A 383,622-nucleotide genomic window follows, 5' to 3' on the forward strand; every position below is an offset into this window, starting at 1 on the left:
GGCATCCCGCGCATCGAACAGCAGCGAATTCATGAACCTCAGATCCTCGAGCTTCAAGGCGCCGATTTGCGCTTCGAACACGTCGCGGCGACTGACCGTCGACAGAATCGACTGGATTAACTCGTGTTTCGAGTTTCCGTTGCATTCGCATTGATAGGTTGTCGCGATTCGGCTCAGCTGGCCGATGTCCGCATAGCTTAGCATGTCCGCTAATTTCATCTGCCGCCCCTCCGTTCCCATCTCTCTTGCAGGTGTACTACCATTATGGGAACATTGCCGTTTTTTATAACCCCGGTTGGGAGAAAAGTTCATGCTGCGCGCTTCCCGCGCCGGCGTTTCGCCTTGAACGCGCGGCCGATCGCAACGAAAAAACAGCCGCCAATCTCGCTCCGTTGCGAGAATAGCGGCTGTCGACAAGAGGACTTATCGGCAATCTTGCAGTTGTTCCAAATGCTGCGTGCAATTATGAAGCAGCGGGATCCACCCGATACCCGAACGTTCCATGATCGAAAACGAAAGATTGAGAATCGGCTTATCCTCCAAGTCCGCGTACATCGCCCGCAGCAGCTGCGACAGCAGGCTGCCGTGGGTCACGACCAGCAGGTCGCGGTCCGGCATCGTAGCGGCGGCCTCCTCGACGAACGCCAGCGCGCGGTTCCGCAGCTGTTCGTCATTCTCCTGGCCGTGGTCGAGCTTCTTCCAGTCCGCGCCCCAACGCGACAGCCGGTCCGCTTCCGTCGTCCCTTCCACGTCGCCGTAATACCGCTCGCGCAGCCGCGCGTCCGGTTCGAGCAGCGGTATGCCGAGCGCCTCCGCGATGATTCCGGCGGTTTGCCGCGCGCGCATGAGATCGCTCGAAACGACCGCATCCCACTTCAACGGCTCCGTCGTCAGGCGGTTTGCAAGCGCCCGCGCTTGCCGAACCCCTTCCTGATTGAGCGGTATATCGGTTCGGCCCTGGATTTTGCCAAGCTCGTTCCAAGCCGTCTGACCGTGGCGAATGAGTCCGATTCGCAATCCGTCTACCTTCCTTCAACGAAGATCTCCGGCGCGGAACGCCGGAGTCGGGTTCTTGCCAGTATTCAATATGTATGCGTCAGCTGCGCGTTCGTGAAAACCAGTTTAAAATGAGCAGCGTCATAATGATGCCGAGCAGCGATAACGCAACATAGTATTGCGGAACCGTCGGCACGATATTCAGCACGATGGGATCGCTGATGCTGGCGACCGGCACGTCGGCGTAAAACGCGTTCTGAATGATGTCGGGGTCGCTGGCGGCGTCCGCCGGTTCGATCAACCCGGTCAGCTTGGCCACGTTTACGGTGGACGCATCGTGATTGCCCGTGACGACGTAGAACAATCCGACCACGAACATCGCCAGGCAACATGCGATAATCGCCGTGACGTTCCGGCGGAACGTCTTGGAAAATTGATAGGTTCGGTTCGTCACCGGCATGAACCAGGACTGTTCCGTATAAATGCGGTCCATGACGCCATGGTTGACGTGGTCGACGGGACCGATCTCGTCGGCATCTTCCGAGAAGACGCGAATCAGCTGTTCGCTCTCTTCCCATATCCGAAACTCCTCCCTGCACGCCTCGCAGGTTTGGAGATGCAAATCCACGAGCAGACGTTCGCTGTCGTCTTCGGCCAAATCCCAATAGACGCCGAACGATTCCTGTACATCCTGGCAGTTCATCGCATTTTCATCCCCTCGTACTCTTCCAGCATTGGCGATTCGCCGAAATACGGTTCCAGCTGAACCTTGACGCTGCTGCGCGCACGAAACAGAAGCGATTTTACGGAGCTGACGGTCTGGCCGAGGATATTGGCGATCTCCTGGTAGTCCAGTTGATCGTACTCGCGTAAAATAAGCGCCGAGCGCTGCTTCTCCGGCAGGCTGTTGATGGCTTCCCGCACCATCGACATCCGTTCGTTCTTCAGCAGCCGCTGTTCCGGAACGGCATCAGGCGGCGCGACCGGGGTAAATCCGACTTCTTCGAAGGATACGTTCCCGGCCTTCTGTTTTCTCAGCTCGCTGAGCACCGTATTTCTAGCGATGGTGTACAGCCATGTTGAAAAGGAAGCATCGACTTCCCTGAACGAATGGAGGCTGCGATACGCTTTGTAAAACGTTTCCGAGCAAAGGTCTTCCGCCAGCAGCTCGAGCTTCGCGCTCTTCAGCATGTGGAAGATGAAGGCAAGGATTTTTCGTTGGTAGCGCCGCATCAACTCCGAGTACAGCTGTATGTTGCCATCCTTGATTTCGCGTATAAGCTGGGAATCGGTCATCGCGGGCGACCCTCCTTGGCCATAGGAGTGCTCCCGGATCGGTTATACATTGTACCGACACGGGAGGAAAAAGTTGCGCGATCGTAAAAATTTTGTGATCTATGCTATTTTCTCTATCTATTTCGAGGAATGAAACCAAATTCCTGCTTCTTTCGACACGTTTCAAATCCCCACATTTTTACATAAACAACATCGATTGTAACATGCGGCGAAAGGTCGTAGGGTAAAAGTTTCTCAAAGATCGCGTAGTCCGGATGGCCCGGCACTGGTAATCGACGTAACGAACCGGGGAAAGGTTTCAATTAAGCTAATAAAAGACAAAAAAAAAAGACCGCCCAAGGGCGGCCCCGCAAAGATCTGCGATGGATTTGGATAGGAGTGGAGAGAAACCATACTGTACCTTTATTATATGTATCCGTTTTCATTTTGTCAATAAGCGTTTTCAAATGATTTACGATTATTTTTAAAAATGAACGGCGTAGCCGATTTCGCCCAGACGCTCCACCGCGCGGTCCAAATCTTCCTGCTTCCGGAAGCTCAGGCGCAGTACTCCGGGCACATCCTCCCGGCTTTCGATGATTTGCACGTTGCTCAGGTTGATCGCGCTGTTGCCGAGCTCCGTTGCGACCTTCCCGATAATGCCGGGATGATCGGGCACGTCGATGTAACATTCGTAGACCGAATGGATCATGCCTTTCCGCCGTTCGGGAAGCTGGCTTCGAAAGATCCCGGCTCCCCGGAAAGCCCGCTCCACCGCTTCGCCGTTCTCGCTTTCGAGCATGCCGACGAACCGGTCCATGCCCGCCTGCCACGCTTTCAGCAGCTCCAGCAGCACGTCGCGGTTGTTCATGAGAATGTCGCGCCAGACGACGGGGTCGCTGGACGCAATGCGCGTGATGTCGCGGAATCCGCCCGCGGCCAGCTGGCCGTACAGCGGGTTGTCCGCGTTGAAGCCGCGCACGAGATTCACGAGCGCCACCGCGATGATATGCGGCAGATGGCTGATCGCGCCGACGATCTCGTCGTGCTCTTCGGGATTGACGTGTACGATGTTGGCCTTCGTGTACGCGAGGAGCTGCGTCAATTGATCGACGTACTGCCGCGGCGTCGACGGATCCGGGGTCAGCACGTAGAAGGCGTTCTCGAACAGGTAGAGCGACGCGGCTTCCACGCCCGCCCGCTCCGATCCGGCCATCGGATGCCCGCCGATGAACACCGCGTCGCCGAGACGGGCTTGTCTGGCGGCCGAAGCGACCGACGCCTTCGTGCTCCCGACGTCCGTCACGATGCAGCCCGGCTTCAACTTCATCCGGCTTAAATCCTGCACGTATTGGTCCAATGCGCCCACGGGCACGCACAGAAAAATAAAATCCGCCCCTTCTGCCGCCTCGCGAAGAGACGTCGTCGCATGATCGACGACGCCCCGCTCGAGGTATTTGGCTGCGGAAGATTCGCGCACGGAATGGCCGACGACCGTAATGCCCGGCTTGCCTTTGAAGCAGAGCGCGAGCGAGCCGCCGATCAAGCCGACGCCGAATATCGCGATTTTCGTCATGGCTTTACCCCAGCACTGCCGCTTCGGTCAGCACGGCCTCGAGCGCCGCGACGAACGCTTCGTTCTGCTCCGGGCTGCCGATCGTAATGCGGATGTAGGTCGGGTGATGCGCCCAGCGCGCGCGGGAAATCACGCCGCGGCGCAGCAGGCCGTCGAATGCTTGGGCGGAAGGCATTTTGACGTCGACCATGATGAAATTGCCGTGCGCTTCGAAGTAATGCAGACCCAGACGGTCGAATTCGCCGTACAGGTAAGCTCGGCCCGCCGCGTTGCGGTCCCGGCAGCCGCTGACGAAATCCGTGTCGGCAAGCGATGCCGCGGCCGCGGCTTGCGCCATCCGCGTCGTATTGAACGGTTCGCGCACTTGGTTGACCATGCGGATCAGATCGGCATGACCGGCGCCGTAACCGATGCGGAGCGACGCGAGGCCGTGAATTTTGGAGAACGTGCGAAGCAGAATCACGTTCTTGAATTCGCGCATCAGCGCCAAGCTGTCCGGGAACGCCTCGTCCGTCACGTACTCGATGTACGCTTCGTCCAGGGCCACGATGACGTTCGACGGCACTTGGCGGATGAACGCTTCCAGCTCGGCATGGCGAACGATCGTGCCCGTCGGGTTGTTCGGGTTGCACACCCAGACGATCTTGGTCCGTTCCGTAATCGCCGCGAGCATCGCGGTCAGATCGTGCACGCCGTCCTTCAGCGGCACTTCGACGATCGTCGCGCCTTCGATGACCGCGTTGTGGCGGTATTGCGAGAACGTCTCGTCCGCCATGACCGTCTCGTCGCCCGGCGTCAGGAACGCCCGCGCGAGCATCAGTATGACTTCGTCGGAGCCTGCGCCGAAAATGATCTGGTCGCGCTCGACGCCGAGGTAGGCGGCGACCGCGGCGGTCAGGTCCGTGCTGAAGCTGTCGGGATATATGCTGATGTGGTCAAGTTCTTTCATAATAGCGGCTTTCGCGTGCTCCGAAGAGCCGAACGGATTTTCGTTCGATGCCAGCTTAATGACTTCCTTCAAGCCCAATTCGCGTTTGACTTCTTCGATCGGTTTGCCGGGCTGGTAGACAGGCAGGCTGACGATACTTTGTTTCGGTTGCATTTCGATCACCTCGTCAATATGGTTCACTGCTCAACATTTCAACATTGTCTCATAAGTCGCCGGTATTTAAAAGAGTTTCCCGGGAATTTTCTTTCGCGCTTTTAAGCTTTTATGCACAGAAGCGTTAATTTTGCCAAAATCCGTTTTCCTCCGCGTCGCGCGTTCTCGCGCCCTCGTACGGACGAACGTCAAAAAAACCTCCGGCGGCCGCGAAGCCCCGGAGGTTGGATCACGTTCGAAAGCCGCCCGCTCAGCCTTTCAATTCGCGGACGAAATCGCGGATTTGCGCAAGGCCATCCTGCTTGGTGTCCGGCGATTTCAGCAGCGGCAGCGCCTCTTCGATCTTGCGGACGATGGCGCTTCCGACGATGACGCCGTCGGCCTGCTTGCCGAACCGCTCGACCTGTTCCCGGCTCGAGATGCCGAAGCCGACCGCGATCGGCGTGTCCGTCGCGCGGCGAACCGTCGCCAAGAACTCGTCGATGCCCTGATGGAAATCGGAGCGGACGCCCGTTACCCCAAGGGACGACACGCAGTACACGAAGCCGCGCGCTTTGGCCGAGATGCGCGTCACGCGGTCGTTCGACGTCGGCGCGACGAGCGGGATGAGATGGATGTTCGCCGCCTCGGCTCTGGCGCGCAGCTCGGCGTCTTCTTCAATGGGAAGATCGGGAATGATAAGTCCGCTGATTCCTTTGGCCGTCACGAGCTCGAAGAACCGGTCCAGTCTGTACTGCAGAACCGGATTATAGTACGAGAACAGGATGAACGGCAGCTTCACGCCCGCGTTGCGCGCGTTCTCGGCGACCTGAATGCAGTCCGCGAGCGTCACGCGCCCGCCGGCGAGCGCCCGCTCCGAAGCGCGCTGGATGACCGGCCCGTCGGCGAGCGGGTCCGAATACGGCACGCCGAGCTCGATCATGTCCGCGCCCGCCTGTTCCAGCGCGGCGATAATGTCGACCGACGTGTCCAGGTCGGGGTCGCCGATCGTCAAAAACGGAATGAGCGCGGTGCTCCCTTCCTCGCGCAGGCGGCCGAACGCCGCGTCGATTTCGTTGAGTCGGTTCGCCATTATGCCAAGCCTCCTTCCAGATAGCCCATGATGGCTTGGACGTCCTTATCGCCGCGGCCGGAGAGGTTCACGACGACGATCTGGTCCTTGCCCAGCGTCGGCGCCAGCTTCATCACCTGCGCGATCGCATGCGCGGATTCCAGCGCCGGGATGATGCCTTCCGTGCGCGACAGCAGCTGCAGCGCCTCCAGCGCTTCCGCGTCCGTGATCGGCACGTACGTCGCGCGCTCGGAGTCCTTCAAGTACGCGTGCTCCGGTCCGATGCCCGGGTAATCGAGACCCGCGGAAATCGAGTGCGCCGGCTGCACTTGGCCGTACTCGTCCTGCAGCACGTAGCTGAGGGAGCCTTGAAACACGCCGTGGCGGCCCTTCGTCATCGTCGCCGCGTGCTCCTCGGTATCAACCCCGCGACCGGCCGCTTCGACGCCGATCAGCTTCACGGAAGCGTCTCCGACGAACGGATAAAACATGCCCGCGGCGTTGCTGCCGCCGCCGACCGCGGCGACGATGTAATCCGGCAGCCGGCCCGCTTCATTCTGGATCTGCTCGCGCGTCTCGTCCCCGATGATGCGCTGGAAGTCGCGGACCATCATCGGATACGGGTGCGGCCCCGTCACGGAACCGAGGATGTAGTACGTATCGTCGACGTGGCTCACCCAGTAGCGGAGCGTCTCGTTGCACGCGTCCTTCAGCGTGCGCGTGCCGGACGTGACCGGCACGACCTCGGCGCCGAGCAGCTGCATGCGGAATACGTTCAGCTCCTGCCGCTTCGTATCCTCTTCGCCCATGAACACCTTGCACTCGAGGCCGAGCAGCGCCGCCACCGTGGCCGACGCGACGCCGTGCTGGCCCGCGCCGGTCTCGGCGATGATTTTCGTTTTCCCCATCCGCTTGGCCAGCACGCCTTGACCGATCGTATTGTTGATCTTATGCGCGCCGGTATGGTTCAAATCTTCGCGCTTCAAGTAGATTTGCGCGCCGCCGAGATGCTCGGACAGCCGCTGCGCGTGATAGAGGGACGTCGGACGCCCCGAATATTTGGTCAATAAATAACGGATCTCCGCGATGAAATCCGGATCCTTGGCGTAATGCTTATACGCCTCCTCCAGTTCGATCAGCGCGTTCATCAGCGTCTCTGGCACGTATCGGCCGCCGAATTTGCCGAAGCGTCCGTTCTCGTCCGGAACTTGCGTCATACGCCTTGCACCCTTTCCGCAAAAAGTCTGATTTTCGTCATGTCCTTCAGGCCGTCCGTCTCGACGCCGCTCGATACGTCCACGCCGCCGGGCGAATAACGCCTCACTAACTCTACCACATTATCGGGCTGAAGTCCCCCCGCGACATAGAGCGGGACGCCGTCCGCGGCCTCCTGGTAGCGGTCGATGACGGGCCACGCGAACGTCTTGCCCGTGCCGCCGCCCGCCGTGTCGATCAGGAACGCGTCCACGCTGCCGATATACGGCCGCAGCCGTCCGGGACCGTCCGAGTCCCGATCGGCGCCGTCTTCCGGCGTGACGGAAAGCACCTTCCACACCGCGACCCCGAATGCCGCCTTCGCCTCCGCGCAGAATGACGGCGACTCCTCGCCGTGCAGCTGCACGACGTCTAGCGGGGCGATCCGCAGCGTCTCGCGCAGATCGTCGAGCGTCGGATTCACGAACACGCCGACCGTCCGCGGCGCGACGCCGTCCGCGTTGCGCAGCCGCCGCACGCCGGCGATCAGTTCCGCGGCCAGCTCCGGCGCGACATGCCGACGGCTCTTCGCGAAGATGAAACCGACCTCGTCGATCGGCAGTCCGTCCATCGCCCGCACGGTCGCCTCGTCGCGCAGACCGCAAATCTTAACGCGCGTCCTGCGCGCGTTTCCTTGCTCCGGTTCCGTCATCCTACCCCCACCGGTCCCATGAGACGCTCGACCGCCGCGCCGACGTCCGCCTGGCGCATGAGCGACTCGCCGACGAGCACGCCTTTGGCGCCGCACGCTTGGACGAACGCGATATCCTCCGGCGTCCCGATGGCGCTCTCGCTGATGACGGTCACGCCGTCCGGCACGAGGCGGATCAGCCGTTCCGTCGTCCGCAGGTCCGTCTCGAACGTATGCAAGTTGCGGTTGTTGATGCCCACGAGCGTCGCCTTGCCCAAGCCGAGGACGTCCTCCAACTCCTCTTCGTCATGCACCTCGACCAGCACGTCGAGCCCGATCGAGCGCGCGATGTCGTAGAACTCCGACAACCGCGCCGGACGCAAGATCGCCGCGATGAGCAGGATCGCGTCCGCCCCGATGAGCCGCGCTTCGTAGATTTGCCGGTAGTCGACCGTGAAGTCCTTCCGCAGCAGCGGAACGCCGACGGCGCCGGACACCGCGGTCAAGTATTCGTTGCGGCCTTGGAAATAATCCGCGTCCGTCAGCACCGAGAGGCAGTCCGCTCCCGCTTGCGCGTACGTCTTCGCCAATTCGACGGGCTCGAAATCCGCCCGGATCAGCCCTTTGGACGGCGACGCCTTCTTCACTTCGGCGATCAAGCCGACCGGCCGGTTCGTCCTGCCGGCCAGCGCGCGCTCGAAGCCGCGGGTTGCCGGAAGCGCGGCGATCCGGCGCTCGGCGTCGGCCAGCGAGAACGTTTCCGCCAGACGCTCCGCTTCGTTGTTCTTGGTGGCCACGATTTTATCAAGAAACATAGCTCATCGCTCCTGTCGTTTCAATTAATTGGCGCAGCTTCGCCGCCGCGCCGCCGGAATCGATCACCGTCTTCGCCGCCTCGACGCCTTCGCGGAGCGATTCCGCCCCGCCGCCGACGAAGATGCAGGCGCCGGCGTTCGCGAGCACGATGTCGCGGTAAGCGCCGTATTCTTCGCGATCGAAGATCGAACGGATGATCCGCGCGTTCTCGATCGCGTCCCCGCCGATGATGTCGGACAGCGCGTGCGTGCGCAGCCCGAGCTCCTCCGGCGTCAGCGTGTAGGTCCGCACGGAACCGCCTTGCAGCTCCGATACTTGCGTCGCCGACGAAATGCTGATTTCGTCGAGGCCGTCATGGCTGCTGACGACCATCGCGCGCTTCAGGCCGAGATCGCCGAGCACCGCCGCGATCGTTTCCGTCTTGGACCGGTCGTAGATGCCGAGCAGCTGCCGGTCCGCGCCCGCCGGATTCGTCAGCGGGCCCAGCATGTTGAAGATCGTCCGGAAGCCGAGCTCCCGGCGCGGCGCCGCCGCATGCTTGAGGGACGGATGATACAGCTGCGCGAACATGAAGCAGATGCCGATCGCGTCGAGGCAGCGGGCGGCCTGCTCCCCGGTCAGCGCGATGTTGACGCCGAGCGCCTCGAGCGTGTCCGCGCTGCCGGATTTGCCGGACATGGCCCGATTGCCGTGCTTTGCGACGCGCACGCCGGCCGCGGCCGCGATGATCGCCGATGCCGTGGAAATATTGAATTTATGAATGCCGCTGCCCCCCGTTCCGCACGTGTCGAGCAAGCCGTTCCGTTCGGTCGCCACATGGCGGGAATGGGCGCGCATCGCTTCCGCGAAGCCGGTAATTTCGTCGCGCGTCTCGCCTTTGAAGCGAAGCGCCGTCGCGACGGCGCCGATTTGCGCGCCGGTCGCCTCGCCGCTCATGATCAGGTCCATTACGCCGCGCGCCTCTTCGCGGGACAGGTCGGCGCCGCCGATCAGCTGGTTCAACGCGCGCTGCATCGTCATGATTTCGTTCGTCACCGTCATCGTCCGCTCATCCTTTCGCGTTCGCGTAATAGTCCATGTTGATCATGCTCGCCTGGCGTCCGGGCTGCGGGAAAGCCGCTTCCGCCACGCGGACGGCTTTCAGCAGCGCCATCGCTTTGTTCATCGTTTCCGTGTATTCGTTTTCCGGGACGGAATCCCAAACGATCCCCGCGCCGGACTGCACGTACGCCTTGCCGTTCTTGAAAATCATCGTGCGGATCGTGATGCACGTGTTCAGGTTGCCGCCGAAGCCGAGGTAACCGATCGCGCCAGCGTAGGCGCCGCGCGCTTCGTTCTCGAGCTCGGCGATGATTTCCATCGCCCGCAGCTTCGGCGCGCCCGATACGGTACCCGCCGGCAGGCACGAGACGAACGCGTCGAAGAAGTCGCGGTCCTCTCTTAATTTGCCTGATACGTTGGAAACGATATGCATGACGTGCGAATACCGCTCGATTTCCATGTAAGCGTCGCAGCGGACGGAGCCGAATTCGGAGACGCGGCCGATATCGTTACGGCCGAGATCGACGAGCATGAGGTGCTCCGCGCGCTCCTTCTCGTCGGCGAGCAGCTCCTTCTCCAGCGCCAAGTCCTGCTCCGGCGTCTTCCCGCGCGGCCGCGTGCCGGCGATGGGCCGCGTCTCGACGCGTTCGCCGTCGACCTTCACGAGCGCTTCCGGGGACGTGCCGACGATGACTTCGTCGTCCATCTTCAGGTAATACATGTACGGGGACGGGTTCATCGTGCGCAGCACGCGGTAGACGTGAAGCGGATCGACGTCCGTTTCGATGCTGAAGCGCTGCGACAGCACCACCTGGAAGATGTCGCCGGCGCGGATGTATTCCTTCGACTTCTCGACGTTCGCCAGGAATTGCTCCTTCGTCAGGTTGGACGAAATCTCGCCGAGCTCCGGCTCGGCGGGAATCGCGCCGCCCGCCATCAGCGTCGTCGGAGTCGGCTGCTGCAGCCGCTCGATCGCCGCCTCGATCCGTCCGACCGTTTCCGTATAGCGGGCTTCGATGACGGCATCCGTCGCGCCCTCCGGAATGTGCACGTTGCCGATCACCTGCACTTGCTGCTTGAAGTGGTCGAATACGATGACTTGGTCGCAGAACATGAATTGCAAGTCGTTCATCTGCAAATCGTCGATCCGGTGGGCCGGCAGCTTCTCGTAATATTGCAGCAGGTCGTAGCCGAAAAAACCGATCGCGCCGCCCGTGAACGGCGGCAGGTCCGCGACGGCCGGACTGCGGTACGCGCGCAAATGCGCCTTCAGCAGCTCGATCGGCTTCTCGCGAAGCAGCGTCGTTTCCCCGTTCCGTTCGATGACCATCTCGCCGTTCTTCCCGCGGATGAACATGAACGGATTCGTGCCGATGAACGAGTAACGGGCCCACTTGACGCCGCCCTCTACGCTTTCCAGCAGAAACGCGCGGTTCTCGCGGTAGAAATGCTGAAAGATCCGAATCGGCGTCTCCGTGTCCGCCATTACATGCCGCACGATCGGAATGAGGTTGTACGTCCCGGCCTGCCGGATGACGTTTTGCAGCTCGTGGTTCATGTCCCGTCTCCCCTTTTCTCTCCGAAAAATAAAAAACTCCTGCTTTCGCAGGAGTTCGCGTGTGTTGGAAGATGGTAAAATGAGAGTGAACGAAATAGGGAAAATAAGCGCAGGCTTAATAAATCGCCCCTGCACGCTATCTTCAAAACACTCGCTCAACTAAACTCCGCTCATCTCGGCTCTACTCATCTCAACTCACTGTACTGCTGCTCGGCTCTACTGGGTACTTCACTAATCTGCTATTAACTATACAATAGCGTTCTTGCTGCCGTCAATCCCGAAAATCCCGCCGCTGTTTAGGCTTTGGCCAAATCCGGACGAAGCGCCTTCGCGCCGCCCAAGTACACGTGCTCGACCTGCTCCTGGGTCAACTCCGTGTTGACGAGCACCATCAGACGGATGCATTTCTCCAAGCTTCCTTGCACCGGCACTTCCAACGCGCACATCAGCGGCACGAGGTCCCAGCCGTCCATCGCGCGGATGGCCCGGGCCGGGAACGTCGCGTCCAAGTCGCCGGTCACCGTGACGAACACGCTGGCGATTTCGGCCGGCTCGATGCGGTTGGCGCTCACGATGCCGTTCAATAACTCCGCCGTTGCCTCAAGGATCGGCTGTTCTTCGTTGACGTCCACCGTAATGGCGCCGCGTATTCCTCTAACGCTCATGCCTCGACGGCCTCCTGTTTCAGCTCTTCCACGATCTCGCGAATGAGGGCGGTCGATACCGATTTATTGATTTCCACCTTGCCGACGGCGACGGGCACGATGAACGTGATCGCGCCTTCTTGAAATTTCTTGTCGTGCATCATCGCGCTCATGATCGCGTCCGTGTCCAGGTGCGCCGGCAGCCGGACGGGCAGTCCGACGCGCGCGAGCACGTGCTTCGTCACGCGGTAGACGTCCTCCGGCGCGCCGAGCCGGACCGCCAGACGGGCCGCCCCCACCATGCCGATGGCGATCGCTTCGCCGTGCAGCAGCTCGCCGTAGCCGGCCACCGCCTCGAGCGCATGGCCGATCGTATGGCCGAGGTTGAGAATGGCGCGCAGGTCGTTCTCCCGCTCGTCCTTCGACACGACCGCCGCCTTCACGCTGCAGCCCTTGTAGAGCGCGTATCCGAGCGCCTCCGGATCCAGCGCCAGCAGCTTCTCCGCGTTGGCGTCGCACCACGCGACGAACTCGGCGTCCCAGATCAAGCCGTGCTTCACGACTTCGGACAGGCCGGCCTTCACTTCGCGCTCCGGCAGCGTCTGCAGCGTATCCAGATCGTAGAGCACCAGTTCCGGCTGGTGGAACGCGCCGATGATGTTCTTCGCTAACGGATGATTGACGGCGACCTTGCCGCCGACGCTGCTGTCATGCGCCAGGATCGTCGTCGGAATTTGAACGAACTTGATTCCGCGCATATACGACGCGGCCACGAAGCCTGCCAAGTCGCCGACCACGCCTCCGCCGAGCGCGACGACCGCGGACTTGCGGTCGAGCCCGCGCTCCAGCGCCGCGCCGACGAGCTCCTCCAGGCGGCTGAGCGACTTCGACGCTTCGCCGGAAGGAATGACCGCGGAAGCGACCGTGAATCCGCTCTCGCGCAGCACGGCTTCCAAGCGGCTCAAATGCCGTTGCGCGACGCGGGTATCCGTCACGATCAGCAGCGGCGATTTTTTGCTGATGCCGTGCTCGGCGAGCCGCACGCCCGCTTCGTCCAACAGTCCTTCGCCGATGTAGATCGGATAGGACCGTTCGCCGAGGTCGACGGTCAACTTGCGCGCGCCGCCCATTAGTAACTCCTCACTTGCGCAAGGTAATTGTCGTAATTCGCGCGGATTTCTTCCATGGAGTCCCCGCCGAATTTCTCCAGGAACGCCTTCGCCACTTCCCACGCCACGACGTGCTCCATGACGACGCTCGCCGCGGGCACCGCGCAGCTGTCGGAACGTTCGACCTGCGCCGTGAACGGCTCCTTCGTGTCGATGTCCACGCTTTGCAGCGGCTTGTACAGCGTCGGAATCGGCTTCATCACGCCGCGCACGACGATCTGCTCGCCGTTCGTCATGCCGCCCTCGAAGCCGCCGAGCCGGTTCGTCCGGCGATGGTAGCCGCGCTCCTCGTCGTACAGAATCTCGTCGTGCACCTGCGAGCCGGGGATCGTGCCCGCCTCGAAGCCGATGCCGATCTCGCAGCCCTTGAACGCGTTGATCGACACGACGGCTTGCGCGATGCGGCCGTCCAGCTTGCGGTCGTACTGCACGTGGCTGCCGAGCCCGATCGGCACGCCTTCCACGATGCATTCCACGATCCCGCCGATGGAATCGCCCTCCGCTTTGATTTGGTCGATATACGCGGTCATCTTCGCTTCCGTTTCCTTATCGACGACGCGGACCGGCGATTCCTCCGTCAGCCGGATCAGCGCGTCCAGCGGGAGATCGTTCGCCGGGGCTTCGATTTCCCCGATGCGGATGACTTGGCCGCCGACCTTGATGCCGAACGCCGCCAGGAACTGCCGGGCGACCGCGCCGACGGCGACGCGCGCCGCCGTTTCGCGCGCGCTGGACCGCTCCAGCACGTTGCGCAGATCGGTCAAATTGTATTTCAAACCGCCGTTCAGATCGGCATGGCCCGGACGCGGCCGGTGCACGCGGCGCTTCTCCTCGTCGCTGCCCTCGATCGGTGCGATGTTCATGACGCTCGTCCAATGCTTCCAGTCGTTGTTCTCGACGACCAGCGCGATCGGCGCCCCCGTCGTGCGGCCGTGGCGCACGCCGCCGACGATGTTGGCCGCGTCCTTCTCGATCTGCATCCGGCGTCCCCGGCCGTGGCCCTTCTGTCTGCGCTGCAGCTGAAAATTCAGTTCTTCGAAGTCCAGCTGCAGGTTGCTCGGCATCCCCTCGATAATGGCCGTCAGCTGCGGGCCGTGCGTTTCTCCTGCCGTCAAATAGCGTAAACTCAACGTAAAGCTCCTCTCTCATCCCGAACGCCGCGAAGCCCGATCTCGGAACTACATGGTCTCCCTCGAATATCTTTGCTCATTATAGTATAGCGTCCGCGGTTTGACAAGAAATCGCAACGGGCGCCAAAAGGCCGCCGAAACAACAAAAAACCGCCCGAAACGCCTCTTGGGAAGGCGTTCGGACGGCCGGTGCCGGCTTATCCGTTGGCGGATTGTTTGCCTCGCAAAGCTTGCGGATCCGCGGACAATTCGGGGTCGTTCATGAGCCCCTTCATTTGCCCCGTGTCGATGCCAAGGATTTGGGCGCATTCCTGGACGGTGATAAACCCGCGCTTGTACGCCAAAATCACTTTGCGTTTGTCCATGCTGCACCTCCTATGCGAATGGATTGCGTTACGCATAGTATTGGTGAAGCTGGAAATTCCTATACCCGCCCGGAAGACTCGCGCCTTACGCCCGCCGACGGTAAAAGAACGTTTCCGCCGATTCGAGCTCGTACTGCCCCGGCGAGAAAATCTGCTCCGTGCTCCCGACGAAGAGCAGCCCGCCGGGCTTGAGCGCCCGCGAGAATTTCTGGTACAGCCCGTGCTTGGCTTCCTCGGTAAAGTAGATCATGACGTTGCGGCAAACGATGATGTCGAAGCCGCCGTCGAACGGATCGTTCAGCAGGTTTTGCCGCTTGAACGCGACGATCGCCTTCAGCTTGTCCGCGACCGCGACTTCCCCCCGGCCGTGCGGCACGAAATAATCGGACCGATACGCAGGCGGCACGTCACGGACGGACCGTTCCGGATAGACGCCTTGTACCGCCTTCTGCAGGACGACGCCGTCCAAATCCGTGGCGAGTATGGAGACCCGGTCCTGCGCGCCGAGCGCGTGCACGATCATCGACAGCGTATACGGCTCCTCCCCGGTCGAGCAGGCGGCGCTCCAGATCTTCACCCGCCCGCCCCGCTTCAACAACTCCGGAAGAAACTTCCGCTCCATCGCCTCCCAGCGGCCGGGATTGCGCCAAAATTCGGACACGTTGATCGTCATCCGGTCCAGAAATTCGTCCATCAGCTTTCCGTCCCGTTCCAGCTCGCGGTAATAGGTTTCGAACGTCTCGAAACCGTATTTCTGCCGAAGCGTCGTCAGCCGGCGCTTCATCTGCGCTTCCTTGTAGAGCGACAGGTCGATGGCCGTCTTTCCCTTAATGCGTTCGATAAAGAGCGAAAAGTCCTTGTCTTCCAAGGTATGATCCCCCGCGAATGCAGAAAAATCGGGCAGGAAGGATTACACCCATTGCCCGATCGTCTGCGTATAATCGAGCAGCTCGTTCGGCTCGAAAAAGATGCCGATCTCCCGCTCGGCGCTTTCCGGCGAATCCGAGCCGTGAATGAGATTGAAGTTCGTGTGCACCGCGTAATCGGACCGGATCGTGCCGGGAGCCGCTTCCAGGGCGTTCGTCTTGCCGATCATGGCGCGCGTAAGGCCGATGACGTTGTCCCCCTGCCAGACCATCGCGAAAACGGGGCTCGACGTCACGAACTCGACGAGCGGCGGATAGAAGGGCTTCCCGATGTGCTCGGCATAGTGGCGTTCGGCGATTTCCGGCGTGATGCGCATGAATTTGGCGGCAACCAGCTTAAGTCCCTTGCGTTCGAAGCGCGATACGATTTCGCCGATCAAGCCGCGCTGCACGCCGTCCGGCTTGACCATCAGAAATGTTCTTTCCACTCGAGTTCCCTCCCAGGCGCGTTCAGTAGTTTCGTTTTCCCACGAAATGCGCGATATCGGTCAAATTCTTCTTCGCCGGAATGTTCGGCAGCCCGGCGAGCGCTTCGATCGCCTTGGCGATGTACCGCGTCGCCAACTTGTCGGCGATCGCGATGCCGGCGCTCTTCCGTATAATGTTCAACGCGCGCTTCGTTTCCCCTGCTCCGTTCGAGGACTGAATGTTGTCGATCTCCGCTTGGAGCTCCTCGGCGTTCGCCGATTCCCGCAGCGCGAGCAGCACGGGCAGCGTGATATTGCCCTGCCGGATGTCCGAGCCCGGCGGCTTGCCGATCTGCTTCTCGGTGCCGAGCAGGTCGAGCAGATCGTCGCGGATTTGGAACGCCATGCCGACGTTGTAGCCGAACCGGTACAGGGCGTTCGCGGTCTTGCGGTCCGCGCCGGAAGCGATTGCGCCGAGCTGGCAGCTGATCGCGAGCAGGATCGCCGTCTTGCGTCGGATGCGGAGCAGGTAATTCCGGACCGACTGCTTCGTGTTGAAGAAGTCGCGGATCTGCTCCATTTCCCCGATGCACATCTGCACCATGGCGCCGGACAAGATTTGGTGGATCTGCGGGTTTTCCAGCTCCGTCACGATGGCGAGGGCCTTGCCGTATATGTAATCCCCGGTATACATCGCGATCCGGTTATCCCATTTGGACTTGACCGTCAGCTGGCCACGCCGGGTTTCGGCGTTGTCGATGACGTCGTCGTGCACGAGCGACGCCATGTGGATCAGTTCGAGCGGCACCGCGACCCGCTCCAGCACGCTCAGCTCGTACGTGCCGAACTTGCCGGACAGCAGGACGAACACGGGGCGGATGCGCTTCCCGCCCGCTTTAAGCAAATGCGTGGAGGTATCGGTCAGCAGCGCGTGGTCCGACGTGACGCTGCGCGCCAGCTGGCCTTCGATCGCGTCCAGGTCGCCTTTCATCTTGGCGTAAATGTCCAGTAGTTTCATTCGTTCTTCACCTTAAGAGCCGCGTGGTCCTCGAAAAAACGCATCCGTACTTCGTGCGGCAGCAATCCCAGCTGGTGCGCGTAATCGAAGTACAGCGACAGGCCCGCCTGCTCGTCCGATCCGAAATTGTAGTGTAACTCGCGAAAATAGCGGTCCCAATAAGAAGGCTCTCCGCCCAGCTGCGCGCACGCCTTGTCCACCAGCGGCTTCAGGTCGCGCAGGCTCCGCTCCTTGCTCGCGGTCAGGGCGCGAAGCACGTCCGTCACCGCTTCGGGATCGCGTTCGGCGACCTCTTTGCGGACCGCGACCAGCGCGAAGGTCATCCCGTAGCCGGTCCAGCTGTTCCAGAGCGCCCCGAGATCGATGACGGCGAGCCCTCTGTCCTTCCTTTTGTTGGCCCAGGAAGCGTGGATCGCCGTATCGCCGATCAACAGCGCGGCGTCCGCTTCGGCCAGCATGTCGTCGAGGGAAGGCTCCATCGTCACGTAGGACGGTTCTGCGCGGTAATACAGCTTCATCAAAATTTTAAGCAAATTGACCGAAGTGGCGGAGGTCGCCGTCATGGCGATCCGGCCCGTCAGCACGTCCTCGAGCGGTTTCTTCAAAAAGAGCAGGATGGAATTGACGCGGCCTTTCGCGCTGACGGACAGGTCCGGCAGCAGCAGGTACCGGTCCGCATGCTCCGCGTAGGCGAAGGAGGACATCGACGTTATGTCGATCTCGCCCTGCTTCAAGGCGCGATTGAGCGCGGCCGGCACCCGCTTTTCGATGCGAAACCGCTCCGTCGGCAGCCGTTCTTCCGCGTAATGGAAGATGGGCCATACGTTCGCGTAGTCGATGCGGCCGACCGTAAGCGGGCGGCTAGTCTCCATGCCGATCATCTCCCCATCTTCTGTACAGCTCGTGCTCCAGCGGAATTTGATCCAGCACTTTCCCGACCATGAAGTTGACCATCTCGTCCATGCTCTGCGGACCGTAATAAAACGCCGGCATCGCCGGAATGATTTTGGCGCCGAGCTTGGCCAGCGTCAGCATGTTCTCCAGATGAATGGCGTGCAGCGGCGTCTCCCGCGGGACGATCAGCAGCTTGCGGCTTTCCTTCAGCATAACATCCGCGGCGCGCGTCATCAAATCGTCGGAGATGCCGTGCGCGATCGACGCCAGCGTCCCCATCGAGCAGGGCACGATGATCATGCCTTCCACGCGGAACGAGCCGCTCGCGATGGAGGCGCCGATGTCGGCGTTCGGATGCAGCGTCAGCGCGCGCGATTCCGCCGCTTCGGGGAAATGCGCCGCCAGCGCGGCTTGGCGCTTCGTCGTATCCCAGCCTTGTTCTTCCTTCAGCACCCGCCAGCCCGCTTCCGTCACGACGAGATGCACGTCGACGCCGCAATCGAGAAGGCTTCGGATCAGCCGGATGCCGTAGACGGAGCCGCTCGCGCCCGTTATGCCGACGACCCAACGCTTGCGGGCCTTTGTTTCGGTTACCATGGATGCAGCACCACCAAATCCAGCAGCGTGAACGCGAACATCGTAATGCTGAGCCAGCCGTTCATCGTGAAGAATGCCGTTTGCACCCGACTGATGTCGTGAGGCTTCACGAGCACATGTTCATACCAGAGGAAGCCGACCGATGCGATCGCGCCGATCAAATAAATCCAGCTTAAGTCCGTCAACCAATATAACGAAATGAATCCGGCCGCGGTCAATAAATGAAAGCCGCGGGCAATTTGCAAGCCGCCGGCCAGCCCGAAGCGGGCCGGAATGGAATAGACGCCTTCGCGGCGATCGAATTCGAAGTCTTGGCATGCGTAAATGATATCGAAGCCGGCGAGCCAGCAGACGACCGAGCCGTAGAGCACCCAGACCGCCGGATCGAACGCGCCGGTAACGGCGATCCACCCGCCGAGCGGCGCGAGGCCGATCGTGATGCCGAGCACCACGTGGCAGAGCCAGGTGAACCGTTTCGTGTACGAGTAGAGGACGAGGAACAATACCGCGATGGGCATGAGCTTCACGCACAGCCAATTGAGCTGCGAAGCCGCGATGAACAGTACGACAAAGGACACCGCGTTGAACACGACGACCTCGCCGGCTTTCAGCAGCCCGGCCGGAATCGCCCGTTTCGCGGTGCGCGGGTTCTTGGCGTCCATCACGCGGTCGACGACCCGGTTAAGGCCCATCGCCGCGCTGCGGGCACCGACCATGGCGAGCAGAATCCAGAAGATCTCCGCCCAGCTCGGCAGCCGGTGCTCCATCATCACCGCGCCGATAAGCGCGCCCATGAATGCGAACGGCAGCGCGAACACCGTATGTTCGACTTTGATCATTTCCAATATGATGCGAGTTTTGCGTATCATCCCTTGTCCGTTCCCTTCGTCCCCGTGTGTAATGCCGCGATGCCTCCCGTCAGCGGATAAGCATGCACGTTTCGGAGACCGATGTCACGGAATTTATCCGCCAGCTGGTTGGAATCCGGGAACGCCTTAAGCGATTCCGGAAGCCATTTGTACTGTTCGTACCGTTTGGCGAACAGCTTGCCGAGCGCCGGCAAAATACGTTCGAAATAAAAATAATAGACCGATTTGAAAGGCTGCCAAACGGGCTTGGACAATTCCAGGCACACGACTTGGCCGCCGGGCTTGACGACGCGTTTCATTTCGCGCAGCACCTGCTCCAGGTCCGGCACGTTCCGAAGGCCGAAGCCGATCGTCGCGAAGTCGAACCGGTTGTCTTCGAACGGAAGCGACATCGCGTTGCCCTGATGCAGGGAAATTTGCCGGTCGAGCCCTTCCTTGCGAACCTTCTGGGCGCCGACGTCAAGCATGTTTTGGCTGAAATCGAGACCGACGATCGCGCCGCTCCCGCTGGCGCGGGCGAGCGCGATCGTCCAGTCGCACGTGCCGCAGCACAGATCGATCGCGGTCTGGCCCGGCTGCACGTTCATCTTGCGCATCGTGAAGGCGCGCCATGCCTTGTGCCTGCGAAAGCTGAGCAGGTCGTTCATCAGGTCGTACTTCGGCGCGATGCTTTCGAACACGTCGTGCACGTGTTGTTCTTTCGATTTGGATTGCACAGTCTGTCACCTTACCTTCTCTCGTTGAGGGCGGAAGCCGAAGCCGCCGGGAGGAGCGGACGCAGGAACGTCTCTCCGATTTGCTGAAGTTCGCGCACGAGCTTGTCGGAATCCAGGCGCGCGATGACGGATTGCACGGCCGCGACGGACTGCCGCAGCTTCTCGGCCAGCTCCGCGCGGATATCGTACGCCGCGAGCAATGACGCCGCGATCGACGGCTCCTGCGGATCGTCGGCCAGCTTGCGCTTCTCTTCGTCCGTTCCGACGTTAAGCACGTGCCAATACCCCCAGCTGCCGCCGAAGCGTTCCGGCTTGTCGCTGCGCTTCAGCTCGTCCAGGACGACCTCGCAGCGGCCCACCCCCTGCAGCAGCTCCGTCCAGACGCGCGCCGTCCGGTCGTCCAAAATGTCCGTAAAGACTGTGAAAAGCTCCGTCCTGATCTGCGCGCATTGGTTCAAGTAGTCTTCGGCCGTCAGCTTCAGCTGCTTCATCTTCATGTAGAAGTTGACCTTCAGCCGGTTCACTTCGCAGACGCCGTTGCTGATCCGGCGGATCATGCCGACTTGGCCGGCCTGGGCCAGCAGCTGGTAGAACCGGCTGCTGTAATAGTCGCCCGCGAGCACCTTCAACTGGCGCGAGCGCATTTCCTTCTCGGCGACGCGTCCCGATTCGTCGATCAAGTCGTGCGTGTCCATGCCCAGCTGCACCAGCGAGACGACCAAGGTGTACAGTTCGCTGTGAAGCAGCGGCGTACGTTGATTCGAAAGAAACGTAAAGAGCAGCCTGGCCCGCGAATCGGGAAACGCCGGCAGCTCCGTATGGGCTTGAATCATATCGTACTCGACGTACTTTTTGGCGATCTCGGGAACTTTGTAAGGTTTCATTGGCCTAGCCTCCGGACAAACAGCAAAGGTTAGCTGCTTTATAATCTAAATAATTATAGCACTATGTTTGTCGTTTCGCTACAACTGCGACCCCGACAAACGCAGGCGCTGGCGCCAGATTTCGTCCTGAAACGGCCTCGCGGCGCTTAAGTTTGACAGTTCTGTGGACAACCAGGCGTCCGTGCGCCGGACATCCACCGCCGCGACCACCCGGACGTCGCTCCGCGCCTCGTCCGACTCGGGCTGAAGCGGCGCCACGAACCGGACGAGCACCCGGCTCACGTTATCGGTCCGGTTGAACGCGAACTCGAACAGGCGCCGCAGGTCGTCCATCCCGCCGTCTACAGCATTCCCATATTCTTCATCCGCTAAATCCACGGTGAGCACCGACCCGTTCCATGCTACCTTCTTCACCTTCAGCGACAAATTCAAACCGAGCATCGTATCGACGATGGTGTCGGAACTGAGCCGTTTGACCGGCACGGGCCGGAAAACGGAAACGTCGCCCGCCCCTTCCTTCATCCGGCGGTCGGCCGCCGGCAGCGCGGTGATCAGCAGCGTGACGGCAAGCGTCGCGGCGCAAGCCGCGAGCAGCCCTTTCCATTGCGGCATGTGGCATCCGTCCTTCGCACACAAAATATCCTGCTTCTTTTAGTGTACAAACTAAAAAAGCAGGCTATGCCTGCTTTTCACTCGACGTCCGTATCCACCGTGCCGTATTTGGTCATAATGGTCGCTTTGCCGCGGATCTTGATGGCCGACGTATGGTCCGTGAACTGACAGATGAGCACTTCGCCCTTGTCGAGCTTCTCGGTATGATGGAATTTCGTATCCTGTCCGCGCGTCAGGCCGATGACCTGCACGCCTTGCGCCTTGGCTTTCACGACGATATATTCGTCATTCCGTTCCGACATCTGGACCGGCCTCCTCTTATTCGGTGAATCTTGCACTGCGGAACGCGCAAAGCCCGCGTGTCCCCGGTATTTAAAAAACTGCCCTCGAACATGGCAATTCGAGACGGCAGCCGTCGCTTGCGTATGAGAAATGGTCGGGTGTACCGGATTTGAACTGGCGACCTCTACCACCCCAAGGTAGCGCTCTACCAAGCTGAGCTAACACCCGACAAGTCTTACGGCCGCCCCTACCGGGAACCGCAAAACACAGTCTACTGGAAATGCTTACACTTGTCAATAGATCGTCTTCTGCGAAACTCGGCGCGTCCGCGGGACGAGAAACGCCCGAATGCTTGAGCATTCGGGCGTCAGCCGACGGCATTGGCCGTACCTTATTTGGAAACCAGGTCTTTCAGAGATTTGCCGGCTTTGAAAGACGGGATTTTGCTGGCCGGGATGTCGATCTCTTCGCCCGTTTGCGGGTTGCGGCCTTTGCGCGCTTCGCGGCTCTTCACCTCGAAGTTGCCGAAGCCCACCAGTTGGACTTTGTCGCCGCCTTGCAGCGAATCGGAGATCACGTCGAATACGGCGTCAACCGCTTTGGACGCGTCTTTTTTGGAAAGGTCGGTCAATTCGGCTACTTTCGCAATCAGTTCCGTTTTGTTCAATTCTTTCACCTCCCCCGTCGGCAGTTAAAAGGCACATCATTATCATTCTGTGTTACCGAAACCCCGGAAATTATACCTGCAGGCGACGGTGAGAAGAAATTCCGGTATGTGCAATTCCTGCATGCCGAACCTAGAACAGATTTATAGTAATACAGTTGCCTATCCGATTTCAAGAGGAATCGCGCGTTTCCGCGGAAGAATCGCGGCATTTGCGCGGTTTTTTCGCTTTTCGGACGCGATTCGCGGTGAAATTGACAATGAAAGGAATCTCGGTATGCGGGACAACGCAAAAAGAGACACGCCGGCTGCGTGCCTCTTCGCGCTTACAGGATGATGGCGATCAAGCCGCCGGATCCTTCGTTGATGATTCTGCCGAGCGTCTCTTGCAGCTTGTAGCGGGCATTGTCCGGCATCATGGCGATCTTGCCCTGGATGCCTTCCCTGACGATGGAATGGAGCGACCGGCCGAATATATCCGATTCCCAGATCTTGATCGGGTCGTTCTCGAAGTCCTGCATCAGGTAACGCACGAGCTCCTCGCTCTGCTTCTCCGTGCCGATGATCGGCGCGAATTCGGACTCGACGTCGACGCGGATCATGTGGATGGACGGCGCCGTCGCCTTCAGGCGGACGCCGAAACGGGAGCCCTGCCGGATCAGCTCCGGCTCGTCGAGCGCCATCTCCGCCAGCGTCGGGGCCGCGATGCCGTAGCCCGTCGTCTTGACCATTTCGAGCGCTTCCGCGAACCGGTCGTATTCCCGCTTGGCATGGGCGAAATCCTGCATCAGCTGCAGCAGGTGATCCTTGCCGCGGATTTCGACGCCGACCACTTCCATGAGGATTTGGTCGTACAGTTCATCCGGCGCGTACAGATCGATTTCCGCCACGCCTTGGCCCATGTTCATGCCGCTCAGGCCTGCCCTCGCGATGAACTCGTATTCCATGAACTGCGAGACGACGCGGTCCACGTCGCGCAAGCGGCGGATATCCTTGACCGTGTCGCGGACGGAATTCTCGTAATTCGAGCGCAGCCAGTGGTTGTCGTTCAGCACCATGACCCAGCTCGGCAGGTTGACGTTGACTTCGTGCACCGGGAACTCGTAGAGCACCTCGCGGAGCACGGACATGACTTCTTCTTCGCCCATGGACGCCACGCTGAGCGTGATGACCGGGATATCGTACTTCGCCTGCAGCTCGCTGCGCAGTTGAAGCGCTTCGTCGCTCTTCGGACGCGTCGAGTTGACGATCAGCACGAACGGCTTGCCGACTTCCTTCAGCTCGTTCACGACGCGTTCTTCGGCTTCGATGTACGAGCTGCGCGGAATTTCGGCGATCGTGCCGTCCGTCGTGACGACGACCCCGAGCGTGGAATGTTCTTGAATGACCTTGCGCGTGCCGATCTCCGCGGCTTCCTGGAACGGAATCGGCTCTTCGAACCACGGCGTCGTGATCATGCGCGGGCCGTTCTCGTCTTCGTAGCCCTTGGCGCCGACGACGGCATAGCCGACGCAATCCACCAGCCGGATGTTGACGTCGAGTCCTTCGGCCACGCGCAGCTGCACCGCCTGGTTCGGCACGAATTTCGGCTCCGTCGTCATGATCGTCTTGCCCGCCGCGCTCTGCGGCAATTCGTCGATAGCGCGCACCCGATCGGCATCGTTCGTGATGTTCGGCAGCACAACCGTCTCCATGAACCGCTTGATGAAGGTTGATTTGCCCGTGCGGACCGCACCGACGACGCCGAGGTAAATATCCCCGCCGGTTCGTTCGGCAATGTCCTTGAAAATGTCCACTTTCTCCACTGAATATCCCCTCCCAATCGTAATTCGCCTGTACATGGACGTACCGTAACTGCTGCTTTCCTCCTGGTGGTTGTCGTCAGGTTTCGCCGCTACCCGCCTGCCGATGGCCCAAGGCAAGCGACGCAACTCGTACATGATTTTGGACTAGTAATAGCTTATTGCGACTGTCTCACGTTTATGACGACCGGAGAGTGAAATCTTTCGATTTTCGCGAGCTTCGCGCGGATTGACCTTCCAAGATTGAGATATATGAGAGCACGGCCGAAGCTATGCCTGGACGGCAAAAAAACTCCTGCCGCGAGGGCAGGAGCGAGTGGTTGCGCGATGGGAGCTTGGGCTATTTCAGGACGGCTTGGGGTTCGCCGTTCACGAGCTTGTAGAGGGGCGATTTGACCGGCACGAAATCCGAACCGTCGACGAGCAGCGTCCGCAGATCCGCGTCCGGCTCCGGCTTTTCGCCGCCCGGGAGCTTGCCGAGCTGCTGCATGAGATCCGGACCGTAATCCAGGTAGACGGTACCGTCGGGGTCCGTCATGGCCGTCAGGACGCTGCCGGTGAAGACGCTTCTCAGCTCGGGGTCTTTGACGCCCAGCGCCTTGAAGTCGATGGCCGCGAACGACGGATACAGCTGCTGGCCCGCGGGCAATTTGCCGCCGTGCGCGCCGGCGTAGGCTTTGACGGACGCCTGAAGGTCGTTGGCCTTCTGATAGATTACGAGATTCATCAGCTTGACGGTCGGGTCTTTCTCCTCGTTGATCACGAGATAGTAGTAGCTTCCGCCTTTCTCGTACGCCGAAGCCGGAACCGCGGACAGGTAGTTCATCCGCTGCAGCTTGTCGAAATCGACTTTGAATTTCTCGTAAACCGGCGTCTGCTCGTCGCTGTTCTGGATCGGCAGGAGCCCCGTATCCTTCTGAAATTGATCGACGATCGTTTGTACGTTTAAAATGGCGTCTTTCGGCGGCTTCTGGTTCTGTTCCAGCCGGTCCCGCGGATACAGGCAGCCGGACAGCAGAACGGCCGTGCAGACGAGCACGAGGGCCGCCGCCGCGCTTCTAAAGCCTTTCATGATCCGTTTATCCCCCTACCATAATTCATCGTCTTCCGCTTGGCGCATCATCTGTTTCCGGACGGCGGCGCGAAACGGATCTTCCGGCACTTCGACGATGGCGCGCCCGAATACCCGGGTCTGGCAAGCAAGCCTTGTCCCCATGCGGTCGAGTCCCGCCAGCTTGCGGCGCTCGTTGTCGTTCGGAGGCGTCAGCCCGGCCGAACTGTGGGGCAACGCCACTTTGCACATGAGGCAGGCCGCCTTGCCGTCGCAGCGCGTGCGGATCGGCACGCCTGCTTTCCTGGCCGCGTCCAGCACGGTCGTGCCCGCGCGCACCATGACGCTTCGTCCGGAAGGAAGGAACGTAATTTCCACATTCACCGGAATCCCTGCTTCCCTCGTTCATCTCGTTCATATCAGAAGCTGCGATACGTGTTGCCGCAATTCCGCAGACAAGCGGTTCCTGGAGGCAATCAGCCTGAGGGCATCCGTATGAAGGCCTTGTTCCTTCCGCATGCGAGCGGCGATCAGCGCCACCCGGTCTTCTCTTGCCCGCAGCACGTTGAACCATAGCTCGTGCGCCAGCGGCGCCACGCCGACCGTATAAGGGCCGGCCGCGACCGGCGTCCGCAGCGGGTTCAGCACGTCCTCGACTTCCACGGCGTAGCGGTTCGAGCCCGATTCGACGACAAACCCGCCGACCAGCTCGACTTGTACGCCCGACACGTTATAATGGCTGAGCACCGAACGATAGATCGGGCTCACGCTTAATTGCGGTTCGTCCACGGCGTAAGCGCGAAGCGCCTCGTGCATGATTCCGGCCGCTTCGTCGTCCGCGTAAAGATCCAGGTCCCGGGGCGGCACCGCGAGCTCCAGCCCCCGCAGCAGCAGCCCTGTACTGCCGCCGATCAGCCATTGCGCGCCGGCAGGCGCCGCGGCGCGGGCGATGATCTCGATTGCTTGGAGGAGCGGCTCGGCGTTGTCCATCGAAGCCCGCCCTTCCATTAAAAGTACGGCCGGTTCGCCGCTTTAATGGAGCCGGCTCCGGCTTTCACGACGGCTTGGCAGGCCAGCCGGTAGCCTTCCTCCAGTTCTTCCGGCTCCAGGCGGTCCCATTCCTCGTCCGTGACCTCTTCCAGAAACTCCGCGCCTTCTTCGACCAGGCAGCGGCATCTGGCGCACGTTCCCCGCGTGCAGGAGAACGCCCAGTCCAAATTATGCTTGATCGCGGCGTCGAGCAGGGTCAAGCCCGCCTCCGCCTCGACCGTCATGCTCTTCGTGCGGCTCTTCAATTCCAGCATCGGCCCATCTTCCTCTCTTCTCTCCGTAAGTTCGTTGCGTGCGGCTACATGATGGAGATCAGTCCGAGAAATCCGCCGATTACGAGGAACAGAAACGCGGCCAGCGACAGCGCCATCCGCAAAAAGCCTTTGGTCTTGAAACGGGCCAGCGTCACCAGAACGGCGGCCACCGCCATCAAGCCGATGCCCACGAGCGACACCCACATCTTCATCATTGGATCCATGACAACTTCTACCACCTTGTACACCCGATATTCGCTTTATTATACACTAGCGGCGATGAATGGGCTACTTTTGCGCCGGGCGAACGGTGGGCATACCTAGAAAAAAGACTCCCGTCCAACGCGACGGCGGCACTGCACGCGGCAATGCCGGTCGCCTGTTGCGGAAGTCCGAAGCGTTACTTCTTGAGCATGAGTTTCATCAGCATTTCCATGTTGTTGACATTCATGCCGCTCTTTTTGACGGCGCCTACGATGTCGTTGATCGTTTTTTCCGAGACGGGAACTTTGGCCATCGCCGATACGGATTGAATCAGCTTGCGCAGTTCGTCTTCGTCCTGCATCGTATTTTCATTGACGCCGTTCGCAAGCTTCTTGACCGCGTTCTCGGTAATGTTCTTGCCGGTCTTCTTGTTCACGGCGCTCAGTACGTCCTTGGCTATATCCTTCTTGCCGCTCATCGTTTCCCTCCTCCACGCTTCTGACGGCGTAAGAACTCGCGTGCCACCTGCGACAGGTTGCTGCTAGCAGTGTATGAAGGAGGGCCAATGTTGGTGTAGGCTATATGCCCGCGGATTCTTCGGTCTCGTGCGTCCGGCCTCTGCCCATCAGCGTTTCGACCGCGCCGCGCGCCGGCTTCCGCGCGAACAGCACCTGGAAGAGCTGCTCCGTGATCGGCATCTCCACCCCGTACTGCTGCGCGATCTCGCGCGCGACGCTCGTGGTCCGGACGCCTTCGACGACCATCCCCATCCGGCTCAGAACGTCGTCGAGGGACGTGCCTTCCGCCAGCATCGCGCCCGCGCGCCAATTGCGGCTGTGCCGGCTGGTGCACGTCACGACGAGGTCGCCGACGCCGGCGAGTCCCGCGAACGTGAGCGGATTGGCGCCCATGGCGATGCCGAGCCGGCTGATCTCCGCCAGGCCGCGCGTCAGCAGGGCCGCCTTGGCATTGTCGCCGAAGCCGAGGCCGTCCGACAAACCGGCGCCGAGGGCGATGATGTTTTTGATCGCCCCGGCGACTTCGACGCCGACGACGTCCTTGTTCGTATAGACGCGGAAATGCGGGGTGATGAACGCGTCCTGCACGAATTCGGCCGCGTCCAGGCTCGCGGACGCGACGACGACGGTCGTCGGCAGCCGGCGGACGACTTCCTCGGCATGGCTCGGGCCCGAGAGGACGACGAGCCGTTCCGCGTCGGTCTTCAGCTCTTCGGCCAGCACCGTCGTCATGCGCTTGAACGTGCCGGACTCGAAGCCCTTCGTCGCGTGCACGACGACCGCGTCCCCGCGAAGATGCGGCGCGGCCTGCTTCGCCACGTCCCGCATGGCGGCGGACGGCGCCACGAACAGCACCAGCTCCGCACCGCCAACGGCTTGCGCCATGTCCGTCGTCGCCGCGATGTTCGCCGGCAGCTCCGCATCCTTCAAGTAACGGCCGTTCGTCCGGCGCGTGTTGATTTCGTCGGCTTGCGCCTCGTTGCGCGTCCACAGGGCAACGTCATAGCCGTTGTCCGCCAGCACGGAGGCCAGCGCCGTTCCCCAACTGCCGGCGACGAGTACCGCCGCTTTACGTTCCGTCATATGCGCGCCTCCCTTACCCTTTTCTAGCGCCGAGCTTGTTCTCTTTGCCCTGCAGCAGCTTCACGATGTTCGTCCGGTGGCGCACGAACGCCAGCAGGCAGACGACAAGGCTCGCCCACACGTACGTATGCGGCTTATCGCCGAAGTTCCAAATGAAGATCGGGAGCAGCAGCGCGAATATCAGCGAACCGAGCGAGACGAAGCGCGTGATCGCGATCGACGCGATGGCGACCGCCCCGGCGATCAGCGCCGGCACGATCGCGAGCGTTGCCATGACGCCGACCGTCGTGGCGATGCCCTTGCCGCCCTTAAAGCCGAACCAGACCGGCCAATTATGTCCGGCGATCGCGGCCAGTCCGCAGAGCACCGGTCCCCAGTCGCCGCCTGCGACGTACAGGCCGAGGATGACGGCGACGACGCCTTTCGCGATATCGAGCAGGAAGACGGCGATGCCCGGGCCTTTGCCCAGCACGCGGAGCGTGTTCGTCGCGCCGGCGTTGCCGCTGCCGTGATTGCGGATGTCGATGCCCTTTACCCATTTGGCAATAAGGATGCTGAACGAAACCGAACCTAATAAATAACTGATGAGTACTACCAGCACGGTGACCACGATAATCTCGCCTCTTTCAACGTTGTCCTGAAACGGGCCGCCGGACGGCCTTCCCTTGCGGTGACAGGGAAACTGGTGCCCCCACGGCTCGGGCACCAGCTTCGCTTGGTCGGCGAAGCCCGGGCTTCGCGGCGCTTGCGCGCCAGCCTAGTCTTCGTCGGATTTTTTACGGGTGAAGATCCGTACGGGCGTGCCTTCGAACTGGAAGGCGGCCCTGATTTTGTTTTCCAAGTACCGTTCGTACGAGAAATGCATCATTTCCGGATCGTTGGCGAACAGCACGATCGTCGGCGGCTTGACGGCCACTTGCGTCGCGTAGTTGATCCGCAGGCGACGGCCTTTGTCGGACGGCGGCGGGTTGATCGCGATCGCGTCGGAGACGACGTCGTTCAGCAGATGCGTCGGTATGCGCATCGCGTGCTGCTCGGACACGTGCACGACGACAGGGAGCAGCTTGTGCAGACGCTGCTTCGTCAGCGCCGAGAGGAAAATGATCGGCGCGTACGTCATGAACAGGAAGTGGTCGCGGATCTTCTGTTCGAACTGATGCATCGTCTTGTCGTCCTTCTCGACGGCATCCCATTTATTCACGACGAAGATCGCCGCCTTGCCCGCTTCGTGCGCGTAGCCGGCGATATGCTTGTCCTGTTCGATGATGCCTTCTTCGCCATTGATGAGCACGAGCACGACGTCGGCCCGCTCGATCGCCTTGAGGGCGCGCATGACGCTGTACTTCTCCGTCGTCTCGTACACTTTGCCGCGCTTGCGCATGCCCGCCGTGTCGATGAGCACGTATTTCTGACCGTCCCGTTCAAACGGCGTGTCGATCGCGTCGCGGGTCGTGCCGGCCACGTCGCTGACGATGACCCTCTCTTCCCCGAGCAGCGCGTTGACGAGCGAGGACTTGCCGACGTTCGGACGCCCGATGAGCGCCACGCGAATGACGTCGTCCTCGTATGGCTCCTCCACGAGTTCGGGCAGCTTTTCGACGGCCGCGTCGAGCAGATCGCCGATCCCCATGCCATGGGAGCCCGAAATCGCGATCGGTTCGCCGAATCCGAGATTATAGAATTCATAGATATCGTCTCTACGATTCAAATTGTCGACCTTGTTCACGGCGACGACGATCGGCTTGCGCGAGCGCAGCAGCATCTGGGCCACTTCGTCGTCCGCGTGCGTCAGCCCCGCCTTGGCGTCGACCATGAATATGATGACGTCGGCTTCCTCGACCGCGAGTTCGGCCTGCATCCGGACGGATTTCATGATCTCGTCCTCGCCGTCGATCTCGATGCCGCCGGTGTCCACGATGCTGAACGCCCGGCCGTTCCATTCGCCGGAGCCGTACAAGCGGTCGCGCGTGACGCCAGGCTTGTCTTCTACGATGGCCAGCCGGTCGCCGATGACCCGGTTGAAGATCGTAGACTTACCCACGTTAGGCCGCCCAACGATGGCGATAATGGGTTTAGACATAGTTTCACTCCTTACTATTTAAACGGTTTCGCACCGTTGTCGAGAGCGTGTGTTCGTCGATCGCTGCTGAATGGCATCGATTAGGCCAATGGCATCGATTAGGCCATGAAGGGGCTTTCTCCACACTCACGCCTATCATCATAGCAAAAAACAGCGGGAATGGCTAACATTTCATTCCGCGCTGTGGTCGACGAGAATAAAGTTGCCGTCTTTCATGTCATGCGCGACGGCGTCCAAAATCTTCTCGAGGAGGAACGCCGTCGATTCCCGTTTCACTTTGTCGGTTTCGACGAATATCGGCGCGCCGCCCCCGACATGGTCGCGGCTGTCCGTCACGATCGCCACGATTTTAGCCATGCTGCCGCTCCTCTCCCCGGTTCACCCCGGCCTCGGTCGGCATGCGCACCGCGGATTCCAGAATCGGCACCCGCTGCACGACCGCCTTTGCCTTCTCCGCGTCCTTCTCCTGCGGCAGCAGGAAGACCGCGAGCCGGCCGTCCTTGATGTCCAGCTTCGCCATCGGCACGAGCGCGGGCTCTCCGTCGTCCCGATAGACGCCGAGAATCGTGGACAGGTCGAACAGAATCGCCTGCCGCTGCCCCAAGTTGCTGAGCGTTGCCTTGGCGTTCGGATTGACCGGGTGAAGAATGATCCCGAGTCCCCGCTCCGCGATGATCTGCTGATTGGACGATAAGCCCACGTTCATGATGTAGATGTCGCCAACGTACAGATCGGGTCCGTCGACCTTCACGTTCGCGATTTCGACGCGCGCGATGTGGGAGAGGGATTTGCCCGACTTGAGCCGATAGACGAGCAGCAGCGCCAGGAAGCCCATGACGACGCCGAACGGCAAGCCTAACGACAAGGACGCGAGGCTGGTGAGGAGCGACGTCAGGATGACGAGGTAATTCCGTCCTTCGAACACCATCGCGATGCCTTCGATATACGTCGATCCCCGCGAGACCAGCTCCATGCTGTCGATCTTGGACAGCGTCTGGCGCTCCATGTTGCGCACGTCGCGAAACTGCTGGGCGGCCAGCGTCAGGAACGTGATCGCGGTGAAATCCTTCTTATACAGCGCGGGCACGGCCACGGCGCCGAGCGCGGCGGCGATGACGCCGAGCGAGATGTGAATGATGCGTCCATGGGGATATGTAGGGTATTGCCGGTAGTCAGTCCTCAGCATCATGAGCCGCGAGCCTAGGCCGAACGCCACGCCGAGCATGATGCCGTACACGACGTGATGCGGCTGTCCGGACTTCAAATGCGTCCAAAGATGTTCCCACATCGGTTACGAGCTGCCTCCTTGTTCGCCGGATCGGCTGTCGAGTACGCCGAGCGCTTTCTCTTTGACGAACGCCTTGACGGCGGACGTCAGTCTTGCGGCCGTTAAGGCGATGGTCAAGCCGTCCCACCACGACAGGGACCCGATGAACAGCACGCCGTCATGCGCCGCCGGGCCCAGATAGGCTTGGCCGAGCGCAACGACGGCGCTAAGCGCGGCGATGACGAAGTGGGCGCGGAAGCGATCCGCGAGCAAGCCCGCGAACAGCCCGGCCAGCAGCGGACCGTCCCATGCCGGATGCACGACCACGAATACGGGATCCATGCTGTAGATATAGCCCATCCACATCCACATGAAGCCGGTGAGCAGCGCGGAGAAGAGCGTAAACAAGATCGCGCCTGGCTTCCGCATGACTACGAGAAGCACAAGCGCCAAGCCGATCGCGAGCGCGGCGCTCCCGGTAATTTCGGCCTGCCCGCGGACCGTGACGGACATCGCGTGCAGCACGCATGTCGCGCCGATGAACGCGCCGAGCGTGCGAAGCGGCAGCCTGTCGGCGACCTGCCGCTCCCAGCCCGTGAAATAAAGAATCGCCGCCATCGATAAGAGCCAAATCGCAATAAAGCCGTCGTTCACCGCTTGATCCCTCCCGTATGCCCTTATTATGCGCTTCCGGCCCATGCAATACTCCCGGGCGACTCGCCGAACGGCGGATGCGGCAAGAAAAAACCGCTCGTTCCGCGGCGGTGCCTGCGGAACGAGCGGTTTGATGACGATGCCGATTCCGGATGGAATCGATTATTTCAATTTGCTCAGCTTGTCGCCGAAACGCTCGGCCAGCGTAAAGCTCATGCTTTCGTTGCTGAGGCTGACGTTCGGGTTGTTCAGCTCTACTTTCGGTCCGCGGTCGCGGCGCTCGCCACGGTCGCGGCGCTCGCCGTGTTCTCTTTCAGGGCGGGCAGACTGCTCCGGAGCTTCTTCCGTTTCTTTGATGCTCAGGCTGACGCGCTTCTCGCCCGGGTTGAAGTCGAGAATTTTCGCTTTGACTTCCTGGCCTTCCTTCACCACTTCGTTCGGCGTTGCCACGTGGCGATGCGCCAGCTGCGAAATGTGCACGAGGCCTTCGACGCCCGGCGCGATTTCGACGAACGCGCCGAAGCTTACGATGCGGCGGACCGTACCTGTCACGATGTCACCGATGTTGAAGCTGCCCGTTGCCGTTTCCCAAGGACCCGGTTGCGCGGCTTTGATGCTAAGGCTGATCTTGCCTGCGGCCGGATCGACTTTAAGCACTTTCACGCGAACGGATTGGCCTTCGGAGACGACATCCTTCGGATGCGCCACGTGCTGCCACGACAGCTCGGATACGTGAACCAGCCCGTCGATGCCGCCGATGTCGACGAACGCGCCGAACGGCGTCAAGCGTTGTACCGTACCGTCGATTTCTTGGCCGATTTGCAGGCCGCTGATGATCGATTGCTTGTTTTGTTCGAACTCCTGGTCCAGCACTTCTTTCGCGGACAGGATGACTTTATTGTTTTCGCGGTCGATTTCTTTGACTTTGACGCGGATCTTGCGGCCCTTGTAGTCGCTGAAATCTTCGACGAAGTGGCGCTCTACCATGGAAGCCGGGATGAAGCCGCGTGCGCCTACGTCAACGACCAGGCCGCCCTTCACGACGTCCGCAACCGTGACTTCGAGCACTTCGCCGGCTTCGAACTGCGCCTGCAGCACGTCCCAAGCCTTCTCGCTGTCGATCGCTTTCTTGGAAAGCACGAGACGTTCTTTCTCGTCGTCGATGCTAACGACTTTCAGCTGTACTTCTTGGCCGACTTGCACGGCGTCCGCCGCGCTGTCGATTTGAACCGAGGAAAGTTCACGAAGTGGAATAACGCCGTCATATTTATATCCAAGGCTAACGGTCACTTGGTTATCTTCGATTTTGACGATCGTACCATTCACGATGTCCCCTTTTTTCAAGGACACGAAATTATCCAAAGCATCTTGGCTGATTGCCTCCGCGGACGCGGAATCTTGAACTTTTGTTTCTTCTGACATTTGAAATAACCTCCTCAATTCATACCCCAACTTTATTTAAACGTGAAGCCGTTGTTTGAAACGCGTTCAACCGGCCCACCGTTTAAAACATGAATAACGTGAAATGATTACCCTTCTTTGACCATGTTGCGGATCTCGCGCATGATGACATCGGTCACTTGCTCCAGCACATCGGATGATGAATCTTGTATGAAGGCCGTCAGATCGATGGGCTTGCCATACTTGATGCGCATCTTGCGGAAGATCTTGTACCTGCCGATAATGGCGACCGGAATGACGGTAGCCCCGCTTCGCAGCGCGATCATGGCCGCGCCCTTCTTGCCCGCGCTATCCCCCGCCGATCTGGAACCTTCCGGGAAGATCCCCATCACTTTGCCTTCCTTCAGCAGGCCGATCGCGGTGCGGATCGCTTCCTTGCTGACCCCTCCCCGCTTGACCGGGAAGGCGCCGAGCGACCTGATGAACGGGCCGAACAGCGGGACGGCGAAGAGCTCCGCCTTCGCCATGTAGTGCACCATGCGGTTCACCGGCGTGCCGACTGTCGGCGGATCGAGCAAGCTGATATGGTTCGAACAGAGGACCACGGGACCGGTCGGCGGAATGTTCTCCAGCCCGATCGCTTCAAAACGGAACAGGACGGCGTAAATGATCCGCAGCAGGCTGCGGCAAATGCTATATAGCATAGTTTACTTCGCCTCCACCGTTTTGGTTCGGCATAAGTCCAGAATTCGTGCGACGACTTGATCGATCGTCAGCTCCGTGCTGTCGATGACTTCGGCGTCGTTCGCGCGAATCAGCGGCGAAATTTCCCTGCGCTCGTCGCTTTGGTCGCGCTCCGCGATCTCCCGCTCCAGCTGCTGCAGCGGCACGGCTTCTTTGCCGCTCAGCTCTTGAAAACGCCTGAGCGCCCGCACCTGCACGCTGGCGACGAGATAAACCTTCACTTCGGCGTTCGGAAGCACGTGCGTGCCGATATCGCGGCCGTCCATGACGATGCCCTTCGAATCCGCCAGCTCCCGCTGCAGCTGCACCAGCTTCAGCCTCACGGCTTCATGGGAGGCGATTTGAGAGACGATCAGCGTCACTTCGCGCGTTCGGATGGCCGCGGTGACGTTCTCGCCGTTCAGCCAAACCGTTTGTCCTTCACCGCCGGGCGCAAGCACGATGTTCAACGTTTGAACGAGCCTTCCCAGCTTGTCCGAATCGTCAGGGGTGATGCCTGCACCGATTGCCGCGTAAGCGACGGCCCGGTACATCGCGCCTGTATCAATGTAAATGTAACCCAGTTGTTCAGCGACTTTGCGGGCGACGGTACTCTTCCCGGCGCCTGCCGGTCCGTCGATCGCCACGTTAATGCGTCCGCTGATGGTTCCCCCATTCTTGCCCAAGCGGTGTTTGACCTCCTTGAAAGTCGGGCAGCGGCTGCCACCATGCTGTAATCATCATTAAAAAAGCAGGCATTGCCTGCGATAGTAAAAATTATACCACAGCCGCCGAGGAAGTGCAAAGAACGCAAACCTGCTAGAAAGGCGTGCCTTCGAGCCGGTCCACGCCCGTGACCCACATCCGCACCTGCGGAATTTGGAGCGCCAGCTGACTGGACGCGAGCGCGACGAGCAGCGCGATCACGGCGATCTTGAGCGCCCGGGTCACCCGGTCGGCAAGGTCCAAATAGTCGTTCTGGGATTTACGCGGCATGTCGCAACCTCCTTGTCCGAGCGCAGTCTGCCAGGCGCGACGCGGCCGGTTCGGGCCGCGCGGACAAGCCTCGGATAAGGCTAGTTTTTCCACGAAAGGAATCCTTATTCATTCTTCGCGCGCGGAATTATTGTTTCCGGAAATCGAGCTGCCGTTCGAAGCAAAAGCGGATGATGCGCTGCCGTTCGCCGTCCGCGATTTTCGCGAATTTTGCCATGATTTGGTGTTTGCCGTTCTCGAGCGGCTTGACGCGTACGACCTCCGCCTTGAACTGGGCATGGTCGACCGATCCGTTCCGGTACGGCACGAGCAGCCAGCAGTCGAGCTCCGTTCCCGTCTTCATCGGCCATTTGGCGTCCGCCATGAACGAAATGCCACCGCCCCCCACGTCGTCGGTTACGCCGATGAAACGGACGCTGCCGGAAAGCGTGATCGCGATTTCGAGCTCGGCCGCTACCCGCAGGAAATGCCTGCGCTGTATTTTGGTGACGGAATCGGGTTCCGGCTTACGGATCCGGACCAGCCTGACGGCGTCTTCCCTGAAGCCCAGCACATGCGTGTTGAAGTAGTGCTTTACGCCCTCTTGCGTCATATAATACGCGGAAATTTCATCCCCGAGATACAGACGCTTATAACGCCCGGTCCCTTCCAATATCGGAATGTCGATGAGCAGCTCGTCCGCGGCGCTGTCCGCGATTCTGGACTTGTATTCCAGCGCGGCTTCTTCTTCGTCGGACGAGGCGATTTGCAAGTATAAAAACTGATTGATCGTTGGCAGCATCGGCTTTCCTCCCCCTTGCACGATTATAGCACAGGCTGTCGAAATTTGGGGAGAGAGGCGCAGGCGCGAAAAAAGGACGTGCGTCTCGGGACGCACGTCCTTCCGGTCAAGCCGGCAGCTGTTCGATGGACTCCTCAAGGCCGCTGTCGGCGTTGATATAGATTTTGTAAACCGATCCGTTGATCTTGCCGACGAACTCGTAGCACAGCACTTCCTTGTCCTCGTCATTGTCGATCAAGGCCATTTGCTGTCTGCTCACCTTGAAATCGGGATTAAGCGCCGCCTTCGCCTGCGCGCTCGTCAGCTTCGCCTTCGGCAGGTTCCGCTTGCGGTGCTCGTAGACGTAATCGCCGGCTTGAATCGCCACTCCGTCGCCGTTGTCCCGCGCGATCTTGACGGTCAGCTTGGCGGGATAGATCAGTACGCCGTCCTGGGTATCGACGAAGGTGAATACGGCCGCGTCGTTGCCGTCGTCGTAGGAAATCGGCCTCATGCCTTCGTAGCCATGCTTCTTCAGGAACTCGCCCGCCTTGCGCTTCGCTTGCTCGATGCTTACGGCCTGCTTGCCGATATCGCGCGGATTGGTAAACCAAATCAGCTTGGCGCCCTTCTGCGTGTAATCGATCTCGATCGGATTGTCCGCTTTGTTCGCTTTATACGTGGCCGAGAAGGAGGCGTACTCGGTGCCTTTGCCGTTCTCGACGACCCGGATGTTTTTTGCCTGCGCCGCGCTTAAGCCCAGGAATTTGGCCGCGCGTTCCCGAATCTCCGCCGGCGTGCTCATCCGGCCGGCAAGCATCGTGACGGTCCGCTTCTGGTACATGCTCGCGACCGAAGGGCCCCAGTTGATCTCCGGGTACTCGCTGACTTTCTTGTCCACCGTCTTGAACCCGTCGATGATCGTGTTGTCCCGGTTCGATTTCTCCGTCGCGAGCGCGACTTCGACGTCCATCCAGCGCAGATTGTTCGCCAGGACCTTCTCCTGCACGCCGTTCAGCGACTTGGAGATGTCCTCCGAGTCCGAGTAGAGCGTCTTCAGCGTCTTGAATTCATCCGGCGACAACGGCTGCTTGCCTAAATCCCGGACCGACGTTTTATACGAGAAGTTCGCGATTTTGGACAGGAATTCTTCCGTCTTGTTGAACGGCAGCAGCGTCAGCGGCAGCTGGTTGATCTCGTTCTGCGCTTCGCTCGTCAGCCGCCACGCGTTCACCAGTCCTTTGCGCTGAAAGCTTTGCGACGCGCTGTTGACGGCCAACGTATTCCCGAGCTGGCGGTGCAGCTGGTCGACATGATACGACAAATCGTGAAAGGCGCGCTGGTATTGGCTCTCGGCCTTGATTAAAATGGAATTTTTCTCCTGGTGCTCCTGGTACCCCCAGTACATGGAGCCGATGAAGAACAGCGTCATGACCGGAAAAAGCACAGCGCTTAAGCGACGATACATAGCAAAAGCTCCTTTCGTATGCAAAACCTGGTGTTAGTTTGGCTTGCCGAAAGGAGCTTTATGCATGTATGGCGAAGTTTTCCTCGCGTTTGGCGGCGCGCGTTACAGCGCCAATTCTTGGATGTCGAAATCGTCGACGTTGTTGCATAGGCATTGCTTGAAGCCGGTGTCGATCCGGTCTTTGTCCCTGCGTCCGCGGAGCACGAACTTCTCCCCGCACAGATTGCAGCGGATGGCTATTTTCACGCGAGCCGTTTCCATTGCGGTCCTCCCCTAGGCTGGCCGGCCCGGTCCGGGCTGGCGTTTTTTACCTAGTATGGCCGGAAATGCTACAGCTTAACCTCTTCCTCGCGGCCGATCAGCCTGAACGGCGACCGCGCGTTCGCCCGGTTGATCCGGCGCACGCCTTTGTACCACAAGTAAGCCATGAGCGGCATGATGAACCAGGCCCAATAAGTCGAGCCGGAACCCATGATATAGTCGTACAGCCCGTGTTCGAGCAGCGGCAGGCAGGCCGCGAGAATCAGGAAGCGCAGCTTCAGCTTGGACGCGCTCGCGAATCTGGCCTTCCCGAGGTAGTAGCCCATCGTGACGCCGAACAGCGCGTGGCCGGAAACCGGAAGCAGCGCCCGGATCAGAAGCGAGCCTACCGTCATCGGCTGGAAAACCGCGTAGAGCACGTTCTCGACGGTCGCGAACCCGAGCGAGATCGCGACCGCATAGACGATGCCGTCATAGGGCTCGTCGAATTCCGTGTGATTATATATGATATGGTAAAGGACGAACCACTTCATCAGCTCTTCGACGCCGGCCGAGACGGCGAACGAAAACACGACCGGCCCGCTTCCCAAGCCAAGCTCGAGCCCCCGCTGGATGACCATGATCGGAAGCACGATCAGAACGCCCATCAGAAAAACCCGGATGACCATATGAATCGGCTCCGCCTCGTAGCGGTCCTTCAAATAAAAGTAGGTCAGCAGCGCGATGCCTGGAGCGACCGCGGCCGTCAAAATGGAAAAAAGCAGCATTTATCCGTGTCACCTTCCAGAAGGAAACCGATCCGCCGCGGAAGAAGACCGGACAGCCGTCTTCGTCGTTATACCCATCCCCGCAGGCGAACCGCTTCCGCCAATTTGCGAACGCCGACCATGTACGCGGCCAGACGCATGTCGACTTTCTTCGTCCGATGCACCTCATACACGTTTTCGAAACCGCGCACCATCATGAGCCGCAGCTTCGCGTCGACTTCTTCTTCCGTCCAATAGTAGCCTTGGTTGTTTTGCACCCATTCGAAATAGGATACGATCACGCCGCCCGCGCTTGCCAGCACGTCCGGCACGAGCAGAATGCCGCGGTCCGTCACGATGCGGGTCGCTTCCAGCGTCGTGGGACCGTTCGCGGCCTCCACAATGATTTTAGCACGAATCCGGTCCGCATTGCTTGCCGTTATTTGGTTCTCGATCGCGGCCGGCACGAGCACGTCGCATTCCAGCGCCAACAGTTCCTCGTTCGAGATCGTGCTCTTGAACAAGTTGGTGACCGTCCCGAACGAATCGCGGCGGTCCATCAAGTCGGCGATGTCCAATCCTTGTTCATTATACAATGCGCCGTGCACATCGGAAATAGCAATCACTTTCGCGCCCGCGTCGTACATGAACTTCGCGAGGTAGCTGCCCGCGTTGCCGAAGCCTTGAATGACGACGCGGGAGCCTTGCAGCGGGATGCCCAGCTTCCCCATCGCCTCGTCGATCATGATGGCTACGCCGCGCGCCGTGGCGCTTTCCCGGCCATGCGAGCCGCCCAGCACGAGCGGCTTGCCCGTAATGAAGCCCGGCGCGTCGAATTCCCGGATGCGGCTGTATTCGTCCATCATCCAAGCCATGACCTGCGCGTTCGTCATGACGTCCGGAGCCGGGATGTCCTTGGTCGGCCCGACGATCTGGCTGATCGCCCGCACGTAGCCGCGGCTTACCCGTTCCAACTCGCGGAACGACATTTTGCGAGGGTCGCAAACGACCCCGCCTTTGCCGCCGCCGTACGGCAAATCCGCGATGCCGCATTTCAAGCTCATCCAGATCGACAGCGCCTTCACCTCGGCTTCATTGACGTCGGGATGGAACCGCACGCCCCCCTTCGTCGGGCCGACGGCGTCGTTATGCTGGGCGCGATAGCCGATGAATACGCGGGTTTTGCCGTCGTCCATGCGTACCGGGAAGCGCACGGCGAGCATGCGCATCGGCTCCTTCAGCAGCTCGACCATGTCATCGCCGTAGCCCAGCTTGCGGAGCGCCTCGTCGATCACGATTTGCGTCGAGGTCAATACGTTGTCGTTTTCCATTTCTGTCATGGAAATGTTCACCGCCTTTGCCTTCAGTATGATCGGGCGCGAGAGCAACTATGCGACGGGCGGACGCGACGGGCCGCGCCGGAATAAACAAAAAGCACCAGATGCGGATATCCGCTGCTGATGCTTTCAGTAGCAAAGCGACGATTTTAGAAATGAGTGCAAATTTCGAGCACCGCTTTGGCAGGTACGATCACTTTGCCGTATTCTTCGAGAACCGCGGTCGTAATCGACGTGGCTTCGCCGTACTCCGCCAGCAGGGCGATGATGGCGTGGTAGCGGGGCAGCTCGATGCCGACCGGCTCGAATGCAAGCATATATTTGCCGTTGTAGGCATAGAGACGTCCGTCTTCGATCAATTCAGCCGCTTTGAGCTGCTTGCTGACGGAAATGACATCTTCGATGTCCTTGAACGCGTAAAGCACGATATCGCTCTGCTCCAGCGTGACTTCCATCTCGTAAACGTCCTCGTCGTTTTCTTCTTCTTGCAGCTGGTCGTCCGATTTTCCGTTCACTTTGCCGCGCGTCACGATGACGACCATGCCTTGAGCAGGAAGCGCAAACACCTCCACGGCCAACGGGCCGCTGGCGTCGAAGCCGAGCTCGCTGTAGGCTTGATCCATCATTTCGCTGAACAGCTCGTGGACTTTCGGAATTTCGCGCCACATGTCTTCCTTCTGGATCCCACGCTCCAGCAAGTCGTCGAACGTCAGGAAGATTCGGATTTTGTCTTGATTGAGCCGTTCGATTTTCATGATAGGATCCTCCTTTTCGAAAAGCATCTGCTTCGTCTATTCGGAGCAAAAACCTTCGTCGAAAGCGATTGAACGCGGGTAACATTTGTTATACACAGCGTATGTAGACGCCGTGGTTTGGTGAATAAAAAGTTCTTATTGCTATGTTAGCATGTCTGGGATCGGAATGCACTACCGCGCCAAAAAAAGAATCGCCTCCGCTCCCAACTGTATATACGCAGCCGGGAAGGAAACGATTCGTTTTTGTCCACATTTCGTGTCTCGCTTTAATGCGTCTTCGCTTCGGATTTGATCGCATCGACCTGATGCTTGAGACCCGGGTCGCTGTTCAGCATCATTTCAATCTGTCCCCAAGCGCCCGCGGAATCTCTCGCGGCGCCTTCCGCATGCGCAGCGGAAGCATGACGCGCTTCGCCGAATTTGCGGCTCACGACCGCTCCCATCGCTCTTCTCGAGACGCCCGACATGGCCATTCCGGCCGCGCTGGTCGCCCATGCGAACATTCCGGGTCTTTTTTTGGCGACGTAAGCCGCGGCGGCGGCGCCGGCCAGACCCCCAAGCAGAAATACAGACCATTTCATCGGGAAAAGTCCTCCTCCAACTTGCTGATGCGTTTCGGTTCGCGAATAGTGTGACCCGCTCCGCGTGAGGCCATCCCACCACAAATTTAGGAAAGCGGAAAGATCGGGCGCTTGGCCATAATATGCTACAATGAGGGCAATCCTCGGGGCACGTCCGGTGCTTTCGACCAAGGAGGTTCGCTGAACATGAAACCGCGTAACGCAATTCGAACGACGGCGACGATTCTGCTGGGGCTGGCGCTCGCGCTTGCCGCCGGCTGCGCGACCGCGCAAAATTCCACGGCGCCGGAAGAGCCGAAACCGTCCGCCGAGCAGGCCGATCCCGGCAGCGCGACGAAGCCGCAATCGCTGCCCGGCGCGAGCGAAACGAACGGGGGCGGCGGCTCGAACGCGGCAGCCGGCGGAACGAAATCCGGCTCGGCCGAAGCCCCCGTCGGCGCCAACGGGGGCGGCCAAACGAACGCGGGCAAGCCTTCCTCGCCCGCAGCGGCCGCGCCTTCCGGCGACGCGAAGCCCGCCGGGCATGCCGTCAAGAAACTGTACCGCATGAACGCCGTTTACAGCTTCGTCCCTATCGATAAAGCGGCTGCTAGCGCGAAGGCCGTCCTGCTGACGTTCGACGACGGGCCGAAAGCGGATAAGACGGTCGCGTCGCTGCTCGATACGCTGGATAAGCACAAGGCGAAAGCGATCTTCTTCGTGAACGGCTACCGCGTGAAGAGCCATCCGGAGCTGCTCAAAAAAATCGCCGACCGCGGCCAAGCGATCGGCAACCATTCCTGGGATCATATCGATTTGAAGAAAGAAAAAGAAGCGACCGTCCGAAAGCAGATCGTCGACGTCCAAAGCATCGTGAAGAAAGTCACCGGCAGCGCGCCCGTCTTCTTCCGGCCGCCGTTCGGCTCGGGCAACGATACGGTCAAGCGCATCGTGCGCGGCCAAGGCATGCTGTACATGACGTGGTCGAACGGCTCGCTCGACTGGGACGCGGGCTCCCGCGACAAACCGGACAAAGTCATCGCGAACGTGCTCGAGCAGCTTCATCCCGGCGTGAACATTCTCATGCACGAGCTGCCTTGGACGACCGAAGCGCTCGATACGCTGCTGACGAAGCTGGAAGCGAAAGGCTACGGCTTCATCGACCCCGCTTCGATCGATCTTGGTCTGGATGCGCCCCCGAAGAACGCAAAGTGATCCGGTGCAGCTGCGGCTCCGTCATGAGCCGGATCGGCAGCCTCGACGTCCCGAAGCCGCAGCTGACGAACAGCCGCATCTTCGGGACGCCCCGCGCCGGCCGGTCGAATTCGAACCATCCCCGCCAATAGCCGGAATCGCCTTCCCCGCGCCATAGCGGGCCGATCACCGGCAGCGCCACCTGTCCGCCGTGCGTATGTCCCGACAGGACCAAATCTATGTATTCGTCGCCCTTTAGCCGCTTGGCGATGATGGGATCGTGCGACAACAGGATCGTGAACAGTTGGCCCCGGCCGTCCTCCATGTCGGCGAGCGCCAGATCGGGCCGCTCGTGATCGGTGCGCGGATCGTCGACCCCGGCGAGCCGGATCCGGCTTCCGTCCTTCTGCTCCAGCACGACCGACTCGTTCGCGAGCAGCCGCACGCGTTCTTCCTCCAGCAGCACCTCGAACGGGCGAATATCCTCGTCATAATCGTGATTGCCGTGCACCATGTACATCGGCGCGATCCGCGACAGCCGCCGCAAATTTTCCCGGATGCGCGCATCCGGCACCTTCTTCTCGCGCAAGTCGCCGCCGATCAGCACCAAATCGGCTCCGCCGGCCTGCACGAACGCGTCGATCAGCCGGTTCGGAATGACGCGCCGGTGAACGTCGCTGATAAACAACAACGTCGTGCCGTCGAACGCTTGCGGCAGCCGCTCGAACGCGGCTTCCTGCACGTCCACTCTGTACCGGTACGACGCGCGCACCATATGCCCCAAGGCCAACAAGCCGAATATTGCGACGGCAGCCGCTATCCATATGAATGTCATGATTCCCGCTTGCACCTCCGAATGGCGTTCCCCTTACTCTTTGCGCGACGTCTCTAATACTCGAACTGCCTTCCCCACCACAGCAAGCCCGCGAGCAAGAGCAGGAACAAGAAGATGAGCAGCCGGTAAAACCAGCGCGTCAGCTGCTGCTTGCTTGAAGGGTGGGACGCCCTCCTCGGCGGCAGGGCCGGGGCTTCCTCGCCGTCCTTCTCGAGCCCCCATTCCGCCTCCAGCGCCGCGGCGGTCTCGTCGTAGACGTCGTCCAGCGGCTTGCCGGTCCGTTTGCCGAATTTTTTGACTCTGCTCATGGTTCCCTCCGAAACCGGATCACGAGCCCCATGACCAAATCGATGACGAAATGCGCGAGGATCGGCGCCAGCAGCGTTCCGGTCCGAATATAAATCCAACCGAGCGCGTAGCTGATCACGAATACGAGGCCCGTCGGAATCCAATGCCGCAAATAACGGACGTGGATGGTAGCGAATACGATGCTCGTCCAGTACGGTCCGATGTGATGCTGCACGGCCCCGCGAAACAGCGTTTCCTCGCAGATCGCCACGACGAGCGACAGCAGCGCGATGTGCCAGATCGGCCGCGTCCGGAAGATCCGGTCGTTCACCCCGCCGTCGTCGTTCGCTTCGTCCGGCACGAAGCGTGCCGCGAGCATGTCGAGCAAGATGACCGCCGCGGCCAGGCCGAGGCCCCAATAGAGAAATTGCCAATCGTTCTCCGGCGCGTACAAAGAAAATGGATTGCGGCGCTGAAATAACAGCCAAACGAAACCGATAATGAAAGTAATCGCCTGCGTCGCGTACAAATTGATCAGGAGCATCCGGTCATCGATATCGTCGATGCGCGTCGTTTTCAGCCTGATTTTACGAAGATCGAATTTTTTCATGTCCTGCTCCTGCCATGGTAGGTTTATATTTCCTTTTATTAGGATTTATCCTATACTAGTAGGACGCTTGCGAAAAATTTGTCGAAAAAAGTATAAAGTATGAAGGGGATTAACATGGAGAAACGGCTAACGCGCACCGAAATGCTTTTCAGTCTCGGCTTTCTGTTCATGCTCGTTTTCGCGGTCGGCGCGTTTTTCTACGGCGTCAAAATCGGATCCGAAAAAACCGAGGCCCGGCTGGTCGAGCCCGCGAAACATCTCAGCGGAAGCACGAAAGGAAACGCGGATGCCTATCAGCAGCAGGATCTCGTTTCCTTCTATCATACCGTATATTTGCCCTATCGTGAATTTCAAAACGAATGGTTCGCCGCGTTCCGCAAATTGGCGGCCGGTCAGCTGACCAACGCCGGCTCCGCCCTGAACGATTTGTCGGACACCGCCGAGCAAACCTACAAGGAAGCCGAACGCGCGTCCGTGCCCGCCAACTCGCCGCTGCTGGAAACCGCGCAGCTTCAGCTGCTCAAAAGCCTGCGCATGTTCGACGAAGCCGCTTCGCGCGGCGCCGGTTCCGTCAAGAACATGTCCGGGGCCGAGCTGGCTCAGGCGCTGGAGAAAGACGCGTATTACGTCGACGGCGTGAAATACGCGCTCGGCGGCCAGCAGGACTATTACGCGGCGATGCTGAAATGGAGCGCCTCCGTCAACCCGGCCATTCCCGGCGAATACGAAGCGCCGGGCGGGCTCAGCCTCGCGGATTGGAAGAAGCTCCCGCTGACGGTCAAGAACAAAGTGGCCGCGGACCAGTTGAACGCGCGCAAGTCGCTCGCCGCCTTCTACCCGCAGGACCTCGCTTCGCGCGTGGACGAGTTCATCCATTCCGGCCAGGCGAGCTCCATGAAGATGCGCACGGTCGATGCCGTCATCGACCTGCTCGTCAATACGGAGGCGGTCCGGACCGGCGATTTCGGAGGCAGCAAGGACGAGCTGTATCCGAAGGAACTGCTGCCGCAGCTTCCGTTTTTCTTCCCGGAGGAGGAATAAGTCCGGACACGCGGCGCGCATCGGCTCGCCGATGCGCGTTTAATCATAACGAAAGCCGTCATGTAGGGATACCGCAGCCATGCCGCCGACCACGTTGGCGAGGCCGCCGTATCCCTTCTCGCTTAAGAAGCGGCAAACCGCCTGGCTGCGCACGCCGTGCGCGCAAATCACGTATACCGTTTTGTCCGCCGGCACCTGCGTCCACGTACCCATGAAGGACGAAAGCGGCAGCAACGTGCTGCCCTCCAAATGATAATAGTCCCACTCCTCGGGTTCCCGCACGTCTATGATTTGATCCGGCTCAAGCTTCCCTTCCCGCATCAATTGCCAGAAAGCGTCCGGTTGAATGTCGCGCCAAACGTCCATTTCGATAACCTCCCGTTTACGGTCGATCATAACGAAATTTTCACATTTGAGCAAGTTTTAAGCATTGCAATTGCTTTTCAGCTTGCTATAATAGGGGAAACATAAAACAGCCCGAAATTGCCGTTCCACAGGATTCGTTCATAGCCCGATGTGTGATCGTGCGAACAGACTCTCGCCTTTGGCGCCGCCGCGTGCGGCGAATGGACGGGGGTCTTTCGCTTCTACTATATATCCATCATACAAACGCTCAGGAGGCAATCCAACATGTTCAAAGTTTTGGTCTCAGATCCGATCAGCGATTTAGGCATTCAGAAGCTCGTGGATGCGGAGGACGTGACGGTCGACAAGAAGCCGGGCCTCAGTGAAGACGAGCTCGTCGCCATCATCGGCGACTACGATGCCCTGCTCGTGCGCAGCCAGACGCGGGTCACCGCGCGGATCATGGACGCCGGCAAGTCGCTTAAAGTCGTCGGACGCGCAGGCGTCGGGGTCGACAACATCGATTTGGAAGCAGCCACGCAGCGCGGCATCATCGTCATCAACGCGCCGGACGGGAACACGATCACGACCTGCGAGCACACGTTCGCGATGATGATGGCCGTCGCCCGCCACATTCCGCAGGCCTACCTGAAGACGGTCGGCGGCGAATGGGACCGCAAGTCCTTCCTCGGCGTCGAGCTGCGCGGCAAGATCCTGGGCGTCCTCGGGATGGGGCGCATCGGCAGCGAAGTGGCCAAGCGGGCCAAAGCGTTCGGCATGGAAATTTGGGGCTATGACCCGTTCCTGACGGAAGAGCGCGCGGAGAAGCTCGGCATCCGGCTGTCCAGCGTGGACGACATCGTGCGCAACGCGGATTTCATGACGGTGCACACGCCGTTGACCCCGGAGACCCGCCACATGATTTCCCGTCCGCAATTCGAGGTCATGAAGAAAGGCATGCGCATCGTGAACTGCGCGCGCGGCGGCATTATTGACGAGCTGGCCCTCGTGGAAGCCGCCGATCAGGGGATCGTCGCCGGCGCCGCCTTCGACGTGTTCGAGGTCGAACCTCCGGCTGCCGACCATCCGTTCCTGAACCATCCGAAGATCATCGTCACGCCGCACCTCGGCGCCTCCACCGTGGAAGCGCAGGAGAACGTCGCGATCGACGTCTCCGAGCAAGTGCTGAACATCCTGCGCGACAAGCCGTTCCTGAACGCCGTGAACATGCCTCCGATCCCGGCGAACGTGCTGAACAAGCTGCAGCCGTACTTCGGCCTCGGCGAGAAGCTCGGCAGCTTCGTCTCGCAGCTGATCGAAGGCGCCGTCGAAGAGATCAGCGTGAGCTACGCCGGCGAGCTGGCCGAAGTCGACACGCAGCCGCTCACCCGCTATATCGTCCGCGGCGTGCTGTCGCATCACCTCGGCGCGGAGCAAGTGAACGTCGTCAACTCGCTGCACCTGGCGAAGGACCGCCACGTCAACATCGTCGTGAGCAACTCGCATGCCGCGCGCGACTTCACGAACTCGATCACCGTCGTTCTCCGGTCCAAGACGGCGACGCGCCTCGTGACGGGCACGATGCTGACGGGCTACGGCCCGCGGATCGTCCAAATCGACCGGTTCACGGTCGACGTGGCGCCGCAAGGCAACCTGATTCTCGTCTCGCATAACGACAAGCCGGGCATCATCGGCAGCGTCGGCACGCTGCTCGGCGACAACGGCGTCAACATCGCAGCGATGCAGGTCGGCCGGGAGCTCGAAGGCGGCGCCGCGATCATGGTGCTTACCGTGGACAAAGGCGCCTCGAAAGAGCTGATCGCGAAGCTCGTCGAGCTGCCGGATCTGAACAAAGCCAAAGAAATCAACCTGTACTAATCCTCGCCGCGGTACTGCGGCCGGATGCCGAAAGAGCGCCTTCCCCTCGAGGAAAGGCGCTCTTTTTAGCCCATTTCGGCGTTTACGGAAATAAAATGTTTCACGACCAACAAGATTAGTCTACTTCCTTCAACAAGATGCGACGCGAATGGCGAACCGCGGCCGCACGGCTCCGGCGCATGAGTCGCGTTCGTCGATAGAACGGCAAAGGCGCTTCTCGTACGGAGAAGCGCCTTTTGCCATTCGCTCGCGGCGACGATTCGCTGCGCAGCGAACGTTTATTTCGCCGGTTCGACGGGCAGCAGCAGCGTGAACGTCGTGCCGACGCCGACCGTGCTTTCCGCCCGGATGCGGCCTTTATGCGATTCGACGATGTTCTTCACGATGGCGAGGCCGAGCCCCGTACCGCCGCTCGAAGCGCCGCGCGTGCGCGCTTTGTCCGCCTTATAGAAGCGCTCGAAGATGAACGGCAGATCCTCGCCCGGGATGCCCTCGCCTTCGTCGCGAACCTGGATCTCGACGTACGCTTTCCGGTCCGCGACCGTCTGGCGGGCGCCGATCCGAATATGCGCTTCCGCCGGCGTATGCCGGAGCGCGTTGCTCAGCAGATTCGTGAGCACCTGCTCCAGCCGGTCTTCATCCGCTTCGGCAAGGACGAGCGGTTCCGCGGCCATCTCGAGCTCGAGCTGAATGTTTTGCTCCTTCGCCAAGCCTTGGAATTTGCGGTGCACGCGCCGGAGCAGCCCGGTCAAGTCCGTCGGCTCCAGCTTCATCTCCAGATGGCCCGCTTCCATTCGCGCCAGGTCCAGAAGATCCTTCACGAGCCGGCCCATCCGCAGCGATTCCTCGTAGATGACGTGGGCCATTTCCTTCCGTTCTTCCGGCGAAGCCGCGATATCGTCGAGCAGCGCTTCGCTGTACCCTTGCAGCATGGACAGCGGCGTGCGAAGCTCGTGCGAGACGTTCGCGACGAAATCGCGGCGCAGCTTCTCGAGCTTCGACTCTTCCGTCACGTTGCGCATGACCGCGACCGCGCCGCGCACCGTTTCATTCGACTTGAGCGGCGCCATGACCACCGACCAGACGCCGCTCTGCACGTGCACCTTATCCGTCAGATCGCGGCCTTCCCGCAGCACCTTGCGATACAAATCGAACAAGGGAGCGGGTACCTTGGAATGCGCCTTTTGTTCCTCGGACCATTCCAGCTCGTTCCAGCGCTCGATGAGCTGCTGACCGTGCGGATTGGCCAGGATCACTTGGCCCGCCGCGTCGAACGTCACGACGGCGTCCGCCATGCTCCGGTGCACGCTGGCCAAGTGCTCTTTCTCGTGATTCAAGTCGCGGATCAGCGTATCGAGCTCGGCCGCCATGTTGTTGAACGTATTGGCCAAATCGCCGATTTCGTCGGAGGAGCGGATCGGCACCCGGGTCCGGTATTCGCCCTGGGAGATCAGATCCGCCGCCTTCTTCATCTGCAGCAGCGGCTGCGTAATCTTGGTGGACAGGAAGAACGCGAAAAACGTGGACAGCAGGAAGCCGATAATCGCCGTGTAGACGAACAGCACTTTAACGGCGTGGGAATTATTGAACGCGATATCGATGTACTGCAGCAGGAACATGCCGAGAATAAGCAGCACCGCCGCCACGAGAGCAATGATCGTGAGCCAGAGCTTGCCGACAACGCTGCGCCAAATGACCACTTATTTGGACACCTCGAGCTTGTAGCCGACGCCCCATACCGTCGTGATCATCATGGCCGCTTCCGGCGATACCTTGTTCAGCTTCTCGCGCAGCCGCTTGACGTGGGTGTCCACCGTGCGCAGGTCGCCGAAGAACTCGTAGTTCCACACGTCCTTCAGCAGCTCCTCGCGGGAAAATACTTTGTCCGGCGAAATGGCGAGGTAATGGAGCAGCTCGTACTCCTTCGGCGTAAGGCTTACTTCCTGGCCGCCGGCCATGACCCGGTGCGCGTCGTGCTCGATGATGAGATGCGGAAACACGATGTTGTTGCTCGTCATCGTCTCCTTCGTCAGGAACGCCGTCGCCGACGAGCGGCGCAGGATCGCCTTGACGCGGTAGATCACCTCGCGCGGGCTGAACGGCTTGACGACGTAGTCGTCCGCGCCGACCTCGAAGCCCTGGACGCGGTTCATCTCCTCGCCCTTCGCCGTCAGCATGATGACCGGCGTCGACTTCACCTGGCGAAGCCGCGTGCAGACTTCGATGCCGTCGATGCCGGGCAGCATGACGTCGAGCAGGATCAGATCGAACTCGCCGTGCGTCGCCATTCGGAGCGCCGTTTCGCCGTCCTCCGCTTCCTCGATGCGATAGCCTTCCTTCTCCAAGTACATTTTGAGCAGCCTGCGGATCCGTTCTTCATCGTCTACGACCAGTATGCGGTGAAGTTCTTCGGACATGGAGCATGTCTCCTCTCGAATGGCGAAGAATCGCCTGTAATCGTGCCGCAGGCGCGCGCCTGAAGAGACGCGCGCCTGGCATTCCTTGCTTCTATTATACACCCGCGTACGAGTGCAAACCGACCAGTACGAGATTAACCCCGATCAGCGTGAACATGACCACGACGAAGCCGATCACCGCGAGCCAAGCGGACTTGGAGCCGTGCCAGCCGCGCGACAGGCGAAGATGGAGATATGCCGTGTAGTACAGCCAGGTGATGAGCGCCCATACTTCCTTCGGGTCCCAGCCCCAGAACCGCGACCACGCGATATACGCCCAAATCATGGCGAAGATCAGCGCGCCGAGCGTGAAGATCGGGTAGCCGATCGCGATGGCGCGATAGCTGATTTCGTCGATATCGTCCTCGTCGATGCCGTCCATGAGCGGATGGATGGCCGCCCCGACCCGCTTGCGGAGGATCAGGCGCAGGAGGCCGTACAGGATCGAGCCGTTGATGACCGACCAGGTGATCGTGTTCAGCTTGCGCGCCGCGTCGACGCCCTTCATCCAGTGCGGCGTCTCGAACAGCGGCTTGTCGAGGCCGAGGAACGAATCGATCGCTACGACTTGGCTGTTGTACGGCTTGAAGATCGGCGGCAGCGAGTACTCCACCGTGTTGACGGTCGAATTCTCGACGCCGCTGTCGTCGATCGTGACCGTCTCCTGCTTGAAGCTCGCTTCGTAGCCCGCGCCGCGGAATCCGAAGACGGAGCCGATGAAGGCGATGATGACGATGATGACGTACAGCGTGAACTCGACCCAGCGCTGCTCGCGCTTCGCTTTCTCGTCGGTTTTGCGGAAGTCGACCGTGCGCAGCAGGTACATGAGCCCCGCCGCGAAGCCGACGGCGAAGAATGCTTCGCCCGTCGCGGCCGTCGTGACGTGGATTTTGAGCCAGTACGATTGGAGCGCCGGGATGAGCGGCTGCACCTCCTGCGGGAAGACCGCCGCGTAGGCGACGATGATGACCGTGAGCGGCAGCGTGAACAGGCCGAGCAGCGGCTTGCGGTAGATCGCTTCGACGATGATGAACGCCGCCATGATCGCCATCGCGAGGAACGACATGAATTCGTACATGTTGCTCGTCGGGATGTGACCGCCGCCGGCCCAGCGGGTGAAGAAGAACGTCAAATGCGCGGCGAAGCCGAGCAGCGAGACGCCGAACGCGATGCGTCCCCACTTCTTGACATGCTCTTCCGGGCTGCGCTTGCTCCACTTTTTGCCCAGGGCGGATACCCCGTAGAACAAAAATCCGAAGCAGTATAGAAAGAATGCGACGATGAACGCGTCGCTGCTGAAATCAAGCAAACTCACGTTTTGTTCCTCCCGTTATCGAGCGACTTCGGCTCTACGACGATGCCCATGCCGCGCAGGGCGGACGCGAGCTCGGCACGCATGCCGTAATTGTTCTTGTTCGTATGGGCGCCGAGCGTGACGCGGCCGCCGTCGAGGCGCAGCCAGATCCGGCGGTGCTGCCAGTACGAGCCGATCAGCAGGCCGAACATCGAAATGCCGGCGCCGACCCATATGTAAGGCATGGCGCGGTCGTAGCGGATGTTGAGCGAGCTTTCGACCGGCGCGAATTCGACGCCGTCCATCGTGCCGACCTTCAGCTCGAAACGATCCGCCAGCTTGCCGTTGATGACGTCCTGGCTGAACCGTTCCTTGTCCGTCTGCTTCGGGAAATACATGTACGGCTCGCCTTGCGCCGGCAAATCCGGTCCCTTCAGCACGAAGACGAACGCCGGCGCGTTCGGTTCCCGCGATTTCGTCGTCGGCTGGCCTTGATCGTTCAGCGCGAAGTCCATGTAGGATTGACGCAGGTCGAGCGTGTACGGCCCAAGCGAGTAGCTGAGCTGCGGATTGCGCATGTCCAGCTTGAACGGCCCGTACGTCTTGCCCGTCTTCTTGTCGACCAGGACGGGATTGACCGCTTTCAATTTCGGCGTGTCGTCGAAGCCGAATTGATACGCCTTCAGCCCTTTGTACGTCAGCGGATCGTTCACGAGAATGTCGTGGTTCGCCACGGTCGTCAGCTTCGGCTGCTTCGACGGATCGTCGCAGTCGGCCGAGCACGTGTAGAGCACGGCTTTCGTCTTGTACAGCTTCGCGCGCGCCGTCCCCTGCAGCTCCTTCGGGAGCTCCGCGTCGGTGTAATAGTCGATGGTGAACTTCTCGTTCTTGATGTAGTACGCCGTTTCCGGCACTTTGACCGTTTCGCCTTCCGGCACGGTGACGTAATTGTCCATCTCCCAGCTCGGCAGCGTCCGCAGCAGCACGGCCAGCAGGAACACGATCAGCCCGATATGGTTGATGTACGGTCCCCAGCGGCTGAACCGGTTCTTCTCCGCGAGCAGCGCGCCGTCTTCCAGGTGCACCTTGTACCGCTTGCGCTTCAGCTGGGCGGCCATCGAAGCCGTCCACGCATCCGCCGGACCTTCGGCCTCCCCCGCGTACACCGTTTTCTGACGGGTCAGAAACTGCGCGTGCTTGCGGATCTGCTGCTTGTTCAGCGCGCGGTACAGCGGCAGGACGCGGTCGAGGCTGCAGATGACGAGCGAGGTGCCGATCATGACGAGCAGGCCGATGAACCACCAAGATTCGTACGTATGTGAAAAACCGAGCTTATAATACCATTTGCCGATCCAGCCGTACCGCTGCTCGTAATACGTGCTCGGATCGAACGAGATGAAGGCGTTCTCCTGCGTGAAAATCGTGCCGATCATCGCCGCCAACAGCGTGATGACGATAAGCCGGACGGCCACCTTCACCGACGAGAAGAAGTTCCATACGCGGTCGATCGGCGACGGGTTGCTCTTCTGCGAACGCCGGGCGATGCCGTCGTAGCGCATCTCGAGCGGGGCGTCGCTCTTCTCCTCTTCGGGATCGAGCGGATAGCCGCAGTTCTCGCACAGCACGGTCCCCGTAGGATTCTGGTGACCGCACTGGCATTTCGTGTTCTCAAAAGCCGACAATGCAAAAAACCTCCTCCGACTAGGACGCCAGCAGTTTCGTGATGCGCTCGTCCATGTCCTGCTTGCCCATCGGTCCGATAAAGACGTCCATAATCGTACCGTCTGGCTTCACGAAGAAGGTGGTGGGATACGACCGAAGCCCGTATGCGCGTTCAATCTGCCGGTTGTCGTCCTGCAAAATCGTATAACTGACGCCGTATTGTTCGATGAAATTGCGGATTGCCAGCTTGTCCTCGCTCAGATTGACGCCGACGATTTCGAACGGCTTGTCCGCATGCTTCTTGTACTGTTCTTCCAAATCCGGCGTCTCCGTCACGCAGCCCGGGCAGAAGGTCCCCCAGAAGTTCAGGACGAGCGCCTTGCCCTTATAGTCCTCGAGACGGTGCGTCTGGCCGTCCAGGTCCAAAAGCGCGAAAGAAGGCGGCGTCTGGCCCTTGCCGGGCAGTCCGCCGCTGCTCGCGAACAGCGAGTTGCCGATGGCGTAGCCGCCGAGCACGAGAACGCCGAGGAAGATCAGCACCTGAATGAGTCTGCGGTTCTTTTTCATTGCGTTTCACCGCCTGTTCCTTAGCTGCAATGCTGCTGTTTGTCGTATTTCCATTATAACGAAAATCGGACGGCAATCGAGATTGCCGCCGCCCGTTATTTTTGAACTTTATGTGTCTTGACGGCCGCCGCGCGGAGGTCCTGCACTTCCTTCGGCGTCAGATGCCGGAACTTGCCGCGGGCCAATCCGTGCAGGCCCAATTCGCCGAAACGGATCCGGCGGAGCAGGATGACGGGATGATGGATGGCGTCGAACATGCGGCGGACTTGGCGGTTGCGGCCCTCGTAGATCGTAATGGTCACGGTCGCCTGATTCTTCTCCGTGTCGACGTCGTGGTATTCGACCTCGGCCGGCGCCGTCATCCCGTCCTCGAGCAGGATGCCCTGCTTCAGGCGCTCCAGCGCGGAGCCGTGGGGGACGCCCTTCACGGTCGCCCAGTAGGTCTTCGGCACGTGATGGCTCGGGTGCGTCAGCAGGTTCGCGAACTCCCCGTCGTTCGTCAGCAGCAGCAGTCCTTCGGTATCGTAATCCAGCCGGCCGACGGGATAGACCCGCTCCTTGATGCCCGGCAGGTAGTCGGAGACGATTTTGCGGCCCTGCGGGTCGCTCGCGCTCGTGATGACGCCTTTCGGCTTATGCAGCATCAGGTACAGCTTGCTTTCGCTTTTGATCCGCCGGCCGTTGACGGTAATGACGTCCGTCGCCGGATCGGCTTTGGCGCCCAAGGTCGTGACGGTCTCCTCGTTGACCTGAACCTTGCCGGAGAGGATCAGCTCCTCGCATTTGCGGCGCGACGCCACGCCGGCCTGCGCCAAAATTTTTTGTAAACGTTCCACTCGATTCACCTCACCCCCCATCATACCCTAAATCGACACCGGAAAGAAAGTGCGCGGACGCCACGGACTTCCAGTCCCATGCAAAAAGCCCCGCGCGCGCGGGCATCCGGGGACGGACGCCGGTTGCGGCGGGACTAGCGCGCGGGTATGTAAATTCTCGGTGGCGTTACGGGCCGAAGACGAACAAACAAATGATGATGGCGGCAAAAAATCCGACCAGGTCCGAGAACAACCCGACTTTCAACGCGTATTTGCTCTTGCGGATGCCGACCGCGCCGAAGTACACCGTCAGCACGTACAGCGTCGTGTCCGTGCTCCCCTGGATGGTCGACGAGATCCGCCCGATCAGCGAATCCGGGCCGTACGTCTTGATCAGCTCCGTCGTGAAGGCGAGCGAGCCGGCCCCCGTCAACGGCCGGAGCAGGCCGAGCGGAAGCACCTCGCTCGGAATGCCGAGGCTGTCGAACAGCGGGCGCAGCAGGCCGGCCATCATGTCCATGGCTCCGGAGGCCCGGAACATGCTGATGGCCACCATCATGCCGACGAGATGCGGGATGATGTTGATGGCCGTGCCGAACCCGTCCTTCGCGCCGTCGATGAACGACTCGTAGACCGGCACGCGCTTGAACGCGGCGTACAGCGGAATGAACACGATCATGAACGGAATGAGCCACGCGGAGAACGCCGTTACCCACTCATACAACGGCCTCACCCTTTCCTTGACCGAAGCTTCCCGCCGCCGTTCCCGGCGGCGGCTGCGGCAGGCCCGCGCCTCCGCCGCGCGCCGGCGGGCCGTCGCGGCCGATATCCTTCGGCGGCTTGCGGTTGTACCGGTGGCGGTACCAGCGGTCCGCCGCGATCGCGGCTGCCGTCGCGACGAGCGTCGCCGCCAGCGTCGTGCCGACGATCTCGGCGGGATTGACGGAGCCGTACGTCATGCGGATCGCGATGAGCGTCGTCGGCACCAGCGTGATGCTCGACGTATTCAGCGCCAGCAGCGTGCACATGGCGGCGGACGCCGTCTCCTTGTGCGGATTCAGCTTCTGCAGCTCCTGCATCGCCTTGATGCCCATCGGCGTCGCGGCATTGCCGAGCCCGAGGATGTTCGCGCTCATGTTGCTCATGATATAGCCGAGCGCCGGATGGCCCTTGGGCACGTCCGGAAACAAAAACCGCACGGCGGGCTGCAGCAGGGCGGCGATCTTGCGAAGCAGTCCCGCATCCTCGCCGACGCGCATGAGCCCGAGCCAGAACACCATGACGCTGATCAGGCCGAAGCTGACCGTCACCCCGCTTTTGGCGCCTTCGAACGCCGCTTCCGTGAGCGCGTCCATGCGCCCGTTCAAGATGGCGGCAACGAAGCTGGCCGCGATGAAGAATAGCCAAATGAAATTTACCATCCGCCGCCTCCTTCCCCAAAGTCGCGACGCGCGGCAAAACCTTACCGGATGGCTTCGGTCTCCCGTTGTCCGCCCGCGCGCAAAGCCGCTCGTCCGCCCGCCGCCCACGCCGGCTTATCCGGCAGGCCGATCCGCGCGCCGTTCGGATCGTACACGGGCGTCGAGCCGATTTTCTCGTCGCCCACGAACCAGTCCAACGAACCGCGTTCGCCGAGCAGGTACGCCGCGGTACCGGCGCTCACGAGCGTCAGCTTGCTGCGCAGCTGCTCCTTCTCGCCTTCGGCGAACGGATAGCGCAGCGTCCGGCCGACGGCGAGCGGATACCCGCTGACGGGTTGTCCCTTGTGCGCGATTTCGCTCAGCGGGTAATGATCGAAGCCGAAGCTCAGCATCCGCTGGTGGTCGTTCCAGTCGTCGCGGTCCCGCAGCGTGACGGCGACGAGCTGCTGGCCGCCCCGCGACGCCGAGCTGACCAGGCAGCGAAGCGCCTTTTTGGTATAGCCGGTTTTAACCCCGTCCGCGCCCTCGTACATCGACAGCATTTTGTTTTTATTTTTCCACAGGTAATCCCACTTGTCGTTCGGGTTCGGCGCCGATTTGTGCTTCGTCTTGACGATTTCTTTGAACACCGGGTTTCTCAGCGCGTAGGCGGTCAGCTTGGCCAAGTCGTTGGCGGAGCCGTAATGGCCCTCCGCGTCGAGGCCGCTCGGGTTCATGAAGTGCGAATTCGCCAGACCCAGCATCTCGGCCTTGTCGTTCATCAGATGAACGAAGCCCTCCTCGGACCCGCCCACATGCTCCGCGATCGCGGTTGCCGCGTCGTTGCCGGAACGCAGCATCAGCCCGTACAGCAGGTTGTGCAGGCTCATCTTCTCCCCGCGGCGCAAATAAATCGACGACCCCTCTTTGCCGGCCGCCCGAACGCTCGTCTCGACCATGTCGGACAGGTTGCCGTGTTCGATCGCCACGATGGCGGTCATGATCTTCGTCAAGCTGGCGATCAGCATCGGCTTGTCCCCGTTGTGGCTGTACAGGATGCGGCCGGACTCCACGTCGATCAGCGCGGCGCCCTCCGCTCCCGTCTTCAATTCCGGCGCCGGTTCCGCGGCCGCCGCCGCGGCCGGAAGAAGCAGCATGACGGACGCCGCGACGGCGGCGAGTCTGTTCCTGATGCAGGCGAGCCTCATAGATGTCCTCCTTCGGATGTCGGTACTCGTCTTGTACAAGTATATGAAGCGGTGCAAGATATATCCCATATCGCGGCTAAAAAAAGAAACCGCCCCGGATCGGACGGTTAGTCGGTAAAGCCGCAGCCCGCCGTCGGCGATTAACGGACGTCCATGCTGTCGATCAGCACGGAATCGACCTCGGCCGCGGACGCATGGTCTTTCTTGAACATGGTCTGGATCTTCTCGAACACTTGCGGCGCGGAATCGATCACCCGCTCCATGAGATGCGTCTGGTTGTCGAGCGGCACGATGCGGACGCCGTGGGTGCCGACGACCAGGAACGCGATCGGGGTGATCGACACGCCGCCGCCGCTGCCGCCGCCGAACGGCATTTGCACGGCCGCGTTGTGCATGTCGGTCCCGCTCATTTTGTTATGCTCGCCCATGCGGATGTCGCTGCCGCCCGCCACGAAGCCGAAACCGACCTTGGAGATCGGCATGATGACGCTGCCGTCCGGAGTCTGGACAGGATCGCCAACTATGGTATTTACGTCCACCATTTCTTTGATGTTTTCCATGGCCGTCTGCATTAGGCCTTGAATCGGATGGTCGTTCATCGATAAAGTCCTCCTCGGTTCGAAAATCGGTATGCTCTCCTTGCCGTTTCTAGCGTGCCCCCGCCGGGGCCGCATTATGTAATCAGCCGCGCAGCAATATCCGTTGCCAACCGGCGAGTCCACCCGGCACGCCCTTGGCCACCTTTTTCATCTTCACCGCGAGCCGGATGCCGGCATAGAAGGCGTAACCGAACGTGATTTTAGCCGTAAACTGCCCTTCCGTGGAGAAATGCGCGCTTTGGTAGACGGGCTGCACCGAGAGCTCCGGATCCGTCTCGAGCCGGATCAGCTGCGACAGCACGCCGATCGCGGTCGTCTTCACGGACCAAGCCGTGCCGGTCGCCATCGCCGTCCACATCGCGTCGCCCGTGCCGACCGCGCTCGCCCATTTCCATTCCGTGATCCGCACGTGGTTCAGCGTCCGGCGCACCCAACCGAGCAGATCGTCCGTATGCCGCAGAATCGCCTGCGTCCAGCTGATCGAGGCCATAAAGCTCTTCGGATCGACGTGCGACGTATCCGCGTTCGAGTTGACCCCGCCGATGTTGGCGGCGGTCAGCTCGCGCTTGAGCTCCAGGCCGATGCCCTTCGCCTTTACCTCCGGCAGCTGCCAATGGTAATGCACGAGGCCCATCAACGCGCGAATGCGCAGCTCGGCGTCGTCGTTCTCCCCCACCCGCTTGATATGGCCGCTGATGACGACCTGCGAACTCGCGATAACGAGCAGAAGCAAAAAAAAGAGACCTGCCGCGATCATCCATCCGAACGGGTAGCCGAGCATGGCGTTTTCCCCCATTTCCCTACTTTGGTCGGATATAGTATGACCTTGCGGACAAATCTCATTCGGGTTGTTACGTTTCGGACGCCGGCTCCGGTTCGCGCTCCGGCTTCGGGTCTGGCTCCTCGGGCTCGTCGCGGCCATCGTCGCCCAGCTCCGCCTCGAGATCGGCCATCGTCATGTCTTCGATCGTCATCTGGCGGCCCTCCAGCCGCTCGAACAGCAGTTGGGTCTGGTCCTCCAGATCGTCGACCGCGATGGACGAAGGCTCCGGCAGCGCGTCGAGGCCGGACAAGCCGAAATAATCGAGGAACGACTTCGTCGTGCCGTACAGAATCGGACGCCCGATCTGCTCCGCCCGGCCCACCTCTTCGATCAAATCCTTGCCGACGAGCGACTGGATCGCCCGGTCGCATTTGACGCCGCGGATTTCTTCGATCTCCACGCGCGTGATCGGCTGCCGGTACGCGACGATGGACAGCGTTTCGAGCGCCGCCTGGGACAGGCTCGAGCGCGTGGGCGAATACGCCATCCGTTCGAAATACGGCGCGTGCTCGGGATTGGTCGTCATCCGGTACGCCCCGGCGACCAGGGATACTTGGATGCCGCGCTTCTTGGACCTCAGGTCCTTCGTCAGATCCTTGGCCAGATCCGCGGCGACCCCGGCCTCCAGCTGCAGGATGTCCGCGAGCTGCTTGGCCGTCAGCCCTTCGTCCCCCGCCATGAACAATAACCCTTCAATAATCTGCTTCAACTTCGAATAATCCGCCATCAGCCGTTTCTCCCCTCCAATGCACCACAATATCATCAAATAGGCCGTGCTGGAAACAGCGAATATGCTTCATCTTCATCAGTTCAAGCAGCGCCAGGAACGTCACGACGATCTCGTGCCGGCTCATGTCCTCCCGGATCAGCTTCGAGAAGCGGACGGTTTCGAACTCCCGCAGCACGTCCACGATGTCGCGGATCCGGTCCTTGACCGAAATTTCGTCGCGATGGATCGTCGCGATGACGTTGCGCCGGGACGCCTTGCGCAGCGCCTTCTGGAACGCCGCGATGAGGTCGCCGACGCTGAGCCCCTTGACGGGGTTCTCCGGCACGACCTTCATGAACGGCGTCATATCCTCCGGCTCCTTCGTGTAGACGAGGCTGCGCTCGAATTCCTGCTCCCGGAGCTGTTCCGCGATTTGTTTGTATTTGCGGTATTCCACGAGCTTCGCGATCAGCTCGTCGCGCGGGTCCAGGCCGTCGTCCGGCCATTCCTCGAAGTAGTCGTCCTCGATGACCGGCGGCTTCGGGAGCAGCTGCTTGCTCTTCATCGACAGCAGCGTTGCCGCCATGACGAGGAATTCGCTCGTGACCTCCAGCTCCAGCTCCTGCATCGCATTCAAATATTCCATGTACTGATCCGTAATCTCGCTGACGGATATTTCGTGAATGTCGATTTCGGCTTTGTCGATCAAATGAAGGAGCAAATCCAGGGGTCCTTCGAACGATTCCAGTTTGTACGTCACCGTCATGCTGCAAGCCACTCCCGCCAATGATTAGTTAAAGATCGGCCGTATTGCCGCCGCGCATCGCGACCGGCCTTGCGTCCGTTCGGCCCGCCGGCCGTCGCGCGGCTTAGCCTTGAAGCGTCTTCGTCAGGTTCGCCATTTCGATGGCGGTCACGGCCGCTTCCCAGCCTTTATTGCCCGCTTTCGTGCCCGCGCGCTCGATCGCCTGCTCGATGGAGTCGACCGTCAGGACGCCGAACACGGTCGGCACGCCGGTTTTGAGCCCGACGGCCGCCACGCCTTTGGCCGCCTCGTTGCAGACGTAGTCGAAATGCGGCGTGGATCCCCGGATGACGGCGCCGAGGGTGATGACGGCGTCGTATTTGCCGCTTTCGGCCATCTTCTGGGCGATGAGCGGAATTTCGAACGCGCCCGGTACCCAGGCGATGTCCACCTCGTTGTCTTCCGCGCCGTGGCGCTTGAACGCGTCGAGCGCGCCGCTCAGCAGCTTGCTGGAAATAAACTCGTTGAAACGGCCCACGACGACGCCGTATTTCAGTCCCTCGGAAATTAAATGTCCTTCGAATACGTTTGGCATGATGCTGTCATCCTCTCTGAATTAGACCGCTATGGGCCATGTTATCGGTTATTCGGGATATCGTCAAATTTGAGCAGGTGCCCAAGCTTGTCTTTCTTCGTGTGCAGGTACTGGTCGTTATCTTCGTTGGCGTCCATTTGGATCGGCACGCGCTCGACGACCTCGAGGCCGTAGCCTTCGAGCCCGCGGATTTTGCGCGGATTGTTCGTCAGCAGCCGCATTTGGCGGACGCCGAGGTCCTTCAGGATTTGCGCGCCGATGCCGTAGTCGCGGAGATCCGGCGCGAAGCCCAATTTAATATTCGCGTCGACGGTGTCCAACCCCTGCTCCTGCAGCTGGTACGCCTTCAATTTGTTGATCAGGCCGATGCCGCGGCCTTCCTGGCGCATGTAGAGCAGCACGCCATTGCCGGCTTCGTCGATCTGCCGCAGCGCCGCCTCGAGCTGCGGACCGCAGTCGCAGCGGTGGGAATGGAACACGTCGCCGGTGAGGCATTCGGAGTGGACGCGCACGAGCGTCGGTTGGGTCGAATCGATCTCTCCCTTGACGAGCGCCACGTGTTCCTTGTTGTCGACCTCGTTCGTGTAGGCGATCGCCCGGAACACGCCGTAATCGGTCGGCATCTTCACGTCGACGGCCCGCACGACCAGGTTCTCCTTCTCGTTGCGGTAATGGATCAGCGACTCGATGGAAATCAGCTTCAGGCCGTGCTTCTCCTTGAATTCGATCAAATCCGGCAGGCGCGCCATGGAGCCGTCTTCCTTAATGATCTCGCAGATGACGCCCGCGGGTTCCGCGCCGCACATCCGCGCCAAGTCGATGGCCGCTTCCGTATGGCCGGCGCGGCGAAGGACGCCGCCCTTCTTCGCGATCAGCGGGAAAATGTGGCCCGGCCGGCGGAAGTCGTGCGCCTTCGTCTTCGGATCGATCAGCGCCTTCACGCTGAGCGACCGCTCGTAGGCGGAGATGCCCGTCGACGTCGTCACGTGGTCGACCGACACGGTGAACGCGGTGCCGTGGTAATCGGTGTTGCGCTGCACCATCGGCGGAAGGTCGAGCTCCTCGGCGCGCTCCTGCGTGATCGGCACGCACACGAGCCCGCGCGCTTCGGTAATCATGAAATTGATGACCTCCGGCGTCGCCTTGCTCGCCAGCGCGATCAGGTCGCCTTCGTTCTCCCGGTCTTCGTCGTCGACGACGATGATCGGTTTGCCAAGCATGAGATCGTATATGGCCTCTTCGATGCCGTCGAAAACGGGCTTGTCGTCCGGCAGGTTTCTTGCTCCCAGATTGCTCATCGCGATCCGCTCCTTTGGCAGGCGGCTTGCCTGCCTTTGTATGGGTTAGAAAAATCCGTTCTCCGCCAGAAACGCGGCAGTGATGCCGCCGCCGCCGTCCGGCTTGTCTTCCTTGGCCTCGTCCCCGCCTTTGTAATGAAGCAGGTGGTCGACGTACTTGCCGAGGACGTCGCATTCCACGTTGATGACGCCTCCCGCGCCCTTATGCTGCAAGGCCGTCTCCTTCAAGGTGTGGGGAATGATGGAGACCGCGAAGCTGTTCCGGTCGGCCGTCGCCACCGTCAGGCTGATGCCGTCGATCGTGACCGAGCCCTGCGGAATGACGTAGCGCATCAGCTTCTCGTCGTGCGGCCGGATCGTGAACACGACCGCGTTGGCGTCGCTGCCGCGCGCGACGATGTCGGCGGTGCCGTCGACGTGGCCCTGCACGATGTGGCCGCCGAACCGGCCGCCCGCCATCATCGCCCGTTCGAGATTCAGCGGTTCGCCGGGCCGAATGTCCTTCAGGTTGGAATGGCGGTACGTCTGCGGCATGACGTCGACCGTGAACGAACGGCTGTCGAACGCCGTGACGGTCAGGCAGACGCCGTTGACCGAAATGCTGTCGCCGAGGGCGACGTCCTTCAGAATGCGGTTCGCCTCGACGACGAGCAGCAGCGCCTCGCCCTGCTTGAACGACCGCTTCAGCGTGCCGATTTCTTCGATAAGTCCGGTAAACACGTGGTTTCTCCTCCTCTCCTCCGCGCGTCTGCGCAGCGGCTCGTCAGGACCGCTATTCGGCTCCGCCGGCGCGGTCGCCCGTCCCGTATTCGGGATAGCCGCTCACGAAGATATCGGCGCCGATCCGTTCGACCTGCACGTCGCGGAACGGAATCGCCTGCGCCATCTTCTCGAAGCCTTCGAACTGGAACACGCCCGGCGCGCCGGAGCCGCCGATGACCTTCGGCGCCACGAACAGCAGCAGCTTGTCGATCAGCCCGAGCTCGAGCATGGCGCCGTTCAGCTTGCCGCCGCCCTCGAGCAGAATCGAGCCGATCTCGCGTTCGCCGAGCTTGCGCATGGCGAGCGCGAGGTCGACGCGATCGCCGTCCCCGCAATCGATGACCTCGGCCCCGGCCGCCTTCAGGGCGGCTCGTTTGCCGGGATCCGCGCCTGCGACCGTCAGCACGATGACCGGCGCTATCATCTCCTGCAGCATGCGGGCTTCGAGCGGCAGGCGCAGCTTGGAGTCGACGACGATGCGGACGGGGTGCACCGCGGGCACGGACAGGCGGGTCGACAGCTCGGGATCGTCGACGATCGCCGTCTCGGCGCCGACCATGATGCCCATGTGCCGATGGCGCAACGTGTGCGTCATCTCCCTGGCCCGCGGCCCGCTGACGTAGCGGCTGTCGCCGCTCTTCGCGGCGAGCTTGCCGTCCAGCGTCATCGCGGACTTCATCGTGACGAACGGCAGCCGCGTGACGATGAACTTGTTGAACATTTCGTTCATCCGAAGCGATTCTTCCTCCAGCAGGCCGACCTCGACGGCGATGCCCGCTTCCCGGAGGCGGGAGAGCCCGCGGCCGGCGACCTGCGGGTTCGGATCCGTGCAGGCGACGACGACGCGCGCCACCTTCGCTTCGATGAGCCGTTCGCAGCACGGCGGCGTCCGGCCGTGATGGCTGCACGGCTCCAGCGTGACGTAAGCCGTCGCGCCTTCCGCCTGTTCGCCCGCCATGCGCAGCGCGTGCACCTCCGCGTGGCCTTCGCCGCGCCGCAAATGGGCGCCGAGCCCGACGATGCGGCCTTCCCGGACGATCACGCAGCCGACGACGGGATTGATTTCCGTCTGCCCCTGCGCCTTGGATGCCATATCGAGCGCGAGCCGCATGTAGGACTCGTCGTTCAGAACATCGATTGTTGACATAATAAAAATCACCCCTCGGCCAAATATCGCCAACGGGGTGATGAGAGAGTATGCGAAAAAGGACGCGTCTGAAGACACATTCAAACAAACTCGGCAACCTTGTGAAAAAAAGAACAAGGTCGGCAAGACATGAAAAAATGGAATTCACGAGCCCTCTCCTTCTCCCATCCAGACTATACTGTCGGTCCCGGATTCGCACCAGGTCCACCGTCAAGCAGCCATGCATGCCCTGGAGGGACCTGCACGTTTGCGAGCCGGGTCACGGACTGACAAAGGAGAACAGCCGCCTATCGCATAAGCGGAACTGCGGCCCTTTGATCACCGCCGGTTGGGAATTTCACCCTGCCCCGAAGGATTGTCGTAAATACGTTTGTGCAAATGGTACCACTTCGGACTTCAAAATGCAACCTGTTTTGTAGGCTTAATGTCGAACCCGGTCCTTTCGGTCCGCGAGGCCCATAAAAAAAGCAGCGCGCGGATGGATTCCGCGCGCTGCCGGGTGCAAGCTCACACTTCCACAATTTCGACTTTCTCCATGCGGTCGCGGCCTTGGAACGCGTCGACGTGCTCCATGCCTTTCGCGACTTTGCCGAACACCGTGTGCTCGCCGTCCAGATGCGGCTGCGGCTGGTACACGATGTAGAACTGGCTGCCGCCCGTGTTGCGTCCCGCGTGCGCCATGGCCAAGGCGCCGCGCTCGTGCTTGTTCGGGTTGATCTCGCAGTCGATCGTGTAGCCCGGGCCGCCGGTGCCGTTGCCGTTCGGGCAGCCGCCTTGCGCGACGAAGCCCGGGATGACGCGGTGGAACGTCAGGCCGTTGTAGAAGCCTTCGTTCGCCAGCTTCTCGAAGTTCGCGACCGTGTTCGGGGCGTCCTTCTCGAACAGATCCAGATAGACCTCGGCGCCGTTCGCCAAAGTGATTTTCGCTTGTTTTGCCATTGTTGGTGGCCTCCTGTCGAAACTGTTATTTCACTGCCGAAGTTTGCAAACGCGCCGGAATGACGTCGTTGCCGATGATGTCGTCGAGCGATTCGCGCTTGACGGCGACGTCCGCGGCTCCGTCTTTCACGAACACGACGGCAGGACGGCGAATGCGGTTGTAATTGCTCGCCATGGCATAATTGTACGCGCCCGTGCAGAATACGGCAAGCAAGTCCCCGTTATTCGCCTTCGGCAGCTCCAGGTCGATGATCAGTTTATCGCCGCTCTCGCAGCATTTGCCCGCGACCGTGACGGTCTCTTCGAGCGGATCGCTCGCCCGGTTGGCCAAGACCGCCTCGTACTTGGACTCGTACAGCGCCGGACGCGGGTTGTCCGTCATGCCGCCGTCCACCGCGATGTACTTGCGCACGCCCGGGATGTCTTTGCTTGTCCCGACGGTGTACAGCGTCGTGCCGGCGTCTCCGACCATGCTGCGGCCCGGCTCGACCCAAATTTCCGGCAGCGGGTAGTTCGCCGCGGAGAAGTTGGTCTTGATGGCGTCCGTGATCGCCTTGACGTACTGCGCGATCGGCAGCGGCGTGTCGCCTTCCACGTAGCGGATGCCGAAGCCGCCGCCGAGGTTGATGACGCGGAACGTCACGTCCAGCTCGTTCTTGACCTGCATGGCGAAGCCCGCCACTTTGGCCGCCGCCATCGAGAAGCCTTCGACTTCGAAGATTTGCGAGCCGATGTGGGAGTGGACGCCGAGCAGCTCCAGGTTCGGCTGGGCGATCGCTTCTTGAATCGCTTTATACGCCGTGCCGTTGCCGAGGTCGAAGCCGAACTTCGAGTCGGTTTGACCGGTGGAAATGTAATCGTGCGTGTGCGCCTCGACGCCCGGCGTGATGCGCAGCAGGATGTTGACGCGCTTGCCTTTGTCCGCCGCGAGGGCGTTCAGCAGGTACAGCTCGTTGAAGTTGTCGACCACGAAGCAGCCGATGTTGGCGTCGAGCGCCATGTTGATCTCGTCCGGCGTCTTGTTGTTGCCGTGGAAGTGGATGCGCGCCGCCGGGAAGCCGGCTTTCAGCGCCGTGTACAGCTCGCCGTCGGAGACGACGTCGAGCGACAGCCCTTCCTGCTCCGCGATGGAGCACATGGCCATGACGCTGAACGCTTTGCTCGCGTACGCGACTTGGAACTTCAGGCCCGAGGCGCGGAAGGATTCCACGTATTCGCGGGCTCTCTGGCGCACGAGCGCCTCATCTACGATGTAAAGCGGCGTGCCGAACTGCTTGGCAAGCTCCGTCGTGTCGACGCCGCCGATTTCCAAATGGCCTTGTCCATTAATTGTGCTGGTTCCATGTAAGTACATTGATTGATTCCCCTCCGCCTTCTGCATAAAAAATGCCCAATCGTGAGATTTGCATCATTTAGCATCAGTATAACGCATTCGCTCCACCGCCGAAATGGATAATTCCACATTTCATTTGCATTTTTAACTTGGGGCGGGAGCGGAAGGGCCGTCAGTTCGGCATCTTGTCCCGCTGCTGCGCCTTCAGGTAGTTGGGGCGCTTGCGGTTTTGCAGGACGGGCACCCGGAGCAGGATGCCCAGCATGCCTTTGGCGTCGAACGGGACGAGCGGCCACATGTACGGCCGGTTGAACGACCGCTGCATGCACAGCATGACGAAGAAGAACGTCGTCGCGACCACGAAGCCCGGCACCTCGAACAGGGCGACCGCGATGATGAGCACGAGCCGGATGATCCGGTTGGCCAGGCCGAGCTCGTAGCTCGGGGTCGCGAACATGCCGATGGCCGAGATGGCCATGTACAGCACGACCTCGTTCACGAACAGGCCGGTCTTGACGGCGATGTCGCCGATCAGGATGGCGGCGATCAAGGACATCGCGGTCGCGAGCGGAGTCGGGGTATGGATGGCCGCCATCCGCATGAGGTCGACCCCGACCTCGGCCAGGATGAACTGCGCGACCATCGGCAGGTGCCCGGCTTGCTGAGCGCCGATGAAGCCGAGCCCGGGCGGCTTGAGTTCCGGCCGCAGCGTGAACAGGAACCAGAGCGGCAGCAGGAAGAGCGACGCGATGACGCCGAAGAAGCGGACCCAGCGCAAATACGTGCCGATGAACGGCGTCTGGCGGTTTTCCTCGGCATGCTGCAGCAGGTCGAAGAACGTCGTCGGCAAAATCATGACGCTGGGCGTCGTGTCGACGAAGATGGCGATGTTCCCTTCCATCAGGTGCACCGCGACGGTATCGGGCCGCTCCGAATAGCGGACGAGCGGGAACGGGTTCCAGCCTCGCTGCACGGTCGCCTCCTCTAGCTGCTTGTCCGCGAGCGGCAGGCCGTCGACCTTGACCTGCTTGATCTTGTCCTTCATCGACTCCAGCATTTCCTTGTCGACGATGTCGTCGATGTAGGCGATGCAGATGTCCGTCTGCGTGCGCTCGCCGACCCGCAAGATCTCGTAGCGCAGCTGCTTGTCCCGCAGCCTCCGGCGCACGAGCGTCACGTTGACGAGCATCGTCTCCACGAACCCGTCGCGCGCGCCGCGCACGACCCGCTCCAGCGTCGGCTCCTCCGGGTTGCGGGACGGGAATGCCTTGGCGTCGATCAGCAGCACCTTGTCGTCGCCTTCCACGAACATCGCGGTGCCGCCGGAGAGGACGTCCGTCATCATGTTGTCCCAGTCCTGCTCCTCGACCACCTGGATCGCCGGCACGTAGAGCCGGAAGAAGTCGTGGAACGACGCGGCGCGGTAATCCTCCGCCTGGAGGTAGGTCAGCCGCTTGAGCACTTCGGTCAGGATCGTGTCCTTCGCGAACCCGTTGAAGAAGAAGAACGCGACCCGCCGATCCCCGAACGTCATCTCGCGCAGGACGATGTCGAAGCTCGTCTTGTAGCCGACCTCTTCTTCGAGCTTCCGCTTGAAGCCGTCGAGCGAAGCCGGAATCGGGACGGGGTCCTTCTTCGCGTCCGTTTCCTTCGCTCCCTTCGCTTCGCGTCCGGGCTTCCGGTGCGCCGCGATCGGCTCTCCGGGGGGCTCGCCGGCGAGCTCGCCCGCGTCCGGGCGCTCCGCGACCCGCCGTACGGGGAGCGACTCTTCCGCATTCTCCTGCGCTGCGACCCGCTGTCCGGAAACCTCGTCCGCATCCATGGAACTCGCCGACCGCGGCGTTTCGTCCGGCTCGTCCTCCGCGAACCATTCGCCTTGATGGTCCGCTCTGCGCAGTCCCCCCTCCGCCTTCACCGCGGCGTCCGCCCGCCCGATCGGCGCATCCGAGCCGGGCTTGTCATGCTCCGGAGCCCGCTCCGCCTTCCGCGGCGGCGCTTCCTCGCGGTCCCGGCCGCCGCCAGCGGCAATGGCCGCGCGATCGGCCGGGACCGCCGCGCGATCGGCCGGGACCGCTCCGGCGCCATGCTCCTTCGGCTCGTCGCCGAAGCCGTTCCCGTCGTCGTGCCAGAACACGTGAACCGGCTTTTTGAATTCGGTCGTTCCCGTCTCTCTATCGCCATGCCCGTTATCGCGCATCGCTACCGCCCTTCTTTCTTCTCGTCGATTTTCGCCCTTCGCCTTGCCCTAGGGATCCATGTATTGAAAGACCAGCCAGTCGAACAGCGAGCCCGTCACCTTGCCGATCACCATGGCGTAGACGAGGCTGACCAGGTACCGGCTCAGCCGGACGCGCTTGGCCAGAATGGGCAGCACGTTCATGACCTCGGTCAGCGCCGCGCCGAGCATGCCGACGAAGATGCCGTCGAACGTGCCGATGACGATCAAGGTCGGATGCTTCGGCAGCCACAGCCGCCACTCCAGAAAATCGGCCAGCGACCAGAATAGCGCGCCGAACACGACGGCCGTCTCGAACCAGATGGACTTGCGGTACGCAAAGGCCAGCTGCGCCAGCCGCGGGATGATGTCGAGCACGATGAGCAGCGCCGCCAGCGCGCTGCCGACGCCGAGCCCCCCGGCAAAGCCCAGCACCGCCACGAACGAATTCGCCGCGAGGCCGCTAACCATCGTCGACCCCGGCCTTCGGCCGCTTCGGCCGCTTCCGCCTTGTCTCTTCCTCGCCCGGCTCGCTCTTGCGGCGCATCTCGTCGGCGATGACGTAGGCGTTGACGTTCTCTTCGTACATGTACAGCTCCACCTCGAGCGGGTTGGGCTCCTCGTTGAACCTCTTGCGGAATAGATGGTTGAAGAAGACGAGCATGCCGACGCCGATGCCTAGGGAATACGGCACCTGGAACCAGAGCGGATGGTCGGTCTTCTTGCCCGTGACGAGCTCCGTGATCCGTTCGTGGACGTCCTTCATGCTCACGTCGGTATGGAAGTTCATGATCGCGAGCCCGGACCCGAAGAAGAGCAGCAGCCACGTGACGATCAGCACGGACTTCCGCGGCTCGCGCGGCGCGTCGGCGATGATGACCAGCACCTGCGGGTCGCCGTACGCGTCCACGACGGCGCCGGGCGCCTCCTCGCGGATCGCGCGCACGATCTGGAGCAGGTCGATTACGACGCGGTTGCCGTCCTTCAGCGAATGGCGGTGCAGCACGAGCCGCTCCAGCCTTGCCTCCAGCTCCGGGTCGCTCGCGAAGAGGCGCGAGGCGTGTCCCAGCGTGACGACGCCCTCCGGACGGATGCCGATCCGCTTGCGCAGGCGCAAGTATACGCTCGGCGCCATATCGTAGCTCATCGCGCACACCTCCTTGTCGTCATGATCTCCCTTAGTATGAGAATAACGGGCATGAAAATAATCGCAGGTTTGGCTGCGAATATAAAAAAGCCGGCCGTCCCGGATGGGACGGCCGGCTTCTCGCGCCGGACCGCGCCGCTCACTGCGCGATCTGGTCGCGGATGAGCTGCAATATTTTTTTCTCCAGCCGGGACACCTGCACCTGCGAGATGCCGAGGCGCGCGGCGACCTCCGACTGCGTCTGGTCGCGGTAGTAGCGGAGGAAGACGATGAGGCGCTCGCGCTCCGACAAGCCGCCGATCGCTTCGTTCAGCGCGAGCTTGTCGAACCAACGCTCCTGCGAATCGTCGGCGATCTGGTCCATCAGCGTGATGGGATCGCCGTCGTTCTCGAACACCGTCTCGTGAATGGAAGTCGGCGGCTTGTTCGCTTCCTGCGCGAAGACGACGTCCTCGGGCGTGATGCCGAGCCGCTCGGCGACCTCCTTGATCGTCGGCAGACGGCCCAGCACCTTCGACAGCTCGTCCTTCGTCTTGCGCACCTTGTTGGCCGTTTCCTTCAGGGAGCGGCTGACCTTCAGCGTGCCGTCGTCGCGGAGGAAGCGCTGGATTTCGCCGATGATCATCGGCACCGCATAGGTGGAGAACTTGACCTCGTACGAGAGATCGAACTTATCGACCGACTTCAGCAGGCCGATGCAGCCGATCTGGAACAAGTCTTCCGGCTCGTAGCCGCGGCCCATGAAACGCTGCACGACGGACCAGACGAGCCGGATATTGCACTGCACCAGCGTGTCGCGCGCCAGCGAATCTCCCGCCTGGCTCAGCGCGATCAGCCGCTTGACCTCGGAATCATCCAGGTATGGCTGCGCCGTTTGTTTCATATCGACATCCATGCGGTCCAACCCCTATGCCCCTAATTGAAGAGCGCTTTTTTCGATTCGATGCGCTTCGTCATCGCGATGGCGGTGCCTTGTCCCGGTTCGCTCGACACGTCGAAGCCGTCCATGAAGTTCTCCATGATCGTGAAGCCCATGCCCGACCGTTCCATCTCCGGCTTGGAGGTATACAGCGGCTGGCGGGCCAGGTCGACGTCCTCGATGCCGCGTCCCTTGTCCTTCACGATGAGCCGCACGACGTCGCCTTCGATGGCGCCTTCGATCGTCACCATGCCGGCGGGATTGCCGTCGTAGCCGTGGATGATCGCGTTCGTCACCGCTTCGGAGATCGCCGTCTTCAAATCGTTGAGCTCGTCGAGCGTCGGATCCAGCTGCGACACGAACGCCGCCACGGCGACCCGGGCGAACGCCTCGTTTTCCGAACGGGCGGAAAAGGTAAGTGTCATCTCGTTTCTCTCGTTCATGAAACGACCTCCAGACTACTGAGCGCAAGCCGCTCGTTATCGTGAATCGGCAATATTTTGAACAAGCCCGACAGCTCGAACAGCCGGTAGACGCCCGTATTCACGTCGCAAACGACCATTTTGCCGCCCCTGGCCTTCAGCTGCTTGTAGCGGCCGAGAATGACGCCGAGGCCGGAGCTGTCCATGAACTGGAGCTCCTTCAGGCTCAGAATCACATGGTCGCTGTTGCCGCGAAGAATCGCTTCCTCCATCTTGAACCGGACGACGTCGGCGGTATGATGATCCAGCTCGCCGCGCAGCCTGACGATTAGCACGTTTCGGTAATGCTCCAATTCCACCTGCAAGCTCATCCTCATGTTCACTCCTCGCGTTGAATTTGGGGAGCACGAGCCGGTCCCGGACCTGCCTGGGCGGCCGGCGCCGGGTTCGCGTTGAATGGAGGATTCTACGCCGCGTCCGCCGTTTCCTGCCCCGCGACAAAACTAGAAGCAGAGCGCTAAAGGCAGACAAAATGCGAGCGGCGCAGGCGGATTTTGCTTATCGGGCGGCGAATTAGCCGAACAGGCTGCCCATGGAGCGCTTGAACAGCGTCCACCAGCCCGCGCGTTCGACGGAAGACGGGGCGTCGACGGCGAATTCCGTCAGCACCTGGTCGCCTTGGTACACGATCAGCTTGCCGATCGGCTGATTGACCGTGACCGGCGCCTTCAGCGGCTGCAGCTTCAGCTCGTAGCGGATATCCTTGACGGTGGTGCCCTTCTTCAGCAGCACGCTGTAGGAGTGCTTCGCCGTGAGCTGCAGCTCCGGCCGCATGCCCTTCTCGACCTTCACGGTGCCCATCGGGTCGCCCTTCTTGAAGATCGTATGGTTCATGTACTGCGCGAACGAATAATCGAGCATCTGCGACACTTCCGCGTTGCGCGTCTTCGTGTTCGGCTCGCCCATGACGACGGCGATGACGCGCAGGTTGTCCCGGTGCGCCGTGGCCGTCAGGCAGAACTTCGCTTCGTTCGTGAAGCCGGTCTTCAGCCCGTCCGCGCCCGTATAGAAGCGCACCAGCTTGTTCGTGTTGACGAGCCAAAACGGCTTGTCGCTCGTCTTGCGCAGGTAATCCTGGTACACGCCCGTGTATTTCGTGATTTCGCTATGCTTCAGCAGCTCGCGCGACATGACGGCGATGTCGTGAGCGGACGAATAGTGCTCCGCCGCCGGAAGCCCGTTGCAGTTGGCGAAGTGGGTGTTCTTCAGCCCCAGCTCCGCCGCGCGCTTGTTCATCATGTCGACGAACGCCGACTCCGTGCCCGCGATCTTCTCCGCCATGGCGACCGACGCGTCGTTGCCCGACGCCATCGCGATGCCCTTCAGCATCTCGTCGACGGTCATCTGCTCGCCCGGCTCCAGGAAAATTTGGGAGCCGCCCATCGAAGCGGCGTATTCGCTCGTCGGCACTTTGTCGGTCAGCTTGATGCGCCCTTCGTCGAGCGCCTCCATGATCAGCAGCATCGTCATGACCTTGGTGATGCTGGCCGGCGGCAGCTTGGCGTGGCTGTTCTTCTCGTATACGATGGTGCCGCTGTCGGCGTCCATGAGAATGGCAGAACGCGCGGAAGGCGCCAGGTCGGCCGCTCCCGCGCCTTGCGGTGCCGTTTTTTCTTCGGCCATGGCCGATACGGGTACAGAAAGCGCCAAAATCATCGTCAACGCCAGGATGACGAAAGGTTTCACGTTGTTTTTCATCGAAGTTCTCCTCCTGAGTGATGCCCGCGGCATAGCTAGACCGCTAAAACGGCTAAAATCTCATTCCTAGTGTGCACCGATTAGGGGTAAAATATTCCAGCCGCCCGGGCAAAAAAAGAAAGGCATCCGACCGAAATCGGATGCCTTTCCCCTAGAAATCACGAACGCGCTAGAAGCGCGTCACGCCTTGCTCCGTCACGATCGAGAGCAGCAGCGGGGACGGCTGCGCCGGCTCTTCGCCGATCGCGTACGCGTCCTGCACGCGGCGCAGCACCGCCTGCGCCGCGTCGCCGTCCTCGCGCGCGTGCAGCAGCGCGATCGTCTCGCCTTCGCGGACTTCCTCGCCGACCTTCCGCTGCAGCGTGATGCCGACCGCGTGGTCGATGACGGAATCCTTCGTCGCCCGCCCGGCGCCGAGCAGCATGGCCGCGAGGCCGAGCTCCTCCGCCTGAATGGCGTGGACGTGGCCGCTCTTCGGCGCCGGCACTTCGACGAGCACGGGCGCCTGCGGAAGCAGCGCGGGATCGTCGCCGACGGCGGGATCGCCGCCCTGCGCCGCGACGAATGCCTTGAACTTCGCGAGCGCCTCGCCCGAACGCAGCTTCTCGCGGAGCGCCGCCTTCGCTTCCTTCAGATCGGCCGCCCGGCCGCCGAGCACGACCATATGCGACGCGAGCGCGATGCACAGCTCGGTGAGATCGTCCGGACCGCGGCCGTGAAGCGTCTGGATCGCCTCCCGGACCTCCAGCGCGTTGCCGATGGCGAAGCCGAGCGGCTGGTCCATGTCGCTGATCAGCGCGGCCGTCCGGCGCCCGACCTGCGTGCCGATCTCGACCATCGCCTTCGCGAGCCGCTCGGAATCGTCCAGCGTCTTCATGAAGGCGCCGCTGCCGGTCTTCACGTCCAGCACGATGGCGTCGGCGCCGGCCGCGATTTTCTTGCTCATGACGGAGCTCGCGATGAGCGGGATCGATTCCACCGTCGCGGTGACGTCCCGCAGCGCGTACAGCTTCTTGTCGGCCGGGGCGAGATCGCCGCTCTGGCCGATGATCGCGACGCCGATGCCGTTGACCTGCGCGATGAAATCCTCGCGCGCGAGCTCCGTGCGGAACCCTGGCATCGATTCCATCTTGTCGATGGTGCCGCCGGTATGGCCGAGGCCCCGGCCGGACATTTTGGCGACGGGCACGCCGCAGGACGCGACGAGCGGACCGATGATCAAGCTCGTTTTGTCGCCGACGCCGCCGGTGCTGTGCTTGTCCACCTTGATGCCGCGGATGGGCGACAGGTCGACCCGATCGCCGGATTCGGCCATCGCCAGGGTCAGGAACGCGGTCTCCTCCGGATTCATGCCTTGAAAATAGACGGCCATCGCCCAGGCGGACATTTGATAGTCCGGAATTTCTCCGCGGCTGTAACCTTGTATAAGAAACGACAGTTCTTCGTTCGTTAACGACCCGCCGTTTCGCTTCTTGTGAATGATGTCGACCGCTCGCAAGCCTGATGACCTCCTATGCGTACTTCCCGGTCGCGACGTGAAGGCCCGTTCAGCCTTGAGCCGACTCCGGCGACCGGTTTTTCTCGCGCTGCGCTTTGACGATGAGCTGGTCGAGCGTCTGGCTGAGCAGCAGGACGTCGCGGTTCAGGAACGTTCCCTTTCCCATGGCGGCGCTTACCAGCTGACCGCGCAGACGCTCGAGTAAATGATAGCTTTGCTTGTCCATGAAAAAAATTCCCCGCTTTATGAAGGATGGTGGATTATTGATCACGGACATTATACGACGATCATCCGGTAAAGAATGTCACAATGAGTCGAGACCGATTGTTACAATTGTGTTACAAACTACACCGAAGGAATCAGTCCCGTCACGAGTCCAAGGAACCGGGTTTTCACGCGTTCCGTCGTTTCCATGACCTCGCCGTGGGACAGCGGCTGATCCAAAATACCCGACGCCATGTTGCTGATGCACGAAATTCCGAGCACTTCCATGCCGGAATGATTCGCCGCGATGACCTCCGCGACCGTCGACATGCCGACAGCATCCGCTCCGAGGACGCGCATCATGCGGATTTCCGCCGGCGTTTCGTAGGACGGGCCGAGCACGGCCAGGTAGACGCCTTCCCGGAGCGCGAAGCCCTGCTCCCGGGCGACGTTCGCCGCCAGCTCGCGCAGGCGCTTGCTGTACGGCTGCGACATGTCCGGGAACCGGACGCCGAGCTCGTTGTCGTTCGGGCCGACGAGCGGATTGCGCCCTTGGAAATTGATATGGTCCCCGATCAGCATGAGATCGCCCGGGCTGTAGCCCGTGTTCACGCCGCCGGCGGCGTTCGTGACGATCAGCTTGGACGCGCCGATCGCTTTCATGACGCGGACCGGGAAAGCCGTCAGCTCGGGACCGTAGCCTTCGTACATGTGGAACCGGCCGCGCATCAGCACGACGGGGCGCCCGGACAACGTGCCGATCATGAGCTCCCCGGCATGCCCTTCCACCGTCGACGCCGGGAAATGCGGAATGTCCTCGTACGGGATCACGACCGCGTTCTCGATATAGTCGCCCAGAATGCCCAGGCCCGAGCCCATAATCAGGCCGACCTCGGGCTTGAGCGAGATTTTCCCCAAAATATACCCTGCCGCTTCGCGGACTTGCGCTGCGTTCAACATCTCCCTGTTTCCTCCTTGGTTGATCATGCCTGGATCAGGCGCCTGCCGGTTGCCGCCCTATGCCCGGGCAGAGACCTTTACTTCAGTTCGCCGAGGAACGACGCGCCGTTCGGCGGCCGCTTCGCGCCGAAGTTGTCGGCGATCGTGGCCGCCACGTCGGCATAAGTGGCGCGCACGCCGAGCGAGCCGGGGCGCTTCAGCGCCGGACCGTAGACGAGCAGCGGCACGTATTCGCGGGTATGGTCGGTGCCCCGGTAGGTCGGATCGTTGCCGTGATCGGCCGTCACGATCACCAGGTCCCGCTCCCCGAGCCGCTTCTCCAGCTCCGGCACCGCCCGGTCGAACTCCTCGAGCGCGCCGGCGTAGCCCCGCGGGTCGCGCCGATGGCCGAACAGCGAGTCGAAGTCGACGAGGTTCGTGAACAGCAGGCCGCGGAACGGCTTGTCCAGCGCGTCCAGCGTCTTCGCGATGCCGTCCGCGTTGCTCTTCGTCGGCAGCGTCTCCGTGACGCCTTCGCCGCAGAAGATGTCGTTGATCTTCCCGACCGCGATCACGTCCAAGCCCTCGTCCTTCAGCGCGTTCAGCACGGTCGGCTCCGGCGGCTTCACGGCGTAATCGTGCCGGTTCGGCGTCCGCTTGAACGCGCCCGGCCCGCCGACGTACGGCCGCGCGATGACCCGGCCGACCGCGAAGCGCTCGTCCATCGTCAGCTCTCGCGCGATTTCGCAGGCCCGGTACAGCTCCTCGAGCGGAATCAAGTCTTCGTGCGCGGCGATTTGGAACACGCTGTCCGCGGACGTGTAGACGATCCACTTGCCCGTCTTCAGCTGCTCCTCGCCCAGCTCGTCGAGAATCTCCGTCCCGCTCGCGGACTTGTTGCCCAGCACGCCGCGGCCGGTCCGTTCCGCGAACGCGTCGATCAGCTCCGCCGGGAAGCCGTCCGCGAACGTCTGGAACGGCACCGTGATCTTCAGGCCGGCGATTTCCCAGTGGCCCGTCATCGTATCCTTGCCCGAGGACACCTCGGCCATCTTGCCGTAATAAGCCCCCGGTCCGCCTTCCGGCGTCCAATCGCCCAGCGCTTCGATGCGGTCCAGTCCCCAGCGCCGCAGCTGCGGCAGCTTCATCTCCGGCACCTCGCGCAAAATATGGCCCAGCGTATGGGCGCCGGCGTCGCCGAACGCCGGGGCGTCGGGCAGCTCGCCGATGCCGACGCTGTCGAGCACGATGACTGCAATTCGGTCAAAACGCATACGTTCACTCCGTTCTCGGTTCTCTTCCCGTGATGGGACGATAATGGCTAAGAAATGTTGCCTGCTTCGTTTTTCATGCCGATAGCCGAAAGCTTCAAATGCTTGCCAGCCGTCAACGGCCGGCTATGTATGCCGCCCCGCGCGCGGGTGGGCTTGACGGTACACGTCGTTGATCCGCGCCTTCGCGGGCTGCGCGTACTGCAGCGTCGCCTGAAGGCCGGCGTGGCCCATCATTTCCTGGACGGACCGGAGATCCGCCCCGTTCCGCAGCAGATGGGCCGCGAACGCCTGCCGCAGCGAATGCGGCGTCAGCTCCCGTTCGATGCCGGCGTCCCGCGCGGCCTGCTTCAGGACTTTCCACAAGCCCTGGCGCGTTATCCGGCCGCCCTGCAGGTTCAGGAAGAGGGCATGTCCGCCCGCCTTCGCGAGCTGGGGCCGCACCCGCTCCAAGTAGGCGGTCAGGGCGTCCGCCGCCGCGCCGCCGACCGGAATGATCCGCTCGCGGCCCCGCGCGTCGACGCAGCGGATGAAGCCGAGCTCGAGCCGCACGTGCTCGAGGTCGAGCGCGACCAGCTCGGACACGCGCATGCCCGTCGCGTACAGCAGCTCCATCATCGCCGCGTCGCGCATGCCCGCGTCGGAGGTCGCGTCCGGCGCGGCGAGCAGCCGCTCGATCTCCTCCGGCTCCAGCGCCTCCGCCTTCCGCTTGTCCGGCTTCGGCGCCTCCAGTCCGATCGCCGGATTCGACGGGATGCGCCCGCGGGCGACCAGCCCGTGAAAGAACGACCGGACGGCGACCATCTGCCGCGCGACGGTCGCCGCGGCCCGCCCCTGCTCCCGGAGCCGGTGAAAATAGAGGGACAGCTGATGCTTCTGCACGTCCTCCGCCCGGTCGACGCCTTCGCCTCGCAAATACGCCGTCATTTGAAGCAAATCCCGCTCATACGACTGGAGCGTCTGGGGCGACTTCGGGCGTTCGCCCTGCCGCAGCGCGTCGATAAAAGCTTTTACGTCTTCGTTCATGCCGCGTTCCTTTCCGGGACGTACGGCCGCAGCCGGTCCACATGACAACATTCCACGGCCGGCCGGCCATTTCCTGCAAACCGGCGCCGAATCTGTCGAAACCAAGGCGGACGGCCTACTCGCCGTACCAATAAAAAAGCCGCAGCCGCTCCGCGATGCTGCCGTTCTCCCCTTCCTGCAGATCCCCCGCCTTGAATACCTTCAGCGCGTGTCCCTGCGGCACGCGGTACGGATCGTCCGGCGCGATCCAGACCGCGATCAGCCGGCAGCCGCCGTACATCGTCACCGTGAACACGCCGAGCAGCAGCACGAACAGCAGCCGCCGCAGCCATCTGCGCACCGACACAACCATCGATCGCGTCCCCTTCCCATGCGAAAACGGACATGAGCCGCGGCCCGCTTCCCGGGGCCATGGTTGTCCTTTACATCACCATATGAGAAGAACGCCCCGTTCATGCCTAGGCGGACCGGGCGTTTGCCGGCGAAAGTCGCGCGAACCGCAAGGCGGGCGCTATGACGGGCGGAATGGCGGGCGGCGCTAGCGGCGGCGCTCTAGCTCAGCTTCTCGAAGCGGATGCTTTCGAGCAGCTGCTCCATGCTGACATAAGGCATGCCGACGGCTTCGGCGACCTGCGGATGCGTCACGCGGCCTTTGTACGTGTTGACGCCTTTGCGCAGCGGCTCGTTGTGCCGGACCGCTTCCTCGAGCCCTTTGCCGGCCAGCTCCAGCGCGTACGGCATCGTCGCGTTCGTAAGCGCGAGCGTCGACGTCCGCGGCACGGCGCCGGGCATGTTCGCGACGGCGTAATGCAGCACGCCGTGCTTCTCGTAGACGGGGTCCTTGTGCGTCGTCACCCGGTCGATCGTCGCGATCGTGCCGCCTTGGTCCACGGCCACGTCGACGATCACCGCGCCTTTCTTCATGCTCTTGACCATGTCCTCGGTGACGAGATGCGGCGCGCGGGCGCCCGGAATGAGCACGGCCCCGATCAGCAGGTCCGCCTTCTTCACCGCGCTGGCGATATTGTACGCGTTGGACATGAGCGTCCGGATGCGCCCGCCGAACACGTCGTCGATGTAGCGCATCCGCTCGGCGCTCCGTTCGAGAATGACGACGCTCGCGCCCATGCCGAGCGCGATCCGCGCGGCGTTCGTGCCGACGATGCCGCCGCCGAGAATGATGACTTCCGCGGGCGGGACGCCGGGCACGCCGCCGAGCAAAATGCCGCGGCCGCCGTAGAACGCCTCCAAAAACTGCGACCCGACCTGCACCGCCATGCGCCCGGCCACCTCGCTCATCGGCGTCAAGAGCGGCAGACTGCCGTTCGCCAGCTGAATCGTCTCGTACGCGACGCCAGACACGTTCTTGTCGACGAGCGCCTTCGTCAATTCCGGCGCGGCCGCCAGATGCAGGTAGGTGAAGAGCAGCAGGCCTTCCCGGAAGTAGCCGAACTCCTCCGGCAGCGGCTCCTTGACCTTCATGATCATCTCCGCCCGCGCCCAGACCTCCTTGGCGCCGTCGACGATCGTCGCCCCTTCGCCCTCGTACGCCTCGTCCGGAAAGCTGCTGCCCGCGCCGGCTCCGCTTTGAACGAGCACCTCGTGGCCGGCCGCCTTCAGCATCGCCGCCCCGGCCGGCGTAAGCGCGACGCGGTATTCGCTTGCTTTGATTTCTTTCGGCACGCCGATGATCATAACGCATCTCCCTCTCCTGTTTCCTTGCTTCATCATATACAGGCAGCGGACGGGTTGACAGTCCTCGCTGATACGATTTCCACGGCTGACATAAATTATGTACCCCGTAAGGCGAATGCCCAAGCCCCCGTGCGGACGCCTCCATACACTGCAGTAATGGCTTCGACACGCTTCGCCCATGTCGTCTATCGCAAAAGGAGGTACTGCCTTGCCCAAGGTGGAGAAGCTGCTGCTTAGCTGCTCGTCGGCCCGCTCGTCCGCCCATACGACGCGGAAGCTGATCGGCTTCAAGCGGCGCGGCCAATACGTGAGATGCATGAACCAACTGGCGAATTACGGCATAAAACCGATCAAAAGCATTCGGCGCGGCCGATTGATCGTCTGCTATCTCGACAATCGCCGTACCGACGAGCTCCATTCGCTCGCGGCCCATCCCGACGTCAAATTCATCGAGCCGGATTTCAAAGTCCGCGCGCACGGCATCGGTCCCGACACCAAAACGGGGAGCGGCCCCGTCCGGATCCGAAGCCGCCGCCCGGCGTCCCCGTACGTGAAACGCAAGCTCCGCGCGAAAAGCGCCAAAGCCGGCGTACGCTCGAACGATTCCGGCGGTTCGGCGCCCTGGAACGTCAAGCAGGTTCAGGCGCACGCGGTCTGGCCGTCGACGCGCGGAGGCGGCGTCGGCATCGGCATCATCGACACCGGCATCGGCAAAAACGCCGACCTGTACGTCTCCGGCGGCGTCAATACGATGGGCGGCAGCTCGTACGCGGACGACAACGGCCACGGCACGCACGTCGCCGGCATCGCGGCCGGACTCGGCAAGAACGGCTTGACCGGCGTCGCGCCCGGCGCCAAGCTGTACGCGGTCAAGGCGCTCGATGCGAACGGCGCCGGTTACATTTCGGACTTGATCAAGGGCATCGAATGGTGCATCAAAAAAAAAATCCCCATCATCAACATGAGCCTCGGACTCGAGGGCGAAACGAGCTCGGCCCTGAAGGAAGCGGTGGAACGCGCCCGGAAGAGCGGCATCATCGTCGTCGCCTCGGCCGGCAACAGCGGCCCCTCGAACAATAACGGCATCGACCAGCCCGCGCGGTACTCCGACGCGATCGCCGTCGCGGCCACCACGAAGAGCGGCCGGATCGCCGAGTTCAGCAGCCGCGGTTCCGGCATCGACGTGGCGGCTCCCGGCAGCTACATCAAATCGACGAAGCCGGGCGGCGGCAATGCCGTCATGTCCGGCACCAGCATGTCATGCCCGCATATCGCCGGCGGCGCGGCCCTGCTGAAGGCGCTCAATCCGAGCCTCACGCCGTACGGCGTCAAGAAGCGACTGCGCGCGTCCGCGAATAAGCTGTCCGGCTACGGCTCGAAAGCGCAGGGCTACGGCGTGGCCCAGCTGTCGGACGCCGCGGGCATCGAGCGCGAGGCCGAGTCGGCGCGGCATCGGAGCAAGGCGCGCGCGTCGGCCCGGCGCAAGAAGAAATAAGCGACAAAAAACTCCCTTTAACAGCGGAGCCCAGTCAGTGGACTGTGCACCCTGCGGAAGGGAGTTATTGTTGGTCCGGTTTGGCCAGATTGTTTTTCGCCCTGCAATTTTTGCATACCCCTTGAAAATCAAGCCGGTGGTCGACAACCGTAAAGCCGTATTCCTTCTCCAACCGTTCCTCGAGCGGCCCGAGCCAATCTTCCAATATTTCGCTCATCGTGCCGCATTGGACGCAGATGAGATGATGGTGATGATGTTTGTTGTTATCAGTCCGCAAGTCGTACCGCGCGACGCCGTCGCCGAAATTCAGCTTCTCCACGACGTGGAGCTCGCTGAGCAGCTCGAGCGTGCGGTAGACGGTGGCAAGCCCGATCTCGGGCGCTTTATCCTTAACGAGCATGAAGACGTCTTCGGCGCTCAGATGATCCTCTTCGTTCTCCAATAACACGCGAACGGTCGCTTCCCGCTGCGGAGTCAGCTTGTACCCCTGCGACTGCAGCTGCTGCTTGACTTTATCAATCCGGGATTCCATGGCTTTCCCCCTCGCAACATGACTTCGGCTGGAACCGGTGTGGGTTTCAGCTTTAATTATAGGTGCTTCTATCGAGGAAAGTCAATTTTTTTTAGAATGATTCCAATTCAGCGGGAAGCCCCGCCACGAGCGGCGCGGCCCAGCGCAGCAGGATCGGCGTCACGTACGATTCTACCAATGCCGCGGCGATCAGGAGAACGAGCATGACGGCGGCCGTCGCCGTATACGCAAGCAGCGGGCGGCCAAGCGGGCCGAACCGGCCGAAGAGGCGGCTCTTCGCGACGTGGACGGCGAACGTGACGGCGGAGACGCTGGCGATCAGGAAGGCCGGCACCGCGATCAGGTTGACCGGCGCCACCGACGCGAGCGAGAACGCGAGCCCCTTCCAGGCGAATTCCCGGACGAGCATGCCGATCGCGAAGCCGACGAGCACGCCTTTCAGGAAGTCCAGCGCGAGCACGAACGGCATGCCGACGACGGTCAGGCCGAGCACCCAGACGAGCAGCAGCCATTTGGCCTGAAACCAGGCCCGGTCCGCGAACGTTTCGCCGCCCTGCGCCATCGTGCCGTTCTGGATATGAAGAATGAATTGCCGGATATCGTCGGACAGGTCTTGCTGCTGGTCCAGCGTCAAGGCGTTGATCATCAGCGCCCCGAAGACGACGCCGACGACGAAGAGCACGAAGACGAAGACGTAAAGCGACAGCCGGTCCTTCACGGACGTCTGAAGCGCGGAAGTTCGCATGGCACACTCCTCCAACCAAGGTTGGTACAGTGTATGTCCAAGCATCCCCGCCTATGCCCGCCGCCGGACGGCGGCGGGACTTCAACAATCCGGCCCTCATCATCCGGTTCAGTCCGGCTGAACGACCTTGCCGTATCGGCCGCCGCCTCCCGCTTGCAGGCGGAGCCCGCCAAGACGCGCCGAGACGATCATGGCCGCCGCCTGCGCGCCCGCCGTCTCCGCGAGCTCGGCTTCGGGGGCGTCGTGGAGAATCGCCATCTCCGTGCCGAAGCGCGCCAGCAGCTTGTCCAGCGTCTTCCGGCCGATGCCGGGCACGAACTCGAGCGGCACTTGATAGACGTATTTCGGCCGGTCCTCCGGCACGACGGGCTCGACGCGCCCCGCCCGCTCCGCGAGCTCGAGGATCCGGTCCAGCACGCCCCGGACCTGCTTCGGGCTGCCGCATTGGGCGCAGCGCTCGCCGTCCCCGTCCGCTTCGGCGAGCGAACCGCAGTTCAGGCAGAAGGTCCGGTGATACTTGCCGAGCACGGGGTTGAGGCCGTAGTTGGCCGCGATTGCCCGGCCCTCTTCGCCGCGCAGGGCCATCGCGAGCTCGCGGAAGGACGGCACGGCGAGTCGCAGCTCGTTATATTCGCGGCCGATTTTGGCCAAGGAATGCGCGTCCGAGTTGGTCAGGAACGGATAGCGGTCCAGGTCCGGCACGTAGCCCGCCATCCGCGTATCCGAGCTCAGGCCGAGCTCGACGGCGTCGACGAGGCCGGGATCGAGCGTGTCGGCCAACCGGCCGGAGCAGCTGCCGAACAAGCTCTTGTGCGGCGTGAACACATGCGCGGGCACGAATAAGCCGCCCCTTCCCTTCGCTTCCGCCTGCAGCTCGCGGCTCGGCGCGTACAGCCGCTGCGAGCTGAGCCGGACGTTGCGCATATGCTTCGCGAGCCATCCCGTGAAACCCCGCATCGCGGCGAGATCCGGCAGGAAGACGAGATGATGCGCGGGGCCGAAGCCGGCGTCCCGCACTTCGATTTCGGCGCCGAGCAGGATGACCGTGTCCCGATAGCGGATGCCGCCGCCCTCGGCCTCCGTCATCTCGCCGCGGTCCAGCAGCGCCTCGATGTCCTCCTGCACGCCCGGCGACTGGCAGTCGATGACGCCGAGCAGGGAGATGCCTTTGCGGACGGCCGCTTCGTGCGCGATGTTCCGGAACGTCAAGTCGCGGCTGCCGCTGATTTTGACCGGCTCCCCCCGCTCGGTCCGCCCGATGTGCAGATGCAGGTCGGCGAACACCCGCCGCAGCGGAGCCGGACTTTCGGCGCGGGCGGCGGTATCCGCTTGCCCGTTCATTAAATCTCTCCCGTCAGCCGGTACACTTGCCAGGCGTACACCGCAAGCACCGTCTTGGCGTCGCTGATGCGCTCTTCCCGGATATATTGCTGCGCCTGCTCGAACGTGATCGCCTCCACGGCCAGAAACTCATCCTCGTCGGGGGCGCTTTCGCCCTTGACGAGATCCTCGGCAAGATACACGTACAGCTTCTCGTCGGCAAAGCCCGGCGACGTGTAAAACGCGCTCAGCGGACGCAGCTTGCCCGCCTTATAGCCCGTCTCCTCCTCCAGCTCGCGCGCCGCGGCCGCCATCGGATCCTCCCCGGCGTCCAGCTTGCCCGCCGGAATCTCGATCTGGAATTTCTCCATCGGCTTGCGGTATTGCTCCACGACGAGCATTTTGTCGCCGATCAGCGCCAGAACCGCCGCGGCCCCGGGATGGCGGACGATTTCGCGCGTCGCCGTGCCGCCGTTCGGCAGCTGAATCGTATCCACTTGCAGCGAGATGATTTTCCCCTGAAAAATCGGCTCGGTCTTCACCGTGACTTCCCGGTATGGCTCGGTCTTCTCCAGCATGGTCGCTTCTCTCCTCGCGAATCGGTTGGTGGGCATAACTTGTCCGCCCCCCGCATACCCTCTATCAAACGGAACATTCGGTCGAAACGCGCGATCGGAATGACGGAACGGTATCGAGGGGGCAAACGACATGAAACAATATCTCGAAAACGATCACTTGACGCTCGTGGGCAAAGCGTGGGAAATTCGCCATCAGCTGAAGCTGCTCAGCAAATCCGGCGCGAAAAGCAATGCGGCGCAAAGCCCGACGCTGCGCGAGTGGCTGCAGACGTCCGTCCGCGCGCGGTAACGCGGCCGCGCGCCGGTTCGATGCGGCGAATCAGGCGGGACCGGCACCGGCCGGCCGAACCGTCCGATACGAAAGAGGAAGGGGCAGCCCGGGCGTAGACGATGTCTACCGCTTCCCGGGCGCCCCTTTTCTGCTTGACGCCGCCGCGCGAGCCGGATGGCCGCCGTTCGCGCGACCGCGTCGCGCAACGCGGATTACGCTTACGCCTTGCGCTGCGCGGTCAACGCGATGATCGTCAAGACCAGCTCGGCCGTCTTCTCCAGGTCCGACGCCTTGATTTGTTCGTTCGTGGTATGGATATGCTCGTACCCGACGGCCAGGTTCACCGTCGGCACGCCGAAGCCGTTGAAAATGTTCGCGTCGCTGCCGCCGCCGGAATGGAACGTGCGCGGCGCGGCGCCGATCTTCGCGATCGCTTCCTTGGCCAGTTCCACGACCGGCGCGTCGTCGCCGTGCATGAACGCCGGATAGGCGAGCCGGTTGTCGAACTCCGCCTTCGCGCCGTACTCCTTCGTCACCGCGTCCACCGCCGCGCGCATCGCTTCGACCTGCTTCTCCAGCTTCTCGTTTACGATGCTGCGCGCTTCGCAGTCGAGCTTCACGTAGTCGCAGACGATGTTCGTGGCGCCGCCGCCCTCGAAGCGGCCGATGTTGGCCGTCGTCTCGTGGTCGACGCGCCCGAGCGGCATCCGCGCGACCGCTTTGCTGGCCACTTGAATCGCGCTGATGCCGTCCTCCGGATTGACGCCGGCGTGCGCGGATTTGCCGTAAATCTTGATGGTGATCTTCGCCTGCGCCGGCGCGGCGACCGCGATCGCCCCGATCTCGCCGTTCGAATCGAGCGCATAGCCGTAAGCGGCTTCCAGCTTCGACCGGTCGAGCGCCTGCGCGCCGACGAGCCCGCTCTCTTCGCCGACGGTAATGACGAACTGCACCGGGCCGTGCGGCAGCTGCCGCTCCTTCAATACGCGAATCGCCTCGAACATGGCCGCGAGCCCCGCTTTGTCGTCGCTGCCGAGGATGGTCGTGCCGTCGCTTCGGATATACCCATCGTCGTCCAGGCGCGGCTTGATGCCGTTGCCCGGCGTCACGGTGTCCATGTGCGAGGTGAAGAAGATCGTCGGCGCCCCTTCCGCGCCGCTGGCTTGCAGCTTGACGATCAGATTGCCCGCTCCGTGGCCGGTGATCGCCGCCGCGCCGTCCTCCTCCACCGACAAGCCGAGGTCGGCAAATTTCTTCGTCAGCGCGTCGCAGATGCGCCGCTCGTTCTTCGTCTCGCTGTCCACCTGCACGAGCTCCATGAATTCCGCAATCAATCGGTTCCGGTCGATCATCGGCTTTCCTCCGTCCGTCGTTATCGTTTACAATAGGGACAGGTCTGATGGCATACCCTCTTATTTTACACGAAAGGAGCATCCTGCCATGCGTCCCAACGCCATGATGAAAGCTTTTATTTGGGTGCTAATCGCGTCCCTCTTGATTTCCACCCTGCTGATCGGCATCGGCTGGATTTTCGAGTAGACCTTCCAGCCGCCCGACGGTCAACCCGAACTGGCGGCAGAAGTAAGGCAGCAGCTCCGACGCGACCTGCTCCACGCTCCGGCGAAGGCCGGTCACGTCCGCGAACGACGTCACGGCGTACTCCTGAATGCCGCACGGGATGATGCCCTTGAAGCCGTCCTGCGCGATCCCCGCCTTCACGTTCAGCGCGAAGCCGTGGCTCGTCACGAACCCCCGCCTCGTCCGCGCTTTATTGAATTTCACGCCGATCGCCGCGATCTTCTCGTCGCCGATCCAAACGCCCGTGTATTCGGGCTTGCGGCCGCCTACGACGCCGTAGCCGGCCAGCCAATCGATGATGACCTGTTCCAAATCCCGCAAGTATTGGTGCAAATCCAGATTCGCGCTGTCCAGGTACAGCAGCGGGTAGCCGACGAGCTGCCCCGGGCCGTGGTAGGTGATGTCGCCGCCGCGGTCGATCTGGAACAGGCCGATGCCGCGCTGCGCCAGCTCCTCCTCGGAATACAGCAAGTGCTCGGGATGCTTCTGCGAACCGACCGTGTAGGTCGGCGGATGCTGAAGAAGGAGCAGCGACTCGCGCCGCTCCCCCTTGTCGATCTCTTTCACGCAGGCTTTCTGCAGGTCCCAAGCTTCGGCGTAGCCCATCATGGGCACGTACCGCACATCGATCGCTTTCACGTTCGTTGTCATCGCTTGTTCGCCTCGTTTCAATACAGCTTCGTATCCAACGTGAAGCCTTCCAAATTTTCTTTGACGCGCTGCAGGAACCGTCCGCAGATGACCCCGTCCAAGATCCGATGGTCCAAGGACAAGCAAAGGTTCGCCATGGAACGCACCGCGATCATATCGTTGATGACCACGGGCCGCTTGACGATGGACTCGAAGGTCACGATCGCGGCCTGCGGATAGTTGATGATGGGATAAGACAGAATGGACCCGAAGGAGCCCGTGTTGTTGACCGTGAACGTGCCGCCTTCCATGTCGGCGAGCGTCAGCTTGCCTTCGCGTGTCTTGCGGGCGAGATCTTCGATTTCGCGGGCCAGCCCGGCGATGTTCTTCTGATCCGCGTTCTTGATGACGGGCACCTTCACCGCGTCCTCCGTGCCGACGGCCAGTCCGATGTGGATGTCGCGCTTGACGATGATCTTATCGACGGCCCAGACGGAGTTCATGATCGGGAAATCCTTGATCGCGTTGACGACGGCCTTGACCCAGAACGCCAGATAGGTCAGGTTGACGCCTTCGCGCTTCATGAAGTCTTCCTTCAGCTTGTTGCGCAAGGAGACGAGGTTGGTGACGTCGACCTCCATCATCATCCACGCGTGCGGGATTTCGGTCACGCTCTGGCGCATGTTGCGCGCGATGGCGTTGCGCACCGGCGTCACGTCGATGAAATACTCGCTCCGGCCCGGCAGCTGATGCCCTTCGATCTCCACCTTCGGAATGCGCGGCGTCTCCGACAGGTGAAGGCCCGTCGAGCGCACCGGCTCCTTGGAGTTCAGGTTCGGCACGGCGGCCGACGGCTGCGGCGCGGACGGCGCCGATGCCGACGGCTTGGCGCCGCGGCCGTTCTCGATGTACGCGAGCACGTCCTTGCGCGTGATCCGGCCGCCGAGTCCCGTTCCCTGCACGTACGTCAGATTGACGTTGTGCTGGACGGCCAGCTGCTGGACCGCCGGCGAGAACCGGTGGCGCATGCCGTCGTCGCCGTCCGTCTCGCCGCGGCCGGCCAAGCCCTGCGCGCGGACCGCGGCGCGGTCCCCGCTGCTCATGCTCGCCGCCGGCGCGGCCGACGGCGCATCCTCGGCGCCTGCCGGCGAGCCGCCCGGGTCGCCCGCGCCTTCCTCGTCGGTCTCGATCAGGCAGACCGGCGTGCCCACCGGCACCGTTTCGCCGTCGCCGACGAGGATTTTGATCAGCCGGCCCTGCACGGTCGCGGGAAGCTCCGCATTCACTTTATCCGTTAAAATTTCGCAGATCGGCTCGTACATGTCGATCGTATCGCCCGGCTGCTTCAGCCATTTGTCGATGGTCGCGGTGACAAGCGATTCGGCGAGCTGCGGCATGACGATTTCCGTCACTGTTTTCATTCCGACCACTCCTAAACGTATGCGTGATGTCGGCGCCTTCGCTCCCTAGTACACCGCCAGGCGCTTCATGGCTTCCTTCACTTTGTCCTTGTTCAGCATGAAAAACTTCTCGCCCGGCGGGTTGATCGGCATCGCCGGCACGTCGGGGCCGCACAGCCGCATGATGGGCGCGTCCAGCTCGTACAGCATCTCTTCCGCGATGATCGCGGATACTTCGGCGCCGACGCCGCCGAATTTGTTGTCCTCGTGCACGATCAGGACTTTGCCCGTACGGCGCGCGGCTTCGAGGACCGCTTCCTTATCCAGCGGCTGCAGCGAGCGCAGGTCGAGAACATGCGACGAGATGCCTTCCGCTTCCAGCTCGGCCGCGGCTTCCATGATGAAATGCAGCGGCATGCTGTAGCTGATGACGGTAATGTCGTCGCCTTCGCGAAGCACGTTCGCTTTGCCGATCTCGACCGTGTAATCGCCTTCCGGCACATCGCCGCTGACCAGCTTGTAGCATTTTTTATTTTCGAAATAAAGGACGGGATCCGGATCGCGAACGGCCGCTTTCAGCAGGCCTTTCGCGTCGTACGGCGTATAAGGCGCCACGATCTTGAGACCCGGCGTGCCGAAAAACACGGATTCCGGGCACTGGGAATGGTACAGGCCCCCGAAAATGCCGCCGCCGATCGGCGCGCGAATGACGAGCGGGCAGTTCCAGTCGTTGTTGGAACGGTAGCGGATTTTCGCCGCTTCGCTGATGATCTGGTTCGTGGCCGGGAACATGAAGTCCGAGTACTGCATCTCGGCGATCGGCTTCATGCCGTACATCGCCGCGCCGATGGCAGTGCCGGCGATGGCCGACTCCGCCAGCGGCGTATCGAGCACGCGGTCCTCGCCGAACTGCTCCAGGAGCCCTTTCGTCGTCGTGAAGACGCCGCCCTTGTACCCGACGTCCTCGCCGAGCACGAACACGTCCTCGTCGCGTTCCATTTCTTCCTTCATGGCCAAACGAATGGCATCGATATAGTCCATTTTCGGCATGTCAGCGTCCCCCTCTGCCTGCGTCGTCGCCGTCGTAGACGTGATACAGGATGTCTTCCGGCTCGGGGAACGCCGCTTTGTCGCCGTAGGTCGTCGCTTCGTCGACGGCCGCCTTCACTTCCTGCTGCAGCAAGGCGTCGCGCTCCTCGTCCAGGACGCCGCAGTCGATCAGATACTGCTTGAACTTCGGAAGACCGTCCTTGTCGCGGTGCATCTCGATCTCTTCCTTCGTCCGGTAGGCCGTGTCTTCGTCGGACGTGGAATGCGGCGACAGCCGGTACATGACGGCTTCGACCAACGTCGGCCCTTCGCCGCGGATCGCGCGTTCGCGCGCTTCTTTCACGACGCGGTATACCTCGAGCGGATCGTTGCCGTCGACGGCGACGCCCGGAAAGCCGTAGCCGAGCGCGCGGTCCGCGATCCGGCCGCCGACCTGCTTGTGCAGCGGAACGGAAATCGCGTATTGGTTATTCTCGCACATGAAGATCACCGGCAGCTTGTGCACGCCCGCCATATTGGCGCCTTCATGGAAGTCGCCTTGGTTGCTGGAGCCGTCGCCGAACGTGACGAAGCTGACGAACTCCTTCTTTTTCATCTTAGCCGCGAGCGCGAAGCCGACGGCGTGCGGTACCTGCGTCGTGACCGGGCTCGACCCCGTGACGATGCGAAGGCGCTTGGAGCCGAAGTGGCCGGGCATTTGGCGGCCGCCGCTGTTGGGATCGGCCGCTTTGGAGAAGAGGCTGAGCATCAGCTCGCGCAAGGTCATGCCGACCGAAAGAACGAACGCGTAATCGCGGTAATAGGGCAAAAAGTAATCCTGCTCGCGGTCAAGCGCGAAAGCGGCCCCGACCTGCGCCGCCTCCTGGCCGATGCCGGAGACGTGGAATTTGATCTTCCCCGCCCGCTGGAGCAGAAGACAACGCTCGTCGTAACGCCGGCCCGTCAGCATCAGCTTATACATCTCGATCACTTGTTCATCCGTGAGTCCAAGCGCCGCATGCTTCGGCTGCTTGACGGCGGATTCCGATTGAGTCATGAGGTTCGCCCTCCTTTTAGCTGCTATTATAACCAGGTACTAAGACTTGCCTATACCCATTATAACCGACTTCGGGACAAAAGGAAATGCTGCCTCGTTTTGCCTCTTTCCCGCGGCGCGTCCCGATTCAGAACGCCAGCGCCTTCCCGTCGACCGCGAGCATCGCTTCGCCCAGCGCCTCCGAGAGCGTCGGATGCGGGTGAATGACCTGCGCCACTTCCCACGGCGCGGCGTCGAGCAGCATCGCGAGCGACGCTTCCGACAGCAGGTCCGTCGCGTGCGGACCGACGAGGTGGACGCCGAGCAGGTCGTTCGTCTTCGCGTCCGCGATCACTTTGGCGAAGCCTTCCGGCTCGCCGAGCACTTGCGCCTTTCCGATCGCCTGGAACGGCACCTTGCCGACTTTGATAGCATGTCCTTGTTTGCCGGCTTCGTCCTCCGTCAGTCCGATCGAAGCGATTTCCGGCTTGGCGTAGATCGCCCGCGGGATGCGGGCATGCTGCGGCGCCTGTTCGGCGCCGCCGAGAATATGGCCCACCGCGACGATCGCTTCGTGCGCGGCGGCGTGCGCCAGCTGCATCCCTCCCGTTACGTCGCCGACGGCGTAGATATGCGGCTCGTTCGTTTGGAAGAACGCGTTGACCTTGATCGCGCCCTTCTCGACGCGGACGTCGGTGTTTTCCAGGCCGATGCCCTCGACGTTCCCTTGCCGGCCGACCGAGACGAGCAAGCGTTCCGCGGTCAAGATGACGGGACCGTCGGCCGTATCCGCCGTAACGGAACCTACGCCGTCACTAAAGGTATACGTTTCCGGCTTCAATTGGATGCCGGTTAAAATCCGCACGCCCCGGCGCCGCAGCTGCTTGGTCAATTCGGCCGACGCGTCGGCTTCCTCGCCGGGCAGCAGCCGCTCGGCGGATTCCGCCAGCGTCACCTCGATGCCGAAGTCGATCAGCATGGACGCCCATTCCACGCCGATGACGCCGCCGCCGACGATCAGCATCGACTTCGGCAGCTCGTCCATCTCCAGCGCCTCGTCGCTCGACATGATCCGGCCTTCCACGGGCTCTAGCCCTTTCAAGAGGCGCGGCCGCGAGCCCGTCGCGATGATGAGATGGGCCGGCACGACCGTCTCCATCTCGCCATCCGCCAGCTCCACCGCCACGCTCCCGCTCTTCGGCGAGAAGATCGACGGGCCGATCACGGTCCCGCTCCCTTGAAGGACGGTGATGCCGTGCTTGCGCATCAAGTACTGCAAGCCCTTGTACAGATTTTCGACGGTACCGTTCTTGCGCTGCTGCACCTTGGCGAAATCAAGCGTGACGGCGCCGTCTACCCGGACGCCGAACGCGTCTGCCTTGCGCAGCGTGGCGAATACCTCCGCGCTCCGCAGCAGCGCTTTGCTTGGAATGCATCCTTTATGTAAACACGTTCCGCCGAGCTTCTCTTTCTCGATAACGACGGCTTTCTTCCCCGCCTGCGCGGCTTTGATGGCCGCCGTATATCCTGCGATGCCTCCGCCGATGATGGCAATGTCGCATGCGATCGTCATGGTCGTTCCCCTCTCCGTATGGTCAAGCTGATCCACTTCCTATTGTACCTGTTTTCGTTCCGCGGGAAAACTCCGGCGGGTTTTCCAAATGGACAGCCTTGCGCGGAAAAGGTATGATGATTACCGTAGAAGCGTTTTCCGCAAGGCAACGGGAGGTTCAAACAGAAATGAAGCAGGTACTCATTCGATTCATCGCGGTTCTGCTGCTCGTGATTCCGGGTCTCGGCGCCACGTACGGTTTTCTGCTCATGAAAGACGCGATCTTTCATTTCTTCGCTTCCTTTGGCGACGATGCCTCGGTCGCGCATCCGTTCGAATGGTGGCGCTTTATCGCCGGTCTGGCACTATTTTTGCTCGGCGTCGGCTTCATCGGCGGCTGGACGTTCTTCCGCGATCGCAAGCGCAATTACGTCGCGACGCGCTTCCGCAAGAGGCGGCCTCGTCCGCCGCGGCCGCAAGCGTAAACTTACTCGGGTTAATGAACCTGCGGGTCCGATCGGCGCGGCTTCTCGCGCCGTGCCCGGACGGCAGCGCAAAGGGCAGGCTCTCCTTGTTTCGGAGAGCCTGCCCTTTTTCATTGTGTTTGCTCGTGCAGCTGCTTCTGCTCACGCTCGCGGAATGGCTTGCTTCCGGTTCTGACTTCAAGCGCTTGGCCGGTCTGATCAGGACGCGGCCGCGTTCGGCGCGATGACGCGATCGACGATGCCGTACGCCACCGCTTCCTCCGCGCTCATGAACCGGTCGCGGTCGGAGTCCCGTTCGATCTGCTCCACGGATTGCCCCGTATGATGCGACAGGAGCGCGTTGATTTTCGCCCGCGTCTTCAAGATCCAGCTGGCGTGGATTTGAATGTCGCTCGCCTGCCCCCTCGCGCCGCCGAGCGGCTGATGGATCATGACTTCGCTGTTCGGCAGAACGAACCGCTTGCCCTTCGCGCCGCCGGCGAGCAGAATCGCGCCGAAGCTGGCGGCGAAGCCGGTGCAGATCGTCGAGACGTCCGGCTTGATGAACTGCATCGTATCGAAGATCGAGAAGCCCGCGGTGACGGAGCCGCCCGGACTGTTGATATACAGCTGGATATCCTTTTCCGGGTCGTCCGCCGCCAGGAACAGCAGCTGCGCGACGATGGCGTTGGCCATATGATCCTCGATCTCGCCGCTGACCATGACGATCCGGTCCTTCAGCAGCCGGGAATAAATGTCGTAGCTCCGCTCTCCCCGGTTGGTCGTTTCGATGACGTAAGGCGTCAAGTTCATGCGCATTCCCTCCTCGTTCGGTTACGCAGCAAACCGCATCGTAACGGACGAGGAGGAGCCGGCATCCGAAGACGCGAACCGCTGGCCGAGCCGGCTGACCGCTTCCGCGGGATCGATGACGTGCGCTTCGGCGTTCGCGAGAACGACGAGCGCCTGAGGATCGCCGTGCCTTACCGCGTTTACGTAGGCCTGCAGCAGGCCTTCGTCGACGGCGGCGTCCGGCGCGCCCGACCGGTCCGGGTCGCGGAACCGCGCGCCGAGCTTAAGCTTCTCGACGGCGCTCCGCGCCCGGTGAAGCGCCGCCTTCACCGCGCCCTCCGACGTCGACAGCTTCGACGCGAGCTCGCCGTTCTTGAAGCCGAACAGCTCCTTCAGCAGAAACACGGTCCGCTGCAGCGGCGATAAATGCCCGATCAGCAGTCCGAGCAAATCCGTCAGTTCCGCGGAATCGCTATAGAATCGGCTTAGCGCGGCTTCGCTGCGCTGCATGGCCGCCAGCGCCAGCTCGCCCCGCTTCTTCCGCCTCGATTGGTCGACCGCGATGTTTTTCGCGGTGCGGAGCAAATACGCCGTCGGATTCGGATGCGCCACCGATCCGTTCATGACCGGCAGCGCCCGCAGGCAGGTTTCCTGCACGAGATCCTCGGCGTCCCAGGCGGAACGGGTCAACGACAGACAGTAGCGGTACAGCGTGAACCGCAGTTCTTCCACGGCCGCGGGCGGCTGAAGCTTCGTCATTTGGCGTGCACCTCCTTATCCGTATGGTTTGCTTACACTGCGTAAACGAACGGCCCTGCCAAAAGGATACGCCCCGGAAGCCCGTTATACAACCGAATTCGGATTGACCGCCGCTTCCCCGCCGGCGTTCCGGAATAGCGGCCCGAGCAAGGCGAACAGCGTAAACGCGCCGCCCAGCAGCAGGAACACGCTTTGGGTCGATACGTATTGTATGCTGGCTCCCCCGATGCTCGGACCGAGCAAGCTGCCGATGCTGAAATGGATCGACGCGATGACGTTGGCCGACGGCAATACGTGCCGCGGCAGCAAATCGCCCGCATACGCCAGACCGAGCGAGAAGAACGAGCCGACCAAGCCGCCGATGAGCGACAGCAGGACGAACAACAGCGGCACCTGGCCGCCGGCAAGCGGCACCGCGAAGAAGAGCAGGCCCGCCGATAACGCGCAGCCCATCAGCACGCGTTTGCGCCCGATCCGGTCGCTCAGCATGCCTAGCGGGAACATGACCACCAAGCTGCCGATGCCGAGGGCGGGCAGCAGCATCGATATCGCTTCTTTGCTCAGCCCGATCCGAAGTCCGTAGAGCGGGAAGTTGCTGTTCATCGTCGATTCCAGCAAGCCATAGAGAATCGCCGGCAGCAGGGCGAACCACGCGAGACGGTAAATGAGCCAAAAGCGGTTGCCGCTCTCGGCGGACGCTTTCGCCGTTTCCGGGTATTCACCGCCAAGCGTCAGCACGAAGGCGGCGACGAGCACGAACAACACGGCATTCAGAACGAACGGCATCCAGCTGCCCGCGTTCGCCAGATTGATGCCGATCGGACCAAGGCTGAAGCCGATCCCGTAAGCCATGCCATAGAGCGAAATGACCCGCCCGCGGCGCTGCGGCGAAGCGCTGCTGACGATCCAGAGCTGCGTACAGTAATGGAGCGCGCTGTCGCCGATGCCGACGGCGATCCGCAAGATGAACCAGACCCATAACGTGCCGGAGAAGACCGGAAACAGCAGCGTAGCCGCTCCCGCGAGCGCGATGCCCGCGAGGATGCCGGCCTTATAGCCGAACCGGCGAATCGGCTTTTCGATGAAGAACATCATGCCGAACGTTCCGATGTACAGCGCCATGGAATTGAGCCCGTTCATATCCGACGAGACGCCCTGCTGATCGAGCAGAATGGCCAGCAAGGGGAGCAGCAGCCCCTGATTGAAGCCCGCGATGAGCGTGACGGACAATAAGATGGGTAGTCGTTTCCATGAAGGAGCGGAAGTAGATGTCAATGATGCCAAAAGAAAACAATCCTCCTATTTGCTTGAACAACGCGAAACGCCACTGCCCGCGAGTGGCCTCGCGGGAGCGGCGCTCCATCCAATCGAATGAATCGTTCGCAAGAAGTTATCCGTTGCGTGTTGTCCTAAGATACTTTGTGCTCGATGCGCAGCTTGTCGGCGACCATGGCGATGAACTCGCTGTTCGTCGGTTTCGACTTGCTGATGTTGATCGTGTAGCCGAACAAGTGGCTGATGCTGTCGATGTTTCCGCGCGTCCACGCGACTTCGATCGCATGGCGGATGGCGCGTTCGACGCGGGAAGGCGTCGTTTTGAACTTCTCGGCGATCGCGGGATAAAGCGTCTTCGTAATGGCGCCTAAAATTTCGATATTATTGTACACCATTGTAATCGCTTCGCGTAAATATTGATACCCTTTGATGTGAGCGGGCACGCCGATTTCGTGAATGATGCTCGTAATATTGGCGTCCAGGTTTTTGCCTTTGGCGATTGGGACGACGTTCGACTTCGGAGCGGACGCGGAAGAAGTCGTGGTGTACGACGAAGAAATAACCGTCGGATTGCCGACCAGCTGGCGGATGCGGTTCGCCAAAATTTCCATATCGAACGGTTTCAAAATATAATACGAAGCGCCGAGCTGTACGGCTTTTTGCGTAATGTTTTCTTGGCCGAACGCGGTGAGCATGATGATCTTGGGCATCTGAGGCAGGTTCATTTCGCGCAGGCGTTCCAGCACGCCGAGTCCGTCAAGATGCGGCATGATGATATCCAGGATCAATACGTCAGGACGCGTTTCTTCCAAAATGCGCAGAACTTCCTCGCCATTGTACGCGACACCCGTAACAACCATATCGTTTTGTTCAGAAATATACTCGGAAAGCAGAGTCGTAAATTCACGGTTGTCATCAGCCAACAAAACTTCAATTCTTTGCAAGGTATAGTCCTCCTTAGACTTAAATCCTCAATGTAATGGTTGAGACGCAGTATCATTACGTCTTTCCTGCTTGTAAACATTTTCGACATGGTACATAAAATTCCTTCTGTCGAATAATCTTTTTCTTTATTTTTTATTCGATGTGATTTATAATGAATAATTTATTACATGATGCATCATGGTTCGAATTTTTTCGACAAATCGATCGTTCGGCTTGTCATATGTACATCACTTTATCTAACGTTAGCTGTAGATCCACTGTACATCAATTGTAAATCCACGAATGTCTCCGTTCACAAACACATGGCCGCATGAAGCAAAAAATCTTAAGGTGGCTTAAGCCGCCTTAAGATTTAAGTTCGTCGTCTTGAGCAATACCCCTGCATCCTGGAGCATCCATTCGATGAAGCAGCCGTACCCCGAGGTCGGATCATTGACGAAAACATGGGTCACCGCACCGATCAGTTTGCCGTCCTGAATAATGGGACTCCCCGACATCCCTTGCACGATGCCTCCGGTTTGCTGCAGCAGGCGGCGATCCGTAATTTTAATGACCATTCCCTTCGTGGCGGGCGATTGCTGCCGGGTCACGTGCACGACCTCGACATTGAAGCGCTCGACCTTCTGCCCGTTCACGACGGTAAGCAGCTGCGCGGGGCCTTCCTTCACTTCTTCCGCGAACGCGACCGGTATCGACTGCTGATTGTAGCTGTGAGCCGGTAGCTCCTTCATCTTGCCGAATATGCCGAAGGACGTGTTGCGTTCGATATTGCCGAGCACTTTGCTTTCTTTGATGAAATGCGCCCGTTTTTCCCCAGGTTCGCCGTTTTGGCTCTTATTGATCGACGTCACGTTCGACTGAAGAATCTGTCCTTCGCCGACCTCGATCGGCGTCTGCGTGTCCATGTCGGTTATAACGTGCCCAAGCGCTCCGTAGACGCCTTGATCCGGCGCATAGAATGTCAGCGTGCCTACGCCGGCCGCCGAATCGCGAATGTACAGGCCGAGCCGCCAGGCGCGGTCTTCCGCATCGTAGACCGGAGCAAGCTTCGTTTCGAACAATCTCGTGCCGCGTTTGACCGTCAGTTGAAGCGGTTTGTTGGCGGCTCCGGCTTCTTCGGCCAGCTTGGCCACTTTATAAACTTCATTGACATAATTGCCGTTGATGCGCACGATCAAATCGCCTAGCTGCAATCTGGCCGTTTCGCCGGGAGAAACCTTCGTTCCTTTATCGTTGACGACTTGATGATGGCCTACGACCATGATGCCGGCGGATTTCACTTTGACGCCGATGGTTTGTCCGCCCGGAACAACTCTCAGATCCGGAACGACGTTGACTTTGACCGTCTTGAATGGAATTTTGCCGAATAATTTCAGTTTGAGCGTCGTTTCCCCGCTGCTGGACGATTGAATCGTGAGCGGTTTGTTCAAATTAATGGAGGTAGAGCGGCCGCTCGAACCGTTGATCCGAAGCAGCTGCGAATCGGATGTGACTTGCGCATGTACGGGCATGCTGTAATCCAGCTGTTTCAATTGCCCCGAGAATAAGCGAACTTCATTCGGAAAGGCGGCGAAATGTTGGATTGGCGAGGATAGACCAAGCATGCAGACGATGATGACGAGGAGTAAACCAAGCCACCGCTTCCGCTGGTAGGCATTCAATGACTTCACGCTCCCTGCTGCTGAATCGCTTGACGAGAAAGGTGGTTCGCCATTTGCGTACCTTTAAGGTATCCCTGCCCTTATTGTTTTATGTCGCCAAAAACATTCCCTGAATGGTTCTCTTATGCTCCCTTCTGCTTGTAAGCCAGGTCAAGCATTTCTTGCGCATGGTGGCGCGTTTTTTCCGTTACTTCAACGCCGCCGAGCATGCGCGCCAGCTCCTCGATCCGATTCGAATGGCTGAGCTCGGTTACCCGCGTCGACGTTCGTTCCGCCACGATCGACTTGCGGATTTCGTAATGATGTTCCGCCATGCAGGCTACCTGAGGCAGGTGCGTGATGGAGAACACTTGGCACTGGCTCGACAGCCGCGCCATCTTCTCCGCGATCGCCTGCGCGGCGCGGCCGCTCACGCCCGTATCGACTTCGTCGAAAATCAGCACCGGCACTTCGTCGATGGAAGCGAAAATCGTCTTCAGCGCAAGCATGATCCGCGACATCTCGCCGCCGGACGCGATCTTGCTGATCGGCTTAAGCGGCTCGCCCGGATTCGGCGCGATCAGGAACGCGGCCTCGTCGATGCCGTTCGAATGGAGCTTGTACCCTTCGCCGGCCGGCGTCTGCTCCAGCTGGACGCGGAACGTCGTCCGCTCCATTTGCAGTTGGCGCAGCTCGCTCTCGATCGCCGACGCGAGCCGGTCCGCGGCTTTGCGCCGCAATCCGGAAAGCTGAACGCCGAGCGCCGTGCAGTCGGTCAAATGCTTGGCGAGTTCTTGCTGAAGCCGTGCCAAATGCTCGTCGCGATTTTCGATTTTATCCGTTTCGGCTTGGATGTTGCCCAAATACGCGAGAATATCGGGGATCGTTTCGCCATATTTGCGTTTCAGGCTGTTGATCAGGTCGATCCGGTCCTCGATGAACGTCAGCCGTTCCGGATCCGATTCCACGCCGTCCCGGTAATCGCGCAGCTGAAATACCGCGTCCTCAAGCTGGTAGAACGCCGACTGGAGCTGCTCCAGCAGCGGATCGAGGATCTGCGGGTCGTACTCCCGGATGTCGGTTACCTTGCTCACCGCTTTGCTGACCGCGTCGAGTCCTTTATTTCCGTTCAGCAGACTGTAGGCCTCCGCCGCCGAATCCCGGCGCTTCACCGACGACATGAGCTTCTGGCGCTCCTCGGCCAAGTCTTCGTCTTCGCCCGGCTTCAAGCGTGCCGACGCAATCTCCTCGATCTGGAACCGGTACAGGTCGAGCATCTGCATGTTTTGGCGCGAGGTCTCTTCCAGGCTCTTCAGCTCCGCGCGAACCTTCTCGTATTGTTTGTAAACCACGCGATAAGATTCCAGCGTGCCCAGCACCGCGTCGCCGGCATATGAATCCAGCCAATCCAGATGCTTCTCGGTCCGGAGAAGCGACTGATGTTCGTGCTGGCCATGGATGTTTACGAGGCATTCGCCGACCTCGCGCAGCATGGACAGCGTCACGATATGTCCGTTGACGCGGCTAATGCTCTTGCCTTGGGAGGAAAGCTCCCGGCGCACGACAAGCCCGTCCTCGTGCGAAGCCCGCAGCCCGAACGTCGTCAAGGTCGTCCAGACCGGGTGTCCGGCCGGAAGCTCGAACATGGCTTCGATTTCGGCTTTGTCGCAGCCGTAACGGACCATGTCGGATGCGCCTCTGCCGCCGACGACCAGACTGAGCGCGTCGATCAGAATCGATTTGCCCGCTCCCGTTTCCCCCGTCAGTACATGAAACCCGTCATGAAACTTTACAGATACCTGCTCGATGACAGCCAAATTCCGAATAGACAGCTCGCGAAGCATCGTCGCTCTCCTCCTTAGCGTGTTAACGGTAATCGTTGATCGGTCGGTGCCTTAATTCATCAATCCGAGCAAGCGGTCCACGATCTCGGCGCTTAGCTCCCTATTGCGGCAGATGATCAGAATCGTGTCGTCGCCGCAAATCGTCCCCATGACTTCCACCCATTCCATGTTGTCGATCATGGCGCAGATCGCGTTGGCCGTGCCCGGCAAACATTTCATGACGACCAGGTTGTCCGTAAAATCGATATGCAGGAAATGATCGGACAGCGTGCGCTTCAGCTTCGAGATGGAATGCGTGCGCGTCTCCTGCGGAATGGAATACTTGTAACGGCCGTCATCGATGGGCACCTTGACCAGCTGCATCTCTTTAATATCCCGCGACACCGTCGCCTGCGTCACTTGAAGACCCGCGTTGCGCAGCGAGTCGACCAGATCGTCCTGCGTTTCGATGATTTGGCTCGTGATGAGCTCGCGTATTTTCATTTGCCGAACGCTCTTCATGTACATCCTCCTCTGAATTAATTAAGATCCGAACTTGAACGTAATGGTCCGGATGACGGATTCTTTGTGATCCACGAACAGAACCCCTTCGCATCTCGGCATCAGCAGCGCGTACACGAGCAGGCGGTCCCGGACGCCGCTGCCCGTCCAATCGATGGGCATGCGCTCGCGCGCCGTCTTCACGATATAATATTTGCCGTCTTTCTCGGCAATCAAGTCGATAAACAACCGGCTATGCAGCGTCGTTCCGTCCAAATCGATCGTGAGCGGAACCCGGTACTTACCGTGCGTCACCTCGTAGCCGGCCTTCTCCAGGAGCTGCACGTTCACGTCGTCTTCCATGACGTCCTCCGCCTCGCTCAAGAGCAGCTTCGTGTTCAAGCCCGGCGGTTCGTGCAGCCAGCGGTAGAACAGCCGATACAGCCAGTACACCAGCAGCGCGCCGGCGACGATCATGACCAACCAATCCCCGTAGTCTCCCATGTACGACCTCCCGCGATCGAAATGATTGCCCTGTTACCATTTCGCGGTCCGCGGCCGAACTCCTGTCAATGGGAACATATGAGTCCCGAACATCTGTTTGCTTTTAATCTTATCTTATCAAATAATGGGCCGCCTGCAAAGGGGGAGAAGCGAAATCGGGGAAATTAGCAAAAAAAGCCTTTCATGCGGCCTATGCCTCACGAAAGACTTCTTCTAAGCGAACGCGGACGCGGCTTCCTCGACGAGCGCCGCGATCGCCGCTTCGTCCGGAACCGCGGCGGGACCGCCCGGCTCCCACTGCCAATACGCCAAAAATTCGATATTGCCTTCGCCGCCCGTAATCGGCGAGAACGTCAGCCGTTTCAGTTCGTAGCCGCCCTCCGCGGCAAATCCGAGCACCTGCCGCAACACCTCGCGGTGCGTGGACGGCTCGCGCACGACGCCCGACTTGCCGACTTTCTCGCGCCCGGCTTCGAACTGCGGCTTGATGAGGGCGACGACGCCCGCTCCTTGCCCCAGCAGCGTGCCGAGCGTCGGCAAAATCAATTTCAGCGATATGAAGGAGACGTCGATGGTCGCGAACGTCGGACGCGGTCCCTTGAGATCCTCGGGAACCGTGTACCGGAAATTGGTCCGTTCCATGACGTTTACGCGTTCGTCCTGCCGCAGCGACCAGTCCAGCTGATTATAGCCGACGTCGAGGGCGTAGACGTACGCCGCGCCGTTCTGCAGCGCGCAATCCGTGAATCCGCCCGTCGACGCGCCGATGTCCAGCATGACCGCCCCTTCGAGCCGCAGCCCGAACTCTTTGATCGCCTTCTCCAGCTTCAGGCCGCCGCGGCTGACGTAAGGATGCAGCGCTCCCTTGACCACGATGGAAGCGGTCCGCGGCACCTTCATGCCGCTTTTCTCGATGCGCTCTCCGTCCACGAGGACGAGGCCCGCCATGAGCGCCGCCTTGGCCTTGACGCGGCTGTCGTAATAGCCTTGCTCGACGAGCAGCACGTCGATTCGTTCTTTTGCAATCGTCATCGGTTACAAATCTCCTGTGTTCTATACCTGTCCGGTCACGCGCTTGCGCACCCGCGGAAGCAGGGTGTTCAGCTCCGCCGCGACATGCTCGGCGGTCAATCCGACTTCCTGGCGCTGCTCCTTCACGGAACCGTGCTCGACGAAAATATCCGGCACGCCCATAATTCGGACATGCGCGTCGTCGCGGCGGCGCAGCGAGTAAAACTCCAGCACGGCGCTGCCGAGACCGCCCAGCTCCGCGCCTTCTTCCAGCACGAGCATCGGCAGCCCTTCGTCCGCGATCCGCTGCAGCATGGCTTCGTCGAGCGGCTTTACGAAACGGGCGTTGACGACGCGAACGCTCAATCCTTCGCGCTTCAGCAGCTCCGCCGCTTCCTCGGCGACCGGAATCATCGGACCGATGGCGGCGATGATCGCGGACTCGCCTTCGCGCAGCACCTCCCACGTGCCGATCGGAATCGGCGTCATCTCATCGTCGATGGCCACGCCGAGCCCGTTGATCCGCGGATACCGGACGGCGATCGGTCCGTCCTCGTAGTCGATCGCGGTCTTCATCATCCGGCGCAGCTCGTTCTCGTCCTTCGGCATCATGAGCACGATGTTCGGAATGTGGCGTAGGAAAGCCATATCGTAAACGCCTTGGTGCGTCTCGCCGTCCCCTCCGACGAAGCCGGCCCGGTCGATGGCAAACACGACGTTCGTGTTCTGGCGGCAAATGTCATGCACGACCTGGTCGTACGCGCGCTGCAGGAACGTCGAGTAGACGGCGTATACCGGCTTCAGTCCTTCCATCGCGAGCGCCGCGCACATCGTCGCCGCATGCTGTTCGGCGATGCCGACGTCGATCATACGGTTCGGGAACCGCTCGGCGAATTTCAGCAGGCCGGAACCGCCCGGCATGGCCGGCGTGATCGCCACGATCCGTTCGTCCTTCTCGGCCAGCTCCATCAGCGCGTCGCTGAACACCTCGGTATACATCGGCGGACCGACGGCTTTGAGCATTTGACCGGATTCGATTTTATAGGGACTCGATACGCCGTGCCACTTAAAGGAGTCCGCTTCCGCCGGCGAGTAGCCTTTGCCTTTGATCGTAATGACATGGATGAGCACAGGTCCTTGCACATGGCTCGCCTGCTCGATCAGCTCGGTCAACTGGCTCAGGTCATGGCCGTCGACCGGGCCGAAATACGTAAAGCCGAATTGTTCGAACAAAATGCCGCTCACGAGCAAATATTTGAGACTGTCCTTGAGCCGCTCCGCGGTTTTGGCCAGCCTGCCGCCGATCGCGGGAATTTTGTTCAGGAACTGGTTCAGCTCCTCCTTCGCCTTCTGGTAATGGCGGTCCGTCCGGATTTTGCCGAGATAATGGTGCAGCGCGCCGACGTTCGGCGCGATCGACATCTCGTTGTCGTTCAGGATGACCATGAGGTTCTTCTTCTCGTGGCCGATGTGGTTCAGCGCCTCCAGCGCCATGCCGCCCGTCAGCGCGCCGTCGCCGATGATCGCGACGACTTTGTTCTTCTCGCCCTTGAGGTCGCGGGCGAGCGCCATGCCCATCGCCGCGGAGAGCGACGTGCTGCTGTGCCCCGCTTCCCAGACGTCGTGCGGGCTTTCCGCGCGCTTAATGAAGCCGCACAGCCCTTTATATTTGCGCAATGTATCGAACTGGTCCCTGCGGCCAGTAAGTATTTTATGGACGTACGATTGGTGCCCGACGTCGAAAATGAACTTATCCTTCGGGCTGTCGAACAAATAGTGCAGCGCCAAGGTAAGCTCGACGACCCCCAGGTTGGGAGCCAAATGTCCGCCCGTCGCCGACAGCTTCTCGATGAGGAAGGTGCGGATCTCGTCCGCAAGCTGCTCCAGCTGCGCGATCGACAAGGACTTCAAATCTTTGGGCTCGTTGATATGTTCAAGCAACACGATGTTTCCTCGCTTTCCCGGCCTTACAGCCCTCGTTAACCGACATTCGTCAAACGTGGCTAAATTATATCATAATTCGTGGCAGAAACACACGCGTCCGGGTTCTTAGTGGTCTCGGCTCATCAAATAATCGGCGATCGCGAGCAGCGTATCCGGCGTTTCGAGCTTCGCCTCGGCCAACGCCTGCTTCGCCTCCTGCGTGAGCCGCACGACGAGCTTCTCGCTCTCTTCCATGCCGATCAAGTAGGGATACGTCACTTTCCGCTCCTCGACGTCGCTTTGCACCGGTTTGCCCAGCTTCGCCGCGTCGCCGACCAGATCCAGGATGTCGTCCTGGATTTGGAAGGCCAGCCCCAGCCTGCGCGCGAAGCGCTGCAGCGCTTCAAGCTGCTCGGACGACGCACCGCCGATGCGGGCGCCGGCCAGCACCGAAAACACGAGCAGATCGCTCGTCTTGTGCAGGTGGATGTATTCGAGCTCCTCCAGCGACGTGACGCCCTGCTCCCCCTGCATATCCGCGGCTTGGCCGCCGACCATGCCCGGCGCGCCGGCCAGTCTGGCCAGGTCGGAGACGATCGCCAGCACGGCTTCCGGCGGCGCGCCCAGCGAGACGGCCCGCGTAACCGCGAAGAAGGCGTGCGTCAGCAGCCCGTCGCCGGCCAAGATGGCCATCGCTTCGCCGTAAATCTTATGATTCGTCGGCTTGCCCCGGCGGAAATCGTCGTCGTCCATCGCGGGCAGGTCGTCGTGAATCAGCGAATACGTGTGGACCATCTCGACGGCGCAAGCGACCGGCATCGCGAGCTTGCGCGCGTGCTCCGCGCGTCCGACGGCTTCCGCCGCGCTCAGCACGAGAATCGGCCGCAGCCGCTTGCCGCCGGCTTCCAAGGAATACAGCATCGCCTCGCGCAGCTTGGGCGGAATATCCCATTCTTCCGGAATGGAGGCGCGCAGCGCCTCTTCGATTTCCAGAACGGACCGGTTCAAGTAGTCGTTCAGCGAAAGTGAAGTTTTCACCTATCGTCCCCTCTGTCTTCGTTCGCGGGCGCAAACGGTTTTCGCTGCAGGCCGTTCTCGGATTCGATCAGCGTCTCGATCTTCCGCTCGACCTGCTCCAGCTTGGAGCCGCAAAGCTGCGACAGCTTCATGCCCTCCTGGAACAGCTCGATCGCCGTTTCGAGCGGCACGTCGCCGTTCTCCAGCTTGCCGACGATGTCCTCGAGGCGCTCCATGGCCGCTTCGAAGCTGAGTTCGCCCTGTACCGCGTCTTTTTCTTTCGCTGCCATCGCTTACGCCTCCCCTTTCATTCCCCATACCTGGCATTCCAGCTGGCCGTCCGTCACGTTCACCTTGAGCAGATCGCCAAGCTGGACGTCGGCGACCGACTTGACCAGTTTCTTCCCCTGCTCGTCATATACTAAACTATACCCGCGCGCCATGACTTTAAGCGGGCTGAGCGCATCCAGCTGCCGCATCGAAGCGACGAGCTGCAGCCGCTTCGCCTTCAGCTCGCCGGCCATGCCCGCTTCCAGCCGCGCCGTCGCCTGCCGGAGCTGCTTCGCCGCGGTCGCCGCCCTGCTTCCGGGATGCGAACGGTTCAGCGCCGCCTGCAAGCGCGCGAACCGTTCGCGATTCCGTTCCGACAGCCGGATCGCGCGATGCCGCAGCCGCTCCCGCAGCACGTCGAGCCGCTGCGATTGCTGCAGCACGTACCGGCGCGGATTGACGAAGACCGGCGACCGGCGGGCGCGCGACAGCCGTTCCTTCCGGCTTTGAAGCGTCTGGCGCAGCATGTGCGCGAGACGCGATTCGGTCCGGGCGAGCTGCGCCTTCAGCTCGTGCACGCTCGTCACCGCAAGCTCCGCCGCGGCGGTCGGCGTGGCGGCCCGCAGGTCGGCGACGAAATCGGCGATGGTGAAATCCGTCTCGTGGCCGACCGCCGAAATGACCGGAATCAGCGATGCGGCGATGCTCCGGGCGACGGCCTCTTCGTTGAACGCCCACAGCTCCTCGAGCGATCCGCCGCCGCGGCCAATTATTAATACGTCGACCTCCGCCAATCGGTTCATCGTTTCGATCGCCCGGACGATCGAAGGCGCCGCCCCTTTCCCCTGCACGGAAACGGGAAAAAGCAGCACCGGCACGGAAGGGTGGCGGCGCTGCAGCGTGATGAGAATGTCCCGTACGGCGGCGCCGGTCGCGGAAGTGATGACGCCGATCGCCTTCGGGAATTTCGGAATCGGGCGCTTCCGCGCCGGATCGAACAGCCCTTCGTCCTGAAGCTTGCGCTTCAGCTGCTCGTACGCCATGTACAAGCTGCCGATTCCGTCGGGCTGCATCGTCGTGCAATAGAATTGGTAGTTGCCGTCCCGTTCGTAGACGGCTACGTTGCCTCTGGCCAGCACCTTGGCGCCTTCCTTCGGCATGAAGGCGAGGCGCTGGTTATGGGAAGCGAACATGATGCATTTCAGCCGGCTGTCCTTGTCTTTCAGCGTGAAATACATATGCCCGCTGGAGTGGTGCGTGAAATTGGAAATTTCGCCGCGCAGCCAGACATCGCTCAGAAGATCGTCCGATTCCAGCTTCATCCCGATGTAGCGGTTGATTTCTTTAATCGAAAAGACGCGCGTTCGGTCAGCCATCGTCCGAGATTCACCCCTTCGCCGCTTGCTGCCGCTTCGCGGCTTTCAGCGTGTTTTGCATCAGCATCGTAATCGTCATCGGGCCGACGCCGCCCGGAACCGGCGTAATGTAACCGGCGGTGTCCAGGACGTTCGCGTAATCCACGTCGCCGACCAGCTTGCCGGTCTCGAGACGGTTGATGCCGACGTCGATCACGACGGCGCCCGGCTTGACGAAGTCGCGGCCGATGGCGTTCGGCTTGCCGATGGCGACGACCAGAATGTCCGCCGTCTTGGCGATGTCCGCCATGTTGGCCGTCCGGGAATGGCAAATCGTCACGGTGGCGTGTTCGCGGAGCAGCAGCATGGCGACCGGCTTGCCCACGATGTTGCTGCGGCCGATCACGACGGCGTGCTTGCCGGCGATGCCGACGCCCGTCCGCTTGATCAGCTCGATGACGCCGGCGGGCGTGCACGGAAGCAGGCTGTCGTCGCCGATGACGAGATTGCCGACGCTGACCGGATGGAAACCGTCCACGTCCTTCTCCGCGCTGATCGCGTCGATGACCGCCTTCTCCTCGATATGCTTCGGCAGCGGAAGCTGCACGAGAATGCCGTTGATCGTGCTCTGCCGGTTCAGCTTGTCGATAAGATCGAGCAGCGTTTCTTGCGTCGTCTCGGCCGGGAGCCGGTGCACTTCGGAGTAGAAGCCGAGCTGCCGGCAGGCTTTCTCTTTGTTGCCGACGTACACTTGCGACGCCGGGTCTTCGCCGACGAGAACGACGGCCAGGCCCGGAACGATGCCTCTCGCCGCCAGCTTCGCCGTCTCCTCGGCGATTTCGATCCGGATGGCGTCGGAAATGGCTTTGCCTTCGATTCGTTGTGCTGTCACTTCGATCACTCCTATGGTCGCGCCCCGAAGGGCAGTAGTATCGGAAACCCCTTACGCCGGGTCGGCGCAAGGGGCTCATCTAGCTCATCTCTCCATGATGCGAACGGCGCCGTTATGCCTTCGGCTTGAGTTCGTCCAGCGCCTGCAGCAAGCGCCCGAGCACCCCGTTGACGAACTTGCCGGATTCGTCCGTGCCGAAATGCTTCGCCAGCTCGATCGCTTCGTTGATGATCGCCTTCGGCGGCGCGTCGTCCCGGAAGACCAGCTCGTAGCAGGCGAGGCGCAAAATCTGCCGGTCCACGCGCGACAGACGGTCGACCTGCCAGCCCGTCAAGTAATGCTGCAGCATGTCGTCGATCGCCGCTTTATGCTCCACGACGCCGTGAAGCAGGCTGCGGATATACTCGTCGACTTTGCCGACGTCCGCCGCGTCCGCTTCGATCTCGTTCTCGGCATGGACCTCGTCCACCAGCATGTCCACGGCGGACGACGCCGTCGCCTCTTCGTTCATTTCCATTTGGTACAGGCTTTGTACCACGATTTCCCGTGCTAACCTTCGTTTCATGTGTTCTCTGACCACTCCTTAAAAATTCGTCAAGGCGCGACCGTTCGCCGTCCGTGCCGGGCGGCGCGCCGTCGCGCTGAAGCGAAATCCGAACGCAACCCCTCGCGCGCGAGCGGCCGATCGGACTTCAAATTATGATCTCCTCCCTGCCCCGAACGGCTGCCGCGTTGTCCGGGGTACGGAGGAGACCATAGCGTTATTTGAACGGCCGCCAGCGCTCCGTCAGCCATTCCACGAGCTGCTGCCACGGAATGATCGGCCCCCGCTGTTCGTCCCTCATCTTGCCGATGGCATACCCGGCCCACAGCAGCAGGCCGAAAAACAGCATGTCCCAAAATCCGACGATAAAATAAAGAAGTCCGAGAACGACGCCGACGGACACGCCGGCGATCCGTCCGCCATAGGTTGTCCAAATTTCCTTCCACATCGGCATCACCCCTATTCGACCCGGCTTTTAAAGTTCGCGGTTTGGATGATGTTCGCCACGAAGACGGACACGTTCGCGACGGGAATCCCCGTGATTTCCTCGACATGGGATTTAACCGCGCGCTGGATGTCTTCCGTCAGCGTCGGAATGGAGCTCTCGCCGTCCGCGATGGCGCGCAGCGATACTTCGATGCCGGCTTCGCCGATGCGGATCCGCGCCTTCAGGTCCTTCACCCCGCGCTGGCGCGCCGCCGCCTTGAGCGCCAAGTTCTCGACCGTGTCGAGCGAGATGCGGATGTCGCCGAACTCCGTCCGCTGGTCGATGGACGGGGCGGACGCGTTGCTCGGCCGAAGCGAAATATAGAAGAACCTCAGGCTGATGAGGAAGACGACCGCCGCCGCCGTGACGACCGTCACCTGCAGCCAGCGCATGCCGCCGCCGTATAAATTATGTACGAGATTGCTCAGCCACGCTTCGGGAAACCAGTATACTCCCGCGCTGAACGCGACGGCCGCGACGGCTCCGATGGCGATACTGTAGAGAAACAACAGCAGCTTGTCCAACACTCTTATCAACGTCAGAAGCCTCCTTGGGCGGTTCTTCCCATCGAATGCAAGCAGCGCCCGAAGATTCGGACAGATGCTCCCATTCGTAGATAAAACCCCCTAGCGCCGAGCGGCAAGCCCAACCACTAGGGGGTATGAGTCATTCGTTTCTACGAGAGAATTATTTAAGCCGAAGCTGCGGGTCTTCCGCCTCGACGGTCTTCTCCGCGATTTTGAAATGAACGTCATGAATATGGACGTTGACTTCGACGACCTGTAGTCCGGTCATCGTTTCGATCGAGCGCTTGACGTTGCGTTGAATGTCCGAAGCGATTTCCGGAATCCGGTTGCCGTACTCCACGATAATGGACACGTCGACCGCCGCCTCGCGCTGCCCGACTTCGACCTTCACGCCCTTGGACAGGTTCTTGCGGCCCAGAAGCTCGGCGATGCCGCCGGCGAATCCGCCGCTCATGCCCGCGACGCCTTGTACCTCGATCGTCGCGAGACCCGCAATGATTTCGATGACTTCGGGTGCGATTTGAATAGTCCCCATGTCCGTTCTTTCATAGTCCGCTGCCAGCGTACTCATGGTTATCCTACACCTCCCGTTAAGTTGCGCGCCTCAGCCGCCAGCCGATAGCTTATCCGCTTCTTATTCCTATACTATAGCATTCTGGCGGAAATATGACAAACGCCGCGGAACTTGTTTCACGGCCTATTCCAGCGCGAATTCTTCGGGGTTGTCGACGTCGTGTTCCTCGAGGAATTTGATATCGAAATTGCCCTTCAGGAACATCGGATGGTTCAGCAGCTTCAGATGAAACGGAATGGTGGTCCGGATGCCGTCGACCGCGAATTCCGAGAGCGCGCGCTTCATCCGCGCGATGGCTTCCTCGCGGGTCGGTCCCCATACGATCAGCTTGGCGATCATAGAATCATAGTGCGGCGAGATCGTATAGCCCGGGTACGCGCCGCTGTCCACGCGGACGCCCGGCCCGCCCGGCGCCAGGTAAAACTGGATCTGGCCCGGCGAAGGCATGAAGTTCCGCTCGGAATCCTCCGCGTTGATCCGGCACTCGATCGCCCAGCCGTTGATCTTCAAGTCTTCTTGCGCGAAGGAGAGCGGATTGCCCTCGGCCACGGAGATCATTTCTTTGATCAGATCGACGTTCGTGATCATTTCGGTGACGGGATGCTCGACCTGGATCCGCGTGTTCATCTCCATGAAGTAGAAGTTGCCGTCCGGTCCGAGCAGGAACTCGAGCGTTCCGGCGCCTGCGTAGTTGACCGCCTGCGCGGCGCGGACCGCCGCTTGCCCCATTCGCTCGCGAAGCGCCGGGCTGAGCACCGGGCAAGGCGCTTCTTCCACGAGCTTCTGGCGGCGGCGCTGGATCGAGCAGTCGCGCTCGAACAGGTGGACGGCGTTGCCGTGCTTGTCGGCCATGATTTGAATTTCGACGTGCTTCATGCCCGTCAAATATTTCTCGAGGTAGACGCCGGCGTTGCCGAACGCCTTTTGGGCTTCCTGCTGCGCCGTCGCGATTTGCGATACGAGCGATTCCTCGTCCTCGGCGATGCGGATGCCTTTGCCCCCGCCGCCCGCCGTCGCCTTGATGATGACGGGATAGCCGATTTCGCGGGCTACGCGCACCGCGTCGTCCATATCCTCGACCAAGCCGTCCGAACCCGGAATGATCGGCACGTCCGCTTGCTTCATGGTCGATTTGGCGACGGATTTGTCGCCCATTTTGCTGATGGCCGTCGGGGACGGTCCGATGAAGGTCACGCCGCACGATTCGCAAATTTCCGCGAAGTCGGCGTTTTCCGCCAAGAAGCCGTAGCCGGGATGAATGGCGTCGCAATTGGTCAGCGTCGCCACGCTCATGATGTTGGTCAGGTTCAAGTAGCTGTCCTTGGACGCGACGGGGCCGATGCAGTACGCCTCGTCCGCCAGGCGGACGTGAAGCGATTCGCGGTCGGCCTCGGAGTACACGGCAACGGTTTCAATGCCGAGCTCGCGGCAGGCGCGGATGATGCGAACGGCGATTTCGCCGCGGTTCGCGATCAGGATTTTGTTGAATTTCACGGGTAAAAGCTCCTCTCGTGTCCGATGTTTCCGGCGTCGTCCCGGCGCGGGAACGGCTTATTCCGGTTTGACAAGGAACAACGGCTGTCCGTACTCGACAAGTTGTCCGTTCTCGACGAGAATCTCGACGATTTCGCCGCGCACTTCCGCCTCGAGCTCGTTCATCAGCTTCATCGCTTCGAGAATGCAGACGATGGATTTATCGTTGATGCGATCGCCCACGTTGACGTACGGCGGCTTGTCCGGCGAGGACGCGCGGTAGAAGGTGCCGACCATCGGCGATACGATCTGATGGTACCCGCTGTTCGCGGCGCCTTGCGCCGGCGAGGCGTTCTGCGGCGCGGCTTGCTGCACTTCGACGATGGGCTGGGAAACCTGCGTATATGTAGGAACGAGAGGCGCGCCTTGCTGGATGTTCACCACTTCGGGTTTGCCGGGTTTGCGGATCATGAGACGCGCGCCGTCGTTTTCGATTTCGAGTTCATGGACCGAGGTCCCGTCGATCAGCTTGATCAGTTCTTTAATCTCGCTCAGTTTAAACATCGTTTCACTCCTAAAAGTTTTTGCATCCTCGCTGCGGGACGCTTCGTGATCGTTTGTATGTAAGCGCTTCGTTCGCGGTCGCCGGACGGCGTTCAACCTCTCCGTGCCTGCGCATAGCAAATCATATTATAGCATAAATCCGCCAGAACACGAACCCCCATTTTGGCCGGGCCACGATTCTAAAAAAAAGCCCCGGCGCCGGGGAATCCGGCACCGGGGCTCGCCTGGCGTTACTTCACGTACTGGATCGTCAGCTGGTCCGGCGTCAAGCCGAGCCGGTCGATCGCCATCGTCAGGATGCTGTCGGCCTGGCTGCGCTCGAGCTTGTCGCTCTCCACGACGATCTTGTAGCGGTCGTTCGCGTCCGGCACGACGGCCGCGTTGCCGAACTGCTTCGAGAGCTCTTCTTCGAGTCCCGTGATCTTCGCGTTCTTGTCTTCGAGCAAGTCGAGCTGCTCCATCGAAGTAGCCGCGTCCTTGTCGCTCAGCTTCGTGTCGGACACTTGACCCATCAGCTTGTTGTACTCGTCGTAATAGGTATCGTCGCGCTCTTCCTGCAGCTGGCTGAACACGCTCGCGGCCACGCCGCCCGCTTCGCCCAGTTCCTTCAGCACGTCTTCGTCCGACTTGGCCGCGTCCTTGCCGCCGCTTGCCGCGTTCCCCGCCGTGCCGCCGTTCGCGGCGGAAGCGTCGCCCGCCGTGTCGCCGGCCGCTTTATCGTCCGCGGAAGCGTTGTCCGCCGCCGCGTTGTCCGCCTCGTTGCCGGCATCCGCGCCGTCGCCGGTCACTTCGTTCGTAACGATGGCGTCGTTACCGGCCGCGGAGCCCGACGCCTCGGTGGCATCGCTCTTCGCGCCCTGCTGCCCCGCGCCGTCCGTCGTCACGATGTCGTTCGACGGCGTGCTCACGTCTTCCGTGAACAGATAATACGCCGACAAAATCACCATCAAGCTGAGCATCGACACGAGCCAAATCGTTTGTCTTTTGTTATTCATTCCTGTACAGCCTCCCTTTTATTGTGATCCCTCGGAATCTATTGATGCTTGCGGGGAATGACCGAAATTCGGTTCACCGCAACGTTGAGACCCTTCTCCACGGCGTCGATGATGAGCCTGCGCACCGTGCCGTTCTCCGCGCCTTGGGCGACGATGAGCACGCCCCTGATCTTCGGCTGGATCCGCTTCACGATGATCGGCGCGCTGTCGCCGTTCGTATCGTACAGGACGACGTGTCCCTCTTTCGTGATCGAGGTAATCGTCCGTTTGCCGCCGTTCTTGTCCGTCTCGTTCGTAATCTGCTGCGCTTCCTTCTCGTCGATCTGCACGACCGCTTCTTCGGTGGAATCGACGGTAACCATGACGTCCAAAGGTCCGACGCCGACGATGTTTTCGAGCATTTCCTTCAGGCGGTTTTCGAGCGGCTGCTCGATGGCTTCGAAAGGATCGCCCGAATTGCTTCCGTTCTTGAACGCCGGCTCGCTGGGCGGCGCGTTCGCCTGCGACTGATCCTGCTGCTGCTGCTGCGGCGGCACTTTTTGAAACGTCAAGAACGAATTAAGGAGCATCAAAGCAGCCCCGATGCCGCCGATGACGAGCAGCCAGCGCAGCGTGCGCACCCGCTTCGGTCCCCCGTTTCCTTTGCCGACGGTCGACTCCAGCCCGTCCAGCCATTTGGCCAACGTCGTCCCCCCCTTCCTATCGCGCGGCCGCCGCTTCCGGCGCCGGCTCCAGCACGTCGACGGCCGCCGGGTTGACGGACCAGCCTTCCCGCAGCGCCGTACGGACCGCGCCCGCGGACGCCTCCGGCGCGGGCTTCAGCTGCGCCTCGTTCCCGTCCGCCGCGGCGTTCCCGGGCGCCGTCGGCGCCACGTCGACCTGCACGGCTTCCACGTCCTCGACCGGCGGCACGGCTTGCCCGCCTTCGGCCTCGCCCGCCGTTCCGCCGTCCGCCGGACCGCTCTGCCGTTCCGGCGCGAGCGTGACCCGGACGCCGCCGATCCCGGCGGGCTTCCCGTCCTTGCCGGCCGTCACCCGCACGTCCACCGCCGTCACCCGCAGCCCGGTCGCCTGCTCGATGCCCGCCTTCATCGCGTCCGCGAGCTGCCGCTCCGCCAGCGCCGCCGCCGACGAAGCGTCGCTGCGCTTCAGCTTCTCCGCCTCGCCTTGGATGTCCTGAAGCGTCGGCATGCGCAGCTCCTTCGCCGAGCCCGCTTGGACCCATTCCTGCACCTGCGCGTCCAGCTTGGCGCTGAAGTCGCCCTGGAGCACCCGGATGATCGGGGTCAGGATCGTCAGCAGGACGATCAGGCCGGCCACCAGCCGGACGTACCGCTGCATGCCCTTGTTCGGCAGCAGCAGGTCGATGAAGCCCGCGAGCAGCACCACCGCTATGATTTGCTGCAGCCATACGGCCAGCCACGTAAGCATCCCATCGCCTCCGCTACTTCATCATGATCGCCGCGTTGCCGGCCGTCAGAATGATGGTAATCGCCAGGAAGAACATGAGTCCGACCGCGGCCAGCGCGGCGAAGACGTAAATCAGCGTTTTGCCGATGGTCTGCAGGCAGCCGACGATCGGGCTGTCGCCGAGCGGCTGCATGACCGCCGCGGCGACGTTGTAGATGAGCGCCAGCGTGATGATTTTCACGGCGGGGAAGGCGCACAGGAACAGGATGATGACGACGCCCGCGAGGCCGATGGCGTTCTTGACGAGCATCGACGCCGACAGCACCGTGTCCGCCGCGTCGGAGAACGTCCGCCCGATGACCGGCACGAAGTTCCCGGTCACGAATTTGGCGGTCCGCATCGTCACCCCGTCCGTTACCGAGCCCGTCGCCCCCTGCACCGAGATGACGCCGAGGAACACGGTCAGCATGACGCCCATCAGCCCGACGCCGACGTTGCGGAGCACGTTCGCCAGCTGCGTCACCTTGAACCGGTCCGACAGCGAGCTCGCGATGTGCAGCACGGCCGAGAAGAACAGCAGCGGGAACACGATCGTGTAGATGACCGAGCCCACCGCGTGGATCATGAACACGATCAGGGGATGGAGCACCGTAACCGTCACCACGCTGCCCATCGTCGCCAGCAGCGTCAGGAGCAGCGGGACCATCGCCATCATGAACTGGATCATGCCGGTGATGGCGTCCTTCGCGTACCCGATCGCGACGTTGAAGCTGTTGACCGCGAGCACGATCATGACCATGTACGTGATGCTATACGCCACTTTGCTGACCGCATTGCGTTCGAACGCCGTCTGCATCGTCTCCAGCATCATGCTGAACACCGTCAGGATGACGATCGTCACGAGCAGCTTCCCGTTGTACAGCACCTCGTGAAGCATGTACCGCAGCAAGCCGGACAAGACCGTCGTCAGCTTCAGCCCTTTGCCGCCCGGCACGATCATCTCGACGAAGCTCGGGACGTCGCGGTCGGGGAAGAAGCCGCCGTACTCGTTCATCAGCTTGCTCCAGTAGCTCTCCACCGCCTCCGTGTCGATGCCGTTCAACTGCTCGTCCGCGATTTGCTTGTTGACGGCTTCCGCCTGCCGCTCGTCCGGTTCGGACGCCGCCGGCGCGGCTCCGTCCGCCTGCGCCCCGTTCGCCGCGGGTTCGGTCCCCGGCGCCGCCGACGCGGCGGCCGGCAGCAGGAGGAGCAGCCCCCACAAGAGCAGCAACGGAAGGACGACGCAGCGGATGACGCGCTGCCGCATAAGCTTCAACTCCCTATCGGCAGTAGGCCGAGCACGGTTTCGACGATGACGCTGATGATGGGGACGGCCATGACGAGAATGAGAATTTTGCCCGCGAACTCGATTTTGGACGCGATGCTTTCCTGGCCGGCGTCCCGGACGATCTGCGAGCCGAACTCCGCGATGTACGCGATGCCGATGATCTTGAGCACCGTCTTCAAGTAAATCGACGGAATCCCCGAGCGGTCCGCGAGCTGCTCCAGCACGCCGATGACCGTCTCGATCTTGCCGATGACGAACAGGAAGATGAAGAGTCCCGTGAACGCCGCCAGGAGAAACGCGAACATCGGCTTCTGCTCCCGCACGACGAGCACGAGCACGGTGGCGACGAGGCCCAGGCCGACTATCTGGATGATCTCCATTACCTACTCACCGCCTGCCCGCCTGCGTTTGCGCCGGCTTCATTGGAACAGGAAGATCGTCTTGATCTCCTGAAACAGGTCGTTCAACAGCCGGATGACCATAAACAGGACGACGACGAAGCCGATCAGCGTTACCCAATGCGCCATGTCTTCCTTGCCCATCTGCTTCAGCACCGTGTGAATCATGGCCGTAATGATGCCGATCCCGGCAATTTGGAATATGGCGCTCACATCAATGTTCATGCTTCCGGCACCCCACTAAAGAATCAAAATGACGATAAGCGCCGCCGTGAGCACGCCCAAGCTTCGCCACATCTTCGCGTACCTCGCGCTGTCCTGCCTCGCCGCCTCCTCCTCGAACGCCAGCTGCTGCGCCGCGAGCTTCAGATGCTTCAGCTGATCCTCGCGGTCGCTGATGCCGAGGTTATGGCCGAGCCGGACCAAGGCGGCCTGCTCGGGCTGCCGCATCGCCGTATTCGGCCAGATCGCCGCGACGGCCGCTTCCCAGCTTTCCCGGAACGAAGGCTCGCCGGCCCCGGCCAGCCGGCCGTTCACGTCCCGCAGCAGCGAGGCTGCCGGCTCCGGCACATGGGCCGCACAGCGCGCGATCGCTTCCGGCAGCGGCGTGAAGCCGTAGCCGATCTCGGTCTCGAGCCGCTGGAGCGCATGGATCAGCTGGCGGATCTGGTTCGGGCGAGCGGCGTAGCGGGCGGCCTGCAGCCAGCCGATCATGGTGCCGGCGAAGATGATGAGCGCCGCGCCGATGAGTTTAACCATGGCTTCCGCCCCCTTTCAGCGGTGTCGGTTCCCGCGCGGCCGGCGCCCGGAACGCGGCGGCCTGCACCGGCACGACGCGGGCGGTCAGCCCGCTGCCGCTTCGCTGCAGCTGCGCGCAGAGCCGGAAGGCGCCGGCGTCCAGCAGCCGCCCGAGTACCGGCCGGGCCCGCGCGTCGTCGAGATCGAGCGCGTGCGCGGTGGCGATCACCGCCACCCCGGCGTGGCTCGCGTCCAGGATGGCCGCGGCGTCTTCCTCGCGGCCGATCTCGTCCACGATCAGGATGTCCGGCGACATGGACCGCAGCAGCATCATCATCCCTTCCGCCTTCGGACAGGCGTCCAGCACGTCCGTGCGCGGACCGACGTCGAAGGTCGGCACGCCCCGGACGCAGGCCGCGATCTCCGAGCGTTCGTCGACGATGCCCACCTTCCGGCCCGTCCATCCCGACGCCGCGGGATGCCCCCAGGCGCCGCTGCTCGCCGCCCGCGCCAGATCGCGGACCAGCGTCGTCTTGCCCTGCTGCGGCGGCGCGACGACGAGCGTCGACTGCAGCGTCCGCCGGCCGTGATCGAGCAGCTTGGGCAGCAGGCCGGCCGAGGCGCCGACCACTTCGCGGGCGATCCGCACGTTGAAGGCCGCGATGTCGCGGATGCCGCGGACCCCGCCGCCTTCCAGCACGGTGCGGCCGGCCAGTCCGATACGGTGGCCGCCCGCGACGGTGATGTAGCCCCGCCGAAGCTCCTCTTCCATCGCGTAGAGCGAATGATTCGTCACCCGCTCCAGCAGCTTGCGGCATACGTCCGGCGTCGGCTTGTACGCCTCGCCGGGCCGCGAAAGCGGCTGTCCCGCCGGCGACAGAAACCAAAATCCCCGCGAAGTGCCGATTTCGAGCGGCCGGCCTTCGCGGATGCGGATTTCCTCCAGTTCGGCTTTCATCGCATCCGGCATGCGGCCCAGTATGTCGGCAAGCTCGGCGGGCAGCAGCTGCTGCACTCCAGTTAACATCGGGCATTCCTCCCGGGTTTCGTCGTCGGCCGCTTGCGGCGCGTTTTGCTAGCTTGCTAGAGCGACGGATTGTCCGATCTTTGTTCCCATTGTATGCGGGCCCGTCCCCGCGTATGCCATTCTACTTCCGCAGCGCCCCTATCAAAATGCACGCCACGCCGCCGACGATCCACAGCATTTTCCCGAACGACAGTTTGTCCGACAACCCCACGAGCCCGATCGTCGTGGTCGTGATGAGCACGATCGGCCCGACCAGGGCGAGCGACGAATTGACGACGAGCGCCTTGTCGATCTGATTCAAGCGAAGCATGATGAGCGCCGCCATGATTTCGAGCGTTCCCGAGAAGATGCGCAGCGACGCCATGCTGAGCACGATTTTATTGAGCATGCTATCCCTCTTTTCCTAGTAATCCGTCCCTCCGGCCGGACTCCTCCGGCAGCTTGGCCCTCTATCCTACTCTATGCGGGCCCGTCTCTCTTTCATTCGTCCAAAAATGGGCGCATGCCGGGTACCCGGCGCACCCACGCTGGGCGACCTGCATATATTGCTCGGGTGGTACGAAGAAACGGCCCTCCCCACGCGGACGGCGCGCGTCTCTTCCCCTATCGTCGCAAGCAGCTTGCGCCTTCGAAACCCCCCGAGGCGATTCGGGGCATCAAACGGATAGCGAGGAGATCGTATGAAATCTATTTCTCAGTCGGCATGGCCTGCCGCGCTTCGGGATCCGAGCGGCAACCGCGAACCGGTCTGCGGGACCGGCGGCGGGCTCGATTCGCGGACGACTGGCCGCGGGCAAACGATGGTGATCGACAAAGGATTGGGACGGCACGCGTTCGCCGATCTGCTGGAAACCGCCGGCCCTTATATCGATTGCGTCAAGTTCGGCTTCGGCACGGCGCCGCTCTACCCGGCGGACGTCCTGCTTGCCAAGATCGGGCTGGCCAAACGCGCCGGCTTGACCGTCATGCCGGGCGGCACGCTGCTGGAGGCGGCCGTGCGGCAAAACGCCGTCCCGGCGTTTTTCGAATCCGTCTGCCGGTTCGGCTTTAACGGCATCGAAGTGTCCGACGGCACGATCGAGCTCGACCGGAAGCAGCGGACCGCCCTCATTCAAGAGGGGCTCCGCAACGGCCTGCGGGTCGTCACGGAATACGGCAAGAAGCTGACGGGCTCCGTCGTCGACGCCGACGAGCTGCTGTTCACGGCGGAGGCCGACTGGCTGGCCGGCGCGGACATGGTGACGGTCGAGGCGCGGGAATCCGGCGTCGGCGTCGGCCTGTTCGACCGCAACGGCGATTGCGCCTTGAGCGAGCTGGAAACGATCGGCCGCACGCTCGGCGACATCGGCCGCATCATGTGGGAGACGCCGCTGAAGCAGCAGCAGGTGCTGCTGCTGAACGCGTTCGGGGCGGAAGCGAACCTCGGCAATATTCAGCCCTCCGAGGTCCTGTCCCTGGAAACGATGCGGCGCGGACTCCGTTCGGATACGTTTCATTTCGGGAAGCGGGTCGAGCCGTTCGTGTATATGATTTAAAAGCCCGGCGACCAAGGAGGGCTGTGCAACGGAAACGTCTTTCGATCGCTGTTGTACCCCCGAATTTCCGAACTCCTAAGCTAACAAAGTGAAATTCGGGGTACAAAGGCGAACGCTGACGCTTCTTCAGACCGTTTCCGTCTGCTCCGCCTTGCCGTCGCCCGCCTTTTAAATCGAGGGAGCGAAATCAGGAAGGAAGCGTTAGATTCATGCAAATCGAAGTCATATCCAGCGTCAATGAAGCGCAGGCCGACCGCTTCGCGCATCGGACCGTCATCGTCATCGACGTGCTGCGCGCGACGAGCTCGATCATCGCGGCGCTCGAAGCCGGCGCGGCCGGGGTCATGCCCGTCGAGACCGTGCTGGAGGCCCGGTCGCTGCAGTGCGGCGGCCATTTGGTCGCGGGCGAACGGTTCTGCCGCAAAATCCCCGGCTTCGAATTCGGCAATTCGCCGGAGGAATTCACCCCCGACGCCGTCAGCGGCAAGCGCATCGTGCTGACGACCACGAACGGCACGCGCGCGCTGCACAAGGCGATGCGCGCGGATTACGTGCTCGCCGGCGCGCTCGTCAACGCCACCGCGTGCGCGCAGGCCGCGCTGGAGCTACGCCGCGACATCGTGCTGCTCTGCGCGGGCAGCCACAATGAATTCGCGCTGGAAGACGGATTGTGCGCGGGACTGCTGATCGGCGAGCTGCAGCGGCTGAGCCCGTCCCCCGTCGAGATGAACGACCTCGGCTCCGCCATGCTCGGCTTGCATCGGAGCAGCGCCGGCAGCTTGCGCGAGCTGCTGCTCGGCTGCGCGACCGGCCGGCGGCTCGTCAAGAACGGCTCCGGCCGCGACGTGGATTACTGCAGCCGGGTGAACGCCAGCGCGGTCGTGCCGCGGCTGCACGGCGACATGCTCGTCTGACGGCTCGTAACGGGCAGACATATCCGCAAGGCTTGTTCCATACAATGGAGGTATGGACGCTCCATCACGTGCATGGAGGCGGTGACAACGAATGAAGGGGTCAACAAGCATGAGCGGGGAAGTCGTGCTGGTCGTTCTGATCATCATCGGGTTAATCGGCCGGTCGCCGATCATATCGACGGCGGCCTGCGTACTGTTGGTCGTGAAATTGGTTCATCTGGAGCGTTATTTGCCGGCCATCGAACGAAGGGGTCTTGAGCTCGGACTGTTATTTCTGACCTTCAGCGTCCTCGTCCCGTTCGCGTCGGAGCGGATCGGCTCCAAAGACATTTTGGGCGTCGTGACCTCGTGGCCCGGCATTCTGGCCTTGACCGGCGGCGCGATCGCCACGTTCGTCAACGGCAAGGGGCTCGAGATGCTGAAGCTCGATCCGCAGCTCATCGTCGGGCTCGTCATCGGCTCGATCTTCGGGATCGTCTTCCTGCGGGGCATCCCGGTCGGTCCGCTGATGGCGGCCGGCATCACCGCGATTTTGGTGAAGCTCTTCAGCTTCATCGGCAGCCGCTTCTTCTAAAGGACGGCTGCCGCGCGGCGCAAAGAAGCCTCCGGATCGCTTGCAGCGAACCGGAGGCTTCTTGTTATTGCTTTCAATGGTTTAGGAGCGGCCGTTAGCCTTGGGAGCGGCGCTTACCGGCGATCCTGCGGTCCGCCGACGAAGGCTTGCTCCGCCGTGTCGAGGCCGTACGCCGTATGAAGCGCGCGGACGACGTCCTGCGCGGGCTCCGCCGCGATGATGACGGACAGGCGGATTTCGGAAGTCGTGACCATCTTGATGCTGATGCCGAGGTCGTAAATCGCCTTGAACATTTTCGCCGCCACGCCGGGATTGCTGACCATGCCCGCGCCGACGATGGACACTTTGACCAGGTTCTCTTCCGACGCGACTTCGCGGTAAGGCACTTCGCCGCGAATGCGCTCGACGACCGCGATGGCTTCGTCTTTATCGTTCAGCGAGACGGTGAAAGCGAAGTCGGCTTTGCCGTCCTGCGTGCCGGATTGCACGATGATGTCGACGTCGATGCCGTTCGAAGCCAGCGCGCCGAATACTTTCGCCAAGACGCCCGGAATGTCTTCGACCCCCAGAATGCTGATACGTGCTACGTTTTTATCATAAGCAATGCCGCGAACGACCATCCCTTGTTCCATGACCGCATCCTCCTTCACACTCGTGCCTTCGTTTTGCGTAAAGCTGGAACGCACGACGAGCTTCACGTTATAGTTTTTTGCGTATTCGACGGCGCGCGGATGCAGCACGGCCGCGCCCAGGTTCGCCAGCTCCAGCATTTCGTCGTACGAAATCTCGTCGAGCTTGCGCGCGCACTTCACGACGCGCGGGTCGGTCGAATAAATCCCGTCGACGTCGGTGTAGATCTCGCAGACGTCCGCATTGATCGCGGCCGCCAGCGCCACGGCCGTCGTATCGGAGCCGCCGCGGCCGAGCGTCGTGATCTCGCCGGACGCCGTCGCCCCTTGGAAGCCGGCGACGATGACCGCGTGCCCCGTCGCGAGGGCGTCGAAGATCCGCTGCGGCCGAATGTCGGTGATGCGGGCTTTGCCGTGTACGTCTTCCGTCTCGATGCCCGCCTGCCAGCCGGTCAAGGACATCGCTTTATAGCCGATCGCGTCGATGGTCATCGCCAGCAGCGAGACCGATATTTGTTCGCCGACCGTCAGCAGCATATCCATTTCGCGTGCCGGCGGGTTGGCGTTCAGAAGCTTCGATTGGTCGATCAGATCGTCCGTCGTATCTCCCATGGCCGACACGACGACGACAACGTCGTGGTCGGCTTCCTTATAATCGGCAATTCGCCGCGCAACCCGCTGCATCCGCTCAGTCGAGCCAACGGAGCTGCCGCCGAATTTCATTACTATCAACGACACCGCTCATCCACTCCCAACGAAAGTTCTAGTGTAAAAGTCTCAGGTTGTGATGTTTCTCAAAGTAAGATTATAGCATACCCGCCTTGGTTTGAACACGACAAAAACCGCCAGGCGCGCGGGCCGGGCGGTCTTCTGCTTGCGTAATGAATGGACGACTAAGCGCGGGAAATGTACTTGCCGTCGCGCGTGTCGATCAGGAGCACGTCGCCTTCGTTGATGAAGAGCGGCACCTGCACGTTCAGGCCGGTTTCGACCGTCGCGTTCTTCGTCGCGCCTTGGGCGGTGTTGCCTTTGACGCCCGGTTCCGTTTCCGTCACCTTCAGGTCGACGCTGTTCGGCAGCTGGATGCCGATGATTTCGCCGTTGTAGCTGGAGATGTTCACGTTCATGTTTTCTTTCAGGAAGTTGATCTCCCACTCGAGCTGGTCGCGGTCGAGCGTGAATTGGTCGAACGATTCGTTATCCATGAAGGAATATTCCGAGCCGGAATTGTACAGGTATTGAACGGCGCGGTTCTCGATCGTCGCCCGGCCGATGTTTTCGCCCGCGCGGAACGTTCTTTCGACCGTGTTGCCGTTTCTGAGGTTCTTCAGCTTGGAACGGACGAACGCCGCGCCTTTGCCCGGTTTAACGTGCTGGAAGTCCAGAACGGTGAAGATATCGCCGTCTACCTCGACGGTCAGGCCTGTTTTAAAATCATTGACTGAAATCACTGCGTATTCCTCCTAATGTTTTTTGCCCGTGCGCGAGGCCGGAGCAGGTCATGCCATAAAGTTAAAACTCATTCCAAAATGAACATGGTTTTCGGAGATGAGGTCAACAACGAATTGCCGTCCGCCGTAATGATGATGTCGTCCTCGATGCGGACGCCGCCGAAGCCCGGGAGGTAAATGCCCGGTTCGACCGTGACGGTCATGCCCGGCTCCAGCACGGCCGCGCCCGCGACCGAGAGGCGCGGCGCCTCGTGAATTTCCATCCCGAGGCCGTGGCCCGTGCCATGGCCGAACTTGTCGCCGTAGCCGTAGCGCGCGATGATTCCGCGCGCGATCGCGTCGGCTTCCTTGCCCGTCATGCCCGGCTTGATGCCGGCCAGCGTCGCGAGCTGGGCTTCCAGGACGATGTCGTAAATTTCGCGATGGCGGTCGGTCGGCTTGCCGACGACGACCGTCCGCGTCAGATCGGAGCAGTAACCGTTATAGTATGCGCCGAAATCGAGCTTGACGAATTCGTTCGTGCCGATGACGCGGTCGCTGGCGACGCCGTGCGGCAGCGCGGACCGTTCGCCGGACGCGACGATCGTGTCGAAGGACGAGGACGTCGCCCCCCTGCTCCGCATGAACATCTCCATCTCGAGCGCGACGTCGCGTTCGCGAAGTCCCGGCTTGATGAAGGCGAGCATGTGCTGGAACGTGTCGTCGGCCAACTGGCAGGCCTCGCGCATGATCGCGAGTTCCGACTCGTCCTTGTACAGCCGCAGCGACTCGATGACGCCGGATACCGGCACGAGCTCGATGCCGTCGCCGAGCGCGGCCTTCCAGGCGGTATATTCGCTGAAGACGACCGTGTCCTGTTCGAACGCCAGCTTCTTCAGCCCCGCGGAACCGGCGAGTTCCTTCGCGGTTTCGATCCATTTCTGGCCGTGCTCCACGACCGTAAACCCGGCCGCCTGCTGCGGCGCCTGCGTCATGTAGCGAAAATCGGTGAGCAGCCAGCTGTCCGCCGCCGAAACGAGCAGATAGCCGGATGAACCGGTAAAGCCGCTTATGTATCTGCGGTTCACGGCATTCGTGACGAGAATCGCGTCCGCGCCGAGCTCCGGCAGCTTGGCTCTCAGCCCCGCGATGCGTGCGGTCGTCATACAATCACCCTTTTTCTGAATTAAATAGGCCCGGCTCCAGTCCGCTTAGCCGTTCGCCTTGCCATCGGCGAGATGCTGCGCGAGCGCGGTCAGTCCAAGCACATAGCTCTGCGCGCCGAAGCCCGCGATTTGGCCGAGCGCCGCCGGCGCGATCACCGACACGTGGCGGAACGCTTCCCGCTTGTGAATGTTCGAGATGTGAACCTCGACGACAGGCAGACCCGCGCTGCCGAACGCGTCGCGAAGCGCGTAGCTGTAATGCGTGAACGCGCCAGGATTGATCAAGATGCCGTCTTCCCGTCCGTAGGCTTCGTGGATGCGGTCGATCAACGCGCCCTCGTGGTTGGACTGAAAAAACGAAACGCGGACGCCCAATTCGTCCGCTCTTTGCCGAAGCAGCCCCTCGATATCCGCCAGCGTCAACGACCCGTAGATGCCGGGCTCGCGGATGCCGAGCATGTTGAGATTCGGCCCGTTTAATACAAGAATCGAAGTCATGAAGAGCCCCTCCCGGCGCATAGATCATTAGCCATTCTACCATAAATGCCTATGCTTTGAGAAGTGCCGCGGGACGCGCCGCCCTAGTGCGCCGTAATCGGCTCGCGGGACGCTTCGTCGGTATATTCGAAGGCGATCGTAAAGCCGATGAAGATTCCCCAGACGAGGTAAAGCGCTAATTCCGAGAAGATCGTGTCATACCCGATCTTGTTGAAGAACGGAAACAATCCGAGTGCCGGTCCGGCGCCTACGAAGAGGGCGAGCCACCAAAACAGGCCGTAAAACAATCCCGGCCAGGGACCGGCGATGCGGCCGAGCACCGCCTTGTAGATCAGGGCGGCGATGATCGAAAACACGATGAAGCATCCGAGCCCGATCAGATGCCCCCATACCGTCTTCAGGAACGATTGGCGGAAAAACGGGTCGGCCAGAAAGCCGGGCAGCACCTTCGTGAAATGAATCAAATACAGGAGCCAGCGCGCCGCGCCCCAGATCAGGCCCGCGTAAAAGCCCGTTCGCAGGCAAAACGCGAACGGGTTCGTGTTGGTCGTGCCGTTATATTCGGTGCGGCCCGGCTTGCGCCGCCGTCCTTTGGCGTTGGTCGGCATAGTCGATCGATTCCTCCGTTGCGATGGATTGTAAATAGGCATGCAGCGATTAGTATGCGCAGCCCGCGGGCATCCAAATCGCCGCGGCACGCCCGGCAAAGGATCCCGCTCGCAAAGTCGCGCGGAATCAAGTACAATAAGAGAGAAATCGTTTCCGATTGAGAACCCACGTCAAACCAAAGGATGGTGATTCGCCCTTGTCGCAAAGCACGCAAAACATCTATGGCGGACAAGCCGTCATCGAGGGCGTCATGTTCGCGGGCAAAACCGCGAACGTAACCGCGGTACGCCGCAAAAATAACGAAATCAAATTTTTCGAGGTGCCTCGCAAGACCACGCCTTGGATCCAGAAGCTTAAGAAGATTCCGCTCGTGCGCGGCGTCGTGGCGATTCTGGAATCGAGCGCCAAAGGCTCGCAGCATTTGAACTTCTCGATGGAATCGTACGCCGAGGACGAACTCGAGGACGACAAGGACGGAGCCGCCGCGGTCAAGGAGGAGAAAAAAGGCTGGAGCCTCAGCATGATCGTCGGCGTCGCGGTGGCCGGCATCCTGTCGTTCGTGGCCGGCAAGCTGGTGTTCACCGTCGTCCCCGCCATGATCGAACAGCTGATCTTTGGACATGCGTTCAAGAATATAATAGTACACAACCTCATCGAAGGGGTTATCAAGATTTTGTTCCTGCTCTCCTATCTCTACATTATTTCCTTGACGCCGCTGATCAAGCGTCTCTTCCAATATCACGGCGCCGAACATAAAGTGATCAGCGCTTACGAAGCGGGCGCGGAGCTGACCGTCTCCAACGTGCAGCGCTTTACGCGGCTTCACTACCGCTGCGGCAGCAGCTTCATCGTCTTCTCCGTGCTCGTCGGCATCGTCGTCTACTCCTTCTTCCACTGGGATTCCCTGTGGGAACGGGTCTACCTTCGGGTCCTCCTGCTTCCGGTCGTGCTCGGCGCCTCGTACGAAGCGCTCCGCTTCACGAACGCGCTCCGCGACTTGCCGGTGCTTCGCTTCCTCGGCTATCCGGGACTGTGGCTGCAGAAGCTGACGACCAAGGAACCGACGGACGAACAGGTCGCGGTGTCCATCGCGTCGTTCAACCGCATGCTGGAGATCGACCGCCAAGGCGTCAAGGCTTGATCCTGGAGTTGGACTGAAATCAAGATTCGGGAAGGAAGGGTGAGCGCGTCATGCCTCGAAAAATGAGTCTGCCAACCATCATCATCCTCGTGCTCGTCGTCGTTGGCCTTGTTTCGCAAACGATCAGCAATCCCTATCAGCTTCTGATTCCTGTCTTTGTGTTCGGCGCGATCTACCTGCTTTACAAATTCCCGCCGGGCGCGAAGGCGAAATCGCCGAAGCCGCCGCAGCGGTACAAAACCGGCGCCCGCCGGGACCAGCAGGCGAGCCGGACGAAGACGCGCAAAAACATGCCGTTCCGCGTCATCGAGGGCGGCAAGGACGACGACGATCTGCCCAAGTACCATTAGGGCGGCGTTGTCCCGTATAAGGCACAAAAGAGGCTTTCCAACGCGCATGCCCCGCATGCGTCGTCGGAAAGCCTCTTTTTAGCTAGGTTCGCGGTTCATGAACGGTTATTAATTACGATTCTTCGTTGTTCAGCTCGGCGTGAACCGATTTAAACGCTTCCAACCGCTCGGGCTCCCGCCGGAAAAACTCGACCAGCGTCTCGATGCACGTAATGGAATCCCAGCTCAAGTGATGCTCGATGCCTTCGACGTCCTTATAAATGTTCTCTTCTTGGACGCCGATCACCGCCAGAAACGATTCCAGCAGATGGTGCCGTTCCATCAGCCGTTTCCCCATTTTTTTTCCTTTGTTCGTCAGGACGAGCCCCCGGTATTTCTCGTAAATCAAATATTGGTCCTTGTCCAGCTTCTGGATCATCTTCGTGACGGAGGACGGATGCACTTCCAGCCCTTCCGCGATGTCGGAGACCCGGGCGTAGCCCTTCTCGTCGATTAATTTATAAATGCGTTCCAAATAATCCTCCATACTTGGAGTCGGCATCGTACAACCTCCATTTCACCTGCATCCCGTACGAACGGATCTTTGCGCCGCGCGGTCCGTGACAACCGGGCGGCCGCGCCACTCTTAGTATCATACACTGCCGGCCCCTGTGCCGCAACCTGCGGTCCCGTCTTAACTTTCCATGTTTGCTCCCCCTCGCCGCGTCCCACACTAACGAAAAACCAAGGAGGACGGCAGCCATGGACAACACTCCGACGCTCGAACGGCCGGCGCCGGCCAGGCGCGTGCACGAATCGTTCATTCCCGAGCTGGTCTACTTCGAACCGGCTTCGCTCGACTATCCGAAGGGCAGGCAAATCATGGATTGGGTCAAGTCCCTCAACATACCGTACCAGATGACGACTTCCCATAACCGGATCACGAATTTGCCGGGCGACACCGAGCTCGAACAATACAAGATCGCCAAGCGAACCCTCGTCGTCGGCATCCGCAAAACGCTGAAATTCGATACCTCGAAGCCATCGGCGGAATACGCCATCCCCATCGCGACCGGCTGCATGGGCCATTGCCACTACTGCTACCTGCAGACCACGCTGGGCGCGAAGCCGTACATCCGCGTCTATGTCAACATGGACGATATCTTGGAAGCGGCCAAGGGTTATATCGACGAACGAAAGCCCGAGATCACCCGCTTCGAAGCGGCCTGTACGTCCGATCCCGTCGGGCTGGAGCCGATTACCGGCAGCCTGAAGGAGCTCATCGCGTTCATGGCGGAGCAGGAATACGGCCGGCTGCGCTTCGTGACCAAGTTTCACTACGTCGATTCGCTGCTCGACATCAAGCACAACGGCCATACCCGAATTCGCTTCAGCGTCAACGCGAAATACGTCATCAAGCATTTCGAGCCGTCCACTTCGCCGTTCGAGAAGCGCATCGAAGCCGCGGCCAAAATCGCGGGCGCCGGCTATCCGCTCGGCTTCATCATCGCGCCGATCATCTGGCACGAGGGATGGCAGGACGGCTATGCCGAGCTGCTCGCCGAGCTCGCGCGGGCGCTGCCGAAGGAGGCGTCGTCCAACCTGACCTTCGAGCTGATTCAGCACCGGTTCACGAAGACCGCTAAAAACGTGATCGAAAAGCGCTACCCGCGCACGAAGCTCGAGATGGACATCGAGAAGCGCAAGTACAAGTGGGGCCGCTGGGGCCAGGGCAAGTACGTCTACCCCGACGAACAAGCAGATGCGCTCCGGATGTTCATCTCGGAGCGCATCTTTGACCATTTCGCGGACGCGAAGATCGAATATTTTACTTAGAACTTCATGAATTCCGGCGTGATGGAATTGAGCCAAATCGTGATCTTCGTCATCTGGTCCGTGAAGAGCAGGAAGCCCATCAGCAGCATGACCGCGCCGCCGATTTTCATCATGACGGCGGAGTAGCGGACGATCCAGCGCGTGGACCCGATGAAGAACGCCAGCACGAAGAACGGAATGGCGAAGCCGAGCGCGTACGCGGTCGTCAGCTCGAACCACGTTCCCGGCTGGGAAGCCGCCAGCAGCAGGATGCTGGCGAGTATCGGCCCCGTGCAGGGCGACCAGCCGGCGGAGAAGCCGACGCCGAAGATCAGCGAGGCCAGGTAGCCGGACTTCTTCATGCGGATCGGCATTTTCATTTCCCGCAGCAGCACCTTCGGCTGGATCAGCCCCATGAGAATGAAGCCCATCAAGATAATGAGCACGGCCGACAGCTGGCGGATGAGGTCCTGGTATTTCGAGAACTGCTCCGCGAAGGCGTTGGTGCCGTAACCGAGCGTATAGTAGACGATCGAAAACCCGAGAATGAAAAACAACGTGTGGCTCATCGTGCGGACGCGAACCTCCCTGCCGGGACGTTCGCTCTTCAAATCCGTGACGGATACGCCGGTTATGTACGATAGATAGGATGGGTAGAGCGGCAGGCAGCAGGGCGAGATGAAGGATGCGATCCCTGCCCCGAACGCCGCCCAAACCGTAACGTCGGCCATATGATTCCCTCCGCTTCTAGCCTGTGCTGAACTTTCTTCGGAACGTGAGCAGCAGCAGCAATACGACGATAAGCAGCATGACGATCGTGCCCCCGGGGGCGAGGTTCCAGACGCCCGCGACGAGAAGGCCGGCCACGACCGCGAGCTCCGCGACGACGACGACCGTCACGACGGATTGCCTGAAGCTGCGCGCCACGGCGAGGCTGCACGCCGCCGGAATCGTGAGCAGCGCGGATACGAGCAGCGCCCCGACGATCTTGATCGAGACGCTGATGACGAGCGCCGTCAAGATGCTGATCAAGAAGTTGAAATACCGCGTCGGCAGCCCGCTGACCGCGGCGGCGTCTTCGTCGAAGGCGAGCAGGAAGAGCTCCTTCGCGTGCAGGCTCACCGCCAGCAGCACCACGACCGTAACGATGCCGATAAGCACGAGGTCGACGGTGTCGAGCGTGTAGATGCTGCCGAACAGGTAGCCCGTTACGCTGACGTTGAAGCCCTTGCCCATCGAAAACAGCAACGATGCCAACGCGACGCCCCCGGACATGATGATGGCGATCGACAGCTCCGCGTACGTCCGGTACGCTTTACGCAGTTTCTCGATCGCGAACGTCGCCGCGATCGCGAACACGAGCCCGACGGCGACGGGATAAATGCCGGTCAGGAAGCCCAGCGCCACGCCGGCGATCGAGACGTGGGACAGCGTGTCGCCGATCATCGACAGCCGCCGCAGGACGAGGAACAGCCCCAGGAGCGGCGCCGTAATCCCGATCAGCGCGCCCCCGATCAGCGCCCTTTGAAAAAATTCAAGCGTTAAAATTTCCAACCGCTATACGCCTACTTTCCCTCTCTCCATGGACTGGCGCAGGCCGCGCAGGCTGTGCGACAGGTTCGTTTCCGCACAATCTTCGAGATCGTGGGAATGTTTTACGTAAAATTTGATCTTGCCGCTCTCGTGCTTCGGCTCGCTGCCGAGGTACGAGCGGATCATCTCCATGTCATGCGACACCATCAGGAACGTGATGTTATGATGCTGATGCATGTGCTTGACGAGATGGAAGAATCCTTCCTGCGTCTCCGCGTCGATGCCGACCGTCGGCTCGTCGAGGATGAGCAGCGCGGGATTGTTGATGAGCGCGCGCGCCAGGAACGCGCGCTGCTGCTGGCCGCCGGACAGCTGGCCGATGCGCTTCCCCGCCAAGTCCTCGATGTTCATGGCGTGCAGCGCCTCTTCGCATTTGGCCGCGTCCGCTTTCGTGACGCGCTTGAACAGTTTGCCGCGATTGTACAGGCCGGACAGCACGACCTCGCGCACCGTCGCCGGGAACAGCGGATTGAACGAATTTTTTTGCGGCACGTAGCCGATCCGGTCCCAATCGCGGAACTCGCCGATCGGCTTGCCGAACAGCCGAATGGCCCCTTCCGTCGGCTTCAGCAGCCCGACGATCATGCGCATCAGCGTCGTTTTCCCCGCGCCGTTCGAGCCGATCACGCCGACGAAGTCTCGCTCCTGCACCGTCAAGCGGACGTCGTCCAGGACGCGCTTCTGTTCATAGGCGAAGGAGACGCCGTCGAGCTCGATAACCGGATCATGGCAGTCCAGGCGCGATGGCCGTTTTTGAATTAACATGCGTATCACTCCCGCCCTCGTAAAACCCTACGTCTATTGTAAAGCCTGCACTAGATTTTGCAAATTCGCCCGCATGAGCGAGAAATAATCCTCGCCCTTCGACGCCTGCTTCGGCGTCAGCCCTTCCAGCGGGTTCAGCACCGTCGTGCTTACCTTCGCTTCGCGGGCGAGCGTCTTGGCGATTTCGTCGGACACCAGTTCCTCGAAGAAAATCGTTTTGATGCCGTTCGCCTTCACGAATTTCGAGATGCGCAGCAAATCCCGCGCTTTCGGCTCCGCGTCGGGCGATAACCCCATTATCGCCACTTGGCGCAGCCCGTAGTCCCGCGCCAAATACCCGAACGCCTGATGCGACGTGACGATATCCTTATTCTTCACGGCCGCCAGCCGCGCCCTGTATTCCCGGTCCAGCGCTTCCAGCTTCTCCTTGAGCGCGCCGTAATTCGCCTCGTAGGCCGCTTGGTGCGCCGGGTCCGCCTGCGCGAACCGGTCCGCCACCGTCTTCGCCATGATCAGCATCGACTTCGGGCTGACCCACGTATGCGGATCGACGTGGCTACTATCCGTCTCGCCATCCTCCGGATTGCCCGGCAGCAGCGTTATGCCTTCGCTCGCTTCCACCGTCACGAGCTTCGAATCGCCCGGCAGCCCCTGCAGGAAGTCGTCGACCCAGCCTTCCAGGCCCGCGCCGTTGTAGAGGAACAGCTGCGCCTTCGACGCCGTGTCCAGGTCCCGGCTCTTCGGCGTCCAGTCATGCGGCTCCACGCCCGCCGGAATCATATTGATGACGTTGGCGTCCGCGCCGCCGATCGACTGGGCGAGAAAATAGAGCGGATAAAAGCTCGTGACCACGTTCAGCTTGCCTGCTACCAGCTTGCCTTGTCCGGCCGAGCCGCAGCCGGCGGCGAAGAACGCCAGCAGGAACAAAGAAACGGCCGCAGCGGCCGTAGATAACCATCTCTTGCGTATGAACATCGCTGCACCCCGGTCTATCTACCATAATCGTAAACATTACTATGAAGATTATATAGAGCCGCGAATGTCCTGTCAACAAACAACCGCCGGGGCGAATCGCCCCGGCGGCCGAAGTCCGTCTTATTTCACGATCGCGCCGTTCGGCATGCCGTCCGGCACGGTGGCGAGCGTCAGCTGGTCGCCGTGGGAGGCGGCCAGGATCATGCCCTGGGACAGTTCGCCGCGCAGCTTCACCGGCTTCAGGTTCACGACGCAGATGACCTTGCGTCCGACCATCTCCTCCGGCTTGTAGAACTTCGCGATGCCGGAGACGACCTGGCGCCGTTCATGCCCGAGATCCAGCTGCAGCTTCAGCAGCTTGTCGGCTTTCGGCACCGGCTCGCACGCCACCACCTCGGCCACGCGCAGCTCGACCTTGGCGAACTCGTCGATGCCGATCTCGTCCTTGCCTTCCGGCGCGGCGGCTTCGGCGGAAACCGCGGGCGCATCCGCGGTCCCGGACGCCGGCGCCGTCCCGGCTTCCGGCTCGGCCGTCGTCGGCCCCGCTTCCGCCGGCGCCGCGCCGCCGTTCATGGAAACGGCGATGAACGCCGTCTCTTCCGCGACGTCGAGCCGCGGGAAGATCGGGTCGCCTTTCGCGACGCGCGTGCCGCCCGGCAGGACGCCGAACGTCTTCGTGCTGTCCCACGCCGTCAGCCCGCCTTCGGCGATGCCCAGCTGCGCGCGGATTTTCAGCGGCGCGTTCGTCAGGAACGGCTGCAGCAGGATCGAGATGATCCGCAGCGACTCGGCCAGGTGGTGCATGACGGAAGCCAGCTCGCCGCGCTTCTCCTCGCTCTTCGCGAGCGTCCACGGCTGCGTCTCGTCGATGTACTTGTTCGTGCGGCTGACGAGCTGCCAGATCGCCGTGAGCGCAACGGAGAACTCCATCCGCTCCATCGCCGCTTCCACCTGCTCCGCCGTGCTTTGGGCGAGCGCCGACAGCTTCTCGTCGAACGCGGTCGCCGGGCCCGCATAGGCCGGCACTTCGCCGTCGAAGTACTTGCCGACCATCGCGACCGTCCGGTTCAGCAGGTTGCCGAGGTCGTTCGCCAGATCGAAGTTGATCCGTTCCACGAAGTTCTCCGGCGTGAACGTGCCGTCCGCGCCGAACGGCACTTCGCGCAGCAGGTAGTACCGGAGCGCGTCGAGGCCGTAGCGGTCGATCAGCGTCACGGGATCGACGACGTTGCCCTTCGACTTGGACATTTTGCCGTCCTTCATTAATAACCAGCCGTGCGCGAACACTTTTTTCGGCAGCGGCAGGTCGAGCGCCATCAGCATGATCGGCCAGTAGATCGTATGGAACCGGACGATCTCCTTGCCCACGAGATGCACGTCCGCCGGCCAGAACTTGTCGAAGCGGGCGCTGTCCCCGGAATCGTAGCCGAGCGCCGTGATGTAATTGGAGAGCGCGTCGATCCAGACATAGACGACGTGCTTCGGATCGCCTTTTACTTTGACGCCCCAGTCGAACGTCGTCCTGGATACCGCGAGGTCCTCGAGACCCGGCTTGATGAAGTTGTTGATCATTTCGTTCTTGCGCGATTCCGGCTGGATGAATTCCGGATTTTCTTCATAATACCGCAGCAGCCGGTCGGCGTACTTGCTCATCCGGAAGAAGTAGCTCTCTTCCTTCACGAGCTCCACGGGACGCCCGCAGTCCGGACAGTTGCCGTCGACGAGCTGGCGCTCGAGGAAGAACGATTCGCACGGCGTGCAGTACCAGCCCTCGTAGTGGCCCTTGTAGATGTCGCCCTGCTGCAGCAGCCGGTCGAAGATGCGTTCGACGACGGCTTTATGGCGCTCCTGCGTCGTGCGGATGAAGTCGTCGTTCGAAATGTCGAGCTTCTTCCACAGGTCCTTGATGAGCACGACGATGTCGTCGACGAACTGCTGCGGCGTCTGGCCCTTCTCGGCCGCCTTCCGCTCGATCTTCTGGCCGTGCTCGTCCGTGCCCGTCAAGTACCAGACGTCGTAGCCGCGAAGCCGCTTGTAGCGCGCCATCGCGTCGCCGGCCACGGTCGTGTACGCATGTCCGATGTGCAGCTTGTCGCTCGGATAATAAATCGGGGTCGTAATGTAAAACGTCGGTTTGGTCTCGCTCATCGCCAACACTCCTCCGGCCTGCCTCGGCAGGCGTAATCGATGCTTTGAACATCAAAAAAAGCCTTCGTCCGCCATGGGACGAAAGCTTGCGCTCACGTGGTACCACCCAAATTCCTCGCCCCCGCTTCGGCCCGACCCGGTCCCGCGCGAAGGAAAGCTTCGTTAGGCTCATCCGCGTGCGGACGAGCGGTCGACCGGTAACGGGGTCAAGCGCCGCAGCCTTGCGCCGGCCGCTCTGGCGGCCGCCGTTCGAAAGCGGTTCTCCCGGACCATGTTCCCCAAGCCGTTCCTTGCCGGTTTCCAGCTGCCCCGGCTCTCTGGTAAGGTCGTCGCTTCGGTACTTATCCGTTCATCGAAGAGGGATATGGCTAACGCATGCTCTTGCTGAAACTATACCGAATCCCGCGCGGCGCTGTCAAGCGGGGCGCTCTGCCGGGCAAGCTCCTCCCGCGTCGGCGGCACGTAGTCGATGCCTCCCGGATGGAACGGGTGGCAGCGGCAGATCCGCCGGACCGCCAGCCAGCCGCCGCGCAGCGGCCCGTGCTTGTCGATCGCCTCGAGCGCGTAGGCGGAGCAGGTGGGATAAAACCGGCAGGTCGGCGGCTTGAGCGGCGATATGAACCGGCGGTAAGCGTGAATCGGCGCTTTCATGATGGTCCGCATGGCGGTCGTCCCCTTTCCGCCCGCGCGTCGCGCGCGAGGCTTGGCTGCATGATTTGCTTCATTCTATCATGCCGCAATTCGGCGTCCGCGTCAATTTCGAAGCGGATTCCGAAATGGCGCCATGCAATTTGTCGCGATTTTGTAGTTTTATTGGCACGGATACGTATTATAGCCCAATTTTATTTGTGTTACCGTATACATGTGTCGCATAATTAGAGCATGAAAAACTGTAATTGCGCGACAAATCCGAGTCGATCCGACTTCACCCACTATTAGGAGGAATCACGCCATGATTCGCATCGCTATGCTCAGCTACTGGCATGTTCACGCTTGGGACTACACGAGAGACGTGCAAAAGAACCCGAACACCGAAGTCGTCGCCGTATGGGACGAAATTCCGGCCCGCGGCCAAGAAGCCGCCGATAAGCTCGGCGTGCCTTTCTTCGCCGACCTGGACGAGCTGCTCGCCCGAGGCGACATCGACGCGGTCGTCGTCGACACGCCGACGAACATCCACCGCGACGTGATGGTCAAAGCCGCGCGCGCCGGAAAGCATATTTTCACGGAGAAAGTCATCGCCCCTACGCTGCGCGAAGTGAACGAAATCATCGCCGCCGTGAACGAAGCCGGCGTGAAGCTGACGGTCTCCCTCCCCCGCCTGAACGACCGGTACACGCTGGCCGCGCAAGAAGTGCTCAGCCAAGGCCTGCTCGGCCAGCTGACGCAAGCGCGCGTGCGCCTGTCCCACAACGGCGCGACGGCGAACTGGCTGCCTGAGCACTTCTTCAACCTCGAGCAATGCGGCGGCGGCGCGCTGATCGACCTCGGCTGCCACCCGATGTACCTGACCCGCCTCTTCCTCGGCCTGCCGGAGAGCGTGAGCGCGTCGTTCGGCTACGTCACGGGCAAGGAAGTCGAAGACAACGCGGTAGCGACGCTCCGCTACGGGAACGGCGCGATCGGCATCGTCGAAGCGGGCTTCGTGAACGCGCACTCCCCGTTCAGCGTCGAGATCCACGGCACGGAAGGCACGCTGCTGTACGGCTCGCCGGACGAAGCCGTCCGCGTCCGCAGCAACAAGCTCGAGTCGAAGGAATGGGTGACGATCGAGCTGCCGGAACAGCGGATTTCCGCGTTCGACCAATTCGCCGGCCACGTGCAGAACGGCACGGAAGCGACGGAGAACGTCGGCCTGGCCGTCGACCTGACGAAGCTGATGGAAGCCGCCACGATCTCGAACGCGGAGAAGCGCGTCGTGACCCTGGCCGAGCTGAACAACTAAACCGCGCCGTCCGGCAGGGAGAAAGGGGGATAAGGTTTGGCAAAACCGTTTGCCTATTCGCTCATGGCCGAGCGTAACGATGCGATCGACCGGCTCGATATACAGTTCCGCTGGGGAGGATACGGGTTTCGCGTGCTGCGCTGCCACTTGACCTCCTTCGCTCCCGGCAAGATCGTCCGCTTCCACAAGCATTCGGAATACGAGTTCCATTTCATTCCGCGCGGCAAGGGCACGGTCGTCCTGGAAGACAACGTCTACCCGCTGCACGAAGGGCTCTTCTACCTGACCGGACCGAACGTCATCCACCAGCAGGAAGCCGATGCCCGCGAAGCGATGGACGAGCTGTGCCTGCATATCGACATCGTGCCGATCAGGGAATCGGAGCAGGAAGCGAGCTGGGGCGATCCGTGGGAACGCCACGAGGCGGAAGCGTGCATCCGGGCGCTCGACAACTTGCCGATGCGTCCGCACGTCGATCAGTACAACGCGATGGCGTGGTTCCTGACGGCGTACCGCGCGTGGAACGAAGGCCAGCCCGGCGCGTTCTCCACGATCAAACAGGCGATCATCCAGATCCTGCTCCGCTCCGCGCGGATGTCCGCCATACCGAACGTGACGTTCGAACCGCCGTCGCGCAGCATCAACGAGCACCGCTTCCGGATCGCGACGCAGTTCATTCACGACAACTACGCGCAGCCGTTGACGCTGCAGGAGGTCGCCGAACGGATACCGATCAGCGCCCGGCAGCTGCAGCGGGTGTTCCGGGAACAGGGCGAGGAATCGTTCACGGCCTACCTGGAAAACTACCGGCTCTCCCAGATCTGCTCCGCCATCGTCGAGGGCAGCCGCCCGATCGAGCAGATCGCGCTGGAGCACGGGTTCGCGAGCAGCAACTACTTGTACTACGTCTTCAAGAAGCGCTTCAACATGACGCCGAAGCAGTTCCGCAAGCAGCACGGAACCGCCGGCGAGACGAAGCTGTTCGCCGCCCCGCGGCCGACGGCTCCGTAAAGCGCCCAAAGCAAAGGCCTCCGGTCCATGGATTCCATGGACCGGAGGCCTTTTTGCGCTTGCCTGCTGCGCTGCGGCGACCTCTCGCTTACCAGCGGACCTCCGGCAGCGGCAGGAACGTCATGGCGATCGGAAGATTGCTCCCCGCCGCCAGCGTGAACGTGATGTCGACCGCCTCTTCCGTGTTGCCGGTCCGGTACAGCACCGCCGCTTGGGTATTGTTCATCATCGACGCCGTGACGAGCTGGCCGTTGACCATGAACGCTCCGATATACAATCCGCCCCGCGGATTGAGCGCGATCAGCGTATGCGGCGACACGTGGGACAAGTGCATGCGGTACAGCGTGCCGAAGTTGCCCGTGTTGTACTGCAGCTCGCCGTTCGTGTCGTCGATGCCGTCCAGGTACCGGTCGATCGTCTTGTCGCCGAGCACGATGCGCTGTTCGGCGTCCCCGAGCGCGTCGTCGATCACGACGGAACGGTCGGCGTTGTAGAACGTCCCGCGGACGTGAATGCCGTCCCGCGGAAGCACCGGCAGGTACGGCAGCTCGGCGATCGCGCTTTTGCCCGCCGCCACGACCACGATGTGGAACTGCAGCTCCTGATCGCTGAAGATGTCCGCGTACGCGGTCAGCACGTCGTTCATCTTCATCGGCGTCTTCGACAGATCGGGCAGAATTTCGACCGTCTGATGCGGCCGAACCGTCAGCCATTTCGGCTCCGGGTTGCTTTGGTACGCGTTCAAGTAGCGCACCGTGGCCATTTTGCCCGTGTTGCCCACGACCGGATCCGGTCCGCCGATGCCGACGGAGCTCGTGTTGACGTTCACGGTCGTGCCGTTGTTGTTCGTCGCGAGCAGGTACATCCGGACCGGATAGCCGATCTTGTTCACGTTATGAAACATGAAGCGGACTTGGCCGGTCAGCTGGGCCTGGTACACGATGCCTTCCTGCGTCAGCGTCTCGGGGCTGTTGCTGCGCACCAGCTGGGACGACTCGGATTGTATCGTATACGGGATCGCCGGCATCTTCGGCACCGAATCCGGATTGATCGCGAAGTTGCTGCCCGTCGGCGTGTTCAGCCGGTAGTACTCGTCCTTCGTGTACAGCACCTCGTTCGTGACGGTGACCGTCTTCGTGACGGTCGACGTCAGGCCGTGCGCGTCTTCGACGGTCAGCGTGACCGTCTTGTCGCCCGGTTCGAAGAACACCGTGTCGTTGCCCGCGAACGTGCGTTTGACGATGGCGTTCTCGTCGTCCGTGCTCTGGTCGATGTATCGGATTTCCTCGCCGATCCGGTATTGCGGCTTATCGGTCGTGAAATCCGCGACCGGCGGCTGGTTCGGCGCCTTGACCACGACGGTGACGGAGTACGGATCGCTCCACGTCCCGTTCGAGTCCTCCACCTGCCGGGTCACGACATAGGTGCCGGGCTCCGGAAACACGTCCATCCGGCCGTTCCAGCGCTCGTCGACGAACGGGAGGCCCGTCGGATTATCGGAACGGTCGACGTAGGACGCGACCGTCTGGCCCGCGTAAATCTCCGCCGGCTGCACCGCGAACGCCGCCGTCGGCTTCTGCGGAATGACGACGGAGGACCACTTGAGCGTAATCGTCTTGCCGACGACCGCGATCGTGCTGTCGGCCATCTCGCCCCACGAGCGGAGCGGCACCATCAAGTAGCCGTTCGAAATGTACGCCGCGCCCGTCAGCTTCATCAGCACGCCGTCGCGGTACGCGTAGCCGCTGCCGATTTTGAACACCAGCTCGTGCCGGTCGCTCTTCGCGACGGACTCCTTCTTCTGGGCGTCGTACGAGATGCGGTACCCGTAGCGCGCCGCGATCGAACTGAACGGAATGAACGTCCGGCCGTTCATGTTCGCGACCGGCTGCGCCGATGTGTACGGCTGTCCGTTGTGCACCATCGCGGCGCTCCCCATGGTCAGCGAGAGCGTGTCCGTGACGGGAGTCCCCTCAAGAGTCGAAATGCCCTCCGCGGACGCGGGTGCCGATGCCGCGTACGCGAAAGGCAGGATTAAGAACGATGCGATCAACAACCATTTCAATGCTTTCATGCCTGGTCTCCTTTGCCTTCTCTCTCGTTTGGCTATCGCGCGAAACGCGCCATGGCCGGCTGTTCTTCAGCCTACTATGACAAGTTTAACGCGATAACCGACAAAAAAGTTGCGAAAAAGAAGCAAAGCGCCATGGTTTGGACACATCTTGAGGCCGGTCAGCCGTTCACGCGCATGTTGATCAGGAAGAAAGCGACCATCGCGGCGAACGACGCCAGGCAGAGCACGGCCGACGTCAGGCGGCGTTTCTTCGTCCGGGCGAGCCGCGGCGCGTCGGCCTCCTGGCGGGCCAGCGTCACCGACCGGTGCATGAACAGATACACGATCGCCAGTGCCACGAAAATCATGTTCGAAACAAACCATAATTGCTGCCAATACATGTAGGACCTCTCCCTTGGGCGTTCTGCTGCTATCGTAAAGAAGACTACCGGAATCGCCGCGAGATTGCAAACGGGCAGGTATGCTATAATGAACGAACGACTACCGGGCTGCCCCGTGCGGCCGAAAGGATGATTCACGGCCATGACGCCGATTACCGCACCAATGGCGCGCCCCTTCGCGGGTTTCGCGCCCGAAGATTTCGACGTATTCGCCATTCCGGGCCTCGAGCCCCGCATGGACGCCCTCATCGCCCGGGTTCGTCCCAAGCTGAACGAGCTCGGAGAGCGGCTCTCGCCGTTCCTGACCGAGCTCTGCGGCGAGCCGATGTTCCCGCATGTCGCCAAGCACGCGCGGCGGACGATCAATCCGCCGAACGATACATGGATCGCCTTCGCCCCGGGCAAGCGCGGCTACAAGATGTTCCCGCACTTCCAGATCGGCTTGTTCGGCTCCCATCTGTTCGTGCAGTTCGCCATCATCTACGAGTCCGACAACAAGTCGGTCTTCGCGGAGCATGCCCTGCAGCAGTTGGACGACATCGAGACGCATATCCCCGGCCACTACGTCTGGTCCGGCAACCATATGGTGCCCGGCGGGGACACGCAGGCCGAGCTGGGCCGCGACGGCCTCGCCAAGCTGCTGGAACGGCTTCGCGCGGTCAAGGCGTCCGAGGCGCTGTGCGGCATTACGATCGATCGCGCGGACCCGATTCTGCGGGACGGCGAGGCGTTCGTCGCCAAAGCCGCGGATACGTTCCGGACCGTGCTGCCGCTGTACAAAATGTCGTTTTGATCCGTCTTCCGCCGGCCGGCCTCGGGCCGCAAGCGACGCGCGGGCAAGAAAACGACGCGCACGAAAGATAAACGAATCGTAGACGAGTACGGATTACAAGGACAACATTCGCACAGAAACAAGGCCGCGGGAGCTCGAGCTCCCGCGGCCTTGTTTTCGCGATCGTCCATCGCTCGCGCGCGGACCGTCCGTCACGGATGTTCCAGGGCGATCGGCAGCACGACGTCGATCGTCGTCCCCTTGTTCAGCTTGCTCTTGACGAGCAGCTCGCCGCGGTGCGCCTCGATGATTTTGTAGCACATCATCAGCCCGAGCCCCGTCCCCTTCTCCTTCGTGCTGTAGAACGGCTCGCCCAGCTTCGACAGCCGCTCCTTGGGAATGCCGGCGCCCTGGTCGACGAAACGGATCATGACGTGCCGCTTGTTCTTGGGTTTCACCTGGATGGCGAGCTGGCCGCCGTTCGGCATCGCTTCGATGGCGTTCTTGATCACGTTGACGAACACCTGCTTCATCTGCGCTTCGTCGCACTGGATCGCCCGGACGTCGGGATCGAAATCCGTCTGCACCTCCACGTTATTCAGCAGCGCCTGCGGGTTCAGCAGCGTCAAGATATCCTCGATCAATTTGCGGAGGTCCTTCCGCTGATGGTTCATCGCCTGCTCCGGCTTGGCGAGCAGCATGAATTCGCTGACGATCGTGTTGATCCGTTCCAGCTCCGACAGCATGATCTCCAAGTAGCTGCCGTTCTCGTTCGTGCGGGATTGAAGCAGCTGCACGAAGCCCTTGATCGCCGTGAGCGGATTGCGGATTTCATGAGCGACGCCCGCGGCGAGCTGGCCGACGGCGGACAGCTTGTCCGACCGGCGCAGGAACGCCTCCGTCCGCTTGCGTTCCGAAATGTCCCGGATGACGGTCTGAATGACGGGCTTGCCCAAAAATTCGTTCACGGTGGTGCTGCACGCCTCGACCTCGACGATCTCCCCGTTCAAGCGGCAAAGCTGGTATTCCGAATAGCCCGTGCCGCCGCCGGCGATGATCCGCCTGATCGTGTTCGCGGTGTACTGGTGCTGTTCGGGATGAATGAAATCGAAAATCGACCGTCCGACGACGTCGTCCGAAGCGGCCGCGCCGAGCAGCTCCATGCCCGCGTCGTTGAGATAGATCAAGATGCCCTCGCTGTGGATCGCGATCGGCTCCGGCAGCCGTTTCAGCAGCTGGCGATAGCGTTGATCGTTATCCCGAAGCATGTTTTCCGTCTGCTTGTACGCCGTAACCTCGACGATCTGCAGCAGATAGCGCAGCGCTTCCCCGTCTTCGCGAAAGCGGCTGCAGCCGAACTTCGCCCAGACGGTATGGCCCTGCCGGTGGATGAACCGCAGCTCCGCATGAAACGAAACGACCCGCCCGACCGCCATGTCCGTCGCCAGGCGCAGGCACGCCGCGCGGTCGTCGGGATGGGCGACGGCGGGAAAACGAAGCGTCTGCAGCTCCTCTTCCCCGTAGCCCGTCACGTCGCAAAACGCGCGGTTGGCCCGGAGAACCCGCCCGTCCGCCGCGACGATCGCGATCCCGCTCATCGAAACCTGGAAGGCATGCCGGAAAATATCGCGGCCGGACGCGTTCAACCCGTCTTGTCCGGCGTTGCGGTCCCTGTTAGCGCTCATATATGACCCTCACTCGTCCTGCGATTATTGACGCGAAGTGCGATAATTAAGGAAGCCGCCCCGAATGATCGTCCGATCGCGCGCCGCTTATCGGCCTTGACCGTCATACCGAGGAACATTCGCATGGCCGCCGTTTTTTCCGTCCGTGACGATCAATCGACCGCGCCGATCCCGCGCAGCAGCCGGAACAGCGCCGCCGCCGCTTCCTCCAGCGTCAGCGGATCGTGCGGGCGGAAGCCGCCGCCGGTCTCGCCGCCGCAGAATCCGAGCCGCCATGCCTTCTCCGCGGCGTCCCGCGCCCAGTCCGGGATCGCCCGCTCGTCCGGCGCGCGGTCCGTCCGCTCGACGGCTTGCGCCTCCACGCCGGCGGCGGCCAGCATGTCGATCAGGAGCACCGCCGTCTCGGCGCGCGTAATCGGCAGCGAGGGGTCGTCCTGCACGCCGGGAAACCCGCGCCCGAGCCCGGCCCGGACGACCGCGTTCACCGCGTCGTCGTACGGTTCTCCCGGCGCGGCGCCCGAGCCCGGCTTGTCGGCGCCGCGGAGGACTCCGAGGCTCCTGGCCATGAGGGCGACCCACTCGGCCCGCGACACGCAGCGGTCGGGCTCGTACCCTTCCGCCTTTACGAACTGACTCAGATTGATACCCGCCAGCATCGACATCGGCTTCCCCTCCCAACCGCCGTTCGGATCGACGTTTTTTTCGTACAAGAACTAAATTAACACAGAATCGGCTACGGTTTCTGTCGCTTGCGGCCGCCGTTTCTTGTTTTGTTTTGTCGAACGGATAGGCCGCCGGTCCCCGGTTCCGCCGGCATAAACGCGCGGTCCGGCGCGGCGGCAACCCTCGGGGACGCGTACGCGCGCGCCGCAAACGCCAAACGCCCCCGAAGGGCGTCCCTGCCATGCGGCACGGACCGGCTCCCTTGGAGGCGTCGCTCTTACGGTCTACCCGCTAAGGCCGGATCGCCGCCGCTTGCTTACGCGGCGTGCTCCGCGCGGGCGCTGACGCGCTGGCGCTTGGACTTGCGGAAGAAGAACAATTCGTAGATGCACGGCACGATCACGAGCGTCAGCAGCGTGGCCGCGGCCAGACCGCCGATGACGACGATCGCGAGGCTTTGCGAGACGATGCTTCCGCTCTCCGTCGAGCCGAAGACGAGCGGCAGCATCGCGGAGATCGTAGCGATCGCCGTCATCAGAATCGGACGGGCGCGGGTCGCCGCCGCTTCGATCAGCGCTTCGCGGATCGTTATGCGCTGCTCGTTTTGCTTCACGCGGTCGATGAGCACGATCGCGTTCGTCACGACGATGCCGACCAGCATGAGCGCGCCGAAGACGGCGGTGAAGTCCGGCGAGACGCCCGATACGAGCAGGCCGACGACCGCGCCGATCGCCGCGAGCGGCAGCGAGCACAGGATCGCGAGCGGCGCGCGCAGCGTTTTGAACGTGACGACCATGATCAGATAGACGATGCCGATCGCGATCATCATGATGATGCCGAGATCCGCGAAGTCGGAGGATTGGTCCGCGGAGGCGCCCCCGACGGTATACGTGACGCCGTCCGGCTTCTTCAGCTCGCCGACCCGCTTCGTGATTTCCTTGCCGACGACGGACAGCTGCTTCGGATCGACGTCCGCGGCGACGCGCACGTACGGCTTGCCGTCCTTATGGTAATACACGCTGGGTTGCTCGCTCTTCACGAGCTTCGCGACCGACGAGACCGGCGCCGGGCCGGCGGCCGTCATGATCGCGAGGCGGTTCAGGTCGCTTTGCGATTTCGGATCGACGGACGGCTCCAGCACGACGCTCGTCGCTTGCCCGTCGATCGTCACGGAGCCGAGCGGAATCGGGTTCAGCAGGCCTTGCAGCTGGGACGCCACTTCCTGGCCGTTCGACTTGGCCGGATCCAGCACGAACGTATAGACCGGTTTCTTTTCTTCCTGGTTCGTCTTCACCTTCAGGACGTCCTTGACCGGCTTGACGGCCGCGACGACGTCGTCCGCGCCCTTGGCGATGGCGTCGAGATCGTCGCCCGTCACGTCGACGAGCACCTGCGTGCCGCCGGAGCCGCTCATGAAGTCCATGGCGCCCGCGTTCAAATCCGCCCCCGGATACGAGGAGCGCTGCTTCTGCACGTCGGCGATGACCTTCTCGGCGTCCGCGCCTTTCTTCATTTGGACCAGGTACGTCACGAGCGTCGGCGAAGACACTTCGCCGTATTGCGCGCCGTCGGAGCTGTTGCCGTTCTGCATCATGACCCAATCGATGCCGGCCTGCTTGCCGAGGAACGCCTCCAGCTTGCGTCCGCCCGCGACGACGTCGTCATGCGGCGTCTCGCTCGGATATTCCAGCGAGATGTTGAGGTTCGACGCGCTGGACGAGTCGAGCGCCCCTTTCGGCATCGCCATGTATGCGCCGACGGAGCCGGCCAGCAGCGCGACCGAGACGACGAGCGGCACCCATTTGCGCGCCAGGCACCAGCCGAGGAACTTCGAGAACCGCTTGGAGCCTTCGTGCTCCTTCATCTTCGTATTGCGCAGCAGCGCGGCGCTCAGCAGCGGCACGACCGTCAGCGCGACAAGCAGGGACGAGAGCAGCGAGTACGTGACCGTGAGCGCGAACGGCAGCAGGAACGCCTGCAGCGAGCCGCGCAGCAGCCCCATCGGCAGGAACACCGCGACCGTGACGAGCGTGGACGACGTAATCGCCGTCGCCACTTCTTTGGTGGCGTCCGTGATCAGGCCGAGCGAGAACGGCTCGTGCTGCAGCCTGCGGTAGATATTCTCGATGACGACGATGCTGTCGTCGACGAGACGGCCGACCGCGACCGCGACGCCGCCGAGCGTGATGATGTTCAGCGTCACGCCGGACGCTTGCAGCAAGTACAGCGTAATGCCGAGCGACAGCGGGATCGAGACGATCGTCACGAGCGTCGCCCGCAGGTTGCGCATGAACAGCAGGATGACGATCGTGGCGAACAGCGCGCCCATCAGCACTTCACGCAGCATGGAATTGACGGAATGCACGACCTGCTCCGACGTGCTGGACAAGACCCGGATGCCGACGCCGTCCACGTCCTTGTTCAGCCGGTCGACCGTCTCCCGCACCGCGTCGCCGACCTTGACGGCGTTGGCGTTCGCGGACTTGGATATGGTCAGCATGAGCACGTCTTTGCCGTTCAGGCTGCTGATGCTTTCCGCCTGGCTCGCGAGCTTGACGTCCGCCACGTCGCCGAGCGTCACGCCCTGCGCCACCGGCAGCTTGCGGAGCGTCCCGACGTCGCTCACGTTCGCTTCGACGATCACGTTGCCGGAGGCGCCGTCGATCGTTTTCTCGCCGACGGATGCCGCGACGTTCCGCCCTTGCAGCACGCCCATGAGCGCCTGGAACGGCACGCCTTTGGCGGCGAGCTTCGCCGCATCCGGCACGATCGATACGCTCGGGGCGGATTTGCCGCCCAGGGATACTTGGCCCGCGCCGTCGATTTTCTTGAATGCGTCGATCAGGTCCTTCTCGACGCGGTCCCGGTCGGTTTCCTTCACGCCGTCCAGGCTGACGGACACCCACGAGATCGGAATCATCGAGGTGTTGAACTGCACGACGTACGGCGTCATGACCCGCTCCGGCAGCTGCACGGCGCGAACCGCCGCTTCGACTTCGGTTTTCGCGTCCTTCATGTTCGTCTTGGAATCGAACGACAAATCGATCTTGGAGTAGCCGTTCCCGGAAGACGAGGTCATCAGCGTCTTGCCCTTGACGAACTGCACGGCGTCCTCGAGCTTGTTCGTGACCTTCGTCTCCATCGACTTGGCGTCGTAGCCCGGTCCGATCGCGGCGATCGTGACCATCGGGTTATCCGCTTCCGGCAGAAACTCCATCGGCAGCCGGAAATAGCTGACCGCCCCCATCGCCAGCGCCATCAGCACGACGAGCTTCATGGCGGCCTTGTTATTGAACGCCCATTTCGTAATCCACTGCATGTACTCCCCATTCTCCCTTCAAACTATGGTTCTCCTCGGAACTCCCTGTTAAAGTCTACCTTCCCGGACGGGGGGACCGTAAACGTCTCGAGACCAGTCTTTATCCCCGTCCCGAGACGGAGGCGGGACTGCGACTCGCGTCCGCGGCACGCCGTCCGATGCATAAAAACCGGCTTCGTTTGGAACGCTGTTAATCAAGCGAAGGCTGGAAAGGAAGGGAGCTTATGCCACTACCGATATTTACGGATATGGACCGCAATTACGCTTATATCCGCTCCCGCTTCAATCCTTGCTCGGATCTCGTCCTGTTCCGTTGGAATTACGGTCCCAAGCTCGGCCGCAGGGCGCTCTCGGTCTACCTGGACACGCTCGTGCTGGACAAGCGCACCAATTTCTTCAAGCAGCTCCTTCAGGACCTCGTCGACCACGAGATCGGCGACGGCACCGAAGTGACGCCGGACATGATCATGCGGCAGTTCAGCAACCATGTCGCTTCGGAAGAATCCGCCACGCTCGTCGACGCGCTGGAGGATGTCGAGCGTCTCGTGCTGAGCGGCTGCCTGGTCATCTTCATCGACGGCTGGAGCCGGGCGCTGTGCTTCCGCGCCGGCCGGTTCGAGACGAGGCAGGTGGACGAGCCGGTCACGGAGCCCGTCGTGCAAGGGCCGCGGGAATCGACCGTCGAGAACCTGAAGAAGAACATCGGCATGATCCGGTCGCGCGTGCAGAGCTCCGCGGTGAAATTCAATTTCATTCAGACCGGCGGCAACGCGCGCACGACCGTCGCGTTCGGCTATCTGGAAGGCGCGGTCGGGCAAGAGGTGCTCGACGCTTTCGTGGACCGGATCGGCCGGCTGCCGGACGCGGACGTGCTGGAGACGAGCTATATCGAGGACGTCCTGGAGGAGCGCACGTGGACCCCGTTCCCGCAGTTCCGGTACACGGAGCGGACGGACGTCGCCGCCTCCGCCCTGCTGAACGGCAAAATCATCGTGCTCGTCGAAGGGACGGGAAGCGTGCTGATCGGCCCGACCACGCTGTTCGAGCTGCTGCAGTCGAGCGAGGATTTCTACCAGCGCACGCTGATGGCCAATTTCATCCGCTTCCTCCGGTTCCACGCCCTTATGATCGCGCTCGGCCTGCCGAGCCTGTATATCGCGATATCGACGTTCCATCCGGAAATGATTCCGACCGTGCTCCTGCTCGCCGTCGTCGACGCCCGGGAAGGCATCCCGTTCCCGGCGTTCCTGGAAGCGATCATCATGGTCTTCATTTTCGAGATCCTTCGGGAAGCGGGCATCCGGCTGCCGCGCCCGGTCGGGTCGGCCGTCAGCATCGTCGGCGCGCTCGTCGTCGGCGAAGCCTCGATCAACGCCGGCATCGTCTCGCCGAGCATGGTCGTGGTCATCGCCTTGACCGGGATCGCGTCGTTCGCGCTGCCCCAATACAATCTGGCCGTCTCGCTCCGGCTGCTCCAGCTGCCGCTCATGGTTCTGTCCGCCTTGCTCGGCATTTTCGGGCTTATGATCGGGTTTTCCCTCATGTGGATCCACCTCATCGGCCTGAAGTCGCTCGGCGTGCCTTATATGAAGCCGCTGGCGCCGTGGACGGTCGGCGAGCTGCAGAACACCGTCCTGCGGAGACCGCTCAAGGTACTGATGAAACAAACCGAAGCCCGGCGGACGCGGTCGAAGGGGACCCGCTAGCTTGCGGGAGACGGGGACGTGGAGGAGATGCGCATGCGAACGAAGCGGATACGGTTTATGGCCCTGGCGGCGCTGCTGCTGAGCTGCGGCTTGGCCGTCTCCGGCTGCGGAGACCGGGCGGAGCTGCCCGAGAAAGGCTTCGTCATGGGCGTCGGCATCGACGACGCGGGCAGCGGCCAGGTGCTGGTCACGTTTCAAATCTACAAGCCGTCCCAGACGGTCGCCTCCCGGGGCAAGAGCGGCACGCCTTATGTCAACGTGCGCACGAAGGACACTTCCGTCATGGAAGCCATCCGGGACGTCACGATCCACCTCGGGCGCAAAGCCCAATTCAGCCACACGCGGGTCATCCTGGTCAGCGAGAAAATCGCCCGCAAAATTCCCGTGCCGCAGCTGCTCGATATTTTCTACCGCGACAACGAGCCGCGGCTGACGATTACGCTCATGATCACGAAGGGCAACGCGTCGGACTACTTCGATCAGCGGCCTTTTATCGAAAACACCGTGAGCCAGCAGTATTATTTAAGCGAACGGTCCGAGAATTATTTCAGCGGCAAGACGATCGGCACGAACTTGCTGCAGCTGGCGCTGCAGCTGCGCGGCGAATCGCAGGTCGGCGCGATCCCGTATCTGGCGCTCGACGAGCGAATCACCCGATCCGAGCCGGGCGTGGCCGGACTCGCGATCATCAAGGACGGTCTCGTGACGGACCGGTTCAGCGGCCAGGAGACGGAAGGCCTGCTCATGCTGATGAGCCGCTACACGAACGGCATCGTCGAAATTCCGTGCGCGCGCGGCGGAAGCTCCCGCGGCGGCGAGGAGGCGGACGCGGAGGAAGACGGCGCCGTTCCGCTCGACGAAGCGGCCGAAATGCTCCGATTCGACAGCCATCGTTCCGTTGCGTTCGGCAAGGACGGCGTCAAGGTGCGGTACCGCATTCGCACGGTCGTCGCGAATCTGGAGCTGTCCTGCACGAAGCTCGGCAACGAGCGTCTGGAGCAGGCGTACGAGGATAAGATCTCCGCGGCCATCCGGCAGCAGATGATGAGCGCGATGACCCGCCTGCGCCAGGAAAAAGCGGACCTCCTCGGCATCGGCAACGAAATTTACAAACGCGATCCGCGACTGTGGCGCAAATGGAAGCCGGACTGGCCGGAGCGGTTCGCCAAGCTCGACTGCGAAATCGAGGTCGAGACCGTCATCGCGACGCACGGCACGGAAACCGGCAATACGCTGCTGCAGCCAATCCAAGACGAACGGAAGTGAACCCATGTTCGTTGCGCTCGTGATCGTATGCATCGCCGGCATGATGCTGGTCGACTACAAAGACGGCAAAGGCGAAGGGCCGCGGCCCGTGCGGACGAAGCTGCTCTACGGGACGCTGCTCGCCTTGACCGTGTACCACATGACGCGCGCCGCGGGCGCGTTTCATTTGTTTACCTATTACGATTCCGCCAACGCGTTGTTCGGACCGATGGCGGACGCGCTGTACAAATGGTTTCAAGCGAAAGGGTGAAGCGGATGAACATCAAAATCACGGCCAACCAGGCGGCGCTCCTGCTGTTCGTCTTTTTGACCAGCTCGTCCATCATCAACATCCCGTCCCCGATGATTCAATTCGCGGGCAACGCCGCCTGGATCAGCATCCTCGTCTCCTCGGCCGGCGGCATGCTGACGATTCTGCCGGTGATCCTGCTGGCCAAGCGCTACCCCGGCCAAAACTTCGTCGCGTACAGCCGGAGCGTCGTCGGCGCGCCGGTCGCCGTCGTGCTTTCCCTCATGATGCTGTACTATCAGATCCATATGGGCGCGGCCATCGTGCTCGACATCGCCCTGTTCCTGAACAGCTCCATGATGCGCAATACGGACGGCTACTGGTTCGTGCTGCTCTCCTTTCTGGTCGCCGCCCTGTCCGTGCGCGCGGGGATGGACAAGCTTGCCGGCCTCTTCCCCATCCTGATGGGCAGCGTCATGCTGTTCGTGGTGCTCATCGTCCTGCTGTCCGTCAACAACTTCACGTTCGGCCACCTGCTTCCCGTCCTGCCGGACGGCATCAAGCCCATGCTGCAGGGCATTTATTTCTCGTACGGGTTTCCGTACGGCGAAGTCGTCCTGTTCGCCATGCTGCTCTGCTTCGTGCCCGATTTCGGGAAGCATTTCGAGTTCAAGGCGCTGCTCGCGGTGATCGTGAACGCCGCGTCGCTGGCGGGCACGACGTTCGTCACCATCCTGGTGTTCGGACCGATCGCCGGCGAACGCAAATATTCCCTATTCGAGGTCGCGCGCTCCGCCGACCTGATCGACGTCTTCTCCCGGCTCGAAGCGCTCATCGGCTACTCGCTCATCCTGGCCTCGTTCATGAAGACGACGCTCGTGCTCTTCACCGCGCATCAGACCTGCGCGCAGCTGCTGAAGCTGAAGAACGACCGCATGCTCGTCTTCCCGCTCGCGCTGTTCATGGCATCCGTATCGCTCGCGGCGATGACGCGGGGCGAGGCGAAATGGGCGTACGAGGTCACGGTCATTCATCCCCTCTGGGGCATGTCGTGCGCGGTGCTGCCGATGCTGATCGTCTTCGCGGTCTCGCTCGCGCGCGGCACGAAACAACGGAAAGCCCCGGCCGAAGCTCCTTCGGACGCCCCGTCATAAAAAAGCGCTCGCCACCGCTGTGAAAATGAGTGATTACTCACTTCACAAATCGGATCATTGCGCATATGATGAATGTGAGTAATCACTCATTTCGTTGGAAAGGCGTGATGACATGTCCGAAAATACGGCCGCTTCTCCTCCCGTCGTCGACGTCCGCGGCGTCTCGCGGCGCTTCGGGAGCCGGACGGTGCTGGATGACGTCTCGCTGCGGGTCGGAGCCGGCGAGCTGTTCGGCCTGCTCGGGCCTTCGGGCTCCGGCAAGACGACCTTGATCAAGCTGATGACCGGCATCGACCGCGCCGACGGCGGCTCCGTCCGCCTGCTCGGCGAACGGATGCCCAAGCTCGCGATGCTGCAGCGGTTAGGCTACATGGCGCAGTCCGACGCGCTCTACGGCGAGCTGACCGCCAAGGAAAACCTCGCGTTCTTCGGCTCGCTGTACGGCCTGAAGGGCGAACGGCTCGCGAAGCGCATGCAGGCGGCCATGGCGCTCGTCGATTTGGAGGCGGATCTGAACAAGGCCGTCTCCGCCTACTCCGGCGGCATGAAGCGGCGGCTGTCGCTCGCCATCGCGCTGCTGCACGAGCCCGAGCTGCTCGTGCTCGACGAGCCGACCGTCGGCATCGATCCCGTGCTGCGCCGGTCCATCTGGCGCGAACTCGGCGACATGCGCCGCAGCGGCACGACGATCGTGCTGACGACGCACGTCATGGACGAAGCGGAGAAATGCGACCGGCTCGGCCTGATCCGCGACGGCAGGCTGACGGCGGTCGGCACGCCGGAAGACATCAAGCGGCAGAGCGGCGCGTCTTCCATCGAAGAAGCGTTCATCGCCCTCGGGGGAGGTGCGCGCGCATGAGAATCCGCGCCTTGGCCATCCGCATCGTCCGCCAGTTCCTCCGCGACAAGCGGACGCTCGCGCTGCTCTTCCTCGCCCCGCTGCTCATTCTCGGCCTCATGAAGCTCGTGTTCAACGGCAACGCGATCGAGCCGGCGATCGGGCTCGCGGGGGCGCCGCCGGCGGCCATCGAACGCCAGCTCGAGCAAGCCGGCGCCGACGTCGCCGTCTACGACGGCCGGCAGGCCGCCGAAGACGCGCTTCGGGACCGCAAGCTGGACGCATACCTGACGTTCGAAGGCGGCGCGCCCGCGCTCCGCCTGGAGGGCAGCGACCCGTCCGTGAACAAGTCGGTCCTGCTGCTGCTCCAGCGCGCGCTGAGCGCCGGCTCGGCATCCGCGCAGCCCGCGGTGACGTACCTGCACGGCAGCCCGGACATGGCGTCCTTCGACTCGTTCGGCCCGGTGCTTATCGGCTTCTTCTCCTTCTTCTTCGTCTTCATGCTCGCCGGCGTGTCGTTCCTTCGCGAGCGCACGAGCGGTACCCTGGAGCGGCTGCTCGCGACGCCGATCCGCCGTACCGAGGTCGTCCTCGGCTACCTGGCGGGCTTCGGGCTGTTCACGCTGCTTCAGGCGGCGCTGATCGCCTGGTTCTCGATCGACGTGCTCGGCCTCTACATGGACGGCTCGATAGGGTATGTCCTGCTGCTCAATCTGCTGCTCTCGCTCACGGCGCTGACGCTGGGGACGCTGCTGTCCTCCTTCGCGAGCAACGAGTTCCAGATCATTCAGTTCATCCCGCTCGTGGTCGTGCCGCAGGTGTTCTTCTCGGGCTTGTTCAATCTCGATGCCATGACGCCGTGGCTGCAGCATCTGAGCCGCATCATGCCGCTCTATTACGGAGCCGACGCGATGCGGAACATCATGATCCGCGGCGAAGGCTGGTCGGGGATCGCGACGGACGTCTGGGTGCTCGCGGGCTTCTCCGCGGCGTTCGCCCTGCTGAACGTCGTCGCCTTGAAGAAGCACCGCGCCATTTGACTCGCATGGTTGCCGCGCCCTGTGCTAGGATGATGTAGGGCAAGAGGCGGCGAAACAATGAAATTCAGCGCGTGGTTAGGAGTTGGCGCCATGAGCGACACGGTGGAAGCATGGATCGAAGAGCTGTTGAAGAGCGACGGCGCGGGCGGGAAAATGACGGAGAAGCAGGCGCGCATCGTCCAATCCGCGATCGAGGTCTTCGCCGAGAAAGGATACGCCGCGTCCTCGACCAGCGAGATCGCCCAGCGCGCGGGGGTCGCCGAAGGCACGATCTTCCGTCATTACAAGACGAAGAAGGACCTGCTGTTCGCGATCGTCGCGCCCGCGATGACGAAGCTGCTCGCGCCGTTCGTGCTGCGCGGCTTCCATAAAGTGCTCGATACGGAGTACGAGAGCTACGACCAAGTGCTGCGCGCGATGATCGAGAACCGCATCGAATTTTTGCGCAAGCATCGCAACATCCTGAAAATTTTGCTGCAGGAGATTCCGTTCCATCCCGAAATGCAGGAGCGGTTTCAGCGGGACGTGCTCGGCCTCGTCTTGGAACGGCTGCGCAAGCTCGTCGCCAAGTTCCAGGACAAAGGCCAGATGGCGGAGCTGCCGTCGTCGACCGTCGTCCGCCTCAGCGTGTCGGCGATCATGGGCTACGTGGCCGTGCGCACGGTGTACGGGGAGCGCGAGGACGCCGTCTGGGACGACGATTTCGAGCGCGAGGAGACGATTCGCTTCGTCATGCGCGGCCTGGGCCTCGCCTGACGGCGGCCTTCGCGAACCAAAAAAAGCTTCGCGCGGTCCGGAGACCGGGCGAAGCTTTTTGGTTATGCGCGCTGCCGGCACGACGGCGCGCCCGATAAGGAGGCTCGCGATGCAGCCCGCCGAATCGCTTGCAAGCGGCCTGCGGCGGACGCGGGCGCGAGAACGGCCCGTCCGTTCCGCCGCGCTTACGCCGAAGCCGACGACGGCTCCGACGTCTCCCGCTTGCGGTCGAGCGCCCGGAAGCGGAACAGGAAGGTCAGCGCCAGCAGCGACAGGACGCCTCCCGCCACGTAAGGCAGCGCGATATGCGCGTGGAACAGCGCAGCGCCGACGAGCGGTCCGATGATCCGGCCGAGGCTGTCCATCGACGAGCTGAGTCCGGAGGCGATGCCCTGCCCCACCGTCGTCTTCTGCGTAATGAGCGACGTGACGCACGGCCGGATCAAGGCGTTGCCGATGCCGAAGATCGCGAGATAGACCGTCGCGGCGAACAGCGAGTGCGCCGTCACGAGCAGCAGGAAGCCGGCGGCGGAGATGACGAGGCCGGCCGCGATATACATCGGCTCCTGGCCCTTGCGGATCCGCCTGCGCACGACGCCGCCCTGGATAAGCGCGCCGACCAGGCCGCAGATCAGGAACATGAAGCCGACCTGCAGCGGCGTCACGTCGAAGCGCTGGTAGCCGAACAGCTGCAGCGTCGCTTCAAGGCCGGCGAGCGACAAGGAGACGAACAGCGCGAGCACGTACAAGTATTTGAGCGAGCCCGTGAAGGCGCTCCATCGGGACGGCTTGCGCTCGTTCCCGGCTTGGCGCGCCTCCGGCGCCAGCGATTCCGGCAGCTTCGTCACGGCGACGAAGAACGTGACGAGCGCGAGCGCGGCCGCGGCGAAGAACGGCGTATTCTGCGAGACGAGGCTGAGCAGCCCGCCGAAGCCCGGGCCGATCGTGAAGCCGAGGCCGATCGACATGCCGACGAGCCCCATGCCCTTCGTCCGCTGGTCCGGCGGGGTGATGTCCGCGACGTACGCGACGATGACCGTCGTGACGGCGCCCGAGAACAAACCGCCGAGCAGGCGCGACGCGTACATGATCGGCAGGCTGCCGTCGGCGATGCCGAACAGCAGGAAGCTGGCCGCGAAGCCGAGCACGCCGGTCAGAATGACGGGCCGGCGTCCCACGCGGTCCGACAGGCCGCCCCAGAAGGGCGAGACGAGGAACGCGACGAGCGAATAGAACGACAGCATCATGCCCGTATGAAAATCGACGTAGCCCGGGCTTGCTTCTTTAATAAGCTCCGGCAAAACCGGAATAATAATCCCGAATCCGATGAACGTCGTCACCAGCATGACCATGACGACGCCAAGACGTTTATCCCTGTTCATGTTGCATTCCCTCCACTCCGATCATCGTACCACATCCGTCCGGTGTCTTGTTATGAACAAATGAAGAACAAACAAGACGAGCAGGACGGCGCCGCTGAACAGAAACGGAGCGTGCGGGCCGAGCTTGTCCCACAGCTTCCCGGACATGATGCTGCCGAATACCATGCCGAGCCCTTCGATCGTGAGGAAGAATCCCCATACGGCGCCCCGCTCCGCCTTCGGGATCGCCTGCGCGATCAGCGCGTTCCACGCGGGGATGATGCAGGCGTACCCGATGCCGACGAACGCGACGACCAGCAGCACGAGCGGCAGCTCGCGGGTATAGCCCAGCATGCCGAGCGAGAACGCCGCGACGAGGAAGCCGACGTGCAGGAACCATCGCGTGCCGAAGCGGTCCACCCATTTGCCGACGGGGATGAGCCCGAGCACCGTCACGGCGCCGCCCGCGACCAGGTACAGGCTGTATTCCTGCGGGGTCAGGTGCAGCACCGTGCGCGCGTACTGCGTGAGCACCGGCGTAAGCAGCCCGAGCGCGAAGTTCTGGGTGAACATCGCCGGATAGAGCAGCTTGCTGGCATGCAGCGAAGCGCCGACCCGGGCGAAATAACGCCGCACGCGGACGGCCGTCGGGAGATGCTTATGCTCCGATTCGGCGCGCGCGTCGCGCTCCTCCAGCGCGAACGACCGCGTCCGGCCGGGCAGGGCGAGCGCCACCAGCACGACGACGACCATCATGCCGATCAGCACGCGGAACGCCGGCGCGTACGAATGGACGATGAAGAAGTTGATGACGATCGGCCCGCAGCCGACGCCCGTCAGCCAGGCCATGTAGACGACGCTCATGATCGTGCCGCTCGCTTCGTTGCCGGCGACGGTCGTGGCGCCGTTGATGACGCACGGCCAGAGCGGCGAGGTGCCGACGCCGAGCAGCAGGCAGGCGGCCACGATCCAGCCGAACCCGCTCGCGAAGGTGATGATCAGCACCGACGCGCTCGTGAACAGCACGCCGAACAGCATGACGTACCGGTAGCCGATGCGGTCGATGATCCAGCCGAGCGGCGAGCGGAACGCGTTGTCTCCTATATATTGCAGCGCGAGCGCCCAACCGACCGCGTAAGCGGTCAGGTTCAGGTCCGTTCTCATATAGACCGGCAGAATCGAGACGAGCAGCGCGCCTTTGACGAATTCGACCAAATACATGATGACGAGCAGCTGAATGACGAACGGCGAGGACAGCGCCTTTTTGCCGCCCCAGCTCTTCGCGATTTCCATGTCGGTCCCCCCTCCAACCCTAGTTCCGGATCGCCTTTATTCCTTCTAGTCTCAACAAAAAAGCCGCTTGCAATCCCCCCCGATTTTGCTATACTCAACTTTGTTTGTAACAATCCAAGATGAAAGGCTGGGATGAAACCATGGATCATACCCGGACCCCGCTGTTCACCGCCCTTAGGGAGCATGCGGCGAAAGACCCCGTGCAATTCCATATTCCCGGACACAAGAAGGGAATCGGCAGCGACCCCGAATTCCGCGAATTTATCGGCGACAACGCCTTGTCGATCGATCTCATTAATATAGCGCCGCTGGACGACCTGCATCAGCCGACGGGCGTCATCGAGGAAGCCCAGAAACTGGCAGCCGACGCGTTCGGAGCTGATTATACCTTTTTTTCCGTGCAAGGGACAAGCGGCGCCATCATGACGATGATCCTGAGCGTCTGCTCCCCCGGCGACAAGATCATCGTGCCGCGCAACGTGCATAAGTCGATCATGTCGGCCATCATTTTCGCCGGCGCCCGGCCGATCTTCATCTCGCCGGCCCGCGACGCCAACCTCGGCATCGACCACGGCATCACGACGCGCGCCGTGCAGCGCGCGCTCGACCGCCACCACGACGCGAAGGCGGTACTCGTTATTAACCCGACGTATTACGGCATATGCGCGGATCTGAAGGAAATCGTCGATCTCGTCCACAGCTACGACATTCCCGTACTGGTCGACGAGGCGCACGGCGTGCTCATTCACTTCCACGAGAAGCTGCCGATGTCGGCGATGCAGGCCGGCGCCGATATGTCCGCGACGAGCGTGCATAAGCTCGGCGGCTCCATGACGCAGAGCTCGATCCTGAACGTGCGCAGCGAGCGCATCAACCAGAAGCGCGTCCAGACGATCATCAGCATGCTGACGACGACGTCGACGTCCTACATCCTGCTGGCTTCCCTCGATACGTCGCGCCGGAACCTCGCCATCAACGGCCACGACATCGCGGAGCGCGCGATCAACCTGGCCAAGCATGCCCGCGCCGAAATCAACAAAATGCCCGGTCTCTACTGCATCGGCGAAGAGATTCTCGGCACCGAGGCCACCTACGATTACGATCCGACGAAGCTGACGATTCACGTCCGCCATCTCGGCATTACCGGCTACGAGACGGAGAATTGGCTGCGCGAGCATTACAACATCGAAGTCGAGCTCAGCGACATGTACAATATCCTGGCCCTCGTGACGCCGGGCGATACGGAGGATTCCATCGGCAAGCTGCTCGTCGCCCTGCACGACCTGGCCGCGCAGCATCATGTGAACGAGGCGAACGAGCTGATCGTCAAGATTCCGGAGATTCCCCATCTCTCGCTGACGCCGCGCGACGCGTTCTACGCCGATACGGAAGTCGTGCCGTTCAAGGAATCCGCCGGCCGCATCATCGCGGAGTTCATCTACGTCTATCCGCCTGGCATCCCGATTCTGCTTCCGGGCGAGGTTATCTCGCAGACGAACATCGACTACATCGTCGATCACGTCGAGGTCGGACTGCCGGTGAAAGGACCCGAGGACCGCAGCATTCAATTCGTCAAAGTCATCGTGGAAGAAGAAGCCATCTCTTAATCCCGCTGCCGCCCCGGATCTTCCAGCCTATCGAACGAATCCCCGGCGCCCCTCGCTACCCGAGCGGCCCGGGGATTTTTGCGCGCCGGTTTCCGGTTATTGTCAATCGAATTTCGGGATGCTATGATGGGTTTGGAGGTGGCGATGATGAGTCAAAGCGCTTACATAAAGTTCGTGCAAGGTTCCGCGGTCGACGCGCTCAGCCTCGAGGACGTCAAGGAGCGGCTGGGCCGCTATAAGGAACAGACGTCGCTGACGGGCCGTCAGCTCGAGTGGGACTATGCCGATGCCGCGTTTCCGTATACGATCGAGGCGAAGCCGGGCGAAGAAGACCGCTGGTTCTACCTGAAGGGAACGACGCCGCAGTACCGGTACATCCTGTTCGGCGTCGGTTCGGAGACGAACGGCGATGCCTCCGTGTCCCACGTGCAGGTCACGCTCCCGGATGCCGCCACGCACGGCGACAAGGCGAAGGCGAACGAACTGTGCAAGTACATGGCCAAGCAGTTGAAGGCCGAACTCAAGCTGTTCAACGGCCGGACGATTTACTTTAACCCCCGCAAATGACTTTCATGGCATGAAATTAAAAAAACTCCGGTGCCGGTCGGCAGCGGAGTTTTCGTTTTAGTTGTTGGCTTCGTTTTCGCGCTTGGCGATCTCTTCGTAAATCGCGGTCACGCGATCCCATTCCGCGTCATCCTCGATCCCCACGAGGAACGCCTCGCCGTCTTCTTCTTCGATGCGGAAAATGACGCCGTCCGCTTCAGGATCGTTGCGATCCAGCAGCACGGAGTATACTTGTTCTTCCGATTCGAAGGTGAAGACCATGACCATTTCGCGTTCGTTGCCTTCCTCGTCCGTGACAAGGAATACGTGCTCTTCGTGGTCGTGATCGTGGTCGCAGTTCTCGTCATGCACGTGATCGCTCATTGTAGACCCTCATTTCCATTCATAGATATCTTCCCTCGTATCGTAACATGGAACATGGCCCGGGTCAAACGAAAGCGCCTCCGCCAACGGGGCGGAAGCGCATGCGCAATCAGGGAGCCTTGGCCGTGATCGTCTTCTGGGACACGAGGTTCCAGTCGTCGCCGGACGACACTTTCATATAGAAGTTAATCGTATATTTGCCGGCCGCATCGAACGTATACGTATAATCGTCGGTCCGGTACCAGAAGTTATCCTTGTCGACGGAAACGTTCTTCGATTGGATGACCTGCTCGGCTCCGCTCGGGTCGGCGATCGTCAGCTTCACGGCCGAGATGTCGGTCAGCAGATTGTCGATCTGGGCGAACACCTTGAACGTGATCTTGTTGCCCTTGACGACGTTGCCGAAGATCGTCGTGTCCTGAAACAGGAACATGTGCACGTTCGGCTTGTAGATCGTCACCTTCTTCGAGGCATCGTCCCAGAAGACGAGCGATTGCAGCGTATTCGCGACCTGTCTCGCCGATAGATACGTCTTGCCGTCCGAGAAAATGCCCGCATCGTTCAATTCGCCGCCGTTGACGATGACGCGGATGCGCTGCGAAGCCCCGTCCGCGAACAGCATCGTTCCGCCCCATAAGGACAACACCAGCGACGCAATCAGAAGCTTTCTGAACTTCATGGTAGTAGACCCTCCGTCCGATGTCTGGATGAATGGTTATACTCGCCAAGTCGTCCAAAGTTGCGCCAACGCAAAAAGTTTTTTCCTTTCCGGAGCTGTCGGTTTATGTTGAAACCTGCGCTTGCCCGGGAAATGCGAAGCCGGGAAACGAACCCCTTACACGAACGTCCGCGTCAACACGCAGGGCACGCCTTTGCCCGTCGCGCCCGGCTTCCGCATCCGGTCCAAGTAACGCATCCCTCTCCCGCACGGCGTCTTGCACACCGCGCACGTATCCGAGAGCACGATCTTGAGCACCGCCTGTTTGCGGTCCGAGGCCGATTTTTTCTTTGCCGCTTTTCCTTTTCCGCCTGAAGCCATATTGTCCGCACCCGCCATTCTAAGTTCCGTTTCATGCTATCGTATGACGGCCCTTCACGAGTGTGCCTGGCTTAAGAGACGGGAACGCGTTTTTCTTTTCATTTCCGGCGGGAGATGATAAATTGAAAAATATCGTGTGCTTAGGGGGTGTCCGCTTGGATATTCAAATGCTCGGAACGGGGAGCGCGTTCGCGAAAACGTACTTTAACACGAACGCGCTTATCTATACGGATTCGCATACGCTGATGCTCGATTGCGGCACTACCGCGCATCAGTCGCTTCACCGGCTCGGCAAGCCGCTTTCGGATATCGACGCCGTCTTGATCAGCCACATTCATGCCGATCACGTCGGAGGCATGGAGGAGCTCGCCTTCCGGATGAAATTCGGGTTCGGGCGCAAGCCGCTGCTGTTCGTGCCGGAGCCGCTGGCCGGGCCGCTCTGGGAAACGTCGCTCAAGGGCGGCTTGCTGCAGGACGAATTCGCCGCCTTGGACGACTACTTCGAGGTGCGGCTGATCCAGCCCGGCGTCCGGACGGAGCTGATCCCGGGTCTGGCCGCCGAGCCGATTCGAACCGCGCATATCCCGAACAAAATCAGCTATTCGTATGTGCTGAACGACGATTTCTTCTATTCCGCCGACCTGACCTTCCACCCCGAGCTGCTTCGCGCGCTCGTCGAGGAACGCGGCGTCCGGACGATTTTTCACGACTGCCAGCTGAAGCCGCCGGGCGTGGTGCATACGACGCTCGAGGAGCTCGAGTCGCTGCCGCTCCATATCCGGGAGCGGATTCGGCTCATGCACTATGACGACACGAAGCCGCAATACGAAGGCAAGACCGGCGTGATGACGTTCGTCGAGCAGCATGAGCGGTACCGGTTTTAAACGGCTTGGTCCTGACGCCGCCGCAATCGCCGAAACTGCCGTCAGACATGACAAAAGCCCGCGCGAGCGCGGGCTTTTCGTATGGAATCGGCCGTCAGTACGTCGGCAGCTGGTCCAGATTGTTCGTCGGATCGCCGTCCGCGTCGCCGCGGATGTACGTTTCGCCGTCCCGCCCTTTGAAGGCGTTGACGCCGGCGATTTCGCCGTTCTGCACGGCGGACAGCGCTTGCTCGTAGTTCAGTTCGCGGCCGGACGAGGTTTTGAAGGACATCAGATCGCCGTCGCCGTTTTTCCGGGCCGCCACGAACGACTCTCTGTCCGCTCCTCCCGCTTCGCCGCTTGGATGATGCATGCGTACCATGGAAATCCCTCCTTCTTGCGATTGGATGCGTAAGTAGCTTTTCCCGGCGGACGGCCGGTTATGCACGTCGCGGCGCCAAAAAAGTCCGGATGCGCGGGGCACCCGGACGGCGGCGTCCAAGTTCGATCGGACTCAATCGGTAGTCATCAGCGGCGGCTGCCGCTGCTCCGGAGGCGTTTCTCCGGGCATGGCCGGCACGAGATCGCGCGGCTCCCCTTCCGGGTCGTATACGCTGCCGAACACGGACTGGTCCTGCGGATACACGGTCCTGGTCACGCTTTCGAACAATTCGGCCTGGGGAGGCGCCGTCACGTTGACGGCGGAATGGGACTGCGCGCAGCCGGCGCACAGCGAGATACATAGAACAGCGAGCATGCGTTTCATGGCAACCACTCCCGGTTATGGAAAAGCTTTCGTCTGGAAGTAGTATACCCGCTCAGCCTGGAATCAAACCCGATCGCCGCCCCGTCAGCGCTTGCCGCCTGCTTCCGGAGGCAGCTTCCGCCTCCACACGTAGCGTTCGTCGTAATCCGTGGTATCGTCGATGACGACCTTGGCCACGTACGCGCAAACCGTAATGACGATGCCGAACAATCCGATCAGCCATACCGCCAAATAGGCAGCTTCCTCCACTAGACAACCCGCCTCTCCCGAAATCGCTTGCTTGAGTACACCTTATGCGGGCCGGATCGCGCTTAGAACATTTATTTCAAAAAACGGTTGACTTCGCTTTCGCCGTTTGTTATATTATTACTTGTCACTGAGACGAACGCACAATATGATCTGGTAGCTCAGCTGGGAGAGCACTATCTTGACAGGGTAGGGGTCACAGGTTCGAACCCTGTCCAGATCACCATAACTCACGTGATAAAATCCTTAAGTCTTTAAGGATTTTTTTGTTTTTCAGGATGGTATTCGAAAGGCGCGATCCGAGATTCGCAGCCTGACATCGCAATAAGAGGCCCATGCGCGTAAACGCATGGGCCTCTTTTCGTTTGTTTGACAGCGGACGCCGGTGATGGACGGACGCAGCCGTTCATGATCTTCTCGCTGCATCCTCGCGGCAAGCTGCGGCTACAGCACCCGTCTTCCGAACAGGAAACGTTTGTCCCAATCCCCTTCCAGCCGCGTGATCGTGACGCCCGGCTCGCCGTACGTCTGAATGACCTGGTTATTGCCGAGATACATGCCCACGTGACCGACGATGTCGCGGCTGGCATAGCGGCCCGGCGTATAGAAGAACACGAGATCGCCGGGCGCCAGCTTGTCGCGGGAGACGGATTGCCCGATTCGCGATTGGGCCTGGGCGCTCCTCGGAAGCTCGACGCCGACGTGCTTGAATACATGCTGCATGAACGACGAGCAGTCGAACGCGTCGCTCTGCGCGTACGGCTCGGCATCGAACCGGTAAGGCGTGCCGACGAATTTCTTCGCGAAGGCGATCGCCGTCTCCGCTTTCGGGCTTCCGGCCGCGGCGGCCCGCAGCGTATTGCCGCGCTTGTCCATCGTCGTCTGCTTCACCGGCTCTATGCGCGGCGCCACGACGACCGTCTTGCTGCGGGCGTCCCAACGGACCGGCGTTTCGATCAGCTGCGACAACGAACCAAGCTCTACGTACAGCGACGTTCCGATCATGCGGGGCGCCTCCCGCAGCGTAACGGCTTGATCGCCGATCGACGCGCGTTTGGAATCCGCGGCCAACGTATAGAGCGGGTCGCTGAAGCCGATGGACGCCGCGTTGATTCCCGGTTTGAGGTCGTAGCGGTAATTGAGCAGCGCGGCCGCCCGTTCGGCCGGAATCCAGATCCGGCCGTGGTCGTTCATATGCTCGGAAGCGAAGACGCGCGCGTCCCCCTGCGTCCTCAGCTTAATGACGTTTCCGGCATTCCGGGCCTTCGTTCCGTCCTGCGCCGAACAGGAAGCCAGCAGAAGCGCTGCCGCCGCCCAGATCATGGCGCCTTGCATCATAATGCGTTTCATCGTGTCGCGGATCCCTCCCGTTGCATGCGCGCGTCCCCTCGGGACGGACGCGCGCATGGGTTGTCTTTCCATACGAAAGAGTAGTATGGCCTCCAAGGCCGGCCCGTATGCAGGCTTGTCTTCCGATTCGTCGGCCCGCCCCGCAAGCCCGTTCCTTGAACGCACAAAAAATGTTCGTAAACCCCTTGCGTTTTCGCTCAAACGCCTATATAATCTATTTTACTGAAGGAAACAATTTCATCGTGATCTGGTAGCTCAGCTGGGAGAGCACTATCTTGACAGGGTAGGGGTCACAGGTTCGAACCCTGTCCAGATCACCATCCTCATCCACCGAAGTTCTTGAGCGATCAAGAGCTTTTTTTATGCCAAAAACCCCCGCGAATATACATTCGGCGGGGGTTCTTTGCATCTAGCCCTTCACGTTCAGATAAGCCGTCTTCGCATCCGCATCCCATGAAGCCGTCCCGCCGAGCAGCGCCGCGGCGGTTTGGAGGCTGACATAGGTCTTCCCGCCGACGACGAGATACGAGTCGACCGGCTTGCCTCCGAGGTACGGCGCGGCTTCCTCCGCCCGCCATTCGACCGGCACGTTCAAGGCTTCGCCGAGCTGGCGCAGCGGGAGATACGCGTGCCCGTCGAAGGCGCGTCCGTTCGGGACCGGCTTATCGTTGGCGACAATGGTCACGTCGCCGTTCGCGGCCGGATTCGGGACGGAAGCGGTGCCGCCGGCGTACCGGTCGAAGAAGGCTTTCTCCATGGCGTTCACGTCGGCATTGCCCTGAATCCCGCCGACTCTTCCTTTCGCCGTATATTGGAACACCGACCACTGCTTCCACACCTCGTTGCCCGCCGGCCGATCGACGCCGTAATGCGCGATCCATAGCGGCCATTTGCCCAGACTCTTGCCGAGATACGTATCGGCGAAGCTGGCCCCGGTGTAGATCATCGCCGGGCGGCCCGTCAGCCGCTCGACCTCCTTCAGCCACGTCGAACACCACGTCGTCAGCGCGCCGAGCTTGGACGCCTCCCCTTCCACGTCCAGCACGTGCGGGAAATCCGCCTTCCGCTCCCCGATCGTCTCGACGAAATGCGCCGCCTCTTCCTTCGCCCCGTTGCGCTCCGGGTGCGCGTAGTGGTAGAAGCCGATGCGCAGGCCGGCCTTCGCGGCCGCCGCGGCGTTGACAACGAACAGCGGATCGACGAACGTCGCGCCTTCCGTCGCTTTGATGAACGCGCCGGCGACGCGGCCCGCGCTCACCTTCCCCCAATCGATGTCGCCCTGATGATGGGAAACGTCGACCACTCGGACGTTACTGCTTCGTCTGGCCTGCATCGTCCCCGGATGCTCCCTTCCTCGCTTGTTTGAACAGTTGGTGGCCGTAGACCGAGAACGCGCCGGTCAGGATGCCTTGCAGCACGCTCTTGACGTTGAAGCCGAGCATGAAGAGCGATACGACGACCGCGAACACCGTCAACATGTAGACGATCGACCAATCCGGCACATGCGGCGTCCGTTTCAGCGCATAGCCCAACACCCAGCAGGCGGCAAGCAGGATATAGAGCGACGGATCGATCAGTTCCTGAATCACGGTAAAATCCAACTCTATCAACCTCCGTTTTCTACTAGACTATGACAGCCGCCCCCTTGAGGTGCATGGAACCGGCCGCCATCCGTCATACGCCCGGAACGCGAAAACGGACGACGCCTCGTCGGGCATCGTCCGTTTCCGCCTGGCTACGAAGAGTAACCCGGCAAATTCGCGTTCTGATTCGTCAGCTTGGGCAAAATACGCATGGACGCGATATGAGCCTTCGTCTCCGGCGTCCCGAGCTCGTACACGTACGCGTATAAATCCAGCAAATCCGCGCTGAATTCCTCCGTCGCGGGATCGCGCTCCGCCGATTTGTACGGGATGATCGCCCGGGCCGACGTCAGCTCGTCGTTCCGGTCCTCCCGGTCGAGCTTGCGCTGCAGCGCTTCGAGCTGCCGCTCGTTCGCCCGGATCGCCAGATGATCCGTCTCCGGCGGCTCGGCCTGGATGGTGCGCGCGGATATCGAGACGTAATAGATCGGCATCGTCATGTCGCTCGCTCTCCTTTCGCGGCGGCCGCCCTTGGTACGCGGCTCGCGCGTTTCGACCGCCCTTATCCCTCATTACACGGGCAGCGGCTCGGCCGAATCGCCTTTCGCGCCGTTTGGGCGCCCGCATCCAATCCCCTTCCGCCCGCCGGACATAGACTAGGGCGAACGGGAGGGAACGCAGCATGCCGAAATACCGGATTATCGTGGATTTGTCCGACCGCCAGCTCTATTTGCTGGACGGAAGCATCGTCGTACGCGGATTCCCGGTCGGCATCGGCCGGATGGTCACGAGGACGCCGACGGGCGAGTACGAAATCATCAACAAAGAGCCGAATCCCGGCGGCCCGTTCGGCGTCCTGTGGATGGGGCTCTCGAAGCCGCATTACGGAATCCACGGCACGAACGATCCGGGATCGATCGGACGGGAAGTGTCGCACGGGTGCATCCGCATGCATAACGAAGACGTGCTCGCGCTGTCCGCCCTCGTGCCGATTCATACGCGCGTCACGATCCGGCCTTAGCGACCGGATCGGGGCGCGTACCGGCCCGTGCAACCTTTCGGGAACGGGAAGCGTCTACATAGATGCAAGCCATTACAATTATTTGGCAAACGGGGTGGGTAAAATGAAGAAACCGATCGCCGCGCTTGGCGTCATGCTGCTGCTGATCGCGGCCTTGACGCAGTCGGTATGGGCGTTCTCGGACACGAAGGGACATCCGAACGAAGCCAAGATCGCCGAGCTGCAGAAGCTCGGCATCCTGTCGGGCGATCCGAAGACGGATACGTTCGATCCGAACGGCAGCTTGACGTACGCCGCGGGCATCTCCATGATCGTGAACGGGCTCGGCTTAAACCTGGACGGGATTAACTTCATCAAGGAACCGAAGGTAACGGACAGCTTTCCGAATATGAAGGACGATGCGTGGTACGCGAACGCCTTCATTATCGCGGCCATGAACGGGCTCGATATTCCGCGGGACACGAAGGCGAGCGCCGTCATGACCCGCGAGCAGTTCGCGCATCACCTGATGCAGGCGCTGCTCAAGAAAGGCGACTATGCCTTCATCGACCTCTACGTCGTCTTGAAGGACGAAGCGGAGGTGAACCCGGACTACATGGGCAGCGTACAGCGGCTTCTCGTATCGGGCATCGCCAAGCTGGACGATACGCAGCGCTTCGAGCCGAAGGCGGCGATCACGCGCGGCGACGCGGCTGGCTGGCTCTACGATACGATCCGGTTCGTCGCGACTCACGAGCCGATCGAGCCGCCGGTCGATCAGCAGCCGTTTCCGCTGTCCGATCTGACGCTCTCCGCCAAGGCCGTCTCGGCCGACGTGAACGAGGTGACCGTCAGCGCGCAGGCGCCGAATCCGGGTTACGGCATCCGGATCGCGTCGATCGCGTTCGACGGGGACCAAGCCGTCGTGTACGTCGAACCGATCTATCCCGAGAAGGGCAAAATGTATCCGCAGGTCATCACGCAGGTGAAGGCGGTCACGTACGTCTCCTCCGCGTACAAAGCAGTGCTTGGCGGCCAAGGCGCCGGTACCGGCTCTTCGTCCGGTTCCTCGGCCGGCGGGTCCGCGGGCATCATCGGCAGCGACGGCGACACGCAGCGCGACTGATCCGGACCGACCATGAAGAAGCCCCCGTTATCGACGATAACGGGGGCTTCTTCGTGCGCCGACCGCGCGCGGCCGGAACGGCGCCGGGACGATCAGGGCAGGAAGCCTTCCTGCCCGAAAAAAACGGCGCCTTCGGGCATCGCCTGCCGAAGCGTCCGGACGAACGCGTCCGCCGTCTCCGGGGCGTACTGCGCCTCCGCCCCCAGCTCGCGGTAGCGATCGGCCATGCGCAGCTGCGCGGAGCGCTTTCCGCCGCTGCCGTCGCCCCGGAAGAAGTCGTCGACGACGACGCGCTCGACCGCCGACGCGAGCAACGCGGGGAACGCGTCGCTGCACGGCAGCAGCGGCGACACGGCCGCCTGGACCGGCACGCCGGCCTCGCGCAGCCCGCGGATGGCCCGCAGCCGGGCCGCGAGCGGCGGCGCGGACGGCGTCAATGCCTTGCGGACGGCTTCAAGGTCCGTCTCGACCGTCATGCTGACCCGGACGCGATCCCCGAGCCGCAGCAGCAGGTCCGCGTCGCGCAGCACGAGCGGGCTGCGGGTTTGCACGAGCAGAAACCGCGGCGGCTCCTCCTCAGCCATGATCTCGAGCAGCCGCCGCGTCAGCCGTTCGGCATGCTCGGCCGGCTGATACGGATCGGTGGCCGACGACATGAACACCGTCAGGTCGCCCTTCGCGAGCGCCCGACGCCATTCCCGGCGGAACGCGTCCGCGTCGAACCGCTTCGGATCGACCCACTCGCCCCACGGGCTGTCCCGGAACAACGCGACCGGCATCCGCCTCACGTAACAGTACGAGCAGCCGAACGCGCAGCCGACGTACGGGTTCAGCGTATAGGCGTAGCCGGCCAAATAACCCGAAGCGGGATTCAGCCACCGGACCGATCTGGGTTTTGCTTGCGTTTGGTCTCCCATGTCGACTCCCCCTCTTCTACCCGTGATCAAGGAATAAAGCTGCACGATCGAGCTGCGGAACGCAGCGTTCTATCATGCCGGTAAGGGCTAAATCATAAGCGCCGCGCCGCGCGCTCGCCGGCCGCCGCCGCTTCCAGCTCCGCGAGCGAAGGCAGCGGCCAGCGGATCTCCTCCGCGCCGATTTGCTTCAAGCAGGCATTGATCTTGGAATACGGACGGCTGCCGAAGAAGCCCCGGCGCGCGGAGAGCGGGCTCGGGTGCGGCGACGCGAGGACGAAATGACGCGCCGTATCGATCAGCGATTCTTTCGTCTGCGCGTGCTTGCCCCACAGCGCGAACGCGACCGGCCGTTCGCGCTCGTTCAGCGCCCGGATGACGGCATCCGTGAATCGTTCCCAGCCGAGCCGCGAATGGGAGCCAGGCTCTCCGTCGCGCACCGTGAGCGCCGTGTTGAGCAGCAGCACGCCCTGCCGCGCCCAAGGAATCAGGCAGCCATGGTCCGGCATCGCGCTGCCCAGATCGTCGTGCAGCTCCTTCAGCATGTTTTGCAGCGATGGCGGCTTCTTCACGCCGGGCAGCACCGAGAAGCTGAGGCCGTGCGCCTGCCCGGGGCCGTGGTAAGGGTCTTGTCCGAGCAGGACCGCTTTCGTACCCGCGAAGGACGTATAATGCAGGGCGTTAAAAACCGCGGACGGCTTCGGGTATACGGTTTCCCGCTCGTACTGGCGCGACAGCTCGTCCAGCAGCGTTTGAAAATACGGCTGGTCCATCTCCCGCTCCAGCACGCCGGCCCAATCGTTCTTGAACGCGGGCTTGGCCAGTCTCGTCATCGTCATCACCTCTATCCTAGTAAACCCGTCTTCCGCGCTGATGAAACCGTTCGGAGGAATGGGGCGTTGCATGGTTCTAAGTATAGGAGGTCGGGCGAGGAAACTCAAACGTAGACAGGTCCGTTCGAAAATCCCTATCCTATGTTCAAATAAATGCGGTCGCGCCATTTTTCGGAATTTCTAAAAACTTGATTCTCTTCTACTGAATATCGTGATAAAATGAGGCGTTTCATAGACAATTGTAGGGGGTCCTAAGGATGAAAAAGAAGATTATCGTCACCACTGCCGTCACTTCAGTCATCGCGATTTCGACCGCGTTCGGTGCTTACGCAGCAACGAAATTCACGATTATGGTTAACGGGAAAGCGGCCAACACCGATGCGAAGGTCATTAATGGGTTGACGTACCTTCCGTTAAGGGATATCGGTACGCTGCTTGGCGCAAACATTCAATACGACGCTTCCACAAAGACCGTTAAGGTCGACAATAATGCCTCTCAGAGCCCGTCGACGGGAACGGGGAACTCGACGACGCCTCCGGTTGGTTCGATCGGATTGAGCCGCAGCAATCCCGCGCCGCTTGGCACGACGGTTACTTATAGCGTGAAGGATTATTCGGACTCGTACACGGGGCAGCTTACCCTTGAGGAAGTCATACGCGGCGACCGGGCATGGCAAATGATCCACGAAGAGAATCAGTTCAACGATCCTGCTCCTGACGGCTATGAATACGTATTGGCAAAAATCAATGTTAAAGTGGTCAAGAATAACGAGAAAGACGCCCAGGTGCGTTTCAACTCGTATAGCTTCACCTTGGTCTCGTCGCAAGGGAAGGATTATGAAAAGGCAAGCGTCGTTACGCCCGATGAACTCGAGGCCAGCTTATACGAGGGCGCTTCGGATAGCGGGTATGCGGCATTCCTGGTTAAGAAAGCGGATGCGAATCCACTGATTGCCTTCGGCCGGGACTACGACGGCAAAGGCGGCGTTTGGCTGAAGCCCTAACCGCTGAAGGTACTTCGGGATCCTTTTATCCGGAGTACCTCATTTTTGTTCTCCTCCTCTCATGCACAGCTGCGCATGAACCTCCTTCGAGCAGTTCAATCGATATCCGAGTCATCGATTGGCCCTTCTCTCACTAACCATCAAGCGGCCGATTTATCGATTCCAGCCATAAAAAAAACTCCCTCCGCACAACAATGTACGAGGAAGTCCTTATTTCGAATCCTGTGCGCTGCAATGAAGCAAGCAGGATGTTGGATGAACGATTCGGCGATCAAAAAGTGAAAAACCTTGATTGCTCAAGGTTTGTCCGTAATGCCGAGGACGGGAATCGAACCCGTACGGTGGTCACCCACCGCAGGATTTTAAGTCCTGTGCGTCTGCCAGTTCCGCCACCCCGGCAAGTTATGATGGATGATCCGTGGAATGGTGGGCCCTGAGGGACTCGAACCCCCGACCAATCGGTTATGAGCCGACCGCTCTAACCAACTGAGCTAAGGGCCCTTGCGATAATAATCGAAAGGTTGGTTGCGGGGGCAGGATTTGAACCTGCGGCCTTCGGGTTATGAGCCCGACGAGCTACCGAGCTGCTCCACCCCGCGATAACACCGATTCACAGCAGAATCATTCAATGGCGACAACTGTTAATATACTATAAGAATAAACAATAAGTCAAGCATAAATCTGCTATGGCAGGAATCGAACGCCAAATTTCCCCTTGCGCGACCGGAACACTTCGATTTCCTGCGGACATTCGTAGCCGTAGACCCACCAATCGTTCTCCATCCGCCGGACCAGACAGCTTGCTTGAAACTTGGTGTCGTACAAGCGACCCCAATAAACCCATTTCATGAGCGCAGCCCCTTCCATTGCCGTTTCGAATAGCGTTCCCAGTTTGGCCGAAAATAAGCGTTGCGTCGCCGGGAGCACGCGCGCGGCAGGCGGCGAAAAAAAACAGCCGCGCCTAAGCGCGACTGCCGTTTTCGTTACACGTTAACCGACCGGCTTCACGTCGACTGCGGGCCCGCCGCCGAAGCCGACGCCGCCGCCTACCCCGTCGATCGGCCCGTTCGGGTTCGCCTTGATCTGCTGCAGCAGGGCGTCGCCTTTGGTCTGCCATTCTTTCAGCGCCGCGTCGACGGATTTCTTCTTCTGCAGCACCTCCTGGAAGAGCGGCTGCGCGAGATTTTGCACTTGGTAGAGGTTCGGTTTGTCTTGGTACAGCTTGTCGATCGCCGGATCCTGCGGCGGTACCGGCTTCAGCGTATAGAACGCCGCGATGTTGTAGCTCATGCCGTCCTTCGGCTTCAGGAACGACTTGCGGGACACCATCTCGTACGTGCTGCGGGACTTCAGCTTCGCCCATTCCTTGCTGTTGTTGAAGGCGATGAAATCCCACGCGTCGTCCGGATTTTGGGCCTTCGCGTTGATCGACATGAGATTGTTCAAATAGATGTTGCCGCCGACGCCCGGCACCTCCGTGAATTGCGGCACCGTGACGACGTCCCAGTCCACGGATTTGATTTCTTGGTTCTTGGCCGAGGCGTCCTTGGCGGCGGACAGCTGCGTCACGTAATCGTAGCCGGCGACCATCATCGCCACGCGGCCGCTCAGGAACAGGTCGCCCTGGAACGGATCGTAGACGGCTTTGTCCTTGATGATGCCGCCGCCTGCGCCGTTGTTGACGTCTTCCTGCGTCGGTACCGTTTTCGACTCGTACAGATCGGCGATGTCGGTCCACACTTTTTTCCAAGATGCGTTGTCGACGCTCATCTTCTCGGCTTTGTTGTCGAACATTTTCAGCTGCAGCGGAGCCGAATACGTCTGGGAATCCCAGTACGGATCGCCGGTGTAGCGGTTGAAGGACAGGCCGAACTTGCGGTCCTTGCCGTCGCCCTTCGCGAGCCGCTTCGCCAGCGTGACGACGTCCGGCCAGGTCATGTTGTCTTTCGGCGGTTCGATGCCCGCGTCGGCGAACATTTTTTTGTTGTAGTACAAAGCGGAGGAGCTGAACGTCGGCGTCAGCGCGTAAATGCTGCCGTCCCCCAGATCCTTGATGCCGTCGAGCACGGTCGGCACGATGTCGTCGATGTCGAATTCTTTGTCCTGAATGAGCGTATCGAGCTTCGTGACCAAATTGTCCTGCGTCAGCCGCCGGAGCACCCCGGAATCCATGATGACGACGTCCGGCGGGTTGCTGCCGTTCATCATTTCCTTGACCTTCTCGTATACGTCCGGGTTCTTCTGGTTCGGATCCGGCTGCTGGAAGCGCTGGTCGTCGTAGTTGATCGCCGCGACGATCTCGATGTCGACGTTCGGATGCGTCAGCTCGTAGCCGTCCGTGAACTGCTGGCGGTAGTACGATTCGGTATCCGCGTTCGAGCCGACGAAGCCGACGCGCAGCACGTGCTGCTTGCCGTCGTCGCTGCCGGATCCTTTGCTGCACGCCGCCAGGCCGGACGCGACCAGCGCCATGGACAGCGCCGCCGCCGATGCCCTCAGTACGATTTTCCCGTTGCCTCGCTGCTTCTTCTTCATTCGGTTTACCCCTCCAATGATTTGGGCGGCGATATGATGATCCGCTCGCCGTCGAATTCCATCGATGCTTTATCTGTAATGTTCAAAGCCGTCAAATACGTTTTCGGAATTTGCAGCCGGCCGACGCGGTCCACGACGACGTACTCTTCGTGTACATTGCCTTGCGCCAGCCCGCCCTGCTCGAAATCGTCGTCCAAATTCGGATTCCGCTTGATGAACTCGGTGCTCGTCAAGCCGTCGCGGATGGCGACGACGCGGTCCACCTTGCCCGCGAGGGACAAATCGTGCGTGACGATGACGATCGTGATGCCGAGCTCCCGGTTCAGCCGCCGGAAGATCTCCATGATCATATCCGACGTCCGCGTGTCGACGGAGCCGGTCGGCTCGTCGGCCAGCAGCATCTTCGGCCGGTTGGACAGCGAGATGGCGATCGCCACCCGCTGCTGCTCGCCGCCGGAGAGCTGATGCAGCTTGTTGTGCATCCGGTCCTTGAGCCCGACCCACTCCAGCAGTTGCTTGGCATAGGCGCGGTCGAGCTTGGCGCTGAACATCATCGGCATCTCGACGTTCTCGAGCGCGGACAGGTACGGCAGCAGGTTGCGCGCGTTGTTCTGCCAGATGAAGCCGACGGTGTCGCGTTTATACGATACCAGCTGCTCGTCGGTGATCTTGAGCAAATCCCACTGGCCCACCGTGACGCTGCCGGCGGACGGCCGGTCGAGGCCGCCCAAGATATTGAGCAGCGTCGACTTCCCGCTTCCGCTGTTGCCGATGATCGCCATCATCTCCCCTTCGCGGACCTGAAGGTTCAGCCCCTGGAGCGCGACGACCTCGAGATCGTCGGATTTGTAAATCTTCACCAAGCCTTCGCAAGTAATCATCGGTTAGCGCTCCTCTCCCATCTTGACGGCCTGGTGCACCCGGAGCCGGCGGATATGCGCCAGCAGCAGCAGCGCGCCCATCAGCATCATGCAGGCGACGACGATGTACAGCTGGTTCGTGTCCTTGGCGTCGAAGACGACCCGGAACGGCGGCACGGAATTCGCCACGTTCTCCGTCGTCTGCAGGAACGGCAGGAACAGCAGGCTGGCGATCTTGCCGATCACGATGCCGAGGCCGATCGACAGTCCCGCCGTGAACACCTGCTCCAGCAGCAGCATGCCGGTCAGCTGCCTGCGCGAGAGCCCCATCGCCCGCAGGACGCCGAACTGCACGATCCGTCCCGACAGGTTGAAGAACCAGAAGAGAATGTAGCCCGTCAGCGAGATGATGATGGAGACCAGGAAGCCCAGACTGAGAATGCCGAAGACGCCGCCCCGGGTCGGATGCTTGGATTGGGCCGCCAGCTCGATCCGCACGTCCTTCACGTCCGCGAGCTCGATGCCCGCGCTCTCCAGCTGCTTCATGATCGGCGCGGTCAAGGCGCCGGGCTTCATCTTCAGCCAGACCTCGTACGGAATGATCGGCACCTGGTCGTAGATGTAATCCAGGTTCGCGATGATGAACGGCGATTGGTCCGGATACTGCGCCGGCCAGTACGGCACGATGCCGACGACCGCGAATTCCACGACGCCGTCCTGCATGCCCGCCGTGATCGTGTCCCCGAGCTTCAGCTGGTATTTCTCCGCCACGTTCGACGGAATGATGGCCGCCTGCTCGTAGAGGCCGAGATTTTTCAAATAGTTGAACGGATGAACCGGATACAGGTCGTTGCGGAACCAGGCCACCTTCGAGAAATCGACGTTGTCGATGCCCATGACCGTTCCTTGGCCGATCGAACGGCCCGAGACGACGATGTTCGCCTTCGTCTGCAGGACGCGGGCCGCGGCTTCGACGCCGTCCAGCTTGCGGAAGATCTCGAACGGCGGCTCGCTGTAATTGACGCGCGTCGGGATGCTTTCGCCCCCGCCTTGGCCGCCGTTGCCGCCGCCCCCGGACCCGCCGCTGCCGCCATTGCCGCCGTTGCCGCCGCCTTGGCCGCCTTCGGAGCCCCCGCTGCCGCCGCCATTGCCGCTGCCGGTATTGCCGCCGGAACCGCCGCCCCCGGTATTGATGACTTCGGTGCGTCCTTCCCAGACGGTCTGAACGATCACGTCCGTTCCGTATTTATATAGCGTCCGCTCCGTCGAGTTCAGATCGATGGTGCGCGCCGCCGACGCGTTGTACACGCCGAGGCCCAGCGTCAGAATGAGCAGGATCATGAGCGGGTAATACCCTTTGGACGAGCGCGACAGCTGCGTCAGCGTCAGATACAGCGGCACGGGCAGGAGCTTCCGGCCGAGCCAGTTGAACAGCTTCAGCAGCCACGGGAATACCCGCAGGAAGAACAGCCCCATGGCGAAGATCGCCAGCGCCGGCACGAAGAACAGGAACGGCTGCACGTTCAGCTGGTCCGTCGTCAGGTTGCTCTTGATCGAGATCATCTGGCGTTCGTTGAACAGGTACCAGCCGTAGCCGGCGACGCCGATCAGCAGGACGTCGACGAACCAGCGCTGCCAGAACGGCTTGCGGTCCGAGCGCGCGATCTGCTTCTTGTAGTCGACGATCGAGGCCCGCGCGTACACCACGGCCGGAATGACGGTGGCGAGCATGGCGAGCACGACCGCGCCGAGCCCCGCGATGACCGCGTCGGACGTGAAGCCGACCGGAATCGACTTGCGGTTGACGAACTCCAGGAACCCGTTCGCCGAGCCGATGCTCTTCGCCATGAACCAGCCGAGCAGCGGTCCCGCGGCCAGCGCCAGGATGCCGAGGAACAACCCTTCGAGCGAATAGATGCCGACGATCTGTCTCGTTCCCGCGCCCCGGCTTCGCAGTACCGCGATGTCGCTGCGCTGCTTGTCGAGCGATTGGCGCGCGTTCATCGTGATAAAGTAGAACACCATCGCCAGCATCGGCGCCGCGAGCGTGAAGAGCAGCATCTGCAGCTGCAGGCTCTGCGTCTTGAACTCGCCGAGCAGCTTGGCGAACGAGATTTCCACCCGCGTATCCTTGAGGCGCTGATACAGGTCGATGTTCAGCCGGTCCAGCGTCTGCGTCAGCGGCGCGAGCTGGCTTGTTTTGATCTCCTTCAAGTCGAAGGCGTAATACCAGCTGGCCGTATGGATCGGAATGTTTCGTTCCTTCAGCAGGCCGTCTTGGAACGCCTTGTCGCCGACCGTGAGCGTGCTCATGAGGCTCTCCATGCCTTGGTACCAGAACGGGTCTGTATCCTTGAGCGGCTTGTAGGCGCCGACGATCTTGACCTTCAGCGTCATGCTGTTCGCGCCGTAGATCGGGTACTCGAATTCGTCGCCGATATGGACGTCGCCGCGGTACATCGCCTCTTCCATCATGACGGCTTCGACGGTGTCGCCGTCGCCGACGGCGTCCTTGAACCAGCGGCCCTGCGTCAGCTCCGCCTTCTTGTCGAGCCCCGTCATCGTCGTGATGGCCATCGTGCGCGCCCGGCTCGCGTCGACCTTGGACGGATCGACCGGCGTCAGGTCCGCGCTGCGGATCGCGAGGCTCTGGCTGTACGTCGCGAACGGAAAGCCGATCAGCTTCGGCACGTCGTCCCGGATGTACGCGCCGACCGCGTTCAGCCCGTTCAGGTCCGTCTTGGACGACGTCTCCTGGTAGCGCATGAGCAGCGATCCGGCCGGCAGGCCGCCGCTCTCGTCCTGGAGCGTCTGCGCCACCACCCGCTTCAGCGCCCCGTCCGCGTACATCGGGATGCTGGTCGCGAAGGCGACGGCGATGATCAGGCCCGCGAGCGAGCTGAGCGTCATCCAGCGCGTATTCCACATTTTGCGGAACAGAAAGCGAAATAGCTGGATCCCCATACGCTACTTACCTACGACTTTCTGCCCCGGCGTCAACCCTTTGAGGATTTCCACTTCCGTCGCGGTTTGCTGGCCGACTTCCACGTCCACCTCGCGCTTGCCTTCCGCGTCGACGACCTGCACGTACGTGCGCGAACCGATGGAGCGCAGCGCGGACGGCGGGATGACGACGGCGTTTTCCTTGCGGTCCATGATGATGGAGATGGACAGCGGAGTGCCGCGGGTGACGCCGGCCGGCAGCGGCTTGTCGAGCGAGACGGTCAGAAAATCCTCCGGCCGTTCCGGACGCTGCGCGCCGCCGTTGCCCCCGTTCCCTCCGTTGCCGCCGCTTTCGTCATCGTTCGAGACGACGGGAAGCTGCGTCACTTTGCCGGCGAATTCCCCGGCGTTGTTGATGTCGACGACGACCGGCATGCCGACCGCGACGCCCTCGAGATCTTCCGGCGCCAGCTTGGCGGCCGCCGTGAGCTTGCCCGTGTCGGCGATGATGCACACCGGGTCATATGCCTTGATCGCGTCGCCCTTCGAGACGCTGAGGCTGACGATCGTGCCCGTGAACGGCGCCGTCAGCTCCGCTTTGGCGATCTCCGCTTCGGCGTCCGCGAGCGCCTGGCGTTTCTCCTCGAACGCGATTTTCGCCAGCTCGAACTCGATCGGGTCCATCTCGTCCTTCTTGCGCAGCGTGTCCTTCATCTGCAGCTCATCCTTGGAGAAATTCAGCTTGTCGGAGCGCAGCTGCTTGCGCATGTCGTCGACGTCCAGCGAGCCGATCGCCTGCCCGGCGGTCACCTTCTGGCCGATTTTCACGTTCAAGTCCTTCAGCCGTTTGCCGTCGAGCGTAAAATAAAGGGTCTCCTCCTGCGTGGCGATCATTTTGCCGATCTCCGTCCGCTTCGTCTCCAGCGTCGTCGTCGTCACCTCGTACTCCGGCTTCTTGGAGATTTGCGGCGGCGCGATTTCCGGCAGCACCTCCTCGCTCGCCTCGTCCGGCAGCAGCGAGCAGCCGGTCGAAGCCAGCAGCACCGAACCGCCGATGACGATCGCGGCCGCCGCCTTAAATGAACTTCCCGTCAACCATTTCGTAAACATGATCGGCAACCTCCAAAATCGTGGGATCGTGCGTTGTCATACAAATCGTTACATGCTCGGTACGGATAATCGTTTGGAAGACCGACATGATCTGCGCGGCCATCTGCGAATCCAGCTCGGCCGTCGGTTCGTCCGCCAGCAGCAGGCTCGGCCGGTGGGCGATCGCTTTGGCGATGGCCACGCGCTGCTGCTCGCCGCCGGACAGCTCGAACGGCCGATGATGCATCCGCTTGGCCAGGCCGACGAGCTCAAGGCAATGCTCCACCCGCGGCTTCCACTCGGCGCCGGGCACGCCCGCCATGCGGAGCGACAGCTCGACGTTCTCGTAGGCGGACAGCAGCGGCATCAGGGCGAACGCCTGGAAAATAAAGCCCATGTCCTTGCGCCGCACTTTCGTGCGCTGGTCGTCGCTCATCGCGTGGAACGGCAAGTCGTTGAAAAAAATATGTCCTTTCGACGGCTGGTCGAGCCCGCCGATCATGTTCAGCAGCGTCGTTTTGCCGGAGCCGGAACGTCCGCGCAGCATGACCAGCCGCCGGGGCTTCAGCTCCATATCAATGCCCTTCAGCACGTGCAGCGGTTGTCCGCCGGCTTGAAAGGTCCGTTCGACGCCTTCGACGACGAGCAGCGGTTTCGCTTGGACGTCCGCAACCGCCGGCCCGGGTTCTTCCTTATGTACGTCGTTTCGGGCAGCTTCGGCCGCGATTTGCTTGCTCTTCCTCCATCCCATTTCGACCGCGAAACCCCCTTCCCATGAGAAAACTCTAATCTTACTACCGAATAGACGGTGCATGGGAACAAAAGGTTACACTGGAAAGCGCCTTTAAAAGAAATTAATGTACTAAAAAACGCCCGTCCGCCGCGGCCGTGAACGGGCCGCGCGAACGGGCGCTTTTATGTCGGCATTTCGGGCGCAAGGCCTCGGATCGGTCTCGGCCGAGCCGCAGGCCGCGCCTTATCCGCGGAGCACGATGGCGTTGCCCGAGGCGTACCGCTTCAGGCCGAGCCGGAACGCGAGGACGGCGGCCGCGCCGAAGAGGAGCGCGGCGGCGACGGCCTTCCACGCGAACGCGGGATCGGCGTCCCGCATCAGGCCGATCGGCAGGAAGCTGATGAATCCCGCGGGCAGCGCCGTGAAGAGCAGCGCCTTCGCCAGCCCTTTGAAGATGTCGGAAGGGTATGTCGACAGCGCGACGAAGCTGTTGAACACCTGCTGCGCGAAGCCTTCCGCGTTGCCCATGAAGAAGGCGAGGCTGCCCGCCAGCACGACGACGCCCATGAAGATCGTGCCGCTGATCAAGAGCGCCGCGGCGAACAGCAGCACGCCTTTGACGGAATGGTCGCCGACCCAAGCGTAGACGACGAGCCCGAACGCGAAGTCCCCCGCCGCCGTCAGCGACATCCGGCTCGCGAGCACGTGCAGCAGCACCGGCTTCGGCTGCGACAGGTAGACGTCCAGCTGGCCGCTCGCGACGATCGGGGCGATGCGGTTGAAGTTGCCGAACAGCAGATTCGCCCAGCCGAAGCCGCCGGCCCCGACCGCCCACATCAGCATGACGTCGTTCAGCCCCCAGCCGTTCACGACCGGAAACTTGCCGAAGAACAGGCTCCAGAAGAACAGCCACATGAAGTTATTGATGAACATCATCCCCGCCATCAAGAAGAAGCTCGCGCGGTATTCCATCGCGGAGGCCAGATTCACCTTCCAGCAGGTAAGCAGGAAAGCGAGCGTGCCCGCCGCCCGTCTCGCCCATGACGGAGGTTTCTCCTTGCCGATCCGCGCCCGCTCGTTATCCGCCGTTGACATGCAGCTTCGACACTCCTCTCCTGTAGATCAGCAGCACCGCCGCCGTCAGAACGGCGATCCACGCGGCTTGAATCGCGAATTGCTCGCCGAGCGGCGCCGACCCGAAATTGACCGCCGTCCGCGCGGGGAAATACAGCATCGCCTGAAACGGCAGCCAAGCGCACGCGCGCTGCAGCGGCTCCGGCATCAGGTCGAGCGGCAGGAGCATGCCGCCGACGGTGAACTGCAGCTTGTGCAGCACGAACTCCATGCCCCGCGTCTCCTCGACCCAAAAGGCGCACAGCGCCACGATCATGTTCAGCAAGAACGCGATCGTGAGCGCGCCGAGCGTGAGCGAGAACAAGCCCAGCCAGCCGAGCCCGAACGCCGGCGGCCCGACGCACAGCCAGGCGACGGCGCCGCCGACGGCGAGATGGACGAAGAAACGGAAGACCGCTTCGGCCACGTACGCGGCGTAATGATAGCCGACGTACGACAGCGGCCGGATCAGCCGGACCGCGATGTCGCCGCTCTTCACTTCGTTCTCGATCAAGCCGCACAGCGCGGGGACGCCCATCGTGATCGCCTCCGTGAAGACAAGGTACCAAATGATCTGCTTCAGCGTATAGCCGTCGATGACGCGCGTCCGGTCGCCGCCGTACGCCGCGGACCAGAGCTGGACGAACACGAACAGGATGATGAACATGAAGCTCGCGCGCATCAGAAAATCCGTCTTGTACGCCAGCTGCTGCCGCATCATGATCCGGGCGACCGCGGCGGCCTTCAAGCCTCTGGCGGACAGCGGCCTCGGCCGGTTATCCGTCAATTCGTTCGCGATGCTCATGGCCGCTGCCCTCCCGTTCCGTAAATGTGCGTGATGATTTCCTCCATCGGCGGGTCTTCGACGGTGACGTCGTCGAGCCGATACGCGCCGATGACCGCGCCGAGCACGGTTTCGATGTCGGTCGCCGCCAGGTCGACGGCCAGCTTGAGCCGCCGGCCGTCCCGGGCGATGACGCTCGTGCCGCGGAGGGGCGGCAGCGCGGAGGCGTCGGAGCCCGCGGCCATCGTGAGCGAGATGATTTTGCGGTTCAGCACCTCCCGCTTCAGCCGGTCGACGGGCGCATCGAGCAAAATCCCGCCGTGATGAATGACGACCGCCCGCGAACACAATTCCTCCATGTCGCCCGCGTCGTGCGAGGTCAGGAACACGGTGGTCCCCTCCGTACGGTTCGACTCGCGGATCAGCTCTCGTATCCGCTGCTTGACGACGACGTCCAGCCCGATCGTGGGCTCGTCGAGGAAGAGCAGCTGCGGCCGGTGAAGGAACGACACCGCGATTTCGCAGCGCATCCGTTCGCCCAGCGACAGCTTGCGCACCGGCGTGCGCAAATACGGGCCGAGCTCGAAGCGCGCGATCAGATCGTCGCGCCGGCGCCGGTAGTCGCGGCGGTCGAGCTCGTAGATCCGGCTGACGAGGTCGAACGTGTCGATCGGCGGCAGATGGTACCACAGCTGCGATTTCTGGCCGAAGACCGCGCCGATGCGGTAAGCCAGCTTCTCCCGTTCGCGCCACGGCGTGAAGCCGAGCACCTTCGCCTCGCCCGAGGACGGATGCAAAATGCCCGTCAGCATCTTGATCGTCGTCGATTTGCCCGCCCCGTTCGGCCCGAGGAACGCGACCATCTCCCCCTGCTGCACCGTCAAATCGATGCCGCGCACCGCGACCTTCTCCTCCCATGCCGGCCTCAGCAGCGACCGGAAGCTCCCGGCCAAGCCGGCGTCCTTGCGCTTGACCGCGAACACCTTGCGCAGCGCCTGCGTCCGAAGTGCGACCACGCGTTTCCCCTCCTTTGTCCTTTGTCCGCGGCGCTTCGACGGAGTAAAGCAAAAAAGACCTCCGCGCAAGCGCCGCCCAGTCCTGCTGGGTGGAACTTGCCGAAGGTCTTTTATCCCTACGGTGTGGCGGACTATCGTCCATGCCCGGTTTCGCTCGGTTCGCCTCGAAGCGGATCCCTAGAAACCCTTCCATTTAATGTAACATACTACCATCGCCTCCGCCGGCTGGCAAGAGGTTTTTTCCTCTTCCTCTAAATTTGCCGCACGCAGATTTGTTAACGGGGCCGAGAAAATGACCGGAGGGATGTGTAGGCGCGAAGCAGCTTCAGCGTATGCTTACGAAGCCGGTGAATGCCGCATATCATACCTGTCAACAAGAATGCATGCCATTCACCTTCAGCGTTCGCTTTTGTAGTCTGATATCAACCGATTCATCCGTTATCTAATCAAGATGTCAGACTACAACAGCGAGCGGAGCCCCACGCAGCCCGGAGGTCATTTTCCCCCTTCCGGCCCCCATCAAGCCGCGTGCAGCAAATCCTCCATCATCGTGATCAAGCGCTGCCGCATCTGCTGCAGCTTCGCCGCCACGCGCTCCATCGCGGATTCGTTGCGCGAATCTATCGCATCGAAGGCTTGGCGCAGCTGGCCGTACGCCTCGTCCATCTGCAAAATTTCGTCGCATTTCTTCAGCTCCCGGTCGTAAATCCGCACCCGGTACAGGAGATCTTCCGTCGAATCCATCAGTCGTTTGTAGAATAGGTTCATCTTCGCTTCCTCGCATTCTAGTAATCTATTTGGCGAAACAATCCATTGTATGCAGCAAGTTAGCTAAATATAACCCGTCGGCGGAAGAATGAAACACGGAAGCTTGGCGACGCAAAAAAACAGGATCCGCCATGATGGGCGGATCCTGTCGGATGGAGCGGCTTCTGCACGCGGATGCGCGGGACTCCGGCAAGCGGTCGCCGGCCAGCGGATTTCCGCTTATGCGCCGAACGCTTGCGGGTTTTCCCGCCACGCTTGCAGCAGGGCCACATCGCTCTGCTGGACGATGCCGTTCTCGAGCGCCACGTCGATCAGCGCCGAATAATTCGACAGCGTCGCGAGCGGGATGCCCGCTTCCGCGAACGCCTCGGCGGCTTGCGGGAATTGGTAGGTGAAAATCGCCACGACGGCCTGCACCTCGCAGCCGGCGTCGCGCACCGCGACCGCCGCCTTCAGCGAGCTGCCGCCGGTCGAGACCAGATCCTCGATGAGCACGACCTTCTGGCCGGGCTCGAAATGGCCTTCGATCTGATTTGTTTTGCCGTGGCCCTTCGCTTTGTCGCGGACGTAGAGCATCGGCAGGTTCAGCTTCTGCGCCACCCAGGCCGCGTGCGGAATGCCGCCGGTCGCGATGCCGGCGACCGCCTGGCAGTCCGGATACTGCGCCCGGATGATCGTCGCGAAGCCTTCCGCGATCAGCTCGCGGATCGCCGGGTACGACATCGTCAGGCGATTATCGCAGTAGATCGGCGATTTCATGCCGGACGTCCAGGTGAACGGATCGTTCGGGCGCAGCGCGACCGCGTTGATTTGCAGCAGCCCTTTCGCGATGTCTGTCTGCAGTTGTTCCAGCGTGGATGTTGTCATCTACATCAGCTCCTCGATAATGGTTTCCAAAGCTTCTCTCGGGCTCGGCGCCGCCGTGATCGGCCGGCCGACGACCATGTAATCCGTGCCTTGCGCCAGCGCTTCGCGCGGCGTCATGATGCGCGACTGGTCGCCGATATCCGCGCCCGCCGGACGGATGCCCGGCGTAATCGTCCGGAACGACGGCCCGCAGGCCTCCTTGATGAGCCGCACCTCCTGCGGGGAGGCGACGACGCCGCCGAGTCCCGCTTCCCGGGCCAGCCGGGCGTAACGGACGACCGCGTCCGCGACGGAGCCGCCGATGCCGATCTCGCCGTTCAGCACCGCTTGGCTCGTGCTCGTCAGCTGCGTCACGGCGATGACGAGCGGCCGGCGCAGGCCGGGCTCGGCCGCGAGCGCGGCTTCCACGCCTTCCATCGCGGCTTGCATCATGGCCGTCCCGCCGGCCGCGTGCACGTTGAACATATCGACGCCGAGCTTCGCGATGCTGTTCGCGCCGCCTTTGACCGTATTCGGGATATCGTGCATCTTCAGGTCGAGGAACACCTTGTACCCGCGCGCCTTCAGCTCCGTCACGAAGCCCGGACCGGCCGCGTAGAACAGCTGCATGCCGACCTTCATGTAGCACGGAATGCCCTCGAGGCTCCGCACCAGCGCTTCGGCCGAAGCGGCGCCCGGATAATCGAGCGCCACCATGACGCGGCCCGCGGCTTCTTCTCTGCTTAGCATCAACTGCTCCGCCTCCTTCGATTCGCTTGCTCTATGCATGGCGAAAGCCTGCTTGGGGGGCAGGCTTTCGCGGCCGTTTGGCGGCCATGGCGATCGGTTCGACCGCCGGTTATTTTTGCGCCGACAGCACCGGCATCGGACGCGAGGAGAAGTTGATCGTCTCCAGCATGTTCAGCAGGGCGCGGACCGTATCGAGCGAGGTCATGCAGACGACGCCGTTCTCGACCGCCTCGCGGCGGATGCGGAACCCGTCGCGCTCCGGCGTCTTGCCCTTCGTCAGCGTGTTGACGACGAAGTGCGCGCGGCCGTCGCGGATCAGATCCAGGATGTTCGGCGAGCCTTCGCTCAGCTTGTTCACGCGCTTCACGCGCAGTCCCGCTTCCTCCAGCGCCGTCGCCGTGCCGCCCGTGGCGATGATGTTGTAGCCCAGCTCGTAGAAGCCGCGCAAAATGTCGATCGCTTCCGGTTTGTCCTTGTCGGATACCGTCGCGATGATCGAGCCCGTCGACGGAATGCGCATGCCGGCGCCTACGAGGCCTTTGTACAGCGCCTTCGCGTATTGCTCGTCGCGGCCCATGACTTCGCCCGTGGACTTCATCTCCGGCGTCAGCGTCGGATCGACGCGGCGCAGCTTGGCGAAGGAGAAGACCGGTACTTTGACCGAGACGAAATCTTCTTCCGGCCACAGGCCTTCGCTATAGCCGAGGTCCGCGAGCTTCTTGCCGAGAATCGCCTGCGTCGCCAGGTTGGCCATCGGAATGTTCGTCACTTTGCTGAGGAACGGCACCGTGCGCGAGGAGCGCGGGTTAACCTCGATGACGTACACCTCGTCCTGGAAGATGACGAACTGGATGTTCACGAGGCCGATGACGTTCAAGCCCCGCGCGATCTTGATCGTGATGTCGATCATTTTTTGCTGCAGCTCTTTCGAGATCGCCTGCGGCGGATACACCGCGATCGAGTCGCCGGAGTGCACGCCCGCGCGTTCGACGTGTTCCATGATGCCCGGGATGAGCACCGTCTCGCCGTCGCAGATCGCGTCGACTTCCGCTTCCTTGCCCAGCATGTAGCGGTCGATCAGGACCGGATGCTCCGGATTGATCTTCACGGCCTGCACCATGTACGTCAGCAGCTCCTCGTCGGAGTAGACGATTTCCATGGCGCGGCCGCCGAGCACGTACGACGGGCGCACGAGCACCGGATAGCCGAGGCCTTGCGCGGCGGCGACGGCTTCGTCCACGGACGTGACCGTCGTGCCCTTCGGCTGCGGAATGTTCAGCTCGCGCAGCAGCGCTTCGAACTTCTTGCGGTCCTCGGCCGCGTCGATGCTCTCGAGGCTCGAGCCGAGGATGCGCACGCCGGCTTTCGTCAGCGGCGCCGCCAGGTTGATCGCCGTCTGGCCGCCGAACTGCACGATGACGCCGATCGGCTTCTCCTGCTCGATGACGTTCATGACGTCCTCGAAGAAGAGCGGCTCGAAGTACAGCCGGTCGGACGTGCTGAAGTCGGTCGAGACGGTTTCCGGGTTGTTGTTGATGATGACCGCTTCGTAGCCGGCTTTCTGGATCGCCCAGACCGCGTGCACCGTGGAGTAGTCGAACTCGATGCCCTGCCCGATCCGGATCGGGCCGGAGCCGAGGACGAGCACCTTCTGCTTGTCGGTTTCGGTCACTTCGTTCTCGACCTCGTACGTCGAGTAGTAATACGGCGTCGTCGCTTCGAATTCGGCCGCGCACGTGTCGACCATCTTGTAAACCGGCTTCAGGCCGAGCTCCAGACGGTACGCGCGGATGTCGTATTCGTTGGTGTACGTCGCGTGGTTGCCTTCCCGGCGGATCTCCGCGATGGAGCGGTCGGAGAAGCCTTTGCGCTTCGCCTGGTAGAGCAGCTCCTTCGACAGGACGGCCGAGCCGCGAAGCTGGGCTTCGAACGCGACGATGCCCGCGATTTTATCGAGGAACCACCAGTCGATCTTCGTGAGATCCTGCACGTCCTGCAGCTCGTAGCCGCGGCGGAACGCTTCGGCCACGAGGAACATGCGCTCGTCGTCCGGCTTCTGCAGCCGCAGGCGCAGCGTCTCTTCGTCCAGCTCCGCGGCATCCTTCAAGTGAATGCGGTGCGTGCCGATCTCGAGCGAGCGGACCGCCTTGTGCATGGACTCCTCGAACGTCCGCCCGATCGCCATGACTTCGCCGGTCGCTTTCATTTGCGTGCCCAGCTTGCGGTTGGCCGACGTGAACTTGTCGAACGGCCAGCGCGGAATCTTCGAGACGATGTAGTCGAGCGTCGGCTCGAAGCAGGCGTACGTCTGGCCCGTGACCGGGTTGACGATTTCGTCGAGCGTGTAGCCGACGGCGATCTTCGCCGCCATCTTGGCGATCGGGTAGCCCGTCGCCTTGGACGCCAGCGCGGAGGACCGGCTGACCCGCGGGTTAACCTCGATGACGTAGTATTGGAAGCTGAACGGGTCGAGCGCGAACTGCACGTTGCAGCCGCCTTCGATGTTCAGCGCGCGGATGATTTTGAGCGAAGCCGAACGGAGCATCTGATACTCGCGGTCGGACAGCGTTTGGCTCGGCGCCACGACGATGGAATCGCCGGTATGTACGCCGACGGGATCGAAGTTTTCCATGTTGCAGACGACGATGCAGTTGTCGTTCGCGTCGCGCATGACTTCGTATTCGACTTCCTTCATGCCCGCGATCGATTTCTCGATGAGGCATTGGCCGATCGGGCTGTAGCGGATGCCGGACGCGACGGTTTCGCGGAGCTCCGCTTCGTTGGCGCAGATGCCGCCGCCCGTGCCGCCGAGCGTGTACGCCGGGCGCACGATGATCGGATAGCCGATTTCATTGGCGAAGTCCAGCGCCTCTTCGAGCGTCGTGACGATGACGCTGTCCGGTACCGGCTGCTCGAGCTCGCGCATCAGATCGCGGAACAGGTCGCGGTCTTCCGCTTTCTCGATCGCCGTCAGCTGCGTGCCGAGCAGCTGCACGTTTTCGCGCTCCAGCACGCCGGCGCGCGCCAGCTCGACCGCCATGTTGAGGCCGGTCTGGCCGCCGAGCGTCGGCAGCAGGCCGTCGGGGCGCTCCTGGCGGATGATCTGGGTCACGAAGTCGAGCGTGATCGGCTCGATGTAGACTTTGTCCGCCATGTTCGTGTCGGTCATGATCGTGGCCGGGTTGCTGTTGATGAGCACAACCTCGTAGCCTTCTTCCTTCAACGCTTGGCAGGCTTGCGTGCCGGCATAGTCGAATTCGGCCGCCTGGCCGATGACGATCGGGCCGGACCCGATGACGAGGATTTTTTTCAGCTTGTTATTTCTGGGCATACTGCAGCTCTCCTCTCAATGATGCCGCCATTTGCGCTTGACGCGGTTTCTGCGGGTTGTTTCGTTTCGTGGTGCGGATCATGTCCAGGAATTGATCGAACAGGTAGCTGCTGTCGTACGGGCCCGGCGCCGCCTCCGGGTGGTACTGCACGGAGAAGGCCGGGTGTTCCGCATGCTTCAAGCCCTCGATCGTCCGGTCGTTGTTGTTGATGTGCGTCACGACCAGCTTCGTGCCCGCGACGGATTCGTCGAGCACCGTGTAGCCGTGGTTCTGCGACGTGATATAGCAGCGGTTCGTCTCCAGCTCTTTGACGGGATGGTTGCCGCCGCGGTGGCCGAATTTCAGCTTCGACGTATCCGCGCCGCACGCGAGCGCGAACAGCTGGTGGCCGAGGCAGATGCCGAAAATCGGATATTCGCCGAGCAGCTCTTGAATCATCTTGACGGCGTGCGGCACGTCTTTCGGGTCCCCGGGGCCGTTGGACAGCTGGATGCCGTCCGGATTCAGCTTGCGGATCTGTTCCGCCGTCGTGTCGTGCGGCACGACGACGACGTCGCAGCCGCGCTTCGTCAGCTCGCGCAGGATGCCGCTTTTCGCGCCGAAGTCGACGAGCACGATCCGTTCGCGGTCGCCGGGGCTCGTGAACATGCTCTTCGTCGACGTGCGCGCCACTTGGTCGCGCATGAGCGCGGAGCCCGACAGGCGCTCCTGGAGCTCTTCCGCGCGTTCGGAGCCCGTCGTCAGGATGCCCTTCATCGTGCCGTGATGGCGGAGGATACGGGTGAGCATGCGGGTATCGATGTCGCTGATGCCGATGATGCCGTGCTCTTTCAGGATGCCGTCCAGCGTGTATTGCGCCCGCCAGTTGCTCGGAACCGGCTCGTGCCGGCGCACGACGAAACCGTGGATGAACGGCGCCACCGTCTCGAAGTCGTCGCGCGTGATGCCGTAGTTGCCGATGAGCGGATACGTCATCGTCACGATCTGGCCGCAGTAGGACGGATCCGACAGCACCTCTTGATAACCCGTAATGCCTGTATTAAATACGACTTCGCCGGTCGACTGCCCTTCGGCGCCGAAGCCGAGGCCCGTAAACAGCGTGCCGTCTTCCAGTAACAATCTTGCTTGCATCCGTATCCACTCCTGTCTCAAGTTGCGTGCTCTTTAGTGTGCCGTCCAAACGATCTTGCCGCCAACGAGGGTCGTCTCCGGCCAGCCGTACAGCTTCCAGCCGCCGAACGGCGTGTTCTTGCCTTTGGAAGCGAAGGTTTCCGGATCGACCTCGCGTTCGCGCTCCAGATCCACGATAGTAATATCTGCAGGAGCCCCGGCTTTCAAAACCCCGCTCGCCAGCCCGAACACGCGGGCCGGGTCCGACGTCATCCGCCGCAGCAGGAAGCCGAGCGTCCATTTGCCCGTGCGGACGAATTCGGTGTACAGCAGCGGAAACGCCGTCTCGAAGCCGACGATGCCGAACGGCGCGAGCTGCATGCCGCGGGCTTTCTCCTCCGCGCCGTGCGGCGCGTGGTCCGTGACGACGATGTCGATCGTGCCGTCCTCGAGCCCTTCGATGACCGCTTGCACGTCGCGCGGCGTGCGCAGCGGCGGGTTCATTTTCCAGTTGGCGTCCATGCCCGGGATGTCTTCGTCCGACAGCACCAAGTGATGCGGGCATACCTCGGCGGTGACGTTGATGCCGAACTGCTTGGCGTGCCGGATGAGCCGCACCGACTGCTCGGTGCTGACGTGGCAGACATGGTAGTGCACGCCCGTCGCTTCCGCGAGCAGAATGTCCCGGCCGACGTGGATCGCTTCCGACTCGTTCGGAATGCCCTTCAGGCCGTTCGCCGCGGCGAACTTGCCTTCCGTCACCGCCGCGCCGACGACCAGCGAGTCGTCTTCGCAGTGGGCGATGACCGGCATGCTCATCGAAGCCGCCAGCTTCATGGCGTCCTTCATCATCTGGGCGTTCTGCACGCCGACGCCGTCGTCCGTGAAGCCGACCGCGCCCGCTTCCTTCAGCGCCGCGAAATCGGTCAGCTCGCGTCCCAGCTCGTTCTTCGTGATCGCCGCGTACGGGAGCACGTTGATGATGCCCGCGGTCGCCGCTTTATCGAGAATGAACCGGACGGTATCCGGCGTGTCCGTGACGGGACGCGTGTTCGGCATGCAGGCGATCGTCGTGAAGCCGCCCGCCGCCGCGGAGCGCGTGCCGCTCGCGATGTCTTCTTTATATTCGAAGCCCGGTTCGCGCAGGTGGACGTGCATGTCGATGAACCCTGCGGATACCAGCTTGCCCTGCGCGTCGATCGTGTCGTGCCCCTGCGTGTCCGGCAGGCCCGCGGACGCGTCCGCGATCTCGGCGATGACGCCGTCCGCGATGCGGATATGCTTCGTCTCCGTCTCGCCCGTCGCTTCGTTCCAGACTAATCCGTTCAATATCCATGCTGCCATGTCTGTCCTGTCTCCCTTCGAACTTTTTAAGTCAGTGCCCGTTCGATGACGGCCATCCGGATCGGCACGCCGTTTTGCATCTGCGGAAAGATCCGCGATTGTCCGTGCTCCACCAGCTCGTCGTCGATCTCCACGTTCCGGTTGATCGGCGCCGGGTGCATGATGATGGCGTGCGGCGCGATGCGCGAAGCACGGTCGACCGTCAGGCCGTATTGCTCCCGGTACGCTTCGGGCGTGCTCATCATGCCCGCTTCATGGCGTTCCAGCTGCACCCGCAGCATCATGATGACGTCGGCGCGCAGCGCTTCCTCCATCGTGACGAGCGGCGCGTCCAGCTCCTTCGCCGCCATGCTGGCCGGCGCGCAGAACTGTACGTTCGCGCCGAACTTGCGCAGCGCGTACAGGTTCGAGCGCGCGACGCGGCTGTGCAGGATGTCGCCGACGATGGAGACCGTCAGCCCGCGCAGCTCGCCGAACTGCTTGCGCATCGTATAGAGATCGAGCAGCGCCTGGGTCGGATGCTCGTTGTTGCCGTCGCCCGCGTTGATGAGCGGCACGTTGATTTTGGCCGCCAGCTCGGCCAGCACGCCGATCGGCTTCAGCCGGATGACGCCGGCGTCGATGCCCATCGATTCCAAGGTGCGCACCGTATCGTAAATCGATTCGCCCTTCTGCACGCTCGAGACGGCGGCGGAGAAGTTGAGCACTTCCGCGCCGAGCCGCTTCTCCGCGACTTCGAACGAGAAACGGGTGCGGGTGCTGTTCTCGAAGAACATGTTCGCGACGAACTTCCCTTGCAGCACCGGGTCGATCTTCGTCGCGTGGTGCTCCCAGTGGGCGGCGCGGTCGAGAATCGACTCGATCTCGTCCCGGCCGAGCTCTTTCAGCCCGAGCAGGCTTCGGTCTCTCGTTAGCGTTGCGGTCGTCATGCGTCCGTCCCCCTTAGTGGATAATCGTCACTTGATCGTTCTCGTCGACTTCCTGCAGAGACACTTCGATCTGCTCTTGCTTCGAGGTCGGCACGTTCTTTCCGACGTAGTCCGGCCGAATCGGCAGCTCCCGATGGCCCCTGTCGACCAGCACGGCCAGCTGGATCGCTTGCGGCCGCCCCAGATCCATCAGCGCGTCCATCGCCGCCCGGATCGTTCTGCCGGTATAGAGAACGTCGTCGAAGAGGATGACCCGTTTATCCTTGACGCCGACCGACGACCCCGCCGCGGGACGTTCGGCGCTGACCTTCTCGCGGTCGTCGCGGTACTGCGTGATGTCGAGCTCCTGCACCTCGACGGGGCGTCCTTCGATTTCCCGGATTTGCTCGGCGATCCGCTGCGCCAGATAGATGCCGCGGGTACGAATGCCGACGATCACGCAGTTGTCGATGCCTTTGTTCTTCTCGACGATTTCATGGGCAATCCGCGTGAGCGCGCGCCGGATCGCCGTTTCGTCCATGATGACGCGATGCTGCTCATCCATTGGTTTCATGCGCCTCCTTGCTTGACTGCGAAGTTCCATGGCCACAAAAAAACTCCTTGCGGCATGCGCAAGGAGTTCGTCGTTTTGGATAGTCAATCTTATCGGGTTGGACAAAACGCCACCGCGACCGAGCGTCAGTGGGTAGGGTTGTCCCCGGATTCGATTGATAAAACGATTCACGTTACCTTGCCAGCCTCTCTGGACTGAGTTAAAGGTACTACGGTTTATCAAAAGAATTATGTCACATTCGACAAGCAATGTCAATCGGTCGGTTGCCGATCGCCTTACAGGCTCAGCTTGGTGATCCGTTCCACCGCTTTTTCCGTGTTTTCGCGGCTGCCGAACGCCGTCAGGCGGAAGTAGCCTTGACCGGCTTGGCCGAAGCCGACGCCCGGCGTGCCCACGATGTTCGCTTCCGACAGCAGCTTGTCGAAGAACGCCCAAGAGTCCAAGCCGCTCGGCGTCTTCAGCCAGATGTACGGCGCGTTCACGCCGCCGAACACTTCCAGGCCGAGGGAAGCCAGGCCGTCGCGGATGATGCCGGCGTTCGTCATGTAATAATCGATGATGGACGCGATTTGCGCTTTGCCTTCCGGCGTGTAGACCGCCGCCGCGCCGCGCTGCGTCACGTACGAGACGCCGTTGAACTTCGTCGTGTGGCGGCGGTTCCACAGGTCGTTCACGAGCACGGCGTTGCCGTCGGCGTCCTTCGCCTTCAGCTCGCGCGGCACGACCGTGTACGCGCAGCGCACGCCCGTGAAGCCGGCCGTCTTGGAGAAGCTGCGGAATTCGATCGCGACTTCCTTCGCGCCTTCGATCTCGTAAATGGACCGCGGCACGTCCGCCTCGCGGATGAACGCTTCGTACGCGGAATCGTACAGAATGATGCAGTTGTTCGCCTTGGCGAAATCGACCCAGCGCTTCAGCTCCGCTTTGGAGAGCGTCATGCCGGTCGGGTTGTTCGGGTAGCAGAGGTAGATCAGGTCGACCTTGCGGTCCGGCAGGCTCGGCGTGAAGTTGTTCGACGCGTCGCATTTCAGGTACACGATGTTTTCGTATTGGTTCGTTTCTTTATTGAACAAGCCGGATCGGCCGGCCATGACGTTCGTGTCCACGTACACCGGATACACGGGATCCTGCACGGCGACGACCGCGTCCTGGCTGAAAATTTCTTGAATGTTGCCGACGTCGCATTTCGAGCCGTCGCTCACGAACACTTCGTTCGTCGCGATGTCGATGCCGCGCGCCTTATAATCGTTCTCGATGATGGCGTCGATCAGGAAGTCGTAGCCTTGCTCCGGGCCGTAGCCGCGGAACGACGACGGATTCGCCAGCTCGTCCACCGCGCCGTGCATCGCTTTGGTGATCGCGTCCGGGAGACCGCGCGTCACGTCGCCGATGCCGAGGCTGATGATTTGGGCGTTCGGATTTTCTTGCATGAATTTCGTGCGGCGTTTCGCGATTTCGGAGAACAGGTAGCTGCCCTGGAGGTTCGTATAATGATTATTGATTTGCGTCATGCTCGATTTCTCACCCTTCGATTCGAAGTTTTACGATTTGGTTCCATCATAGCGCAAGGCAAGGCGGGTGCCATATATAGAATATGGTGAAAAGTTTGCACTAATTTCGGAATCAGCGCTGCCGCAATATCGTCAGCTCATGCTCCATGTCGGCCGGAATCGGCGCCTGGAATTCCAAATACTCGCCGCTGCGCGGATGCACGAACCCGAGCACGGCGGCATGCAGCGCCTGGCCCTTGAGGCCGATCGTCTTGCTCCGCCCGTACACCGGATCCCCCGCGAGCGGATGGCCGATGTACTTCAAATGGACGCGGATTTGATGCGTCCGCCCCGTCTCCAGCTGCAGCTCCAGCAGCGTATAGTCGCCGAAGCGCTCGAGCACCTGGAAGTGCGTGACCGCTTCCTTGCTGCCCTTGTGCGTGACCGTGAACAGCTTACGGTCCTGCGGATCCCGCCCGATCGGCGCGTCGACGGTGCCGTTCTCGTGCGGCATGTTGCCATGGACGAGGGCCACGTATTTGCGCGTGACGCTATGTTCCTTCAACTGCTCCGCCAGCGACAAATGGGCCAGGTCGTTCTTCGCGGCCATCAGGAGGCCCGACGTGTCCTTGTCGATGCGGTGCACGATGCCCGGCCGCAGCACGCCGTTGATGCCGGACAAGTCCTTGCAATGGTGCATCAGCGCGTTGACGACCGTGCCGGAATAATGGCCGGGCGCCGGATGGACCACCATGCCCCGCGGCTTGTTAAGGACGATGACGTCGGAGTCCTCGTACGCGACGTCGAGGGGGATGTCTTCCGCGGCGATGACCGCTTCCTCCGGTCCAGGCACAATAACCGTGACCACGTCGGCCACGGCTAGTTTATAATTCGCTTTCGCTTCGCGGCCGCCTACCAGCACCGCGCCGCTCTTGATCCAATCCTGCACTTGCGTGCGCGATACCGCGCCGTCCTCCATGCTTTCGGTTACGAATTTGTCCAGCCGCTCGCCGGCCGACGATTCGCTGATTTCGAAGACCATCGCGTCCTGATCTTGTTCATCACCGGATAAATTGATGGTTTTCGGATCCATTGCTTTCTTGTCCATTGGAATTGGAATCTCCGTTCTCTTTCTTGGATGACAACAGCGCATCCAGCAAAATCAACGCCACGCCGACGCAGATGCCGGAATCGGCGATGTTGAATACCGGGAAGACGTAGCTGCCGAACGTGAATTGCAGAAAATCGACGACTTGTCCGTACAGCGCCCGGTCGACCAGGTTGCCGACCGCGCCGCCCAGCACGAGGCCGAGGCCGGACAGCAGCAGCGCTTTCCCGGAGTTGCGGTTCTTCGCCGTATACCAGACGATCCCGATGACGACCACGAGCGTGATGCCGATGAACAGAAGCCGCTGCTCCTGCAGAATGCTGAATGCCGCCCCCTTGTTGCGAATCGAGGTGATGACGAAGAAGTCGCCGATCACGCTTCTCGTCTCGTTCAGGACGAGACTGTGTTCTACCCATTTCTTGGTTGCATAATCCACCACAAGCACGAATACGGCCAGCCAATAGTAGTAAAATTTCACGGCGTCTGCCCCCTTATCCCCCACATTGTAGCATATTTCCGCGATGCCGGGCCAGCGAATCCGCCCGCGATGCTGCCAGCGCAACCATGATTGCCCGCCTCTAAAAACGGCCCCCGCTGCAAAAGCTAACGGCACGACAACAACGTCAATCCGTTCCGAGGAAAGAGGGTTACAACCGATGACGACGACGCATCTGACGAACGCGCAGCTGCGCGGCCTGCGCAGCCGGCTGAACGTGGACAAGGCGGCGGCCGAACAGCGCCTCGCCAGCAGCGAGCATTACGGCTTGGGCGATTCGCTGCGCGACGAATCCGGCGATTTGTCCGCCTACGACAACCATCCCGCCGACGCCGCCACCGAGACGTACGAGCGCGGCAAAGACATCGCGCTGCACGAGCAGGAAGAGCTGCACCTGAACCGCATCGAAGCGGCGCTGGCCGCCATGGACGACGGCAGCTACGGCGCCTGCCGCGTCTGCGGCGAACCGATTCCGCTCGCGCGGCTCCAGGCGATTCCGGACACCCTCTATTGCGTGGCGCATTCCCCGCGGCAGGACGTCTCCGACCGCCGTCCGGCGGAAGAGAGCTTCCTGCAGCCTCCGTTCGGCCGGACGAGCCTCGACGACCACGAAGACGGGTACAACGGCTTCGACGGCGAGGACGCCTGGCAAATCGTCGAGAGCTGGGGCACGTCCAATACGCCGGCGATGGCCGAAGGCCGCGAGATCGCCTCGTACGACCAAATGGCCATCGAAGCGGACGAAATGGACGGTTACGTGGAGCCGTACGAAAGCTTCGTCGCCACGGACATCACCGGCAACCGCCGCTTCATCGTCCGCAACGAGACGTACAACCACTACTTGGATAACGAGGAAGGCGAGCCTCTGCTCGACCGGGAATAACCGCGGCTGATATAGGGGCAGCGGCGCCGTGCGGATATGCGCGGCGCCGCTGTTTTTCGTCCTATTCCCTTCGCTTCATCGAACCTGATAAACTCCCGGCCCTCCGCCTAATACGTCTTCCCCTCCAGCTGATGCTGCACGATGCGCACGATGTCCGCGATGTAATCGCCGATGATCGGCAGATTTAGCGCCCCGAGCACCTGCAGCAGGTAGAGGATGGTGGACGCGAATATCGTAAAGCCGACCGCGATGCCGACGCCGCGCGACAGCCCGCCCAGCGCGTTGCGCCAGAACAGCGAGAACGGCCGGTTCAGCAGCTGCACGTAATCGGCGATCTGGGTGCGCTCCATCTGGGCCGTCAACGTTTCAAGCCGCTTCTCCAAGGCATCGAGCGAATGGCGGACGCCGTTCAGATCTTCGTGGTTTTCGGTCGTTGTCATGGCGATCCTGTCCTTTGCTTGGCATTCGGTAAACGAAACGACGCCCACGCCGCGTGCGGGCCGAGCGGCAAAAAGCCGATCGGCCGCCCGCGCGTGAGCGTTCGGTTTCTTTGCTGCTATGCCGTTATCATGCCCCCGCGATCGCGATTCCAATCTCGCGGTCGCCGAGCGACACCCGCTCAGTCTCCGCCGCGGCGCCGTACTCCACGCCGCTCAGCAGGACGTTCTCGAACAGGACGTCCCGGAACGCGTCGAGCGCCGCGCGCAGCTCCGCGTCGACGTCGAGCGTGAGCTTGACGCGCAGCTCGATCGGCAGATCGAGCTTCTTGCGCGTATCCTGCACCGCGCGGATGACTTCGCGGACGAGGCCTTCCTGCTCGAGCTCCGGCGTGATGTCCGTGTTGATCGCGACCGTCAGCTGATAGCCGGAAGCGGACGCGAAGCCGGACTTCGCCTGCTTCTCCACGAGCAGCTCGTCGAGCGCGATGACGAAGCTTTCGCCTTCGAGCGACGTATACGACAATTCGCCCGCTTTGACGATTTCGCTCGTCTCGTCCGGCAGCAGCGATTTCAGGTACGTCTGGATCGGGCCGACGTGCTTGCCGTATTTTTTGCCCGCGACCTTCAGGTTCAGCTTGAACGTGAAGTCGACGAAGCCGCTGTCGCCGCTCGCGATCGTGATCGTTTTGACGTTGATCTCGTCCTTGATGATGTCTTCGTACGGCGCCAGGTCGAATTCGTTGTCCAGCGCCACGATGAGCTCGGACAGCGGCTGCCGCGTCTTGATGCCGGTTTCGTTCCGCACGTTGCGGGCCAGCTCGACGATCTGCCGCGCCGTCTCCATGTCGCGCTCGAGCTTCTCGTCGATCGCGTGCTCGTCGGCCTTCGGATAATCGGCCAGGTGCACGCTGCCGCCTTCGCCGAGGTTCGTGTACACGTCCTCCGCCAGCATCGGCGCGAACGGCGCGATCAGGCGCGCCAGCGTCGTCAGCACCGCGCGGAGCGTGCCGTACGCGTCCAGCTTGTCGTCCGTCAGGCCGCTGCCCCAGAACCGGTCGCGCGAACGGCGGATGTACCAGTTGCTCATCTCGTCCACGAAGCCCTCGATCGCCTTGGCCGCATTCAGGAAGTCGTACGACGCCAGGCTCTTGTTGACGTTCGCGACGAGACTGTTCAGCCGCGACACGATCCAGCGGTCCAGCTTCGCCGACGATGCGCGGGCCGGCTGGGTCGCCGGGTCGTAGCCGTCGATGGACGCGTAGAGCGCGAAGAAGGCGTGCGTGTTCACGATCGTATCGATGACCTTGGACTTCGCTTCGCCGACGATGCCGCGCGAGAACCGCTTGCTGTTCCAAGGCGCGCTGTCCGCCAGAAGCGACCAGCGGAACGCGTCCGTGCCGTACTCGTCGATAATTTCCCAAGGGTCGATGACGTTGCCTTTGGATTTGGACATCTTCTGGCCGTTTTCGTCCAGGATGTGGCCGGTCGAGATGACCGCCTTGTACGGCGCGCGGCCGTTATACAGCGTGGACACCGCCAGCAGGCTGAAGAACCAGCCCCGCGTCTGGTCGATGCCTTCGCAGATGATGTCGGCCGGATATTGCTCCGCGAACGTCTCCTGCTTCTCGAACGGCTGATGATATTGCGCGAACGGCATGGAGCCGCTGTCGAACCAGACGTCGACGACTTCGGACGTGCGCGTCATGACGCCGCCTTCGCAGTGCGGGCAGCGCAGCTTCACGTCGTCCACGTACGGCTTGTGCAGCTCGATGTCCTCGGAGATCGGCGAGACCGACCGCGCTGCCAGGTCTTTCCGGCTGCCCGGGGAATGCTGCCCGCCGCACTTCTCGCAGATCCAGACGTTGAGCGGCGTGCCCCAGTACCGGTTGCGGCTGATGTTCCAGTCGACCAAGTCCTCGAGGAACTTGCCGAAACGGCCTTCGCGGATATGGGACGGGTACCAGTCGACTTCGCTGTTGTTCTTGATCAATTGGTCCTTGACCGCCGTCGTCTCGATGAACCAGCTGTCCGTCGCGTAGTAGATGAGCGGCGTTTTGCAGCGCCAGCAGAACGGGTAGCTGTGCTCGTAGCGTTCCTTCGAGAACAGCAGGCCGCGCTCGCTCAGCATTTTGACGATATCGACGTCGCATTCTTTAACGAAGCGGCCGGCCAGATCGGTGACGGCTTCGACGTAGCGGCCGGCGTTGTCGACGACGTTCAGGAAGCTGACGCCGTTCTGGCGCGCCACCTTGTAGTCGTCGTCGCCGTGCGCGGGCGCGATGTGGACGATGCCGGTACCGCTCGAATCGCTGACGAAATCGCCGGGGATGATGAAGTGACCGTTCTCGACGGCCGCATAGCGGAACGGCGGTTCGTATTTCAAGTTCAGCAGCTCAGAGCCCTGCAGCGACGACAGTACCTCATAGTCGCCCTTCACGCCCTTCATGACGCTCTCGACGAGCGCTTCCGCCACGATGTACGTCTCGCCGTCCTTGCGCACGCGCGCGTACGTCAGGTTCGGGTTCACCGCCAGGGCCACGTTGGCCGGCAGCGTCCATGGCGTCGTCGTCCAGGCGAGCACGTATTCGTCGCGGCCGTCGAGCTTGAATTTCACCGTCGCGCTGAGATCCTTGACATCCTCATAGCCCTGCGCGACTTCATGGGAACTCAATGTCGTCTGGCAATGCGGGCAGTACGGGCTTACCCGGTGGCCCCGATACAGCAAGCCCTTGCCATGGATGGTGGACAAAATATTCCACACGCTCTCGATATAATCGTTGTTCAGCGTGATGTACGGATCGTCCATGTTCGTCCAGTAGCCGATCGCTTCGGTCAACTCGCGCCATTGGCGTTCGTACTCGAAGACGCTGCTTTTGCATTTGTTGATGAACGCTTCCACGCCGTATTCCTCGATGTCCTGCTTGCCGGAGATGCCGAGCTGCTTCTCGACGCCCAGTTCGACCGGCAGGCCGTGCGTATCCCAGCCGGCTTTGCGGACGACGCGGTAGCCGTCCATCGTCTTGTAGCGGCAGATGAAGTCCTTGATGACCCGGCCGAGCACGTGCCCGATATGCGGGGCGCCGTTCGCGGTCGGCGGTCCTTCGTAGAACACGAAGTTCGGCTTGCCCTCCCGGTTGTCGATCGACTGCCGGAACGTCTGCTCCTCTCTCCACTTGCCGAGCACCCGCAGGTCGCGGCTTCTCGCTTTCTCTTTCACGTCGATGCGCTGCATGCTTCATTTCCCCTCTCATGGTTTTCATCGTGTCTTGGCAAACAAAAAAAGCCCCGCCCCCGCAAAGGGACGAGACTTGGCTCGCGATACCACCCTTGTTCCGATCGCCCGTCTTCTTCGCCGCGTCCGGGGACAAAGCGAATGAAGCCGAAGAATCGGCACCTTAGTCACGAATGCAACACTGCCATCCGCGTTCCGGGTAACGGCGGAAATCCGGCGGAACTTACTGCTTGCGGCCATGCGCAAGGTTCGGCGCCGCTTCTCGGAGAGGATCTTCCGCAATCGTCCGAACGCCGGCTTTCAGCAAGTGCCGGCTCTCTGGGGAACGTTCGAATGCGTACTCGTTCTCGTCAACGAAATCGTCGTATAAATCGATTATTACCATATATACGCCATTCCGATACATTTGTCAAACTTCCGAAGCGAAAAATCGTATTATCCGCGGTTGCTCTCGCTTGCGAGCGACGGCGGGCTGTCCAGGGAATCCCAGCCTTCCTGGGACAGGAGCTCGAGCTGCGCTTCCACCAGCGTCCGGAATCGGGCCCGGTAGATCGACGCCTGCTTCTTCAGCTCTTCCACTTCGAGCGCGACCTTGCGGGATTTGTTGAGCGAGTCGTTGATGATGCGGTCCGCGTTCTTCTCCGCTTCCTTCACGATCAGCTGCGCTTCCTTCTTGGCGTTGTTGCGGACTTCGTCGGCGGCTTCCTGCGCCACGATGATCGTCTTGCTGAGCGTTTCTTCGATAGTGGCGAAATGGTTCAATTTCTCTTGCAGCGCCAGCGCTTGATTCTGAATCTCTTTGTTTTCGCGAATCAGCGCTTCGTAGTCCTTGATGACCTGGTCGAGAAATTCGTTCACTTCATCTTCGTCGTAACCGCGCAGACGTCTGCCAAATTCCTTGTTATGTATGTCCAATGGCGTTAACGGCACCGGCGCACCTCCTGAATGTTTACAAGTTAAGGGCAAGATGCCCGATTGTACATTCTTCTTTCGACAGGTGGAGCCAAATTCCTGCAAAGTCCTAGATAATTTTCCCGATTCGGACCCGGATCCGGCCTTTCTTGGTGACGCCTTCGACCTCCAGCACTTTGAAGCGTCCCAGCCCCTGCATCGAGACGACGTCGCCCGCTTTGAGCGGCGCGGACGGATCCTCTTCGACTTTCCAATTGACGCGGCACCGTCCGGCGCGGATCGGCTCCACGATCTTGGACCGGCTGATGCGGTGCACGTCGCTCGCGATGCCGTCCAGACGCAAAGAAGCCACCGACAGGTTCATCTCTTCCATGGCCGACACGGCCGGACGCAGCCGCTCCAAAGGAAGAACGTCCGTAAGGACGTGAACGCGGTGGACTTGTCGCAAATGAATATTGATATAGCCGGCGATCTCCTCGGCGACGAGACAGTGGCAGCGATCCTCGTGAACGTGCAGATCGCCGATCCGGTCCCGCTTGATGCCGAGACCGAGGAGCGCGCCCAGATAATCCCCGTGGTCCAGCTCCAAATGCCCCTGCGTACCGCCGGTCACTTCAAGCAGCGCGATATGGGCCGGCTCGTCGTCCAGCACCCGATAGTCCGGCGCGAGGAGGGCGCGCTTTCGTTCGGCGCCTTCGTAGCCGCCGTCCAGCCGAATCTGCACGTCGGGATTGCGGTTCGCGAGCGACAAGAGAATGTCCGCCTGCCGCGGATCCAAGAAATCCGTGCGCTTCAGCTCGTGGCCGAACGCGGCGCGGTCGATCCATTCCGACGCGCGGTCCACGAACGGACGCTCGTCGGGATGGAAATGGACGTAAAGATCTTGCTTCATAGGAACATATCCAAAATCGCGATCAGTCCGTACGCCACGAAACGAAGCGCGAACAGCGCGACGATCGGAGAAATGTCGATGACGCCGCCGATCGATGGAATAAATCTGCGGAACGGCGACAAATACGGCTCGACCAGCTTGCCGAGCAGCTCGCCGATGAAGCTGTCGCGGACCCCGGGCAGCCAGGACAGCAGCACGTAAGCGATGATCATATACTGGTAAATCTGGGTAATCGTCCAAATAATACTGGCCACTTCAGACAATTCAAGGTCACCTCATTTTATTGTAGTCTTGCTCCTCAGTCAGCATTTCCGAAATCGCACCTTGAATTTCGACCGTATCCGGCGTGCAAAGAAAAATATTAGGCCCCAGCTTCGAGATGCCGCCGTTCAGCGCGTAAATCGTGCCGCTCAGAAAATCGACGATCCGCACGGCCTGGTCCGAACGCACGCGCTGCAGGTTGACGACGACGGAACGCCGCGAACGCAGATGGTCCGCGATATCCTGCGCCTCTTCGTAAGAGCGCGGTTCGTTCAGAATGACGCGGACGTTCTTCTGCGAATGGATGCTGACGATATTATTGCCCTTCGAAGAAGCTTTACGTGCTTCGAAGGGAGAAGTTTCAACTTCCTGTTCGTCATGCGATTCGACCCGCTCGCGCTCCACGACTTCCTCTTCCTCCTGAAGCCCGAGAAAACTCATGAACTTGTTCATCATGTCAATCGCCTTCCTTCGTATATGATGGCTGCTTCCGCCGGACGGCTCGCCGCGGGATCAGCTCTTTCCTACCAATACGGTTCCGAGCCGGAGCCAGGTGGCCCCTTCCTCGACGGCAATTTCGAAATCCCCCGACATGCCCATCGACAGCCCGCGCACCGGCTCCGCCAGCACGGCGCTGCCGTTCAGTTCATCGCGCAATTCCCGGAGCCCCCGGAATACGGGTCTCGTCTGTTCGCCCTCCGCGTCCAGCGGCGCCATGGTCATCAGCCCGGCGGGCCGGATGTGCCGCAGCGACGCCAACTCTCTCGCGAACGGCAGGAGCGCCTCCGGCGCAAGTCCGTGCTTGCTCTCCTCCCCCGAGACGTTCACCTGCAGGAAGCAGGGAACGACGAGGCCGAGCTGCTCGGCCCGCCGGTCGATCGCTTGCGCGAGCGACAGCCGGTCGAGCGAATGAATGTATGTAAACTTCCCGATGACGTCCTTCACTTTGTTCGTTTGCAGCGACCCGATGAAATGCCAGACGGCTTGTCCGGCCGGCGCGTGCGCCCGGTCGGCGTCCCAGCCTCCGCCCGTGATGGCGTTCCACTTGGGCGCCGCGTCCTGCCAGCGGTTCTCGCCCATGTGCGTCAGCCCGTGCCGAAGCACGGCCTGCGTCTGCTCGACGCCTACGTATTTGGTCACCGCGATGAGCTCGATGTCCGAACGGTCGCGGCCGCTTCTGGCGCAGGCCGCCTTCAGGCGCCGTTCGACCTCGTCAATGCGCTGTGCTAATGTCACGCTTTCAAATCCCCTTCTGTCATGCCGATCCAGCTGACCATTCTGCCCGTCGCTCCGCCCTCCATCCGGTGGGAGAAGAACAAATCCGTGGAGCAGCCGGTACACCAATCTGAACATTCGATACGACTCGGCAAAATTCCTGCTTTTATCATAATCTGTCGGTTCAATTCTTTCAAGTTTATCCGGGCTTTTCCGTTTTCGGTCGGCGCTACCAGTCCGTCCGCCTCCAGCCCCATTCGTTCCATAAGGGGTATTACCCGGTCCAGCACGACTTCATTCACCTCGTAGCAGCATAAGCCGATCGAAGGACCGATCGCGGCTTCGACGTCCGCGGGGACGCAGCCGAAATTCGCCGTCATCGCCTCGACCGTCTTGCGGGCGATTTCCAGCACGGTGCCCTTCCAGCCGGCATGCGCCAGCGCGACGACGTCCTTGACGGGATCCATAAAATAGAGCGGCACGCAATCCGCGTAAAACGACGTCAGCAGCACGCCGCGCTCGTCCGTGATCATGGCGTCGGCGTCGCCGACCGCCGTGCCGCGGTTCTCCCGGCCCTTGCCGCGGTCGCCCTTGCCGACGACGTACACGCGGTCCCCGTGCACCTGCTCCGCGCAGGTCCATGCTTCGAACGGCCAGCCGAGCGCTTCGGCGAGCATTCTGCGGTTCGCGACGACGTCGCCGTCGGCGTCGCCGACGTGCAGGCCGCAGTTCAGCGACGTCCAGGGCTCCGCGCTGACGCCGCCCTGCCGGCCCGTGAATCCGGCCGTGACGCCGGCATGCCGCTCGCTCCAATGCGGCAATAAAAAAAGCGAAGGTCCCTTCGCCTCGCGTTTTACAAATGGTTCCATCGGTTGGCTTCACCTCTGCCTTAGTGTACCATGCGGCCGCCCTCCGCGCGAGCGCCGGCGCGCCCGCCCGGATGCGCGGCCTTCCGTTCCCCGCCTTCACCGGACCCCGACGTCGTCTTCCTCCGCCCGGTAAACCTTCGCGTCGTCGATGCGCACGAGCACGACGTCCGTGCCGATCTTCACGATGTTGCGCCACGGGATGATGACGTCCGTGCCGTTGCCGAACATGCCGAAGAACCGGGAATAGCTCGGCACGACGATGGAATCGATCCGGCCCTGGCGCAAATCCAGTTCCAAGTCGCTGATCTGGCCGAGCTTGCGCCCGTCCACGATATTGATGACGTCCTTCGTTTGAAAATCGGATATTTTCATCTTCCGTTCACCACGCTTCCCGCAGGACTGATGCCAAACAGGCCTATGCTTTCAGTATATGTGCCCGCCCGGCAAAATGTCCTGCTTGGCAGGAATTATCGCGCCCCGCGGCCTTCCGATAGACTAGAACGCCGTCAGCCTCCCTTAACGCGGGGCGCAATAAAAAAAACGGCGCGGGAGGCGCCGTTGTCGTGTGCGAAGGGAAACCGCTCAGGTCTTCACGTGTTTTTGCATTTGCTGGATGGCCGATTTCTCGAGCCGGGAGACTTGCGCTTGCGAGATGCCGATTTCGTCGGCGACTTCCATTTGGGTTTTGCCTTCGAAGAAACGCATCGAGAGAATCATCTTTTCGCGTTCGTTCAGTTTGTGCATCGCTTCCCGGAGGGCGATTTCCTCGATCCAGGAAACGTCCTTGTTCTTGTCGTCGCTGATTTGGTCCATCACGTAGATGGGATCCCCGCCGTCGTGATAGATCGGCTCGAACAACGATACCGGGTCTTGGATGGCGTCGAGCGCGAACACGACGTCTTCTTTGGGCACGTTCAGCGCCTCGGAGATTTCGAAGATCGTCGGCTCCCGCGAATTCTTGTTCGTCAGGCTGTCCCGGACCTGCAGCGCCTTGTAGGCGATGTCCCGCAGGCTGCGCGACACGCGGATGGGGTTATTATCCCGGAGGTAACGGCGAATCTCGCCGATGATCATCGGAACCGCGTACGTTGAAAACTTCACGTTCTGGCTGAGATCGAAATTGTCGATTGCTTTCATGAGGCCGATGCAGCCGACTTGGAAGAGATCGTCGACGAATTCCCCGCGGTTGTTGAACCGTTGTATCACGCTGAGCACAAGCCTCAAGTTGCCATTGACTAATTTCTCTCTGGCTGCCCATTCGTTTTGCGTTTGCAATGCCGTGAACAGCTCGCGCATTTCGGCATTCGTGAGGACAGGCAGTTTAGCGGTATCCACTCCACAGATCTCGACTTTATTTCGGGTCAACGTGATTACCTCCCAAGGAGAAACATTAATGTTCAGTATCTCCCCGGACCCCCAATTTATTCCCCCGCGAAACAGAAGAAGAAGCCCGTCCCGGCAAGCATAAACCGGGCAAAAAAACAAGCCCCCGGCGGACTGCCGGAGGCTTGCGGAACCGCGCCGGGCGCAACGTCCGGGCGCGTCAGGATTTGAGGCCGAAGCTGTAGAGCGTCATCGGCTCGAGCAGCTCCCGCTGCCGCTCCGGGGTGCCGTCCACGGTCAGCTTGCCCGCGTAGACCGCCTTCCCGTCGGCGAGGTTCACGATCAGAATCTCGCCGTCCGCGTTCACGCGGTTCAGCACGTACAGCCGGTCGCCGTAAATGAAGCGCTGCATGGACGAGGCCGCTCCGCCGGTCAGCGCGAGCGGAACGTCGAACGTCTCGCCCCGGGCGCCGCTCGCCGGATCGTCGCTTCGCAGCGTCAGCTTCCCGCCGGCCGTCTTAAGCGTGATCAGCTTCCCGCCGGCCAGCATGCGGGCCGTATTCGCTTCCTCCCCGCCCTCCGCGGGAATCGGCGTCAGCTTGCCGGTCTTGTAATCGAGCACGAGGACCTGCGAGCCGAGCGTCTTCTCCGTATACGTGCCGTCCTTGTCTTTGCCCGCTTGAACGGTCCTTTCGGACAGGAGCGCGTACGGCGAAGGCGAGGCGACGCCCGCGCTCGTGTCGTGGATCGCGTATTTCTCCTGCTTGCCGGCGCCCTTGTCGGCGTCCTTGGCGATCGTCTCGTCGCTCGCGATGCCTTCCTTGTCGAGATCGACCGTGAGCAGGTGGATTTCCGTCTCCATGCCTCCTGCCCGGCCGAGGCCGGTATCCTTGGACAGCGTAACCAGCAGCTTCGCTTGGCCGTCCAGCATTTGGACGTCGTAGACGTACAGGTACGAATACTTCTGCTTGCCCGGCATGATCGCGTCGAAACGCGTTTTCTTGCCGGTCGTCAAGTCCTGCGCGGCGATCGCGATCGAATAGGCGCTCAGGTTCGAAGCGGGATTCCGCTCCTCGGCCTTCGCATCCGCGTAGAGCAGCGCCCTGTCGTCCGCATAGAACCCGTTGGTGCTGATTTTGCCCCGCATGAAACCGCGGTGGTCCTTCTTCAGCCGGACCAGGTCGGGGCTGTTATCGGTAAAATCGTTGTTCAGCTGCGCCAGAAACGACCGCCGTTCATTGTAATGGGTGCCGTTCGTGCCGATCTCGACCCGGTGATACATGCCGTCATCGATCCGCGTGTCGGCCTCCAGGACCAATTGCGACGCTTCCTTCGGATCGCCCGACACCGTCTGGATGCGGAATTCCGGCAAGTCCCGCGCGGCCGCGCCGACGTAGTACGTCCCGATGCTCGCGGCGACGAGGACCGGAAGCGCGATGGAAAACCAATATCTTCTCATGGATACGCCCCCTATACCGATACCTTCTTCGTGATGAGATGAAGTCCGAGCCATACCGTGACCGCGGCGACGATCGCGAGCAGCGCGAACTCGATGCCGTAAAACTCGCCCGGATACAAGTATGTGTCGATCTTCCTGCCCAAGATGAGGTAAGGCAGCATCAGGAAGAGGAACGCGCCGGCGACGTACAGGACCGCCGCGGCCGCGCCTTTCAGCCGGTAGCTGCGCTCCAGCAGCACGCCCGTGAAGCAGACGAGCACGACGATGGCGCCGATGCCGTAAACGAGCAGAAAATCGGTGAACGTGCCCGGAATGATCAGGGCCAGCAGCGAGGCGCCGCGCACGAGCTCGAATACCCCGGTCGGTTCGAACAACTCCGTGCCGCCGGCGGATACGAACAAGCGGTTCTCGAGCGGCAGCAGCGCGAGCTGCAGGCCGATGAACGCGAACACGAACAGCAGGATCGCCGTCAGCTTGGCGAAGTAGATGTTGCGGCGCGCGGTCGGCAGCATGAGCAGCCGATAGACGAAGACGTTTTTGCCGTACCATTCTTTATACCAAATCATGAAGACGTAAAGCGCGAGAATGCCGGCGCACAGCGCGATCGGTCCGTAGATCCACATGCCGGCTTGACTGACGGCATCGAGGAACGAATACTTGCCGTTCGCCTGCACGAACGCCCCGAGCGTGCTGTTGCTCGTGCGGATGTGATCCTGCACTTGATTGCTGTAACGGCTCGCTTCGCGGATCATTCCCGCGCACTGGACGATCGCCGTCAGCGCGGCCAGCCCCGCCAGCAGCTTCCAGAACCGCATGATTTCCCAATGGACGAGCTTCAAATAACGATTCATCCGCGATACACCTCTCTCATGACGTCCATGACGGACTTGCCTTCCTCCTGCCGGACGGTTTCGGTATCGAACTCCCGCCGCACGACGCCGTTCTCGAGCAGGACGACTTTGTCGATCAAGTGCTCAATGTCGTTGATTTCGTGCGTCGTGATGATGACGCCGCGGTCCTCGATCAAGTGGCTCGCGAACACGGACGCGATCTGCTCGCGGCTGAACATGTCGATGCCGGAAAACGGTTCGTCCATGAGCACGTAATCGACGTCGAGCGCCAGGCCGAGCAGCAGGTTAAGCTTGGCGGCGTTGCCCTTCGACAGCTCGCCGACCCGGTCGCGGCCGTTCAGTTTGAAGAAGCCCTTCAGCTCCTCGGCGCGCTTCGCGTTCCAGCTCGCGTAGTAATCCGCCATGAAGCGCACGCAGGCATCGACGGTCATGCCGGGCGGCATCATGATGGCGTCGGGGATGAACGTGATGCGTTCGTACAAGCGGCTCGAAACCGGCTGCCCGTCGATCCGGATCGCGCCCTCGGAGATCGGCGTCAAGCCCATGATCGCCTTCAGCACCGTCGATTTGCCCACGCCGTTAATGCCGATCAGGCAGGTGATCTGCCCCTTCTCCGCCGTGAAGGACACGTCCTTCAGCACATGCTTGCGGCCGAACCGCTTGCGGATGCTCTTGACCTCAATCATGGGCCGTTCCCTCCCCGCCTTGCTTGGCATAGCTGTCCTCGATCCGGACCTTGACGATCGCGAGCAGCTCGTCGACCGGTACTTGAATCTTCTGTATGGAAGCGACGAACGCATCGACCGCATCCGCGATGAGCTCGCCCCTTATCGACCGCAGCACCCGTTCGTCCGACGTGATGCGGCTCGGGGAATTTCCTTCCGTGACGATCAAGCCTTGTTCCTCCATTTCCTTGTACGCCTTCTGCGCCGTATTGGGGTTGATTTGCAGCGTGCCCGCCAGCTCCCTGCGCGAGGGAATGACCTGTCCGCTCGCCAGGCGGCCCGTCGCGATTTGTTCCTTGAAATGCCGGACCACCTGCAAGTAGACGGGGTCGCGGTTATTGAATTTCACTTCCAACGGTTGATCCCCCCTGCCGCTCGTTACTTCCTGATATTGGTGTGTGTACTACGTGGTTCATACACTCTATGTGTACTATACCCGTAATACACGTTGCCGTCAATCCTTGCACCCGAAAAAAACCGTCGTCCCGCGCCTTCCCCGCAACGAAAAACGCCGCCTTCCCGCGTGGGAAGACGGCGCAAGCGCATGCGCGGCCGATTACTTGAACGCCGGCACGATCGAGCCTTTGTAGTTATCTTCGATGAACGCTTTGACCTCCGGCGATTGCAGCGCGGCGGCCAGCGCTTTGATGCCCGCGGAATCCTTGTTGTCCGGACGGGCGGCGAGGATGTTCACGTACGGCGAGTCGCTGCCTTCGATGAACAGCGCGTCCTTCGTCGGCACGAGGCCCGCTTCCAGCGCGTAGTTCGTGTTGATCAGCGCCAGGTCGACTTCGTCGAGGACGCGCGGCAGCGTCGCCGCCTCGACCTCGGTGATCTTCAGCTTCTTCGGATTGCCCGTGATGTCGCGCACCGTGCCGGCTACGCCGACGCCGTCCTTCAGCTTGATCAAGCCGTTATCCGCCATCAGCGCGAGCGCGCGTCCGCCGTTCGTCGGATCGTCGGGGATGACGACCTTCGCGCCTTCCTTCAACTCGTCCGCGCTCTTCACCTTCTTGGAATACGCGCCGAACGGCTCGATATGCACGCCCGCGACGCTGACGAGGTCGTAGCCTTGATCTTTATTGAACTGCTCCAGGTACGGCATGTGCTGGAAGAAATTCGCGTCCAGCTCCTTCTCGTACAATTGCGTATTCGGTTGAATGTAGTCCGTGAACTCCATAACCTCCAGCTTAATGCCCTGCTTCTCCAGCATCGGCTTGACGACGTTCAAAATCTCGGCGTGCGGCACCGGAGAAGCGCCTACCTTAAGCGTAATCTCTTTCGTGCCGCCGTCATTGCCGGCACCGGCGGACGTATTGCCGTTCGCCGTCCCGCCGTCGCTTGATTTCGCCCCGCATGCCGCCAATGCCGCGATCATGACGAACGCCATGACGGCCAAACTGATTTTCTTCATCTTGGTTCCTCCATTCGGTTGTTTGCGCCAAGCTGTTTTTCTTACTTCCGGCTGAACCGGCGAACGAGATAATCGCCGGCCATCTGCAGGAGCTGGACCAAGACGATCAATAAAACGACGGTCACCAGCATGACGTCCGTTTGGAACCGCTGATAGCCGTAACGATAGGATAGAACGCCCAATCCGCCCCCGCCGATGACGCCGGCCATCGCGGTATACGAGACGAGCGTAACGGCCGTAATCGTCACTGCCGCCAGAAGGCCCGGTCTCGCTTCGAGCAAGAGCACGCGCCGGATGATGTCCAGCTTCGAAGCGCCCATGGATTGGGCGGCTTCGATGACGCCGCGATCGACCTCGCGAAGCGAAGTTTCCACGAGTCTCGCGAAGAAGGGGGCCGCCGCGACGACGAGCGACGGAATCGTGCCCTGCACCCCGAGCGACGTTCCCGTCAGCCATTTCGTCATCGGAATGAGCAAAATCATCAAAATCACGAACGGCACGGATCGCAGCACGTTCACGACGAAGGACAACGCCGCGTACACGGCCGGCAGCGCGAGCAGCTGCCTGCGCGAGGTCAAGAACAACGCCACGCCGAGCAGCAAGCCGAGCACGACCGTAAGAAGCAGCGACACGCCGAGCATGGTCAGCGTATCTTTGGACGCCTGCCAAATCTCGGCGGGCTCGATGTTCTCGAACGACATCGACAACCGATTCATGCCACTTCACCCACTTCCAGCCCTTTCGCCTTCAGCGCGGCGATGACGGCTTCGATTTCCCCGGGATCCCCGAGAAATTCGATCACGAGCTGGCCGTACGGCGTATTCTTCATCCGCGACACCGTGCCCTGCAGGATCGTGAACTGTACCGAGGTCGACTTGGCCGCATTGAACAGCAGCGGCTCGTACGTGATGTCGCCGATATAGTTGATTCGGATCAACCGGCCTTTGCGGGTCGCGAGCAGCTCGCGCGGATCGAACGCGTCCGCCACTTGGCTGACGAATTCCTTCGTGGTCGGATGCTGAGGCTTCAGGAAGACGTCCACGACGTCGCCGAGCTCCACGATTTCGCCGCCGTCGATGACCGCCACGCGGTCGCAGATCGAACGGATGACGTGCATCTCGTGCGTAATGAGCAGAATCGTAATGCCCAGCTTCTTGTTGATGTCCAGCAGCAGCGAGAGGATCGCGTTCGTCGTCTGCGGATCGAGCGCCGACGTGGCTTCGTCGCAGAGCAGCACGTCCGGATTGCTGGCCAACGCCCGGGCGATGCCGACCCGCTGCTTCTGCCCGCCCGAGAGCTGCGCGGGGTACATCTCCGCGTGCCGCTCCAAGCCGACGAGCTGCAGGAGCTCGTCCACTCTGGCGCGGATCGCGGCTTTGGGCAGCTTCGCGAGCTTGAGCGGGAACGCGATGTTGTCCCGCACCGTCGCCATCGCAAGCAGGTTGAAATGCTGAAAAATCATGCCGATGCGCCGGCGCTCCCGCTGCAGCTGGCCGGCCGACAGTCCGGTCAGCTCAACGCCGCCGACCTTCACGGTGCCCGTCGTCGGCTGCTCCAGCAGATTGACGGTTCGCAGCAGCGTGCTCTTCCCGGCGCCGGAATGGCCGATAATGCCGAAGATTTCGCCTTTGCCGATCGACAGATCGATATGTTTGATCGCTTCCACGGACGCGGAACCGGTTCGGTAGGTTTTGCTTATGTCTGCAAGCTCGATCAGTTGAATAACCCCCTGCCATGCTTCGTTCGGCGGCGCAAGCGGTCCGGATCGGCCGGCGGCGCGCCTTCGCAAAAAAATGCACGAATTGCATTATAACCAACTGTACACGTCCCTGTCACTGGTTGAATCTGCTAGCCGCGCGCAAAAACGCCCGCAGCTCCGGGAATCCGGGGCTGCGGGCGTTCGCCGTTCACCGTTTAGACCATTTTGTTGAACTCTTTGCGGAGCCGCTTGATGATGCGTTTCTCCAGCCGGGAGATGTACGACTGGGAGATGCCGAGCAGATCGGCGACGTCCTTCTGCGTCTTCTCTTCCCCGTCCGCCAAGCCGAACCGCAGCTCCATGATGATCCGTTCCCGTTCGGTCAGCTTGTCGAGCGCTTTATGCAGCAGCTTGCGGTCCACCTGCTCCTCGATGTTGCGATAGATCGTATCGTTCTCGGTGCCGAGGACGTCCGAGAGCAGCAGCTCGTTGCCGTCCCAGTCGATGTTCAGCGGCTCGTCGAACGAGACTTCGGTCCGCGTCTTGCTGTTGCGCCGCAGATACATGAGAATTTCGTTCTCGATGCATCGCGAGGCGTAGGTCGCCAGCTTGATTTTCTTCTCCGGGTCGAACGTATTGACCGCTTTGATGAGGCCGATGGCCCCGATGGACACCAGATCCTCGATATGGATGCCGGTGTTCTCGAACTTCCGGGCGATGTAGACGACGAGCCGCAGGTTGCGTTCGATGAGCATGGCGCGGATGGCGGAATCCCCGGAAGGCAGCTTCTCCAGCAAGTATTCTTCTTCTTCGCGCGTGAGCGGCGGCGGCAGCGCTTCGCTCCCGCCGATATAATAAATTTCCTCGCTCTTCAGGCCGAATAAAAACAAAACGCGATAATAATATAACTGCAGGATTAATTTCCATTTGACGAGCATGCTGCTCCATCCCTTCCCGAAGTACTGTGAATTGAATCGGTCGTGACGCTTCGATTTTGAAGAAGTGACGGATGGATGATCGCCCTGTACGTCCCGTCGGCCACGAGCTTTCCGGCATCCAAGCCGATCAGAACTTTTTTGGACTGAAACACGTCCCCTTCCCGCTCCACGATGACCAGATCCGGCTTGATCGCCAGCATGAACTGCGCCCCGCGATTCACGCCCCGGTAAGGCACGAGCCGCAGCCGATCCTGCCACGCGAAGGGCTCTTGCTCCGTCATGCCCGCGATCAGCTGATCCACCTTCGCTTCCCGGATATGGCGAAGCCAGGAGGCCGGAAGCGCATCCTGCCACAGCGAGGCTTCCATGACCATGACCGGCGTGCGGGTCAACGGCTCGTAAAGCTGATTGCCCGTATCGATCAGGCCCACACAGCGATGCTCCAGGTCGTCGATTCTCACCCTCACCTCCGCGAGATGGGTTGTGACCAATGCGCGTTCCCGACGCTGCGTCAATACGGAACGGTAAATATAATAGCCGACCACCACGATGCACAGGACAAAGATCATCGTCGTGCTCAGCATGAAACTGGGTTTGCCATTCACGTACACGACGGTCTTCCACAGCCGGTTCGAGCTGTTCATGAACAAATAGTGGAAGCCGAGCACCGCGCCGGCAGCCGCGAAATTGACGCCGTAAAACGCGCCGATCAGACGGACGAAATGCTGAACGCTTCCAAAGCCGAAGGCGATAAACAGCATCGCCAGGGACAGCAGAAGCTTGACGACGATCGTAAACAGAAACGACAGCGACGGAAACACGATCATGACGGCATACACGGAGCCGACGCCGGCGGCGAGCAGCACCCGCCACCACTTGGCCCGGATGCTTCGCACCCAGGCGGTCAGCAGCAAATTGGATCCGTCGATCAACAGGTTAACCAGAAACAAGACGTCGATATAAACGGCATCCAGCGCGTTCACCTTCCTGCTGCAGATCCCCATTGCCCGTTCCTCAAAACCTTTCTCGCGCGCGGCGCCGCGAGGCGAAGGCGGAGCCCGAAGCCCGCTTCGAAGCGGCGTCCCGCCCGTTCCCGCAGGTTCTCGCGAGGTTTTAGCGAGGAAGAGCGGCTTGTGTCTAGTATAGTTAAATCCTATTACAATGTCTGTCTAATCATGCCGTCAGGAGCGATCTTTTTTTGTCGACCCCCACCGTTTCGAACCGGCCCGCAAGCGGGCGCGACGCTGCCCGTTCTAGCAAAAAAGCCGCTTTCCGTAGAACGGAAAGCGGCTAAAGTCCTTGCGATTAACGATCGTTGTTGCGGCGGTTGCGCAGGAAAGCGGGAATATCGAGCTGGTCGCTCGACGTCGGCGTGCCGAACGGTTTCGGACCGTTGCCCGACGCCGGTTGGCGCTGCGCTTCGCTGGCCGCGGCGGTCTCGGCTTGATTCGGCTGCTGGCCCGCGTTCGGACGGCGAAGCGGCGCGCTGGCGCGATGCTCGAAGCCGGTCGCGATGACCGTCACTTTGATTTCTTCCTTCAGACCCTCGTCGATGCTTGCGCCGAAGATCATGTTCACGTCCGGGTCGGAGGCCGAAATGACGATCTCCGCCGCTTCGTTGACTTCGTACAGCGACAGGTTCGAGCCGCCGGTGATGTTCATGATGATGCCCCGCGCGCCGTCGATCGACGTTTCCAGCAGCGGGCTTTGAATCGCCTTGCGTGCCGCTTCCGCCGCGCGGTTCTCGCCGGTCGCGTTGCCGATCCCCATCAGCGCGGAACCGCGCTCCGTCATGATCGTCTTCACGTCCGCGAAGTCGAGGTTGATCAGGCCCGGTACCGCGATCAGGTCGGAAATGCCCTGTACCGCTTGCTTGAGGACGTTGTCCGCTTCGCGGAACGCTTCGAGCATCGGGGTTTTCTTGTCGACGATTTCAAGCAGCCGGTCGTTCGGAATGACGATCAGCGTATCGACCTTTTCCTTCAGCGCTTCGATGCCGAGCTCGGCTTGTCCGGAACGCTTGCGGCCTTCGAACGTGAACGGCCGCGTGACGACGCCGACGGTCAGCGCGCCGCATTCGCGCGCGATCTCCGCGATGACCGGAGCCGCCCCCGTGCCGGTGCCGCCGCCCATGCCCGCGGTGACGAACACCATGTCCGCGCCTTTGAGCGTGTTCATGACGGTCTCGCGGGATTCCTCCGCGGCCTTCTTCCCGACTTCGGGATTCGCGCCGGCGCCGAGGCCGCGCGTCAGCTTGTCGCCGATCTGCAGCTTCTGTTCGGCTTTCGCCATATGCAGCGCTTGGGCGTCGGTGTTCACCGTAATGAATTCAACGCCTCTCACGCCGTTCTCAATCATCCGGTTGACCGCGTTGCTGCCGCCGCCGCCCACGCCGATGACTTTGATTTGAGCCATTTGTTCCATCTCGAAATCAAATTCCAACATGCTGTTGTTCCCCCGATCAAATAAATTCGCTAAACATATTTTTCAAACGCTCGAAAATGCCGGGTTTCGAGGGAGTATTGGCTGCGCTTGCCTTCTTGCTCGCGCTTTTCTTCGGCGCGGCTGCGGGGCGGCCCCTCATATACTTCGACACGTATTGGATCATGCCGACCCCGCTCGTGAATGCCGGGTCGCGGACGCCGATGTAATCCGGCACGGCGATGCGGATGCTCGCTTCCAGCTCGTGCTGGGCCAGCGGCAGCGTGCCCGCCATGGTCACGGTGCCGCCGGTCAGCACGTAGCCGTTGACCTTCTCGCCGTAGCCCATGCGCCGGACTTCCTGCCGGATCAAGTGGAAAATCTCCTGCATCCGCGGTTCGATGATATTGGCCAGGTCGACCTGGGAAAATTCCTTCTCCACGTTGCTGCCCATGCGCATGACCTTGAACCGCTGGTCATCCGCGGCATCGTCCACCAGCGCGCAGCCGTACTTCTGCTTGATCTTCTCCGCCTGCTCCGTCTGGGTCCGAAGTCCGTACGAAATGTCGCTGGTCACGTATTCGCCGCCGACCGGCAGCGTGGACGTCGCGACGATGCTCCCTTGTTCGAAAATGGCGATCGTGCTGGAGCCTGCGCCGATATCCGCAAGCACGGTGCCCATCATTTTCTCGTCTTTGGTCAAGGACATTTGGCCGGACGCCAGCGACATCAGGATGATGCCGGCAATCCGCAAATTGGCTTTCTCCACGCACCGGACCAAGTTATGTATGGCCGTCTTCGCTCCGGTCACGACGGTCGCTTCCACTTCCAGACGGACGCCGATCATGCCCCGCGGGTCCGATATGCCTTCAAGCCCGTCCACTAAATACTGCTTCGGCACCAGATTAATGATTTCGCGATCGGGAGGCACGGCGACGACTTTAGCCGCTTGCAGGACGCGTTCGATATCTTCTTCGCCGATTTCACGGTCTTCGTTGGAAATCGCGACGACGCCGTGATTCGTCTGCAAGCCGATATGGTTGCCTTGAATCCCTACATATACATCGGATATTTGAATATCGACCATTCGCTCAGCGTGGTCCACGGCGTTGCGGATCGATGCGACGGTCTGGTCGATGTCGACGATAGCCCCTTTGCGAATACCTTCTGAGTCGGCAGATCCAACTCCAATAATATTAATGACGCCGTTAGTAACTTCGCCAATAATAGCCCGAACTTTGGATGTACCGATGTCCAAACTCACGATGATGTCATTGCTGCTCAAACTCTGGCACCTCCGTTTCAACGTTAATAAGGAACAATGTAATGCCGTGCCCGTGCATGCATTTCTTCTTATTCAACGCAGTGCTCATTTTCCCTCTTTTTTCTACAATTTTTTCACCGTTTTCTTTATGCCGACGGCGCGTCGTTACGCAGATCCGGGGACTTCGTTTTCGAAAAAAAAGCAAAAAGGGCAAATAAATCTACATAAATAAAATTCTATCATTCTTTGGAGCTATTGAGTAGTCTCTTTTTGCGTAGTGGCGGGATTTTCCGCCTCTTCGGGGATGAACGGCGCGTATTTGTCCGCCAGCAGAAGCGTGATGATTCCGGGCGGCTGGATTTCGATGACGGCGTTCATCGTCGCGATCTTATCCTGCAGCAGCGAGACCGCCGTGATCACCTCGAAGCGCGTCCGGGTATAAATTTTGATCCGGTCCGGGTAGGACGTCGACGGCGCGGGGATGATTTCGGAAAAATCGGAGAGCGACTGCTCCGGTATCGCCGCCAGCGCCTTGCATAATGACGCGAGCACGGGGTCGCCGGATTTCCAGCCCGAAAGGATCGGCTTGTCCACCACCAGGTCGGATCCGGACGGAACCGTCGTGCCGTTCGCCAAAACCGCCGCCATTTCGCCTTTATTCGACAAGGAATAGGCGACCGTTTCGTATTCTTGAACCCGTATCGTGATGCCGCCGGGGAACGATTTGGCGACGGCGACGTTCTTCACCGGCTTCAGCGCGCGGACTCTCGCCTCGATCTTGCCGGCCGACGTGCCGAAGAACGAATCGCCCGCGACGATGCCCGCCGCCTTGCGGATTTCCGACGCCTGCAGCACCTTCTGGCCTTCGACGGTCACGGTCGACACTTTGCTGATGGAGGAGTTGAAGAACAGCACGCCCAGCAGCACGATAAAGAGCAGCACGAGCACCGCCAGGAGCTTCTTGCCGCCCCTGCGCCGCTTGACGGGTTCCCGCAGAACGGGCATCTTCTCTTGCATGGCTTGTCCCCTATTCGTATAAACGCAAACGGCTTCCCGCCGCTTGGTGGCTGGAGCCGTTCACGCGTTTTCTATCTTGATCCGCAAGCGTCCTTAAGGGACGACCGTATTGTTCGGTACGGGTGAAAAGCGGGTAATTCTGGCGCCGAGCCGGCCGAGCATCTGCTCGATCCGGTCATAGCCGCGGTCGATGTGGTGCACCTGCTCCACGACGGTTTTGCCTTGCGCGGCAAGCCCCGCGATGACGAGCGCGGCTCCCGCCCGCAGGTCCGTCGCTTCCACCGTCGCGCCGTACAGCCTGGATACGCCGCGGATGAAGGCGGAGCTCAGATCGACGCGAATGTCCGCTCCCATGCGGGCCAGTTCATCCACGTGCTTGAACCTGCCTTCGAAGATCGTTTCCTTCATGACGCTGACGCCGTCGGCGAGCGCGAGCAGGACCATGACCTGCGACTGCAAATCGGTCGGAAACGCCGGGTACGGCGAGGTGACGATGCGATCGATCGCTTTGGGCCGCAAAGCGGCGCCCACTTTGATTATATCACCGTCAACCGCTATTTGAACACCTGCGCGGCGGAGCACATGGATGAGAGAGGTCAGATGCGAAGGGCAGGTATTGAGCAGCGTCACCTCTCCGCGCGTCGCGGCGGCCGCGACCATGACCGTACCCGTCACGATCCGGTCCGGGATGACCTGGTAGGCGCACGGCGTCAGCTTCTCTACCCCTTCGACGGTAATCGTATCCGTGCCGGCGCCGATGATCTTCGCGCCCATCCGGTTCAGGAAGTGCTGCAAATCTTGAATCTCCGGTTCCCGCGCGGCATTGCTGATCGTCGTCAGCCCTTCCGCCAGGACCGCGGCCATCATGATGTTCTCCGTTGCGCCGACGCTCGGGAAATCCAAGTGGATCTCCGCGCCTTTCAGCTTTTTGGCATAGCAGACGATTCGGCTTCCGTCCTCTTCGATCTCCGCGCCGAGCGCCTGCAGGCCGCTTAAATGCAAGTCGATTTTCCGTTCGCCGATCGCGCATCCGCCCGGCTGATAAATCGTTACTTCGCCGAATCTGGCCAAAAGCGGCCCCATCAGGAAGATGGACGAACGCATCTGGCGCATGAGCGCTTCGGGGATATGGGACGAATGCAGGCCGGTCGTGTCGAGCCGCACGGTTTGGTCGTCGTGCTCCGCCCGGCAGCCGAGCTCCCGCAAAATGCCCAGCATGACGTCGATGTCCAGCAGCCTCGGCACCTGATCGATCGTCACTTCTCCTTCTACCAGCATGCTTGCAGCTAAAATCGGCAAAGCGGCATTTTTAGCGCCTTGGATAACAATGGTTCCTGAGAGAGGTTTCCCGCCTTCAATCACCAATTTGTCCAATTTATCACCTCCGAATTACCGCTCACCCACGACCAGTACCTCGGCTATCAGCTCAATGCCGTATTTTTCGCGAATGGTGCTGCGTATGGTCGTCATCAGGGTGAGGACATCTTCAGCTGTCGCTTGCCCGGTGTTGACAATGAAATTGGCGTGCTGCGTGGAGACTTCCGCCCCGCCCTGCCGCAATCCTTTGAGCCCCGCCTCTTGGATGAGCCTGGCGGCATAATCGTTCGGCGGATTCCGGAAGACGCTCCCTGCGCTCGGCAGTTGGAGCGGCTGGGTCAGGAGGCGCCGCTGTTTGTACGCGGCCATCGCTTCCGCGATCGCCTTGCGGTCCCCTTCCTCCAGCTGGAATACCGCGCCCGTCACGATGCCAGGCCGTTCGTGCAGGCAGGAATGCCGATAGGAAAACGCCATGTCCTCTGCCCCGAAGCGAACCAATTCCCCTGTTTCCAGCACAATGTCAGCTGATTTGAATATACGTGACACGTCAGACCCTAGAGCGCCTGCGTTCATATAGACGGCTCCGCCGACCGAACCCGGAATTCCCCCCGCGAATTCCAGTCCCGTCAATCCTTCCTTGCCGGCCAATACCGACAGCTTCACGAAGGAACATGCGGCGCCCGCGTACGCGAGCGTCCCGTCGAATCGCGCATAATCGAATGCTTCGCCCGGTTGAATGACGACGCCCCGGATGCCTTTGTCGCTGACGAGCATGTTGGAACCGCGTCCGAGATTGGTCCACTTCAGGCCGTGCCGATGCAGCAACCGAACCGCCGCTGCCAACTGGTCCTGCGTATGCGGAATGATCAGCACGTCCGCCGGCCCGCCGATTTTCCACGTGGTATACGCGGCCATCGGCTCGTTATACTTGACGCTTCCCGCGTCGATCGTTTGCAACTCCGCCAAAAACTGCTCCATCTGTCGAACCTCCTTCTGCTGCAAGCGATTGAAACCTCCAAGCGTTCGCCCCTTCTTCCGGGCGGCAATTGCCCTGCTCTTCGTCGCGGCTTGCGCGAGGTGAGCCGGGGCGAATGCCCTCCGGATGACGGTCACGATTATGCAGTATACTATGCCTTCCCGCATAGGAGTGTGACAATCGCCCATTTGACAGGCACCGGGCTATTTCCCGGTCAATCGCCGCAATTCGCGCACGATGGCCGGCGCCGAATCCGGCTTGCCCAGCGCCTTCGCCGCCGCCCCCATTTCCTCATGGACGAACGGGTTGTTCATAATGCGGCCGATCCGCTCGAACAAGACCGCGCCGCTCAAGTCGCGTTCAAGAATCATCTCCGCCGCGCCCGCCTCCGCCAGGCTGCGGGCGTTCGCTTCCTGGTGGTTGTTCGTCACGTTCGGGGACGGGATGAGGATGGACGGCACGCCGAGCGCCGTCAGTTCCGCCAAGGAAGACGCGCCGGACCGTCCGACGACGAGCCGCGAAGCGGCGAGCACCTCCGGCATCCGGTGCAGGTACGGCAGCACCTGCATCTTGTCCGGCAGCTTCGGCGCCGCGGCTTCGATGCGGCTCTTCGTGCCCTCGTAATAGCTTTCGCCGGTCACAAACACAAAATGGACGTCTGGCAGCCGCCCGAGGAGCGGCACCATGTCCACCATCACGTCGTTTATCGCTTTGGCTCCGCGGCTCCCGCCGACCAGCAGCGCGATCCGGCTGCCCGGCGGAATGCCCAAGAGGGCAAAGCCTTGTTCTTTATCGGCACGCGCGACGTTCGTCGCGCACGGATTTCCGGTATATAGCGTGCGGCTGGCTCGCCGGAACTGCCCTTCCGCCTCCGGAAAGCTGACCGCGACGGTATCCGCGTACCGGGAGAGAAACTGGTTGGTCAACCCGGCGATCGCGTTCTGCTCGTGGATCAGCGTCGGAATCCCGAGCTTGGCCGCCGCGTAGAGCACGGGGCCGCAGACGTAGCCGCCCGTGCCGACGACGGCGTCGGGCTTGAACGCGCGGAGCAGCTGCTTGGAGCGGGCGACGCCATTCAGAAACCGCATGACCGTCCGCACGTTCTCATAAGATAGTTTTCGTTTGAAGCCCGTGATTTCGACGGGTTCGAACGCAATCCCCTGCGCGGGGACGATTCGGCTCTCGAGTCCCTTCGGAGACCCGATATAGAGCAGCGACGAATCCGGCGCCTCTTCCATGACCTGCTTGCCGATCGCCAGCGCAGGATAGATGTGGCCGCCGGTTCCCCCGCCGGACAATACGATACGCATGATGCCTCACCTCGAAAAACGGGAAATATTAAGCAGGATGCCCAGCGCCGTCAAGAGCAGGGTCAGCGACGAGCCGCCGTAGCTGACGAGCGGCAGCGTGATGCCCGTGACCGGAAGCATGCCGATGACGACGCCGATATTAATGAAGACCTGCACGGCGACGATGCCGATGATCCCGACCGCCAGCAGGCTGCCGAACGAATCCGGCGCCGCGATCGCGGTGCGCATGCCGCGCCAGAGCAGAATGCCGAACAGCAGGATGATGGCCGAGCCGCCGATGAAGCCGAGCTCTTCCGACAGAATCGAGAAAATAAAGTCCGTTTGCGGCTCCGGCAAATAGTTGAACTTCTGGCGGCTCATGCCGAGCCCCAGGCCGACGAGCCCGCCGGGTCCGATCGCGTACAGCGATTGAATCGACTGGTAGCCGGCGCCGAGCGGATCGGCCCACGGATCCAGGAACGCCGTGATCCGCTGCAACCGGTACGGCGCCGCGGCGATCAAGCCGCCGAGGCCGGCGACGCCGACGAGGGCGAGCGAGCCGAGATGCCGCAGGCGCGCGCCGGCCGTGTAGATGATCAGGAGCGAAGCGCCGATCATGACGGCCCCCGTGCCGAGGTCCGGCTGCATCATGATGAGCCCGAACGCCAGGCCGAGTATGCCGAGCGGCGGCAGCAGCCCTTTCGCGAACCGCGTCACGGCCTGCTGCTTCTCCGACAGCAGCTTGGCGAGGAAGATGACCATCGCCAGCTTCATGAATTCCGACGGCTGAATGCCGAAGGAGCTGATGCCGAGCCAGCTGCGCGCCCCGCCCCGGACGACGCCGATGCCGGGGATCAGCACGACCAGCAGCATGCCGAAGCAGACGAACAGCCCGAGCTTCGCCCACTTCTTCCAAATCCAATAGTCCGCGTTCATCGTGGCGATCATGGCCCCGATCCCGAGCGCGGCGAACAGCAGCTGCCGTTTGACGTAATAGAACTTGTCCCCGTAATCGTGAAACGCCAATACGGCGCTCGCGCTGTACACCATGATGAGACCGATGGCGAGAATGAGCAGAATCGCGATAATCATCCACATATCCGGGGCGGACCTGGCTTTGGCCATAGCGCAAAACACCTCTTGCAAGCGGAAGTAGGGACGAGCCCCCTACTTACAAGTTATGCGCCGATTCTTTAAAAATGCGCCCTCGGATCTCGTAGGACGAAAACATGTCCCAGCTCGCGCAGGCCGGCGAAAGAAGAACGGTATCGCCCGGCTCCGCGAGCGCGGCCGCTTCGCGGACCGCAAGGCGGAGGGTGCTCTCGGCGTCCTCCTCAGGTTCGACGACTTTGACCGCCGTTAAACCTGCCAGCCGCGCCACGTCCGCGATCTTGCCGCGCGTCTCGCCCAGCGCGACGACGGCCTTCGCCCGGTCGCGGAAATGCGGCAGCAGCTCCATGTAGTCGGAGCCGCGGTCCAAGCCGCCCGCGATCAGCACGACCCGCCGCGGGAACGAACGCAGCGCGATGATCGTCGCGATCGGATTCGTCGCTTTGGAATCGTTGTAGTACGCCGCGCCCGCGTGCTCGCGGACGAACTCGAGGCGGTGCTCCACGCCGCGGAAGCTCCGCAGCGGCTCCGCCAGCGCGCCCGCGGGCGCGCCGGCGGCCAGGCAAGCTCCGATCGCGGCCAGGGCGTTGGCGGCGTTGTGCCGGCCCGGAATGCCGAGCTCGGCTACGCCGACGATGTCGCGCTCGCCGCCTTCCCGGTCGCGCCAGACGATGCGGCGTTCGGCGCCGCCGTCCGGTTCCTGCGAATCCGCCGGGTACGGCGGCGTCACGCAGAGGCCGTAGTCCAGCTCGCGCGCCGTCGAGAACGGGATGACCCGAGCGCCGAGTGTGCCGGACGCCATCAGGTCGCGGCAGACGGCATCGTCGGCGTTCAGCACCGCCGTGTCGTCCTTGGTCTGGTTGGCGAACAGCTTCGCCTTCGAGGCGATGTAGTCGTCCATGTCGCCGTGATAGTCGAGATGCGTCTCGGCGATGTTCAGCAGCAGCGCGATCCGCGGCCGGAATTGATGCGTGCCTTTCAATTGGAAGCTGCTGAGCTCCGCGACGAGCCAATCGTCCGCTTCCGCCGCCTGCGCCGCTTCGCACAGCGGCGTGCCGATATTGCCGGCGACGATCGGCTTCAACCCGGCGGCTTCGAGCATTTCGCCGATCCAGGTCGTCGTCGTCGTCTTGCCGTTGGACCCGGTGATGCCGATGATCGGCGCCGGCGACAGCAGGTACGCGACTTCGACTTCCGTCACGACCTCGATGCCGAGCTCGAGCGCTTGCGCGACGGGCGGCGACGAATACGGGATGCCCGGGTTTTTCACCACGAGCGCCGTCTCCGGCGTGATCAGCCCTTCCGGATGACCGCCGCATAGAACAGAAACACCCAAAGCGTCCAGCTCGTCCGCTTCGGGGCATGATTGGCGATCCTTCTTATCGTTGACGATGACGGACGCGCCCAGCTTATGGAACAGCTTGGCGACGCTCAGCCCGCTCTTGGCCAGGCCGAGCACGATCACCTGTTGATCCTTGTACAAGGATGGGTGTTTCATGGTTTCAGCTCCCTTTTGAATCCCCCGCGGGCGGGGGAACCGAGGGCTTTGCCCTCTGGACTCCCTTGTTAAACTTCTTATTTCTTCAAATCACATAGCTAGGGCCATCCCCCTAAGTCCCCCTTGGAAAGGGGGATTCCGAGGGTTCCACCCTCTGGACACCCGAATGGCAGAACGATTGGGGTGCACAGGCGCTCCTGCCCGGGTGCGGCCTAGGCTCGATGTCCCTTCGGGCCAACTTTACGTCGGCGCGCCCGGGGTACCCGAAAGGCTCTTGTACGCTTGCGAAGCGGCCTAACTAGGCGAGCTAATACTGGCCCCCAAACTTCCGGGGCGAATTTTTCAAATCCGTGGTGATAAAGCAACCGGATAGTCGGTTTGGAGTCGTAATGCTGCGAAGGAGGCGAATGCTGCATTCCCTTTCTCCGACCGTGAACGCAAACCAATCGCCTTTGTCGCCTTTGGAGTCGGATTCCCCATTTCTGAATCGAATCAAAGAAATCCGCCTACAACAGCGAGCGAAGACCCATACCGACCGCAGGTCGCGCCTTTCTCACCATGAATTAAAGTCACCGCCCCAAGTACAACCCGATTGCCGCGAACACCGCGCCGACGAACCAGAATACCGTAACGACCTTCCATTCGCCCCAGCCGGACAGCTCGAAGTGATGGTGGATCGGGCTCATTTTGAAGATCCGCTTGCCGCGCAGCTTGAACGAGCCGACCTGCAGGATAACCGAGAGCATCTCCAGCACGAAGACGCCGCCGATGACGACCAGCAGGATTTCCGTCTTCGTCAGGATCGCGACCGCCGCCATGCCGCCGCCGATGCCGAGCGACCCGGAGTCGCCCATGAACACCTTCGCCGGATGGGCGTTGAAGACGAGGAAGCCGAGCAGCGCGCCGATCATCGTGGCCGAGAAAATCGCCGATTCGTGCTCGCTCGCGTGCAGCGCCAGGATCGTGAACGCCGTGAACGCCACGGCGCCTGTCCCGCCGAGCAGGCCGTCCACGCCGTCCGTGAAGTTGACCGCGTTGGTCGTGGCGAACAGCATGATGACGACGAACGGATAATAGAACCAGCCGAAATCGACCGTCGTCGACGTGCCCGGAATGCCGATGACGGTGCTGTGGTGCATGTGATGAAGAAGAACGCAGATGATGACCGAGAACAAGAGCTGGCCGAACAGCTTTTGGAACGCCGTCAAGCCGAGCGAGCGCTTAAACGCGATTTTGATGTAATCGTCGAGAAAACCGACCAAGCCGAAGCCCAGGCACGCGATGAGCAGCACCCAAAACTCGTTCGTCTTGTCGGAGAATTTCAGAAACGCGAGCAGCACCGCGAGCAGGATGATGATGCCGCCCATCGTCGGCGTGCCTTTCTTCTTCAAATGGCTCTGCGGGCCTTCCTCCCGGATCTGCTGGCCGAACTTCAGCCGCCGCAGCAGCGGGATGAACAGCGGTCCGAACAGGACCGAGAGCAGGAACGAGGCGCCGATCGACAACAGGATGACTTTAACGTCCATGATTCACCTCTGCGCCTCCCGCTGCAGGGCATGGACGATGTCTTCCATGCGCATGCCGCGCGAGCCTTTCACCAAGACGAGGTCTTCCGGCGCGAGCCGCGCCAGCAGCCACTCCGCCAGCGCCCCCTTGTCGTCGAACGCGCGTACCCGCTCCTCGCCGCCATCGGCGGCGAATTGCTTCGCGGCCGCGGCCGCCGTATGCCGCGACAGCGTACCGAACGCCAGCACGGCATCCGCCTTTGCCGGCGTGACGTACGCGCCGACTTCGCCGTGCAGCTCGCGCTCCCGCGGTCCGAGCTCCAGCATGTCGCCGAGCACGAGCCATTTGCGCCGGTAGCCGGTCAAGCCGGCGACGAGGTCGATCGCCGCGCGGACCGAGGTCGGGCTGGCGTTGTACGCGTCGTTCAGCACCATGGCGCCGTTCGCCGCCCGCCCCGCCTCGATGCGCATCGCGGTCAGCTTCAGGCCCTCGAAGCCTTGCCGGATGACGGCCGCCGGCACGCCGAGCCGCGTCGCCGCGGCGATGGCCGCCAGCGCGTTCGAGACGTTGTGCCGGCCCGCGGCGGGCAGCTCGACGCGCTGCAGCCCGGCTTCGCCCTTGACGTCGAACCGCGACGACGTCGCGTCCACGCCGATATGCTCGGCGACCCAGCGGCTCCCGTCCTCGAGGCCGAACGTCTGCACCTCGACGCCGTCCGGCAGCCGCGCCGAACGGATGCCTTCGGCCAGCAGCGGCTCGTCGCCGTTCATGATCAGCAAGCCGCCGGGCCGGAGGCCCGCGACGATCTCCAGCTTCGCCTTCGCGATGCCGGCCCGCGAGCCGAGCTGCTCCAGGTGCGAATCGCCGATGTTCGTGATGATCGCGACGTCCGGCTTGGCCAGCCGCGTCAGAAAATCGATCTCGCCGAACTCGCTCATCCCCATCTCGAGGACGACGGCGTCGTAGCTCTCGTCCAGCTCCAGCACGGTCAGCGGCAAGCCGAGATGGTTGTTCAGGTTGCCGACCGTCTTATGTACCCGATACGCCCCGGACAGGACGGCCGCGACCATGTCCTTCGTCGTGGTCTTGCCGTTGCTGCCCGTGACGCCCACGACGCGCAGGTCGAGCTCGTCCCGGTAGTTCGCGGCCAGCCGCTGCAGCGCCGCCACCGTGTCGTCGACGAGGATAAGCGGCGCCTCCGCCAGCGCTTCGGGCACCGCTTTGCTCCGCTCCCACAGCGCCCCGCCGGCGCCGGCTTCCAAGGCGGCCCCGACGTAATCGTGGCCGTCCACGCGCTCGCCCCGAATCGGAACGAACAGCATGCCCGGCTGAATCGTGCGCGTATTGATGGAGACGCCGACGATCGCGGCGTCCCCCCGGTTATCGTTCAACACCGTGCCGCCGCAGAGGGCGGCAATCGCGTTCAATGGTCGTTTTATCACTATGAAAGACTCCTTATCGCTTCTTTGGCCACCTCGCGGTCGTCAAAGTCGTATTTGACGCCTTGTACGTCCTGGTACGTTTCATGGCCCTTCCCCGCAATTAATACTACATCGTCGCGGCGCGCCATTTCAACCGCTTTTTGAATCGCGGCGCGGCGGTCCGCCAGCAGCTCGTAACGGTCCTTCGGCACGCCGTCTTCCAGCAGGCCGGCCTCGACGTCGGCCAGGATCCGCAGCGGGTCTTCCGTCCGCGGATTGTCGGAGGTGACGAAGCTGTAATCCGCGTAACGGGCGGCGATGCGGCCCATCAGCGGCCGCTTCGTCCGGTCGCGGTCGCCGCCGCAGCCGAACACGCAGAGCACCCGGCCGACGGCGAATTCCTTGACCGCCTTCAGCACGTTCTCGAGTCCGTCCGGGGTATGCGCGTAATCGACGATGACGGCGAACGGCTGGCCCGCGTCGACGGATTCGACCCGTCCCGGGACGCCGGGCACCGCCTCGAGGCTCGCCTTGACGTGCCGAAGCGGGATGCCTTCGATGAGCGCGGCGCTGATGGCCCCGAGCGCGTTGTAGACGTTGTACTTGCCGGCCATCCGCAGCGTGATGTCGGCCGAGCCCGCGAACGTCTCCGCGCGGAACGTTGTCCCGTGCGCCGCGATGCGCACGTTCGACGCCCGGACGTCGGCGTCGCGCTCGATGCCGTATGTGACGACCTCGGCGGCCGTGGCGTCGGCATAGCCGGGCGAGGCGGGATCGTCCGCGTTCAGCACCGCGAAGAGCCGGTCCTCCGGCGACGCGGCGAACTCGTTGCCGAGCCGGCTGAAGAGCAGCCCCTTCGCCGCCGCGTACCGTTCCATCGTCTGATGGTAATCCAGATGGTCCTGCGTCAGGTTCGTGAAGATGGCCGTCCGGTACCGGCAGCCTTTCACCCGGCCCTGCTCCAGCGCGTGCGAGGAGACCTCCATCACGCAGTAGTCCGCGCCGGCTTCCGCCATCGCGTTCAGCGAGCGCTGCAGCTCGAGCGCCTCCGGCGTCGTGCCCGACATCGGCACCGCGCGGTCCGCGTAGCGCATCTCGACCGTGCCGATGACGCCGGGCGAATGGCCCGCGTCTTTCAGGATCCGCTCGATGAGGTACGTCGTCGTCGTCTTGCCGTTCGTTCCCGTCACGCCGATCAGCTTCAGCCGGCGGCTGGGCTGCCGGTAATAATGGTCCGCGATGACGGCCATCGCGTGGCGGCTGTCCTTCACGATGATTTGCGGCACCGGGGACGGCAGCTCGAGCAGCCGTTCCGCCACGATCGCCGCGGCGCCGTTCGCCACGGCCCGCGCGGCGAAATCGTGCCCGTCGACCCGATGGCCGCGCAGGCAGATGAACAGCGCGCCCGGGCCGGCTTGGCGGGAATCGATTTCGATGCCCGACAGCTCCGTTTCCCCTTCCCCTACAAGGACTGCCGTAAGCAGCAGAGAAGCCAACTCTTTCACCCGCATATCGCTCTGGTCCCCTCCCATGAGCAGTTGGAAGGCCGCGCGGGCCGCCGCTGGCGGCGCTTCGCGCGGCGCTATGCCTACGATCGCAACTTACTACTCATTATAGTCAGGGACTTTCGCTTTCATCATTGTCTTTCGCTAAATATATGCGGATGGTTGACCCTCTGTCGACGCGCGTTCCGGCCGCCGGCGACTGCCGGATGACCGTATCGCCGCTGCCCGCGGACGTCAGGTTGAAATTCATGTTCAAATCTTCATAGATATCGGATACGGTCTTGCCGACGAGATTCGGCACGGTGACGATCGGCGTCTCGCCGTATTTGTAGTCCTTGTTGATCTGCTTCGTGCTCGGCTGCACGCCCATGTACGGCAGCGCGTCCGCCAGAATGTTGTGCACGATCGGCGCCGCCACGACGCCCCCGAATTGAATGCCCTGCGGGTTGTCGACCGCGACGTACACGACGATCTTCGGATTGTCCGCGGGAGCGAAGCCGACGAACGAGACGATATGCTCGTTCGGCGAATAGCGGCCGTTGATGACCTTTTGCGCCGTACCCGTCTTGCCCCCGACGCGGTAACCGTCGATGAACGCGTTGCGGCCGGTGCCCTTCGCGACGACGCTTTCCAGCGCGTTGCGCACCTGGGCGCTCGTATTCTCGGAGATGACCTTGCGGACGGCTTCGGGCTCGACCGTGCTGACCGTTTCGCCGGTATCCGGGTTGATCCAATCCTTCGCGACGTGGGGCTTGTAAAGCGTCCCCCCGTTGATCGCGGCCGACACGGCGGCGATCTGCTGGATCGGGGTCACCGAGACGCCTTGCCCGAACGACGTCGTGGCGAGCTCGACCGGACCGACCTGATTCAGCTTGAACAGGATGCCGTTCTCTTCGCCGCCGAGGTCGATGCCCGTCTTCTTGCCGAAGCCGAAGTTTTTAATATACTCGAAAAGCTTCTCTTTGCCAAGCCGGTTGCCCAGCGCGACGAAGCCGGGGTTGCATGAATTTTGCACGACCTCGAGGAACGTCTGGCTGCCGTGGCCGCCCTTCTTCCAGCAGCGCAGCCGCGCGCCGCCGATTTCGACCGCCCCCGGGTCGAAGAAATGATCCTGCGTCAGGTTGACCTTGCCTTCTTCGAGCGCGGCGGCCAGCGTGATGATCTTGAACGTGGAGCCCGGCTCGTAGGTCATCCAAATCGGCAGGTTGCGGTTGTAGATTTGCTGGTCGACTTCCTTATACTTGGACGGATCGTAGGTCGGCCGGCTGGCCATGCCCAGAATCTCGCCGTTGTTCGGGTCCATCGCGATCGCGATGATGTCGTCGGGATTGAGCTTGACCATCGCCTGATCGAGCTCGCGCTCCATGATCGTCTGGATCTGCTTGTCGAGCGTCAGCTCCAGGTTCAGCCCGTCCTTCGGCGCCGTGTACGTGTCGGACGAGCCCGGCATCAGGTCGCCCTTGGCGTCGGAGAGGAACGAGACGTTCCCGTTGATGCCCTGCAGCAGCGCGTCGTATTTGGCTTCGATGCCCGTCAGCCCCTGATTGTCGATGCCGGTAAACCCGAGCACGTGGGAGGCGAAGCTGCCGAGCGGATAGTACCGCTTGTTGTCCTCCGCCACGACGATGCCCGGGAGGTTCAAATCCTTGATCCGCTGTGCCTTGTCCGTCGTGATTTTGCGGCCGCCGGGCTTAAGGTACACGATCAGCTGCTTCTTCGTGATCGTCTTGAACACCGCGTCCTCCGTCATGTCCAACACGCCCGACAGCTTGGCGGCCGTCTCGCGCGCGTCCTTGACTTGCGCCGGGATCGCCATGATGGTCGGCGAACTAATATTATACGCAAGCACATTGCCGTTTCGGTCCATGATCTCGCCGCGCTTGGCGGCGAACGGAATTTCCCGCCGCCACGAATCCTCCGCGCGGGCCGCCAGCTCCTCGCCCTTCCACAGCTGCACGTACCCGAGCCGAACGGCCAAAAGCCCGAATCCGAGAACGCCAATGAGAAGCGCCGTGAACAGCCGGCGCCGGATCGTTACGCTGGAAACCTTCACCTGTCATCCCTCCGAAAAGGCTCGTAAAACGGGAACGTTCGTCCAACCGTCTCCTAGTTCAAGCCTATTCGGACAAGAGGGGGGTTAGAACAAGCCCCGTCCGCATAAAAACGCCGCGCCGTCCGAGGGGACGGCGCGGCTCCCGGTGGATGGCCGCGCGCTTGCGTTTGTCCGGCCGGCGTTCGTCCGGTGTTTGTCCTGCGTAGTCCGGCCGCAGGCGCCGGGGCAGCTTCCGCCGATAAGTTTGCCGTCGCCGCCCGGCTAACCCCCGGCGTTCGTCTGTCCGTCGCCGCCGGCTTGGCCGCCGCCGTCCGTTCCGCCGCCGCCGTCCGTTCCGCCGTTGCCGTCCGAATCGGCGCCCGATTCGGTCTGGCGCAGCATGTCCTCGTCCGGCGGCGTCAGATTGAGCAGCAGCACCGGCTTGCCGCTCAGCTTCGCCTGCGACTGCGACTTGACGAAGCCTTCGCCGTTCGCGACGCACGGGATGCCGAGGTTCGAGCACATCTGCATCGCGTCGCGAAGCGGCATGCCGCTCATATTCGGCGTCGTCAGTTTGCTCTGCTCCTGCGTGAGCAGGAAAATCTTCTGGTCCGGTCCGACCGCCGCGCCGGCCTTCGGAATCTGCTTCAATACCGAAGGCCCCGTGCCGACGACCGTGTAGCCCAGCTTCTTCGCATCGAGCGTCTGCTTCGCCTGCGCGAGCGGCTTCTCCGTCACGTCCGGGACCGACACCGTCTGCTCCTCAGCCGGACTGTTCGCGGCCTCGCCCTTCTCGATGGTCGGCTGCACGCCGAGATGCTTCAGGCTCTGCTGCATGATCTGCTTGAAGATCGGCGCGACCGCCGAGCCCCCGGACGCGAGCCGGTCGTTCGGCTGGTCCATGACGATGTAGAGGACAACCTTCGGATTGCCGACCGGCGCGAAGCCGATGAACGAGAGCACGTACTTATCGTCGGCGTATTTGCCGTTGATGACCTTCTGGGCCGTGCCGGTCTTGCCGGCGACCCGGTAGCCTTCGATGTAGGCGTTGCGGCCGGAGCCGATCTTCTGATCGGACACGACCTGTTCCAGGTACTCGTCGACCTGGTTGGCGGTCTTCTCCGTCACGACTTGGCGGACGACCTTCGTCGGAAAGACGGTTTTCTTCTTCGTGACCGGATCGTCGATCTCTTTCACGAGATGGGGCTCGAGCAGCTTGCCGCCGTTCGCGACGGCCGCCACCGCGGCCACCTGCTGGATCGGCGTCACCTGGACCAAACCTTGGCCGAAAGCCGCCGTCGCGTATTCCACCGGATACTCCGGGTTGACCGAACCGGCTTTTTCGCCTGCGAGCTCGATGCCCGTTTTCTTGCCGAAGCCGAAATCGTTGATGTAGCTCATCAGCTTGTCCGGCTTCAAGCCTTCGTAGCCGAGCTTGACGAACTCGACGTTACTGGACCGTTTCAAGCCTTCCAGGAACGTGATCGTCCCCCAATTTTGATGAATATCGTGGATCGTGCCGCCCGGCACTTTAATGGAACCGGATTTGTACAAGGTATTCGGATTGAACAGCCCTTCCTGCACGGCGCCGGCGAGCGTGACGATCTTGAACGTCGAGCCGGGCTCGTACAGCGATTTGATAGCATGATCGTAGAAATTCGCCTGCGGGAAGTTCCAATACGCGTTCGGATTGAAATTGGGCAGGTTCGCCATGCCGAGAATGTCCATCGTATCCGGATCCGCGGCGATCGCCGTGATGCTCACCGGCTGATACTTATCGTAGGCTTCCTTGATCGCGTCCTCGATATAGTGCTGGATGTCGTCGTCGATCGTCAGCGTGACGTTCTTGCCGTCCACCGCCGGCTTCATGTCGACCGTGCCGTTGTCGATGATGACGCCGTTGCCGTCGCGCTCGTATTTGATCGAGCCTTCCGTGCCGCGCAGCTGATCGTCGAGCGCCGCCTCGAGTCCCATGACGGCGTTGCCTTCCTTGTCTTCGTAGCCGATGACGTGGGAAGCCAGCGCTCCCTTCGGATAGAAGCGCTTCTTCTGATCGATCAGGTAGATGCCGACGTCCTTCTCCTTCGTCTGCTCGATCAGCTGGTCGCGGAAGCGGACAATGCGGTCGGCCACGTCCTTGTCGATCTTCCAGCCCTCCTGCCGCACTTCGCGCTGCTCGTAATACTCGCCGTTCTTTTGCTTCGCCTCGATGATGTCGCGCAGCGAGCTCTTGGACTTGCCGAGCACCGTGTTCAGCTTGTTGACGATGACGTCCTCCAGCTTCAGCTGGTGGATGATCTTCGGGTTCACGGCCACCGTATACGCCGCCACGTCCATGGCCAGCACGTTGCCGTTGCGGTCCGTGATCGTACCGCGCGCCGGAATGAGCGTCTCCGACCGCGACCAGACCTCCTTCGCCTTCTCCGTCCAAAAATCCGCCTTCACGACCTGCACCCAATAGATGCGCCCCACGAGGAAAACAAAAAGGAGGGTAATAACCCCTCCGACCAGCAGCGTGCGCAGTTTTATCCGTTTCGTCATGACGATCACCTATTTCGAAGCGACGGGCGCGTCGCCGCCGGTCTGAACCTGAATGCGCTCGTCGCTCATAACATAGTCTAGTTGGGCAGCCTTGTCCTTTAGGACCTTCGGATCGTTCGCGATTTCCCGCTTCGAGATCAGGTCGTCGATCTGCAGTTGCATCTGCGCCTGCTGCTTCGTCATCGTCGTAATCTTTTGTTCCATCTGATAGATTTGCGCGTAGCGGAAAATAATGACGCCGGCCACGACGACGCAGGCGAGAATCGTGAACAGGTACAGCAGCTTCTCCTGCACGGGAATCGATTTCCGTTTGACGACGACTTTCTTCGTCTCGCGGTACGAAGGCTTCTGCTCCGGCTTTCGCTTCGGCTGCAGGGCAAGATTTCCATTCATATAGGCCATTGGCGTTCCTCTCTCTCCTCATGGTTCGTTCTATCGCGCTCTTGCGGCGACAAGCTCTATGTGTCAGAACGGTAAGTTTCGTATAGGCAAACGTTTCTTACAGTCTCTCCGCGACGCGCAGCTTCGCGGAACGCGCCCTCGGATTCTGCTCCAGCTCCGCCTCGCCCGGCACGATCGGCTTGCGGGTGACCAGCTTCAGCTTCCCGTCGCCGCCGCCGCAGACGCACATCGGAAAATCCGGCGGGCACGTGCATTTCCCGACGAATTTCGCGAACGTTTGCTTGCATATCCGGTCTTCGAGGGAATGGAACGTAATGACGGACGCCCGTCCGCCCGGTTTGAGCACGTCGACCGTCTGCTCCAGCGCCGTTTCTTCCGCGCCGAGCTCGTCGTTCACCGCGATGCGCAGCGCCTGGAACGTGCGCTTCGCCGGGTGCGGACCCGTGCGCCGCGCGGCCGCCGGGATGGCGGACTTGATGACCTCGACCAGCGCGCCCGTCGTCTCGATCGGCGCCTGCTCCCGGGCCGCGACGATTTTGCGGGCGATGGACCGGGCGAATTTCTCTTCGCCGTAATTCGTTATGATGCGGGAAATTTCCCGTTCTTCCCAACCGTTTACGATGTCGTGCGCCGTCAGCATGCCGTCCTGATCCATGCGCATGTCGAGCGGCGCGTCGTGATTGTAGCTGAACCCGCGTTCCCCCTCGTCGAGCTGCGGGCTCGAGACGCCGAGGTCGAACAATACGCCGTCCACGCCGTCAATGCCCAAATCGCGAAGCACGTTCGCCAAGTAGCGGAAATTGCTTTTGACCAGCGTCACCTGCGCCAGGTATGGCGCTAGTCGGAGCTTCGCGTTGTCGTGCGCCCAATCGTCCTGGTCCAGCGCGATGAGACGTCCGCCCGGCCCAAGCCGCGAAGCGATGAGCTCGCTGTGACCGGCTCCGCCCAAGGTGCAATCCACGTAAATGCCGTCCGGCTTGATCGCGAGACCGTCAACCGCTTCTTCCTTGAGCACCGTTATGTGTTGAAACATGCTGTCATCCTCCCGGCTCTAAGGTCGCCGTCCCGCGGGCATGCGCGCCCCGGGAGCCGGCTAAAAGTTAAAATCGAAATCCACCAGCTTCTCCGCGATCTCGTTGAACGTCTCCTCGGATTGCTTGAAGTAGCTTTCCCAGATCGGCTTGCTCCAAATTTCCACCCGGTTCGATACGCCAAGCACGATGCAATCCCGCTCCAGCTTGGCATATTCGCACAGCGTATTCGGCAAGTTTACCCTTCCCTGTTTATCCAGCTCGCATTCGGTCGCGCCGGAGAAGAAGAACCGCGAGAACGCCCGCGCGTCCGACTTCATCATGGGCAGCGACTTCAGCTTCTGCTCGAGCTGGCTCCACTCGCTGGGCGGGTAGACGAACAAGCAGTTGTCCAGCCCGCGGGTGACGACGAATTGGTCGCCGAGCTGTTCGCGAAATTTAACGGGGATAATGATGCGGCCTTTGTCGTCGATGCTGTGTTGAAATTCGCCCATGAACATGCGACCGCTCCACCTCTCCCCCTAATTCCACCACTTGGCCCCACTTTCCACCACTTGAGTTCATGTATTCGCCACCCGGATACCAATTCCTGCTCGAGGCCCTTGATTTCCGCAAATATTTTATGGGATTAATCTTGTTACGATTTTGAAACCTTTTCCCCTTGCCGTTCGTGTAAACTGAAATCGGATCCTTGCGCGCCGGGCGTACCGGCCGCGACAGGCGGCGTCCCTCCCTATCCGGCGGACGCCGCGACATCTCATCGGAACGATCACCAAAGGGGGCAAGCCAGCGATGAACGGCACTACCGCCTTGCACGATACGGTCAGCCTGCTCCGCGGCGTCGAGCACTACTGCTTCCAGGTCGCCTACTACTTGCTCGGCAACGATCTGGATGCGGCCGAAGCGGGCAAACACGCGCTGCTCGCGCTCGCCCGCGACCGGCGGTTTCTGAACGGCGGCGAAGACGAACGGAAGCGGCTGGCCAAATCCGCCGCGATCGCCTGCGCCATGAAGCGCGCCGGAGCCGAGACGGCAACGCAAAAAAGCGGGTAGTCCCGGTCGTCCTACGACCGGAACCTCCCGCTCTTTCGATTGCCAATCCGTTGACCGGTTTACGACGAACGATCTTCGCCGCCGTCCGGTTTCGTCACTTCCACGTCTTCCGGAGTTTCCGGGAGCTTCCCCGTGGGACCCGGCGTTCCGTTCGCCAACGCGGCCGCCCGGCCGGCGGCCTTTCGGCGGCCGCTCCGGTAGAAGGCATAGCACGGAATCGCGATGACCGCGATCGCCGCAGCCACCGGAAGCGCGCCGGCCGCGAACACGACGACGCCTTGCGCGGCGGCGAACAGCGCTTTCGCGCTGCTTTCGGCGGCGTCCGCAATCCGCTCCCCGAACCCGCGCTTCCCGGCATTCGCCGCAGCGCCCGCCTCTACCGTCTCGTACATCCGCAAGTCGATCGTCGAATAGGCGACGTTCGCGTCCAGATAGCGGATCCTTCCCTTTATCTGCTCGATCTCCGTCTGCACGTCCCCGAGCTGCTGGGAGATTTGCAGCAGATCCGCCGTCTTCGTCGCCTTCGCCATGAAGTCGAGCAGCCGCGCTTCGACGACTTGCCGCGCCTTCAGCCTCGCTCCGAGATCGACGTACTCCTGCGTCACGTCCGTGCCCTGCGCGCTGCTCTGGTAGCCGAGATGCTCGATCTTCTCCAAACCGGCGAGGAAGCCGTCGAAGCCGGTCGCCGGCACTTTGATCGTGAACGTGCCGCCCCGCTCAGCCGACGTCTTCTGATCCGCGAACTTCAGCAGATAACCGCCGGACAGATGAATGAGGTCCCGGAGCTTCGTCTGCGCCGCGTCGTACGCCTTGACTTCCATCGTGACGTTGCCCCGGTACACGATTTTCCGGTCGATGCTCTCGCCCGCAGCGCCGTTCCCGGCCGTACCGTCTACCGAACCGCCCGGCAGCGCGCCGGATCCCGAAGGATCTGCCGATTCCGGCGAAGCCTCGGCCGCCGCGCTTGTCGACGCCATCGTATCCGCCGTCGCGGACGAGTTCGCCGGCTCCGACGTCGCCTTGTCGTCGCTGCCCGCGTCGGCATTCCCGGCATCGGCAGCCGCTGCCGAATCCGCCGCAGACCCGTTGCTTGCGTTCCGATTCGCCGTCGAGCAGCCGGCCAGCATGCCCGCAAGCACGGCCGCCGCCAATAATCCCGCCCACCGCTTCGTTCTCGTCCTCCGCGTTCCCGCACCCCGTTTCTTCTCCCGTTCCATGCGCACGACCCCCTGCTTTGTATTTGTACGCCTGCAATGAGGATTGCTGGCTTGCGCGATCCAAGGAGGATCGAACATGCGGCAGCATTCCTCGCCACGTGCCTTTCACTTCCCAAACGCGGAAGGGCTTCCAAATGTTGCAAGACGACGCAAAGAGCCGGGATGCCGCGAGCCCAACGCAAAAAGGGAGCCGCTTCTCGAGGAAGGGCTCCCGCCAAGGTGACGCATGGGTATTGAATGCGCAAATCGCGCGAGACGCTCGTCGCTTAATGCGCCTGCCAGCTGTCGAGGTACGTCTTCTGCTCGTCGGTCAGCTTGTCGATGCCGGTGCCGAGCGCTTCCAGCTTGTAGCGCGCGACCTGCTCGTCGAGCTCGTACGGCACGTTCACGACCTTGGCGCCGATCGCCTCGTAGCGGTCGTTGACGTACTTCAGCGACATCGCCTGCAGCGCGAACGTCATGTCCATGATTTCCGCCGGATGGCCGTCGCCCGCGGCCAGGTTCACGAGCCGGCCTTCCGCCAGCAGGTAAATGCTCCGCCCGTCCTTCAGCCGGAATTCCTCGATGTTGCGGCGCACGACGCGCTTGGAGACGGACATCGCCTCCAGCTCCGGCTTGTTCACTTCCACGTCGAAGTGGCCGGCGTTGGATAAGATCGCGCCGTCCTTCATGACTTCGTAGTGCTCCCCGCGAATGACGTCGCGGTTGCCGGTAACGGTGACGAAGAAATCGCCGAGCTTCGCCGCTTCGCGCATCGGCAGCACGGTGAAGCCGTCCATGTACGCCTCGACGGCCCGAATGGCGTCGATCTCGGTCACGACGACCTGGGCGCCGAGCCCTTTCGCCCGCATCGCCACGCCTTTGCCGCACCAGCCGTAGCCGACGACGACGACGGTTTTGCCCGCGACGACGAGGTTCGTCGTCCGGTTGATGCCGTCCCAGACGGATTGGCCCGTGCCGTAACGGTTATCGAACAAATATTTGCAGTACGCGTCGTTCACGGCGACCATCGGGAACTTCAGCGAGCCGTCCTTCTCCATCGCCTTCAGCCGGATGATGCCCGTCGTCGTCTCTTCGGCGCCGCCGCGAAGATTCGCCATCAAGTCGGGACGCTCCGCGTGCAGGATGGTGACGAGGTCGCCGCCGTCGTCGATGATCAAGTCGGGCTTCGTTTCCAGCGCCTTGACCAGGAGGGCTTTGTATTCCGCCGGCTCCGGATTGTACTTCGCGTATACGGTGATGCCGTCCTCCGCGAGCGCGGCGCAGACGTCGTCCTGCGTGGACAGCGGATTGCTGCCCGTGATCGTCACGTCCGCCCCGCCGGCCTGCACGACCTTCGCCAAGTACGCCGTCTTCGCCTCCAGGTGCAGCGAGATCGTGACTTTCAGCCCCTTGAACGGCTGCTCCCGCTCGAACTGCTCCCGAATCCGGTTAAGCACGGGCATGTGCGCCGCGACCCAATCGATCTTCAAGCGGCCGTCCGGCGCAAGCGCCATATCGCGCACGATGCTGTCTTGCTTGGCATTCCCAGTCATGGTCATCTTCCCTTCGCTCATAAAAAAATCAGATAATGGCCGCCGGACCGGTCGTACGGCGCCTCCAGCAGCTTCTCCAGCCACGACGCCCCGAACCGGTTCCAGAAGTCCGCCATGTTCAGCGTCCGCTCCTGCGGTCCGCCTTCCGGCCACAGCGCGAGCGCGACCCCGTCCTGCTGGCGCAGGGCGGCGTCGAAGCGCCGCGCGTGCGCTTCCTTCGTCCGCTTCTCCAAATAAGCGATCTGGTCCAAAATGCGGCGCAGGTTGTTCGCGGAGAGCGCCTCGAGCCCTTTCTCCACGGAAGCGGACAGCCGCATGACCGGCGCGTAGAGCGCTTCGAATTGCGCGCCCGCTTCGGCGAAGCGTTCCTCGATGCCAAGCTCGTCGCGCTCCTTGAGCCAAGCTTCGCGCCGGTCGGCGTAACGATGCACGACGTCGTCGAAGGAAAGCCCGTATTTGGCCATCTGCTTCTCCGTCGCGGCGTCCACCAGCGTATACGACATCCGCGGCAGGATCAGCGGCATTTCCATGCCCATGGCGCGGAACGCTTCGCCCGTCAGCGTCCAATAGGCGACCTCGCCGGGTCCGAGCACGGCGCCGAGCACCGGCAGCAGGTAATCCTGCATCAGCGGCCGGGTCAGCACGTTGTTGCTCAGGCGCTGCGGTTCTTCCGCGGCGATCCGCAGAAGCTCGTCGCGCGACAGCCGGCACGTCTCCTTGCGGTTGCGGAAGCTCCCGTCCGTTTCCTTATACAGCAGCGTCCGTTCGTCCGCCTCGAACACGAACAGGTTCGCGCAGCCGTCGGCGACGTCCGCCGACGGGGCGAAGCCCAGCTCGCGAAGCGCCGCTTCGGACCGCTTGTACGCCGCCTCGAGCGCGTCGTTGCGTTCGATCATCGCGGTAAACATCGGCGCTTCGAGCGCGCGGATGCCGGCATCGTCGGAATCCAGCAGCACGAGGCCCTGCTTTCCGAACAGCCAGCCCAGGACGGCGGCGAACCAGCCGGACAGGTCGTCGTGATCCGCCGCGAAGCGGCTCAGCGCGTCCAGCAGCTCGCGCTTGAACTCGCTGTCCGGCAGGACGGCGCCGAGCCGCTGCAGCGCTTCCGCCATCGCGGGCTTCGCCAGCTTCGTGCGGCTGACCGACGTGCGGCCCCCCGCCGGACGGTCGATCGCGACGCGGACGAGCTTGTCTTCGGCCGCGCGGACGTAGGCATGGTTCGCCTCGTCCCAGTCGTGGTCCTCGCCCGCGATCCAGAACACGGGCACCACGTGCCTGCCCGTCAGTCCGGACGCTTCCCTGGCCGCGGCGATCGCGGTCACGGCTTTATGTATGACCAGCAGCGGTCCCGTCCACAAGCCGGCCTGCTGGCCGGTGACGACGACCGGAGCGCCCGCGCGGATCGCTTCGATGTTCGCCAGGACGGCGGGCGCGGCGTTCATTCGTTTATTATACGCCAGCAAGGCATCTGCCAGGCGTTCGGGCTGTACGCGTTTGTCCCCATGGGCTTCCAGCCAGTTCATGCGACGGTGCCAATGCGATTCTTCCGCGGGGTGGCTGCCGAACAGCGCTTCCACGCCGGGATGGCTGCGCTTCGCGTAAGCCTCGACGAGCGGCTGTCCGGACGGCAGCCGGACCGGTTCTGTTCTCATCAACAGTCTCTACCTTCTTTTCTCCGGTATACGAGCTCTATAATGGCATGCGTTTTTTCTCATTCATTGTACACATTGTTTCGGTAACCGTCAAAATAAAAGACCCCCCGTTTCCGGAGGGTCCGATAAAACCGCGGCGGCCGCGATTCAGGCGGTAAACAAACTCTTGCCGATGCCGACGAACATGAGGATCACGTAGCAGACGCTCATCAGAAAAAATCCGAGCCGCCAAATGGCGCGCGAGACGCGCCGGAGATCGAGGTTGCCCTTCGACCGGTACTGCATGTTCCCGAGCAGCCCGCCGCCGAGCAGCAGGATGAGCAGGATGCCGTACAGCCCGAAGCCGCTGTCGAAAATATCGTTGAACAGCACCGCCACGCAGCCGATCAGCAGGGCCGTCGTCACGTCCATGGCGAGGCGGAACGCTTTTTTCCGGTCGCCGCTGACGGCGGCGTAGCCGAAATAGACGAGCAGGAACGGCACGACGGGAATGACCGCCAATAGGGCATATACATGCTTGATGCTATCCCAAATCCAGCCCAACCCGCTCTCCTCCTCCCGAAGAATTACGTCACGCGCAGCGCCTTCACGAGGGCAAGGACCGCGTCGTTCATCCGCGACGAAAGACCGAGACGCTTGGCGTACCCGGCGATGCCGCCGTTGATCCAATCGATTTCCGTCATGCGCCCGGCGCGCACGTCCCGCAGCATCGAAGACTCGTTGCCGGCGGTCGCCGCGCATACGCCGAGCAGGCGTTCCCAAAGATCCTCCTTGGACCGCAGCCCCGCCGCGCGGAGAATCGCTTCGCTTTCGTCGTGCAGCGCCCGCATCAGCCGCAGGCGGTACGGATCGCGCGGAAGCTCGCCGTTCCTGACTTGGTAAATGGCCGTCAGCGGATTGATGACCGCGTTCAGCAATAATTTTAGGAAAACTTGATCTTTGATCTCATTCGACAGATTCGCCTCGATTCCTGCATCTGCCAGCGCGTCAAGCAACATTTTTTGCGCCTCCGCGCCGTCGTCGTTCCGGCCGTCCCAGCGGCCGAATGCGAGCCGCCCCGTTCCGGTATGCCGTACCGTCCGTTCGTCCGGCTTCAGCGCGCCTTCCGTCGTCACGGCCGCGTAGACCCGCGACGCCGGCAGCGCTTCCGCCAGCCGTTCCATATGCCCGATGCCGTTCTGAAGCGCGAGCAGCGGCACCCCTCCCCGGAGCAGCCGCTCCAAATCCGCGAGCAGCCCCGCGTCGACGTGCGGCTGCTTCACGGCGAGCACGGCCCAATCCGCGCCGAACCCGCGGCCGGCGCCGGCATCGACGAACTGCCGCACGGACGCGGCCGGGATGCCGACCTTCGTCTCCGCGCCCGTCGCTTCCTTATATAAGAGTCCCTGGTCGTTAAGGGCGCCCGCCTGCTCATCCGACCGGGTGAGCAGGACGACGCCGTGCCCCGCCAGCGCCAGTCTCGCGCCGTACAGCAGCCCCAGCGCGCCGGCGCCCACGATGATGATGTTCACGCGTCCACCTCGCTCGTTCTGAATCGTTCTACCGCCATCGTACCAGAAGCAAACGAAAAAATCCCGCCGCGCCTGCATCAGGTACGGAGAGATTTTAAGGGGTTGCCGCACGGGGCGGCCTTATTCGATGCGTTCCAAATTTCCGTTCGCGTCCATTTTGAAACGCGGCTTCAATTCTTCTTCCTCGGTCAATACGGTCAGCCTGCGGGCGCGATCCATGATCTGAATCAGCGTCTTGTAGTCGTCGTTCACCGCGCGGTAATCCGTCTGCGCGTTGTTCACTTCGAGGGACAGCCGCTCGTTGATCTCGCGCAGCGCAAGCAGTTCTTCCTCCCTGTCCCGCAAATCGCGTTCGAGCGATTTGATCTGCCGGTTCAGTTCTTGGTACGTCGCTTTCCATTGGCGCAGGAACCGGATGACGGTATCGATCGAGAGCGATTCTTCCGTCAGCGGGTCATTTTTGTAGGCGCGCTCCTCGGCATCCATTACGTTCAGGGAAGACACGTGAGGGGTTGCGGCGTACGTCTGCTTTTTCATATAATTCCGCTTTTGGCGCTGCTGCTTCGCGATCTGAATGGCATCTTCATAGCGCTTGCGAACGCAGCTGTTCCAGCGAAAACCGCAGGCCGCCGAAGTGCGGCCGATCCGCTCCCCCACTTCTTCGAACGCGGCTAGCTGCGTGCTGCCTTCGCGAATGTGCCGCAGCGTGACCTCGGCCAGAATGAGATCGTCATCCGGGCTCCAGGCATCTTGTCTCACTGCTGTCATGCAACCAAAACCTCCCAACATTAGGCGCTTACTTTATCTCTATGCCCTTGGTAGAGTTCATAGAATCTATCGGATACTAAATTGTATATCCATTTTTTTTTAGGCTCATACATGTTTTCAGCCAAATTGAAGCAAACTTGTACCAAGACGCTTTGCAAGTTAAAAAGTTTGCCAATTCGTCACGATTGAAACAGTTTACAGTCGTTACCTGAAACGTTATAATGGGCAATAGAAATCGGGTCGAGACTGACGAGAGGGGGAGAATTTCATGGCACGCATGTTCCGGGTGCTCGGCTTTTGGACGCTTGTGATCGCGCTGATGGCGTTCGCGGGACACATGAACGAGATGGCGCTCTTGTTCTTTATCCAAACCGCTGTGTTTGTCCTGTTAGGCTATTTGAACTTTTCCGAAAGAACCTATATGCTGATGTTCTGGGGATACATGTTTATCTCGTTCGTCGGCTTCACGTATTGGACGGTATTTGTAATGGGGAACCCATTCTAAATATACGGACGGACGTTTCACCTTATAAAAACAACCAAAAGGCTGTTCCGGGAGACAAGCTCTCCGGAACAGCCTTTTTTCGACGGGCGCGTCTATTTGCGCAGCACGAGCACCTTGAACGTCTCGCTCATCGCGTCGCTGAGCAGCAGCTGGCGAATGGCGCGGTTATGCCGCGCCGCCTCGCCGAACGGGTCCGTCCCGTCATGCGGCGCGAAATCCGCCAGCACGCCTTCGTCGACGAGGAACTGCTTCTGCGTATCGTAATACACCCGCTCCCAGCCCGCGGCCGCGGCGGCGGCCATGCAGGCGGTAAAGTTCACGTGCGCGGTCATGTCCTGGCCGCCGGGATCGAGCAATGGCTCGTCGCGGGCGATATGCTCCTTATAGCAGAGCAGCGTGCCGCGCATCCGGTGCGGAGCCGCCAGCTCCCGCGCTTCGTGGCCATAATCGACGAGCACGAGGCAGCCGCGGGCAATCCGCGCGGCCATGTCCGCGAGCCACGCCTCCGCGGCCAGGTTCACCTCGAGAATCTGGCCTTCCCGCAGCGAGATCCCGTCCCGGCGCAGCGCGGCCGCGAGCCGGTCGTCCGAGAGCGCCATCTCCGCATAGACGAACGCCCCCCCTTCCCCTTCGCCTTCCGCGGCCGCCGCGACCCCCAGCTCCCGCAAGATTCCGCCGCGCAGGACGACCCGGTGCACCGGGAACGCGTCCAGCAGCTCGTTGGCGATCACGACGAGAAAGCGATCGTCGGCGCTCGCCCATAAGGCGGCTTCCGCTTCGCCCGGCGCCATGTACTTCACGGCCGGTCTTCCGGGCGTGCCCGTTCCCTCCCCCAGCCGATGCCGCGCCTCCGCCAGGTGGGCGGGACTTCCGTCAACGAGCCAGTACGCTTCCGGGCTCCGATCCGGACGGCCGGCCTCCCATGCCGTCAGCATGTGCTGACCCAACGCGCCCGTGCCCGCTCCCCATTCAACGACCGTGACGGGAAGTTCCTGCGACCCGGCGAGCTTGGCCGCATACCCCGCCAGCTTGCCGCCCATGATCGTGCCGATCGCGGAGCTGGTATAAAAATCGCCCGCCCGGCCCACGCGGACGCCGCCCGCCCGGTAATAGCCGTCCCGTTCGTCGTACAGGCACATCGCCATATAGTCGCGAAACGTCATCGCCGGCCGTTCCGAAGCGGAGCTTGAAGCACCCGCTCCCACCGCCCGTCCGCGGCGGCCGCCGCTTTCGATCGCCTGTAATATCGCCGTCTCCAACCGCGTTTCGCGCCGCATGCGCGATCGCCTCCTTCCCTAGGACAAAATTGCCGGTGCCGGATATAATAGACTCCTCTTGCGCATATAGTAGGGCATGCACAGCCGCCAGAAAGGGGGTTGACCGTGCAAGGAACGACACGCCGCCGGGCTGCGTCGCTTGCCGCCGCGGCGCTCGCGCTATGGCTGACGATTTCTCCCGCGCTCGCCGAGCCCGCCGTCCCGGCCGACGAAGAGACCCGAAGCGTTCTCGAGAAAAGCCTCTCCGTCGTCGAGATCGACAAGGAAATCGCGCGCATCCAGACGGAGCAAACCGCCGTCAAGGCTAAGCTTTCCGCCTCCCAAGCGGCGCTGGACAAGCAGGAAGCCGACATCGACGGGAAACGCGAGGAAGCCGGCAAGGTGCTCCGCGCTTATTATACCGGCGAACGCAATTCGCTGCTGACGGCGCTGCTTTCGTCCCGCAGCTTGTCAGGCATGCTGGCCATCCTGGACTTTTTCGATCTGATCTTCGCGTCCGACCGCGACACGCTGAACGACTATCAAGCGCATTATCAAGCCTTGAAGAAGGCCGTCGCCTCGCTGAACGCCCAATCCGCGCAGCTGACCGAAGTCGAAACCCGCCTGAAAACGCAGCGGGCCCGAGTCGTCGCGCTGCAGAGCGACGTGGATTCCGCCTTGAACGGCAGGGAAGACGCGGACAAGCTGCGGTCCCTGATCGACGACTATACGGCTTATTGGCAGAACGTCGGGCTGGTCGAAGTAAACCGCTACTTCAACGCGCTGTCGAAGGCGATGGGCCAAATCCCGTCCTGGGTCGAGAAGGACGAAGGCATGCTGGATATCGACGGCTTCAATTACACGCTGACGATTCCGGACGGCAAGCTGAACGCCTTCCTGCGCGGGCAGAACCCCCTCTTCGACAACTTCGCGTTCGCCTTTAAAGAAGACAAGGTCATCATTACGGGCAAGAAGGACGATCTCGAGGTCGAGCTGTCCGGCCATTATACGCTGGAGCCGGCGGGCTCGATCCTGTTCCACGTCGACGAGCTGATCTTTAACGGCTTGGCGCTGCCCGATACGACGCGCAAGCAGCTCGAACGGCAGTTCGACTTAGGCTTTTATCCGTCCGAAATCGTATCGTTTCTGAAAGCGAAATCGGTCTCCGTCAAGGAAGGCGCCTTGGTCATCAAACTCTCGATCAGCCTGTAAGGCGAAGCCGGGCACGCGGTCTTCCCCTCTGATTTCATTTCATCCCGTCCCCCCCCAACTAATCCCGGCCAAGGCCGGCTATAAGGACGTTGTCGGCGGCGCTTCGGCGCCGCTTTTTGTCGTGCCTGCCGGCCGTTCCCCGTTCCATTCGGCGATCAGCCGCTCGGCCGCCTCGGGCGTGAAGGGACGGGCATTGCCGCCGAGCGAGGCGCACAGCGCGGACCAGCGTTCCCACCGCTCCCGCCAAGGCGGATCCGGCGCCGCGGCCGCGGTCTGCAGCATCGGCACCAAATAATGCGGCGGGCGATTCGCGATCTCGTTGAATTCGAACTCGCCCGTCATGACCGAGGTACGCGCCGGCAGACGGCCGAACGCGCGGTAGCGCGCGAGCTGCGCTTCGGGCTCCGTCATCGCCCGGATCCATTCCCGTGCGTCCGCCAGCTTGTCCGTCTCCGCCGTCAGCACGAAGCTTCGCCCGTTGCTGCGCACGACGGGGCCGTTCGCGGAGCCGATCGACAGCAGCGAGCGTTCGGCGTCGCTGAACCGGAAATACACCGTCCACGGGATGACCGCGCTCAGCAGCTTGTCCTCCCGGAACGCTTGAACGAGCTCGCTCCCCTGCAGCAGCGGGTCGTACCGCGTCAGCTCCTTCGCGTGCTCGGCCGCAAAGCGGAGCTGCTCTTTCTGAGCGGCGGTGAACGGCGACAGGTTCGCCGCCGGCTTCGCGTCCTCCTGGAACAATCCGAGCCATGCGGACAAAGCCCGGGCATCCGCGCTGTTCAGATTGAATGGACTGACGCCGGGCTTCGAAGCCGCGAGCGTCGCCGCCAGGGTTTTGAAGGCGGCCATGTCCTTGGGCGGTCCGGCCGATCCGCCGGCTTTCAGCAGCGGCTTGGACCAGACGTTCAGCAGCGGGTTGCCGTCCACGGGAACGCCCCAGAGCGAGCCGTTCCATTTCACCATGTCCGTGAGCGCTTCCAGCTGGTCCGCGGCGAAATCGCCGGTCACGATCTCGTCGGCCGGCAGCAGAACGCCCCGCATCGCGAGTTCGCGGACGCGGTCGTTATCGAGCAGCATGATGTCGAAGGGCTCGCCCGTTTCGGACGCCTGCTTGCGCGCGGCGTCGGGGTCTTCGTCGCGAATGTTCGTCAGGTTGACCGTTACCCGCGGATGGCCTTGCAAATACCGCTCGTTGCTCTTGATCCAATATTGAAATTCCGTCTCGTCCATGGAGACGGCGATCGTCAGCGTAATCGGCTCCTGGTCGTCGCCGTTCGCGACCTGCGGCAGCTGGCCGGAAGGCGCCCCGCCGCCTAACGGCGCGATGGGCGAGCCCGGCTTGCCCGACGTCGACACGAGCAGCGCCGCGCATATCGTGAATACGCTCAGCAGCAGAATGACCGCTTTTCTGCGTGACACCTTCTCCCTCCTTGCCGGTTGGCTTCACTGCCATTCCTTGTCTATCATTGTAACAAGAAAGCGTTTTTTTGTCGCTAGCCGCTTCGCCGCCGGCCCGCGTTGCGCCGAGGCGCGCGATCGTGCATACTAGCTCATAGACGCCGATCGAAAGGAGAATGTTGCCGATGAACGCCGTTTACAGTCTCGAGCTGCACCTGCCGGAGGACAAGCTCCCCGGTTATTACGCGCAGATCGTCAAAGGCATCGCCGATGCCGTCACCTTGGTGGACCGCCACAAGACGCTGCTCTTCGTCGACGGTCCGGAAGCCCGAGATGCCGTCCTGCGGCTCGCCGCCAAGTACAACGTCGAGACCGAGCGCGGGCTGTGGCTGATGCTGGAGCCCGCGTGGGTCGCGAACGACCGCGTCTTCGGCGATTACGGCGTGACGACCCGCGAAGGCAACCGGTTCCTCGACCTCGGGCTCGCGTCCGTCGTCGCCCTGGCCGCCGCGGACGGCGAAGCCTCGGAGCTCGCGGCCGCGCTGACGCAGGCGGACGAGCATGCCCTCGCGTCGCTTGAACAAGAAGACGGCCGGCGGCTCCTGGCCGTCGACCGTCATCAAGAAGCATTGCTCGCGGGCATCGCCCGCGCGTACCGCTGTTCGTTCGAGACCGTCGTCCCGGCGGCCGTCTAGAGCAGGTCCGCCGCCAGCTGGGCGAGCTTGGAGCGCTCGCCCTTCTCCAGCGTCATATGGCCGCTGACGCCCTCCTGCTTGAACCGCTCCACGGCATGCGTGAGTCCGTTGCTGATGGAATCGAGGTACGGATGATCGATTTGCTCCGGATCGCCCATCAGCACGATTTTGCTTCCTTCCCCGACGCGCGAGACGATCGTCTTGACCTCGTGCCGGGTCAAGTTCTGCGCTTCGTCGACGATGATGAATTGCCCCGGGATGGAGCGTCCCCGAATATAAGTCAGCGCTTCGACTTGGATGCTGCCGAGGCCCATCAGAATTTTATCGATGTCGCCCGACTTCTTCGTATCGAACAGGAACTCCAGATTATCGTAAATCGGCTGCATCCACGGACGCAGCTTCTCTTCTTTCTCGCCCGGTAAGTACCCGATATCTTTGCCCATCGGCACGACAGGCCGCGCGATGAGCAATTTTTTATATTTGTGCTCGTCTTCCACCTTCATGAGCCCCGCCGCGAGCGCCAGGAGCGTCTTGCCCGTGCCCGCCTTGCCCGTCAGGGTGACGAGCGGAACGTCGTCGTTCAGCAGCAGCTCGAGCGCCATCCGCTGCTGGGCGTTGCGGGCGGTAATGCCCCATACGGGGTCGTTGCTTAAGTAGAGCGGCTCCAGCCTCGCGGCATCCTGGCTGACCTTCAGCAGCGCCGATTTCGAGGTGCCCATCTCGTCGCGCAGGATCACGAATTCGTTCGGATGCAGCCGCGTGCCGAGCTGGAGGCTCTTGATCGACAGAAACCGGTACGTGTAGAATTCGTCGATGACGGACGGATGCACTTTCAGCGTCAGATAGCCCGCGTAGACTTCGGAAGGGGCCACGACCTGGTCGGACAAGTAATCCTGGGCTTCGATGCCGAGCACGTCGGCCTTGATCCGCACCAGCACGTCTTTGCTGACGATGATGACCGGGCGCTCCGTCCCTTTATCCTGCTCCTCCAGATGATAGTTCAGGGCCACCGCCAAAATCCGGTTGTCGTTCGTCATCTCCCCGAACATTTCCTGCACCCGCACGAAGCTTCGATGATTCAGCTCTACCTTGAGCACGCCCCCGCTCTCGAGTCCGATCCCTTCATGCAAATGCCCGCCTTCCCGCATGTTGTCCAGCAGCCGGGATACATGCCGGGCGTTGCGGCCGAGCTCGTCGGCAAGCCGCTTCTTCGAATCGATCTCCTCCAACACCACCGCGGGGATAATGACCTCGTTGTCCTCGAAGGCAAAGATCGCTTGCGGGTCATGGAGCAGTACATTGGTGTCGAGCACGAATATTTTTTTCATCGTGAGCCCTCCTGGCGTTGGGAATTTCGTTCAAAGGCGTACATAGCGAAACCCTCGTCTAGGCAAACTAGGCTTGAACACAGGATGCAGACTTTAGAAAGGTCAGGTGGCGAATATGAGGAAATGGCTGGTGCCCGCTATGCTCCTTTGCTTGCTGGCAGCAGGTTGCAATACCGTCGCCCGCAATGAGACATCACCCTCTCCGCAAAATGATAACCGCGTTCGCGCCCAGCAAAGCTCGCCGCAGAAGAAGACGATCAGCAATCCCAAGCAAGTGGCCGCGCATTTGGAAAGCTTGGCGCGTAAGGTCCCCGGCGTGAAAGGCGCGCACTGCGTTGTGTTTCAGAATACGGCGGTCGTCGGCATCGACGTCGCCGGCAACGTAGACCGCTCCCGCGTCGGCACGATCAAGTACGCCGTAGCGGAGGCGCTCCGCAAAGACCCATACGGCATCAACGCGGCCGTTACCGCCGACATCGACCTCTCCCATCGGCTGAACGAGCTCGGCGCCGACATCCGCCGCGGCCGTCCGATCGCCGGCTTCGCCGAGGAGATGGCGGACATCGTCGGCCGGATCGTGCCGCAGATGCCGCGCGACGTGCAGCCGATGCGGCCCGAGCCGCAAACGCAAGCCAAGCAGCAGCTGAACCAGCATTTGTAGGGGCGGGCCGCTTCGGATTAGCGAGAACCCGTATGAGTATGAAAAAAGCCTAGTGAACGCATCACTAGGCTTTTTTCATGGCCGCAAACACCTGTCCATCCAGTTTGTCGGCGGCTCTTTTATCATACGTTTTCTCATGCTCCGGTCTTACGGACAAGCGTGCGCCGTAAAACATCGCATCGCGGATCGAAGCGATGTCGAGGTCGAAGCAGACAAGCTTAAAGGGTACGTCTTCCAAAGCCTCCGCGACGAGCCGTGCCGTGCCATGGATCGTTTGAACGGTTCCCGGCGCGAACAGCGTCACGCTTGCTTCGGCTGTCGAAGTCATGTTCACCGTCAGGCGCGAGCGGCCGTCGAGCGCGAAGCGCAGCGTGGCGCGGTCGACCGCATAAATCCACGAGATCGCGTTGGACGTCGGTGCCCCGGTTTCCGCGTCGATCGTGTGCAGAAGAACGAACGGTTGCTCATTCAATGCGCCGTATAGATCGTCAGAGAGTACCGCGACGGGTTCGGTCATCCGCATGCCCTCCTTGCCTGCAGTGTCATGAGTGCTCCGATGCCCTCATTATAGCATAGCCGCCATTGCTCTTCCACCGTCATTCCGCCAGTTTTGCGCTCAGCGCGTCTTTCGCGGCCTGCAGCTTCGCGTCGTCCAGATAGACGTACGGACTTTTCCACGTGCCCTCCAGCGGAATGAACGTGATGTCGTTCGCGCCAATGCCGTAATACGTCTTCAGCATGTTCTCGACCTCGTTCGCCGGGATGTCCATCCGCAGGTTGTTGCCGACCGCCTTGATGACGCCGGCGATCTTCGGCACGCTGGAGAAGGATTTCATTTTGTCGGCGATTTGGCCGAGCACCTGGCTTTCGCGGCGGTTCCGGTCGAAGTCGCTGGACATGTTCTTCCCGTCGTTCGATTTGCGGTAGCGCACGAAGTCGAGCGCGTCGTCGCCCATCAGCTTTTGCCGGCCTTTGGCCAGGTCGATGTTCGTGCCGTCGGCGTTATCGACGTAATGCATGTCCATGTCGACGTCGACCGTCACTCCGCCCAGCGCGTCGACCACGTCCGCGAAGCCTTGGAAGTTGATCGTGGCGGTGTAGTCGATCGGAATGCCGAAGAACTTTCCGAACATGGTCCGCAGGTCCTTCTTGGCCGCCTTCTCGGCCTCGGCGTTATCCAAGCCGTCGCCTTTCTCCAGCGCGCGGAACCTGGCGAAATACGCATTGGCTTTGTTGATTTTGTAACCGCTCAGCGCGATGCGGGAATCCCTCGGAATCGAGACGACGACGGCCGATTTGGTTGCCGGGTTGAACGCGGCGACCATCATGACGTCCGTGTTCAAGCTTCCCGTCTGCTTGCGCGTATCCATGCCGAGGAGCATGAACGCGACCGGCTTGACTTTCACGGAATCCTCGGGCGCCACGACGACCGCCGGATCCGCGTCCGTCGTGATGTCCTTCAGCGCGTCTTTGGAAACGTACACCAAGTAGCCCAGGTAGCCGGCGACTCCGACCAGCACGAGGAGCAGCAGAACCATGATGCGGCGCGGCCAGTAGTTTTTCTTCTTCGGTCGAACGGCGTGCGTAGCCTTCCTTGACATGTTTTCCACCTTCGTTAGTTGTATTTCGGATTCGCGTTGATGTCGGCCAGCAGCTGTTCGGCGGCTTCCCGCGGAATCAGCTGCGTCTTCGAACGCCCGTCCTTGTCGTACTTTACGTGGATCATGGTGTCGTCCGTCTTATGTACGAGCAGGTTGGCGAGGCCGTGGTCTTCCGTCAGCATATCGCGAAAGAAGTCGCGCGTGTCCGCCGCGGCCCGGTCGTCCGGCCTGGCTTCGGCGACGAGCTGAATCTGAAGCCAATTGAACAGGGCATCGTCCAGGCGCACGGCGTCAAACTCCTTCCGCGTCGGAGCGGCTTGCGCTGCCGCGTTTTGCCTTGATCTTGTCGTACAGCTGGCGGCCGCGAAGCAGCAGCATCATGAAGACCGCCACCGCCATGCACTGCACGATCGGCAGGATGTCGTACTGCAGCACGAACAGGACGAAGGCGCCGAAGGCCATCAGCAGATGGACGAGAATTTCCTTCAGGATCGGCAGCCGCTTCTGGGCGCGAAACACGGTATTGAAAATATAAATCGTAAAGGCCAGGATCAACAAATACGTAAGGACGGGATGCGCATGAAACCAGCTTTGCATGGTGCTTACCTCCTTCATTACTATAAATAGCATAACGATGCCCGCGAAGCAAATGCAGGGCAACGGTTCTCCCGAAGGAAATCCGCTGCCCTGCCTTGGTCAAAGCGTCTCAAGCGGGACGCGCTTTTCGGCTTAAACGCCTGCTTGAGCGGTTTTGCGATGCTTCTCCGCGCGTTCGCGCTCGCTCTTGTTCAAGATTTTTTTGCGGAGGCGAATCGATTTCGGCGTTACTTCGCAGTATTCGTCGTCGTTCAAATATTCGAGCGCCTGCTCCAGGGAGAAGAGGATCGGCGTCTTCAGGCGAACCGTGTCGTCCTTGCCGGCCGAGCGGATGTTCGTGAGCGCCTTCTCCTTGCAGATGTTGACGATGATGTCGTTGTCGCGGTTATGCTCGCCGACGATCATGCCTTCGTAGACGTCCGTGCCCGGCTCCATGAACAGGATGCCGCGGTCTTCCACGCCGTTCATGCCGTAGAACGTCGACACGCCGTTCTCGCTCGAAATGAGCACGCCTTGATGGCGGCCGCCGACGGACGTGCCGGCCAGCGGGCCGTAGCTGTCGAACGCATGGTTCATGATGCCGTAGCCGCGCGTCAGCGTCAGGAAGTTCGTGCGGTAGCCGATCAGGCCTCGCGCCGGAATGATGAACTCGATGCGGACTTGGCCCGTGCCGTTGTTGACCATGTTGACCATTTCGGCTTTGCGCGTGCCAAGGCTCTCCATGACGGCGCCCATGCTCTCTTCCGGCACGTCGATCAGGAGGCGTTCGTACGGCTCCATCTTCGTGCCGTCGACTTCCTTCACGATGACTTCCGGTTTGGATACCTGAAGCTCGAAGCCTTCGCGGCGCATGTTCTCGATCAGAATGCCGAGGTGAAGCTCGCCGCGGCCGGACACGATGAACGCGTCGGGGCTGTCGGTTTCGTCGACGCGCAGCGCGACGTCGGTCTCAAGCTCCTTGTACAGGCGCTCGCGAAGCTTCCGGGACGTAACCCATTTGCCTTCGCGGCCCGCGAACGGGCTGTTGTTGACGAGGAACGTCATCTGCAGCGTCGGCTCGTCGATCTTCAAGACCGGGAGCGCCTCCGGGTTGGCCGGGTCGGCGATCGTTTCGCCGATGTTGATCTCGCGGATGCCGGCAATCGCGACGATGTCGCCCGCTCCGGCTTCCTCGACTTCGATCCGCTTCAGGCCCTGGAAGCCGAACAGCTTCTCGATGCGGGCCTGCTTCGTCACGCCCTCGCGGTTGATGACCGCCACGGCCTGGCCTTGGCGGATCTTGCCGCGGTTGACGCGGCCGACGGCGATGCGGCCGAGGTATTCGTTGTAGTCAAGCAGCGTCACGAGGAATTGCAGCGGCTCTTCGACGCTTTCCTTCGGGGACGGAATATGCTCGACGATCGTGTCGTACAGCGCCTGCATGTTCTCGTCCTGCTTCTCGAGGCCTATGCTTGCGGTGCCCATCAGCGCGGACGCGTAGACGACCGGGAAGTCCAGCTGCTCGTCGTTCGCGCCGAGCTCGATGAACAGATCCAGCACTTCGTCGACGACCTGCTCCGGGCTCGCGTTCGGGCGGTCGATCTTGTTCAGGACGACGATCGGCGTCAGTTGGCTTTCGAGCGCCTTGCGCAGCACGAATTTCGTCTGCGGCATGCAGCCTTCGAACGCGTCGACGACGAGCAGCACGCCGTCGACCATCTTCATGATCCGCTCCACTTCGCCGCCGAAGTCGGCGTGTCCGGGCGTATCCACGATATTAATAAGGTAATCCTTGTAGTTGACCGCGGTGTTCTTCGCCAAGATCGTAATGCCGCGTTCCCGTTCCAAATCGTTGGAATCCATGGCGCGCTCCTGCACCGTTTCGTTGTCGCGGAACGTGCCGGATTGCTGAAGCAGCTTGTCGACCAGCGTCGTTTTGCCATGGTCGACGTGCGCGATGATGGCGATGTTTCTGATGTTTTCTCTGGCTAGCATAGTACGTTATCCACTCCACTTTTTTATTTAGTCTGTAGTCTCTCGACTTGATTCATGTACCCGTTCTTATGCCGAACGGCCTTGCCTTACCAGCGGGCTCTTCGACCCACGACCAGCCAGGCGCCGGCCGCGATCAGGAACGCCGCGATGATGTACAGCCCCCAACCCCATACGAGCATGATGACGAAAAAGGATACCGCCGCGAGCGCCAGGATGATCGCCAGCGTAAGCGGAAATTTCGGACGATACGCGTCGAAAAGATGGTATTCGTACAGCCCCGCCGCGATGCTGAGGATGACGAACGGCCACAGATTCTCCATCTTGCTCCAGCCAAACGCCATGCAAAAGAAAAAAAGAAAGGCGTTGATCGTCAGAATCGCCCCGGGAATCAACACGAACGGAGGCAGCAGTCGTCCGAAAAACAGCACGTGCAGCAGGATGCCGGGAATCAGCAGAAACAGAGGCCAAAAGTTTGTGCCGATAAACGCAAACAGCCCCAGTTTTCCGAGCAAGATCACAACGCCGGCAGCCAGAAACAGCAGCCCGACGGTGTATTGGTTTTTCGACATGCCTAAGTTCCTTTCTCTCGACACATTTTTAACATTTACTAGTGTAATGGAACGGAAGGCAAAAAACCAGTGAAAGTACTGCAAATTACTGAAAATTATAGGATTCGGCCCTTTTTCGCGCGCAGCACCGCCACGACGATGACCAGCGGGATGAGCAGGATCGGAATCGCCTTGGTCAGCAACGCCGCGTTTTGCGCCAGGAAGCCGTGAACGGCCGGATCGTGGACGAGCATCTCGCCCGAAGCGTAGCCGAGCAGCCCGCCCCCGATATACACCAGCGACGGGAATCGCCGCAGGATGCCGCTGAGCAGCTGGCTGCCCCAAATAATCATCGGAATGCTGAGCACGATCCCGAGCAAAATAAGCACGGGCTCGCCCTGCGCGACCGCGGCGATGGCCAGCACGTTGTCGAGGCTCATGATGAAATCCGCAATGACGATCGTCCGCACCGCGCCCGCGAGCGAGCTGACCTTGCGCATCGCATGGTATTCTTCGGCGTGATCCGAAGCGTCCATGATGAGCTTGACCGCGATCAAGAACAACAGGACGCTGCCGGCGGCCTGCAGATACGGAATCTTGAGCAGGTAAATCGCGACCAGCGTCAGCGCGCAGCGCAGGCCGACCGCGGCGACGGCTCCCCAGAGCACCGCCCGCTTCCGCTGCTTCGGCGGCAGCTGCTGGCTCGCTAACGCTATGACCACGGCGTTGTCGCCGCTTAACAGCACGTTGATGAACATGATTTGGATAAATACGATCAAGCTGTCCACTTTCGTCCGCCTCCTTCGGAAGACGCGGCGGCCGCGCTTGCGGCGCCGACGCTTCCGGCAAGTTCCCCGAACCGGGAAAAGCCCCGTCTATGAACGGTATGTCCCGGGCGGACAGGTTATGTGCGCGATTTTTGAATCTTTTCGCCGATTGGTCCGTATGAACGATCAAGTTGCTTGGTATTCAGAAAGGGTGTTGCGGAAATCATGGAATTGTTTTCGGTTGAATTTTTCACCGCGCTCGTCACGATCGTCTTCATCGACTTGATCCTGGCCGGCGACAACGCGATCGTCATCGGCCTCGCGGCCCGGAAGCTTCCGAAGGAGCAGCAGAAGAAAGCCGTCATTTGGGGTACGGTCGGAGCGGTCGCCATCCGGGCCGTCGCGACGGTGCTCGTCGTGTATTTGCTCAAGGTGCCTTGGCTGATGGTCGTCGGCGGCGTGCTGCTGCTGTGGATCGCCTATAAACTGCTGGTCGATTCGGAGGACCACGACATTCAGGCCGGCAACACGCTGTGGCAGTCGATCCGCACCATCGTCATCGCCGATGCCGCGATGGGCATCGACAACGTCATCGCCGTCGCCGGAGCCGGACACGGCAGCATTCTCCTCGTCGTCCTCGGTCTCGTGATCAGCATTCCGATCGTCGTCTGGGGCAGCACGCTGTTCATCAAGCTCATTCAGCGCTTCCCTTGGATCGTCTATATCGGCTCGGCGGTCATCGCGTATACCGCGGCCAAAATGATTACGCACGAGAAGCGGCTGGAGGACGTGTTCAATCAAAATCCGGTCTTCGAATGGTCGTTCTTGATCCTCGTCGTCATCGCCGTCATTCTCATCGGGCTCCGCCAAAACGTCCGTCGCGCGAAAGCGGCGCGGCAATTGGAAAGCGGCGGCGACTCGCACTAATCTTGTATGTTCCCGAACGTCTTATCGCGGCAAGCCAAAAGGTCGCCCTCCCGGTCAACAGCGGACTGTTGCCGGAGGGCGATCTTTTTTTGCCTGTAGGCGTTAAGCCGCGATCGGTGCGGCGGCCGCAAGCGGGTCGGGAATCAGTGACCCATCATCATGGCCGGGTCCGGCGCTTCGCCGCCCGCCTTCCGATCTTCGGCCTTCAAGCGCGGCTTGCGCAGCAGCAGGGTCAGCGCGACGCCTACGGTCGCGATGCAGGCGGACAGGAAGAACGTGTCGCCGTAGCCGGCCACGACGGCCGTCAGCGGATTCGCGTTCGCCCCCGCGCCCGCGGCGTGGGTATTGATCTGCGACGTCAGATAACCCGTCAAGCCCGCGACGGCGAACGAGACGACGACCTGCTGCGCCGCCGTCGTGAGCGGCGTGACGCGGCTGACCAGCCGGCGCGGAGCGGAATTGAGCACGTGCGTGTTGAGCGGCATCATGGAGAATCCCATGCCGATCCCCATCATGCAGATGGACAAGAGAATGACCCACAGCTGGGTGTCGACCGTCACGTTCGCCAGGATGAAAAGCGAAACGGCGACGATGGCCAGACCCGCGAACGCGAGCGGACGGGCGCCGATTTTATCGAACAGCTTGCCGCTGATCGGCATGGCGATCCCCGCGCACAGCGCCTGCGGCATCAGAATCCAGCCCGTCTCCAGCGCCGAATAACCCTTTACGCCCTGCAAGTACAGCGGCACGAGCAGCATGGCGCCGAACAGCGCGAGCTGCACGATCCAGGTCAAGATGATGCTGCGCGTAAAGTCGGAGGAGCGGAATACTTTCAGCTCGAGCAGCGGCTGCTTCTGCATCAGTTCCACGAAGATGAAGACGATCAGCGCGGCGCCGCCTACCGACAAGCCTATAATCGTGGACGCGGAGGTCCAGCTCGTTCCGCCCTCGCTCACGCCATAGGCCAACATGGCTAACGCGATCTGCGCCAGGCACATGCCGATGACGTCCAGATGCGGAGCGGTTTGACGGTCGGAATGCGGCAAATAACGAAGACCCAGAATGAAGGCGATGATGCCGATCGGCAGGTTGATCATGAAAATCCAATGCCAGCTGACGGAATCGACCAGCCAGCCGGACAGCACGGGGCCGAACGCCGGCGCCATGAGCATCGGAATGCCGAGCATGCCCATGATCGAGCCGCGGCGTTCCGCCGGCGCGAGCTTGAAGACCATCGCCATCCCGATCGGGGAGACCATCCCGCCGCCCAAGCCTTGGATGACGCGGAAGAGGATCAGCTGCTCCGGCGTTTGCGCGATGCCGCACAGGACCGAGCCGATCGTGAACAAGGCGATCGTCAGCATGAAAATTTGCTTGGAGCCGAATTTGTCCGTCAACCAGCCCGTGCTGTCCAAAATAACCATGATCATCCCCACGATGATGGCAAGCAGCGGCGGGAGGATGGACTTCAACGAGAACTCGTCTTGTCCTTTCGTGTTGGCTTGCGTTCGTGACATGAATGCCTCTGCTTTCTGCTCAATTAGCCTCGTATTGATAAAAATAGTGATCCAGGAACAAATCGATCTGCTCCTCGATCGTGGCGGCGGTGTGCAGGGAGCTGTCCTGCATGGAATCGTGCTTGTTCGCCAAGCCGGCCTTGATGACGGGCGACAAAATCGCGGCGAACATTTGCTGCGTCATCAGCAGCAGCTTGTCCCTGTTGGCCGGGCCGATGATTTCCGTCAACGCGGAAGCAGCTTATCCAGGCCTTGACTCTTGAGAAATTCGGAATATTCCGCCTGCGATTCGAACCACTGCTCCTGCACGAGCAGCCGTTTGATCAGCTCGGGATGCTTCTCCAGCGAGGACGTGTACGACAGCAGGAACCGCTTCAAGCGCACGAGCGCCGGAAGCTCCGTCTCGTCGAACACGGCGAAAGCCGCTTGGAACGAGGTGAGCTGAACTTTCAGCGTCTCGCTGATCAGCTTCTCTTTCGAGCCGAAATAATAATTGACGAGCGCGACGTTCGCTCCCGCCGCGGCGGCGATTTTGCGAATCGTGACGCCTTCGATGCCCTCAGCTTTGATCAATTCCAACGTGGCGGCCAATATGTTCTCTTTCGTCGCGGGAATCCCTCCGGTCAGATTTAAACGTTGTTTAAAACAGTGTTTAATACACCCCGCCATCCCCCTTCTGTCAACCTTATTTTTACTGCCTCGCGGCCGCGAAAGCCAAGCAAAAAGAGCCAATCGCGCCTCATCCCGGGGACAAGGCCGACTAGCTCTCGTTTACCGTATACCGCAAGGTTCGCATGCGTTAAAACCAATCGTCCTCGCCGGCGGATTGCGCCGCGGACCGGAACTCCGGCGTAATGGACAGCGTCTCGGCGGAGGCGACCGCCCTGCCGATCATGCCATCCAAATCCGCGAGGCCCGCCTCCGCCTTCTCGACCACGCCCAAGTTCGGATTGGTCGACGGATTCTTCGGCACGAAGAGCGTGCAGCAGTCTTCGTACGGCAAGATCGACGTGTCGTACGTGTCGATGTTCCGCGCGATCCGGATGATCTCGTTCTTGTCCATCGTCACGAGCGGGCGCAGCAACGGCAGCTCCGTGGCCCGGCCGATGACGTTCATGCTGCTCAGCGTCTGGCTCGCGACCTGGCCAAGGCTGTCTCCCGTCACCACCCCGAGCGCTTCCCGCTCTTCCGCCAGCCGATCGGCGATGCGCAGCATCGCGCGCCGCATGAGCGTAATGATCAGCGAATCGTGGCCGCCCTGCGCGATAGCGGTTTGAATATCGGTGAACGAGACGAGATGCAGCTTGATCGGCGCCCCCGTATAGTGCGACAGCTTCCGCACGAGCGAGATGACCTTTTCCGTGGCCTGCTCGCTGGTGTACGGATAACTGTAAAAATGAACCGCCTCCAGCTCCAAGCCCTGCCGCATCGCCAAGTACCCCGCGACGGGGCTGTCGATGCCGCCCGAGAGCAGCAGCAGCGCCTTGCCGTTCGTGCCGTACGGGAAGCCGCCGGCGGCCTGCTCCACGCGGCTGAACACGTACGTCCCTTCGGGCTGGATCTCGACCTTCAGCTCCACCTCCGGCTCCCGGACGTTCACCTTCAGGCCGGGCAGCTCGCGGAGCACATGGCCGCCGACCAGATGGTTCATTTCCTGCGAGTCGTGCGGGAAGCTCTTGTCGACGCGGCGGACGGACACCTTGAACGTCTCCGGCTGCCTCGGCAATCCCCGCATGACGTCGATCGCCGCAATTCGGATCGCCTCCAGATCGTTCGGCGTCTTGCGCACGGGACTGAAGGATACGATGCCGAAGACGTCGCGCAGCCGGACCGCCATCTCTTCATAGGGCTCGCCGTTCAACGCGACGTAGAGGCGCCCGAAAGCCTTCTGGATCCCCGCGCGCGGAAAATCGCCGAGCGCCCGCCTTACCTGTTCCCATACCCGCTTCTCGAACCGGTCGCGGTTTCTTCCTTTTACGGTAAATTCGCCGAAGCGCAGCAGTATCATATCCGGATTCATCTGTCAGTCCCCTTTGCGTTCCAACGGTTTTAGCTTGTGCACGACCTTCTCCAGCATCTCGCACAGCCGCGCCACTTCGGCGTCGCCGTGCTCGTCGCCGAAGCTGACGCGGACCCCGCTCGAGGCCCGTTCGCGGGACAGGCCCATCGCCAGCAGCACCCGGCTCGGCTCGTCGCTCTTCGAGGAGCAGGCCGACTTGGTCGAGGCCAGAATGCCGTGCTTCTCGAGCATATGAACGATCACCTCCGGCCGCATGCCGGGGTAGGAGAAGTTCACGATGTTGGGAGCGGCTCCGCCGCCGGCGCCGAGATCGGGGCTGCCGTTCGGCACCAGCTCCGGGATGGACGCGATGCCGGCCAAGAGCTTCGCCCGCAGCGCGTACATGCGCGCGGCCCGCTCCGGCTGACGCTCGACGGCGAGCCGGAAGGCCTTCGCCGCCGCGACGATCGCCGGCACGTTCTCGGTGCCGGGACGCAGCCCCCGCTCCTGGCTGCCTCCGCCGTATACGTGCTCGAGCTGCAGGTCCTGCCGGACGTAGAGCAGCCCGACGCCGCGCGGCCCGCCGAGCTTGTGCGCCGCGGCGGAGAACAGATCGACCCGGCTGCCGGCGAGATCCACCGGCACCTTGCCGACGCTTTGCACGCCGTCTACGTGGAACGCGATATTCCCGCGCCGCTTCAAGCGGGCGCCGATGTCCGCGATCGGCTGGATCGAGCCGACTTCATTATTGACGTGCATGACGCTGACGAGCGCCGTCTCGTCCGTCAGCGCCGCTTCGACCGCGTCGGCGGACACGATGCCCGTCTCGTCGGCGGGCACGTACGCGGCCGTCCATCCTTCGCGTTCCAGGCCGCGGACCGTATCGTAGACGGACGGATGCTCGATGGCGGTCGTCACGAGATGCTTGCCTTTCTTCGCGAGGCTGCGCGCCGCTCCGAGGATGGCCATGTTATTGCTTTCCGTGCCGCCCGAGGTGAACAGCCATTCTTCCGCGGCCGTTCCCGGGAAGAGGCTTGCGACGACGGCGCGGGCCCGCTCCAAGATATGCTTCGCTTCCTGGCCTCCGCGATGAAGCGAGGACGGGTTCGCGTAATGTTTGGCCATGACTTCGGCCATCGTCCGGATGACGTCCTCCAGCGGAGGCGTCGATGCGCAATGATCGAAATAATGCATGCTGCCTCGTCCTTTCGCGTTCGCTGATGTGCATTTCCTAATAGTATCGCATCGCGGCGGCAAAGATCAACGACCGAAGGCCGAAGCGGCAGGAATTGCCGCTTCGGCCTTCGGGGGCGGAATCTCGATGCCCGCCGCGGAATCCCGGTTACGTTCAACCGATATAGCTCGTCCGGGCGTTCAGCACTTTCGTCACGTAATTCCGCGTCTCTTCGGGCAGCCGTTCCATCAGCGCCTGAAAATCGGCGTTCGTCTGAATGCCCGCGCGGTCCACCCGGCCCGGCCCCGCGTTGTACGCCGCCAGCGCCGCTTGGTCGTTCCCGTCGTATTTCTTCATCAAATAAGCGAGAAATTTCGTGCCGCCTTCGATGTTTTGGGCAGGATCGAACGGATTCGTCACGCCGAGGCTTCTCGCGGTACCGTCCATCAGCTGCATCAGCCCTTTGGCGCCCGCGCCGGATTCCGCGCTCGGATTGTAGGAGGATTCCGTCTGAATGACGGCTTTGATCAGCGACGGGTCGATGCCGTACTTGGCCGCGGCCCTCCGAATCAGCGGCTCGTAATCGCCCGCCGCGCCAGCGTCCGCCGTGGCCGGCTCGCCCGAGCCGCCGAGCATCGGCATCAGCTCGCTCAAGCCGCCGAGCGCCGATGGGCCGCCCATCGAAGCGAGTCCGTCCGCGTCCGCCCGGTCGCTGCCGGAACCGCCGGCCATATATTGCTGCAGCAGCGTATCGAACAGCGACGACCCGTCCGTGCCCGCCGCCGCGGACATGACGTTTTCGTTGCCGTTCAAATCGAGGCTCGGCATGAATTGAAGCTGGAGGAGGGTACTCATAATACGCGGATCGATGCTCATTTCGGGATAGACCTCCACGGGTTAAGGCTTGGTTTCGACAAGGATTAACATCATTTTACATCCTTTCGCCCTGATTCACCAATGAGCCATTGGACCCAAGGCTGAGTCATTCCGCCTGCGAGCGCGCGCCGTATCCCGGGCGACGCCGCCCGCTTATGTAAAAAAACGGCGAAGAGGCATGCTCTCCGCCGGTTCGATCAGGATATCGCATAATAAAGAGGGACAAGGACCAAGTAAGCCAGCACGGCGATGAAACCGAGCGTAATGGACGTTACGCCGAGTCCGCGCGCGCCCTGCCAGTACGCGATGAAGCCGACGACGACCGCGGTCGCCCCCAGCACGATCGGCCAGACGATCCAGGACATGACCGCCAGGATCAGCGCCGCCCATCCGGTCGCCACGCCCGCCGATTTCGTTTCGCGCACGACGTCGTTCGTTCGCTTGGTGACGCCGCGGTCCGGATAATAGTCGGGCATGGAGCGCTGCGGCACGGCGATTTCCGCCGCCGATTCTTCGTTATAGGCTTTCATGTCGGGATGGTAAAGCGGATTCGTTGCCGAATCGTCATGCGGGCTGTGCTCGAAACGATGCTCGGATTCGCGTTCCATTTCGCTTCACTCCTTCGGTTTAAAGGTATGGCAGCATGTGGACGCACTGTTCATCGCCTTGTCCTGGTGTTCGTGGCCAAATCCTTCTCCGGCGAATTCGGATCCGAATTCGACTTCTGCATGGCGGTCGATATCGACCTGGATCTTAGCGGCAGCGCATTTGTTGCCTTCTTCCCAGAAGGAACAGTTCGCGACGCTGCAGCTAACGCCATTCGGCATAAAAATCACCCCCGGTATCAAGTTGCCCGTACCGGGGGTGAGTTATGTCTGCCTTATTTTTGACCTTGCATGCGCCGCTGCGTCATGTAATCACTCTCGTAATACGACAGGTCGTCGCGCAGCTCCTCGAAGATTTTGGATACGGACAGGACGATGTCCCGTCCCGCGCGGACCGGCTTCTTCCGGAAGCGGATGGCGTCTTGTCCCGTATACGCGTAGCGGCCGTCTTCGGAATAGCACTCGTTCTTCGGATAGAAGAAGGCGTTGACGCATTGATGATAGACTTCGTAAAGCGCGCGTTCCGCGAAATCCGTATCGAAATTCGGCCTTCTCAGCGCCACGCCGAGCTTCTCGTACGCCACTTCGGAGAACACGAGCATGTGGCGAAGGTCGGACAGCAAGCCTTTATAAAAAAGCGCCGATTCACTGTCTTGATCTTCGGCGAGAAGTTGGGGCAGGGCGTTTTCGTTCAGAAACGCTTCCAGCTGGCTGATGGCCATTTTCAATTTGTCCCGGGTCGATTCGCTAATCGCTTTTACGTTAGTCGAAGGCATGATAGGTAGATCCCCTTTCATCATCTGCAAACAATACTTAAATCATCAACATCGTACCACAAAATTGAAACAGATGGTACTGCCGTTTGGACCGGCCGGCCGTATATTTTGCTCCGGCGCACGCTACCCTAAAGACAAGTTGACGACAGGGCCGCGGCTTTCCCGAGGCGGCGCCGATCAGGGAGGATAAGACGATATGACTCGACGTAAATGGATCGGCTGGTTCGCCGTGCTTGCCGCGCTGGCGTTCCTCATCCCGCTGACGCCGTGGTTTGGCGGAGGACCGGTAAAGGCGCCGTCGAACAAGGCCAAAGTCAGCACGCTGTCCGCGCACAAGGAACGCCAGATGAAGCTGGCGACCGTCAAGTCGGACATGGACGCGACCGCGCTGCTGTGCACGACGGAATGCGCCCGCAATTTCCAGAAATTGATCCAGCACGAAGCGTCCATGCCGATGAACAAGCAGCACCTGGCGCATATGATGAAGATGCACAAGCAGATGGTCTACGTCTGGTGGCATCACCAAGGCGGCAGCGTCGCGCTGGGCGCCAAACCGTCCTCCGCGCAGTTGGACGACCTGGTCGGCCGAGCGAAGAAACGCGTGATGGCCGGCCAGGACTACGCATCGTCGCCGCTCCAAGCGAACGGGCACCGGTACATGGTGATCGGCGAAGCCGACCGGAAGCATCGCGGGGACGGCATCGTCGGGGTGCTGCTGCAGGATATCGTCATGAAGGTCGAAGGCCATCAGCGGCGGAACCTGCGCCTCGTCCCTTACCCGGCCGAGGGCAAGTACAAGATCGAATCGGTGAAGCCGAACTCCACGACGGACATCACGGTCGACAGCGGCGAAGACAACGGGAACGCGAGCCATTACCACATCAACGAAGTCGTGGTCCGTTTCCGGCAGCAGCCGACCGGCGACGAGATGGCCCGGATTCAGCATGACATCTCCGCCGTTTCGGTGAAAAAGCTGGGCTACACGTATGTCTTCCGTTCCCGCGCCATGGAAGCCGACGACATGATGCGGTATTTCAAGCGCAGCTGGCATGTCGCTTACGTCGAGCCTCATTACCTGTACATGACCAACGACGTGCCGTCCGCCGGCACGAATGCCGACAACGGCGCGTCGATCGTGCCGAACGACGCCTTGTACGCCCAGTACCAATGGAATTTGCCGGTCATCGAGACGGAGAAGGGCTGGACGGTATCCAAAGGCAACAATCAAGTGCGGATCGGCGTGCTGGACACGGGCGTGCAGGCCGACCATCCCGACCTGATCGGCAAAATCGACGAAGGCACCAATCTGGTCGACCAAACCGCCCCGCCGGACGACGACGTCGGCCACGGTACGCACGTATCCGGCATTATCGCCGCCTCCGTCAATAACGGGGAAGGCGTCGCGGGGCTGACCTGGTTCAACAAGATCGTGCCGGTCAAGGTGCTCGACGCGAGCGGCGCCGGCTCGACCTATTCGGTCGCCGAGGGCATCATTTGGGCAACCGACCACGGCATCAAGGTCATCAACATGAGCCTCGGCAACTATGCCGAAGCGCAGTTCCTCCACGATGCGATCAAATACGCCTATGACCGGGACGTCGTGCTCGTCGCCGCGAGCGGCAACGACAACACCGAACGGCCCGGCTATCCGGCTGCTTATCCGGAAGTGCTCGCGGTCGCGTCCACCAACGCCGACGGCACGCGCTCGCCGTTCTCCAACTACGGCGACTACGTCGACGTCGCGGCGCCGGGCATGACGATCGCGAGCACCTATCCGGGCAGCCAATACGCCGCCCTGTCCGGCACGTCGATGGCCAGTCCGCACGTCGCGGCGCTCGCGGGGCTGGTCCGCTCCATCAATCCGGATCTGTCCAACGTCGAGGTCATGGACATCATTCGCAAATCCGCGAAGGATTTGGGCAGCAAGGGCAAAGACAAATACTTCGGCTACGGCCAAATCGACGTCGACCGCGCGCTGCTGGCCGCGCGCCAATCGACCACCGCGTCGCTGCAGAAGTTCCCGCAGCAGGTCGAGCGGCGGCTGGCCCAAATCGCCCGCAAATACAGCTGATCCGCTTGCCTGAAGAGCAGCCGGACCGGCAACGCGAAATAACCCGCAAGGCATGATGCCTTGCGGGTTATTTGAGCATATGGAAAGCTTGCCGTAAGCCGGGTTCTGTGCTTCGCGTGGTCAAACGGGAACTACCCTCCCACTTATGAAGCGACAATCATCTATCTAGGCCGGCCATTGCTGACCGGCTCAAGCGACCAACCCGAACGCTCCCCGGGCAAGGGTTGCAGCGCGAGGCTGCCGCGTTCTCTCGGTCTTGCTCCAGATGGGGTTTACCAGCACCGTTGTCGCCAACGGTCCTCGTGGTCTCTTACACCACGGTTCCACCCTTGCCTGTGCCGCGTCGTTATCGCAGCCATCGGCGGTCCATTTCTGTGGCACTATCCTTCGGCTCGCGCCGACTGGACGTTATCCAGCATCTTCGCCCTACGGAGCCCGGACTTTCCTCTCGCGGCAACAAGGCCGCCAGCGATTGTCTGTCAAACTTTCCGCGTATTCAATAGTATACTAAGAACGCGGCCAAACCTCAAGGCGGAATCGCGCATTGGCCGCTTTTACTTGCGCAGGGCAACTCCGGCAGCGCTGTTAGCGGCTTCCCGCGGCGGCGCCTACAGGAACCGGAACGGCTCCGTGTCGACCTGCGACGGCATCGTTTCCGTGGCGTAGCCGCGCCGCCGCAGCTCCTGACGGAGCCAGTCGGCCAGGCGCGGCTTCATGAGCTTCTCGATGTTGTGGCCGGGATCGATGACCGCGAGCCCGGCCGCCAGCGCGTCGTGCGCGGTATGGTAATCGATATCGCCGGTGACCAGCACGTCGGCGCCCGCGAAGGACGCGTGGCGGATATAGCGAGAGCCCGAACCGCCCAGCACCGCTACCTTGCGGACGGGCCGCTCCGGATCGCCGACGAGGCGGAGCATCGGCACGCCGAAGGCGGCTTTGGCCCTCGCCGCGAGCTCGCCCAGCTTCACCGGCTCCGGCAGCTTCCCGACCCTTCCGAGCCCGAAGACGCGGCCCTTCAGCTCGACGGCGTAGAGATCGTACGCGACCTCCTCGTACGGATGCGCCTTCAGCATCGCCTGCACGACTTTGCGGTGCGCGCTGTGCGGCACGATCGTCTCGATCCGGACCTCCTTGACGCGCTCCAGCCGGCCGGCTTCGCCGATGAACGGCTGCGCGCCTTCGCCCGGCTTGAACGTGCCGACGCCGTCGATGTTGAAGCTGCAGTGGCTGTAGCCGCCGATCTGGCCGGCGCCGGCGTTCCAGACCGCCTGCAGCACCTGCTCGTGATGCGTCTCCGGCACGAAGACGACGAGCTTGTACAGCTTGTCCGTGTGGACGTCCTCCAGCGCCGAGCGCCCCTCCGCGGGCACGCCGAGCATGTCGGCCATCCAATCGTTGATGCCGCCGTCCGCAACGTCCAAATTCGTATGCGCGATATAGACCGCGATATCGTGCTTGATCAGCTTCTCGTACAGCTTGCCCGCGGGCGTAGAGGTGTCGAGCTTGGCCAGCGGCCGGAAAATGATCGCGTGGTGCGCGACGATCAGCTCGACGCCGGCCGCGATCGCTTCGTCGACGACCTCCGGCGTGACGTCGAGCGCCACGAGCACCTTCGTCACTTCCTTCTGCAGCGTGCCGAGCTGCAGGCCGATCTTGTCGTTTTCCATGGCGATATGCTTCGGCGCCAGCTGCTCTACGAGCTGGACGACGGTTTGACCGTTTGCAAACAAGACAGCACCTCCTCGATCGCTTCCATTTCTTCGCGCAGCTGCGCTTCCTTGCCGCGCGATTCCGCGAGCTCGGACTGTTCGAGCTGCGCGCGGATCCGCTTCAGCTTGCCGTGTTCCTGCCGCCACTTCTCCGGCAGCAGCTCCGCCCGCTGGCGCAGCAGGTACGGGCCCATGCGGAACAGCCAGAAGCGCTTCCGCTCCGCGTTCATACCGGCCGGCAGGAAGGCGGGATCGTACACCTGCGCGTTCGTGACGTCCGGCGGGCTGTCCGCTTCGCGAAGCGCGCGCAGCACTTCGTACAGCTTCCCGTCCTCCTCCAGCAGCCACTCGCCCTGCAGCACGTAGCCGTGCTCGAAGAGCCACCGGCGAACGAGCTCCTCGCCGACGTTCGGCTGCAGCACCAGCTCGCGGACGCCTTCCAGCTTGCCGGCAAGACGGCCCGTCTCCAAAATTTCCGCCATCAGGCTGCCGCCCATCCCCGCGATGGTGACGGTATCGGCTTCGCCGGGCTCGAGAACGGCCAGCCCGTTCCCTTTTCGCGCCGCGACGGCCTTCGCCAGTCCGGCTTCGGCGATCTGGCGCTTCGCCGCCTGCAGCGGCCCGTCGTTCAGTTCTCCCGCGATCGCCGACGGGCATTTCCCGGTTTGCACCAGGTAGACCGGCAGCAGCGCGTGGTCGGAGCCGATATCGGCGGCGCGCGCGCCCGCGGTCACGCGGTCCGCGATCGTTTGTAATCGTTTCGACAGCTTTATCATGTTAGGCAACCCACGCAATCCATTGTTTTCGAAGCGAGAAGAGCAAGGCCCCTCCCGCGATGATTTTGACGATCAGCTGCAGTTGAATCCCGCCCGCCGCGTCCGCGAACAGCGCGGCGTACAGCTCCGGCATGAACCAGGCGAGCGCGCCGGCCGCGAACAGCATCGAGGCCGCCGGCTTCGTCCACCGCTGCACGAACCAGCTGAACCAGCCGAACACGAACGACAGCGGCACCCAGTACAGCTGAATTTCGTACCACGCCGGCGCGTTCGTCTTGTTGGCCAGCAGCCAGGCATAGACGAGGAAGGACGCCAGCCAGCCGCACAGATGCAGCAACGGGATGCGGGCGCCGATGCCGAACGCGACCCAGGCGAGCGCGCACGCCGACAGGAGCCCGGCCTTCCAGCCCCAAGCTTGCAGCTCGTGCAGCTGCAGCATGTACAGGCCCGCGCCGAGCATGAGCAGCATGCCGGCGCCGATTAGGCCCAGGCCGGCGGACTCACTTCGTATCCGGTACTTTTGACCTAGAATAAGCAAGGTATAAACGCCCGTCACGCTGACCGCGATTTGCAATACCGGATGAAAAACGTTAAAATAAAGAACAATAAAACAAATCAAGGAAAATATTCCAAATGTAAGCAGCCATTGTTTCGCCGATGCTTCCTTGACGACGACCGCCGCTCTGCCCGCGAACGAAGCAGGCTTCCGGGACTCTCCTTCTTCCAAATACAGATTAAGCAGAAAGTCGCAATACTGCTCGGGCAGCAATTTGGTCCGCTGCCAATGCTCGATCTCTTTGACAATCGTTTTACGTCGTTCCTGGTCCATGGCAGTCCTGTCGTCCCTCGCTTAACGTCAAGTTGGCCTTCATCGAAGCAGCGGCGATCCGGTCCGTTTCTTCAAAAAAGACCTTGCTGCACGAAGCAGTAAGGTCCCGGAATGACTATTCGAGAAAATCTTTCAACCGTTTGCTGCGGGACGGATGCCGCAGCTTGCGCAGCGCCTTCGCTTCGATTTGGCGAATCCGTTCGCGCGTGACGCCAAACACTTTGCCCACTTCCTCCAGCGTGCGGGTACGGCCGTCGTCCAGGCCGAAACGAAGCCTCAGCACGTTCTCCTCGCGCTCCGTAAGCGTATCGAGCACGTCCTCCAGCTGTTCCTTCAGCAGCTCGTACGCGGCGGCGTCCGCCGGTGCGAGCGCCTCCTGGTCCTCGATGAAATCTCCCAAGTGCGAGTCGTCTTCTTCCCCGATCGGCGTTTCAAGCGACACCGGCTCCTGCGCGATTTTCATGATTTCCCGGACTTTCTCCGTGCTCAGATCCATTTCCGCCGCGATTTCTTCCGGACTCGGCTCGCGACCCAGCTCCTGCAGCAGCTGACGGGATACCCGGACGAGCTTGTTGATCGTTTCCACCATATGAACCGGAATCCGGATCGTGCGCGCCTGGTCCGCGATCGCGCGGGTGATCGCTTGTCTGATCCACCAAGTGGCGTACGTGCTGAATTTGTACCCTTTCGTATGGTCGAACTTCTCGACGGCTTTGATCAAGCCCATGTTGCCTTCCTGAATCAAATCCAAGAACAGCATGCCGCGGCCGACGTAGCGCTTGGCGATGCTGACGACGAGCCGGAGGTTCGCTTCGGCCAGTCTGCGCTTCGCTTCTTCGTCGCCGTGCTCGATGCGCTTGGCGAGTTCGACTTCGTCGTCCGCCGACAGCAGCGGGACGCGGCCGATTTCCTTCAAGTACATCCGGACGGGATCGTTTATTTTAATGCCGGGCGGGAGCGCCAAGTCATCGTCGAAGTTGAAGTCGTCCTGATCCCGTTCCTGATCTTCCCTGCCGCCGAGCGGAAGATCTTCGTCGTTCTCGTTTACCACTTCGATGCCGATATCGTCAAGCTGCTCGAAAAACTCGTCGATTTGTTCCGGGTCCTGATCGAACGGCGAGAGCTTCTCCATAATTTCTTTGTAGGTTAAGGAGGATCTCTTCTTTCCGTGTTCAATCAGCTGTTCCTTGACGAGTTCCAGCTTTTGTTCCGTATCCAGTTCAGTATGTTGATCATTCGCCATATTCCGACTCCCTCCTCCCTAGAAACGATCATCCTACCGACCTTTAAGCTGTCTCTCTAGGGCTATAATCTCACTTGCAATTTGTGCCGCTTTCAGCATATCGCCGGACCGCTCCGCCCGAACCATGGCTTCTTTTTTCTCTTCGACTTCCCGTAGTTTAGGCACCTTGACGATTTCGTTGACGTAATCGTCGAGCAGCTGCTCGTCGAAAGGCATATCGTCGTCCATCATCAAGATCGAAGCGGCCGTCCGTTCCAGACGGTCATCCTGAAGCGATGCAATAAACCGGCTAACATCCGGATCATGGCCTTGCGCATAATAAGCATATAAATAAGCAGCAAGCGCTGCGTGATCCTCCACGTGGAACGCTTCCCCGAGCTTCCGATGCACCGCGCCGGCCGTATCCGCGCTTTGCAGCATTTGCGCAAGCAGCTTGCGCTCGGCTACCTGGTACGCGGGCAGCACCGGCGGCGCCGAGGACTTCCGGCGGTTTTCACGGTTTTCATTCCTACCATTATTCCACGAATTGTCGTTATTATCCCTTTGCGGTTTCATTTTTTGAAGCTGCTGCCGTTCGTTAAAACAGTCCTGCTTCAGCGATTCCAGGGACATATCGAACTCCCGGGACAGCTCCTTCAAGTAAAATTCCCGCTCTGTCGGCGAATCCAGCACGGCGATGATGCGTACGGCTTCAAGCAAGTAATTTTTCTGTCCCTCTTCTTCTAGGAGTATATGGTTTTTCTTTGCATATAATAATTTAAATTTTGTGGCGGACACCGGATGTTCGATAATTTCGCGCATGAAGGCGTGCGCGCCGTTGGCTTCGATGAACTCGTCCGGGTCCATGCCCTTCGGCAGCATGGCCACCTGCACCTTCAGTCCGGCCTTCTCCAGGATCGGAATCGACTTCAGCGCCGCGGCTTGTCCCGCATTGTCTCCGTCATAGCAGATCACCGCTTCGTCCGCGTTGCGCTGCAGCACCGCCGCATGCTCCTCCGTCAGGGACGTTCCCATCGAAGCCACGCCGTTCTGAACGCCGGCGCTCCACGCCTTCACGATGTCCATGTACCCTTCAAACAAAACGACGCGCCTGTTCTTGCGCATCGCCGCCCTGGCATGATGAAAATTGTACAAATTCCGGCTCTTGTTGAAGAGCATCGTCTCGGGGGAATTCAAATACTTCGGCTGACCCTCGCCGAGCATCCGTCCCGCAAGCGCGATCGGCTTGCCGTCCCGATTCCAGATGGGAAACATGATCCGGTCCCGGAAACGGTCGATGTATCCGCTCCTGTCCTGCTTGCCGATGAGCAGCCCGCCCTTCTCCATCAAAGACAGGTCGAATTCCCGCTTCTCCAGAAAGCGCGCGAGCGTATCCCATTCCGGCGGCGCGTAGCCGATCGAAAAGTGATCGATCTGCTTGTCGGTTACGCCGCGCGAACGCAAGTATTGCAGAGCCGGTTGTCCGTGCGTCGTGTTCATAAGCAAATAATGATACAATTTCACCGCCAGTTCATGGGCTTGAACCAGCTTGTCGCGTTCTCCGTTCCCTTCGTCGCCGCGCTGACCTTCCGGCGCGCCGCCCCACGCGATCGGGATTCCGGCTTCTTCCGCCATGACGCGAACGGCCTCGGGAAACGAATATTCTTCGATTTCCTCGATGAACTTAATCGCGTTACCGCCCTTGCCGCAGCCGTAGCAGTAGAAAATCCCTTTCTCGGGGGTGACCGTGAACGACGGCGTCTTCTCCGAATGGAACGGGCAAAGCCCCTTCATGTATTTCCCGTGCTTCGAGAGGTGAACGTACTTCGCTACCGTTTCGACGATATCGTGGTGCTTGAGCACCGCTTCGATAACGGAATCCGGTATTTTCCCGTAAGCCATACTCTTTCACCTTCATCCTGAATAACAAGTAATACTATTCGCTACGGTTCACCATTCTCCTGCCGAGATTCCAAAACTTTTGTCAGCTTTTGCTGAAAGCGGTACCGGTCCTCGTCCGTCATCGCTCTCGGCCCTTTCGTCCTTCCGCCTCCCCGCCGCCGTTTCGCAAGCGCGTGCCTGCGTTCCATCAAATAATCGATGTTGCGGTCGTGGTACTGCTCGCCCCTCGGGGAAAGGGCAACCGCTCCCCGGGCAAGCGCGATCGTGGCCAGCCCGAAATCCTGGGTCACGACGATATCGCCGCGCCGCACGCGGTTCGCGATGTACAAATCGACCGACTGGTCGCTGCGGTCGACCTGCATGATCTCGACCCCGGCCTCCTGCTGAAGCCGGTGGTCGTGCGAAGCGACCATCAGCACCGGCACGCCGCGCGCCCGGGCCGCTTCGACAATTTCCCGCTTCACCGGACACGCATCGGCATCGACTACGATCGTTGGCTCCGCCGTCAACTTAGCACCACCGTATCTTCAAGTGTAACTTCCGTACTATTATATACGGCAAATAACCAAAAAATCCTGCTTTCCCGCGCTCAAACGGATTCGATGTGTTCGAGGATCAGGCTGGCCGTCTCTTCGACCGCCTTGTGGGAGACGTCGATGACGAGACAGCCGATTTTCTCCATGACCGAGGCGGCATACTGCAGCTCGAACTCGATTCGGTCCGCCTTCGCGTACGACGCGCTGTCCGGCAGGCCGAGCGCCTTGAGCCGTTCTTTTCGGATCCCGTTCAGATAATGCACGTCGATGGTGAGGCCGACGACCTTCTCCTTGGGAATTTGGAACAGCTCCGGCGGCGGTCCGACTTCCGGAATGAGCGGTACGTTCGCGACCTTGAACTGCTTATGCGCCAAGTACATCGACAGCGGCGTCTTGGACGTCCGCGACACCCCGACGAGCACGATGTCCGCTTTCAGAATGCCCGTCGTGTCGCGCATGTCGTCGTACTTGACGGCGAACTCGACGGCATCGACCTTGCGGAAATAGTTTTCGTCCAGCACGTGGTTCAGTCCCGGCTCCTGGCGCGCCTTGCGGTCCGTCTTTTGCTCCAGGCTTTGGATGAGCGAGCCCAGCAGGTCGATGGCCGTCACGCCGTGGTTCTCCGCCAGCTGGAGCATCGCTTCCCGCAAGCCCGGAAGCACGAGGGTGTACAGCATGATCGCGCCGTGCTGCTTCGCCTGCGCGACGTAACGCTCGAGCGAGGCTTCGTCGTGCACGAACGGAACCCGGCGGATTTCCGTATGAATGGGATGAAATTGGGCTACCGCAGCCCTGACGACAAGCTCGCCGGTATCGCCGGCGGAATCGGAAACGACGTAGATGATCACTTCAGGCTGTGTATCGGCTGCCATTTCAATCCCCTCTCCAAAGATAGTCGGGTTACTAATACGCGTTTCCGCGCCTAAAGTTGCGCTTTGCTCTCGGCTTTGCTTTCGGCATTGTTCAAAGCCGCGTTTGCTTCCCTATATAAAGCTGCGATTCTCCGGGACTCCTTACCACACCAGCTTCGAAAAATCCGCCACCCGGTTGACGCTGCCCGCGATCGAAGCCAGCGTCGCCAGGCGGTTCGCCCGTACGGTTTCGTCCTCGGCCATGACCATGACGCGGTCGAAGTAGGCATTGATCGGGTCCTTCAAAGCGGACAGCTTCACGATCGCGGCGGCGGCTGCGCCTTGCGAGACGAGCGAATCGATCTCGTCGCGCACCGACGTCCAGGCGCCGTACAGCTCGCCTTCCGCCGCTTCGGCGAACAAGGCCGGCTTTACTTCGTCCGACGTTGCTTTCGCCGCCAGGTTGCAGACGCGGTTCAGCGCGTCCACGACGGCCTTGAATTCCTCGCGGCGCTCGCCGGCCGCGGCAGCCGTCAGCGCTGCGGCGCGATCGACCGTCTGGCGCAGGTCGTTGTAGCCGACGGCCATGACGGCGTCGATGACGTCGTAGCGCACGCTCTGCTCCGTGAGCACGTTCTTCACGCGCAGGGCGAAGAATTCGTAGAGGTCCTTGCGTACGTCGGCGGCATCGCGCTTCATGTCGCGGGCGGCGTGCACCTCGAGCGACAGATCGAACAGCGTGCCGAGCGGCAGCTTCAAGCCGTGCGACAAGACGATCTGCACGATGCCCGCCGCTTGGCGGCGAAGCGCGTACGGATCCTGGGAGCCCGTCGGAATGATGCCGATGGAGAAGCAGCCGACGATCGTGTCGATTTTGTCCGCGAGGCTGACGATGGCTCCCGCGACGGAAGCCGGCGCCCGGTCTCCGGCGAAGCGCGGCTGGTAGTGCTCGTTGATCGCCCGCGCCACGGCTTCCCGTTCGCCGGCTTTGCGCGCGTAGTCCTCTCCCATGATGCCCTGAAGCTCGGGGAACTCATACACCATTTGCGTCACGAGATCGAACTTGCAGATCGCCGCCGCGCGCGCGGCATCGGCCGCGTCCTGCGCGTCCAGCGAGAGCGCGGCCGCCAGCTTGCCCGTCGTCTCCACGATCCGGCGGACTTTGTCGGCAACCGTGCCGAGCTCCTCGTGATAGACGATCGTCTCCAATTTAGCCAGCGCGTCGCCGATGGCGAGCTTCTGATCCTCGGCGTAGAAGAACTTCGCGTCGGACAGCCGCGCGCGCAGCACCTTCTCGTTGCCTTTCGCCACGTTCTCGATGGACGTCCGGTCGCCGTTGCGCACCGTCACGAAGTAAGGCAGCAGCTTTCCGTTGCCGTCCAGCACCGGGAAATACCGCTGATGCTCGCGCATCGACGTGATAAGCACGTCCTGCGGAATGTTCAGGAACGATTCGTCGAACGAGCCGAACAGCGCGTTCGGGTACTCGACGAGGAAGACGACTTCCTCCAACAGATCTTCCTTGACGGCGATATGCCAGCCCTTCTCGGCGGACAGCGCGTCGATCTGCGCCACGATCAGCGCTTCCCGCTCGGCCGCGTCGGCGATGACGTGCTGTTCCTTCAAGCGCGCGACGTAGCCGGCCGGCGTCGGGATATCCGTTTCCGCGCCGAGGAAGCGATGGCCGCGCGTCGTACGGCCGCTGCTTACCGCCGTGATTTCGAGCGGCACGACTTCGTCGCCGTACAAGGCGACCAGCCATTTGATCGGGCGCACGAAGCGCAGGTCGTAGCTGCCCCAGCGCATGTTTTTCGGGAAGGACATCGACGTGATCAGCGACGTCAGCCCTTCCGGCAGCACGTCGGCCGTCGCGTTGCCGATGCTGCTCTTGTTCGCGTAGACGTATTCGACCCCGCCGATTTCCTTGAAGAAAAAGTCCTTCGGATCGACGCCCTGGCTGCGGGCGAAGCCGAGCGCGGCCTTGCTCCATTCGCCGTTCTCGCCTCCCGCGATTTTGCGGGACGGCCCCTTCACTTCCTCATGGACGTCGGCCTGATTCTCCTCGACGGCGCGAACGAGCACCGCGATGCGGCGCGGCGTGCCGTACGCTTCGATTTCGCCGTGCGCGATGCGGCTCGATTCCAGCCATTTGGCGGTCTTTTCTTTCAATTGGTTCATGGCGCCGCGCACGAAGCGGGCCGGCACCTCTTCCAGTCCGATTTCCAGCAGCAAATCCTTAGCCATTGGCGTTCGCTCCTTTCTTGAGCATCGGGAAGCCGAGACGCTCGCGCTCTTCCAAGTACGTCGCCGCGCACGCGCGCGCCAGGTTGCGAACGCGCATGATGTAGCCCGTCCGCTCCGTGACGCTGATCGCGCCGCGCGCATCCAGCAAGTTGAACGTGTGCGAACATTTCAGCACGTAGTCGTAGGCCGGGAAGACGAGCTTATGCTCCATCGTTTTCTTCGCTTCTTCCTCGTACATGTTGAACAGCGAGAACAGCATCGCCGTGTCCGACGTTTCGAACGTGTATTTCGAATGCTCGTATTCCGGCTGCAGGAAGACGTCGCCATACGTTACGCCGTCCACCCATTCCAGATCGAACACGTTTTCCTTCTCCTGAATGTAGGAGGCAAGGCGCTCCATGCCGTACGTGATTTCCACGGCGACGGGATTCGCGTCGATGCCTCCGACCTGCTGGAAGTACGTAAACTGCGTGATTTCCATGCCGTTCAGCCACACTTCCCAGCCAAGTCCCCAGGCGCCGAGCGTGGGCGATTCCCAGTTGTCTTCCACGAACCGGATGTCGTGATGCAGCGGATCGACGCCGAGCCGCTTCAGGCTTTCCAAGTACAGCTCCTGGATGTTGTCGGGCGACGGCTTCAGAATGACTTGAAACTGATGATGCTGGTACAGCCGGTTCGGATTCTCCCCGTAGCGGCCGTCCGCCGGACGGCGGGAAGGCTCGACGTACGCGACGTTCCACGGCTCGGGGCCGATGGAGCGCAGGAACGTCATCGGATTCATCGTGCCGGCGCCCTTCTCCGTATCGTACGGCTGGACAAGAATGCAATTTTGTTCCGCCCAGAACTGCTGCAGCGTCAAAATCATGGTCTGAAAATTCATGCGCTTCTTCTCTCCTTCATTCATAGTGAACGTCAAAAAAAGCTTCCGTCTCTACGTCTGAACTACAGACATAGGGACGAAAGCTTGCGCTTCCGCGGTTCCACCCTACTTGGCTCTCCGTCCGCGCAACCTTGCGACGGCGGCGACAGCCCGCTTTTCGATACGGTAAACTCCGGAGCGCCCTTCGCCGCGCAGGTCCGTCCGGGCTTCCACTATCCCCGGCTCGCTTCAATCGGACGGCATACCGACTACTTTCTCCATCATCGTTTGTACACATAATAACCTATCTTATCAATTCCAGGTCGCCGTGTCAATCGCAGCCAAAAGCCGTTCAAATCGAATACTTATCCATTTGGTCCAGGAACGCGCGCGACTTCAGCGGAAGGCCGATATGCGTATCCATCAGGAGCCGCATCGCCTTCTTCAGCTCCTGCTTCGTCTCGTCCTTGAGCTGCACGTTGCCGAGCCGCCGAAGATCCATGCCCTGGTAGACGCGCAGCAGCTTGAGCGCGCTTTCGCTAAGCGGCAGCGCCTGCGGGTCCTTGTAGGCGCAGCGGCTGCACAGAATGCCGCCGCTTCTCGCGGTCAGCGCCATAGGCCCCGCCGCGTTGCCGCACGACGCGCAGACGGAGAAATCCGGCCCGTACCCGGCCGCCTGCAAAATTTTCATCTCGAACAGCTGCGTGGTCACGAGCGGATCCTTGCCTTCGGCGAGCGAGCCGAGGCAGGCCTTCAGCTGCTCGAACATGAACGCGCCGGCGTCTTCCTCCTGCAGCGCGCGGTCTACCAGCTCCGCGGCGTAGGATGCGTAGGCCGCCAAATCCAGCTGCTCACGCAAAACATGGTGAGATTCGATAATCTCACCATGCGTCAACGTTCCCAGGCCGCTGCTGCGAAAAAATAGAAACTCCCCGTGCGTGAACAGCTGCGAAAGGGAGCCGTGGCGGCTTTTCAGTTTCTTCGCGCCGCGGACGACGACGCCGGCTTTGCCGTTCGTGTTCGTCAGCAGCGTGACGATTTTGTTGCCTTCCCCGTAATCGGTGCTTCGGATGACGATCCCTTCGACCCGGTACTGCATGAGCCTCTCCCCCAACAAACTCCGTGTACGGCTAAGTGGCGCCGTCGCTTTCGGCCGCGGGCTCCCCTTCCTCATCGTCGGAAACGGACTCGGCCGGCGCGTGGCGCTCCATCTCCCGGTACAGCAAGAAAGCTTCCACATCCCCGGTCAGCGTAAAATACTTCCACGAAAAAGTTCGCATTCGTATTCATCCTTTCCGCGCTCAGAAATGTTGCTCACGGATTAGGATGCGATGATCGAAGAGCCCTTATCCCAGCCAAATTATTGCTTATCCGGCGGCGCGGCCGGCGTCCATCGCGTCAATCGTTGCGGAAGCCGAGGTCCTTCAGAACCCGGTCCTGGTTGCGCCAATCTTTCTTCACCTTGACCCACAGCTCCAGAAACACGCGGGAGCCGAGCAGCGTCTCGATGTCGCGCCGCGCTTCCTTGCCGACCTGCTTCAGCAAGGCGCCCTGCTTGCCGATGACGATGCCCTTCTGCGAATCGCGCTCGACGAAGATCACCGCGCCGATATAGACGACGCCGTTGTCCTGCACGCGCATGTCTTCGATGGCGACGGCGATGGAATGCGGCACTTCTTCACGTGTGAGGTGCAGAATCTTCTCGCGGACGAGCTCGGCGCAGACGAACTGCTCCGGGTGGTCCGTCACCTGATCCGCCGGGTAATACTGCGGGCCTTCCGGCAAATAATCGCCGAGCACCTTCAGCAGCGTATTGACGTTGTTGCCCTGCAGCGCGGAGATCGGAATGACCTCGGCGAAATCGTACAGCTCTTTATATTGGACGATGAGCGGCAGCAGCGCGTCCGGCTCGATCTTGTCGATTTTGTTCATGACGAGGAACACCGGCGTGTTGACCTTCTTCAGCGCTTCGATGATGAAGCGGTCGCCGCCGCCCAGTCCTTCGGAGACGTCGATCAGGAAGAGCGCCGCATCCACTTCCCCGAGCGTGCCGATGGCCGACTTCACCATGAAATCGCCCAGCTTCGAGGTCGGCTTGTGGATGCCCGGCGTATCGAGGAACACGATTTGCGAACGGTCCGTCGTGTACACGCCGTGGATTTTGTTGCGCGTCGTCTGCGGCTTGTCCGACATGATCGCGATTTTCTGGCCGATGACTTCGTTGATCAGCGTCGACTTGCCGACGTTCGGCCGTCCGACGATCGCGACGAAGCCGGAGCGGAATTTTTCTTTGGATCCTTTGGACCCGGTCGTAGTCGTATTCATAGGTGGTCTAATGTCCCCTTCCAGGCATTACGCTATCGTTAAACTTCTTCCAGCTGCTTCGACGAGAACGCGCCGGGCAGCAGCTCTTCCACGGTCATGACGTTCCAATCGCCCTTCGTATTGCCCATGACGACGGGCATGCCGGGCGCGCATAGCTCCACGAGCACCTGGCGGCAAACGCCGCAAGGCGTGATCGGCAGATCGGTGTCGCCGACGACGGCGATCGCCTTGAAGCTCTTCGCCGCGCGGCCGTCGGCGATCGCCCGGAAGAGCGCGGTCCGTTCGGCGCAGTTCGTCGGGCTGTACGCCGCGTTCTCGACGTTGCAGCCGAGATGGACGGCGCCCTCCGCGTCGAGCAGCGCCGCTCCGACTTGAAAATGCGAATACGGCACGTACGCCTTCCCCTTCGCTTCGATCGCTTGTTCCATCAGCTGCCGGTATGGCTCCGGCAGCGGTTGTTTGGCGGTTTCGGACATGGCGGTCCTTCCTTTCTCTTCTTAAGGCACGATATGCGGTCCGAACACGATCAGGCCGACGATGACGGCCATGACCGCCGCCACGAGCACCGCGCCCGCGGCCGCGTCCTTGGCGGCCTTCGCGAGCGGATGCGGGCCCGGACTGGCCAGGTCGACGACGTGCTCGACGGCCGTGTTCAGCAGTTCCGCCCCCAGCACCATGCCCTGCGCGATGAAGATCGCCAGCCATTCCGTCCGCGACAGTCCCGCGAGCCAGCCGGCGGCATTGACCGCGACGACCGCGACGAGATGCAGGCGCATGTTCGCTTCCGTGCGAACGGAAGCGCGGACGCCGGCCCACGCGAAGGCGACGCTGCGGAGGAACCGGCGCATCTTAGCGGGTCAGGCCGGCCTGCTGCAGCACCGCTTCCTGCTTCCGGGTCATGACGGCCTCGCTCTCCTCGTCCTGATGGTCGTAGCCGATCAGGTGCAGGAACCCGTGCACGAACAGAAAGCCCAGCTCCCGCTCCAGCGAATGGCCGTACTCTTCGCTCTGCAGCTTGGCGCGTTCCGCGGAAATGATGATGTCGCCGAGCATGCCGTCGTACGGGATCGGGTCGCTCTCGTCGTCCACTTCGTAAATGATGTCCAGCTCTTCGTCCGTTTCTTCCTTCATCGCGAAGGACAAGACGTCCGTCGGACGGTCGATGTTGCGGTATTCCTTGTTCAATTGGTGGATTTCCGCGTCGTCGACGAACGAAAGGGTCACTTCGCCTTCCGTCATGCCCTCCGCTTCGCCCGCCAGCCGCAGCAGCCGCTCCAGCACGCCGACGAACGCTTCGGAAATCGCCACCTTGTCTTGATCGTTGTTCCAGTCCAACTGCAAACTCATGCCAGCCGCTCCTTTGGTTTCGCGTCTTCCGGATATTCGATGCGCGAATGAAAAATGCCCACGATGGTTTCTTTCAACGTTTGCGCGATTTTCTCCAGCTCTTTCAGCGTCAGGTCGCATTCGTTGAATTGATCGTCGTCGAGACGCCCTTTGATGATTTTGTGAATCATCGATTCCACCTGCTCCATGGTCGGGCTGCGCATGCTGCGCACGGCCGCCTCGACGCTGTCGGCGATGCCGACGATGGCGGCTTCCTTCGACTGGGCTTTCGGGCCCGGATAGCGGAAGTCCTCCTCGGTGAAATCGGGCTCGACGCCCGCTTCGTCCGCCAATTTGAGCGCCTTGTGGTAGAAGAACTTCAAAAACGTCGTGCCGTGATGCTGCTCCGCGATATCGCGGATCGGCTTCGGCAGCTTGTGGCTCTTCAGCATTTCCACGCCGTCGCGCGCATGCGCGATGATGATCGATTTGCTGAGCTTCGGATCGATCGAATCGTGCGGATTTTCATAGTTTGTCTGATTCTCGATAAAATAACTGGGCCGCTTCGTTTTCCCGATATCGTGATAGAACGAGCCGACGCGGCACAAGAGGCCGTTGGCGCCGATCGCTTCCGCCGCGGCTTCGGACAGGTTGCCCACCATGACGCTGTGATGATACGTGCCCGGCGTTTCCGTCAGCAGCTTGCGCAGCAGCGGGTGGTTCGGATTCGACAGTTCGACCAGCTTCAGCGCCGACAGAATGCCGAACGTCACTTCGAAGAACGGCATGAGGCCGACCACGAGAATCGCCGTCAGCAGCCCGCTCGCGAACGCGAAAGCCACGGTCATGATCAAATCGGTCTTGGCCGGCAGCTCGCCGAGCAGAATGATCGCGAGCGCCGAAGCCGACCCGAACAGGCTGGCCATGATGCCGGCCTTGAGAATCGTCGACCGCTGGCTCGCCCGGTGAATGGCGAAGATGGCCGCGAACGAGACGACCGCCGTCGTGAAGCCGTAATTGAAATCGAAGATCCGGCCGGATTCCGAATTGAAAATGATGCTGCCCATGATGGCGAACACGAACGAGCTCACGACTGCCAGCTGCACGTCGAGCAGCAGCACGATCAGCATCGCGCCCATCGCCGTCGGCGCCAAATAGCCGACGTACGGCATCGTCGACGTCTGGGTCAGCTCCACGATATGCATCGCCAGGACGTTGAGCAAGTAGATGAGCAGCAGCATGCACAGCTGCGCGTTGGTGTACCCCGTTCGCGTGCCGCCGCTCAAATTCGACGCCTTCTCCAGATAGCCGTAGATGACGATCAGAAACAGCGCCGAGAACAGCAGCAGGCCGAGCTGCGGCCAATAGTTTTTCTTCGTCTGCAGCAGGCCGAACGAAGCGAGCCGGTCGTACATTTCCTTGTTGATGACGTCGCCCTTGTGGACGAGCACGTCGCCCTGCTTGATGACGACCGGCGGCGTGTTCTCCTTGGCCGCCACGCGGGCGTCGTTCGTCGCCTGCTTGTCGAGGAATTTGTTCGGCATGATCGCGTACCGCGCCAGCTCCTGCACGATCTCCCGCGACTTGCGCTCGCTGAGCGAGCTGGCGTTGACGAGCTCCGCCACCTTCGTGCGGGCCGTTTCCGCCTCCCGCAGCGAGTCGCCCATCAGCTTGTGGACGATCGATACCGCCACGACCTGCATTTCGTTCAATTGCGTCGGCGTCAGCTGCGGCATTTTATAAAACGTCTCTTCCGGGATGCGGTACGCCTGTTCCTTGACGACGCTCGCCATCTCTTCCAGCAGCGAGTCGTTATACGTGCCGTTCCCTTTGTTGGACCGGACGAACTGATCGACGTAGTCGATGTACATTTGCGGAATTTCGCTGCGATAGATCGCCACTTTGTTCTCGAGCGAGACTTGATCGTCCTGGTTCAGCTGTTCCATCCGCGCGAAGACCTGCTCCAGCAGCGTTTCGTTGCGGAGCGCGACGATGGAATAGATCGACTCCACCTGCTCGGCCGCCTGCTCCTGCGCCTGCAGCGTCGCCTTCTCGTCCTTGATCTCCATCGGCGCTTCGATATCGCGGTCGCTCGCCTTGTTCAGCTCGATGTGATACGTCTTCGGAAGCAGATGCGGCGCCAGACTGAAATAAAAAAGCAGCACGAAGAGCAGCAGCAGCAGCCAGCGAACGGCACCGCTGTTCCTCCACCCGCTCCAATCGAACGTCTTCGCTTCCTCCTGACCGGTCTGCTGGTTCTCCATCGTTGCTATCCTCCTAGAGCGTGCATCCCCCAAATCCCCCGAACGTCGCGGGACCTCCAGGGACTTCGTCCCTTGGACCCTGTCTGAACGGTTCGCGCATGCGATTCGGTCTCCAAGGAGCGTTTCGCTTTCGCGCGTCCCCTGCCCGCGGCGGATGCCGGCTTCGCCGTCCCTGCAAGCGCGAAAAGGCTTGCCGTCCGGCGGCTTGAAGAGATTTTATACCTTCCGGCCGCCCGAACACAAGCCCATTAAACGAATTTCATTTTTGCGAAACCCGCCCCGCGCGCCCGCTTCCCGGGCGTTTCCGTTCGGCTTCGGCAACATGCGTATACGATTCGTCCGGACGCGCCGTTTTGCGGGCGGCGTTCGCGCGCCGAAGCCGAACGGGCCGGACCGCCGAAAAAAGAACGAGCAAAGCGCGTGCGAACGCTTTGCCGTTCATGCCGTATGTTTATTCGCCCCGGTTCTCCGCGTCCAAGTTGTAAGCGGTAATGATTTTTTGCACCAGCGAATGCCGGACCACGTCCTGCTCGCCGAAGACGATGAAGCCGATTTCCGGGATGTCGCGCAGGATCCGCTGCGCCTCGATGAGGCCGGAGCGCTTGCCCCGCGGCAGGTCGATCTGGGTAACGTCGCCGGTGATGACCATCTTGGAGCCGAAGCCGAGCCGCGTCAGGAACATCTTCATTTGCTCCGGCGTCGTGTTCTGCGCCTCGTCCAGGATGATGAACGAATCCTCGAGCGTCCGTCCGCGCATGTAGGCGAGCGGCGCGACTTCGATCAGGCCGCGTTCGAACGCTTTCGTCGTCTGATCCGGGCCCAGCACGTCGTGCAGCGCGTCGTAGAGCGGCCGCAGGTACGGATCGACCTTCTCCTGCAGATCGCCCGGCAGGAAGCCGAGATTCTCGCCCGCTTCCACGGCGGGGCGGGTCAGGACGATCCGCTTGACCGCGCCTTCCTTGAGCGCCGCGACGGCCAGCACGACGGCCAGATACGTTTTGCCCGTCCCGGCCGGGCCGATGCCGAAGACGACGTCCATTTTCTTGATCGTTTTGACGTACGTCCGCTGGCCGATCGTCTTGACGCGAATCGGCTTGCCGCGGAACGTCGTCGTGATTTCCGCCTTGAACAGGTCGAGCAGCTGGTCGGCCTGCAGCGTGCGGGACAGGTCGAGCGCGTACGCGATATCCCGCTCCGAGGGCGAATAGCCGCCTCTGACGAGCTGCTGCAGCACCGTGTAGAACTGCTCGAGCGATTCGACTTCGTCCGCCGGGCCGGAGATCGCGATCTCCGCCTCGCGCGACATGATGTCGGAGGACGACTGCTGCTGCACGAGCCGCAAATATTTATCCTGCGGGCCGAACAATGCCAGCCCTTCCGCGGCGTTCGCGAGCGGAATTTTGACTACTTTGAATTCATTCGGCAAACATACTCAGTCCCCTTGCATTTGAACTAACGGTCTCTCTTTCACGATCGATTGGTCCACCTCGAAAAACACTTTCAAATAAACTTTACCATTGTCCGTCTTTTCATGCAAAATGTTTTCCGCGAGCACCTGGGCGCCGGGCCCGACTTTGGCCAGCAAATCGGCCTTCGCCTGCTCGATGCCCTCCGCTTTGGCTTCCTCGACGCTGACCGTCTGCTGCTGCATCTTGACTTCCATAATCGTTTCCTTCATCCGCCCGAACGGCAGCTTCAGCGTCCGCCAAGCCGCCCGTTCCTCTTCCGTCACGCGTTCGTACATGGCGAACGGGATTTTGCCGAAGCCGCTCACCTGAAGGCCCCGGCCGCCCGCGACGCCGTACCAGATCACTTTCTTGTTGCCCGTGTATACTTTCGTCGTCCGCGTAAGCGGCGATACGATGTCGTATTCGTGCCAGACGATCCCTTTCACCTCGCCCTTCGCCACGACCGCCTTGCCGTTCGCCGCGTCGCCGAGAAGGCCCGAGATCAGAACGTCGCCCTGCTTGACCTTCATGTTCGGCCGGACCACCGGGTTGCCGGACTCCGCCATGACCTTCGTGACGACCGCGTCCGTGGAGGCGACGAGATGGCGGGGATTGAGCGGCGCCTTCGGTTCCGGCGTCGCCGATTCCACGATCCGGATCGTCACGTGCGTGCCCCGTTTCTCCACGCCGATCCAGGCCGCCCCGGGCAGCTTCTGCGCGAGATGGCGCGACAGGACGGACGAGTCCTCCAGCCGGAACGACCATTGGAACGGGTACAGTCCCTCCGCCTTGGCCGCCTGCAGGATTTGCTCCTCGGACAGCTTGTCGTTGCCCTGCACGTCGATCGACCAGACGAGCGAGGAGAGCAAGTACATCCCGACGAAGAACAGGACGAGCCCCGCCGCAAAAAAAACGCGCTTCCGCATCCGCTGCAGCCAGAACGGCATGCCGAGCCGCTCCCGGACATGCACCCGGCAGCCTGTCCGCTTCAGCAGCGGCCGCAAGCGGAAAAAGTCGCCCAAGACGACGTAGCCCAACAGCTCGCCTTCCTTCGTGCGGCGAATGGACCACAGCCGCAGTCCATCCGCGAGCGCTTCGTTCACGAGCCGCTCCGTCTCCTGGCCGCGTATGGTGACCGCGACGTAGCCCCGCAGCCATTGCATCCATGTCGCATCCATTTGTACGCCCCCTTATTCTCGGACCTCGATATTTTTGATAATGCCTTCCACGAACACTTCTTCCGTCCAAATGGTACGAATGACCAGGTCGCTCCCGGTCACCTCGAGTTCGCCTTTACTCAGGGCCAGTCGCAGCTTGTCGCTGGAGAAATGCAGGACGCCGCGATGGTTCTCAATATACAGCTGCCGGTCGCCGATCATCGTGAGACGGGGCAAATCCATAACGACGTCCTGCGGCAGGTCCAGCAAATCGGCAGCCATTTTTCGAAGTTTGCGGTTGATGCGGCGCATCCTGGCAGAGGCCCCCCTTCCCGTACTGTACCAAACTATGCGGGATGATTCTGAAATATGAGAACGGCGAAGCCTCTCGCGAGCCGGCCGCGCAAATAAAAAAAGCACCCGTTCCGAAAGGAACGGATGCTTGCGGCGAACGCCGGTTACTTCTGCTTGAGCGGCCGCTTCGATCTGGGCGGGCCGAGCACCTCGGACATGACGAACGCCTGCCGCAGGTCCTGGCCGCGCGGGGCGCGGAACGACGCGCCGCCCGGCTGCGGCCGAGCGGATGCCGGAAGCGGCGAGCCCGCGGACGGCTTCGGCCGCGCCTCGGCGGCCCGCTCCGCTTCGAGCGCGCGTCCCAGCAGCGTTTCGCCGGTCAGCTCGGCGCCGGCCGCTTCCGCGCTTGCGCTGCCGCCAGAGGGCTTCAGGTGCGACGTATACACCGAGCCGCCCAGAGGGCCGGACGTTTCCGGCGGCGCGACGGACGCGCCGGAAGGCCGGACGGTCTCCGGCCGCGGCTTCGCCTGCTGCGGAACGGGGCGGGCTTGCGGCCGCTGCGGCTGCGCCGGCCGGTCGGCTTGCGGCCGGGCTTGCGGCCGGCCTGCCGGTCCGCCGCCGAACGGCGGCATCCGGTTGCCGCCGGGATTTTGCCTGCCGCGCGCCTTGTTCAGCAGCGAGAGCAGAATCCCCGCGATGATGATGACCACGTAAATATTCGAGAACAGCAGCTTCAGCAGCTCTTCCATGCGGTTACCTCCCCGTCCGGATCAAGCCGCGAAAAGGCTGGCGGCCATTACCGCTCATCCTTCTCGGTCCCGTCTTTGCCGATCGAATTCCGCATGCTCGTATCGGCTTCGATGTTTTTGAAGTTCATGTAATCCAGCACGCCGATTTTGCCGGACTTGAGCGCCTCGGACATGGCGAGCGGCACTTGGGACTCCGCTTCCACGACGAGCGCGCGCATCTCTACGACGCGGGCTTTCATCTCCTGCTCCTGCGCGACGGCCATGGCGCGGCGCTCTTCCGCCTTCGCCTGGGCGATCCGTTTGTCGGCTTCCGCTTGCTCCGTCTGCAGATGGGCGCCGATGTTTTTGCCGACGTCGACGTCCGCGATGTCGATGGACAGAATCTCGAACGCCGTTCCGGCATCGAGCCCCTTGCCGAGCACCGTACGGGAAATGAGATCCGGATTTTCAAGCACGTCCTTGTGCGACTCGGATGAGCCCACCGTCGTGACGATGCCTTCGCCGACGCGGGCGATGATCGTTTCTTCGCCGGCGCCGCCGACGAGCCGGTCGATGTTCGCGCGCACGGTGACGCGGGCTTTGACCTTCACTTCGATGCCGTTCTTGGCGACCGCGGCGACGATCGGCGTCTCGATGACGCGCGGGTTGACGCTCATCTGCACGGCCTGGAGCACGTCGCGGCCCGCGAGATCGATCGCGGCGGCGCGTTCGAATTCCAGCTCGATGTTGGCGCGCTGCGCCGCGATCAGGGAGTTGACGACCCGGTCGACGTTGCCGCCGGCCAGAAAATGGCTTTCCAGCTGATTGATCGTGAGGCCGAGCCCGGCCTTGGTCGCCTTGATCAGCGGATTGACGATGCGGCTCGGGACGACGCGGCGCAGCCGCATGGCGACGAGCGTGATGATGCCGACGCGGACGCCGGACGCGAGCGCGGAGATCCACAGCATGATCGGGAAGAAGCTCAAAAATACGGAAATGGCGATTACGGCAAGCACGACGATGATAATGATCGTCACGGTCGGATCAAGCGTCACTGAAATCCCTCCAAATTATTCGTTCTCGTCTTTCGGCCTTACGACGACGCGGGTGCCCTCGACCTTGACGACCACCACGTCCGAATGCGGCGCGACGAACTCGCCGGACGTCACCACGTCGACGCGCTCGTCGCCGAAGCGCGCCGTGCCGGCCGGCCGCAGCGGCGTCAGGGCGATGCCGTGCCGGCCGAGATAGTCCGCCTTGTTCGCCGAGGAGCGGTACCCCTTGTCGGTCGTCAGCTGGTCGCGCAGGATGAATTTGTTCCAGACGCCTTTATGCGCGAAGCGCTTCGCGACGAAGTAGACGATGACGGCCGCGGCGACGAGCGCGACGGCGAGCGACAGCAGCGCGGACTTCGGGTTCGGCGCGGCCAGCAGCACCCCCGCGACGAGCGCGGACGAGCCGAGAATGCCGAGAATGCCGAAGCTCGGCAGGAAGAACTCCGAGACGAGCAGCAAGAGGCCCGCGATGAACAGCGCGACGTCCTCGAAGCCGGCGAACCCCGTTACGTAGTGGCCGAAGAAATAGAGCACGAACGCCAGCGTGCCGATGACTCCGGGCGCCCCGAAGCCGGGCACCATGAATTCGACGGCGATGCCGGCGATGCCGATGATCAGCAGGATCGTCATGACGGCGGGATGCGTCAGAAAATCGCCGATCTTCTCCACCGCGCTCGCTTCGTAACGGACCACGTTCGGCTGATCCAGCTTCAAGCCGTCGATCGCCGCTTGTTCCGTGTCCGCCGTAAATTCGGCATAGCCGGCTTTGACCGCTTCCTGGGCGGTCAGCGTCAGCACCTCGCCCTTCGCCTTCGTGCGCCCGAGCTCCTTCAGCTCGACCGTCAGCGACGGATTGACCATGGCCGCGGCGATGTCGGGATCGCGTCCGTTCAATTCCGCCGCGGACTTCATCGTCTCCGTCCAGAACGACACCGTCTTCGGATTGTCGACGAGCGTTCCGGTTTCGTCCACGACGGCCGCCGCGCCGATCGTGCTGCCCGGCTGCATGACGATCTGCTTCGCGTTCAGCGCGATGTACGTGCCGGCCGACACGGCCTTGCCCTGCACGAAGGCGGTCGTGGGCACCTTGCTCTCGCGGATCAGCTCCCCGATGTCGAGCGCGCTGTCGACCCGCCCGCCGAGCGTGTTGAGCACGAGCAGCACCCGGCTCGCTTTCGCTTCCTCGGCTTCCTCGTAAGCCCGTTTCAAATGCTGGTACAGCCCGGATTCCACCGACCGGTCCGCGTCGACGACGTAGACCGTCGAACCGACGGAATCGCCGGCGGCCGCGGCTTTCGCCGGCACGGCGGACGTTCCCGCGAGCGCGAATCCGAGCAGCACGGCGACGGGCAGCAGCCACCTGAAGTTCCAACGCTGGACTTGCCGCACATTAGCCCCTCCTTTGCACGCCTAACGAACGACGCAACCTACTCCTCTAGTACGGACGCGGCCCCGACATGTTTCACGCTTACGCATGCGCGGCTTCCTTCAGCCGGACCGCGGTCCAGTCCGTCCGGTAGAACCGGACCATGACCGACAGCCCGAACACCATCAAGAACGTATAGAGCGCGAGCCAGGCGCCCATGCTCCCCCAATGGAACACGAAGATGAACAGATAGGCGAGCGGCACGAACAGAAACCAGCTGACGATGAACGAGACCCGCAGCAGGAACGTCGTGTCGCCGATGCCGCGCAGCCCGCCCGCGTAGAAGTTCAGCAGGCCGTCGAAGATTTGCAGGTACGCGGACGCCTTGATCAAGTACGCGGCGAGCTGGTACACCTCGGCGTCATTGGTATACAGATGGGTAATATGCTCGGCGAAAATAAATTCGCCCGTTCCGAGCAGGACGAGAAACGCGCCGCCCAAAATCGCGGTGTCCGTGCCGACGCGCCGGCCGAGCAGCGGCGTCCCTTTGCCCACGAGCTGTCCGACGAGGATCGTCGCGGTCGAGCCGAACGCGAAGGCCGGCATGAAGCCGAAGGACATGATGCTGAGCGCCACTTCGTTGGCCGCCAGCGCCCGGTCGCCGAGGCGCGCGACGAACGCCGTGAAGATGTACATCGAGAGGCTGAGCGAAAATTCCTGCATGCCGAGCTTGCCGCTCTCCTGCGCGATCAGCTTCATCTCGACCCATTTGAACGTAAGGGTCAAGTAACGCCGCGTCTGGAATTTCTTGTTCAGCACGACGAAGAAGATGAAGGCGCAAATGAGCGTTTGGGCGCTTTCGCCGATTAGTATGGCGTACCCCGCGCCCTTTAACCCCAGCTCCGGCAGGCCGAGCTTGCCGTACGTCAGCAGGTACGTCAGGAGCAGGATCGGCACGTTCGCCATCAGCGAGACGACCATGGACATCTTGGTCGCCCCGATGCCGCGCAGAAAGCCGTGAAACGCGAAATTGATGATGCCGAAGGACATGGCGTAGAACCGCAGCTCCAGGTAGTAGGTCCCCGTGTGCACGAGGTCCGACGAGCCGCCGGTCCAGCGCAGCACGTCGTCGGCGCCTACCAGGCCGACGAACGCGATGAGCAGCGCGAACGCCAGACACATGTACATCGCGATGTAGGTGCGCTGGATGCCCCGCTTCATGTCGCCCGCCCCGTGATTTTGCGCGACGAGGTAATTGACGGTGTGTCCGATGCCGGAGAATAGGGCGAAGGCGTTGTACATTATGATGTTGGAGACGCCGACGATCGCGATGATGAGCGAGCCGAGCTGCCCGACGATGATCAGATTGATCGTCCCGACGACGGTAGCGCTTGCAAAGGAAACCAAGGACGGAATGGCCAGCAGTAAAATTTCTTTCCAATTTCGCAGCATGGACGCGTAAGCCTCGTTTCGGTAGGTTAGCCCTAATTGTCGCCCACCCGAAGAGGGTGTGTCAATAGGGGTTCGGGTTCCCGGCAACACGAAAAAACACTCCCCCGCAAGGAGGAGTGTTTGGCTGTCAGCCTATGTTATTGCAGAAATTGCTGCACAAATGTGTTTACTAGTTTACCATCAGCACGCCCTTTGACTTTCGGCATAAGAGCGCTCATGACTTTCCCCATCTCGGCTTTCGAAGAAGCACCGGTTTCCTGGATGGTCTGCTGAACAATCAACTTGATCTCTTCTTCGGTCAGCTGCTGAGGCAGGTATTCACTAATAATTTCAATTTCTGCTGCGACGCCTTTCGCAAGATCGTCGCGGCCGGCTTTCTCAAATTCTTGGAGGGAATCTTTACGTTGTTTGATCTCACGACTTAAGATATCAAGCACTTCGGCGTCTTCAAGCGGACGTTTCAGCTCGATCTCTTGATTCTTGATGGACGCGCGGAGCATCCGAATCGTCGTGAGCTTGAATTTGTCCTGGCTCTTCATCGCCTGCTTCATATCGTCGTTCAATCGTTCGCTAAGGTTCATCGTGGAAGGATCCTCCTAAAACTTTCTCTTGCGCGCAGCCTCGGACTTCAACTTACGCTTGACACTAGGCTTCTCATAATGCTTGCGTTTCTTCACCTCGGCCAATACGCCATCCTTTGCGATGGTACGTTTGAAGCGGCGGAGTGCAGCATCGATCGTCTCGTTTTTGCGAACTTTTGTTTCAGACACCAGTTTTCCCTCCCTCCGAATCAGACCGTCCAAGAAAGTTAACACGGTTCATCAAATTTAATTATAGTTGATAACGAAAGGCAGTGTCAACTTGAACGGACATGCTATTTTTTTCGCCTAATTAAGGCCCTTCAGCTTCGTTCCGCCGAGCAGGTGAAGATGCAGGTGATACACGACTTGTCCGCCGTCGCCGTTCACGTTGTTGACGAGACGGTAGCCGGATTCCGCGATGCCGAGTTCCCCCGCGATCTGCCGGGCGGCCGCGAACAGCTCCGCCATCAGCGCGTCGTCTTCGGACGTCACGTCGTTCATCGTCGGGATATGTTTCTTCGGGATGATGAGAATATGTACGGGCGCTGCGGGCTGGATGTCTCGGAACGCCACGACGCGGTCGTTCTCGAACACTTTGTTGGACGGAATGCTGCCCTCGATGATGCCGCAAAAAATGCAATCCATGCTTCAAGCTCCTTTCCCGCCGATATCGGTGCTACCTATTCACCATCATAACGAAAAAAAGTAAGCAAGTCCAATGCCGGAAACCAGCGTCCGGTCGATGAACGCTGGTTCGTCAGGACGGTGCGGCAGCGAAGGCCGCCAAGGCTTAATAAAACGGAAGCAGCGACAGGCCGACGAGCGCCGCGAGCGGGAATACCTGCCGGTAGAAACGGCGGCGCGGGAAGAACGGATACGGATACAGCGGCGGGAAAAACGGCCCCGGGACGAACGCGCGGTCCATGCCGCCGCAGTGCGGCACCGCCAGGCAGACGACCTCGTCGTCGATATGCTCGATGAAGCCGTCGCAGCACCAGCCGTCGTGCGTATGCGCGAGCACGTAACGGTGCATGTGCTCGTGACACCAATGCTTCATTTCATGCTTATGGACGTGATGCGTGCTCGGCTTCGGCGTCTCGATCGGCGCCGTCGATGCCTTCCCCGGCGGAGTCGGGATCGTACCGGTGGATTTTTTGCCGGTCGCTCCTTTGGATGCTTTACCGACCGGGGCAATCGTCGCGCCCTTCGACGACGGCTTGACGACCGGGGACGTTGTCACTTTCTTCTCCATCTCTCAACATGACCTCCTTCAATCTCTTGCCATGATATTCGCCCGTGGGCAAATGGCGCCTATGACTGGGCAAAATAGGCGTTTACCCGGGAGGGATCGATGCCGATTCGGTGGGAATATCAGCCGAAAACGAGATAGATCGGCCATCTTGCCGCGCGTATAATGGAAAACGCGAGAGCGTGCGGCGACGCGGCGCTCCAAGGAGATCGGCCGTGCCGAAGGGCTTCGGCGCCGGCTTGGCCGGCAAGGCCGACGATTCGTCGGAAGGAGACAAGCTGCATGAAAGTGGCGATTATCGGGGGCGGGCTTGCCGGATTGACGGCGGCCGCGTATTTGTCGGTCCGGCCGGACGTCGAAGGCGTGCTGTTCGAACGGAGTCCGCAGCTGGGCGGCCGCGCGTTTACCTACGAGAAGGCCGGCTTCACGCTCAATTACGGCGCGCATGCCGTCTACGGCTTGGACCGCCACACCCTCTCCGTGATGGAGCGGGAGCTGCATTTGCGTTTCGGGAGCAAGCAGGTCGACAAGCGGAAGGTCATGTACGAGAAAGGCGAGCGGCTGACGCCGGCTCCGCTCGATTTCGTGAATCTGGTCAAGACGGACATCTTAAGCGCGATGCAGAAGGTCCGCTTCGTCGGGGAGATTACGGCGATCATCGCGAACATTCATCAGCTCAAGCATTACGCGACGCTAGGGGATTACCTGCGGGAGTCCGGCGCGGACGAAGACGTCAAGGAGTTATGGGAGCATCTGGTATGCAGCAACTTCTTCATCGCGCCCGGGGACGCGCGCCGCGTGCCGGGACCCGTCATCGCCGACTATTACCACAACCTGTTCCTGTCCCAGCGTCCCGTCAACTACGTGCTCGGCAGCTGGGCCGTCATCACCGATCAGCTGCGCGACAAAATCGGCTTGTCCGCGCGCTGGGCGATCGCCCTGCAGGAAGGCGTCGACGGCATCCGCTACGAGCAAGGCAAATACGTCCTGACGACGAAAACGCGCGAGGAGGCGTTCGACCGGGTCGTCTTCGCGATGCCGGTCCAACAGGTCGTCAAGCTGCTGCGCGGCACGCCGTGGGAGCCGTTCCTGGAGCCGTACGAGCGCAATACCGCCACGGAAGTCATGGTCTACGACGTCGGGCTGCACGCGGTCGTCGCCCGGCCGTTCAGCTACATCAGCGATATGAACCATAAGCTGTTCATCTCGGACGTGTCCGCGACCGATCACACCCTCGTGCCGGAGGGCGGGCAGCTGCTGCAGGGCATCGCCTACCTCAGCGACGAGCGCGGCGGCGGCGAAGCCGACCGGAAAGCGTATCTCGAGGAACGGACGGCGCAGATGGAAGCGCTGTTCGACCGCCACTATCCGGGCTGGCGGGACGCCGTCGCGGTCAAGCGCGTATCGAAGAAGGCCATGGTGCAGAGCGTCAAAAACGTCGCGGGCAACAAGCTGCTGCCGATCCGGATCGAAAGCATGCCGTTTTATTTTTGCGGGGACGGCTGCGAGGGCAAGGGCGAGCTGGCCGAGCGCGCGTTCTCGAGCGGCCGTCTGGCCGCCGGGCGCATCGCGGGCGAATTGGAAAAGCTGCACGCGAAGGTTTGACGGACGGAACGGACGTGGGATGGAACGACGGAATAAACGGAACGCACGGAATGATTCGGAACGGACGGAACGACGGAATGGCGAAACGACGGAACGACGGAACGACGGAACGACGGAACGACGAAACGACGGAATGACGGAATGCACGGAACGGTTCGGAACGGGCGAAACGACGGAATGGACGAAATGAGGTTGGTCGCAGTTCGGGGCGGAGTTGCGGCGTGATCTGGCGCAAGGCAGCATACTAGCAGAATTGAAACGCAAAAGACCGGCCGCGTTCCTCGGCGAGAGGAAGCGCGGCCGGTCTTTTTCATGCGAACGTCGATCAACCCTTGAACGCGAGATCCGCGGGCTTGTTCATTTCCGTCAGCAGACTGCCGGCGATCGACGGCCAGCCGGCGTCGACCAGGATGGCGAGCGATTGCTCCTTATTGACCGTATCGTGCTGAAAGGCCGACAGCTCCTGCTGGCAAGCCTTGAACGCTTGCAGCAATCCGTTCAAGTAGGCTTGCTCCCCTGCCGTGAGCGGCCCGGCATGATTGCCGACCGCTTGCAGCGACGCCAGCGTTTGGTCCAGGAACTCGTCCGCGCCCCGCTTCGCCGCGAACTTCCGGCCGTTCGCGTCTTCCGCCGCCCGGATGAAGTCCGCCGCGGCCGATGCTTGCCGATAGGCGGCCAGCAGCTTGCTCTTCGCCAGCATGCGGTCCGCGATGTCTCCCTTCGCGAGCAGATCGCCGGTATCGGCGGCGGCTTCGTCGAAGAAAGCCTTCGCGCCGTTGCCGGAACGAATGACCGCCGCGCCGCGGTCCGCCTTGGACGTCTGGTCGTTCTGAATGAGCTTGGAATATAAGAACACGTTGCCGATTAAGCTGACGGTCAGCACAATCAGCACGATCGGCGTGAAAATCGGCCGCTTGGCCTGCTGTTCTTCCACGAAACTGCCCCCTACGCACGCAAGTTCCGCCGGGCTGCGCGTCGATTCGCTTCCCCGGCATTCTCTCCCTACGTTAGCGGTTTCCCTCGTAGAAATCAACCGGACGCGACCAACGTTAACAGTTCCGTCACATCGTCTCCAGCTCGACCGCGCTCCCGCGGCCGAACGGCTCGGACGGGGTGACGATCAGCCGGCGCGGAAGCCTTGCCCGCAGCTCCGGCACGTGGCTGATGACCCCGACCGCGAGCGTCTCGTGGTGCAGCTTCTCGAGCGCGGTGATGACCGTGTCCAGCAGCTCGGGATCCAAGGTGCCGAAGCCTTCGTCCAGGAAGAAGAACTGAAGCGGATACTTGCCCCGCAGCTGGATTTGGCCCGAAAGCGCGAGGGCGAGCGCCAGCGACGCAAGGAATGTCTCCCCGCCGGAGAGCGTCGACACCGGGCGGCGGAGACCGCCCGCGGCATCGTCGCGGATGACGAAGCCGCCGCCGGAATCGACCTCGAGCGCGTAACGGCGCTTGGTCAGGAAGCCCAGCCGCTCCGAAGCGGCCCGGCACACCTGCACCAGCTGCTCCTCGGCGACGTATTCCACGAACGCGTTGCCGCGAAAGACGGTCTGCAGCGACTTCAGCCGGTTCGTCAGCCGCTCCATGGCCGAGCGCTTCGCCTCCAGCGCGAGCCACCGTTCCTGCTTGCTCCGCAGCGATTCCAGATCCCGTTCCGCCTTCGCGGCCGCCTGCAGGCACAGCTCGCCCGACGCGCGCCGCGCGGAAAGTTCGGCGGCGGAAGCCTCCCATTCCTCTTCCGTCAGCGTGCGGCCGCCGAGCTGTTCCCGCAGCAGGGACGCCTGCGCCGCCAGCTGCCGCTCTTCTTCCCGGTGCTTCGCCACGAGATCCGCGATCGCGGCCTGCCGATCCAGCATCGGCCGCAAGGCGTTCACCTCGTCCGCGCTCTCGAACGGCGACCGTTCCAGAGCGGCCGTCCACTCGGCGCCGGCTTCGCGGCGGCGTTCCTCCGCGGCGCGTTCCGCTTCCGCCGCGCCGGTCCGCTGCTCGGCCGCCTGCTGCAGCTCCCGCTGGGCGTCTTCGTGACGCCGCGAGCGCTCGGCGGTCCGGGTTCGCAGCCCGGCAAGCTCCCGTTCCGCCTCGCGAATCAATTCGGCGGCCGGCTGACCTTCGGTGACGGCGGACAGACGCTGCCGCTTCTCGTCCAGCTGCTCGCGCCGTTCATGGAGCGACGCTTCCAGCCTGGCGGCTTCCAGCTCGGCCTCGTTCGAGAGCCGCTCGCTCTCTTCCTTCGTCCGCGTCGTCTCCTCGATGTACGTGACGCTGCGGTCCAATCGGCCGCGCAGCTCGTCCGCGGCGGCTTCGCGCCCGTCGAGCGCCAGCAGCGCCGTCTCCGCCGTATCCGGGCGAAGCTCCGGTCCGAGCTGGGCCGTCCATTCCTCGAGCTCCCGCTCCAGCGCTTGCCGGCATTGCGCGTGATGCGCCCGCGCGCGGTCGGCCAGCGCTTCCTGCGTCGCGCAAGCCGCCGCGCTCTGCTCGAGCCGGCGCTCCGTCTCAACGCAGCGGGCGCGCGCGGCGGCGGCGGCCTTCTCGCCGGCCGCGAGCCGTTGGCCGGCGCCGGCCGTCAACTCGCGGACCGCGTCCAGCGCCCGCGCGCAGCGGTCCAGCGCCTCCGCCGGCGCCGGCTCCGGCCCGGCCGGCGCGAACGCGGCGAGCGATTCCGCCTGCACTGCGACCGCCGCTTCGGCCGCGGCGGCGGCTTCCCGGCGGAGCCGCTCCGCGGCGCCGGAAGCGGCCGTGCCGTCGGCGTCCTGGCCGGCCGCGCGGCCGGAACCGTATGCGATGCCGCGTTCGGGTTCGGCACCGGAGATCGCCGCCCGCGCGTGCGCGTCCTCGACGCGGCCGGCTTCGAGCGTTTCCAGCAGCCGTTCCGCGGCGGCTTCCGCGCGCGTCTGCAACGGCGAGAGCTCGAGCTGCAGCCGCTGGCAGCGGGCGTTCAGCTCCTCCCAGCCCCGGAGCAGCGCGTCCCCGCGGTCCTCCGCCTCCAGCGGCGCCCGGTGCAGCGCGCGATGCTCGCGCGACCCGCAGACGGGACATGCTTCCCCGTCCCGCAGATCCGCGGCCAGCCGCGCGGCGAGCTCCAGGCGCGCCTGCTCGCGCTGCGCCTCCCGCGCGCGTTCCGCCCATTGCGGAATCGCGGACGCGGCTTCCCGCAGCTTCCCGGCCGCGTGCGCCAGCACGCCGCCGGCCGGCAGGAGCTCGGCCGCGTGCGCGGCCAGCGCCTCGCGCGCCGACCGATGCTCGGCCCGCGCCGCTTCCCGGGCCGCGCTCGCCTGCGCCAACCGTCCGGCGGCCGCCTCCAGCTCCGCCCGCGACGCTTCCGCCTGCGCGGCTAGCTGGCCATGCTGCTGCAGCCGCTTCGTCAGGCGCGCGCGCCGCTCCCGGTCCGCGGCGGTCAGCTCCGCCGCCTTCAGCTCGCCGCGCAGCTCCGCCTGCTTGGCCGCCGCGCGGCCGAGCATCTCCTGCGCCTTCGCGGCTTGCTCGCCGTAGGCGCGCCGGCGCTCCGCGGCGTCGCGGGCGCGCGCCTCGTCGGCCGCGACGCCCGCCGCCAGCTCGGCGGCCTCGCCCTCGAGCCGCCGCGCGCCGGCGAGCTGGTCGAGCCGCAGCGCCAGGCGCGGCTCGCCGGCCGCGGCCTCCGCGGCCGCCGCCGTCCACGCGGCGGTCGCGGCCGCGGCCGCTTCCTGCCGTGCGGCATGCGCCCGCACGGCCGTCTCGCGGCGCGAAGCGGCGGCGGCAAGCGCCGCTTCGGCCGCGCCGGCGGCGGCGAGCGCCGGCAGCAGCCGCTCCGCCGCCGCGAGGCGCTGCAGCTCGCGCTCGAGCGCCGCGACGCGCGGCGCGTCCGCGAGCAGCTGCGCGTGCAGCGCCTCCTTCTCGCGCAGCGCCAGCAGCCGCTCGCGCACCTGCGCGCGCTCCGCGTGCAGCCGCTCCGCTTCCGCGAGCGCGGCGCGCGCCTCCGCGGCCGCGGCCGCCGCCTCGCGATAGCGCGCCTCGGTCGCTTCCGCCGCGGCGGCCGACGCGTCGCCGAGGCCGAGCTGCTCCGCGGCCGCCTCCTGGAGCGCGGCCTCCGCCGTCTTCAGCCGCTGGCTGAGCTTCAGCGCCAGCCCGTCGCCGAACCGCTCGAGGCGGAACAGGCGCTGCAGCATGGAGCGGCGGTCTTTGCCGGTCAGCGACAGAAACTCCGCGAACTTTCCTTGCGGGAGCACGACCGCCCGCGTGAAGTCCTGCATGTTGAGCCCGATCCGCTCCTCGACGCAGCGGGTCACGTCCGCGAGCTTGTCCGCCACGACGACGTCGCCGCCGTCCGTCACTTCCACGAAGCGGCTCAGCGTATTGCTGACGGACACGTCCCCGCCGCGCTTGAACTGCCGCTCGACGCGGTACCGCTTGCGCTCCCCGCCTCCCGCCAGATCGAAGGTGAACGCGACGGCCAGCGTCTTCTCCGCCTGGTTCATGATGCCCTGCGTGCCGCCCGCGGCGCGCTCCACTTTGCCGTAGAGCGCCAGCGTCACCGCGTCCAAAATGCTCGACTTGCCGCTGCCCGTCGGCCCGAAGATGCCGAACACGCCCGCTTCGCACAACCGTTCGAAATCGACCTCCTGCGCTTCGCGGTAGCTCTGCAGGCCGCTTAATTTCAACAAAATCGGCTTCATGCCCGCTCACCTCCCGCTTGTACCGCGCCGGCCGCTTCCCCTTCGCCGGCATCCGGCGCGTCTTCCTCTTCGGCGATCAGCTCCAGGAACAGCCGCACCGTCTCCGCGTCCGGTTCCCCGCCGCCGGTTTGGCGCGAGAAGAAGCGGCGGAACAGCTCCTCGGCCGGCAGCTGCTCCCGCGCGCGCGCGTCGAGCTCCATCGCCTCCGCCGTTTCCGGATATACCGGCCGGATATGTACGAGTCCGTCGTGCATGCGGCGCAGCTGCTGGATATGCTGCAGCGTCATGGCATCCGTCATGTGGATGCTGAGATCGATCCAAGCCCGGGCGTCCCGGCCTTCCTCGATCCAGGCGGTCACCTCGGCGATGCCGCCCTTGGCGTTCCACTTCACGACCGGGCGGCCGCAGCCGAGCAGCACCTCCTTCGGCTCGACGGCCACGCCGGGCTTCGCGTCGAAGACGACGACCGATTTGGCCTGTCCCGCTTCCGAGAAGCTGTACGCGAGCGGCGAACCGCTGTAGCGCATCGTCTCGTCCCCCGCCACGCGCTGCGGACGGTGCAGGTGGCCGAGGGCCACGTACTGCGCGCCGATCCGCAGCGCGGACGGATCTACCGTATACGCGCCGCCGATCTGGATCGGGCGCTCCGAGTCCGTCTCCGAACCGCCGAGCACGTATATATGGCTCATCGCCAAATTGACGGTATCGGGGCGAAACGCCGAGCCGAGCCCGGTCATCAGCCGGCCGACCCGTTCCGAATAGGCGCTGCGGAGCAGTCCTTCGTCCGTCTCTTCGCTCAGCAGCTCCCGCAAGCGGGATTCCGACGGGTACGGCAGCGCGGCGATGACCGCCCGTTCCCCGGTGCGGGCGACGTCGACGGCGAGCGGCCGGTCCGTCGGCATGCCGACGAGCCGGATGCCGCTGCGCGCCGCGAGCGGCGCGGACGCCGCCACCCGGTCGGGATGGTCGTGGTTGCCGGCGATGACGGCGATCGTCCGCCTGCCCCCGTCCGCGAGCCGAGCGACGGCCTCATAAAACAACGCTTCCGCCGCCGCGGGCGGGTTGACGGTGTCGTACACGTCGCCGGCGAGCAGAATGAGGTCGATCGCTTCGTCGTTCGCCAGCGCCGCCAGCTCGTCGACGAAGGCCGCCTGTTCCTCCAGCCGGCTCCGGCCCTCGAGCGTCCGCCCGAAGTGCCAGTCGGCCGTATGCAAAATCCGCATGATTGTTCGTACCCCCGTCCCATGAATTAATACAGCTTGACGGTCTTGCCTCCGTCCAGGAAAAACACGTAGCACTCGTCGACCTTGCCGCCGATGGCGGACGCGATCGCCTCCGCGTAGAGCGTCAGCTGGAAGCGGTGGCGTTCCGCCGCTTCCTCCCACCTGCCGAGACGGACGCGGTCCGTCTTGTAATCGAGCAGCACGAGCCCGCGGTCGTCCCGGAACAGGCAGTCGATCACGCCTTGAATGAGCACCGGCTCGCGCTCGACGCCGGACGGCAGGTCCGGGTAAACGCGGGCAGCCGGCAGCGTGCAGCTGAACGGCGTCTCCCGGCGTACCCACGGCGCGGCCAGCAGCCGGCGGCCGACTTCTTCCCCGAAGAAGGCCGCCGCGCCCGCCGCATCCACGGCCTCGGCCTGCTGCGCCGTCAGCATGCGCCGCTCCACGAGATTCGCGATCGTGGCCGCAACCGTCGCCTCCGTCACGCCGCCTTCCCCGTCCAGCGGAATATGCTGCATGACGAGGTGGCTGACCGTCCCCCGTTCCGCGGCCGTGAGCGACGCTTCCTCCATGAACCGCGGCCGGCGCAGCCGGAAGGTCTTTTCCCCGCCTGCCGCCCGTTCGGCCGCCGCGCCGGCTAGCTTCCCGATCGCCGCGCGGCCGTCCGCCGGTTCGTGCGCCGCCTTGCCCGTCGCGGCTTCCGAAGACGCGTCGAAGTCGAAGCTGAGCTGCTCCGGACCGTCGGCATCGTTCGCTGCGGGCGGTGCTTCGTTCGCGGCGCTTTCCCCTAACCGATCGACTTCTCCGATGTCCCCGAACGGCGCATCCCCGAGAGGGTCCGTGAACGACGGTGCCGCGTTCTCCAAACCGGCCATGCCGTCATCGCCGGCCGCTTCGGGAAGCAGAAGCGCATCCTCGTCCCTATTCAATTCGGCGTGGAGCCGCTTCATTTCCGTCACCGACGTTTTGGCGGCCGTGGCCGCCGCCGCGGCGAACGGGTACGTCCAGCCGAGCCGCCGGCCGATCTCGGCCGCCTCGGCGGGATCGGCCTCGCCGTCGACCGGCGCGAGATGCTGAACGGCGAGCATGCGCGCCTCGAAAGCGGCCTGCGCCGCGTCGCCGGCCTCCGCTCCCGCAGCGGCTTCCATGCCGAGCAATCCCGCGGGAACGACCGACGTGCGCCAAGTGCCGAACGGCACGACGACGCCGCGCGCGTCACCCGCCGAATCCCTTCCATCGTCGCTTTCCGGCATGGCATGCGACGATTCGGCGTCCGGCATGCGAGAGGACTTATCCGCAGCAACGGCTTCAGCCCCCGCCGGCATCTCTTCCGCGCGGAGCGCATCCGCGCCGTCCGGCTTCGCTGCCGTCGCGATGCCGGACGCTTCATTCGTACGTCCGATCGGCGCGTCCGTCGGCGCATCCGATTCCGCCTCGAAACCGGCTTCCGTCTCCGCCGCTTTCTCGACCGACAGCGGAAGGCCCGCGCTCATGGCGAGCGGACCGAGCCAATCCAGAAACCGCGCCGCGCCCGCAATGCGGAAATCCGGCAGCCGCCCGTTCGCGTCCAGCGCGGACTGCCAGCGCCGCAGCTGGTTGGCCGCGTCGCCGACCGTGCCGACGAGAAACATTTTTTCCTTCGGCCGCGTGAGCGCGACGTACAGAATCCGCATCTCCTCCGCCAGCGATTCCATGCCGAGCCGGTGGCGGATCGCCAAGTACGGCAAGGTCGGGTAGGTTACCCGCAGCTCCGCGTCCACGTAGCGGGGACCGAAGCCCAGCTGTTTGTGCATGAGGAACGGGCTGTTCAAGTCTCTCCGGTTGAACGACTTGCCGAGGCCGGCCGCGAACACGACCGGAAACTCCAGCCCTTTGCTCTTGTGGATGGACATGATGCGCACGACGTCCTCCTGCTCGCCGAGCGCCCGCGCGGTGCCGAGATCGCCGCCGCTGTCCCGCATCCGGTCGATGAAGCGGAGGAAGCGGAACAGCCCCCGCAGCGTCGTCGCTTCGTATTGGCGGGCGCGGTCGTGCAGCGCGCGCAGGTTGGCCTGCCGCTGCAGCCCGCCGGTCATCCCGCCGACCAGATCGTAGTAGCCCGTCTCCCGGTAAATCCGCCACAGCAGGTCCGCGAGCGAACCTTGGCGGGCTTCGCCGCGCCACGTCTCGAGCGCGTTCAGGAAGCGGCCGAGCTTCGCCCGCGTCTCTTCCGGAACGGACGAATCGGCCTCCGCCGACCGGACCGCCTCGAAATACGAGACGCGTCCGCCGGCGATGCGGACGAGCGCCAGCTCTTCTCCGGAGAGGCCGACGATCGGCGAACGCAGCGCGCCCGCGAGCGGAATGTCCTGGTACGGATTGTCGATGACGCGCAGCAGCGACAGCAGCGTCTCCACCTCGGTCGCTTCGAAATACCCGCTGCTCAGCTCGGCGTAAGCCGGTATGCCGTGCTGCTGCAGCTCCTCGATGATGACCGGCGCCCACTGCTTGTCCGCGCGCAGCAGAATGACGATATCCCGCCATTCGAGCGGCCGCTTGCGGCCCTTCCTGCCGTCGTAGACGAGGAACGGTTCCTCCGTCATGCCGCTGTCCGCCGCCGCCCCTTTCAGCCGGAGAATCCGGCTTGCGATCCAGCGCGCCTCCAGCTGAACCGTCTGGAGATCCTCCGCGCTTTCGGCCGGCGGCTCGCCCGCTTCCGCGGCTTCGCCTTCGGCCGCCGCGCCGCTTCGCTCCTCGCCGTCGTCGCCTCCGCGGTCCAGCACGGCGAATTCCACCGCGTACCGCTCCGGCGGTCCGCCTTCGTCGGACGGCGGATACGAGGCCCCGCAGACGAGCTCCGCGCGCGCGTCGTAATCCATCTCCGCCGCCTTCTCGCGCATGATGGCCCGGAACACTTCGTTGACGCCGTCCACGACCTCCTGCCGGCTGCGGAAATTCCGCGCCAGGTCGATGCGCACGCCGTACGCCGGTTCGTCCCCGTCCGGCGCCTCCCCGGCGGCGATTTCAGCGAGCGCCGGCAGCAGCGCCTCGCCGTACGGTTCGACGGCGGGTTCCTCCGCTCGGGCCGGCAGCAGGATCGCCTCGCGGTTGCGGGGCGTCTTGGCCCCGGGCGAACCGTCCGCGCCGCCGGCATGCGGCAGCACGGGAGCTTTCTCGGCCGGAACGAACGACTTGTATTTGCGCAGGAACAAGCCCGGCTCCGCCAAACGGAACCGGTAAATGCTCTGCTTCACGTCCCCGACCATGAACCGGTTGCCTCGGCCGGGACGGCCGATCAGCGAGACGATCGCTTCCTGCACCATGTTCGTGTCCTGGTACTCGTCGAGCAGAATCTCCTCGAATTGCTGGCGGTACTCCAAGGCCGCCGGCGACGGCAGCAGCCGCTCCGGCGTCGAAGCCGGGTCGCGCAGGATGCGCAGGCAATAATGCTCCATGTCGCCGAAGTCGATCAGGCCTTTCTCCAGCTTGGCCGCTTCGAACCGTTCGCCGAACTGTTCCACGAGGCCGGCGAGCGTCTCCATGTAAGGCGCCGATTCCCGCAGCTCCGCCGCGAATTGGTCCGGCGTCCGCACGAACAGCTCGTCGTTCAGGTTCCCGATCATGTCCTTGGCCCGTTCCCGCAGGTCCTTGGCCTGCTCCTGCAGCCCCTTGTCCGCGTCGCCGCGCTGGCTCTTCAGCTTGCCGAAGCCCGCCGCCGCGAACGCCTCGTGCCATGTTTCCCAAGGCTCGTTATCCACGCGGGCAAGCAGCGCGCGTACGACCGCCAGATCGTCATCGAACGTGGCGGCGTACGCGTCCGGCCCCGCCGGCTGCCGCGCGATTTCGAGCGCCTGCCCCAGCAGGCTCTCCGCGCCCTGCAGCGTCAGCGCGACGACGGCGCCGAGGCTCGCCACCCATTCCGAGCGTCCCAGCTCCGCCGCGTCCCCGACGCGGAAGGAAGCCGCCGTCTGCCGCAGCCACGCGTTCGGCCACGGATGGCTCCGGGCGAAGTCGTACAGCTTCAGCACGAGGGCATACAGCGGCTCGTCGCCGCGCTCGCCGCCGAACCGGTCCGCGAGCGCGAGGAAATCCGCCCCTTCCCCTTCCGGGCCGTTCCGTTCCGCCGCCGCGTACCGTTCCTCGAACAGCTCGTCCAGCACGTCCATGCGCAGCAGCTCCGCTTCCGTCTCGTTGGCGATCCGAAAGCCGGGATCGAGGCCGATCAGCGAATAGTACCGCCGGATGACGTCGAGGCAGAAGGAGTGAAGCGTCGTGATGGACGCCCGTCCCATCAGGGCGAGCTGCCTGCGGAGATGATCGGAATCCGGGCGCTTGTCCAGCTCCTTCTCGAGCGCGATCCGAATCCGCTCCTTCATCTCGGCTGCGGCCGCCTTCGTGAACGTCGCGACGAGCAGCCGGTCGACGTCCGTGTCGTTCGCGATTTTGCGGATGATCCGCTCGACGAGCACGGCGGTCTTGCCGGAGCCCGCCGCCGCGGCGACGAGGATATTGCTGCCGCCCGTCACGATGGCGCGCCATTGATCGTCCGTCCATGTGCTGCCGGCCGGTTTGGCCGGCATCGTTTGCGTCGTCATGCCTCGTCATCCTCCTTTCCTTCCGGTTTCGCGTTGGCCGCGGCATCGTTCGTAACCTGTTCCGCCTCTTGTTCCGTCTGCTCGTCCCCGGCCGACAGCAGCTTCCATACGTCGTCCTTGCCGGTCTTCTGCAGCTTGTTGTAGTCGTTGCCCTCGATCAGCGGATCGAATTGGCACACCGGCTTATAGTCGCAAAACTCGCACGGCGTCTTGCCGCCGAGCCGGTACGGCGCGATCGACACGTCGCCGCTCGCGATCCGGTCGCCGATCTTGCGCAGCGTGCCTCGAACGGAACGGCGCAGCGTGCCCCACTGCTCGTCCGAGACGACGGAAGAGCTGTTGTAGAATCCGCCGTCCCGCTTCAAGGCGAGCGGAAGCAAATCGGAGTAACCCGTCGACAACGCGCCGTCCATCAGGCGGACCGTCTCTTCGTCCGCCAGCACGAGTCCTTTGAGCTTGAACCGTTTCAGCATCTCCGCCCGCGCCTTCGCCGGCGGCAGGCCGTTGGATGACGCCAGCATCGGGTTATGCACGTGGAAATAGAGCGCGCCCGCCGCCTTCGCCGGCTGGCCGAGCCATTCCGGCGCGTGCGTGAGCAGCACGTCCAGGTACGTCAGCATCTGCAGCGCCATGCCGTACGCCACTTCTTCGAGCCGCAGCTGCTTCGCGCTCGACTTGTAGTCGATGACGCGCAGCAGGAGGCCGTCGGCCGTCTGGGCGGCGTCCACGCGGTCGATCCGGCCGGCCATCTCCAGCGTCCGCCCGTCCGAGAGCGGAATCGTGACCGGCGGCAGCGGCCCGTCCGGTCCGAAGCCGATTTCGAGCCCGACCGGACGGAACTGCGCCCGCCGCGCATGCTCGCCGAGAATGACCGCGGCCTGGCCGATGATGTCGCGCAGCTTGCGCGCCACGAATTGGTGGCGGCTGCTGCTGAACAGGATTTGCGACTGCAGCCTCGTCGCCAGCTCGCCGACGATCGCCGCGCAATGCTCGCGCAGCTCCTCCGGCGTCAGCGAGCCCCAACGGTCGCCGAGCGTCTCCGTCAGCCGGCTGAGCGCGGCATGGAACAGCTGCCCGATGTCCGGCGCGGCCAGCTTGTACTGCGCCCGTTCGCGCAGCCGCAGCCCGTGGATGGCGAAATGCTGGAACGGGCACGAGACGAAGCGCTCCATCCGGGAGACGCTGCCGCGCAGCAGCTTGCCGTACAGCCGGTCCGCCGTCTCGCGTGACAGCGCGGGCTCCTCGTTCGTATAGCGCAGCGAGCCCGCGAGCCGGCGCAGTTTGTCCTGCCATTCCGGCCGCGCCGCGAACCAATTGTACGTCTCCCACCAGAGCGGGGCGATCGCCGTCCCGTGACGCCATGCCCGCAGCTGCGTCACGAGGTACGAGAGCGTCCGTTCCGGACGGGCCACGAAGGAGCGCTGCTCGTCCCGGCTCATGCCCGGTACGGGCTCCATGGCGGCGCCCGATTCCGCCAGCCCCGGGAACAGCCCTTTCACGTGCCGGATGACCTCGGACGGCAGCAGGCTCTTGCCCTCTTCGTCGGCCAGCGGCCAGCTGATCCACAGATGCCGGCTCGGCGTCGTCAGCGCGTTATAGATCATGAACCGCTCGTCCAGCAGCTTCCGGCGGACGCCGGGCGCCATGACGAGGCCGCCGCTCTCCATCGTTTCCCGCTCCTGCTCCGTCAGCACGCCGTCCTCCTGCATCCGCTGCGGCATGACGCCGTCGCTCGCCCCGAGCAGGTAGCAGACGAGAATGTTGCCGGAACGCGTCCGGTCGATGCTGCCGATCAGCACCTGGTCGAGCGACGGCGGCACCGAAGCCAGCTTCAGGCTCTCGAGCCCGGTCTCGACCATGCCGGCGAACAGCTCGAGCGGCAGCGCCTCCGCGCCGGTCATCTCCGTCAGCTGGTCGAGCAGATCCATCACGCCGTCCCACAGCTGCCGGTGCTCCCGCGCGCGCAGCGGACGGCCCGCGGCGATCTCCCTGCGGCTCCACCGCTCCAGCCGGTCGGGCGCGTCGACGGCCATCAGCAGCCGGTACAGCGCCTCGCACATGCCCCGGACGTCCCGCGCCTTCTTCAGCTCGCGGACGAATTTCCGCAGGACGGGGACGACGGCTTCGCGCGCGGCCATGACCGCTTCGAATTCGCGCCGCTCCCGTACGCCCGCCTCCGCCGGCTCGCCTTCGAGCGTGTCGCGCGCCAGCGGCCTCCACTGGCTGGCCGTCAGCCATTTGTTGCCGTTCATGCCCGTCGCGAGGGCGAAGTTCTCCAAGAGATCGAACGTTTCCCGCGTGACGCTCCCGTCCTCCGGCAGCAGCAGCTCCGTCTTGACGCAGCGGAACACCGCTTCGAACCGCCAGCCGTACGACGCGATCTCGAGCGCGGACCGGATGAATTCGACGAGCGGATGATGCAGCGCGGCGTTCTTCTGGTCGAGGAAGAACGGAATGCCGTAATCGGCGAAGACCGCCTTGATGTAGTCGTTGTAATCCGGCGCGTTCCGCACCATCACCGCGAGGTCGCGGTAGCGCAGTCCTTCGTCGCGCACCCGGCGGACGATGTCCCGGGCCGCGGCCTCCACCTCGGCGCGCCGGCCGGAAGCGGCGCGCAGCGAAATCTGCCCGTCCGCCAGCGTCTCCGCCGGCAGCTGCAGCGGCGTCCGGCCCCCGCGGCCGTAATGCCGCTCGACATGGGCGAGCATCGGACTCTCCTTGAACCGCCACGGCGTGCCCGCCAGCAGCAGCGGCTCCTCGACGTCGACGCCGTTGTTCGCCGCCAGCTCGCGAAGCTTCAGGAACGTCTCCGCCGTCGGGCGGAACAGATCCAGCTCGTGCGGCAAGTCCCCGGCGCCGTAGGGCTTGTCCAGACACAGCGTGACCGTCATGTGCTTCGCATGCTTCATGAGCGCTTCCAGCGCTTCCAGCTCCTTCGGCGTGAACCCGTGGAAGCCGTCGACCCAAATCTCGCAATCGCGCATGGAAGGCGCCTCGTGCAGCCCTCTCGCCAGCCACCCCAAATAATCCTCCGCATCTATGTACAAGCCCGCAAGCTCCCGTTCCAGCCGGTCCGCGATGAGCTGCAGGTCGCCGAGCTTCCGCCCCAGCAGCGAATGGCGCGACCCCGCGAGCCCCTGGTCCCCGAACGCCCGCAGCGCTTCGGCGTCGATGCCGTACCGTTTCCATTCCGTCATCAGCTCGCCAAGCCGTTCGATGAACCCGTGCTGGCTCTCGCTGCCCTCGAACAATTGCAGCTCGCCCTTCAGCCGGGAGACGATCTTGTAGAGCAGCATGTTTTTGCCGTCTTCGCCGATCGGCGTCAGCGCCGTTCCCCCGGTCTCCTGCATGACCCGGAACGACAGCCGCCGGAAGCTGAGCGCCTGCGCCCGGATCGTCCCCTTCAAGGGCGATTCCGGCCTGCCGAGCAGCGCGTACTCCGTCTGGAAGGTCGCCTGCTCCGGCACGAGCATGACGAGCGGCGGTCCGTCGGGTAGCTCCCCGATCCGGCTCGTGATGGCCGAGAGGCAATGATGGGTTTTCCCCGCGCCCGAACGGCCGAGGACAAAACGAAGCGCCATGCGCCCACCTCTTCTTTCTCGCAATCGATTCTACTATCGGTTGTTCTATTCTAGCATACCGGATGCGGTCCTTTCACCCCGAAAGGCGAATATTTGTTCGATTCGGGCGCAGGTAAATCCTGCTCGGCGCCGGCTTGGCCCGGATTCTCTCGCGGGCGCGCGAAAAAAGAGCGGCCCCCGGGGACCGCTCTTGCTCGCATGCCGACTCTCTGAACTTGCCCCGCCTTGCCGCCAGGCGTTTCCGCTTCGGACGGGACCTCGCCGCTCCTTTCGGAACCCGCGCCTATCTCCGCTCCGTGCTTCCGCCGCTTCGCCGGCCGTTCGACGCCGCCGGCCCCTACTTGCTCCGCACCTCGAAAATGGCGAATTTCAAGTAATGGCCTTCGTTAACGCCGAGAATTTGCGGATGGTCCTTGCCCGCCGCGCGCCATTCGACGAGCCGCAGCGTCTTGCCGGCATCGGCCGCCGCCGCCTGGATCGTCTCCAGGAACAGCTCGGGCCGCATGTGGTACGAGCAGCTGGCCGTCACGAGATAGCCGCCTTCGTTCACCAGCTTCATGCCCTGCAGGTTGATGTCTTTGTAGCCTCTGACCGCGCCCTCGACCGCGTGCTTCGTCTTCGCGAACGCCGGCGGATCGAGGATGACGACGTCCCATTTGCGGCCCGTCTCCCCGCTCAGCGGCTTCGACGTATCGACCTTCGCGCCGCTGCCGGCCGCGGCGGTCTTGCCCCGCTCCATCCGCTCCTCGATCCCCTTCGCCTGCGCGCGCAAATACGCGAACGCGTCCGCGACCACGAATTCGACGCGGTCCGAGAACCCGTTGCGCTCGACGTTGCGCTTCGCCGTCTCCACGGCATGGGCGGAGACGTCCAGGCACGTCACCTTCTTCGCCCCGTATTTGCACGCGTGCAGCGTGAAGCTGCCCGTGTGGGCGAAGCATTCCAGCACCGTCGCGCCGTCCCAGTACGGGAAGGTGACGACTTTGCCGTTCGCGTTGACCGGAACGGACAGGCGCTCCTCCAACTCGGCGATCGTGCCGGTATCGTCGGCCTCCGCGGCTTGATCGTCCGCCGGCTGCTCGACGAGCCGGATGCCGCTGCGCGCGCCCCATCCCGTCATGAGCGGCGCGATCGACGCGCGGTTCTCGCGCTGGTCGAAGAAATAACCCGTTTTTTGCCCTTCGACGATGTCGACCTCCAGCTTGAGGCCGTTCTCCGTAATCTCCACGATGCGCGGGCATTCGCCGTAGAGCACGCCGGTCCGTTCCTCGAGCCCTTCCAGGGTTCGCACGGATACGTCGCTCCGTTCGTAGATGCCGTCCGGCGCGAACACGGCGACGAGCGCCGCCACGAGCGCCTCCCGGTGCGCCTCCATCCCCAGCGTCAGCAGCTGGACGACGAGCACGCCGCCGAACCGGTCGACGATAAGCCCCGGGAGAAAATCCGCTTCGCCGTACACGAGCCGGCAATCGCGGCCGTTCACGAAGCGCCGCCGATGCTGCTCGCACTGCCGGAACCGCTCCGCGAAAAACGCTTCGTCCATCGCCTCGACCGGCCGGTGCGCGACGACGCGTACCGCGATCTGCGAGGCCGGGTTCCAATAGCCCGTCGCCAAATACCGGCCTTGGTGATTGACGACGTCCACGAGGCCGCCGGGCGCGCCTTCGCCTTCGATCCGCTCGATCTCGCTCGCGAAAATCCACGGATGGCCGCCTTCCGTTCTTTTCTTGCGTTCCTTCTTCAGTACCGCTCTTGCGCGTTCCATCTCTGCTTCCGCCTCTTTCGCCCCTGAATTGCTTGTCATGCTTGTCTTGCCGTTCGCATATGTATCGTTACCTGATAAACCGCCGGATTGAATCGCGTTGTCGAATCGGCTTGCCGCCGTCCTTCGTTCGCCGCATTCCCACCGTAAAGGAGCTTGCCCGAATATGCTGTTCACCATCGCGCTGCCGATGCTCGGCGGCTTCGTCTTATTCCTCTCCGGCATGCGGACGATGGAGCTCGCCCTGCATCGTTCCGTCGGACGCAATCTTCACCGCCTCCTGGAACGGTTCACCTCCACGCCCCTGCACGGCCTGTTGGTCGGAACCGCGGCGTCGGCCGTCCTGCAGAGCAGCACCGCCGTGACGGTGATGGCGATCGGCATGGTCAATGCCGGCCTGCTGACGTTCCCGCGCACGCTCGGCATCGTGCTCGGCACCAATATCGGCACCTGCCTGACCACGGAGCTGATCGGCTTGAACCTGAGCCGCTTCGGCCCGCCGCTGCTCGCCTGCTCGTTCGCGCTCTGGCTGCTCACCGCGCTCTTCGGCGAAATGGAATTCGGCCGCGGCAGCGCGGCAATGCGGCGCATCGGACGCGCGATCGTCCCCATGCGCACCGGCGCCGTCGTTGCCGGCGGCTTCGCCCTGCTGCTCGTCGGCATCGCGATGATGCAGTCGATCGCGCCGGCCATCCAATCGACGCCGTTCTTCGGCGCCTTCCTGCGCCATGCGGAAACGAGCGTCCTCTGGGGCCTCGCGGCCGGCGTGGTGCTGACCGCCGTCATTCACAGCGGCGCGGCCGTCATCGGCATCGCGATGGGCCTCGCCGAATCCGGCGTCATGCCCGTCGAGGTCGGCATCGCCATCGTGCTCGGCGCCAACGTCGGCACCTGCGTCACGGCGGTCATCGCCGCGATCGGCGGCACGCCCTCCGGCCGGTTCGTCGCCTGGTCGCACGTGCTGCTGAACGTCGGCGGCGCCGCCTTGTTCGCCCCGTTCACGGCGCAGCTCGGGCAAGCCGCGGCTTGGATGACCGCGTCGCCCGCCGGGCAAATCGCCCACGCGCAAACGATCTTCAACATCGTCTGCTCGCTGCTCGCGCTGCCGGTCTGCTACCATCCTCGGCTCCGCCGGTTCCAAGCCGGATGACGGACGCGGTTCCCGCGCCCTCCAGAGCCTGCTTTTTAGTTAATTGCCGTCCATGAACGTAAACCCGAGCAGGCGCAGCGCGCCTCCCAAAATCCGGTCGTTGTTGTTGTAGCCGGATTGCTTCTGCCTGCGCCACGCGTCCGCCGGCTCGAACCATTCCACGCCGCGGATTTCCTCCACTTGCGCCTGCAGCTTGCCGCCGACGGCTTCCACGAGGTAATAATGGACTTCTTTGTCGACGAGACCCTTGGCCTCGTGGCTGTACCGATACTTGATCTGATCGATCGGGGACACGATCTTGCCTTGGATTCCGGTCTCTTCCGAAATTTCGCGCAGGGCCGTTTGCTCCACGGTTTCGCCTTGTTCCATCTTGCCCTTGGGCAGCGAGATTTTGCCGTAGCGGTCTTGAATAAGCTGAATTTGAAGCTCGCCGTTCACCCGGCGAAATACGACGCCGCCTGCTGAAATTTCTTTCATATGTGTCTCCCCTCCGCCATCTCGGAATCGGCTCGGTATGTAGAGCAAGGATTCTTGCCCGCCTCGGGGGCGGGGACAAGAATCCTTGCGGGTAAACCTGTTCGGTTCGTTAGGCTTGCAGCGCCTGCGGCAGCGGCTTGCGCTTGGCTTGCTCGGCCCGCACCGCGCTTGCGGCGCGTTCGGCCGGAGCCGTATGCTCCTCCAGCACGCGGACGAGCACGCCTTGGCATTCGTTGACGCCGGCTGCCGTAATCTTCACCCGGCACAGCTGGCCGATGAGCGATTCGGCTCCGTCGAACGCGATTTGGATGTAGTTGTCGGAGTAGCCCATGACGCGGCTTTCGCCGTTCGGCCCCTGGAGCTCGCGCTCCGGAATGACGTCCAGCACCTGGCCGACGTATTGCTCCGCGTACTTCAACTGCATGCGCTCCGACAAGTCGATGAGCTGATGAACGCGCTCGTTCTTCACCTCTTCGTCGACCTGGTCCTCCATCCGCGCGGCCGGGGTTCCCGTCCGCTTGGAGTACGGGAAGACGTGCATTTCGGCGAAGCCGAGCTTCTCCATGAAGTCGTAGCCGCTGCGGAACATCGCTTCCGTCTCGCCCGGGAAGCCCACGATGACGTCGGTCGTGATCGCGACGCCCGGCATCGCTTCGTGCAATAGCCGGATTTTCTCCGCGAACTCTTCCACCGTGTATTTGCGCCGCATCCGCTTGAGCACGTCGTTATGGCCCGCTTGGAGCGGAATGTGCAGGTGGCGGCACATTTTGGCGGACTTGTTGAGCACTTCGATCATCTTGCCGTCGATTTGGCTCGCTTCGATGGAGCTGATCCGGATCCGTTCCAGCCCTTCGATGGCGTCCAAATCCCAGAGCAAATCCGACAAGCGGTAGTTTTCCATATCGTCGCCATATCCGCCCGTATGAATACCCGTGAGGACGATTTCCTTGTACCCGGCGGCCACGAGCTGGCGCGCCTGGTCGAGCACGCTCTGCGGGTCGCGGCTGCGGGACAGCCCGCGGGACCACGGGATGATGCAGAAGGTGCAGAAGTTGTTGCAGCCCTCCTGAATCTTCAGGAACGCGCGCGTGCGCTCCGCGAAATCCGGCACGTCGAGCTCTTCGAACTCGCGCGTCTTCATGATGTTGCGGACGGCGTTGACCGGCTTGCGTTCCTTTTGCAGGTCCTGGATATACCCCATCAGCTTGTCCCGGTCCTGCGTCCCGATGACGAGGTCGACGCCTTCGATCGCGAGAATCTCGGCCGGCGACGTCTGCGCGTAGCAGCCCGTCACCGCGATGATCGCGTCGGGATTGCGGCGGATGGCGCGGCGGATGATCTGCCGGCTCTTCTTGTCCCCCGTGTTCGTCACCGTGCACGTATTGATCAAATACACGTCCGCGGTCGTCGTTTCGAAATCCACCTGTTCGTAGCCTTCGTTCTTGAACAGCTGCCAGACCGCTTCCGTGTCGTAGAAGTTCACTTTGCATCCCAATGTATAAAAAGCAACCGACGGCATGTCGTTAGACGCCTCCCATTTCTCCTGATTCGTACATGAGGCAGGCAAGTCCCACCATCGCGGCGGTTTCCGTGCGCAAAATTCGCTTGCCCAGGCCGACGACGACCGCGCCGGCTTCTTCCGCTTCTTCGGCTTCGCGCTCGGTGAAGCCGCCTTCCGGGCCGACGACGAGCAGTACGCTGCGCGCCCCGTCCCAACCGCCGTCCCGCACGCGAGCGGCCACGGCTTCTCTCAAGCCCTTGCCGCCGCTCTCCTTCTCGTAGCAGAACAACGCCAAGTCGTACGACGGAATCCGCGCGATCAGCTGCTTCCACGACGCCACGGCCTCGATCGCCGGAATGCGGCTCCGATGCGCCTGCTCGGCCGCTTCCTTGGCGATCTTGGCCCAGCGCTCCAGCCGCTTCGCTTCCTTCTTCCCGTCGTACTGCACGATCATCCGCTGGGATTCGAACGGCAGAAACGCCGCCGCCCCGATCTCGGTTCCCTTCTGGATGACCAATTCCATCTTGTCGCCCTTCGGCAGGCTCTGCGCGACGGTCACCGACCAGAGCGGCTCGCCGCCCATCGGCAGCCATTCCGCGGCATCCGCCTCTACCCGGCCCGGCGACACGGCCGCGATTCGCGCCTCCGCCACGCGGGAGACGCCGTCGCTGACGACGATGACGTCGCCGGCCTCCATGCGCATGACGCGCGTTATGTGATGAGCATCGTCCCCGGCGAGCACGATTCGGCTCCCGGCGATCTGCTCCGGCGTTACAAAGTATCGCTGCATCGGTGTTGAACCTTTCCTATCGAATCGCGGGCCGCCGGCCGGCAGTCCGCGTGAACGCTCCAACCTTCATCATACACGTTTTGAACCCGCTTCGCCAGCAGGCATAAGATTTACCAGCGGGATCACGGATTACATGGAACTCGCGAAAAAATCGGTCCAAAGAAGCGGCCAATTCACGGGATCGAAAACAAGCTCGCACCTGCGGCAAACGAACAGGAAGATATCGAACCAGTACGAGAACAACGGATCCAGCGTATTGCTTCGCAGCGCGGGAATGAACACGATCAGCAGGAACAGAAAGATGCCCCAGTGGGCCAGCTGGTCCATGCGGTACCTGATCTGAAGCGGAACGAGATCCTGAATGATCCGGTAGCCGTCGAGCGGCGGAACCGGAATCAGGTTGAACAGGAACAGCAGGATGTTAATCGTAATGAGATAATAGGAGAAATGCCCGACCGCTTGCTGCACGCCGTGCGAGGCCGTGCTCAGATAGCCCGTTTCGTTGACGATATAGACCGCGATGATGCCGAGGACGGCGATCAGCAGGTTGCTGAGCGGTCCGACCGCCGACACGACGATGCCCATCAGCCGGGGGGACTTGAACTTCCCCCGGTTGACCGGAACCGGCTTCGCCCAGCCGAAGCCCGCGACGAGCAGCAGAATCGTCCCGAGCACGTCCAGATGCGCTCTCGGATTGAGCGTGACGCGCCCCGCGTCGTACGCCGTCCTGTCGCCGAACTTATATGCGCTGAACGCATGCGCGAATTCATGGACCGTGAACGCGATCATCAGAACGAGAAAAATAAAGGGCAGATCCTTAAGCGGGTACCACAAAAATTGCGCCACGCTCCAGCCTCCTAAATCGATCGATTCGCTAAGCCGCGCCGTGCGACGACGGAAGCGTTTCTTGGCAGGATAATAGAGGGTCGGCTTGAATATCCGATTGTCGCCCGACCCTTTTCCCTCGACAAGTCTTTCTATCCGTTTACCCTTTGCGCCCTTACTCCGGCTTCTTCGCCACGAACGCGATCCAGTCCTGGTCGCGCAGGCGGTCGACGATCGCGAAGCCCGCGGCTTCCAGCCCTTCGGCCACCGCGTCTTCCTTGTTCTTGAAAATGCCGGACGCGATGTACGTGCCGCCCGGCTTCAGCGCCGCATAGACGTCGTCGATGAACAGGAGGATGATCTCCGCGAGAATATTCGCGACGACGAGATCGACCGGCACCGTCACGTTGAGCGGTCCCCCGTTCCCGCCTTCTTCCTGGCTCTTCAGCACGCCGAGCAGGTCGCTCAGATGCACCTGAACGTCGTTCTCCAGCCGATTCAGCCGGCTGTTCTCCGTCGCCGAGGAGACGGCGATCGGATCAAGGTCGAGCGCCAGCACGCGCTTCGCCCCGAGCAGCATCGCGCCGATGGCCAGGATGCCCGAGCCCGTGCCGACGTCGATGACTTCCTCGCCGCCCCGGATGACGGATTCCAGCGTCCGCAGGCAGAGCGCCGTCGTCGGATGGGTGCCGGTGCCGAACGCCATGCCGGGATCCAGCTCGATGATGCGTTCGTCCGGCGACGGCGTATAGTCCTCCCACGTCGGCTTGATCGTCAGCCGTTCCGTCACGCGGATCGGCTTGAAATACTGCTTCCACGCGTTGGCCCAATCCTCTTCGTCGACGAGCGCCGTCGCGATCGTGTAGTCGCCCGGATCGATGCCGAATTCGCGCAATTCGTCGATGCGCGGCGGAAGCTGCGCGACGAGCGCGTCGACGTTCGCGTCGAGCTCGGAGAAATATCCTTTGATGACCGCCCGTCCTTCGGGAATGTCGTTCAGCGGATGCTCGTACCATTGGCCGAGCGACGTGTCGCGCGGTTTGTTCAACGTGCCCGATTCTTCAATGGATACGCCGTCCGCGTCCATTTCATGCAGGAAGTTGGAAATCATTTCGATTGCCTCTTCCGTCGTATTGATCGTCAATTCATGCCATTTCACGCGTTCCGTTCCCCCTGAATATCATCGATATGCTGCCTGCGTATACGCAAACCTATGACGTCTATTCTACACTAGTTGCCGCTTCTTCACAAAACGAGCCTTCCCGCGCCGATGATAGGCGGCGGTCCCCGAGGCGCCCCGAACGAAAAAGCCGGATGCCCGGACCGCTGGGGTCCGAACATCCGGCTTTCGCGCTATCGCGTATGGGTTACAGCTCGACCGTGCCGCCGGTTTGGCGGACGAGATGAATCGCGCGCTCGACGAGCTCGTCGTCGAGAGTCGCGGTCCAGGAGGTGCCGTCGGAGCTTTCGTCGATGCCGTCGACGCGCAGAAACTGCAGCTTATGCTGCGCTTCCCGCGCCCGGCCGCCGTCGTCGAACGTCGCGCGGATCGTCGTCATGGCCGCTCGCCCGCCCTACAGCAGGCGCTGCGCTTGCTGCGTCGACTTCGCCTGCGCCCGGGCGTCCGCTTCTTCCGCGCGCTTCATCGCGACGCGGTCGGCGTCGTCCGCCTGCTCCTCCGAAAACTCCACGTCTTCGTTTTTGCCGATCGGCAGGTTGCCGAAATTTTGCTTTTCCAGGTTTTCGCTCATCGTCGTCGGGCTCCTTCATGCGTGAAATGAAATGAACACGAAGGTTAGCATAAACCAACGGGCGCGATTCTATGCCTGGCGCCGCGCGGCGTCAGTCGCCGCGGAACGCTTTTTTCATCTTCTCGAAAATCGTCTCGTGGTGCTCGTGCTGCACTTCGCTGACGCCGCCCGCGCCGCCGGCCAATTGGCGGAACAGCTCCTTCTGCTCTTCGCTCAGGCTCGTCGGCGTCACGACCGTTACCTTGACGTGCTGATCGCCCGTGCCGTAGCCGCGCAGGCGCGGAACGCCTTTGCCCTTGAGGCGGAAGTACGTGCCCGTCTGCGTGCCGGCCGGAATCTTCAGCTTCACTTTCTCGTTCAGCGTCGGAATTTCGATCTCGTCGCCGAGCGCGGCCTGCGCGAACGTCAGCGGGACTTCGCAGTAGATGTCATCGTTCTCCCGCTCGAAGAACTCATGCGGCTTGACGCGGATCACGATGTAGAGGTCGCCGGCCGGGCCGCCGCGCGTGCCGCCCTCGCCTTCGCCGGACAGGCGGATTTGCGCGCCTTCGTCCACGCCGGCGGGAATTTTCACGTTGATTTTGCGGGTTTTCTTGACTTTGCCCGCGCCGTGGCAGGTCGGGCATTTGTCCTTGATGACTTTGCCCGTGCCGCTGCAGTTCGAGCACGCGCGGCGGTTGACCATGCGGCCGAACGGCGTGTTCTGCACGACTTCCTGCTGGCCGGTGCCGCGGCAGACGGAGCAGGTTTCCGGCTTGGTGCCCGGCTTGGCGCCGGAGCCCGCGCACGTGTCGCAGTTCTCGGTGCGCGGAATCGTGATCTCGGTTTCTTTGCCGAATACGGCTTCCTTGAATTCGATGGTCATCGTGTACTGCAGATCGTTGCCGCGCTGCGGCGCGTTCGGATCGCGTCGTCCGCCTCCGCCGAAGAACATGTCGAAGATGTCTCCGAAGCCCCCGCCGAAGTCCGCGCCGCCTCCGCCGCCGAAGCCCTGGTTCGGGTCGACGTGCCCGTACTGGTCGTACGTCGCGCGCTTGGAATCGTCGCTCAGCACGTCGTACGCTTCCTTGACTTCCTTGAACTTCGTTTCCGCGTCCGCTTCCTTGTTCACGTCCGGATGGTACTGGCGAGCCAGCTTCCGGTACGCCTTCTTGATTTCGTCTTCGTTCGCGCCTTTGTCTACGCCGAGCACTTCGTAATAATCCCGTTTAGCCAAAAATCCGTCACCCCGTCTCCTATTTCCGCTGGTTGCCCACTTCGGAACGGCAGGCGCTCCGCCGATCGCCGTGCGCGCCTCGTTCGGGCGCCGCAAAAAACGCGCGTTCCCCGCAACCTCCCGTAATCACACGAAAAACGGCTGCGCCGTCCGTGATCCAAGGACGGCGCACCGTTTACGCTAAGCCAACCGCATTCGTATTGTCGCGAAGCTTATTTCTTGTCGTCGACGACTTCGTAGTCGGCATCGACCACGTTGTCTTTGCCGCCGCCTTGCGCGCCGCCCGCTTCCGGACCCGCGCCTTGCGCGCCGCCGGCCGCTTGGGCTTGCTCGTACAGCTTCACCGACAGCTGCTGGATGATCTCCGTCAGCTCTTGCGCGGCCGCGTTGATTTGCTCCACGTCGTCCGTCGCGAGCGCCGCGGTGACTTTTTCCTTCGCTTCGTTCGCTTTCGCGATTTCGCCGGCGTCGACTTTGTCGCCGAGATCTTTGATCGTCTTGTCGACGGAGTAGACCAGTTGGTCCGCGCTGTTCTTCGCTTCGACCAGGTCGCGGCGCTTGCGGTCTTCTTCCGCGTTCAGCTCGGCATCTTTCATCATACGATCGATTTCTTCGTCCGACAAGCCGCCGGAGGACGTAATCGTGATTTTTTGGCTCTTGCCCGTGCCTTTGTCAAGCGCGGATACGTTGACGATGCCGTTCGCGTCGATGTCGAACGTGACTTCGATTTGCGGCACGCCGCGCGGAGCCAGCGGGATATCGCCCAGCGTGAAGCGGCCAAGCGTCTTGTTGCCGGCAGCCATTTGGCGCTCGCCCTGCAGAACGTGAATCTCGACGCTCGGCTGGTTGTCCGCGTACGTGGAGAATACTTGCGACTTCGACGTCGGGATCGTCGTGTTGCGGTCGATCATCTTCGTGAACACGCCGCCGGCCGTTTCGATGCCGAGGGAGAGCGGCGTAACGTCGAGGAGCACGACGTCTTTGACGTCGCCCGTCAGGACGCCCGCTTGCACCGCCGCGCCGAGGGCGACGACTTCGTCCGGGTTCACGCCTTTGTGCGGCTCTTTGCCGATCAGCTTCTTCACGGCGTCTTGCACGGCCGGAATCCGCGTGGAGCCGCCGACGAGGACGACCTTGTCGATGTCGCTCGGGGACAAGCCGGAGTCGCTAAGCGCTTGGCGCGTAGGGCCGAGGGTGCGTTCCACGAGAGCCGCGGAGAGCTCTTCGAATTTCGCGCGGCTCAGGCTCAGCTCCAAGTGCTGCGGCACGCCGTCGACCATCGTGATGAACGGGAGGGAAATCGTCGACGTCAGCACGCCGGACAATTCCTTCTTCGCTTTCTCCGCCGCGTCCTTCAACCGCTGTACGGCCGCTTTGTCCTTGGACAGATCGATGCCGTGCTCTTTTTTGAACTCGGACACGAGGTAGTCGATGATCACTTGGTCGAAGTCGTCGCCGCCGAGGCGGTTGTCGCCGCTCGTCGCTTTGACTTCGAAGAAGCCGTCGCCGAGCTCGAGGATCGAGACGTCGAACGTGCCGCCGCCGAGGTCGTAGACGAGAATCGTTTGGTCTTCGGATTTTTCAAGCCCGTACGCGAGCGCGGCGGCCGTCGGCTCGTTGACGATCCGGAGCACGTCGAGGCCGGCGATTTTGCCCGCGTCCTTCGTCGCTTGGCGCTGGCTGTCGTTGAAGTAGGCCGGCACGGTGATGACCGCCTGCGTCACCGTTTGGCCGAGGTAGGCTTCGGCGTCGGCTTTCAGCTTCTGCAGGATGATCGCGGAAATCTCTTGCGGCGAGTAGTCCTTGCCGTCGATGACTTCCTTGTGGTTCGTGCCCATGTGGCGCTTGATCGAGATGATCGTGCGGTCCGGGTTCGTGATGGCTTGGCGCTTCGCGGATTCGCCGACGATGCGCTCGCCGTCCTTCTTGAAGCCGACGACGGACGGCGTCGTGCGGTTGCCTTCCGGATTCGGAATGACGACGGCTTCGCCGCCCTCCATGACCGCGACGCAGGAGTTGGTGGTTCCAAGGTCGATACCGATTACTTTGCTCATAACTAGAAATCCTCCCTTATACTTAGGAAATGAATAGAGGCAGCCGGCGCTTACCCGCTTACTTTCACCATTGCGGGACGCAGGACTTTATCTTTCAGCATGAAGCCCTGCTGGACTTCTTCGACGACGATGCCTTCTTCGTGCTCGTCGGACTCCACCTGCATGATCGCCTGGTGGAAATCGGGATTGAACGGCTGGCCGACGGCGTTCATCGGCTTCAAGCCTTCGGCTTCGAGCACGCCTTCCAATTGGCGGAAAATCATCTCCACGCCCTTGGAGAACGACTCCACGTCGCCGCCCGCTTTCGCGGCTTCGATCGCGCGGCCGAAGTTGTCGACGACCGGCAGCAGCTGGCCGACGAGCTTCATCGACGCGTACTGCGCGAGCTCTTCCCGTTCTTTCGCGGTGCGACGGCGGAAATTGTCGAAATCCGCCTGCGCGCGCAAATAGCGCTGCTGGTTCTCGTCGGCGAGCTTCGTCAGCTCGGCGATGCGGCCGTCCGCACCGTCGGCATCCTGAATATCGACTTCCGGCGCCGGCTCGCTTGCGGCTTCCTGTTCCTCCGCCGAAGCGGCGTCCATCTCTTGCTTAGGTTCTTCATCCGTATGCCGTTCATGCACAGACACGCGAGTTGACACCTCCTAGTATTATCCATCCTCGTGAGTTGGCTCGGTGCGCCCCGCCGGATGGCGAAGCGTTACTTATACCAGCGGCCGAGCAGCACGGCCATGTCCTTCGACAAAATGTCCAGCAGGCTGATGACCTTGCCGTAATCCATCCTGGTCGGTCCCAAAATGCCGATCGTGCCCAACGATTTGCCCTCGACGGAATACGTCGCCGTGATCAGGCTGCAGTTGTTGATCGCCTCATGCGTATTTTCCGTCCCGATGCGGACTTGAATACCGCTTGGAAGCGCATTGAACATCTGCATGATCGTAGGCGTTTCTTCCAGCAGATCCAGCAGCGTCTTCACCTTGTCGACGTCCTTGAATTCCGGCTGGGTGAGCATGTTCGTCGTGCCGCTCATGAAGACGCGGTGATCGTTGTCGCTCGTCATCGTCTCGTCGAGAATGCCGAGCAGCCGCTCGAACTGGTCCGCGTAGCGGCCGAGCTCCTGACCGACTTCCGAGTGCAATTTGGATTTCAGGCGGACGAGCGGAACGCCGACCAGCTTGGCGTTCAAAATGTTCACCGCCTGCTGCATGTCTTCCATATTCATGTCGGGCGGGAGCGAGATGGTGCGGTTCTCGACGTGTCCGGTGTTCGTGACGATGATCGCCACGGCCGAATCCTCGCTGAGCGGCACCAGTTGAAAATGCTTCAGCGACGTCGTGAACGTCTCCGGTCCGAGCACGATGCTCGTATAATTCGTCATGTTCGACAGAATCATCGCCGCGTGCTGAATGATTTGCTCCATTTGGTTCATTTTCTCGGTAAAATACGAGCGGACCAAATGCAGCTCCCGTTCGGACACTTCTCCCAGTTTGACGAGATGGTCGACGTAGTACCGGTAGCCCTTGATCGAAGGCACCCGTCCTGCCGAGGTATGGGGCTGTTCGAGGTAGCCGAGCTCCTCCAAATCAGCCATTTCGTTGCGAATCGTCGCCGGGCTGTAGCTGACGTCGCTTCGCTTCGAAATGCTGCGCGAACCGATTGGCTCCGCCGAGCGGATATAATCGTCGATGATGACGTTCAAAATCATGCGCTGCCGATCCGATAACATCGCAGTCCCTCCTATTCGAAGTGCGGACCCCAGGCGGCGTCCGGTCTTCGTCGTTCTCGCCCTCGTTAGCACTCGATAGCGTTGAGTGCTAATCATTACTACAAAAATACCAAACCAACTTGGCAATTGTCAAGTCAGTTCAGCATTTTGAGCACCGCTATTTCGTCGCACGCATGCTGCTTCGGGCAGTTCACGCAGTCGGTCCAAACCTTCTCCGGGAAAATTTCCTTGTTCACGACGGCGAAGCCGTTCTTCTCGAAAAACCGCACCTCGTACGTCAACGCCATGATCTTCGGAATCCCTTGCCGTTTCGCTTCGTAAATCAGCTGATCCACCAGCTTGCTGCCGATGCCGAGCCCCTTGTAGCCCTCGGAAATGCCGAGCGAGCGGACCTCCACCAGGTCGGTTCCGAGCCGCGTCAGCGACCCGCATCCGACGACTTCGTCCCCGATTTCGGCGACGACGAAGGTGTCGATCTGGCGCTTCAGCGTCTCGCGCGAACGCGGCAGCATAATTCCCTTCGCGGCGTAGCCGGCTATCAATTCCGCCAATGTGTCGATATCGTCCTCGGTCGCTCGTCTGCACACCGCTTCAATCGCTTTTGCTTCCATCGCTCTTGCAACACCCTCTCGCCATGCCAATTTCTGCAAGGATTTAATACGAATAAATATACAACAACGTGCATGGATAAACAAGACCTATTTCGTTGGAAACCGCTCGCCCCGGAATCGGCTTTCCCTACGCCAGGAACGCGCCGAACACTTCGTTGCCGAGCGGGATCCCCTGCTTGGACAGCCGATAGCCTTGCCCGCCTTCCTCTTCGATCGTCTCGATCAAGCCTTGCTTCAACAGCCGCCGAAGGGCCTCGCCGAAGACGCCCTCGATCGTCCGCCCCGGAAACTGCACCGCGAAATCGTTCTCCCGCACGCCCTTCAGCATGCGCAGGCCGACCATCATGAAGTCTTCCATCGCTTCATCCTCGGACACGCCGTTCGTCTCGAGCCGCGGAAGCCGGGCCGCCGCCGCGTCGAGATACGGCTGGATGCCCTTGATGTTGACGTGGCGCTCCCCGCGCGCGTAGCCGTGGGCTCCGGCGCCGAGGCCGTAATACGGCTCGTTGCGCCAATACGTGATGTTGTGCCGGCTCTCGAAGCCCGGCTTCGCGAAGTTGCTGATCTCGTAATGGCCGTAGCCCGCGCCCGTCAGCCGCTCGATCAGCAGCATGTACATCGCGAGCTCGTCCTCCTCCGGAGGCAGCGGCAGCTCGTTGCGTTCGTACAAGGCGTGGAACAGCGTGTTCTCCTCGACCTTCAAACCGTAGAGCGAATAATGCGGCAGCCCGAGCGCCAACGCCTTCGAGACGCTGTCCGACAGAAGCTCGACCGTCTGGCCCGGCAGGCCGAACATCAGGTCGATCGACAGATTGTCGACGCCGGCCGTCCGCGCGTTCTCGATGCTGCGGTAAACGTCGTCCACGTTATGGATCCGGCCGATCCGTTCCAGCAACCCGTTGTCGAACGACTGGACGCCGAAGCTGATCCGGTTCACGCCGCCTTCGCGCATCGCCTGCAGCTTCTCCAAATCCGTCGTGCCCGGATTCGCTTCCATCGTGAACTCCGCGTCCGGCCGGATCGGGAAATGCCGCTTCACCGACGCCAGGAACCGCTCCATCTGCGGCGGCGTCAGCACCGTCGGCGTCCCGCCTCCGACGAAGACCGTCCGGATCTCCTCCGGCGGGAGCGCCTCGGCGGTACGGACCATCTCCTGCTCCAGCGCGTCGAGATACGCGTCGACGGGCTGCCCTTTCAGCACGTAGGACGTGAAATCGCAATAATGGCACTTGTTCGTGCAGAACGGGATATGAATGTAAAGCGCCCTCGGCGCGTGCATCAGCATAATGTCTTTCCTCCAATGCTCCCATCTTGACCTAGTAAAGCTTCCGTGAAAATAAAACAAGGGAGCTCGGTTGCTCCCTTTAAAAGGCGGCGTTGAGTCGGGCCGAAGGCCGGCAAGCAGATGCGGCATGGCAAATGCCTCCGATGCAGGAGCATGCCGCATTCCTTGTCCTCCGACAATGCGCGCAAACCCATCACCTAAAGCGGTCGCTTTTGCAGGCGGATTTACACCTCGAATAGCTCGAATCGAAATAAAAAATCCGACTACGACAGCGAACGGAGAGCTTTGCCGGCTGCAGGCCGGCTCTTCAACGCCGCATTAATCCTCGTCGATCTTCAGCACCGCCATGAACGCTTCCTGCGGCACCTCGACGCTGCCGACCTGCTTCATCCGCTTCTTGCCTTCCTTCTGCTTGTCGAGCAGCTTCCGCTTCCGGCTGATGTCGCCGCCGTAGCACTTGGCGAGGACGTTCTTCCGCATCGCCTTGACCGTCTCGCGGGCGATGACCTTGTTGCCGATCGACGCCTGGACGGGCACCTCGAACATTTGGCGCGGAATGAGCTCCTTCAGCTTCTCGCAGATGATCCGGCCGCGGTTGTAGGCGCGGTCGCGGTGCACGATGACGGACAGGGCGTCGACCTGCTCGTTGTTGAGCATGATATCCATCTTGACCAGCTTCGACTGGCGATAGCCCGACAGCTCGTAGTCGAAGGACGCGTAGCCCTTCGTGCTGGACTTCAGCTGGTCGAAGAAGTCGTAGACGATCTCGGACAGCGGCATGTCGTACGTGATGGTGACGCGGTTCGTGTCGAGGTACTCCATGTTCACGAACTCGCCGCGCTTGTTCTGGCAGAGCTCCATGATGGCCCCGACGTAGTCGTTCGGCACGATGATCGCCGCCTTGACGTACGGCTCCTCGACGTATTCGATCTTGCCGACCTCCGGATAGTTGGACGGGTTGTCGATCTCGAGCACGTCGCCGTTCGTCAGCGTGACGCGGTAAATAACGCTCGGCGCCGTCGTGATGAGCGGAATGTTGAATTCCCGTTCGATCCGCTCCTGGATGATCTCCATGTGCAGCAGGCCGAGGAAGCCGCAGCGGTAGCCGAAGCCGAGCGCCGTCGACGATTCCGCTTCGTAGCGGAGCGACGCGTCGTTCAGCTCGAGCTTCTCCAGCGCGTCGCGCAAATCGTTGTAATCCTGCGTTTCGATCGGGTACAGGCCGCAGAACACCATCGGGTTGATCTTGCGGTAGCCCGGCAGCGCTTCGGGCGCCGGCCGCTTCGCGTCCGTGATCGTGTCGCCGACGCGCGTGTCCTTCACGTTCTTGATGCCCGCGACGACGAAGCCGACGTCGCCGACCGCCAGCTCGCCGACGATGCCCATGCGCGGCATGAAGGCGCCGACCTCGATGACTTCGAACTCCGCGCCCGTCGCCATGAAGCGGATCTTCTTGCCGGCTTTGATGCTGCCGTCGATGACGCGCACGTAGACGACGACGCCCTTGTACGGATCGTAATGCGAGTCGAAAATGAGCGCCTTCAGCGGCTCGTCCGGATCGCCCGTCGGTGCCGGCACTTTCGTGACGACCTGCTCCAGGATTTCCTTGATGCCGATGCCGGCCTTCGCGGAAGCCAGCACCGCGTCGCTGGCGTCGAGGCCGATGACGTCCTCGATCTCCTGCTTGACGCGCTCCGGCTCCGCGCTCGGAAGGTCGATCTTATTAAGCACCGGGATGATCTCGAGATTGTTGTCGAGCGCCAGATAGACGTTCGCCAGCGTCTGCGCCTCGATGCCCTGCGCCGCGTCCACGACGAGCAGCGCGCCTTCGCAGGCCGCGAGGCTGCGGGAAACCTCGTATGTAAAGTCGACGTGCCCCGGCGTGTCGATCAAATTCAAAATATACTCTTGGCCGTCGTCGGCCTTGTAGCCGAGCCGGACGGCCTGCAGCTTTATCGTAATGCCGCGCTCGCGCTCCAGATCCATCTGGTCGAGCACCTGCTCCTGCATTTCCCGGGACGAAAGCGCTCCGGTATATTCGAGTATCCGGTCGGCCAGCGTCGATTTGCCGTGATCGATATGGGCAATGATGGAGAAGTTCCTGATTCGTTTTTGTCGTTCGCGTACGTCAGACATGCTTAACCCCCAGAGGTACCTAAATGCTAATCATCATTGTATTATACCAGTTCGGGCCAAGCCCATCAATCCGTCACCTTCTCGAAAAACGAGACGACCAGGCGAATGCCCTTCGCCGAAATGGACTGCAGCACGCCGGCCGTGCCGTCGGCGACCTGGTTGACGGTCGATTGGCTCCCCGCCGCCGGCAGGCCCGGCAGCCGCTTGGCCAGCTCCTCCTGCAGCTTCCGCTCGTATTCGCGGCGGATCTCCTCTTCCGTCCGGCCGTGCTGCGCGTCTTGCACCGTCATCTGCGGCACCGGCGCGATCACGACGCCGCTTTCGGGCAGCAGGGCATCGCCCTGCGCTTGGGGCTGCCCCGCCCCGTATAAGCCCGACACCCCCGTCGTCCCCGCCGTTCCCGTCGCCGAGGTCGTTCCCGTAACGCCCGGCAGCGCCGAGCGGATCGTGTCCACGGGACCGTTGATGCGCTCGATGCCGCTCGTCGCGATGTCGATGCCGAACAGGACGATCAGCGCGACCGCGCCTCCGACCAAGGCCGTTTTCATGGTTTGCCGGCGCATAGCCATTTCCCCCTTCTCGAATCCGCTTTATTTGTTCGCCGCCGCGGGCGGAGCGATGACTTTCTCGTCCTTCCAGTACAGGTCCGCGATGACCTTCGCGAGCGCGTCGACCGTCCGGTACGACTCCTTGAGCGAATTGTCCACGCCGCCGATCTCGATCAGCACGCTGTCCGCCGCGAGGGACTGGTTGTATTCGCCGTTCCCGTTGGCCGTCGTTTTGCCCCAGATGCCGCGCGAGAGGCCGGGATACTTCTTTTCGAGCGCCTCGTGAATCTCGCTCGCGAACGCCTCGTTCTTCTTCCAATCCGGATTGCCGTGCCCGATGATGAAGAACACCTGCGCGTAGTCCAGCCCGTTGATCGTCGCGGTCGTTTCCTTGCGGTGCTGCGAGTCGCGGTGAATATCGAAGAAAAATTCCAGGTTCTTGTTGGACGACATCGCCGTGAGCACCGACTGCTTCGAATATTTATAGGATAGGAGCCAATTGTAGTTTTTAACCGCGGTCGGGTAATCCGTCGCGGAATGGAGCGCGCCGACGCCCAGCTTGTCGAGCTGGTCGGCGAGCCGCGTGCCGAGCATCGTGATGTTCCGGGTCGAGGATTCCGCCGTCTTCTTGCTCTTGATCTCCGGGAACCACGACTCCCGGGCATGGGAGTGGTAAATGAACACGACGTTCCGTCCGCCGGTCGTCGGCTTCGCCGGATCCGCCGGGGCGTCGCCGCCGCTGCCGGGATCCTCCGCCGGACCCGCGCCGCCGTCGCCCGTCGCGCCGCCGTCCGCGTCGCCGATGTCGCCGGGATCGTGATCCGGCCGGTCGGCGTCGGACAATCCGTCCGGCGCGTCGTCCGCCCCTTCGGCGCCCGCGCCTTCGCTCGCCGTCACCGTCTCGTGATCCTCGGGTCCGACCGAAGCGTCCGTGCCGGATCCGCCCTGAAGCAGGGTCGTCTTCTCCCCCTCCAGGCCGGGATACTGGCTGGCCAACAGGCTCTTCGGATCGTCCGGGTTGATGTCCGTCAGCAGCCGGACGAGAAAGCTGCCGATCTGATGGCCGGAGATGGCCGGCCGTACGTCCGCTTTGGCGGTTCCGGGCATTTCCATCGCGAGCATGTCCGAGAACAAGCCGTTCGAAACCGACGCCGCGAATCCTTTCATGGACGCGACCGGCGAAGTCGAGGCGCGCTGCTGCACGATGACGCCGACGCCGACGACGAGGACAAGGACCATCGATCCTAATGACAGCAGGGCAAAGGTGCGGCCGGCCACCAGCAGTTGCCTGAGCCGCAGGCTGCTTCGTCCGATATTGAGCGTCATTATGATACGTTTCATTGCGTTCGTTCCTCCCGGTTCCCGTTTTCGGTGCATCGCCCGTTTTCAAGCCTGATTCCATCTTATGAGGACGAGCGGATTGCTAGAACCGGAAGTTTAGTAGAACGCTAGATTGCCCGCGAGACTGCTAGCTTGCTAGATTCGCGGGCGCCGACCCGCGCGGAAAAGCCCTCCGGCGCGAAGCCGAAGGGCGGATGGCGGTACGTTATGCCGGCAACCGGCCCTCTCCTCGGGCATTCGGCGCAAAGGGGAGCCGGTCAGTGCGTATAGGCGGCCACGTTGGACTTGTCGACGGCTTCGTGAAGCGCCGCGTTCAAACCGCTCGCCACGATGTTGGCGATATCCTCGATGAACTGGTCGATTTCCTTCGGCGTGACGAGCAGATCGTGGCCGAGCGGCCCGAGCGCTTCGCGGACGAGCAGCAGCCGCTCGTTCTCGTCGATGGAGTCCAGCAGCCCCATGAACCCGTCCGTCGCCTGATTGGCGTGCTTCTTCAAATGCTCCCGCATGAGGTCGATGCTGTTGCTGACGATCGTCGAGGCGTAGAGCACGGTGGGCACGCCGATCGCCACGACGGGCACGCCGAGAATGTCCTTCGTCAGCCCGCGCCGCTTGTTGCCGATGCCCGAGCCGGGATGGATGCCGGTATCGGCGATCTGGATCGTCGTGTTGACCCGTTCCAGCGCCTTGGACGCCAGCGCGTCGATGGCGATGATGAGATCGGGCTTCGAGCGGTCGACGATGCCCTGCACGATGTCGCTGGATTCGATGCCGGTAATGCCGAGCACCCCGGGCGCGACCGCGCTGACGTTGCGGTAGCCGGGCGCGACCTCGTTCGGCATGAGCTCGAAAAAATGCCGGGTCACGAGCGTGTTCTCGACCACGATCGGCCCGAGGGCGTCGGGCGTCACGTTCCAGTTGCCGAGGCCGACGATGAGCACATTGGCGGTCTTCGGCACGTTAATGCGCTCCAGGAACGCCGCGAACTCCTGCGCCAGCTTCGTCGCGACCCGGTCCTGCAGGCCCGTGTCCTGCTTCCGCAGCTCGGGCACTTCGAAGGTGACGTAGTGGCCGATCATTTTCCCCATGATGCGCGAGCCTTCCTCCGTCGTGACGTCGAGCCGGGTAATCTTGATGCCGTCATCGTCCGACACCTCGGACACGACGCCGGGAATCGGCCCGTTGCCGGCCGATTCCGCCAGCTCCTTCGCTTCCAGCGCCAAGTCGATGCCGACGTTAAAGCGTTCCAAATCCAGGTCATCCATGCAATAAGGGCGCTCCTTCCATTTTCGAATGGTCTTAGTTTGCGGAAGCCCGGGAAAAATTATGCGGTTCGGGAGCCGCCGGAAAGGCGAACAAGCCCGAGCGCGCTATTGCATTTTGTCCCTGCCCATGATAAACTATGTCAAGTTGTGTTTGTTATAAAGGGGTTTCCCTTTTTTACGGGAGGTGAATGCAATGCCAAACATTAAATCCGCTGTAAAACGCGTGAAGACGATCGAGAAACGCCGCGCTCTGAACGCTTCTCAAAAATCCGCGCTTCGCACGGCCGTTAAAGCTGCCGACCAAGCTGTCGTCGCTACCGATGTGGAAGCTGCCAAAGCAGCTCTGATCGTCGCTACGAAAAAGCTGGACAAAGCCGTAACGAAAGGCCTGATCCATAAAAATGCAGCTGCTCGCAAAAAGTCGCGTCTGGCTAAGAAGCTGAACGCGCTGAGCGCTCAAGCCTAATTCAAACCCATAAAAGTCCTGCCCGCTCGCTTCGGCGAACGGGCAGGACTTTTTTAACGTTTCCGTGCCGCCAACTTCGCATAACGGCGGGCTTCGATCCCCCGGTACCGGCCGCCGCGTTCGCCGCCGGTTACGCGGCGAGCGACAGCAGGAACAGCTCCAAGCCGAGCGTCTTGTCCACCCGGCCCGTCTTCATGCCGTAATCCAGCTCCGCCAGCTTGCTCAGGTGCCGGCCCAGCGTCTGCGCGGAGAAGCGCCTCGCTTTCTCGGCCGCCAGCTTGACGGCGTACGGATGCAGGCCGATCTGGCCGGCCATCTGCTGCTGCGAGTAGTTGCGCTGCTCCAGCTCCTTCACCTGCAGCATGATCCGGAATTGCCGGGCGATCAGCGCCGCGATCTTGATCGGCTCCTCGCGGCGCAGCAGCAATTCGGCGTACAGCTTCAGCGCCTTCTCCATGTTCAACGACGCCATCGCGTCGATCAGCGCGAAGACGTCCTCCTCGACCGTCGACGCGATCAGCGCTTCGACGTCCGCGCCCGAGACGGCGCCGCCGTGGCCGGCGTGCAGGCAGAGCTTGTCCACCTCGTGCGCCAGCTGCTGCATGTTCGTGCCGGTGCGGGCGAGCAGCAGCTGCGCGGCATCGCGATCCAGCGAGCGGCCCTGCTCCTCCGCGCGCTTGACCGTCCATTGAAGCAGCTCGTTCTCCTGCAGCTCCTGAAAAGCGATCAGCGCGTCCTGCTCCTTCAGCAGCTTCACGACCTTGCGGCGCTCGTCGAGCTTCTCCGCCATCACCTGGAACACGAGAACGCTCGTCTCGCACGGCTGCTTCAGATACGCGACCAATGCCTCCGTGCCGTGCTCGAGCTTCGCTTCCTTGCCCTGGGCCGCCGCAAGCACGGACGCATCCCGTACGAGCACCAGCTTGCGCGACGCGAAGAACGGCAGCGTATCCGCCTCCGCGACCGCTTCCTCGACCGGCGTCTCCGACATGTCGTATTTCACCATGCCGAGCTCGCGCTCTTCCGCGGGCAGCAGCTTCTCCGTCAGCGCCTCGACGAACTGCCGCATCCGGTAGCGGTCTTTCCCATATACCACGTAAACGGGCCGGAATCGCCCGGCTTTCCATTCCTTCGCGGCTTCCTTCGCGTCCATCCGCTCGCCTCCTCCGTACCGATCATGTTAACGATAGCGCCATTCCGGCCAAAACGCAACAAAGGGATGGGGCAGCTTCGCCCCATCCCTTTGTCCCCGAACATCTATATAAACACTCGCGAGCGCGGGTCCATGGTACCGGCTGCGAATGGTCATACGGACGTCAAGGCTTTCTCGATCGTCGCATGACGCTTTCTTCTCTACACCATACGCGAATGTCACGTCATGTGTGCTTGGGCACCTGCATTATTTGCTAGATTGCGTCTGCTCCGTCCCCGTCTTCGGATCGACGGCGAACGTCTTCTTGACGCCGTCCGCGTCGATCGCCGTGTACGTCAGCTTGTCGTCGTTCGACCACTTGAGATCGGCGATGCCGGTCCGTTTGGCGCTCTGGTACTTCAGCTCGCTGTCGCCGACGGTATACACGCTCACCGTGTCCCCGTCCACGATGAACGCCTGGTACTGCTTGTCGGGCGAAATCGGCGAAGCCTTCACGGGCGGCTCGCTCGAGGCGGATTTGTCGTTATCCGGCGCTAGCGCGGGCGCATTGCCGCCGCCGTTGCTCGCTTTGTCGGCCGCGACGCCGTCGCGGCTGTCGCCCGTGGCGCTCATGGTCTGATCCGAATCGGCTGCCGGCGCGTTGCCGGCGCCGCTCGCGGTATCGCCCGCGCCCGAGGAGCCGGTCGCGTAATTCGGCGACTGAGACTGATCGGCATCCGCTCCGCCGGAGCTCCGTCCGCCCGTAATCGGCGGCATCGCTTCGCCGTTCGGATCGACGGCGATCTTCTGATCCTTGCGCAGCTCGCCGCCGCCGTCGTTCGCCGCCTTGCTCTTGTCCGCGCCCTGCGTCGGGACGCCCGCGTCGTTCTTCGCCGCGGCGCCGCCGTCCGAACCGGCGTCGGCCGCCGCATTGTTGTCCTTCATGGCATTGCTCATCACCGTGCTATCCGCACTGGACGCGGTATCGGACGAAGCGGCCATATTGCCGCTGTCCGCGCTGTCGCGCAGCGTGTGCGTGCCGTTGCTGCTCAGGAAGAACATGCCGACGATGACGCCGGCCGCGATGACGCCGCCCGCCGCGGACATCGGCAGCCAGCGGCGCCAGCCGTCCCCGCTCTTCTGCGTCCGCCGCGGAGGGTTCGTCCCTTCGCCGGCAACGACGATAGGCGGCGCCTCTACGGTCCGCGCCTCTTCGGCCGCCGACAGCTCCGCGAGCTTCGGCAAGATCGCGTCGACCAAGCTGTAGCTGGGGGTTACCTTCGGCAAGCTTTCCAATCCCTCGGACAGCCGCTTCAACCGTTCGAACATCGCCGCGCACTCGGAGCAATGCCGCGTATGATTCATCAAGATTTCGGTTTCCCGTTCGTCCAGGTCCCCGTCCAGCTGTCGTTGCATATAGTCCATCACCTCTTGACAATTCATCCTCGGACACCTCCTCTCTGATAGTCGTGCAGGTAGGTCTGCAGCTGCTGCCTTGCCCGGAATAAATAGGATTTGACGGTATTCAGCGGCAAATCGAGCGAATCCGCGATTTCGTTGTAAGAGAAGTCCTGTAGGTACCGCAGCACGACGACCGCCCGGTGATGCTCCGGCAGCTTGTCGATCGCCTTGCGGATATCCTGCGCGGTGTACGACGACATGACTTCGTCCTCGACGGTATGCTGATCCTGAAACACCATCTCGTGTTCCTCGATGGACACGGTCGGTTTGTTTCTCCGGAACTTATCGATGCAAATATTCGTCACGATCCGTTGGACCCAGGTTTTGAACTGCGCCTTTTCCTCGTACGTGCCGATCTTGGTATAAATGCGGATAAGGGCTTCTTGGGCGGCATCCATCGCGTCCTGTTCGTTGTTGACGATATAATACGCGGTGCGGTATACGTGATTTTCGATTTGGCGCAACAGAGCAATAAGAGCTTCGCCATCGCCGGCTTGCGCGGCTTTGATCAGGCCTGGCTCTACCACGGAGGATCCCCCCTCTTGCAACATAACAGACGGACGCGTCCTGTCGAATGTTGCACAGCATTAAGATCTTTTTTTATGAAAAATTTAGGTGTCTATGGTCCTAGTCGAATCAAGGCCTAGTACATCAAAAGAATAGCAGAAAATAAAAGGACCGTACACCCTGCCGGAACATTTCCAGGCAGCCGTACGGTCTTGGGCGTCGTCCGTCGCTCGCTTCAATATTGCGCGCGCAGGTCGACCAGGTTGCGAACCGGCGCGCCATGCGCGCCGTAATGGGCCAGGTTCTCGAGCACGATCTCCAGCGCGCGGGCCGTGTAGACGTCCGTGCTGCCGGCCTCGTGCGGCGTCAGGATCACGTTGTCCAGCCCCCACAGCGGATGATCTTCCGGCAGCGGCTCCTGCTCGAACACGTCCAGGCCGGCGCCCGCGATGCCGCCGCTTCGCAGCGCCTCCACCAGCGCTTCGGTGTCGGTCGTGCCGCCGCGTCCGATATTCAGGTAATAGGCCGTGGATTTCATGGCATCGAACTGGCCGGCGCCGATCAAGCCGCGCGTCGCGTCCGTCAGCGGCAGGCAGTTGACGACGTAGTCGCTCCGCGCCAGCACGTCGTTCAAGCGCTCCATGCCGTACATCTCGTCCACGTGTTCGGCGGCGCCTTCCGTGCGGCGGATGCCGAGCACCTTCATTTGAAAGGCTTTGGCGATCTTGGCCGTCTCCAGCCCGATCGCGCCGACGCCGAGGATGGCGATCGTCCGGCCGTGCGCTTCCCCGAGCCGCGGCGAGGGCTGCCACCGGGACTCGAGCTGGTTACGCACGGCGCGATGCACCCCGCGGGTCAGCGACAGCAGCATGGCGAAGATCGATTCCGAGATTTGGAACGGATGCACACCCGACGCGTTCGTGACGACGATGCCGAGCTCCTTGACGCGGTCAAGCGGCAGATGGTCGATGCCGGCTCCCATGTTTTGCAGCCATTTGAGCGCGATGCCCTCGGTAAAGAGCGTCTTCTTCACGTCCCGGTTCCACCCGAGGATGATCTCGGCGGATTTCAGCAGGTCCCTCGCCTGCGCTTCGCCGAGCCCCGCGGCTTGCACGAACGCATGCCCCGGCAGCGCCGCCCGGATCGCCGCGGCCTGTTCGTCGTCGAACGCGTGAACGGAAACGATGGTTCCCATACGTACGGCTCCCTTCCCTGATTGTCCGTGATTTTGGTTTAAACGTTACCACCCGTCGCGGATTGTGTCAAACGGGAACGATCCGGTTATCTTAATAGCAAGCTGACTATGCGCTGCGGGAGGGATGAGGATGATGACGAAAGAGCAGTGGAACGGGCGATGGGTCGACGACTACTTGGACTTGTACAATTTCGCGGGGGCGATCGGCGACCGGGCTTGGCAGGCGGAAATCGTGGAAGAGCTGCGGCAGAAGGACGCCGCCTACGACGAGACCGTCCGCGAACGGACGAAGGAACAGCTGTGGCTCCAGTTCAACGCGATCAACTATAAGATGATGGAATTGTTCGCGCTGATGCGCCAAAGCGGCAGCTCGGAGGAGGAATCCTCCATCCGGGATTTGATCTGGCAGCTGAAGCTGCAGCGGATGGACCTCGCCAAGCAGATCAAGGAATTGTGCTGACGAATCTCGGAACGAACCTCGCGCCGCCCGCCGGCAATCGCCGCATACCGAATAGGCCCTTGCCCTCCGCGTCGTCCGCGGCCGGCAAGGGCCTATTCGGCGTTTCTCGGTCGTACGTCCCGTCAGTCGACGATCAGTTTGCCGACCATGTTGGCGTGGCCCGAACCGCAAATGACCGAGCAGTTGTACGGATGCTCGCCCGCCTTGTCGGCGGTGAAGGTCGCCGTGCCGTTGTTCTCCTTGATATCCACGTTGAAATCCGGGATCGCAAAGCCGTGGGACCCGGCTTCGTCGACAAGCGTGACCGTGACTTTGTCGCCCTGTTTCACGTGAATTTCGGTTTGGTCGAATTTGAAGTTGGTCGCCTTGACCGTAATGTTCTGCGCGCCCCCGCCGCCCGCGTTCGTGCCCGCGCCTGCGCCGTTGTTCGTGCCCGCGTTCGTGCCCGCGTTCGTGCCGCCGTTGTTGGCGGCGTTGTTGTTCTTGCCGCCGCAGCCGGTCAGCGCCAGCGCCGCCATGCAGACGAGCGCGGACGTGAGGATGCCCTTGCGCAATCGGTTGTTCATCGGTTATCGCTCCTTATTTGGCTTGTTCCAATTCTTTGACGGGCTGCTGCTTCTCTTCCGTCGCATCATCGATTATGATGCCCTTCGTCGAGTTGCGGAATTCGCGAAGCGTATCGCCGAACGCGCGGCCGAGCTGAGGCAGCTTGGCCGGCCCGAAGACGATGAGCGCGATGGCCAGAATGATGATCAGCCCGGAAACGCCGACGTTGTTGAACATGCGGATGACCTCCTTTCCCGAATCGGATGATTCAACATGGATTACCGCGGCCCCTTACGGCAGCGCCGGCTTCAGCCCCCGTTTCTCCCTTCTTCGGAAGTACCGGATGCTGACGAAGGCGCTGATCTCGAACAGCAGGATGAGCGGAAGCGTCACCGACAGATGCGAGACGAAGTCGGGCGGCGAGATGAGCGAGCCCAGCACCGCCAAGCCGACGTACGCGAACTTGCGGACCTGCTTCAGCTTGCCCGGCGTGAGCAGCCCGATGCGGGTCAGCAGGAGCAGAACGAGCGGCATCTCGAACGCGATCCCCATCGGCAGCAGGAAGCTGACGAGGAAGGATACGTAATGCTGAATGCCGTATACCTCGTGCGCCCCGATCGACCGGTTGAGCTTGATCATGAACGCGATCATCATCGGCAGGGCGACGAGATAGCCGAACAGCACGCCGCTCGCGAAGAGCAGCACCGACAGCGGCACGTACATCAGCGTCGCTTTGGCTTCCGAGTCCGTCATGCCCGGCCGCGCGAACGCCCACAGCTGGTAGACGAATACCGGCAGCGACAGCAGCAGCCCGACCATGAGCGCGCATTTCATATAGACGGCCAACCCGTCGGACAGCGAGAAGACGCTCCATTCCACCTTCACCGAGCCGAGATGCGTCTTGACGAAATGCAGCAAGCGCGGCGAAACGTAGAGACCGGCGGCCAAAGCGAGCACGAACCAGACCGCCGCGACGATGAGGCGCTTGCGCAGCTCCGTCAAATGCGCGATCAGGTCCCGATCCACGGACAGCTTGCCGTTCTCCGCGCCGCTCACGCGAGCGGCCCCGGCTTGGCGATGTATTTGGCGATGCCGTCGGCCGCCCGGTACGCGAGCGCCCCGACGGTCGCCGTCGGATTGAACCCGCTGTTATGCGAGAACGCCGAGGCGCCGACGACGAAGACGTTCGGGGCGTCCCACATTTGCAGGTAATTGTTGACCACCGACGTCTTGGGATCGCTGCCCATGATCGCGCCGCCGGTATTATGCGTGGACTGGTACGGCACGATGTTGTACTGCTTGATGGAATCGTGAATCTCCGTCTTCGTGCCGCCCATTCCGTCGGCGATTTCCTTCGTTTTGCCGGCGATGTATTTCACGAGCTCGCGGTCCTGGTCTTCGAAATCGAACGTCAGCCGGATCAGCGGCAGGCCGAGCGCGTCCTTGTAGGTCGGATCGAGATCGAGGTAATGGTGGCGCCACGGCATGCTGGAGCCCTGCGCCGCCACGGTCAGCACGCGGTTCGCGTAATGGAGCGTCTGCTTCTTGAACTCGGCCCCCCATTTGGCGGTGCCCATCGGCGCGGGCTGGAATTGGATCGGCCTGGCCCCCGTCTGCGTGAACCGGATGTTCGCGCCGTGCAGGAACTTCAGGTCCGCATGGTCGAAATTGTCGCCGTTGTAATCGTCGAGGCTGCTGCCGAGCGCGCCCGCGCCCATCGCCAGGTTGAATTCGCGGTCCTCGTACATGACGTTCGTGCTGGCGCCGTTCACCTGATAGGCGTAGTTGCGGCCGACCGCGCCCGTGTCGGATTGCGGATCGTACGGCCGGCCGAGCTTGGAGTGCAGCAGCAACCGGACGTTGGAGAACAGGTAGCTCGCGAGAATGACGACGTCGGCCGGCTGGATGTACTCTTCGCCGGTCGGCGTGTTGACGTAGCGGACGCCGGTCGCCTTCGTGCCGTCGTGCAGCACCTCCGTCACGGTCGAATGCGTCCGGAGGTCCAGCTTGCCCGTCTTCTGGGAGACGGGCATGACCGTGACGACGGGATCGGACTTCGCGCCGTATTCGCAGCCGAAGCGCTCGCAGTAGCCGCAGTATTGGCAGGCGGCCCGCTCGATGCCGTCCGGATTCTTGTACTGCTCGGTCAGGTTGGCCGACGGGATCACGTACGGGTGATAGCCGAGCTTCTTGGCCGATTCCTCGAACAGCTTCATGCCGGGCGTCTTCTTCATCGGGCCGACCGGGAACGCCTTGGACATCTTCCCGACGTTCGGCTGGGTCATCGGTTCGCCGCCGATGCCGGCCATCTGCTCGAATTTCACGTAGTACGGCTCCAGCTCGTCGTAGGTGATGCCCCAATCGCGGATCGCCATGCCGGCCGGGATTTTTTTGGCGCCGTAACGCTCGATCGTCTTGCTGCGAATCTGGAAATCGTACGGCAGGAACCTGTAATACTGGCCGTTCCAATGCACGCCCGCGCCGCCCAGCCCGTCGCCGAGCAGGAACGAGCCGTAGCTGCGCATCGGCAAGGCCCGCTGCTTGTCCGAATTGCGAAACGTGACCGTTTCCTTGGACAAGTCCTGCATCAGCTCGTAGCGGGACGCGTAGCGCAGCTCGTCGTGCACGTGGTAATAATCCTGCGTGTTCCGGCTTTTGCCGCGCTCCAGACCGACCACGGAATGGCCGGCCTTCGTCAGCTCCGCTGCGATGATGCCGCCGACCCAGCCCATGCCGACGATGACGACCGGCGCTTTCGGAAGTTTCGTTGCCATAGTCTGCTTCCTCCTCCTAACCCATTTCCAAATGGTCGCTCAGGCTTAACGGCTCCATTTTGACGAACTCGTCCTTCTCGATGTCGTTGATGTAACTCATTTGGTTGCCCGGGAAGTTGCGCATGCGCCAGCCCCCCATGTTCTTGTTGCCGCCGTACAGCGGATCCGCGTATACGCCTTCGATCGTCAGGTTCAGGAAGTAATTGAAGAACGTCGATGCCGGCACGCCTTTCAAATGAACCGCGTCCGACTCGAAATCCCCGAGCACCTTGTCCTGTTCCTCCGGCGCCAAATCCGGAAATCCCTTCTGATACTTGTCGTTGCTGTACAAGCTGAGCGCGTCCAGGCCGAGCGCGATCAGCTCCCGCCGCTTGAAGGAGAGCTGGTAGCCCTGCGTCGCCTCCGACTTGTAGAACGGCGGGTTCATGTACTCGCGTCCGTTCAAGCCGTAGGAGCTGGCCATCTGATGGTCGATGAAAAAGGCGACGCCGAGCTCCTTCGCCCCGGGACCCGACTCGTCCTTCGGATAGATGCGTTCCGCGGCCGCCTCCGCCGTGAGGAATTGGTCTTGATTGAAGTACATCAGCGCTTGGTTGTAGTCCCGGTCCGCCGTTTGCGCCGGTTTATTCGGATCGGTCTGCCCCGCCGGCGGCGTCTCCCCGGTCTTCGTCTGCTTCGCGTTCGCGCCGATCAGGCCGCCGATGACGCCGCCGACCACGACGCCCCCGATCGCGGTGCCCGAATATTTGAGAAACTGCCTGCGCGACTCGTCGCGGGGCTGCCCGGGCGGATCTTGCTTGTTCGCCATGCCATTCGCCTCTCTTCCGAAAGTTGGAGGAATTCCTTGGGGTTAGTGTTTTCCAGCGGACGCAGCATTATCCACGCATAATCGGGAAACTTCGGGCGGCAGGCCGCGGACGGTCGGACGGAAATAACCGGACTGAACGGAGAGGCGGCCGAATAGGTAACGAACAGCGGTTTTATTTCACTGCTCTTAAAGGGGAAGGGGCGAGCCGGCAGTGGCTTGTGCGAATTTGGGCGTGGTCAACGATTTCAACGTCTTCGTGCTCGGCAACCATACGCAATCGTTCGTCGACGCCGGCAAACGGGTCGCCGTAGGCGGGAAAGCGACGCTGGCGGACGGGTCGCCGTTAAGGCGGGGCGGCCAAGACCGTCCGCTTGCTTAAGGAGCCGTCCGGGTCGATCCGGAATTGAACTTCCCCGTTCAGATCCGTTCGCGCCGCAGGAATGCCGGCCGTGCGCAGCCGCTCTACGACAGTCGGATGCGGATGGCCGTAAAGATTGTTCCGTCCCACCGAGATGACCGCCTGCGCGGGATGCCAGTACGCGAGCCAGTCGTCCGTCGTCGACGTCTTGCTGCCGTGATGGGATACTTTCATGACGTCGACCGGCGCCGAGGAGAGCGGGGAAGTCGGCGTTTGCTCCTGGAGCTGCGCCAGCAGGCTGCGTTCCTCGGCGGCGTCCGCGTCGCCCGCGAACAGAAACCGCCGGCCGTACAGGTCGAGCAGCAGCGCGACGCTTTCGCCGTTCTGTTCGTCGGCTTCGGGCACAGCGCCGGCCGCCTTCCCGGCTTCGAGCAGCACCGGCGGGGAGCCGACGATCCGGATGCTGGCATGCGGATCGAGGTCCCAGCCGCGGCCGCCTTCCGCGCGATAGAGCGGGATGCCGGCGTTCACCGCCGCCTGCAGCAGGGCGACGGCGTCCGGCGAATCCTTGACCGAGCCGTTCCACAGCACCGCGCGGACGGGGATGGAAGCCATCACCGCGAGCAGTCCCTTGATATGGTCGCTGTCGAGATGCGACAGCACGAGCAGGTCGAGCGCGTGCACGCCCCGCTGCTGCAGCAGCGGCACGACGACCTTGCGCCCGACTTCGAACGGGTCCTTGCGCTGCCGCCAAGGCTCGCGGCTGCCGAATTCGACGGCGCCGCCTCCATCGATGAGCAAGTGCTTGCCGCCGGGAGTCCGAATATAGATGGAATCGCCCTGGCCGACGTCGAGAAACTCGACATAGCCATGACGGTCCAGCGCATCCGGGCAATACGCGAAGAGCGCCAACCCGGCAAGCGACGCGGCGGCCAGCCCCAGCAGGACGCGGTTCCGCATAAGCAAACCGGGCGAAGCCGCCGGCAGCCGGATAAACGGCGCCGACCAGACTTCTTCGCCGGCAGGGACGGGCGACGCTCCCCGAAGCGGCTGCGTCGGCTCGTCCCCCGTATGCCGCGCTGGCGGCAGCGGCGATCCGGGCGGCACAGCGCCGGCAGCCGCCGCTTCCGGCGTGTCGAATTCGGCTTCCTCCTCCGCCCGCTTGGCGGCCTGAAGCCGGCCGAGCGCGCGGAAAGCGAGCGCGAGCGCGGCGTAGAACAGCGCGACCCACCATAGCGGCGGCGTCGCCCAGATCAGCCGGAAGCGGTTCAAGCCGCTCAGCTTCAGGACGAAGCCGAAGGTCAGGTCGTTGCCGACCGCCGCGATCGCCGCGGCGATCGCGCCTGCCGGGTGCCACAGGCCGTCCATCACAAGGGAAGCGCCGCCGAGCGGCATGACGACGAAGCTGATGAACGGCACGAGCACGAGATTGGCCGCGACGGACAGCACGTGCAGCTGATTGAAATAAAAGATTGTCAGCGGAAGCGATACCGCCTGCGCGACGACCGTGACGGCGAGCAGGTCGCACAGCGGCTTGCTCCACCATTTGCGGCCGCGGGGCAGCAAGCCGCGGACCGGCTCCGTGCCGAGCATGAGGCCCGCCGTCACGAGGAACGACAGCTGGAAGCCGACGTTGCCGAGCATATACGGATCCCAGACGAGCATGAGCAGAGCGGCCGCCGCGAGCAAGTGCAGGCCGTCCTTCAGCTTGTGAAGGCGAGCCGCCGCGAGGCCGAGCATCGCCATGATGCCGGAACGGACGACCGACGGCGAAGCGCCCGCAAGGAACACGTAGAACGGCACGGCCGCGATGAGGATGAGGAGCATCCGCTCGCGCGTCATCCGCAGGAGCCGCAGCAGGCCGCCGAGCACGTACAGAAACACGGCGACGTGCAGTCCCGAGATCGCGAGGATATGCGTAAGTCCCAGCTGCGAAAACCGTTGAAACATGTCCGGATCGAGGTCGTCGCTGATGCCGAGGACGAGACCTTTCATATAACCGGCTTGAACGCCGGGGTACAGCGCGTCCATCCGCCGGCCGAGCGAGGCGCGCAGCGCGTCGATCGGCTCCAGCAGCGCGGCCGCGGTCCAGCGCGGGCCGGGCGCGGTTCGCACGGCCGCCGCGCCGTCCGCGCCGAGCAGCCAGTGAATCCGCTGGCCGTGCAAATACGCGCGGTAATCGAAGCCGCCGAAATTGCTTCCCGCTGACGGTACCGACAGCATGCCGGCGATGCTCACCCGCTGCCCGCGGCGCCAGCCGGCCGCGACGGACAGTTCATGCTCCTCCGCCAGCTTCACCTGCACGAGCAGCCGCTCCCCGCCCAGCGCGACCGGCGCGGATCCGCTGCGATCCTGCAGCGTCAGCCTGCCGCCCGACACGCGGAACTGCACCCGATCGCCGTCGATCTCCGGCGGCGACGCGATCGTCCCGGCCAGCTCCGCCGCGAATTCGGCGGCGTTCGCCGGCGAAGCCGCAAGCGCGGCGGCATATTGCGCCGGCAGCGCGGCGACGTTGCGGGCATCGGCCCACGACCGCTGCCCGGCGGCCAGCCCGTACGCCGCCAGACAGGCGGCGGCGAGCGGCCAAGAGCTGCGCCGCGTCAGCGCAAGCGCCGCAAGCACGGCCAGCAGCGCGGCGCCGGCCAGCGCGACGCCGCGCGCCGGCATGCCGGCTGCCGCCGAGCTGCCCAGTACCCAGCAGACCGTGAACCAAACGAGCGGCCTTGCCGTCATGATGACCCTCTCCTTTCGATTGTTCGCTTGTCTATCCGGCCATCCCCGATAACGCAAAAAAACCCCGGCCCGCCCCGGAAGCGCGTTCCCGGCCGAGGAGGCCGGGGATGACGCTTCTTGGGGGCAGCCAGAGGTTCTTCCTCATGGTTGCGTATGCGGTCAGGCTACGAAACGACGTTCCTGCTCGCTTGCGCGGGAGGCTCGTACGGCGTCAGTTGGCGGAACACGATGCCTTTGACGTCCATAAGCGCCTCGACCTTCTCGCTATCCTTGTGATAGACGCGATGGTAGACGATCTCCTTCACGCCGCTGTTGGCCAGCATGTTCGCGCACGTCCAGCAGGGCTGGTCCGTCACGTACACCGTCGATCCTTCGCGATCGATCCGGTCGGTGAAAAGCAGCAAATTTTGCTCCGCGTGGATGGTCCGGATGCAGCGCTGCTTCTTGATCATCCGCTCGGCGCCGTCCTCGACCTGCAGCTCGTATTCCTCCACGATCATGCAGCCGTCCTCGGAGCAATCCGCCACGCCCATCGGCGCGCCGTTATAAGCCGTGCCGAGCAGCTTCTTGCCCTGCACGAGCACCGCCCCGACATGCCGCCGCGGGCAGCGAGAACGGGTCGCGGCCATATAGGCGATGTCCATAAAATACGTATCCCAGTCTTTTCTCGCGTTATTGTATGCTTCCGGTACCATGGCTTGCAAGTCTTCCTTCCTCCGGCAGCCGGCCCCGTGCTTACCGCTGGCTGGCCGCCAATGCTTGTGTTAAATCGTGCAAAATATCGTCGATGCCTTCCGTGCCCACGGACAGCCGGATCATGCCCGGCGTCACGCCCGCGGCGGCCTGATCGCTCTCCTCCAGCTGCTGATGCGTCGTGCTCGCGGGATGAATGATAAGCGACTTGGAGTCGCCGACGTTCGCCAGATGCGAGAACAGCTGAACCGCGTTGATCACTTTCTTGCCGGCCTCGACGCCGCCTTTGATGCCGAACGTCAAGATGGCGCCTTGCCCCTGCGGCAAATACTTCTGCGCGAGGTCGTAGGACGGATGGCTCTCGAGCCCCGGGTAATTGACCCACTCCACCGCCTCGTGCGATTCCAGGAACCGCGCGACGGCCAGCGCGTTCGCGCTGTGGCGCTCCATGCGCAGATGAAGCGTCTCGAGACCCTGCAGCAGCAGGAACGAGTTGAACGGGGAGATCGCCGCGCCCATGTCGCGCAGCAGCTGCACGCGCATTTTGATGATGAACGCGACCGGACCGACCGCGTCCGCGTAGACGACGCCGTGGTAGCTCGGATCCGGCTCGGTCAGGCCCGGGAACTTGCCGCTTCCCTTCCAGTCGAACTTGCCGCCGTCGACGACGACGCCGCCGATGGACGTGCCGTGGCCGCCGATGAATTTGGTGGCGGAATGGACGACGATGTCCGCGCCGTGCTCGATCGGCCGGCATAGGTACGGGCTCGGGAACGTATTGTCGACGATCAGCGGAATGCCGTGCTTATGCGCGATGTTCGCCACCGCTTCGATATCGAGGATATCGCCCTTCGGATTGCCGATCGTCTCGGCGTAGAGCGCTTTCGTGCGGTCCGTGATCGCGGCTTCGAAATTGGCCGGGTTCGACGGGTCGACGAACTTCGCTTGGATGCCCAGCTTCGGGAGCGTGTGCGCGAACAGGTTGTGCGTGCCGCCGTACAGGCTCGTCGCGGATACGATCTCGTCGCCGGCCTGCGCGATATTGAGAATCGAATATGTAATGGCGGCTTGTCCGGAAGCGACGGCCAGCGCGGCCGGCGCGCCTTCGAGTGCGGCGATCCGCTTCTCGAACACGTCGCTGGTCGGATTCATGATGCGGGTATAAATATTGCCGAATTCCTTAAGCGCAAACAAGTTTGCCGCATGGTCCGTATCGCGGAAGCCGTAAGACGTCGTCTGGTAGATCGGCACCGCGCGGGAAAGGGTCGCCGGGTCAATTTCCTGGCCTCCGTGGACGGATAGCGTTTCGATGGAAAGCTTTCGTTGTTCGGACATTAGACATTTCCTCCTCGCCTGATTGGAAGGGACGGCAAAGAAGTCCCTATCTCTACCATTGTCGCACAATCATGGGCGCAGAACAATGAAAGACTTCATCTTTTCTAGTAGTTTCGGACCAATGCCTTTGACCCGAAGCAGGTCGTCCGCGCTCTTGAACGGTCCGTTGCGCTCGCGGTCGTCGGCGATCGCCTTCGCCTTCGCCGCCCCGATGCCGGGCAGCGCGTCGAGCTCCTCCGGCGTCGCGTTGTTTATGTCGACTTTGCCCTCCTCCGCCCCCGTCGGGGTCGTGCCCTCCGCTTCGCCAGCCCCGGAGGAAGCGCCGGCATCGCCCGCGCTCTCCCCGCTCGTCGCTGCCGTCCCGGCAATTCCGCCGGCTTTGCCATCTGCGTTGCCGCCTGCCGCCGGCGTTCCGGCACCCGTGCCGGCCGCGCCGGTTCCGGCACCCTGTCCGGCCGCGTGGGTTCCCCCGTTCCCCGCGCTTGACTCGTCGTATCCATCCCCGTTCCCGGCCGCCGTCTTGCCGCCCCCCTCGCCTGCCGCGGCCGCTCCGTCCGCTGCCGCCTTCTCCAGCTCCCCTCCCGAAGCGGTCCCGGCCGCCTCGCCGCCGCCATGGGCCGGCGCATCCGCCTTGCCGGCTTCCAGCGGGCCGAGCGCTTCGGCCGCCTGCGCGTTCATCGCGGTCCACTGCGGCGGCCGCGCGGCCGCGTCCCGCTGCATCAGCGCCGCCGCGATCAGCGCGACGGAAGCGGCGGCGCACAGCGCGGCGCCCCAGCGCCCGGCGCGCCATCGATTTTGCCATACGGGTCGTTTCTTCATATACGGATCTCCCCTTCGTCGTTCTACGATCTTTTTCCGATAATCGGTCATGTCGGCCTTGCCCGCACGCATAATGTAGTAAGAGCATCTTCGTTCGGGCCGAAGGGCCCACTCGAAGCGTTCGTCAGGCCGCATGGCCATCCAAACGTCTGTTGAAACTGCGCCTATGAAAGACGGGCGCATGGGAGGGATTGCAATGAATGTCGGGTTTATCGGGATTGGAAGCATGGGCAGCCTGCTGATCGATGCGTTCATCGGATCGGGCGCACTCAAACCGTCGCAAATCACGGCCAGCAATCGAACGCTCGCGAAAGCCGTCTGCCTCGCCGACCGACACCCCGGCTTGCAGGCCGTCCCCATGAATCGCGATGCCGTGATCGGCCAGGACATCGTGTTTCTATGCGTCAAACCGATGGAATACAAAACGGTGCTCGACGGCATACGCGAACACGTGCAGGCGAGCCAGCTGATCGTATCGATCACGAGCCCCGTCCTGCTGGACCAACTGGAGGACGCCTTGCCCTGCAAGGTGGCCAAGGTCATTCCCAGCATCACCAATTACATGTGCAGCGGCGCTTCGCTCTGCATGTACGGCAACCGGATGACCGAAGCCGACATCGCCCGGCTGAACGGCCTGCTGTCTTATATCAGCGAACCGCTGCCGATCGACGAGTCGCACACGCGCATCGTCTCGGATCTGTCCAGCGTCGGTCCCGCGATCATGTCCTGCCTGCTGCAGCGGTTCATCGACGCGGCGGCCGAGGAGACCGGCATCCCCCGCGAGCAGGCCAGGCTCATCGCCAGCGAAATGCTGCACGGCACGGGGCAGCTGCTGACCTCGGGCGGCATGTCGCCGGAGGAGCTGCAGGCGAGGGTCGTCGTGCCCGGCGGCATTACGGCGCAAGCGCTCGCCCTGCTGAACCGCGAGCTCGACGGGGTGTTCAACCGGGTCATCCGGGCGACGCACGCCAAGTACCGGGAAGATCTGGAGCGCGTTGCCGACAGCTTATACGGCAAAGAGGTGAACGGCCCTTAACGCATGCTTTGCGTTAAGAGGTCGTTCACCTCTTTTCTGTGCCCGCAGGGGATTAGCCTGCGACGATATTGACGAGCTTGCCTTTGACGACGATCAGCTTGCGGACCGTCTTGCCCGCGATCGCTTCGGCCACCTTATCCGATGCTTTCGCGATCCGTTCCATCTCCGCTTCGTCCGTGTCGGCCGCGATGGAGAGGCGTTCGACGATTTTGCCGTTCACCTGAACGACGATTTCGATCTCCTGATCGACCGTCCACGCTTCATCGTACGACGGCCATGCCGCGTACGTCAGCGCGTCTTCGCGGCCGAGCTTCGCCCACAGCTCCTCGGCGATGTGCGGCGCGAGCGGCGACAGCATCTGCGCGAAATGCGCCATCGCTTGGCGCGGCAGCGATTCCGCTTTGTACGCGTCGTTGACGAAGATCATCAGCTGGCTGATCGCCGTGTTGAAGCGCAGGTTCTCGTAGTCGTCCGTCACTTTCTTCACGGTGCGGTGCCACGTGCGCTTGAACGCGTCGGAGGAGCCGTCGCCGATCTTCTCGTTCAGCTCGCCGTTCTCTCCGACGAACAGGCGCCATACGCGGCCGAGGAAGCGATACATGCCTTCCACGCCGTTCGTGTTCCACGGCTTCGTCGCTTCCAGCGGGCCCATGAACATCTCGTACATGCGCAGCGTGTCCGCGCCGTATACGTTCACGATATCGTCCGGATTGATGACGTTGCCGCGCGATTTGGACATCTTCTCGTTGTTCGTGCCGAGAATCATCCCTTGGTTGACCAGCTTGTGGAACGGCTCCTTCGTGTCGACCGCGCCGATATCGTACAGCACCTTATGCCAGAAGCGGGCGTAAAGCAGGTGAAGCACCGCGTGCTCCGCGCCGCCGATGTAGAGATCGACCGGCAGCCATTCCTTCTGCTTCTCCTTGGAGCATAGCTCCTTGTCGTTGCGCGGATCGATGAAGCGCAGGTAGTACCAGCAGCTGCCCGCCCACTGCGGCATCGTGTTCGTCTCGCGGCGCGCGCGCATGCCCGTCTCGGGATCGACCGTCTCCACCCATTCCGTCACGTTCGCGAGCGGCGATTCGCCCGTGCCCGACGGCTTGATCTGGTCGACGTCCGGCAGCAGCAGCGGCAGTTGATCCTCCGGCACCGGCTTCATCGTGCCGTCCTCCAGATGGAGAATCGGAATCGGCTCGCCCCAATACCGCTGGCGGCTGAACAGCCAGTCGCGGAGACGGTACGTCACCTTGCCTTGGCCCTTGCCCTCCGCTTCCAGCCACGCGATGGCCTTCGCGATCGCCTCTTCGGTGCCCAGCCCGTTCAGGAAGCCGGAATTGACGTGCGGCCCGTCGCCGGCGAACGCGGCTTGCCCGACGTCGCCGCCCTGCACCACTTCCACGATCGGCAGGCCGAACTGCTTCGCGAACTCCCAGTCGCGCTCGTCATGGCCCGGAACCGCCATGATCGCGCCCGTGCCGTAGCCGGCCAGCACGTAATCGGCGATCCAGACCTTCACGCGCTCGCCGTTGATCGGATTGATCGCGTACGCCCCCGTGAACACGCCGGTTTTGTCCTTCGCCAGATCCGTGCGCTCCAGATCGCTCTTGCGCGCGGCCGTCTCCTGATAGTCCTTGACCGCCGCCGCCTGCTCCGGCGCCGTGATCGCCGCCACGAGCTCGTGCTCCGGCGCAAGCACGCAGTACGACGCGCCGAACAGCGTATCCGGACGGGTCGTGAACACGACGAGCGAAGCGTCGTGGCCGTCGATCGCGAACGTTACTTCCGCGCCCTTGGATTTGCCGATCCAATTGCGCTGCATGTCCTTGATGCTCTCCGTCCAATCGAGCTCTTCCAAATCCTCGAGCAAGCGCTCGGCGTATTCCGTGATCTTCAGCACCCATTGGCGCATCGGCTTGCGAATGACCGGGTGGTTGCCGCGTTCGCTGAGGCCGTTGATGACCTCTTCGTTCGCGAGCACCGTGCCGAGCGCCGGGCACCAGTTCACCGGCACTTCCGCGACGTACGCAAGGCCCTTCTTGTACAGCTGGATGAAGATCCACTGCGTCCACTTGTAATAATCCGGATCGGTCGTGCTGAACTCGCGGTCCCAATCGTACGAGAAGCCGAGCGACTTGATCTGGCGGCGGAAATTATTGATGTTCTTGACCGTGATCTCGCGCGGATGCTCGCCCGTGTCGAGCGCGTGCTGCTCCGCCGGCAGGCCGAACGCGTCCCAGCCCATCGGATGAAGGACGTTGTAGCCGCGCATCCGTTTATAGCGGGATACGATGTCCGTGGCCGTATAGCCTTCCGGATGACCGACGTGAAGTCCCGCCCCGGACGGATACGGAAACATGTCCAGCGCGTAAAACTTCGGCTTGCCCGGATCCTCCGTCGTTTTGAACGTTTTGTTCTCGTCCCAGTGCCGCTGCCATTTCGGTTCGATGGCAAGCGGGTTGTATCCCTGCTGTTCCTGGCGTTCCTGCGTCATGATTCGTGTGCCTCCCTGTTCTTCGGCTTGCGCTTTTCCGCGCAAGCGGCAATAAAAAAACCTCCCGCCCCCAGCGATAGTCGCTAGGGACGAGAGGCTTGCGCTCCCGTGGTACCACCCTAGTTAACGGACGGATATGCTTTACCGCCGTTCACTCGTTACCCTTAACGCGGGCGAGACGGCATGCTTTCCCGGATCCGAAATCCGGTTCGCACGCGGCTCCGAGGCGAGTTCGCTTCGCGCTGGTCCGGCTTCCACCACCCGCCGGCTCTCTTGACCTAACGCGGTCCAAGCTACTGCTCCTCTTCAACGCCTTACAAAAAGATGGTTAGTTTGATTATAATGAAGCCGCCCCGCCTCTGTCAAGGCGGGATCCGCCCGGATCGGACAAGATTCACTTCACCGCGGCGAAAAACAATCGTTCCGTGTCGCCGTCCGGCGCTTCCAGCTCGAAGTCCGCGTACCGGTCGACCTGCGAGAAGCCCGTCGCCAGCAGCGCTTCCCGGATCCATTCCGCGTCGTACGCGCGCTGCACGTGCACTTCCTCGATCCGCGCGTACGCGCCGCCGGAACGCTCCGCGAAGATCGTCAGCCGATGCTCGATTTCCATCCGGTCCTCGTCCAGCTCGCTCGTCCAGATGTAGGCGACGTCCGGCTCGTCCAGCACGAACGGCTGCTCCTCCGCGTAGCGCGCCAGCGTCCGCGGCGCATGAACGTCGAACAGGAACACGCCGCCCGGCTTGAGTCCGCGGTACGTCGCACGGAACGCGTCCAGCACGTCGTCGTCCTCCGTCAAATAATTGAGGCAGTCGCAAAAAGAGACGACGCTGTCGACGGGCCGGCCGACATCCCATTCCGTCATGTCCTGCCGCAGCCAAATCGCCGTCCCGCTTGCGGCATCGTCCTGCTTGCTCCGGGCGATCGCCAGCATGTCGGACGACAAGTCGATGCCGTACACCGTATAGCCTGCCCGCGCGAGCGGAAGGGCGATGCTGCCGGTGCCGCAGCCCAGGTCGACCACGGTCGCCGGCTTCCCGTACCGCCGCCAGCAGGCGTCCGCGAACGCGAGCCACCGCGGATAAGGCATGTCCGCCATTAGCCGGTCGTACACGGAGGCGAATTGCGTATACGCTTCCATCGTCGGCCTCCTACTCCGGCGAGCCCGGCTTCGCGGCCGTATGAGCCTTACCGGCCGCCGGCTTCGCGCCGCCGTCCGGCGCCTCAACGCGCCCGCCGGCCGCATCCGCCTCGGTCAGCTTCGTCCAGCTGCCTTCCTGCGCGACGAGCCCTTCGCGCATCAGCTTCCCGAGCGCCCGCTTGAACGCGCTCTTGCTGATGCCGAACTTCTGCTTGATGATGTCCGCGCCCGTCTCGTCCGAGTACGGCATCGCGCCGTTCGGACGCGCCTTCATGAACGCCAGGATCCGGTCCGAATCTTCGAGCCGGCCGACTTCCTTGCGCTGGTGCATCGACAGGTTCACGCGCCCGTCCTCGCGGACGAACGTCACCCGCGCCTTTACCCGCTCGCCGAGCCGGAGCATCCGCGTCCGGTCGCTTGCCGGAATGAAGCCGAACGCGCCGAAACCGAGCACTCCGCCGTCGATCATGACGAACGAGCCGATCTTCAGCGTCTTCGTGACCCAGCCTTCCACCCACGCGTTCTGCCAGGACGACGGCGCCCGGAACGCCAGCTCCGCCAGTTCTTCCTCGAACGCGACCTTCGCGACCAGCCGGCCGATCTTGTCGTGCGCGAGAATGACGTGCACCTCGTCGCCGCGGTGCGGACGCAGCTCCTTCAGCTCCGGCTGCTCCGACAGCGGCAGCAGCAGCTGCCGGCCGAGCCCCATCTCCAGAAAAGCCCCGATGCGCGGGTGAATGTCCGCTACCGCGAGCCGCGCCACTTCGCCGAGGCGAATGAGCGGCTTCTTCATCGTGGCGGCGATGCGATCCTCGGAATCGTAGAAGAGGAACACGTCGTAAAATTGCCCGATCTGCGGGCGATGGCCGACAAGCTCGGTATAATGCATCAGCACTTCGTTCTCGCCGTCCGTCATGAAGTAGCCGTAAGGCGACACTTCCCGCGCGAGCTTCAGCTTCATCGTCGTGCCGGCTACGAGACTCATGCGAATTCCACGACCTTCGCGTCGGACCACAGCCGTTCGATGCTGTAATACTCGCGTTCGTCCCGATGGAAAATATGCACCACGACGTCGCCGATGTCGACGAGCACCCATCGGCCGGCGTCCGCGCCTTCGATGCCGCGCACGCGCGCGCCGCGCGCTTCCGCCTGCTTGCGGATCTCCGTCGTAATCGCCTGCACCTGCACGTCCGAATTCCCGTGGCAGATGACGAAGTAATCCGCGATGAGCGAAATGTTCTTCAAGTCGAGCGCCACGATGTTATGCGCTTTTTTGTCTTCCGCCGCCGCAACCACTGCCTGCAGCAGCCCTTCGGAACTCAATGTCATTCTTCAGCCTCCCGTAGTCGTAAAATCAAATCATTGCGCGCCGCGACGGTCAGCGGAAAAATCCGCTTCCCCTGCTGCAGCAAATACGAAATCGTCGAATCGAAGCCGGCGATCAGCGCCTGCTCCAGACTATGCTCGGCCAGCTCCCGGATGTGCGCCACGCCGGGAAATTCCCGGCCGGGCTCCATGTAGTCGGCCAGGCAGACGATCTTGTCCATCCGCGTCATGCCTTCGCGGCCGGACGTATGGTACCGGATCGCGTCCAGGATCTCGGGATCGTCCACGCCGTAATCCCGCCGCGCGACGAACGCGCCGACCGGCGCATGCCACAGCTCTTTATCGTAATGAAGCAGTTCTTCCGGCATGTGCTGCTCCCGGATTATCGTTTCCATCCGAGCCGTCTGCCAATACTTCGCCACATCGTGGAGGATCGCCGCCCGCTCCGCCCGCTCGGGGTCGCCTCCGAACCGTTCGGCCAAGACGACCGACGTCGCCATGACGCCGAGCGTATGCGTCCAGCGGCGCTCCGGCATCTCGGCCTTGACGGCCGCCATCATCTCATCGCGCGTCATAGAGTCCGTTCCTCCGTATGAACGAATGAACCTTCTCCGGCAGCAGGAACCGGATGGAACGTCCCGCCGCGGCCCGTTCCCGGATCGCCGTGGAGGAAATATCGATGCGCGGCATTTCGACGACGGTCAGCTTGTCCGCGATCGAGGCCGGCAGCCGGTCCGGCTCCAGCGTCTCGCCGGCGCGCGTCACGCCGATGAACGACGCCATCTGCGCCAGCGCGTCGATGTCGTGCCATTGCGGCAAATCGTTCACGCGGTCCGCGCCGATGATGATGCTGAACGTCCGTCCGGGATACAGCCCGGTGAGCGCCCGGATCGTATCGATCGTATAGCTCGTGCCTTCCCGCTCCAGCTCCAGGTCCATCGCCCGGAAATACGGCTGGAAATCGATGGCCCGGTAGACCATCTCCAGCCTGGCTTCGCCGTCCGCGACCGGCCCGTGGTCCTTCAGGGGCGGATGCCCCGACGGCACGAACCATACTTCGTCCAGCCCGCAGGCTTCCCTGGCGGTTTCGGCGGCAAGCAAATGCCCGTAATGGACGGGATCGAACGTGCCGCCCATGATTCCCACTTTCATCAAATGCCCGCAGCTCCTTTCGCGTTCTCGCCCGGATGAGCGCCGAGCCCGTTATTTCGGGAGCTCGATCGTTTTATGGTCCTTCGATTCCTTGTATAGGACGATCGTCTTGCCGATGACCTGCACGAGCTCGGAACCGGATTCCGCGGCCACCCACTCGCCCACTTCCTTCGGGTCTTCCGTGCTGTTGTTGAGCACGTTTACTTTGATCAGCTCGCGCACTTCGATCGCTTCCTCGATGTGGCGGATCAAATTCTCGTTCATGCCGGCCTTGCCGACTTGGAAAATCGGATTCAAATGGTGCGCGAGCGCGCGCAAATGGCGTTTCTGCTTGCCTGTCAACATGCTTCGGGTTCCTTCTCTCGTCAAATTAGCTTTCGGACCGGAGCGCCTCGAGCACCGTCTCGCGCATCGCGGCGGCCGGCGCGGGCCGTCCCGTCCAATATTCGAAGGCGTAAGCGCCTTGGTAAATAAACATGCCGAGGCCGCCGTGGATCAGGCAGCCCCGTTCCTTCGCCTCCGCAAGGAAGCGCGTCGTCAGCGGATTGTAGATCAGGTCGCTCGCGATGCTGCCCGGCCTCAGCCACGCGCAATCGAGCGGGGACGCCTCCACGTTCGGATGCATGCCGAGCGAGGTCGTGTTGATGACGATGTCGCTCTCCGCGCACGCGCCGCGCAGCTCGTCCTGGCCGATCGCGCGGATGGCCGGCACGAGGCCGCGAAACGCGTCCGCCAGCTCCTCGGCGCGGGCGACGGTCCGGTTCGCGACCGTGACCGCCGCGACGCCCTCGCGGGCCAGCGCGTACAGAATGCCGCGCGTCGCGCCGCCCGCGCCGACGATGAGGACGCGGGCGCCCGCCAGGTCGGAGCGGATCTCTTCCTTCAGCGAACGGACGTAGCCGATGCCGTCCGTGTTGTAGCCGGTCAGCCGGCCGCCGTCGTTCACGATCGTGTTCACCGCGCCGATCGACCGCGCGCTTTCGTGCAGGTCGTCCAGCAGCGGCTTGACGTCGAGCTTATGCGGAATCGTGACGTTCACGCCTCGGATGCCCATCGCCCGGACGCCGGCCATGAAATCGCCCAGCCGGTCGGCCGAAATATGAAACGCCGCATAAATGCCGTTGATGCCGCATTCCCGGAAGGCGCGGTTCATCATGACCGGCGACTTGGAATGCCGGATCGGGTCGCCGATGACGCCGTACAGCGTCGTCTGGCTGTCTACCGTGTTGCCCATGCTTTCGTTCACTCTCCCCGTCAAGCTTGCGGTCCGGCCGCGCTAGATCAGCGCGTCGCGGGTGAGCACCCGGACGCCCTTCGGCGCATGGATGTCCACGAGGGCGCCCGCCGCCCCGTTCACGTGAATCCACCCCAGACCCGATACGAAAATATCGGTGTCGGTTCCCCGGCGGATGTTCAGGCGGTGCCGCGTCCAGGCCGGCATCTCTTCCAGTTCTTCCTTCGACGGCGGCGCCAGCAGCTCGCCTTTATGGTTCGCGAACAGCTCGTCCGCGCGCTCCAGCTTCGTCCGATGCACCTGCAGCGCGTTGGACGCGTAAATCGAGAACGACTGGCGGTCGCCTTCGACGAAATCGAAGCGGGCGAGCGCGCCGAAGAACAGCGTCTGGCCGGCGTTCAGCTGGTAGACGAGCTGCTTGATCGGCTTGTCGGGCAGCAGCGCGCCGAGCACGTTCCGCGGGACGAGCTCCGTCATGCGGTGCTTGTAGACGATCCCCGGCGTATCGATGATTTCCTTGCCGTCGTCGAGCGGAATATGGACCGCGTCGAGCGTCGTGCCCGGGTAGCGCGACACCGTCAGCTCCCGCTCGAGGTCGCTGTAGTCGCGAATCAGCCGGTTGATCAGCGTCGATTTGCCGACGTTGGTCGCGCCGACGACGTAGACGTCGCGATCGCCGCGATGGCGGCCGATCGACTCGATGACGCGCTCGAAGCCGATGTTGCGCTTGGCGGAACAGAGCACGATGTCGACGACCTTGAGGCCCTCGGCCTTCGTCTGCTTCTGCGCCCAGTTGAGCAGCCGGTTCGGATTGATCCCTTTCGGCAGCAGGTCGATCTTGTTCACGACGAGCAGCACGGGGTTGTTGCCCACGAACCGCTGCAGGCCGGAAATGAGGCTGCCCTCGAAGTCGAACAGGTCGACGATATGGACGACGAGGCTGTTCGTGCCGGCGATGCTGCCGAGCAGCCGCAGAAACTCGTCGTTATCGACCGCGACCGAAGCCGCGTCGTTGTAATTTTTGATCCGGAAGCACCGCTGGCATACCGGCGGTTCCTTGTCCAGCGCCGCTTCGGGGATGTAGCCCGGCATGTCCGCCGATGCCGTCTGCAGCCTGGCGCCGCAGCCCGCGCACGACTTCGCGCCCGTTTCTTGACGATTGATCATGAATTCCGTTCCTCCTCGGGCCATAGCCCTTTCTTCCGCAGCCGGGACAGGGCGACCTTCTCGAGCATCCGGTTGAAACGGGTCATGATGCCTTCGTCGTCCGGCGCGATCGGACGGACCAAAATCGTGAACAAGCCCATGCGGCGGCCGCCGAGCACGTCGGTCATCATTTGGTCGCCGATGACGGCCGTCTGCTCCGCTTCCAGGCCGAGCTCTCGCAGCGCCCGGACGAACGCGGCGTTCGCCGGCTTGCGCGCGGCGTGCACGAACGGAATGTTGAGCGGCTTCGCGAACTTGGACACGCGCGTCTCGCTGTTGTTCGAGACGATGACGACCTTGAAGCCCAGATCGCGCACGTCGTCCAGCCATTTGACGAGCTGCGGCGTGGCGAGCGGCACCTTGGCCCCGACGAGCGTGTTGTCGAGGTCGGTGATGATGCCGCGGACGCCCTGCTCCTTCAACGCATGCAAATTAATATCGTAGATGGTATTGACGCGCATTTGCGGCAACAGCCGTTCAAACATAGATTCGACTCCCTCGGTTGCATAGGCGAGCAGTACGCCTACGTGCATTCGTAAATACGCGCATGGTTACGGCCAGCCCTGTCATCGCTATCACGCAAACTATACCATAAGTTGCGAATTTGTTGCAAAAAAGCCGGGAAGGCGGTTGCGCGCCTTCGCCGGCCTTTCGTTGCCCGGTCAGCCCAAGTGCTCGCGGATCTGCTTCATCGACGCCGATGCGCGCTCCGCTTCCTCCTCGGTCATCTGCCGGCTGCTGTACATCGCGTTCTCGAACGCCTGCTGCACGGCCGCGAACTGCGGCTGAAGCGAGGTCAGGCGGGCCGACCAGCGGCTCATCGTCTCCCGGACCGTCTCGTTCTTCTGCACCTCGAGGCCCTTCTTGCGGCAGTGCCGGATCAGCCGGTTCGTCTCGTAGACGACGCGCGCGTTGACGGAATCCCCGACGCCCCGGTAACGGCGGAGCAGCGCCGGGTAGGCGCGGTAGCCGTACGCCGCGAGCGCCAGTGCCAGCAGGCCGGCCGCCGTCCAGAACATCCACGGCTTCACGGCGAACCCGCCGTCTTGGTCGACCGGGGCGGCGTCCGCGCTGCCCGCGTCCGCCGGCTCGACCGGCGTTACGGTCGCGGGCTCGTCCTCGGGCATCGCGTACGGGTACGAGAAGCCCGGCGTCGCCTCGAAGGGCAGCCAGCCGTAGCCGTTAAAGTACACCTCGACCCAGGAATGCGCGTCGGCGTTCCGGACGGTGTACGTGCCCGGCCCGTCGGGATCGACCGGCGGGCCGCCCGGCATGCCCTGCAGCTGGTCGAAGCTCGGGTTGCCCGGCACGCTGCCGGACGAATAGCCCTTCACCCAGCGGGCCGGAATGCCGAGCGAGCGCGACATGACCGCCAGGCTCGTGGAGAAATAATCGCAGTAGCCTTCCTTGATCTCGAACAGGAACGCATCGACGAAGTCCTTGCTGGACTTCCGGCTCAAATCGGGCGTGTTCGTGTACGTGTAGTTCATCTGCAGGTAGCTGATAAGCGCCAGCACCTTGTCGTACGGCGTCGCCGCGTCCCGGGTGAGATCCCGCGCCAGCGTCTTGACGCGGTCCGGCAGCTCCTTGGGCAGCTGCAGGTAAATCGCGCTCATGCCGGCCCCCGCTTCCGCCGCGGCGCCGGCGCGCAGCGCCTTCTCGTCCAGAATCGGCACGTTCGATTGGAGCTCGTACGACTTCGGATAGCTCGACGACGACGACCGGGGCAGCCGCAGCTCCCAGGAATCCGGCAGCCAGTTCAACGCCGGGAAGCCGTCCGCGCTGCCGTTGATCGAGGTCACCTTCGCGATCGGGCCGGCGCCGAACAGGACGGGAAACTTGTCCTTGCGGACCATGGTGATGGATTGCTCGACGGTTTCCGTCTTCGTGGACGCGGGAAGGCCGTTCGCCTTCAGCGCCTGCCCGCCGCCGACGTTCGGCTGCTGGTCTTCGGCCCGCTCTTCCGCCGATTCCAGCCAGCCGGTGCCGTTGTACAGCGACCGCGTCTCGCCCCGCCAGTAGCTTCTGAGAGTCGTCGTCACTTCCATGACGGGGGTGTAATCGAACGTGAAGCCGCCGCCGAGCACGCTGTCGTTGCGGCTGTAGCCGGAACGCGTATCGGCGTTGTTCTTGGTCGTGGCGACCGTGATCGCCTTGTCGCCGACGAACGACGGCACCGCCTCGCCGCGCGATTCCTTCCACGCCGTATACGGGTCGGTCAGCACCGGCTTCACCGTCGGCACGAACAGGCCGGCGGCCATGACGAGCGTCAGAATCAGCAGAATCGGCAGGAACAGGCTGAGCGGATATTCGAGCAGCTGCTCCCAATTGTCCGGATGGCGCCGCTTGAAGCCGGCGAAATGGCTCGCCACCAGCCAACCGAGGCCGATAAACACGATCCACGCGATCTCTTCCCAGAGGTAAATCGGGGTCAGGATCGAGTCCGCCACCGCGAGCGACAGCACCGCCGCGCCGGTCAGCAGCAGAATATAGCTCCGCCTGCGGCGAAGCAGCACGATGACGTGGAAGACGGCCAGGACGCCGAGGCTGATCCAGATGAACGGCGTCAGCTGGTCGAATTGATGGCCGAACCAATAGGACCAGTCCCGCAGAGAACGGCGGCTGCCCCCGAAGGCCGCCCATTGAAAATCGGAATACGCCAGATTGAGCCCGGCGAGCGCGATCAGCTGCACCCCGACCGACAGCGTCTTGGACGGGACGAGGACGTTCGCCAGCGCCGCGGCGAGCAGCACGCCGTTGACGATCGCGAACGTTTCGCTCCACCAGTAATCGCCGAGGCAGCGGATCCATTGATAGATCAGGAGCGCCGCGAAGCAGGCGGACGCCTTGCGGTACAGATCGTCGGCGAGCCAGCGGACGGCCGAGCGTCGAATCGTCGTCATGGCCGGCCTCCTTCCAGCGCCTCGGGCAGCTCTTGGAGCTTGCCGACCTGATACACGGCGAAGCCGCTTCGGCGCAGCAGCCGCAGCCACTCGCCCGCCCGGATGTCGCTGACCTTGGCGCGTTCCTCGTCCGGCCGCTTCAGATGGATCAGGACCGGCACGGCGCCCGATCGGTTCAGCCATTCCATCGCGCGCACGACTTCCTCGCCCGACTGCGGGCTGACGATGATGACGATCGAGCCCGCCGCCGCCAGCGCGCCCGACTGGCGGACCGCCCGGTACAACGGCTGGTCGCCGTCCGCCTGCACGCGCACGAGATGCTTCAGCATGAGCTCGCGCTGATCGGCGGAGGCTTGAGGCGCGTAGCCTTCATGCTTGGCGCCGACCGAGATGAGCCCGACCGCCGTGGAACGGCGGAAGCCGAAGTCGAGCAGCGAAGCCGCGGCGGAGACGGCCAACTCGAATTGGTCCGGCTTCTCGTACGCCCCGAAGTAGCGGTCCAGCATGACGATCATGCGCGGCAGCGACTCCCGCTCGAATTCCTTGGATTTCCATTGGCCGGTTTTGGCCGTCGCGCTCCAGTGGATGCGGGACAGCCGGTCGCCGTAAATATATTCGCGGACGCCGTTGATCTGCGTCGTTTCTTTCGACGAGGAACGCGACGCGGAGGTGGAGAACGGCCCTTTCGAGCCGTACTTCATCTGCCGCCAGTCGCGGATGGCCGCCGTGCGCGGATACACGCTGAACGGCACGGACGAATCGAACGTCCCCGTATGCTCGAACAGCCCGAAGATATCGCGCGTGGAGCACTGCGTCGACTCGAACCGGTAGACGCCGCGCTCCAGCGGCGGCGTGGTGTACTGGATCGTTCCCGCGCGGCGGTAATTCGGCACGAACGACGCCTCGAACGGGACGGCGTTGCCGTTCTGGGCGACCAGCCGGTCGCGCACGAGCACGTACGGGATCGGCCAGAAGCCGGGAATTTGGACGTCGAGGTTCACTTCGACCCGCGCGCCCGCGACGAGCGGCTGGTCGCTCGTCGCGGCCGTCCCGCCGATCAGGCGGCGCTCTCCGGACACTTGGGCGATGCCGCTCCAGCGGCCGAACACGAGATAGACGAGCAGCACGTTGAAAATGCAAAAGAGCATGAGCGACGTCTTGCCGCCTTGGAAAAGCACGAACAGCAAGGAGGCGACGTACAAAAAGCCGATCAGCCGCCACCGGAGTATCGTTGCCTTCGCGGTCAGCATGGGCGTCAACGCTCCATGCGCACGGGCACGCTCGTCTCGCGGACGACCGCCTGCACGACGTCCTCCGTCGTCAAGCCGTTCATGCGGGACTCCGTGTGCAGAATGATCCGGTGCGCGAGCACCGGGGACGCCAGCAGCTTGATATCGTCCGGAATGACGTAGTCGCGCTCCTGGAGGTAGGCGTACGCCCTCGCCGCGGCGGTCAGCGAGATCGCCGCGCGCGGGCTTGCGCCCAGCTGAACGCCGGCATGCTCGCGCGTGCCGCGCACGATGCGGATGATGTAATCGGCCACGGCGTTGTCGAGGTGAACCCGCTTGACGTCTTCCATCATGAGCGCGACCTGCGCGGCGGTCACGACGGGCTCCAGCAGCTCGGCGGGCGAGGTGGCGTTCGGCGAGACGATCATCTGGCGCTCCGTCGCCGCGTCCGGATAGCCGAGCGAGATTTTCATCATGAACCGGTCCAGCTGCGCTTCCGGCAAGGTATACGTGCCGTCGAACTCGATCGGGTTCTGCGTCGCGATCATCGTGAAGGGGACGGGCAGGCCGTACGTATCGCCGTCGACCGTGACGTGCCGCTCCTCCATCGCCTCCAGCAGCGCGGACTGCGTCTTCGTGGTGGCGCGGTTGATCTCGTCGACGAGCACCAGGTTCGCCATGATCGGGCCCGGACGGAACAGGAACGTTTCATTCTTGGGATGGTAGATCGAAACCCCCGTGATGTCCGAGGGAAGAAGGTCGGGATTGCATTGGATGCGGCGGAACTGGCCGCCGATGGTACGCGCGAGCGCCTTCACGAGCTGGGTCTTGCCCGTGCCCGGAACGTCCTCGATCAACACGTGGCCGCCGGCCAGAAGCGCCGTGAGCAGCCGCTCGATTTCGGTTTGTTTTCCCAGGATGCAGCTTTCCAGATTGCGGCGGATTTCATTGCTTAACCGGTATTCCGCTGTACGAGTCTCCATGAACATTCCTCCCGGAAAAATTGCTGGAACATGAGTGCAAATGCTAGTCCTATTATTTTACAGAATAATGGGAGCCCCGTACAGCCGCAGCGGCGCCAAAAAAAATTGGAGATTCCCACAGGAACCTCCAATTGCGCCGTTCTATCCAATTCGTTAGCCCTTCGGCCTGACGGCGAGCGCCGCCAGGAACGAGAAAATGATCGCCGCGGATATGCCCGCGCTCGTGATGTCGAAGATGCCGGTGATGATCCCGATCCACCCGTCGCGGTGCAGCTCCGTCAGCGCCCCGTGCACGAGCGAGTTGCCGAAGCTCGTGATCGGCACGGTCGCGCCGGCGCCCGCGAATTTGACCAGCGGGTCGTACCAGCCGATGCCGTCGACGACCGCGCCGGCCACGACGAGCGTCGCCATCGTGTGCGCCGGCGTCAGCTTGGCGACGTCGAACATCAGCTGGCCGATCACGCAGATGCCGCCGCCGACGAGAAAAGCCCACAAATAAATCATGCAGTACCGCTCCTTTCTCCGTTAATTGTGCATCGGACTTTCGATCGCGACGGCGTGGGCGATGCACGGGATCGACTCGCCCTGCTGGTACGACAGCGGCGAGAGCAGCGCGCCCGTCGCGCAGACGAGGATGCGCTTCAGCTCGCCCTTCATGAGCCGCTTCAGCAGATGGCCGTACGTGACGACGGCGGAGCAGGCGCAGCCGCTTCCTCCCGCCTGCACCTTCTGCTTCGCCACGTCGAACACCATCAGCCCGCAGTCGCCGAACACCGTGTCTTGCATCGGAATGCCGTCCCGTGCCAGCAAATCCGTCGCGATGGCGTGCCCGACGGACGCCAGGTCCCCGGTGACGATCAGGTCGTAATCCTTCGGCTGCCGGCCCGTGTCGTTGAAATGCATCGTCAGCGTATCCACCGCCGCCGGCGCCATCGCCGCCCCCATGTTGAACGGATCGGTGATGCCGAGATCGACGATCTTCCCGATCGTCGCGCATTGCACGACCGGCCCCTCGCCCTCCGGCGCCACGACGACCGCGCCCGCTCCCGTCACGGTGTACTGCGCGGTCGGCGGCTTCTGGGAGCCGTATTCCGTCGGGTACCGGAACTGCTTCTCCGCCGTGCAGTTATGGCTGCACGTGCCCGCGAGCACGTACTGTCCGGAGCCGGAATTGACGATCAGCGAGGCGATGGCGAGCGACTCCATGGACGTGGAGCAGGCGCCGAACACGCCGAGGTAAGGCGCGCCGATCGTCCGCGCCGCGAAGCTGTTGCTGATGATCTGGTTCATCAGGTCGCCGCCGACGTAGAACTGCAGCTGCTGCTTGTTCACCTTCGCCTTCTCGAGCGCCATGTCGGACGCCTGCTCCAGCAGCAGCCGCTCGGCCTTCTCCCAGCTCTTCTGCTGCATGTCCAGCTCCGGATGGACGAGATCGAAATCGGCCGCGAGCGGCCCTTCGCCTTCGTCCGGCCCGACGACCGTCGCCGAGCTGATGATGACCGGCCGCTGTTCGAACCACCACGTTTGTTTGCCGCGCAGCATGGTCAGTGCCCTCCGATCCCGAAGATGAAGTAGACCAGCCCGACGAAGAACGCGGCCACGACGCCGTAGACGATGACCGAGCCGGCCAGCTTGAACATGTTCGCGCCCACGCCGAGCACGAGTCCTTCGGCCCGGTGCTCCAGCGCCGCGGAGCACATGGAGTTGGCGAAGCCCGTAACCGGAACGGCGGTGCCGGCGCCGGCCCATTGGGCGATCTTGTCGTATACGCCGAGGCAGGTCAGGATGACCGAGATGAGAATAAGCACCGCGACGGTCGGGTTGCCCGCCTCCGTCCGCGACATATGGAAGCCGTACATGAACGCCTCGGAGATGGCTTGTCCCACGATGCTGATCAAGCCGCCCACGAGGAACGCCCGCACGCAGTTGGCCAGCACGGAACGGGACGGCTCCCGGTTTTTGGCGAAATTTTGATATTCTTTAGGCGACATTGTCATCTTTTTATACTTGGGTTGTCCTGCGCTCTTGGTTGCGATGATCGTGCCCTCCTCTTGTTGGTCTTTTAAGAAGTATGCGTCTGCGGCGGGCGCTTTATGCCAGCGCTGGCATGCTTCGGGCCCGCGGACGCGTTGGACGCGCCGAAAAGCCCTCCGCGCGCCCGGTGCGGCGCGGAGGGCCGGGAAATGGCTTGCGGGGCGCGCGCAGCGGTTCAGAACAGCGCAACCGCCAGGAGCGCGACGAGCAGCACGTAAAGCAGCAGCGCCAGCAGCATGACGACGGCTCGCAGATCGCGTTCGAAGGACAAGGGCATCGTGGAAACTCCTCTCGGCCGGTATGGGCGTATGCTGTATCTTATGCGGGCGGGAGCGGACCGGCGACTGCTTCGTCCGAAATCGCCCGGCTCCAAGGGGCGCTCATCCGCCGGTCGCCGGCGCAAGAACAAAAAAAGCGTGCGCGACCCTTCCGGGATCGGCGCGCGCCTTCTTATCGATATCGTGACGTCTTACTGCCCGATCCACGTCGTCTTGCTGGCCGCGGATGCGCGCTTCGCCTGGGGCGCCGCCATGTCGGGCACGCCCAAATAAATAAAGCCCAGCATCTTGTCCTGCGGACGCAGGCCGAACGCTTCGTTCATGAGCGGGTGGTAGCACGGCTCGCCGCTTCTCCATACCGCGCCAAGGCCGAGGGCGTGAATCGTCAGCAGCATGTTCTGAATGGCCGCGTTGACGGCGCCGTATTCCTCCAGCTCGATGACGTCCTTGCGCTCGGCCGGCTCCACGGCGACGGCGATGACGACCGGCGCCCGCAGCGCCTTCTTGCGCGCGTCCTCGGCCTTCGCCTCCAACGCCGCCGCGTCGAGCCCTTCCGCCGCCTGCGCGACCGCGATCGACGCCAGCGCGCCGCCGAGCTTCCGGCGCCCGTCCCCGCTCAGCACGAAGAAGCGCCACGGCTCCGTCAGCCGGTGGTTCGGCGCCCAAATGCCCGCTTCCAAAATCAGTTCGATCGTTTCCTTGGCGATCGGCTCCTGCGTCACTTTGCCGATGCTTCTTCTCGTCCGGATCGCCTCGATTACGTTCATCATGATTCCCGTCTCCCCTTCTTGCGATGGCGTTTTCATAGATTCATTGTAGCACAGCCGTGACCGAATGTTGAATCGGCGGGTGACCGGAGCGGGCGCCTTCCCGCCTCGCCGGACGCAGGAAAGCCCCGCGAAAGCGGCCGAAGCCGCCCCGCGGGGCTCAGCTGTGCTGCGGCGATTCGAGGCTTACGCCAGGCCTGCCGCCGCGTACACTTTATCGAAGCCGGCCTTCGAACGCGCCAGCAGCGATTCCGGCGAGCCGGACGGCGCTTCCGCCGACAGGATTTCCTGCGTCACGGAGCCCTTGTAGCCGATCGCGTTCAACGCCTTCAGGAAACCGGCGAGATCGATGACGCCTTCGCCCGGGTAGAGGCGGCCGTTGTCGCGCGCTTCTTCCACCGGCACGTCCGGCGCGTCGTTGACGTGGACATGCACGAGCTGGTCCGGCGTCAGCGCTTCGATGTCCGCCACGCTATGGCCGTTGGTGTACCAGTGGTACGCGTCGAACAGCAGGCCGACGTTCGGCTCGCCGATGGCGGCGATCCAATCCAGCGTTTCGTCCATCGACCAAAGGAACGGATTCGCCCACGCCGTGCGCAGGTGATGCGGGCCGACGAACTCCAAGCCGAGGCGGATGCCGTAGGCGCCGAGAATTTGCGCGCACGTACGCAGCCGGCGCGTGGCGATGACCGCGAAGTGCGCCGCCTTGTAATCCGTGGCCGGCAGCACGTACGTGCAGCAGTTGCGGACGCCGAGCGATGCCGCCGCCGCGGCTTCCTCCGCCAGCTTGGCGAGGCCGGCGCGGAACTTCTCTTCCGATTGGCGCCATTCGACCGACAGGCCGATGGAGCCGATCGCGACGCCGCTGTCCGCCAGCAGTTTGCGGGCGCCTTCGAGTCCGTTGCGGTCGATCAAGCCTTTGGCGTCGATGTCGACCGTCTGAAAGCCGTATTCGCCGGCCAGCGCGATGAAGCGTTCGTCGCTGCCGATGTCGCCGAGCCCGGCGCGGGAAAGTCCTTTTAACATATTCGATCAGCCTCCGTCGATTCGATAGATTCGGGATGAGAGATTGGTGATGATAGATTCGGAATGAGAGATTCGGGCTGCGCGGGAATCGCGCCTTACAGGTTCCAGTCCAGCTTGACTTCGTGGCCGGTGCGGGACGATTCGTAGATCGCGTCGAGCACCAGGTTGTTCGTGTAGCCCGTCAGCGCCGACGTGATCGGCCGCTTGCCCGTCAGGATGCAATCGATGAAGTGGCGGCTCAGGCGAAGCCGCTCGCTCTCGTCGTTCTCGGGCCGGGACAGCGGCGTTTCCAGCGGTTTGTCGAATTTCTCGGTGAGCAGCTTGCCCGTCGCGCCGCGGTAGCTCGCACCGCCTTCCGTGCCCATCAAATGAACGAACGGCGTGTTGTCCGTGTCCATGTGAACGGCCCAGCTCACTTCCAGCGTCAGCGTGCTGCCGTCTTCCATCTTGATCATTGCCGTCGCCAGGTCCTCGACGTCGTAGACGCCGCTCCAGTTCGGCTTGCCCCACGTGCCGATGCCCTTGCGCTTCGGCCCGAATTCCGCGTACGTCGAGCCGAAGACCGAGACCGGCTTCGGGTTGCCCATCAGGTACAACGCGAGGTCGAGCATATGGACGCCGATATCGATGAGCGGGCCGCCGCCCGACTGGTCCATGCGCGTGAACCACGTGCCCCAGCCCGGAATGCCCTTGCGGCGGAACCAGCCCGTCTTGGCCGTGTAGATCCGGCCGAGCTCGCCGCGGTCGATCTGCTCCTTGATCTGCATCGGCACGGATTCCCAGCGCATTTGATGCCCGATCATGACGACCTTGTCGGACGCCTGGCTCGCCTTCAGAATCTGCTTGGCCGCGGCCGCGTTGATGCCCATCGGCTTCTCCAGCAGCACGTGCTTCCCCGCTTCGATCGCCCGGACGGCGAACTCCGCGTGATATTGGTTCGGGACGCCGATGATGACCGCGTCGACGTTCGGGCTCTGAATGAGCGCCTCCGGCGATTCCGGTACGCCCGGTATGCCGAACTCCGCCGCCCGCTGCTCCGCCAACGGCAAGTACAAGTCCGTGATTGCCGTGATTTCGCATGCGTCGCGCAGCTGCGAAAATTGCGATGCGTGAACGCTTCCAATATTCCCCGCGCCGATGATGCCGATCCGTACTGCCATTGCTCCATCTTCCTCTCCGGATGTCTGCCGCCTGATACGCGCGTAACGATTCTATGATAAAGTAGAACCTAGAAAAAAGCTTGTCTCATATTTCGATAAACGTCCCAATTCTTCGGAGGATCGCCTTTCCATGACCCATTTTCCGGACTATTTGAAAACTTATCCGAACGCGGACGGCCCGTTCCCGTTCCATATCGGCGTCCATGCCCTCGAACGCGGCTTCCGGGCGCACCGCCACGATTTCCTGGAGCTGTCGTACGTCATCTCCGGCCGCGGCTCCGAAGCCGTCAACGACGTCCGGCACGACATGGTGCCGGGTACGTTCACCTTCGTGCAGCCGTACCAGGTGCACGAGCTGTTCACGGAGCCCGGAAGCACGCTGCTGCTGTACAACTGCATGTTCAGCATGGATCTGCTGATGGACGCGGGCGGCCACGGCGACGGGCTGGCGGAGCTGATCGAGCCGAGCGCGCTGCCGCCGTACACGACGTTTACCGGCGCGATGGCGGAGCGGACGCGGTTCCTCATCGACGACATGATGCGCGAGTACGAAGGCGGCGAGCCTTGGCGGCTCCCGATGCTGCAAGCCCGGCTGAAGGAGCTGCTGATCTGCTTCGACCGCGAGCGGCGCAAGCACCGGCCCGACGCGGCGATCGCCGCGCCGCCGATCAAGAAGGGCGCCTCCGTCTGGCCGATCCTTCATCATCTCCACCGCCATTACCAGGAGGACGTCACGCTGTCCAGGCTGTCGGAGCGCTTCGCCATGAGCGCCTCGCGGATCAGCGAGGTGATCAAGGAGCAGACCGGCCAGACGTTCGTCCACTTCCTTCAGGACCTGCGGCTGCGCCACGCCACCTCGCTGCTCGTCTCCACCGATTACAGCGTCGTCGAGGTCGCGCTCGAGGTCGGCTTCGGGTCCTACAAGACGTTCGCCAAAATTTTCCGCGAACGCAAGGGCATGGCGCCGCTCGCGTACCGCAAAGCGAAAAGACCCGTCTGACGCCGAAGCGCCGGACGGATCTTTCTTCGCGCCGGCGCCGGCCTACACGCGGTGCAGCTTTTGTCCCTTCGCCTCCGAGACCTCCCGCCACAGACGGCGCCATTCCCCCGCGTCCCGCAGCACGCTCTCCGGGTCGCGCGCGCTGCGAACCGGGAAGGACGGCTGGAACGAACGGCCGGAGTTCGCCCCCGTCTTGTGGTAGCGCAGATCGATGGACCAGCGGACGATGCCGGACCGGTTGCCGATTCCGCGATGCGGCGTGTACTTATTCATGATGACGAGGCTGCCCTTCGGGCATTCCGCCCGGACCGGCACGATCTCAGGCAGCTTGGCGGGATCGATCATCGTGCCGCCTTCCGCGCGGTGGTCGAGATAGCCCTGCTTGAACGCGCCCGGCATGACTTCCATGCAGCCGGTCTCCGCGGTCGCGTCCACGAGCGGCATCCAGAACGTGATGATCTCGGAGGCATCGGAATCCGGCGTCGTGACCGCGCAGTCCTGATGCCACGGCACGTTCTGAAAATAATCCGGCTCGTCCCCCGCGTACGCCGATGGCAGCTTCGCCCGAAGATGCTGGATCGGATTGCAGCTGATCTCGCTGCCGAGCAGGCATTCCGCGACGTCCAGCAGCTTCTCGCTGCCCAGATGGCGAAACATCGCCTCGCCGAGCAGGTGCTGGATATCGAACCCTTTGCCGATTTCGCGGCATTCCCGGTACAGGAACGCATAGCGCCGCTCGAACGGCTCCTCTTCATAAAGCGCTTTCAGCTTGCCTTCCGAAAACAGCCGCCGCGCCCTTTCGTCGATCTCCCGCTCCAGCTCGCCGATAACCGGCCGCAGGTCCGCCTCGCTCAGCACTTCCGGCACGATCAGATACCCTTCCGTCTGATACGCGATGATTTGCTCCACCGTCAACCGCATGTCCGCATGCCTCCGAATCGTAGAATGACTTGCCGCTTCTACCTCCATGCTACCAGCGGCGCGTTCATGGCGGAAGATACAAAACCCGCGCGAATGCGGACGATTTTATCCTCTTCGGTACGCCCCGGGCGCGCGCCCGCTGTGCTTGCGGAACAAGCGCGCAAAATACGACGGGTCGTCGTAGCCGAGCATCCCGGCGATCGCGGCCACGGGATGGTCCGTATAGAGGAGCAGCTTCTCCGCTTCGGTCATGCGCAGCCGCAGCAGGTACGATAACGGCGACAAGCCGGTATGGGCTTTGAACACGCGGCACAGATAATTCGGCGTCCAATGGACCAGCTCGGCCAGCTCCTCCAAGCGGACGGGCTCGGCGATCCGGGCGGACAGATGGCGCTTGAGCGCGTCGATCTCCTCGGCGTTGCCCGGACGCCCCGGCACGGCGTCCGCCGCGATCAGCCGGCAGACCACTTCTTCCGCGCGCAGCATCAGATCCGCCACCAGAAGCGACTTCCGATCCGGCGTGGAGAACCGGTGCTCCGGATCGAGCAGCCGGGCGAACCCTTCCAGCAGGAACGGACGCAGCCGCGCGGGCACGGCGATCGGGTGCTCCCGCATCGCCGCGGGCACGCGCACCCCTCTGCGCCGCTCGAGCCAGTCGAAAAAATCGGCCCGCACGGCGTTGTCCGCCTCGTCGCGCAGGAGAAAGGTGCATTCCGCGTTATGCAGCGGCCGTTCGGGGTCGCCGTGGAACTGATGCCATTCGCCGGGCTGGATGATGTACAACAAGCCGGGCTCCGCTTTGGTGATCCGATCGTTGACGAGAAAGCTCCCTTCGCCTTCCGTGACGTACATGAAGTGGAACACCGGATGCCGGTGGCGGTTCGTCAGCGTTCCCGTGCGCGCGCGCTGCAGATCCGTCGTGACGTGCTCCACCCGCAAGTACCGCTCATCCATTTGAACCCGTAAACTCATGCCGGACGCCTCCCCGATTTCGAACATGAATACGTATATTTTACTCCCGTCCGGACATGACGAAAAGACCGGAACCCTCCATTCCGGTCTTCTCTATGTGAACGCCTCATCTACATTCAGAAGATTTGGCCGAGGCGGTTGCGGCCATGCAGGACCGGCGCGCCTTCTTCGCCGTTTTGCTCCTGCTTTTGCGCGATCGCGCGAAGCCGTTCCGTCAGCTCCGCGAACCATTCGGCGTCCCGCGTCGCGAGCGCCAGCTCGATGAAATCGAGCAGCGGGCCTTCGTAGTCCAGCACCTCCAGCGTCGGCTGCGGCTTCAGCCAACTGCTCAGCACGGCGACCGCAGTGCCTACCGCGGCGTCATGATCCGACTGTACGACATGGACCGTCGCGATGTTCCGCTGTTCATTCAGCGACGCGATGAATCCTTGAATCATTTCTCCGTCTTTCGTTCTGCCTTGTACCCAATCGCCGATCGCAAAGCTCATCGTCAAGCACCACCCGTCTTCGATTTTTGGAAGCACCAGAACTGTACTTATCTCAGTTACAGTATAGGCGGGAAAAGGGGACGCTTCGCAAATGGCTGCCTTTGCTCGCCGTCCCGTTTCCCTTTCGATACTGTAATTATATGAGTTACAGTTAATAATGTCAAGCAGCTTACAAAAATAAAGTACGAGCCGCTACACGGCTTTCGCGACGCTGACGCGCCCGGAGAAAAACGTCGCGCCCTGCCCCATGTCGGCGACGCGGTCCGGCGTCAGCGCGTTGACGACGGCTTTGCGGTCCTTGCCGTCCGCCCATAGTCCTTGGCTGACGACGACGCCCGGCAGCACGTCTTCCCCGACGGCCGCCGTCAGCTCGCATTCGCCGCGCCCGTTCCACACCTTCACCGCGTCCCCGTCGCGAATGCCGAGCGTTTCCGCGTCGGCGGCGTTCATGTACAGCTTCGGCGTCTTCTCCATCGCCGCGTGCTTGCCGTTATGCGCGAACGTCGAGTTGAGGAAGTTATGGTTCGCCGTCGGAATGAACAGGAACGGATGCGTCCCTTCCTCGACGAGCGGCATGTAGGTCGGCAACGGCGGGAATCCTTGCCGCTCCATGGCGGCCGAATACAGCTCGATCCGGCCGCTCGGCGTGCGGAGCTTGCCCTCCAGGACGGGCCGGACGTCCGCCTTGGCAAACTGCTTCTCCCGCAGCGCGTCCAAGGTGATGTCCCGCAATCCCGGGTTCGCCGGATTGTCCAACGCTTGCGCGATCATGTCGTAGTCGCTGTCCCGCAGCGCCTCGTCCTCGTAGCCCATCGCCTGCGCCAGCAGCCGGAAGACGTCCGTGTTGGACTTGCTTTCGCCGTAAGGCGCCGCGACCTGTTCTTGAATCTGCACGTAATGATGCCAATAAGAGGAATACACGTCCGTATTCTCGAACGCCGACGTCGCCGGCAGCACGATGTCCGCGTAGGCGGCCGTCTCCGTCAGGAACAGCTCGTGCACGACCGTGAACAAGTCCTCGCGCGCCAGCCCTTCCCGGACCTTGCCCGCGTTCGGCGCGACGACGGCCGGGTTCGCGTTGTACACGTACAGCGAGCGGATCGGCTTCGCTTCGTCTTCCAGCGCCTCGCCAAGCAGATTCATGTTGATGTCGCGCGGCCGGGCAAGCGCCTTCGGCTTCAGATCGGGACGTCCCAGCGCGCGCTGGTTCAGCGCCAGATGGCCGCCGTTGCCCTTGATCGCGCCGCCGCCCCGCCTCAGCCACTGGCCGGTCAGCGCCGGCAGGCAGGCGATCGCCCGGGTCGTCATGCCGCCGTTGTCGTGATGCTGCGGACCGTTGCCGATTCGGATGAACGCGGAGCCGTCTATCGTGCCGTATAGGCGGGCCAGCTTGACGATGTCCGCCGCGGGCACGCCGGTGATCCCGGAGACGTAGTCGGGCGAGTACGTCTTCACGTGCTCGCGCAGCTCTTCATGGCCCACCGTGTTCGCCGCCATGAACGCCTCGTCGACGAGCCCTTCCGCGAACAGGACGTGCATGACGCCGAGCGCCAGCGCCGCGTCCGTGCCCGGCCGCACCGGGATAAACCAGTCGCCCCACTTGGCGGTCCGGTTCCGGTGGACGTCGATGACGACGACCGTGGCGCCGTTCTTCCGGGCCTTCTCGGCCAGCGTCACCTGATGCATGTTCGTGCTGACCGCATTGACGCCCCACATGATAATTAGCTTGGCATGGACGCTCTCCTCCGGATCCGTGCCGTAGCTGCCGCCCATCGTGTAGGCGTACCCGACGGTGCCGGCCGCCTCGCAGATGGAGTAGATCAAGCGGCTCGCGTTCATCCGGTTGAAAAAGCGCCGCCCCATGCCTTCCGTGTTGACGCGGCCCATATTGCCGTAGAAGCTGTACGGCAGGATCGCCTCCGGGCCTTCCTCCGCGATGATCGCCTTCCAGCGGGACGTGATCGTCGCGATCGCCTCGTCCCAGCCGATGCGCTCGAATTGGCCGCTTCCCTTGGGGCCGGTTCGCTTGAGCGGGTACCGCAGCCGCTTCTCGTCGTAGATCCGCGCGGTCATGTTCCGTACTTTATTGCAAATCGCCCCCTGCGTGACGGGATGCGAGGGATCGCCTTCGATTTTGACGATGACGCCGTCTTGCTTATGAACCAGCAGGCCGCACTGATCCGGGCAATCCAGCGAGCACACGGACGGGAATACGCCGTTTGCCTGTTCCACATAACTGCTCATGCCGCTTTCTCCTTCCATCCTTCAACTTGCGTACCCCCAGTATACTAGATTGCCGCGACGCCGGCACCCCCGCGGGAACGGCCTGCGCCGAAGGCCCCGCCCGCGCACGAAAAAAAGCCCGGCGGCCGCATGGGCCGTCGGGCTTTTTCAATGGCAAAACGGTTAGGTTGGCGTGTCGACTCCGGCCGGCGGGCGGTCTGCCGCATTCCGCAGCCGGCATCGGTCTCTCGGCTTATTCGCCGGTTTCCAAGTAACGCACTTGCGCCGGCGTCAGCGTCAACTCCCCGGCGGCGCAGCTGTCGCGCACGTATTCCGGCTTCGTCGCCCCGATGATCGGGAAGACCGGGAACGGCTGCGACGTCAGATACGCCAGCGCGATGGCGGAGCCGGTCGTCCCGAGCTCGGCCGCCAGCCGCTGCGCGCGCTCGAGCCGGCCGAAATTGGCGTCGCTGAAATACTGCCGCTCGACGGCCTCCGCGCTGCCTTGGCCGCCCGCTTCGCGATCGCGGGCGTAGCGTCCGCCGAAAAACCCGTTCGCCTGCGAAGAGAACGGAATCACCGCCATCCCCGTCCGCTCGAAATACGCCTTGTCCGCTTCGCTCATGATGACGAGCGTCGTATCGCGAATGGAGCCGGGATTGACGACCGCCATATTCCACAGCGGCTGGCTCGCGGCGAACGGCGTCAACCCGTTACCCTCGGCGTAAGCCCGCGCTTCCTCGATGCGCGCCACGGTCCAATTGGAACAGCCGATGCTGCGGATCTTGCCGGCCTTGACCAGCCCGTCCAGCGCTTCCATGATGCCCGCGACCGGCGCGGCCGGATCGTCCCGGTGCAGCCAATACAGGTCGATGACGTCCGTCCCCAGCTGGCCGAGGCTCCGGTCGACGTCGGCGATCAGATCGTCCCGGCCGAGCCGGCCGATATGCATCGACGACAGCTCGGGATGCCCGCCCTTGGTGGCGAGCACGAGCCGTCCGCGGTTGCCGCGTTCCTTCAGCCATTTGCCGAGCCGGATCTCCGTCAGGCTTCGGCCTTGGTTCAGCCAATCGTCGTACACGAGCGCCGTGTCGAAAAAATTGCCGCCTTGCTCCACGTAGAGATCGAACAGCCGGAAGGCTTCCGCCTCCGTCATGCCGCCGCCGAAGCCGGCGGTGCCCATGACGATGACCGCGGCGTTCAAATCCGTTCCGGGAATAGTGCCGTATCGCATCTGCGTCCCCTCCCATGTAGGCCATGCCTCGTCTGCCTTGCGTGCGTATGCGGCTCTCGGTGCGGGTCTAAGCTGGGGTCCGCGATAAGCGAATGAATCGGATCCTCACGAGCGGGCATGAAGCCAACCGTAATCGGCCCTCTACTCGTTCGGGCTTCCGTCCTTGTTCGGCAGCTGCGATACGAAGCTGTCCGCCAGGTTCAGCAGCCGCAGCGACCGCTCGTACTGCGCGTGCGTCGCGGGCGTCGTCTCGGTCTCGCCCGGAAGCGGGAAGTTCGTGCCGTCCTGATATTCCTTGCCGGGCACGAAAATGTTCTCGTCCGTGATGAACGAACCGGTGGGCAGGAAGTGGCGCATCGGCAGCAGGTTCGAGCTTTGGTTAAGCAAGTCTTCGCCGAAATGAATCTGGTTCGCCGTCGAGACGCCGAGCAGGTTCGCGACCGTCGGCAAAATGTCGATCTGGCCGCCGACGTCATGCTGCGCGGACCCGTACGTCACTCCCGGCACGTGCATGATCAGCGGAATCCGGAACATGTCGGGATAGCCGTATTCGTGGCCCAGCATATCCTTCAGCATGTCTTTCTCGTCGCCGCTCAGCGAGTATATCGGGAGACCCTGGTGGTCACCATACATAAGAATCACGCTGTCGTCCCACAGGCCGGTGTTCTTCAGGTCTTGAATAAAGGCGCCGAGCGCGTAGTCCGCGTAGTTCTGGGCATGGATGTAATTGCCGACGAGCGTGTCTTCCATGTTTTCCGGCAGCGTCATTTTGTACTTCGACTCCGGAATCTTGTACGGGTGATGCGCGCTCATGGAGATGACCTGCGCGTAGAACGGTTTATCGGCCTGGTCCATGCGCTGCAGCTCCGGAATCGTCTTGGCGTACAGGATTTCGTCCGACGACCCGAACGCGATGTGGTCCTCGTCGCCGTAAAACTTCTGATCGTAATACCGGTCCCAGCCGATGGACTTATACAGCTCGCTGCGGTTCCAGAAATGCACGTCGTTCGTGTGGAACGTCGCGGTATCGTACCCGTTCGCGTGCATCAGCTTCGGCAGGCTCGGCAAGGCTTTCTCGACGTATTTGTCCGTCGCGGCTTCGTGATGCGGCACGTAAAGCGACGTATTGACGACGTACTCGGCGTCGGACGTCGTCCCTTGGCCGGCCATCGTATAGAAGCGGTCGTAATGGAACGTTTCCTGAACGAGCTTGTTCAAGTTCGGCGTTACTTCCTGACCGTTGATTTTCAATCCGATGAGGAAATCCTGGAACGACTCCATCTGCAGGATGATCAGGTTCTTTCCTTTGGTGGCGCCGAAATATTTCGGGGAAGCCGGCTCCCGGAAGCCCTTCAGCTCGTCGATTTTGGCCTGCGTGATGTCCTGCATCGGCACGACGTCCTGCTTCTCGGTGGAATCGGACAAGAGCGTGTACACCTCGTAGTTGAGGATGCCCATGTCCTCCGCCTGCTTGTTCTCGTTCATGCTCGCCCGGTTCGGCCAGATGTTGAAGACGCACAGCCCGATCGAAGCGGCGATCATGGCGTACAGGGCCATTCTGCGGGTCGGACGGGGACGCCAGTGCGGCGCGAACGACGGCTCGGAAGCGGCCTTCCGTTTCGGCCAGAAATGCACGGCCCCCAGGATCACGATATCGATGAAGAACAGCAGGTAGTACGGATCCAGCAGCGAATACGTGCTCTCCCCTACCTTCGTCACCTTGTCGGCCTGGTGAAGCGCGTGGTACGTGACGATGACGCCGTAATACTTGTAATAGATGACGACGGTAAAATAGAGCAGCGTAATCAGAAGATCGGATAAGAGATAATAGAGCATCTTTCGCTTGCGGGCGGTCAGTTCGATGCAGCAGAAGACGATCCAGATGAACGGAAGCTCCGTCACCAGCGTCTCCCACGAGAAGCCGATGTCGAACACGACGTACATGACCAGGCTTCCCTTGACCAGCAGCAGCAGCGTGAACAGCAGGAACCGCCGATTCAATAATTTTGACCAAAACATTGCTTTCATCACCTTCAATGCCATTGTTGTTAAGCCTTCGCCTAACCCGGGCGGACGCCCGGCGAAGCGCTTCGGTTCTTCGTTCGGCGAACGATCGCACGCGCGCGTAACGAACAAGGAAGAAACGGGAACGCCGCCCGTGCAGGCGGCGATGCGAGTTTCTTCCGAAAACGGCAAGCAAAACGACTTATTCGGTTGTCCCGTTCCCGTCCCCCGGCGGCTGCCAGAGGCTTAACGCGAAGTCGACCAGCTCTTCCATGTAGGCGCACGCGTCGGGCTCCGACACGACTTTGATGCCGATGATGGAGCTGTACGAGTGCTGCATCCACATCGACAGCAGCTGGCGGGCCGCCAGCGTGAAATTCATCTGCCGGATCTCGCCCTTCCCGTGCCTGCGCCGCAGGAAGTCCGCGATCGAGTCCACCCGCTCGGACATCATGGACGCCAGCTGCTTGGCTTCGGCGAGGTCGAGCAGATCGTTCTCGCGAAACAGGATGCGCATCAGATCCAGGTCGTTCAGGAACAGCTCGTTGATCTTGCCCAGAATGGCCAGCAGCGCCTCGCGCAGCGGCAGGTGCTCGATCGTCTCGTTCGTCAATTGCTTGATTTCGCGCACGCGGTGTTCAAAACTTTCCCGCAGCAGGACCGCCATGATCTCTTGCTTCCCGCCGGGAAAATAATGATACAAAATACCGTCGCCTTTTCGGATTTGCCTCGTGATCGCACGAACCGGCGTTCCGTGATACCCCATCTCCGCGAACAAGCCTTTAGCGGTTTCCAGTAGCCTTTCTCTCGTTGCGGTCGCCTGTTCTTTTCGGCTGATTTGGGTCATTCGGTTCCCTCCGGCTTTCGTTGAACGATCGTACAATGAGAAGTATATTCCCGCCCCGAACGATCTGTCAACGAGAACATGCTGGTCATCGCAGGCTCAATCCCCCGTCCACCGTGAGCACCTGGCCGGTCACCTGGCTGCTGAGCCCCGACGCCATGAACAGCACGCCGTCCGCGATATCCTCGCCCGTCTGGATGCGCCCCATCGGCAGGCGGGCGGACGCTTCCGCGAACAGCTTGTCGGGGTCCGTGCCGGTTGCGCGCAGCCGCGACGTCTCGCCTTCCGACGCGACCCAGCCCGGCTGGACGCAGTTGACGCGAATGCCGTGCTTCGCCAGTCCCTTGGCCAAATTCCGCGTGAGCGTCACGACGGCGCCCTTGGAGACCGCGTACGCCATCGCCGCCGGGTCGCCGCTTCGGGCATGCGTCGAGCCGATGTTGACGATGCTCCCGCCCCCGCGTTCGATCATGCCCGGGACGAAAGCCTGGCACATCAGGTAAGCGCCCTTCAAGTTAATACCCATAATCCGCTCCCAGAACGCTTCGTCGGTGCCCATTAAATCCGCCCGCGGGAAAATGCCGGCGTTATTGACCAGCACGTCCGCCGGGCCGAGCTTCGCCCGTACTTCGGACGCCAGGCCGCGCACCTCGTCCAAGCGCGAGACGTCGCAGCGGACGAAGAGCGCTTCCCGCCCTGCTTCGGCCAGCGTCCGCGCAAGCGCGGCGCCCGCCTCCTCGTTCACGTCCGCGATCGCGATTCGCGCGCCGTACGCGGCGAACCGCTCCGCGATCGCCCGCCCGATGCCCTGGGCGCCGCCCGTCACGAGCACCGTCTTGCCGGCTACGCCGATCCCGTTCACTGCGCCTTCACATCCTTCGGCGCCGCGGCTTCGTACGCGACCGCCGGGATTTGCGTCGCCAGCTTGCCGCCGCTGACGTCGATCATCGTGCCCGTAATGTAAGAAGCGAGGTCGGACGAGAGGAAGCAGATGAGGTTCGTGACGTCGTCCTTGCTGCCCCAGCGGCGCAGCGTCAGCGTGTCCAGCAGCCGGTTCTGGCGCTCCTCGCTCTGCTCCGCGAAATGGTTCATGTCGGTCGGGATCATCCCCGGCGCGTAGCAATTGACCGTCACGTTCCACGGGCCGAGCTCGCCCGCCAGCACGCGGGTGAACTGCTTGACCGCCGCCTTGGACGACGCGTACGCGGCGCTGCCGTAAGACGGCACGATCGCGGCGAAGGAAGCGGCGTTCAGAATTCGCCCTTGCCGCTGCGCCTTCATGACCGGCGCCACGGCCTTGCACATGAGGAACGTCCCCTTCAGGTTGACGTCCATGTTGAGGTCCCAGATCTCCTCGCCGAGCGATTCCACGGGCCCGCCGCTCGCGACGCCCGCGTTATTGACGAGAATATCGATGCGGCCGAAGCGCCGCTGCACGTCCTCCACGACTTCTTGTACGGCCTTCGCGTCCCGGACGTCGCATAAATATTGGGCGCCGGCCAATTCCCGCTGCGCGAACAGCTCGCGAAGCTCGTCGAGCTGCTCCTGGCGGACGTCGAGGGCGACCGTCCGGACGCCCTCCTGCGCCAAGGTCAGCGCGATCTGGCGCCCGATTCCCCTCCCCGCGCCGGTGACGATCGCCACCTTGCCGTTCAGATCGATGATCACGATACCGCCTCCTCCTCGTCTTCGCGCTCGGCGACGAGCGGCAGCAGGTACGCGATGCTGGTCCGCAGCTGCGCGCGCTCGTAAGCCGCGACCGCTTCCGGCGCCGCCTCCCGCTCGTGCGGCGTCCGCCAGTCGCCGGCCGGCCGCGCGTGGGACTGGACGAAGCGCAGCAGCTCGGCCAGCTGCCGCGCGGAACGGCTCGGATACTCCGGCCAGTAATCGTCCGCGAGCACGCGGATATGCCGGGCTTCCAGCGCCCCGATCTCGATCGACATCGGCAGGTCCGCGGGGCCGTGCTCGCGCAGCAGCGCGAACAGCGCCGGGAAGTCGACGGCGCCTTGTCCGATCGGGCTGCGCACGAGCCGGAACCCTTCCTCGCTCGGATAGATCCAATAATCCTTCAGGTGCACGTTGCGGATATGCGGCATGATCCGGCGGGCGAAGTCGATCGGCTCCTCCGCCGTCGCGAGCGGATTGCCGGTATCGAGCGTCAGCCCGAAATGCGGCGAGCCGATCGACTCGCACAGCCAAAGCAGCTCTTCGGACGCGAGATCCTGATGGTTCTCGAGCGCGAGCGTGACGCCCGCGCGTTCCGCGGCCTCGGTCGCGGCCGCGAGCCCTTCGCGCACGTCCGCCATGAAGGCGCCCCAGCGTCCCGCCAGCGGACGGCGGTCGCCGCCGATGCGCGCGCCGCCGACGACGGTGCGCACGATGGGCGCGCCGGCCGCCTCCGCGATCCGGCAGGCTTCGGCCAGCTTGGCCGGGTCGTAGCCGCCCGAGGCGACCGTCACGTACAAGCCCTGCTCCTTCGTCAGCCGCGCGATCGCCGGCAGGTCGGATTGGGCCAGCAGGTTGTCCGGAAGCTCCACGCCCTGCAGCCCGGCCCGCATGGCCCAGGCCATGACGCCTTCGGCCGTCATGGCCTTGCGTCCCGCGCGGGGATGCAGCCCCATCGCGTAAGTCGTGCCGTACATCGATAATCCTATCCGCATCTATCCTTCACCCTTTCGATTCGGAATGAGTCAGAGGCCGTTTTCCTCGTTTCTTTCGCTGCTTATTGAGCCGTGTATGGCGCCGATTATTTCGCCGTCCAGCCGCCGTCGACGGTCATCGCCGCGCCGGTCATGAAGCTGGACGCGGCGGAAGCGAGGAACAGGATCGGGCCGGCGATCTCCTCCGGCTTGCCCCAACGCCCCAGCGCGATCTGTTCGATAAAGAAGCGGTTCGCTTCCGGATTGTTCATGACGACCGTGTTCAGCTCCGTGGCGATCGGTCCCGGGCAGAGGGCGTTGACCGTCACGTTGAACGGCGCCAGCTCCAGCGCGAGCACCTTGGTCAGCTGAATGACGCCGCCCTTGCTGGCGCAGTACGCCGAGCGCTCCGGCAAGCCGACCGCGCCGAGCATCGAGCCCATGTTGATGATGCGTCCGTAGCGCTGCTCCTTCATGATCGGCGTCACGGCGCGCGCGCACAGGTACGGCGATTTCAAATTCGCGCCGACGACGAGATCCCAGCTCGCTTCGTCGTACTCCTCGATCGGCTTGCGAATGTTCGTGCCCGCGTTGTTAATGAGAATATCGATGCGGCCGTGCCGCTCCATGACCGTCCGGACCATCGCCTCGGCGCCGGCAAAGCCGGAAATGTCCGCCTCGAGCCCGGTCACGTCGGCGCCCGTGGACGCCCGAAGGCCGGCCGCCGCTTCCTCCGCCTTCGCGAACGCGCGGCTCGTCACGACGACGGCCGCCCCCGCCTCGGCCAGCGTCCGCGCCATTACGAGTCCGAGTCCTCCCGCGCCTCCCGTCACGAGCGCGACTTGTCCGGTTAATTGAAACAACTGCTGCGTATTCATGGCTACATTCGCTCCTTTCGCACCCTTGTATGGGAATGCGCTTACATGGTACCATTCTCCTAACCGCATGGATTTACATAAAACTGACCGCTTTTTGGACTTTTCCGTAAATCTTCCGACCGGTGGTGACGATTGTGGAAGCTTCCTCCTACGCCAAGCCGCGGCCTTGCACGCTGCGGGAGTTATCGCCCGCCGTCCATTGGGCGCGGCATCACGTCCGCGCGCCGTCGTTCCAATGGAAACGGCGCATCTACGACTTCGAGCTGCTCTTCGTCAAGCACGGCGAAATCGCCGCGACGATCGGCGGCGAGCGGCATCTCGCCCGGGCGGGCACGCTGCTCGTCCTGCCCCCGTGGATTCCCCACACCGTCGAAATCCGCTCGGAGCCGAACGCGGAGCTGCTCGGCATCCATTTCGATTTTTTCGACCGGACGGTCGCGAGCCATCGCTTCATCGTCGACGAGAGCCAGATCGACCCGGGCGCCTTCAGCGCCGTCCCCTATCTGGCGGACAAGCCGCTGCTGGCCGGCTACTGCTTCGCCAACGTATCGGGCCGGATCGTCGCGCTCCTGGAAGGCGTCATCCAGGAGTGGAACGAGCGGCAGGCCGGCTACGACGCCGCGTGCAAGGCGATGCTGCTCCACCTCGTCGCGCTGCTGGCCCGCCGCGGCGGCGAGGCCCGGCAGCCGCCGCAGCCCAAACACGAAGAGCGGCTGCTCCAGCTCGCGGACGAGATCCGGCGGCACTGCAGCCGCAAATGGACGAGCGCGGAGATGGCGAAATTCCTGCTCGTGCACGAGGATTACATGAGCCGCCAATTCAAGGCGCTGATGGGCATCGGGCCGAACAAGTTCGTCCAGTCGGTGCGCCACCAGGAAGCGAAGCGGCTGCTCCGCGAAACCGACGACACGATCGAGCGGATCTCGCTCCTCGTCGGCTATGACGATTTTCATTATTTCAGCCGGATCTTCAAACGGTGGGAAGGGATGAGCGCGCTGCAGTTCCGGAAGCTGTCGCGCACCGTCTGACCGGCGGTTCCGCCGCGCCGCGTAAAAACCCCTGCTTCGCGGCGCGAAGCAGGGGTTTATGTCGTTCTCGCGGTAATCGGGAACCGGGCGCCGGCGCGATGTCGCGCGCTAAGCGCTATTCCGCGCTTACCAGGCGTTCGTCATGGTCACCGGCCGGATGACGCCGTCGCCGATGTCCATCCGGTCGATGCACAGCACGCGGCTGCCGGGATCCCGGTCTCCGATGATGCGGCGGTGGTATACGATCAGCCACTCGTCCGTCTCCGGCAGATGCAGGTAGCCGTGATGGCCCGGGCCTTCGGCGATCGGCTCCTGGCGCTGCAGCACCGTGCCCTTCGGCGCGAACGGACCGAGCGGGCTTTCGCTGACGCCGTAGTCGACGCTGTACGTGCCGTTCGTCCAGCCGCCCTTGGACCACATGAAATAGTACAGGCCGTCCTTCTTGACCATGCACGGGCCTTCCACATAGCCTTGCGGCGTAATGCTGAGATGGAGCTCGCCGTTCTCGAACGGCGCGAAGCCCGTCAGGTCGTCGTTCATCTTGGCCACGTTGCAGTGGCTCCAGCCGCCGTAGTACAAGTAGATCGTGCCGTCGTCGTCCTTGAACAGATGCGCGTCGATCGGCTGGGCGCCGTGAATGAACCGGTCGACGAGCGGCTTGCCCAGGTACCCGCGGAACGGGCCTTCCGGCGTGTCCGAGACGGCGATTTCGAGGCCGCCGGTCTCGTCGTCGTTCTGGATGTCGTTCGACGCGAACACGAGGTAATAGCGGCCCTTGCTTTCGATGATGGTCGGCGCCCAGACGGCCCGCCACACCCACGGGAAATCTTCCATCGCGATGATGCCGTCGTGCTTCTCCCAGGTGACGAGGTCCTCGGAGCTGAACGCGTCCAAATTCATTTGCTTCGTGTACTCCGTAATGGAGCGGGTGACGTAGATCCAGTGGCGCCCTTCATAGGTCCGCGCTTCCGGATCGGCATAGAAGCCGGGTACGATCGGATTGACGATGCCTCTCAAGCTTGGTTCCTCCCGAAGTTGAAGATGATAGATGAAGATGATAGGATAAAACGCTTTCCTGGACGATTATACGGGCTGGGACGCCGGCTTGTCCACGCGCGGCGCGATCTTGCACGATCTTGCGCGAACTCGGCGGCGGCGGGAGGCGACCGGCCGGCGCGCTTGTCGCGGCCCGCCGGCCAGGCCGCGTCCGGACGGCCCGCGCGCGGACCGGAGCCGCGAACGGCTGCGCGCGCAAAAAAAGTCCCCGGCAGCGGCGCCGGGAACCGGTCCGTGTCCTCGCCGCCTGCCGACGTTACTCAACGGCTTGCGGCATCAAGCAAGCGCCGCGGGCGCGGACGGCGGCGCGCCGTCCACCCGCCCGCTCCCGCGCGGCGCCATTACAGCACGATCGTCCTGCCGCGCGCCTGCACGGTCACGCCGCTCATGTCGCCGCCGAGCACGTCCACGGCGAACGCCGGGCGGCCGTCCGACGGATCGATGAACTCGCGGTACACGCCCCAGCCTTTGCCCGTGCTCCAGAACGCCGCGTAATCGTCCGCTTCCGTCGCGGGCGCGAACGACATGACGCCCGCCGCCATGTCGAAGCGGAAACCGGTCAGCGCGACGAGCAAGCCCCAACTCGACATCGACCGCGCGTAATGATGGCCGCATTCCACCTCGTTCCACGGGCTGCGCCGGTAGCCGTCCTGCCGGTCGCGGACCGCCTTCACGATCGTCAGCCCTTCCTCGACGAAGCCCTCGTAGATCAGATTGGTCGCCACATGGTATTCGATGCCGGTCCACACTTCGTCGGAATAGACGAACGGCAGCTTCGGCCGGCCGCCGTTCGGCCAGGAGCAGAGCACGAGCCCCCGCTCGTCGTGCAGGGCGTACGTCCGCTGGCAGTTGACGTGATCCTTGAAATCGGCGCGGAAGTTGTGCCGGTACACGGCATGGATCGCGCTCTTCAGCCGGTCGTCCTCTTCCAGGAGCGCGCCGAGCCCGTACAGATAGGCCAGCTGCTGGCCGAGGAGCTGGTCCGACAGGCAGCCGGCGCCGTGCTGGTACTTGTGCGCGTCGACGTCCGCCAGCGCCTGCACGAAATACTCCCCGTTCCACGTCAGCTCGCCGAGCCGCTTCGCGCTGGCCGCGCCGGTCCGGGCGTACCCGTCCGCCGCTTCGCCGTCGCCCGCTTCGCGGGCCATCGCTTCCCCGGCCTTCAGCGCGCCGAGCAGCATGAAGCCGGTCAGCGGATTCGGGCCGTAAAATTCGATGTCGTACGTGTTGTGCTGCTCCCCGTCCAGGACGGCGTCGCCGTCGAGATCCCAGTGCGGGAGCGCGAAATCGAGCGCGCGCTTCGCGTGCGGCCACAGCTCGCGCAGGAACGCGCCGTCGCCGGACAGCTTCCATTCCCGGTAGAGGCGCATGACGGAGCCGAGCTGGCCGTCGGCCGCCGCCGGGCCGGCCTTGCCGCCCCACCGCCATTCGCAGCCGAACATCCGCACGGCGCGGAACGCCATTTTGCCGGCGTCGTCGGTCTCCTCGAGGAACTCGATCCGGCGCATGGACCGTTCGAGCGACGGGTACAGGAACGCCAGCGTCTGCTCGTAATTCCAGACGTGCGTGCAGCTTCCCTCGCAGGAGCCGCCGTCGTCGAACGTCCCCTCGAAGCCGAGAAACTTGCCGTTCTCGAGCCAGAAGCAGGTCGTGCTCCGCAGCACCGGCATGTTGCCGGCGAGCGCGTCGACGACGTACGAAGGAAGCGTCGAGCCGAACAGCGCGTCGCGGAACGCTTCCGTCCGCCCGCGCAGGTCCGCCATCCGGTTCAGCAGGTAAGCGCCCGCTTCCCACGAATCCGCGAAGCGCGTCGCGTAATGGTTGCGGATCGTCTCGCGTCCCGGCCGCGTATCCCTCGTGCCTTCGTGCCAGCCGTTCATCCGGTTCGGGAAGTACCACGCCAGCGCGAACGGAAACGTCTTCGTCTCGCCCGGCTGCAGCGTCTCCACGATGCCGAGGGAGCCCGTGTCGGTCTTATGCTCCTCCGACGGATCCTCGTAGCCGAGATCCGTAAGCCGGCCGTCCGAGGCGAAGTCGTCCCAGAACTCCTGCAGAAAATCGAACCACGCGCCGCGCAGCCACGCCCGCTTGACGGTCAACTGCGGCGCCGTGGTCATGAGCGACAGGCTGCCGTAGTTCAAGTGGCCGGGCGCCCACTTCTCGGAGGAGAAACGGAGGCCCGAGACGTCCGTATCCTGCCGGAACGCGTTCACGTTCCGGCCGCACGGCATCGCGTAATGCAGATTGCCGAACTTGTCGTAGGTCAGGCCGCCGACGGGGTTGATGAGCGAGCCCGCGATCACGACCTCCGCCGGGCGGTCGCCCGTATTCGTCACCGTATACGTGAGCGAAGCGGCGGGGATGCCGGAGTTCTCCGGGTCGAGCGGCATCATCGGCGTGAACGCCTCGAGCTCCACGCGCACCGGCAGGTCGTCGTCGCGGAAGACGACGCGCGCCATCGGATACGTGCCGATCAGCTCGGATTCCGCGAGACGCGGCAGCCCCGCGCCCGAGAGCGGATGGTAGCCGTGCGACAGCGCGTGGGGCGGCCGCAGACGCGATTCGAGGACGCGCGCGACCGGCTCGCCGCCCTCCGGCGCCACGCGGATCGCGAAGAAGGTGTTCGGCATCTGCGCGCCCTTGGCCGGCAGGTTGAAGATTTCCCAGTCCCGCAGCTCGCCGCGGCTGCCGAGCGAGATGTTGCCCGTGCCGATTCCGCCGAGCGGGAAGAGCGCTTCCCCGGCGTCGCCGGGATACGTGCGAAGCCCGTTCTCCGGGTTCGCGTCAACCGTTCGTTTCGAGTCGATCATCATTCGCACCGTCGCTTTCCGATAAGGGATGGATGTTACAGAAGGTCCAGCGTCCCGTCAAACGAACGCGGCGCGGCCGGACGGCCGCGCCGCGAGCGTGCGGGATGCGATGGGGAATCAAGGCGATTGCCGGGCGATTGCCGTTACCGCGCGATTCCCCGACGCGGATCGCTGCCGCTCCCGCGCGATTACTTGTACAGCGGGCCGAGCGCTTGGCAGGCCCGGAAGTCCGCGCCGACCGGATCCATGCCGCCGAACGCGCTCCACATGCTCGGACGGAAGACGCGGTCCTCGGCGACGTTATGCATGCTGACCGGGATGCGCAGCATGGACGCCAGCGTGATGAGCTCGCCGCCGACGTGGCCGTAGCTGACCGCCGCATGGTTGGAGCCCCAATTGTTCATGACGGTGTACACGTCCTTGAACAGCCCTTCGCCCGTCAGGTTCGGCACGAACCAGGTCGTCGGCCAGGTCGGGTTGCTCCGCTGATCGAGCTTGTCGTGCACCTCGTCCGGCAGCTCGACCGTGTAGCCTTCCGCCAGCTGCAGCACGGGGCCGAGGCCCGCGACGAGGTTGATCCGCGCCATCGTGACCGGCATGCCGGCGCGCGTCGTGAAGTCCGTCGAGAAGCCGCCGCCGCGGAAGAAGTCGACCGCCGGGCTCCATTTCGTCGCCGCGAGGCAGTCCCGGACCTCCTGCTCGGTGATGTCCCAGAACGGCTTCATCGCCGGCTCGCCGCCGATCGTCTGGCGGCCCGTGCCGTCGAGCGCCGCGGGACCGGAATTGATGAGATGGATGATGCCGTTCGCCGCGCTGCCCTCCAGCCGGTATCCGGTTACGCGCTCCACCGCGTCCGGGCTCCAATACGTGCGCACGTCGGCGAAAATTTGCGCCGCGTTCGTCAGCAAATGACCGAACAGCATCGTGACGCCGTTCAGCGTATCGTTCTCCGTCGCCAGCATGAACGGCTCGCGGATGCCGTTCCAGTCGAACGAGGAGGTCAGCATCGCTTCCATGAAATCGCCGTTCGGGAAGAAGTCCGTCCAGGCGCGCTGGCCCTGGAAGCCTGCCGCGATGGCGTTATGGCCGAGCGCTTCCTCGCCGTAGCCGATCTCGTTCAGCTTCGGATTGCCGATCATCAGGTCGCGCGCGATCAGCGTCATTTTCACGACGGTCTCCCAGTCTCCGGCTTTCTGCTCCGCGGTCCGTTGCAAATGCACCGGATTGACCTCGTCGCCTTCGTTGCAGTTCGCCTTCGCCCACGCTAATGCGCTTTCATATTCGGCCTGGTCGTAGATGCCGAGCTCCATGCGGCGCACGAACTCCGTCATGTCCACGTATTCGTTGCGGATGCCGAGGTAGCGCTGGAAGAACGTCTCGTCGACGATGCAGCCCGCGATGCCCATGGACACCGAGCCCATCGACAGGTACGATTTGCCCTGCATCGTCGCCACCGCGAGACCGGCCTTGGCGAACTGCAGCAGCTTCGCCCGCACGTCCGGCGCGATCGTCGCGTCGCCGATGTCCTGCACGTCGCGGCCGTAGATGGAGAAGGCCGGCAGCCCCTTCTGGTTGTGGGCGCCCAGCACCGCGGCCAGATAGACGGCCCCCGGACGTTCCGTGCCGTTGAAGCCCCAGACCGCCTTCGGCCGCGACGGATGGGTGTCCATCGTTTCGGTCGGGTAGCACCAGGACGGCGTGACCGAGATCGTGAGGCCGACCCCTTCGCGCGCGAACTTCTCCTCCGCTCTCGCCGCTTCCGCCACGCCGCCGATGCAGGTGTCGGCCACGACGCATTCCACCGGAAGGCCGTTGCTGTGCGTCAGGTTCTCCGACAGGAAAGCGGCGGCGCTGCGCGCCATCTCCATCGTCACGTCCTCCAGCGATTCGCGGATGCCGCCGCGGCGGCCGTCGATGATCGGCCGGATGCCGATTTTGGGCAGGCTGCCCTGCAGCCGGTTGCCGATATGGATGTCCATGTTCATTCCCTCTTTCATGCGTAATGGATTAAGCGGGATTAGCGGATTTGCTTGACTTCGTGATGGAAAATCTCGTTGAACGGCTCGGCCGGGCCGTCTTCCTTCCGGATGCGGCGCAGCAGGATCTCGCCCGCCTTGAGCCCCATGTCGTAAGGCGCCTGATCGAGATAAAACAGTCCGGGCTCCTTTAGCAGCTGTCCGGCCTCGACCTCGCCGTAGGACGCGACCGCCATGTCGCCCGGAATGCGCAGCCCGCAGCGCACGAGCTCCAGCAGCACGCCGTGGCTCATCCGGTTGTTCAGCGACACGACGGCCGTCGGCCGCTCCTTCTCCCGCAGAAACCGCTGCACCGCCCGCACGCCGCCGTCCGTCGAGAAGTCCCCGCTGTAGACGAGCAGCCGGTCCTCCAGGCCGCGCTCCTTCATCGCCCGAAGCACCCCTTCCAGACGCTCCCGCCCCGTGCTGACCCGGGTCAGGCCGTTCACGACGCCGATGCGGACATGGCCGCGGTCGAGCAGCGCCTTCGTCAATTCGTACGCGCTCTGCGCGTTGTCCTCCGCGACCAGATCAAGCGGCGGCGCGTCCTCGTCCGTCTCCAGTCTCCGGTCGACGAGCACGACGGGCTGTCCGCTCGCGGCCAAAGCGCCGATACGCGCCGCGTTGCCGCCGGACGTCGCCAGCACGATCGCGTCCACGCGCTTCTCGTAGAGCAATTGGAGCAGGCGCGCCTCCTTCTCCGGCGATTCGTCGGAGCTGCAGAAGAGGAGCTGGAAGCCTTCCGGCCCGACGACGTCCTCGATGCCTCTCGAAATGCCCATGAAGTACGGGTTGGAAATATCCGGCACGACGACGCCGATCATGAACGTCTTATCCTGCTTCAGGCTCCGGGCGATCGCGCTCGGCTGGTAGTTCAGCTTGGCGATGGCGCCGAACACGCGCTCCTTGACTTCCGGGCTGACGTAGCCGCTTTCGTTCAACACGCGGGAGACGGTGGCCGTCGACACCTCGGCTTCGGCCGCGACTTGTTTGATCGTTGCTTTCGACAAGCTTCATTCACCTCTGAATAACCTCGACATGTAATCGTTTACGTAATCGATTACATAATGTTTACATAATGAGATTAGCGTGATTCCCGTTTGCTGTCAATCCTATTCTTTCGGCATGGGCAAGATCAAGCAAAGCTTGTCCGAAAGATAAAGAAACGGAAAATCGATAAATATTCCTTGACAGGAATATTCCCTTTTGGGTATATTCTAAATGCAAGCAGGACCGACGAGACAAACAAACGAAACGGGCGATGCCGCGCTCGCTGTCAGGCGGCCGTGAACGCAACCCGCTCGCCTCAAACGCACCGCGCGGGTTCTGACCGAGGAAAACCTGCTATTACCATTATTCGAGGAGGAATCAGGCATGGCGAATCAACTGACGACGACGATCGAGGGACGCGATTTTATTTTGGAGCGGGAGTTCAAGGCGCCCCGGGAGCTGGTATTCAAGGCGTTTTCCGAAGCCGAACATCTGAAGCGGTGGTGGGGTCCGCGCGGCTGGGAGCTGACGGTCTGCAACGTCGACTTCCGCGAAGGCGGCATTTGGCACTACTGCATGAAATGCTTCGACGAGCGGCAAGGGGATTTCTACGGCATGGAATCGTGGGGCAAAGCGATCTACGAGGAAATCGTGAACGCGGAGAAAATCGTGTACACCGATTACTTCTCTGACGCCGAGGGCAACGAGACGCCGGGCATGCCGTCCTCGCGCATTACGATGACGTTCGAGGACCGCGGCGGCTCCACGCTGCTGGTCAGCCGTTCGACCTACGAATCCGAGGAAGCGCTGCGCCAAGTCGTCGAAATGGGCATGGAGCAAGGCATCGCCGAAACGTGGGAACGTCTCGCCGAGCACCTCGCATCCCAACAATAATCGCCGAACTTCGGCATGCGGAAAACCGTCCCGGATTATCCGGGACGGTTTTTTGCCGTTTGCTTTCTGGCGCGCAGCGGCAGCGCCCGCAGCCGGCGTGTCGGCGGCGGCGCGGCGGCCGCCGGCCGGCGGAGGCGCTACTCCTTGGCGGCCATGAAATTCGTCTGCGCCGAGCGGATCATCGCCTTGTACTTGCCCGGCGTCAGCCCGAACGTCTTGGCGAACTGGCGGCTCAGGTAGGCCGCGTCCCCCATGCCGCACCGCTGCGCCACCTCGCTGAGCGGCTCCTCCGTCGTCTCCAGCAGCCGCTTCGCCTTGCTGAGCCGCATTTGGCGCAGCATCTGCATCGGATTGATGCCGTACGCTTCATGGAACGCCCGGTCGAAATAATTCGTGTTCAGGTGCACCTGCCCGGCCAGCATGTCGCGCGACAGCTTCCGCTCCATATGATCGGCCATGAACCGGATGATCGGGAAGAAGCGGTCGTACTTCGCCGTATATGCCCCGCTTCTCGCCTGCCGCCCGTTCGCGTCCCAGCTCTCCAGGATCAGCGCCGCGAGCCGGAGCATGTCCGCGGTCAGCGCGACGTCCCTGAAGGGCCCTTCCCCCCGCCATGTCCGGAGCAGCGAGCGGAACGCCGCGCTGAACGCCTCCGGGTCGAGCAGCCGCACGACCGGCTGCACCGGATACAGCTGGAACAAGTCCAGGTTATAGCTGGTTTGGATTTGCACCGACAGCCACTCGTGCCGCCCCGGCCCCTCCGACGTTTCGGAGAACGGCAAAAAAGGAGGGTGCAGCATGACCCCTCCTTCGCGCGCCTCGTGCCGCTCGCCGTTCGTCGTCGTCCATACATGCCCGTCTGCGACATGGCTGACGATCCAATTGGGATAGACGATGTGCTCATGGTTCAGCTTCTCGTAAATGCCCTCGTCGACCTGATACACGTTGACCTGCCACTGCTCGAGCGTCGTTCCCGCCAATGCCTTCGCCATGCGCGCATTCCCCGTCTCGGTGGTTTTTATTCAGTGTACCACGGGCGGCGCGTTACGCCTATCCGGCGTTCGGCGCTTCGGCGTTCGGTTTTTCGGCGTTCAACGAGCGAAGTCGCGTCGGGCGAGGCCGCGATCGGGATGGAGCGGCGGATTCAATCCGGCTTGCGCCGGTCCGGCAGCCGGTTCTCGTCCGGCTCCGCGTAGAACCCGATCGCCAGGCGCAGCGCCTCCTTGTCGGACGCGCCGTGCCAGATGCCGTCCTTCTCCAGGGCGGGTCCTCTGCGGCAGCCCGCGCATTGGTGCAAGCAGTGCGCGAGCGAGACGTCGTGTCCGGCTTCCGCCAGCTCGTCGAGCAGGTCGCCGTGCCGGTTCTCCTGCAAATTCCGCAAGCAGCACACGATGACCGCCCTCACGCCAACAGCGCCCGGCCGTCTTTGGCGATCAACGGTCCGTTGTCGAACACGGTGCCGGTTACCGGGTTGCGGGCGCCGTCCACGGAGTACTGGATGACGTACGCTTTGCGCGTGCCGTCGCTTTGGTTCGGCGTGCTGCGGTGAAGCAGCAGCGAAGAGAACACCGCCATGCTGCCCTTGCGCAGCGGGACGGGCATGCCCGGATCCTCGCCGAAGTAGCACTGCCAGCCGGTGTCGGTCTTGACGTGTTCGATATAGCCCTGATGATGCGAGCCCGGCTGAATCCAGATGCAGCCGTTCTCGACCGTCGCGTCGTCGAGCGCGAGCCAGCAGGTCATGTATTCCACCGGATCCGTCGGCACGTAGCCGTTGTCCTGATGCCACGGAAAATCGCGCTTCGCCTCGGGGCGCTTGTACACCGACTGGTCCCAATACAGCCGGATGTCCGGGCCGAGCACGCCGGTCGTCAGATCGACGAAGCGTTGGTCGCCGATGAAAGACTCCAATTCTTTGTCGCGGCGCGTCAGGTTGCACGTGAAATTGATTTGGTTCGGGATATTGTTAAACCCCTTGCTTCCGCGCTTCAGCGCTTCTTCCCCTTCCAGATCGTACGCGTCGATAATGCCGCGGATGCGGTCCATCTCCTCGGCGCCGAAGACGTCCTCCAGCACGACGTACCCCTTCTCCCGGTACTGCTCCAATTGTTCGGCCGTCAACATTCCGGTTCACTCCTCGTCCATTGAATCGCGATGCGCTGCGCCGCGCGATGTACCTTTATTATCCGAAAGCGGCGCGCGCCGGACAATGAACGCATTCCTGCAGTTCTTGTACTTTTTCCACCTAAGGCGCCCGATTAAGGGAGCGAAGCAAAACGCCGCGGGGATCTCCCCGCGGCGCCTGCCGTCCTTCCGATTGCGATATGCGATCAGGTTTGCGGCACCCAGTCCCGCACCCCGTTATCTTCGATGATCCCCAAGGTCACGTCCGATATATCCGGATCCTGGAGCAGCTTGTCCCGCACGCGGAACTTCACGTCGTCGGCGTCCGCGAGCGTCATGCCGACCTGCAGCTCGATCAACCCTTCCACGTGGTAGTAGCGGCCTTCCTGAATGACCCGCAGCTCGTTGATGTCGCAGACGCGCGGCTCGGCGAAAATCGTGTCCGTCACCCGGCGCTGGATTTCTTCCGGCGCCGCGACGCCGATCAGCCCGACCATGTTGTCGAAGCCGACCCGGAACGCCACGACCAGCATCAGGACGCCGATCAAGATGGTCGCCACGCCGTCCGCGACGGGCTTATCCGTCAGCGCGGTGATGACGATCGCCGCCAGCGCAAGCCCCGCGCCGGATACGGCGACCAAGTCTTCGTAGAACACCAGACGCGTCGGAGGCGCCGCGCGGCCCACCGATTTGAACGCGGCCCCCACGATGCCGAAGCCCTTCGCTTCGACGCGGGCCTCGTGCGTGATTTCTTTCATCGCCTTGACCAATATGCTTCCGTCCACCGCCAAATTCAGCAGCAGCACGGCAATGCTGAGCCACAGGCTTTTGCTCCCGCCTTCGTGATTCGACAGGCTGTGCCAGCCTTCAAGAATCGTCTCGTACGCCATGATGGTGACCACGATGACGGCGACCATGCAAAAAATATTGATGACCCGGCCGAAGCCGGTCGGGAATTTGCGCGTCGGGGCCCTCTCGGAGAGGACGCTGCCGACGAAGACGAAGCCTTGATTGATCGTGTCGGCAAACGAGTGCATGGCGGAGGCGAACAAGGCGCTGCTCCCGCTCATCGAGGCGACGATGCCCTTCACCGCGGCAATGACCGCGTTGCCTCCCATGGCTATCGCGGATGATTTGTTTCCTTTCTTGACGAGCTGCCAGAAGCTTTCGTTCGATTCCGTTTCGGTTAACATGAACGGGGTTCCTCCAATAATGCGTATTTATCTACTATATAATCCATTAGTCGCCAATACGAATAATCCTTCGGCCTCGTTTCAGAATTCGCGAATATTTTACAAAGCTCGCGAACCCAAGCGCGAAAAAGCGGCCGCCCGTTCGGACAGCCGCTTCGAATCGTTCAAACCGTATGAAACCCGGCGCGGGTTTCAGGAAGTCAGCGGAAAATGGCAGGCGACCTCGCGGTCGAGTCCGACCGGCCGGGCCAGCGGCTCCTCCGCCTTGCAGCGCGCCTGCGCGAACGGACAGCGCGGGTGGAACCGGCAGCCGGACGGCGGATTGACCGGCGACGGCACCTCGCCCTGCAGCGCCACCCGGTCCCGTTGGCGTCCCGGCGACGGCTGCGGAATCGCCGACATGAGCGCCTGCGTGTACGGATGCGCCGGCCGCGCGAACAGCTCGTCCGCCGGCGCCACCTCCACCAGCTTGCCCAGGTACATGACCCCGACCCGGTTCGAGACGTGCCGGACCACGTTCAGCCCGTGCGCGATGAACAGGTACGTCAAGCCCAGCTCCCGCTGCAGCTTCATCATCAGGTTCAGCACCTGCGACTGCACGCTCACGTCCAGCGCCGACACCGATTCGTCCGCCACGATGAACTTCGGATTGAGCGCGATCGCACGCGCGATCCCGATCCGCTGCCGCTGCCCGCCCGAGAACTCGTGCGGGTAGCGGTTGCGCCGCGTCACGTCGAGCCCGACCAGCTCCATCAACTCCACGACCCGGTCGTCGATGTCGGAGGCCGACATCCGGCGGTGAAGCTTCAGCGGCTCGCCGATCAGGTCCCGCACCAGGAAGCGCGGATTCAGCGAGCCCATCGGATCCTGGAAGATGATCTGCATCTCTTCCCGCAGCGCCCGCAGCTCGCCCGGGCCGACCTGCTGAATGTCCCGGCCGTTGAACCGCACCTCGCCGCCCGTCGCCTTCTGCAGGTGCAGCATGACCCGGCCGAGCG

General features: G+C 62.3%; 386 protein-coding genes, 6 tRNA genes, 1 other RNA gene, 1 riboswitch and 2 other annotated features (1 of these 396 only partly in view). Of the genes, 48 read left to right on the forward strand and 345 right to left on the reverse strand.

Features of this window, described 5'->3' with window-relative positions; all coding sequences use genetic code 11:
- The 50 genes from BMZ79_RS06700 to BMZ79_RS06930 form a co-directional block, all read right to left on the reverse strand.
- Positions 1-219, reverse strand: the 5' portion of a protein-coding gene (locus BMZ79_RS06700; protein ID WP_090637807.1) for a hypothetical protein. Its footprint begins 1,029 nt before the window's first position; 219 of the gene's 1,248 nt are visible here — the first part of the coding sequence; the start codon lies at positions 217-219; its stop codon lies off the left edge, out of view.
- Between the two features lie 204 nt (positions 220-423).
- Positions 424-1,017 (reverse strand): histidine phosphatase family protein, encoded by a 594-nt coding sequence (locus tag BMZ79_RS06705; protein WP_090637809.1) that lies wholly within the window; start codon positions 1,015-1,017, stop codon positions 424-426.
- A gap of 79 nt (positions 1,018-1,096) precedes the next feature.
- Positions 1,097-1,699: an anti-sigma factor family protein gene (locus BMZ79_RS06710; protein ID WP_090637811.1), complete on the reverse strand. Its 603-nt coding sequence runs from the start codon at positions 1,697-1,699 to the stop codon at positions 1,097-1,099.
- Positions 1,696-2,292: an RNA polymerase sigma factor gene (locus BMZ79_RS06715; RefSeq protein WP_090637813.1), complete on the reverse strand. Its 597-nt coding sequence runs from the start codon at positions 2,290-2,292 to the stop codon at positions 1,696-1,698. The genes BMZ79_RS06710 and BMZ79_RS06715 overlap by 4 nt, the downstream gene beginning before the upstream one ends.
- A gap of 463 nt (positions 2,293-2,755) precedes the next feature.
- Positions 2,756-3,847: a prephenate dehydrogenase gene (locus tag BMZ79_RS06720; RefSeq protein WP_090637814.1), complete on the reverse strand. Its 1,092-nt coding sequence runs from the start codon at positions 3,845-3,847 to the stop codon at positions 2,756-2,758.
- 4 nt (positions 3,848-3,851) lie between these two features.
- Positions 3,852-4,949: a histidinol-phosphate transaminase gene (gene hisC, locus BMZ79_RS06725; protein ID WP_090637816.1), complete on the reverse strand. Its 1,098-nt coding sequence runs from the start codon at positions 4,947-4,949 to the stop codon at positions 3,852-3,854.
- Positions 4,950-5,199: 250 nt separating this feature from the next.
- Positions 5,200-6,021 carry a tryptophan synthase subunit alpha gene (gene trpA, locus BMZ79_RS06730; protein WP_090637818.1) on the reverse strand — a complete coding sequence of 274 codons (822 nt, stop codon included), beginning with the start codon at positions 6,019-6,021 and terminating at the stop codon, positions 5,200-5,202.
- Positions 6,021-7,217, reverse strand: a complete 1,197-nt coding sequence (gene trpB / locus BMZ79_RS06735; protein ID WP_090637820.1) for a tryptophan synthase subunit beta — start codon at positions 7,215-7,217, stop codon at positions 6,021-6,023. Before trpB ends, trpA begins: the two co-directional genes overlap by 1 nt.
- Positions 7,214-7,906, reverse strand: coding sequence for a phosphoribosylanthranilate isomerase (locus BMZ79_RS06740; RefSeq protein WP_090637823.1), 693 nt, complete (start codon positions 7,904-7,906; stop codon positions 7,214-7,216). Before BMZ79_RS06740 ends, trpB begins: the two co-directional genes overlap by 4 nt.
- On the reverse strand, positions 7,903-8,700 hold the full coding sequence (gene trpC / locus BMZ79_RS06745) for an indole-3-glycerol phosphate synthase TrpC (RefSeq protein ID WP_090637825.1): 798 nt from the start codon (positions 8,698-8,700) through the stop codon (positions 7,903-7,905). The genes BMZ79_RS06740 and trpC overlap by 4 nt, the downstream gene beginning before the upstream one ends.
- Positions 8,690-9,742, reverse strand: a complete 1,053-nt coding sequence (gene trpD, locus BMZ79_RS06750) for an anthranilate phosphoribosyltransferase (protein ID WP_090637827.1) — start codon at positions 9,740-9,742, stop codon at positions 8,690-8,692. The genes trpC and trpD overlap by 11 nt, the downstream gene beginning before the upstream one ends.
- A gap of 7 nt (positions 9,743-9,749) precedes the next feature.
- On the reverse strand, positions 9,750-11,300 hold the full coding sequence (trpE, locus tag BMZ79_RS06755; RefSeq protein WP_090637830.1) for an anthranilate synthase component I: 1,551 nt from the start codon (positions 11,298-11,300) through the stop codon (positions 9,750-9,752).
- Between the two features lie 296 nt (positions 11,301-11,596).
- Positions 11,597-11,965 (reverse strand): chorismate mutase, encoded by a 369-nt coding sequence (gene aroH / locus BMZ79_RS06760; protein WP_090637832.1) that lies wholly within the window; start codon positions 11,963-11,965, stop codon positions 11,597-11,599.
- The gene (gene aroB / locus BMZ79_RS06765; RefSeq protein ID WP_090637834.1) at positions 11,962-13,074 is read right to left on the reverse strand and encodes a 3-dehydroquinate synthase; all 1,113 of its coding nucleotides are present in this window, start codon (positions 13,072-13,074) and stop codon (positions 11,962-11,964) included. The genes aroH and aroB overlap by 4 nt, the downstream gene beginning before the upstream one ends.
- Entirely contained in the window at positions 13,074-14,243 is a 1,170-nt protein-coding gene (gene aroC / locus BMZ79_RS06770) for a chorismate synthase (RefSeq protein WP_090637836.1), read from the reverse strand. The genes aroB and aroC overlap by 1 nt, the downstream gene beginning before the upstream one ends.
- Before the next feature lie 197 nt (positions 14,244-14,440).
- Positions 14,441-14,608 carry a hypothetical protein gene (locus BMZ79_RS34180; RefSeq protein WP_177222035.1) on the reverse strand — a complete coding sequence of 56 codons (168 nt, stop codon included), beginning with the start codon at positions 14,606-14,608 and terminating at the stop codon, positions 14,441-14,443.
- A gap of 85 nt (positions 14,609-14,693) precedes the next feature.
- Positions 14,694-15,476: a CheR family methyltransferase gene (locus BMZ79_RS06775; protein WP_090637839.1), complete on the reverse strand. Its 783-nt coding sequence runs from the start codon at positions 15,474-15,476 to the stop codon at positions 14,694-14,696.
- A gap of 42 nt (positions 15,477-15,518) precedes the next feature.
- On the reverse strand, positions 15,519-15,962 hold the full coding sequence (gene ndk, locus BMZ79_RS06780) for a nucleoside-diphosphate kinase (RefSeq protein ID WP_090637841.1): 444 nt from the start codon (positions 15,960-15,962) through the stop codon (positions 15,519-15,521).
- Between the two features lie 22 nt (positions 15,963-15,984).
- Positions 15,985-16,959, reverse strand: a complete 975-nt coding sequence (locus tag BMZ79_RS06785) for a polyprenyl synthetase family protein (protein WP_090637843.1) — start codon at positions 16,957-16,959, stop codon at positions 15,985-15,987.
- Positions 16,956-17,831 (reverse strand): menaquinone biosynthetic enzyme MqnA/MqnD family protein, encoded by an 876-nt coding sequence (locus BMZ79_RS06790; protein WP_090638744.1) that lies wholly within the window; start codon positions 17,829-17,831, stop codon positions 16,956-16,958. The genes BMZ79_RS06785 and BMZ79_RS06790 overlap by 4 nt, the downstream gene beginning before the upstream one ends.
- Positions 17,821-18,450 carry a UbiX family flavin prenyltransferase gene (locus BMZ79_RS06795; RefSeq protein WP_090637845.1) on the reverse strand — a complete coding sequence of 210 codons (630 nt, stop codon included), beginning with the start codon at positions 18,448-18,450 and terminating at the stop codon, positions 17,821-17,823. Before BMZ79_RS06795 ends, BMZ79_RS06790 begins: the two co-directional genes overlap by 11 nt.
- Positions 18,444-19,319, reverse strand: coding sequence for a UbiA-like polyprenyltransferase (locus BMZ79_RS06800; RefSeq protein ID WP_090637848.1), 876 nt, complete (start codon positions 19,317-19,319; stop codon positions 18,444-18,446). The genes BMZ79_RS06795 and BMZ79_RS06800 overlap by 7 nt, the downstream gene beginning before the upstream one ends.
- Positions 19,316-20,035, reverse strand: coding sequence for a demethylmenaquinone methyltransferase (locus BMZ79_RS06805; protein WP_090637852.1), 720 nt, complete (start codon positions 20,033-20,035; stop codon positions 19,316-19,318). The genes BMZ79_RS06800 and BMZ79_RS06805 overlap by 4 nt, the downstream gene beginning before the upstream one ends.
- 11 nt (positions 20,036-20,046) lie before the next feature.
- The gene (locus tag BMZ79_RS06810; RefSeq protein ID WP_090637854.1) at positions 20,047-20,919 is read right to left on the reverse strand and encodes a heptaprenyl diphosphate synthase component 1; all 873 of its coding nucleotides are present in this window, start codon (positions 20,917-20,919) and stop codon (positions 20,047-20,049) included.
- Positions 20,920-20,997: 78 nt separating this feature from the next.
- Positions 20,998-21,531, reverse strand: a complete 534-nt coding sequence (locus BMZ79_RS06815; RefSeq protein WP_090637857.1) for a hypothetical protein — start codon at positions 21,529-21,531, stop codon at positions 20,998-21,000.
- A gap of 77 nt (positions 21,532-21,608) precedes the next feature.
- On the reverse strand, positions 21,609-21,833 hold the full coding sequence (mtrB, locus tag BMZ79_RS06820; protein ID WP_090637859.1) for a trp RNA-binding attenuation protein MtrB: 225 nt from the start codon (positions 21,831-21,833) through the stop codon (positions 21,609-21,611).
- Positions 21,834-21,964: 131 nt separating this feature from the next.
- A tRNA-Pro gene (locus BMZ79_RS06825) sits at positions 21,965-22,041 on the reverse strand.
- A gap of 163 nt (positions 22,042-22,204) precedes the next feature.
- The gene (locus tag BMZ79_RS06830) at positions 22,205-22,480 is read right to left on the reverse strand and encodes an HU family DNA-binding protein (RefSeq protein ID WP_090637862.1); all 276 of its coding nucleotides are present in this window, start codon (positions 22,478-22,480) and stop codon (positions 22,205-22,207) included.
- A gap of 323 nt (positions 22,481-22,803) precedes the next feature.
- Positions 22,804-24,282 (reverse strand): stage IV sporulation protein A, encoded by a 1,479-nt coding sequence (spoIVA, locus tag BMZ79_RS06835; protein WP_090637865.1) that lies wholly within the window; start codon positions 24,280-24,282, stop codon positions 22,804-22,806.
- 337 nt (positions 24,283-24,619) lie between these two features.
- A complete protein-coding gene (locus BMZ79_RS06840; RefSeq protein WP_090637867.1) occupies positions 24,620-25,351 on the reverse strand; it encodes a hypothetical protein in 732 nt (243 codons plus the stop codon).
- 15 nt (positions 25,352-25,366) lie between these two features.
- Positions 25,367-25,714 carry a 2Fe-2S iron-sulfur cluster-binding protein gene (locus BMZ79_RS06845; RefSeq protein ID WP_090637868.1) on the reverse strand — a complete coding sequence of 116 codons (348 nt, stop codon included), beginning with the start codon at positions 25,712-25,714 and terminating at the stop codon, positions 25,367-25,369.
- A 30-nt stretch (positions 25,715-25,744) separates the two neighbouring features.
- Positions 25,745-26,338 carry a nucleotidyltransferase family protein gene (locus BMZ79_RS06850; protein WP_218154664.1) on the reverse strand — a complete coding sequence of 198 codons (594 nt, stop codon included), beginning with the start codon at positions 26,336-26,338 and terminating at the stop codon, positions 25,745-25,747.
- Complete coding sequence (locus BMZ79_RS06855; RefSeq protein ID WP_090637873.1) at positions 26,338-26,634, reverse strand: 2Fe-2S iron-sulfur cluster-binding protein; 297 nt, start codon at positions 26,632-26,634, stop codon at positions 26,338-26,340. The genes BMZ79_RS06850 and BMZ79_RS06855 overlap by 1 nt, the downstream gene beginning before the upstream one ends.
- A gap of 44 nt (positions 26,635-26,678) precedes the next feature.
- Positions 26,679-26,858, reverse strand: a complete 180-nt coding sequence (locus BMZ79_RS06860; protein WP_090637876.1) for a DUF2768 family protein — start codon at positions 26,856-26,858, stop codon at positions 26,679-26,681.
- 176 nt (positions 26,859-27,034) lie between these two features.
- Positions 27,035-27,316 (reverse strand): stage VI sporulation protein F, encoded by a 282-nt coding sequence (locus BMZ79_RS06865; RefSeq protein WP_090637878.1) that lies wholly within the window; start codon positions 27,314-27,316, stop codon positions 27,035-27,037.
- A 100-nt stretch (positions 27,317-27,416) separates the two neighbouring features.
- Positions 27,417-28,439 (reverse strand): NAD(P)H-dependent glycerol-3-phosphate dehydrogenase, encoded by a 1,023-nt coding sequence (locus BMZ79_RS06870; RefSeq protein ID WP_090637881.1) that lies wholly within the window; start codon positions 28,437-28,439, stop codon positions 27,417-27,419.
- A gap of 13 nt (positions 28,440-28,452) precedes the next feature.
- Complete coding sequence (gene plsY / locus BMZ79_RS06875; RefSeq protein WP_090638746.1) at positions 28,453-29,052, reverse strand: glycerol-3-phosphate 1-O-acyltransferase PlsY; 600 nt, start codon at positions 29,050-29,052, stop codon at positions 28,453-28,455.
- A 144-nt stretch (positions 29,053-29,196) separates the two neighbouring features.
- The gene (gene der / locus BMZ79_RS06880; protein WP_090637884.1) at positions 29,197-30,519 is read right to left on the reverse strand and encodes a ribosome biogenesis GTPase Der; all 1,323 of its coding nucleotides are present in this window, start codon (positions 30,517-30,519) and stop codon (positions 29,197-29,199) included.
- Positions 30,520-30,690: 171 nt separating this feature from the next.
- Positions 30,691-30,876 (reverse strand): capping complex subunit for YIEGIA, encoded by a 186-nt coding sequence (locus BMZ79_RS06885; protein ID WP_090637886.1) that lies wholly within the window; start codon positions 30,874-30,876, stop codon positions 30,691-30,693.
- Positions 30,869-31,807 (reverse strand): YIEGIA family protein, encoded by a 939-nt coding sequence (locus BMZ79_RS06890; protein WP_090637888.1) that lies wholly within the window; start codon positions 31,805-31,807, stop codon positions 30,869-30,871. Before BMZ79_RS06890 ends, BMZ79_RS06885 begins: the two co-directional genes overlap by 8 nt.
- Positions 31,808-31,810: 3 nt before the next feature.
- Positions 31,811-32,440 carry a YphA family membrane protein gene (locus BMZ79_RS06895; RefSeq protein WP_090637890.1) on the reverse strand — a complete coding sequence of 210 codons (630 nt, stop codon included), beginning with the start codon at positions 32,438-32,440 and terminating at the stop codon, positions 31,811-31,813.
- A 162-nt stretch (positions 32,441-32,602) separates the two neighbouring features.
- Positions 32,603-33,862, reverse strand: coding sequence for a 30S ribosomal protein S1 (gene rpsA, locus BMZ79_RS06900; RefSeq protein ID WP_090637893.1), 1,260 nt, complete (start codon positions 33,860-33,862; stop codon positions 32,603-32,605).
- A gap of 107 nt (positions 33,863-33,969) precedes the next feature.
- Positions 33,970-34,545 (reverse strand): lysophospholipid acyltransferase family protein, encoded by a 576-nt coding sequence (locus tag BMZ79_RS06905; protein WP_090637896.1) that lies wholly within the window; start codon positions 34,543-34,545, stop codon positions 33,970-33,972.
- A gap of 3 nt (positions 34,546-34,548) precedes the next feature.
- Positions 34,549-35,250: a (d)CMP kinase gene (gene cmk / locus BMZ79_RS06910; protein WP_090637898.1), complete on the reverse strand. Its 702-nt coding sequence runs from the start codon at positions 35,248-35,250 to the stop codon at positions 34,549-34,551.
- Positions 35,251-35,383: 133 nt separating this feature from the next.
- Positions 35,384-35,560, reverse strand: a complete 177-nt coding sequence (locus tag BMZ79_RS34185) for a hypothetical protein (protein ID WP_177222036.1) — start codon at positions 35,558-35,560, stop codon at positions 35,384-35,386.
- 127 nt (positions 35,561-35,687) lie between these two features.
- Positions 35,688-36,341, reverse strand: a complete 654-nt coding sequence (locus tag BMZ79_RS06915) for a flagellar brake protein (RefSeq protein WP_090637900.1) — start codon at positions 36,339-36,341, stop codon at positions 35,688-35,690.
- A 106-nt stretch (positions 36,342-36,447) separates the two neighbouring features.
- Positions 36,448-37,788 (reverse strand): germination protein YpeB, encoded by a 1,341-nt coding sequence (ypeB, locus tag BMZ79_RS06920; RefSeq protein ID WP_090637903.1) that lies wholly within the window; start codon positions 37,786-37,788, stop codon positions 36,448-36,450.
- 102 nt (positions 37,789-37,890) lie between these two features.
- A complete protein-coding gene (locus tag BMZ79_RS34190; protein WP_177222037.1) occupies positions 37,891-38,049 on the reverse strand; it encodes a hypothetical protein in 159 nt (52 codons plus the stop codon).
- Between the two features lie 68 nt (positions 38,050-38,117).
- Positions 38,118-38,816 (reverse strand): glutamic-type intramembrane protease PrsW, encoded by a 699-nt coding sequence (gene prsW / locus BMZ79_RS06925; RefSeq protein ID WP_090637906.1) that lies wholly within the window; start codon positions 38,814-38,816, stop codon positions 38,118-38,120.
- Between the two features lie 68 nt (positions 38,817-38,884).
- Positions 38,885-40,135 carry a Glu/Leu/Phe/Val family dehydrogenase gene (locus BMZ79_RS06930; protein WP_090637908.1) on the reverse strand — a complete coding sequence of 417 codons (1,251 nt, stop codon included), beginning with the start codon at positions 40,133-40,135 and terminating at the stop codon, positions 38,885-38,887.
- Between BMZ79_RS06930 and BMZ79_RS35010 the strand changes: the two genes are divergently transcribed.
- Positions 40,134-40,256 (forward strand): hypothetical protein, encoded by a 123-nt coding sequence (locus BMZ79_RS35010; protein ID WP_256252588.1) that lies wholly within the window; start codon positions 40,134-40,136, stop codon positions 40,254-40,256. The two genes, BMZ79_RS06930 and BMZ79_RS35010, sit on opposite strands and share 2 nt — an antisense overlap.
- A 25-nt stretch (positions 40,257-40,281) precedes the next feature.
- On the opposite strand, the gene BMZ79_RS06935 is transcribed toward BMZ79_RS35010, so the two are convergent.
- Together BMZ79_RS06935 and BMZ79_RS06940 are read right to left on the reverse strand one after the other, a co-directional pair.
- Positions 40,282-40,887, reverse strand: a complete 606-nt coding sequence (locus BMZ79_RS06935; protein WP_090637911.1) for a genetic competence negative regulator — start codon at positions 40,885-40,887, stop codon at positions 40,282-40,284.
- Between the two features lie 266 nt (positions 40,888-41,153).
- Positions 41,154-41,468, reverse strand: coding sequence for a hypothetical protein (locus BMZ79_RS06940; protein WP_090637914.1), 315 nt, complete (start codon positions 41,466-41,468; stop codon positions 41,154-41,156).
- 186 nt (positions 41,469-41,654) lie between these two features.
- Between BMZ79_RS06940 and BMZ79_RS06945 the strand changes: the two genes are divergently transcribed.
- A complete protein-coding gene (locus BMZ79_RS06945) occupies positions 41,655-42,662 on the forward strand; it encodes a polysaccharide deacetylase family protein (protein WP_090637916.1) in 1,008 nt (335 codons plus the stop codon).
- Here the strand turns inward: BMZ79_RS06945 and BMZ79_RS06950 are convergent.
- The 3 genes from BMZ79_RS06950 to BMZ79_RS06960 are packed head-to-tail and all read right to left on the reverse strand — an operon-like array spanning position 42,604 to position 44,374.
- A complete protein-coding gene (locus tag BMZ79_RS06950) occupies positions 42,604-43,476 on the reverse strand; it encodes a metallophosphoesterase (protein WP_143088900.1) in 873 nt (290 codons plus the stop codon). The genes BMZ79_RS06945 and BMZ79_RS06950 overlap by 59 nt on opposite strands.
- 53 nt (positions 43,477-43,529) lie before the next feature.
- Complete coding sequence (locus BMZ79_RS06955; protein WP_256252589.1) at positions 43,530-43,784, reverse strand: hypothetical protein; 255 nt, start codon at positions 43,782-43,784, stop codon at positions 43,530-43,532.
- Entirely contained in the window at positions 43,781-44,374 is a 594-nt protein-coding gene (locus BMZ79_RS06960; protein WP_090637922.1) for a CPBP family intramembrane glutamic endopeptidase, read from the reverse strand. The genes BMZ79_RS06955 and BMZ79_RS06960 overlap by 4 nt, the downstream gene beginning before the upstream one ends.
- 114 nt (positions 44,375-44,488) lie before the next feature.
- Here BMZ79_RS06960 and BMZ79_RS06965 point away from each other — a divergent pair, with 114 nt between their 5' ends.
- Positions 44,489-45,415 (forward strand): hypothetical protein, encoded by a 927-nt coding sequence (locus tag BMZ79_RS06965; RefSeq protein ID WP_090637925.1) that lies wholly within the window; start codon positions 44,489-44,491, stop codon positions 45,413-45,415.
- A 39-nt stretch (positions 45,416-45,454) separates the two neighbouring features.
- On the opposite strand, the gene BMZ79_RS06970 is transcribed toward BMZ79_RS06965, so the two are convergent.
- Positions 45,455-45,781, reverse strand: coding sequence for a rhodanese-like domain-containing protein (locus BMZ79_RS06970; RefSeq protein ID WP_090637927.1), 327 nt, complete (start codon positions 45,779-45,781; stop codon positions 45,455-45,457).
- A 264-nt stretch (positions 45,782-46,045) separates the two neighbouring features.
- Between BMZ79_RS06970 and serA the strand changes: the two genes are divergently transcribed.
- Positions 46,046-47,638, forward strand: a complete 1,593-nt coding sequence (gene serA, locus BMZ79_RS06975) for a phosphoglycerate dehydrogenase (RefSeq protein WP_090637930.1) — start codon at positions 46,046-46,048, stop codon at positions 47,636-47,638.
- A 278-nt stretch (positions 47,639-47,916) separates the two neighbouring features.
- On the opposite strand, the gene BMZ79_RS06980 is transcribed toward serA, so the two are convergent.
- The 33 genes from BMZ79_RS06980 to ald form a co-directional block, all read right to left on the reverse strand.
- Positions 47,917-49,338 (reverse strand): HAMP domain-containing sensor histidine kinase, encoded by a 1,422-nt coding sequence (locus BMZ79_RS06980; protein ID WP_090637933.1) that lies wholly within the window; start codon positions 49,336-49,338, stop codon positions 47,917-47,919.
- Entirely contained in the window at positions 49,339-50,055 is a 717-nt protein-coding gene (locus BMZ79_RS06985) for a response regulator transcription factor (protein ID WP_090637935.1), read from the reverse strand.
- 94 nt (positions 50,056-50,149) lie between these two features.
- Positions 50,150-51,409 (reverse strand): cytochrome c biogenesis protein CcsA, encoded by a 1,260-nt coding sequence (gene ccsA, locus BMZ79_RS06990; RefSeq protein ID WP_090637938.1) that lies wholly within the window; start codon positions 51,407-51,409, stop codon positions 50,150-50,152.
- Positions 51,406-53,070 carry a cytochrome c biogenesis protein ResB gene (locus tag BMZ79_RS06995; protein ID WP_090637940.1) on the reverse strand — a complete coding sequence of 555 codons (1,665 nt, stop codon included), beginning with the start codon at positions 53,068-53,070 and terminating at the stop codon, positions 51,406-51,408. Before BMZ79_RS06995 ends, ccsA begins: the two co-directional genes overlap by 4 nt.
- Before the next feature lie 19 nt (positions 53,071-53,089).
- Positions 53,090-53,617, reverse strand: coding sequence for a redoxin domain-containing protein (locus BMZ79_RS07000; protein WP_090637943.1), 528 nt, complete (start codon positions 53,615-53,617; stop codon positions 53,090-53,092).
- Between the two features lie 95 nt (positions 53,618-53,712).
- Positions 53,713-54,453 carry a pseudouridine synthase gene (locus BMZ79_RS07005; protein WP_090637945.1) on the reverse strand — a complete coding sequence of 247 codons (741 nt, stop codon included), beginning with the start codon at positions 54,451-54,453 and terminating at the stop codon, positions 53,713-53,715.
- Between the two features lie 166 nt (positions 54,454-54,619).
- The gene (locus tag BMZ79_RS07010) at positions 54,620-55,156 is read right to left on the reverse strand and encodes a spore maturation protein (RefSeq protein WP_090637948.1); all 537 of its coding nucleotides are present in this window, start codon (positions 55,154-55,156) and stop codon (positions 54,620-54,622) included.
- Complete coding sequence (locus tag BMZ79_RS07015) at positions 55,149-55,853, reverse strand: nucleoside recognition domain-containing protein (protein WP_090637951.1); 705 nt, start codon at positions 55,851-55,853, stop codon at positions 55,149-55,151. The genes BMZ79_RS07010 and BMZ79_RS07015 overlap by 8 nt, the downstream gene beginning before the upstream one ends.
- Positions 55,854-55,894: 41 nt before the next feature.
- A complete protein-coding gene (locus BMZ79_RS07020) occupies positions 55,895-57,040 on the reverse strand; it encodes a D-alanyl-D-alanine carboxypeptidase family protein (protein ID WP_090637953.1) in 1,146 nt (381 codons plus the stop codon).
- Positions 57,041-57,180: 140 nt separating this feature from the next.
- Positions 57,181-57,639 carry a GerW family sporulation protein gene (gene ytfJ, locus BMZ79_RS07025; RefSeq protein ID WP_090637956.1) on the reverse strand — a complete coding sequence of 153 codons (459 nt, stop codon included), beginning with the start codon at positions 57,637-57,639 and terminating at the stop codon, positions 57,181-57,183.
- Positions 57,640-57,721: 82 nt separating this feature from the next.
- Positions 57,722-58,435 (reverse strand): DUF2953 domain-containing protein, encoded by a 714-nt coding sequence (locus BMZ79_RS07030; protein WP_218154665.1) that lies wholly within the window; start codon positions 58,433-58,435, stop codon positions 57,722-57,724.
- 55 nt (positions 58,436-58,490) lie between these two features.
- Entirely contained in the window at positions 58,491-59,189 is a 699-nt protein-coding gene (gene scpB, locus BMZ79_RS07035) for an SMC-Scp complex subunit ScpB (protein WP_090637960.1), read from the reverse strand.
- Complete coding sequence (locus BMZ79_RS07040) at positions 59,155-59,937, reverse strand: segregation and condensation protein A (RefSeq protein ID WP_090637963.1); 783 nt, start codon at positions 59,935-59,937, stop codon at positions 59,155-59,157. The genes scpB and BMZ79_RS07040 overlap by 35 nt, the downstream gene beginning before the upstream one ends.
- A 103-nt stretch (positions 59,938-60,040) precedes the next feature.
- Positions 60,041-60,511, reverse strand: coding sequence for a 6,7-dimethyl-8-ribityllumazine synthase (gene ribE / locus BMZ79_RS07045; protein WP_090637965.1), 471 nt, complete (start codon positions 60,509-60,511; stop codon positions 60,041-60,043).
- Between the two features lie 41 nt (positions 60,512-60,552).
- A complete protein-coding gene (locus BMZ79_RS07050; protein ID WP_090637968.1) occupies positions 60,553-61,809 on the reverse strand; it encodes a bifunctional 3,4-dihydroxy-2-butanone-4-phosphate synthase/GTP cyclohydrolase II in 1,257 nt (418 codons plus the stop codon).
- 45 nt (positions 61,810-61,854) lie between these two features.
- Positions 61,855-62,529, reverse strand: a complete 675-nt coding sequence (gene ribE / locus BMZ79_RS07055; RefSeq protein ID WP_090637970.1) for a riboflavin synthase — start codon at positions 62,527-62,529, stop codon at positions 61,855-61,857.
- A gap of 52 nt (positions 62,530-62,581) precedes the next feature.
- Positions 62,582-63,718: a bifunctional diaminohydroxyphosphoribosylaminopyrimidine deaminase/5-amino-6-(5-phosphoribosylamino)uracil reductase RibD gene (gene ribD, locus BMZ79_RS07060; RefSeq protein ID WP_090637973.1), complete on the reverse strand. Its 1,137-nt coding sequence runs from the start codon at positions 63,716-63,718 to the stop codon at positions 62,582-62,584.
- Positions 63,719-63,870: 152 nt separating this feature from the next.
- A riboswitch (FMN riboswitch) is annotated at positions 63,871-64,077 on the reverse strand.
- A 148-nt stretch (positions 64,078-64,225) separates the two neighbouring features.
- Positions 64,226-64,657 (reverse strand): peptidylprolyl isomerase, encoded by a 432-nt coding sequence (locus tag BMZ79_RS07065; protein ID WP_090637975.1) that lies wholly within the window; start codon positions 64,655-64,657, stop codon positions 64,226-64,228.
- A 25-nt stretch (positions 64,658-64,682) separates the two neighbouring features.
- Positions 64,683-66,011, reverse strand: a complete 1,329-nt coding sequence (gene lysA / locus BMZ79_RS07070; RefSeq protein ID WP_090637978.1) for a diaminopimelate decarboxylase — start codon at positions 66,009-66,011, stop codon at positions 64,683-64,685.
- A gap of 151 nt (positions 66,012-66,162) precedes the next feature.
- A complete protein-coding gene (locus BMZ79_RS07075) occupies positions 66,163-68,187 on the reverse strand; it encodes a spore germination protein (RefSeq protein ID WP_256252590.1) in 2,025 nt (674 codons plus the stop codon).
- A 48-nt stretch (positions 68,188-68,235) separates the two neighbouring features.
- Complete coding sequence (locus BMZ79_RS07080) at positions 68,236-68,676, reverse strand: stage V sporulation protein AB (RefSeq protein ID WP_090637981.1); 441 nt, start codon at positions 68,674-68,676, stop codon at positions 68,236-68,238.
- Positions 68,669-69,352 carry a stage V sporulation protein AA gene (locus BMZ79_RS07085; RefSeq protein ID WP_090637983.1) on the reverse strand — a complete coding sequence of 228 codons (684 nt, stop codon included), beginning with the start codon at positions 69,350-69,352 and terminating at the stop codon, positions 68,669-68,671. Before BMZ79_RS07085 ends, BMZ79_RS07080 begins: the two co-directional genes overlap by 8 nt.
- A gap of 139 nt (positions 69,353-69,491) precedes the next feature.
- A complete protein-coding gene (gene sigF, locus BMZ79_RS07090) occupies positions 69,492-70,247 on the reverse strand; it encodes an RNA polymerase sporulation sigma factor SigF (RefSeq protein ID WP_090637986.1) in 756 nt (251 codons plus the stop codon).
- A 20-nt stretch (positions 70,248-70,267) separates the two neighbouring features.
- Positions 70,268-70,714, reverse strand: a complete 447-nt coding sequence (gene spoIIAB / locus BMZ79_RS07095; RefSeq protein ID WP_090637988.1) for an anti-sigma F factor — start codon at positions 70,712-70,714, stop codon at positions 70,268-70,270.
- On the reverse strand, positions 70,711-71,064 hold the full coding sequence (spoIIAA, locus tag BMZ79_RS07100) for an anti-sigma F factor antagonist (protein WP_090637991.1): 354 nt from the start codon (positions 71,062-71,064) through the stop codon (positions 70,711-70,713). Before spoIIAA ends, spoIIAB begins: the two co-directional genes overlap by 4 nt.
- A 202-nt stretch (positions 71,065-71,266) precedes the next feature.
- The gene (locus BMZ79_RS07105) at positions 71,267-72,451 is read right to left on the reverse strand and encodes a D-alanyl-D-alanine carboxypeptidase family protein (RefSeq protein WP_090637993.1); all 1,185 of its coding nucleotides are present in this window, start codon (positions 72,449-72,451) and stop codon (positions 71,267-71,269) included.
- A gap of 169 nt (positions 72,452-72,620) precedes the next feature.
- Positions 72,621-73,949 (reverse strand): pyrimidine-nucleoside phosphorylase, encoded by a 1,329-nt coding sequence (locus tag BMZ79_RS07110; protein WP_090637996.1) that lies wholly within the window; start codon positions 73,947-73,949, stop codon positions 72,621-72,623.
- Positions 73,950-73,998: 49 nt separating this feature from the next.
- A complete protein-coding gene (locus BMZ79_RS07115) occupies positions 73,999-74,175 on the reverse strand; it encodes an aspartyl-phosphate phosphatase Spo0E family protein (protein WP_143088901.1) in 177 nt (58 codons plus the stop codon).
- A gap of 119 nt (positions 74,176-74,294) precedes the next feature.
- Positions 74,295-75,113, reverse strand: a complete 819-nt coding sequence (locus tag BMZ79_RS07120) for a purine-nucleoside phosphorylase (RefSeq protein WP_090638000.1) — start codon at positions 75,111-75,113, stop codon at positions 74,295-74,297.
- A gap of 77 nt (positions 75,114-75,190) precedes the next feature.
- Complete coding sequence (locus BMZ79_RS07125; RefSeq protein ID WP_090638002.1) at positions 75,191-76,366, reverse strand: phosphopentomutase; 1,176 nt, start codon at positions 76,364-76,366, stop codon at positions 75,191-75,193.
- Positions 76,367-76,489: 123 nt separating this feature from the next.
- Positions 76,490-77,389, reverse strand: a complete 900-nt coding sequence (locus BMZ79_RS07130) for a tyrosine recombinase (protein WP_090638005.1) — start codon at positions 77,387-77,389, stop codon at positions 76,490-76,492.
- A 115-nt stretch (positions 77,390-77,504) separates the two neighbouring features.
- Positions 77,505-77,741: a DUF4227 family protein gene (locus BMZ79_RS07135; protein ID WP_090638007.1), complete on the reverse strand. Its 237-nt coding sequence runs from the start codon at positions 77,739-77,741 to the stop codon at positions 77,505-77,507.
- A 200-nt stretch (positions 77,742-77,941) separates the two neighbouring features.
- Positions 77,942-79,084 carry an alanine dehydrogenase gene (gene ald, locus BMZ79_RS07140; protein ID WP_090638010.1) on the reverse strand — a complete coding sequence of 381 codons (1,143 nt, stop codon included), beginning with the start codon at positions 79,082-79,084 and terminating at the stop codon, positions 77,942-77,944.
- Positions 79,085-79,301: 217 nt separating this feature from the next.
- Between ald and BMZ79_RS07145 the strand changes: the two genes are divergently transcribed.
- The gene (locus tag BMZ79_RS07145; RefSeq protein ID WP_256252612.1) at positions 79,302-80,579 is read left to right on the forward strand and encodes a S8 family peptidase; all 1,278 of its coding nucleotides are present in this window, start codon (positions 79,302-79,304) and stop codon (positions 80,577-80,579) included.
- Positions 80,580-80,643: 64 nt separating this feature from the next.
- Here BMZ79_RS07145 and BMZ79_RS07150 read toward each other — a convergent pair whose 3' ends face one another.
- The 4 genes from BMZ79_RS07150 to BMZ79_RS07165 form a co-directional block, all read right to left on the reverse strand.
- Positions 80,644-81,111, reverse strand: a complete 468-nt coding sequence (locus tag BMZ79_RS07150) for a ferric iron uptake transcriptional regulator (protein WP_090638015.1) — start codon at positions 81,109-81,111, stop codon at positions 80,644-80,646.
- Between the two features lie 91 nt (positions 81,112-81,202).
- A complete protein-coding gene (gene spoIIM / locus BMZ79_RS07155; protein ID WP_090638017.1) occupies positions 81,203-81,856 on the reverse strand; it encodes a stage II sporulation protein M in 654 nt (217 codons plus the stop codon).
- Between the two features lie 108 nt (positions 81,857-81,964).
- Positions 81,965-83,197, reverse strand: coding sequence for an endonuclease Q family protein (locus BMZ79_RS07160; RefSeq protein ID WP_143088902.1), 1,233 nt, complete (start codon positions 83,195-83,197; stop codon positions 81,965-81,967).
- A complete protein-coding gene (locus BMZ79_RS07165) occupies positions 83,197-83,754 on the reverse strand; it encodes an NUDIX domain-containing protein (RefSeq protein ID WP_177222056.1) in 558 nt (185 codons plus the stop codon). The genes BMZ79_RS07160 and BMZ79_RS07165 overlap by 1 nt, the downstream gene beginning before the upstream one ends.
- Positions 83,755-83,884: 130 nt before the next feature.
- Here BMZ79_RS07165 and mciZ point away from each other — a divergent pair, with 130 nt between their 5' ends.
- Positions 83,885-84,043, forward strand: coding sequence for a Z-ring formation inhibitor MciZ (gene mciZ, locus BMZ79_RS07170; protein ID WP_090638020.1), 159 nt, complete (start codon positions 83,885-83,887; stop codon positions 84,041-84,043).
- A 200-nt stretch (positions 84,044-84,243) separates the two neighbouring features.
- Here mciZ and BMZ79_RS07175 read toward each other — a convergent pair whose 3' ends face one another.
- From BMZ79_RS07175 to lpdA, 6 genes are all read right to left on the reverse strand, one after another.
- Positions 84,244-85,377 carry a M20/M25/M40 family metallo-hydrolase gene (locus tag BMZ79_RS07175; RefSeq protein WP_090638023.1) on the reverse strand — a complete coding sequence of 378 codons (1,134 nt, stop codon included), beginning with the start codon at positions 85,375-85,377 and terminating at the stop codon, positions 84,244-84,246.
- Positions 85,378-85,504: 127 nt separating this feature from the next.
- Positions 85,505-86,254, reverse strand: coding sequence for a lipoyl(octanoyl) transferase LipB (gene lipB, locus BMZ79_RS07180; RefSeq protein ID WP_090638025.1), 750 nt, complete (start codon positions 86,252-86,254; stop codon positions 85,505-85,507).
- 17 nt (positions 86,255-86,271) lie between these two features.
- Positions 86,272-87,654, reverse strand: a complete 1,383-nt coding sequence (locus BMZ79_RS07185) for a dihydrolipoamide acetyltransferase family protein (protein ID WP_090638028.1) — start codon at positions 87,652-87,654, stop codon at positions 86,272-86,274.
- Positions 87,655-87,699: 45 nt separating this feature from the next.
- Complete coding sequence (locus BMZ79_RS07190; RefSeq protein WP_090638031.1) at positions 87,700-88,683, reverse strand: alpha-ketoacid dehydrogenase subunit beta; 984 nt, start codon at positions 88,681-88,683, stop codon at positions 87,700-87,702.
- Between the two features lies 1 nt (position 88,684).
- Entirely contained in the window at positions 88,685-89,719 is a 1,035-nt protein-coding gene (locus BMZ79_RS07195) for a thiamine pyrophosphate-dependent dehydrogenase E1 component subunit alpha (protein ID WP_090638033.1), read from the reverse strand.
- Positions 89,720-89,846: 127 nt separating this feature from the next.
- A complete protein-coding gene (gene lpdA, locus BMZ79_RS07200) occupies positions 89,847-91,271 on the reverse strand; it encodes a dihydrolipoyl dehydrogenase (RefSeq protein ID WP_090638036.1) in 1,425 nt (474 codons plus the stop codon).
- Positions 91,272-91,438: 167 nt separating this feature from the next.
- On the opposite strand from lpdA, the gene BMZ79_RS07205 reads away from it, so the two are divergent.
- The gene (locus BMZ79_RS07205; protein WP_090638039.1) at positions 91,439-91,735 is read left to right on the forward strand and encodes a DUF2627 domain-containing protein; all 297 of its coding nucleotides are present in this window, start codon (positions 91,439-91,441) and stop codon (positions 91,733-91,735) included.
- 198 nt (positions 91,736-91,933) lie between these two features.
- Here BMZ79_RS07205 and clpP read toward each other — a convergent pair whose 3' ends face one another.
- The 29 genes from clpP to BMZ79_RS07350 all read right to left on the reverse strand — a co-directional run bounded on the left by clpP (position 91,934) and on the right by BMZ79_RS07350 (position 116,873).
- On the reverse strand, positions 91,934-92,527 hold the full coding sequence (clpP, locus tag BMZ79_RS07210) for an ATP-dependent Clp endopeptidase proteolytic subunit ClpP (RefSeq protein WP_090638041.1): 594 nt from the start codon (positions 92,525-92,527) through the stop codon (positions 91,934-91,936).
- Between the two features lie 21 nt (positions 92,528-92,548).
- Entirely contained in the window at positions 92,549-93,265 is a 717-nt protein-coding gene (locus BMZ79_RS07215) for an RNA polymerase sigma factor (protein ID WP_090638043.1), read from the reverse strand.
- 84 nt (positions 93,266-93,349) lie between these two features.
- Positions 93,350-94,495 carry an MFS transporter gene (locus BMZ79_RS07220; protein WP_256252591.1) on the reverse strand — a complete coding sequence of 382 codons (1,146 nt, stop codon included), beginning with the start codon at positions 94,493-94,495 and terminating at the stop codon, positions 93,350-93,352.
- Positions 94,496-94,674: 179 nt separating this feature from the next.
- Positions 94,675-95,484 carry a sporulation transcription factor Spo0A gene (gene spo0A / locus BMZ79_RS07225; protein WP_090638047.1) on the reverse strand — a complete coding sequence of 270 codons (810 nt, stop codon included), beginning with the start codon at positions 95,482-95,484 and terminating at the stop codon, positions 94,675-94,677.
- Positions 95,485-95,820: 336 nt separating this feature from the next.
- Entirely contained in the window at positions 95,821-97,146 is a 1,326-nt protein-coding gene (gene spoIVB, locus BMZ79_RS07230; protein ID WP_177222058.1) for a SpoIVB peptidase, read from the reverse strand.
- A 122-nt stretch (positions 97,147-97,268) separates the two neighbouring features.
- A complete protein-coding gene (gene recN, locus BMZ79_RS07235) occupies positions 97,269-98,969 on the reverse strand; it encodes a DNA repair protein RecN (protein WP_090638053.1) in 1,701 nt (566 codons plus the stop codon).
- Positions 98,970-99,020: 51 nt separating this feature from the next.
- Positions 99,021-99,470 (reverse strand): transcriptional regulator AhrC/ArgR, encoded by a 450-nt coding sequence (ahrC, locus tag BMZ79_RS07240; protein WP_090638056.1) that lies wholly within the window; start codon positions 99,468-99,470, stop codon positions 99,021-99,023.
- Between the two features lie 21 nt (positions 99,471-99,491).
- Positions 99,492-99,953 (reverse strand): hypothetical protein, encoded by a 462-nt coding sequence (locus BMZ79_RS07245; RefSeq protein ID WP_090638059.1) that lies wholly within the window; start codon positions 99,951-99,953, stop codon positions 99,492-99,494.
- Between the two features lie 213 nt (positions 99,954-100,166).
- Positions 100,167-100,985, reverse strand: a complete 819-nt coding sequence (locus BMZ79_RS07250; RefSeq protein ID WP_090638062.1) for a TlyA family RNA methyltransferase — start codon at positions 100,983-100,985, stop codon at positions 100,167-100,169.
- Positions 100,986-101,006: 21 nt separating this feature from the next.
- Positions 101,007-102,908, reverse strand: a complete 1,902-nt coding sequence (gene dxs, locus BMZ79_RS07255) for a 1-deoxy-D-xylulose-5-phosphate synthase (protein WP_090638064.1) — start codon at positions 102,906-102,908, stop codon at positions 101,007-101,009.
- Between the two features lie 105 nt (positions 102,909-103,013).
- Positions 103,014-103,925 (reverse strand): polyprenyl synthetase family protein, encoded by a 912-nt coding sequence (locus BMZ79_RS07260; protein ID WP_371263647.1) that lies wholly within the window; start codon positions 103,923-103,925, stop codon positions 103,014-103,016.
- Complete coding sequence (gene xseB / locus BMZ79_RS07265) at positions 103,922-104,194, reverse strand: exodeoxyribonuclease VII small subunit (protein ID WP_090638067.1); 273 nt, start codon at positions 104,192-104,194, stop codon at positions 103,922-103,924. The genes BMZ79_RS07260 and xseB overlap by 4 nt, the downstream gene beginning before the upstream one ends.
- A 3-nt stretch (positions 104,195-104,197) precedes the next feature.
- A complete protein-coding gene (xseA, locus tag BMZ79_RS07270) occupies positions 104,198-105,550 on the reverse strand; it encodes an exodeoxyribonuclease VII large subunit (protein WP_090638070.1) in 1,353 nt (450 codons plus the stop codon).
- A gap of 10 nt (positions 105,551-105,560) precedes the next feature.
- Positions 105,561-106,421 (reverse strand): bifunctional methylenetetrahydrofolate dehydrogenase/methenyltetrahydrofolate cyclohydrolase FolD, encoded by an 861-nt coding sequence (folD, locus tag BMZ79_RS07275; protein WP_090638073.1) that lies wholly within the window; start codon positions 106,419-106,421, stop codon positions 105,561-105,563.
- A 112-nt stretch (positions 106,422-106,533) separates the two neighbouring features.
- Complete coding sequence (gene nusB / locus BMZ79_RS07280; RefSeq protein ID WP_090638075.1) at positions 106,534-106,986, reverse strand: transcription antitermination factor NusB; 453 nt, start codon at positions 106,984-106,986, stop codon at positions 106,534-106,536.
- Positions 106,987-107,182: 196 nt separating this feature from the next.
- On the reverse strand, positions 107,183-107,413 hold the full coding sequence (locus BMZ79_RS07285; RefSeq protein ID WP_371263648.1) for a DUF2273 domain-containing protein: 231 nt from the start codon (positions 107,411-107,413) through the stop codon (positions 107,183-107,185).
- 11 nt (positions 107,414-107,424) lie between these two features.
- Positions 107,425-107,988 carry an alkaline shock response membrane anchor protein AmaP gene (amaP, locus tag BMZ79_RS07290; protein WP_090638080.1) on the reverse strand — a complete coding sequence of 188 codons (564 nt, stop codon included), beginning with the start codon at positions 107,986-107,988 and terminating at the stop codon, positions 107,425-107,427.
- Between the two features lie 151 nt (positions 107,989-108,139).
- Positions 108,140-108,550 (reverse strand): Asp23/Gls24 family envelope stress response protein, encoded by a 411-nt coding sequence (locus BMZ79_RS07295; protein ID WP_090638082.1) that lies wholly within the window; start codon positions 108,548-108,550, stop codon positions 108,140-108,142.
- A gap of 126 nt (positions 108,551-108,676) precedes the next feature.
- Positions 108,677-110,047, reverse strand: a complete 1,371-nt coding sequence (accC, locus tag BMZ79_RS07300) for an acetyl-CoA carboxylase biotin carboxylase subunit (RefSeq protein ID WP_090638084.1) — start codon at positions 110,045-110,047, stop codon at positions 108,677-108,679.
- 57 nt (positions 110,048-110,104) lie between these two features.
- Positions 110,105-110,590 (reverse strand): acetyl-CoA carboxylase biotin carboxyl carrier protein, encoded by a 486-nt coding sequence (gene accB / locus BMZ79_RS07305; protein WP_090638086.1) that lies wholly within the window; start codon positions 110,588-110,590, stop codon positions 110,105-110,107.
- 230 nt (positions 110,591-110,820) lie between these two features.
- The gene (locus BMZ79_RS07310; protein ID WP_090638089.1) at positions 110,821-111,585 is read right to left on the reverse strand and encodes a SpoIIIAH-like family protein; all 765 of its coding nucleotides are present in this window, start codon (positions 111,583-111,585) and stop codon (positions 110,821-110,823) included.
- A 38-nt stretch (positions 111,586-111,623) separates the two neighbouring features.
- Positions 111,624-112,268 carry a stage III sporulation protein AG gene (spoIIIAG, locus tag BMZ79_RS07315; RefSeq protein WP_090638091.1) on the reverse strand — a complete coding sequence of 215 codons (645 nt, stop codon included), beginning with the start codon at positions 112,266-112,268 and terminating at the stop codon, positions 111,624-111,626.
- A gap of 16 nt (positions 112,269-112,284) precedes the next feature.
- Positions 112,285-113,016 carry a stage III sporulation protein AF gene (gene spoIIIAF / locus BMZ79_RS07320; protein WP_090638094.1) on the reverse strand — a complete coding sequence of 244 codons (732 nt, stop codon included), beginning with the start codon at positions 113,014-113,016 and terminating at the stop codon, positions 112,285-112,287.
- Between the two features lie 13 nt (positions 113,017-113,029).
- Positions 113,030-114,301, reverse strand: a complete 1,272-nt coding sequence (gene spoIIIAE / locus BMZ79_RS07325) for a stage III sporulation protein AE (RefSeq protein ID WP_090638097.1) — start codon at positions 114,299-114,301, stop codon at positions 113,030-113,032.
- Positions 114,302-114,306: 5 nt separating this feature from the next.
- On the reverse strand, positions 114,307-114,702 hold the full coding sequence (gene spoIIIAD, locus BMZ79_RS07330) for a stage III sporulation protein AD (RefSeq protein ID WP_090638100.1): 396 nt from the start codon (positions 114,700-114,702) through the stop codon (positions 114,307-114,309).
- Positions 114,703-114,741: 39 nt separating this feature from the next.
- Positions 114,742-114,945 (reverse strand): stage III sporulation protein AC, encoded by a 204-nt coding sequence (spoIIIAC, locus tag BMZ79_RS07335; RefSeq protein ID WP_090638103.1) that lies wholly within the window; start codon positions 114,943-114,945, stop codon positions 114,742-114,744.
- Positions 114,946-114,960: 15 nt separating this feature from the next.
- On the reverse strand, positions 114,961-115,479 hold the full coding sequence (gene spoIIIAB, locus BMZ79_RS07340) for a stage III sporulation protein SpoIIIAB (RefSeq protein ID WP_090638105.1): 519 nt from the start codon (positions 115,477-115,479) through the stop codon (positions 114,961-114,963).
- Positions 115,472-116,485: a stage III sporulation protein AA gene (spoIIIAA, locus tag BMZ79_RS07345; RefSeq protein ID WP_090638108.1), complete on the reverse strand. Its 1,014-nt coding sequence runs from the start codon at positions 116,483-116,485 to the stop codon at positions 115,472-115,474. The genes spoIIIAB and spoIIIAA overlap by 8 nt, the downstream gene beginning before the upstream one ends.
- Before the next feature lie 121 nt (positions 116,486-116,606).
- The gene (locus BMZ79_RS07350; RefSeq protein WP_090638110.1) at positions 116,607-116,873 is read right to left on the reverse strand and encodes a YqhV family protein; all 267 of its coding nucleotides are present in this window, start codon (positions 116,871-116,873) and stop codon (positions 116,607-116,609) included.
- A 292-nt stretch (positions 116,874-117,165) separates the two neighbouring features.
- Between BMZ79_RS07350 and BMZ79_RS07355 the strand changes: the two genes are divergently transcribed.
- The 3 genes from BMZ79_RS07355 (at position 117,166) to BMZ79_RS07365 (ending at position 119,508) form a co-directional block, all read left to right on the forward strand.
- Positions 117,166-118,020, forward strand: coding sequence for a phosphosulfolactate synthase (locus BMZ79_RS07355; RefSeq protein ID WP_090638113.1), 855 nt, complete (start codon positions 117,166-117,168; stop codon positions 118,018-118,020).
- Positions 118,021-118,229: 209 nt separating this feature from the next.
- Positions 118,230-118,934 carry a 2-phosphosulfolactate phosphatase gene (locus BMZ79_RS07360; protein ID WP_090638115.1) on the forward strand — a complete coding sequence of 235 codons (705 nt, stop codon included), beginning with the start codon at positions 118,230-118,232 and terminating at the stop codon, positions 118,932-118,934.
- Positions 118,935-119,043: 109 nt separating this feature from the next.
- On the forward strand, positions 119,044-119,508 hold the full coding sequence (locus BMZ79_RS07365; protein WP_090638118.1) for a DUF441 domain-containing protein: 465 nt from the start codon (positions 119,044-119,046) through the stop codon (positions 119,506-119,508).
- Between the two features lie 113 nt (positions 119,509-119,621).
- Here the strand turns inward: BMZ79_RS07365 and BMZ79_RS07370 are convergent, their stop codons facing one another.
- The 5 genes from BMZ79_RS07370 to BMZ79_RS07390 all read right to left on the reverse strand — a co-directional run bounded on the left by BMZ79_RS07370 (position 119,622) and on the right by BMZ79_RS07390 (position 123,839).
- Complete coding sequence (locus tag BMZ79_RS07370; protein ID WP_090638120.1) at positions 119,622-120,875, reverse strand: aspartate kinase; 1,254 nt, start codon at positions 120,873-120,875, stop codon at positions 119,622-119,624.
- A gap of 155 nt (positions 120,876-121,030) precedes the next feature.
- Positions 121,031-121,588: an elongation factor P gene (efp, locus tag BMZ79_RS07375; RefSeq protein ID WP_090638122.1), complete on the reverse strand. Its 558-nt coding sequence runs from the start codon at positions 121,586-121,588 to the stop codon at positions 121,031-121,033.
- 68 nt (positions 121,589-121,656) lie between these two features.
- Positions 121,657-122,733 carry a M24 family metallopeptidase gene (locus tag BMZ79_RS07380; protein ID WP_090638124.1) on the reverse strand — a complete coding sequence of 359 codons (1,077 nt, stop codon included), beginning with the start codon at positions 122,731-122,733 and terminating at the stop codon, positions 121,657-121,659.
- Positions 122,734-122,778: 45 nt separating this feature from the next.
- Positions 122,779-123,231: a type II 3-dehydroquinate dehydratase gene (aroQ, locus tag BMZ79_RS07385; protein ID WP_090638127.1), complete on the reverse strand. Its 453-nt coding sequence runs from the start codon at positions 123,229-123,231 to the stop codon at positions 122,779-122,781.
- An 83-nt stretch (positions 123,232-123,314) separates the two neighbouring features.
- Positions 123,315-123,839, reverse strand: a complete 525-nt coding sequence (locus BMZ79_RS07390; RefSeq protein WP_090638130.1) for a YqhR family membrane protein — start codon at positions 123,837-123,839, stop codon at positions 123,315-123,317.
- Between the two features lie 197 nt (positions 123,840-124,036).
- Between BMZ79_RS07390 and BMZ79_RS07395 the strand changes: the two genes are divergently transcribed.
- Positions 124,037-124,981, forward strand: coding sequence for a DUF1385 domain-containing protein (locus BMZ79_RS07395; protein WP_090638132.1), 945 nt, complete (start codon positions 124,037-124,039; stop codon positions 124,979-124,981).
- Positions 124,982-125,031: 50 nt separating this feature from the next.
- Positions 125,032-125,331, forward strand: coding sequence for a hypothetical protein (locus BMZ79_RS07400; RefSeq protein ID WP_090638135.1), 300 nt, complete (start codon positions 125,032-125,034; stop codon positions 125,329-125,331).
- A 112-nt stretch (positions 125,332-125,443) separates the two neighbouring features.
- On the opposite strand, the gene mntR is transcribed toward BMZ79_RS07400, so the two are convergent.
- Positions 125,444-125,872 (reverse strand): transcriptional regulator MntR, encoded by a 429-nt coding sequence (mntR, locus tag BMZ79_RS07405; protein ID WP_090638137.1) that lies wholly within the window; start codon positions 125,870-125,872, stop codon positions 125,444-125,446.
- Between the two features lie 200 nt (positions 125,873-126,072).
- On the opposite strand from mntR, the gene splB reads away from it, so the two are divergent.
- Positions 126,073-127,146, forward strand: coding sequence for a spore photoproduct lyase (splB, locus tag BMZ79_RS07410; protein ID WP_090638140.1), 1,074 nt, complete (start codon positions 126,073-126,075; stop codon positions 127,144-127,146).
- Here the strand turns inward: splB and BMZ79_RS07415 are convergent.
- The 6 genes from BMZ79_RS07415 to yidD all read right to left on the reverse strand — a co-directional run bounded on the left by BMZ79_RS07415 (position 127,143) and on the right by yidD (position 133,269).
- The gene (locus BMZ79_RS07415) at positions 127,143-127,856 is read right to left on the reverse strand and encodes a cytochrome c biogenesis CcdA family protein (RefSeq protein WP_090638142.1); all 714 of its coding nucleotides are present in this window, start codon (positions 127,854-127,856) and stop codon (positions 127,143-127,145) included. The genes splB and BMZ79_RS07415 overlap by 4 nt on opposite strands.
- A 16-nt stretch (positions 127,857-127,872) precedes the next feature.
- Positions 127,873-128,679 (reverse strand): metal ABC transporter permease, encoded by an 807-nt coding sequence (locus BMZ79_RS07420; protein ID WP_090638145.1) that lies wholly within the window; start codon positions 128,677-128,679, stop codon positions 127,873-127,875.
- A gap of 3 nt (positions 128,680-128,682) precedes the next feature.
- Positions 128,683-129,483, reverse strand: a complete 801-nt coding sequence (locus BMZ79_RS07425; protein ID WP_090638147.1) for a metal ABC transporter ATP-binding protein — start codon at positions 129,481-129,483, stop codon at positions 128,683-128,685.
- Between the two features lie 33 nt (positions 129,484-129,516).
- Positions 129,517-130,458: a metal ABC transporter substrate-binding protein gene (locus BMZ79_RS07430; RefSeq protein ID WP_090638150.1), complete on the reverse strand. Its 942-nt coding sequence runs from the start codon at positions 130,456-130,458 to the stop codon at positions 129,517-129,519.
- A gap of 120 nt (positions 130,459-130,578) precedes the next feature.
- A complete protein-coding gene (gene metG / locus BMZ79_RS07435; protein ID WP_090638154.1) occupies positions 130,579-132,606 on the reverse strand; it encodes a methionine--tRNA ligase in 2,028 nt (675 codons plus the stop codon).
- 390 nt (positions 132,607-132,996) lie between these two features.
- A complete protein-coding gene (gene yidD, locus BMZ79_RS07440; protein ID WP_090638156.1) occupies positions 132,997-133,269 on the reverse strand; it encodes a membrane protein insertion efficiency factor YidD in 273 nt (90 codons plus the stop codon).
- A 289-nt stretch (positions 133,270-133,558) separates the two neighbouring features.
- On the opposite strand from yidD, the gene BMZ79_RS07445 reads away from it, so the two are divergent.
- Together BMZ79_RS07445 and BMZ79_RS07450 are read left to right on the forward strand one after the other, a co-directional pair.
- Positions 133,559-134,551 carry a Gfo/Idh/MocA family protein gene (locus BMZ79_RS07445; RefSeq protein WP_090638159.1) on the forward strand — a complete coding sequence of 331 codons (993 nt, stop codon included), beginning with the start codon at positions 133,559-133,561 and terminating at the stop codon, positions 134,549-134,551.
- A gap of 36 nt (positions 134,552-134,587) precedes the next feature.
- Positions 134,588-135,562, forward strand: coding sequence for a helix-turn-helix transcriptional regulator (locus tag BMZ79_RS07450; RefSeq protein ID WP_371263650.1), 975 nt, complete (start codon positions 134,588-134,590; stop codon positions 135,560-135,562).
- An 88-nt stretch (positions 135,563-135,650) separates the two neighbouring features.
- Here BMZ79_RS07450 and BMZ79_RS07455 read toward each other — a convergent pair whose 3' ends face one another.
- Together BMZ79_RS07455 and BMZ79_RS07460 are read right to left on the reverse strand one after the other, a co-directional pair.
- Positions 135,651-137,636: a copper amine oxidase N-terminal domain-containing protein gene (locus tag BMZ79_RS07455; RefSeq protein WP_090638161.1), complete on the reverse strand. Its 1,986-nt coding sequence runs from the start codon at positions 137,634-137,636 to the stop codon at positions 135,651-135,653.
- Between the two features lie 158 nt (positions 137,637-137,794).
- Positions 137,795-137,983, reverse strand: coding sequence for a hypothetical protein (locus tag BMZ79_RS07460; RefSeq protein WP_218154666.1), 189 nt, complete (start codon positions 137,981-137,983; stop codon positions 137,795-137,797).
- Positions 137,984-138,179: 196 nt separating this feature from the next.
- Between BMZ79_RS07460 and BMZ79_RS07465 the strand changes: the two genes are divergently transcribed.
- Positions 138,180-138,809 (forward strand): YktB family protein, encoded by a 630-nt coding sequence (locus BMZ79_RS07465; RefSeq protein ID WP_090638166.1) that lies wholly within the window; start codon positions 138,180-138,182, stop codon positions 138,807-138,809.
- Between the two features lie 191 nt (positions 138,810-139,000).
- Here BMZ79_RS07465 and BMZ79_RS07470 read toward each other — a convergent pair whose 3' ends face one another.
- The 3 genes from BMZ79_RS07470 to BMZ79_RS07480 form a co-directional block, all read right to left on the reverse strand.
- Positions 139,001-140,473 (reverse strand): PAS domain-containing sensor histidine kinase, encoded by a 1,473-nt coding sequence (locus tag BMZ79_RS07470; RefSeq protein WP_090638169.1) that lies wholly within the window; start codon positions 140,471-140,473, stop codon positions 139,001-139,003.
- A 152-nt stretch (positions 140,474-140,625) separates the two neighbouring features.
- The gene (locus BMZ79_RS07475) at positions 140,626-141,183 is read right to left on the reverse strand and encodes an S-layer homology domain-containing protein (protein ID WP_090638171.1); all 558 of its coding nucleotides are present in this window, start codon (positions 141,181-141,183) and stop codon (positions 140,626-140,628) included.
- Between the two features lie 269 nt (positions 141,184-141,452).
- Positions 141,453-144,455 (reverse strand): efflux RND transporter permease subunit, encoded by a 3,003-nt coding sequence (locus BMZ79_RS07480; RefSeq protein ID WP_090638174.1) that lies wholly within the window; start codon positions 144,453-144,455, stop codon positions 141,453-141,455.
- Positions 144,456-144,679: 224 nt separating this feature from the next.
- Between BMZ79_RS07480 and BMZ79_RS07485 the strand changes: the two genes are divergently transcribed.
- From BMZ79_RS07485 to BMZ79_RS07510, 7 genes are all read left to right on the forward strand, one after another.
- Positions 144,680-146,161, forward strand: coding sequence for a spore germination protein (locus BMZ79_RS07485; protein ID WP_256252592.1), 1,482 nt, complete (start codon positions 144,680-144,682; stop codon positions 146,159-146,161).
- Between the two features lie 33 nt (positions 146,162-146,194).
- A complete protein-coding gene (locus BMZ79_RS07490; protein ID WP_177222040.1) occupies positions 146,195-147,427 on the forward strand; it encodes a Ger(x)C family spore germination protein in 1,233 nt (410 codons plus the stop codon).
- 4 nt (positions 147,428-147,431) lie between these two features.
- A complete protein-coding gene (locus BMZ79_RS34195) occupies positions 147,432-147,677 on the forward strand; it encodes a hypothetical protein (protein WP_177222041.1) in 246 nt (81 codons plus the stop codon).
- Positions 147,678-147,682: 5 nt separating this feature from the next.
- Positions 147,683-148,810 carry a GerAB/ArcD/ProY family transporter gene (locus BMZ79_RS07495; protein WP_177222042.1) on the forward strand — a complete coding sequence of 376 codons (1,128 nt, stop codon included), beginning with the start codon at positions 147,683-147,685 and terminating at the stop codon, positions 148,808-148,810.
- 112 nt (positions 148,811-148,922) lie between these two features.
- Complete coding sequence (locus tag BMZ79_RS07500; RefSeq protein ID WP_090638184.1) at positions 148,923-149,669, forward strand: ABC transporter ATP-binding protein; 747 nt, start codon at positions 148,923-148,925, stop codon at positions 149,667-149,669.
- A complete protein-coding gene (locus BMZ79_RS07505) occupies positions 149,666-150,688 on the forward strand; it encodes an ABC transporter permease (RefSeq protein WP_090638186.1) in 1,023 nt (340 codons plus the stop codon). Before BMZ79_RS07500 ends, BMZ79_RS07505 begins: the two co-directional genes overlap by 4 nt.
- 90 nt (positions 150,689-150,778) lie before the next feature.
- Positions 150,779-151,444, forward strand: coding sequence for a TetR/AcrR family transcriptional regulator (locus BMZ79_RS07510; protein WP_090638188.1), 666 nt, complete (start codon positions 150,779-150,781; stop codon positions 151,442-151,444).
- 185 nt (positions 151,445-151,629) lie between these two features.
- Here BMZ79_RS07510 and BMZ79_RS07515 read toward each other — a convergent pair whose 3' ends face one another.
- Together BMZ79_RS07515 and BMZ79_RS07520 are read right to left on the reverse strand one after the other, a co-directional pair.
- Positions 151,630-152,826 (reverse strand): MFS transporter, encoded by a 1,197-nt coding sequence (locus BMZ79_RS07515; RefSeq protein ID WP_090638191.1) that lies wholly within the window; start codon positions 152,824-152,826, stop codon positions 151,630-151,632.
- 21 nt (positions 152,827-152,847) lie between these two features.
- A complete protein-coding gene (locus BMZ79_RS07520; RefSeq protein WP_090638193.1) occupies positions 152,848-154,098 on the reverse strand; it encodes an MFS transporter in 1,251 nt (416 codons plus the stop codon).
- A 140-nt stretch (positions 154,099-154,238) separates the two neighbouring features.
- Between BMZ79_RS07520 and BMZ79_RS07525 the strand changes: the two genes are divergently transcribed.
- Both BMZ79_RS07525 and BMZ79_RS07530 read left to right on the forward strand, forming a co-directional pair.
- Complete coding sequence (locus BMZ79_RS07525; RefSeq protein ID WP_090638195.1) at positions 154,239-155,705, forward strand: aminotransferase class I/II-fold pyridoxal phosphate-dependent enzyme; 1,467 nt, start codon at positions 154,239-154,241, stop codon at positions 155,703-155,705.
- A 147-nt stretch (positions 155,706-155,852) separates the two neighbouring features.
- The gene (locus tag BMZ79_RS07530; RefSeq protein ID WP_090638760.1) at positions 155,853-156,272 is read left to right on the forward strand and encodes a DUF1885 family protein; all 420 of its coding nucleotides are present in this window, start codon (positions 155,853-155,855) and stop codon (positions 156,270-156,272) included.
- A gap of 57 nt (positions 156,273-156,329) precedes the next feature.
- On the opposite strand, the gene BMZ79_RS07535 is transcribed toward BMZ79_RS07530, so the two are convergent.
- The 3 genes from BMZ79_RS07535 to BMZ79_RS07545 form a co-directional block, all read right to left on the reverse strand.
- Positions 156,330-156,635: a DUF1292 domain-containing protein gene (locus BMZ79_RS07535; RefSeq protein ID WP_090638197.1), complete on the reverse strand. Its 306-nt coding sequence runs from the start codon at positions 156,633-156,635 to the stop codon at positions 156,330-156,332.
- 109 nt (positions 156,636-156,744) lie between these two features.
- Complete coding sequence (locus BMZ79_RS07540) at positions 156,745-157,314, reverse strand: stalk domain-containing protein (protein ID WP_090638200.1); 570 nt, start codon at positions 157,312-157,314, stop codon at positions 156,745-156,747.
- Between the two features lie 156 nt (positions 157,315-157,470).
- Positions 157,471-157,674 (reverse strand): hypothetical protein, encoded by a 204-nt coding sequence (locus BMZ79_RS07545; RefSeq protein WP_177222043.1) that lies wholly within the window; start codon positions 157,672-157,674, stop codon positions 157,471-157,473.
- A gap of 155 nt (positions 157,675-157,829) precedes the next feature.
- On the opposite strand from BMZ79_RS07545, the gene BMZ79_RS07550 reads away from it, so the two are divergent.
- Positions 157,830-158,558 (forward strand): MBL fold metallo-hydrolase, encoded by a 729-nt coding sequence (locus BMZ79_RS07550; protein WP_256252593.1) that lies wholly within the window; start codon positions 157,830-157,832, stop codon positions 158,556-158,558.
- Between the two features lie 94 nt (positions 158,559-158,652).
- On the opposite strand, the gene BMZ79_RS07555 is transcribed toward BMZ79_RS07550, so the two are convergent.
- From BMZ79_RS07555 to BMZ79_RS07565, 3 genes are all read right to left on the reverse strand, one after another.
- Complete coding sequence (locus BMZ79_RS07555) at positions 158,653-158,919, reverse strand: DUF3892 domain-containing protein (RefSeq protein ID WP_256252594.1); 267 nt, start codon at positions 158,917-158,919, stop codon at positions 158,653-158,655.
- A gap of 132 nt (positions 158,920-159,051) precedes the next feature.
- Positions 159,052-159,303, reverse strand: a complete 252-nt coding sequence (locus BMZ79_RS07560) for a hypothetical protein (RefSeq protein WP_090638203.1) — start codon at positions 159,301-159,303, stop codon at positions 159,052-159,054.
- Between the two features lie 84 nt (positions 159,304-159,387).
- On the reverse strand, positions 159,388-159,552 hold the full coding sequence (locus BMZ79_RS07565; RefSeq protein ID WP_240546018.1) for a hypothetical protein: 165 nt from the start codon (positions 159,550-159,552) through the stop codon (positions 159,388-159,390).
- A gap of 147 nt (positions 159,553-159,699) precedes the next feature.
- On the opposite strand from BMZ79_RS07565, the gene BMZ79_RS07570 reads away from it, so the two are divergent.
- Positions 159,700-159,775, forward strand: a tRNA-Val gene (locus BMZ79_RS07570).
- A 218-nt stretch (positions 159,776-159,993) separates the two neighbouring features.
- Here BMZ79_RS07570 and BMZ79_RS35475 read toward each other — a convergent pair.
- Entirely contained in the window at positions 159,994-160,899 is a 906-nt protein-coding gene (locus BMZ79_RS35475) for a C40 family peptidase (protein WP_305728339.1), read from the reverse strand.
- Positions 160,900-161,143: 244 nt separating this feature from the next.
- Between BMZ79_RS35475 and BMZ79_RS07580 the strand changes: the two genes are divergently transcribed.
- A tRNA-Val gene (locus BMZ79_RS07580) sits at positions 161,144-161,219 on the forward strand.
- An 89-nt stretch (positions 161,220-161,308) separates the two neighbouring features.
- Here BMZ79_RS07580 and BMZ79_RS07585 read toward each other — a convergent pair.
- The 3 genes from BMZ79_RS07585 to BMZ79_RS07595 all read right to left on the reverse strand — a co-directional run bounded on the left by BMZ79_RS07585 (position 161,309) and on the right by BMZ79_RS07595 (position 162,982).
- Positions 161,309-162,202, reverse strand: a complete 894-nt coding sequence (locus BMZ79_RS07585; protein ID WP_256252595.1) for a GH25 family lysozyme — start codon at positions 162,200-162,202, stop codon at positions 161,309-161,311.
- 7 nt (positions 162,203-162,209) lie between these two features.
- The gene (locus BMZ79_RS07590) at positions 162,210-162,500 is read right to left on the reverse strand and encodes a phage holin family protein (protein ID WP_090638212.1); all 291 of its coding nucleotides are present in this window, start codon (positions 162,498-162,500) and stop codon (positions 162,210-162,212) included.
- A gap of 134 nt (positions 162,501-162,634) precedes the next feature.
- Positions 162,635-162,982: a hypothetical protein gene (locus BMZ79_RS07595; protein ID WP_090638215.1), complete on the reverse strand. Its 348-nt coding sequence runs from the start codon at positions 162,980-162,982 to the stop codon at positions 162,635-162,637.
- A gap of 182 nt (positions 162,983-163,164) precedes the next feature.
- Between BMZ79_RS07595 and BMZ79_RS07600 the strand changes: the two genes are divergently transcribed.
- Complete coding sequence (locus BMZ79_RS07600) at positions 163,165-163,503, forward strand: L,D-transpeptidase (RefSeq protein ID WP_090638218.1); 339 nt, start codon at positions 163,165-163,167, stop codon at positions 163,501-163,503.
- A gap of 103 nt (positions 163,504-163,606) precedes the next feature.
- Positions 163,607-164,608, forward strand: a complete 1,002-nt coding sequence (locus tag BMZ79_RS07605) for an S-layer homology domain-containing protein (protein ID WP_090638221.1) — start codon at positions 163,607-163,609, stop codon at positions 164,606-164,608.
- Between the two features lie 92 nt (positions 164,609-164,700).
- Here the strand turns inward: BMZ79_RS07605 and BMZ79_RS07610 are convergent, their stop codons facing one another.
- Together BMZ79_RS07610 and BMZ79_RS07615 are read right to left on the reverse strand one after the other, a co-directional pair.
- Positions 164,701-165,525, reverse strand: coding sequence for an SPL family radical SAM protein (locus BMZ79_RS07610; RefSeq protein ID WP_090638223.1), 825 nt, complete (start codon positions 165,523-165,525; stop codon positions 164,701-164,703).
- 92 nt (positions 165,526-165,617) lie between these two features.
- A complete protein-coding gene (locus tag BMZ79_RS07615) occupies positions 165,618-166,361 on the reverse strand; it encodes a uracil-DNA glycosylase (RefSeq protein WP_256252596.1) in 744 nt (247 codons plus the stop codon).
- A 251-nt stretch (positions 166,362-166,612) separates the two neighbouring features.
- Here BMZ79_RS07615 and BMZ79_RS07620 point away from each other — a divergent pair, with 251 nt between their 5' ends.
- A complete protein-coding gene (locus BMZ79_RS07620) occupies positions 166,613-167,359 on the forward strand; it encodes a stalk domain-containing protein (RefSeq protein ID WP_090638226.1) in 747 nt (248 codons plus the stop codon).
- A gap of 313 nt (positions 167,360-167,672) precedes the next feature.
- Here BMZ79_RS07620 and BMZ79_RS07625 read toward each other — a convergent pair.
- From BMZ79_RS07625 to lspA, 23 genes are all read right to left on the reverse strand, one after another.
- Positions 167,673-167,758: transfer RNA gene (locus BMZ79_RS07625), tRNA-Leu, on the reverse strand.
- Positions 167,759-167,783: 25 nt separating this feature from the next.
- Positions 167,784-167,860, reverse strand: a tRNA-Ile gene (locus tag BMZ79_RS07630).
- Positions 167,861-167,881: 21 nt separating this feature from the next.
- Positions 167,882-167,958 (reverse strand) — tRNA-Met (locus BMZ79_RS07635).
- 85 nt (positions 167,959-168,043) lie between these two features.
- Complete coding sequence (locus BMZ79_RS34210; protein ID WP_177222044.1) at positions 168,044-168,208, reverse strand: hypothetical protein; 165 nt, start codon at positions 168,206-168,208, stop codon at positions 168,044-168,046.
- Between the two features lie 141 nt (positions 168,209-168,349).
- A complete protein-coding gene (locus BMZ79_RS07640) occupies positions 168,350-169,894 on the reverse strand; it encodes an ABC transporter substrate-binding protein (RefSeq protein WP_090638229.1) in 1,545 nt (514 codons plus the stop codon).
- A 5-nt stretch (positions 169,895-169,899) separates the two neighbouring features.
- Positions 169,900-170,775: an ABC transporter ATP-binding protein gene (locus BMZ79_RS07645; RefSeq protein WP_090638231.1), complete on the reverse strand. Its 876-nt coding sequence runs from the start codon at positions 170,773-170,775 to the stop codon at positions 169,900-169,902.
- A 3-nt stretch (positions 170,776-170,778) separates the two neighbouring features.
- A complete protein-coding gene (locus BMZ79_RS07650) occupies positions 170,779-173,718 on the reverse strand; it encodes an ABC transporter permease (protein WP_090638234.1) in 2,940 nt (979 codons plus the stop codon).
- Positions 173,719-173,721: 3 nt separating this feature from the next.
- Positions 173,722-174,807, reverse strand: coding sequence for an efflux RND transporter periplasmic adaptor subunit (locus BMZ79_RS07655; protein WP_090638236.1), 1,086 nt, complete (start codon positions 174,805-174,807; stop codon positions 173,722-173,724).
- Entirely contained in the window at positions 174,773-175,537 is a 765-nt protein-coding gene (locus tag BMZ79_RS07660) for an ABC transporter ATP-binding protein (protein ID WP_090638239.1), read from the reverse strand. Before BMZ79_RS07660 ends, BMZ79_RS07655 begins: the two co-directional genes overlap by 35 nt.
- Before the next feature lie 225 nt (positions 175,538-175,762).
- A complete protein-coding gene (locus tag BMZ79_RS07665; protein ID WP_090638241.1) occupies positions 175,763-176,614 on the reverse strand; it encodes an ABC transporter permease in 852 nt (283 codons plus the stop codon).
- Positions 176,598-177,437 (reverse strand): ABC transporter permease, encoded by an 840-nt coding sequence (locus tag BMZ79_RS07670; protein ID WP_256252597.1) that lies wholly within the window; start codon positions 177,435-177,437, stop codon positions 176,598-176,600. Before BMZ79_RS07670 ends, BMZ79_RS07665 begins: the two co-directional genes overlap by 17 nt.
- Positions 177,434-178,432 (reverse strand): ABC transporter ATP-binding protein, encoded by a 999-nt coding sequence (locus BMZ79_RS07675; RefSeq protein ID WP_090638244.1) that lies wholly within the window; start codon positions 178,430-178,432, stop codon positions 177,434-177,436. Before BMZ79_RS07675 ends, BMZ79_RS07670 begins: the two co-directional genes overlap by 4 nt.
- Before the next feature lie 519 nt (positions 178,433-178,951).
- The gene (locus BMZ79_RS07680; RefSeq protein ID WP_090638245.1) at positions 178,952-179,200 is read right to left on the reverse strand and encodes a hypothetical protein; all 249 of its coding nucleotides are present in this window, start codon (positions 179,198-179,200) and stop codon (positions 178,952-178,954) included.
- A 219-nt stretch (positions 179,201-179,419) separates the two neighbouring features.
- A complete protein-coding gene (gene pyrE, locus BMZ79_RS07685) occupies positions 179,420-180,067 on the reverse strand; it encodes an orotate phosphoribosyltransferase (protein WP_090638248.1) in 648 nt (215 codons plus the stop codon).
- Complete coding sequence (gene pyrF, locus BMZ79_RS07690) at positions 180,068-180,796, reverse strand: orotidine-5'-phosphate decarboxylase (RefSeq protein ID WP_090638250.1); 729 nt, start codon at positions 180,794-180,796, stop codon at positions 180,068-180,070. It abuts the gene before it with no gap.
- A 109-nt stretch (positions 180,797-180,905) separates the two neighbouring features.
- Positions 180,906-184,127 (reverse strand): carbamoyl-phosphate synthase large subunit, encoded by a 3,222-nt coding sequence (gene carB, locus BMZ79_RS07695; RefSeq protein WP_090638253.1) that lies wholly within the window; start codon positions 184,125-184,127, stop codon positions 180,906-180,908.
- Complete coding sequence (locus BMZ79_RS07700) at positions 184,114-185,259, reverse strand: carbamoyl phosphate synthase small subunit (RefSeq protein WP_090638255.1); 1,146 nt, start codon at positions 185,257-185,259, stop codon at positions 184,114-184,116. The genes carB and BMZ79_RS07700 overlap by 14 nt, the downstream gene beginning before the upstream one ends.
- A 33-nt stretch (positions 185,260-185,292) precedes the next feature.
- Positions 185,293-186,582, reverse strand: a complete 1,290-nt coding sequence (locus tag BMZ79_RS07705) for a dihydroorotase (RefSeq protein WP_090638258.1) — start codon at positions 186,580-186,582, stop codon at positions 185,293-185,295.
- 26 nt (positions 186,583-186,608) lie between these two features.
- Positions 186,609-187,511, reverse strand: coding sequence for an aspartate carbamoyltransferase catalytic subunit (locus BMZ79_RS07710; RefSeq protein ID WP_090638261.1), 903 nt, complete (start codon positions 187,509-187,511; stop codon positions 186,609-186,611).
- A 13-nt stretch (positions 187,512-187,524) separates the two neighbouring features.
- Positions 187,525-188,055, reverse strand: a complete 531-nt coding sequence (pyrR, locus tag BMZ79_RS07715; protein ID WP_090638264.1) for a bifunctional pyr operon transcriptional regulator/uracil phosphoribosyltransferase PyrR — start codon at positions 188,053-188,055, stop codon at positions 187,525-187,527.
- A gap of 284 nt (positions 188,056-188,339) precedes the next feature.
- Positions 188,340-189,575, reverse strand: a complete 1,236-nt coding sequence (locus BMZ79_RS07720) for an LL-diaminopimelate aminotransferase (protein ID WP_090638266.1) — start codon at positions 189,573-189,575, stop codon at positions 188,340-188,342.
- A 112-nt stretch (positions 189,576-189,687) separates the two neighbouring features.
- A complete protein-coding gene (locus tag BMZ79_RS07725) occupies positions 189,688-190,596 on the reverse strand; it encodes an RluA family pseudouridine synthase (RefSeq protein ID WP_371263655.1) in 909 nt (302 codons plus the stop codon).
- Positions 190,597-190,615: 19 nt separating this feature from the next.
- Positions 190,616-191,140, reverse strand: coding sequence for a signal peptidase II (gene lspA, locus BMZ79_RS07730; protein ID WP_090638271.1), 525 nt, complete (start codon positions 191,138-191,140; stop codon positions 190,616-190,618).
- A 178-nt stretch (positions 191,141-191,318) separates the two neighbouring features.
- On the opposite strand from lspA, the gene BMZ79_RS07735 reads away from it, so the two are divergent.
- A complete protein-coding gene (locus BMZ79_RS07735; RefSeq protein ID WP_090638274.1) occupies positions 191,319-192,041 on the forward strand; it encodes a TraR/DksA C4-type zinc finger protein in 723 nt (240 codons plus the stop codon).
- A 107-nt stretch (positions 192,042-192,148) separates the two neighbouring features.
- Here BMZ79_RS07735 and BMZ79_RS07740 read toward each other — a convergent pair whose 3' ends face one another.
- From BMZ79_RS07740 to mraZ, 35 genes are all read right to left on the reverse strand, one after another.
- Positions 192,149-192,481: a DUF5665 domain-containing protein gene (locus tag BMZ79_RS07740; RefSeq protein WP_090638277.1), complete on the reverse strand. Its 333-nt coding sequence runs from the start codon at positions 192,479-192,481 to the stop codon at positions 192,149-192,151.
- A 127-nt stretch (positions 192,482-192,608) separates the two neighbouring features.
- Positions 192,609-195,713 (reverse strand): isoleucine--tRNA ligase, encoded by a 3,105-nt coding sequence (gene ileS, locus BMZ79_RS07745; protein ID WP_090638279.1) that lies wholly within the window; start codon positions 195,711-195,713, stop codon positions 192,609-192,611.
- Between the two features lie 62 nt (positions 195,714-195,775).
- Positions 195,776-196,076: a binding site (T-box leader), on the reverse strand.
- Positions 196,077-196,148: 72 nt separating this feature from the next.
- Positions 196,149-196,643: a DivIVA domain-containing protein gene (locus BMZ79_RS07755; RefSeq protein ID WP_090638285.1), complete on the reverse strand. Its 495-nt coding sequence runs from the start codon at positions 196,641-196,643 to the stop codon at positions 196,149-196,151.
- Positions 196,644-196,734: 91 nt separating this feature from the next.
- Positions 196,735-197,517, reverse strand: coding sequence for a YlmH family RNA-binding protein (locus tag BMZ79_RS07760; protein WP_090638288.1), 783 nt, complete (start codon positions 197,515-197,517; stop codon positions 196,735-196,737).
- A complete protein-coding gene (locus tag BMZ79_RS07765) occupies positions 197,514-197,780 on the reverse strand; it encodes a YggT family protein (protein ID WP_090638291.1) in 267 nt (88 codons plus the stop codon). Before BMZ79_RS07765 ends, BMZ79_RS07760 begins: the two co-directional genes overlap by 4 nt.
- Positions 197,781-197,787: 7 nt before the next feature.
- On the reverse strand, positions 197,788-198,240 hold the full coding sequence (locus BMZ79_RS07770; protein WP_090638293.1) for a cell division protein SepF: 453 nt from the start codon (positions 198,238-198,240) through the stop codon (positions 197,788-197,790).
- Between the two features lie 51 nt (positions 198,241-198,291).
- On the reverse strand, positions 198,292-199,014 hold the full coding sequence (locus tag BMZ79_RS07775) for a YggS family pyridoxal phosphate-dependent enzyme (protein ID WP_177222016.1): 723 nt from the start codon (positions 199,012-199,014) through the stop codon (positions 198,292-198,294).
- Entirely contained in the window at positions 199,011-199,862 is an 852-nt protein-coding gene (gene pgeF, locus BMZ79_RS07780; RefSeq protein WP_090638297.1) for a peptidoglycan editing factor PgeF, read from the reverse strand. The genes BMZ79_RS07775 and pgeF overlap by 4 nt, the downstream gene beginning before the upstream one ends.
- A 96-nt stretch (positions 199,863-199,958) precedes the next feature.
- A complete protein-coding gene (locus tag BMZ79_RS07785) occupies positions 199,959-200,234 on the reverse strand; it encodes a YlmC/YmxH family sporulation protein (RefSeq protein ID WP_090638300.1) in 276 nt (91 codons plus the stop codon).
- A gap of 210 nt (positions 200,235-200,444) precedes the next feature.
- The gene (sigG, locus tag BMZ79_RS07790) at positions 200,445-201,227 is read right to left on the reverse strand and encodes an RNA polymerase sporulation sigma factor SigG (RefSeq protein WP_090573745.1); all 783 of its coding nucleotides are present in this window, start codon (positions 201,225-201,227) and stop codon (positions 200,445-200,447) included.
- 178 nt (positions 201,228-201,405) lie between these two features.
- Positions 201,406-202,644 (reverse strand): hypothetical protein, encoded by a 1,239-nt coding sequence (locus BMZ79_RS07795; RefSeq protein WP_090638302.1) that lies wholly within the window; start codon positions 202,642-202,644, stop codon positions 201,406-201,408.
- Positions 202,645-202,655: 11 nt separating this feature from the next.
- The gene (locus BMZ79_RS07800) at positions 202,656-203,495 is read right to left on the reverse strand and encodes a hypothetical protein (RefSeq protein WP_090638305.1); all 840 of its coding nucleotides are present in this window, start codon (positions 203,493-203,495) and stop codon (positions 202,656-202,658) included.
- Positions 203,492-204,181: an ATP-binding cassette domain-containing protein gene (locus BMZ79_RS07805; protein ID WP_090638308.1), complete on the reverse strand. Its 690-nt coding sequence runs from the start codon at positions 204,179-204,181 to the stop codon at positions 203,492-203,494. Before BMZ79_RS07805 ends, BMZ79_RS07800 begins: the two co-directional genes overlap by 4 nt.
- The gene (locus tag BMZ79_RS07810) at positions 204,174-204,575 is read right to left on the reverse strand and encodes a GntR family transcriptional regulator (RefSeq protein ID WP_090638310.1); all 402 of its coding nucleotides are present in this window, start codon (positions 204,573-204,575) and stop codon (positions 204,174-204,176) included. The genes BMZ79_RS07805 and BMZ79_RS07810 overlap by 8 nt, the downstream gene beginning before the upstream one ends.
- 201 nt (positions 204,576-204,776) lie before the next feature.
- Positions 204,777-205,634 carry a MetQ/NlpA family ABC transporter substrate-binding protein gene (locus BMZ79_RS07815; RefSeq protein WP_090638313.1) on the reverse strand — a complete coding sequence of 286 codons (858 nt, stop codon included), beginning with the start codon at positions 205,632-205,634 and terminating at the stop codon, positions 204,777-204,779.
- Between the two features lie 41 nt (positions 205,635-205,675).
- Positions 205,676-206,341 carry a methionine ABC transporter permease gene (locus tag BMZ79_RS07820; protein ID WP_090638769.1) on the reverse strand — a complete coding sequence of 222 codons (666 nt, stop codon included), beginning with the start codon at positions 206,339-206,341 and terminating at the stop codon, positions 205,676-205,678.
- A 5-nt stretch (positions 206,342-206,346) separates the two neighbouring features.
- Positions 206,347-207,351, reverse strand: a complete 1,005-nt coding sequence (locus BMZ79_RS07825; RefSeq protein WP_090638772.1) for a methionine ABC transporter ATP-binding protein — start codon at positions 207,349-207,351, stop codon at positions 206,347-206,349.
- Between the two features lie 197 nt (positions 207,352-207,548).
- Positions 207,549-208,271: an RNA polymerase sporulation sigma factor SigE gene (sigE, locus tag BMZ79_RS07830; protein ID WP_090638315.1), complete on the reverse strand. Its 723-nt coding sequence runs from the start codon at positions 208,269-208,271 to the stop codon at positions 207,549-207,551.
- Complete coding sequence (spoIIGA, locus tag BMZ79_RS07835) at positions 208,250-209,275, reverse strand: sigma-E processing peptidase SpoIIGA (RefSeq protein ID WP_090638317.1); 1,026 nt, start codon at positions 209,273-209,275, stop codon at positions 208,250-208,252. The genes sigE and spoIIGA overlap by 22 nt, the downstream gene beginning before the upstream one ends.
- A gap of 301 nt (positions 209,276-209,576) precedes the next feature.
- A complete protein-coding gene (ftsZ, locus tag BMZ79_RS07840) occupies positions 209,577-210,716 on the reverse strand; it encodes a cell division protein FtsZ (RefSeq protein ID WP_090638320.1) in 1,140 nt (379 codons plus the stop codon).
- A 16-nt stretch (positions 210,717-210,732) separates the two neighbouring features.
- Entirely contained in the window at positions 210,733-211,977 is a 1,245-nt protein-coding gene (ftsA, locus tag BMZ79_RS07845) for a cell division protein FtsA (RefSeq protein ID WP_090638323.1), read from the reverse strand.
- A gap of 231 nt (positions 211,978-212,208) precedes the next feature.
- The gene (locus BMZ79_RS07850; protein WP_090638325.1) at positions 212,209-212,973 is read right to left on the reverse strand and encodes a cell division protein FtsQ/DivIB; all 765 of its coding nucleotides are present in this window, start codon (positions 212,971-212,973) and stop codon (positions 212,209-212,211) included.
- Between the two features lie 93 nt (positions 212,974-213,066).
- Complete coding sequence (gene murA / locus BMZ79_RS07855) at positions 213,067-214,347, reverse strand: UDP-N-acetylglucosamine 1-carboxyvinyltransferase (RefSeq protein ID WP_090638328.1); 1,281 nt, start codon at positions 214,345-214,347, stop codon at positions 213,067-213,069.
- A 15-nt stretch (positions 214,348-214,362) separates the two neighbouring features.
- The gene (gene murB, locus BMZ79_RS07860; protein WP_090638331.1) at positions 214,363-215,268 is read right to left on the reverse strand and encodes a UDP-N-acetylmuramate dehydrogenase; all 906 of its coding nucleotides are present in this window, start codon (positions 215,266-215,268) and stop codon (positions 214,363-214,365) included.
- 201 nt (positions 215,269-215,469) lie between these two features.
- Positions 215,470-216,576: an undecaprenyldiphospho-muramoylpentapeptide beta-N-acetylglucosaminyltransferase gene (gene murG / locus BMZ79_RS07865; protein ID WP_090638333.1), complete on the reverse strand. Its 1,107-nt coding sequence runs from the start codon at positions 216,574-216,576 to the stop codon at positions 215,470-215,472.
- A 6-nt stretch (positions 216,577-216,582) separates the two neighbouring features.
- A complete protein-coding gene (spoVE, locus tag BMZ79_RS07870) occupies positions 216,583-217,680 on the reverse strand; it encodes a stage V sporulation protein E (protein ID WP_090638336.1) in 1,098 nt (365 codons plus the stop codon).
- Between the two features lie 46 nt (positions 217,681-217,726).
- Positions 217,727-219,163, reverse strand: a complete 1,437-nt coding sequence (gene murD, locus BMZ79_RS07875; protein WP_090638339.1) for a UDP-N-acetylmuramoyl-L-alanine--D-glutamate ligase — start codon at positions 219,161-219,163, stop codon at positions 217,727-217,729.
- Positions 219,164-219,732: 569 nt separating this feature from the next.
- Positions 219,733-220,689 carry a phospho-N-acetylmuramoyl-pentapeptide-transferase gene (gene mraY / locus BMZ79_RS07880; RefSeq protein ID WP_090638342.1) on the reverse strand — a complete coding sequence of 319 codons (957 nt, stop codon included), beginning with the start codon at positions 220,687-220,689 and terminating at the stop codon, positions 219,733-219,735.
- A gap of 3 nt (positions 220,690-220,692) precedes the next feature.
- The gene (gene murF, locus BMZ79_RS07885) at positions 220,693-222,111 is read right to left on the reverse strand and encodes a UDP-N-acetylmuramoyl-tripeptide--D-alanyl-D-alanine ligase (RefSeq protein ID WP_090638344.1); all 1,419 of its coding nucleotides are present in this window, start codon (positions 222,109-222,111) and stop codon (positions 220,693-220,695) included.
- Complete coding sequence (locus BMZ79_RS07890) at positions 222,111-223,601, reverse strand: UDP-N-acetylmuramoyl-L-alanyl-D-glutamate--2,6-diaminopimelate ligase (RefSeq protein WP_090638347.1); 1,491 nt, start codon at positions 223,599-223,601, stop codon at positions 222,111-222,113. Before BMZ79_RS07890 ends, murF begins: the two co-directional genes overlap by 1 nt.
- Before the next feature lie 106 nt (positions 223,602-223,707).
- Entirely contained in the window at positions 223,708-225,648 is a 1,941-nt protein-coding gene (locus BMZ79_RS07895) for a stage V sporulation protein D (protein WP_090638349.1), read from the reverse strand.
- A 261-nt stretch (positions 225,649-225,909) separates the two neighbouring features.
- Positions 225,910-228,168: a penicillin-binding transpeptidase domain-containing protein gene (locus tag BMZ79_RS07900; protein WP_090638774.1), complete on the reverse strand. Its 2,259-nt coding sequence runs from the start codon at positions 228,166-228,168 to the stop codon at positions 225,910-225,912.
- A gap of 9 nt (positions 228,169-228,177) precedes the next feature.
- Positions 228,178-228,570, reverse strand: coding sequence for a hypothetical protein (locus BMZ79_RS07905; RefSeq protein WP_090638352.1), 393 nt, complete (start codon positions 228,568-228,570; stop codon positions 228,178-228,180).
- A 97-nt stretch (positions 228,571-228,667) separates the two neighbouring features.
- Positions 228,668-229,603 (reverse strand): 16S rRNA (cytosine(1402)-N(4))-methyltransferase RsmH, encoded by a 936-nt coding sequence (gene rsmH / locus BMZ79_RS07910; protein ID WP_090638353.1) that lies wholly within the window; start codon positions 229,601-229,603, stop codon positions 228,668-228,670.
- A 60-nt stretch (positions 229,604-229,663) separates the two neighbouring features.
- Positions 229,664-230,101 (reverse strand): division/cell wall cluster transcriptional repressor MraZ, encoded by a 438-nt coding sequence (mraZ, locus tag BMZ79_RS07915; protein ID WP_090638356.1) that lies wholly within the window; start codon positions 230,099-230,101, stop codon positions 229,664-229,666.
- Between the two features lie 292 nt (positions 230,102-230,393).
- On the opposite strand from mraZ, the gene BMZ79_RS07920 reads away from it, so the two are divergent.
- A complete protein-coding gene (locus BMZ79_RS07920; RefSeq protein ID WP_090638357.1) occupies positions 230,394-230,654 on the forward strand; it encodes a hypothetical protein in 261 nt (86 codons plus the stop codon).
- Between the two features lie 59 nt (positions 230,655-230,713).
- Here the strand turns inward: BMZ79_RS07920 and BMZ79_RS07925 are convergent, their stop codons facing one another.
- From BMZ79_RS07925 to BMZ79_RS07950, 6 genes are all read right to left on the reverse strand, one after another.
- Entirely contained in the window at positions 230,714-231,871 is a 1,158-nt protein-coding gene (locus tag BMZ79_RS07925) for a DUF4349 domain-containing protein (protein WP_177222045.1), read from the reverse strand.
- A 266-nt stretch (positions 231,872-232,137) separates the two neighbouring features.
- Complete coding sequence (locus tag BMZ79_RS07930; protein WP_090638362.1) at positions 232,138-233,406, reverse strand: adenosylhomocysteinase; 1,269 nt, start codon at positions 233,404-233,406, stop codon at positions 232,138-232,140.
- Positions 233,407-233,423: 17 nt separating this feature from the next.
- Entirely contained in the window at positions 233,424-235,058 is a 1,635-nt protein-coding gene (bshC, locus tag BMZ79_RS07935; RefSeq protein ID WP_090638365.1) for a bacillithiol biosynthesis cysteine-adding enzyme BshC, read from the reverse strand.
- Positions 235,059-235,205: 147 nt separating this feature from the next.
- A complete protein-coding gene (locus BMZ79_RS07940) occupies positions 235,206-235,601 on the reverse strand; it encodes a DUF3397 domain-containing protein (protein ID WP_090638368.1) in 396 nt (131 codons plus the stop codon).
- Between the two features lie 23 nt (positions 235,602-235,624).
- Positions 235,625-236,569: a ketopantoate reductase family protein gene (locus BMZ79_RS07945; RefSeq protein WP_177222046.1), complete on the reverse strand. Its 945-nt coding sequence runs from the start codon at positions 236,567-236,569 to the stop codon at positions 235,625-235,627.
- 120 nt (positions 236,570-236,689) lie between these two features.
- Positions 236,690-237,337 (reverse strand): RsfA family transcriptional regulator, encoded by a 648-nt coding sequence (locus BMZ79_RS07950; RefSeq protein WP_090638374.1) that lies wholly within the window; start codon positions 237,335-237,337, stop codon positions 236,690-236,692.
- Positions 237,338-237,605: 268 nt separating this feature from the next.
- Between BMZ79_RS07950 and BMZ79_RS07955 the strand changes: the two genes are divergently transcribed.
- Positions 237,606-237,842 (forward strand): DUF2626 domain-containing protein, encoded by a 237-nt coding sequence (locus BMZ79_RS07955; RefSeq protein WP_090638377.1) that lies wholly within the window; start codon positions 237,606-237,608, stop codon positions 237,840-237,842.
- A gap of 92 nt (positions 237,843-237,934) precedes the next feature.
- Here the strand turns inward: BMZ79_RS07955 and BMZ79_RS07960 are convergent, their stop codons facing one another.
- Positions 237,935-239,119 carry a class I SAM-dependent methyltransferase gene (locus BMZ79_RS07960; protein WP_090638379.1) on the reverse strand — a complete coding sequence of 395 codons (1,185 nt, stop codon included), beginning with the start codon at positions 239,117-239,119 and terminating at the stop codon, positions 237,935-237,937.
- 105 nt (positions 239,120-239,224) lie between these two features.
- Between BMZ79_RS07960 and BMZ79_RS07965 the strand changes: the two genes are divergently transcribed.
- Positions 239,225-240,310, forward strand: coding sequence for a coiled-coil domain-containing protein (locus tag BMZ79_RS07965; protein ID WP_090638382.1), 1,086 nt, complete (start codon positions 239,225-239,227; stop codon positions 240,308-240,310).
- Positions 240,311-240,388: 78 nt separating this feature from the next.
- Here BMZ79_RS07965 and BMZ79_RS07970 read toward each other — a convergent pair whose 3' ends face one another.
- Positions 240,389-241,729 (reverse strand): extracellular solute-binding protein, encoded by a 1,341-nt coding sequence (locus BMZ79_RS07970; RefSeq protein ID WP_090638384.1) that lies wholly within the window; start codon positions 241,727-241,729, stop codon positions 240,389-240,391.
- Between the two features lie 164 nt (positions 241,730-241,893).
- Between BMZ79_RS07970 and BMZ79_RS07975 the strand changes: the two genes are divergently transcribed.
- A complete protein-coding gene (locus BMZ79_RS07975) occupies positions 241,894-242,403 on the forward strand; it encodes a hypothetical protein (RefSeq protein ID WP_090638386.1) in 510 nt (169 codons plus the stop codon).
- Here BMZ79_RS07975 and BMZ79_RS07980 read toward each other — a convergent pair.
- Complete coding sequence (locus BMZ79_RS07980) at positions 242,400-243,731, reverse strand: PhoH family protein (RefSeq protein WP_090638388.1); 1,332 nt, start codon at positions 243,729-243,731, stop codon at positions 242,400-242,402. The two genes, BMZ79_RS07975 and BMZ79_RS07980, sit on opposite strands and share 4 nt — an antisense overlap.
- A 139-nt stretch (positions 243,732-243,870) precedes the next feature.
- On the opposite strand from BMZ79_RS07980, the gene BMZ79_RS07985 reads away from it, so the two are divergent.
- Positions 243,871-244,392 carry a YhcN/YlaJ family sporulation lipoprotein gene (locus BMZ79_RS07985; protein WP_371263656.1) on the forward strand — a complete coding sequence of 174 codons (522 nt, stop codon included), beginning with the start codon at positions 243,871-243,873 and terminating at the stop codon, positions 244,390-244,392.
- 64 nt (positions 244,393-244,456) lie between these two features.
- On the opposite strand, the gene BMZ79_RS07990 is transcribed toward BMZ79_RS07985, so the two are convergent.
- The 7 genes from BMZ79_RS07990 to BMZ79_RS08020 form a co-directional block, all read right to left on the reverse strand.
- Positions 244,457-244,909, reverse strand: a complete 453-nt coding sequence (locus tag BMZ79_RS07990; protein WP_090638392.1) for a PNPOx family protein — start codon at positions 244,907-244,909, stop codon at positions 244,457-244,459.
- Positions 244,910-244,988: 79 nt separating this feature from the next.
- Complete coding sequence (locus BMZ79_RS07995; RefSeq protein WP_256252598.1) at positions 244,989-245,993, reverse strand: LCP family protein; 1,005 nt, start codon at positions 245,991-245,993, stop codon at positions 244,989-244,991.
- 14 nt (positions 245,994-246,007) lie between these two features.
- Positions 246,008-246,280, reverse strand: coding sequence for a hypothetical protein (locus tag BMZ79_RS08000; protein ID WP_090638395.1), 273 nt, complete (start codon positions 246,278-246,280; stop codon positions 246,008-246,010).
- Positions 246,281-246,284: 4 nt separating this feature from the next.
- Positions 246,285-246,590 carry a YlaH-like family protein gene (locus BMZ79_RS08005; protein WP_090638397.1) on the reverse strand — a complete coding sequence of 102 codons (306 nt, stop codon included), beginning with the start codon at positions 246,588-246,590 and terminating at the stop codon, positions 246,285-246,287.
- Between the two features lie 132 nt (positions 246,591-246,722).
- Positions 246,723-248,564 (reverse strand): translational GTPase TypA, encoded by a 1,842-nt coding sequence (gene typA, locus BMZ79_RS08010; protein WP_090638400.1) that lies wholly within the window; start codon positions 248,562-248,564, stop codon positions 246,723-246,725.
- Positions 248,565-248,650: 86 nt separating this feature from the next.
- Positions 248,651-249,133: a hypothetical protein gene (locus BMZ79_RS08015; protein WP_090638402.1), complete on the reverse strand. Its 483-nt coding sequence runs from the start codon at positions 249,131-249,133 to the stop codon at positions 248,651-248,653.
- A gap of 95 nt (positions 249,134-249,228) precedes the next feature.
- A complete protein-coding gene (locus BMZ79_RS08020) occupies positions 249,229-249,900 on the reverse strand; it encodes a TerC family protein (protein WP_090638404.1) in 672 nt (223 codons plus the stop codon).
- 204 nt (positions 249,901-250,104) lie between these two features.
- On the opposite strand from BMZ79_RS08020, the gene BMZ79_RS08025 reads away from it, so the two are divergent.
- The gene (locus BMZ79_RS08025) at positions 250,105-250,806 is read left to right on the forward strand and encodes a TerC family protein (RefSeq protein ID WP_090638407.1); all 702 of its coding nucleotides are present in this window, start codon (positions 250,105-250,107) and stop codon (positions 250,804-250,806) included.
- A gap of 143 nt (positions 250,807-250,949) precedes the next feature.
- Here BMZ79_RS08025 and BMZ79_RS08030 read toward each other — a convergent pair whose 3' ends face one another.
- From BMZ79_RS08030 to BMZ79_RS08070, 9 genes are all read right to left on the reverse strand, one after another.
- Positions 250,950-252,323 carry an MDR family MFS transporter gene (locus tag BMZ79_RS08030; protein ID WP_090638410.1) on the reverse strand — a complete coding sequence of 458 codons (1,374 nt, stop codon included), beginning with the start codon at positions 252,321-252,323 and terminating at the stop codon, positions 250,950-250,952.
- Between the two features lie 19 nt (positions 252,324-252,342).
- Positions 252,343-252,552, reverse strand: a complete 210-nt coding sequence (locus BMZ79_RS08035; RefSeq protein WP_090638413.1) for a hypothetical protein — start codon at positions 252,550-252,552, stop codon at positions 252,343-252,345.
- The gene (locus BMZ79_RS08040) at positions 252,549-252,992 is read right to left on the reverse strand and encodes a TetR/AcrR family transcriptional regulator (protein WP_090638415.1); all 444 of its coding nucleotides are present in this window, start codon (positions 252,990-252,992) and stop codon (positions 252,549-252,551) included. Before BMZ79_RS08040 ends, BMZ79_RS08035 begins: the two co-directional genes overlap by 4 nt.
- A 130-nt stretch (positions 252,993-253,122) precedes the next feature.
- Complete coding sequence (thiI, locus tag BMZ79_RS08045; protein ID WP_090638418.1) at positions 253,123-254,343, reverse strand: tRNA uracil 4-sulfurtransferase ThiI; 1,221 nt, start codon at positions 254,341-254,343, stop codon at positions 253,123-253,125.
- Between the two features lie 3 nt (positions 254,344-254,346).
- Entirely contained in the window at positions 254,347-255,516 is a 1,170-nt protein-coding gene (locus tag BMZ79_RS08050; protein ID WP_090638420.1) for a cysteine desulfurase family protein, read from the reverse strand.
- Positions 255,517-255,670: 154 nt separating this feature from the next.
- On the reverse strand, positions 255,671-256,351 hold the full coding sequence (locus BMZ79_RS35480) for a lytic transglycosylase domain-containing protein (protein WP_305728340.1): 681 nt from the start codon (positions 256,349-256,351) through the stop codon (positions 255,671-255,673).
- Between the two features lie 218 nt (positions 256,352-256,569).
- On the reverse strand, positions 256,570-256,980 hold the full coding sequence (locus tag BMZ79_RS08060; RefSeq protein ID WP_090638425.1) for a DUF4190 domain-containing protein: 411 nt from the start codon (positions 256,978-256,980) through the stop codon (positions 256,570-256,572).
- Between the two features lie 6 nt (positions 256,981-256,986).
- Positions 256,987-257,199 (reverse strand): DUF1540 domain-containing protein, encoded by a 213-nt coding sequence (locus BMZ79_RS08065; RefSeq protein WP_090638777.1) that lies wholly within the window; start codon positions 257,197-257,199, stop codon positions 256,987-256,989.
- Positions 257,200-257,252: 53 nt separating this feature from the next.
- Entirely contained in the window at positions 257,253-257,753 is a 501-nt protein-coding gene (locus BMZ79_RS08070) for a YpuI family protein (protein ID WP_090638428.1), read from the reverse strand.
- A 196-nt stretch (positions 257,754-257,949) separates the two neighbouring features.
- Here BMZ79_RS08070 and BMZ79_RS08075 point away from each other — a divergent pair, with 196 nt between their 5' ends.
- On the forward strand, positions 257,950-259,824 hold the full coding sequence (locus tag BMZ79_RS08075; RefSeq protein ID WP_090638430.1) for a S8 family peptidase: 1,875 nt from the start codon (positions 257,950-257,952) through the stop codon (positions 259,822-259,824).
- Positions 259,825-259,903: 79 nt separating this feature from the next.
- Here the strand turns inward: BMZ79_RS08075 and rnpB are convergent.
- From rnpB to BMZ79_RS35025, 28 genes are all read right to left on the reverse strand, one after another.
- Positions 259,904-260,312: RNase P RNA component class A (gene rnpB / locus BMZ79_RS08080), an RNA gene on the reverse strand.
- 120 nt (positions 260,313-260,432) lie between these two features.
- Positions 260,433-261,554, reverse strand: coding sequence for a Nif3-like dinuclear metal center hexameric protein (locus BMZ79_RS08085; RefSeq protein ID WP_090638433.1), 1,122 nt, complete (start codon positions 261,552-261,554; stop codon positions 260,433-260,435).
- Entirely contained in the window at positions 261,518-262,309 is a 792-nt protein-coding gene (locus BMZ79_RS08090; protein WP_090638436.1) for a tRNA (adenine(22)-N(1))-methyltransferase, read from the reverse strand. Before BMZ79_RS08090 ends, BMZ79_RS08085 begins: the two co-directional genes overlap by 37 nt.
- A 1-nt stretch (position 262,310) precedes the next feature.
- Positions 262,311-263,138 carry a hypothetical protein gene (locus tag BMZ79_RS08095; RefSeq protein ID WP_090638438.1) on the reverse strand — a complete coding sequence of 276 codons (828 nt, stop codon included), beginning with the start codon at positions 263,136-263,138 and terminating at the stop codon, positions 262,311-262,313.
- A 115-nt stretch (positions 263,139-263,253) separates the two neighbouring features.
- Positions 263,254-264,381, reverse strand: coding sequence for an RNA polymerase sigma factor RpoD (gene rpoD / locus BMZ79_RS08100; protein WP_090638441.1), 1,128 nt, complete (start codon positions 264,379-264,381; stop codon positions 263,254-263,256).
- A gap of 33 nt (positions 264,382-264,414) precedes the next feature.
- Positions 264,415-266,262, reverse strand: a complete 1,848-nt coding sequence (gene dnaG / locus BMZ79_RS08105) for a DNA primase (protein WP_090638444.1) — start codon at positions 266,260-266,262, stop codon at positions 264,415-264,417.
- Between the two features lie 41 nt (positions 266,263-266,303).
- Complete coding sequence (locus BMZ79_RS08110; protein ID WP_177222048.1) at positions 266,304-266,771, reverse strand: YaiI/YqxD family protein; 468 nt, start codon at positions 266,769-266,771, stop codon at positions 266,304-266,306.
- 80 nt (positions 266,772-266,851) lie between these two features.
- Positions 266,852-267,670, reverse strand: a complete 819-nt coding sequence (locus BMZ79_RS08115; protein ID WP_090638447.1) for a pyruvate, water dikinase regulatory protein — start codon at positions 267,668-267,670, stop codon at positions 266,852-266,854.
- Between the two features lie 141 nt (positions 267,671-267,811).
- Positions 267,812-269,893 carry a glycine--tRNA ligase subunit beta gene (gene glyS / locus BMZ79_RS08120; protein WP_090638449.1) on the reverse strand — a complete coding sequence of 694 codons (2,082 nt, stop codon included), beginning with the start codon at positions 269,891-269,893 and terminating at the stop codon, positions 267,812-267,814.
- On the reverse strand, positions 269,886-270,773 hold the full coding sequence (gene glyQ / locus BMZ79_RS08125; protein ID WP_090638452.1) for a glycine--tRNA ligase subunit alpha: 888 nt from the start codon (positions 270,771-270,773) through the stop codon (positions 269,886-269,888). Before glyQ ends, glyS begins: the two co-directional genes overlap by 8 nt.
- Positions 270,774-271,104: 331 nt before the next feature.
- A complete protein-coding gene (recO, locus tag BMZ79_RS08130) occupies positions 271,105-271,851 on the reverse strand; it encodes a DNA repair protein RecO (RefSeq protein ID WP_090638455.1) in 747 nt (248 codons plus the stop codon).
- 31 nt (positions 271,852-271,882) lie between these two features.
- Positions 271,883-272,032: a YqzL family protein gene (locus BMZ79_RS08135; protein WP_090638456.1), complete on the reverse strand. Its 150-nt coding sequence runs from the start codon at positions 272,030-272,032 to the stop codon at positions 271,883-271,885.
- A gap of 118 nt (positions 272,033-272,150) precedes the next feature.
- Positions 272,151-273,077 (reverse strand): GTPase Era, encoded by a 927-nt coding sequence (gene era / locus BMZ79_RS08140; RefSeq protein WP_090638459.1) that lies wholly within the window; start codon positions 273,075-273,077, stop codon positions 272,151-272,153.
- Positions 273,078-273,115: 38 nt separating this feature from the next.
- Positions 273,116-273,553, reverse strand: a complete 438-nt coding sequence (cdd, locus tag BMZ79_RS08145) for a cytidine deaminase (protein WP_090638461.1) — start codon at positions 273,551-273,553, stop codon at positions 273,116-273,118.
- 21 nt (positions 273,554-273,574) lie between these two features.
- Positions 273,575-273,925, reverse strand: a complete 351-nt coding sequence (locus tag BMZ79_RS08150) for a diacylglycerol kinase family protein (RefSeq protein ID WP_090638463.1) — start codon at positions 273,923-273,925, stop codon at positions 273,575-273,577.
- A gap of 1 nt (position 273,926) precedes the next feature.
- On the reverse strand, positions 273,927-274,424 hold the full coding sequence (gene ybeY, locus BMZ79_RS08155) for an rRNA maturation RNase YbeY (RefSeq protein ID WP_090638465.1): 498 nt from the start codon (positions 274,422-274,424) through the stop codon (positions 273,927-273,929).
- Positions 274,421-276,667: an HD family phosphohydrolase gene (locus BMZ79_RS08160; RefSeq protein ID WP_090638467.1), complete on the reverse strand. Its 2,247-nt coding sequence runs from the start codon at positions 276,665-276,667 to the stop codon at positions 274,421-274,423. Before BMZ79_RS08160 ends, ybeY begins: the two co-directional genes overlap by 4 nt.
- Before the next feature lie 451 nt (positions 276,668-277,118).
- The gene (locus tag BMZ79_RS08170) at positions 277,119-278,093 is read right to left on the reverse strand and encodes a PhoH family protein (RefSeq protein WP_090638472.1); all 975 of its coding nucleotides are present in this window, start codon (positions 278,091-278,093) and stop codon (positions 277,119-277,121) included.
- A 6-nt stretch (positions 278,094-278,099) separates the two neighbouring features.
- Positions 278,100-279,293, reverse strand: coding sequence for a sporulation protein YqfD (gene yqfD / locus BMZ79_RS08175; protein ID WP_090638475.1), 1,194 nt, complete (start codon positions 279,291-279,293; stop codon positions 278,100-278,102).
- Positions 279,294-279,305: 12 nt separating this feature from the next.
- Positions 279,306-279,584 (reverse strand): sporulation protein YqfC, encoded by a 279-nt coding sequence (gene yqfC / locus BMZ79_RS08180; RefSeq protein ID WP_090638477.1) that lies wholly within the window; start codon positions 279,582-279,584, stop codon positions 279,306-279,308.
- Positions 279,585-279,730: 146 nt separating this feature from the next.
- Entirely contained in the window at positions 279,731-280,315 is a 585-nt protein-coding gene (locus BMZ79_RS08185) for a single stranded DNA-binding domain-containing protein (RefSeq protein ID WP_090638480.1), read from the reverse strand.
- A gap of 47 nt (positions 280,316-280,362) precedes the next feature.
- Complete coding sequence (gene floA / locus BMZ79_RS08190) at positions 280,363-281,349, reverse strand: flotillin-like protein FloA (RefSeq protein ID WP_090638482.1); 987 nt, start codon at positions 281,347-281,349, stop codon at positions 280,363-280,365.
- Between the two features lie 15 nt (positions 281,350-281,364).
- Positions 281,365-282,738, reverse strand: coding sequence for an NfeD family protein (locus tag BMZ79_RS08195; protein ID WP_090638485.1), 1,374 nt, complete (start codon positions 282,736-282,738; stop codon positions 281,365-281,367).
- A 79-nt stretch (positions 282,739-282,817) separates the two neighbouring features.
- On the reverse strand, positions 282,818-284,167 hold the full coding sequence (locus BMZ79_RS08200) for an MATE family efflux transporter (RefSeq protein ID WP_090638487.1): 1,350 nt from the start codon (positions 284,165-284,167) through the stop codon (positions 282,818-282,820).
- 137 nt (positions 284,168-284,304) lie between these two features.
- Complete coding sequence (locus BMZ79_RS08205) at positions 284,305-284,748, reverse strand: GatB/YqeY domain-containing protein (RefSeq protein ID WP_090638490.1); 444 nt, start codon at positions 284,746-284,748, stop codon at positions 284,305-284,307.
- 15 nt (positions 284,749-284,763) lie between these two features.
- A complete protein-coding gene (rpsU, locus tag BMZ79_RS08210; RefSeq protein WP_090573672.1) occupies positions 284,764-284,937 on the reverse strand; it encodes a 30S ribosomal protein S21 in 174 nt (57 codons plus the stop codon).
- Between the two features lie 117 nt (positions 284,938-285,054).
- Positions 285,055-285,393: a histidine triad nucleotide-binding protein gene (locus BMZ79_RS08215; protein WP_090638492.1), complete on the reverse strand. Its 339-nt coding sequence runs from the start codon at positions 285,391-285,393 to the stop codon at positions 285,055-285,057.
- Positions 285,394-285,538: 145 nt separating this feature from the next.
- Complete coding sequence (locus BMZ79_RS35025; protein ID WP_256252599.1) at positions 285,539-286,000, reverse strand: hypothetical protein; 462 nt, start codon at positions 285,998-286,000, stop codon at positions 285,539-285,541.
- A 279-nt stretch (positions 286,001-286,279) separates the two neighbouring features.
- Here BMZ79_RS35025 and BMZ79_RS08225 point away from each other — a divergent pair, with 279 nt between their 5' ends.
- On the forward strand, positions 286,280-287,602 hold the full coding sequence (locus tag BMZ79_RS08225) for an FAD-dependent oxidoreductase (protein WP_090638495.1): 1,323 nt from the start codon (positions 286,280-286,282) through the stop codon (positions 287,600-287,602).
- Between the two features lie 325 nt (positions 287,603-287,927).
- On the opposite strand, the gene BMZ79_RS08230 is transcribed toward BMZ79_RS08225, so the two are convergent.
- From BMZ79_RS08230 to BMZ79_RS08255, 6 genes are all read right to left on the reverse strand, one after another.
- A complete protein-coding gene (locus BMZ79_RS08230; RefSeq protein WP_090638498.1) occupies positions 287,928-288,536 on the reverse strand; it encodes a hypothetical protein in 609 nt (202 codons plus the stop codon).
- A 127-nt stretch (positions 288,537-288,663) separates the two neighbouring features.
- A complete protein-coding gene (locus tag BMZ79_RS08235) occupies positions 288,664-292,248 on the reverse strand; it encodes an AAA family ATPase (protein WP_090638500.1) in 3,585 nt (1,194 codons plus the stop codon).
- Complete coding sequence (locus tag BMZ79_RS08240; RefSeq protein ID WP_090638502.1) at positions 292,245-293,471, reverse strand: exonuclease SbcCD subunit D; 1,227 nt, start codon at positions 293,469-293,471, stop codon at positions 292,245-292,247. The genes BMZ79_RS08235 and BMZ79_RS08240 overlap by 4 nt, the downstream gene beginning before the upstream one ends.
- A gap of 26 nt (positions 293,472-293,497) precedes the next feature.
- The gene (locus BMZ79_RS08245; RefSeq protein WP_090638504.1) at positions 293,498-298,045 is read right to left on the reverse strand and encodes a UvrD-helicase domain-containing protein; all 4,548 of its coding nucleotides are present in this window, start codon (positions 298,043-298,045) and stop codon (positions 293,498-293,500) included.
- Positions 298,042-301,626, reverse strand: coding sequence for a helicase-exonuclease AddAB subunit AddB (gene addB, locus BMZ79_RS08250; RefSeq protein ID WP_090638507.1), 3,585 nt, complete (start codon positions 301,624-301,626; stop codon positions 298,042-298,044). The genes BMZ79_RS08245 and addB overlap by 4 nt, the downstream gene beginning before the upstream one ends.
- A gap of 337 nt (positions 301,627-301,963) precedes the next feature.
- Positions 301,964-303,391 carry a class I SAM-dependent rRNA methyltransferase gene (locus tag BMZ79_RS08255; RefSeq protein WP_090638509.1) on the reverse strand — a complete coding sequence of 476 codons (1,428 nt, stop codon included), beginning with the start codon at positions 303,389-303,391 and terminating at the stop codon, positions 301,964-301,966.
- A 163-nt stretch (positions 303,392-303,554) separates the two neighbouring features.
- On the opposite strand from BMZ79_RS08255, the gene BMZ79_RS08260 reads away from it, so the two are divergent.
- Positions 303,555-304,538 (forward strand): Na/Pi cotransporter family protein, encoded by a 984-nt coding sequence (locus tag BMZ79_RS08260; protein ID WP_090638512.1) that lies wholly within the window; start codon positions 303,555-303,557, stop codon positions 304,536-304,538.
- A 39-nt stretch (positions 304,539-304,577) separates the two neighbouring features.
- Here BMZ79_RS08260 and BMZ79_RS08265 read toward each other — a convergent pair whose 3' ends face one another.
- From BMZ79_RS08265 to gpr, 17 genes are all read right to left on the reverse strand, one after another.
- Positions 304,578-305,015 (reverse strand): NUDIX hydrolase, encoded by a 438-nt coding sequence (locus BMZ79_RS08265; protein ID WP_090638513.1) that lies wholly within the window; start codon positions 305,013-305,015, stop codon positions 304,578-304,580.
- A 109-nt stretch (positions 305,016-305,124) separates the two neighbouring features.
- A complete protein-coding gene (gene mtaB, locus BMZ79_RS08270; RefSeq protein WP_090638515.1) occupies positions 305,125-306,534 on the reverse strand; it encodes a tRNA (N(6)-L-threonylcarbamoyladenosine(37)-C(2))-methylthiotransferase MtaB in 1,410 nt (469 codons plus the stop codon).
- A gap of 4 nt (positions 306,535-306,538) precedes the next feature.
- Positions 306,539-307,306 carry an RsmE family RNA methyltransferase gene (locus BMZ79_RS08275; RefSeq protein ID WP_090638516.1) on the reverse strand — a complete coding sequence of 256 codons (768 nt, stop codon included), beginning with the start codon at positions 307,304-307,306 and terminating at the stop codon, positions 306,539-306,541.
- Positions 307,307-307,435: 129 nt separating this feature from the next.
- Entirely contained in the window at positions 307,436-308,095 is a 660-nt protein-coding gene (locus BMZ79_RS08280; protein WP_090638783.1) for a site-2 protease family protein, read from the reverse strand.
- 211 nt (positions 308,096-308,306) lie between these two features.
- Entirely contained in the window at positions 308,307-309,290 is a 984-nt protein-coding gene (gene prmA / locus BMZ79_RS08285) for a 50S ribosomal protein L11 methyltransferase (protein WP_090638518.1), read from the reverse strand.
- A gap of 208 nt (positions 309,291-309,498) precedes the next feature.
- Positions 309,499-309,690 carry a hypothetical protein gene (locus BMZ79_RS08290; protein ID WP_090638519.1) on the reverse strand — a complete coding sequence of 64 codons (192 nt, stop codon included), beginning with the start codon at positions 309,688-309,690 and terminating at the stop codon, positions 309,499-309,501.
- Between the two features lie 15 nt (positions 309,691-309,705).
- A complete protein-coding gene (locus BMZ79_RS08295; protein WP_090638521.1) occupies positions 309,706-309,882 on the reverse strand; it encodes a YfhD family protein in 177 nt (58 codons plus the stop codon).
- 91 nt (positions 309,883-309,973) lie between these two features.
- The gene (gene dnaJ / locus BMZ79_RS08300) at positions 309,974-311,098 is read right to left on the reverse strand and encodes a molecular chaperone DnaJ (protein ID WP_090638522.1); all 1,125 of its coding nucleotides are present in this window, start codon (positions 311,096-311,098) and stop codon (positions 309,974-309,976) included.
- 212 nt (positions 311,099-311,310) lie between these two features.
- A complete protein-coding gene (gene dnaK / locus BMZ79_RS08305) occupies positions 311,311-313,152 on the reverse strand; it encodes a molecular chaperone DnaK (protein WP_090638525.1) in 1,842 nt (613 codons plus the stop codon).
- Between the two features lie 50 nt (positions 313,153-313,202).
- Positions 313,203-313,778, reverse strand: coding sequence for a nucleotide exchange factor GrpE (gene grpE, locus BMZ79_RS08310; protein WP_371263651.1), 576 nt, complete (start codon positions 313,776-313,778; stop codon positions 313,203-313,205).
- Between the two features lie 71 nt (positions 313,779-313,849).
- Positions 313,850-314,875 carry a heat-inducible transcriptional repressor HrcA gene (hrcA, locus tag BMZ79_RS08315; RefSeq protein WP_090638530.1) on the reverse strand — a complete coding sequence of 342 codons (1,026 nt, stop codon included), beginning with the start codon at positions 314,873-314,875 and terminating at the stop codon, positions 313,850-313,852.
- Between the two features lie 134 nt (positions 314,876-315,009).
- The gene (locus BMZ79_RS08320; RefSeq protein ID WP_090638532.1) at positions 315,010-315,486 is read right to left on the reverse strand and encodes an N-acetyltransferase; all 477 of its coding nucleotides are present in this window, start codon (positions 315,484-315,486) and stop codon (positions 315,010-315,012) included.
- A gap of 127 nt (positions 315,487-315,613) precedes the next feature.
- Complete coding sequence (hemW, locus tag BMZ79_RS08325) at positions 315,614-316,771, reverse strand: radical SAM family heme chaperone HemW (RefSeq protein ID WP_090638534.1); 1,158 nt, start codon at positions 316,769-316,771, stop codon at positions 315,614-315,616.
- A 318-nt stretch (positions 316,772-317,089) separates the two neighbouring features.
- Positions 317,090-318,907, reverse strand: a complete 1,818-nt coding sequence (gene lepA / locus BMZ79_RS08330) for a translation elongation factor 4 (protein ID WP_090638536.1) — start codon at positions 318,905-318,907, stop codon at positions 317,090-317,092.
- 65 nt (positions 318,908-318,972) lie between these two features.
- Positions 318,973-319,455: a hypothetical protein gene (locus BMZ79_RS08335; protein ID WP_218154668.1), complete on the reverse strand. Its 483-nt coding sequence runs from the start codon at positions 319,453-319,455 to the stop codon at positions 318,973-318,975.
- A 42-nt stretch (positions 319,456-319,497) separates the two neighbouring features.
- Positions 319,498-320,796, reverse strand: coding sequence for a stage II sporulation protein P (gene spoIIP / locus BMZ79_RS08340; RefSeq protein ID WP_090638540.1), 1,299 nt, complete (start codon positions 320,794-320,796; stop codon positions 319,498-319,500).
- A 257-nt stretch (positions 320,797-321,053) separates the two neighbouring features.
- Positions 321,054-322,061 carry a GPR endopeptidase gene (gene gpr, locus BMZ79_RS08345; protein WP_090638542.1) on the reverse strand — a complete coding sequence of 336 codons (1,008 nt, stop codon included), beginning with the start codon at positions 322,059-322,061 and terminating at the stop codon, positions 321,054-321,056.
- A 193-nt stretch (positions 322,062-322,254) separates the two neighbouring features.
- Here gpr and rpsT point away from each other — a divergent pair, with 193 nt between their 5' ends.
- A complete protein-coding gene (rpsT, locus tag BMZ79_RS08350; RefSeq protein ID WP_090638546.1) occupies positions 322,255-322,527 on the forward strand; it encodes a 30S ribosomal protein S20 in 273 nt (90 codons plus the stop codon).
- A 130-nt stretch (positions 322,528-322,657) separates the two neighbouring features.
- Here rpsT and holA read toward each other — a convergent pair whose 3' ends face one another.
- From holA to BMZ79_RS08370, 4 genes are all read right to left on the reverse strand, one after another.
- Positions 322,658-323,680, reverse strand: a complete 1,023-nt coding sequence (gene holA, locus BMZ79_RS08355) for a DNA polymerase III subunit delta (RefSeq protein ID WP_090638549.1) — start codon at positions 323,678-323,680, stop codon at positions 322,658-322,660.
- Between the two features lie 246 nt (positions 323,681-323,926).
- Entirely contained in the window at positions 323,927-325,102 is a 1,176-nt protein-coding gene (locus BMZ79_RS08360; RefSeq protein WP_090638551.1) for an anti-sigma factor family protein, read from the reverse strand.
- Positions 325,099-325,647 (reverse strand): RNA polymerase sigma factor, encoded by a 549-nt coding sequence (locus BMZ79_RS08365; RefSeq protein WP_090638553.1) that lies wholly within the window; start codon positions 325,645-325,647, stop codon positions 325,099-325,101. Before BMZ79_RS08365 ends, BMZ79_RS08360 begins: the two co-directional genes overlap by 4 nt.
- Positions 325,648-325,862: 215 nt before the next feature.
- A complete protein-coding gene (locus BMZ79_RS08370) occupies positions 325,863-326,822 on the reverse strand; it encodes a D-2-hydroxyacid dehydrogenase (protein ID WP_090638555.1) in 960 nt (319 codons plus the stop codon).
- A 130-nt stretch (positions 326,823-326,952) separates the two neighbouring features.
- Here BMZ79_RS08370 and BMZ79_RS08375 point away from each other — a divergent pair, with 130 nt between their 5' ends.
- Positions 326,953-327,282, forward strand: coding sequence for a hypothetical protein (locus tag BMZ79_RS08375; protein WP_143088905.1), 330 nt, complete (start codon positions 326,953-326,955; stop codon positions 327,280-327,282).
- A 122-nt stretch (positions 327,283-327,404) separates the two neighbouring features.
- Here the strand turns inward: BMZ79_RS08375 and BMZ79_RS08380 are convergent, their stop codons facing one another.
- From BMZ79_RS08380 to BMZ79_RS08400, 5 genes are read right to left on the reverse strand one after another with little or no spacing between them, the layout of a single operon-like run.
- Entirely contained in the window at positions 327,405-327,848 is a 444-nt protein-coding gene (locus BMZ79_RS08380; RefSeq protein ID WP_143088906.1) for a cupredoxin domain-containing protein, read from the reverse strand.
- Between the two features lie 13 nt (positions 327,849-327,861).
- Positions 327,862-328,065 (reverse strand): twin-arginine translocase TatA/TatE family subunit, encoded by a 204-nt coding sequence (gene tatA, locus BMZ79_RS08385; protein WP_090638560.1) that lies wholly within the window; start codon positions 328,063-328,065, stop codon positions 327,862-327,864.
- A gap of 54 nt (positions 328,066-328,119) precedes the next feature.
- Positions 328,120-328,884, reverse strand: coding sequence for a twin-arginine translocase subunit TatC (gene tatC, locus BMZ79_RS08390; protein ID WP_256252601.1), 765 nt, complete (start codon positions 328,882-328,884; stop codon positions 328,120-328,122).
- Positions 328,881-330,602 carry a GMC family oxidoreductase gene (locus BMZ79_RS08395; RefSeq protein WP_090638563.1) on the reverse strand — a complete coding sequence of 574 codons (1,722 nt, stop codon included), beginning with the start codon at positions 330,600-330,602 and terminating at the stop codon, positions 328,881-328,883. The genes tatC and BMZ79_RS08395 overlap by 4 nt, the downstream gene beginning before the upstream one ends.
- Positions 330,603-330,618: 16 nt before the next feature.
- Positions 330,619-331,410 carry a gluconate 2-dehydrogenase subunit 3 family protein gene (locus BMZ79_RS08400; RefSeq protein ID WP_090638565.1) on the reverse strand — a complete coding sequence of 264 codons (792 nt, stop codon included), beginning with the start codon at positions 331,408-331,410 and terminating at the stop codon, positions 330,619-330,621.
- A gap of 211 nt (positions 331,411-331,621) precedes the next feature.
- Between BMZ79_RS08400 and BMZ79_RS34215 the strand changes: the two genes are divergently transcribed.
- Positions 331,622-331,789, forward strand: a complete 168-nt coding sequence (locus tag BMZ79_RS34215; RefSeq protein ID WP_177222049.1) for a collagen-binding domain-containing protein — start codon at positions 331,622-331,624, stop codon at positions 331,787-331,789.
- On the opposite strand, the gene BMZ79_RS08405 is transcribed toward BMZ79_RS34215, so the two are convergent.
- The 4 genes from BMZ79_RS08405 to BMZ79_RS08420 all read right to left on the reverse strand — a co-directional run bounded on the left by BMZ79_RS08405 (position 331,754) and on the right by BMZ79_RS08420 (position 337,348).
- A complete protein-coding gene (locus BMZ79_RS08405) occupies positions 331,754-334,501 on the reverse strand; it encodes a ComEC/Rec2 family competence protein (protein WP_090638568.1) in 2,748 nt (915 codons plus the stop codon). The genes BMZ79_RS34215 and BMZ79_RS08405 overlap by 36 nt on opposite strands.
- A gap of 164 nt (positions 334,502-334,665) precedes the next feature.
- Positions 334,666-335,196, reverse strand: coding sequence for a deoxycytidylate deaminase (locus tag BMZ79_RS08410; RefSeq protein WP_090638570.1), 531 nt, complete (start codon positions 335,194-335,196; stop codon positions 334,666-334,668).
- A gap of 40 nt (positions 335,197-335,236) precedes the next feature.
- On the reverse strand, positions 335,237-336,529 hold the full coding sequence (locus tag BMZ79_RS08415) for a homocysteine synthase (RefSeq protein WP_090638573.1): 1,293 nt from the start codon (positions 336,527-336,529) through the stop codon (positions 335,237-335,239).
- Between the two features lie 69 nt (positions 336,530-336,598).
- Positions 336,599-337,348: a ComEA family DNA-binding protein gene (locus BMZ79_RS08420; protein ID WP_256252602.1), complete on the reverse strand. Its 750-nt coding sequence runs from the start codon at positions 337,346-337,348 to the stop codon at positions 336,599-336,601.
- Between the two features lie 196 nt (positions 337,349-337,544).
- On the opposite strand from BMZ79_RS08420, the gene comER reads away from it, so the two are divergent.
- On the forward strand, positions 337,545-338,384 hold the full coding sequence (gene comER / locus BMZ79_RS08425; protein WP_090638575.1) for a late competence protein ComER: 840 nt from the start codon (positions 337,545-337,547) through the stop codon (positions 338,382-338,384).
- Positions 338,385-338,436: 52 nt separating this feature from the next.
- On the opposite strand, the gene leuS is transcribed toward comER, so the two are convergent.
- The 19 genes from leuS to BMZ79_RS08520 form a co-directional block, all read right to left on the reverse strand.
- Positions 338,437-340,875, reverse strand: coding sequence for a leucine--tRNA ligase (leuS, locus tag BMZ79_RS08430; protein WP_090638578.1), 2,439 nt, complete (start codon positions 340,873-340,875; stop codon positions 338,437-338,439).
- An 82-nt stretch (positions 340,876-340,957) separates the two neighbouring features.
- Positions 340,958-341,194: a binding site (T-box leader), on the reverse strand.
- 75 nt (positions 341,195-341,269) lie between these two features.
- Complete coding sequence (locus tag BMZ79_RS08435) at positions 341,270-342,013, reverse strand: class I SAM-dependent DNA methyltransferase (RefSeq protein ID WP_090638580.1); 744 nt, start codon at positions 342,011-342,013, stop codon at positions 341,270-341,272.
- Between the two features lie 10 nt (positions 342,014-342,023).
- The gene (locus tag BMZ79_RS08440; RefSeq protein ID WP_090638583.1) at positions 342,024-342,998 is read right to left on the reverse strand and encodes a CvfB family protein; all 975 of its coding nucleotides are present in this window, start codon (positions 342,996-342,998) and stop codon (positions 342,024-342,026) included.
- The gene (rsfS, locus tag BMZ79_RS08445) at positions 342,995-343,342 is read right to left on the reverse strand and encodes a ribosome silencing factor (protein WP_090638586.1); all 348 of its coding nucleotides are present in this window, start codon (positions 343,340-343,342) and stop codon (positions 342,995-342,997) included. Before rsfS ends, BMZ79_RS08440 begins: the two co-directional genes overlap by 4 nt.
- On the reverse strand, positions 343,339-343,914 hold the full coding sequence (gene yqeK, locus BMZ79_RS08450) for a bis(5'-nucleosyl)-tetraphosphatase (symmetrical) YqeK (protein WP_090638588.1): 576 nt from the start codon (positions 343,912-343,914) through the stop codon (positions 343,339-343,341). The genes rsfS and yqeK overlap by 4 nt, the downstream gene beginning before the upstream one ends.
- Positions 343,901-344,491, reverse strand: a complete 591-nt coding sequence (gene nadD, locus BMZ79_RS08455; protein ID WP_090638591.1) for a nicotinate-nucleotide adenylyltransferase — start codon at positions 344,489-344,491, stop codon at positions 343,901-343,903. The genes yqeK and nadD overlap by 14 nt, the downstream gene beginning before the upstream one ends.
- 51 nt (positions 344,492-344,542) lie before the next feature.
- A complete protein-coding gene (yhbY, locus tag BMZ79_RS08460) occupies positions 344,543-344,836 on the reverse strand; it encodes a ribosome assembly RNA-binding protein YhbY (RefSeq protein WP_090638593.1) in 294 nt (97 codons plus the stop codon).
- 25 nt (positions 344,837-344,861) lie between these two features.
- The gene (locus BMZ79_RS08465) at positions 344,862-345,725 is read right to left on the reverse strand and encodes a shikimate dehydrogenase (RefSeq protein ID WP_090638596.1); all 864 of its coding nucleotides are present in this window, start codon (positions 345,723-345,725) and stop codon (positions 344,862-344,864) included.
- 42 nt (positions 345,726-345,767) lie between these two features.
- Complete coding sequence (gene yqeH / locus BMZ79_RS08470) at positions 345,768-346,892, reverse strand: ribosome biogenesis GTPase YqeH (RefSeq protein WP_090638599.1); 1,125 nt, start codon at positions 346,890-346,892, stop codon at positions 345,768-345,770.
- A complete protein-coding gene (locus BMZ79_RS08475; RefSeq protein WP_090638601.1) occupies positions 346,889-347,416 on the reverse strand; it encodes a YqeG family HAD IIIA-type phosphatase in 528 nt (175 codons plus the stop codon). The genes yqeH and BMZ79_RS08475 overlap by 4 nt, the downstream gene beginning before the upstream one ends.
- A gap of 177 nt (positions 347,417-347,593) precedes the next feature.
- Positions 347,594-349,834, reverse strand: a complete 2,241-nt coding sequence (locus tag BMZ79_RS08480) for a transglutaminase TgpA family protein (protein WP_090638604.1) — start codon at positions 349,832-349,834, stop codon at positions 347,594-347,596.
- A complete protein-coding gene (locus BMZ79_RS08485; RefSeq protein ID WP_090638606.1) occupies positions 349,831-351,084 on the reverse strand; it encodes a DUF58 domain-containing protein in 1,254 nt (417 codons plus the stop codon). Before BMZ79_RS08485 ends, BMZ79_RS08480 begins: the two co-directional genes overlap by 4 nt.
- A 5-nt stretch (positions 351,085-351,089) precedes the next feature.
- Positions 351,090-352,046 carry an AAA family ATPase gene (locus BMZ79_RS08490; RefSeq protein ID WP_090638609.1) on the reverse strand — a complete coding sequence of 319 codons (957 nt, stop codon included), beginning with the start codon at positions 352,044-352,046 and terminating at the stop codon, positions 351,090-351,092.
- Between the two features lie 153 nt (positions 352,047-352,199).
- Positions 352,200-352,550: a stage V sporulation protein AE gene (gene spoVAE, locus BMZ79_RS08495; protein ID WP_090638611.1), complete on the reverse strand. Its 351-nt coding sequence runs from the start codon at positions 352,548-352,550 to the stop codon at positions 352,200-352,202.
- Positions 352,551-352,571: 21 nt separating this feature from the next.
- The gene (spoVAD, locus tag BMZ79_RS08500; protein ID WP_090638614.1) at positions 352,572-353,588 is read right to left on the reverse strand and encodes a stage V sporulation protein AD; all 1,017 of its coding nucleotides are present in this window, start codon (positions 353,586-353,588) and stop codon (positions 352,572-352,574) included.
- A 2-nt stretch (positions 353,589-353,590) separates the two neighbouring features.
- On the reverse strand, positions 353,591-354,043 hold the full coding sequence (spoVAC, locus tag BMZ79_RS08505; RefSeq protein WP_090638620.1) for a stage V sporulation protein AC: 453 nt from the start codon (positions 354,041-354,043) through the stop codon (positions 353,591-353,593).
- Between the two features lie 506 nt (positions 354,044-354,549).
- The gene (locus BMZ79_RS08510) at positions 354,550-355,125 is read right to left on the reverse strand and encodes a nitroreductase family protein (RefSeq protein ID WP_090638792.1); all 576 of its coding nucleotides are present in this window, start codon (positions 355,123-355,125) and stop codon (positions 354,550-354,552) included.
- Between the two features lie 186 nt (positions 355,126-355,311).
- Positions 355,312-356,151, reverse strand: a complete 840-nt coding sequence (locus tag BMZ79_RS08515; RefSeq protein WP_090638622.1) for a sugar phosphate isomerase/epimerase family protein — start codon at positions 356,149-356,151, stop codon at positions 355,312-355,314.
- 95 nt (positions 356,152-356,246) lie between these two features.
- Positions 356,247-357,311 (reverse strand): Gfo/Idh/MocA family protein, encoded by a 1,065-nt coding sequence (locus BMZ79_RS08520; RefSeq protein ID WP_090638625.1) that lies wholly within the window; start codon positions 357,309-357,311, stop codon positions 356,247-356,249.
- Between the two features lie 130 nt (positions 357,312-357,441).
- Here BMZ79_RS08520 and BMZ79_RS08525 point away from each other — a divergent pair, with 130 nt between their 5' ends.
- On the forward strand, positions 357,442-358,311 hold the full coding sequence (locus BMZ79_RS08525) for a helix-turn-helix domain-containing protein (protein WP_090638626.1): 870 nt from the start codon (positions 357,442-357,444) through the stop codon (positions 358,309-358,311).
- A gap of 42 nt (positions 358,312-358,353) precedes the next feature.
- Here the strand turns inward: BMZ79_RS08525 and BMZ79_RS08530 are convergent, their stop codons facing one another.
- The 11 genes from BMZ79_RS08530 to BMZ79_RS08580 all read right to left on the reverse strand — a co-directional run bounded on the left by BMZ79_RS08530 (position 358,354) and on the right by BMZ79_RS08580 (position 370,514).
- Complete coding sequence (locus BMZ79_RS08530) at positions 358,354-359,232, reverse strand: phytanoyl-CoA dioxygenase family protein (protein WP_090638629.1); 879 nt, start codon at positions 359,230-359,232, stop codon at positions 358,354-358,356.
- A gap of 105 nt (positions 359,233-359,337) precedes the next feature.
- Positions 359,338-360,204 (reverse strand): helix-turn-helix transcriptional regulator, encoded by an 867-nt coding sequence (locus BMZ79_RS08535; RefSeq protein ID WP_177222050.1) that lies wholly within the window; start codon positions 360,202-360,204, stop codon positions 359,338-359,340.
- 116 nt (positions 360,205-360,320) lie between these two features.
- Positions 360,321-360,692 (reverse strand): hypothetical protein, encoded by a 372-nt coding sequence (locus BMZ79_RS08540; protein ID WP_090638633.1) that lies wholly within the window; start codon positions 360,690-360,692, stop codon positions 360,321-360,323.
- Positions 360,693-360,884: 192 nt separating this feature from the next.
- A complete protein-coding gene (locus BMZ79_RS08545; protein WP_090638636.1) occupies positions 360,885-362,936 on the reverse strand; it encodes a molybdopterin-containing oxidoreductase family protein in 2,052 nt (683 codons plus the stop codon).
- 232 nt (positions 362,937-363,168) lie between these two features.
- The gene (locus tag BMZ79_RS08550; protein WP_090638638.1) at positions 363,169-364,149 is read right to left on the reverse strand and encodes an aldo/keto reductase; all 981 of its coding nucleotides are present in this window, start codon (positions 364,147-364,149) and stop codon (positions 363,169-363,171) included.
- A 141-nt stretch (positions 364,150-364,290) separates the two neighbouring features.
- Positions 364,291-366,168, reverse strand: a complete 1,878-nt coding sequence (locus BMZ79_RS08555; RefSeq protein WP_371263652.1) for an LTA synthase family protein — start codon at positions 366,166-366,168, stop codon at positions 364,291-364,293.
- 187 nt (positions 366,169-366,355) lie between these two features.
- Positions 366,356-367,000 carry a TetR/AcrR family transcriptional regulator gene (locus BMZ79_RS08560; RefSeq protein ID WP_090638641.1) on the reverse strand — a complete coding sequence of 215 codons (645 nt, stop codon included), beginning with the start codon at positions 366,998-367,000 and terminating at the stop codon, positions 366,356-366,358.
- Positions 367,001-367,085: 85 nt separating this feature from the next.
- On the reverse strand, positions 367,086-367,859 hold the full coding sequence (locus BMZ79_RS08565; RefSeq protein ID WP_090638643.1) for an SDR family NAD(P)-dependent oxidoreductase: 774 nt from the start codon (positions 367,857-367,859) through the stop codon (positions 367,086-367,088).
- Positions 367,856-368,665 carry an SDR family NAD(P)-dependent oxidoreductase gene (locus BMZ79_RS08570; RefSeq protein ID WP_090638646.1) on the reverse strand — a complete coding sequence of 270 codons (810 nt, stop codon included), beginning with the start codon at positions 368,663-368,665 and terminating at the stop codon, positions 367,856-367,858. Before BMZ79_RS08570 ends, BMZ79_RS08565 begins: the two co-directional genes overlap by 4 nt.
- A complete protein-coding gene (locus BMZ79_RS08575) occupies positions 368,662-369,657 on the reverse strand; it encodes a sugar phosphate isomerase/epimerase family protein (protein WP_090638648.1) in 996 nt (331 codons plus the stop codon). The genes BMZ79_RS08570 and BMZ79_RS08575 overlap by 4 nt, the downstream gene beginning before the upstream one ends.
- A gap of 86 nt (positions 369,658-369,743) precedes the next feature.
- Entirely contained in the window at positions 369,744-370,514 is a 771-nt protein-coding gene (locus BMZ79_RS08580) for an SDR family NAD(P)-dependent oxidoreductase (protein ID WP_090638651.1), read from the reverse strand.
- 125 nt (positions 370,515-370,639) lie between these two features.
- Here BMZ79_RS08580 and BMZ79_RS08585 point away from each other — a divergent pair, with 125 nt between their 5' ends.
- A complete protein-coding gene (locus BMZ79_RS08585) occupies positions 370,640-371,542 on the forward strand; it encodes an AraC family transcriptional regulator (RefSeq protein WP_256252603.1) in 903 nt (300 codons plus the stop codon).
- A 126-nt stretch (positions 371,543-371,668) separates the two neighbouring features.
- Here BMZ79_RS08585 and BMZ79_RS08590 read toward each other — a convergent pair whose 3' ends face one another.
- From BMZ79_RS08590 to BMZ79_RS08605, 4 genes are all read right to left on the reverse strand, one after another.
- Entirely contained in the window at positions 371,669-372,559 is an 891-nt protein-coding gene (locus BMZ79_RS08590; RefSeq protein ID WP_256252604.1) for a glycoside hydrolase family 43 protein, read from the reverse strand.
- A 380-nt stretch (positions 372,560-372,939) separates the two neighbouring features.
- Complete coding sequence (locus BMZ79_RS08595; RefSeq protein WP_218154669.1) at positions 372,940-375,411, reverse strand: GH116 family glycosyl-hydrolase; 2,472 nt, start codon at positions 375,409-375,411, stop codon at positions 372,940-372,942.
- 185 nt (positions 375,412-375,596) lie between these two features.
- Positions 375,597-377,405: an L-fucose isomerase gene (locus BMZ79_RS08600; RefSeq protein ID WP_371263653.1), complete on the reverse strand. Its 1,809-nt coding sequence runs from the start codon at positions 377,403-377,405 to the stop codon at positions 375,597-375,599.
- 20 nt (positions 377,406-377,425) lie between these two features.
- Positions 377,426-378,433: a LacI family DNA-binding transcriptional regulator gene (locus tag BMZ79_RS08605; protein ID WP_090638658.1), complete on the reverse strand. Its 1,008-nt coding sequence runs from the start codon at positions 378,431-378,433 to the stop codon at positions 377,426-377,428.
- Between the two features lie 364 nt (positions 378,434-378,797).
- Between BMZ79_RS08605 and BMZ79_RS08610 the strand changes: the two genes are divergently transcribed.
- Positions 378,798-379,307 carry an SRPBCC domain-containing protein gene (locus BMZ79_RS08610; RefSeq protein ID WP_090638661.1) on the forward strand — a complete coding sequence of 170 codons (510 nt, stop codon included), beginning with the start codon at positions 378,798-378,800 and terminating at the stop codon, positions 379,305-379,307.
- Between the two features lie 137 nt (positions 379,308-379,444).
- On the opposite strand, the gene BMZ79_RS08615 is transcribed toward BMZ79_RS08610, so the two are convergent.
- The 5 genes from BMZ79_RS08615 to BMZ79_RS08635 all read right to left on the reverse strand — a co-directional run.
- Positions 379,445-380,299: an AraC family transcriptional regulator gene (locus tag BMZ79_RS08615; RefSeq protein WP_090638663.1), complete on the reverse strand. Its 855-nt coding sequence runs from the start codon at positions 380,297-380,299 to the stop codon at positions 379,445-379,447.
- A gap of 152 nt (positions 380,300-380,451) precedes the next feature.
- Positions 380,452-380,688, reverse strand: coding sequence for a hypothetical protein (locus BMZ79_RS08620; protein ID WP_256252605.1), 237 nt, complete (start codon positions 380,686-380,688; stop codon positions 380,452-380,454).
- A gap of 20 nt (positions 380,689-380,708) precedes the next feature.
- The gene (locus tag BMZ79_RS08625) at positions 380,709-381,431 is read right to left on the reverse strand and encodes a phytanoyl-CoA dioxygenase family protein (protein ID WP_090638668.1); all 723 of its coding nucleotides are present in this window, start codon (positions 381,429-381,431) and stop codon (positions 380,709-380,711) included.
- A 206-nt stretch (positions 381,432-381,637) separates the two neighbouring features.
- A complete protein-coding gene (locus BMZ79_RS08630) occupies positions 381,638-382,624 on the reverse strand; it encodes a cation diffusion facilitator family transporter (protein WP_090638671.1) in 987 nt (328 codons plus the stop codon).
- 192 nt (positions 382,625-382,816) lie between these two features.
- Positions 382,817-383,622 (reverse strand): ABC transporter ATP-binding protein (locus tag BMZ79_RS08635; RefSeq protein ID WP_090638800.1); only part of this gene is annotated, 806 nt, incomplete at its 5' end.

This window comes from Paenibacillus sp. UNC496MF, from assembly GCF_900113915.1.
GTDB lineage: Bacteria > Bacillota > Bacilli > Paenibacillales > Paenibacillaceae > Paenibacillus_Z > Paenibacillus_Z artemisiicola.

Bases quoted from the DNA above. Each gene is read 5' to 3' on its own strand.
- era (WP_090638459.1), bottom strand. From the start codon at position 273,077: ATGAATACGACTACGACCGGGTCCAAAGGATCCAAAGAAAAATTCCGC.
- yqfC (WP_090638477.1), bottom strand. From the start codon at position 279,584: ATGCGCCGCATCAACCGCAAACTTCGAAAAATGGCTGCCGATTTGCTG.
- BMZ79_RS07065 (WP_090637975.1), bottom strand. From the start codon at position 64,657: ATGGCAAAACAAGCGAAAATCACTTTGGCGAACGGCGCCGAGGTCTAT.
- hisC (WP_090637816.1), bottom strand. From the start codon at position 4,949: ATGCAACCGAAACAAAGTATCGTCAGCCTGCCTGTCTACCAGCCCGGC.
- spoIIP (WP_090638540.1), bottom strand. From the start codon at position 320,796: ATGAAACGTATCATAATGACGCTCAATATCGGACGAAGCAGCCTGCGG.
- der (WP_090637884.1), bottom strand. From the start codon at position 30,519: ATGTCTAAACCCATTATCGCCATCGTTGGGCGGCCTAACGTGGGTAAG.
- BMZ79_RS07980 (WP_090638388.1), bottom strand. From the start codon at position 243,731: ATGAAAAAAATATTCGTGCTCGACACCAATGTACTGCTCCATGACCCG.
- spoIIGA (WP_090638317.1), bottom strand. From the start codon at position 209,275: ATGGGGATCTGCAGCAGGAAGGTGAACGCGCTGGATGCCGTTTATATC.
- holA (WP_090638549.1), bottom strand. From the start codon at position 323,680: ATGGACGCGAAGGAAGCCGCGAAGGAATGGAAAGCCGGGCGATTCCGG.
- BMZ79_RS08360 (WP_090638551.1), bottom strand. From the start codon at position 325,102: ATGAATTGTCAAGAGGTGATGGACTATATGCAACGACAGCTGGACGGG.
- mtaB (WP_090638515.1), bottom strand. From the start codon at position 306,534: ATGCCGTCGGTTGCTTTTTATACATTGGGATGCAAAGTGAACTTCTAC.
- BMZ79_RS07480 (WP_090638174.1), bottom strand. From the start codon at position 144,455: ATGCAGTGGATTACGAAATGGGCGTTCAATAACAAGGCCGCCATGAAG.
- BMZ79_RS08575 (WP_090638648.1), bottom strand. From the start codon at position 369,657: ATGCGGATAGGATTATCGATGTACGGCACGACTTACGCGATGGGGCTG.
- xseA (WP_090638070.1), bottom strand. From the start codon at position 105,550: ATGGCTGACCGAACGCGCGTCTTTTCGATTAAAGAAATCAACCGCTAC.
- BMZ79_RS07105 (WP_090637993.1), bottom strand. From the start codon at position 72,451: ATGAAAAACAACGTGAAACCTTTCGTCATCCTGGCGTTGACGATGATT.
- ribD (WP_090637973.1), bottom strand. From the start codon at position 63,718: ATGTCAACAATCGATGTTCTGAACGACGAGTCCTACATGCGGCTCGCG.
- nadD (WP_090638591.1), bottom strand. From the start codon at position 344,491: ATGAAAGTGGGAATCATGGGCGGCACGTTCGATCCCGTCCATTACGGG.
- BMZ79_RS07115 (WP_143088901.1), bottom strand. From the start codon at position 74,175: ATGGACAAGCAAAGCTATCATTTACTCGAGCGTCTGCGCGGTCAGCTG.
- BMZ79_RS07615 (WP_256252596.1), bottom strand. From the start codon at position 166,361: ATGACGATGACGAGACTGGCCAAGCCCGCGTTCAAGAACGATTGGGCC.
- bshC (WP_090638365.1), bottom strand. From the start codon at position 235,058: ATGAGAACAGAACCGGTCCGGCTGCCGTCCGGACAGCCGCTCGTCGAG.
- BMZ79_RS08335 (WP_218154668.1), bottom strand. From the start codon at position 319,455: ATGAAAACGGCCTTGGTCGGAGGCGCGGTCGCGCTGATCGTCCTGTTC.
- typA (WP_090638400.1), bottom strand. From the start codon at position 248,564: ATGCTAGCCAGAGAAAACATCAGAAACATCGCCATCATCGCGCACGTC.
- BMZ79_RS08040 (WP_090638415.1), bottom strand. From the start codon at position 252,992: ATGGCGGGGTGTATTAAACACTGTTTTAAACAACGTTTAAATCTGACC.
- BMZ79_RS07195 (WP_090638033.1), bottom strand. From the start codon at position 89,719: ATGACTCAATCGGAATCCGCCGTCAAGCAGCCGAAGCATGCGGCGCTT.
- BMZ79_RS08295 (WP_090638521.1), bottom strand. From the start codon at position 309,882: ATGAGCGAAAACCTGGAAAAGCAAAATTTCGGCAACCTGCCGATCGGC.
- BMZ79_RS35480 (WP_305728340.1), bottom strand. From the start codon at position 256,351: ATGAGTACCCTCCTCCAGCTTCAATTCATGCCGAGCCTCGATTTGAAC.
- BMZ79_RS07490 (WP_177222040.1), top strand. From the start codon at position 146,195: ATGCGAACGAAGCGGATACGGTTTATGGCCCTGGCGGCGCTGCTGCTG.
- BMZ79_RS07365 (WP_090638118.1), top strand. From the start codon at position 119,044: ATGAGCGGGGAAGTCGTGCTGGTCGTTCTGATCATCATCGGGTTAATC.
- mraY (WP_090638342.1), bottom strand. From the start codon at position 220,689: ATGGACGTTAAAGTCATCCTGTTGTCGATCGGCGCCTCGTTCCTGCTC.
- BMZ79_RS06715 (WP_090637813.1), bottom strand. From the start codon at position 2,292: ATGACCGATTCCCAGCTTATACGCGAAATCAAGGATGGCAACATACAG.
- BMZ79_RS08625 (WP_090638668.1), bottom strand. From the start codon at position 381,431: ATGTTGACGGCCGAACAATTGGAGCAGTACCGGGAGAAGGGGTACGTC.
- xseB (WP_090638067.1), bottom strand. From the start codon at position 104,194: ATGGCAGCGAAAGAAAAAGACGCGGTACAGGGCGAACTCAGCTTCGAA.
- spoIIM (WP_090638017.1), bottom strand. From the start codon at position 81,856: ATGCGAACTTCCGCGCTTCAGACGTCCGTGAAGGACCGGCTGTCGCTT.
- BMZ79_RS08515 (WP_090638622.1), bottom strand. From the start codon at position 356,151: ATGTTAAAAGGACTTTCCCGCGCCGGGCTCGGCGACATCGGCAGCGAC.
- BMZ79_RS07445 (WP_090638159.1), top strand. From the start codon at position 133,559: ATGATTCGCATCGCTATGCTCAGCTACTGGCATGTTCACGCTTGGGAC.
- rpoD (WP_090638441.1), bottom strand. From the start codon at position 264,381: ATGGCGAATGATCAACATACTGAACTGGATACGGAACAAAAGCTGGAA.
- BMZ79_RS07595 (WP_090638215.1), bottom strand. From the start codon at position 162,982: ATGACGATGCCGATCTATTACGTCTCGATATCCGCGCGCACCATCCAG.
- BMZ79_RS08405 (WP_090638568.1), bottom strand. From the start codon at position 334,501: ATGACGGCAAGGCCGCTCGTTTGGTTCACGGTCTGCTGGGTACTGGGC.
- BMZ79_RS08235 (WP_090638500.1), bottom strand. From the start codon at position 292,248: ATGAAGCCGATTTTGTTGAAATTAAGCGGCCTGCAGAGCTACCGCGAA.
- spoVAD (WP_090638614.1), bottom strand. From the start codon at position 353,588: ATGCTGCGCGGCAAACAAACGTGGTGGTTCGAACAGCGGCCGGTCATC.
- lepA (WP_090638536.1), bottom strand. From the start codon at position 318,907: ATGTCTGACGTACGCGAACGACAAAAACGAATCAGGAACTTCTCCATC.
- BMZ79_RS35010 (WP_256252588.1), top strand. From the start codon at position 40,134: ATGGAAATGTTCACCGCCTTTGCCTTCAGTATGATCGGGCGCGAGAGC.
- BMZ79_RS07815 (WP_090638313.1), bottom strand. From the start codon at position 205,634: ATGAAGAAAATCAGTTTGGCCGTCATGGCGTTCGTCATGATCGCGGCA.
- BMZ79_RS07530 (WP_090638760.1), top strand. From the start codon at position 155,853: ATGAGTCAAAGCGCTTACATAAAGTTCGTGCAAGGTTCCGCGGTCGAC.
- BMZ79_RS35025 (WP_256252599.1), bottom strand. From the start codon at position 286,000: ATGGAGAAGAAAGTGACAACGTCCCCGGTCGTCAAGCCGTCGTCGAAG.
- BMZ79_RS07535 (WP_090638197.1), bottom strand. From the start codon at position 156,635: ATGAGCGATCACGTGCATGACGAGAACTGCGACCACGATCACGACCAC.
- BMZ79_RS07650 (WP_090638234.1), bottom strand. From the start codon at position 173,718: ATGGGGATCCAGCTATTTCGCTTTCTGTTCCGCAAAATGTGGAATACG.
- aroB (WP_090637834.1), bottom strand. From the start codon at position 13,074: ATGGGCGGCGCGCGCAAGTTGACCGTCGACCTCGGCGAACGGTCCTAT.
- BMZ79_RS07990 (WP_090638392.1), bottom strand. From the start codon at position 244,909: ATGACCGAACCCGTCGCGGTACTCTCTGACGATCTATACGGCGCATTG.
- BMZ79_RS06940 (WP_090637914.1), bottom strand. From the start codon at position 41,468: ATGAAATGGTCTGTATTTCTGCTTGGGGGTCTGGCCGGCGCCGCCGCC.
- BMZ79_RS08075 (WP_090638430.1), top strand. From the start codon at position 257,950: ATGACTCGACGTAAATGGATCGGCTGGTTCGCCGTGCTTGCCGCGCTG.
- spoIIAB (WP_090637988.1), bottom strand. From the start codon at position 70,714: ATGAACGAGAGAAACGAGATGACACTTACCTTTTCCGCCCGTTCGGAA.
- spoIIIAE (WP_090638097.1), bottom strand. From the start codon at position 114,301: ATGCGGCAGCGCGTCATCCGCTGCGTCGTCCTTCCGTTGCTGCTCTTG.
- BMZ79_RS07215 (WP_090638043.1), bottom strand. From the start codon at position 93,265: ATGACGAAGCTTCAGCCGCCCGCGGCCGTGGAAGAACTGCGGTTCACG.
- recO (WP_090638455.1), bottom strand. From the start codon at position 271,851: ATGCAGTACCGGGTCGAAGGGATCGTCATCCGAAGCACCGATTACGGG.
- BMZ79_RS07470 (WP_090638169.1), bottom strand. From the start codon at position 140,473: ATGAGCGCTAACAGGGACCGCAACGCCGGACAAGACGGGTTGAACGCG.
- BMZ79_RS07660 (WP_090638239.1), bottom strand. From the start codon at position 175,537: ATGGGATGGAGGAAGAGCAAGCAAATCGCGGCCGAAGCTGCCCGAAAC.
- BMZ79_RS06930 (WP_090637908.1), bottom strand. From the start codon at position 40,135: ATGACAGAAATGGAAAACGACAACGTATTGACCTCGACGCAAATCGTG.
- BMZ79_RS07720 (WP_090638266.1), bottom strand. From the start codon at position 189,575: ATGACGCAAATCAATAATCATTATACGAACCTCCAGGGCAGCTACCTG.
- BMZ79_RS08550 (WP_090638638.1), bottom strand. From the start codon at position 364,149: ATGCGATACGGCACTATTCCCGGAACGGATTTGAACGCCGCGGTCATC.
- BMZ79_RS07165 (WP_177222056.1), bottom strand. From the start codon at position 83,754: ATGCTGGAGAAGACCGAGCCATACCGGGAAGTCACGGTGAAGACCGAG.
- BMZ79_RS08630 (WP_090638671.1), bottom strand. From the start codon at position 382,624: ATGTTAACCGAAACGGAATCGAACGAAAGCTTCTGGCAGCTCGTCAAG.
- trpE (WP_090637830.1), bottom strand. From the start codon at position 11,300: ATGAACCACGAGCTGCAAAACGTCATCCGGCAGGCCGGGACGTACAAC.
- BMZ79_RS07655 (WP_090638236.1), bottom strand. From the start codon at position 174,807: ATGTTTACGAAATGGTTGACGGGAAGTTCATTTAAGGCGGCGGCCGCG.
- BMZ79_RS08060 (WP_090638425.1), bottom strand. From the start codon at position 256,980: ATGGAACGCGAATCCGAGCATCGTTTCGAGCACAGCCCGCATGACGAT.
- BMZ79_RS07545 (WP_177222043.1), bottom strand. From the start codon at position 157,674: ATGGCTTCAGGCGGAAAAGGAAAAGCGGCAAAGAAAAAATCGGCCTCG.
- BMZ79_RS07505 (WP_090638186.1), top strand. From the start codon at position 149,666: ATGAGAATCCGCGCCTTGGCCATCCGCATCGTCCGCCAGTTCCTCCGC.
- lipB (WP_090638025.1), bottom strand. From the start codon at position 86,254: ATGACAACGAACGTGAAAGCGATCGATGTGCGGTACGTGCCCATGATG.
- murD (WP_090638339.1), bottom strand. From the start codon at position 219,163: ATGAAACACCCATCCTTGTACAAGGATCAACAGGTGATCGTGCTCGGC.
- dnaG (WP_090638444.1), bottom strand. From the start codon at position 266,262: ATGGCTTACGGGAAAATACCGGATTCCGTTATCGAAGCGGTGCTCAAG.
- BMZ79_RS06970 (WP_090637927.1), bottom strand. From the start codon at position 45,781: ATGGACGTTTGGCGCGACATTCAACCGGACGCTTTCTGGCAATTGATG.
- BMZ79_RS06885 (WP_090637886.1), bottom strand. From the start codon at position 30,876: ATGGCTAAAATCGTGGCGATCGTGACGGACAGCCGCGACCATGTCGGG.
- BMZ79_RS08135 (WP_090638456.1), bottom strand. From the start codon at position 272,032: ATGCGAACTTTTTCGTGGAAGTATTTTACGCTGACCGGGGATGTGGAA.
- yhbY (WP_090638593.1), bottom strand. From the start codon at position 344,836: ATGTTGACAGGCAAGCAGAAACGCCATTTGCGCGCGCTCGCGCACCAT.
- BMZ79_RS06855 (WP_090637873.1), bottom strand. From the start codon at position 26,634: ATGCTGGAATTGAAGAGCCGCACGAAGAGCATGACGGTCGAGGCGGAG.
- BMZ79_RS08420 (WP_256252602.1), bottom strand. From the start codon at position 337,348: ATGAAGAAACGACCCGTATGGCAAAATCGATGGCGCGCCGGGCGCTGG.
- BMZ79_RS08475 (WP_090638601.1), bottom strand. From the start codon at position 347,416: ATGTTTGAACGGCTGTTGCCGCAAATGCGCGTCAATACCATCTACGAT.
- BMZ79_RS34195 (WP_177222041.1), top strand. From the start codon at position 147,432: ATGTTCGTTGCGCTCGTGATCGTATGCATCGCCGGCATGATGCTGGTC.
- aroQ (WP_090638127.1), bottom strand. From the start codon at position 123,231: ATGACTTCGATTCTTGTATTAAACGGGCCGAATCTCAACATGCTCGGC.
- BMZ79_RS34210 (WP_177222044.1), bottom strand. From the start codon at position 168,208: ATGAAATGGGTTTATTGGGGTCGCTTGTACGACACCAAGTTTCAAGCA.
- BMZ79_RS08150 (WP_090638463.1), bottom strand. From the start codon at position 273,925: ATGCGCCGGTTCCTCCGCAGCGTCGCCTTCGCGTGGGCCGGCGTCCGC.
- BMZ79_RS08370 (WP_090638555.1), bottom strand. From the start codon at position 326,822: ATGGGAACCATCGTTTCCGTTCACGCGTTCGACGACGAACAGGCCGCG.
- BMZ79_RS06915 (WP_090637900.1), bottom strand. From the start codon at position 36,341: ATGCTGCCAACGATCAATCAGTTTTTATACTTGCAAATCGCCTCGTCC.
- ypeB (WP_090637903.1), bottom strand. From the start codon at position 37,788: ATGTATCGTCGCTTAAGCGCTGTGCTTTTTCCGGTCATGACGCTGTTC.
- nusB (WP_090638075.1), bottom strand. From the start codon at position 106,986: ATGAAACGAAGGTTAGCACGGGAAATCGTGGTACAAAGCCTGTACCAA.
- trpB (WP_090637820.1), bottom strand. From the start codon at position 7,217: ATGACGCAAGTTCCGGACGAGAACGGACGCTTCGGCAAATTCGGCGGC.
- ribE (WP_090637965.1), bottom strand. From the start codon at position 60,511: ATGCCAAACGTATTCGAAGGACATTTAATTTCCGAGGGACTGAAATAC.
- BMZ79_RS06740 (WP_090637823.1), bottom strand. From the start codon at position 7,906: ATGACGGAACCGGAGCAAGGAAACGCGCGCAGGACGCGCGTTAAGATT.
- spoIIIAC (WP_090638103.1), bottom strand. From the start codon at position 114,945: ATGAACATTGATGTGAGCGCCATATTCCAAATTGCCGGGATCGGCATC.
- BMZ79_RS07540 (WP_090638200.1), bottom strand. From the start codon at position 157,314: ATGAAGTTCAGAAAGCTTCTGATTGCGTCGCTGGTGTTGTCCTTATGG.
- BMZ79_RS08275 (WP_090638516.1), bottom strand. From the start codon at position 307,306: ATGCAGCGATACTTTGTAACGCCGGAGCAGATCGCCGGGAGCCGAATC.
- BMZ79_RS34185 (WP_177222036.1), bottom strand. From the start codon at position 35,560: ATGCCGCGTAAATCCCAGAACGACTATTTGGACCTTGCCGACCGGGTG.
- BMZ79_RS07250 (WP_090638062.1), bottom strand. From the start codon at position 100,985: ATGACGATTGCAAAAGAACGAATCGACGTGCTGCTCGTCGAGCAAGGC.
- yqeH (WP_090638599.1), bottom strand. From the start codon at position 346,892: ATGATCAATCGTCAAGAAACGGGCGCGAAGTCGTGCGCGGGCTGCGGC.
- BMZ79_RS07515 (WP_090638191.1), bottom strand. From the start codon at position 152,826: ATGAACAGGGATAAACGTCTTGGCGTCGTCATGGTCATGCTGGTGACG.
- BMZ79_RS06945 (WP_090637916.1), top strand. From the start codon at position 41,655: ATGAAACCGCGTAACGCAATTCGAACGACGGCGACGATTCTGCTGGGG.
- BMZ79_RS06790 (WP_090638744.1), bottom strand. From the start codon at position 17,831: ATGGAGACTAGCCGCCCGCTTACGGTCGGCCGCATCGACTACGCGAAC.
- BMZ79_RS08205 (WP_090638490.1), bottom strand. From the start codon at position 284,748: ATGAACCTTAGCGAACGATTGAACGACGATATGAAGCAGGCGATGAAG.
- BMZ79_RS07135 (WP_090638007.1), bottom strand. From the start codon at position 77,741: ATGGTTGTGTCGGTGCGCAGATGGCTGCGGCGGCTGCTGTTCGTGCTG.
- BMZ79_RS07015 (WP_090637951.1), bottom strand. From the start codon at position 55,853: ATGGTAAATTTCATTTGGCTATTCTTCATCGCGGCCAGCTTCGTTGCC.
- BMZ79_RS06860 (WP_090637876.1), bottom strand. From the start codon at position 26,858: ATGGATCCAATGATGAAGATGTGGGTGTCGCTCGTGGGCATCGGCTTG.
- BMZ79_RS07030 (WP_218154665.1), bottom strand. From the start codon at position 58,435: ATGGGGGAAAACGCCATGCTCGGCTACCCGTTCGGATGGATGATCGCG.
- BMZ79_RS06815 (WP_090637857.1), bottom strand. From the start codon at position 21,531: ATGCCGCAATGGAAAGGGCTGCTCGCGGCTTGCGCCGCGACGCTTGCC.
- BMZ79_RS07390 (WP_090638130.1), bottom strand. From the start codon at position 123,839: ATGCCGACCAACGCCAAAGGACGGCGGCGCAAGCCGGGCCGCACCGAA.
- hemW (WP_090638534.1), bottom strand. From the start codon at position 316,771: ATGCTGATGCACGCGCCGAGGGCGCTTTACATTCATATCCCGTTCTGC.
- mtrB (WP_090637859.1), bottom strand. From the start codon at position 21,833: ATGTCGGAACGGAATGACGAATATATCGTCGTGAAAGCCAAGGCGCAA.
- BMZ79_RS34190 (WP_177222037.1), bottom strand. From the start codon at position 38,049: ATGGAAACGGCTCGCGTGAAAATAGCCATCCGCTGCAATCTGTGCGGG.
- BMZ79_RS08465 (WP_090638596.1), bottom strand. From the start codon at position 345,725: ATGGGCAACACGGTAGACAGCCAGACGACGCTGTACGGCGTCATCGGC.
- BMZ79_RS07850 (WP_090638325.1), bottom strand. From the start codon at position 212,973: ATGCAAGAGAAGATGCCCGTTCTGCGGGAACCCGTCAAGCGGCGCAGG.
- sigF (WP_090637986.1), bottom strand. From the start codon at position 70,247: ATGGATGTCGATATGAAACAAACGGCGCAGCCATACCTGGATGATTCC.
- BMZ79_RS07350 (WP_090638110.1), bottom strand. From the start codon at position 116,873: ATGCTCAATAAAATCGTGCTCAGCATGGCGTCGCTGCGCATCTTCTCG.
- BMZ79_RS07800 (WP_090638305.1), bottom strand. From the start codon at position 203,495: ATGAATCGTTATTTGAAGCTCGTCCATTGGGAAATCATGCGGTTCTGG.
- BMZ79_RS35475 (WP_305728339.1), bottom strand. From the start codon at position 160,899: ATGAAACGCATTATGATGCAAGGCGCCATGATCTGGGCGGCGGCAGCG.
- BMZ79_RS07085 (WP_090637983.1), bottom strand. From the start codon at position 69,352: ATGAGCTACGATATGGCGCCGAGCGTATACTTGCGCCTGCGCAAGCGG.
- pyrE (WP_090638248.1), bottom strand. From the start codon at position 180,067: ATGACAACATCCACGCTGGAACAACTGCAGACAGACATCGCGAAAGGG.
- BMZ79_RS07020 (WP_090637953.1), bottom strand. From the start codon at position 57,040: ATGAGGCTCGCCTGCATCAGGAACAGACTCGCCGCCGTCGCGGCGTCC.
- BMZ79_RS08440 (WP_090638583.1), bottom strand. From the start codon at position 342,998: ATGAGTCTCGTAGCCGGCACGACGATGAAGCTGAAGCTCGCGCGGGAA.
- BMZ79_RS08095 (WP_090638438.1), bottom strand. From the start codon at position 263,138: ATGGACCAGGAACGACGTAAAACGATTGTCAAAGAGATCGAGCATTGG.
- BMZ79_RS07500 (WP_090638184.1), top strand. From the start codon at position 148,923: ATGTCCGAAAATACGGCCGCTTCTCCTCCCGTCGTCGACGTCCGCGGC.
- BMZ79_RS06950 (WP_143088900.1), bottom strand. From the start codon at position 43,476: ATGACATTCATATGGATAGCGGCTGCCGTCGCAATATTCGGCTTGTTG.
- spoVAC (WP_090638620.1), bottom strand. From the start codon at position 354,043: ATGACAATGTCGCCTAAAGAATATCAAAATTTCGCCAAAAACCGGGAG.
- lysA (WP_090637978.1), bottom strand. From the start codon at position 66,011: ATGTACTTACATGGAACCAGCACAATTAATGGACAAGGCCATTTGGAA.
- sigE (WP_090638315.1), bottom strand. From the start codon at position 208,271: ATGCTCGTCAAATGGAAATTAATCCTGCAGTTATATTATTATCGCGTT.
- thiI (WP_090638418.1), bottom strand. From the start codon at position 254,343: ATGAATCCGGATATGATACTGCTGCGCTTCGGCGAATTTACCGTAAAA.
- BMZ79_RS07680 (WP_090638245.1), bottom strand. From the start codon at position 179,200: ATGAACCTATTCTACAAACGACTGATGGATTCGACGGAAGATCTCCTG.
- BMZ79_RS08160 (WP_090638467.1), bottom strand. From the start codon at position 276,667: ATGGAGAACCAGCAGACCGGTCAGGAGGAAGCGAAGACGTTCGATTGG.
- BMZ79_RS08255 (WP_090638509.1), bottom strand. From the start codon at position 303,391: ATGGAACGCGCAAGAGCGGTACTGAAGAAGGAACGCAAGAAAAGAACG.
- BMZ79_RS08280 (WP_090638783.1), bottom strand. From the start codon at position 308,095: ATGATCGCGTTCACGGTCCATGAATTCGCGCATGCGTTCAGCGCATAT.
- BMZ79_RS07415 (WP_090638142.1), bottom strand. From the start codon at position 127,856: ATGGCCGACGTTACGGTTTGGGCGGCGTTCGGGGCAGGGATCGCATCC.
- spoIIIAD (WP_090638100.1), bottom strand. From the start codon at position 114,702: ATGGAGATCATCCAGATAGTCGGCCTGGGCCTCGTCGCCACCGTGCTC.
- ahrC (WP_090638056.1), bottom strand. From the start codon at position 99,470: ATGAAGAGCGTTCGGCAAATGAAAATACGCGAGCTCATCACGAGCCAA.
- hrcA (WP_090638530.1), bottom strand. From the start codon at position 314,875: ATGTTATCGGATCGGCAGCGCATGATTTTGAACGTCATCATCGACGAT.
- spoIIIAB (WP_090638105.1), bottom strand. From the start codon at position 115,479: ATGGTTAAACTCATCGGCGCGGCGCTCATCATCTTCGCCGGCACCATG.
- BMZ79_RS08050 (WP_090638420.1), bottom strand. From the start codon at position 255,516: ATGCATTATTTCGATCATTGCGCATCGACGCCTCCGCTGGAGGACGTC.
- BMZ79_RS07600 (WP_090638218.1), top strand. From the start codon at position 163,165: ATGCCGAAATACCGGATTATCGTGGATTTGTCCGACCGCCAGCTCTAT.
- BMZ79_RS07355 (WP_090638113.1), top strand. From the start codon at position 117,166: ATGAAATCTATTTCTCAGTCGGCATGGCCTGCCGCGCTTCGGGATCCG.
- BMZ79_RS08260 (WP_090638512.1), top strand. From the start codon at position 303,555: ATGCTGTTCACCATCGCGCTGCCGATGCTCGGCGGCTTCGTCTTATTC.
- BMZ79_RS07130 (WP_090638005.1), bottom strand. From the start codon at position 77,389: ATGAACGAAGACGTAAAAGCTTTTATCGACGCGCTGCGGCAGGGCGAA.
- BMZ79_RS08025 (WP_090638407.1), top strand. From the start codon at position 250,105: ATGGAATTGTTTTCGGTTGAATTTTTCACCGCGCTCGTCACGATCGTC.
- BMZ79_RS07920 (WP_090638357.1), top strand. From the start codon at position 230,394: ATGAACGGCACTACCGCCTTGCACGATACGGTCAGCCTGCTCCGCGGC.
- BMZ79_RS08115 (WP_090638447.1), bottom strand. From the start codon at position 267,670: ATGGCAGCCGATACACAGCCTGAAGTGATCATCTACGTCGTTTCCGAT.
- BMZ79_RS08265 (WP_090638513.1), bottom strand. From the start codon at position 305,015: ATGAAAGAAATTTCAGCAGGCGGCGTCGTATTTCGCCGGGTGAACGGC.
- BMZ79_RS07670 (WP_256252597.1), bottom strand. From the start codon at position 177,437: ATGAGCATCGCGAACGAATTGACGGATAACCGGCCGAGGCCGCTGTCC.
- BMZ79_RS07485 (WP_256252592.1), top strand. From the start codon at position 144,680: ATGCCACTACCGATATTTACGGATATGGACCGCAATTACGCTTATATC.
- BMZ79_RS07700 (WP_090638255.1), bottom strand. From the start codon at position 185,259: ATGCAAGCAAGATTGTTACTGGAAGACGGCACGCTGTTTACGGGCCTC.
- BMZ79_RS06840 (WP_090637867.1), bottom strand. From the start codon at position 25,351: ATGAAAGGCTTTAGAAGCGCGGCGGCGGCCCTCGTGCTCGTCTGCACG.
- BMZ79_RS07760 (WP_090638288.1), bottom strand. From the start codon at position 197,517: ATGAAGCAAGATCTTTACGTCCATTTCCATCCCGACGAGCGTCCGTTC.
- BMZ79_RS08435 (WP_090638580.1), bottom strand. From the start codon at position 342,013: ATGGAAGCGTATACGCAATTCGCCTCCGTGTACGACCGGCTAATGGCG.
- BMZ79_RS08595 (WP_218154669.1), bottom strand. From the start codon at position 375,411: ATGATGATCGACTCGAAACGAACGGTTGACGCGAACCCGGAGAACGGG.
- comER (WP_090638575.1), top strand. From the start codon at position 337,545: ATGAATGTCGGGTTTATCGGGATTGGAAGCATGGGCAGCCTGCTGATC.
- BMZ79_RS07645 (WP_090638231.1), bottom strand. From the start codon at position 170,775: ATGATTACTTGCGAAGGCTTGGTGAAGATTTACAAATCCGACGATCTC.
- BMZ79_RS08485 (WP_090638606.1), bottom strand. From the start codon at position 351,084: ATGCTGACCGCGAAGGCAACGATACTCCGGTGGCGGCTGATCGGCTTT.
- glyQ (WP_090638452.1), bottom strand. From the start codon at position 270,773: ATGAATTTTCAGACCATGATTTTGACGCTGCAGCAGTTCTGGGCGGAA.
- BMZ79_RS08490 (WP_090638609.1), bottom strand. From the start codon at position 352,046: ATGGAGACTCGTACAGCGGAATACCGGTTAAGCAATGAAATCCGCCGC.
- BMZ79_RS08535 (WP_177222050.1), bottom strand. From the start codon at position 360,204: ATGAGTTTACGGGTTCAAATGGATGAGCGGTACTTGCGGGTGGAGCAC.
- yqfD (WP_090638475.1), bottom strand. From the start codon at position 279,293: ATGGATGCGACATGGATGCAATGGCTGCGGGGCTACGTCGCGGTCACC.
- pyrF (WP_090638250.1), bottom strand. From the start codon at position 180,796: ATGCTAAGCAGAGAAGAAGCCGCGGGCCGCGTCATGGTGGCGCTCGAT.
- BMZ79_RS06800 (WP_090637848.1), bottom strand. From the start codon at position 19,319: ATGATACGCAAAACTCGCATCATATTGGAAATGATCAAAGTCGAACAT.
- murB (WP_090638331.1), bottom strand. From the start codon at position 215,268: ATGGAGCAGTTTTTGGCGGAGTTGCAAACGATCGACGCGGGAAGCGTC.
- trpC (WP_090637825.1), bottom strand. From the start codon at position 8,700: ATGTTTCTTGATAAAATCGTGGCCACCAAGAACAACGAAGCGGAGCGT.
- BMZ79_RS07510 (WP_090638188.1), top strand. From the start codon at position 150,779: ATGAGCGACACGGTGGAAGCATGGATCGAAGAGCTGTTGAAGAGCGAC.
- metG (WP_090638154.1), bottom strand. From the start codon at position 132,606: ATGAGCGAGACCAAACCGACGTTTTACATTACGACCCCGATTTATTAT.
- scpB (WP_090637960.1), bottom strand. From the start codon at position 59,189: ATGGCGGATTATTCGAAGTTGAAGCAGATTATTGAAGGGTTATTGTTC.
- yidD (WP_090638156.1), bottom strand. From the start codon at position 133,269: ATGCGGACCATCATGAAAGCGCCGATTCACGCTTACCGCCGGTTCATA.
- BMZ79_RS06810 (WP_090637854.1), bottom strand. From the start codon at position 20,919: ATGAAACCTTACAAAGTTCCCGAGATCGCCAAAAAGTACGTCGAGTAC.
- prsW (WP_090637906.1), bottom strand. From the start codon at position 38,816: ATGCTGCTTTTTTCCATTTTGACGGCCGCGGTCGCTCCAGGCATCGCG.
- BMZ79_RS08320 (WP_090638532.1), bottom strand. From the start codon at position 315,486: ATGGAAGCAAAAGCGATTGAAGCGGTGTGCAGACGAGCGACCGAGGAC.
- BMZ79_RS08005 (WP_090638397.1), bottom strand. From the start codon at position 246,590: ATGCAAAGCTGGTTTCATGCGCATCCCGTCCTTACGTATTTGTTGATC.
- BMZ79_RS06935 (WP_090637911.1), bottom strand. From the start codon at position 40,887: ATGAAAATCGAACGGCTCAATCAAGACAAAATCCGAATCTTCCTGACG.
- BMZ79_RS07740 (WP_090638277.1), bottom strand. From the start codon at position 192,481: ATGACAACGACCGAAAACCACGAAGATCTGAACGGCGTCCGCCATTCG.
- BMZ79_RS07080 (WP_090637981.1), bottom strand. From the start codon at position 68,676: ATGGTTAGCGGCCTCGCGGCGAATTCGTTCGTGGCGGTGCTGGGCTTT.
- BMZ79_RS07380 (WP_090638124.1), bottom strand. From the start codon at position 122,733: ATGACGACCGCACGCATCGCGGGGCTGAGAGCCAAGCTGCCGGAGCTC.
- BMZ79_RS08480 (WP_090638604.1), bottom strand. From the start codon at position 349,834: ATGACGACGATTCGACGCTCGGCCGTCCGCTGGCTCGCCGACGATCTG.
- rpsT (WP_090638546.1), top strand. From the start codon at position 322,255: ATGCCAAACATTAAATCCGCTGTAAAACGCGTGAAGACGATCGAGAAA.
- BMZ79_RS07495 (WP_177222042.1), top strand. From the start codon at position 147,683: ATGAACATCAAAATCACGGCCAACCAGGCGGCGCTCCTGCTGTTCGTC.
- BMZ79_RS07890 (WP_090638347.1), bottom strand. From the start codon at position 223,601: ATGCGGGTGAAAGAGTTGGCTTCTCTGCTGCTTACGGCAGTCCTTGTA.
- BMZ79_RS06710 (WP_090637811.1), bottom strand. From the start codon at position 1,699: ATGAACTGCCAGGATGTACAGGAATCGTTCGGCGTCTATTGGGATTTG.
- BMZ79_RS07190 (WP_090638031.1), bottom strand. From the start codon at position 88,683: ATGCCGAAAATGGACTATATCGATGCCATTCGTTTGGCCATGAAGGAA.
- BMZ79_RS06905 (WP_090637896.1), bottom strand. From the start codon at position 34,545: ATGCTATATAGCATTTGCCGCAGCCTGCTGCGGATCATTTACGCCGTC.
- BMZ79_RS08215 (WP_090638492.1), bottom strand. From the start codon at position 285,393: ATGGATTGCATTTTTTGCGGCATCATCGAGGGCAGCATTCCGTCCAAC.
- BMZ79_RS08600 (WP_371263653.1), bottom strand. From the start codon at position 377,405: ATGAAAGAGGGAATGAACATGGACATCCATATCGGCAACCGGCTGCAG.
- BMZ79_RS07985 (WP_371263656.1), top strand. From the start codon at position 243,871: ATGCTCCTTTGCTTGCTGGCAGCAGGTTGCAATACCGTCGCCCGCAAT.
- ytfJ (WP_090637956.1), bottom strand. From the start codon at position 57,639: ATGAACGACCATCCGATTCAAGGCCTAATGCAGACGGCCATGGAAAAC.
- BMZ79_RS07150 (WP_090638015.1), bottom strand. From the start codon at position 81,111: ATGGAATCCCGGATTGATAAAGTCAAGCAGCAGCTGCAGTCGCAGGGG.
- rsmH (WP_090638353.1), bottom strand. From the start codon at position 229,603: ATGTTTCAACACATAACGGTGCTCAAGGAAGAAGCGGTTGACGGTCTC.
- BMZ79_RS07960 (WP_090638379.1), bottom strand. From the start codon at position 239,119: ATGCGGCGCGAAACGCGGTTGGAGACGGCGATATTACAGGCGATCGAA.
- yqeK (WP_090638588.1), bottom strand. From the start codon at position 343,914: ATGACGCGCGATGAGATGATGGCGGCCGTCAAGGCCGAGATGCCGGAG.
- trpD (WP_090637827.1), bottom strand. From the start codon at position 9,742: ATGACGGTGACGAACGAAATCATGACGATGCAGCGCGCGTTGAACCAG.
- tatA (WP_090638560.1), bottom strand. From the start codon at position 328,065: ATGTTCAACAACGTCGGCGTTTCCGGGCTGATCATCATTCTGGCCATC.
- BMZ79_RS07460 (WP_218154666.1), bottom strand. From the start codon at position 137,983: ATGATTTTCGTGGCACTGGCGATCGTGTATCTGTTCATGCACCGGTCG.
- rpsA (WP_090637893.1), bottom strand. From the start codon at position 33,862: ATGTCAGAAGAAACAAAAGTTCAAGATTCCGCGTCCGCGGAGGCAATC.
- BMZ79_RS08510 (WP_090638792.1), bottom strand. From the start codon at position 355,125: ATGAACGTAATCGAGGCGATCCGGACGAGAAGAAGCATCGGCAAAGTG.
- BMZ79_RS07525 (WP_090638195.1), top strand. From the start codon at position 154,239: ATGGATCATACCCGGACCCCGCTGTTCACCGCCCTTAGGGAGCATGCG.
- rsfS (WP_090638586.1), bottom strand. From the start codon at position 343,342: ATGACATTGAGTTCCGAAGGGCTGCTGCAGGCAGTGGTTGCGGCGGCG.
- BMZ79_RS07705 (WP_090638258.1), bottom strand. From the start codon at position 186,582: ATGGCAGCATGGATATTGAACGGATTAGTCTGGAACGAAGCGACGGGC.
- BMZ79_RS06955 (WP_256252589.1), bottom strand. From the start codon at position 43,784: ATGAGCAGAGTCAAAAAATTCGGCAAACGGACCGGCAAGCCGCTGGAC.
- BMZ79_RS07310 (WP_090638089.1), bottom strand. From the start codon at position 111,585: ATGAATAACAAAAGACAAACGATTTGGCTCGTGTCGATGCTCAGCTTG.
- BMZ79_RS07175 (WP_090638023.1), bottom strand. From the start codon at position 85,377: ATGATCGACCGGAACCGATTGATTGCGGAATTCATGGAGCTCGTGCAG.
- BMZ79_RS06965 (WP_090637925.1), top strand. From the start codon at position 44,489: ATGGAGAAACGGCTAACGCGCACCGAAATGCTTTTCAGTCTCGGCTTT.
- BMZ79_RS07900 (WP_090638774.1), bottom strand. From the start codon at position 228,168: ATGACGAAACGGATAAAACTGCGCACGCTGCTGGTCGGAGGGGTTATT.
- BMZ79_RS07520 (WP_090638193.1), bottom strand. From the start codon at position 154,098: ATGGAAATCGCGAAGAGCTGGGGCGGCAAAAAGGCGCTGTCCTCGCCG.
- BMZ79_RS07000 (WP_090637943.1), bottom strand. From the start codon at position 53,617: ATGAAAAAGAACCGCAGACTCATTCAGGTGCTGATCTTCCTCGGCGTT.
- BMZ79_RS07430 (WP_090638150.1), bottom strand. From the start codon at position 130,458: ATGTTCATACGCAAGAGATGGTTATCTACGGCCGCTGCGGCCGTTTCT.
- BMZ79_RS06960 (WP_090637922.1), bottom strand. From the start codon at position 44,374: ATGAAAAAATTCGATCTTCGTAAAATCAGGCTGAAAACGACGCGCATC.
- BMZ79_RS07560 (WP_090638203.1), bottom strand. From the start codon at position 159,303: ATGAAACGCATGCTCGCTGTTCTATGTATCTCGCTGTGCGCCGGCTGC.
- BMZ79_RS34180 (WP_177222035.1), bottom strand. From the start codon at position 14,608: ATGGACAAACGCAAAGTGATTTTGGCGTACAAGCGCGGGTTTATCACC.
- splB (WP_090638140.1), top strand. From the start codon at position 126,073: ATGGACAACACTCCGACGCTCGAACGGCCGGCGCCGGCCAGGCGCGTG.
- BMZ79_RS07905 (WP_090638352.1), bottom strand. From the start codon at position 228,570: ATGGCCTATATGAATGGAAATCTTGCCCTGCAGCCGAAGCGAAAGCCG.
- BMZ79_RS08200 (WP_090638487.1), bottom strand. From the start codon at position 284,167: ATGCTGCGAAATTGGAAAGAAATTTTACTGCTGGCCATTCCGTCCTTG.
- BMZ79_RS06865 (WP_090637878.1), bottom strand. From the start codon at position 27,316: ATGAGCGGCAAGAAGGATATAGCCAAGGACGTACTGAGCGCCGTGAAC.
- BMZ79_RS08090 (WP_090638436.1), bottom strand. From the start codon at position 262,309: ATGATAAAGCTGTCGAAACGATTACAAACGATCGCGGACCGCGTGACC.
- pgeF (WP_090638297.1), bottom strand. From the start codon at position 199,862: ATGGAACCATTTGTAAAACGCGAGGCGAAGGGACCTTCGCTTTTTTTA.
- spoVE (WP_090638336.1), bottom strand. From the start codon at position 217,680: ATGGCCAAAGCCAGGTCCGCCCCGGATATGTGGATGATTATCGCGATT.
- trpA (WP_090637818.1), bottom strand. From the start codon at position 6,021: ATGGCGAACCGACTCAACGAAATCGACGCGGCGTTCGGCCGCCTGCGC.
- BMZ79_RS08615 (WP_090638663.1), bottom strand. From the start codon at position 380,299: ATGGCGAAGGCATTGGCGGGAACGACGCTCGAGCAGTGGCAGGTCAAC.
- murG (WP_090638333.1), bottom strand. From the start codon at position 216,576: ATGCGTATCGTATTGTCCGGCGGGGGAACCGGCGGCCACATCTATCCT.
- BMZ79_RS08070 (WP_090638428.1), bottom strand. From the start codon at position 257,753: ATGCCTTCGACTAACGTAAAAGCGATTAGCGAATCGACCCGGGACAAA.
- BMZ79_RS08380 (WP_143088906.1), bottom strand. From the start codon at position 327,848: ATGAACAACCGATTGCGCAAGGGCATCCTCACGTCCGCGCTCGTCTGC.
- BMZ79_RS07285 (WP_371263648.1), bottom strand. From the start codon at position 107,413: ATGTGGAAGGAAATTTGGACAACCTATGGCGGACGGATCGCCGGCGTG.
- BMZ79_RS07295 (WP_090638082.1), bottom strand. From the start codon at position 108,550: ATGAGTACGCTGGCAGCGGACTATGAAAGAACGGACATGGGGACTATT.
- ybeY (WP_090638465.1), bottom strand. From the start codon at position 274,424: ATGAGTTTGCAGTTGGACTGGAACAACGATCAAGACAAGGTGGCGATT.
- BMZ79_RS07930 (WP_090638362.1), bottom strand. From the start codon at position 233,406: ATGACTGGGAATGCCAAGCAAGACAGCATCGTGCGCGATATGGCGCTT.
- spoIIIAF (WP_090638094.1), bottom strand. From the start codon at position 113,016: ATGCTTACGTGGCTGGCCGTATGGCTGCAGCAAATCATAGCGGTGGTG.
- BMZ79_RS07465 (WP_090638166.1), top strand. From the start codon at position 138,180: ATGGCGCGCCCCTTCGCGGGTTTCGCGCCCGAAGATTTCGACGTATTC.
- BMZ79_RS07040 (WP_090637963.1), bottom strand. From the start codon at position 59,937: ATGACGGTGACGTACAAACTGGAATCGTTCGAAGGACCCCTGGATTTG.
- BMZ79_RS08555 (WP_371263652.1), bottom strand. From the start codon at position 366,168: ATGTTTTGGTCAAAATTATTGAATCGGCGGTTCCTGCTGTTCACGCTG.
- BMZ79_RS07160 (WP_143088902.1), bottom strand. From the start codon at position 83,197: ATGAACGGGCAAGCGGATACCGCCGCCCGCGCCGAAAGTCCGGCTCCG.
- BMZ79_RS07925 (WP_177222045.1), bottom strand. From the start codon at position 231,871: ATGGAACGGGAGAAGAAACGGGGTGCGGGAACGCGGAGGACGAGAACG.
- BMZ79_RS07610 (WP_090638223.1), bottom strand. From the start codon at position 165,525: ATGGGAGACCAAACGCAAGCAAAACCCAGATCGGTCCGGTGGCTGAAT.
- spoVAE (WP_090638611.1), bottom strand. From the start codon at position 352,550: ATGATTTATTTGTGGGCTTTTCTCGTCGGCGGCGGCATCTGCGTGATC.
- lpdA (WP_090638036.1), bottom strand. From the start codon at position 91,271: ATGACGATCGCATGCGACATTGCCATCATCGGCGGAGGCATCGCAGGA.
- leuS (WP_090638578.1), bottom strand. From the start codon at position 340,875: ATGACGCAGGAACGCCAGGAACAGCAGGGATACAACCCGCTTGCCATC.
- mraZ (WP_090638356.1), bottom strand. From the start codon at position 230,101: ATGTTCATGGGCGAATTTCAACACAGCATCGACGACAAAGGCCGCATC.
- BMZ79_RS08400 (WP_090638565.1), bottom strand. From the start codon at position 331,410: ATGGCGAACAAGCAAGATCCGCCCGGGCAGCCCCGCGACGAGTCGCGC.
- BMZ79_RS07455 (WP_090638161.1), bottom strand. From the start codon at position 137,636: ATGAAAGCATTGAAATGGTTGTTGATCGCATCGTTCTTAATCCTGCCT.
- ald (WP_090638010.1), bottom strand. From the start codon at position 79,084: ATGATCATCGGCGTGCCGAAAGAAATCAAAGCAAGCGAATACCGCGTC.
- BMZ79_RS07360 (WP_090638115.1), top strand. From the start codon at position 118,230: ATGCAAATCGAAGTCATATCCAGCGTCAATGAAGCGCAGGCCGACCGC.
- BMZ79_RS07955 (WP_090638377.1), top strand. From the start codon at position 237,606: ATGGCACGCATGTTCCGGGTGCTCGGCTTTTGGACGCTTGTGATCGCG.
- BMZ79_RS07605 (WP_090638221.1), top strand. From the start codon at position 163,607: ATGAAGAAACCGATCGCCGCGCTTGGCGTCATGCTGCTGCTGATCGCG.
- BMZ79_RS07620 (WP_090638226.1), top strand. From the start codon at position 166,613: ATGAAAAAGAAGATTATCGTCACCACTGCCGTCACTTCAGTCATCGCG.
- BMZ79_RS07995 (WP_256252598.1), bottom strand. From the start codon at position 245,993: ATGTCAAGGAAGGCTACGCACGCCGTTCGACCGAAGAAGAAAAACTAC.
- mntR (WP_090638137.1), bottom strand. From the start codon at position 125,872: ATGCCGACTCCAAGTATGGAGGATTATTTGGAACGCATTTATAAATTA.
- BMZ79_RS07120 (WP_090638000.1), bottom strand. From the start codon at position 75,113: ATGTTGAACGCAGCGCAAGTCCGCGAAGCGGCAGGGTATATTTTGGGG.
- spoIIAA (WP_090637991.1), bottom strand. From the start codon at position 71,064: ATGAGCTTGCAGGTGGAATTGGAGCATTACCGAAACGTGCTAATCGTC.
- spoIIIAA (WP_090638108.1), bottom strand. From the start codon at position 116,485: ATGTTAACTGGAGTGCAGCAGCTGCTGCCCGCCGAGCTTGCCGACATA.
- gpr (WP_090638542.1), bottom strand. From the start codon at position 322,061: ATGGATGACCTGGATTTGGAACGCTTTAACGTCGGCATCGACTTGGCG.
- BMZ79_RS08580 (WP_090638651.1), bottom strand. From the start codon at position 370,514: ATGAATACGCAGCAGTTGTTTCAATTAACCGGACAAGTCGCGCTCGTG.
- clpP (WP_090638041.1), bottom strand. From the start codon at position 92,527: ATGAACTTGACGCCTTACGTCATCGAAACGACCAACCGGGGAGAGCGG.
- BMZ79_RS08065 (WP_090638777.1), bottom strand. From the start codon at position 257,199: ATGCCGAATGGCGTTAGCTGCAGCGTCGCGAACTGTTCCTTCTGGGAA.
- BMZ79_RS07795 (WP_090638302.1), bottom strand. From the start codon at position 202,644: ATGAGAAGATATTGGTTTTCCATCGCGCTTCCGGTCCTCGTCGCCGCG.
- dnaK (WP_090638525.1), bottom strand. From the start codon at position 313,152: ATGAGCAAAGTAATCGGTATCGACCTTGGAACCACCAACTCCTGCGTC.
- BMZ79_RS06785 (WP_090637843.1), bottom strand. From the start codon at position 16,959: ATGAAACTACTGGACATTTACGCCAAGATGAAAGGCGACCTGGACGCG.
- BMZ79_RS08240 (WP_090638502.1), bottom strand. From the start codon at position 293,471: ATGCGGATTTTGCATACGGCCGACTGGCACTTCGGGCGGACGCTCGAG.
- BMZ79_RS07245 (WP_090638059.1), bottom strand. From the start codon at position 99,953: ATGGGAGACTACGGGGATTGGTTGGTCATGATCGTCGCCGGCGCGCTG.
- recN (WP_090638053.1), bottom strand. From the start codon at position 98,969: ATGCTTCGCGAGCTGTCTATTCGGAATTTGGCTGTCATCGAGCAGGTA.
- BMZ79_RS08525 (WP_090638626.1), top strand. From the start codon at position 357,442: ATGACCCATTTTCCGGACTATTTGAAAACTTATCCGAACGCGGACGGC.
- BMZ79_RS08540 (WP_090638633.1), bottom strand. From the start codon at position 360,692: ATGAGCTTTGCGATCGGCGATTGGGTACAAGGCAGAACGAAAGACGGA.
- BMZ79_RS07425 (WP_090638147.1), bottom strand. From the start codon at position 129,483: ATGTTAATTCAAAAACGGCCATCGCGCCTGGACTGCCATGATCCGGTT.
- BMZ79_RS06985 (WP_090637935.1), bottom strand. From the start codon at position 50,055: ATGTCCGAAGAACTTCACCGCATACTGGTCGTAGACGATGAAGAACGG.
- BMZ79_RS07710 (WP_090638261.1), bottom strand. From the start codon at position 187,511: ATGACGACCGCAACGCTAACGAGAGACCGAAGCCTGCTCGGGCTGAAA.
- BMZ79_RS08395 (WP_090638563.1), bottom strand. From the start codon at position 330,602: ATGGCAACGAAACTTCCGAAAGCGCCGGTCGTCATCGTCGGCATGGGC.
- BMZ79_RS07950 (WP_090638374.1), bottom strand. From the start codon at position 237,337: ATGACAGCAGTGAGACAAGATGCCTGGAGCCCGGATGACGATCTCATT.
- BMZ79_RS06890 (WP_090637888.1), bottom strand. From the start codon at position 31,807: ATGTGGGAACATCTTTGGACGCATTTGAAGTCCGGACAGCCGCATCAC.
- BMZ79_RS08415 (WP_090638573.1), bottom strand. From the start codon at position 336,529: ATGTCCGAACAACGAAAGCTTTCCATCGAAACGCTATCCGTCCACGGA.
- BMZ79_RS07735 (WP_090638274.1), top strand. From the start codon at position 191,319: ATGACGACGACGCATCTGACGAACGCGCAGCTGCGCGGCCTGCGCAGC.
- BMZ79_RS07640 (WP_090638229.1), bottom strand. From the start codon at position 169,894: ATGAAGAAGAAGCAGCGAGGCAACGGGAAAATCGTACTGAGGGCATCG.
- BMZ79_RS08545 (WP_090638636.1), bottom strand. From the start codon at position 362,936: ATGAGCAGTTATGTGGAACAGGCAAACGGCGTATTCCCGTCCGTGTGC.
- BMZ79_RS07665 (WP_090638241.1), bottom strand. From the start codon at position 176,614: ATGTCAACGGCGGATAACGAGCGGGCGCGGATCGGCAAGGAGAAACCT.
- BMZ79_RS06850 (WP_218154664.1), bottom strand. From the start codon at position 26,338: ATGGAAGGGCGGGCTTCGATGGACAACGCCGAGCCGCTCCTCCAAGCA.
- mciZ (WP_090638020.1), top strand. From the start codon at position 83,885: ATGAAACAATATCTCGAAAACGATCACTTGACGCTCGTGGGCAAAGCG.
- pyrR (WP_090638264.1), bottom strand. From the start codon at position 188,055: ATGGATGAGCAGCATCGCGTCATCATGGACGAAACGGCGATCCGGCGC.
- BMZ79_RS06870 (WP_090637881.1), bottom strand. From the start codon at position 28,439: ATGACGGAACGTAAAGCGGCGGTACTCGTCGCCGGCAGTTGGGGAACG.
- BMZ79_RS07125 (WP_090638002.1), bottom strand. From the start codon at position 76,366: ATGCGTTTTGACCGAATTGCAGTCATCGTGCTCGACAGCGTCGGCATC.
- cdd (WP_090638461.1), bottom strand. From the start codon at position 273,553: ATGTCCGAAACCGCCAAACAACCGCTGCCGGAGCCATACCGGCAGCTG.
- BMZ79_RS07205 (WP_090638039.1), top strand. From the start codon at position 91,439: ATGAAGCAGGTACTCATTCGATTCATCGCGGTTCTGCTGCTCGTGATT.
- BMZ79_RS07785 (WP_090638300.1), bottom strand. From the start codon at position 200,234: ATGAAAATATCCGATTTTCAAACGAAGGACGTCATCAATATCGTGGAC.
- serA (WP_090637930.1), top strand. From the start codon at position 46,046: ATGTTCAAAGTTTTGGTCTCAGATCCGATCAGCGATTTAGGCATTCAG.
- BMZ79_RS06795 (WP_090637845.1), bottom strand. From the start codon at position 18,450: ATGGTAACCGAAACAAAGGCCCGCAAGCGTTGGGTCGTCGGCATAACG.
- BMZ79_RS07185 (WP_090638028.1), bottom strand. From the start codon at position 87,654: ATGAAAACAGTGACGGAAATCGTCATGCCGCAGCTCGCCGAATCGCTT.
- ileS (WP_090638279.1), bottom strand. From the start codon at position 195,713: ATGCAGCGCATCGACGTGAAAGAGAAAGCGAGAAGCCGCGACCTGCGG.
- BMZ79_RS07725 (WP_371263655.1), bottom strand. From the start codon at position 190,596: ATGGTCTTCGAAATCAGCGAATCGTCGGCCGGCGAGCGGCTGGACAAA.
- BMZ79_RS07075 (WP_256252590.1), bottom strand. From the start codon at position 68,187: ATGCGCGATAACGGGCATGGCGATAGAGAGACGGGAACGACCGAATTC.
- BMZ79_RS07975 (WP_090638386.1), top strand. From the start codon at position 241,894: ATGAACGCCGTTTACAGTCTCGAGCTGCACCTGCCGGAGGACAAGCTC.
- BMZ79_RS07050 (WP_090637968.1), bottom strand. From the start codon at position 61,809: ATGAGCAATCTGGGAGCAAGAAACCTGCCGGACGACAAGCCCGTTTTC.
- BMZ79_RS07400 (WP_090638135.1), top strand. From the start codon at position 125,032: ATGCCTCGAAAAATGAGTCTGCCAACCATCATCATCCTCGTGCTCGTC.
- BMZ79_RS08530 (WP_090638629.1), bottom strand. From the start codon at position 359,232: ATGCGGTTGACGGTGGAGCAAATCATCGCGTATCAGACGGAAGGGTAT.
- addB (WP_090638507.1), bottom strand. From the start codon at position 301,626: ATGGCGCTTCGTTTTGTCCTCGGCCGTTCGGGCGCGGGGAAAACCCAT.
- BMZ79_RS08520 (WP_090638625.1), bottom strand. From the start codon at position 357,311: ATGGCAGTACGGATCGGCATCATCGGCGCGGGGAATATTGGAAGCGTT.
- BMZ79_RS08610 (WP_090638661.1), top strand. From the start codon at position 378,798: ATGGCGAATCAACTGACGACGACGATCGAGGGACGCGATTTTATTTTG.
- BMZ79_RS08015 (WP_090638402.1), bottom strand. From the start codon at position 249,133: ATGTCGAAAAACCAATACACCGTCGGGCTGCTGTTTCTGGCTGCCGGC.
- accB (WP_090638086.1), bottom strand. From the start codon at position 110,590: ATGTTTAAACTGAGCGAGATTAAAGAACTGATCAAGCTGATCGACGGG.
- aroH (WP_090637832.1), bottom strand. From the start codon at position 11,965: ATGAGCGTTAGAGGAATACGCGGCGCCATTACGGTGGACGTCAACGAA.
- BMZ79_RS08030 (WP_090638410.1), bottom strand. From the start codon at position 252,323: ATGTCACGAACGCAAGCCAACACGAAAGGACAAGACGAGTTCTCGTTG.
- BMZ79_RS08290 (WP_090638519.1), bottom strand. From the start codon at position 309,690: ATGACGACGATCCGCGCGACGTTCGACGACGGCGGCCGGGCGCGGGAA.
- BMZ79_RS08560 (WP_090638641.1), bottom strand. From the start codon at position 367,000: ATGACCCAAATCAGCCGAAAAGAACAGGCGACCGCAACGAGAGAAAGG.
- BMZ79_RS08225 (WP_090638495.1), top strand. From the start codon at position 286,280: ATGAAAGTGGCGATTATCGGGGGCGGGCTTGCCGGATTGACGGCGGCC.
- BMZ79_RS08245 (WP_090638504.1), bottom strand. From the start codon at position 298,045: ATGACGACGCAAACGATGCCGGCCAAACCGGCCGGCAGCACATGGACG.
- BMZ79_RS07555 (WP_256252594.1), bottom strand. From the start codon at position 158,919: ATGGTACGCATGCATCATCCAAGCGGCGAAGCGGGAGGAGCGGACAGA.
- glyS (WP_090638449.1), bottom strand. From the start codon at position 269,893: ATGGCTAAGGATTTGCTGCTGGAAATCGGACTGGAAGAGGTGCCGGCC.
- carB (WP_090638253.1), bottom strand. From the start codon at position 184,127: ATGCCCAGAAATAACAAGCTGAAAAAAATCCTCGTCATCGGGTCCGGC.
- BMZ79_RS08185 (WP_090638480.1), bottom strand. From the start codon at position 280,315: ATGGAAGAGCTGCTGAAGCTGCTGTTCTCGAATATTTACGTGGTCATC.
- BMZ79_RS07805 (WP_090638308.1), bottom strand. From the start codon at position 204,181: ATGATTGAGGTCAAGAGCATCCGCAAGCGGTTCGGCCGCAAGCATGTG.
- BMZ79_RS06720 (WP_090637814.1), bottom strand. From the start codon at position 3,847: ATGACGAAAATCGCGATATTCGGCGTCGGCTTGATCGGCGGCTCGCTC.
- BMZ79_RS08410 (WP_090638570.1), bottom strand. From the start codon at position 335,196: ATGGTACCGGAAGCATACAATAACGCGAGAAAAGACTGGGATACGTAT.
- BMZ79_RS08375 (WP_143088905.1), top strand. From the start codon at position 326,953: ATGATGACGAAAGAGCAGTGGAACGGGCGATGGGTCGACGACTACTTG.
- ftsZ (WP_090638320.1), bottom strand. From the start codon at position 210,716: ATGTTGGAATTTGATTTCGAGATGGAACAAATGGCTCAAATCAAAGTC.